Origin of the sequence: Corynebacterium sp. NML130628 (assembly GCF_001875665.1) — a bacterium.
Lineage (GTDB): Bacteria > Actinomycetota > Actinomycetes > Mycobacteriales > Mycobacteriaceae > Corynebacterium.
The window spans coordinates 1-439,887 of sequence record NZ_MLAL01000016.1 but is presented as its reverse complement, the minus strand read 5'-3'; the positions used below and the strand labels follow the sequence as shown (position 1 = coordinate 439,887).

At 57.5% G+C, this 439,887-nt stretch carries 414 protein-coding genes, 9 tRNA genes, 1 rRNA gene and 1 riboswitch; of the genes, 141 read left to right on the top strand and 283 right to left on the bottom strand.

The annotated features are described in order from the left end of the window. From rrf to der, 17 genes are all read left to right on the top strand, one after another. Window positions 1-106 (top strand): 5S ribosomal RNA (rrf, locus tag BJP07_RS05085); the annotation flags it as partial. 811 nt (window positions 107-917) lie between these two features. After that, window positions 918-1,592, top strand: coding sequence for a hypothetical protein (locus tag BJP07_RS05080; protein WP_255365923.1), 675 nt, complete (start codon window positions 918-920; stop codon window positions 1,590-1,592). A 3-nt stretch (window positions 1,593-1,595) separates the two neighbouring features. Beyond that, a complete protein-coding gene (locus BJP07_RS05075) occupies window positions 1,596-2,582 on the top strand; it encodes an HAD-IIA family hydrolase (protein ID WP_071566352.1) in 987 nt (328 codons plus the stop codon). 189 nt (window positions 2,583-2,771) lie between these two features. Next, window positions 2,772-3,596, top strand: a complete 825-nt coding sequence (locus tag BJP07_RS05070; protein WP_071566351.1) for a TlyA family RNA methyltransferase — start codon at window positions 2,772-2,774, stop codon at window positions 3,594-3,596. Between the two features lie 2 nt (window positions 3,597-3,598). Then, a complete protein-coding gene (locus BJP07_RS05065; RefSeq protein WP_071566350.1) occupies window positions 3,599-4,522 on the top strand; it encodes an NAD kinase in 924 nt (307 codons plus the stop codon). 6 nt (window positions 4,523-4,528) lie between these two features. After that, the gene (gene recN / locus BJP07_RS05060) at window positions 4,529-6,253 is read left to right on the top strand and encodes a DNA repair protein RecN (protein ID WP_071566349.1); all 1,725 of its coding nucleotides are present in this window, start codon (window positions 4,529-4,531) and stop codon (window positions 6,251-6,253) included. Window positions 6,254-6,302: 49 nt separating this feature from the next. After that, window positions 6,303-7,493 carry a putative cytokinetic ring protein SteA gene (gene steA / locus BJP07_RS05055; RefSeq protein ID WP_071566348.1) on the top strand — a complete coding sequence of 397 codons (1,191 nt, stop codon included), beginning with the start codon at window positions 6,303-6,305 and terminating at the stop codon, window positions 7,491-7,493. Between the two features lie 18 nt (window positions 7,494-7,511). After that, window positions 7,512-8,318 carry a copper transporter gene (locus tag BJP07_RS05050; protein WP_071566347.1) on the top strand — a complete coding sequence of 269 codons (807 nt, stop codon included), beginning with the start codon at window positions 7,512-7,514 and terminating at the stop codon, window positions 8,316-8,318. Further along, entirely contained in the window at window positions 8,318-8,962 is a 645-nt protein-coding gene (locus BJP07_RS05045; RefSeq protein WP_071566346.1) for an NUDIX hydrolase, read from the top strand. Before BJP07_RS05050 ends, BJP07_RS05045 begins: the two co-directional genes overlap by 1 nt. After that, a complete protein-coding gene (xerD, locus tag BJP07_RS05040; protein WP_071566345.1) occupies window positions 8,963-9,880 on the top strand; it encodes a site-specific tyrosine recombinase XerD in 918 nt (305 codons plus the stop codon). Between the two features lie 46 nt (window positions 9,881-9,926). Then, window positions 9,927-10,958, top strand: coding sequence for a hypothetical protein (locus BJP07_RS05035; RefSeq protein ID WP_143109666.1), 1,032 nt, complete (start codon window positions 9,927-9,929; stop codon window positions 10,956-10,958). A 67-nt stretch (window positions 10,959-11,025) separates the two neighbouring features. Next, window positions 11,026-11,898 carry a ParA family protein gene (locus BJP07_RS05030; RefSeq protein WP_071566344.1) on the top strand — a complete coding sequence of 291 codons (873 nt, stop codon included), beginning with the start codon at window positions 11,026-11,028 and terminating at the stop codon, window positions 11,896-11,898. A gap of 11 nt (window positions 11,899-11,909) precedes the next feature. Then, window positions 11,910-12,728: a ScpA family protein gene (locus BJP07_RS05025; RefSeq protein WP_071566343.1), complete on the top strand. Its 819-nt coding sequence runs from the start codon at window positions 11,910-11,912 to the stop codon at window positions 12,726-12,728. 17 nt (window positions 12,729-12,745) lie between these two features. Further along, window positions 12,746-13,300, top strand: a complete 555-nt coding sequence (gene scpB, locus BJP07_RS05020; protein WP_071566342.1) for an SMC-Scp complex subunit ScpB — start codon at window positions 12,746-12,748, stop codon at window positions 13,298-13,300. Window positions 13,301-13,362: 62 nt separating this feature from the next. After that, on the top strand, window positions 13,363-14,292 hold the full coding sequence (locus tag BJP07_RS05015; protein ID WP_071566341.1) for a pseudouridine synthase: 930 nt from the start codon (window positions 13,363-13,365) through the stop codon (window positions 14,290-14,292). A 12-nt stretch (window positions 14,293-14,304) separates the two neighbouring features. Next, window positions 14,305-14,997, top strand: a complete 693-nt coding sequence (cmk, locus tag BJP07_RS05010; protein ID WP_071566414.1) for a (d)CMP kinase — start codon at window positions 14,305-14,307, stop codon at window positions 14,995-14,997. Further along, the gene (gene der / locus BJP07_RS05005; protein ID WP_071566340.1) at window positions 14,994-16,487 is read left to right on the top strand and encodes a ribosome biogenesis GTPase Der; all 1,494 of its coding nucleotides are present in this window, start codon (window positions 14,994-14,996) and stop codon (window positions 16,485-16,487) included. Before cmk ends, der begins: the two co-directional genes overlap by 4 nt. Window positions 16,488-16,489: 2 nt before the next feature. Here der and BJP07_RS05000 read toward each other — a convergent pair whose 3' ends face one another. Next, window positions 16,490-17,263: a class I SAM-dependent methyltransferase gene (locus tag BJP07_RS05000; RefSeq protein ID WP_071566339.1), complete on the bottom strand. Its 774-nt coding sequence runs from the start codon at window positions 17,261-17,263 to the stop codon at window positions 16,490-16,492. 44 nt (window positions 17,264-17,307) lie between these two features. Between BJP07_RS05000 and BJP07_RS04995 the strand changes: the two genes are divergently transcribed. From BJP07_RS04995 to BJP07_RS04985, 3 genes are read left to right on the top strand one after another with little or no spacing between them, the layout of a single operon-like run. Then, window positions 17,308-18,306: a PHB depolymerase family esterase gene (locus BJP07_RS04995; RefSeq protein WP_083584086.1), complete on the top strand. Its 999-nt coding sequence runs from the start codon at window positions 17,308-17,310 to the stop codon at window positions 18,304-18,306. Further along, entirely contained in the window at window positions 18,306-19,250 is a 945-nt protein-coding gene (locus BJP07_RS04990) for a diacylglycerol kinase family protein (protein WP_071566338.1), read from the top strand. Before BJP07_RS04995 ends, BJP07_RS04990 begins: the two co-directional genes overlap by 1 nt. Before the next feature lie 41 nt (window positions 19,251-19,291). Next, the gene (locus tag BJP07_RS04985) at window positions 19,292-19,828 is read left to right on the top strand and encodes a gamma carbonic anhydrase family protein (protein WP_071566337.1); all 537 of its coding nucleotides are present in this window, start codon (window positions 19,292-19,294) and stop codon (window positions 19,826-19,828) included. A 65-nt stretch (window positions 19,829-19,893) separates the two neighbouring features. Here BJP07_RS04985 and BJP07_RS04980 read toward each other — a convergent pair. The 3 genes from BJP07_RS04980 to BJP07_RS04970 all read right to left on the bottom strand — a co-directional run bounded on the left by BJP07_RS04980 (window position 19,894) and on the right by BJP07_RS04970 (window position 21,581). Continuing rightward, window positions 19,894-19,967, bottom strand: a tRNA-Pro gene (locus tag BJP07_RS04980). Between the two features lie 74 nt (window positions 19,968-20,041). Next, window positions 20,042-20,407: a YchJ family protein gene (locus BJP07_RS04975; RefSeq protein ID WP_071566336.1), complete on the bottom strand. Its 366-nt coding sequence runs from the start codon at window positions 20,405-20,407 to the stop codon at window positions 20,042-20,044. A gap of 1 nt (window position 20,408) precedes the next feature. Beyond that, entirely contained in the window at window positions 20,409-21,581 is a 1,173-nt protein-coding gene (locus BJP07_RS04970) for an alpha/beta fold hydrolase (protein WP_071566335.1), read from the bottom strand. Window positions 21,582-21,739: 158 nt separating this feature from the next. Between BJP07_RS04970 and secA2 the strand changes: the two genes are divergently transcribed. From secA2 to BJP07_RS04945, 5 genes are all read left to right on the top strand, one after another. Further along, window positions 21,740-24,031 (top strand): accessory Sec system translocase SecA2, encoded by a 2,292-nt coding sequence (gene secA2 / locus BJP07_RS04965; RefSeq protein WP_071566334.1) that lies wholly within the window; start codon window positions 21,740-21,742, stop codon window positions 24,029-24,031. A gap of 115 nt (window positions 24,032-24,146) precedes the next feature. Further along, window positions 24,147-24,578 (top strand): oxoglutarate dehydrogenase inhibitor Odhl, encoded by a 432-nt coding sequence (gene odhI / locus BJP07_RS04960; protein ID WP_071566333.1) that lies wholly within the window; start codon window positions 24,147-24,149, stop codon window positions 24,576-24,578. A 49-nt stretch (window positions 24,579-24,627) separates the two neighbouring features. Further along, on the top strand, window positions 24,628-25,371 hold the full coding sequence (locus BJP07_RS04955) for a MerR family transcriptional regulator (RefSeq protein WP_255365922.1): 744 nt from the start codon (window positions 24,628-24,630) through the stop codon (window positions 25,369-25,371). Between the two features lies 1 nt (window position 25,372). Next, window positions 25,373-25,948, top strand: a complete 576-nt coding sequence (locus BJP07_RS04950) for a bifunctional nuclease domain-containing protein (protein ID WP_071566331.1) — start codon at window positions 25,373-25,375, stop codon at window positions 25,946-25,948. Between the two features lie 124 nt (window positions 25,949-26,072). Further along, the gene (locus BJP07_RS04945) at window positions 26,073-26,648 is read left to right on the top strand and encodes a MerR family transcriptional regulator (protein ID WP_071566330.1); all 576 of its coding nucleotides are present in this window, start codon (window positions 26,073-26,075) and stop codon (window positions 26,646-26,648) included. 77 nt (window positions 26,649-26,725) lie between these two features. Here BJP07_RS04945 and BJP07_RS04940 read toward each other — a convergent pair whose 3' ends face one another. The 6 genes from BJP07_RS04940 to gndA form a co-directional block, all read right to left on the bottom strand. After that, window positions 26,726-28,066, bottom strand: a complete 1,341-nt coding sequence (locus BJP07_RS04940; protein ID WP_071566329.1) for a hypothetical protein — start codon at window positions 28,064-28,066, stop codon at window positions 26,726-26,728. Window positions 28,067-28,171: 105 nt separating this feature from the next. Next, entirely contained in the window at window positions 28,172-28,792 is a 621-nt protein-coding gene (locus BJP07_RS04935; RefSeq protein WP_369822315.1) for a hypothetical protein, read from the bottom strand. A gap of 242 nt (window positions 28,793-29,034) precedes the next feature. After that, a complete protein-coding gene (locus BJP07_RS04930) occupies window positions 29,035-30,087 on the bottom strand; it encodes a hemolysin family protein (protein WP_071566327.1) in 1,053 nt (350 codons plus the stop codon). After that, complete coding sequence (locus BJP07_RS04925) at window positions 30,084-31,478, bottom strand: hemolysin family protein (RefSeq protein ID WP_071566326.1); 1,395 nt, start codon at window positions 31,476-31,478, stop codon at window positions 30,084-30,086. The genes BJP07_RS04930 and BJP07_RS04925 overlap by 4 nt, the downstream gene beginning before the upstream one ends. A gap of 3 nt (window positions 31,479-31,481) precedes the next feature. Continuing rightward, complete coding sequence (locus BJP07_RS04920; RefSeq protein WP_071566325.1) at window positions 31,482-32,789, bottom strand: DEAD/DEAH box helicase; 1,308 nt, start codon at window positions 32,787-32,789, stop codon at window positions 31,482-31,484. A 45-nt stretch (window positions 32,790-32,834) separates the two neighbouring features. Beyond that, window positions 32,835-34,319, bottom strand: a complete 1,485-nt coding sequence (gndA, locus tag BJP07_RS04915; RefSeq protein WP_071566324.1) for an NADP-dependent phosphogluconate dehydrogenase — start codon at window positions 34,317-34,319, stop codon at window positions 32,835-32,837. Between the two features lie 36 nt (window positions 34,320-34,355). On the opposite strand from gndA, the gene BJP07_RS04910 reads away from it, so the two are divergent. Then, entirely contained in the window at window positions 34,356-34,778 is a 423-nt protein-coding gene (locus BJP07_RS04910; protein ID WP_143109665.1) for a PaaI family thioesterase, read from the top strand. Here the strand turns inward: BJP07_RS04910 and BJP07_RS04905 are convergent. Both BJP07_RS04905 and BJP07_RS04900 read right to left on the bottom strand, forming a co-directional pair. Then, window positions 34,775-35,848 carry a magnesium and cobalt transport protein CorA gene (locus tag BJP07_RS04905; protein WP_071566322.1) on the bottom strand — a complete coding sequence of 358 codons (1,074 nt, stop codon included), beginning with the start codon at window positions 35,846-35,848 and terminating at the stop codon, window positions 34,775-34,777. The genes BJP07_RS04910 and BJP07_RS04905 overlap by 4 nt on opposite strands. 141 nt (window positions 35,849-35,989) lie before the next feature. Beyond that, the gene (locus BJP07_RS04900) at window positions 35,990-37,315 is read right to left on the bottom strand and encodes an NAD(P)/FAD-dependent oxidoreductase (protein ID WP_071566321.1); all 1,326 of its coding nucleotides are present in this window, start codon (window positions 37,313-37,315) and stop codon (window positions 35,990-35,992) included. Window positions 37,316-37,697: 382 nt separating this feature from the next. On the opposite strand from BJP07_RS04900, the gene BJP07_RS04895 reads away from it, so the two are divergent. Further along, window positions 37,698-38,777: a cyclopropane-fatty-acyl-phospholipid synthase family protein gene (locus BJP07_RS04895; protein WP_083584085.1), complete on the top strand. Its 1,080-nt coding sequence runs from the start codon at window positions 37,698-37,700 to the stop codon at window positions 38,775-38,777. 125 nt (window positions 38,778-38,902) lie between these two features. Here the strand turns inward: BJP07_RS04895 and BJP07_RS04890 are convergent, their stop codons facing one another. Then, entirely contained in the window at window positions 38,903-39,613 is a 711-nt protein-coding gene (locus BJP07_RS04890) for a YceI family protein (RefSeq protein ID WP_255365921.1), read from the bottom strand. A 6-nt stretch (window positions 39,614-39,619) separates the two neighbouring features. Then, window positions 39,620-39,967: a hypothetical protein gene (locus BJP07_RS04885; protein WP_071566319.1), complete on the bottom strand. Its 348-nt coding sequence runs from the start codon at window positions 39,965-39,967 to the stop codon at window positions 39,620-39,622. A gap of 128 nt (window positions 39,968-40,095) precedes the next feature. Between BJP07_RS04885 and BJP07_RS04880 the strand changes: the two genes are divergently transcribed. After that, entirely contained in the window at window positions 40,096-40,473 is a 378-nt protein-coding gene (locus BJP07_RS04880) for an RNA polymerase-binding protein RbpA (RefSeq protein WP_071566318.1), read from the top strand. Window positions 40,474-40,547: 74 nt separating this feature from the next. Here BJP07_RS04880 and BJP07_RS04875 read toward each other — a convergent pair whose 3' ends face one another. The 14 genes from BJP07_RS04875 to pdxS all read right to left on the bottom strand — a co-directional run bounded on the left by BJP07_RS04875 (window position 40,548) and on the right by pdxS (window position 56,011). Continuing rightward, the gene (locus BJP07_RS04875; RefSeq protein ID WP_071566317.1) at window positions 40,548-41,420 is read right to left on the bottom strand and encodes a polyprenol monophosphomannose synthase; all 873 of its coding nucleotides are present in this window, start codon (window positions 41,418-41,420) and stop codon (window positions 40,548-40,550) included. 25 nt (window positions 41,421-41,445) lie between these two features. Continuing rightward, window positions 41,446-43,002 carry an apolipoprotein N-acyltransferase gene (gene lnt, locus BJP07_RS04870; protein WP_071566316.1) on the bottom strand — a complete coding sequence of 519 codons (1,557 nt, stop codon included), beginning with the start codon at window positions 43,000-43,002 and terminating at the stop codon, window positions 41,446-41,448. Further along, a complete protein-coding gene (locus tag BJP07_RS04865; RefSeq protein ID WP_071566411.1) occupies window positions 42,999-43,538 on the bottom strand; it encodes an FxsA family protein in 540 nt (179 codons plus the stop codon). The genes lnt and BJP07_RS04865 overlap by 4 nt, the downstream gene beginning before the upstream one ends. A gap of 27 nt (window positions 43,539-43,565) precedes the next feature. After that, on the bottom strand, window positions 43,566-44,780 hold the full coding sequence (locus BJP07_RS04860; protein WP_071566315.1) for a lipase family protein: 1,215 nt from the start codon (window positions 44,778-44,780) through the stop codon (window positions 43,566-43,568). A gap of 12 nt (window positions 44,781-44,792) precedes the next feature. Continuing rightward, window positions 44,793-45,932, bottom strand: coding sequence for a Xaa-Pro peptidase family protein (locus BJP07_RS04855; protein WP_071566314.1), 1,140 nt, complete (start codon window positions 45,930-45,932; stop codon window positions 44,793-44,795). Window positions 45,933-45,962: 30 nt separating this feature from the next. Continuing rightward, window positions 45,963-48,737, bottom strand: a complete 2,775-nt coding sequence (locus BJP07_RS04850; protein ID WP_071566313.1) for an RNA helicase — start codon at window positions 48,735-48,737, stop codon at window positions 45,963-45,965. Between the two features lie 5 nt (window positions 48,738-48,742). Beyond that, complete coding sequence (gene tatC / locus BJP07_RS04845) at window positions 48,743-49,660, bottom strand: twin-arginine translocase subunit TatC (RefSeq protein ID WP_071566312.1); 918 nt, start codon at window positions 49,658-49,660, stop codon at window positions 48,743-48,745. 115 nt (window positions 49,661-49,775) lie between these two features. Next, entirely contained in the window at window positions 49,776-50,063 is a 288-nt protein-coding gene (tatA, locus tag BJP07_RS04840; RefSeq protein ID WP_071566311.1) for a Sec-independent protein translocase subunit TatA, read from the bottom strand. Between the two features lie 36 nt (window positions 50,064-50,099). Continuing rightward, window positions 50,100-51,041, bottom strand: a complete 942-nt coding sequence (locus BJP07_RS04835; RefSeq protein WP_071566310.1) for a YafY family protein — start codon at window positions 51,039-51,041, stop codon at window positions 50,100-50,102. Further along, the gene (locus BJP07_RS04830; RefSeq protein WP_071566309.1) at window positions 51,038-51,994 is read right to left on the bottom strand and encodes a YafY family protein; all 957 of its coding nucleotides are present in this window, start codon (window positions 51,992-51,994) and stop codon (window positions 51,038-51,040) included. The genes BJP07_RS04835 and BJP07_RS04830 overlap by 4 nt, the downstream gene beginning before the upstream one ends. Beyond that, the gene (gene pafA, locus BJP07_RS04825) at window positions 51,984-53,399 is read right to left on the bottom strand and encodes a Pup--protein ligase (RefSeq protein ID WP_071566308.1); all 1,416 of its coding nucleotides are present in this window, start codon (window positions 53,397-53,399) and stop codon (window positions 51,984-51,986) included. The genes BJP07_RS04830 and pafA overlap by 11 nt, the downstream gene beginning before the upstream one ends. Beyond that, entirely contained in the window at window positions 53,396-53,563 is a 168-nt protein-coding gene (locus BJP07_RS04820; protein ID WP_369822320.1) for a ubiquitin-like protein Pup, read from the bottom strand. Before BJP07_RS04820 ends, pafA begins: the two co-directional genes overlap by 4 nt. A 10-nt stretch (window positions 53,564-53,573) precedes the next feature. Beyond that, entirely contained in the window at window positions 53,574-55,085 is a 1,512-nt protein-coding gene (gene dop, locus BJP07_RS04815) for a depupylase/deamidase Dop (protein WP_071566306.1), read from the bottom strand. Between the two features lie 41 nt (window positions 55,086-55,126). Next, window positions 55,127-56,011 (bottom strand): pyridoxal 5'-phosphate synthase lyase subunit PdxS, encoded by an 885-nt coding sequence (pdxS, locus tag BJP07_RS04810; RefSeq protein ID WP_369822314.1) that lies wholly within the window; start codon window positions 56,009-56,011, stop codon window positions 55,127-55,129. Window positions 56,012-56,021: 10 nt separating this feature from the next. Between pdxS and BJP07_RS04805 the strand changes: the two genes are divergently transcribed. Beyond that, window positions 56,022-57,455 (top strand): PLP-dependent aminotransferase family protein, encoded by a 1,434-nt coding sequence (locus BJP07_RS04805; protein WP_177222516.1) that lies wholly within the window; start codon window positions 56,022-56,024, stop codon window positions 57,453-57,455. Here BJP07_RS04805 and arc read toward each other — a convergent pair. Genes arc through BJP07_RS04790 form a run of 3 tightly spaced genes read right to left on the bottom strand, consistent with a single transcriptional unit; the run spans window position 57,444 to window position 61,065 of the window. After that, on the bottom strand, window positions 57,444-58,961 hold the full coding sequence (gene arc, locus BJP07_RS04800) for a proteasome ATPase (RefSeq protein ID WP_071566304.1): 1,518 nt from the start codon (window positions 58,959-58,961) through the stop codon (window positions 57,444-57,446). The genes BJP07_RS04805 and arc overlap by 12 nt on opposite strands. A 10-nt stretch (window positions 58,962-58,971) precedes the next feature. After that, window positions 58,972-59,805, bottom strand: coding sequence for a tRNA (adenine-N1)-methyltransferase (locus BJP07_RS04795; RefSeq protein WP_071566303.1), 834 nt, complete (start codon window positions 59,803-59,805; stop codon window positions 58,972-58,974). Between the two features lie 15 nt (window positions 59,806-59,820). Further along, window positions 59,821-61,065: a M18 family aminopeptidase gene (locus tag BJP07_RS04790; protein WP_071566302.1), complete on the bottom strand. Its 1,245-nt coding sequence runs from the start codon at window positions 61,063-61,065 to the stop codon at window positions 59,821-59,823. Window positions 61,066-61,108: 43 nt separating this feature from the next. Between BJP07_RS04790 and BJP07_RS04785 the strand changes: the two genes are divergently transcribed. Further along, a complete protein-coding gene (locus BJP07_RS04785) occupies window positions 61,109-61,918 on the top strand; it encodes a RecB family exonuclease (protein ID WP_071566301.1) in 810 nt (269 codons plus the stop codon). A 30-nt stretch (window positions 61,919-61,948) separates the two neighbouring features. On the opposite strand, the gene BJP07_RS04780 is transcribed toward BJP07_RS04785, so the two are convergent. The 9 genes from BJP07_RS04780 to BJP07_RS04740 all read right to left on the bottom strand — a co-directional run bounded on the left by BJP07_RS04780 (window position 61,949) and on the right by BJP07_RS04740 (window position 70,950). After that, complete coding sequence (locus tag BJP07_RS04780; RefSeq protein WP_071566300.1) at window positions 61,949-63,640, bottom strand: formate--tetrahydrofolate ligase; 1,692 nt, start codon at window positions 63,638-63,640, stop codon at window positions 61,949-61,951. A 15-nt stretch (window positions 63,641-63,655) separates the two neighbouring features. Then, on the bottom strand, window positions 63,656-64,969 hold the full coding sequence (locus BJP07_RS04775) for an anaerobic C4-dicarboxylate transporter (protein ID WP_071566299.1): 1,314 nt from the start codon (window positions 64,967-64,969) through the stop codon (window positions 63,656-63,658). Window positions 64,970-65,074: 105 nt separating this feature from the next. After that, on the bottom strand, window positions 65,075-66,496 hold the full coding sequence (gene aspA / locus BJP07_RS04770; RefSeq protein ID WP_071566298.1) for an aspartate ammonia-lyase: 1,422 nt from the start codon (window positions 66,494-66,496) through the stop codon (window positions 65,075-65,077). Window positions 66,497-66,597: 101 nt separating this feature from the next. Continuing rightward, window positions 66,598-67,446, bottom strand: coding sequence for an ATP phosphoribosyltransferase (gene hisG / locus BJP07_RS04765; protein ID WP_071566297.1), 849 nt, complete (start codon window positions 67,444-67,446; stop codon window positions 66,598-66,600). Between the two features lie 11 nt (window positions 67,447-67,457). Continuing rightward, complete coding sequence (locus BJP07_RS04760) at window positions 67,458-67,721, bottom strand: phosphoribosyl-ATP diphosphatase (RefSeq protein WP_071566409.1); 264 nt, start codon at window positions 67,719-67,721, stop codon at window positions 67,458-67,460. A gap of 41 nt (window positions 67,722-67,762) precedes the next feature. Further along, a complete protein-coding gene (locus BJP07_RS04755) occupies window positions 67,763-68,254 on the bottom strand; it encodes an HAD family phosphatase (protein ID WP_255365926.1) in 492 nt (163 codons plus the stop codon). Window positions 68,255-68,423: 169 nt separating this feature from the next. Further along, on the bottom strand, window positions 68,424-68,807 hold the full coding sequence (locus BJP07_RS04750) for a hypothetical protein (RefSeq protein ID WP_071566296.1): 384 nt from the start codon (window positions 68,805-68,807) through the stop codon (window positions 68,424-68,426). Continuing rightward, complete coding sequence (gene mshC / locus BJP07_RS04745; protein ID WP_071566408.1) at window positions 68,800-70,029, bottom strand: cysteine--1-D-myo-inosityl 2-amino-2-deoxy-alpha-D-glucopyranoside ligase; 1,230 nt, start codon at window positions 70,027-70,029, stop codon at window positions 68,800-68,802. Before mshC ends, BJP07_RS04750 begins: the two co-directional genes overlap by 8 nt. A 63-nt stretch (window positions 70,030-70,092) precedes the next feature. Next, complete coding sequence (locus tag BJP07_RS04740; RefSeq protein WP_071566407.1) at window positions 70,093-70,950, bottom strand: undecaprenyl-diphosphate phosphatase; 858 nt, start codon at window positions 70,948-70,950, stop codon at window positions 70,093-70,095. A 37-nt stretch (window positions 70,951-70,987) separates the two neighbouring features. Between BJP07_RS04740 and BJP07_RS04735 the strand changes: the two genes are divergently transcribed. The 5 genes from BJP07_RS04735 to BJP07_RS04715 all read left to right on the top strand — a co-directional run bounded on the left by BJP07_RS04735 (window position 70,988) and on the right by BJP07_RS04715 (window position 74,648). Further along, the gene (locus BJP07_RS04735; RefSeq protein ID WP_071566295.1) at window positions 70,988-72,031 is read left to right on the top strand and encodes a hypothetical protein; all 1,044 of its coding nucleotides are present in this window, start codon (window positions 70,988-70,990) and stop codon (window positions 72,029-72,031) included. Window positions 72,032-72,033: 2 nt separating this feature from the next. After that, on the top strand, window positions 72,034-73,143 hold the full coding sequence (locus tag BJP07_RS04730; protein WP_071566294.1) for a quinone-dependent dihydroorotate dehydrogenase: 1,110 nt from the start codon (window positions 72,034-72,036) through the stop codon (window positions 73,141-73,143). 106 nt (window positions 73,144-73,249) lie between these two features. Continuing rightward, window positions 73,250-73,335: transfer RNA gene (locus tag BJP07_RS04725), tRNA-Leu, on the top strand. A gap of 64 nt (window positions 73,336-73,399) precedes the next feature. Further along, window positions 73,400-74,056 (top strand): TVP38/TMEM64 family protein, encoded by a 657-nt coding sequence (locus BJP07_RS04720; RefSeq protein ID WP_071566293.1) that lies wholly within the window; start codon window positions 73,400-73,402, stop codon window positions 74,054-74,056. A 43-nt stretch (window positions 74,057-74,099) separates the two neighbouring features. Next, the gene (locus BJP07_RS04715) at window positions 74,100-74,648 is read left to right on the top strand and encodes a MarR family transcriptional regulator (protein ID WP_071566292.1); all 549 of its coding nucleotides are present in this window, start codon (window positions 74,100-74,102) and stop codon (window positions 74,646-74,648) included. Here the strand turns inward: BJP07_RS04715 and BJP07_RS04710 are convergent. The 7 genes from BJP07_RS04710 to BJP07_RS04680 all read right to left on the bottom strand — a co-directional run bounded on the left by BJP07_RS04710 (window position 74,626) and on the right by BJP07_RS04680 (window position 81,669). Beyond that, the gene (locus BJP07_RS04710; protein WP_071566291.1) at window positions 74,626-75,822 is read right to left on the bottom strand and encodes an SPFH domain-containing protein; all 1,197 of its coding nucleotides are present in this window, start codon (window positions 75,820-75,822) and stop codon (window positions 74,626-74,628) included. The two genes, BJP07_RS04715 and BJP07_RS04710, sit on opposite strands and share 23 nt — an antisense overlap. Further along, window positions 75,822-76,253, bottom strand: a complete 432-nt coding sequence (locus tag BJP07_RS04705) for an NfeD family protein (protein ID WP_071566406.1) — start codon at window positions 76,251-76,253, stop codon at window positions 75,822-75,824. Before BJP07_RS04705 ends, BJP07_RS04710 begins: the two co-directional genes overlap by 1 nt. Window positions 76,254-76,278: 25 nt before the next feature. Continuing rightward, window positions 76,279-77,124 (bottom strand): DUF3097 domain-containing protein, encoded by an 846-nt coding sequence (locus BJP07_RS04700; protein WP_071566290.1) that lies wholly within the window; start codon window positions 77,122-77,124, stop codon window positions 76,279-76,281. A 135-nt stretch (window positions 77,125-77,259) separates the two neighbouring features. Beyond that, window positions 77,260-77,412: a hypothetical protein gene (locus BJP07_RS11570; RefSeq protein ID WP_177222514.1), complete on the bottom strand. Its 153-nt coding sequence runs from the start codon at window positions 77,410-77,412 to the stop codon at window positions 77,260-77,262. A 484-nt stretch (window positions 77,413-77,896) separates the two neighbouring features. Further along, window positions 77,897-78,949: a ferrochelatase gene (locus tag BJP07_RS04690; protein ID WP_071566288.1), complete on the bottom strand. Its 1,053-nt coding sequence runs from the start codon at window positions 78,947-78,949 to the stop codon at window positions 77,897-77,899. 19 nt (window positions 78,950-78,968) lie between these two features. Then, entirely contained in the window at window positions 78,969-80,516 is a 1,548-nt protein-coding gene (locus tag BJP07_RS04685; RefSeq protein WP_083584083.1) for an NlpC/P60 family protein, read from the bottom strand. 550 nt (window positions 80,517-81,066) lie between these two features. Continuing rightward, window positions 81,067-81,669, bottom strand: coding sequence for a DUF6676 family protein (locus BJP07_RS04680; RefSeq protein WP_071566286.1), 603 nt, complete (start codon window positions 81,667-81,669; stop codon window positions 81,067-81,069). A gap of 184 nt (window positions 81,670-81,853) precedes the next feature. Between BJP07_RS04680 and acnA the strand changes: the two genes are divergently transcribed. From acnA to BJP07_RS04655, 5 genes are all read left to right on the top strand, one after another. Beyond that, window positions 81,854-84,634: an aconitate hydratase AcnA gene (acnA, locus tag BJP07_RS04675; RefSeq protein ID WP_071566285.1), complete on the top strand. Its 2,781-nt coding sequence runs from the start codon at window positions 81,854-81,856 to the stop codon at window positions 84,632-84,634. A gap of 111 nt (window positions 84,635-84,745) precedes the next feature. Then, on the top strand, window positions 84,746-85,309 hold the full coding sequence (locus tag BJP07_RS04670; RefSeq protein WP_071566284.1) for a TetR/AcrR family transcriptional regulator: 564 nt from the start codon (window positions 84,746-84,748) through the stop codon (window positions 85,307-85,309). A gap of 26 nt (window positions 85,310-85,335) precedes the next feature. Continuing rightward, window positions 85,336-86,064, top strand: a complete 729-nt coding sequence (locus tag BJP07_RS04665) for a hypothetical protein (protein WP_071566283.1) — start codon at window positions 85,336-85,338, stop codon at window positions 86,062-86,064. A 39-nt stretch (window positions 86,065-86,103) separates the two neighbouring features. Continuing rightward, window positions 86,104-86,373 carry an ACT domain-containing protein gene (locus tag BJP07_RS04660; protein ID WP_071566282.1) on the top strand — a complete coding sequence of 90 codons (270 nt, stop codon included), beginning with the start codon at window positions 86,104-86,106 and terminating at the stop codon, window positions 86,371-86,373. Window positions 86,374-86,385: 12 nt separating this feature from the next. Next, window positions 86,386-87,756, top strand: a complete 1,371-nt coding sequence (locus BJP07_RS04655; RefSeq protein ID WP_071566281.1) for a PFL family protein — start codon at window positions 86,386-86,388, stop codon at window positions 87,754-87,756. 22 nt (window positions 87,757-87,778) lie between these two features. Here BJP07_RS04655 and BJP07_RS11565 read toward each other — a convergent pair whose 3' ends face one another. The 9 genes from BJP07_RS11565 to BJP07_RS04610 form a co-directional block, all read right to left on the bottom strand. Continuing rightward, window positions 87,779-87,964 (bottom strand): PLDc N-terminal domain-containing protein, encoded by a 186-nt coding sequence (locus tag BJP07_RS11565; protein WP_369822319.1) that lies wholly within the window; start codon window positions 87,962-87,964, stop codon window positions 87,779-87,781. Window positions 87,965-88,045: 81 nt separating this feature from the next. After that, entirely contained in the window at window positions 88,046-89,674 is a 1,629-nt protein-coding gene (locus BJP07_RS04645; protein WP_071566280.1) for an ABC-F family ATP-binding cassette domain-containing protein, read from the bottom strand. 44 nt (window positions 89,675-89,718) lie between these two features. After that, window positions 89,719-90,111 carry a metal-sulfur cluster assembly factor gene (locus BJP07_RS04640; protein ID WP_071566279.1) on the bottom strand — a complete coding sequence of 131 codons (393 nt, stop codon included), beginning with the start codon at window positions 90,109-90,111 and terminating at the stop codon, window positions 89,719-89,721. Window positions 90,112-90,123: 12 nt separating this feature from the next. Then, a complete protein-coding gene (gene sufU, locus BJP07_RS04635) occupies window positions 90,124-90,567 on the bottom strand; it encodes a Fe-S cluster assembly sulfur transfer protein SufU (protein WP_071566278.1) in 444 nt (147 codons plus the stop codon). A 3-nt stretch (window positions 90,568-90,570) separates the two neighbouring features. Then, window positions 90,571-91,842, bottom strand: coding sequence for a SufS family cysteine desulfurase (locus BJP07_RS04630; RefSeq protein WP_071566277.1), 1,272 nt, complete (start codon window positions 91,840-91,842; stop codon window positions 90,571-90,573). Next, window positions 91,842-92,597 carry a Fe-S cluster assembly ATPase SufC gene (gene sufC, locus BJP07_RS04625; protein WP_071566276.1) on the bottom strand — a complete coding sequence of 252 codons (756 nt, stop codon included), beginning with the start codon at window positions 92,595-92,597 and terminating at the stop codon, window positions 91,842-91,844. The genes BJP07_RS04630 and sufC overlap by 1 nt, the downstream gene beginning before the upstream one ends. 23 nt (window positions 92,598-92,620) lie before the next feature. Next, window positions 92,621-93,793 (bottom strand): Fe-S cluster assembly protein SufD, encoded by a 1,173-nt coding sequence (gene sufD / locus BJP07_RS04620; RefSeq protein ID WP_071566275.1) that lies wholly within the window; start codon window positions 93,791-93,793, stop codon window positions 92,621-92,623. Window positions 93,794-93,798: 5 nt separating this feature from the next. Further along, entirely contained in the window at window positions 93,799-95,244 is a 1,446-nt protein-coding gene (gene sufB / locus BJP07_RS04615; protein WP_071566274.1) for a Fe-S cluster assembly protein SufB, read from the bottom strand. Beyond that, the gene (locus BJP07_RS04610) at window positions 95,244-95,951 is read right to left on the bottom strand and encodes a metalloregulator ArsR/SmtB family transcription factor (RefSeq protein WP_071566273.1); all 708 of its coding nucleotides are present in this window, start codon (window positions 95,949-95,951) and stop codon (window positions 95,244-95,246) included. The genes sufB and BJP07_RS04610 overlap by 1 nt, the downstream gene beginning before the upstream one ends. Before the next feature lie 127 nt (window positions 95,952-96,078). On the opposite strand from BJP07_RS04610, the gene mptB reads away from it, so the two are divergent. The 5 genes from mptB (at window position 96,079) to BJP07_RS04585 (ending at window position 101,329) form a co-directional block, all read left to right on the top strand. Further along, a complete protein-coding gene (gene mptB / locus BJP07_RS04605; RefSeq protein WP_143109660.1) occupies window positions 96,079-97,728 on the top strand; it encodes a polyprenol phosphomannose-dependent alpha 1,6 mannosyltransferase MptB in 1,650 nt (549 codons plus the stop codon). 6 nt (window positions 97,729-97,734) lie between these two features. Further along, on the top strand, window positions 97,735-98,667 hold the full coding sequence (locus BJP07_RS04600; RefSeq protein WP_071566272.1) for an ABC transporter ATP-binding protein: 933 nt from the start codon (window positions 97,735-97,737) through the stop codon (window positions 98,665-98,667). A 2-nt stretch (window positions 98,668-98,669) separates the two neighbouring features. Beyond that, on the top strand, window positions 98,670-99,431 hold the full coding sequence (locus tag BJP07_RS04595) for an ABC transporter permease (RefSeq protein WP_255365920.1): 762 nt from the start codon (window positions 98,670-98,672) through the stop codon (window positions 99,429-99,431). Window positions 99,432-99,501: 70 nt separating this feature from the next. Continuing rightward, window positions 99,502-100,443 carry a heme A synthase gene (locus BJP07_RS04590; protein ID WP_071566271.1) on the top strand — a complete coding sequence of 314 codons (942 nt, stop codon included), beginning with the start codon at window positions 99,502-99,504 and terminating at the stop codon, window positions 100,441-100,443. A 34-nt stretch (window positions 100,444-100,477) separates the two neighbouring features. Continuing rightward, window positions 100,478-101,329 (top strand): hypothetical protein, encoded by an 852-nt coding sequence (locus tag BJP07_RS04585; protein WP_071566270.1) that lies wholly within the window; start codon window positions 100,478-100,480, stop codon window positions 101,327-101,329. Here BJP07_RS04585 and BJP07_RS04580 read toward each other — a convergent pair. Next, window positions 101,326-102,291 carry a heme o synthase gene (locus BJP07_RS04580; RefSeq protein ID WP_369822313.1) on the bottom strand — a complete coding sequence of 322 codons (966 nt, stop codon included), beginning with the start codon at window positions 102,289-102,291 and terminating at the stop codon, window positions 101,326-101,328. The two genes, BJP07_RS04585 and BJP07_RS04580, sit on opposite strands and share 4 nt — an antisense overlap. A 275-nt stretch (window positions 102,292-102,566) precedes the next feature. Between BJP07_RS04580 and tkt the strand changes: the two genes are divergently transcribed. From tkt to pgl, 5 genes are all read left to right on the top strand, one after another. Continuing rightward, window positions 102,567-104,669: a transketolase gene (gene tkt / locus BJP07_RS04575; RefSeq protein WP_071566269.1), complete on the top strand. Its 2,103-nt coding sequence runs from the start codon at window positions 102,567-102,569 to the stop codon at window positions 104,667-104,669. Window positions 104,670-104,736: 67 nt separating this feature from the next. Then, window positions 104,737-105,822, top strand: coding sequence for a transaldolase (gene tal, locus BJP07_RS04570; protein WP_071566268.1), 1,086 nt, complete (start codon window positions 104,737-104,739; stop codon window positions 105,820-105,822). Between the two features lie 12 nt (window positions 105,823-105,834). Beyond that, a complete protein-coding gene (zwf, locus tag BJP07_RS04565; protein WP_071566267.1) occupies window positions 105,835-107,373 on the top strand; it encodes a glucose-6-phosphate dehydrogenase in 1,539 nt (512 codons plus the stop codon). A 68-nt stretch (window positions 107,374-107,441) separates the two neighbouring features. Then, on the top strand, window positions 107,442-108,320 hold the full coding sequence (locus BJP07_RS04560) for a glucose-6-phosphate dehydrogenase assembly protein OpcA (protein ID WP_369822312.1): 879 nt from the start codon (window positions 107,442-107,444) through the stop codon (window positions 108,318-108,320). Between the two features lie 25 nt (window positions 108,321-108,345). Beyond that, the gene (pgl, locus tag BJP07_RS04555) at window positions 108,346-109,074 is read left to right on the top strand and encodes a 6-phosphogluconolactonase (RefSeq protein WP_071566265.1); all 729 of its coding nucleotides are present in this window, start codon (window positions 108,346-108,348) and stop codon (window positions 109,072-109,074) included. A 70-nt stretch (window positions 109,075-109,144) separates the two neighbouring features. Here pgl and secG read toward each other — a convergent pair whose 3' ends face one another. The 29 genes from secG to pyrR all read right to left on the bottom strand — a co-directional run bounded on the left by secG (window position 109,145) and on the right by pyrR (window position 139,830). After that, the gene (gene secG / locus BJP07_RS04550; RefSeq protein WP_071566264.1) at window positions 109,145-109,381 is read right to left on the bottom strand and encodes a preprotein translocase subunit SecG; all 237 of its coding nucleotides are present in this window, start codon (window positions 109,379-109,381) and stop codon (window positions 109,145-109,147) included. Window positions 109,382-109,496: 115 nt separating this feature from the next. After that, window positions 109,497-110,279 (bottom strand): triose-phosphate isomerase, encoded by a 783-nt coding sequence (gene tpiA / locus BJP07_RS04545; protein ID WP_071566401.1) that lies wholly within the window; start codon window positions 110,277-110,279, stop codon window positions 109,497-109,499. A 24-nt stretch (window positions 110,280-110,303) separates the two neighbouring features. Then, window positions 110,304-111,521, bottom strand: coding sequence for a phosphoglycerate kinase (pgk, locus tag BJP07_RS04540; protein WP_071566263.1), 1,218 nt, complete (start codon window positions 111,519-111,521; stop codon window positions 110,304-110,306). A gap of 107 nt (window positions 111,522-111,628) precedes the next feature. After that, complete coding sequence (gene gap / locus BJP07_RS04535) at window positions 111,629-112,642, bottom strand: type I glyceraldehyde-3-phosphate dehydrogenase (protein ID WP_071566262.1); 1,014 nt, start codon at window positions 112,640-112,642, stop codon at window positions 111,629-111,631. Between the two features lie 381 nt (window positions 112,643-113,023). Then, window positions 113,024-113,998 carry a DNA-binding protein WhiA gene (whiA, locus tag BJP07_RS04530; protein WP_083584080.1) on the bottom strand — a complete coding sequence of 325 codons (975 nt, stop codon included), beginning with the start codon at window positions 113,996-113,998 and terminating at the stop codon, window positions 113,024-113,026. Window positions 113,999-114,045: 47 nt separating this feature from the next. Beyond that, entirely contained in the window at window positions 114,046-115,014 is a 969-nt protein-coding gene (gene yvcK / locus BJP07_RS04525; protein ID WP_071566260.1) for a uridine diphosphate-N-acetylglucosamine-binding protein YvcK, read from the bottom strand. Window positions 115,015-115,051: 37 nt separating this feature from the next. Further along, entirely contained in the window at window positions 115,052-115,942 is an 891-nt protein-coding gene (rapZ, locus tag BJP07_RS04520; protein WP_071566259.1) for an RNase adapter RapZ, read from the bottom strand. 13 nt (window positions 115,943-115,955) lie between these two features. Then, window positions 115,956-118,031 carry an excinuclease ABC subunit UvrC gene (uvrC, locus tag BJP07_RS04515; RefSeq protein ID WP_071566258.1) on the bottom strand — a complete coding sequence of 692 codons (2,076 nt, stop codon included), beginning with the start codon at window positions 118,029-118,031 and terminating at the stop codon, window positions 115,956-115,958. Window positions 118,032-118,046: 15 nt separating this feature from the next. Beyond that, window positions 118,047-118,580, bottom strand: coding sequence for a PH domain-containing protein (locus tag BJP07_RS04510; protein WP_071566257.1), 534 nt, complete (start codon window positions 118,578-118,580; stop codon window positions 118,047-118,049). A gap of 45 nt (window positions 118,581-118,625) precedes the next feature. Further along, window positions 118,626-119,114 carry a 6,7-dimethyl-8-ribityllumazine synthase gene (gene ribH / locus BJP07_RS04505; protein WP_071566256.1) on the bottom strand — a complete coding sequence of 163 codons (489 nt, stop codon included), beginning with the start codon at window positions 119,112-119,114 and terminating at the stop codon, window positions 118,626-118,628. Further along, the gene (locus tag BJP07_RS04500) at window positions 119,115-120,383 is read right to left on the bottom strand and encodes a bifunctional 3,4-dihydroxy-2-butanone-4-phosphate synthase/GTP cyclohydrolase II (protein ID WP_071566400.1); all 1,269 of its coding nucleotides are present in this window, start codon (window positions 120,381-120,383) and stop codon (window positions 119,115-119,117) included. Between the two features lie 11 nt (window positions 120,384-120,394). Continuing rightward, window positions 120,395-120,982, bottom strand: a complete 588-nt coding sequence (locus tag BJP07_RS04495; RefSeq protein ID WP_083584079.1) for a riboflavin synthase — start codon at window positions 120,980-120,982, stop codon at window positions 120,395-120,397. Further along, window positions 120,982-121,944 carry a bifunctional diaminohydroxyphosphoribosylaminopyrimidine deaminase/5-amino-6-(5-phosphoribosylamino)uracil reductase RibD gene (gene ribD / locus BJP07_RS04490; RefSeq protein WP_143109674.1) on the bottom strand — a complete coding sequence of 321 codons (963 nt, stop codon included), beginning with the start codon at window positions 121,942-121,944 and terminating at the stop codon, window positions 120,982-120,984. Before ribD ends, BJP07_RS04495 begins: the two co-directional genes overlap by 1 nt. After that, a complete protein-coding gene (rpe, locus tag BJP07_RS04485) occupies window positions 121,944-122,609 on the bottom strand; it encodes a ribulose-phosphate 3-epimerase (RefSeq protein WP_071566253.1) in 666 nt (221 codons plus the stop codon). The genes ribD and rpe overlap by 1 nt, the downstream gene beginning before the upstream one ends. A gap of 4 nt (window positions 122,610-122,613) precedes the next feature. Further along, window positions 122,614-124,068, bottom strand: a complete 1,455-nt coding sequence (locus BJP07_RS04480) for an RsmB/NOP family class I SAM-dependent RNA methyltransferase (RefSeq protein WP_071566252.1) — start codon at window positions 124,066-124,068, stop codon at window positions 122,614-122,616. Next, window positions 124,065-124,997, bottom strand: coding sequence for a methionyl-tRNA formyltransferase (gene fmt, locus BJP07_RS04475; protein ID WP_071566251.1), 933 nt, complete (start codon window positions 124,995-124,997; stop codon window positions 124,065-124,067). The genes BJP07_RS04480 and fmt overlap by 4 nt, the downstream gene beginning before the upstream one ends. Further along, a complete protein-coding gene (def, locus tag BJP07_RS04470; RefSeq protein WP_071566250.1) occupies window positions 124,997-125,497 on the bottom strand; it encodes a peptide deformylase in 501 nt (166 codons plus the stop codon). The genes fmt and def overlap by 1 nt, the downstream gene beginning before the upstream one ends. A gap of 41 nt (window positions 125,498-125,538) precedes the next feature. Further along, entirely contained in the window at window positions 125,539-127,548 is a 2,010-nt protein-coding gene (locus BJP07_RS04465; protein WP_071566249.1) for a primosomal protein N', read from the bottom strand. Between the two features lie 11 nt (window positions 127,549-127,559). Beyond that, entirely contained in the window at window positions 127,560-128,786 is a 1,227-nt protein-coding gene (gene metK / locus BJP07_RS04460; RefSeq protein WP_071566248.1) for a methionine adenosyltransferase, read from the bottom strand. A 123-nt stretch (window positions 128,787-128,909) separates the two neighbouring features. Further along, window positions 128,910-130,127, bottom strand: coding sequence for a bifunctional phosphopantothenoylcysteine decarboxylase/phosphopantothenate--cysteine ligase CoaBC (coaBC, locus tag BJP07_RS04455; protein ID WP_071566399.1), 1,218 nt, complete (start codon window positions 130,125-130,127; stop codon window positions 128,910-128,912). An 82-nt stretch (window positions 130,128-130,209) separates the two neighbouring features. Then, complete coding sequence (gene rpoZ, locus BJP07_RS04450; protein WP_369822318.1) at window positions 130,210-130,512, bottom strand: DNA-directed RNA polymerase subunit omega; 303 nt, start codon at window positions 130,510-130,512, stop codon at window positions 130,210-130,212. 65 nt (window positions 130,513-130,577) lie between these two features. Further along, window positions 130,578-131,156 (bottom strand): guanylate kinase, encoded by a 579-nt coding sequence (gmk, locus tag BJP07_RS04445; protein ID WP_071566246.1) that lies wholly within the window; start codon window positions 131,154-131,156, stop codon window positions 130,578-130,580. Between the two features lie 4 nt (window positions 131,157-131,160). Further along, window positions 131,161-131,484: an integration host factor, actinobacterial type gene (gene mihF / locus BJP07_RS04440; RefSeq protein ID WP_070363511.1), complete on the bottom strand. Its 324-nt coding sequence runs from the start codon at window positions 131,482-131,484 to the stop codon at window positions 131,161-131,163. 217 nt (window positions 131,485-131,701) lie between these two features. After that, window positions 131,702-132,523, bottom strand: a complete 822-nt coding sequence (gene pyrF / locus BJP07_RS04435; protein ID WP_071566245.1) for an orotidine-5'-phosphate decarboxylase — start codon at window positions 132,521-132,523, stop codon at window positions 131,702-131,704. Window positions 132,524-132,525: 2 nt separating this feature from the next. Next, window positions 132,526-135,876 (bottom strand): carbamoyl-phosphate synthase large subunit, encoded by a 3,351-nt coding sequence (gene carB, locus BJP07_RS04430; RefSeq protein WP_071566244.1) that lies wholly within the window; start codon window positions 135,874-135,876, stop codon window positions 132,526-132,528. A gap of 24 nt (window positions 135,877-135,900) precedes the next feature. Further along, window positions 135,901-137,046, bottom strand: coding sequence for a glutamine-hydrolyzing carbamoyl-phosphate synthase small subunit (gene carA / locus BJP07_RS04425; protein ID WP_071566243.1), 1,146 nt, complete (start codon window positions 137,044-137,046; stop codon window positions 135,901-135,903). A gap of 14 nt (window positions 137,047-137,060) precedes the next feature. Further along, on the bottom strand, window positions 137,061-138,341 hold the full coding sequence (locus BJP07_RS04420; RefSeq protein WP_071566242.1) for a dihydroorotase: 1,281 nt from the start codon (window positions 138,339-138,341) through the stop codon (window positions 137,061-137,063). Between the two features lie 2 nt (window positions 138,342-138,343). After that, on the bottom strand, window positions 138,344-139,264 hold the full coding sequence (locus BJP07_RS04415) for an aspartate carbamoyltransferase catalytic subunit (RefSeq protein ID WP_071566241.1): 921 nt from the start codon (window positions 139,262-139,264) through the stop codon (window positions 138,344-138,346). Beyond that, window positions 139,261-139,830 (bottom strand): bifunctional pyr operon transcriptional regulator/uracil phosphoribosyltransferase PyrR, encoded by a 570-nt coding sequence (gene pyrR, locus BJP07_RS04410; protein ID WP_071566240.1) that lies wholly within the window; start codon window positions 139,828-139,830, stop codon window positions 139,261-139,263. The genes BJP07_RS04415 and pyrR overlap by 4 nt, the downstream gene beginning before the upstream one ends. Window positions 139,831-140,097: 267 nt before the next feature. On the opposite strand from pyrR, the gene BJP07_RS04405 reads away from it, so the two are divergent. Both BJP07_RS04405 and BJP07_RS04400 read left to right on the top strand, forming a co-directional pair. Beyond that, window positions 140,098-140,568, top strand: coding sequence for a hypothetical protein (locus BJP07_RS04405; protein WP_071566239.1), 471 nt, complete (start codon window positions 140,098-140,100; stop codon window positions 140,566-140,568). Beyond that, window positions 140,558-141,007, top strand: coding sequence for a YbjN domain-containing protein (locus BJP07_RS04400; RefSeq protein ID WP_071566238.1), 450 nt, complete (start codon window positions 140,558-140,560; stop codon window positions 141,005-141,007). The genes BJP07_RS04405 and BJP07_RS04400 overlap by 11 nt, the downstream gene beginning before the upstream one ends. Window positions 141,008-141,060: 53 nt before the next feature. On the opposite strand, the gene nusB is transcribed toward BJP07_RS04400, so the two are convergent. The 14 genes from nusB to aspS form a co-directional block, all read right to left on the bottom strand. After that, window positions 141,061-141,555 (bottom strand): transcription antitermination factor NusB, encoded by a 495-nt coding sequence (gene nusB, locus BJP07_RS04395; protein ID WP_071566237.1) that lies wholly within the window; start codon window positions 141,553-141,555, stop codon window positions 141,061-141,063. Further along, window positions 141,555-142,118, bottom strand: coding sequence for an elongation factor P (gene efp, locus BJP07_RS04390; RefSeq protein ID WP_071566236.1), 564 nt, complete (start codon window positions 142,116-142,118; stop codon window positions 141,555-141,557). The genes nusB and efp overlap by 1 nt, the downstream gene beginning before the upstream one ends. Before the next feature lie 53 nt (window positions 142,119-142,171). After that, window positions 142,172-143,263 (bottom strand): aminopeptidase P family protein, encoded by a 1,092-nt coding sequence (locus tag BJP07_RS04385; RefSeq protein ID WP_071566235.1) that lies wholly within the window; start codon window positions 143,261-143,263, stop codon window positions 142,172-142,174. Beyond that, window positions 143,254-143,706 carry a type II 3-dehydroquinate dehydratase gene (gene aroQ / locus BJP07_RS04380; protein WP_071566234.1) on the bottom strand — a complete coding sequence of 151 codons (453 nt, stop codon included), beginning with the start codon at window positions 143,704-143,706 and terminating at the stop codon, window positions 143,254-143,256. Before aroQ ends, BJP07_RS04385 begins: the two co-directional genes overlap by 10 nt. A gap of 4 nt (window positions 143,707-143,710) precedes the next feature. Further along, window positions 143,711-144,766, bottom strand: coding sequence for a 3-dehydroquinate synthase (aroB, locus tag BJP07_RS04375; protein ID WP_071566233.1), 1,056 nt, complete (start codon window positions 144,764-144,766; stop codon window positions 143,711-143,713). Between the two features lie 30 nt (window positions 144,767-144,796). Then, complete coding sequence (locus tag BJP07_RS04370; protein WP_369822317.1) at window positions 144,797-145,384, bottom strand: shikimate kinase; 588 nt, start codon at window positions 145,382-145,384, stop codon at window positions 144,797-144,799. Continuing rightward, window positions 145,384-146,595 carry a chorismate synthase gene (gene aroC / locus BJP07_RS04365; protein WP_071566232.1) on the bottom strand — a complete coding sequence of 404 codons (1,212 nt, stop codon included), beginning with the start codon at window positions 146,593-146,595 and terminating at the stop codon, window positions 145,384-145,386. Before aroC ends, BJP07_RS04370 begins: the two co-directional genes overlap by 1 nt. A gap of 13 nt (window positions 146,596-146,608) precedes the next feature. Further along, entirely contained in the window at window positions 146,609-147,037 is a 429-nt protein-coding gene (locus BJP07_RS04360; RefSeq protein WP_071566397.1) for a prepilin peptidase, read from the bottom strand. 17 nt (window positions 147,038-147,054) lie between these two features. Next, window positions 147,055-147,864 carry a shikimate dehydrogenase gene (locus BJP07_RS04355; protein ID WP_071566396.1) on the bottom strand — a complete coding sequence of 270 codons (810 nt, stop codon included), beginning with the start codon at window positions 147,862-147,864 and terminating at the stop codon, window positions 147,055-147,057. 2 nt (window positions 147,865-147,866) lie between these two features. Beyond that, on the bottom strand, window positions 147,867-149,030 hold the full coding sequence (gene mltG / locus BJP07_RS04350; protein WP_071566231.1) for an endolytic transglycosylase MltG: 1,164 nt from the start codon (window positions 149,028-149,030) through the stop codon (window positions 147,867-147,869). Then, window positions 149,027-149,521 carry a Holliday junction resolvase RuvX gene (gene ruvX / locus BJP07_RS04345; protein ID WP_071566230.1) on the bottom strand — a complete coding sequence of 165 codons (495 nt, stop codon included), beginning with the start codon at window positions 149,519-149,521 and terminating at the stop codon, window positions 149,027-149,029. The genes mltG and ruvX overlap by 4 nt, the downstream gene beginning before the upstream one ends. A 110-nt stretch (window positions 149,522-149,631) precedes the next feature. After that, window positions 149,632-152,298: an alanine--tRNA ligase gene (alaS, locus tag BJP07_RS04340; protein WP_071566229.1), complete on the bottom strand. Its 2,667-nt coding sequence runs from the start codon at window positions 152,296-152,298 to the stop codon at window positions 149,632-149,634. 48 nt (window positions 152,299-152,346) lie between these two features. Further along, window positions 152,347-153,717 (bottom strand): replication-associated recombination protein A, encoded by a 1,371-nt coding sequence (locus BJP07_RS04335; protein ID WP_071566228.1) that lies wholly within the window; start codon window positions 153,715-153,717, stop codon window positions 152,347-152,349. A 149-nt stretch (window positions 153,718-153,866) separates the two neighbouring features. Then, complete coding sequence (gene aspS, locus BJP07_RS04330; RefSeq protein WP_071566395.1) at window positions 153,867-155,642, bottom strand: aspartate--tRNA ligase; 1,776 nt, start codon at window positions 155,640-155,642, stop codon at window positions 153,867-153,869. Window positions 155,643-155,762: 120 nt separating this feature from the next. Between aspS and BJP07_RS04325 the strand changes: the two genes are divergently transcribed. Together BJP07_RS04325 and BJP07_RS04320 are read left to right on the top strand one after the other, a co-directional pair. Then, window positions 155,763-156,659 (top strand): neutral zinc metallopeptidase, encoded by an 897-nt coding sequence (locus BJP07_RS04325; protein WP_255365925.1) that lies wholly within the window; start codon window positions 155,763-155,765, stop codon window positions 156,657-156,659. Window positions 156,660-156,688: 29 nt separating this feature from the next. Then, entirely contained in the window at window positions 156,689-158,083 is a 1,395-nt protein-coding gene (locus BJP07_RS04320; protein WP_071566226.1) for an L-serine ammonia-lyase, read from the top strand. A 6-nt stretch (window positions 158,084-158,089) separates the two neighbouring features. On the opposite strand, the gene hisS is transcribed toward BJP07_RS04320, so the two are convergent. The 3 genes from hisS to tpx are packed head-to-tail and all read right to left on the bottom strand — an operon-like array spanning window position 158,090 to window position 160,604. Beyond that, window positions 158,090-159,379 (bottom strand): histidine--tRNA ligase, encoded by a 1,290-nt coding sequence (hisS, locus tag BJP07_RS04315; protein WP_071566225.1) that lies wholly within the window; start codon window positions 159,377-159,379, stop codon window positions 158,090-158,092. Between the two features lie 37 nt (window positions 159,380-159,416). Then, window positions 159,417-160,061, bottom strand: a complete 645-nt coding sequence (locus tag BJP07_RS04310; RefSeq protein WP_071566224.1) for an MBL fold metallo-hydrolase — start codon at window positions 160,059-160,061, stop codon at window positions 159,417-159,419. Between the two features lie 45 nt (window positions 160,062-160,106). Continuing rightward, window positions 160,107-160,604: a thiol peroxidase gene (gene tpx / locus BJP07_RS04305; RefSeq protein ID WP_071566223.1), complete on the bottom strand. Its 498-nt coding sequence runs from the start codon at window positions 160,602-160,604 to the stop codon at window positions 160,107-160,109. Between the two features lie 120 nt (window positions 160,605-160,724). On the opposite strand from tpx, the gene BJP07_RS04300 reads away from it, so the two are divergent. Both BJP07_RS04300 and BJP07_RS04295 read left to right on the top strand, forming a co-directional pair. After that, window positions 160,725-161,657 carry a peptidylprolyl isomerase gene (locus BJP07_RS04300; protein ID WP_071566222.1) on the top strand — a complete coding sequence of 311 codons (933 nt, stop codon included), beginning with the start codon at window positions 160,725-160,727 and terminating at the stop codon, window positions 161,655-161,657. A gap of 123 nt (window positions 161,658-161,780) precedes the next feature. Then, window positions 161,781-162,098 carry a hypothetical protein gene (locus tag BJP07_RS04295; protein WP_071566221.1) on the top strand — a complete coding sequence of 106 codons (318 nt, stop codon included), beginning with the start codon at window positions 161,781-161,783 and terminating at the stop codon, window positions 162,096-162,098. An 82-nt stretch (window positions 162,099-162,180) separates the two neighbouring features. On the opposite strand, the gene BJP07_RS04290 is transcribed toward BJP07_RS04295, so the two are convergent. The 25 genes from BJP07_RS04290 to BJP07_RS04170 all read right to left on the bottom strand — a co-directional run bounded on the left by BJP07_RS04290 (window position 162,181) and on the right by BJP07_RS04170 (window position 182,457). Further along, entirely contained in the window at window positions 162,181-164,421 is a 2,241-nt protein-coding gene (locus BJP07_RS04290; protein WP_071566220.1) for a bifunctional (p)ppGpp synthetase/guanosine-3',5'-bis(diphosphate) 3'-pyrophosphohydrolase, read from the bottom strand. Between the two features lie 58 nt (window positions 164,422-164,479). Continuing rightward, the gene (locus tag BJP07_RS04285; RefSeq protein ID WP_071566393.1) at window positions 164,480-165,028 is read right to left on the bottom strand and encodes an adenine phosphoribosyltransferase; all 549 of its coding nucleotides are present in this window, start codon (window positions 165,026-165,028) and stop codon (window positions 164,480-164,482) included. A gap of 28 nt (window positions 165,029-165,056) precedes the next feature. Next, window positions 165,057-166,646: an ABC transporter substrate-binding protein gene (locus tag BJP07_RS04280; protein WP_071566394.1), complete on the bottom strand. Its 1,590-nt coding sequence runs from the start codon at window positions 166,644-166,646 to the stop codon at window positions 165,057-165,059. An 11-nt stretch (window positions 166,647-166,657) separates the two neighbouring features. Continuing rightward, a complete protein-coding gene (gene secF, locus BJP07_RS04275) occupies window positions 166,658-167,830 on the bottom strand; it encodes a protein translocase subunit SecF (protein WP_071566219.1) in 1,173 nt (390 codons plus the stop codon). Window positions 167,831-167,832: 2 nt separating this feature from the next. Then, window positions 167,833-169,659, bottom strand: a complete 1,827-nt coding sequence (secD, locus tag BJP07_RS04270) for a protein translocase subunit SecD (RefSeq protein WP_071566218.1) — start codon at window positions 169,657-169,659, stop codon at window positions 167,833-167,835. A gap of 160 nt (window positions 169,660-169,819) precedes the next feature. After that, on the bottom strand, window positions 169,820-170,128 hold the full coding sequence (gene yajC / locus BJP07_RS04265) for a preprotein translocase subunit YajC (protein WP_071566217.1): 309 nt from the start codon (window positions 170,126-170,128) through the stop codon (window positions 169,820-169,822). A 24-nt stretch (window positions 170,129-170,152) separates the two neighbouring features. Then, a complete protein-coding gene (ruvB, locus tag BJP07_RS04260; RefSeq protein WP_071566216.1) occupies window positions 170,153-171,232 on the bottom strand; it encodes a Holliday junction branch migration DNA helicase RuvB in 1,080 nt (359 codons plus the stop codon). Between the two features lie 9 nt (window positions 171,233-171,241). Next, complete coding sequence (gene ruvA, locus BJP07_RS04255) at window positions 171,242-171,853, bottom strand: Holliday junction branch migration protein RuvA (RefSeq protein ID WP_071566215.1); 612 nt, start codon at window positions 171,851-171,853, stop codon at window positions 171,242-171,244. Window positions 171,854-171,856: 3 nt separating this feature from the next. Beyond that, entirely contained in the window at window positions 171,857-172,387 is a 531-nt protein-coding gene (gene ruvC / locus BJP07_RS04250; protein ID WP_143109672.1) for a crossover junction endodeoxyribonuclease RuvC, read from the bottom strand. A 107-nt stretch (window positions 172,388-172,494) separates the two neighbouring features. Beyond that, window positions 172,495-173,247, bottom strand: a complete 753-nt coding sequence (locus BJP07_RS04245; RefSeq protein WP_071566213.1) for a YebC/PmpR family DNA-binding transcriptional regulator — start codon at window positions 173,245-173,247, stop codon at window positions 172,495-172,497. 103 nt (window positions 173,248-173,350) lie between these two features. Further along, the gene (locus tag BJP07_RS04240; RefSeq protein ID WP_071566212.1) at window positions 173,351-173,803 is read right to left on the bottom strand and encodes a hypothetical protein; all 453 of its coding nucleotides are present in this window, start codon (window positions 173,801-173,803) and stop codon (window positions 173,351-173,353) included. Next, window positions 173,800-174,897, bottom strand: a complete 1,098-nt coding sequence (locus BJP07_RS04235) for a glycosyltransferase family 4 protein (protein WP_071566211.1) — start codon at window positions 174,895-174,897, stop codon at window positions 173,800-173,802. Before BJP07_RS04235 ends, BJP07_RS04240 begins: the two co-directional genes overlap by 4 nt. 7 nt (window positions 174,898-174,904) lie before the next feature. Beyond that, the gene (locus BJP07_RS04230) at window positions 174,905-175,801 is read right to left on the bottom strand and encodes a phosphatidylinositol mannoside acyltransferase (RefSeq protein ID WP_071566210.1); all 897 of its coding nucleotides are present in this window, start codon (window positions 175,799-175,801) and stop codon (window positions 174,905-174,907) included. Window positions 175,802-175,808: 7 nt separating this feature from the next. After that, window positions 175,809-176,462 (bottom strand): phosphatidylinositol phosphate synthase, encoded by a 654-nt coding sequence (gene pgsA, locus BJP07_RS04225; protein WP_071566209.1) that lies wholly within the window; start codon window positions 176,460-176,462, stop codon window positions 175,809-175,811. 4 nt (window positions 176,463-176,466) lie between these two features. After that, on the bottom strand, window positions 176,467-177,018 hold the full coding sequence (locus tag BJP07_RS04220) for an HIT domain-containing protein (protein ID WP_071566208.1): 552 nt from the start codon (window positions 177,016-177,018) through the stop codon (window positions 176,467-176,469). 20 nt (window positions 177,019-177,038) lie between these two features. Further along, a complete protein-coding gene (gene thrS, locus BJP07_RS04215; protein WP_071566207.1) occupies window positions 177,039-179,108 on the bottom strand; it encodes a threonine--tRNA ligase in 2,070 nt (689 codons plus the stop codon). Between the two features lie 127 nt (window positions 179,109-179,235). Further along, window positions 179,236-180,450 carry a Dyp-type peroxidase gene (locus tag BJP07_RS04210; protein ID WP_071566206.1) on the bottom strand — a complete coding sequence of 405 codons (1,215 nt, stop codon included), beginning with the start codon at window positions 180,448-180,450 and terminating at the stop codon, window positions 179,236-179,238. 15 nt (window positions 180,451-180,465) lie between these two features. Further along, window positions 180,466-181,095 carry a copper chaperone PCu(A)C gene (locus BJP07_RS04205; protein ID WP_255365919.1) on the bottom strand — a complete coding sequence of 210 codons (630 nt, stop codon included), beginning with the start codon at window positions 181,093-181,095 and terminating at the stop codon, window positions 180,466-180,468. A 52-nt stretch (window positions 181,096-181,147) separates the two neighbouring features. Further along, entirely contained in the window at window positions 181,148-181,765 is a 618-nt protein-coding gene (locus BJP07_RS04200) for a copper resistance CopC family protein (RefSeq protein WP_177222513.1), read from the bottom strand. 133 nt (window positions 181,766-181,898) lie between these two features. Continuing rightward, a tRNA-Gly gene (locus BJP07_RS04195) sits at window positions 181,899-181,971 on the bottom strand. A gap of 32 nt (window positions 181,972-182,003) precedes the next feature. Beyond that, a tRNA-Val gene (locus BJP07_RS04190) sits at window positions 182,004-182,075 on the bottom strand. Between the two features lie 5 nt (window positions 182,076-182,080). Beyond that, a tRNA-Cys gene (locus BJP07_RS04185) sits at window positions 182,081-182,154 on the bottom strand. A gap of 29 nt (window positions 182,155-182,183) precedes the next feature. Continuing rightward, a tRNA-Gly gene (locus BJP07_RS04180) sits at window positions 182,184-182,259 on the bottom strand. Window positions 182,260-182,291: 32 nt separating this feature from the next. Beyond that, window positions 182,292-182,363 (bottom strand) — tRNA-Val (locus tag BJP07_RS04175). An 18-nt stretch (window positions 182,364-182,381) separates the two neighbouring features. Continuing rightward, window positions 182,382-182,457, bottom strand: a tRNA-Gly gene (locus BJP07_RS04170). A gap of 210 nt (window positions 182,458-182,667) precedes the next feature. Here BJP07_RS04170 and BJP07_RS04165 point away from each other — a divergent pair. Beyond that, a tRNA-Val gene (locus tag BJP07_RS04165) sits at window positions 182,668-182,739 on the top strand. 117 nt (window positions 182,740-182,856) lie between these two features. On the opposite strand, the gene BJP07_RS04160 is transcribed toward BJP07_RS04165, so the two are convergent. Further along, window positions 182,857-184,071, bottom strand: a complete 1,215-nt coding sequence (locus BJP07_RS04160) for an IS1249 family transposase (protein ID WP_071566204.1) — start codon at window positions 184,069-184,071, stop codon at window positions 182,857-182,859. Between the two features lie 319 nt (window positions 184,072-184,390). Then, complete coding sequence (locus BJP07_RS04155; protein ID WP_071566203.1) at window positions 184,391-184,834, bottom strand: hypothetical protein; 444 nt, start codon at window positions 184,832-184,834, stop codon at window positions 184,391-184,393. A gap of 298 nt (window positions 184,835-185,132) precedes the next feature. On the opposite strand from BJP07_RS04155, the gene BJP07_RS04150 reads away from it, so the two are divergent. Genes BJP07_RS04150 through msrB form a run of 3 tightly spaced genes read left to right on the top strand, consistent with a single transcriptional unit; the run spans window position 185,133 to window position 187,586 of the window. Continuing rightward, window positions 185,133-185,888 (top strand): pyrimidine reductase family protein, encoded by a 756-nt coding sequence (locus tag BJP07_RS04150; protein ID WP_071566391.1) that lies wholly within the window; start codon window positions 185,133-185,135, stop codon window positions 185,886-185,888. Window positions 185,889-185,911: 23 nt separating this feature from the next. Next, window positions 185,912-187,234 carry a glycosyltransferase family 87 protein gene (locus tag BJP07_RS04145; RefSeq protein WP_255365918.1) on the top strand — a complete coding sequence of 441 codons (1,323 nt, stop codon included), beginning with the start codon at window positions 185,912-185,914 and terminating at the stop codon, window positions 187,232-187,234. Next, a complete protein-coding gene (gene msrB, locus BJP07_RS04140) occupies window positions 187,173-187,586 on the top strand; it encodes a peptide-methionine (R)-S-oxide reductase MsrB (RefSeq protein WP_071566201.1) in 414 nt (137 codons plus the stop codon). Before BJP07_RS04145 ends, msrB begins: the two co-directional genes overlap by 62 nt. A gap of 68 nt (window positions 187,587-187,654) precedes the next feature. On the opposite strand, the gene hemQ is transcribed toward msrB, so the two are convergent. Then, window positions 187,655-188,356 carry a hydrogen peroxide-dependent heme synthase gene (hemQ, locus tag BJP07_RS04135; RefSeq protein WP_071566200.1) on the bottom strand — a complete coding sequence of 234 codons (702 nt, stop codon included), beginning with the start codon at window positions 188,354-188,356 and terminating at the stop codon, window positions 187,655-187,657. A 191-nt stretch (window positions 188,357-188,547) separates the two neighbouring features. Here hemQ and BJP07_RS04130 point away from each other — a divergent pair, with 191 nt between their 5' ends. Both BJP07_RS04130 and BJP07_RS04125 read left to right on the top strand, forming a co-directional pair. After that, window positions 188,548-189,123: a DUF3000 domain-containing protein gene (locus tag BJP07_RS04130; RefSeq protein ID WP_071566199.1), complete on the top strand. Its 576-nt coding sequence runs from the start codon at window positions 188,548-188,550 to the stop codon at window positions 189,121-189,123. A gap of 17 nt (window positions 189,124-189,140) precedes the next feature. Then, on the top strand, window positions 189,141-190,337 hold the full coding sequence (locus BJP07_RS04125) for an HRDC domain-containing protein (protein WP_071566198.1): 1,197 nt from the start codon (window positions 189,141-189,143) through the stop codon (window positions 190,335-190,337). A 5-nt stretch (window positions 190,338-190,342) separates the two neighbouring features. Here the strand turns inward: BJP07_RS04125 and dxs are convergent, their stop codons facing one another. The 4 genes from dxs to dut form a co-directional block, all read right to left on the bottom strand. After that, window positions 190,343-192,274: a 1-deoxy-D-xylulose-5-phosphate synthase gene (gene dxs / locus BJP07_RS04120; RefSeq protein ID WP_071566197.1), complete on the bottom strand. Its 1,932-nt coding sequence runs from the start codon at window positions 192,272-192,274 to the stop codon at window positions 190,343-190,345. Window positions 192,275-192,347: 73 nt separating this feature from the next. After that, window positions 192,348-193,601: a class I SAM-dependent RNA methyltransferase gene (locus BJP07_RS04115; protein ID WP_071566196.1), complete on the bottom strand. Its 1,254-nt coding sequence runs from the start codon at window positions 193,599-193,601 to the stop codon at window positions 192,348-192,350. Then, on the bottom strand, window positions 193,601-194,464 hold the full coding sequence (locus BJP07_RS04110) for a DUF3710 domain-containing protein (protein ID WP_071566195.1): 864 nt from the start codon (window positions 194,462-194,464) through the stop codon (window positions 193,601-193,603). The genes BJP07_RS04115 and BJP07_RS04110 overlap by 1 nt, the downstream gene beginning before the upstream one ends. A 95-nt stretch (window positions 194,465-194,559) precedes the next feature. Beyond that, window positions 194,560-195,033 (bottom strand): dUTP diphosphatase, encoded by a 474-nt coding sequence (gene dut / locus BJP07_RS04105; RefSeq protein ID WP_071566194.1) that lies wholly within the window; start codon window positions 195,031-195,033, stop codon window positions 194,560-194,562. A 99-nt stretch (window positions 195,034-195,132) separates the two neighbouring features. Between dut and BJP07_RS04100 the strand changes: the two genes are divergently transcribed. Then, window positions 195,133-195,639, top strand: a complete 507-nt coding sequence (locus tag BJP07_RS04100) for a DUF3093 domain-containing protein (RefSeq protein ID WP_071566193.1) — start codon at window positions 195,133-195,135, stop codon at window positions 195,637-195,639. Between the two features lie 30 nt (window positions 195,640-195,669). On the opposite strand, the gene BJP07_RS04095 is transcribed toward BJP07_RS04100, so the two are convergent. Then, on the bottom strand, window positions 195,670-195,963 hold the full coding sequence (locus tag BJP07_RS04095) for a DUF4193 domain-containing protein (RefSeq protein ID WP_071566192.1): 294 nt from the start codon (window positions 195,961-195,963) through the stop codon (window positions 195,670-195,672). A gap of 291 nt (window positions 195,964-196,254) precedes the next feature. Here BJP07_RS04095 and ppgK point away from each other — a divergent pair, with 291 nt between their 5' ends. Beyond that, window positions 196,255-197,037 carry a polyphosphate--glucose phosphotransferase gene (gene ppgK, locus BJP07_RS04090; protein ID WP_071566390.1) on the top strand — a complete coding sequence of 261 codons (783 nt, stop codon included), beginning with the start codon at window positions 196,255-196,257 and terminating at the stop codon, window positions 197,035-197,037. A 210-nt stretch (window positions 197,038-197,247) separates the two neighbouring features. Then, a complete protein-coding gene (locus BJP07_RS04085) occupies window positions 197,248-198,675 on the top strand; it encodes an RNA polymerase sigma factor (RefSeq protein WP_071566191.1) in 1,428 nt (475 codons plus the stop codon). A 63-nt stretch (window positions 198,676-198,738) separates the two neighbouring features. On the opposite strand, the gene BJP07_RS04080 is transcribed toward BJP07_RS04085, so the two are convergent. Both BJP07_RS04080 and BJP07_RS04075 read right to left on the bottom strand, forming a co-directional pair. Continuing rightward, window positions 198,739-200,451, bottom strand: a complete 1,713-nt coding sequence (locus tag BJP07_RS04080) for a DEAD/DEAH box helicase (RefSeq protein ID WP_143109671.1) — start codon at window positions 200,449-200,451, stop codon at window positions 198,739-198,741. Between the two features lie 65 nt (window positions 200,452-200,516). Further along, window positions 200,517-200,771 (bottom strand): DUF3039 domain-containing protein, encoded by a 255-nt coding sequence (locus BJP07_RS04075; RefSeq protein WP_071566389.1) that lies wholly within the window; start codon window positions 200,769-200,771, stop codon window positions 200,517-200,519. 51 nt (window positions 200,772-200,822) lie between these two features. Here BJP07_RS04075 and BJP07_RS04070 point away from each other — a divergent pair, with 51 nt between their 5' ends. From BJP07_RS04070 to BJP07_RS04050, 5 genes are all read left to right on the top strand, one after another. Continuing rightward, window positions 200,823-201,299, top strand: coding sequence for a DUF3099 domain-containing protein (locus BJP07_RS04070; protein ID WP_071566189.1), 477 nt, complete (start codon window positions 200,823-200,825; stop codon window positions 201,297-201,299). Window positions 201,300-201,304: 5 nt separating this feature from the next. Then, window positions 201,305-202,858 carry a methyltransferase gene (locus BJP07_RS04065; RefSeq protein WP_071566188.1) on the top strand — a complete coding sequence of 518 codons (1,554 nt, stop codon included), beginning with the start codon at window positions 201,305-201,307 and terminating at the stop codon, window positions 202,856-202,858. A gap of 2 nt (window positions 202,859-202,860) precedes the next feature. After that, a complete protein-coding gene (dtd, locus tag BJP07_RS04060) occupies window positions 202,861-203,295 on the top strand; it encodes a D-aminoacyl-tRNA deacylase (RefSeq protein ID WP_071566187.1) in 435 nt (144 codons plus the stop codon). Between the two features lie 92 nt (window positions 203,296-203,387). Then, complete coding sequence (locus tag BJP07_RS04055; protein WP_071566186.1) at window positions 203,388-204,383, top strand: sigma-70 family RNA polymerase sigma factor; 996 nt, start codon at window positions 203,388-203,390, stop codon at window positions 204,381-204,383. 135 nt (window positions 204,384-204,518) lie between these two features. Beyond that, entirely contained in the window at window positions 204,519-205,205 is a 687-nt protein-coding gene (locus tag BJP07_RS04050) for a metal-dependent transcriptional regulator (RefSeq protein ID WP_071566185.1), read from the top strand. 18 nt (window positions 205,206-205,223) lie between these two features. Here the strand turns inward: BJP07_RS04050 and BJP07_RS04045 are convergent, their stop codons facing one another. After that, entirely contained in the window at window positions 205,224-206,381 is a 1,158-nt protein-coding gene (locus BJP07_RS04045; protein ID WP_071566184.1) for a DUF4192 domain-containing protein, read from the bottom strand. Between the two features lie 135 nt (window positions 206,382-206,516). Between BJP07_RS04045 and BJP07_RS04040 the strand changes: the two genes are divergently transcribed. Both BJP07_RS04040 and BJP07_RS04035 read left to right on the top strand, forming a co-directional pair. Then, window positions 206,517-207,557, top strand: coding sequence for a PAC2 family protein (locus BJP07_RS04040; RefSeq protein ID WP_071566183.1), 1,041 nt, complete (start codon window positions 206,517-206,519; stop codon window positions 207,555-207,557). A 15-nt stretch (window positions 207,558-207,572) separates the two neighbouring features. After that, window positions 207,573-210,137, top strand: a complete 2,565-nt coding sequence (locus BJP07_RS04035; RefSeq protein WP_071566182.1) for an RNA helicase — start codon at window positions 207,573-207,575, stop codon at window positions 210,135-210,137. Window positions 210,138-210,172: 35 nt separating this feature from the next. On the opposite strand, the gene BJP07_RS04030 is transcribed toward BJP07_RS04035, so the two are convergent. Together BJP07_RS04030 and BJP07_RS04025 are read right to left on the bottom strand one after the other, a co-directional pair. Further along, on the bottom strand, window positions 210,173-210,697 hold the full coding sequence (locus BJP07_RS04030) for a carboxymuconolactone decarboxylase family protein (RefSeq protein WP_071566181.1): 525 nt from the start codon (window positions 210,695-210,697) through the stop codon (window positions 210,173-210,175). 75 nt (window positions 210,698-210,772) lie between these two features. Next, a complete protein-coding gene (locus BJP07_RS04025; protein WP_071566180.1) occupies window positions 210,773-211,369 on the bottom strand; it encodes a peroxiredoxin in 597 nt (198 codons plus the stop codon). Window positions 211,370-211,505: 136 nt separating this feature from the next. Here BJP07_RS04025 and BJP07_RS04020 point away from each other — a divergent pair, with 136 nt between their 5' ends. Both BJP07_RS04020 and hrpA read left to right on the top strand, forming a co-directional pair. Beyond that, window positions 211,506-212,462: a hydrogen peroxide-inducible genes activator gene (locus BJP07_RS04020; RefSeq protein WP_071566179.1), complete on the top strand. Its 957-nt coding sequence runs from the start codon at window positions 211,506-211,508 to the stop codon at window positions 212,460-212,462. 15 nt (window positions 212,463-212,477) lie between these two features. Then, entirely contained in the window at window positions 212,478-216,383 is a 3,906-nt protein-coding gene (gene hrpA / locus BJP07_RS04015; protein ID WP_071566178.1) for an ATP-dependent RNA helicase HrpA, read from the top strand. A gap of 15 nt (window positions 216,384-216,398) precedes the next feature. Here hrpA and nrdR read toward each other — a convergent pair whose 3' ends face one another. After that, window positions 216,399-216,860, bottom strand: a complete 462-nt coding sequence (gene nrdR, locus BJP07_RS04010) for a transcriptional regulator NrdR (RefSeq protein WP_071566388.1) — start codon at window positions 216,858-216,860, stop codon at window positions 216,399-216,401. A gap of 48 nt (window positions 216,861-216,908) precedes the next feature. Beyond that, window positions 216,909-217,295: a hypothetical protein gene (locus BJP07_RS11005; RefSeq protein ID WP_143109658.1), complete on the bottom strand. Its 387-nt coding sequence runs from the start codon at window positions 217,293-217,295 to the stop codon at window positions 216,909-216,911. Between the two features lie 210 nt (window positions 217,296-217,505). On the opposite strand from BJP07_RS11005, the gene lexA reads away from it, so the two are divergent. The 5 genes from lexA (at window position 217,506) to BJP07_RS03985 (ending at window position 222,657) form a co-directional block, all read left to right on the top strand. Next, a complete protein-coding gene (lexA, locus tag BJP07_RS04005; protein ID WP_071566177.1) occupies window positions 217,506-218,189 on the top strand; it encodes a transcriptional repressor LexA in 684 nt (227 codons plus the stop codon). Between the two features lie 132 nt (window positions 218,190-218,321). Next, window positions 218,322-219,107, top strand: a complete 786-nt coding sequence (locus BJP07_RS04000; RefSeq protein ID WP_071566176.1) for a DeoR/GlpR family DNA-binding transcription regulator — start codon at window positions 218,322-218,324, stop codon at window positions 219,105-219,107. Between the two features lie 158 nt (window positions 219,108-219,265). Then, the gene (locus BJP07_RS03995) at window positions 219,266-220,234 is read left to right on the top strand and encodes a 1-phosphofructokinase family hexose kinase (protein WP_071566175.1); all 969 of its coding nucleotides are present in this window, start codon (window positions 219,266-219,268) and stop codon (window positions 220,232-220,234) included. Window positions 220,235-220,256: 22 nt separating this feature from the next. Continuing rightward, entirely contained in the window at window positions 220,257-222,320 is a 2,064-nt protein-coding gene (locus BJP07_RS03990; protein WP_071566174.1) for a fructose-specific PTS transporter subunit EIIC, read from the top strand. 67 nt (window positions 222,321-222,387) lie between these two features. Continuing rightward, entirely contained in the window at window positions 222,388-222,657 is a 270-nt protein-coding gene (locus BJP07_RS03985) for an HPr family phosphocarrier protein (RefSeq protein WP_071566173.1), read from the top strand. Between the two features lie 61 nt (window positions 222,658-222,718). On the opposite strand, the gene BJP07_RS03980 is transcribed toward BJP07_RS03985, so the two are convergent. After that, window positions 222,719-224,011, bottom strand: a complete 1,293-nt coding sequence (locus BJP07_RS03980) for a uracil-xanthine permease family protein (RefSeq protein WP_071566172.1) — start codon at window positions 224,009-224,011, stop codon at window positions 222,719-222,721. Window positions 224,012-224,073: 62 nt separating this feature from the next. Between BJP07_RS03980 and nagB the strand changes: the two genes are divergently transcribed. Next, complete coding sequence (nagB, locus tag BJP07_RS03975; RefSeq protein ID WP_071566171.1) at window positions 224,074-224,835, top strand: glucosamine-6-phosphate deaminase; 762 nt, start codon at window positions 224,074-224,076, stop codon at window positions 224,833-224,835. Between the two features lie 27 nt (window positions 224,836-224,862). On the opposite strand, the gene hflX is transcribed toward nagB, so the two are convergent. Beyond that, complete coding sequence (gene hflX, locus BJP07_RS03970) at window positions 224,863-226,383, bottom strand: GTPase HflX (protein WP_071566170.1); 1,521 nt, start codon at window positions 226,381-226,383, stop codon at window positions 224,863-224,865. A 117-nt stretch (window positions 226,384-226,500) separates the two neighbouring features. Here hflX and BJP07_RS03965 point away from each other — a divergent pair, with 117 nt between their 5' ends. After that, entirely contained in the window at window positions 226,501-227,265 is a 765-nt protein-coding gene (locus BJP07_RS03965; RefSeq protein WP_071566169.1) for a hypothetical protein, read from the top strand. A 16-nt stretch (window positions 227,266-227,281) separates the two neighbouring features. Next, on the top strand, window positions 227,282-227,797 hold the full coding sequence (locus BJP07_RS03960) for a hypothetical protein (protein WP_071566168.1): 516 nt from the start codon (window positions 227,282-227,284) through the stop codon (window positions 227,795-227,797). Here the strand turns inward: BJP07_RS03960 and miaA are convergent, their stop codons facing one another. After that, window positions 227,798-228,715: a tRNA (adenosine(37)-N6)-dimethylallyltransferase MiaA gene (gene miaA, locus BJP07_RS03955; RefSeq protein WP_071566167.1), complete on the bottom strand. Its 918-nt coding sequence runs from the start codon at window positions 228,713-228,715 to the stop codon at window positions 227,798-227,800. Beyond that, window positions 228,712-228,990: a hypothetical protein gene (locus BJP07_RS11455; protein WP_255365917.1), complete on the bottom strand. Its 279-nt coding sequence runs from the start codon at window positions 228,988-228,990 to the stop codon at window positions 228,712-228,714. Before BJP07_RS11455 ends, miaA begins: the two co-directional genes overlap by 4 nt. A 478-nt stretch (window positions 228,991-229,468) precedes the next feature. Between BJP07_RS11455 and BJP07_RS03945 the strand changes: the two genes are divergently transcribed. Together BJP07_RS03945 and BJP07_RS03940 are read left to right on the top strand one after the other, a co-directional pair. Further along, the gene (locus BJP07_RS03945; protein WP_071566165.1) at window positions 229,469-230,848 is read left to right on the top strand and encodes a DUF349 domain-containing protein; all 1,380 of its coding nucleotides are present in this window, start codon (window positions 229,469-229,471) and stop codon (window positions 230,846-230,848) included. Then, entirely contained in the window at window positions 230,848-231,915 is a 1,068-nt protein-coding gene (locus tag BJP07_RS03940; RefSeq protein WP_071566164.1) for a hypothetical protein, read from the top strand. The genes BJP07_RS03945 and BJP07_RS03940 overlap by 1 nt, the downstream gene beginning before the upstream one ends. Here the strand turns inward: BJP07_RS03940 and BJP07_RS03935 are convergent. The 5 genes from BJP07_RS03935 to BJP07_RS03915 form a co-directional block, all read right to left on the bottom strand. After that, window positions 231,912-232,490 (bottom strand): hypothetical protein, encoded by a 579-nt coding sequence (locus BJP07_RS03935; protein ID WP_083584073.1) that lies wholly within the window; start codon window positions 232,488-232,490, stop codon window positions 231,912-231,914. The two genes, BJP07_RS03940 and BJP07_RS03935, sit on opposite strands and share 4 nt — an antisense overlap. A 29-nt stretch (window positions 232,491-232,519) precedes the next feature. Continuing rightward, the gene (miaB, locus tag BJP07_RS03930) at window positions 232,520-234,046 is read right to left on the bottom strand and encodes a tRNA (N6-isopentenyl adenosine(37)-C2)-methylthiotransferase MiaB (RefSeq protein WP_083584072.1); all 1,527 of its coding nucleotides are present in this window, start codon (window positions 234,044-234,046) and stop codon (window positions 232,520-232,522) included. Between the two features lie 99 nt (window positions 234,047-234,145). Next, on the bottom strand, window positions 234,146-234,748 hold the full coding sequence (recX, locus tag BJP07_RS03925; RefSeq protein WP_071566161.1) for a recombination regulator RecX: 603 nt from the start codon (window positions 234,746-234,748) through the stop codon (window positions 234,146-234,148). Window positions 234,749-234,751: 3 nt separating this feature from the next. Further along, window positions 234,752-235,864, bottom strand: coding sequence for a recombinase RecA (gene recA, locus BJP07_RS03920; RefSeq protein WP_071566160.1), 1,113 nt, complete (start codon window positions 235,862-235,864; stop codon window positions 234,752-234,754). Between the two features lie 211 nt (window positions 235,865-236,075). Then, complete coding sequence (locus BJP07_RS03915; protein WP_071566159.1) at window positions 236,076-236,291, bottom strand: DUF3046 domain-containing protein; 216 nt, start codon at window positions 236,289-236,291, stop codon at window positions 236,076-236,078. A gap of 75 nt (window positions 236,292-236,366) precedes the next feature. Here BJP07_RS03915 and BJP07_RS03910 point away from each other — a divergent pair, with 75 nt between their 5' ends. From BJP07_RS03910 to BJP07_RS03900, 3 genes are read left to right on the top strand one after another with little or no spacing between them, the layout of a single operon-like run. Next, window positions 236,367-236,939 (top strand): biotin transporter BioY, encoded by a 573-nt coding sequence (locus tag BJP07_RS03910; protein ID WP_071566158.1) that lies wholly within the window; start codon window positions 236,367-236,369, stop codon window positions 236,937-236,939. 14 nt (window positions 236,940-236,953) lie between these two features. Further along, window positions 236,954-237,649, top strand: a complete 696-nt coding sequence (locus tag BJP07_RS03905) for an energy-coupling factor ABC transporter ATP-binding protein (RefSeq protein WP_071566157.1) — start codon at window positions 236,954-236,956, stop codon at window positions 237,647-237,649. Continuing rightward, on the top strand, window positions 237,645-238,256 hold the full coding sequence (locus BJP07_RS03900) for an energy-coupling factor transporter transmembrane protein EcfT (RefSeq protein WP_071566387.1): 612 nt from the start codon (window positions 237,645-237,647) through the stop codon (window positions 238,254-238,256). The genes BJP07_RS03905 and BJP07_RS03900 overlap by 5 nt, the downstream gene beginning before the upstream one ends. Before the next feature lie 92 nt (window positions 238,257-238,348). Here BJP07_RS03900 and BJP07_RS03895 read toward each other — a convergent pair whose 3' ends face one another. The 4 genes from BJP07_RS03895 to pgsA (BJP07_RS03880) all read right to left on the bottom strand — a co-directional run bounded on the left by BJP07_RS03895 (window position 238,349) and on the right by pgsA (BJP07_RS03880) (window position 240,743). After that, the gene (locus tag BJP07_RS03895; RefSeq protein WP_071566156.1) at window positions 238,349-239,176 is read right to left on the bottom strand and encodes a PspA/IM30 family protein; all 828 of its coding nucleotides are present in this window, start codon (window positions 239,174-239,176) and stop codon (window positions 238,349-238,351) included. A 90-nt stretch (window positions 239,177-239,266) separates the two neighbouring features. Further along, on the bottom strand, window positions 239,267-239,641 hold the full coding sequence (locus BJP07_RS03890) for a helix-turn-helix domain-containing protein (RefSeq protein WP_071566155.1): 375 nt from the start codon (window positions 239,639-239,641) through the stop codon (window positions 239,267-239,269). A 2-nt stretch (window positions 239,642-239,643) separates the two neighbouring features. Next, window positions 239,644-240,207 carry a CinA family protein gene (locus BJP07_RS03885; RefSeq protein ID WP_071566154.1) on the bottom strand — a complete coding sequence of 188 codons (564 nt, stop codon included), beginning with the start codon at window positions 240,205-240,207 and terminating at the stop codon, window positions 239,644-239,646. Then, entirely contained in the window at window positions 240,207-240,743 is a 537-nt protein-coding gene (gene pgsA, locus BJP07_RS03880; protein ID WP_255365916.1) for a CDP-diacylglycerol--glycerol-3-phosphate 3-phosphatidyltransferase, read from the bottom strand. Before pgsA (BJP07_RS03880) ends, BJP07_RS03885 begins: the two co-directional genes overlap by 1 nt. A gap of 45 nt (window positions 240,744-240,788) precedes the next feature. On the opposite strand from pgsA (BJP07_RS03880), the gene BJP07_RS03875 reads away from it, so the two are divergent. Next, a complete protein-coding gene (locus BJP07_RS03875) occupies window positions 240,789-241,076 on the top strand; it encodes a YciI family protein (protein ID WP_071566386.1) in 288 nt (95 codons plus the stop codon). 18 nt (window positions 241,077-241,094) lie between these two features. On the opposite strand, the gene BJP07_RS03870 is transcribed toward BJP07_RS03875, so the two are convergent. From BJP07_RS03870 to dapB, 7 genes are all read right to left on the bottom strand, one after another. Further along, complete coding sequence (locus BJP07_RS03870) at window positions 241,095-242,264, bottom strand: TerC family protein (RefSeq protein ID WP_071566384.1); 1,170 nt, start codon at window positions 242,262-242,264, stop codon at window positions 241,095-241,097. A gap of 184 nt (window positions 242,265-242,448) precedes the next feature. Then, window positions 242,449-245,466 (bottom strand): DNA translocase FtsK, encoded by a 3,018-nt coding sequence (locus BJP07_RS03865; RefSeq protein WP_071566153.1) that lies wholly within the window; start codon window positions 245,464-245,466, stop codon window positions 242,449-242,451. An 86-nt stretch (window positions 245,467-245,552) separates the two neighbouring features. Beyond that, window positions 245,553-246,179, bottom strand: a complete 627-nt coding sequence (locus BJP07_RS03860) for a TIGR03085 family metal-binding protein (RefSeq protein ID WP_083584070.1) — start codon at window positions 246,177-246,179, stop codon at window positions 245,553-245,555. A 53-nt stretch (window positions 246,180-246,232) separates the two neighbouring features. Continuing rightward, entirely contained in the window at window positions 246,233-248,242 is a 2,010-nt protein-coding gene (locus BJP07_RS03855; protein ID WP_071566151.1) for a ribonuclease J, read from the bottom strand. 2 nt (window positions 248,243-248,244) lie between these two features. After that, complete coding sequence (gene dapA, locus BJP07_RS03850) at window positions 248,245-249,153, bottom strand: 4-hydroxy-tetrahydrodipicolinate synthase (protein ID WP_071566150.1); 909 nt, start codon at window positions 249,151-249,153, stop codon at window positions 248,245-248,247. A 45-nt stretch (window positions 249,154-249,198) separates the two neighbouring features. Continuing rightward, window positions 249,199-249,951 carry an FAD-dependent thymidylate synthase gene (thyX, locus tag BJP07_RS03845; protein ID WP_071566149.1) on the bottom strand — a complete coding sequence of 251 codons (753 nt, stop codon included), beginning with the start codon at window positions 249,949-249,951 and terminating at the stop codon, window positions 249,199-249,201. A gap of 3 nt (window positions 249,952-249,954) precedes the next feature. Next, window positions 249,955-250,701, bottom strand: coding sequence for a 4-hydroxy-tetrahydrodipicolinate reductase (gene dapB, locus BJP07_RS03840; RefSeq protein WP_071566148.1), 747 nt, complete (start codon window positions 250,699-250,701; stop codon window positions 249,955-249,957). Window positions 250,702-250,801: 100 nt separating this feature from the next. Between dapB and BJP07_RS03835 the strand changes: the two genes are divergently transcribed. Then, a complete protein-coding gene (locus BJP07_RS03835) occupies window positions 250,802-251,422 on the top strand; it encodes a hypothetical protein (protein WP_143109657.1) in 621 nt (206 codons plus the stop codon). Between the two features lie 58 nt (window positions 251,423-251,480). Here BJP07_RS03835 and BJP07_RS03830 read toward each other — a convergent pair whose 3' ends face one another. From BJP07_RS03830 to BJP07_RS03815, 4 genes are all read right to left on the bottom strand, one after another. Next, a complete protein-coding gene (locus BJP07_RS03830; RefSeq protein ID WP_071566146.1) occupies window positions 251,481-253,796 on the bottom strand; it encodes a polyribonucleotide nucleotidyltransferase in 2,316 nt (771 codons plus the stop codon). Window positions 253,797-253,931: 135 nt separating this feature from the next. Next, a complete protein-coding gene (rpsO, locus tag BJP07_RS03825; RefSeq protein ID WP_070362312.1) occupies window positions 253,932-254,201 on the bottom strand; it encodes a 30S ribosomal protein S15 in 270 nt (89 codons plus the stop codon). Between the two features lie 99 nt (window positions 254,202-254,300). Then, window positions 254,301-255,254 carry a nucleoside hydrolase gene (locus BJP07_RS03820; protein WP_218160239.1) on the bottom strand — a complete coding sequence of 318 codons (954 nt, stop codon included), beginning with the start codon at window positions 255,252-255,254 and terminating at the stop codon, window positions 254,301-254,303. 15 nt (window positions 255,255-255,269) lie between these two features. Next, entirely contained in the window at window positions 255,270-256,238 is a 969-nt protein-coding gene (locus BJP07_RS03815) for a bifunctional riboflavin kinase/FAD synthetase (RefSeq protein ID WP_071566382.1), read from the bottom strand. 30 nt (window positions 256,239-256,268) lie between these two features. On the opposite strand from BJP07_RS03815, the gene truB reads away from it, so the two are divergent. Next, window positions 256,269-257,162, top strand: a complete 894-nt coding sequence (gene truB / locus BJP07_RS03810) for a tRNA pseudouridine(55) synthase TruB (RefSeq protein WP_071566145.1) — start codon at window positions 256,269-256,271, stop codon at window positions 257,160-257,162. Between the two features lie 23 nt (window positions 257,163-257,185). On the opposite strand, the gene BJP07_RS03805 is transcribed toward truB, so the two are convergent. The 9 genes from BJP07_RS03805 to rimP form a co-directional block, all read right to left on the bottom strand. Further along, on the bottom strand, window positions 257,186-257,839 hold the full coding sequence (locus BJP07_RS03805) for a 4'-phosphopantetheinyl transferase (RefSeq protein ID WP_071566144.1): 654 nt from the start codon (window positions 257,837-257,839) through the stop codon (window positions 257,186-257,188). Next, entirely contained in the window at window positions 257,839-258,642 is an 804-nt protein-coding gene (locus BJP07_RS03800) for a metallophosphoesterase (RefSeq protein WP_071566143.1), read from the bottom strand. The genes BJP07_RS03805 and BJP07_RS03800 overlap by 1 nt, the downstream gene beginning before the upstream one ends. A 7-nt stretch (window positions 258,643-258,649) precedes the next feature. Next, window positions 258,650-259,963, bottom strand: a complete 1,314-nt coding sequence (locus BJP07_RS03795; protein WP_071566142.1) for an MATE family efflux transporter — start codon at window positions 259,961-259,963, stop codon at window positions 258,650-258,652. A 12-nt stretch (window positions 259,964-259,975) separates the two neighbouring features. Further along, window positions 259,976-260,962, bottom strand: coding sequence for a bifunctional oligoribonuclease/PAP phosphatase NrnA (locus BJP07_RS03790; RefSeq protein ID WP_071566141.1), 987 nt, complete (start codon window positions 260,960-260,962; stop codon window positions 259,976-259,978). Window positions 260,963-260,967: 5 nt separating this feature from the next. Next, window positions 260,968-261,402 (bottom strand): 30S ribosome-binding factor RbfA, encoded by a 435-nt coding sequence (gene rbfA / locus BJP07_RS03785; protein WP_071566140.1) that lies wholly within the window; start codon window positions 261,400-261,402, stop codon window positions 260,968-260,970. 136 nt (window positions 261,403-261,538) lie between these two features. Then, window positions 261,539-264,316: a translation initiation factor IF-2 gene (gene infB / locus BJP07_RS03780; protein WP_071566139.1), complete on the bottom strand. Its 2,778-nt coding sequence runs from the start codon at window positions 264,314-264,316 to the stop codon at window positions 261,539-261,541. A gap of 106 nt (window positions 264,317-264,422) precedes the next feature. Further along, the gene (locus tag BJP07_RS03775) at window positions 264,423-264,737 is read right to left on the bottom strand and encodes a YlxR family protein (RefSeq protein ID WP_071566138.1); all 315 of its coding nucleotides are present in this window, start codon (window positions 264,735-264,737) and stop codon (window positions 264,423-264,425) included. Between the two features lie 153 nt (window positions 264,738-264,890). Next, a complete protein-coding gene (gene nusA, locus BJP07_RS03770) occupies window positions 264,891-265,895 on the bottom strand; it encodes a transcription termination factor NusA (RefSeq protein ID WP_071566137.1) in 1,005 nt (334 codons plus the stop codon). A gap of 19 nt (window positions 265,896-265,914) precedes the next feature. Continuing rightward, complete coding sequence (rimP, locus tag BJP07_RS03765) at window positions 265,915-266,466, bottom strand: ribosome maturation factor RimP (protein WP_071566136.1); 552 nt, start codon at window positions 266,464-266,466, stop codon at window positions 265,915-265,917. Between the two features lie 42 nt (window positions 266,467-266,508). Here rimP and BJP07_RS03760 point away from each other — a divergent pair, with 42 nt between their 5' ends. After that, on the top strand, window positions 266,509-267,324 hold the full coding sequence (locus BJP07_RS03760) for a hypothetical protein (protein WP_071566135.1): 816 nt from the start codon (window positions 266,509-266,511) through the stop codon (window positions 267,322-267,324). Window positions 267,325-267,350: 26 nt separating this feature from the next. On the opposite strand, the gene BJP07_RS03755 is transcribed toward BJP07_RS03760, so the two are convergent. After that, window positions 267,351-269,132: a proline--tRNA ligase gene (locus tag BJP07_RS03755; RefSeq protein WP_071566134.1), complete on the bottom strand. Its 1,782-nt coding sequence runs from the start codon at window positions 269,130-269,132 to the stop codon at window positions 267,351-267,353. Between the two features lie 30 nt (window positions 269,133-269,162). Between BJP07_RS03755 and BJP07_RS03750 the strand changes: the two genes are divergently transcribed. Genes BJP07_RS03750 through BJP07_RS03740 form a run of 3 tightly spaced genes read left to right on the top strand, consistent with a single transcriptional unit; the run spans window position 269,163 to window position 271,303 of the window. Next, window positions 269,163-269,885, top strand: coding sequence for a peroxide stress protein YaaA (locus BJP07_RS03750; protein WP_071566133.1), 723 nt, complete (start codon window positions 269,163-269,165; stop codon window positions 269,883-269,885). Next, window positions 269,886-270,611, top strand: a complete 726-nt coding sequence (locus BJP07_RS03745; protein ID WP_071566132.1) for a DUF1648 domain-containing protein — start codon at window positions 269,886-269,888, stop codon at window positions 270,609-270,611. After that, on the top strand, window positions 270,608-271,303 hold the full coding sequence (locus tag BJP07_RS03740) for a thermonuclease family protein (protein ID WP_071566131.1): 696 nt from the start codon (window positions 270,608-270,610) through the stop codon (window positions 271,301-271,303). The genes BJP07_RS03745 and BJP07_RS03740 overlap by 4 nt, the downstream gene beginning before the upstream one ends. Here the strand turns inward: BJP07_RS03740 and BJP07_RS03735 are convergent. Beyond that, complete coding sequence (locus tag BJP07_RS03735) at window positions 271,278-272,246, bottom strand: class I SAM-dependent methyltransferase (protein ID WP_071566381.1); 969 nt, start codon at window positions 272,244-272,246, stop codon at window positions 271,278-271,280. The genes BJP07_RS03740 and BJP07_RS03735 overlap by 26 nt on opposite strands. A gap of 87 nt (window positions 272,247-272,333) precedes the next feature. On the opposite strand from BJP07_RS03735, the gene BJP07_RS03730 reads away from it, so the two are divergent. Further along, complete coding sequence (locus BJP07_RS03730; RefSeq protein ID WP_071566130.1) at window positions 272,334-273,542, top strand: protein adenylyltransferase SelO family protein; 1,209 nt, start codon at window positions 272,334-272,336, stop codon at window positions 273,540-273,542. Between the two features lie 58 nt (window positions 273,543-273,600). On the opposite strand, the gene mqo is transcribed toward BJP07_RS03730, so the two are convergent. Then, entirely contained in the window at window positions 273,601-275,097 is a 1,497-nt protein-coding gene (gene mqo / locus BJP07_RS03725) for a malate dehydrogenase (quinone) (protein WP_071566129.1), read from the bottom strand. 258 nt (window positions 275,098-275,355) lie between these two features. Between mqo and BJP07_RS03720 the strand changes: the two genes are divergently transcribed. From BJP07_RS03720 to BJP07_RS03705, 4 genes are all read left to right on the top strand, one after another. Then, complete coding sequence (locus tag BJP07_RS03720; protein WP_071566128.1) at window positions 275,356-276,366, top strand: alpha/beta hydrolase; 1,011 nt, start codon at window positions 275,356-275,358, stop codon at window positions 276,364-276,366. Further along, window positions 276,363-277,775 carry a mycothione reductase gene (gene mtr, locus BJP07_RS03715; RefSeq protein ID WP_071566127.1) on the top strand — a complete coding sequence of 471 codons (1,413 nt, stop codon included), beginning with the start codon at window positions 276,363-276,365 and terminating at the stop codon, window positions 277,773-277,775. The genes BJP07_RS03720 and mtr overlap by 4 nt, the downstream gene beginning before the upstream one ends. A gap of 345 nt (window positions 277,776-278,120) precedes the next feature. Next, window positions 278,121-278,525 carry a hypothetical protein gene (locus BJP07_RS03710; protein WP_071566126.1) on the top strand — a complete coding sequence of 135 codons (405 nt, stop codon included), beginning with the start codon at window positions 278,121-278,123 and terminating at the stop codon, window positions 278,523-278,525. Between the two features lie 49 nt (window positions 278,526-278,574). After that, window positions 278,575-279,024: a hypothetical protein gene (locus BJP07_RS03705; RefSeq protein WP_071566125.1), complete on the top strand. Its 450-nt coding sequence runs from the start codon at window positions 278,575-278,577 to the stop codon at window positions 279,022-279,024. A 131-nt stretch (window positions 279,025-279,155) separates the two neighbouring features. Here the strand turns inward: BJP07_RS03705 and map are convergent, their stop codons facing one another. From map to dxr, 5 genes are all read right to left on the bottom strand, one after another. Beyond that, window positions 279,156-280,055, bottom strand: a complete 900-nt coding sequence (gene map, locus BJP07_RS03700) for a type I methionyl aminopeptidase (protein WP_071566380.1) — start codon at window positions 280,053-280,055, stop codon at window positions 279,156-279,158. Between the two features lie 35 nt (window positions 280,056-280,090). After that, window positions 280,091-281,914, bottom strand: coding sequence for a penicillin-binding transpeptidase domain-containing protein (locus BJP07_RS03695; RefSeq protein ID WP_071566124.1), 1,824 nt, complete (start codon window positions 281,912-281,914; stop codon window positions 280,091-280,093). Between the two features lie 61 nt (window positions 281,915-281,975). Then, a complete protein-coding gene (ispG, locus tag BJP07_RS03690) occupies window positions 281,976-283,139 on the bottom strand; it encodes a flavodoxin-dependent (E)-4-hydroxy-3-methylbut-2-enyl-diphosphate synthase (RefSeq protein WP_071566123.1) in 1,164 nt (387 codons plus the stop codon). Between the two features lie 20 nt (window positions 283,140-283,159). Next, window positions 283,160-284,368 (bottom strand): RIP metalloprotease, encoded by a 1,209-nt coding sequence (locus tag BJP07_RS03685; protein ID WP_071566122.1) that lies wholly within the window; start codon window positions 284,366-284,368, stop codon window positions 283,160-283,162. A 27-nt stretch (window positions 284,369-284,395) separates the two neighbouring features. Further along, window positions 284,396-285,559 (bottom strand): 1-deoxy-D-xylulose-5-phosphate reductoisomerase, encoded by a 1,164-nt coding sequence (gene dxr / locus BJP07_RS03680; protein WP_071566121.1) that lies wholly within the window; start codon window positions 285,557-285,559, stop codon window positions 284,396-284,398. 327 nt (window positions 285,560-285,886) lie between these two features. On the opposite strand from dxr, the gene BJP07_RS03675 reads away from it, so the two are divergent. Continuing rightward, window positions 285,887-286,327: a DUF2631 domain-containing protein gene (locus BJP07_RS03675; RefSeq protein WP_071566120.1), complete on the top strand. Its 441-nt coding sequence runs from the start codon at window positions 285,887-285,889 to the stop codon at window positions 286,325-286,327. 90 nt (window positions 286,328-286,417) lie between these two features. Here BJP07_RS03675 and rlmN read toward each other — a convergent pair whose 3' ends face one another. The 3 genes from rlmN to frr are packed head-to-tail and all read right to left on the bottom strand — an operon-like array spanning window position 286,418 to window position 289,038. Beyond that, entirely contained in the window at window positions 286,418-287,515 is a 1,098-nt protein-coding gene (gene rlmN / locus BJP07_RS03670) for a 23S rRNA (adenine(2503)-C(2))-methyltransferase RlmN (protein WP_071566119.1), read from the bottom strand. Between the two features lie 20 nt (window positions 287,516-287,535). Then, window positions 287,536-288,444, bottom strand: coding sequence for a phosphatidate cytidylyltransferase (locus BJP07_RS03665; RefSeq protein WP_083584068.1), 909 nt, complete (start codon window positions 288,442-288,444; stop codon window positions 287,536-287,538). 36 nt (window positions 288,445-288,480) lie between these two features. Further along, window positions 288,481-289,038, bottom strand: a complete 558-nt coding sequence (gene frr / locus BJP07_RS03660) for a ribosome recycling factor (RefSeq protein ID WP_071566118.1) — start codon at window positions 289,036-289,038, stop codon at window positions 288,481-288,483. 138 nt (window positions 289,039-289,176) lie between these two features. Here frr and BJP07_RS03655 point away from each other — a divergent pair, with 138 nt between their 5' ends. Then, window positions 289,177-290,274 carry an amidase gene (locus BJP07_RS03655; RefSeq protein WP_083584067.1) on the top strand — a complete coding sequence of 366 codons (1,098 nt, stop codon included), beginning with the start codon at window positions 289,177-289,179 and terminating at the stop codon, window positions 290,272-290,274. On the opposite strand, the gene pyrH is transcribed toward BJP07_RS03655, so the two are convergent. The 3 genes from pyrH to rpsB all read right to left on the bottom strand — a co-directional run bounded on the left by pyrH (window position 290,271) and on the right by rpsB (window position 293,055). After that, complete coding sequence (pyrH, locus tag BJP07_RS03650) at window positions 290,271-290,954, bottom strand: UMP kinase (RefSeq protein WP_218160227.1); 684 nt, start codon at window positions 290,952-290,954, stop codon at window positions 290,271-290,273. The two genes, BJP07_RS03655 and pyrH, sit on opposite strands and share 4 nt — an antisense overlap. 201 nt (window positions 290,955-291,155) lie before the next feature. Continuing rightward, window positions 291,156-291,974 (bottom strand): translation elongation factor Ts, encoded by an 819-nt coding sequence (gene tsf, locus BJP07_RS03645; RefSeq protein ID WP_071566116.1) that lies wholly within the window; start codon window positions 291,972-291,974, stop codon window positions 291,156-291,158. A gap of 166 nt (window positions 291,975-292,140) precedes the next feature. After that, window positions 292,141-293,055 carry a 30S ribosomal protein S2 gene (rpsB, locus tag BJP07_RS03640; RefSeq protein WP_071566115.1) on the bottom strand — a complete coding sequence of 305 codons (915 nt, stop codon included), beginning with the start codon at window positions 293,053-293,055 and terminating at the stop codon, window positions 292,141-292,143. A 301-nt stretch (window positions 293,056-293,356) separates the two neighbouring features. On the opposite strand from rpsB, the gene BJP07_RS03635 reads away from it, so the two are divergent. Continuing rightward, a complete protein-coding gene (locus BJP07_RS03635; RefSeq protein ID WP_071566377.1) occupies window positions 293,357-293,854 on the top strand; it encodes a M23 family metallopeptidase in 498 nt (165 codons plus the stop codon). A gap of 4 nt (window positions 293,855-293,858) precedes the next feature. On the opposite strand, the gene BJP07_RS03630 is transcribed toward BJP07_RS03635, so the two are convergent. From BJP07_RS03630 to rpsP, 12 genes are all read right to left on the bottom strand, one after another. Then, entirely contained in the window at window positions 293,859-294,764 is a 906-nt protein-coding gene (locus BJP07_RS03630; protein ID WP_071566114.1) for a tyrosine recombinase XerC, read from the bottom strand. 21 nt (window positions 294,765-294,785) lie between these two features. Continuing rightward, the gene (gene dprA / locus BJP07_RS03625; protein ID WP_071566113.1) at window positions 294,786-295,970 is read right to left on the bottom strand and encodes a DNA-processing protein DprA; all 1,185 of its coding nucleotides are present in this window, start codon (window positions 295,968-295,970) and stop codon (window positions 294,786-294,788) included. After that, window positions 295,967-297,523, bottom strand: coding sequence for a YifB family Mg chelatase-like AAA ATPase (locus BJP07_RS03620; RefSeq protein ID WP_071566112.1), 1,557 nt, complete (start codon window positions 297,521-297,523; stop codon window positions 295,967-295,969). The genes dprA and BJP07_RS03620 overlap by 4 nt, the downstream gene beginning before the upstream one ends. Continuing rightward, window positions 297,510-297,869 (bottom strand): YraN family protein, encoded by a 360-nt coding sequence (locus BJP07_RS03615; RefSeq protein WP_071566376.1) that lies wholly within the window; start codon window positions 297,867-297,869, stop codon window positions 297,510-297,512. Before BJP07_RS03615 ends, BJP07_RS03620 begins: the two co-directional genes overlap by 14 nt. 161 nt (window positions 297,870-298,030) lie before the next feature. Then, the gene (locus BJP07_RS03610; protein ID WP_071566111.1) at window positions 298,031-298,339 is read right to left on the bottom strand and encodes a DUF2469 domain-containing protein; all 309 of its coding nucleotides are present in this window, start codon (window positions 298,337-298,339) and stop codon (window positions 298,031-298,033) included. After that, complete coding sequence (locus BJP07_RS03605; RefSeq protein ID WP_083584092.1) at window positions 298,329-298,979, bottom strand: ribonuclease HII; 651 nt, start codon at window positions 298,977-298,979, stop codon at window positions 298,329-298,331. The genes BJP07_RS03610 and BJP07_RS03605 overlap by 11 nt, the downstream gene beginning before the upstream one ends. A gap of 25 nt (window positions 298,980-299,004) precedes the next feature. Beyond that, window positions 299,005-299,694: a signal peptidase I gene (gene lepB, locus BJP07_RS03600; protein WP_083584091.1), complete on the bottom strand. Its 690-nt coding sequence runs from the start codon at window positions 299,692-299,694 to the stop codon at window positions 299,005-299,007. 119 nt (window positions 299,695-299,813) lie between these two features. Beyond that, entirely contained in the window at window positions 299,814-300,161 is a 348-nt protein-coding gene (rplS, locus tag BJP07_RS03595; protein WP_071566108.1) for a 50S ribosomal protein L19, read from the bottom strand. Window positions 300,162-300,275: 114 nt separating this feature from the next. Continuing rightward, window positions 300,276-302,585 (bottom strand): Tex family protein, encoded by a 2,310-nt coding sequence (locus BJP07_RS03590; protein WP_071566107.1) that lies wholly within the window; start codon window positions 302,583-302,585, stop codon window positions 300,276-300,278. A gap of 17 nt (window positions 302,586-302,602) precedes the next feature. Beyond that, window positions 302,603-303,790 carry a tRNA (guanosine(37)-N1)-methyltransferase TrmD gene (gene trmD / locus BJP07_RS03585; protein ID WP_071566106.1) on the bottom strand — a complete coding sequence of 396 codons (1,188 nt, stop codon included), beginning with the start codon at window positions 303,788-303,790 and terminating at the stop codon, window positions 302,603-302,605. Next, entirely contained in the window at window positions 303,783-304,295 is a 513-nt protein-coding gene (gene rimM, locus BJP07_RS03580) for a ribosome maturation factor RimM (RefSeq protein WP_369822311.1), read from the bottom strand. The genes trmD and rimM overlap by 8 nt, the downstream gene beginning before the upstream one ends. 88 nt (window positions 304,296-304,383) lie before the next feature. After that, window positions 304,384-304,878 carry a 30S ribosomal protein S16 gene (gene rpsP / locus BJP07_RS03575; RefSeq protein WP_071566105.1) on the bottom strand — a complete coding sequence of 165 codons (495 nt, stop codon included), beginning with the start codon at window positions 304,876-304,878 and terminating at the stop codon, window positions 304,384-304,386. Between the two features lie 359 nt (window positions 304,879-305,237). Here rpsP and BJP07_RS03570 point away from each other — a divergent pair, with 359 nt between their 5' ends. Next, the gene (locus BJP07_RS03570) at window positions 305,238-307,403 is read left to right on the top strand and encodes an acyltransferase family protein (protein ID WP_071566104.1); all 2,166 of its coding nucleotides are present in this window, start codon (window positions 305,238-305,240) and stop codon (window positions 307,401-307,403) included. Window positions 307,404-307,467: 64 nt separating this feature from the next. On the opposite strand, the gene ffh is transcribed toward BJP07_RS03570, so the two are convergent. Both ffh and ftsY read right to left on the bottom strand, forming a co-directional pair. Continuing rightward, window positions 307,468-309,087: a signal recognition particle protein gene (gene ffh, locus BJP07_RS03565; protein WP_083584065.1), complete on the bottom strand. Its 1,620-nt coding sequence runs from the start codon at window positions 309,085-309,087 to the stop codon at window positions 307,468-307,470. 91 nt (window positions 309,088-309,178) lie between these two features. Further along, window positions 309,179-310,708 carry a signal recognition particle-docking protein FtsY gene (gene ftsY, locus BJP07_RS03560; RefSeq protein WP_071566373.1) on the bottom strand — a complete coding sequence of 510 codons (1,530 nt, stop codon included), beginning with the start codon at window positions 310,706-310,708 and terminating at the stop codon, window positions 309,179-309,181. Window positions 310,709-310,776: 68 nt separating this feature from the next. Here ftsY and BJP07_RS03555 point away from each other — a divergent pair, with 68 nt between their 5' ends. Then, window positions 310,777-311,301, top strand: a complete 525-nt coding sequence (locus BJP07_RS03555) for a hypothetical protein (RefSeq protein ID WP_143109656.1) — start codon at window positions 310,777-310,779, stop codon at window positions 311,299-311,301. Window positions 311,302-311,313: 12 nt separating this feature from the next. Here BJP07_RS03555 and smc read toward each other — a convergent pair whose 3' ends face one another. From smc to BJP07_RS03520, 7 genes are all read right to left on the bottom strand, one after another. Further along, the gene (smc, locus tag BJP07_RS03550; protein WP_071566102.1) at window positions 311,314-314,781 is read right to left on the bottom strand and encodes a chromosome segregation protein SMC; all 3,468 of its coding nucleotides are present in this window, start codon (window positions 314,779-314,781) and stop codon (window positions 311,314-311,316) included. 10 nt (window positions 314,782-314,791) lie between these two features. After that, on the bottom strand, window positions 314,792-315,076 hold the full coding sequence (locus tag BJP07_RS03545) for an acylphosphatase (RefSeq protein ID WP_071566101.1): 285 nt from the start codon (window positions 315,074-315,076) through the stop codon (window positions 314,792-314,794). 3 nt (window positions 315,077-315,079) lie between these two features. Then, window positions 315,080-316,615, bottom strand: a complete 1,536-nt coding sequence (locus BJP07_RS03540) for a sodium:alanine symporter family protein (protein ID WP_071566100.1) — start codon at window positions 316,613-316,615, stop codon at window positions 315,080-315,082. Window positions 316,616-316,643: 28 nt separating this feature from the next. Next, complete coding sequence (gene mutM / locus BJP07_RS03535; RefSeq protein ID WP_071566099.1) at window positions 316,644-317,480, bottom strand: bifunctional DNA-formamidopyrimidine glycosylase/DNA-(apurinic or apyrimidinic site) lyase; 837 nt, start codon at window positions 317,478-317,480, stop codon at window positions 316,644-316,646. A gap of 3 nt (window positions 317,481-317,483) precedes the next feature. Next, entirely contained in the window at window positions 317,484-318,269 is a 786-nt protein-coding gene (rnc, locus tag BJP07_RS03530; protein ID WP_071566098.1) for a ribonuclease III, read from the bottom strand. Beyond that, window positions 318,266-318,802 carry a DUF177 domain-containing protein gene (locus tag BJP07_RS03525; RefSeq protein WP_071566097.1) on the bottom strand — a complete coding sequence of 179 codons (537 nt, stop codon included), beginning with the start codon at window positions 318,800-318,802 and terminating at the stop codon, window positions 318,266-318,268. Before BJP07_RS03525 ends, rnc begins: the two co-directional genes overlap by 4 nt. Window positions 318,803-318,865: 63 nt before the next feature. Further along, window positions 318,866-319,597, bottom strand: a complete 732-nt coding sequence (locus BJP07_RS03520; RefSeq protein ID WP_071566096.1) for a DivIVA domain-containing protein — start codon at window positions 319,595-319,597, stop codon at window positions 318,866-318,868. A gap of 74 nt (window positions 319,598-319,671) precedes the next feature. On the opposite strand from BJP07_RS03520, the gene BJP07_RS03515 reads away from it, so the two are divergent. Beyond that, complete coding sequence (locus tag BJP07_RS03515) at window positions 319,672-320,796, top strand: glycerate kinase (RefSeq protein WP_177222512.1); 1,125 nt, start codon at window positions 319,672-319,674, stop codon at window positions 320,794-320,796. On the opposite strand, the gene BJP07_RS03510 is transcribed toward BJP07_RS03515, so the two are convergent. Continuing rightward, window positions 320,766-321,164 carry a hypothetical protein gene (locus tag BJP07_RS03510; RefSeq protein ID WP_071566095.1) on the bottom strand — a complete coding sequence of 133 codons (399 nt, stop codon included), beginning with the start codon at window positions 321,162-321,164 and terminating at the stop codon, window positions 320,766-320,768. The two genes, BJP07_RS03515 and BJP07_RS03510, sit on opposite strands and share 31 nt — an antisense overlap. A 39-nt stretch (window positions 321,165-321,203) precedes the next feature. On the opposite strand from BJP07_RS03510, the gene BJP07_RS03505 reads away from it, so the two are divergent. The 6 genes from BJP07_RS03505 to BJP07_RS03480 all read left to right on the top strand — a co-directional run bounded on the left by BJP07_RS03505 (window position 321,204) and on the right by BJP07_RS03480 (window position 328,307). Continuing rightward, entirely contained in the window at window positions 321,204-322,526 is a 1,323-nt protein-coding gene (locus tag BJP07_RS03505; RefSeq protein WP_177222511.1) for a DUF4921 family protein, read from the top strand. A 98-nt stretch (window positions 322,527-322,624) separates the two neighbouring features. Then, the gene (locus BJP07_RS03500; RefSeq protein WP_071566094.1) at window positions 322,625-323,881 is read left to right on the top strand and encodes an amidohydrolase; all 1,257 of its coding nucleotides are present in this window, start codon (window positions 322,625-322,627) and stop codon (window positions 323,879-323,881) included. A gap of 60 nt (window positions 323,882-323,941) precedes the next feature. Then, a complete protein-coding gene (locus tag BJP07_RS03495) occupies window positions 323,942-326,338 on the top strand; it encodes a glycogen/starch/alpha-glucan phosphorylase (protein ID WP_071566093.1) in 2,397 nt (798 codons plus the stop codon). 77 nt (window positions 326,339-326,415) lie between these two features. Next, window positions 326,416-326,781: a hypothetical protein gene (locus BJP07_RS11450; RefSeq protein ID WP_071566092.1), complete on the top strand. Its 366-nt coding sequence runs from the start codon at window positions 326,416-326,418 to the stop codon at window positions 326,779-326,781. A gap of 55 nt (window positions 326,782-326,836) precedes the next feature. Continuing rightward, on the top strand, window positions 326,837-327,607 hold the full coding sequence (locus BJP07_RS11445) for an anthranilate synthase component I family protein (protein WP_369822316.1): 771 nt from the start codon (window positions 326,837-326,839) through the stop codon (window positions 327,605-327,607). Window positions 327,608-327,986: 379 nt separating this feature from the next. Then, window positions 327,987-328,307, top strand: coding sequence for a hypothetical protein (locus BJP07_RS03480; RefSeq protein WP_071566090.1), 321 nt, complete (start codon window positions 327,987-327,989; stop codon window positions 328,305-328,307). Between the two features lie 53 nt (window positions 328,308-328,360). On the opposite strand, the gene pyk is transcribed toward BJP07_RS03480, so the two are convergent. The 16 genes from pyk to BJP07_RS03405 form a co-directional block, all read right to left on the bottom strand. Beyond that, window positions 328,361-329,806, bottom strand: coding sequence for a pyruvate kinase (gene pyk, locus BJP07_RS03475; RefSeq protein ID WP_071566089.1), 1,446 nt, complete (start codon window positions 329,804-329,806; stop codon window positions 328,361-328,363). Between the two features lie 110 nt (window positions 329,807-329,916). Continuing rightward, window positions 329,917-330,807 carry a prolipoprotein diacylglyceryl transferase gene (lgt, locus tag BJP07_RS03470; RefSeq protein WP_071566088.1) on the bottom strand — a complete coding sequence of 297 codons (891 nt, stop codon included), beginning with the start codon at window positions 330,805-330,807 and terminating at the stop codon, window positions 329,917-329,919. Window positions 330,808-330,825: 18 nt separating this feature from the next. Next, a complete protein-coding gene (locus BJP07_RS03465; protein WP_071566087.1) occupies window positions 330,826-331,620 on the bottom strand; it encodes a hypothetical protein in 795 nt (264 codons plus the stop codon). Between the two features lie 103 nt (window positions 331,621-331,723). After that, on the bottom strand, window positions 331,724-332,368 hold the full coding sequence (locus BJP07_RS03460) for a TIGR02234 family membrane protein (protein ID WP_071566086.1): 645 nt from the start codon (window positions 332,366-332,368) through the stop codon (window positions 331,724-331,726). Next, a complete protein-coding gene (gene hisI, locus BJP07_RS03455) occupies window positions 332,369-332,737 on the bottom strand; it encodes a phosphoribosyl-AMP cyclohydrolase (RefSeq protein WP_071566370.1) in 369 nt (122 codons plus the stop codon). It abuts the gene before it with no gap. After that, window positions 332,737-333,510 (bottom strand): imidazole glycerol phosphate synthase subunit HisF, encoded by a 774-nt coding sequence (gene hisF, locus BJP07_RS03450; RefSeq protein WP_071566085.1) that lies wholly within the window; start codon window positions 333,508-333,510, stop codon window positions 332,737-332,739. Before hisF ends, hisI begins: the two co-directional genes overlap by 1 nt. 70 nt (window positions 333,511-333,580) lie before the next feature. Next, window positions 333,581-334,405, bottom strand: coding sequence for an inositol monophosphatase (locus BJP07_RS03445; protein ID WP_071566084.1), 825 nt, complete (start codon window positions 334,403-334,405; stop codon window positions 333,581-333,583). 5 nt (window positions 334,406-334,410) lie between these two features. After that, window positions 334,411-335,160 carry a bifunctional 1-(5-phosphoribosyl)-5-((5-phosphoribosylamino)methylideneamino)imidazole-4-carboxamide isomerase/phosphoribosylanthranilate isomerase PriA gene (gene priA / locus BJP07_RS03440; protein ID WP_071566369.1) on the bottom strand — a complete coding sequence of 250 codons (750 nt, stop codon included), beginning with the start codon at window positions 335,158-335,160 and terminating at the stop codon, window positions 334,411-334,413. Between the two features lie 39 nt (window positions 335,161-335,199). Then, complete coding sequence (gene hisH / locus BJP07_RS03435; RefSeq protein ID WP_083584064.1) at window positions 335,200-335,853, bottom strand: imidazole glycerol phosphate synthase subunit HisH; 654 nt, start codon at window positions 335,851-335,853, stop codon at window positions 335,200-335,202. Window positions 335,854-335,864: 11 nt separating this feature from the next. Continuing rightward, window positions 335,865-337,091 (bottom strand): MFS transporter, encoded by a 1,227-nt coding sequence (locus BJP07_RS03430; protein ID WP_083584090.1) that lies wholly within the window; start codon window positions 337,089-337,091, stop codon window positions 335,865-335,867. A 76-nt stretch (window positions 337,092-337,167) separates the two neighbouring features. Beyond that, window positions 337,168-337,344 carry a hypothetical protein gene (locus BJP07_RS11200; RefSeq protein WP_177222506.1) on the bottom strand — a complete coding sequence of 59 codons (177 nt, stop codon included), beginning with the start codon at window positions 337,342-337,344 and terminating at the stop codon, window positions 337,168-337,170. Next, on the bottom strand, window positions 337,345-337,947 hold the full coding sequence (gene hisB / locus BJP07_RS03425) for an imidazoleglycerol-phosphate dehydratase HisB (protein ID WP_071566082.1): 603 nt from the start codon (window positions 337,945-337,947) through the stop codon (window positions 337,345-337,347). Next, the gene (locus BJP07_RS03420; RefSeq protein WP_071566081.1) at window positions 337,937-339,067 is read right to left on the bottom strand and encodes a histidinol-phosphate transaminase; all 1,131 of its coding nucleotides are present in this window, start codon (window positions 339,065-339,067) and stop codon (window positions 337,937-337,939) included. Before BJP07_RS03420 ends, hisB begins: the two co-directional genes overlap by 11 nt. Next, entirely contained in the window at window positions 339,067-340,380 is a 1,314-nt protein-coding gene (gene hisD / locus BJP07_RS03415) for a histidinol dehydrogenase (RefSeq protein ID WP_071566367.1), read from the bottom strand. Before hisD ends, BJP07_RS03420 begins: the two co-directional genes overlap by 1 nt. Window positions 340,381-340,512: 132 nt before the next feature. After that, the gene (locus tag BJP07_RS03410) at window positions 340,513-341,046 is read right to left on the bottom strand and encodes a hypothetical protein (RefSeq protein ID WP_071566080.1); all 534 of its coding nucleotides are present in this window, start codon (window positions 341,044-341,046) and stop codon (window positions 340,513-340,515) included. Beyond that, window positions 341,037-341,726, bottom strand: coding sequence for a hypothetical protein (locus tag BJP07_RS03405; protein ID WP_071566079.1), 690 nt, complete (start codon window positions 341,724-341,726; stop codon window positions 341,037-341,039). The genes BJP07_RS03410 and BJP07_RS03405 overlap by 10 nt, the downstream gene beginning before the upstream one ends. Window positions 341,727-341,920: 194 nt before the next feature. On the opposite strand from BJP07_RS03405, the gene BJP07_RS03400 reads away from it, so the two are divergent. The 6 genes from BJP07_RS03400 to BJP07_RS03375 all read left to right on the top strand — a co-directional run bounded on the left by BJP07_RS03400 (window position 341,921) and on the right by BJP07_RS03375 (window position 350,500). Beyond that, complete coding sequence (locus BJP07_RS03400; protein ID WP_071566078.1) at window positions 341,921-342,490, top strand: TetR family transcriptional regulator; 570 nt, start codon at window positions 341,921-341,923, stop codon at window positions 342,488-342,490. A 64-nt stretch (window positions 342,491-342,554) separates the two neighbouring features. Then, window positions 342,555-344,744 (top strand): glycogen debranching protein GlgX, encoded by a 2,190-nt coding sequence (gene glgX, locus BJP07_RS03395; protein WP_071566077.1) that lies wholly within the window; start codon window positions 342,555-342,557, stop codon window positions 344,742-344,744. 89 nt (window positions 344,745-344,833) lie between these two features. Continuing rightward, window positions 344,834-346,237 (top strand): exonuclease domain-containing protein, encoded by a 1,404-nt coding sequence (locus tag BJP07_RS03390; RefSeq protein ID WP_071566076.1) that lies wholly within the window; start codon window positions 344,834-344,836, stop codon window positions 346,235-346,237. Window positions 346,238-346,359: 122 nt separating this feature from the next. Next, entirely contained in the window at window positions 346,360-346,878 is a 519-nt protein-coding gene (locus tag BJP07_RS03385) for a hypothetical protein (RefSeq protein WP_143109655.1), read from the top strand. 51 nt (window positions 346,879-346,929) lie between these two features. Continuing rightward, a complete protein-coding gene (gene treY, locus BJP07_RS03380; protein ID WP_071566366.1) occupies window positions 346,930-349,437 on the top strand; it encodes a malto-oligosyltrehalose synthase in 2,508 nt (835 codons plus the stop codon). A 25-nt stretch (window positions 349,438-349,462) separates the two neighbouring features. After that, entirely contained in the window at window positions 349,463-350,500 is a 1,038-nt protein-coding gene (locus tag BJP07_RS03375; RefSeq protein WP_071566074.1) for a GTP pyrophosphokinase family protein, read from the top strand. Here the strand turns inward: BJP07_RS03375 and BJP07_RS03370 are convergent. Genes BJP07_RS03370 through BJP07_RS03360 form a run of 3 tightly spaced genes read right to left on the bottom strand, consistent with a single transcriptional unit; the run spans window position 350,497 to window position 351,781 of the window. Further along, window positions 350,497-350,883, bottom strand: coding sequence for an RNA-binding S4 domain-containing protein (locus tag BJP07_RS03370; RefSeq protein WP_071566073.1), 387 nt, complete (start codon window positions 350,881-350,883; stop codon window positions 350,497-350,499). The genes BJP07_RS03375 and BJP07_RS03370 overlap by 4 nt on opposite strands. 9 nt (window positions 350,884-350,892) lie before the next feature. After that, window positions 350,893-351,126, bottom strand: coding sequence for a hypothetical protein (locus tag BJP07_RS03365; RefSeq protein WP_071566072.1), 234 nt, complete (start codon window positions 351,124-351,126; stop codon window positions 350,893-350,895). 10 nt (window positions 351,127-351,136) lie between these two features. Further along, entirely contained in the window at window positions 351,137-351,781 is a 645-nt protein-coding gene (locus BJP07_RS03360; RefSeq protein WP_071566071.1) for a YigZ family protein, read from the bottom strand. A gap of 57 nt (window positions 351,782-351,838) precedes the next feature. On the opposite strand from BJP07_RS03360, the gene treZ reads away from it, so the two are divergent. Beyond that, window positions 351,839-353,623, top strand: a complete 1,785-nt coding sequence (gene treZ / locus BJP07_RS03355; protein ID WP_083584063.1) for a malto-oligosyltrehalose trehalohydrolase — start codon at window positions 351,839-351,841, stop codon at window positions 353,621-353,623. Here treZ and ilvA read toward each other — a convergent pair. Next, window positions 353,607-354,896, bottom strand: coding sequence for a threonine ammonia-lyase IlvA (gene ilvA / locus BJP07_RS03350; protein WP_071566070.1), 1,290 nt, complete (start codon window positions 354,894-354,896; stop codon window positions 353,607-353,609). The genes treZ and ilvA overlap by 17 nt on opposite strands. 193 nt (window positions 354,897-355,089) lie before the next feature. On the opposite strand from ilvA, the gene BJP07_RS11195 reads away from it, so the two are divergent. After that, window positions 355,090-355,494, top strand: coding sequence for a hypothetical protein (locus tag BJP07_RS11195; RefSeq protein ID WP_071566069.1), 405 nt, complete (start codon window positions 355,090-355,092; stop codon window positions 355,492-355,494). Window positions 355,495-355,530: 36 nt separating this feature from the next. Next, a complete protein-coding gene (locus tag BJP07_RS03340; protein WP_143109653.1) occupies window positions 355,531-355,905 on the top strand; it encodes a hypothetical protein in 375 nt (124 codons plus the stop codon). 80 nt (window positions 355,906-355,985) lie between these two features. Here BJP07_RS03340 and BJP07_RS03335 read toward each other — a convergent pair whose 3' ends face one another. The 8 genes from BJP07_RS03335 to lspA all read right to left on the bottom strand — a co-directional run bounded on the left by BJP07_RS03335 (window position 355,986) and on the right by lspA (window position 366,840). Then, entirely contained in the window at window positions 355,986-357,194 is a 1,209-nt protein-coding gene (locus BJP07_RS03335) for a cobalamin-independent methionine synthase II family protein (protein ID WP_071566067.1), read from the bottom strand. 101 nt (window positions 357,195-357,295) lie between these two features. Beyond that, window positions 357,296-360,859 carry a DNA polymerase III subunit alpha gene (dnaE, locus tag BJP07_RS03330; protein ID WP_071566066.1) on the bottom strand — a complete coding sequence of 1,188 codons (3,564 nt, stop codon included), beginning with the start codon at window positions 360,857-360,859 and terminating at the stop codon, window positions 357,296-357,298. Between the two features lie 56 nt (window positions 360,860-360,915). After that, window positions 360,916-362,196: an ABC transporter permease gene (locus tag BJP07_RS03325; protein WP_071566065.1), complete on the bottom strand. Its 1,281-nt coding sequence runs from the start codon at window positions 362,194-362,196 to the stop codon at window positions 360,916-360,918. Then, window positions 362,193-362,906, bottom strand: coding sequence for an ABC transporter ATP-binding protein (locus BJP07_RS03320; RefSeq protein ID WP_071566364.1), 714 nt, complete (start codon window positions 362,904-362,906; stop codon window positions 362,193-362,195). The genes BJP07_RS03325 and BJP07_RS03320 overlap by 4 nt, the downstream gene beginning before the upstream one ends. 198 nt (window positions 362,907-363,104) lie before the next feature. Further along, window positions 363,105-364,721, bottom strand: coding sequence for an efflux RND transporter periplasmic adaptor subunit (locus BJP07_RS03315; RefSeq protein ID WP_071566064.1), 1,617 nt, complete (start codon window positions 364,719-364,721; stop codon window positions 363,105-363,107). A gap of 130 nt (window positions 364,722-364,851) precedes the next feature. Continuing rightward, window positions 364,852-365,400: a hypothetical protein gene (locus BJP07_RS03310; protein WP_071566063.1), complete on the bottom strand. Its 549-nt coding sequence runs from the start codon at window positions 365,398-365,400 to the stop codon at window positions 364,852-364,854. Further along, window positions 365,393-366,325, bottom strand: coding sequence for an RluA family pseudouridine synthase (locus BJP07_RS03305; protein WP_071566062.1), 933 nt, complete (start codon window positions 366,323-366,325; stop codon window positions 365,393-365,395). Before BJP07_RS03305 ends, BJP07_RS03310 begins: the two co-directional genes overlap by 8 nt. Window positions 366,326-366,327: 2 nt before the next feature. Next, window positions 366,328-366,840, bottom strand: a complete 513-nt coding sequence (gene lspA / locus BJP07_RS03300; RefSeq protein ID WP_071566061.1) for a signal peptidase II — start codon at window positions 366,838-366,840, stop codon at window positions 366,328-366,330. Window positions 366,841-366,882: 42 nt separating this feature from the next. Between lspA and BJP07_RS03295 the strand changes: the two genes are divergently transcribed. Together BJP07_RS03295 and BJP07_RS03290 are read left to right on the top strand one after the other, a co-directional pair. After that, entirely contained in the window at window positions 366,883-367,848 is a 966-nt protein-coding gene (locus tag BJP07_RS03295; protein ID WP_071566060.1) for a DUF6263 family protein, read from the top strand. 33 nt (window positions 367,849-367,881) lie between these two features. Continuing rightward, on the top strand, window positions 367,882-369,579 hold the full coding sequence (locus BJP07_RS03290; RefSeq protein ID WP_071566059.1) for an ABC-F family ATP-binding cassette domain-containing protein: 1,698 nt from the start codon (window positions 367,882-367,884) through the stop codon (window positions 369,577-369,579). Between the two features lies 1 nt (window position 369,580). Here BJP07_RS03290 and BJP07_RS03285 read toward each other — a convergent pair whose 3' ends face one another. Beyond that, on the bottom strand, window positions 369,581-370,171 hold the full coding sequence (locus tag BJP07_RS03285; protein WP_177222510.1) for a hypothetical protein: 591 nt from the start codon (window positions 370,169-370,171) through the stop codon (window positions 369,581-369,583). A 130-nt stretch (window positions 370,172-370,301) separates the two neighbouring features. On the opposite strand from BJP07_RS03285, the gene BJP07_RS03280 reads away from it, so the two are divergent. Next, complete coding sequence (locus BJP07_RS03280; RefSeq protein ID WP_071566058.1) at window positions 370,302-371,213, top strand: asparaginase; 912 nt, start codon at window positions 370,302-370,304, stop codon at window positions 371,211-371,213. Here BJP07_RS03280 and BJP07_RS03275 read toward each other — a convergent pair. The 22 genes from BJP07_RS03275 to BJP07_RS03170 all read right to left on the bottom strand — a co-directional run bounded on the left by BJP07_RS03275 (window position 371,202) and on the right by BJP07_RS03170 (window position 397,346). Continuing rightward, entirely contained in the window at window positions 371,202-372,587 is a 1,386-nt protein-coding gene (locus BJP07_RS03275; protein WP_071566057.1) for a DNA polymerase IV, read from the bottom strand. The two genes, BJP07_RS03280 and BJP07_RS03275, sit on opposite strands and share 12 nt — an antisense overlap. Window positions 372,588-372,593: 6 nt before the next feature. Further along, window positions 372,594-375,782 (bottom strand): isoleucine--tRNA ligase, encoded by a 3,189-nt coding sequence (gene ileS, locus BJP07_RS03270; protein WP_071566056.1) that lies wholly within the window; start codon window positions 375,780-375,782, stop codon window positions 372,594-372,596. Between the two features lie 344 nt (window positions 375,783-376,126). After that, window positions 376,127-377,131 carry a DivIVA domain-containing protein gene (locus tag BJP07_RS03265; RefSeq protein WP_071566055.1) on the bottom strand — a complete coding sequence of 335 codons (1,005 nt, stop codon included), beginning with the start codon at window positions 377,129-377,131 and terminating at the stop codon, window positions 376,127-376,129. 268 nt (window positions 377,132-377,399) lie between these two features. Next, window positions 377,400-377,693, bottom strand: coding sequence for a YggT family protein (locus tag BJP07_RS03260; protein WP_071566054.1), 294 nt, complete (start codon window positions 377,691-377,693; stop codon window positions 377,400-377,402). A 50-nt stretch (window positions 377,694-377,743) separates the two neighbouring features. After that, the gene (locus BJP07_RS03255) at window positions 377,744-378,232 is read right to left on the bottom strand and encodes a cell division protein SepF (RefSeq protein ID WP_071566053.1); all 489 of its coding nucleotides are present in this window, start codon (window positions 378,230-378,232) and stop codon (window positions 377,744-377,746) included. A 70-nt stretch (window positions 378,233-378,302) separates the two neighbouring features. Further along, the gene (locus tag BJP07_RS03250; protein ID WP_071566052.1) at window positions 378,303-379,016 is read right to left on the bottom strand and encodes a YggS family pyridoxal phosphate-dependent enzyme; all 714 of its coding nucleotides are present in this window, start codon (window positions 379,014-379,016) and stop codon (window positions 378,303-378,305) included. Beyond that, window positions 379,017-379,757, bottom strand: coding sequence for a peptidoglycan editing factor PgeF (gene pgeF, locus BJP07_RS03245; RefSeq protein WP_071566051.1), 741 nt, complete (start codon window positions 379,755-379,757; stop codon window positions 379,017-379,019). It lies immediately after the preceding gene. 9 nt (window positions 379,758-379,766) lie between these two features. Then, a complete protein-coding gene (gene ftsZ, locus BJP07_RS03240) occupies window positions 379,767-380,984 on the bottom strand; it encodes a cell division protein FtsZ (RefSeq protein ID WP_071566050.1) in 1,218 nt (405 codons plus the stop codon). Between the two features lie 154 nt (window positions 380,985-381,138). Beyond that, entirely contained in the window at window positions 381,139-381,873 is a 735-nt protein-coding gene (locus BJP07_RS03235; RefSeq protein ID WP_177222509.1) for a cell division protein FtsQ/DivIB, read from the bottom strand. 1 nt (window position 381,874) lies between these two features. Continuing rightward, window positions 381,875-383,362, bottom strand: coding sequence for a UDP-N-acetylmuramate--L-alanine ligase (gene murC, locus BJP07_RS03230; RefSeq protein ID WP_071566049.1), 1,488 nt, complete (start codon window positions 383,360-383,362; stop codon window positions 381,875-381,877). 7 nt (window positions 383,363-383,369) lie between these two features. Then, on the bottom strand, window positions 383,370-384,449 hold the full coding sequence (gene murG, locus BJP07_RS03225; RefSeq protein ID WP_071566048.1) for an undecaprenyldiphospho-muramoylpentapeptide beta-N-acetylglucosaminyltransferase: 1,080 nt from the start codon (window positions 384,447-384,449) through the stop codon (window positions 383,370-383,372). Window positions 384,450-384,482: 33 nt separating this feature from the next. Further along, window positions 384,483-385,979 carry an FtsW/RodA/SpoVE family cell cycle protein gene (locus BJP07_RS03220; RefSeq protein ID WP_071566047.1) on the bottom strand — a complete coding sequence of 499 codons (1,497 nt, stop codon included), beginning with the start codon at window positions 385,977-385,979 and terminating at the stop codon, window positions 384,483-384,485. A 43-nt stretch (window positions 385,980-386,022) separates the two neighbouring features. Continuing rightward, a complete protein-coding gene (gene murD, locus BJP07_RS03215) occupies window positions 386,023-387,438 on the bottom strand; it encodes a UDP-N-acetylmuramoyl-L-alanine--D-glutamate ligase (protein WP_071566046.1) in 1,416 nt (471 codons plus the stop codon). Beyond that, window positions 387,435-388,544, bottom strand: a complete 1,110-nt coding sequence (gene mraY / locus BJP07_RS03210) for a phospho-N-acetylmuramoyl-pentapeptide-transferase (protein ID WP_071566045.1) — start codon at window positions 388,542-388,544, stop codon at window positions 387,435-387,437. The genes murD and mraY overlap by 4 nt, the downstream gene beginning before the upstream one ends. A gap of 9 nt (window positions 388,545-388,553) precedes the next feature. Then, complete coding sequence (gene murF / locus BJP07_RS03205) at window positions 388,554-390,089, bottom strand: UDP-N-acetylmuramoyl-tripeptide--D-alanyl-D-alanine ligase (protein WP_071566044.1); 1,536 nt, start codon at window positions 390,087-390,089, stop codon at window positions 388,554-388,556. A gap of 9 nt (window positions 390,090-390,098) precedes the next feature. Next, entirely contained in the window at window positions 390,099-391,616 is a 1,518-nt protein-coding gene (locus BJP07_RS03200; RefSeq protein WP_071566361.1) for a UDP-N-acetylmuramoyl-L-alanyl-D-glutamate--2,6-diaminopimelate ligase, read from the bottom strand. A 21-nt stretch (window positions 391,617-391,637) separates the two neighbouring features. Then, window positions 391,638-393,575: a penicillin-binding protein 2 gene (locus tag BJP07_RS03195; RefSeq protein WP_143109651.1), complete on the bottom strand. Its 1,938-nt coding sequence runs from the start codon at window positions 393,573-393,575 to the stop codon at window positions 391,638-391,640. Window positions 393,576-393,638: 63 nt separating this feature from the next. Further along, the gene (locus tag BJP07_RS03190; protein WP_071566043.1) at window positions 393,639-394,346 is read right to left on the bottom strand and encodes a hypothetical protein; all 708 of its coding nucleotides are present in this window, start codon (window positions 394,344-394,346) and stop codon (window positions 393,639-393,641) included. A 14-nt stretch (window positions 394,347-394,360) separates the two neighbouring features. After that, window positions 394,361-395,374: a 16S rRNA (cytosine(1402)-N(4))-methyltransferase RsmH gene (rsmH, locus tag BJP07_RS03185; RefSeq protein WP_071566042.1), complete on the bottom strand. Its 1,014-nt coding sequence runs from the start codon at window positions 395,372-395,374 to the stop codon at window positions 394,361-394,363. A 194-nt stretch (window positions 395,375-395,568) separates the two neighbouring features. Next, window positions 395,569-396,003: a division/cell wall cluster transcriptional repressor MraZ gene (mraZ, locus tag BJP07_RS03180; protein ID WP_070362207.1), complete on the bottom strand. Its 435-nt coding sequence runs from the start codon at window positions 396,001-396,003 to the stop codon at window positions 395,569-395,571. A gap of 407 nt (window positions 396,004-396,410) precedes the next feature. Further along, window positions 396,411-396,806: a DUF3040 domain-containing protein gene (locus tag BJP07_RS03175; protein WP_071566041.1), complete on the bottom strand. Its 396-nt coding sequence runs from the start codon at window positions 396,804-396,806 to the stop codon at window positions 396,411-396,413. A gap of 105 nt (window positions 396,807-396,911) precedes the next feature. Continuing rightward, a complete protein-coding gene (locus tag BJP07_RS03170) occupies window positions 396,912-397,346 on the bottom strand; it encodes an SAV_6107 family HEPN domain-containing protein (protein WP_071566040.1) in 435 nt (144 codons plus the stop codon). A 130-nt stretch (window positions 397,347-397,476) separates the two neighbouring features. On the opposite strand from BJP07_RS03170, the gene BJP07_RS03165 reads away from it, so the two are divergent. Genes BJP07_RS03165 through BJP07_RS03155 form a run of 3 tightly spaced genes read left to right on the top strand, consistent with a single transcriptional unit; the run spans window position 397,477 to window position 400,693 of the window. Next, window positions 397,477-398,049, top strand: coding sequence for a GNAT family N-acetyltransferase (locus BJP07_RS03165; protein ID WP_071566039.1), 573 nt, complete (start codon window positions 397,477-397,479; stop codon window positions 398,047-398,049). Window positions 398,050-398,105: 56 nt separating this feature from the next. Beyond that, window positions 398,106-399,218 (top strand): polyprenyl synthetase family protein, encoded by a 1,113-nt coding sequence (locus tag BJP07_RS03160; protein WP_071566038.1) that lies wholly within the window; start codon window positions 398,106-398,108, stop codon window positions 399,216-399,218. Between the two features lie 2 nt (window positions 399,219-399,220). After that, on the top strand, window positions 399,221-400,693 hold the full coding sequence (locus BJP07_RS03155; protein WP_071566037.1) for an alpha-(1->6)-mannopyranosyltransferase A: 1,473 nt from the start codon (window positions 399,221-399,223) through the stop codon (window positions 400,691-400,693). On the opposite strand, the gene BJP07_RS03150 is transcribed toward BJP07_RS03155, so the two are convergent. Beyond that, on the bottom strand, window positions 400,662-401,024 hold the full coding sequence (locus tag BJP07_RS03150; RefSeq protein WP_369822310.1) for an Rv2175c family DNA-binding protein: 363 nt from the start codon (window positions 401,022-401,024) through the stop codon (window positions 400,662-400,664). The two genes, BJP07_RS03155 and BJP07_RS03150, sit on opposite strands and share 32 nt — an antisense overlap. Before the next feature lie 47 nt (window positions 401,025-401,071). On the opposite strand from BJP07_RS03150, the gene BJP07_RS03145 reads away from it, so the two are divergent. Beyond that, window positions 401,072-402,295 carry a protein kinase gene (locus tag BJP07_RS03145; protein ID WP_071566036.1) on the top strand — a complete coding sequence of 408 codons (1,224 nt, stop codon included), beginning with the start codon at window positions 401,072-401,074 and terminating at the stop codon, window positions 402,293-402,295. Between the two features lie 26 nt (window positions 402,296-402,321). On the opposite strand, the gene BJP07_RS03140 is transcribed toward BJP07_RS03145, so the two are convergent. From BJP07_RS03140 to BJP07_RS03075, 14 genes are all read right to left on the bottom strand, one after another. Next, entirely contained in the window at window positions 402,322-403,710 is a 1,389-nt protein-coding gene (locus BJP07_RS03140; protein WP_071566035.1) for a class II 3-deoxy-7-phosphoheptulonate synthase, read from the bottom strand. An 85-nt stretch (window positions 403,711-403,795) separates the two neighbouring features. After that, complete coding sequence (locus tag BJP07_RS03135; RefSeq protein ID WP_071566034.1) at window positions 403,796-404,308, bottom strand: polyadenylate-specific 3'-exoribonuclease AS; 513 nt, start codon at window positions 404,306-404,308, stop codon at window positions 403,796-403,798. Next, window positions 404,308-404,484, bottom strand: coding sequence for a hypothetical protein (locus BJP07_RS11190; protein ID WP_177222508.1), 177 nt, complete (start codon window positions 404,482-404,484; stop codon window positions 404,308-404,310). The genes BJP07_RS03135 and BJP07_RS11190 overlap by 1 nt, the downstream gene beginning before the upstream one ends. A gap of 14 nt (window positions 404,485-404,498) precedes the next feature. After that, window positions 404,499-405,239, bottom strand: coding sequence for a 1-acyl-sn-glycerol-3-phosphate acyltransferase (locus tag BJP07_RS03130; RefSeq protein ID WP_071566033.1), 741 nt, complete (start codon window positions 405,237-405,239; stop codon window positions 404,499-404,501). Beyond that, window positions 405,232-406,203: an ROK family protein gene (locus tag BJP07_RS03125; protein ID WP_071566032.1), complete on the bottom strand. Its 972-nt coding sequence runs from the start codon at window positions 406,201-406,203 to the stop codon at window positions 405,232-405,234. Before BJP07_RS03125 ends, BJP07_RS03130 begins: the two co-directional genes overlap by 8 nt. 11 nt (window positions 406,204-406,214) lie before the next feature. Then, window positions 406,215-407,360 carry a glycosyltransferase family 4 protein gene (locus BJP07_RS03120; RefSeq protein WP_071566031.1) on the bottom strand — a complete coding sequence of 382 codons (1,146 nt, stop codon included), beginning with the start codon at window positions 407,358-407,360 and terminating at the stop codon, window positions 406,215-406,217. 4 nt (window positions 407,361-407,364) lie between these two features. Continuing rightward, window positions 407,365-408,411 (bottom strand): NlpC/P60 family protein, encoded by a 1,047-nt coding sequence (locus BJP07_RS03115; protein WP_369822309.1) that lies wholly within the window; start codon window positions 408,409-408,411, stop codon window positions 407,365-407,367. A gap of 125 nt (window positions 408,412-408,536) precedes the next feature. Further along, window positions 408,537-409,280, bottom strand: coding sequence for a C40 family peptidase (locus BJP07_RS03110; RefSeq protein WP_071566029.1), 744 nt, complete (start codon window positions 409,278-409,280; stop codon window positions 408,537-408,539). Between the two features lie 14 nt (window positions 409,281-409,294). After that, a riboswitch (cyclic di-AMP (ydaO/yuaA leader) is annotated at window positions 409,295-409,467 on the bottom strand. Window positions 409,468-409,955: 488 nt separating this feature from the next. Then, window positions 409,956-411,575 carry a cytochrome bc complex cytochrome b subunit gene (locus tag BJP07_RS03105; RefSeq protein WP_071566028.1) on the bottom strand — a complete coding sequence of 540 codons (1,620 nt, stop codon included), beginning with the start codon at window positions 411,573-411,575 and terminating at the stop codon, window positions 409,956-409,958. Continuing rightward, window positions 411,575-412,795 (bottom strand): ubiquinol-cytochrome c reductase iron-sulfur subunit, encoded by a 1,221-nt coding sequence (locus tag BJP07_RS03100; protein ID WP_071566027.1) that lies wholly within the window; start codon window positions 412,793-412,795, stop codon window positions 411,575-411,577. Before BJP07_RS03100 ends, BJP07_RS03105 begins: the two co-directional genes overlap by 1 nt. After that, entirely contained in the window at window positions 412,792-413,640 is an 849-nt protein-coding gene (locus BJP07_RS03095) for a cytochrome c (protein WP_071566026.1), read from the bottom strand. The genes BJP07_RS03100 and BJP07_RS03095 overlap by 4 nt, the downstream gene beginning before the upstream one ends. 80 nt (window positions 413,641-413,720) lie before the next feature. Further along, window positions 413,721-414,341, bottom strand: a complete 621-nt coding sequence (locus tag BJP07_RS03090) for a heme-copper oxidase subunit III (protein ID WP_177222507.1) — start codon at window positions 414,339-414,341, stop codon at window positions 413,721-413,723. A 455-nt stretch (window positions 414,342-414,796) separates the two neighbouring features. Next, entirely contained in the window at window positions 414,797-415,228 is a 432-nt protein-coding gene (locus BJP07_RS03080) for a cytochrome c oxidase subunit 4 (protein ID WP_070362190.1), read from the bottom strand. Between the two features lie 17 nt (window positions 415,229-415,245). Beyond that, window positions 415,246-416,340 (bottom strand): cytochrome c oxidase subunit II, encoded by a 1,095-nt coding sequence (locus BJP07_RS03075; RefSeq protein ID WP_071566023.1) that lies wholly within the window; start codon window positions 416,338-416,340, stop codon window positions 415,246-415,248. Between the two features lie 437 nt (window positions 416,341-416,777). On the opposite strand from BJP07_RS03075, the gene asnB reads away from it, so the two are divergent. Both asnB and BJP07_RS03065 read left to right on the top strand, forming a co-directional pair. Continuing rightward, window positions 416,778-418,700, top strand: a complete 1,923-nt coding sequence (gene asnB / locus BJP07_RS03070) for an asparagine synthase (glutamine-hydrolyzing) (protein ID WP_071566022.1) — start codon at window positions 416,778-416,780, stop codon at window positions 418,698-418,700. 13 nt (window positions 418,701-418,713) lie between these two features. After that, entirely contained in the window at window positions 418,714-419,706 is a 993-nt protein-coding gene (locus BJP07_RS03065; protein ID WP_071566021.1) for a S41 family peptidase, read from the top strand. Between the two features lie 76 nt (window positions 419,707-419,782). Here the strand turns inward: BJP07_RS03065 and BJP07_RS03060 are convergent, their stop codons facing one another. Further along, window positions 419,783-420,127, bottom strand: a complete 345-nt coding sequence (locus BJP07_RS03060) for an iron-sulfur cluster assembly accessory protein (protein WP_070362187.1) — start codon at window positions 420,125-420,127, stop codon at window positions 419,783-419,785. Between the two features lie 150 nt (window positions 420,128-420,277). On the opposite strand from BJP07_RS03060, the gene BJP07_RS03055 reads away from it, so the two are divergent. Both BJP07_RS03055 and BJP07_RS03050 read left to right on the top strand, forming a co-directional pair. Further along, window positions 420,278-420,985, top strand: coding sequence for a DUF3043 domain-containing protein (locus tag BJP07_RS03055; protein ID WP_071566020.1), 708 nt, complete (start codon window positions 420,278-420,280; stop codon window positions 420,983-420,985). 18 nt (window positions 420,986-421,003) lie between these two features. Continuing rightward, window positions 421,004-422,002: a nicotinate-nucleotide--dimethylbenzimidazole phosphoribosyltransferase gene (locus BJP07_RS03050; protein ID WP_071566019.1), complete on the top strand. Its 999-nt coding sequence runs from the start codon at window positions 421,004-421,006 to the stop codon at window positions 422,000-422,002. Between the two features lie 20 nt (window positions 422,003-422,022). Here the strand turns inward: BJP07_RS03050 and BJP07_RS03045 are convergent, their stop codons facing one another. Further along, window positions 422,023-423,138 carry a branched-chain amino acid aminotransferase gene (locus BJP07_RS03045; protein WP_071566358.1) on the bottom strand — a complete coding sequence of 372 codons (1,116 nt, stop codon included), beginning with the start codon at window positions 423,136-423,138 and terminating at the stop codon, window positions 422,023-422,025. Window positions 423,139-423,284: 146 nt separating this feature from the next. Here BJP07_RS03045 and BJP07_RS03040 point away from each other — a divergent pair, with 146 nt between their 5' ends. Beyond that, window positions 423,285-424,775 carry a leucyl aminopeptidase gene (locus BJP07_RS03040; RefSeq protein WP_071566018.1) on the top strand — a complete coding sequence of 497 codons (1,491 nt, stop codon included), beginning with the start codon at window positions 423,285-423,287 and terminating at the stop codon, window positions 424,773-424,775. A gap of 27 nt (window positions 424,776-424,802) precedes the next feature. Here BJP07_RS03040 and BJP07_RS03035 read toward each other — a convergent pair whose 3' ends face one another. Further along, entirely contained in the window at window positions 424,803-425,198 is a 396-nt protein-coding gene (locus BJP07_RS03035; RefSeq protein ID WP_071566357.1) for an oxidoreductase, read from the bottom strand. Window positions 425,199-425,354: 156 nt separating this feature from the next. Between BJP07_RS03035 and sucB the strand changes: the two genes are divergently transcribed. From sucB to BJP07_RS02995, 8 genes are all read left to right on the top strand, one after another. Beyond that, window positions 425,355-427,412, top strand: coding sequence for a 2-oxoglutarate dehydrogenase, E2 component, dihydrolipoamide succinyltransferase (gene sucB, locus BJP07_RS03030; protein ID WP_071566017.1), 2,058 nt, complete (start codon window positions 425,355-425,357; stop codon window positions 427,410-427,412). 167 nt (window positions 427,413-427,579) lie between these two features. Beyond that, window positions 427,580-430,429: an aminomethyl-transferring glycine dehydrogenase gene (gene gcvP, locus BJP07_RS03025; protein ID WP_071566016.1), complete on the top strand. Its 2,850-nt coding sequence runs from the start codon at window positions 427,580-427,582 to the stop codon at window positions 430,427-430,429. Between the two features lie 12 nt (window positions 430,430-430,441). After that, window positions 430,442-431,509 (top strand): glycine cleavage system aminomethyltransferase GcvT, encoded by a 1,068-nt coding sequence (gene gcvT / locus BJP07_RS03020; RefSeq protein WP_071566356.1) that lies wholly within the window; start codon window positions 430,442-430,444, stop codon window positions 431,507-431,509. A 2-nt stretch (window positions 431,510-431,511) separates the two neighbouring features. Then, a complete protein-coding gene (gcvH, locus tag BJP07_RS03015) occupies window positions 431,512-431,904 on the top strand; it encodes a glycine cleavage system protein GcvH (protein WP_083584061.1) in 393 nt (130 codons plus the stop codon). An 18-nt stretch (window positions 431,905-431,922) separates the two neighbouring features. Continuing rightward, window positions 431,923-432,723, top strand: coding sequence for a lipoyl(octanoyl) transferase LipB (lipB, locus tag BJP07_RS03010; RefSeq protein ID WP_071566014.1), 801 nt, complete (start codon window positions 431,923-431,925; stop codon window positions 432,721-432,723). A 39-nt stretch (window positions 432,724-432,762) separates the two neighbouring features. Further along, on the top strand, window positions 432,763-433,809 hold the full coding sequence (gene lipA, locus BJP07_RS03005; RefSeq protein WP_071566355.1) for a lipoyl synthase: 1,047 nt from the start codon (window positions 432,763-432,765) through the stop codon (window positions 433,807-433,809). Window positions 433,810-433,851: 42 nt separating this feature from the next. Continuing rightward, a complete protein-coding gene (locus BJP07_RS03000; protein WP_071566013.1) occupies window positions 433,852-434,640 on the top strand; it encodes a DUF4191 domain-containing protein in 789 nt (262 codons plus the stop codon). Between the two features lie 6 nt (window positions 434,641-434,646). Continuing rightward, window positions 434,647-435,912 (top strand): threonine/serine exporter ThrE family protein, encoded by a 1,266-nt coding sequence (locus BJP07_RS02995; RefSeq protein ID WP_083584060.1) that lies wholly within the window; start codon window positions 434,647-434,649, stop codon window positions 435,910-435,912. Here the strand turns inward: BJP07_RS02995 and BJP07_RS02990 are convergent. After that, on the bottom strand, window positions 435,909-436,385 hold the full coding sequence (locus BJP07_RS02990; RefSeq protein ID WP_071566012.1) for an RDD family protein: 477 nt from the start codon (window positions 436,383-436,385) through the stop codon (window positions 435,909-435,911). The genes BJP07_RS02995 and BJP07_RS02990 overlap by 4 nt on opposite strands. A 101-nt stretch (window positions 436,386-436,486) precedes the next feature. On the opposite strand from BJP07_RS02990, the gene glnA reads away from it, so the two are divergent. Further along, window positions 436,487-437,923: a type I glutamate--ammonia ligase gene (glnA, locus tag BJP07_RS02985; protein WP_071566011.1), complete on the top strand. Its 1,437-nt coding sequence runs from the start codon at window positions 436,487-436,489 to the stop codon at window positions 437,921-437,923. A 696-nt stretch (window positions 437,924-438,619) separates the two neighbouring features. On the opposite strand, the gene BJP07_RS02980 is transcribed toward glnA, so the two are convergent. Beyond that, window positions 438,620-439,753: an MFS transporter gene (locus BJP07_RS02980; RefSeq protein ID WP_083584059.1), complete on the bottom strand. Its 1,134-nt coding sequence runs from the start codon at window positions 439,751-439,753 to the stop codon at window positions 438,620-438,622. Window positions 439,754-439,887 lie beyond the last annotated feature (134 nt).

Here is a 439,887-nt window from a genome sequence, read left to right as displayed (position 1 = left end):
GCGGCGGGGAAACGCCCGGTCCCTTTCCGAACCCGGTTTAGCTAAGCCCGCCCGCGCTGATGGTACTGCACCTGGGAGGGTGTGGGAGAGTAGGTTACTGCCGGCCTTATAATTTCATGGTGGTGGACGTGTGTTGTTGGTGGCACACGTTCACCACCTTTTTTGTGCTTTGTGGGGGGTTGTTGGGGTTGGGTGCCCCCACGTCTGACGTTGTGTTCTGGGGTGTAGTGACAATGGACGCAGTCCTGTCGATCGGCCTCGGCGAAAGTTCAGGTCGCCGAGCGTGGGGTGCCTGGTTTGTCACTGTGTTTATGGGGAGTCGGGGTTGTGTGACACCAGATTCTGTTGCCCAGGAGGCGTGTACTGGGCAAACACCATGACACAATCCCGAAAACCCGGAATGTGGTGCACAGGATTGTTGTGATGGTGGGGGTGTGCACCAGATTCTTAGGATTCGTGGTACACCGCGCCGCGTTATGCCTGGTCACCTGTCCGTGGTGCCGGAATGTGGTGCACGAAGAAAGGCACCAACCTGCATACATATAGAGGTGTGCTGTGTTTTGTTTTCTAACACCGGAATAAAGATGAGTGTGGTCGGTCTGTGGCTTAAAGTTCTTCTTTTGAATGGGTACTGTTTATAATGACTTGTTCCAATAGAAAGGTGTTTCATGTCCGAGCGCTCTAACGAAAGACCCCGTCGTACTCACGGTTCTTCTTCCTCCAATGGTCGAAATGGTCGTCCAGGAGGTGGCGATCGGAGGGGTCGTCGAGAAGACGATCGAGGTCACCGTAAGGGGCGTAATCGGGACGATCGCGGTAGGAACCGGAAAGACCGCCGTGGCGGCGAAGACGAGCGGAAGTATACGAACCGTCATAACCGGTCGCAGCCGCGGAGACACGGATATCGGGAAGACCGGATGGCGCAAAAGCTCTCAGAGCCGGATTTGCCTTCAGATCTGGACATCAGCGTTTTGGATCCATCGGTGCTGCAAGACCTAAAAGTGCTGTCACACGATAACGCGACTCGCGTTGCTAAGCATATGATCATGGCTGCGGATCTGTTGGATGATGATCCTGCTCTTGCTCTGCGTCATGCTCGTGCTGCGAAGAACCGCGCTGGGCGTGTTGGGGTGGTGCGTGAGACAAACGGTGTTATCGCTTATCATGCGGGAGAATGGAAGGAAGCCTTGTCCGAGCTGCGAGCGGCTCGACGTATGAGTGGTGGTCCCGGCCTCTTGGCTGTTATGGCTGACGCGGAGCGCGGTTTGGGGCGTCCTGAGAAAGCTCTGGAACTCGGGCGGAGCCCTGAGGCTCGCCAATTGGACCGTGAGGGGCGTATTGAGCTCGCAATCGTGCTCTCGGGAGCTCGTCGGGATTTAGGCCAGGTTGATTCTGCTATTGCAACGTTGGAGCGTGCCCGGCCAAATAAGGACGAGCGCGATGTTTCTGCGATGCGACTGTCATATGCCTATGCTGATGCGCTGCTTGCTGCTGGTAGGAAGCAGGAAGCCGCAGAATGGTTCAAGCATGTTGTTGAGCTAGATCCGGAGATGCTTACGGATGCGAAGCAGCGACTGGAAGAGACGGAGTAGATAATGCCAGCTCTTGCGCATCATTATGATGTTTTGCTTTTCGATCTCGACGGTACGGTCTGGGAGGGAGGCCGCGCTTTGGAATATGCGGTTCCGAGCATCGTTGAGGCTGGTGTGAAGCCGTTCTACATTACGAATAATGCTTCGAGGCCGTCGTCACTTGTTGCGGAGATGCTCGCAAAGATTGGGCTGGATTGCTCAAGTGATGAAATTATTACTTCGGCGGAGGCGGCGTTGGAGCTTGCTCGTCCCTTCCTGAATGAACGTGACGCTGTTCTCGTGCTTGGTGCGCCTTCATTTAAGGAACTGGTGATGGGCGCCGGGTATCGTGTTGTATCGAGTGCGGATGAGTCCCCCGTTGTGGTGCTTCAAGGTCATAGCCCAGAAACGGGGTGGCAGGAGCTTTCTGAAGCTGCGTTGGCGATTCGGAACGGTGCTGTGTACCTGGCGTCTAATCTGGATACATCGCTACCGATGGAACGAGGGCTGATGGTTGGAAATGGTTCGATGGTGGCGGCGGTAACTTCGGCTACCGGCGTCGTACCTGAAGCCGCTGGTAAGCCTGAACCCGCAATGTTCCATCAGGCAGTCTCCCTTTCAGGAGCGAAGAAAGCACTGGCGGTTGGTGACCGACTGGATACCGATATTGCCGGTGGAAACCGCGCGGGGATGGATACGCTCCAAGTACTTACTGGTGTGTCCGGTCCGTACGCGCTGTTGAAGGCACAGCCCGCGGAACGCCCAACCTTCATCGCCGATGATCTACGCGGTTTGTTGTTAGACGGCGGCGACCTGAAGCCAGGTCCACAAGGTGGGTTTGAAGCGACGCTGCAAGGGGATACGCTGCTCCTCAGCGGCGGTACAGAGTCTTCGACGAGCACGGAGGCGCTTCGTACAGCGCTGGGAGCAGCGTGGGCGGCGGACACCGAAGTGCACACGGTTGAACCTGCGTCGAAGTGGGCGCAGGGCGCAGTGGAGGCATGGTGGTAGGGCCAGCCCCGAAGCCCCACGACCCAAGGCGGGCGCGTACTACGCCTGAGGATTTGCGTTCCCAGGTAGACAACTTGCTATCTCAGGCTCCGTCTACCATGAAGGAAGAACTTGAACAGTTGGCCGAGGCTCATGAAGTGTTAGCAGAAGCGCTCAAGGATTGAGTTTCGCCGTAGGAGAGGAGAACGGGTGGCACCTGGACGACGACGCCTTGACGCAGAACTAGTTCGACGAAAGATTGCCCGTTCAAGGGAGCAAGCACGCGCATGGATCCTCGAAGGGCGAGTTGAGGTTGGCGGGTTTCCAGCCAGGAAGCCCGCCACGGTGGTTGAACCCGATGTGTCTATTAAAGTCAATGTTGATGAGAGCGATGACTGGGCGTCTCGTGGAGCACATAAGCTCCTGGGGGCTCTTGAGCACTTTGAACAGCTTGGTTTCTCGGTCAAGGATAAAACAGTGATCGATGCGGGGGCGTCGACGGGTGGTTTCACTGATGTGTTGCTTCGCCGAGGTGTCCGTAGGGTGTTCGCAGTGGACGTCGGCTATGGTCAGTTGCTCTGGCGACTGCAAAATGATCCGCGGGTAACAGTGATGGATCGGGTCAATATTCGTTCGTTGACATCCGATATGTTGAGCGAACCAGCTAATTGCATGGTGGGTGATTTGTCGTTTATCTCCTTGAAGCTTGTGCTGCCTGCGTTGGTTGCTTCCCTTGAGGAAGATTCGGATCTTTTGCCCATGGTGAAGCCGCAGTTTGAGGTGGGTAAGGACCGCGTTGGTCATGGGGGCGTGGTTCGTTCGACGGAGCTGCGTCGAGAAGCGGTTGTAGATGTAGCGTTGTTTGCACAGTCACTGGGACTTGAGGTGAAAGCGATGGTCGCATCGCCATTGCCAGGACCGAGCGGTAACGTAGAATACTTCCTGTGGCTGCGTAAAACATCGAATGCGCAGGAACAATCTGTCGAAGCCATTGTCGAGATGGCGTCACGGGCGGTGCAGGAAGGGCCAGCGTAGGAATGTCTGTGGATCAGCGGCGACGCATTTTGTTGGTGCCTCACTTTTACAGGTCGGACAATATTGAGGCTGCCTCGACCTCTGCCAGAATGCTGCAGCAAGCTGGCCTTGAGGTGCAGCTGCTTTCTGCCGGGGAGTCGAGCCCAGCAGAGGAGGACCCTGTGCTCCGGAAGCTGGAACATGTGAGCCCTGGCGATGGGGCAGGGCGCGGGTGCGAACTTGTGTTTGTGCTTGGGGGTGATGGGACATTTTTGCGGGCTGCAAACTTTGCTCACTTGCAGGATATTCCGGTGCTTGGCGTCAATCTTGGGCACGTGGGGTTCTTGGCAGAGTCGGAGGCGGAAAGCCTTGAAGAGGTGTTGCCTGCCGTGATTCATCGTTCCTACCGGGTGGAAGACCGCATGACGCTTGACGTACGGGTTATGGATGCTGCGGGTGTAGTGCTCGGTGAGAGTTGGGCGCTCAATGAGTGCAGCATTGAGAACTCGGATCGTACGAGAGTGCTTGACGCGTTTCTCGAGATTGATTACAGGCCCGTCTCATCGTTTGGTTGCGACGGCGTGCTGGTGTCTACGCCTACGGGGTCAACCGCGTACGCGTTTTCGGCAGGTGGCCCCGTGATGTGGCCTGAGCTCGATGCAATCTTGGTGGTGCCGAATAATGCTCATGCGCTCTTCGCGAAGCCGATGGTTGTGTCACCTTTGTCGACGGTGGCAGTTGAATCCTTTTCGACGATCAGCTCCGCCGCTGTCGTGATGGATGGGGTTCGCCGAATCACGATGCCGCCGGGGTCGCGTGTGGAAGTGACGCGTGGTCAGCGTCCTGTGCGATGGGTTCGGCTTGATGATCGCCCGTTCACGGACCGCTTGGTGGAGAAGTTCCAGCTTCCAGTTTCTGGGTGGCGTGCGCCGGATAAGAAGAGGTAGAGCGACGTGCTGTCGGAAATTGCTATCAATAACTTGGGTGTGATTCCTCACGCCAGTGCGGAGCTTTCGGAAGGGCTGACGGTTCTTACCGGTGAGACTGGTGCTGGTAAGACGATGGTTGTGACTGGGCTTCGCCTCCTTACGGGTGGGCGTGCGGATGCATCACGTGTTCGCACAGGGGCCACGGAAGCAGTTGTGGAGGGCGCGTTCGCGGTCGATGGGATCCATGCGGATAGCCAAGAGGCTCTCGAGAAAATCGCGGAAAATGCTGGTGCGGTGCTCGACGAGAACGGGGAGTACGTCGTTGTTCGATCCGTGAAGGCAACGGGGCGTTCGAAAGCCCATTTTGGGGGTCGGGCGGTTCCTGCGGCGACGCTCAGCGACGTCGCATCACATTTGTTGACGATCCACGGGCAGAACGATCAGTTGCGCCTGATGTCCCCTGAGCAACAGTTGCACGCGCTGGATCGTTTCGATCCGAGTGCTGCGAAAGTCCTCGGTGTGTATTGGGAAGCGTGGAAGCGGTGGCGTGCTGCGAAGAAGGATCTGGAGGAGCGGACGAAGCGGCGTCGAGAATTAGCGATGGAGCAAGACCGGCTCTTGTTCGCCGTGAACGAGATTGATGAGGTGGCGCCAGAGCCCGGCGAAGATGTCGAGCTAGTGGGAAGCATTCGACGGCTGCAAGATATCGATGGGCTGCGCTCTGCAGTACAGGAGGCGTTGGTAGCGATTGACGGTGCTGAGGCCGTCGGGGAATATGGTGACGCGTCGTCTGCATCAGACTTGGTAGGCCAGGCGTCGAATGCGCTTAGCGCTGCGACAGATCCACAGCTGCAGGAGCTTGGGCTTCGACTGGAAGAAGCAGCCTCGGTACTTTCGGATGTGTCGTCGGAGCTTGGAACGTACTTGTTCTCGTTGGATGCGGATCCGCATGCGCTGGAGAACATGCTGCAGCGTCAGCAATCGTTGAAGGTGTTGACTCGTAAGTATGCACCCGATATCGATGGCGTGCTTCGCTGGAGAAATGAGGCACAGCAGCGGTTGGCGTCGATTGATACATCGGATGAAGCGCTCGCGGAACTTCAACAGGAAGTGGATGAGGCAGCCGTTGAGATACGACAGCTTGCTGCACAGTTGACGTCGATACGTCGGGATGCAGCGGAGCGGTTCTCTGCAGCGGTGACGCAGGAACTGCACGGGCTGGCGATGCCGAAGGCCGTACTCAGTGTCAATATTGAGGAAGTGGACTACGGCCGTGATGGCGCAGATGCTGTTGAGATCCGGCTTTCCCCAAACGCAGCAGCTGAGCCCAAGCCGTTGGCTACGAGCGCGTCAGGTGGCGAGCTCTCGCGCGTCATGCTGGCTATTGAAGTTATCTTAGCTGGATCAACCCATGGCGCGACGCTCGTCTTCGACGAGGTTGACGCTGGAGTCGGTGGTCAGGCTGCGGTGGAGATTGGGCGACGCCTTGCAAGGCTTGCTGTGAACAATCAAGTGATCGTGGTGACACACTTGCCGCAGGTTGCGGCGTATGCGGACAGACACTTGCACGTTGCGAAGGACGTCAGCGATGAAGCTGTTACCTCCGGTGTGCTTGAGCTTGATGAGGCTGCGCGTGTAGAGGAACTTGCTCGCATGATGGCGGGCATGACGAATTCGGAAACCGGGAAAGCTCACGCGGCGGAGCTTTTGGAGCAGGCGCAGCGCGAGACAAAAGAGTTTCGTCTCTAGCCCGCGCGCCTAGCAGCACTTAACGAGTGCGGCAGGCACAATTCAACGTATGACTGATTCTTCTGCAACTTCTGATTCGACGCGCGCGCCGTTGCAGGGGCCGCTTCGCGATTGCACACCGCAAGGCAAGGGGCGTGGTCGCCTCCGCGCTGGTGATATCGCCTTTGTAGACGCTCCGGATATCAGCCGTCGTGAGGCCGAAATGTTGATCAATGGGTCGCCCGCTGCGGTAGTCAACATTGCGCGCTTCAGCACCGGGTCGGTGCCAAACTACGGTCCGCATTTGCTTCTCGACGCCGGCATTCCACTGTTTGAGTCTGCCGGTGCCGCGATGAGGGCGTCGATTCGTGACGGGAAGAAGACGACCGTGAGTTCCTCTGGTGGTATCAAGGTTGGCCGCAAGGAGGTCGGGTCCGCGGCGCCGGTGGTGCGCGCTGATGTTGATGCGACGTTCATTGAGGCTCAGCGTCACCTTGTGGACCATATGGAGGCGTACTTCGGAAATACGATTGAGTTCATTCACTCCGAATCGCCACTGCTTATCGACGGAGTGGGCGCTCCTGAACTGGGCGACGTGATTGCGGACCGAAAGGTCATTATTGCGAGTCCATGCCCTGATTTGAGGGAGCGGATTGAATCGTTGCGCAATTTCATCCGGGAGTTTACTCCGGTGATGATTGGCGTCGGCAAGGCCACGAATACGTTGGCAGAGATGGGGTACGCACCCGACTTTATCGTTGGAGACCCTAGCGACGTAGCGGAGGAAAACTTACGGAGTGATGCGCGGGTAATTTTGCCAGCGGATCCCGACGGCTACGCACCGGGTCTGGAGCGCATCCAGGATCTCGGTGTTGGCGCGATGACGTTTCCCGCCGCGACTGATTCAGCAACGGACTTGGCGGTATTGCTGAGTGTCTTCCACGACGCGGAAATGATCGTGATGGTTGAACAGCCAGTGAACCTTGACCGCATTTTCACTGATGCAGAGGAAAGCTCGCCTGCGGCGCTGCTGGCTCGCCTCAAGGCGGGGCAGAAGCTAGTGGATTCGACTGTGATTGCGGACTTGTACCATCTGACCACGGGGAGAGGAGTCGCGTGGGCATGGGCAGTCTTAGGTTTGCTTGTCGCAGCAGCGACGATCGTGTTGATTGTCGGACTCGGCGGGAGCGGAACGTTTAGCGCGAACTTAGCAGATACGTGGGACACGATTATTACGCAGTTGCAGAGTCTGTGGAACTAAAAGAAAGTAGGTGGTTTTATGTCTTCAGGAAGTAGTTCGGCAGGTTATGTCGCTGCGGGTCTCGGGTGGGGGATTGCAGTCGGAGTGGCTGCTGGGATGCTCGTGATCGCACCGGCAATGGGAACGTTGGACTTCTCGACGTCACCTCAAGTAGGGGAGACGCAACAAGAAGAAGGTGCCTCGCAGGAGGCTCGTTTTGCGTTCTCTGACAATGTAATTGCCCAGCACTCGACGGAACTGGTAGCGAACGCTTTGGACGGCAGGTCCGTCCTGGTGCTTCGCACGCATGATGCGTTGGCCGACGACGTAGATGCTGTGGCATGGCTGCTTCGAACCGCGGGTGCGTCAGAAGCAGGTCAAGTTGTGCTGGGCGAGAAGTTTACGGAACAGGAGTCCGCTGATGCGTTGAGCACGATCATTGCGAATACGCTGCCGGCTGGTGCGCAGCTCTCGGTCGATCGACGTGCTCCGGGCACCCATGCCGGGCAATCACTGGGAAGCGTTTTACTCAAAGACCAAGCGACAGGTGAACCAGTAGCGCCGGAGTCGGACCGAAACTTTGTTATTGAAGCGCTTCGTGGTGGTGGTTTTATCGAGGAGGCTGAGATATCGGGCCCAGCGGATGCGATTGTCGTGATCGGTGCTGGTGACGGCGGGCCGGAACGTTCTTTTGGCACCCAGCTGCTGACGGATATGACGAACGAGTTGGACGCCCTGGCTTCGGCGGTCTATGCCGCCCCGGATGAGAATGGTGGGTTCGTTGATACGGAGGCAGGAAAAGTGTCAATGGTGTTGAAACTCGCAGAAGATTTGGCGGCAAAGTAATGCATGAGTTCGAGGTTGAACAGTCTGAAGTGGTGCTGGATGCGCCGATTATTGGCGTGCGTAGAGACGTCGTTTCGATGCCGGGAGGCGTAACAGCTGCACGCGAAATCGTCGAGCACTTCGGTGCGGTTGCGGTGGTCGCTGTCGACTCGCAGCGGCGGATCGCTATGGTGCGACAGTACCGCCACAGCGTTGGTCGGCGCTTGTGGGAATTGCCCGCGGGCCTTCTCGATATCTACGCGGAGGACGCACTGGTGTGCGCGCAACGTGAGCTAGCAGAAGAGGCGGGCTTAGCCGCAACGCAGTGGTCGTTGCTGCTGGATTTGGTGACATCGCCTGGATTCGCAGAAGAGGCTGTGCGCGTATATTTGGCCTCAGATTTGTGTGAAGTGCCGCGCGGAGAAGCTGAGTACGAGGAAGCCGACATGGTGCTCGAGTGGGTGCCAATTGAAGATGCACAATCGATGGTGCTACGTGGCAGTATCGTGAATTCGATCGCGATTGCCGGCGTCATGACAGCTGCAAGGGTGTTGGCTGGCGAAGCGGAACCACGTGATGTCACCGAACCTTTCGACTTACGCCCGAGTTCACTCGCGGAACGGCGCGCAGCGCAGGGGGTCACGCCTGACATGAAGAGGATCTAAGTGGGCGTTGATGAGCTTGCAGCACGCTGGTTGGAGCATCTTGCTGTTGAGCGGGGGCTTTCGGCGAACACGCTGAGTAACTATCGCAGAGACCTTGACAGGTATGCCTCGTGGTTGCATGCGAATGGGAAAGCAGACCTCACTGAAGTGGAAGCTGCAGACATCGAAGCGTACCTAGCGGATTTGCGCCGGGGCGTTGATGGCGCTGCGCCGTTGGCTGCATCGTCTGCTGCGCGAGCGCTCGTGGTGGCCCGTGGATTGCATAAGTTCGGTGTGCTTGAAGGAGTACTTGCTGGTGATGAGTCTGCCCAGGTGACGCCACCTTCGCCTGGTAAGAAGTTGCCCGATACGTTGAGTATTGAGGAAGTCGGCGAGATGCTCGACTCCTGCCAGACGGAGGATCCGATAGGTCTGCGCGACAAGGCGTTACTGGAGTTGCTTTACGCCACAGGTGCACGTGTGTCGGAAGCGTTGGCACTTTACGTCGATGACTTTATGGCATTGGAAGATGACCAGCACGCGGTGTTGACACTGACGGGTAAAGGCAACAAGCAGCGAATCGTCCCGGTGGGATTATTGGCGAAAGAGGCCGTCGAAAAGTACTTGGTGCGTGGACGTCCGGCGCTGGCCAAGGGGCGCTCACATTCGTTGTTCTTGAATGCTCGCGGTGGGAGTTTGTCGCGACAAAGCGCATGGGCGGTGATTAAACGAGCTGCGGAACGTGCAGGAATTACGAAGCATGTCTCACCGCACACCCTGCGCCATTCTTTTGCAACACACATGCTCGACGGCGGGGCCGATGTACGAGTGGTGCAAGAGCTGCTCGGGCACGCTTCTGTGACAACTACGCAAATTTATACACATGTCACTGCGGAAAGCCTTCGGGAAGTCTGGCACGCCACACACCCACGTGCATAGGTATGTAAGGTTGACATGTTCTCACGACCGGAAGGATTCTTGCCACATGGCTTTTCGACGACCACACGCTTTCGCAACTGCTGTCACAGCTACCTGCGTGCTCGGGCTGAGCGCCCCAGTGTTCGGCGCGAGTGCTCATGCGCAGTTGCCTGAAGGACTTGACCCTGCTGTAATTCAGCAGTCGATTCCTTCCGAGATTCACGTAGCGGCCGGGCAGACAACAACTGTAGATACTGGTGTGCCGTTAAACCTCAATTACAGTTCCGGGGGATGGACTGTTGTGTCGTCGGGAACTTCCGTTTCAGTGACTGCACCGGATACGCCGGGTGCGACGGTGAGCGTGCCCGTTTCAGCAGGGGGTTACTCCGCAACCGTGAACCTTGTCGCGGTTGGCAGTGGCGAAGCCGTCGATGCCCCGGCGGAGAATGCAGAGAACTCCGGAAACGGAGGTGGTTCTGGCGAGCAAGATGGTGCCAGCGGGGATACCTCGAATGAGAAAGAACGAGGGGCCGGGTCCGGGTCAGGTACAAGCACGCACGAGCATGATGCACCTGCTGCGGGAAAGGACCGCGCTCCAGCCAAAAAAGTGGACACCTCAAATGCTAAGCGTTTGGAGTTTGAGGGATCCATCGAAGGCAACAGCATCGTGGTAAAGGTGCCATTGAGCAAGGCCGGTCAGTTGATGAAGTACTCCAAGACTGACAAAGAAGGCGCCACACTTCGTTACGTCGATGTGGATGGGAACATCATCGAGGGGGTGAAGCGAGATGTGGATGTGGCGTCGCGGACGCTGACGCTGACATACCCGGAGGGAGAGACTCCGGATAACCCGTTCATCATGGAGGTCATCCGGGACGGATCAGCGGCGGAGTTCATCGCGGTGATTACCTCGAAGAACGCTCCAACGGCTGGCCCGACCGAGGAATCGCAGGATAGTGGTGAAGGTCAAGTGGAAAAGCTTGACGAATCTCGTTCGAATGATGGCCTGCTGGCGCTAGGGATTGCCGGCGTCGCGGTCTTTGTAGCGTTGGTGCTGATTGTTTTCCTGGTTCGGAAGAGGCGACAGGCGCATAACTAGGAGTGACACTGTAAGATGATTGCGTCAAGGGCTTACACGTGACGCGCATTCGACGGAAGGGATGACGATGGCAGGCAACGCATTGTTTGACGCTGCTGAAGAAAAGAAGTTTCTCACGGGACGTCCATTCCGCGAGTTTCCTCAACCTGAACCGCTCGATCATCACGGCCCAGCGACGATTTTGTCAATGGTCAACCAAAAAGGCGGCGTTGGCAAGACAACCTCGACCATTAATCTGGGTGCCTGTCTTGCCGAGCAAGGGCGCAAAGTGCTGCTCGTTGACCTCGATCCGCAGGGTGCGCTTTCTGCCGGGCTAGGTGTTTCCCACGATGAGGAACAAGTCACCGTCTACGATCTTTTGTTTGACAACACTGCCTCGATCCACGCGGCAATTCGCCATTCGAATATGCCAGGCCTGGACCTCGTGCCTGCAAACATTGATCTTTCTGCAGCGGAGATTCAACTTGTCAACGAGGTTGGTCGCGAACACACGTTGGCCCGCGCGCTTCGCCCGGTCCGCAATGAGTACGACATCATCATTATTGACTGTGGGCCTTCTCTTGGGCTGCTGACGGTCAACGCACTGGCATGCTCGGCTGGGGTCATGATCCCGATGGAGTGCGAGTACTTTTCTCTGCGCGGGCTTGCGTTGCTGACGGACACGGTGGAGAAGGTGCGCGACCGCATTAACTTTGACCTTGACATTGTGGGCATTTTGGTCACGATGTTTGATCGCCGCACGACGCACGCGCGCGAGGTGATGGAGCGTGTCGTCGAGGTGTTCGGCGAGCGCGTTTTCGACACAGTGATCACCCGCACTGTCCGATTCCCGGAGACTTCCGTGGCTGGTGAACCGATCATCACGTGGGCCCCACACTCTCAGGGCGCAGAACAGTACCGGCAATTAGCGCTTGAATTGCTTGAGCGCATTGATAAGTAGTTTGCGGCACCGTGCTTGAGGACGCCACCACGGGAGTCCAGCCCGAAATCACCGGCTTTACGTTAGCCCTGCAGAACTTCGAGGGTCCTTTCGACCTGCTGCTTCACCTCATTCACTCAAAGAAGCTGGATGTGACTGAAGTGGCTCTTGCAGAGGTGACCGATGAGTTCATTGCATATACTCGAGCGCTCGGTGCTGCAGCGCAACTCGACGAGGTCACCGAGTTTCTGCTTGTTGCCTCCACGCTGCTGGACTTGAAGACAGCCCGACTGTTTCCACGAGATGGCGATTCAGAGATTGAGGATCTTGAGCTCCTGGAGGCCCGTGACCTCCTCTTTGCGCGGTTGCTGCAGTACCGCGCGTATCAGCAGGTTGCTGAAGAATTTGTGGCTTGGCAGCGCAACGCTAAGCGGAGATATCCACGTGCAGTGGCCATGGAGGAACGCTTCGCTGTGCTTCTTCCGCCGGTGCAGCTGGGCCATACACCAGATTCTTTCGCTCAGCTAGCGGCTGCGGTATTCAGACCACGGCCACCGGAGGAAGTCAGAACGGACCATCTACACGCCGTGAGCGTTTCGGTGCCTGAGCAGGCCGGCAAGATCCTGAGCGCGCTGCATCTCCTTGGCGCCGAACAATGGATTGCATTTGAAGTGTTGACGAAGGACTGCAACTCCTCGATGGAGCTTGTCGGACGGTTTTTGGCGCTGTTGGAGCTGTACAAGGCCCGCGCAGTTGAAACTGAGCAGCCGGAGGCCCTCGGCTCGTTAGAAGTGTCCTGGACTGGGATCGAGGTAGATCCCGCTGTGGTTGCGTCGAGCAATTGGGAATAACGATAGAATGCCTGACCATGGACGCTCCCCACATGGTTTCCCAACTTCGTGCACGCATTGAGTCGATTTTGCTGGTGACGGACAATCCAGTCACTGCTGACGCGTTAGCATCGGCACTTGGTGCGGAGCCGGAGGACGTCGAAAAGCAGCTTGAGGAGTGGTCGGAGGAATGCGAGCTGCGAGGCAGCGGAATCGATGTGCGGCGCAATGCAGAGGGGTGGCGGCTCTACACGCGTCCCGAGTATGCGGATGCCGTGGAGGCATTTTTGCTCGATGGAGCACAGACGAAGCTGAGCCGGGCGGCGATGGAGACTTTGGCGGTGGTTGCGTACCGTCAGCCCGTGACACGCACACAGGTGTCGGGAGTGCGTGGCGTCAATGTTGATGGCGTGATGAAAACGCTGACGCTGCGGGGACTGATTGCCGAGGTCGATCCCGACGAGTCGACTGGTGCGCACCGTTACGTCACCACTGAGCTCTTTTTGGAGCTGCTAGGTATTGATTCGCTTGAACGGCTCCCGAACTTGGCACCGCTGCTTCCAGAGATCGACGATATCGAGGATGTTTGGTGAAGGCTGCTAAACTAGCGAGCGTTCGAAGAACTGTATAACTCGCAAAGAGAAAAGGACTCAAGATGAATCCTCCCGCTCGCCGAGATGGCATACCGGAACAAGGAAAGAACGAACCGTTCTATCCTTCGTATGCGAAACCGGCACGTAAACAACATGTCAAGCGCAGTAAACCTGCCGCGAAGGGTGCCAAGGAAGCACCGAACCCACTCGATGACAACTGGTGGGACGACGAAGAGACGAAGCGGCGCAAGAAGAACACCGACGGGATCCGTCTGCAGAAGGTGCTTGCGCAGGCAGGCGTCGCTTCGCGACGCCACTCCGAGATAATGATCGATCAAGGCCGCGTTGAGGTCAACGGCAAGATCGTGACGGTGCAGGGGACTCGCGTGAACCCCAACGTCGACGTGATTCGAGTCGACGGCGCGCGTATCAATGTCAACGAGGAGTTGGAGTACTTCGCGTTTAATAAGCCGCGTGGGGTGCACACCACCATGCAGGATGAGCATGACCGCGCCTCTGTGGGCGACTTTGTTGCAGAGCGCGTCGCGGCTGGTCAGCGACTGTTCCATGTCGGGCGTCTTGACGCTGACACTGAAGGGCTGCTGTTGCTGACGAACGACGGTGAGCTCGCAAACCGGCTGATGCACCCACGCTACGGAGTACGGAAGACATACCTGGCGACCGTGCTGGGTGAGTTCAAGTCCGCCGATGCTAAGCAGTTGCGTGAAGGAATCGAGCTGGAAGACGGCTTTGCAAAAGCCGATTACGTCCAGATCGTTGACGTGCATAATGGTCAGTCGATTGTTCGTGTCGAACTGCATGAGGGCCGCAAACACATCGTTCGCCGAATGCTAAAGGCCGCTGGTTACCCGGTGCAGCGCTTGGTTCGCACGAAGGTGCATACGGTGCAACTCGGTGACATGAAGCCAGGCTCGATGCGTGCGCTTAACTCGTCTGAGTTGGCGTCGCTATTCAAGGCGGTGGGGATGTAAATGGAGGAATCAATGTTGAGCAACCAGCCAAACGACGGTCTGCTGCTTGCAGTGGACGGGCCTTCCGGTACGGGTAAGTCTACGATGTGCCGTGCGCTGGCGAAGAAGCTTGATGCAAAGTACATCGACACGGGTGCAATGTATCGTGTGGCGACGTTGGCAGTGCTGGACGCAGGGATTGATCCGAAAGATACCGACGCCGTGATTGCAGCTACTGCGGACCTGCCGATGGAAGTTTCTGACAATCCCGATGACAAAGCAGTGATTTTGGGCGGAAAAGATGTTTCCGCAGTGATCCGTGGCGCTGAAGTGACTCGCTCGGTCTCCGCAGTTGCTGCTATTCCGGAGGTTCGTGAGAACTTAGTGGCGCTGCAGCGTCGCCTTGCAGCCGAAGCACACCGCGCGATTGTTGAGGGGCGAGATATCGGCACCGTGGTGCTGCCAGAGGCACCGGCCAAGGTGTACATGACGGCGTCAGCGCACGTTCGTGCCCAGCGTCGTTTCGACCAGGACATAGCAGCAGGCCGTAAGGTTGAGTTTGATCAAGTGTTAGCGGACGTCGAGCGCCGTGACGCCCTCGACTCCTCCCGCGAGACTAGCCCACTGAAACCAGCCGATGACGCTGTGGTAATCGACACCTCCGAGATGACCCCAGAACAGGTTTTGGCGGCGCTCGTTGACGTGATTGAAAGGAGCAGCAAGTGACCACAGAAGATTCCTTTCCACAGGATTTTAACGAGGCCGACTTCGATGAAGCTGACTTCGGCGAGGCTGACTTCGGTGAACTGAACTCTACGGAGGAGTACACGGAGGAAGAATGGGCCGCGGTTGAGGAAGCCTTTGGTGTCTTCAACTCTGACTACACAGAAGAAGCGCTGCCAACGGTAGCGATTGTCGGCCGCCCGAACGTGGGTAAGTCAACGCTGGTAAACCGGTTTATTGGTCGTCGTGAAGCGGTGGTGGAGGACCACCCCGGTGTCACGCGCGACCGGATCAGTTACATCACTGACTGGGGAGGTCGAAGATTCTGGGTCCAGGACACTGGAGGTTGGGACCCAGACGCAAAGGGCATCAATGCGGCGATCGCACACCAGTCGGAAGCCGCGATGGAAACTGCGGACGTGATCGTTTTTGTGGTCGACTCTCATACCGGCATCACGATGTCCGATGAGGCGATGGCCCGGAACCTGCAGCGCTCCGAAGTTCCAGTCATTTTGGTCGCGAACAAGTTTGAATCAGAGTCGCAGTGGGGTGACGTCGCTGAGCTCTATGCGCTTGGTCTCGGTGATCCGTGGCCTGTTTCCGCGCTGCACGGACGCGGGGGCGCGGATGTGCTTGACGAAATCCTGCGGCTGTTCCCGGATGTTCCACGCGCGAAAGACTCAGTTACAGAAGGTCCGCGCGCGGTTGCCTTGGTTGGGCGTCCGAACGTGGGTAAGTCGAGCTTGCTCAACAAGCTCTCGAAGTCGAAGCGTGCGGTCGTCGACAATGTGGCTGGTACCACCGTTGATCCTGTTGATGAGCTGATCCAGCTCGACGGCAAGCTGTGGAAGTTCATCGACACCGCTGGGCTGCGCAAGAAAGTGAAGAACGCGCAAGGCCACGAATACTACGCGAGCCTCCGTACCCGAGGAACCATCGAGGCGGCAGAGGTGTGCGTCGTACTTATCGATGCCTCCCAGGAGATTTCCGAGCAGGACCAGCGAGTGATCTCCATGGTGCTCGAGGCGGGCAAAGCAATGGTCATCTGCTTTAACAAGTGGGACCTGATGGATGAAGACCGCCGCTACTATTTCGATCGCGAGTTTGATGAGATGGTTGGGCACTTACCGTGGGTGACGAAGCTGAATATCTCGGCGGATACCGGGCGTGGTCTACACCGCCTTGAGCCGGCGATGGAAGAAGCGCTTGAGAACTGGGATCGGCGCATTTCTACGGGGCAGCTCAACAACTGGCTACGCGACGCAATCGCGGCGAACCCTCCACCGATGAAGAACAATCGTCTGCCGAAGGTGTTGTTCGCCACGATGGTTGGCACGCGCCCACCGACAATCGTGCTGTTTACGACAGGTTTCCTGGATGGCAGTTACCGCCGTTACCTCGAGCGAAAGTTCCGTGAGCAGTTCGGTTACCACGGCACGCCGATTCGAATCGCGGTTCGCGTACGCGAGCGTCACCCTCGGCGCCGCAAGTAACTCTAGCTACGCCCGTACAGGAACGCGTCCGTCCTGTACGGCAGCGGTACAAGCTGCCCTGGATCGAATCCGAGGCGATCAAAGAGGTACCAAGTAAGGTTGTCTACCATCTTTGCACGTGTGCGTTCGTTAGCGCGAAGCCAGTAGGAACGGGTCGACATGAGGGTAAACAGCTGATCGGTATGGATCGGTTGGATCCAGGTTGTTCGAAGCTCACGCTTCAGGTGCCACGGCTGGTGCACGGTGGGGTAGAAGCCCTTGGTGAGCACATCGCCAGAGTGCATGATTTTTGCCAGACGCAGCACCCACGGGTGCTCAACCTCGAGGGTGTTCCAACATAGGAGTAGCTCGCCGTCAGGTCGCGTGATCCGGGTGGCTTCTGCGCTTGCTTGGCGTGGGTCGACCCAGTGCCACGCCTGGGCAAAGGTGATGGCGTCGAAAAACTCGGGAGCAGCTGCGGTGTGCTCAGCTGTGGCGCGCCACACAGGGAAGTTCGGGTGTTGGTCGCGCAGAGTATTCGCCATGTCTTTCGAGGGTTCGCAGCACGCAACTCGGTGCCCGGCCGCGTGTAGTTGGGCAGCAAATATGCCTGTACCTGACCCAACATCGAGGATCCTGCGTGCTATGCCACGGTTGCCGAGCAGCTCAACCACCTCAGAGGGGTACGACGGCCTGACCGCATCATATGTATCCGCACCGACCGCGAATGCGCGTGATGAATCAACCCGGTGCTCGTTGCTACGAAACAGTGGCTGGTGCTTTCCGCTTGGCTTCATAATCAACTAACCTATCAACCTGTGACTGTCAGGAGAATGCACGAGTGAACACTTCCAACACGATGAACCGGCGCTGGTCAGTGCGTACGGTGCTGCTCGCTGTGCTGTTCGGCTGTGCAGTCATGGCGGGCTGTAGTGAGGACACAGACGAATCAGAAGCTTCCGACGCGTTGCCGAACCCACTGCGAACAGTAGAGAACAGTAATCGTCCAGATACGGTTTCGGAGGTAGAGCCGTGGAGTGCTGCCTCGGTTGAATCACGAACCATTCCGGCAGGCGGTCTGCAGCGCGAGTACATTCTTTCGCTGCCGAAAGGCGCACAGCAGCGAGAAGGATTGCCACTCATTCTTGTATTCCATGGCTACACGAGTACTGCTGCATCGATGCAGCGCACAACAGGCCTTAACAACGCCGATGCCGTGGTGGCCTACCTGCAAGGCGTGAATAAGGCTTGGGCGCCAGCGCCGTACGCAAACACGAACGCCCGCCAAGACCTCGAGTTCGCGGACGCAGTTCGTACGCAGCTCCAGCAGGAGTTCCATACCCAACCTGCCCGCACCTTCGCGGCCGGTTTTTCAAACGGCGGTGGGTTCGCAGAATTCTTGAGCTGCCAGCGGCCGCAAGACTATACAGCGGTGGCGACCGTATCAGCAGCGATATACGACGCGGTGCTAGAAGGGTGCTCAGCGATTCCCGTCAAACGCATCGACATCCACGGTACGAGCGATAACGTCATCGACTACCAGGGGGGTACCCGGCACAAGACCCACTACGTCGGTGCGTATCAAGACGTTGAACGAGAAGCTCGGCGCAACCACTGTAAAGCCACTGACGACGAGTCACCGAAGCCAGAATGGTCGGAAGCGCTTCCCGGCGTTGCAAAGGCTGAATGGAATGGGTGCGACGCGGGTCTCGTGCACTACAAAATCGAAGGCGGCAAGCACGAATGGCTCGGTCCGGGCTCCACACCGCCATCCGCTCTTCCCATCGGCTTCGCTAGCGAGGCAGTGCTTCGCTTCTTTGGCGTGGGAGTGCAGAAGTAGTGCCATACGACAAGTTTCAACGCACCGCGATCGTTGTGTACAACCCGACGAAGATTCAGTCATCGGTCTTGGAACGATTTGTCGAGCTGTACGCTGACCCCCGGCGCGAAATTCGTTGGGTGCCGACTACAAAGGAGGATACGGCACTCGCGGGGTTCGCGGCCGTGCTGACTGAAAATGTGGATGTGGTACTCGTCGCGGGCGGTGATGGCACAGTCCGCCGCATCGCACATGTTCTCGCAGATACTGGAATCAAAATGGGGATTATTCCGGTAGGTACTGGAAACCTGCTCGCGCGCAATCTTGGTCTGCCCCTAGACCCTGAAAGCGCAATTCGTCGCGCGTTTACCGGGGAAGAGCACGCAGTCGATTTGTGTGAGGCCACCGTCACACGACGGGACGGCTCCCAGGAAACCTACGGATTTACAGTCATGGCTGGAGTCGGCCTTGATGCGCAGATGGTCGAGCGAACCCGTGAGGAACTGAAGCGGCGTATTGGGCCGCTTGCGTATATCGGCGGCATCGCACGGTCGTTGGGTGGTGGTAACAGTGTGGAAGCAAAAGTTACTATTGACGGCCAACCCCCGATAACACGTCGCCTGCACACCATGATTTTCGGCAATTGCGGTGACTTAGTGAATAAGATCCCGCTGTTTCCCGACGCACTTCCCGACGACGGCGAAATCGATGTTGTGGCGATGTCTCCACGAGGGCCTATCGGCTGGTTGCTGATCGGTTTGCGCATTGTGTTTAACACCCTGCGCGCGCTCCTCGGCGGTGGGTGGCGAGGAATCCCGGCGCCACAGATGGACTACTTCAAGGGCAGGAGCATTAGCGTGTCTTTCGCTGTGCCTGAGGTGTTCGAGGTCGACGGTGATACCGTCGGATCTATTGAAGCTGCTACGATTCGAGTGATACCACAAGCGTTGGTACTGATGCGATAGATCACGCTGCGGCACTAAGAGTCTTTCGGCATAATAGCCGCATGATCTACTCGTTTGAAGGTAAAACTCCGAAGATTCATCCGTCCGCATTCGTATCCGACGAAGCCACCATTATCGGTGACGTCGAAATCGACGAAGATGCAAACATTTGGCCCGGAGTGGTTATCCGCGGCGATGTTGGTGCGATTCGCATTGGCGAGAGAGTCAATGTCCAAGACGGATCCGTGCTGCACGTTGACATGGACGGTGAGACCGTCCTCGAAGCAGATGTGACTATCGGCCACCTCGCCATGGTTCATGGCTGCCATATTGAACCCGGGTGCCTGATTGGAATGAACGCGACCGTGCTTTCTGGTTCACGCATTGGTAAAGGCAGCATCATCGCCGGAGGCGCAGTAGTCCTCGAAGGACAAATGATCCCGGAGTTCTCGCTCGCCGCAGGTGTGCCAGCGAAGGTGAAGCGTGAGCTTGATGCATCGACCTACTCGGCACGTGAACGGCATGCAGCTTTTTATGTTGAGCTGGGGAAGCGCGCCACGACTGGCTTGGTTCCAGTGGACCGTTCCGAAACTAAATAGTGTTTACGGGGTTGAAAAACCCCGCTTTTCCACGGCCTATTGCCTGGCTAAGCGGGGTTTTATTGTCGGACTGACAGGATTTGAACCTGCGACCCCCACACCCCCAGTGTGGTGCGCTACCAAACTGCGCCACAGCCCGTTGCCTAAACCCGGTGAATACCGGAACAGCTTTGACAGTGTAGCGCACATTTTGGCGAACTACGAAACCTGCTGTTAGAAGGCGGTGCCGTCCAGATACACCCATGCGCCATCTTCGCGGATGAAACGGGAATGCTCCCGCTGAGCGCCACCGGGGTGGAGGGCTTCGAAACGGACCTCTCCGTAGGCATCCTTTGGGCCGCCTTGATTAGTGGCGAGGATGCGGAGCGCAATATACGGTTCCCCACCGGGAGCAAGATCCAAGGCGGGCGGTCGTGTGCTTGAGGCCCACGTGCGTAGCAAATAGTGCGCATCGCCGACGACGAACGCACTGTAGCGTGCCCGCATGAGCGATTCTGCTGTGGGGGCGGGCTTGCCGGCGTGCAGGGCACCGCAGCACAGCTGGTATGGGCGGTCGAGTCCACAGGGGCAGCGTTTCACGTCAGCGCACCACGTCGACGGTTGTGTGTACCGAAGCGCTGTGGACGTAGCCGTCGACAGTTGAGCTCGTGCCGGCGTTCATTAGCAACTGTGCCTCGGCGTCGCTGAGGTCGCCAAAGAGCGTGATGTCCCTTGTGAACTTGCCATCGCCGAGGTGGGTGACTTCCACGCGCACGTCATCCAGCGCGAGTCCTTTCGCTGCGGACCGAATTGCCTGGGAACAGGAGACGGCCAGCGCAGACATGTACAGGCCAGTGGACGTCACGCCTTGGCCTTTACCACCGGCATTCTTGGCCCGGTCAGTGGCGATCTCCCGGTTGGAGGTGCGCACCACATCGCCGTACTTCGTGCCACGAGCGGAGTATGAGATTGCATTCGAATCTCCGGTGGCTTCAGGCACGAACTCGGGGACTATGTACTGCATGACCCATGAGCCAATGATGTCGGCTGCACGCTGGGCGGTGCCTTGGCGCGTCAACAAGTGGTCAGCTTTATCCAACGCCATGAGTGACTTTGGGTAACGGGTGAGACTGAAGATCGATTGGGCGTTATCAATGCCAACCGTGACGTCGATAGGTGAGTGCACCAGCAGTAGCGGCTTGCGTAGCTTCGGCAAGTATTCTTCGGGATTCGTGTCGGCGAGGTCCTCGAGGAAGCCTCGCGAGATGATGAGCTCCCTGCCCCCGAGAATGACGGGGACGAAACCGTCGCGGTCGGCGTCACCAATCTTGTCCGCGTAGTGCAGCACTGAGTGAGCGGGGTCAAACGGAGCACCGACTGTCGCTACAGCTTTGAGGGTCTTCTTGAGATCGGGGTGGGTCGCGGCCTTCAGCGCAGCAGCACCGCCGAGGGAATGCCCCATGATGAGCTGTGGGGCTTTGAATTCATCGGCCAGCCACTTTGCTGCAGCCACGATGTCGTCAACGTTTTGGGAAAACGAGGTGTCTGCAAACTCACCCTCGGACTGTCCCAACCCGGGGAAGTCGAACCGTAGTGTCGCAATCCCAAACTCCGTGAGCCGCTTCGAGATCCTCGAAGCGCCGGGGGTATGCCTGGATCCTGCGAAGCAGTGTGCAAAGATTGCGTAGGCTTTCGCCGGGCCATCGGGCCGATCGATCGTTCCGGCCATCATCTTGCCCGTCGACGACGGCACCTTCACGTTCAGCGATAACATGTGGGCTTTCCTCCTGAGAACGGGGACGTGTTCGGTGAACTTTGCTCGAACAAGGATAGAGTACATTGATGTGAACGAGTGAGAAGCACTTACCATGTATGCCAGGTAGTGCGAGAGGCAAAGAGCCACTTTTGCCGTGACGAAAGGTCGTATGAGGAATGGCTGCATTTGGCTGGTTTTGGAAAGCAATGGGGGCGACATCCGAACGCAACAACAAAAAGTCGAAGGGGATCGTGGCGAAGGCCCACGAGCTCATCGGTGAGTTCGAAGCCCTTGACGACGTCGCGCTGGGCGCCGCTGTGCATGAAACCGTGCGTGACGGAGAGGTCGTCGATAAGCCTCGATTCCTTGCAATTTTGTCGGTTGCCTCCACTCGAACTCTTAGTATGACCCCGTTCGACGTCCAAAACCAGGCGGTGTTGCGCCTGCTCGAAGGCGACGTGATCCAGATGGCTACCGGCGAGGGCAAGACACTGGTAGGGGCTATTGCCGCGACGGGCTTTGCGCTCACTGGAAAACGAGTCCACCTCATCACAGTGAACAACTACTTGGCAGAGCGCGACGCCACTTGGATGCGCCCGCTCGTTGAGTTCTTTGGGCTCAGCGTTGCCGCAGTGACGGAGTCGACCACGCGTGAGCAGCGTGTACAGGCGTACCAGAGTGATGTTGTCTACGCCCCAGTTACTGAGATCGGTTTTGACCACCTACGCGACAACCAGATCACGCATCGCTCGCAGACTGTACAGCTGGCAGCCGACGTCGCACTTGTCGACGAAGCCGACAGCGTCCTTGTCGACGAAGCCCTCGTCCCACTGGTCCTTGCTGGCTCCGAAGGCACGCAGCAATCCACTGGCAAGATCACCGAGGCTGTCTCGCACCTTGATGAGGAGAAGGACTACGAAACGGATGCGGATGGGCGCAACGTGTTTCTCACCGATGACGGAGCGAAGAAGGTGGAACATCTTCTCGGGATTGATTCGCTCTACTCCGATGAGCACATTGGCACGACACTCGTGCGCGTCAACCTTGCCCTACACGCCCGAGCCCTGCTGATACGCGACGTGCACTACATCGTTGAAGACGGCAAGGTCGCACTTGTCGACGCCTCCCGGGGCCGTGTCGCCGAGCTGCAGCGGTGGCCGGATGGACTGCAGGCCGCCGTGGAAGCGAAAGAAGGGCTGAAGGCGTCTGAGGGGGGTCGTATCCTTGACTCGATAACGCTCCAAGCACTTATGCGCCGCTACCCGAAGGTTTGTGGCATGACCGGTACTGCGGTGGAAGCGACCGACCAGCTGCGTTCCTTCTACGACCTGCACGTGTCTGTGATTGATCGTGCTAACCCGTTGCAGCGATTTGACGAAGCCGATCGCATTTACGCCACTATGGAAGAAAAGAACCAGGCAATCGTCGAAGAGATTGCGTCACTCCATGGAAACGGCCAGCCCGTGCTTGTAGGTACCCACGACGTTGCGGAATCCGAAGCTCTTGCAGATGCCCTGAATGAACGCGGTATCAACGTGAATGTGCTCAACGCGAAGAATGACGCGGAGGAAGCCCGTATTGTTGCCGAAGCTGGCGATCTAGGAAGGGTCACTGTCTCGACGCAAATGGCAGGCCGTGGCACTGATATCCGTCTAGGGGGTGCCGATGAAGCTGATCATGACGAGGTAGCGAAACTGGGTGGGCTTGCGGTCATCGGCACAGCACGCCATCGAACTGCACGACTCGACAACCAGCTGCGCGGACGAGCGGGGCGCCAAGGCGACCCGGGGTTGAGTCTTTTCTTCGTCTCCTTGGAAGATGACATTGTGGTCACTGGGGGAGAGGACGAGCGCATCACGGTGCAGCCTGATGCATCGGGACGGATTGAGTCCTCCCGCGCACAACAGTTTGTCGACCACTGCCAGCGCGTTACCGAGGGCCAGCTGTTGGAAATCCACTCGCAGACTTGGAAGTACAACAAGCTCATTGCGGACCACCGCACGATCCTTGATGAGCGTCGTGCCTCGCTGCTCGATACCGACACGGCGTGGCGTGAATTGTCTGAACGCGCACCTGAACGTGCTGCCGAGTTGGAGTCGATTGATGCTGACACGCGCGAACAGGCCGCCCGTGAGATCATGCTTTACCACTTGGACCTAGAATGGTCGGAGTATCTTGCACTCATGGACGATGTTCGAGAATCGATCCATTTGCGTGCTATTGCACGTGAAACTCCAATTGATGAGTATCACCGCATCGCCATCCGAGAATTCAAAGAGTTAGCGAATCGCGCGGTTGATCACGCTGTAACGACGTTTGACGACGTCGTCATCGACGCCGACGGAGCCCACCTTGAGGAGGCTGGTTGGAAGCGTCCGAGTGCGACGTGGACCTACATGGTGTCAGACAATCCGTTGGCAGGTTCGGGCAACTCGGTCATCTCCGGAATCGGAAATATTTTCCGTTAATCCTCATGTTGAGGTTCAGAGCGCTACACTAGAACCGCAACAGCACGCTGACCCACAGTTGGGTAATATTGCGACTTAGAATTATTGACTTTATAAACACCGTCAGGAGTTTTGAATGGCCGAGAACAAAGATGCAGACATCGTCCAGGTCGAAACGACCTCCGTCTTTCGTGCTGACCTTTTGAAGGAGATGGAAAACGGCGCTGCTGCAGCTAACGATAACGTCACTAGCACGGAAAACTTGCCGGAGGGCGTTGCCTTGCTCGTGGTAAAACGCGGACCTAACGCTGGCGCGCGGTTTCTGCTGGACCAGGACGCAACCACGGCAGGTCGGCACCCTGAGGCGGATATTTTCCTAGACGATGTCACCGTGTCTCGTCGCCACGCTGAGTTCCGCCGCAATGGTGAGTCCTTCGAGGTTGTTGATGTGGGATCGCTGAACGGCACCTACGTGAACCGAGAGCCGAAAGACTCTCAGATGCTGTCTTCGGGAGATGAAATCCAAATCGGTAAGTTCCGTCTAGTTTTCATCGCTGACGATAAGTAGCATTGTCCGCCAGTCCGTCTCCATCCATTAGAAAAGATCATCCATCACCGTGAGTGCAATTCGTCGAACTGCTACAGAACAAGTGGGTACCACTGCCGCGCCTTCAGTGGCCAAGACCATGTCTATTGGTGTTGTCCTGAAACAGTTGCGGGAGGAATTTCCCGACGTGACAGTGTCAAAGATTCGCTTCCTTGAGTCGGAGGGACTGATCACGCCTCAGCGTACCGCGTCTGGATACCGACGGTTCACAACCGACGATGTTGAGCGACTGCGTTACATCCTGGTTACTCAGCGGGATAATTATTTGCCGTTGAAAGTGATCCGCGAACAGCTTGAAGCGATGGACTCAGGCCAAGTCACGGCGATCATGAGCGTGAGTGAGTCAGATCCGCTGGTGTCACCGGATAGTTTCCGCGCACCGACGTCGACTCACTTGAGCGACATCGATGTTGCCGAGCAAGCTCAAACGGACCAGCAGCTTGTCGACCAATTTGTGCGCGATGGTTTGATCGTTCCTGATATGGCTGGCCATTTCACTGCCGACGACGTTCGTATCGTCACCGCAGCCTTGGCGCTGGCGGAGTTCGGTTTCGATTCGCGTCACCTGAAGACGCTGAGAACAATGGCGCGGCGTCAGGCTGATTTGATCTCTCAGGTAACGGAGCCTGTGGCCAAATCCGGCAAAGAGAACTCGGCACAGCAGGCCGAGGAACTTGGGCAGCAGCTTTCTGCCCTGGTTGTTTCCTTGCACGCTTCGCTTGTAAAGAACGAACTGCGAAACTCTGGACGCTAGCATGCAGTCGCTGAATCTACTGGGTGTATACCCGGTTGGCCCTGAGCATTTCCTTTGCGCGTTATTGCATGCACCAGAGCAGGACCTCTACTTGCCTGTGTGGCTTTCGCCGTTCTCGGGCGGCAAGCTGGCCGCGTTGATCGATGATGTCGGACCTCTTAACCCCAGTATCTACGAGACGTATCTAGAAACCTTGAAAGATTTGGGTACCCAGGTCCAGGCGTTGCGTATCGCAAGTTACTACCAGGGTGTGTTTCGTGCAGAAGTCCTGCTCAGCACCGGCAGTAAAGTTGACACGAGCATGTCTGACGCACTGCTGCTGGCCTGGACGGGTGATATTTCCCTCCAGGTGGATCCACAGGTCTTGCGGCAGGCAGGTATCCGTATTTCCCCAGCCGACGCTAAAGGCTTGTTTGACCTCGACCTTCCTGACAATTCTAGTGGGGCAGAGGCGGAAAGCGTGTCTGCTAGTGGTGACCCCGAGGCGGACCGTGACTTTGAGCGGCTCATGAAGAGTCTTGGCGCTGATGACCTGTTTGCTCCAGATGGAGACGACGAGGAACGCCCTTCCCAATAGAAGCCTCTCAATGTAAAGTAAAGGTTGAGACTTCGGCGTGTCTGCCCAAGCTGATACAGTCGTATGCCTAAGCTATCGATACAAATACTGATAGCCGACACAATAGAAAACGGGAGTATGGGAAATGAGCGATCTGCAACAAGAGCTTGAGCTTTCTTCGTTGGAAGGGCCTGTTCAGGAAACGCTGTTTGACATCGGTCCTTCAGACGAAGTGGGGTACCGAGTACCGATCGCATGCCAAGTCGCAGGCATCACCTATCGGCAGCTTGACTACTGGGCGCGCACTGATCTGGTCAAGCCGTCAATCCGAGGCGCAAAAGGTTCTGGATCGCAGCGCCTCTACTCTTTCAAAGACATCCTCGTTCTGAAGATTGTGAAGGGCCTGCTGGACACAGGGATTTCGTTGCAGAACATTCGTCTGGCCGTTGACAAGCTCCGAAACCGTGGCGTGAATGACATTGCCGAAATCACGTTGGTTTCTGACGGAACGACAGTGTACGAGTGCCGAAGCAACGAAGAAGTAATTGACCTCCTTGGTGGGGGCCAAGGCGTCTTCGGCATCGCGGTCCCGCAGATCATGAAAGACCTTACAGGCACCATCGCGGACTTCCCCGCAGAAACGATTAACCCTGAGCTTAACGGCCCTCAGCCTGTCGGGTTCGACGAACTGGCAGACCGACGTCGCCGTAAGTCTTCGTAGACAGTTCCTTGAAGGCTGCAGCCCCGCCGATACTCCCCGGCGGGGCTGCAGCCTTCGTGCTATAAAAACAGGAAACCTCAGCCTACGGCACCTGATAGCGCCGAGCCGAGCTCCTCAGCCGAAGGAGCGTCCTTGACGACAGCGGCAACGTCGGCAACAACCTGATCAGCAGGGTTTGCACCAACACGAACCACACTGAGCGTGATGCGCTCACCAAGTTGATCACGCAATTCTTGTGCGGACTCCGGTGCACCGTTGTCATCGACAGTGCCTGTAGTGATCAGCACGATTCGAACGTCACGATCGAGCTCCCGCATTGCACTGGCAGCTGCGAAAAGTGCTTCTCGTGTCTGTGGTACACCGCCTGTGCCCAGCAAACTAGCAGTGTGTGCGACGTCTTCTGCGCTGTTAGTCATAGCAATGTTGCTGCGCCAGCCCTTAACCACACCAGGGTTCAAGGGGGAAGAATAGTTCCACAACGCAACTTGATGGCCAGATTCAGTGACACGCTTCGCCTCGTCACCGATCGCGGCGTCGACCGCCGACTTGAATGGTTGCATTGCATCGGAGGTGTCGTATAGGAACAAGGTGTCCCGTGGCCCCTGCTTATCCGTCGCCTCTGCCTCTGGTTTGTGTTCCTGCCCCAACCTAAGTACTGGCGTCTCGCCAACCTCGGCCCAGACTTGCTTCGACACGTCGACTACTTGGCTATTCTTATCAGCTTTCAGCGCTGAAGCGGCTTGCTTCATCAGGTCTTGGCCAGCACGGGATTTATTCTCGTCCACCGCATCAGTGCTATTGAGTGGGATGCCGACGTAATTTAGCACAGCATCCAGCGAGGTGAACACCCGGTCTCCGGTCGCATCTCCGAGCACTGCTGCGTAGAGGCCTTGGTTCAACTCTATATCATCGACATTTTGTACAGCCTGCTCCTGTAGCGTCGCCACGGCTCTGTTTTCGTCCGCGGCGAGTAACGACGCAACTGCAGCGGATGCATCCGAGCGTTCAGGCAACACAAAGCGCACTGATTCCAGTTTGAGCGACGACGGGTCAGCAGAAGTCTGTCCTTCTACGCCGAGAGGTGCTGCATAGACAACCTCAGGGTCTGACACCGCCGCGGTACGCTGCGCATTCTGGAGTAAGGCTTCGGTGTTCGCGTTCTCCGGGGCGAGCAGCAATGCCGCATCCTCAACTTTATCGACGAGCTCCGCCCGCACGCAGTAATCGCGAACGACGCGATGTGCGTCATTGTAGGCAGCTACGACAGCGCCACCGACTGCGCTATCGGTAGAAACGATGGGCAACGACAGCTCACCAGCGATGCACTCTTGCTCAGCAGAGGTTTCGGTACGGTCCGGTTTGAGCTTCATCATCAAGATGGCACTCAGGATCACCGCGAGCGCAACCAGAAGGACCATGATCGCTCCACCAGACAAGCGATAATTGCTCTTGCCATCAGAATGTCGGCCCATGTCAATACCGTCCTTAATTCATGTACAACCCGTTTATCGTTGCCACACAGTCTAACGCCCCGCCACCATGTCGAGGAGAGCGACGAGCCGGGACCGTAACTCTTCACCACGCGCAGTGAGCACGCGTTGACGCTGAACATACGTGATTTTCCCTTTCGTCGTCTCCACAGGCACGACATCGAAGCCAAGTTCGCGGCAGTCATAGGGGGAGGCTTCCATATCGAGACGCCGCGCGTCTATCGCCAGCTCGAAACAATCAAGTAGCAGGTCGCCCGGCACCAAGGGCCCAAGTTTGAGCGCCCACTTGAACAAATCCATTGTGGCGTGCACACAACCAGGCTGCTCCCGAGAGAGCTGGTCTTCCCGCTGCAACACCAACACGTTAAGTGGGCGTGCGGGAGCGGTAAAGAAACGGAACGCGTCGAAGTGCGTACAACGCAGCTGGTGCGACTCCACAACTTCGTTGGTTCCTTCACGGCCTAAGCGCAGTGGGAGATCGTGCCGTGGGTGGTCCTCTCTGTAGAGCATCGCCCATTCGTGAAGCCCGAAGCAGTCAAAATGCGCAGGACGCGACGCCGTAGCACGGAGCAGTTTATAAATCTCCTCCACATCTTGGTTGCGCTGTTTCAGCAACAACTCGACGTTAACGCAGACGTCTCCGCCGTCTTTCACGCTGTAACTGCGCCAAGACGCTTGGGGAAGCGAAGAGGCGTCGAGAAGCACTGCGTGAGCCCCAGGGTGCCACTTTTTAAGATGCGTGGGGCGAAACCTGTAATAGTCGAACAGGAAATCCCATACGGGGTGCTTCAGTGCGCGACGTCGGCGCGCTAGGTGTGGCTCAACGAATTCAGCCGCACGCTGCTCATGGTTCGCGATCCGACCCCGATAATCAGAAGGCTCGAGGAAGGTACGAATCATGAGTTTTCGTGGGTCCAGTCTGCCACTGTGCCCACATACTCCTCAATAATGTCCTCAAGGGCCAACACGCCTACGAGTCGCCCCTGATCACGAACCTGTGCCATGTGCGCTGAACGACGGTGCAGGGAGGTCAACGCGCTATCTAGCGACTCAGAACCATCAATGACCGTCAGCGGACGGATACGGCTGACAGGTACAAGGGGATCGTCCTCCTCTGACTCCATCAGGTCCAAGATATCCTTCACGTGGATGTAGCCAACGAGAATGCCAGTGTCGCGAGCAACCGGGAATCGTGAGTAGCCAGTGTCACGTACCGCCTCCTCGATGACGGAAAGCGCGACTCCCTCCGGATAGAACGGGATAGTAGTTAGGCGATCGAGAGGAATCATCACTTCTTTGAGATTCCTCGACTCGGACCGCAGGGCCTTCGATAGGCGAGCGGTCTCCTCGGCGTCCAGCAGCCCTTCTTCGCGGGACTCACGAATCATATTCGCCAACTGTTTTTGGTCCACCGTGGAGGCAAGCTCGTCACGCTGCTCTATGCCAAACATTGCTAGCGTCTTACGTGCCAACCAGTTCAAGAACCGAATGAATGGGCCTGTGACTCTCATCCAGAGCGTCATTGCAGGCGTGAGCCAAACCGCCGTCGACTCTGGCCCAGCGATTGCAATGTTCTTTGGCACCATCTCCCCAAACAAGATATGCAAGAACGAGATAAACGCCAGTGCAATGATGAACGAGACGGGGTGCAGCCACTCACTCGGTAACCCAAGCGAGAGAAATGGGACCTCAATATAGTGAGCAACCGCGGGCTCAGCGACCTTACCAAGAACCAGTGACGCTATCGTGATGCCCAACTGAGCGCCAGCAAGGTAGATCGAAAGGTGCTCTGTTGCATAAAGTACGCCGGCTACATTCGTTTTGCCCTGTGCCTGCATCGACTCCAGTCGGTCGCGTCTCGACGATACAAGTGCGAATTCTGATGCAACGAAGAAGGCATTGATCGCGAGGAGGACGACAATAAGCAGGATCGCTACCCAAATACTCATTGTGCTGACCTCCTTTGAAACTCTTCAGCTTCCTTTGGGGAAATCGGACTCAAGATTGCTCGATCGATCCGGCGGTTGTCCATTGTGGAAACTCTGGCGAGCCAGTGTCCGGCGCTGCCTGTTTCAAACTGCTCCTGGAAATCCGCGGTACCGGTTGGGAGTACTACCTTGTCACCGACGGTTGGAATATGGCCGAGCGCCGACATGATGAGACCACCAAGAGTTTCGTATGGTCCCTCCGGTGCAACGTATCCGAGTTCGTCTTGCAGCTCATCGAGCCGCACCAAACCCGAAATCTCCCACGAGGTTCCCACGTGCAAAAAGTCACGCTCGGACTCGCGGTCGTCGTACTCGTCGTAGACCTCACCGAGGATTTCTTCAACTACGTCTTCAATCGTCACTAGCCCTTGCGTGCCACCGAACTCGTCTGCAACCAGCACTACCTGCGACCCGGCAGAACGAACCCGGTTGAGTACAGCATCACCATCGAGCGTACCCGGGATAAACGGCACAGGCTTCGCAAGCGCTGATAGCTTGGTGCTAGTACGCAGCGCCTTATCCACTGAGAATGCGTCTTTAATGTGGACGACGCCAATCGTGTCATCCAAGTCGCCACGGCGAACGGGGAAGCGCGAGTGCCCAGTCTCGCGGGCGAACGAAATGAGGTCCGCCACGGTGTCCTCAGCATCGAGAGCGTTAATGGTGGAGCGGGGCGTCATCACAGCCTCGGCGGTAGTCTCGCCGAACTGAAGTGATCTATCGATCACCGCGGCAGTATCTGCATCAAGGTCGCCGGATTCCATAGAGTTTCGCACAACCGCACCGAGCTCTTGTCCTGAGCGGGCAGAAGCCAATTCATCCGCAGGCTCAATGCCTAGTTTGCGCACAATCCAGTTCGCAGACGTGTTGAGCCATCGGATGAACCAAGCGGCGGCGGTATTGAACGCGTTGACCGGAGGCACCACGACGCGCGCTGTCTTTAGCGGATCAGTGATTGCTATGTTCTTTGGGACAAGCTCGCCGAAGACCATCGACAGCAATGTCGCGATTGCGAGCGCGAGAACGAGTGCAACCGTCGTTGAAGCTGTCTCATTCAAGCCAACGAGTTCAAGCAGGGGAGTGAAGAACTTACCCAACACCGGTTCCGCGAGGAAACCCGCGGCGAGCGTTGTGACGGTAATACCGAGCTGTGCGCCGGACAATACAAACGAGAGGTTCGCGTGATCACGTGCGACTGCTTTGGCTGTCCGGTCACCGACTTCGCGGACGTGCTCATCGATAGTTGAACGTTCCAGGCCTGTCATCGCAAACTCGATTGCGACGAATAGACCGGTTGACGCCGTCAATACGATGAAGCCCAAGAGGGCAAAGACTGCAATAACTATATCCATCGACTATGACCGAGGCGTGCGTCGCCTACCGTTCCTTTCCGCCGATCGTCGTCGCTGACTGCCGGCCTTCGGACGTTTCGAGCGTCCACTGGAATTCCGGCCCTTCCCGCGTTGTTGAGGTTGGCCGCCTGGCGGTGGTAGCGGTGTGCCCGAAGGCTTCCTGGCACCGGTAATGTCCACCACCTCAGGTGAAAGTATTTGTGCATCTATTTCCGTCGCCAGCACCCCAGCCTTATCCAACAGCGCGCGAACTTCCTTACGCTGCGCGTCCATAACCAATGTCACGACGTTGCCTTCAGCGCCCGCACGCGCGGTACGACCTGCGCGGTGCAAGTAAGCCTTATGCTCTGCAGGAGGATCGATATGAACGACGAGCGAGACTCCCGATACATCGATCCCCCGAGCAGCAATGTCTGTAGCGACGAGTACGGGGGTAGAACCATCAGCGAATCCATTAAGTGCCCGGGTCCGAGCACCCTGGCCTTTATCACCATGAATGCCCTGAGCGTGAATTCCTGCGCGACGAAGCTTCCGCACCTGCCGGTCCACACCGTGCTTGGTGCGCATAAACATGATTGTCTTGCCTTCGCGTGCTGCAATTTCTATAACTCTGGCATTGCGCGTTTCACGGTCTCCGCACAGCAGCACAAAGTGCTTCATTGTTTTCACCGCAGACTTAACTGGAGCGGTTGAATGCGTAACCGGGTTGTGCATGTAGCGATCAACAATCTTCTGCACGTCCCCATCAAGCGTTGCAGAAAATAGCAACTTCTGCGCGCCCTGGGGCGCGCGGTCCAAGAGCTTGACTACCTGAGGCATAAAACCCATGTCTGCCATCTGGTCCGCCTCATCAAGCGTGACAATCTCAAGCGCGCCAAAATCGAGGACGCTGCGCTGGAGCAGGTCCTCTGCGCGACCCGGTGTCGCTACTAAGAGGTCAACAGGTGCAGCTAACGCTCGGATTTGAGTGTTGATGTTTACACCGCCGACAACATCCAACACCCGAAGTCCTAACGCATTTGCGGGATTCGAGAGGCGCTGTCGGATCTGGGCCGCAAGCTCACGCGTTGGGGCCAGAACGAGGCCGCGTGGCTTACCCGGACGACTCGGCGCGCCTGCGAGACGCGCCAACATCGGCAAACCAAACGTAAAAGTCTTGCCAGAACCAGTCGGACCACGACCGAGCACGTCCTTACCAGACAGCGCGTCAGGAATAGCCGCTTCTTGAATCGGAAACGGCTGGGAAATTCCATCTGCGGCGAGGGTATGCACTAGGGGGTGCGGAAGGCCGAGATCGGCAAAACTTTTCATTGCAAACACCCTAGTGCCTTTTGCGGGCAGGTGCTACCGCCACGCTTAGTAACGAAGCTCCTTACGGTCACCAGACCACGCAACATGGAACGTGCCATCCATATCGATGCGCTTATAAGTGTGCGCACCGAAGAAGTCACGCTGACCCTGAATCAGCGCAGCCGGCAGGCGCTGTGCTCGCAACGAATCATAGTAGGAGAGTGAGGATGCAAACACTGGAACAGGCAAACCAAGCTGCGTAGCGGAAATGACGACGCGTCGCCAAGCATCAATCACGCCACCCTCTAACTCATTGCGGAAATAAGGATCAAGTAGCAGTGACGGCAACTCCGGGTTCTTTTCGTATGCCTCGGTGATGCGATCCAGGAACTTCGCGCGGATAATGCAGCCGCCACGCCAAATCTTTGCTAGCTCGCCTGGCTTCAGACCCCAGTCGTATTCCTGGGAGCCGGCGGCAATCTCATCGAAGCCCTGAGCGTAGGCGACGAGCTTCGAAGCGTATAGCGCGCGACGCACGTCCTCGATAAATTGCGCCTTGTCAACACCGAGCTCAGCAAAGGAAGCCTCCACACCGCTTGGCAGGGCCGCCTCGAGCGCAGCGGTGCGCTGTGCGGTCGACGATGACAGCGCACGAGCAAACACTGCTTCACCGATGCCGGTGACTGGGACGCCTAAGTCCAAGGCCTCCTTCACCGTCCAGCGACCCGTACCTTTCTGTCCGGCTGCGTCAACAACGATGTCAACGAACGGCTTACCAGTCTGCTCATCAACCTGCTTGAGCACCTCAGCGGTGATCTCGATCAGGTACGAATCCAGGTCGCCTTCGTTCCACTCGGAGAAAATTTCAGCAATTTCGGCAGGCTCCAGACCAGCTGCGTAGCGCAGCAAGTGGTACGCCTCCCCGATAACCTGCATGTCCGCGTACTCGATGCCGTTGTGCACCATCTTGACGAAGTGCCCCGCACCATTGGGGCCAATGTGGGTTACACAAGGAACACCATCGACCTTTGCGGCAATATCTTCGAGCAGTGGGCCAAGCGCCTCCCACGACTCGACGGGGCCACCCGGCATGATCGAGGGACCGAGCAGTGCGCCTTCTTCGCCTCCAGAGATGCCAGCGCCAACGAAGTGTCGGCCTTTCTCAGCGACTTCTTTTTCACGGCGGATTGTGTCAGTGAACAGTGAATTACCACCGTCGATGATGATGTCGCCTTCATCCATGGCCTCAACGAGCTGATCAATCACAGCGTCCGTAGCCTTACCGGCCTGGACCATGATGACCGCACGGCGTGGGCGCTCAAGCGAAGCAACAAAGTCTTGAATCGTCTCCGACGGGATGAACGAGCCCTCATCCCCGTGCTCCGCCATTACAGCGCGGGTCTTTTCTGGGGACCGGTTGTAGATTGCCACGGTATGACCGTTGCGGGCGAAATTGCGTGCTAGGTTCGAACCCATCACAGCCATACCGACGACGCCGATCTGGGCGAGATGAGTTTGGGACTGATTCGTATCATGCTCGGTGATAGTCATGGAGACAATACTACGCTGATGGAAGGAAAGAACGGAATGGGTTTGGCATTTGAAAAAGTAGATCGCGAACTGAACGAGGAAGAACTACGGGCACTTAACGCGTACAACGACGGCTACGCCAACACCATCGGTATGGTCATCACGGCGTGCAGCCCCGCCCGAGTGACGGCGCACATTGACGTCGGCCCCCAGCACCTCCAGCCTGCGGGGATTGTCAACGGCGGAATCTATGCCGGACTCGCTGAAACGGTTGGATCGGTTGCAGCGATGGCGGTGGCTGGTAAACCAGCTGTCGGTACGAACAACAACACCGATTTTCTTCGCAGCGTTCGCGAAGGCCGAATCGAAGCTACCGCGCTTCCGATTCACATCGGACAGCGGACTCATCTCTGGCGCGTCGAAATGCGCCATGAAGATAAGCTGGTCGCGGTAACGAACCTAAAGCTCCTTGTACTCTAGAGCCACCGGTTCTTCCTGAACCACCAGTACATCAGTGCCATGGTCAGGATCATGATGCTGAGCACCACCGGGTAGGAGTACTTCCAAGCGAGCTCCGGCATGTACTCGAAGTTCATGCCATACACGCCAGCAATCATGGTCGGGGCCGCAGCCATACCGACTACTGCAGAGATGGTGCGCATATCAGAGTTTTGTTGCATCGAGACTTTCGCAACTGAAGCATCGAGCAGAGAAGAAAGTCGCTCATCGAATCCCGAGAGACGGTCGCTTACGATCGTTGCGTTATCTTGTACATCGCGGAAGTAAGACCTGAGGGCTTTCCTCATCAGATCTCGGTTGTTGGTCAAACCGTTTTTCAAGGCTGGCGCAATCGGATCGATCGCGTGGCGCATTTCCAAGATTTCACGCTTGTAGTTGTAAATCTTGTCAATATTAATGTCTCGCCGAGGCGTAAACACCTCGTTTTCCAGTTCATCGACGTCGCGACTCAGGTTGTCTGCGACCTTCAAGTAGTTGTCGACGATGTAGTCAGAAACTACCCATGCGACGGCACTTGGACCAAGCACCGCGAGGTCCTCCTCGCTCTCCAGTCGGCCAGTCAGATCAGGCAGGGGAGCGCCGTGTCGGATTGTGATGGCGAAATTCGGTCCTGTCACAATTTGGACCTCACCAGTGGAAATGATTTCACGGGCGTCCGCAACTTCCTCATCGTCGCGGTAGTACACCGAGCGCACGACCATGAAGAGCTGTTCGTCATAGCGCTCAATTTTTGGCCTCTGGTGGGCGTCGACAACGTCATCAACAATCAGATCGTCAATGTCGAAAAACGACGAGATCTTTGTCATCTGCTCGTCTGTCGGACCTTTCAACGAGACCCACACAAACGCGTTATCGTGCTCCCGTGCAACCTGCAGCGCCTGCGGGATCCGGTAGTTGCCGGGGACGCGCTTGCCGTCGACAAATACTTTGCAAAAGTCGATCGAGCGTTCAAGGGGGACCTTCACCGGAATGCGCGATGGTTGAAGCGTATTTTTCGACGACTTCCTCGACAACGGGATCCTTGGTGGCATATCGGCCCCCTTACTAGCTGCGTCGCACCAAAAATGGGCGAGGGATTCAACAACGTTCGAGATACTACGCCCTTCGGCACTGGAACACGAACGCGCCCCCTCCAAGCATTGGGTTGGAGAGGGGCGCGCAGAGAATGCTGGTTAGCGCTGCGAAATATGCCGCTGGCCCGGGGTGGTCGGGAGGTTGTAGCGTTTCGAGCTCAACGCGTTGTATACCCACGTCAGTGCGGTGACAGTCCGATTACGCAAACCGGTCAGGAAGGAGACATGGACGTAAAGCCACATCATCCAGCCCAAGAATCCGGCGATCTCGACCTTGCCCATCTTCACGACAGCGTTGAAGCGGGTCACGATAGCCATCGAGCCCTTGTCGAAGTAGGAGAATGGTTCCCGCTGTTCCGGCGCAACTTCTTCTTCAACCTGATCCTTTAAGACCTTGCCGACATACTCGCCGGACTGCATTGCAACCTGTGCGACACCTGGCAGGCGGTCGCGACTCATCATGTCGCCCACGATGAAGACATTCGACAGTTCGCCAACGGTGAGGTCGGCATTGACTGGAACCTTGCCGTTGCGCTCTGCCTCGACGCCAGCCTGTTCAGCGACCATTTTGCCGAGCGGGGATGCTTGGACGCCGGCAGACCAGATCTTTGTTGGGGTAAAGACGGTAGTCTCCTTGTCGGTCTTGGTGTCCTTGTACGTCACGCTCTCTGCGTTCACATCGGTCACAATTGCGTTCAGGATAACAGTGACGCCTGCCTTCTCTAGCTCGCGCTGTGCCTTACGGCCGAGGCGCTTACCAAATGGCGGCAGTACCTGTGGCATACCGTCGATAAGCAGGATCTTGGTCTGGTCGGGCGAGAACGAGTACTGGCCGTCGGCAAAGGCGCGATGAGCCAGTTCAGCAATTTGGCCAGCGAGTTCAACACCGGTTGGGCCAGCCCCCACAAGAACGAAGGTCAGCAAACGTTCGCGCTCTTCAGCGGAGGTAGCCAGTTCGGCTTTCTCAAACGCGTCGAGAATTCGGGCGCGGACCTCCAGCGCGTCATCCGCTGTTTTCAAACCGGGTGCGAATTCCGCGAAGTGATCATTGCCGAAGTACGACTGTCCTGCGCCCGCAGCAAGGATAAGTGAGTCGTACGCAAACTGAGACGCAACGCCATCGTCAGAAGACGTGACGATCTGGCTAACAGTATCGATCTCATCAACGTTTCCGCGGACCACGCGAACATTGTCCTGGCTTGCGAGAATCTGGCGAACTGATGAAGCGATCTCACCAACAGAAAGCAGACCAGTAGCTACCTGATAAAGCAGAGGGGCGAAGATGAAATGGTTTGTGCGGTTAATAATTGTGATGTCTACATCCGCATCCGCGAGTGCACGGGCAGCGTTAATACCACCAAACCCCGCGCCCACAATCACAACGTGATGGCGGTTTCCGGCGGGACGGTACGGCGTCTGGGTCATATCGATGTCGCTCCTTGGGAAAGCTGTTTTAAATTTCTTCACTTATAGTACGCCCATAATGTTAGAACTGTATGGTTTTGGGACAATGCGTCGAAAACTCCGCTGAAAGTTTGACCAAGTAAGGTGGGGAAGCGTGCCGATACCTGAATCATTACCACCGCATCTTCAAACCGTGGATGCTACGAAGTGGCCGCGCCTAGTGCAGCCTTTGGAAGGTTTTGCTCTCAAAACCCGTGCCAGATTGGCAGAGTCCGAGTTTGCACGAGCCTGTGAAGCTGCTGGTGTGACCCTCTCGGGTGTTGATGCTCAAATTCGCGTGAACCACGAATTGCTCTTTGAACGTATCGCGTGTTCTGGTTGGACCGGTCTCGCGGAAGGATATATGGCAGGTGAGTGGTCGGTAGCGTCCTCGGATGTGCTTGTAGATGTCATCACCAAGTTGTTGCAGCAGGGCTACGTGCCACGTCGAACTGCATGGAAGCCGCAAGCTGAGACGGCCGGTGCCACATTGCCGCATTCGCTCGTGCAGCACTTTTCAGGCGACGGTGTCAGCGCGTTCCAGGGGCACTTTGCTACCGGCGTGGCTACCACGGAGCGACAATTGACAAGGTCTTATCCCGAACAGCGCACGAAGCAGCAGGGCGCAAAGCGCCGCTTCATTGATGTGACGACTTTCGAAGCGCCAATGAGTGCGGAGCGGTCCGATCTGGGGGATATTCAGGCGCGAAGCGCTCGCCAACTGCTCGACCTTGTGGGGGCCGGGCGTGGGATGAGAATCCTTGAATATCCAAGTACAGGCGGTGCTGTAGCGCTAGCCGCCGCATCTCGTAGATCAGTCGTAGATGCACTAGTCGGCAGCCACGAAATTGCCGCTAGCCTGCGTGAATATCTCATCCTTAATGGTGCTTCGACTGACGTCCGTGTGGCAGTCGGCAAGCTTGGAGATCCACATTGGGCCCAGCAACATGGACCGTATGATGCAATTGTTTCCTTCGGGCAGCTTGAGGCCTGCCCGAAGAAAGATAAGGTACATTACCTGAGTGCGATGGATCGCATGCTGTTGCCAGGCGGAAGGATTGGCATGCAGTCGGTGATGGCGCGCCAATCGGGGGCAAAGGCGGTAGATCGTGCATGCCGGGTCGCGCTTCAGGTTCTAGGGGCATACGTCTGGCCGGGTATGGAGTATATGCATGAGCGAGAGTTTCTCAAGCTAGTTGAGCAGCAGACGCGCTTGCAAGCGATTAGTGTCAGCCGGGCGCCGGAGCATTTGCGGCTCTCGCTCCGCCTTCAGCGGCAAATGTTTGATGGGCGACTCCGTGAAGCTGCGGCGGATGGCTATGACGAAGTTTTCCGACGACTGTGGTTGTGGCAGTTCGCGGTCCGCGAGGCGGTGACCGCGGTAGGAGGTTTGGATCTCGCGCAGGCGGTGCTGGTGCGTAAGCACAGGGGTGGGCGTCGATGAGCGCGAAGCCGACGGATTAGTTGACATAATGTACATTATCGGACATTTGCGACCAGCGGTGTGCACACAAGGAAACCCGCCTAATTACGTAACGTGACGCAATTAGGCGGGTTTATGTGCATGACCTACTTTGTCATGTTGAGGCGAATATTGAGTGTGCCAGTCTCGGCGATCTTCGCTGCGACAAATTCTGGTGTCTCGACGTTGTAGTCAAGCCGGTTGAACGGTATGTCACCTGCCACGATGAGATGGCTACCAGACAGGGCAACGTCAAGCGGCGCTTTGATATGGTTTGTCTCACCGCGGATCGTGAGGTCTCCGACCACTTCGACGGTTCCGATCGAGCCGTCTGTCGGGAGTTCAGAGAGATCGATCGGTTCGGTAACCGTGAAGCTTGATGTTGGGAACTGATCGGTGTGAAGAATCTTTCGGCGTACATTGTTGTCGCGAACGTCGCTGTCTGTGGTGAGGTTTGTCATATCGACAACGATCTCGCCGACCTGTAGTACGCTTGCGTCGATATGTACCTCGCCTGCAACGCCTGTCGTCGAACCTGAGGTGGTTTTTGCTTCACCCGGTAGCACCTCGTCGAATGTGAAACCAGCGGACGTCGCATTTGCTCCCGGTCGCTTCTGGACCTGCCAAGTGCCATTGATATCTGTTTCCGCGGGCTTGAGACGGCTGGCGTCGATGCCGGCAGTCTTGACTCCGCCACCACCGAGCATGCTGAAAAGCAATGGGACCATCGCAACGAGCACCGCGACCACTGCAATCGCTGCGACGACCACCATCAAGAGTTTCTTCTTGCGGTCGCTGGGAGCTTGCACTTCCTTCATGGACATTTACCTCAACTTTTCAAGGGTACGCGCTAATTCAATTAATTCGTCACACATGTTACGTAATTCCTCCGAGTCAGCGTTTTCTTCGACTGCAGTACGGATATCTTCTGCCGTGCAGCGCAAAACGAAAAGGTTATCTCGCAAGTTCGACACTGTTTCTGGTTTGAGAATGGCTGCTCCTGCATCAATTGCTGTGCCCGCCACGAAGTTGCGCTGCTCGTACGCGCGCTGTTTGCATGACTGGCTGCAATATTTACGACGACGCCCTCTTCCCTGTTGCTGCGCCATTTCTTTGCCACACCACTGACACGTAGGCGATTCATTCTTCGCATACACATCACTTTTTGGCATACAGGTCAGCCTAATACACAACTCTAAGAGAATGCATGTCTAACTCAATCCCGTGGGAACAAAAACTGGAAGGTGGACGTTATAATAGTGCGACTGCATTTATATGTGTTTAGAAGGGACTATTGAGTATGGCTGATCGTGTTCTTCGCGGAAGTCGAATGGGCGCAGTGAGCTACGAGACGGACCGAGACCATGATCTCGCGCCTCGGCAACAAGCGCGATACCGCACTCCGAATGGCGAGATTTTCGAAGTGCCGTTCGCTGACGACGCTGAAATTCCAGAGGAATGGATGTGCAAGAACGGCCAGCTCGGCACCCTTATGGAAGGCGAAGGCGTCGAGTCAAAGCCAGCGAAGCCTCCACGTACTCACTGGGACATGCTCCGCGAGCGTCGCACCATCGAGGAACTCGACGTCCTCCTCGAAGAACGCCTTGACCAGCTGCGGAAGCGTCGTCGCGCTGCAGCCCGGTTGGCGAAGGAACAGGCAGCAGAAAATAAGGAATAAAAGCTGGTTATACCCCCTAGCGAGAGACTACCGAATGTGTGGTCTCTCGCCTTTTCTTTCGTCGGAACCGAAAACTATTTACGCTTTGCGGAGATGAAGCTTTTTGCTACATTTACAACGTCTCCTACCAACTGGGGAACTGCCTTAGTTTTGTGCAGGGCAGCGTTGGTCCGCGAGCGCTTCGCCTCGTAGCTGACCAGACGGAATCCTTCTTTCGCCATCTCACGAGCGGTTTCGAACTTCTCGGTCGCTCCCCATTTCGTAACCTCCCAGAGAGAGGTCGTAGCAAAGCTGGCGTCCAGCTTGGATTCTCCTAAGGTGCGGTCTTCGAAAGTGATTGGAACCTCTCGCACATCGAAGCCAGCAAGTTCGGCTTTGTGCGCCATATCGACCTGGAAAATGTATCCCTTGTTGGATAGCTCCTGGAGGTCGATCGTTTCGAGGACTTCGCGTCGAAAAGCGCGATATCCTGCAGTCATGTCGCGAACGTCTCCGCCCAGCGCGAGCGAAACGTATGCGTTTCCGAGCTTGGAGAGTAGATAGCGCTCTTTCGGCCAATTCTTGACCTCGCCACCATCTACGTACCGCGAACCAATGACCATGTCCGCACCGTTTTGGATTTCGTCGAGCAGTCGGTGAAGTTCCTCTGGTGCATGAGACCCGTCGGCGTCCATCTGACAGATCACCTCGTAGTCGCGCTCGAGGCCCCAATTGAAACCATCACGGTACGCGGCGAGCAACCCCTCTTTACCTGCGCGATGAAGGACGTGAAGCCGGCTATTTGTTTCAGCCAGTTGATCGGCCTTCTCCCCCGTTCCATCGGGAGAATTGTCGTCGACAACAAGCACGTCTACATCATCGTTTGAATCGAAAACCCGGCCGACAATGATAGGGAGGTTCTCGATCTCGTTGTACGTCGGGATGATCACTAATGTCGAATTTGCCACGGTGACTGCTCCTTTTCCAGCAACATTACTCGCCGTTGTTCAAATGTTGTCTAGCATACTCCCTGGGTCTACGGACTGCTGCACCGAGTATCAGCATGATCCCGAGCCAAACTATTGCAGCCTCAAGGAAGTCTCCGTAACGCACCGCAAACGTCCGCGAAGTTTTTAGCGGCAAATGTTCTATGAGGTGCGCCGGCTCAAAGATAGAAGTCTCCTGGCTTACCGTCCCATCCGGATGCACGATTGCGGATACACCCGAGGTTGCCGCCACAACTACTGCCCTATCCGTTTCGATCGCACGCAGCCTGCTCATTGCTAGCTGTTGGTAGGTCATGTCGCTAAACCCAAATGTCGCGTTATTTGTCGGCGTCGCAAGAATTTGTGCGCCATTTTTGACCGCCATGCGGTACGCGGGATCTTCTGCCACTTCGTAGCAGGTAGCGACTCCAACAGGGATACCTGCCATATGCACGACCCCTGGACCGTCACCAGGCTTAAAATCGCTGGCAAGGTCCACGAGATCAGTAATTTTACGGAAGAAATCACGCATTGGCATGTACTCGCCGAATGGCTGCAAGAACCGCTTATGGTGCATCTCTCCTGCACCCTTTTCAGGGGCGAACACAACCATGGTGTTGCGAGCACCGACCTCATCACGTGTCAGCGTACCCACGAGTACAGGTGCATCAATTGCGCGAACAGCACGTTCGATTGACGACGCCGCCAAAGGATCTTGAAACGGGTTCACGTCCGATGAGTTCTCTGGCCAAATAACGAGGTCAAGTTTTTCCCCTTGGCTTCGGGCGTCATCCGCCGCTCGAACTGTTTCATCGACGTGATTCTTTAAAACCGCTCTGCGCTGAGCGTTGAAGTCGAGCCCGAGGCGCGGCACATTGCCCTGAATGGCTGCGACCAATACAGAGTTTTCCTGTGGCCTGGCATCTTCTGCGTCTTCGTTAGCGAAACTCGGGCTAATAAGCCCTCCAAGCCCGATCGGGAGTGCGAAACCCAAAGCAGCTACCCTGCGAGGGCTCCCGCGGGTGACAAGAAACGTCACGAGACTCACACCCGTGAGACAGGCGGCAAGAGAAACCAGTGCTGGGCCACCGACTGAAGCTAACCACACGAGGGGCCCATTGACCTGTCCCCATGCCAGCCTGACCCACGAAAAACCGCCGAACGGGAGCGAGGACCGCAGGAACTCCACCGCAATATACACAAATGGGAAAGCGAGGAACCCATATTGGCTCCGGGCTATGCGAGCACCAACAGCGCCGGTAATGATCGCGGACAGCGCCAGCGTGATTGCGAGTGCAACGTAGGGCATGGCACCAACAAACGCGCCGATCCAGGGCAATAGGATGAGGTAACACGTGACAGCGTGGACGAAGCCAAGGAGGCTACCGAATCCAGCCCCGGGGAAAGGTCGCGTTGTCTGGCCAAAACGAGGCCACGGCATCAGACCGAGGTACAACGCACTGATGCCGAGGATCGCGAGGAACCAGTACCCGAACGGCTCATAGGAGTATGCGACCAATACACCTGACAAGATAGCGAGGACGAGCCGCAGGGAGGCAATCACGATTGTGTCCCCTCATCCCCACGCTCTTTGCGACGCTTGTGTTCTTCGTAGAGCCAGTCTTCGATTTCATCCGTGTCGATAACCGGGTGCTCATCCTCCGAAAAACCTTGTTCCGGGGTGGGCTGGCTAAACGAACCGTACGTCGTCATGTTGCGCGACATTGGCGTCGATTCGTACATCTTGATTCCGAAGGACTCGATGCGCTGCCGTAGAGAACGCGAGAGATGGTTTCGGAACAACGAGCGTGTTGGGGTGAAGATCAACAGAAGGCCCAGGAGTGAAGACATGAAGCCTGGAATGATACAAAAAGCCCAGCCAACCATCAGAAGCGCGGAGTCTCCGGCCAGCTTTCCCATGGAAGTTCTGCCTCTTGCAGCTTTGGCAAGTTCGCCACGGAGCGTGAGTGTAGCGAGCGCTCCGCCAAGGATCATCAACGCGAAGATAGCGAGGAGGGCCCAGCCAACCCCGATTGCCTTTGCGACGAGGAAGAAAGCCAGCGCCTCTACGAGGAAATACGTCAAGATGTAGATTGGCATGCCGACCATCATAGCCCGAGGGCACAACTACTCACTCCGTGACTCAAGCATGTCTAACAACCATACGATGTCTTTTCGGAGGTGCTGAAAATACGGGGTGAAGTGGTTGATACCTGTTCTGCCAGGCAGTTTGGGCAGTTTACGCATTTGAACAGGCCTCCCCCACTTCTTTCCTAGTTCGACGACAACCTGCCACGGGACGATGTCGTCGTTCCTGCTGCCCCACAGTCTGAGAGGAATGTCGAGGGGCGTACGCGTGCCTAGCGCGTTAGCCTCGAGCGCCGCAGCTGTCTTAGGGAGGTCTTCGAGGAGCGCAGACATCGGGATACCGGAGTTAGTCCAGAGGGATGTGTTCGCCCAGGCGTGCCGGATAACCGCGCCCACTGCGCACAGGTTGGCGTCGAGGATGACCGCGGACATACCGACGGGGCTTAAACGCGGCATCAGCTCCTCAGCGATCTCCACATCGGAAGCCAATAAAGCAGCGACAGCGTAAAGAATCATGATGGATGGCAGTGTTCCATCAATTTGATCCAGCATCGCAAGCAGGTCTGCGGGTGGTGCACCAACGACAGCGGCGCGCAGGTCTAACTCCGGCGCATATTCGGGGCGTTCTAGCCACGATGCAGCCGCTCCCCCGCCTTGGGAGAAACCCCAGAGTCCAAGTTTTTCGACGCCACAACCAAGCTCCGTGCTGGCACGGACGGCGTCGGCAAGCGCGTGGGCTGCCGCACGATGGAAGCAGTAAAGCTGTACATTGTCTTCGGGATCCCGTGGATAGTCCGTCAACACAACATTTGCGCCTGTCGCGAGCAACATGTTGATCGCCGGCTGCTCGTAGGCCGCGATGAGGTCCAGAGGCTTTCGGCGTAGGCGAACTCCCACGGTGCATGAATAGGAGGGGTCACATGCAGGTGCGACGCCCTGTGTGGAGGGAGCGAAGGCAATGGATGGGCGATGACCGTTGCCACGCCAGGGACGTTTGCTGAGGAACACTGCCCCGGTGGCAGACATCACGCGATCGTGTTCATCGGTTGTGACGTACTCGATTCTGAAAGCATCAGCGCGATTCAGACGGTTTTGGAGACCAACCGGGCGGATAGGGGTTGCTTGTAAAAGCGTGCCCGGGGGCGCACCGACAGCCCACGTGGCCCTGCCGTACTCGGCATCCGTGGTCGGATGTGAATGCGTGAGGTCAAGGATCAGCGGCAGTACTGTCCGAGGTGTCAATCCGAAATCCATAGATGTGCTTTCCTAGGTGATCGGGTTGTCTCGAAGATACGGCTGCAAACTCTTTGGCTGTCTGTTCAGTGCACGTGCACCGTCGGCCTGAAGATGCACGATGTCCTCGATACGCATTCCCCAACTACCTGGCTTGTAGATTCCGGGCTCGATAGAAAACACCATGTCTTCCTGTAGGACGAGGTCATTGCCTGCTACTAGGAATGGTGGCTCATGGCCAGCCAGCCCAATGCCGTGCCCGATTCGGTGCGTAAACCACGCTCCGTACCCATGCTCGGAAATGATGTCCCTGGCTATTGCGTCGAGTTCTTCTGCGCGCATACCTGGACGCGCGGCATCGCATGCCGCCTGTTGTGCGCTCAAGAGCACGTTGTAGGCGTCGAGTTGCTCTTGGCTGCATGGTGCGCCCTCGACGAGGTACGTTCGCGTGCAATCGGAGTGGTAACCGCTTGCAATGGTTCCTCCGATATCGACGACTACGAGGTCGCCGGCTTCAATGATTCGATCAGAGAAATCATGGTGCGGGTTCGAGCCGTTAGAGCCGGAGCCAACGATTACGAAATCCACTGCAATGTGCTCCTCCAGGATTGCCGAGTGCAGGGCCTCAGCCACAGCTCGTTCGGTGGTACCGGGCGTCAAAAGCGAAGGTACACGGGCATGGACGCGATCAATGGCCTCGGCGGCCTGGGCGAGCTGTTCAACCTCGTCTGGATCCTTGATCATAAAGAGAGCAGCGAGGGCTTCTTGCGCAAGGCAGGTATTGAGAGGGTATTGCTGCAGCGCAAGCACGTGGTCCGCGGTCAATGTGCTTCCTAGGCCGACGACGGGTGACACTCCCGCCTCAGCAGGCGTTGTGATGAGTGCATAGACAATCGAATAAGGGTTTTCCCCGTCGCTCCAACCAATGCAGGTAAGCGTCGGGTCATCTGCGGGGAACGATCCTGCATCAGTGCTTGGGAGGACAACGGTTGCTTTCCCTTCGTCGGTGAGAACGATTGCAGAAAGCCGCTCGTGTGTGTCGATCTGCACCCCGGTGAGGTACTCGAACTCTGGACCAGGGCCGATGACAACGGCGCGCAGCTGGTTCTCGTCGAGAAGATCGCATGCAACTGTGCGCCGACGCACGAAGGTGTCGTTACCGAAGAAAGTCATGCGTCCATCGTAGGCGTACCATGCAGCAGGCTAATTACCGATGGCAACGACGCCACGCCGGATAGCCTCGATGGCGCGATTCGCATTATGTCGAATCTCGTCGCTGTAGCCGACCTTTCTCACTTGTTCTAGCAGGTCAATGACCTGTCGGCACCATCGTACAAAGTCACCTGCGGTCAACTCCGCACCTGATTCGGCCGCTGCCGCGAGTGCGTAGCCAAGGGGGGCGCCTGCCGTCCACTGGTGCAAGGCGAGTGAGAAGTGTGGGTCCGGCATCCTGGTCAGTGGAAGCTTGTGCCGTTGCTCGTCGGAGACGAGTTCGCCGTACACGCGCATGGTCTCGTTCATCGCGTGTGCCATTGGTTCGGTTGCAGCGTCCGGAGAGCCTCCTGTGGTGCGTCGGTTTTCAAACACGACCATGGAGGCGACGCCAGCGAGCTCTGCAGGGTCCAACTCGTCCCAAATCCCACGCTTCAGACACTGTGCGACAAGGAGGTCCGAGACATTGTGCAACTTCGCTAACCGCTCGCCTTCGTCGGTTAAGTGGAAGTCCCCTTCTGCATGTTCTACGTAGTCGAGCTCCTGCAACAAACCGATGAGTCGCTCGAATGTCCTACCGAGGGTGTCGGTCGCACTGTCTACTTGCCTACTCATTCGGTCGAGAGCGCGCTGCTCACGAGCAAGCTTCTCGCCGACTCTGGCTAACATTTCCCGGTCTGTCGCCGGCCACGAGTGCACAGGATGCGAGCGAAGCTGTTGCCGCAGCTTCGTGACTGACTTTGGCGTGCGATACCGTGCTTTCTCGCGTAGCCGCTTCGGCGCGTGCACAGGGGCGTGGCGGAGCTGGCTCGCAATCTTTTTTGCGAACTTACGTGGTTGGTCGCGCGTATGGCGCGGGACTTTCATACGCCCAACAACGAGTGGAACGTTTTTGAAGAAGTCGGTGTTGATGCGGCTCGACCAGCCTCGCTCTGTAGTCACCCAAGGTCTGGGATCGTCGTGCCGACCGGCTGGCTGCACAACGACAGCGAGTTCTGGTTGGCGCTTGCCGGGGAGAGCGATGATCTCTCCAACTTCCAGTCGCGCGAGCACACGGGTGATCTCGGTTTGCCGGTTATCGAGCGCGTCTCTCCGTGCTTTCTTCTCCTCTACGCTGAGCGCATGTCGGATGTCCAAGTACTCCAACAGATCCTCAATCGCATGATCAGATGGCGGCGCGTACGAAGAGATATCGCGGGACAATTGGGCACGAAGGCGAGCAACTTTGCTCTCTAACCGTTCCAAATCTCGCACCTCGCCGACAACCGATCGGTCGGTTTGGAACTGCGCGAATGACTGCTCTATGAGCCGAATCGAGTCATCGTAGCCGTTCATAGAAAGCATGTTGATTGCCATGTTGTACCCCGGGGCAAAGGGCGAGATGAGTGGGTACGTTCTTGTCGACGCCAACCCCGCTACATGCTGTGGATCCATAGCGGGTGCCCACTGGACCACGGCGTTTCCGAGTACGTCGATCCCTCGTCGACCGGCGCGTCCTGTGAGCTGTGTGTACTGGCCTGGAGTGAGGTCCACGTGGCCTTCACCGTTGAACTTCACGAGTTTTTCAAGCACGACGGTACGAGCTGGCATGTTGATGCCTAGCGCGAGAGTCTCGGTCGCGAAAACGACCCGGACGAGCCCCTCCACAAACAACTGCTCGACGATGTGCTTGAACGCTGGTAGTAAACCGGCGTGGTGCGCGGCGAACCCTCGCAGCCACGCGCTACGCAGTTGGCGATAGTTCAGTACTTTGAGGTCTTCTTCTGGGATGCCTGCAACACCAGCGTCGATGATTTCGGCGGCGCGTGCACGTTCTTCTTCTGTCGTAAGTTCCTTCCGCGATCGGAGACACTGGTAGAGAGCACCATCGCAGCCGGCCCTCGAGAAGATGAACACGATTGCCGGAAGCATCTCGAGTCTATCAAGGACCTCGACGACTTCCGGTCGACCAATCGGACGGTACCGGTCTGGTTGACGCGCCCTGCCGTGTCGGCGTCCGCTCGACCGGGCTCGAAATCCACGGCCTTCACGAAAATCATCCGCGCCTTCATCGGTAGTACGAGACTCGATACGCGCAATCTGGTGTGCTAACGCCTTGTTGAGCTCTGGCTCAGCGGACGCTGTGGTGGGTTCGAACAGTGGGAGGACTTTCTTGCCTACCATCATGTACTGGCTTAGGGGGACTGGGCGGTCTTCAGAAACGATGACCGAGGTATCACCACGAACGGTATTTAACCATTCACCAAACTCTTCCGAGTTAGACACGGTCGCGGAAAGGCCAACGATCCGTACCGAGTCATCCAAGTTGAGGATGATTTCTTCCCAAACCGGACCGCGTTCGGGATCCGCGAGGAAATGGATTTCATCCATCACGACGTGGGTGAGCCGGTCCAGACGCGGTGCTTCCGCATACACCATGTTGCGCAGCACCTCGGTCGTCATCACGACGATGTCCGCCGAGCCGTTAATGCTGACGTCACCCGTCAGGAGTCCGACGGCATCTTCACCGTATGCTGCAACAAAGTCGTGGTACTTCTGATTGCTCAGTGCCTTAATCGGCGTGGTGTAGAAGCATTTCGTTTTCCGCGACAGTGCTAATGCAACAGCGAACTCGCCAACGACAGTCTTCCCCGACCCCGTCGGGGCACAAACAAGCACTCCCCGATCATCTTCGAGCGCCTGGCAAGCTTCAATCTGGAAGCTGTCAAGAGGAAAGTCTTTCGAAGCTTGAAACTGTGCGAGAAACGAGTCAGAGGAAGCAGACATGCTCCCTACAGTACGTCGTTGAATGGATCCTCGGTAAACGTGCGTACGGGCTTTGGCTTCTCGACGGCCCCTGCGCTCCCAATCGGCGCTGCTTTCTCGACGGGGGCGGCTGCATCGATCGGCCCGGAGGATTCATCGTCGTCAAGGTCGAGCCAATCCGGCCTGTTCCTATTGTGGCGCTTATCGTTTATCCGGCAGAACTGAAACGCGAGCTCTACGAGTAGCGTAATTGAAAGCGCCAATGCGACCATCGAGAATGGGTCTTGGCCTGGGGTCATAAACGCCGCAAAGATGAAGATAATGACAATAATAATTCGGCGCTTGTCTTTGACTTGCTCGTAGCGAACCATGCCTGCGACGTTAAGCATCATGATGATGAGCGGGACCTCGAAGCTGACACCAAACACGACGATGAGCCCGAGCAAAAAGTTATAGTAACTTCCACCCGACAGCGCGCCGATCTGCACTTCACTGCCCATCGTCATCAGGAAGTACAGCCCCTTATCCAAGACGAAGTAAGCAAGGAGCGCACCTGTTACGAACAACAGCACGGCAAGCGTCACAAACGTAAAGGTGTACTGCTTTTCGTTTTTATGCAGTCCGGGTGTGATAAAACGCCAGACCTGCGTAAGCCAGACCGGTGAAGCGAGCACAAGACCGGCGAGTGCGCCTACTTTCAGGCGTAGCATGAACATTTCGAAGGGGCCTGTCGCTAGGAGGCGACAGTTGCCATCTCCTGTGAAATCTGCTCGTAGTTCAGTCGGGAGGTTACAGTACGGGCCCCGAATGATCTCACCGAGTGGGTACCAGTTAAAAGGCGCAGACTGATACCAAATAAATCCCACCACAGTGCCGATGCACACCGCAACGAGCGAAATAATAACACGACGTCGTAGCTCTTTCAGGTGCTCAACGAGCGTCATTTCGCCGGTAGCGTTCTTCGGCTTTCGGCGAAAACGGCGACCTGCCTTTCGGGAAGGCTGGACTTGCTGCTGCCCCACTGAACTACGACCTCCAGGTACTACTTAACAACAAACGCTATTGGCGGTGCTGGTTTTCAGGTGCATCCCAAAAACCCTGCTGGGCGTTAGGGTTGGGCTGCTGCTGGCTCGTTGGAGGGGCGATTTCTCTTGGCTCTTGGTTCTGCGCAGGTTGCTGTGGAGCGGCTTGGGCTTCGTCATCGTTGCGCAGCTCCTTTACTTCAGACTTGAAGATGCGCGCCGAGCGACCCATCGAACGTGCAAGATCGGGAAGCTTGTTTGCCCCGAACAACAAAAGCACGATGGCAAGAATAATGAGGATTTCCATCCAACCTAAATTCGGCATTGGATTCCTTTCACACTGCTTGAGTAGAGTCCTCCGCTATTCTAATGCCTCCAGGGCAGCAAGCGCACGACGGCGTGTCTCAACAGCTAGCTTTGGCGGACCAATGAGTTCGATGCGGTCTCCTTGGCTGAGGCAGAAGCGGATGAGCCAGTCTTCGGAGCCGTAGACCATGGTTGCCTGGATGCGGCCGTCGTTGGAGGGTTTGCCTATTTCGATTTCCCAGTAGTCAGCAAGCCATGTGGCATCAGGAGACACGAGAAGCGTCGCTACGTTCGTGGCATCGAAACCGAATGGATCCGAGCCGTCGACAGTGGCTCTCTTTTCGACGCACTCCGCAGGAAACGTTGTCAGTTGAGCCTCGCGAATACGGTCAATGCGGAAGCTCTTTTCCTCCCCTGCGTCTAGCGCATTGAAATAGGTGTGGCCACCTTGATGAAAGAATTTGATGCCAGTCAACTGGCGTGCGCGAAGCGAGTCCGAGGACGGTGAAAAATAGGTCACCAGCACCTGAACCCCCTTCTGCATTCCTGCTTGCAGCACGTCAGTGATGGAACCTTGACTGTTCTGGTCTGCCTCAGCATCAAGCACAGCGGTGGTACCGATCGCGGTCCTCAGCTTTTCAGCCGCTGAGCTCAACGCGGCTTGATTGAGTAGGCCAGGCATGGTTTCGAAGGAATCCAGTAGCAGTAGCAGCGCGTTGGCTTCCGTTGGCGTCAAACGCAGCGGCCGACTCAACCCCTGATCATCGATGACGACGACCTCTTTCCAAGAGTGTTTGAGGTCAATCATCTCCCCGGGGCCGTTCCCTACGCCTGATAAGTGCAACATTGCGAGGTCGCTTTTCACCTGCTCGGCGTCTGTGCCGATATCACGCGCAATTTCCATAGGTGAGCGTCCCGGATGTTGCGAGAGATACGACAATAGGTTCAAAAGACGTGCGAGGCGTACTTGGCGTTCGACGGCAGGGTTCTGCTTCATGCTTCAATTCGTTCCTGTCCACGGAGCTGTTGGCGCAACAGTGCGAGTACTTCTGCTTGGATATCGGGGGGCGTGATTGAGTACACGTTCGGGGCGAGACTCGCGAGGGTGCGCACGAGCCAATCTCGTTCGACGCCTTGTACCACGATGCGATCGCGCCCCGGCGTAGGGCTTTCGTAGCGTTCCCCCTGCAGCGAGAGCTCCTCGCCAACCCCAGAGGAAACCTCCACGGTGGCGTCAACAAGAGGTCCGCGCAGAACGTTTTGAAGCACATCAAGTGGATTCTCGGAGGGCTCGTGAAAGTCTGTCTGGTCTTTCGCCTTTTTAATGTTGCTAATCTTCATCAATCTGAAGACACGTTCCTGTTGGCGACCGCAGTCCCAGCCCACAAGATAAGTCTTATTGTTGAGCGGGACGACGCTCCAAGGATCGAGTATGCGACGCTGCGATGGAGCTCCCGGCGCTGCCTGAAAGTCGAAGGTCATGCGTGTTTTTGTCCGAGCGCACGCAAGCACCGCTTTGAGCACATCAGGATCAAGGTTGATGATGTCGTTGTCGACGAACGCAATTGTTGGGCTGTCGAACGTGCGCGTCACGCCTGAGGCTGCGATTTTTGTCCACCCGGAACGGGCAAATGCACCGAGGCGTCCCGCCTGGCTGAGATCAACCACAAGGCCGAGAGCGGTCGCTTCGTCGTCGGTGAGGTTCAGCGGCGCGAGTTCATACTTATCGTGTTCGATCCAAGCCTCGCCAGCTTGGATTTCTGCGGGCACTCCCACTCGTCGAAGGTCGTCGACATCACGTTTGATCAGTTTTTCTAGCGCCTCTGGAGTTCGATCGGCATATCCATCGACGTGTTGAGCAATCCAGTTTTGTGTCCTTGGTCGCGTGGAGCCCAATAGTGCGAACGCCAGGTTGAGCTGTCGGGCGGTCATCGCATCGCTACGTGTCATGACGCTCCTGTGGGTGATTGTCGATTATGTACTGAATCAGTGCATCGACTTCGACGTTCTCGGTTTCGAATGGGTCGAGAAGCTTTAGCGTTTGTGGCTCAGGACGGTTGACCTTCAGATGTACCCAGTCGACGTTGTGCTCCGCGTCGTGGTCTCGAGCAGTTGAGAGGAACCTGCCTCGCAATGCAGCACGGGTGGTAGCCGGTGGCTGTTCAGCCGCCAGCCGGATTTCTGCGTCGCGTGTCCAACGAGCTGCGAGGCCCTTGTGCTGCAGCAGGTAAAAGAGACCACGGTCCGGGTTGATATCGTGGTACGTCAGGTCGATCTGCGCCAATTTCGGGTGGGACCAATCAGCGCCAAGTTTTTCACGGACCTGCTCTAAGAGTTTGCGTTTGATCACCCAGTCGATCTCGGTGTCCACCGCAGCAAAGTCTTGTGTCTCGATCGCGCACAGCACACGCTGCCATAACTCCACTACCCTTTCGAGTTCCTCGTTTGGGGTTCCCTCGTTGGGACGTTGCGTCAGCCATTGTGTAGCGGCGTCGAGAATTTGCTGCTGCACCGCAAGCGCTGTGACCGTTGATCCATCTTTGCAGGTGAGTTCGGTTTGTCCAGAGGCGTCAAGCGCTATTGCGCGAATGTGCGCTATTGGGTCCTGGAGTTCGAAGGTCGGCATCGGGAAGCCTGCCTCGAGCATCTCGATGACCAATAGTGTTGCACCAATTTTGAGTGCAAACGTGGCTTCGGACATGTTCGAGTCCCCAACAATGATGTGCATCCGCCGAAATCGGTGGGAGTCTCCGTGTGGCTCGTCCCGCGTGTTGATGATGGGGCGTGTACGCGTAGTTGCGGACGACACTCCCTCCCACACCTGGTCGGCACGCTGGGACAGAACGAATCTACCCTTATTGATCATGCCTGCACCACAAATCAATTGGCGTGTAATCAAGAACGGGAGGAGTTGTTTGCTAAAAGATTTCAGGACAATTTCGCGACTCACTAAGTAGTTTTCGTGTGCACCGTAGGAGTTGCCCTGCGAGTCGACGTTGTTTTTGAACAGGTACACCTGGGCGGGTGTCCCCTCTTGCGCGAGTGCGTCCTCTGCATGCAGCGCGAGCTGATGATAGAGCAACTCTCCAGCTTTGTCGTACTGCAGCAGCTGCGTTAGCGAGTCGCATTCCGGCGTCGCGATTTCAGGGTGCGCGCCAACGTCGAGATAGAGCCGTGAGCCGTTCTGCGTAAAGATATTCGACGACCGATAGCGTGCAACCACGGGTCGGAACAGGTAGCGTGACAGCTCCTCCGGGCCTAGGATGGACTGCCCGTTTGCGTAGGCGGCGAGCCCAAATTCAGTCTCGACCCCCATGATTCGACGCGCATACAATATGGCTGCTTCGGAACTCATTGGCCACCTTTTTGGACGAATGACCGCACAAACTCCTCAGCATTCGTGTCGAGCAAGGCGTCAATCTCATCGAGCAGATCATCAGTGCCAGTCGCATCGACCTGCGCCTGTGCGTTGCTGCCTTCCTCATTCTGCGATTCCGGGGTGTCTCCTCCACCGAACATTTGTTGCTGCTTAGACATGCTTATACCCTAGCGCGTTTAGCAGCTCTGAGGCCTGCGAAGCGCTATTGATAATGTCCGCGGTTTTTTCAAAGGTCCAGCCGTCGACGTCATCGAGTGGCACACGAATCATGCGGTCGTCAATCTTGAAAACAATCGACTGCCAGCTCGATGCCGCAATTTCGTCCCCGAACTTTTCGGTCACCTTGCCACGGAAGTATGCGCGGGAGTTCTTCGGCGGGTGCTGCGCTGCGTGCGCAATTTCATCCTCACTCACCAGCGTCCGCAACGATCCCTTGCGTACGAGTGCGTGGTACAGCGACTTCGCAGGATCAATGTCCGCGTATTGGATGTCGAGCATCTTCAGCTTCGGGTCGTCCGCAGCAACTCCGCGGTCCATGAAGGAACGCACAAGCGCCCACTTCGCCGTCCAGTCGAGGCGATCAGAGGTACGAAGTGGATCAATCTCGAGGTCATCGAGCACTTCACCCCACAGAGCAAGCACCTGATTATCGACGTCCCCTTTGCCATGAAGCCTCTGTACCCGGTTTCGATATTCGCGGAGGATGTCGATCGCAGTACAGCGTTTCCCACTGGCAAGCAACAGCTTGTGCGTGCAGGTTGGATCATGGGAAACCCGCTGTAGCTCTGCGACGGGGTCGTGGATAGCCAGGTCAGAAAAGTCTATATCTGCTTCAATCGCGTCGAGTACGAGTTTGGTCATCCCGAGCTTCAAAAAGTTGGAGTACTGGCTCATATTTGCGTCACCAATGATGACGTGGAGTCGCCGAAACTGAGTCGCATCAGCGTGTGGCTCATCACGCGTATTGATGATGCCCCGGTTCAGCGTGGTTTCGAGTGAGATTTCTTGCTCGAAGTAGTCTGCGCGCTGAGAAATCTGGAAGCCAGGGTGCTCACTCGCACGGCCGATGCCGACGCGGCCTGCGCCGATGATGACTTGACGGGTGACAAAGAACGGGATGAGTCCTTGTACCACCGCTGCGAAATCGGTATGGCGTGAGTACTGGTAGTTTTCGTGACTTCCATACGACTGGCCCTTGCCGTCCACGTTGTTTTTGTAGAACTTGACGGGTGGGCATGGATCGGCACCGTCAAGCACGGAGATGCCTTCGTCCCAGAGCTGCCGGATGTCTTGCATAGATTGCCGCAAGTACAGGTCGCCGGCGGCGTCGTACAGCATGGCGTCCCAGGCGTTGTCGACTTCTGGGGAAGAATATTCCGGGTGGCCGTGGTCGACGTAGTAACGAGCACCGCTAGTCGTCACCACGTTTGCGACGCCAATCGCGTTTGGGTCGACGACAGGAACCGTCCGATAGCGCTGCAGGTCGTAGCCACGGGAATCTTTCAGAGGATGCTCTTCTGCGTAGTCCCATCGGCTGCGAGCGCTTGTGTTCATCGCGGCATACGCCACGACGGCGTGTGTGGAGGTAATCAGCGGGCTGAGCGTCGGGTCGCTCGGCGTCGTGATGCCATACTCAGTTTCTGTTCCCATGAAACGTCCCATGGCACACGACTGTACCGCGACCCTACTGCCGGTGCTGGGAATTACCAGCCGCGCTCAGCCAAGCGGTGTGGCGCAGGGAGATCGCTGACATTGATGCCAACCATCGCTTCGCCAAGACCGCGCGAAGCGGCCGTAACTTCTGCGATGTTTTGCCAGTTGCGAGTAGCTCGCACGACAGCTTCAGCGCGCTTTTCAGGGTGCTCAGATTTGAAGATGCCGGAGCCGACGAAGACGCCGTCTGCGCCAAGCTGCATCATCAGCGCTGCGTCGGCCGGGGTTGCGACGCCACCGGCGGTGAACAGTGCAACAGGGAGCGCGCCGTTTTGTGCAACGTACTTGACCAGTTCGTATGGAGCCTGCAGTTCTTTGGCGGCGACGTAGAGCTCATCTGGGTTCGAAGCTGCGGTGGCCTGCAGCTGCGCGATCTGAGCTTTGATGGTACGGATGTGCTTCGTGGCTTCGGAAACATCGCCGGTACCGGCCTCACCCTTCGAGCGAATCATGGAGGCGCCCTCCGTGATGCGCCGAAGTGCCTCGCCTAGATTGGTCGCCCCACACACAAACGGGGTGTCGAACGCGTTCTTGTCAATGTGGTTGACGTAGTCGGCAGGACTGAGCACCTCGGATTCATCAATATAATCAATCTTGAGGTGCTCCAGGATCGCGGCTTCGATGGTGTGGCCGATACGGGCTTTCGCCATCACTGGGATCTCCACTGCGTCGATGATTTCTTCAATGAGATCTGGATCAGACATGCGGGCGACGCCACCTTGCGCGCGGATGTCTGCTGGTACGCGTTCCAATGCCATGACAGCAACTGCTCCGGCATTCTCCGCGATTCTTGCCTGCTCAGCGGTCACAACGTCCATGATGACGCCACCGCGCAGGCTGTTGGTCAACTCTGCATGTTTCGAAAAATCAGTCATGGATTCCATCATGCGGTACAATCTGGACGATTACGAGGTCCAGTTTTGCAGCAATATTTTGTACCAGTTGGTGTTTATGTTCTTCTCCGTCTCGCGTGGCGCATCGCTTTCACTTCCTGCTCAGATCGCAGCCCAAGTCCGCACAGCTGTTGCCGAGGGAACGCTGCGCCCCGGGGACACCATTGCTTCTACACGCGAGCTTGCTGCCCAACTCGGGGTCTCCCGCGGGACTGTGGTGAGCGCGTTCGACCAGCTCATCGGGGAGGGCTACTTGCAAACAGCGCAAGGAGCTCCAACAAGGATCCATCCAGCGCTGCGCGTACCTCACCAGGTGCAGCAGCCCTCGCAACGGGCGACCACCGCGGAGTCGGTACCCGGATTGATTTCGCTGGCACCCACTTCAGGTATCGATGGCATGATTCGACCAGCTGCGTGGCACCGAGCATGGCGCGAAGCCTCATACAGCCTTCCAAAACAGGCGGATCCACAAGGAGAACCAAAACTGCGGGCAGCCATCGCGGAACACCTCCGGGTTGCTCGTGGACTTCACGTTTTTCCTGAAGAAGTAATCGTGACCGGGGGAACTCGCGAAGGGCTTCTGCTCACATTGATGTCTATCGGGAACAATGTTCGAGTTGGGATTGAGACTTCGGATGCAAGCGGATTGCGTTCCGTGATTCCTCTCGCTGGTCATACAACGGTGCCTTGTCTGTGTGACGGCGAAGGCGTGCTCGTTTCGCAGCTTCCCGATGATATCGACGCGCTCCTCATCACCCCAGCCCACGTGCCACCCTTTGGTGGAGTCATGACGGTGCGCCGACGCATAGAGCTACTCGAATGGGCGGCGGCGACGAACACATTGCTTATCGAAGACGACTTCAATACAGAACTGCGCTACAGAACTGCTCCCCAACCAACGTTAAGTGCCTTGCCAAGTACCTGCAATGTGCTCACGCTCGGTACATTCACAACGCTACTTCATAAACAGCTTTCCGCTGGGTACATTGTTGCCACCCCCGACACAATGAGCGCGGTGCAAGCGATCCGGCGCGTGCTTGGCATGCCGGTATCGACGGTCACCCAACACGCAATCGCCCATCTCCTTACTGACGGCACGGTCAGGAAAAGCACCAAAGCATTCCACGCGCGGCTCACGAAGAGGCGTCGGCAATTGGTCCCGTACATTGAACGTCTCAGCGAGGTCCCCGGCGCGCGCAACGCGTCTATGAGCAACGCGAACAGCGCCGACATTTTTGTCGAGTTTGACCACGAGCACCACCTGTTGGGCTTCAGGGAGGAGCTCAGGGGCGCGGGCTGTGAGTGTGCAATCAGTGGCCCTGCCAAGACTGGTGAGAGGCAATTCGCGCTATTGAGCTTCTCGACGCTCAGCGATCAAGATTTCGATGCCGCAACGCGTGCACTCACCGCCGTGCTAGATCTCTGAACTCGCAACAACCTCGACCGCGATCACGCGCTTTCCATGCCGCCCCGCTAAACGTGACCATGTGTCAGGGTCGGCAGTATTTGGGAGGTCCTCGTTCTCCTGCTGCTCTGCCTGAACCGCCGCACGTAGATGCGATGCGGATACGCCTGAATCGGACGCGCCAGATATGGCGTCCTTAATAGCGAGTTTCTTTGCTCGACTTACTATGTTCGCGATCATTGCGCCAGAGACAAAATCTGAATAGTGCAATGTCTCCTCAGAGCCATCAACCAGCCGTAGTCGAACAAATGGTCGCGGAGCGAACAACTCCTCCACAGCAAGCTGAGCTAGCTCATCAACAGGTGCTGCGTGCGGCACCTCCGGTCTCAGATAACGGCTGAAGATGTCGAGCGCTTCCGCCTTGGTTGGCCGAGACACACGCACCTTGATGTCGAGGCGGCCGGGCCGCAAGATGGCCGGGTCGATGAGCTCTTCCCTATTTGTTGCACCGATGACGATGACGTTCGAAATATCTTCAACACCGTCAATCTCCGTGAGCAGCTGCGGCACAACGGTGGTCTCCATGTCAGAGGACACCCCCGACCCGCGGGTGCGGAAAATCGACTCCATTTCGTCGAAGAAAATGATGACTGGGCGGCCATCCGAAGCCAGCTCTCGGGCGCGCTCGAAAATCAACCGGATTCGGCGTTCGGTTTCGCCCACAAACTTATTCAGAAGCTCCGGACCTTTGACGTTGATGAAGTGGGCCGATGCACCATGGCCCAGCCGGTGAGCTAACGAATTCGCGACTGCCTTTGCAATCAACGTTTTGCCGCACCCAGGTGGGCCATAAAGCAGCAAGCCTTTCGGCGGTTTCAAATCATACTGCTGGTAAAGATGCGGATGCGCGAACGGAAGCTCAACCGCATCATGAATAAGCTCTATCTGCTCTTGGAGCCCGCCAATGTCCTCATACGTCACGTCGGGTACTTCTTCGAGCGAAAGCTGATTTACCTCCGTCTTTGCGATACGTTCAAACGCAAACTGAGCGCGCACATCTGTGAGTAATGCATCCCCGGCGCGACTTTCGCGCTGCAGCTCATCTGTGAGCCGCACCACGTGTTCGGTGCCCTGAACATCCTGGACGATAGCGCGGCCGGCGTCCAGTTTTTCAACGAGCGTGGCCAATTGCCCTACTGCGGGGTAGCGGCAGACTTCGAGTACCACGCTGCCGTCGCCAAGCCTGACGAGTGACCCTGGTTTCACCCGGTCTACCGCAATCGTCGGTGCAACTTTGACACGCATGTGCCGGCCGCTTGTAAAGACTTCAGCATCGCTACCGTTTCCAGTGGCTTTGAGAAACAGCCCGTACGTCGAAGCTGGATCACCAAGGGACTCGACCTGTTCGTAGAGCTCTTGCAGCTTGTCCCGACTGGTTTTGAGCATGTCCGCAAGTTGCGCGTTGCGTGCGCGGAGCTGCTGGTTGTCGCGTGTAAGAACTTGGACTTCGGGCGAGCGTTCAGTCATACATGGAATCTTAGCGACGTGCGCGCCGCTGCGGGCGAGGTGGTGTCACGCCGTCTGCGAGTCGGCGTGTCCACACAAGAAACGCGGTGTGCGCGTTCATGCGGTGTTCTGGTCGAGTTGCCAGCCCTTCGACCTTCCACTCGCGTAGCAGCGTCTCCCACGCGCGTGGCTCAGTGAAGCATTTGGCTTCCTGAATGCCTTCCATAATGTTCATCAGCTGCGGGACAGTTGCCACATACGTCATGAAGACACCGCCCGGGATCAACACGTTTTTGACGGTGTCGATGAAGTGCCACGGTTCAACCATGTCCAAGATAACGCGGTCAACAGGTCCGCCAAGGTCTTCTTGAGTGACTTCACCGAAGTCGCCCAAACGCGGGGTCCACCAATCAGGACGTCCGTTGAAGTAGTCTTCGACGTTATCCTTCGCGAACTGCAGGTGGTCATCGCGGATCTCATAAGAAAAGACATGACCTTCGGGGCCAACAGCGCGTAAGAGAGACATCGTGAGGGCGCCGGAACCTGCACCGGCTTCAAGCACCCGTGCCCCCATGAAGATGTCGCCCTCAACGAGGATCTGTGCGGCATCCTTCGGGTAAATAACTGCCGCGCCACGTGGCATCGACAGCACGTGGTCGACTAGTAGGTGTCTGAAGCATAGATAATCTGCGCCGAGGGTGGACTTCACCACAGACCCTTCGTCAGCGCCGATGATGTCGTCGTGGCTGACAATCCCCTTATGCGAGTGGAACTGACCACCCTCGACGAGATGGATAGTAAAATGGCGACGTTTTGCGTCCGTGAGTTGAACTTTATCGCCAACGCGAAATGGGCCTGAGTACATGACGTTCAGTATGCCTTACGCACTTGCTTGAGTATAAAAAGCGCGGAGGGCCTCGACGAACCACTTTATGTCCTCCACCCCGCACATCTCACGGGCCGAGTGCATCGACAACAGCGGAACTCCAACGTCAACGGTAGGGATGCCAAGGCGCGTTGCGGCGATTGGGCCGATCGTCGACCCACAAGGTACATCGTTGTTTCCGACGAACACCTGGTTCGGTACATTCGCTGCCTCGCAAGCACGGACCCACATCGCTTCAGTTACTGCGTCGGAAGCATAGCGTTGGTTCGCGTTGACTTTAAGCACCGGACCAGCATTCAGTAGTGGTCGGTGTGACGGGTCATGCTTCGTCGAATAGTTCGGGTGCACCGCATGGGCCGCGTCCGCCGAAACCATCGAAGACCGCGCACAAAGACTGAGGAAGTCCTCGACCTCGAGGCCCGTCGCGATCCGTCGAAGGTAGCGCTCGAGAAGAGGGCCAGCTGCACCGGTCGGTGAGTTCGAGCCAACCTCTTCGTGGTTGAACGCGACGAGAACCAATACATCGGAATGCGTTGCCGCACGTTGGGCTTCAATCAGCGCTTCCAGGCTGGCCCACACGCTTGAAAGGTTGTCCAGCCTGCCTGCCATCAGCATGTCACCAACGACTGCCCCCTCCTGCGTGTCCACCGAGATCAGTTCATGTGCAACTATCTGTTCACCGTCGAGCCCAATCTGCTCAGCGATGATTTCCAGCAGCGGGCGATCCACGCCTAGCACCGGCTGCGTGTGTTGCTGGCGCTCAACAGGAGGCGTGTCTGCCCTGTAAAGGTGAATCGCAAGATTCGGAACCCGAGCTATAGGGCCGGTATATGCCAAGTGGGCCTTCCCGCTCGAGTCGACCACACGCCCCGCAAACGCAAGGTCCCTGTCGAACCAACTCTGCAGAATCGGGCCCCCGTAGACCTCAACCGCAACTTGGCGAGCCCCCTCTCCCACCACGTCTGGATTCGGCTTCACCATGAGCCCCGGGGAATCTGTATGGGACCCAAGGATCCGGAACCTGCTGGAAGTCGGGTCGAAGCTTTCAGGAACCCACCATGCCACAACCGCGCCGCCCTCTACAGCCACGTGGCCACCTGGAGCAGCCGGAGATGCACCGGTGGTGGCGTCGTCAAGAAAACCTTGCTCGATGAGTGTCGCGCGGACAGACTCTGCTGCGTGAAACGCACTCGGGCTCTCATTCAGGAATCGAAGAAACGAATCGATCGATGTAGTCATAGATGTGAGTCTAGCTCGAGAAAACCACTAGGATAGAACGCCTATGAACGCCAAACCCTTAGCCCTGTCCCCCTCACGTGCCTCCGACTATCAACAATGCCCGCTGCTCTATAGACTCCGGGCAATCGACAAGATTGAGGAGCCAAAGACCGAAGCTCAAGTTAAAGGCACCCTCGTGCATGCCGTACTAGAAGAACTATTCGCGCTGCAACGAGACCAACGCACCTACCCGGCAGCAGTCAAACTCATCGTGCCAGCGTGGCGCAAGATGTGCGAGCAAGACCCAAATGTCGCTGAGCCCATCCAGGACGAAAAGACACTCTTTATCGACGCCCGCACGCTTCTCCGAGGGTACTTTCAGATGGAAAACCCACTCGGCTTCGATGCCCATGAGCAAGAAATGTATGTGAATACTGTCTTGCCCAACGGCGTACCGGTACGCGGTTTTATCGACCGCGTTGACATCGCGCCTACAGGTGAAATTAGAGTCGTTGACTACAAGACTGGAAAGAAGCCACTGCCTCGATATTCGCACGACGCAAAATTCCAGATGCGCTTTTATGCGTTGGTTTACTGGAGGCTTTTCAACGAGATACCGACTCAGCTCCGTCTGATGTACCTGAAAGTCGCTGATTCTCTCTTTCTCACCCCTTCGAGCGAAGAACTTGAGTACTTTGAACGCGACCTTGGTGAGCTGTGGGCCAAAATAACTAGAGATGGAGAAACAGGACATTTTAGACCGAAAAAGTCCAGACTCTGCGATTGGTGCGCATTTCAGTCATACTGCCCTGAGTTCGGCGGGACTCCGCCGCTCTACCCGGGATGGCCCGGGTCCGCCGCGGAAAATCAGTAGTCACCGCAACGGACATAATCACGAAAGGGATTAAAACAGGCCCTTGATGGCGCCACTGGAATCGACGTCGATGTTGTTCGCAGCTGGCTTTTTCGGCAAACCAGGCATGGTCATAACAGCACCCGTGAGAGCGAGAACAAACCCGGCGCCCGTTCGAGGAATGAGCTGACGCACGTGCAGTGTGTGTCCCTCGGGCGCGCCAAGCCGCGACGGGTCATCGCTGAACGAGTACTGTGTCTTCGAAATGCAGACCGGTAGCGCATCTGCTCCACTCGCGCGCAGGCTTTCAAGGTCCTTCCTCGCAGCATCCGAGTACTGCACATCAGCAGCGCGGTACACTTCGCGAGCGATCGTCGCAATCGAGTGCTCGATGCCCTCTTCAGGGTTGTACAGGGAAGCAGACGCGCCATCAACCAAGTTGTCCAGCAACGTGTTGGCGAGCGCCTCAGCGCCTTTGCCGCCATGCGCCCATACTTCGGCTTCTTCCAACGCAACGTTGAAGTCCCGCGCCCATTTCGCCATCCATTCGCGCTCGGAGGCGGTATCGGACGTGAAGAGGTTCAGCGCAACAACTGGGCGCACTCCGAACTTACGCAGGTTTTCGACGTGGCGTTCAAGGTTTACAATGCCCTTTGCTAATGCGTCCAAGTTCTCTGATTTGAGATCTGAACGATCAACGCCGCCGTTGTACTTAATAGAACGGATGGTAGCCACGACGACCGCCCCCGCCACATCGAGGTTGCCGTAGTGAGCCTTGATATCAAAGAACTTTTCCGCGCCGAGATCTGCCCCAAAGCCCGCCTCCGTGAATACATAGTCAGCACATTGCTGAGCCGTCTTCGTGGCGATCAGAGTATTGCAGCCGTGAGCGATGTTCGCGAACGGGCCACCGTGAATGAATGCAGGCGTCTCGCCCATCGTTTGCACGAGATTCGGCTTGAGCGCGTCTTTTAGCAGTGCTGTCATAGCACCAGCCGCATTAAGCTGCCCCGCTGTTACTGGTTCTCGATCATAGGTGAACCCGACCGTGATATTAGCGAGGCGCTCATGCAGATCCTCGAGATCATGTGCAAGGCCAAGGATAGCCATAATTTCCGAGGCAGCCGTGATTGTAAAACCAGTTTCGGTAGGCACACCATGAGCGGGACCACCGAGACCCGTGACAACATTTCGTAGCGAACGATCATTCACATCGAGGCACCGCTGCCAGGTAATACGTCGCGGATCGATGTTGAGCTCGTTGCCTTGGTGGATGTGGTTGTCAATCATCGCGGCCAATGTATTGTTCGCACTCGTGATCGCGTGGAAGTCACCGGTGAAGTGCAGGTTGATGTTCTCCATTGGCACCACCTGGGAGTAACCGCCACCTGCAGCACCCCCCTTTAACCCCATTACTGGGCCGAGTGACGGCTCACGCAGAGCAACGATTGCGCTTTTACCAAGGCGGGTGAACGCATCTGTGAGGCCGATCAGCGTGGTGGACTTACCCTCCCCCGCGGGAGTCGGGGAAACACCAGTGACGAGGATGATCTTACCTGCCTTGTCTTTTTTGAGCAGTGCAGGGTCAACCTTTGCCATGTACTTCCCATAGGGAATCAAAGCTTCTTCAGGGATACCGGCCCTGGAAGCAATAGTGGAGATCGGTTCAAGCTTATGAGCTTGAGCGATCTCCACATCTGTTAAAACTTCGGACTTGGGGCTGTCATGCTGCTGTGTAGACATGCCCCTAGTTTAGCTCTAAATGAGCACCGCCCCAATGAGGTAACCGAGGACCACCGACACCGCGATGCAAACAATACCCGGCAGGATGAACGGGTGATCGAAAACGTACTTGCCAATTCTGGTCGAGCCAGTATCGTCCATCTCCACTGCAGCAAGCAGGGTTGGGTAGGTAGGCAGCACGAACAGCGCAGACACTGCAGGGAACGCCGCAACAGCGGTCAGTGGGCTGACACCAATTGCAAGGGCCGCAGGGATAAGGGCCTTTGCGGTGGCAGCCTGCGAGTAGAGCAGCGATGCGGCAAAGAACAGAACGACTGCTAGCAGCCATGGTTGTGCTGTAAGGACGTCACCAGCGATGTTCTGAATGTCCTCGATGTAGTGGTTAATGAAGGTCGTACCTAGCCATGCAACACCAAGAACACAGACAGAAGCGGACATACCGGAGCGGAACACCTGAGTGTTCAGGACCTCAGCAGCACGCGACTTCGTGATAAGCAGGATTGCGGCAGCTGCCGAAAGCATGATCGCCATAATCGCTTCGTTACGTGGGACAGTCGGGTTCTCGATCAGACCAATCTGATCAGAGATGATGGTCGCGTAGAGCATGACGATAACGATCGCGACGAGGAAGATCCACACGGAGGCCTTCGCGCCATCCTTAGGTTTGTAGCTGTCTGATGTGGTGCTCGACTTTGCTACGAGACCGTCTGCGAGGCGGCGTTGGTACACCTCGTCATCAACAAGGTTTTTACCAAGCTTGTTCGAAACCCAAGCGGTTGGGAAAATCGCAAGGAACGTTGCTGGAATCATCACACCGAGCAGTTGCAGGTATCCAACGCCAAGGGGCTCCAGCACCGAAGCCATGAAGACGACTGCCGCCGAAATCGGCGAGGCAACAATTGCCATCTGCGAGGCGATAACCGCGACTGAGAGCGGACGGGATGGGCGAACTTCGCCTTCCTTCGCCACCTCGACGATGACCGGAAGAGTCGAAAACGCAGTGTGGCCGGTACCTGCAAGTACGGTCATCAACCACGTAACGATTGGCGCGTATACCGTCACGCGCTTTGGATTGCGACGCAGGAATTTCTCGGCGAGGTAGACAAGGTAATCCATGCCTCCCGCCAGTTGCATCGCGGAAATCGCAGCAATCACACACATGATGATGCCGATGACATCGAATGGGATGTCATCGGCGGTAACAGACATGCCAGTGACGCCGAGAAGTAAAACGCCAAGGCCACCGGCAAAGCCGATAGCAATGGATCCCATCCGGGCACCGAGAACGATGGCGCCGAACAGGATAATGAGTTGTATCACAAGTAACACAGGAACTCCCCTGACTCGGTCGAATTAGTATTCGTTTTCTATTATCGCACTTAAAGGCGATAACTACCGAATCAGGGGAGTGTGAGATTTACTACTTTTGGTTGACTAGTCTTCGTCGAAGAACTCGCCGCGGTACTCAGGGTGCATCAGGTTATCCTTGCCGAGGACAACCTTGAGCTCTTCCTCCGTAATGAGGCCACGCTCGAGCACCAGATCCCGGACGCTCTTACCAGTGGCAGCAGCCTCCTTGCCAATGACGTCACCATTGTGGTGGCCAATCACTGGGTTGAGGTAGGTGATGATGCCGATGGAGTTGTTAACGTAACCTTCACACACGTCCTTATTCGCGGTGATGTCGACGATGCACTTCTCGCGCAGCGTACGGGCTGCGTTGGTGAGGAGGCGGATCGAGTTGAACAGTGCCTCTGCAACAACAGGCTCCATCACGTTGAGCTGGAGCTGACCGGCCTCAGATGCGGTAAGGACAGCAACGTCGTTACCGAAGACCTTGAAGCAAACCTGGTTTACAACCTCTGGGATGACCGGGTTCACCTTTGCCGGCATAATCGAGGAGCCTGCCTGCATCTCGGGCAGATTAATCTCGTTCAGGCCAGCGCGTGGTCCGGAGGATAGCAGACGAAGGTCGTTGCAGACCTTCGAGATCTTCATCGCCGCGCGCTTCAGTGCGGAGTGCAACCATACATAGTCGCCAGTGTCAGACGTTGCCTCGATCAGGTTTGGTGCACCCTTGATGTCAAGGTCCGTGACCTCGGCCAGCGCCTCAACAATCTTCTTCCGGTAGCCGTCAGGCGTGTTCAGCTCAGTACCGATCGCAGTTGCGCCAAGGTTTACAGTCAACAGCGCCTCAGCTGCGGACTTGATGACGTCAAGCTCCTCACCAATGAGCGTGCCGAAGCCGGCGAACTCCTGGCCGAGCGTCATCGGGACTGCGTCCTGAAGCTGGGTGCGACCCATCTTGATGACGTCGTCGAACTCTTCACCCTTGGCGTCGAGTGCCTTGGTCAGTTCTTCGAGCTCAGTGAGCAGCCCCTGCACTGCGTAGTACAGGCCGAGACGCAGACCGGTTGGGTATGCATCGTTGGTGGACTGGGACATGTTGACGTCATCGTTCGGGTTGATGACGTCGTACTTGCCCTTTTCCTCCCCGAGGACTTCGAGCGCGAGGTTGGCAACGACCTCGTTGGTGTTCATGTTCAGGGAGGTGCCAGCGCCACCCTGGAATTGGTCGATTGGGAACTGGTCCATGCAGCGACCATTGACGAGAATCTCGTCGCAGGCCTTGACGATCGCGTCTGCCTTCTTCTTTGGCAGTACGCGCAGGCGGTTGTTGGCCAGTGCTGTGGCTTTCTTCACCTCCACCATGCCCCGAATGAACTCTGGCAGGTCATTGATTGTCTGCCCAGAGATCGGGAAGTTGTGAACGGCGCGCAGGGTGTGGATGCCGTAGTAGACGTCGGAGGGCACTTCGAGTGTGCCAAGCAGATCTTCTTCAATGCGATTACTCATGGTTCTGATTGTACGCAAAATGAGCGAGATGCAACTTTTGGACTACTGATACCACCCTATTATTAGGGATAGGGAGGGGTTATCGGTGCTTAATTGAAAATCTATAGGCGGGCAATGCGCAGCTGAGTGGCTAAAATAGCCTCCGCACCAATCTCCGAAAGTGCATCCATCACGGCATTTGCCTGCGTTCGCGGGACCATTGCACGCACCGCTACCCAGTTTTCACGCGAAAGCGGAGAAACTGTCGGGCCGGTCATGCCAGGGGTCAGTTCGCTCGCCTTGTCGAGGTTGTCCCGACACACGTTGTAATCGAGCATCAGGAAGTTTTCTGCATTCAAAATGCCGCGGATGCGTTGTAACACGACCTCATGATTGCTCGTCAGCGCCGCACCCTTTCGCTTGATAACGACGGCTTCGCTGGCAAGAATTGGGTCCCCGAACGGAGCCAACCCATGTTGCCTCAACGTGGTCCCCGTGGAAACGACGTCTGCAATAACGTCGGCGACGCCAAGCTTGATAGAGATTTCGACGGCTCCGTCGAGCTCGACGACTTCCTTTGGCGTGATTCCCAACTCATTGAGGTAATCCACGACCAGATGTGGGTACGAAGTAGCGATCCGCTTCCCCTCCAGATCAGGCACCGTCCATGTTTCGTACCGTGGAGCCGCAAATCGGAAAGTGGATGCGCCGAAACCTAACGGCAGCACCTCTTTTACCTCCGCGTGAGAGTTGAGCGCCAGGTCGCGCCCCGTGATGCCAAGATCAAGGTGGCCTTGGGCGACATAAATTGCGATATCGTTTGGGCGGAGGAAGAAGAACTCAATCCCGTTCTCCTCATCCAGGATATTCAGCGCCTTCGATGCGCCTCTCCCCTTGTATCCAGCCTCTTTGAGGATTTGGAGAGCCTTTTCAGACAAGGAGCCTTTGTTGGGAACCGCAAACTTAATCATCAGCGTAGTCCTTAGAGGTATTTGTAAATGTCGTCCGGGGTAAGCCCACGCTGCAGCATCATTACCTGGGTCCAGTACATGAGCTGACTCATCTCTTCGGCTAGCTCGTCATCGGACTGATACTCAGCCGCGATCCACACTTCACCAGCTTCTTCGATGATTTTCTTCCCAATGAAATGGGCGCCTTTCTCCAACGCCTGTACCGTGCTTGAATCCGGGCGCTTAGAGATTGCGGTTTCGGTGAGCTGAGCAAAAAGTTGATCGAAGTCTTTCACGCACAACACCTTAGCGGAAAACCCAGTGGTGTGAGCGCGCTTTAAGCCATTGTGTACCACGTCGCAACATCATGTATCGATGCTTCCTGCAAATCGGAAAACGTGATCTTCTTGACCGGACTTGGAACGGTATCTGCTAGCCCGAGGACGCGCGTACCTGCTTCTACCGCTGCTTGCATACCGTCTTGAGAGTCCTCAATAACAATGCAGTGCCGAGCCTCTGCCCCTACTAAACGTGCTGCTTCCAGGTATATATCAGGAGATGGTTTTGGGCTCGAAACCTCATCGCCCGTTACTGTTGCCTGAAAGTAGTCCTCATCGATGAAATCAATGCAGGTTTGAGCGAGCGCGCGCTCTGTATTTGTCGCAATCGCCATTGGAATGCCGCTGCTCTTTAGCATCCTGAGCATGTGAGGGACGCCAGGGTTGAGCTCAAATCCTTGCGAAAAAAGCTGCTTCATTCGGTTCTGCATCCATTGCTTCAGCCGCTCGGTGTCTCCAGGCTGCAACGTGTGCCCCGTCCAATTCGTAATGATTTGGAGGGCGGCGGGAAAACTAACGCCTTCAGCTTTCTGACGCTCCTCTGGAGAAAGCCGCTTGCCTAAAAGCTCGGAGAGCTCGAACGTCGCCTACTCCCAAAGTGGCTCCGTATTGATGAGCGTACCATCCATATCCCAAAGCACTGCTTGAGGGATGCAAATCCTACTCACGATCGAATAGCCCCTGCACGGTAGATGGATCGGCGCCGAGTTGTGCAGCAACCTTCGCGAACAGCCCTTCAATATCCGCCATTTCCTCCGGCTCAAGCACTGCGTACTGATGCTTTGCGTTGAACTCATTCAGGTTGGACCTGAGACCAGTGAAGAGGTCTTCGATGGTGGCGTCGTCGACTGGCTGAGCGACGAGCGAAGCGGTGTCAAGAAAGATCTCAAGGATCTGTTTGAGCTCAGGCAGCACTGCAGAATCGAAGGGGGGCTCCCAGAGTGCAAGGTCCTGCTCTTGCAGATACTCGCCCGTCGCAAAGATTCTTAGGTTGTCGATGAATTCGTCAACATCCGGTTGGAAAACCCTGCGGAGATTATGCATCGCAGTTCCCCACCTTTACCCCTAAGAGACCATCGATTGCTTGTCGAAGTCGGCCGTCAAAGTCACCAGTGGCGGCGTCGATAATTCGGAGCGCAGCTGGCGTGTCGAGGTCGTTGGCAAGTGCTTGGCGCAAATCCTGGATGGTTTGCTCCACCTGTGAAGGCTCCTCTGTCTGGCGGAGCATCTTGCCCCATTCGCTTAGTCGACGTTCAGCCTGTTCAAGCACCTCGTAGGAAAAATCACGGTCTTGACGGTAATGGCCAGAGAACACAGCGAGGCGGATTGCGGAAGCGGGATGGCCTTGTTCTGTCAGCTTGTGAACAAAGACCAAATTGCCGAGAGATTTCGACATCTTCACTCCGTCAAGCGCGATCATGCCTGTGTGCACGTAGTGATGAGCCATCCGAGGTACGCCTGAAGCCGCCTCAGCATGGGCTGCGGAAAACTCGTGGTGTGGGAATGCAAGGTCAGACCCACCACCTTGGATTGCGAATGGCAGGCCAAGCCGATTAGCCGCAATGGCGGAACACTCCACGTGCCACCCTGGGCGACCTGGGCCGAACGGTGATTCCCATGCTGGTTCCCCTTCGCGGTGCCCACGCCACAACAGCGCATCGAGGGGGTCGCGCTTCCCCTCGCGATCGGGATCCCCTCCGCGTTCAGCAAAAAAGTGCTCCATCTGCTCACGAGTCATGTTTGACTCGTAGCCGAACTGCTTCGTCGCTGTAATGTCAGCATAAATATCGCCGTGGTCAACCTTGTAGGCTGCCCCGACGTCGAGGAGACACTTCACCATGTCGATCACTTCGCCAACTGTCTCCATAGCGCCAACGTAATCCTGCGGAGGGATGACGGACAGCACCTCCATGTCGCTACGGAAGAGGTTGATCTGCTCGGTTCCCAGCTCGCGCCAGTCCACGCCATCTCGCTCTGCACGCTCAAACAGCGGATCATCGACATCAGTGATGTTCTGCACGTAATGAACATCGTGGCCATTGGCAAGCAACTGACGATAAATCAGGTCAAAGGAAAGGTAAGTAGCCGCGTGTCCAAGATGAGTGGAGTCGTATGGCGTAATGCCACAGACATACAGCCCCACCTTTCCGGACTGATTCGGCGTCGTGTCAATGGGTTTTACCACTCCATCAGCGGTGTCGAACAGAGACAGGGGCACAGGAGTACCAGAAACAGCAGGAACAACAGGTTGTGGCCAAGAATGCATAGTGACCACCATACCGTGACATTGCGCTTATGCACGGTTCCCGGTAGACAGGCCTAAGCGCCATTAAACCGGTTGCATAACTCCCGTCGCGAGCAGCAACATCACGATAACGCCGAGAGGAATACGGTAGGCGGCGAACCACGAAAACGAGTGGTGAGACACGAACTTCAATAGCCACGCAATTGAGGCGTACCCCAGAACAAACGCGGTACCACTGCCAATAAGCAGCTGAAGTCCAGTAGCAGCCTGTCCTGCTTGCGGATCGAACGCATCAGGCAGCGAAAAAATACCCGAAGCAAGGACTGCCGGGATGGCGAGCAGGAATGAGAAGCGAGTCGCGACTTCTCGCTCGAGGTTCAAAAATAAGCCACCAGAAATCGTGCCACCGGAACGCGAAACACCGGGTATGAGTGCCAAACATTGCCACAGACCCATTACTAGCGCATCTTTGATCGTGAGCTGATCGAAGCTGCGCTTTTTTGTCCCCGTTCGTTCGGCGAGAATAAACACGAGCGAAAACAGGATCAAAACCGTTGCGGTAATCCAGAGGTTTCGGAAATTCTCGCGTATGAGATCTTTCAACGCGAAACCGAGCACGCCGACAGGTATCGTGCCGACGATGACCATCCAGCCCATCCGGTAATCGAACCCGCGCTTGGTTTTATCGAAAAGGCCCACGCACCAACCGGAAAGGAATCTCCAGATGTCTTTCGCGAAGAAGACTAGGACGGCAAGTTCGGTACCAAGCTGAATCACTGCGGTAAAGCTCGCGCCGGCATCCGCTCCCCATAAGAGTTCGGAAACGATTCGGAGATGGCCAGAAGACGAAACTGGAAGAAACTCGGTTAAACCCTGGACAACCGAGAGGACTATCACTTGTCCCCACGACATCGACTCTGCTAACTGGGACGTGGCAATCATGTTGCAAAACTCTACCCGTGCAAAGTCAAAACCCCACATGGAGACAGCATTGATAAGGTTGACCTCTGTGAGAACAAAAATACAAGTCGCCTCGATGGTGCCAATTACTATCGCTGCCCTGGCGGTTGCGGCGTGCACACCTGATGTTGTTGATCCGAACGATGCCATAAACATGGGAAGTGCCGAGCCCGTAGCATCTCCCCCGTCAGAGCACCCAGATGGCCAGCTCCTGCAATTTGGCCAGATTTTCGATGTGGACCAGACGGATGACCTAATCGCTGTGCGAACACCTGACGCCCTCGTCGTGGGGAGCCTCGAGCAGTTTAAAGACAATCGCACGCAGAAGTTCGAGATGGGCACAAACTGTGGTGACGTCTCAGCAAACGCAGGGCATTTCGCGGTAGGTTGCGGAGACTATATCGCTCTTATCGATAGCGAAGGCCTGCGCAAACTTGCCACCGATATGGCCGTAAGTGCAGCTACTGTTACATCAGGCGGTGACATACTCGCGGGAAGCAACAGCACCAAATCGGTATGGCTGTACAGCAACGGTGAATTCAAGAAAGAGTTTTCAGTTGCAAGAGAAACCGATCAACTACAAGCTGTTCCCGTCGACGATGGCGCGGATTCCGTAGTGCGCGTCAATAAGTTCGATACCACTATCCAGGACCTTGACTGGGGAACTGGACGTCAGGGGGCAACGTTGCGCGCTGGTCTGGGCGTGGGCAAAGTGTCAGCTGGTGAGCACGGGTTGGTGCTCGCTGCGGATGCAACTGGAAACCAGCTTCTCGTATATACCACCAACGACGTCATTCGGCTCCAGCAGAGCGCTCCCGTGCCAAGTGGAGCCTGGGATGTCGCGTGGGACAGCGCAAACCAACTAGCCTGGGTCACCTCAACAGCGGAGAACCTTGCAACCGCCTATGACATTTCCCACGGTGTGCCTGTTGAGCGTGCCCAGGTGAGTACAGTTTCAGATGCGCAGAGCATTGCGTCGCTTTCAGACGGAACCCTGCTCATAGGTTCTGCGTCAGGCAATGGACTACAAATCATTTCACCCGTAGACAGTGAGGCCGAGTAGATATGAAACAACGTAATTTGTACGACACAGCGTATGGGCTTGCTCTTCGGGCAATGTTTAAGATCCCGCCGGAGCGTATTCACGACATCATCATGGGTGGACTCAAAGTGCTGCAGCGACTCACTCCAGTGAGCCGCGCAATGACTCGCGTCGTCCGCGTCGACGGCACACCTCTTGAACAGGAGCTTTTTAGCATCCGCTTTCCCGCTCCGGTTGGTCTCGCGGCAGGGTTCGATAAGAACGCCGAAGCTCCGGACACATGGTCTGCAGTAGGGTTCGGCTACGCAGAGCTCGGGACGGTGACGCCCAAGTCCCAGCCAGGTAATGAACGACCACGGCTCTATCGACTGCCGAAAGACAAAGCGATTTTGAACCGTATGGGCTTCAACAACGATGGAGCGTTGCGAATCGCTGAGCGCCTGCGCGGACGGAAGACATCCGAAATCGTCGGTATAAACATTGGAAAGAACAAGCTCTCGGAGGACGCCGTTGGAGACTACCGCGCTACAGCAACAGTGCTTGGACCACTTGCAGACTACCTAGTGGTCAACGTTTCCTCCCCCAACACCCCAGGGCTACGTAATCTGCAATCAGTCGAGTCACTGAAACCGATCCTCGAAGTAGTTACAGCAGCCACGACAACACCAGTACTAGTCAAGATTGCCCCCGACCTCAGCGACGAGGACATCGATGCCGTTGCAGACCTTGCTGTGGAAATGAACTTGGCAGGCATTGTCGCAACCAATACCACCATTTCTCGAGAGGGGCTGCAGACGGATGCAGCCGAGGTCGCAGCCATGGGTGCCGGTGGCATTTCAGGTGCACCATTGAATGAGCGCGCACTCGAGGTTTTACGACGCCTCCACGCGCGGGTCGGTGGCAAACTCGTTCTAGTGAGCTCGGGCGGTATTTCGACGCCAGAACAAGCCTGGGAGCGCATAACGTCCGGTGCGAGTCTCCTCCAGGGATATACGCCGTTCATTTACGGTGGTCCGGGCTGGATTTATCGGATCCATAAAGGTCTGAAGGCGCAGCTTGAAGCTCACGGACTGAGCAATATCACGGACGCCGTTGGTTCTGAGCTGCCTTGGATAGGTGCATTGAACCGCTAATCTAGCGAGGCTGATTCGGCACTTGTACTGGCGATTTGCATCTTGGTTCAGCGTCCCTCTATAGTAGTGCAAGTGCCCAGCCGAGAGGTTGAAAACAAAACACCCGGCCCGGGTGGCGGAATGGCAGACGCGCTAGCTTGAGGTGCTAGTGTCCTATTAACGGACGTGGGGGTTCAAGTCCCCCTCCGGGCACAGTGACCGGCTTCCGAGAGGAAGCCGGTTTTTCTTATCTACATCACAAGCGAGGAGCAAACAGATGCGCCAACAATCACCGCTCCGCGTAATGATATTCCTGGTGCTTTTCGCTGTAGCGCTGTGGGTATGGCGGTTCTTCGAAGTGCCTTCACTATCAACATTTCGACAGTGGGCGGATAGTACGGGTGTCTGGTTCCCCATCGTGTTTTGGCTACTCTACGTTCTGATTACCCAATTCCCGATTCCCCGCACATTGCTAACAGTTTCTTCCGGCGTACTTTTTGGAGGATGGTTTGGGATCCTCCTCGCAATCACCGCGACCACGGTTTCAGCAGGCCTATCGCTCACTGTTGTTCGCTTTCTGCTTCGAGATTGGGTTGAAAGCAAAATATCTCACCCGAAGCTGCATATGATCAATGAGCGTTTGGAACAGCGAGGATGGCTGGCAGTGATGAGTTTGCGGCTCATTCCCGGGATCCCCTTCTCGGTCATGAATTACGCCTCTGCGCTGAGCCGCGTTCGACTGTTACCGTTTATGGGTGCGACGTTGATTGGTTCCACGCCCAATACAATTCTGGTTGCTTTGTTCGGCGATACCCTGAGCAATCAAGCCAACCCGATACTAATTGCCGCGGTATTCGGTCTGTCTGTGCTGGGCGTGACCGGTCTCGTCATCGACGCGAGGCACCCCGCGCAAAGGCGTCAAGAAGAAAAGTAAAGGCTGCGCCATGTACTTTCGCGATGCGCGCTAGTATGAACGCATGATTGCTGTGCATGCACGCTACCGTGGACGCGAAAAAGGGCGTGCCGCGTTCGTGGAGTCTTCGGCCCATGCGCTTTCTACGCTCCCGGGTGTTTCGCCATTTGAAATCGTGGGCGTTGAAGATATCCGAGCAACTGTCAATGGGCCAGAGACCGCGCTGAACCTCATCATGGCGTTATTGTCAGACGGAAATTGGGCGATCGGCCTCGGGATCACGCGCAAGCGTCGAGCAGAGTTTGCCGCGACTGAAGCCGTCGGTACTCGTGCGGCTCAAGTTAATGTCATCACCGACGCGACAGCAGCATACACCGAGGCGGAGGATATTTCTGCAACATTTGCTCTGCTTGCCTATATTTTGCATAAGCGAACGATTGAAGGTCGTGAAGCCACAGCGCTCGTACGCTCCGGATTGAACCAGAACGAAGCTGCGGCTGAACTGGGTATATCGAAGCAAGCCATGAGCCAGCGCCTGCAAGCGGCCGGGTGGCAGGCTGAGCAGGCAGGCTGGAAACTTGCGCTACATCTTATTCGTCGCGCGACTCAATAGCTTTGTATTCGTCCGGTTTCGCGAACTGTGGCGCCTCGGTCTGTGCCCTACCGCCGTCGAAAGCGTTCGTCGGGTCGGGGTCATCCACATGTTTATTTGCGACTGCACGTGCCTCCGCCAGCGCGCGAGCAAGCTCAGGGTCAGTAGAAGTGTCAAACCACTGATCGGTACTGTCATCTTCGCCAGCCATCGCGCGGGTTTCTGAATCCGCGCGCTGTGGCTCATACCGGAAAACACCATCGCTGTCTTTGCCAGCGAACGCCTTGGCAAACTGCTCCAGCGAATCGCCAAAGCTATTCGGGATCATCCACATAGTAGACGCTTCATTCGCTGCGATCTTTGGAAGTTTCTCGAGGTATTGATACGCGAGCATCTCCGGAGTAACTTCAGAAGACTTGATTGCAGCGTTGACCTTCTGGATAGCTCGAGCCTCGCCCTGTGACTCAAGGTATTTGGCAGCTCGTTCGCCTTCTGCTCGCAAAATCATTGCCTGGCGTTCGGCTTCTGCGGCAAGAATTGCAGCGTGCTTTTCACCTTCAGCTGAAAGGATGCGGGCCTGCTTTTCGCCTTCTGCGGTCTTGATATCTGATTCCCGCTTACCTTCAGCCGTAAGAATCATTGCGCGCTTTTCGCGGTCAGCTTTCATCTGCATCTCCATCGACTGCTGAATCGATGGTGGCGGATCAATTGCTTTCAGTTCAACACGGCTGATTCGAAGCCCCCACTTGGCCGTGGCCGCATCGAGTTCACCTCTGAGCCGCCTGTTGATAGTTTCCCGAGAAGTCAACGTCTCCTCTAGCGTCATACCGCCAACGACATCACGCAGTGTTGCGACGGAAATCTGTTCAACGCCGACCAAATAGTTATCGACACCGTAGATGGCCTTCGCTGGATCATTGATCTGAAATGTAACGACGATATCGATTGCGACTGTGAGGTTGTCCTGCGTGATTACCGCTTGGGGCGGGAACGAAACGACTCTCTCGCGTGTATCAACGCGTGCCCGCACTCGATCAATGAACGGTACGAGTAACGTCAATCCCCCGGAAACAGTCCTAGTGTAGGATCCAAGACGTTCAATGACTGCTGACTCACCTTGCGGGATAAGCTTCACAGATGCGAGCAACACCGCGATTGCCAAGACGAGCAGCAGCCCTAGTATTACCAAGGCCATTATGGCGACTCCTTCCATACGACCGCTATCGGGCCATCAATATCCGAAACAATGACTGTGGAACCAGGCTTAATGGTGTGGCTGGGATCGATTGCTCGCGCGGACCAAAGCGATCCGTCCAATTGAATCTGCCCGCTGTCCGGTGTTATCTCCTCAACAACCTGTGCCGTTGCGCCAATGAGTGACGGCCCCAATTCGCCTATCGCAGATGAACGACGAAGGCGCCGGTGCAGATACGGCCTGAGAAGAAACCAGAAGCCGGCCGAAGCAACGATAAACGCCCCGATTTCAGCCCCGAGAGGCACCCCGGCAAATGCGATTGCAGACGTAGTCAGTGCACCGGCCGCAATCATGAGGAAAGTAAATTCTCCGACGGCGAGTTCAGCAACTGCGAAAGCTACGGCAATGCCTAGCCAAATAAGACTACCCACGATTTCACTATACAAAAGACTCCGATTAGCAGTCTGATTTTTTCAACTGTTCGTTGGTTACAAAATCAACGAGCCTCTCAACTGCGCTAATGAGGGTCGAATCGAGGTCTCGGTAGGTTTCGACAGCGTCGTAGACTCGCCGCCAACCATCTTTTGGACTTCCCCACCCCGCACGTTGGCACACCCCGGTTTTCCAATCCTCCCCGTAAGGGATTTTCGGCCAGCTCGTTAATCCCACTTTCTCTGGCTTTACTGCTTCCCAAATGTCGATATATGGATGGCCCGTAACAAGTACATGCGGACCAACGCCCTCGACAAGCCGAGACTCTTTCGTCCCCTCGATGAGGTGGTCTGCAAGCACACCGATGCGGCGTCCGGGCCCTGGTTGGAATTCCTTGAGCCTTTCGTTCAGGTTGTCGAGCCCCTCAAGATATTCGACTACTACTCCCTCGACTTTAAGGTCGTGGCCCCATACTTTCTGAACGATTGCAGCGTCGTGAATGCCTTCCACCCAAATCCGACTTGGCTGGGCAACTTTCGCGCGAGCATTTTCAACCCTGCGGGAACCAGAATTGGAATGTGTATTCACAGGCTGCTTAGGAGCCACATAGCGATGCAAAGAGACACGCTGCCCTTCCACTTCGAACGCTCCGGGAAGCATTTTAAAAAGGCGCTGTCGTCCATGTCTGTCTTCGAGGCGAACGAAGTCGCCGTCATATGTACGTTCGAACCCAACTAACGCACCGACGAAATCGTCACCGACGATCTCGACAATGATTCCCGGTTCCGCGGGAATACTGGGGTATTCAGGTCTCCGATTGCGCGCATGGCCTCGAAAAATATCTCCACTGTAACGATTATCCGGTGTCATAGTGGCACTAGTGTATCGGTTACTATCAGTCGAATGAGTCTCCGCGCGCAAGTTTATTCACCGCTTCAAAACACTGCTGTTTGGATCGCGGCGTGGCTGTATCACGTCACATCGACAGATGACACGCTCACAGCGCTAGAAAATCTGGGCGGGGTCTACCAATTCGGCACTGGTGGTGGTGTGGAGTTGCTTGCAGAGATTCGGCGTGTCGCTGACCTGGAATCTCGAGAGCCCGTCGTACGCCTGGTCCTCGGAGGAGCCGGGGACGCGCCCACGTTGTGGGCGCACTCGCCGGCAGCGCAAGCACTCACAGATGCCGGAGCATTGATAGTTATCGGAAATGACGGTCTCTATCACATACTGGTCCCCAGTTTCGAAGATCGCGGTGTTTACTGGCGTTGGTTCGAAGATGCTCTACGCCCACCTGAGCCTGACTGGCTTTCTCCCGGAGAAGCCGATCATATGCTGCGGACAGCCACAGATCAGGCAGCGGCAATGATTGAAGCAGTGGCGCACCCCAACGAAACTCTTTCGGCGCCTCGGCTGACTGTCGGTCACATCAGCGACTTTTATGACACCCCGGGGCTGCCTGGTACAACTAATCCGCGAGCGGCCCAAATCTTTGCCCGCGCTGACAGAGTGTCCGCCATAATCGAGACTGTTAAAGAGCGCCTTGGGGACCACACCTTTGACCAACACCTTCTGGTCCTGGGTAAGAGCATCCGGGCGGCCCGGACCGCAGGAGTCGCCGAAGCTGTGCGAGATTTTAAGACTACTTAAGAGGCCTTGGGCGGACTGGAGTACAGCAGTCAATGCGACAGGGCGTGCCGTTTTCAGTGCAACCCTGAACCGTCAGGGTCGACAATGTGGGAGGCGTTTTTTCATCGCCGATGCACTCCACGATGTCGACAATCATCGCAGCGAACTCAGGTTCCAGACCAATAGTTGGAACCCGCGTCAATCCAACGCCGAGGGCATCACACGTCGCTTTTAACTCGGTATCCAGGTCCCACACGACTTCCATGTGGTCGGTCAAAAAGCCGATCGGTACGCAAATGATGTGCGTAACGCCCTCTTGGTGGAGTTCCTTCACCCGGTCGACAATGTCCGGCTCTAACCACGGAGTGCGAGGATCCCCAGAGCGCGACTGCCAAACGTTTTCGTACACCTGTACTCCAGCATGCTCTGCGACGAGTTGCGACGATTCAAGGACCTGCCGTGAGTAGAGGTTCGCGTCATCTTTGCCACCTGCAGCGTCGTCCGCTGCAGTGGGAATTGAATGCGCCGAAAAAAGGATCCGGGTAGTCGATAGTTCCTCACGATCTATCGACGCCACCGCTTTCCTCAAAAAGTCACCGGTGAGTTGCACAAACGTGGGGTGTCCGTAGAACTGCCACAGTTTTGTGAAGTTCAGCTCTGGGTAGGCCTGGTGCAGCTTCGCGATATCTTCATCGTACTGGCGACAAGCGGAATATCCACCCCAAGCGCTTGTAGCGAATACTAAAACATTACGGTGTCCAGCTTCAAACATCTCGCGAGCGGTATCTTCTGCGAAAGGATGCCAGTTGCGGTTACCGAAGTACACAGGAAGCTCATGCCCGCGTGACCGCAGGACGACACGTAGCTGTTCTACGATTTCCAGGTTTTGACCATTGATAGGGCTTACACCATCGAAGTGGAAATAGTGCTCGCCGACCTTTTCTAAACGTTCCTTTGGGATACCTCGACCTCGCGTTACGTTCTCGAGGAAAGGAATTACCTCGTCGTTTCCTTCTGGCCCACCGAACGAAAGTAAGAGCAGCGCATCGAAATCTTTGAGTGACATGGTGCTTGATTCTAATGAACTAAAGCAGGCGGACTGCATTCGCGGACATACCAGCCCATCGAACTGGAGCAATTTGTACATTTTGACCAGCTTGAGGGGCCTCGATCATCATGCCATCACCGAGATAAATCGCTACGTGTTGGCTACCGCCGGGCCCCCAGAATAAAAGATCGCCTCGCTGCGCTTCGCTCGGAGCCACGGGGGTTCCGCGCTGATACTGGTAGCCCGTGTAGTGAGGCAAGGAAATACCAACGCCAGCGAATGCGTAGAGCACAAGTCCAGAGCAGTCAAAACCAGACATGCTTCCACCGTTGACGCCGACAGTCGGGCCATTAGCGTCACCACCGCCCCACACGTACGGTGTACCGATCATCGCCTCGGCACGTGCAATTACTGTCTCAACCGATGAAGAATTAGCTGACGGAGTCAGAGCAGACCGAACCTCATTCGTAATGGATTCGAAGGTGCCCACAGCAGGAACGACCTGAGATAGGTCCGAAGCACCAGTCTCTGGTTGGCTCGCGGAGGAGTCGGCAGCGAGAACGCTATTAAGACCTTGTGCGAATGCAGCGATGACCTCATTGGTACTCGAGCCTCCGTAGGGGCTTAGCGTTTCGGAGTGGTCAGGCTGCGACGACCCTACGAGAGCTTCTGCTGCAGCGATGGTCGCTGCCTGCGTGAGCAAATCAGTGACCTCGCTTCCTTCGGAGTACTCCAGCCGCGCGGTGTCCGATTGGTCGGAAACTTCCACAAACCCCCCGGTGCGCTGGGCGGTGTTGACCGCCTGAACAAGTGCCTGTTCATTTGGGGCACTTGTTCCAGGAGCAATTTCGCTTACTCGCTCTTCGACGGCGTCGAGAAGTTCAGGCGAAACGTCATATAGTTCGGTCGGTGCGTCTTGCACTTGCTCTCGGCTTGATGCCGGTTGGCCAGACGCACCGCGTTCAAGAGCAACATCCTCTTCAAGACTGCTTAGCTCGGCAGAAGCCGCTTCACGCTGTTGGAGAACGCCTTCGAGTTGAGAAGACAAAGAATCGAGCTCAGAACGGGTCGCGGCTTCAGCGGCTACAGCCTCATCTGCTGCCTGCTGTGCTAGATCGCTAGCCTGACGCTGAAGAGACTCATCGTTTGCGGCTTCGAGGCGAGCTTGCTCGACCTCTGCTAATCTCTGCTGTTTCTCCCCACTACGCTGGCGGAGGAAAAGTGATCGATCCAAAACATCCTTTTGCGTCTGCTCACCACCAAGTGACTGGAGTGGGCCCCCACCAGCAGAATTGCGGTACTGTGATCGAGTTACAGCTGAGAGTTCAGCCCTCGCTTTCTCAACAGCGAGCTGGGACTGTTCCAAACGTCGCTTGGCCTCCTCGGCGCCACGACGCGCCTGTTCAGAACGGGACTGAGCATCGTGCAAGTCCACAAAGGCACGGTTCGCGGCCTCTCGAAGCTCGCCAATCTTTAAATCCAAATCCGCAATCTCAGCCTGCGATGCTGACAGCTTGGCAATGAGTGCAGACGCCGTGGACTGACCTCCAGGTGCAGCTACGGCAGGACTTACGGGTGAGCTCATGGAAAAGGCCAATGCAAAAGTGGTTGAACACGCAATAGCGCTGGACCAAAGCTGGCGAGCACGCGAAGGCGTGCGCTTCGATGGGGTAACCACGAAGGTGCTCCTCACGCCACACCCAGCTTGAAGCCGTGCGGGGTGCCCCTCGTGTTCGCCAGCGAGTGACTAGCTCGCGTTTAGGCGCGCACGACTTTCGAGGACCCCGCCCGCCAAGGCAAGTGCGGCTCTGTTAAATCGACTACTGAAAATTCGCCCCATGGTTGTGGGTGTCACAAAATTCAAGCGTGGTTTGACTAAAACCACTTATGTTTAAGGTCAGTGCAAAATCCTTGACTAGAGGGTTGCACCAGATGCATTTGTGGCACACCTCAGCTCGTGAGGCAACAAATAAACCATACGACACTTAATCAATTTGTTACACAAACTTTACCTCTGGCAACAATAGTTAAGCTTTTTCACTTGACACCCAGGGCTTTGACCTGGCATTATCTCCCGACGTATCCCACAATGTGATTATCGTTACACTGAAACCGCTTTTCGCACCGTCAAGGTGTTAGGCTTGACGAACGCTTTGGGTGACAGTTGCAGCGCAAGCCAGAATTAGCACTGCTGCTATGGCCAGAGGTGTTAATGGCCAACTGAGTTGCTGCGTGGATACCTCTTGGAGAAATTGAGCAACCCCATCCTGGTAATCGTTCGCCTGCACGGAGGCTAGCTGCCCAGCCTCGAGTGCGGACCGATGAAATTTTTCAGACGCAGCAATAGCGACGTCAGGAGTGCGAATGTAGATGGTTTCTATTCCTGTGGCGAGGTGCAGGTCCTGCGCAAGATCCCGCAAATTGGGGATGTGTAGCGGGGTAGAGTCAAGAAAAACTAGCCCAACGTTAGACCCCGCACCTTCGTGGGCATCCTCCAGAGTTCTGAATAACGACTGCTCAAGCCTGCCAGTGTCGTCATTGACAGTTTCGAACGCAATGCCGTCGCTATTGAGTTGGCCTACAAGACTCTCGAATCTTGGGTCAGGGTTTTGGTATTGCATGGCTCGACTACATCTCTCTTTGATTGGTTGGGGGTTCATTTTATCCGCTCTCATCATGTTGGCTCTGAGCTCCCCCGTATTGACACCGCCATTGACATGCCCAGCCTTGCCAGACATGTGGATCGTGCCCCAAATGGGGGGGTTAGCTTTAATTCTTTGCGAAATAGTCCTGTTGGGCAACAAACATTACATCCGTACTGTTATCATTGCTACGCATAGGCGGTTAATCGCATATCTTTGAGGTTGACCGTTTGGAACTTGTTCCAAGTTATCTGGTTTACGACGAGAAACGGAGCTTACTGTGACCGAAAGCAAGAACTCCTTCAACGCCAAGAAGTCGCTTCAGGTCGGCGAAAAGTCTTATGACTACTTCGCTCTTGATGCGGTCGAAGGCATGGAGAAACTTCCATACTCCCTCAAAGTTCTTGGTGAAAACCTCCTCCGTACCGAGGACGGCAAGAACGTTACCAAGAAGCACATCGAGGCTATCGCGAATTGGGACGCAGATGCTGAGCCATCTGTGGAGATTCAGTTCACACCAGCCCGCGTGTTGATGCAGGACTTCACCGGCGTCCCTTGTGTCGTCGACTTGGCTACCATGCGTGAAGCGGTCTCGACTCTTGGTGGCGACCCTGATCAGGTGAACCCGCTGAACCCAGCTGAAATGGTCATTGACCACTCGGTGATTATCGAAGCGTTCGGTTCTGCCAACGCGCTTGATAAGAACGTGGCAATTGAGTACCAGCGCAATGAGGAGCGCTACCAGTTCTTGCGCTGGGGTGCGGAAAACTTCTCCAACTTCCGCGTTGTTCCGCCAGGGACCGGTATTGTTCACCAGGTCAACATTGAGTACCTGTCCCGCGTTGTGTTCGATAACGACGGCGTTGCTTACCCGGATACATGCATCGGCACCGACTCCCACACCACCATGGAAAACGGTCTGGGCATTCTGGGTTGGGGCGTTGGTGGCATCGAAGCTGAAGCTGCGATGCTTGGCCAGCCAGTGTCGATGCTGATTCCACGCGTTGTTGGTTTCAAACTCACAGGTGAAATTCCCGCCGGCGTAACCGCTACGGACGTAGTGCTGACGATCACCGAGATGCTCCGCGAGCACGGTGTAGTCCAGAAGTTCGTTGAGTTCTACGGCAACGGCGTGAAGCAGATCCCGCTTGCAAACCGTGCAACGATCGGCAACATGTCGCCGGAGTTCGGTTCCACGTGCGCAATTTTCCCAATCGACGAAGAAACCATCAACTACCTGCACCTCACCGGGCGTTCCCAGGAGGATATCGACCGTGTGGAAGCATACGCTAAGGCACAGGGCATGTGGCTTGAGCAGGACGCTCCTGAGGCCAAGTACTCCGAGTACCTGGAACTTGACTTGTCCACGGTAGTACCGTCCATTGCTGGCCCGAAGCGCCCGCAGGACCGCATTCTCCTGTCTGAGTCCAAGGCTACGTTCCGTAAGCAGTTGCCAGACTACAACGACGCTGGCAACGAGACCTTCGAGCCGGTTCGCGCCGCGAAGGTTGAAACAGTTGATTTCAATCAGTCCTGGCCGGCAAATGGCGAGTCCGCCGCGGTTGGTGCTGAGGGACGCGCATCGAAGCCAGTCATTGTTGAATCCCCTCAAGGTGGCGAGTACACCCTTGACCACGGCATGGTGGCGATCGCAGCAATCACGTCGTGCACCAATACCTCCAACCCATCGGTCATGGTTGGCGCTGCGCTTCTCGCGCGCAAGGCTGCCGAAAAGGGTCTGAAGGCAAAGCCATGGGTCAAGACGATCATGGCGCCTGGTTCCCAGGTTGTCGATGGTTACTACGAGCGTGCGGATCTCTGGAAGGATCTCGAGGCTGTTGGCTTCTACCTCACTGGATTCGGCTGCGCATCGTGCATCGGCAACTCTGGCCCTCTGCCTACGGAAGTTTCCGACGCCATCAACGAGTACGACCTAACGGCTACGGCAGTGCTGTCCGGCAACCGTAACTTCGAGGGTCGCATTTCGCCAGACGTGAAGATGAACTACCTGGCATCTCCTCTGCTCGTTATCGCTTACTCCATCGCGGGCACGATGGATTTCGATTTCGAGACGCAGCCACTTGGCCAGGACCAGGACGGCAACGACGTCTTCCTGAAGGATGTTTGGCCTTCCACTGAGGAGATTGAGTCGACCATTGCTGGTACGATCTCTCGCGAGATGTACGAGGCTGACTATGCTGACGTATTCAAGGGCGACAAGCAGTGGCAGGAACTCGACATTCCTACCGGGAAGACTTTCGAGTGGAACGACGACTCCACCTACATTCGCAAGGCGCCGTACTTCGACGGAATGCCAGCGGAGCCAAACGATGTTGCCGATATCGCTGGCGCTCGGGTCCTCGCCAAGCTGGGCGACTCTGTGACGACAGACCACATCTCTCCTGCTTCGTCCATTAAGCCTGGTACGCCTGCCGCAAACTACCTGGATGCAAACGGTGTGAAGCGTCAGGACTACAACTCCTTTGGTTCCCGCCGTGGTAACCACGAGGTCATGGTCCGCGGTACGTTCGCGAACATCCGTCTTCGCAACGAGCTCGTTGAGGACGCCGGTGGCTACACCCGTGACTTCACCCAGGAAGGCGCACCACAGGCGTTTATCTACGACGCCGCGCAAAACTATGAGGCTGCTGGTATTCCGCTTGTTGTCCTCGCTGGTAAGGAATACGGCACCGGTTCTTCTCGTGACTGGGCAGCTAAGGGCACGAAGCTGCTTGGTGTCCGCGCTGTGATCGCTGAATCCTTCGAGCGTATTCACCGCTCGAACCTCATCGGCATGGGCGTGCTGCCACTGCAGTTCCCTGAAGGCAAGTCGCATGCATCGCTCGGACTCGATGGCACCGAGACGATCTCAATTAGTGGCATCACTGCTTTCAATGAGAACGGCACGATCCCTCAGACCGTCCGCGTTTCCGCAGAGAAGGATTCCGGCGAAACCGTCGAATTCGACGCTGTTGTCCGTGTAGATACACCAGGTGAGGCTGAATACTACCGCCACGGTGGTATTTTGCAGTATGTTCTTCGCCAGATGGTTAAGAACTAACACCGTAGGTACGTAAACACGCTTGAGGGGTCCCCGCGGCATGTGGTGGCCCCTCAAGTCTTTCTTTTTCTATGTACGCAATTAGTAGGTCGAAAGGTTGAACGCCTGACTATGCCGATCATTAGTGATACAGAGCTTGCGCGGCGTCGCAAAGAAATTTTGGATGCATCCAGGGCATGCTTCGCCAAGTACGGGTTTGAAGGAGCTACTGTAGCTCGTTTGGAACAGGCCACTGGTAAGACCAGGGGTGCCATCTTTCATCACTTCGTAGACAAAGAGACGTTGTTTCTCGCCATTGCGAGTGAGGACGCAGAACGTCAAGCTCAGGTAGTGAGTCGGCAAGGTCTTGTCGAGGTTATGCACGATCTATTACAGCACCCAGAAGAAAACGACTGGTTTGTGACGCGTTCGGAAATCGTTCGAAAGCTCCGTACGGACCCAGCATTTGAGACCCGGTGGCGGAAGCATCAGGAAGTGCTTGACGAAGCCGTGCGCAAAAGGCTGGAGTCGAACACTGCTATGCGGCAAGATGTGCCGATTGAAGTGATGCAAACTTACCTAGAAACTGTACTTGAAGGATTCATTATTAAGTTGGCTGCAGGCGAACCGCCTGAACAGCTTGAAGCAATGCTTCACGTTGTGGAGCAATCCGTTCGTGCTCCGGTTTCTAGCTAGCTACCGGGAGATATAGACTGTTCGTCATGTCTAAGTTGCTTATGGTGTCGCTGCGAAATGGTGAGATCGGTGCTGACGTTGCTCACGCCGAATACAACGACGTACTGAAAGCAACGAAGATGGAACGAACAGCTATAGAGCTCTGCCATATCTCTGACGAACACGCACAGCTGAGTTCGCTGGATTCAGTTGATGGCGTAATCGTTGGGGGTTGCTCGCTCAACGTTTCCGATGACGACAGCTCTGAGTGGTCACAGCATGTCGACGCAGTGCTCACTGACGTGGTGGAGTCTGGAAAGCCAGTGTTTTTTGTCTGTTTCGGCACGAGTTGGCTGGTCCACTACCTCGGAGGGAACATCGTGCGCTCGCACCCAGAGGATTCCGGTCCGACTCAAGTAGCGCTCTCTGACGCTGGCAAACGCGATGTGCTGCTTCAGGGTTTTCCGGTGAACTTCACCGCATTAACGGGGCACACGGAGAACCCTGACGAGGCCACCCTCCCACCCGCTCTTGAGGTATTGGCAGTGGGCAGCACCTGTCCAGTACAGATGGTGCGATATGGGGACCATGTTTGGGCGACGCAATTTCACGCGGAGATGGACGCTCAAGCAATGCACACTCGCATGGATTTTTTCGCTAATTACGGGTACTTCTCACCGGAAGACTATGACACCATTGTCCAGGGGTTACCTCTCCACGATGTTTCGTGGGCCAACAGAATTTTGGAATCATTTGCGCAGTACAGCGCGGGTTGAATAGATACAATGGGCTGCTGATAGCTACAATTCCTTGTTATGCATGCAATCATTACAACCACTGGTAAAGACCGCGTAGGCATTATCGCAGGCGTTGCTATCGCCGCGGCTGAGGTCAACCTCAATATTGTAGATGTTTCCCAGACTCTTATGGATGACTTCTTCACCATGATCATGCGTGTGGAACTTCCCGAGGGCGATGTGAACATGGAATCCCTGCAGAACCATCTTTCTGTGGCGGGTGAATCACTGGGCGTCGTTGTCCGGATTCAGTCGGAAGACCTGTTCACCGCTATGAACGAAATCTAAGGAGACACTGCTGTGGCTGTAGATTTTGATTTCAAGTCTCAACATATTCTTGATGTCATCAAGATGATTGAAGACTATCGGCTGGACATACGCACAGTGACGATGGGGATTTCACTCATTGGTTGTACGCGTCCGACCATGGAGGCAACCCGCCAGGCGGTCTACGACCGCGTCACGACCCAGGCGGCCCGACTTGTAGAGGTATGCGAGGGCATCGAGCGTGAACTCGGAATCCCGATCGTGAACAAGCGTGTCTCTGTCTCCCCCATTGCCCTCGTAGCAGCTGGGGTGGATGGCAACCCAGTAGAGATTGCTAAGGCGCTTGATAAAGCAGCTAGCGAGCTGGGGGTCAACTTCGTTGGAGGGTACTCGGCACTCGTCGAAAAAGGTGCCACAACTTCTGATATGCGACTCATCGAGTCCATTCCAGAGGCTCTAACCGTTACTGACAACGTGTGTGGCTCGGTGAACATTGCTACTTCTCGTGCTGGTATCAATATGGATGCTGTCGCGAAGATGGGGCGCGTCGTGAAGGACGCAGCGGAGCTAACCAAGGAGCGCTCGTCGATCGCATGCGCAAAGCTTGTCGTGTTCGCGAATGCTGTGGGCGACAACCCGTTTATGGCGGGCGCATTCCATGGCATTGAGGAACCAGATGCGGTTGTTTCTGTCGGCGTATCAGGACCTGGTGTTGTCGACAATGCGATTCAGCGACTTGGAAAAGCCAGCTTGAATGAGGTAGCTGAAGAAATCAAGAAGGCTGCGTTCAAGATCACCCGTGCAGGCCAGCTGGTCGGAAACCTTGCTTCGGAACGCCTTGGGGTCCCGTTCGGCATCGTCGACCTTTCTTTGGCGCCGACTGCTGAAGTTGGTGACTCCGTTGCGCACATTCTCGAGCACATGGGACTGGAGCAAGTGGGCACGCACGGCACGACGGCCGCGCTCGCGCTTCTTAACGACGCCGTCAAAAAAGGCGGCATGATGGCATGCTCTCGCGTTGGTGGGCTTTCAGGCTCCTTTATTCCGGTTTCGGAGGACAAGGGCATGATCGATGCAGTACGCGCGGGTTCGATTTCTATGGACAAACTCGAGGCTATGACCTCGATCTGCTCCGTCGGTTTCGACATGATCGCCATCCCGGGCGACACCTCCGCGGAAACCATCGCTGGCATGATCGCCGATGAAGCTGCCATCGGCGTCATGAACCATAAGACAACCGCTGCTCGCCTCATTCCCGTCCCAGGCACAAAACCAGGCGACGAGGTGAACTTCGGCGGACTTCTCGGCTACGCGCCAGTGATACCGGTCAATACGAAGAGCAGCGCAGAAATGATCCAGCGCGGTGGATTTATCCCTGCCCCGGTGCACGGATTCCGCAACTAAAAGCTGAGCGGTGGGCCTATTTTCAACCAAATAGGAAGTAGGCCATCCACCCAAACATATTTACACCACCGACCACCGGTGCCCAGCCCCACTTTGGTCCCCGAACGTTGCAACTATCGGTGCGCGCCAAGTGTACAAGCGCTGTAGTTTTCCCCAGCAAGTCGATTGTGGCGAGACTCGCAATGAGCTTCCTTTCCCTTGCGGACATGCCACTCCAACTATTGCGAACATCTAGTAGCAAAGCTTCGAAGCGTTTCTTATTCATGGACACCACGTTACCCCGAGTTCACTATGCCAATTCGACGATCTCCATATACTCGTCACTCCACAGGTCTTCATCACCTTCAGGCATGATGATCACTCGCTCTGGCTCGAGCGCTTTGACGGCTCCAGGGTCGTGCGTCACGAGTACAACAGCGCCGGTATAAGTTTTCAGCGCATCTAACACCTGCTGCCGGGACTGCGGGTCCAGGTTGTTCGTCGGCTCGTCAAGAAGAAGGACGTTCGCGCGCGAGGAAACGAGCGTTGCCAATGCCAGCCTCGTTTTCTCACCACCTGATAGTGTTCCAGCTGGTTGGTCTAGCTTGTCTCCTGAAAACATGAACGCCCCAAGTAGCCCTCGAAGATCCTGCTGCCCTGCATCAGGGCAGGCTTCGATCGTGTTTTCCCAGACTGTTTTGTTGCCGTCGATCGTGTCGTGCTCCTGAGCGAAGTAGCCAATCTTTAAACCGTGCCCTGATACGACTCCACCTTCCCCGTCAGTGCATTCGACGCCGGCAAGCAATTTAAGCAACGTCGTTTTACCTGCACCATTCGTGCCAAGCACTACGACACGGGATCCTTTATCTACTGCCAAATCGACGCCAGCGAATACTTCGAGGGACCCATACATTTTGGTGAGCCCTTTGCCAAACAACGGAGTCTTGCCGCAAGGTGCTGGCGTCGGAAAGGAAATAGACGCTACCCTATCCGCGACACGAACGTCATCAAGCTCACCCATCATGCGCTCTGCGCGAGCAAGCATCTGCTTGGCAGCTGCAGCTTTCGTCGCCTTCGCTCCCAGTTTTGCAGCCTGCTTCTGAAGCGCAGAGGCTTTCTTTTCCGCATTAGCGCGTTCACGACGCCTCCGCGCTTCGTCGAGTGCCCTGGCATCTTGATACTTCTTAAAGCCCATGTTGTAGACATCGGCCTCAGCGCGTACAGCGTCGAGGAACCAGATCTTATTGCACACCGCGTCAAGCAGTTCGACATCGTGCGAAATCATGATGAGCCCACCTTCGTGCTTGCTCAAAAATGAACGCAGCCACGTGATCGAGTCCGCGTCGAGGTGGTTCGTAGGTTCGTCCAGAAGCAACGTGGTTTGGGACTTGCCTGATCCAGCGCGGGACGCGAAAAGAATCTGCGCTAATTCCACACGACGCCTCTGCCCACCACTGAGTGTGCTGAGCTGTTGATCAAGTACGCGTGCAGGAAGACCGAGGTTATCGCAGATTTGCGCTGCCTCTGCGTTGGCCTCGTACCCGCCCAAGGCGTGGTACTGCTCCTCGAGACGTGAAAACTTCTCAATCGCCTTATCTCGTGTGGACCCGTCTGACTCTTCCATGATCGCCCGCTGACGATCCATCGAACGTTGGATCTGATCGAGACCGCGCGCAGAAAGAACCCGGTCTCGCGCGCTCTGCTCAATATTGCCTTCTTTAGAGTCTTGCGGAAGATATCCAATCTCGCCGGCACGGGTAACCGTTCCCCCGTAGGGTTCTGTTTCTCCCGCAAGGATACGCATCGTGGTGGTCTTCCCGGCGCCGTTGCGGCCGACAAGGCCGATTCGGTCACCGGGTTGGACCCTGAGATGCTGTCCCGGGGCTTCGAGAAGCGTCCGAGCCCCTACGCGAACTTCGAGATCAGTAGTAACAATCACAGAGGGTTACTCTACAAGGCCGGGTCAGTAGACGAAAACGTGATTTAGACGGCGAATCCCAGCGCGCGCAGCTGTTCGCGGCCTTCCTCCGTAATCATCTGCGGCCCCCACGGTGGCATCCACACCCAGTTGATAACGACCTCTTCGCATGCAGTGTTTGACGTAATAGCCTGATTTGCTTGCTCCTCGATGACGTCGGTAAGTGGGCATGCAGGCGAAGTCAACGTCATGTTCACAACAGCGCGGTGAACATTGTCTGTGGTCTCCACCCACACGTCGTAGACAAGGCCGAGGTCCACAACGTTAATCCCCAACTCGGGGTCGATGACGTCGTGCAAGTACTCCTCTACTTCTGCACAAATCTTGAGCTGCTCTTCAGTCTGCTCTGGCCGCTCATCATTGTCACCGAGATTCGAAGCGTGATCGTTGTCCACCATATTTTCGCCTTTCTATTTTTCTAGCGCCTCGGATGTGGCAGCTTCAAACGCTTTCCAACCCAACAACGCACACTTGACGCGTGCTGGGAATTTGGAGACACCACCGAACGCGATGCCGTCCCCAATTACTTCCGGGTCTCCTTGCTTCGTTCCACGAGAAGTGATCATTTCCTCAAAGGAATGCAGTTTCTCCATCGCTTCTTCCACAGGTAGTCCGACTATTTCCTCGGTCATCACACTTGTTGAGGCCTGGGAGATTGAGCAACCTTGAGCATCGTAAGACACATCTTCAACAAGCTTGCCGTCAGGAGAAAGGTGAACACGAAGCGTCAGCTCGTCACCGCACGATGGATTCACGTGGTGGACTTCCGCTTCAAACGGCTCTCGTAGTCCCTTGTGTCGCGGGTTCTTATAGTGATCCAAGATTACTTCTTGGTACATGGACTCTAGGTTCATTGTCTAGGACACCTCCTCGACTCCGAAAAAGCGGCGAGCTTCACGAATGGCGTTGACCAGCACGTCTAATTCTTCTTTGGTGTTGTACAGGTAGAAACTCGCTCGTGATGTTGCTTGCATACGCAGTTCCCGGTGAGCCGGCCACGCGCAGTGATGCCCTGTCCGGATAGCAACGCCATGGGCGTCGAGTACCTGGCCCAGATCATGCGGATGCACGCCCTCCACAGTAAAGGCGATCGCACCCCCTCGCTGATCAGCCACGGTAGGACCTGCTATCACGAGTCCAGGGATCTCCTGCATCTTCTCCAGCGCATACTCAGTAAGCATGTGCTCGTGGCGCTGAATGTGGCTCATGCCGATGGACTCCAGGAATTCTACGGCTGCGCCGAGCCCGACTACCTGGCTTGCCATCTGCGTACCCGCTTCGAAACGCTGCGGAGTCGGGGCATACGTAGATGAATCCATTTTGACGATCTCGATCATGGAGCCGCCCGTTAAGAACGGCGGAAGTTCCCGAAAGATTGCCTTTCGTGCATACACCGCACCAACGCCTGACGGCCCACACATCTTGTGCCCAGAGAACGCAGCGAAGTCGACGTCAAGGTCATGAAAATTCACCGGCATATGCGGAACAGACTGGCAAGCGTCAAGCACTGTGAGCGCACCCACCATTTTCGCCCGACGAACGATTTCGTCGACATCTGCTACTGCGCCAGTAACATTCGACTGGTGGGTAAAGGCGACAACCTTCACTGTGTCGTCTAGCTCAAGGCTGTTCAAATCAATGCGGCCATCTGAGGTCATCGAATACCACTTGAGAGTCGCGCCAGTACGGCGAGCTAACTCTTGCCAGGGCACGAGGTTTGCGTGATGCTCCAACTCGGTGACAACAATCGTGTCTCCTTGTTTCACTTGATAGTCCCCTGCCCGGTCATCACCGAGCACGTAAGCTACCAGGTTCAGAGCTTCAGTAGCGTTCTTGGTGAACGCAATCTCTTCCCCATCAGCACCAACGAAGTTGGCGATTCGCTCACGGGCGGATTCATAGGCATCGGTAGCCTCTTCAGCCAGCTGGTAAGAACCTCGGTGTACTGGAGCAAAGGTGTTCAGAACAAACTCTTGTTCAGCGTCCCACACTGACTGTGGTCGCTGGGAGGTTGCGCCGGAGTCCAGGTACACCAGTGGCTTCCCATCGCGCACAGTCCTACTAAGAATCGGAAACTCTGCGCGAATCGCGTCGGTGTTCAGTGTTCCATCGGAATGTACGTATCCCATTAGATGAACTTTTCGTATCCCTCTGCCTCAAGAACATCAGCCAACGAGGCGTCGCCTGTCTGAATAACCTTTCCGTCCGCGAAAATATGGATGAAATCAGGCTTGACGTACTCCAGGATTCGCTTGTAGTGAGTAATCATGAGTACGCCACCGTTGGTCTCCTCTTGGTAGCGGTTGATGCCATTGGAAACGATACGGAGCGCGTCCACATCAAGACCGGAGTCTGTTTCATCCATGACGGCAAACTTCGGCTTCAGCAGCGACAACTGCATGACCTCGTGACGCTTCTTCTCACCACCCGAGAAGCCTTCGTTCACCGAACGCTCCGTGAACGACGAATCCATCTTGAGCTGGTCACGCGCATCATTGAGCTCACGGACCCAATCGCGCAGCTTTGGTGCTTCGCCGCGAACAGCGGTTACAGCAGAACGCATAAAGTTCGAGGAGGAAACACCCGGAACCTCGACTGGGTACTGCATAGCTAGGAAAAGACCGGCACGTGCTCGTTCATCGATATCCATCTCAAGGAGGTTCTCGCCGTCAAGCAATACCTCGCCTTCGGTGACCTCATAGCGTGGGTGGCCTGCGATTGTGTATGCAAGCGTGGACTTTCCGGACCCATTAGGCCCCATGATGGCATGAGTCTCACCGCCCTTAATGGTGAGGTTGACGCCTTTGAGAATGGGAGTGGGTTCCTGGCCTTCTTCGGTTGGCAGGACATTTGCGTGCAGGTTCTTAATTTCCAGGGTAGACATAGTTTTACTGGCTCCTTTTCGTATTACTGGTTCGTTTGCTCGAGCTCTCCGGCGACTCGTGCAACGAGTTCTTCACGGAGGTCTTCGAGTGGGATCTGGTTGAGAACTTCGTTGAAGAAGCCACGAATAATCAGACGCGTTGCTTCATCCTCTGGGATGCCCCTGGACCGCAAATAGAATACTTGCTCGTCGTCGAAGCGGCCTACGGTAGCTGCGTGGCCAGCCCCGGCAATTTCACCGGTCTCGATTTCGAGGTTTGGAATCGCGTCAGCGCGGGCACCATCCGTCAACACCAGGTTTCGGTTCGTTTCATACGTGTCTGTCCCGTGCGCGCCCGCCCGAATTAGCACATCGCCGACCCAGCAGGTTCGTGCCTCTGGCAGGTTTGATGCCTTGTCACCTTGCAGTGCGCCCTTGTACAGCACGTTCGAGCGACAGTTCGGGACGCTGTGGTCGACAAGCATGCGGTTTTCGATGTACTGGCCAGCGTCAGCAAAGTACACACCGTTGAGTTCGACGTCTGCACCTGGAGCCGCAAACTTGACTCGAGGGGTGAGGCGCACGATTTCGCCACCAAACGCAGCGACGTTGTGGCGCAGCACCGCGTCGCGTTCCATCAAGATGGACTGCTGGCCGATGTGGACTGCATCCAAGTCCCAGTCGGTGTCTACCACCGCACGCACATGGGCACCTTCACCGATATGCCAGTTCACATTGTCTGCGTGAACACCGGTGCCACCATACTTGACTACGATGTCTGCCTCTGCGTGCGTTCCAACCTCGAAGAGGATCGTCGCAAATGATGTCAGGTCTGTGCCTGCTCCAGTGACGGTAACGGTGATAGGGGTCGACAATTTACTGTTCTCAGGCACAGTAATCAAAGTGCCCGCCTTCGCATTGGACCATGCTTGTGCTGCAACTCGATCTACAGGTGCGCCCGCTACCTTAAGTCGCTCGTCAGTTGCGTCTAGTTCCTCGACGACCACCTCATTTGGAGCATCGATCGTAATCTTAGCGGTCGCTTGCTGCGAGAACTCTCCGGTGTGCAAACCACGAATGCGGCGAAGCGGAATAAACCGCCAAACTTCGTCGCGACCGCGTGGAACGGGAAAATCCTCTACGCTGAACGAGGAAAACAGGTCCCCCTTGTTGTTGTGGGGAGTCGCATTCGATACGGGATTAATCGTTGAAGTCATGGTGATTAGCCCACCGATCCTTCCATTTGCAGTTCGATCAGACGGTTGAGTTCCAGGGCGTATTCCATCGGGAGCTCCTTGGCAATAGGTTCGACGAAGCCACGAACAATCATCGCCATGGCTTCTTCTTCAGCAATGCCGCGGGACATCAGGTAAAACAGCTGCTCTTCGGAGACTTTGGACACCTTTGCTTCGTGTCCGAGGGTGACCCGATCGTTCCTAATATCGTTATAAGGGTAGGTGTCTGAGCGAGAAATATCGTCGACAAGCAGTGCATCACATTCTACGTTTGATGCAGAGTTATGCGCGTTTGCGTTGATCTGGACAAGTCCACGGTAGGCGGCACGGCCACCACCGCGTGCAACTGATTTCGAAACGATAGAGCTCGATGTGTGAGGCGCCATATGTGTCATTTTGGCACCGGTGTCCTGGAACTGCCCTTCACCAGCGAACGCAACGGAAAGTACCTCGCCTCGCGCATGCTCACCAGTCATCCACACTGCCGGGTACTTCATCGTGACCTTCGAGCCGATGTTGCCATCGACCCATTCCATTACCGCGCCTTCCTCGGCTTTAGCACGCTTCGTCACAAGGTTATACACGTTGTTCGACCAGTTTTGGATGGTGGTGTATCGGCAGCGGCCACCCTTCTTAACGATGATTTCGACGACTGCGGAGTGCAACGAATCCGACTTGTAAATTGGAGCCGTGCAACCCTCAACGTAGTGCACATATGCATCCTCATCAACGATGATCAGTGTGCGCTCGAACTGTCCCATGTTCTCGGTGTTAATGCGGAAGTACGCCTGGAGCGGGATATCAACGTGAACGCCTGGTGGAACGTAAATAAACGAACCTCCGGACCAAACAGATGTGTTCAGCGCCGAGAACTTGTTGTCGCCGGCTGGAATTACTGACCCGAAGTATTCCTTGAACAGGTCCTCGTGCTCGCGGAGTGCGGTGTCTGTATCAACGAAGATGACGCCCTTCTTTTCGAGGTCTTCACGGATTTGGTGATAAACAACTTCGGATTCGTACTGTGCGGCAACGCCTGCAACAAGTCGCTGTTTCTCTGCCTCAGGGATGCCCAGCTTGTCGTAGGTGTTCTTGATGTCCTCCGGTAGGTCTTCCCAGCTCGTAGCAGGTTGCTCGGTAGAGCGCACGTAGTACTTAATGTTATCGAAATCGATGCCACTAAGGTCCGCACCCCACGTAGGCAATGGTTTCTTTTCGAAGATGTCCAACGCCTTTAGACGCTGTTCCAGCATCCACTCTGGCTCTTCCTTAATGCCTGAGATTTCCTTGACAACTTCGGTGTTCAGGCCACGCTTAGCTGCCTGCCCCGCAGTATCTGGGTCATGCCAGCCGTAGTTGTAGCTACCGATCGACTCGATAATTTCATCGTCGTTCATTGGTTTCTCTAAACCGGGTGCGGGATTAGCTTTTGTCATTATTTTCCGCTCCTTTCAGATACGTTATATTTCGGCCCGTGAACAGCAGTAAGCGGGATGTTCGTTGTACAGACGCCGTTTCCCTCAGTGATAGAGGCGAGTGGCTGAATATGTCGTCCCACAATCGCAGCGATCATCTCTTGCTCGGCTTCACAAATCTCTGGATGTGCAGAAGCCACTTGCGATACCGGGCAGTGGTGCTGGCAGATTTGAATCCCTCCGCCTGCTTGAGTGACTGAAGCGACATATCCGTGACGCTCTAACACGGACACGAGTTCCGCAACGACGGATACGACCTCGTCTCCGGTTGAATCTTCCGATATGGACTCAACACCTTCGACGATTCTTTCTATTCTGGCTTTGGCGAACTCTTTAACGGCTTCTGGACCGCCAAGTGCCTCGATAGTTTCGATCGCTTCCAGCGCCATTTCTTCATAGTTGCTGCCGAAACTGTTGCGGCCCTCTTCTGTCAAACAGTAATGTTTTGCGGGACGGCCACGAGGAGTTTCCTCCCCAGCAACCGGCAATGGCTCACACGTCTCTACGAGTCGAGCTTCGGCGAGTTTATCTAAGTGTCGCCGAATACCTGCGGCGGATATCCCTGTTCGCTCACCGAGTGTTGATGCGGTCACAGGTCCGTACTTCAGAAGAAGAGACATCACTCGCTTCCTGGTACCGCCATCAACCGACCGCGCTTGGTTCAACACTCATTCACCTCGCTTTGATCTCTGACTTTCCAACCGACTGGCTGTCTACCGACCGGCTTTACACAACACTACTGTGTCCTAATTCATTGTGCACGTTTAGCTCGATAGTTCGGCTACAATCTTGCCTGTGCTGTTCCAGGATTCACCGTTTCGGTCATTGTTCGATGCAGTTCCTCGCATCGGTAAACCTGGTTCACGATCGGCGGGGCTTCACCGTTCTTCGCAAGAAGTGTGGCGGAGCCAGGACTTTCGGTCAACCAATTACGCAGAGCAGAACCGATTCGCGCTCTGTCGCTGGCTTGGATTGGTTGGCACGCTTCTCATCGGTTTAGGTGGCCTCGGCGGCGGGGCTTTGCCAGTTGTCGACAACCCGTGGTTCTCACTACCCGGTGGTGCGTTCCTTGGCCGAATGATGCACGCCTCGTCCTCGATCGTCTTGTTCGGCGTGGGCCTGCTTGTCACTGCTTGGCTCTGCATGGGTCCATTCGTGGGGGTAAGCGGCCACCGACCACGGGTATCGACGTCGCTTCTCATGCGAACGTTTGTGGCTTGGGTAGTGCCCTTGCTGATCACCGCCCCCCTTTTCACACAAGACATCTACTCTTATTTAGCGAACGGTGCCATTGTCCGCTTTGGCCTTGATCCTTATTCCGCCGGCCCGGTCGAACTGCTGGGAACAGAGCACCACCTAGCACGCTCCGTTCCTTTTATTTGGGCGCATTCGCCGAGCCCCTACGGCCCTGTCGCATTAGGCATCGCGGCGGCTATTTCGAGTATGACTGCGGACTCGATTGTTCTCGGGGTTATTGCTCACCGTCTTGTTTCGCTCGGTGGTGTATTAGCAGCAGCGTGGGGCATCCGTAAGATTGCCCGTCGCTGCGGAGTTCCCGGAACCGCCGCTCTGTGGCTCGGGATCTTGAATCCGCTTACAATCCTTCATCTCATCGGCGGTATTCATAACGAGGCGATCATGCTCGGATTTGTACTGGTCGGATTCGAGCTAGGCCTACGTGGAATCGACCTACTGAGGGTCATCAGCTCGGGGCAGGCGTGGGGCTGCCTGACTCTTTCCGCGATTTGCATTACCTGTGGCGGGCTCGTGAAAGTGACGGGCTTTATCGGTCTCGGGTTTATTGGGATGGCAATCGCTCGAGTGCTTGCGCAACGCCAACGAAAGGCTCCGGCTCTGGGCATCGCGATTGCGTTTCAGACTATTATGCTCCTATTAACGATAGCCGCTGTTTCTGTCGTAACTGGTATCAGTCTCGGATGGGTCACTGGACAAGGCGGTGCTGCGTCGATTAGAAGCTGGCTTTCGGTATCGACAGACGTCGGCGTGGTCAGCGGTTTCGTCGGGATGCTCTTAGGCCTTGGAGATCATATCGATGCAATACTCATTGTCACCCGTGGCATAGGGATTGCGATCGCGGTGGCTTTTCTCATTCGTTTGCTTTGGGCCACGTTGCGGGGTGCCATCCATCCTGCGGGTGGTCTTGGCGTCGCAACGCTTGTGCTTGTTATCTTTTTCCCCGTCGTCCATCCCTGGTACCCGTTGTGGGCGATTTATCCCCTTGCCGCGTGGGCGAACAGGTTCTTTTTCCGTGCAGGCGTTGCGGTGTATTCGGCCGCGTTTAGCTTTTTAGTGTTACCACGTGGGCTTGGCCTTCAGGCAAAAACGGTTTTCACGATCTATGGTGTCGCGGCCTGCTGCTTTACAGCTTTTCTTGCTATTGCGTTTCTGTGGTACCGACGCTCCGGCGCAAGCAAGCTAAACTAGCTATCCATGAACGTGCCTGTTCTCTCAGTTGATAATGTGAAGAAGACTTTTGGGGCAGTTACAGCGGTCGATGGAGCGTCGTTTTCAGCTAAGCAAGGTACCGTGCTGGCCCTGCTCGGTCCGAATGGGGCCGGCAAGACCACAACCATAGAAATGTGCGAGGGGTTTACGCGGCCTACTTCCGGAACCATTACTGTGCTGGGTGAGAATCCCGCGACGCACCCTCAACGCGTACGGGACCGGATTGGGATCATGCTGCAGGGTGGCGGGTCCTATTCGGGAGTTAAAGTTCGAGAAATGCTGAATTTGTCGGCTTCATACAACGCGAATCCCCACGATCCGCAGTGGCTCATGGAGCTCCTGGGGCTCGAAGGAGTGGCTAATACGACGTATCGACGCCTCTCTGGCGGCCAAAAACAACGCTTGTCCCTAGCGCTAGCACTCATCGGGCGACCTGAACTTGTATTCCTCGACGAGCCAACCGCTGGGATGGATGCACAGTCCCGCAATGCTGTGTGGGACATTGTTTCAGCTCTGAAACGCGACGGTACGACCATCGTCTTAACCACCCACCTCATGGACGAGGCAGAGTCACTCGCTGACAACATCGTGATTATGGATCACGGAAAGGTTGTCGCGGAGGGAACACCGACTGATCTGACTAGTGGATCTTTCGAGGCGCAGGTCTCCTTCGGCACAGCGCAGCCACTGGATCTGGATGCGATCGAGAGGAATGCAGTGCAGCTCCAACTTGAGGCAACCATCTCGCAGGTTCGTCCGCTGCGTTACGTAGTTCGTGGCACGGTTTCGCCCGAACTCGTTGCATGGATAGTCCAGGAAGCACTCAAACAGTCTGTACTGATTAGAGATATGCAGGTCAGCCATATGAATTTGGAAGAAGTGTTTTTGACGATCACTGGTAAGGAACTAAGGAGCTAGCGGTGCACATCAAGGCAGGAACCTTTACACCCGCCCCACAGCGGTCCTCAAAAATAGCAATGGCAAGCGCCCAAGGGGGCATTGAAAGCAAGTTGATGCTTCGCCATGGTGAGCAATTGGTGCTCAGCATATTTATCCCAGCGGCGCTCCTCATTGCATCGGTGTATTTGCGTATTTTTGGGGATGATTACAGCCTTGACACGTTAGTGCCGATGGTATTCGCCGTTGCCGCTACAAGTTCTGGGTTTACCGGACAGGCAATCTCGCTTGCTTTCGATCGCAGATACGGAGCGCTGAAGCGAGCGGGCGCTTCAGGAGTGCCACCGTGGACAGTCATCGTGGGAAAGATTCTCGGTGTGGTGTCAATGGTATGCGTTCAAATCGCCGTGCTGGGGGCGGTGGCAGCATTCCTTGGTTGGCGCCCCTCGCTTATTGGTGCGGTACTTGGTGCTTGCGTTTTGTTTTTGGGGGTAGCCTGCTTCACCTCATTGGGGCTGCTGATGGGGGGCTCCCTCAACTCGGAGATGGTCCTGGCCATCTCAAACTTGTTGTGGGTGATCATGATGGGCATCGTTGGATGGGTCGTCTACTCGGGTGACCTCAGCCATGCCGGGTGGTGGAATCTGGTTCCAACGGTATCCCTTGCCGCGGGCATTTCAGACGCCCTCGCGCTGACGGCGAACGTACCCGCGCTGCTTAGCTTATTGGCATGGTTCGTCGTTGGTGTCAGTGCGAGCGTTCGCTTCTTCCGATTTGATGATTAGGCGTTTGCGCCCATCGACTAAGCTGGCAGTCTGAATACTCAAACATGTTTGATAATGCCAAGGAATATTCATGACTCTAGAGCAGACCGATACACCGGTAGCGCGTCGGGACGGTAAACACCCTCCCACACTTAAGTTGCAACGAACACTAGCAATGGTCCTGTTGCTGTGCCAGGGAGGAATCACCGTCACTGGCTCCCTTGTCCGTGTGACAGGCTCGGGTCTCGGGTGCAATACATGGCCACTGTGCCATGAAGGTTCGCTCGTCCCCGTGGCTGGCGCTGCGCCTTGGATACATCAGACGATCGAGTTCGGTAACCGGCTACTCACTTTCGTGGTTGCTGCAGCTGCAATAGCTGTGCTGTGGGCGGTGTACCAAGCCCGTCGAGGGAAGCCGGTGAAGTCTCTGGCGTGGTTCTCGCTCGCTGGTGTTGTTGTGCAGGCGGTGATAGGTGGAATCTCAGTGCGCCTTGACTTGCAGTGGTGGGCGGTCGCTGTCCACTTCTTGCCATCAATGGTGCTCGTGTGGGTCGCAGCGGTACTCTACATGCGGCTGGCTGAAGACGAGTCGACACCTCCTGAGGCTTGCTACCCGAAGCGTATACGCACGATCGCAGTGATCGCTGCTGTTGCGTTGAGCTGCGTGCTTATAACCGGAACGATGGTCACGGGTTCAGGCCCCCACTCAGGCGATGCGAGTGTGGGTATGGAAGGTCGCCTTGCAATCGACACAGCGTTACTGGCGTATGTGCATGCAGCTTGCATGTACGTATACCTCGGTTTTACGGTGATCACGTTCTTCAAGCTGCGTAAGGCGAAAGCGCCACATGCAGCACAAAAAACATCCTGGATACTCCTTGGGCTGATCGTGGTTCAGTGGGCAGTAGGTTTGAGCCAGTACTACATGGGAGTCCCCCGCTGGACGATTCCTATTCACATTGGCCTCTCGTCTCTAGTCGTAGCTTTCACTGCGTTCTTGTACGCACACGCTGTGCGTCGAGAGTTGCTATAACGTTGTGTACAGACACCATGTAGCCTGTTGAAGTATGAAAGCGATTGATGTACACGCGCAGCACGCGCGTTGCATTGACGTCGCTTCCCCACGCCCCAGCGAGAGTGAGCTTCTAGTCGAAGTTCTCTACGCTGGGGTTTTTCTTGACGACGCCTCCCCGGGTAACCAGGGGTGTGGACGTGTCGTGATGGACCCGCTAGATGAGGTGGCGCCGGAGACCATGGTGGCGTGGAGCGAAGCTCCTGGGCTCATCGCTGAACACGTAGTTGTGGACCGAAACCGGGTGGTGGCGGTATCGGATGCTATACCTCCACAGGTGGCTGCCTCAATGCTACGGCCAGGGATCGCAGCCGATTATGCGCTATTTGAGTTGCTTGATCTCGTACAGGGCGAAGCGATCGTCGTTACTGAAGCAAACTCCCCTATCGGGCTTTACGCCATCGCGCTCGCTCGTAAGCGGGATGTCATTGTGTATGCCGTTTCTGGTACCTCAGAAGGGCAACGCGCAGCGCGAAGCGCCGGCGCCACAGCTGTGTTCGGAAACGACGTGAGATCTGTTTCTGAGATCATGGCACTGAACGATGGCATCGGAGTGGACGCCATGATGATCTCACAGAGTGCGCTTGACAGCGGATTCGCGCGCGATGTTGGGCGCAGCTCTGCACGTACGTGCTTTTACGAAGACTTGGCGTCGATACGAGTGGATACGAACGAGTTCCGAAAGCACGCGCAGGCCGTCACTCGGATGCTTGAAGACGTCCGGTGGCAACCCCCAGTCGAGCTGCTGGAGTCGTTAGACGAGGCCGACCCGTTGTCACACGAAAGCGCAGCACCGCCTCACCAGTCAAGACTTGCAGCTATTCATGTTCGCGGGTGTTCGCACTAGAAGAACGACGTAAACAGTGGCGTCCAACCCAGGACCGCATCAACGGAAAGGCCTAAGAACAGCGCGGCCAAGTAGTTGTTGGAAAGGATGAATAGCTTCAGTGGTTTCACCTTTTCCCCACGCTTCACCCCAGCGTGTAGTTGCGTGGCAACCGCTAGGAACAAAGCGCCTGAGACCAGCGCGGTCACGAGATAAATCCACGACGTGGCAGGAACCAAGAGCAGAGATACGCCAACGGTCCACCAGGAGTAAATAAGGATCTGGCGCGTTGTCTCCGCTGGAGAGGCGACTACTGGCAGCATCGGGACGTTGGCGCGGGCATAATCTGCGCGATACTTCATCGCGAGCGCCCATGTGTGGGGTGGCGTCCAGAAGAAGATGATCATGAACATGACGATCGCTTGCCACCAGGCATCCTTAGAGCCATCGGTGACGTTGTCCCTGATCGCTGCCCATCCGACCATTACAGGCATACAGCCCGCGGCTCCACCCCAGATGACGTTTTGCCAAGTCCGGCGCTTCAGCCACTTGGTGTAGACGTAAATGTAGAAGAAATTCGTCAGGATGATGAAAAACGCGGCGAGCCACGACTTGCATAGCAGCCCTAGCCAGAGCACGCTCGCAATTAGAAGCGTCCACGCAAAGACCGCGGCCTTTTGTTTGGTTACTTTGGCGCGGACGAGTGGACGGGCGCGTGTGCGCCCCATTTTCTGATCGATGTCATAGTCGGCAACCATGTTAAACGCGTTCGCCGCGCCGGCACCCATCCACCCCCCGAACAATGTCGCGAGGATAAGCCACACGTGAACTGTGCCACGGTCTGCTTGCAGTATTGCTGGAATTGCCGCCACCAGAAGAAGTTCAATGACCCTCGGCTTCGTCAGCGCGAAGTATGCCTTGATGGTCTCCAATACTTCTCCTCCACATTGAATTTCAACCGCCCGGCTTGAACTTTGACGCAACTCTGGTTCGCGTTTGGGCGTCGAGTGCTTCGACTGAAATGGTACCGCACCACAGTGTGTGAAGATCTTTTCAGCTTTCGTATGCTTTAGCCCTCCCGGAGATGTTAGCCTCCGCTCACTCATTTGTCAGAATTAACGCCACATCTACACCCGGGGATTCCATTTGAGCATACGAGGCAGTAGCACGCATCGCGTAGATGCGTGTCACCACCATAAGAGGATTTTTACACTAGGCTTAGTCCTGTTCTGTTTCCATAACATGAATCGAGGATTCTGTGACGCTTTCAGCTGAACTTCAAGCAAAAACTGTACGTAACTATCCTGAAGACTGGACCGACGTGGATACGCGGGCAGTTGATACAGCCCGAATCCTCGCGGCGGACGCTGTAGAAAACTGCGGCTCTGGGCACCCGGGAACCGCCATGTCGCTTGCTCCCCTTGCCTACACCCTGTACCAGCGTGTCATGAATGTAGATCCTGCCGATCCGCACTGGGCCGGCCGTGACCGGTTTGTGTTGTCGAACGGGCACTCCTCGCTCACGCAATACGTCCAGCTGTACCTGGGAGGCTTGGGCCTCGAACTTGAAGACCTGCAGCAGTTGCGAACGTGGGGTGCCAAAACACCAGGTCATCCTGAGTACAACCACACCGACCATGTAGAAATCACCACGGGTCCGCTCGGTCAAGGGCTCGCGTCGGCAGTTGGTATGGCAATGGCCGCTCGCAGAGAGCGTGGCCTGCTTGATCCGGAGGCTCCAGCTGGTGAGTCGCCATTCGACCACTTCATTTACGTCATCGCCGGAGATGGATGCCTCCAAGAAGGCGTCACCTCAGAAGCTTCATCACTGGCGGGCACTCAGCAACTCGGAAACCTGATTGTGTTCTGGGACGACAATCGAATTTCGATCGAGGACGATACCCAGATCGCCTTCACCGAAGACGTCATGAAGCGCTACGAAGCCTATGGCTGGCAAACGCTGACTGTTGAGTCCGGCGAAGACGTCGTCGCAATTGAGAATACGGTGAAGGAAGCCCAGGCTGATACTCACCGTCCGACAATCATTCAGGTGAAGACCGTCATTGGTTTTCCAGCTCCGACGCTGCAAAACACAGGTGCAGTGCACGGCGCTGCGCTGGGTGCGGAAGAAATCGCAGCGGTCAAAAAGATTCTCGGTTTCGATCCGGAGACTCACTTCCCTGAGGAAAAGACCGTTATTAGCCACACCCGGAAGCTTCAGGAGCGTGGCGCGGCGAAACGCGCGCAATGGGACGATAAGTTCGCCACATGGGCTAAGAAGAACCCTGAGCAGAAGGCGCTCTTTGACCGTCTGACCGCTCGAGAACTTCCATCGAACTGGGCGCAGGACTTCCCTGCTTGGGATGCGGACGAAAAGGGTCTTGCGACGCGTAAGGCCTCCGAAGCCGTCATCCAGGAGGCAGCTAAGGCGCTACCGGAATTATGGGGAGGCTCTGCGGACCTCGCTGGTTCAAACAACACCCTCATCAAGGGGGCTGCATCTTTCGGTCCGGAGTCGATCTCCACCGAGATGTTTACCGCCGAGCCTTACGGCCGCAACTTGCACTTCGGGATTCGCGAGCACGCGATGGGCGCGATCATGAACGGTATCGCATTGCACGGCAATACCCGCGTCTACGGCGGTACGTTCCTGATTTTCTCGGAGTACCTGTACCCAGCCATTCGCGTTGCAGCGCTTTCGGGGATTGACGGCTACTACGTATTCACGCACGATTCGATTGGCTTGGGCGAGGATGGACCGACCCACCAGCCAGTCGAGACGCTCACAGCGCTTCGTGCTATTCCGGACATGGCTGTCATCCGCCCGGCAGATGCCAATGAGACTTCTGCAGCGTGGAAAGCCGCACTAGAGGCCAAGCCAATGCCGAAGGCTCTTGCGCTGTCTCGCCAGAATCTCCCAGTGCTTCAAGGGACGAAAGAAAAAGCCTTTGAGGGCGTCGCTCGTGGAGCCTATGTCTTGGTGGAATCCTCTACGCCAACGCCTGACCTGATTCTGATGGCGTCGGGCTCAGAGGTGCAGCTGGCAGTCGGTGCTGCGAAGACGCTAGAGGCTGAGGGCGTCGGTACACGTGTTGTTTCGGTGCCTTGTATCGAATGGTTTACGCAGCAGTCGCCTGAGTACATCGAGTCGGTGCTACCTGCCGCGGTTCGTGCGCGAGTCTCTGTAGAAGCCGGACTTGCAATGCCGTGGCACCGTTTCGTTGGCGATGCAGGCCAGTGCGTATCCCTGGAGCACTTCGGGGCATCCGCCCCCGGCCCCGAGCTTTTTGAACGCTTTGGGTTTACAGTCGAAAACGTAGCAGCAGCCGGGCGGGCCTCCCTGGCAGCAGTGAAGCAGTAGCAACGAGGTTGTCCTGGTCAAGCCATCGAGGGCTCGACCAGGCAATTTTTTAGGAAGGACCTAGATCATGAACACCATTGACAAACTTCGCGAACTTGGCACATCCACCTGGCTTGATGACCTTTCACGTGACCGCATTGCGTCTGGCAATCTAGAAGCCGTTAAGCGCGACAAATCAATCGTTGGTGTCACCACCAACCCGGCAATTTTTGCCTCTGCGATGTCCAGCGGCAGCGCTTATGATGAGCAAATTCAACAGCTGAAAGCTTCGAACGCAACCGCTGACGAAGCCGTCTATGCCATGAGCATTGACGACGTTCGTGACGCGTGCGAAATCTTCCAGGACGTCTTTGAGACAACGGAAGGCGTCGATGGTCGAGTCTCTATTGAAGTCGATCCTCGCTACGCACACGACGAGGCAAAGACGATCGCACAGGCGAAAGAGCTGTGGGCGAAAGTTGGGAAGCCGAATGCAATGATTAAGATTCCGGCCACGGATGCGTCGTTGCCTGCAGTCACAGCCGCGCTTGCAGAAGGTATTTCAGTGAATGTCACGCTGATCTTTTCTGTAGAGCGATACCGACACGTGATTCGCGCCTACAAAGAAGGCATTCGCCAGGCAGCGGCTAATGGGCATGATGTGTCGAAGATCCATTCGGTGGCCTCATTCTTCGTCTCCCGCATGGATACCGAAGTAGATGCCCGTCTTGAGGAGATTGCAACGGCACAGGCACTCGAGATGCGAGGTAAGGCTGGCGTCGCAAATGCCCAGCTTGCATACCGTCTATTCCTTGAGGAGTTCGATTCACTGGAGGATCTCCCGACCGGCGCGAACGTACAGCGACCACTGTGGGCTTCCACCGGTGTAAAGAACCCCGCATACCCTGCGACACTGTACGTGTCAGAGCTAGCTGGCCCCAAGACAGTGAACACCATGCCAGAAGGGACTATCGACGCCACGCTGGCCAGCGACAGTCTTCACGGCGATACACTCTCCGCCAGCGGTGACGAAGCAGAGCGAATTTTCAATGCCATGGCCGCCGCGGGTGTAGACCTATCTGATGTTGTGAGAGTACTCGAGCAGGAGGGCGTCGATAAGTTTGTTGATGCGTGGCAAGAATTGCTAGATTCCATGGCGGAAAAGCTGCAATAAAAAGGAGTACAAGTGAGTGACGAGAGCACGCATTGGGTGAACCCGCTTCGGTCCCCTGAGGATAAGCGGCTTCCCCGCATTGCGGGTCCGTCTGGGATGGTGATCTTCGGTGTAACCGGGGATCTAGCGCGGAAGAAGCTCCTGCCAGCGATCTATGACCTCGCCAACCGAGGTCTCCTCCCACCGGGCTTTGCTCTCATCGGGTTCGGACGCCGTAACTGGTCGAAACAGGTTTTTGAAGACTACGTGCGTGAAGCAGTCGAGGCAACGTCCCGCACCACGTTCAATGCGAACGTTTGGGATCGCCTCGCGGAAGGCATGCAGTTCGTTTCAGGCTCTTTTAACGACGATGCCGCCTTCGATGCATTGGCCGACACCCTTCGCTCGACCGATGAGACGCGCGGAACGAACGGTAACTGGGCCTTTTACTTGTCGGTGCCGCCCGAGCATTTTTCAAGCGTTGTCCATCAACTCGATCGCAGCGGAATGGCGCAGGCTCAACACGATGGCTGGCGTCGCGTCATTATCGAGAAGCCATTTGGACATGATTTGGAGTCCGCGAAGCACCTCAACCAGGTCGTCAATTCTGTATTCCCCGAGCGTTCTGTATTCCGAATTGACCACTACCTCGGTAAAGAAACCGTGCAGAACATCATGGCGCTGCGCTTCGCGAATCAAATGTTTGAACCGGTCTGGAACTCCCACTACATCGACCATGTGCAAATCACCATGGCTGAGGACATTGGGCTAGGTGGTCGTGCTGGTTACTACGACGGGATTGGCGCTGCTCGCGACGTCATTCAAAACCATTTGATCCAGCTGCTCGCGCTCATTGCTATGGAGGAGCCAACCTCGTTCTCCCCTGGCCGCTTGCGTGCGGAGAAGCTCAAGGTTCTTCGAGCCACAACTCCAGTGGAGCCATTCGATGAAACTACCGCCCGTGGTCAGTATGTCTCGGGTTGGCAAGGATCTGAGCACGTCATTGGGTTGCGAGAAGAGGCTGGGTTTGACCCCAATTCTGCAACCGAAACTTACGCTGCGTGCACGTTGGAAATTAACTCTCGTCGCTGGGCTGGTGTCCCTTTCTACCTGCGAACTGGAAAACGTCTTGGGCGTCGTGTGACCGAGATCGCGCTCGTGTTTAAACGACCCCCCTACCAGCCTTTCGAGAACGACCAAACAAATCTTCTCACCAATAACGCCGTGGTGATCCGTGTGCAGCCAGATGAGGGTGTACTTATGCGGTTTGGATCGAAGGTACCAGGAACCGCGTTTGAAGTGCGGGACGTCAACATGGACTTTTCCTATGCTGAGGCTTTCACTGAGCAATCTCCGGAAGCGTACGAGCGGCTCATTCTTGACGCCCTTCTCGATGAGTCCAGTTTGTTCCCAACCAACGCGGAAGTCGAACGAAGCTGGGAGATCCTCGACCCGATTCTTGAATACTGGGAGTCGCATGGTCACCCCGACGAGTACCGCGCGGGCACCTGGGGGCCCGCATCAGCAGACAGGATGCTGGCTAAGGACGGCCGTCAGTGGCGGCGTCCATAATGTGTGCAATCTACGAACGTGAGGCTTAACCCTTGATAGTCACTCTTCCTGACACAACCACCCGCGATGTGTCTACAGCACTTTTAGAAGCTCGCGAGAACTATTCGCTCGCAACTGGGCGCGTGCTCACGCTCTTGGTCGCTGCACACGCTGAGGATGACGTTGCGTCGATCTTGGAAACCGTTCGAGGCGCGACGATGGAGCATCCTGCTCGAGTCATCGTTTTATTGCTTGACAGACACAGCAGGCGCACTTGGATGGACGCTGAGGTGATCGTGGCTGCTGACGCCGGGGCTTCCGAGATGGTGGTCATGACATTGCACGGTGAGCTCACGAAACACCTTGATGCCGTCGTAACACCCCTGCTTTTGCCGGACACGCCGATTGTTGCGTGGTGGCCTACAACGGTGCCGGACGTTCCCGCTGAAGCAGAGCTCGGTAATATCGCGCACCGGCGGATCACGAATGCATGGCGGACAATGGGCGCCGAGTGCGTTGACCAATTGGCGAAAGTATACGTCCCTGGTGACTCAGACATGATGTGGTCTAAGATCACGCCTTGGCGAGGCGTCGTTGCTTCGGCATTTGACCGTTACAAACATATGCCCCGCACGATTTCTCTCAGCGGCGTTGCTGAGCATCCAAGTGTCAGTATTGCCGCTGCATGGTTGAATGCATGTTTTGGTGTTGACGTGACGATTGAAGCGGTTAATGAAAGCGAGGCCATCCCGGGCTCGCCGATCCAACGCCTTGCGCTCAGCTGCGGTGACGACTCCGTGCAGGTCCAGGCCGTCGATGAGCACACAGTACGGGTCTCTGTCCCCGGCTACCCTGATGCCTTTGTGGCATTGAGCGCTCGTTCAGATGCAGAGTGCCTCGCTGAAGAGCTTCGGCACCTTGATCCCGATGCCATGTATGCTCGGGCGTTGTTACACCGCCTTCCATAGCTTCATGACGAAAGAGGTTCAGCGGATGAACAATCCACTAACGACCAAAACATTTGCAGACCTGGACAAGCTTATCGACGCCTCCGCTGCAGCGTTCCAGGCGTTTATTTCAGGGATCCACAGCTCTCCTACCGGTGGTGTCAATGGTGATGGGACTGCGCGAATTGTGCTGACCGGCGGCACTGCAGGCATACGGTTCCTTGCGAAGCTGGCAACCGCTGATATCGACTGGTCCAGGGTGAAAGTATTCTTCGGCGACGAACGCAACGTCCCTGTTGACCATGAGGATTCCAACGAAGGTCAGGCTCGAAAGGCGTTGCTTGACCACATAGCAATCCCTGAAGGAAATATTTTTGGGTATGGTTTGAACGGTGGAGCAATGGAAGAAGCCGTTTCTCGCTACTCGGCTCTTCTGAACGTCGAGGCGCCAGAAGGGTTTGACCTCCATTTGCTTGGAATGGGTGGCGAAGGACATATCAACTCGCTGTTCCCTCACACTTTTGCTGTGAAGGAGAAAGACGCCTTGGTCGTCCAGGTCACGGATTCTCCGAAGCCGCCAGCTGAGCGAATTTCTTTGACCCTTCCTGCAGTGCGACAGGCACAGCACGTCTGGTTGCTCGTGTCAGGAGCAGAAAAAGCAGGAGCAGCTACCGCTGTTTCCGAACGGGCGGACTTCCTCGATTGGCCAGCGGCAGGCGCCGTCGGCAAGGATACCACTATTTTGTGGGTTACCGAGGACGCGGCGCCACGTTAAACTGAATTGAACAATACGTGACGAAAGGCCTCCTCGAGCTTTATGCTCCAGGAGGCCTTTTCGCTGCGGCTTAAGCTGCGAACGTCTGAATGAGATTCAGACCAATGATGCACACAATCCAGATCAGAGTGATGACGATCGTGTAGCGGTCCAGGTTCTTCTCCACGATTGTGGACCCAGACAGGTTGGCCTGGACGCCACCACCGAACAAGCTCGAAAGCCCGCCCCCCTTGCCTTTGTGAAGCAAGACGAACACTGTCATCAAGACCGCCGCGATTACGAGCACGATCTCAAGCGCCAACGTCATGGTGGTAAATCCTCACTATAAAACCTACATTGATGTAACCCGGACCAGAGTACACGAATTGCGTCAACTGGTGTTATTCGACGCGCTCTCGTCCGGGCTACCGAATCAGAATTGCCTACTGTACAGCCTGTGCTGCGGCAGCAGCCAACTTAGCAAAGTCCTGGCCGTCAAGGGAAGCACCACCGACAAGACCACCGTCAACGTCCGGTTGCGCAATGATCTCCCCGACGGTCTCGGTCTTTACAGATCCGCCGTACAGAATACGGATGCCTTCAGCGACGTCGTCACCTGCCAAATCGCGAATAAGGCCACGAATAGCCTGGCATACCTCTTGTGCGTCAGCCGCCGACGCAACCTTGCCCGTACCGATGGCCCATACAGGCTCGTAGGCGATAACGGTCTTCGCGAGTTCATCGCTGCCAAGCCCGTCAAGGGACTTCTTCGTCTGCTCGACGACATACTCCACGTGGGTGCCTTCTTCGCGAATGCTGAGAGGCTCACCAACGCAAACAATTGGGCTCATGTTGTGGTCAAGAGCCTTCTTCGCCTTACGGGAGACCAGCTCATCGTCTTCACCGTGGTATTCGCGGCGTTCAGAATGGCCAACTACTACCCATGTGCAGCCAAGCTTCTCCAACATGGAGGCCGAGACCTCGCCGGTGTAAGCGCCAGCGTCATGTGCCGATACGTCCTGTGCACCGTATGTAATCTGCAACTTATCGCCCTCAACGAGGGTCTGAATGGAACGGAGATCAGTAAACGGCACGGTCAGTGCGACGTCGACGAACTCATAGCCATCCTTAGGGAAAGCAAACGCCAGCTTCTGTGCTGAGGCGATTGCCTCAAGGTGGTCATGGTTCATCTTCCAGTTACCGGCAATAAGCGGTTTACGAGACATCTTCATACTCCTTTGTAAAAGCGACTACTTGGCAAGAACAGCGACGCCTGGCAGTTCTTTACCTTCGATCAATTCGAGGGAAGCGCCGCCACCCGTCGAGATGTGCGAGAAACCGTCCTCATCGAGACCCAGAATGCGCACCGATGCCGCAGAGTCACCGCCACCGACAACCGTAAACGATTGATTGTCCTTCGTAGCAGCGATCATTGCTTCGGCAACAGCCTTCGTTCCAGCGGCAAACGCCGGGAATTCGAAGACGCCCATCGGGCCGTTCCAGAAAACGGTCTTCGAGCTCTTCAGAGCCTCGCCGTACCGTGCCGCGGTCTTCGGACCGATGTCGAGAGACATCCAGCCTTCTGGGATGGCGTCAGCTGCAACAGTCTGCTTTTCTGCATCCTTTGCAAATTCGGAAGCTGCAATAAGGTCCTCTGGCAGCAGAAGCTTATCGCCAAAGCGGCCAATCAGGTCCTTGCAGGTGTCGATCATGTCTTCCTGCAACAGAGATTCCTGAACGTTGTAGCCCTGCGCAGCGAGGAAGGTGTAGCACATGCCACCACCGATGATGACCTTGTCCGCCTTTGCAGCGAGCGCCTCAATAACTCCCAGCTTGTCGGAAACCTTGGATCCACCAAGAACGACAACGTATGGGTGATCCGGCGCGTCCTTGACCTTGCTCAGGGTCTTGACTTCCTTTTCAACGAGGTAACCTGCGTAGGCCGGAAGCTTCTTAGCAACGTCGTAAACGGAAGTCTGTGCACGGTGGACAACACCAAATCCGTCGGAAACAAACGCTCCGTTGTCTGCAGCCAGAGCGACCAGCTCGGCAGCAAACTCCGCGCGCTCAGCTTCGTCCTTCGAAGTTTCGCGTGGATCGAAACGAACATTCTCGAGCAGCAGGATTTCGCCACCGGTAATTCCGTTAGCACGCTCATGTGCGTCCTCGCCGGAAACATCGCCGGCAAGCGCTACGAATTGACCAAGGCGCTCGCTCAGCGCTTCAGCGACAGGCTTCAGGGAGAACTTTGGGTTCACCTCTCCCTTTGGACGGCCGAGGTGAGCCATGACAATGACTTTTGCTCCACCTTCCAAAAGCGCTTTCAAAGTTGGCAGCGATGCGTCGATACGCCCGGCATCGGTAATGTTGCCATCTTCATCAAGTGGAACGTTGAAGTCGGAACGGACCAGGACATGACGATCCTCAACGCCTTCGTCCAGAAGCTGTTGTAGCGTTTTCATTGCCATAGGAACTCTCCTCTGTTATTTCGGTTGTTTGCTGTAATTTTTATTCAAGCATTAGCGAAAGAAATGGCCCGAAGTGTGCGTGCTACACACCCGGGCCATTCTAGGTCTTATGCCAAGTTATCAGCGACGTGCTTCGTCATACGGACAAACTGAGAGGTGTAGGACCACTCGTTGTCGTACCAAGCGATCAGCTTGACCAGGTTGCCGTCGATAACGCGGGTCATGCCTGCGTCGAAGATGGAACCGTGGGTGTTTCCGATGATGTCAGAGGAAACAATTGGATCCTCGGTGTACTCGAGAGCCTTACCGAACTCTGGGTCCTGCGCAGCCTTCTTGATCGCTGCGTTGATCTCGTCGACCGTCACGTCCTTGTTCAGCTCGACGGTCAGGTCGGTTGCAGAGCCGGTGATGGTTGGCACGCGCATCGCGAAGCCGTCCAATTTGCCCTCAAGCGCCGGCAGAACCAGGGCCACAGCCTTAGCTGCACCAGTCGTGGTTGGAACGATGTTCTGCGCTGCAGCACGAGCGCGACGCAGGTCCTTGTGAGGGGCGTCCTGGATGCGCTGGTCGCCGGTGTAAGCGTGAATAGTGGTCATCAAACCAGACTTGATGCCGAACTCCTCTTCCAGAATCTTTGCAACTGGTGCAAGCGAGTTCGTGGTGCAGGATGCAGCAGAGATGATCTGCTGGTCATTGCTGTAGTCAGTGTGGTTGACGCCCCAGACGTAGGTGCCATCAACGTTCTTACCCGGTGCGGAGATGATGACCTTCTTCGCGCCAGCTTCGATGTGAGCCTTTGCATCGTTGGCATCGGTGAAACGACCGGTGCAGTCAAGGACGATGTCAACGTTTGCATCGCCCCATGCAAGCTTGGATGGGTCCTTCTCCTCAGTAACCTCAATGCGGTGGCCATCAACGGTGATGGAGGATTCGTCGTACTCAACGTCGCGGCCGAGCTGGCCATACGCTGTGTCGTACTTGACAAGGTGGGCCAAAGTCTTATTGTCGGTCAGGTCATTGATCTTCACGACCTCAAGGTCGCTCGAGTACTGATCCAGAATGATGCGGAATGCCGAGCGGCCGATACGACCAAAGCCATTAATGCCAATACGAATAGTCACAGTCTTTACTCCTCTATGTCGGAAATTGTTGAGACTTGCTTTGGGCCAGTACCAATCTCTTTCCGTTCTCGGCGAGTTCGTTGGTTCAGCCCGTTGCACATCAGTTTAGCGAGAGATTTCAACGCTTGCATCGCCGCATAACGCCACAATTAGTGCCCTAACGTTGCATCAGGATCTTGGCGTCAAAACCGGGGGTATCGTCTCACACTTTCGCGCCCCAAGAATGTCTGTTTAGCCCCGCGAGCCCACCAGATATAACAAAAACGGCGATAAAGGTAATCTCTTTTACCCCCGACTGTCGTATCTTCCGGACCGACAAAGCTCGCGATTCGAGAGGCGTGATATTAATCACACGCATAGGCTAGAGCGCCATACCGCGCTCTAACTAGTCTTCGGAGTCTTTCCACGTGTATCCGGAATGCCGAGCTCAGCAGCTCGTTTATCTGCAAGTGAGAGCAGCCGACGAATACGTCCGGCCACTGCATCCTTAGTCATTTGCGGATCAGCCAGACGCCCTAACTCCTCCAGCGATGCCTGACGGTGCTCAACTCGTAGGTAGCCGGCCTCCGCAAGGTGCTCAGGAACATCGTCACCGAGGACCTCCATAGCACGTTCCACGCGTTGTGCAGCAACCGTAGCGGCATGTACGCTTCGACGGGTGTTGGCGTCGTCAAACGTGGCAAGGCGCTGTCCACCGCGCATCTGTGCCTGCTTCTCTTGAAGTTTTGCATCCCATTCCAAACGGGCAAGTGGAGCACCCATTCTGCTAAGAAGCACACCAATCGTCTCTGCATCACGCACATGCACCCGCTCTACCCCCCGAGACTCACGCAGTCTGATCTGACATCCGAGTCGACGGGCGAGCCCTACCAAGGCGAGCCCTGCTTCCTCACACGGACACTCGACTTCCAAAGCTGCAGTGCGCCCCGGCTCCGTCAATGTCCCGCGTGCAAGGAACGCACCCCTCCATGCTGCCTCTACTTCAGAAACTTCTCCCGAAACAATCTGCGGAGGCATTCCGACAACGAGATGCCCTGATTGCGTCCGAAGGTTGAGGCGGCGATAGACCGCTTCGACACCCGAATCCAGTCGTACCTCGTATTTCGTCTCTTTCGTCGCTGACCCAGGTGATACCACGGTGAATGTTGGTGAACACATAAAGAGTGTCTCTAGGATGAGCATCAACCGGCGGGCTACTGCTTCTTCTGCGAAATCCGCTGTCATCGTGAGTCCGTGAACACTCGCATCAAGCTTGCCTGCGAAGCGAACTAACGCGGAAGCCTCGGCGGCTACGACGGACTTTGCTCCAAGCGGAATTCGAAGCAGCTCGTCTTTCGTTTTGGCTGTCAGCGACACCGAGGGATCCTTTCTACAAAAACATCGGTGAATTAGTGTAGCGCACGTTACGCGTGAAACTCATGGGCAAGGGCGAGCAGTTCGTGGGCGAGCTTCTTTGGGTCATGTCTGTTCGTGCTTCTGCGCTGATCGTCGATTTCATGGATGTCACGAAACAGTACCGTTCCGCCGACGCGCCCAGCAGCTCGCGCGAGGTGAACTCGTTCGCCCTCTGTCGGACTGATTGAGTTATCGGCCAAGAACACGTCCACGTGCAAGTTTGGAGCATGCTGCTCGAACACGTGAATATGTCGTTCCGTACTAAAACCAGGGGTCTCCCCTGCCTCAGGCGAAAGGTTCAAAACCACCACGACGAGCGCTGACGTTTCATTCAACGCACGGACGATGTCCGGTACGAGCAGGTGCGGAATTACCGAGGAGAACCACGATCCTGGGCCAATCGTCACCACATCCGCATCCATAATTGCACGCACCGCTTCCTCGGTAGCCGGCGGATTGTGCGGGAGGAGGCGTACACGCCTTACGGTGCCCGGTGTCGTGGCAACAGCTACCTGGCCACGCACAGAGCGCAACACACGGGGATCATCGTCAAGCCCAGCAACATCCGCCTCAATATCGAGGGGCATTGGGCTCATCGGCACTACCCGACCATCCGCACGCGTCCACGAGCTAATGATGTCTAGAGCCTGCTGCATATCACCGAGTTCTTCGCTCAGCCCGGCTAACAGCAGATTGCCGACAGCGTGCCCCGCCATCGCACCATTGCCGCCGAAGCGGTGCTGAAGCGTTTCGCGCCACAGTACGCCGTCATCGTCGGTTGCAGTCAGTGCAGACAAAGCCATCCGTAGGTCACCTGGTGGAATGATCTCCATTTCCCGGCGGAGCCGACCAGACGATCCCCCGTCGTCAGCAACTGTAACGACGGCGTGGATAGCCTGAGCCTTAGCCGCTCGCGCCGCCAACAGGGTTTGATATAAGCCGTGGCCTCCCCCAAGGCATGTAAAAGCAGGTCCCATAATATGTTCAGTGCTTCTTTCCAACGATAAGGAGCAGCTAGTCGCGTTCTAGGTCTCGGTGCAAAATGTTCACATCTACATCATCTGACTCCCGGAGGCGTCGGACGATCTCCTCCGATATAGCTACGGACCTGTGGTGTCCACCGGTACAGCCAATCCCAACTGTGATGAAATCCTTGCCCTCGTGTCGGTACCCCTTGAGCATGTCCTTCAGCAATATCAGGAAATTATCGACGAAGGCCTTCGCGCCGGGCTGTGACAGCACATAGTCCGACACTGGCGTATCGACGCCTCGAAATTCGCGTAGCTCGGGGATCCAGAACGGGTTCGGCAAGAATCGAACATCGAGCACCAAGTCTGCATCTCGTGGCGTACCGTGTTTGAATCCAAAGGATTCCACGGTGACGTGCTGCTTTGGCGCTGAAAGGTCTCCCACGGAGGCCTCAATTGAGCGCCGAAGGTCGTGGACGGAGAGGTGCGTCGTATCAATAATTAAGTCGGCACGTTCCCGGATAGGACTGAGCTCCTTGCGTTCGCGCTCGATTCCGTCTTTCAGGGTGTCATTACCCTGCAGCGGGTGTGTGCGTCGCACGCTATCAAAACGGCGGATGAGGACTTCGTCGCGCGCGTCTAGGAACAAGATAAACGGCGAAAGGCCCTTCGCTTTAATCGCTTCGATGGTCTCCAAGAGCGAACCGTTAAACATTCTGGCGCGCACGTCTGTCACTACTGCGAGGTGATCAACCGGCGAGTCCTCCGCCGTAGACATCTCCACGAGATCGAGAATGAGCTGAGGTGGCAAATTCTGCGAAACAAAGTACCCTTTGTCTTCGAATACTTTCGCGGCAGTTGACAAGCCACCACCAGAAAGCCCGGTGATAATCACGGGGCGACGAGATGCAGAAGCAGGTAATAAAGGCGAAGTCATAGGCCCATACTAGCTAGCCTTCGTCATCTTTGTGTAGGTGCTCAAAAATTGTCTCTGCCAGCTTCGGCCCAACCCCTGCGACCTCCTGCAACTGGTCAATAGAGGCTTTACGAATCTGTTTGACACTACCAAAGTGCTTCACCAGTTCCGTTCGACGTGTGGGACCAAGGCCCGGAATATTGTCGAGAACAGACGCCCGCATTCGCTTTGATCGCTGCTGCCTGTGGTAGGAAATCGCAAAGCGGTGCGCCTCGTCACGGATCTGCTGCAACAAGTACATGCCATCAGAGTTTCTCGGCAAGATGATTGGTTCATCGTCGTCGGCGATCCAAATTTCTTCCAGACGTTTCGCCAGCCCGATGAGCTGGACATCGACGATGCCAAGCTCATCGAAAACCGCTTGAGCGGCATTTACCTGTGGTTTTCCGCCATCGACGATGAATAGTTGGGGTGGATACGCAAATCGCTGATTACCAGTTGAGGCGACCTCGCTCGCTTCCTCCGCGAACATCATTTTGGCTGCCTCTTCATCGGGATTAGCCAGTTTGTCCTCGTGATAACGCTTGAACCTGCGACGCGTTACTTCTGCGATGGATCCGACGTCGTCGGCGCGCCCGTCTCCGGCAGCTTCCTTTATCTGGTATCGCCTGTAGTCATTCTTTTTGGGAAGTCCGTCTTCAAATACGACTAGGGACGCCACAACGTCCGTGCCCTGAATATGCGAAATGTCAGTGCATTCAATTCGCAGTGGTGCTTCATCCATTCCCAGCGCCGATTGAATATCCTGCAGTGCCTGAGACCGAGCAGTCAGGTCTCCGACGCGTTTCAACTTGTGTTGGTGAAGCGCCTCCGCCGCATTTCGATGCACCGTCTCCATCAACGCGGCTTTATCTCCTCGCTTTGGAACTCGGATATCGACTTGCGCTCCTCGCAGCTGCGACAGGAGCTCGGACACGTCCCCCATCTCTTCTGGCAGCTCCGCGACAAGGATCTCCCGGGGAACAGGGATGTTCGGCGCAGCTTCTTGGTGTGATTGTTTATCGACGCCCCTTCGACGAAACTCCTCCGAGATCTTGAGGTCTTCCTTCCTTTCCTGCGCAGCGCGTTCGACGGCATCAGAGTAGTACTGCACGAGAAAGTCCTGCATTAGCGTAGGAATTGCCGGGTCCTTCTCCCCTTCCGCTAGCCTGTCCAAGCTGCCTGGCTCGTCACCTGTCTTTTCGACGACCCACCCTCGCTGTGCACGAATACGTCCACTGCGTACGTTAAATATCTGCACGGCTGCTTCGAGTTCATCACTGTCAATTGCAATGATGTCGGCGTCCGTATCGCTGCTGAGTACTACGGTCTGGCGCTCCATCACTTTGTCAAGCGCACCGAGGTCGTCTCGAAGACGGGCGGCTTTCTCGAACTCCAGCTGCTCCGCTGCGCTCGCCATCTGGTGCTTGAGCGACCTCACGACATGCTCGGTCCGGCCACCCATAAACGCGAGGAAGCCAGCAACAATATCGTCATAATCCTCTTGATTTACCCGCTGCACGCATGGCGCAGAACACTTGTCGATGTAGCCTAAGAGACACGGACGACCGAGTGACTCATGGCGGTTGAAGACACCATTCGAACAGGTGCGAATTGGAAACACGCGCGTTAATAGATCAAGCGTTTCGCGTACCGCCCAAGCATGCGAAAATGGGCCGAAGTACCGTACCCCTTTCCTTTTGGGTCCCCGGTAGAAAAACGCCCGGGGATAGCGTTCTCTTACGCTCACCGCCAGCATGGGATACGTTTTGTCGTCCCGATACATCACGTTGAACCATGGATCAAATTTTTTAATCCATGTGTACTCAAGTTGCAGCGCTTCAACTTCGCTAGCCACGACGGTCCACTCAACAGAGCTTGCAGTGAACACCATTTGCCTAGTTCGAGGGTGCAGCTGCGCTGGAGGTTGAAAATAATTGCCTAAGCGAGCACGGAGATTCTTCGCCTTACCAACGTATACAACTCGCCCGTGAGGATCACGAAACTTGTAGACGCCGGGCTCGTTTGGGATTGTTCCCGGCGCCGGGCGATAGGAGGTGGGATCAGCCAAAACGCTTAACGCTTCCTACTCCGTCGGCATGTATTTTGCTTCCAATTCACGGAAGTCCGCTACTGCCTGTAACGCCAGTTCCTTATCTGCGGCCTGAATCGCCCACAGTGGGACATATTCGAATTCCGGGAGCTCCAGTCGAGCCATACGGGCGCCCTTTGGAAACGAGAGCCCATAAATCACGAGCCACGGGTAAAAGCGCGTTCCAATAATGTTGGCCACCTCGACGCCGTCTTCGTTGACTTGAACGCAGGGGCGGGTCAACACCAACCAGGTCAGAATTGAAAGAATGATTCCCACGCCAACGAATGCGAACTTGTCCAACCACGTGATAGTCAGACCCGAAAATTCGACGTCGACGACTGCTGCCATGAAAATGTGCACCGCCATGACGATCAATATGCACACGGCTGCAACCTTCTTCAGGAAGGGAGACCTTATCGTCAGCTCCCACGGTTTTGTCGAAATCGACGCGTGCGGGTCGAGTGCGTTGAGGTATGCAAGCTCCGCTTCATCAATCTTGCGCGCAACCGACTGTTCTTCGCTCACTACTCTTTTCTCCTCGCCTGTCGTAGCCCACGCTACGTCTTTCGGTTATGAATGCTTCTTCGGGAATGCCCGAACTTTCTCAAGCTCGATCAGCGCGCCAATGGCGGCTTGTACAGCTTCCGCGCCCTTGTCTTCCTTAGCGTCCTCGCCCCCGGCGCGCTCGTACGCCTGGTCTTCCTCTTCCACGGTAAGCACACCGTTTCCGACGGGCGTCGACTCGTCAAGCGCGATGCGGGTAAGTCCTGCTGTCACCGAGTCACAGACGTACTCAAAGTGCGCGGTTTCTCCGCGGATGACACATCCGAGGGCCACGACAGCGTCATAACGCTGTGCGCATGCTTGGACTACAACAGGTAGTTCAAGCGCGCCCGCGACGGTGTATTCGGCGTACTTGGCGCCCATTTCACGAGCAGTCGTGGTGGCACGATCTCGAAGAGGTTCCACAATCTTCTCGTTCCATCGTGTCGAAACGATGGCGATTGTGTACCCCTCGCCATTCAGTGTTTGGGTATCGGGGGCACCGCCAGTGGCCATCTACTTCTCCTCCTGCTCTGTCCAAGATGCAGCCAAGGGGAGATCATGCCCCATGCGTGACTGCTTGGTTCGTAAGTACCGGATATTTTCGTGGGTAGGCACAATTTCGATTCGAGCCCGCTCCTTCACGATCGGACCAAAACCACTGAGCGCTTCCACCTTTTCCGGATTGTTGGATAACAGTGTAAACGAAATGATACCAAGGTCTTTTAACACTTGTCCGGCCACTGAGTACTCACGGGCGTCGATTGGCAAGCCTTGTTCGAGATTAGCGTCAACAGTGTCCAACCCCTCATCCTGCAGACGATAGGCCTCGAGCTTTGCAAGAAGTCCGATACCGCGCCCCTCGTGTCCACGAACGTACACGATGACGCCACACCCCTTTTCCTGAATCCGGCGCATGGACTCATGAAGCTGCGGACCACAGTCGCATCGCTTCGACGCAAAAGCATCGCCGGTCAGGCATTCAGAATGAACTCGCACCAGCGCATCATCACTTTGAGCAACGTCGCCAACGACTAACGCGATGTGCTCTGAACCGTCTATTCGGTTGCGGTAACCGTATGCAGTAAATGTTCCGAACTCAGTAGGCAGCGTGGTTTCAACAGTTCGTTCAACGGTCATCTCATGACGGCGTCGATAGGCAATGAGCTGCTCAATGGAAATCATCTTCAGACCATGCTCATCGCTGAACTTGCGCAGTTCGTCGAATCGTGCCATATCTGTCGGGTCCTCTTCGGACACGATCTCGCACAGGACACCGCACGGGGCGAGTCCTGCCATCCGGGCGAGATCAACAGCGGCTTCTGTATGGCCATCGCGCGAGAGCACGCCTCCCCGACGAGCGCGCAACGGCACGATATGTCCCGGACGTGTGAAGTCGTGTGGCCCGAAGTTCGTATCAACGAGACGCCGAATGGTCTCTGCCCTGGACGTCGCTGAAATTCCAGTCGTCCCTGTCGCGGCATCGACAGTCACCGTGTACGCGGTGCCGCGGGCGTCCTCATTATGCGCGACCATCGGTGGCAATTGGAGCTCATCCGCTCGCTCGTCTTCGAGCGGTACGCAAATATAGCCAGAGGTGTATCGCACCATAAAAGCGACAAGCTCTGGGGTAGCGAACTCGGCGGCGAAGATCAGGTCCCCTTCGTTTTCCCGATTCTCGTTGTCTACAACAACGACAGCTTCACCACGCGCTATAGCTGCTACTGCATCTTCGACTGAATCAAGCCGAGAATTACGTCCAACGATGTCCTGAGGAGCATTCATGGAACCCAATGTTAGTGCCTCACCATATTCTCAACGTATTTAGCAATGATATCGACTTCAATATTGACCATATCCCCTGGTTTCCACGCGCCTGCGGTCGTAGCCTCCAGAGTGGCCGGGATAAGAGAAACCTCAAACCAATCCTCGCCTACGGCAGTAACGGTCAAAGAGATCCCACTGATCGCGATGGACCCTTTCTCCACGACGTACCTCCGCATACTGTTGGGAAGGGAAAAGCGCAACAGATCCCAGTGCTCTGCAGGCGAGCGATGCTGCAAGGTGACCACTGCGTCAACGTGGCCTTGGACAATATGCCCGCCAAGCCTATCCCCGGCAGCCAGTGCCCGTTCAAGGTTCACGCGGGTCCCCTCCGAATACTCACCAATCCGAGAGCGCCGCAAAGTTTCCAACATGACGTCTGCCGTAAATGCGGTTTCGGTTGCTTCCACGACCGTGAGGCACACCCCGTCGACTGCGATTGAGTCCCCGAGGTTGACGTCTGCCAGCACGGCCTCAGCGCCGATACAGATCCGAACTGCGTCGTTGAGAGGCTCGATTGACACCACCGACCCGACTTCCTCAACCAGACCTGTAAACACTATGCAGTCTCCATTTCTATCAATACGTCTTCGCCAAGTCGGCGAACGTCGGAAATCTTGTATTCGAACGCGTCGCCTATCGTACGCGCCACTGCAGCGTCCAGCACCGATCGCCCCTGCCCCAGTAACTTCGGCGCAATATAGGCTTGGACCCTGTCAACGACGCCGCTGGAAATGAAGCTACGCAATAGGCTCGCCCCGCCCTCAACAAGTACGTCACGGGCGCCGAGCGCCCAAAGTGCGTCGCATGCTGCTTCCGGGGACGGATACTGCAAAAAGCCCAACCTGGTCAAATTGCCTGCAGGCACCTCCCGCGTCCCAACAACGACGCGGCGTGGCTGATGTGGATACAGCGTGCCATCTGCTCTACGCGCGGTGAGTGAAGGATTGTCGGCGATTGCGGTGCCCGTCCCGACGATGATGGCATCACGATGGGCGCGGTCACGATGTACGAACTGTCGTGCTGCGGTTCCAGTAATCCACTGACTCGAGCCGTCAATAGCTGCGGTGAACCCATCGAAGGTCATCGCAAACTTTGCCGTGACGCTCACCCGGTGATGGCGTATTGAGGAAATCCAGGGCTGCAGGGCATCAACACGGTGTGGCTCGAAGCGGACGTCAATACCCGCAGCTTGAAGCCGCTCAGCTCCGCCAGAGGCAACAGGGTTCGGGTCCGCCGTGAGATACACAACCTTGGACACGCCCGCAGCGACGAGCGCCTCTGTACAAGGCCCGGTCTTGCCTGTGTGGTTACACGGCTCTAACGTGACGACTGCCGTTGCACTTCTCGCCGCAGGACCTGCCGCGCGTAGCGCCTGGACTTCCGCATGCGGACCTCCTGCTGGGGCGGTCGCCCCGGTAGCAATGAGGCGCCCGTCGCTGTCGTAGAGAGCGCAACCGACGGGTGGATTAGGGCTCGTCGTTCCACGGACCGAATCGCCGACTGCGATAGCTGCTTCGATCACGCGATGCCAGCCGCTTCTTTCGCCATCCGGCGCAATGTGTCTACAGCTTGCGCTGGATTATCGGCGCCGAACACTGCCGATCCAGCGACGAACGCGTCGACCCCGGCTTCCGCTGCCTGTGCAATCGTAGCGTTCGCAATTCCGCCATCGATGCCAATGACTGTCGACAATCCAGCTGCCTGGATGTGGTCGCGAAGGGTAAACACCTTCGAAAGCACCTCGGGCATGAACTTCTGCCCACCGAAACCCGGTTCAACACTCATCACTAGCACCTCTTCAAAGCGCTCGAGGTCGTCGAGGTATGGCTCGATTGGGGTTCCGGGTTTAATCGCAAACCCCGCCTGTACTCCCAGATCATGGCACTGCTGTGCAGCAGCGACGTGATCATCCGTTGCCTCGACGTGGAAAATCATGCGATCGCCACCAGACCGGGCGTAGGTCTCGAACCAACGCTCCGGCTCCTCGATCATCAAGTGCATATCGAGGAATTGGTCGGTGACACCGTTGACGGCTTTTGTCACATCTGGCCCAAACGAGAGGTTTGGAACGAAGTGGCCGTCCATAATGTCCACGTGGAGCATGTCGGCGTTCGGAACTTTTTCGATATCCTCACCCAGAGCTGCGTAATTCGCTGCAAGGATCGACGGCGCAATATAAATCATGCCTCTACCCTAGTGTTTTCTTGCGAAGTACCGCGAAGAACATTGCATCAGTTCCGTGTCGGTGAGGCCACATCTGCACGCTCTTAAAATCGCCAACGTTCTCCATCGGCGCGACGAGTGGGTGCGCGTCACATTCTTCGACTGCACCAGAAGCCAACGCGGCGTCTACGATTCCGCGCGTCTCCCGAATATCCGGCGAACAGGTCGAATACAGGATCACCCCGCCTGGCTTTGCCGCGGCGATGGCAGTGTTCAGCAAGTTAAGTTGTAATTGCGTAAGCGAGGCGATATCCGATTCGCGCTTTGTCCAGCGTGCTTCAGGCCGACGCCGAAGTGATCCCAGGCCCGAGCAGGGGGCGTCGACAAGCACTCGGTCGTACCCTGTCTCGAGGGCGATCGCCGTGGCGTCACCCGTGCGAACGTGCACAGGTAAGCCTTTAGTTGCTTTCTCCACCAGTTGAGCACGATGTGGTGCGACCTCAATCGCATCCACACGCGCCCCGTCAATTGCCGCTAGAGAACCGATGAAAGCAGCCTTCCCGCCTGGGCCAGCGCAGAGGTCGAGCCACCGTCCCTGATCATCGGCGACTTCTGCTTGGACAAGCGCCCTTGCTATCAGCTGAGATCCTTCGTCCTGGACCGCAGCGAGTCCGTCACGAACCGGCTGCAACTCGCCTGGATTGCCCTCCGGCAAATAAACTGCGTACGGGGAATACTTGCCGGTGTCTCCTCCGGTGATGAGGGCTAGCTCCTCCGCGGAGATCTCGCCAGGTCGCGCAACAAGGTGCACGATTGGTCGTTCCGAGTCAGCCTCAAGAGCGTTCGCCAGTTCCGGGTCATCAGCATCAACCCCCAAGGTCGCGGCAAACGAACGCGCGATCCACACGGGGTGTGAGTGTTCGAACGCAATACGCTCCAGCGCGTCTTCTGGTTTACAGCTATCCATCCAGTGCTGGGGAGTTTGGCGGCTCACAGTCCGCAATACCGCGTTTGCAAAGCCCTTCGCCCCCTGACGCCCCGCGCTGATGACTAACTGAACCGACGTATCAACCGCGGCGTGCTGCCCAACTCTGGTAAACAGCAACTGGTACGCGCCAAGACGCAACGCTGCGCGCACCTCCGCATCCAGGCTCGCGATGTCGCGGGTCGAGCACTCCTGGAGGACAACATCAAGCACACCCAACGAACGCAGCGCGCCGTACGTGAGCTCTGTTGCGAAGGCAGCATCTTTCCCACGCACTTTGTGCGTGCGGAGGATACCCGGAAGCACAAGGTTTGCAAATGCGCCATCAACATCGACGCGCATTAACGTCGACCATGCCGCTTCCCTGGCGGGATCACCGATTTCTACCCGAGGTATTTCAGTGCTGGGGCGCTTCTTTCCTCTCTTTGGTGGCTGTTTGCTTCTTGGTGTTTCTTTACGACGCCCCGCAGACCTGGACCTAAATCCTCCACTCATGCAAACTTCACTCCCGCTTCCACGAACTCAGTTGAGAGGCCACGGCCCCACGCGTCTGCAGCCATACGCTTCTTCCCTGGTGGTTGAATCTCTTGCAGGATGACATCAACGCTGCCAGTTCCTACTCGTACCTGATTCTTTTCGACGGCAACTTCGCCCACTCCAAGCGTATTCGAGTCGCTGAGCGTCACAGGACCAATTTTAAAACGTTGTTCTCCGAGCATTGTCCACGCACCGGGACCCGGGGTGTATGCCCGGATCGTGCGATCAACCACATCGGCGTCGAAGTCCCACCTGATGCGGGCGTCTTTGCTTTGGATCTTCGGCGCATAGGTGCCTTCGGCGGGCTGTGGTCTAGCAACAACGCTGTTGGTACCGAGTCCGTCCATTGTTTCCACAAGCAAGTCTGCGCCCTTGTACGCCAGTCTGGTCAGGAGGTCATCTGCTGTATCGGTCGGCGCAATTGTTTCCTCGAACGTAGCTAAGATAGGCCCCGTATCGAGTCCTTCGTCGATGCGGAAGGTAGTAGCCCCCGTCGTCGTCAAACCAGCCAGGATTGCCGCCTGTACAGGAGCCGCTCCTCGAAACTCAGGGAGAAGCGAAAAATGAAGATTCACCCACCCATGTCGCGGTAAGTCTAGTAACGAGGCCGGAACGAGGTTTCCGTATGCCACAACGGGGATGGCATCCGGGGCCAACTCGCGTAACCGGTTCGCGATCTCCTCGTTGTTGCGAAGCGTTGTCGGTTCGAGCACCTCAATGCCGTGCTCAAGCGCGATTTGTTTCACGGGCGAAGGATGAAGCGTCCTCCCCCTCCCTTTTGGAGCATCTGGTCGCGTGAGCACCGCGACCACTTCATGATTTGACTTCAACAACGCTTCCAGGGCCACGACGGCTGGCTCTGGCGTTCCCGCAAACACAATACGCATTACTGCTCCTTCCACCACATGGATGTACGAACTTGAGACAATGCTAGTTTCTTTTCCTCTGCGGACAAACGCTCCAGGAACACGGTGCCGTCGAGATGGTCAGTCTCATGCTGGATGCACCGTGCAAGCAGTCCTGTTCCCAAGATTGCTACCGGACGCCCTTCTATGTCGACGCCATTGCAGACTACCGAGCGAAACCGATCGACGTTCGCTCGCACCCCAGGGATGGACAGGCACCCCTCGACACTAAGCTGCCGCTGACCATCAAGCGCCCTCCAGGTTGGATTGACGATATGACCTCGCATCCCCTGGCAGTCAAAGACGAACACTCGCAGGCTGTGACCAATCTGATTCGCAGCCAGTCCAACCCCTCCTGCGTCATCCATCGTGTCGAACATGTCGTTGACCAGTGAACGAATCCCGATACCGAACTCAGTAACCTCTTTTGCGACCTGGTTAAGCACGGGGTCCCCGAGTAGTCGAAGTCTACGAACTGTCATGGCTCGATAGTCTACCCAGCCGTAACATTGACGTTGCAACGCTATCCGATATGCAACGGGTCAACCTGCACCCGAAGCGGCAGATCCTGCTTCCGAGTAGCCCGACTGATTAACCCTGCCCGCAGTGCTCTCCCCAACCCGTTGCGGTCTTGCACCGGACAACGCACCAACATTCGTTGTGCAGGGCCATACTGTCGTTGATCCCAGGTACCTGGAAGCGTAACCCCGGATGGCAAATCCACCGGGCCTAACAGCTCAGTGTTTGGGGGCAGCGAAACATTGGCAAAATAGTCTTCCAAGGCAACCCGAGGAGCATCCACAACTGCGACGTGCGCAGTCGGCGGGAACGACACCTCTCGTCGGTGCTCTAATTCAAGCTCCGCGTACCCCGATGGGTCCCAACGAAGAAAAAACTGCACTACCGCGATCGCTGGGTCCGCCGTCACAACGACTTCTCCCCCACGTGTGTGTGGCTCGACCAGCGCTGCAGCTGCGATCCATTTGGAAAACGTCTCCTCCGCGGCGCGTAAGTCCGGCCGTTGCAGTAACGCCCAAGGATCCATCAAGACTGCGGCTCCATACCCGCCCTGTACGAACGGTTCTGCCCCGGGTGTCGCAACGACAAGCTGAGCCCGAGGTTCAACTTCTGCCAGTATCTTCTCACCTGAAGAGTTCCGCACCCGAACTTGGGGAAACGCTCTTCCGAGCTCCTCCGCAGTCCGGTCGGTCCCTAGCACCACCGCACGTAGCTTCCTCGACCCGCAGGCAGCACAGCGAAATGATGGATCGATTCGGCCACACCATCGACATGTGGGCGCAGAAGCATCCCCGCTTTGCGGTAACTCAAGGGGTCCGTTGCAGGAACGGCAGCGTGAAGGCGTTCGGCACTCCCCACATGCGAGAGCACGAATGTACCCAGCACGTGGTACTTGGAACAGCACTGGACGATCCCGCTCGAGCGCCCGGTTCGCAGACTGAAACGCCACCGAAGGCAGCCTAGCCTGCCTCGCCCGTGGGTCACGCTCCAACGCATAGTCTGAGTCTCCTGCCGCGTAGATTCGAGGCATCCGCTCCCGGATCGTAGTTTTCGACGCCTCCAACCCATGCATCCATCCAGATTCAACAAGCATTTGGGTTTCTGCGGTCCGCGCAACGCCGCCGATAATGAGCGAGACGTGCTCCAGCGCGGAGCGCGTCGTCAATACCTCTCGTGCATGGACATAGGGTTCGCGTGGGTCAACGAGGTTATCGTTGCCGTCATCCATAAGCACGAGCAGCTGGAGGTTCTGAACCGGCGCAAACGCTGCGGAGCGGGTGCCAACCACAATCCTGGCCTGTCCGTGCAGCGCCGAAAGATAGCGCGAATACCGCGCCTGTGGTCCCAGCGCCGAAGTCAGCGTGCTTATCTGCCGAGGACCTACAACTTGCTTTAGCTCCGCCTCAAGGCTGTCCACATCGCGTTGGTCAGGAACTACTACCAGTGCGCCGCCACCATCAAGCGCGACCTTGGCTACCAGGGCAGCTACCGCCTCCGCCCACGACGTGTCTGGCGCCACCTGCCACGCGGCGCGCACCAACTTCCCGGCCAGCACCGCGTCGACGAAGGATTCGCCGAATTGATACGTACTCCACGCTGAAAGATCAGGCTCGGTAGTTTCTCCGAGCTCTCCCCACGGCGTTGATGTGTCTGTCTCCTCGGCTTTCTTATGCCGAGGAGGGATAGCTGAGCGGTATATGTCAGATCTCACCCCGGCGTAGCGCTCGGCGAGTGCGTCAACAAGTTGACGAAGCTGGATGGGAGCGACTATCTCTGGGGAAATGACTCTCTCGAGATAACGGAGGCTACCCGCATGCTCGGGAGCATCTGTCCTATCGAGCACTAGTCCGTCGACGAGGCGACCTGCAAACCGCACCCTCACCCGCGTCCCCGGCTTCGCGTCCTCCGACTGCTCTTCTGCGACGTAGTAGTCAAAGGTACGGTCAAGTTGCACCAATCCAAGCTGCGGCAGCACCTTGGCAATAGGAAGGGTTGACGCGGGCTGTTTCGACATCAAGCCTTGCCTTACAGCCCTGCGGCTGCTCGCAGGTCGTCCACCTTATTGAGCTGTTCCCACGGCAAATCGACGTCTGTGCGGCCGAAGTGGCCATACGCAGCAGTCTGAGCATAGATCGGCCGAAGAAGGTCAAGCTCTTGAATAATCGCAGCAGGGCGCAGATCAAAGACTTTTTCAACCGCCTGCTGGATGGATTCATCTGTGAGTCCTTCGGCCGCGGTGCCGAATGTCTCAACGTAAAGTCCAACCGGCGTGGCCCTGCCGATCGCGTACGCAACCTGAACCTCACAACGGTCCGCCAAGCCGGCAGCGCAAATGTTCTTTGCTACCCAGCGGGTTGCATACGCCGCAGAACGATCAACTTTTGAAGGATCCTTACCGGAAAACGCGCCTCCTCCATGGCGCGCCGTGCCACCATAGGTGTCCACGATGATCTTTCGGCCGGTCAGCCCGGCATCCCCCATCGGCCCACCTAATACGAACGACCCAGACGGATTCACCAAAAGCTTGGTGTCTTCGGTGTAAAACTTCTCCAGTCCTGCGTCTGCAATAACCCACTCGAGCACATGCGTACGAAGCGCGTTTTCGAGGGCCTCCCCGACAAAGTCAGGGTCGTGCTGCGTAGAAATAACTACCGTGTCCAAAGCCACTGGCGTATCGCCGTCGTAGGCGAACGTCACCTGGGTCTTCCCATCTGGTCGCAGCCCAACGACGGTACCCATCTTTCTTACCTCGGTCAGGCGTCTTGCCAGACGATGCGCGAGAGCGATCGGAAGCGGCATGTACTCTTCGGTTTCATTGGTCGCATAGCCGAACATCAAGCCCTGGTCGCCGGCGCCAGTCTGGTTCAGTACTTCGATCGTGTCGTTCTCTCGGGACTCCTGAGAGAACGACACGCCATCAGAGATTTCAGCAGACTGATCTCCAATGGCAATATTCACCCCACACGTGCGGCCATCGAACCCAACCTCAGACGAGGAGAACCCGATCCCAACCAACTTATCGCGCACAATCTTGGCAATATTCGAATAGGCTTCAGTTTTCACCTCGCCGACGACGTGCACTTGCCCGGTCGTAACGAGCGTTTCGATGGCAACACGCGATGTCGGGTCCTGCCTGAGCATATCATCGAGAATCGCATCTGAGATTGCGTCGCAAATCTTGTCTGGGTGCCCTTCGGTCACTGATTCGCTGGTGAACAATCGGTAGTACTTACCAGAATCACGTGTAGACAAAGCGGTCTTCCTTTTGCTCTCAAATTCCTACGGAAAGTGGCCTGCGAAGACTGACAATCGCCGACCGTTGATTCAATGCACTTTAGGGTAGACCACTCGGTCTAATATTTCAAACACCGCACGCTATCGAGCGAGGGACTCAATCCTGTCAAACAAGTGCACTGCAACCACCAACTTCGTACCACGTGGAATCGAATGCTCATCACCTGAACTGTCAAGAAACCAGCCTTGGTTATGCATCTGGCCAAACACTGCCCCCTCTGAGACTGAGTTGACCATGAGACCGTCTACCCCTTTACGCTTCAATTTCCGCCGAGCGTTCTCAAGCTCGTTGTCGGTCTCCGCAGCAAACCCGATGATCGTGGCGTTGGTACCGCCTTCTTTCCGCATTTCGCCCAACCCCTGCAGAATATCGGGATTGGGTACCAAATCTACTTGTGTAAGCGCTTTGCTGTTTGCGTCCTTCTTCAGCTTTGTGTTGGATACGTTGCGAGGACGCATATCGGCAACCGCTGCAGCCATGACGATAATGTCGGCGTCGGACGCAAGGCTACGCATGACTTCGTTCATTTGTTGGGCCGTGGTGACGCGGTGGACTCTAGCCCCAGCGGGAATGCTTAACTCACTAGTAGCACCGGCGACTACATCGACGTCCGCGCCTCGTTGGGTCGCAATTTCTGCAAGTGCAAAGCCCTGCCTTCCTGAGGAGTGATTCCCCAAGAAACGTACTGGATCGAGCGGTTCGTGGGTGCCCCCAGCACTAATCAGGACCCGTTTTCCCTCCAACGATCGTTCAATAGGCCCTGTAGCTATGACCGTTTGTGTGAGAGCCACAATCTGTGAGGGATCAAGGAGTCGCCCCACGCCACTGTCTTTGCCCGTCAACCGGCCATGGGCGGGCTCCAGGACGGTGTATCCACGGGAACGAAGCACCGACACATTGTGTTGCGTTGCAGGGTTGTTCCACATCTCAGTATGCATTGCTGGTGCGATTACGACAGGACAAGTTGCCATGAGAAGAGTGGAAGTCAAAAGGTCGTCTGCGCGCCCTGTTGCAACACGCGCTAGAAAGTCCGCGGTGGCCGGAGCGACGACGATAGCATCTGCATCTTGCCCAATACGTACATGCTGTACCTCATCGACTCTCGAAAACACATCGGTATCGACTGGTGCACCAGAAAGCGCCTCAAACGTTGCTGCACCAACAAACTTCAGTGCATTCACCGTGGGAATGACGCGCACATCGAAACCTTGCTCACGAAAATCCCGGACGATTTGGCAAGCCTTATAGGCAGCAATTCCGCCTGCAACTCCAACGACAACTTTCTTCACTTCACTCATAGCAAGAAAGTGTACGCAAAACCCCGCAATCACTCCTACTGGGGAGCCATTGCGGGGCATGTGTACGAAAGTAAGAGAGCCTCTACAGACCTTCCTCATGTTCGAGCAAAGACGAGTTGATTTCGCGAAGCGCAATAGAAAGTGGCTTCTCACCCGGCTCTGGCGTGACCAAAGGACCGATGAACTCAAATACGCCTTCGTCAGAGTTCTGGTAGTAGCTGTTGATTTGGCGAGCACGCTTGGCAGCAAAAATAACCAATGCGTACTTCGACGACACCTTCGTCAGCAGCTCATCAATCGGTGGTGCGGTAATACCATCGGGCGTGTCGTACGCTTTCTCTTCCGCGTCACCCGCAGAGCTATCTTGCAACAGATCGCTGTTGATCGTGCTCAATTCAACCTACTTCTCGTTGTACTTCTATTAATTGACAGTGTCTCTGTGTTCCGGTCTTAGCTAGCAGATCCCTCAAGGAGATCCACTATAGCAGCAACAGCATCATCGATATCATCATTGACAACAATATTGTCAAATTCGTCCTGCACAGCAATCTCGTTACGCGCAGTTTCCAAACGACGCTCAATGACCTCTTGGGTCTCCGTACCACGCCCGGTGAGACGTTCGACAAGGATCTCCCATGACGGAGGCGCAAGAAACACAGTTGCCGCCTCTGGCATCATGCCCTTGATATTTCGCGCACCGACCAAGTCGACTTCGACGAGGACGGGGCGTCCGGCTTCCAACGCTTCTCGTACGGGGGAAGCCGGAGTACCGGAGCGCTGAAGGCCCCCATGGATATCGGCCCACTCAAGCATCTCACCCGCATCGATCTTCTGCTGAAATGCATCGGGTGTCACAAAGAAGTAATCTTTGCCGTCCTGTTCTCCTGGCCGTGGCGCCCGAGTCGTCATCGAAACGGAGAAGTACAACTCAGGAACCTCTTTCCGCAAGCGCTGCACAACGGTTGACTTCCCTACCGCAGAGGGTCCAGCCAGAACTACGAGATTGCCGCGTGAAGTGGGTGTCGACACTGGATTAGTCCTCGGAGAAACCAAAGCGCTCGAGCAGTGCGCGACGCTGACGGTCGCCCAAACCACGGAGACGGCGAGTTTGGGCAATTTCCAGCTCTTCCATGATCTCGCGCGCCTTGACCTTACCAACCTTTGGCAGGGCCTCCAGCAGCGCAGAGACCTTGGTCTTGCCAATGATCTCGTCGGTAGCTGCCTTCTCCAAGACCTCGGCGAGGTTGGTGTCGCCACGCTTCAGCGACGCCTTCAGCTCCGCACGCTGTTTGCGTGCTTCTGCCGCCTTCTCGAGTGCTGCCTTGCGCTGCTCATCGGTCAACTGTGGAAGTGCCACGGTTTCCTCCATGTAGATAGTAGTTCTATTCCTCCAGTGCATTCACACCGGACCGCGATTTACCAGCCCCGATAGTACCGGGTTAAGCAATCGGCTCCGAGCCAGTGTAGCACTAGGACGTTTTACACTTGATGTATTGCGTGGTGTTTAGCCACGTCAACGCATCGACGCACCTAAACTACCAGCAATTATGCAATCTCGTAAATAGGAACTTTTCCTATTTCCAATTCGCCAGGTCAATCGCACGTTTACGCAGTTCAACGTGGTCAGGGCCAGCAGCGAGAATCCCACGAGACATGTTGGGGTAAAACTGTTCAAGCCTCTGCCCTGCAATAGTGCGAACATCGCTGAAACTCGCTCCCTGCGCTCCAACTCCCGGCATCAGGACGGGACCTGAGAAACCAGAAAAGTCCAGCGGATAGGAAATCGTTGCGCCAACTACGATCCCTACATCACCAAGACTGTGCGATGCATTACTTCGGTATTCGGCGTTCAGCGCCTCGCATGCGTCGACCATGCTCTGTGCAATGGTGATGCCATCGATCCGCTTGGACTGGAACTCCTGGGCCTCAGGGTTGGAATTCGCAGCCATGACGAAAACACCTTTACCGTGCTCATGGGCGGTCTCGATCGCCGGGGCGAGCGAGCCCATCCCAAGGAATGGAGTGAGCGTAAGCGCATCTACCTCGAGGGACGAGCCAGGGCGCAGCCAAGCGTCGGCATACCCTTGCATCGTTGAACCGATGTCGCCTCGCTTCGCATCAGCAATGACGAGCGTCTCCGCGTCTCTGAACCTCTGGATGAGTTCTTCCAGGACCGTAAACCCTGCGGATCCGAAGCGTTCGTAGAACGCAACTTGAGGCTTAACTACAGCCACGTGGCCGGCGAAGGCTTCAACACAAATATCAGAGAACGAAGCAAGGCCCTCGACGTCATCTGCCAACCCCCACTCATTGAGAAGCTGTGCGTGAGGGTCAACTCCCACGCACAACTGTCCGTGCTTTTGGGCCGCGTTTTGTAAATCCTGTGCGAACGACACAGCTACTTTTCTCCGTTCTCCGACCTGGCCTCGGTCTCAAGTTCCTGCAGGCTCATCACGGCGATCTCATTGTCGCGCAGCGCTTCAATGCCTTGCACTGCTGCGGTAACACCTTGCACAGTCGTCATCAATGGCACGCCGTGTGCAACAGCTGCTGCACGAATGTCGTAACCGTCATGGCGAGCACCGGATGATCCGGCTGGTGTATTCAAGATGAGGTCGATGTCACCGTCATTGATGCAATCCACGATCGATTTGCCCTCGGCGCCGTTTCGCACGTCAGAAGCCTTGAGCACGACCTCGCAAGGGATGCCGTTTCTACGAAGCATCTGGGCAGTACCGCCAGTGGCTAAAATCTTGAAGCCCATCGTGGAAAGTCGCTGAATCGGGAAGATCAGCGTGCGCTTGTCGCGGTTAGCAACTGACACGAACACAGTGCCTTCCGTCGGGAGGGCACCGAAAGCTGCCGCCTCGGCCTTCGCATAGGCGACGCCGAAGGACGGTGCCAAGCCCATCACTTCGCCAGTGGATTTCATCTCCGGGCCGAGAATGGTGTCGAGCATCGCACCGTCTGGGCGACGGAAACGGTTAAACGGTAGGACAGCCTCCTTCACCGCGATCGGGTGCTCGAGCGGCAGTGAGCCGCCATCGTAGTCACTCGGGATCATGTTCTCGTTCTTCAGATCAGCGATGGTCGCGCCCATCATCACGCGGGCAGCTGCCTTTGCAAGGTGTACACCGGTTGCCTTCGACACGAATGGCACTGTTCGAGAGGCACGCGGATTGGCTTCAATCACGTAAAGAATGTCGTCCTTCAGCGCGAACTGTACGTTCATCAGACCCGTCACGCCGATCCCGTGTGCCAGTGCTTCCGCGGAGCGACGCACCTTCTCAATATCCTCAGGGCCAATGGTCATTGGTGGCAACGCACAGGCCGAGTCGCCCGAGTGGATCCCTGCTTCCTCGATGTGTTCCATGACGCCACCGAGGTACACGTCCTTACCGTCCGACAGGACGTCAACGTCAATCTCGATGGCGGAGTCAAGGAAGCGGTCCACAAGCACTGGGTGATCCGGCGAGAGTTCGGTCGCACGGTTGATATAGTCTTCGAGGCTTTGCTCGTCATACACAATCTCCATGCCTCGTCCACCCAACACGTAGGACGGACGAACGAGCACAGGATACCCAATCTCGTTTGCTACTCGACGTGCCTCTTCGAAAGAAACAGCCGTGCCATACGCAGGTGCGGGAAGTTTCGCAGCGTCAAGCACCTTGCCGAACTCACCGCGATCCTCCGCGGAATCGATGGCTTCGGGAGTCGTGCCGACAACCGGGACACCGGCGTCAGCAAGTCGCTGAGCAAGACCCAGCGGTGTCTGACCGCCCAACTGCACGATGACGCCTGCAACGGTGCCCGACAGGGACTCCGCACGGTAAATTTCCATAACGTCTTCGAAGGTCAACGGCTCGAAATAGAGACGGTCTGCAGTGTCGTAGTCAGTAGAAACGGTCTCTGGGTTGCAGTTGATCATCACGGTCTCGTAGCCCACTCGAGAAAGCTCCAGAGCTGCGTGGACACACGAGTAGTCAAACTCGATGCCTTGACCGATACGGTTCGGACCGGAGCCCAGAATCAGCACCTTCTCTTTTTCGGATGGGGCGACCTCGGACTCTGCCGCAGGGTCCCACTCGTAGGCGGAGTAATGATATGGCGTCTGAGCCTCGAATTCACCAGCGCAGGTATCAACAGTCTTGTACACCGGGTGAACGCCTAAGGACCAACGGAGTGAGCGCACACCGTCTTCGCCGGCGAGCTCAGGTCGAAGCGCCGCGATTTGTGCGTCGGAGAGACCAAACACCTTCGCTTCACGAAGCAGTTCAGCGTCGAGGACGGGGGCGTCGATAAGCTGCTGGCGGAACTCTACGAGTGCCGCAAGCTCGGCGAGGAACCAAGGATCAATCCCGCTGGCCTCGTAGACCTGCTCGATACTTGCGCCGAGGCGCAGAGCGAGCTCAATGTCGTACATGCGCTTATCTGTCGGGATGCGCAGGTCCTCGAGGACCGCAGCAACGTCATTCTCACGGCCTTCAGCAAAATAGCTGTCCGGCTTCGTCCAGAAACCATTCGGTTTCTCTTCCATGGACCGCATGACCTTATTCAAACCCTGAATGTAGTTGCGGCCAATGCCCATCGCCTCGCCAACAGCCTTCATGGACGTGCCCAGGGTCTCATCGGACCCGGGGAACTTCTCAAACGTAAAGCGTGGCATCTTCACGATGACGTAGTCGAGCGTCGGCTCGAAAGCAGCTGGGGTAACCCCCGTGATGTCGTTCTGGATCTCATCCAGCGTGTAACCGATGGCTAGCTTCGATGCGATCTTCGCGATTGGGAACCCGGTCGCCTTCGACGCAAGCGCCGACGACCTCGAAACGCGCGGATTCATTTCAATAGTAATGATGCGCCCGTCGTTCGGGTTGACTGCAAACTGAATATTGCAGCCACCCGTATCGACGCCCACTTCGCGGATAATCGCAATACCCTGATCGCGCATTGTCTGGAATTCCCTGTCCGTCAGCGTCATTGCTGGCGCGACGGTCACGGAATCTCCTGTATGGACGCCGAGCGCATCAACGTTTTCAATCGAGGCGATCACGATAACGTTGTCGTTGCGGTCGCGTACCAGCTCAAGTTCGAACTCCTTCCAGCCGAGGATGGACTCCTCGATCAGTACGTTCGCTTCTGGTGAGGCGTCGAGCCCTCCACCCGCGATGCGGTCAAGATCCTCCATAGTGAAGGCAAGACCGGAACCAAGCCCACCCATGGTGAAGGAAGGACGCACAACCACTGGAAGACCCAGTTCCTGAACTGTCTCGTGGACCTCATCCATCGAGTAGCAAACACGCGAGCGCGCGGATTCTCCACCGATCTTCTCGACGATGTCTTTAAACTTCTGTCGATCCTCACCTCGCTCGATGGCATCAATGTTCGCGCCGATCAACTCAACATTGTGCTTAGCCAAAATGCCCTGTCTTTCCAGCTGGATCGCCGCGTTCAGCGCTGTCTGGCCACCAAGGGTTGGAAGAATCGCGTCAACTGGATTTCCCTGCTCTGCTTCGCGAGCCAAAATCATGTCGATGTAGCTCGGCTCAATCGGTTCGACATAGGTGTGATCTGCGAACTCCGGGTCAGTCATAATCGTTGCAGGGTTCGAGTTAATAAGAGTGACGCGCAGTCCCTCTTCCTTCAGAACGCGGCACGCCTGCGTACCCGAATAGTCAAATTCACAAGCCTGACCAATAACAATTGGTCCGGAGCCAATAACCATCACATGGTTGATATCTTCACGCTTCATAGTCTTTATCTCCTCTAATGCTGGTTATTGCTTGTTCGGGCTCTTCGAATCCATCAGCGAGATGAACTGATCAAACAGCGGGTTCGCATCGTGTGGGCCGGCCGCTGATTCGGGGTGATACTGCACGGAATACGCCATGTCGTTGTTCAGCGCCACGCCCTCGACAGTGCCGTCGTTCAAGCAGACGTGCGTGATAGACGCCGGACCGAAATCCGTCTCGAAGCTGTCCCCTGCCTTGCCCCGAAGCGCGAAGCCATGATTCTGGCTGGTGATGTCAATCTTGCCAGTGCGCAAGTTCTTCACCGGTACGTTGACACCGCGGTGACCGTAACGGAGCTTGTACGTCTCCAGTCCAAGTGCCCGGCCCAGGATTTGGTTGCCGAAGCAAATCCCGAAGAACGGGATCTTTGCAGCGAGAATCTCGCGAACAACCGCCACCATTTCATCTGCGGTGGAAGGATCGCCTGGACCGTTGGAGACGAACACGCCATCGGGACGGTACCTCTCGATCTCTTTCAGCGGGGTGTTCGCCGGGACCACGATGGTCTCAATGCCACGCTTTGCAAACTGCGATGGAGTTGCAGTTTTAATACCCATGTCATACGCGACAACGGTGTACCGCTTCTCCCCCTCCGCTGGAATAATGTATGGCTCAGCCGTCGTCACTTCGTCACTAAGGGCGGCGCCTGCCATCGCGGGCTGCTCGTTGACCAGATTGACCAACTCATCAACCGGGCGCTCGGTATCTTCACCAACGAAAATCCCTGCCGAAATGGATCCATGATTACGCAGGTGACGCACCAGCGTCCGAGTGTCCACCCCGCAGATTCCCGGGATGCCTTCGTTTTCCATCTGCTGTGCAAGGCTGCGCTTCGCGCGCCAGCTCGAATGCACTGTTGAGAGATCACGGATGACGAGGCCAGAGGCCCAAATTTTATTGTCGTGCGACTCGTTGTCTTCGTCGTTCCAGCCGGTGTTACCGATTTGTGGAGCCGTAAGCGTCACGATCTGCTTGTGGTACGACGGGTCAGTCATCGTTTCCTGGTACCCGGTCATTGCGGTGCTAAACACCGCCTCGCCATAGACCCCCTTTTGTGCACCAAATGAAAAACCGCGAAATACTTTTCCGTCGCCAAGCACGAGAAGCGCCGGGATACGTTCGTTAACCATGTTGTTTAGTTCCTTTACTCGTTATCGGCTTGGTAGGTGACTGCGCCGCGCAGCATGGTCATTTTGACCTGCGCACGGAACTGCATCCCTTCGTACGGTGTATTTGAGGCTTTCGACGCCAGCTCTTCCGGCTCTACCGTCCACGGCGAATTCGGGTCGACCAGGGTGAGGTTCGCTGGCTCGCCAGCCGCGATGGGTCGCCCTTGGTCCTCCAACCGAAGAATCTCAGCTGGTCGTTCACTCATCACCTTCGCGACGAACCGCCAGTCTGCCAACCCTGCTTCAACAAACACGCGCGCGATGATCGCTAGCGAGGTCTCAAGGCCCAGCATTCCTGGCTTCGCATGCTCGAACTCCACGCACTTCTCTTCTGAGCCATGTGGCGCATGGTCGGTCGCTACGACGTCGATGGTTCCGTCCAATAACGCGTCACGAAGCGCGATCGTGTCCCTGTGCTCACGCAGCGGTGGGTTCACCCGGAAGTTTCCGTCAAAGGTTTCCAGCTTTTCATCGGTCAGCAACAGGTGGTGCGGTGTTACCTCAGCAGTGACATTTGACGAGTGCGTCTTCGCCAACCGCAGCAGCTCTACGGTTCCCTCTGTCGAGGCGTGGCAGACGTGGAGACGCCCGCCGTAGTCACGCGTCATGATCATGTCGCGAGCCACAATTGACTCTTCAGCGACACGAGGCCACCCACGAAGCCCAAGCTTCGCAGCCGTTGGTCCCTCGTGCGCGCTGGCGTCGTCAGTCAAGCGGTGATCCTCAGCATGCTGCGCAAGGAGCACATCGTATGCCTTGGCATACTCGATCGCGCGCCGCATGATCTGTGGATCATTCACGCACTTGCCGTCGTCGGAAAACATCCGCACGTGCGACTGCGACATCAACCCGATCTCAGTAAGCTGTTTCCCTTCAAGCCCCTGCGTGATGGACCCAACCGGGTACACATCACACTTGCCATAACTTTGCCCCTTGTTCCATACCGCCTCAGCAAGGAAAGGCTGGTCAATGACGGGACGCGTGTTCGCCATTGTGAATACAGCAGTAAAACCGCCCTTGGCAGCTGCGTCCGAACCAGTCGCGATAGTCTCAGTATCCTCGCGACCGGGTTCTCGCAGGTGCACGTGCATATCCACCAGCCCGGGCAGGAGCACCCAGCCGCGACCATCAACTACTTCATCCGCAGCCGAGGTATCGACGTCCTCTCCGACCGCAACAATCTGCCCATCCTCAATGAGGACATTCGCAGTGGATTCGCCGTATGGCCGAACGTTTGTCAATGCAACTACTGACATTTCTAGCTTTCCTCCCCAGCCAACAGAGCAAACAGCACAGCCATTCGCGTGTAAACACCGTTTGAGACCTGCTGCAGCACAGCTGTGTTTTCGCGGTCTGCTACATCGAAATTGATTTCCATTCCCCGCAACATCGGCCCCGGATGCATGATGATCGCGCCGGGTTTCATCTGCTTTGCGCGTTGCTTACTGAGTCCGAACAACGTGGCGTACTCACGATGGGAGGGGAAAAACCCGCCGTGCATGCGCTCAGCCTGCACGCGCAACATCATCACGACATCCGCGCTTGAGATTTCGGCGTCGAAATCATAGCTAACACGACATGGCCAGTACTCGACCCCGACGGGCAACAAGGTAGGTGGCGCAACAAGCACAACCTCTGCGCCAAGCTTCGACAGCAACTGCACGTTGGACCGCGCCACCCTTGAATGCAAAATATCGCCGACAATAATGATTTTCTTGCCAGCGATCTCACCAATTTTTTGACGCATAGTCACCGCATCGAGCAACGCCTGAGTCGGGTGCTGATTCTGTCCATCACCCGCATTGACGACCGAAATATGAGGTACCCAGTCAGCGATGAGCTTTGCCGCCCCAGACGATGGGTGGCGAACCACTATGGCGTCAGCACCAACTGCAGCAATCGTCGACGCAGTGTCTTTCAGCGATTCCCCCTTTTTCACAGAGGACGAAGACGCCGAAATATTGATGACGTCGGCGCTCATCCACTTACCTGCGGTCTCGAACGAGGAGCGGGTACGCGTTGAGTTCTCGTAAAACAGTGTAAAGATCGTTCGCCCACGCAGCGTCGGAAGTTTCTTGATTTCACGGCCTTCGAGTGCTTCGCGGAAGCGATCTGCCTCATCCATGATGAGATGTATGTCGTCGACGCTGAGATCGTCGATCGAAATCAGGTGCTTCATTCGGTAGTGACCTCCTTGGTCAGCGTCACCGCGTCAACGTCATCAATAGGGGTCAACGACACTGTGACGTCCTCTGCAATGGCGGTAGGAATGTTTTTGCCAACGTAGTCGGCGCGAATTGGCAGTTGACGGTGCCCACGATCAACTAGCACTGCAAGCTGAATAGTGCGTGGACGCCCGAGATCCCGCAACGAGTCAAGTGCAGCACGAATCGTTCGGCCTGAGAACAGCACATCATCTACGAGGATGATCGTTGCATCGTTGATCTCGACCGGGATGTTCGTTGGCATCAGTGCCCGATGAGGCTTATCACGAAGGTCATCACGATACAGCGTGATGTCGAGACTGCCCACAGGGACCGTGATACCTGTAAAGGACTGAATCGCTTCCGCGATTCGCTCTGCCAGTGGCACTCCCCCCGAAGGAATACCTAATAGGACCGGAGTGTCTGACGACTCCGATTCAAGCGCATTCTTCTCAATAATCTGGTGCGCGATGCGTGCAATGGTTCGCTCAACGTCCCGCTCAGTTAAAAGCGCAGACGTCACGCGTTGCTTGTCACTCATCGAACCTCCTTCCCCGCCTCTCTGTGCGGAATTTAAAGGATGTCGAAAATAGTAATTGTCTATGTTGAGACTCCCCGGAATTTTAGCACTTTAGAAAGCGTCCAAAGTCATATCGGGCGATTTCTCTAGACATCCGCCTTCAACTTCCCCTATACAGGTGTACTCACCATACTCATTGCGCAGATTCGGAGACCTGTCTGAATGTGACAACGCAATCGTGATCATCCCCCACGAGCAGGCCTGCGAATCGTTGGTAGGGTTGGAACAATGACAACGCAACAAAACAATGACCTGCCCAGAACGGTCTCGCTTGCAAATGTTGCATCCATCTTTGAGAACGAGAACCTTGAGTTTCGTGTCGAAGAAGACATTTTGCGAAGTGGATTCGTCAACTGCGCGATTGTGTGTGCTCTGGATGACGACTACTTGATCGTTGAGTCGATTTGGCGTGGTGCCGTGCCGCAGGAGATGGCATCGCATTTACTCCTAGCAATCAACGAGCACAACCAAACGCACTTCGCGCCGACCCTTCGTTTCTTTGAGAACGAGTGTGGTGACGACGAACCGACCCTCGCTGTCAGCGCAATTCGCACGACCGACGTAACCGATGGCTTGTCGCTGAATCAACTGGGAGCATTCATCGTCACCTCGATTGAATCGACGCTGCAAGCTTTCGACTTTTTGGAGACATCGTTCCCCACGTTAGTGAATTGGAAGGACCCTCACGTTGAGCACTAATACTCCTTCATCCCAAGTCACGATCGACCGCATCATCGACCAGATGAGAGGACACGGAGTCGAGCTTGCCGATGATCCAACGGGCCGTGTATCCCACGCCAACCTCAATGACTTTCACGTGCTGTTTGTACTCTTGGACACCGTGCTCATCGTCCGTGCCGATGCTGAGACAGATACACCTGCAGACGCGACAGATCCTTCGCTCTACCTTGCGGCAAACCAGACGAACTCCTCACTGCTCGGCTGCCGCGCTGTTGTCGCCAACCGGGGAGAAACAATCGTCGTGCGGACGGAAAGCGAGATACACGTTGCCGCTGGCATGACCGATGAGCAGCTGTCGAGTGCTCTGCGCCGAGCCACCGATCAAGTAATGTACGCTCAAAACACCATGAAAGTGCTATCGGAAACGATCGCTGACGCAGCCGCTCAAGAACACTAAAAGAGGGAGGCAGCGCTTGAGTGCTGCCTCCCTCCGTAAGGTGGAAATTCTCGCTATGCCTCTACGTCGTCAGTAGGATCCCCAGTATCTGCTTGAGGCGTTGGGGCATGCTCAGAACGTGACTGCACAACTCCATCAAGCACCGCGTGAATATACGGCGCAGCTTCTGCGCCCGAGTACTGCGTTGCGAGCTCAGCTGCGTTCGAGATCGTAATTGGGGCATCGACCTCTGAGTTGAACAGGACCTCCCAAACACCCACGCGCAGAATTTGCCGGTCGACCGCGGGGATTCGATCCAGCTCCCAGTCATGGCTGAGGAACTTTTCGATTGCATCATCGATGTCGTCCAGCTGCTGGGCCACGCCTTCGACGATGATCCGAGTATACGGAGCCACCGGAGCAATCTGATTCAGTGGATTCTCCGAAAGCTTCTCACGGTCCTCGACAATCGCAACCGGGTCAATGTCCCTCGCCTCAGCTTCGAAGAGGATGTCGACGGCTCTACGACGCGCACGGTAACGTGCGCCATGGCGCTTAAAGTTGTCCATTAGTTGTTCACGCGCGAGAGGTATTCACCAGTACGCGTATCAACCTTCACCACATTGCCGGTTTCAAGGAACAGCGGAACCTGAATCTCGGCACCGGTCTCCAACGTAGCTGGCTTAGTGCCACCGGTCGAGCGGTCGCCCTGCAGACCAGGCTCAGTGTGCTCAACTTTGAGATCGACGGAGATCGGGAGCTCAGCAAACAGAGCGTCACCTTCGTAGAACGATACCTGCACACGCATGTTCTCCAGCAGGAACTTGGCTGCGTCACCAAACTTCTCTTCTGGAAGCTCATACTGCTCGTAAGTCTTGTCGTCCATGACCACGTAGTTGGTGCCGTCGTTATACAGGTAGGTCATGTCGCGGCGGTCAACTGTAGCCGTATCAACCTTCACACCTGCATTCCAGGTCTTGTCGACAGTCTTGCCGGAGACGACATCCTTCAACTTAGTGCGAACGAAAGCTGGGCCTTTACCGGGCTTCACGTGCTGGAACTCTACAATCTGCTGGAGTTTCCCATCAACCAACAGAACCAAACCGTTTTTAAAATCAGCAGTAGTTGCCACTTGAAGCCTTCCTTCTTTCTAACAGTAGATGTGCTCTCGCAATCACAATTATGCTACAGCACGATGAGTTCCTTAGGGAACTGGGTAATGATGCGCGGTGCACCGCTAGTGATAATAAGCGTATCTTCGATTCGGACACCGCCCTTACCCGGAACGTAGATGCCTGGCTCGATAGTCAAAGTCATCGATGGTTCCAGCTCTCCGGTACCGGTCACGGCTGCATACGGGCCTTCGTGCACATCGAGCCCAATGCCATGACCAGTTGAATGAACGAAATACTCACCATATCCGGCGTCCTCAATCACGCTTCTACACGCTTTATCGACCTCTACCAGTTTCGCCCCTGCAACAGCAGCCTCGACACCGGCCTCTTGCGACACACGCGTGACCTCATAGATCTCCCGGAGGAACGGCGATGGCTCACCAACTGCAAACGTTCTCGTCATGTCTGAGTTAAACCCAGCGCGGTACATCCCGAAATCAATTGTGACGAGATCGCCTTGCTCAATAACCCTGTCGGAAGCGCCATGATGCGGCTTAGCAGAATTGAGACCTGACGCAACGATGGTATCGAAACTTGGACGATCCGCCCCGAGTAGGCGCATTCGGTACTCCAAGTTGGCAGCAACCTGTCGCTCAGTCTGTCCAGCAGCAAGCTCACCGGCGTCGATAAGCTCACGAAGCGCCGTCGACGCCAGATCGGCCGCCTCTGTCAATCGTTCGAGCTCCAGCTCATCCTTCACCAGACGAATAGCCTCGATTTCGCGAGTGACAGGAACAAGCGTCACGCCCTCAGGGCATGCGGTCTGCAGTGCCTCGAGCTGCGAAGCACTGACGTAGTCCGCCTCGTAGCCAACGCGGTGGCCCTCCACGACAGAACTCAAAAGTTCTGAAGCCACCTTTCGCGTGATCGTTGCCTCAATGTCAGGTACCTCCTCAGCTACCTGCGTCGCGTAGCGGCCGTCCGTTGCAATTCGGGCTGTACGATCCTTCGGCACAAGAAGTGCCCCATTCGAACCAGAAAAACCAGAAAGGTAACGAACGTGCGTCAGGTGGGTGACCAGCATGTCGTCAACTCTCCGAGCAGCCAAGAGCGACGCAAGCTTTCGGCGACGGTTTTCAAAACGAGTATCTGCTAAACCCATTGGAACTCCTTTGATTCATTGATGAACACTTGCATTGCGAGTTCGTACCCAAGCAGTCCAAGACCAGCGATAACGCCGCGGGCCACCGGCGAAAGGTACGAATGGTGTCGAAAAGACTCACGCGCATAAACATTTGAGATGTGCACTTCGACAAAGCCAGGGCCATCTCCCAGCTCAACGGCTGCGTCGCGCAGCGCCACCGACGTATGGGTCAATCCACCAGGGTTGATAATAACTGGCCACTTGTTATCTGCTGCCTCATGCACCCAGTCGATCAAGTCGCCTTCGTGATTGGATTGCCGAACCTCGATATCTACGCCCTCGGCCGCACCTTTCTCTTTCAAGCGCTGCGTGAGAGTCTCCAACGTCTCTGAGCCGTAGATCTCCGGCTGACGTTTACCTAATCTGTCTAAATTTGGTCCATTAAGCACCAGAATTTTCATCGCATTACCCCTTCATCATGGCATCATACGCAGCACGCATTTCGTCCTTGGAGGCGTCCTCAATCCTTGTGCACGACCCGATGCCATCGAGCACGACGAATCGAATGTGCCCGTCCTTATTCTTTTTGTCGCGTGTCATCCCCTCATAAAGCTCATCAAAAGCACCGTGCTCGTAGCGAGTCGGTAGCCCGGTCTCCTCAAGGATCGTGCGATGCAACGCGACGACGTCTTCGTCGATTAGCCCCCTGTGTAAAGCGAGATACGCAACGAACATCATCCCGACGGCCACAGCATTTCCATGCCGCCAGCGATATTGCTCACGCCGCTCAATCGCATGCCCCAACGTATGCCCATAGTTCAAAATTTCGCGAAGGCCGGACTCTTTGAGATCTTCGGCCACAACACCGGCTTTGACGGCAACAGAGCGTTCAATGAGCTCCGGCCAGTGTTTATCTGCACCTTCCTGGAAAAGCTCCAGGATTCTAGGATCAGCAATGAAGCCAGTCTTAATGAGCTCAGCAGAGCCAGAAACAATCTCTTCTTGTGGAAGCGTGTAGAGGCGCTCTAGATCGATGAAGACCCCCTTTGGCTCATGAAACGCACCGACTAAGTTCTTGCCTTCCGCAGTGTTCATCCCTGTCTTGCCGCCTACTGCGGCATCCACCATTGCAAGCAACGTCGTGGGGACATGCACGACGTCGATGCCACGCATCCACGTTGCAGCGATAAATCCGCCCATGTCCGTCGCGGCGCCACCCCCAACCGTCACCACGGCGTCCTGTCGAGAAAAACCCGCGCGGCCAAGCGTGTCCCAGAGTTCACTCGCAACACCAATGCTTTTGCCCTCCTCTGCATCAGGAACAGACACCAAATGTGGCTCAACGTTGTTGTTTTCTAGATCCTGAGCAATACACCGCGCCACGGCAGCTAATGGGGGCTGGTGCACAATGAGTGCTTTCCGGGCACCAATCGTCTTGACGTGATTTCCGACCATCATCGTGGTGTCATGATCGATAAACACCTGGTACGGCTGGGGTCCGCGAACGTCCACTACTGCCATGCCATGCCTCATTTCTTTCTACGAATCGACTTACTCGCTATCGATAACGCCCAACACTTCTGCAACAACTCGCTGTGGTGGGCGGTCATCAGTGCGAACGCGGTAGTCCGCTACTTCCCGATACAAAGGTTCGCGTTCACCGAGCAATGCCCGGTACCTCTCCTCCGGATTCTCAGCTGCCAGCACTGGACGACTGCCGTCGCCAATGGTTCGCCGAATCCCCTCCTCAACGCCAACATCGATCCACACAACAAGGTGCTGAGTTAGCAAAGCCCTGGTTTCAGGTCGGATCACAGCGCCACCGCCCAAACTGACTACGCCCTTGCGCCCTAACGCCTGTTTGACAAATTCAACCTCGAGATCGCGAAACGCATCTTCTCCAAGTTCCGCATAAACCTCACCGCATGGCTTTTCTTCTGCATGCTCGATTAACACATCAGAATCGACAAACGGGAGGTTCAAAGCCCTCCCTAGCCGACGTCCGACTGTCGTCTTTCCCGCGCCCGGCGGACCAACAAGCACCACTGTGGGAGTGCCAGTTTCAAGCGAAGTCAGTACTTCCCCGTGAACCAACTCGGTGTCTGTCTCTGCGTTCACAGTCATCCTTTCTTTGCGGATTACTCCCCGTCAAAACGGAACCGCTGCGCAACGTACTGTTGATACGACGCAATATTACGCTTCAATTCCTGAAGACTATCCCCGCCGAACTTCTTCAACACGGCTTCCGCAAGCACGAGAGCGACCATTGCCTCAGCGACAACTCCGCCTGCGGGAACAGCGCAAATATCGGAACGCTGATGAATACCTGTTGCCTTCCCACCAGTTGCCATATCAATGGACTGCAGCGCTCGCGGGACTGTAGAAATTGGTTTGAAAGCGGCGCGAACTCGAAGTTGCTCACCGTTCGTCATGCCACCTTCGATGCCTCCCGCGCGGTTCGATAACCGTTCCACTCGCCCATCGGCCAACGCTATTTCGTCATGAGCCTCGGACCCCCTTCGAGCGGCGGACTCGAAACCGTCACCAATTTCGACTCCCTTAACGGACTGAATGCTCATGAGCGCTCCCGCAAGTTGGGCATCGAGACGCTCCGTTCCCGAGATGTGCGAACCCAAACCGATGGGGAGGCCGTCGACAATTACCTCAACAACACCACCAAGGGTGTCCCCCGCCTTCTTTGCAGCTTCTATGCAGGCGACCATTGAGGCCTCGGCTTCCTGACTTGCAGCGCGTACTGGAGAATCATCAATCGCATCAATATCACTAAACGACGGCGCCACCGCACGATCCAGAGTCGAGTCCCCGATGGAGACAACATGCGAAAACACCTCCACTCCAAGTGCCTCGCGCAACAACGAGCGAGCTACCGCACCTGCCGCAACTCGCGCAGCAGTCTCGCGTGCAGACGAGCGTTCCAGCACCGGTCGCGCCGAATCGAAGCCGTACTTGATCATGCCAGGCAGATCTGCATGACCTGGTCGCGGGCGAGTCAGCTTCGCACCGCGGCCAGAGGCCATCGCCTTCTGAACTTCTTCGTCTGCGCCATCCAGCGGGTGAGGAGACATAATCGTGGTCCACTTTGGCCATTCGGTATTCCCAATCTGAATTGCAATCGGGCTACCAATCGTTGTCCCATGCAAAATCCCTGCAAGCAGTTCCAGCTTATCTTGTTCAAACTTCATTCGCGCACCACGCCCATATCCAAGGCGCCGACGTGCAAGCTGATGAGCAATCTCCTGCTCAGTAATCGGCACGCCCGCGGGCATATTTTCTACAAGTGCAATGAGGGCTTGGCCGTGGGATTCTCCGGCAGTCGTCCAGCGAAACATGTTGGATATTCTGTCACACATCGCCCCAAAAAATGCCGTTTCCAACCTTAAGTGCAACCAGCGCCCAAGAAGCGAGCAGCATTGAAGGACCGTGAGGTACACGAGAAGAACGTGCAAATCCAGCGAAACACAAGGTGCAAAGACTGCTTACAAGTATCACCAGGTTGACCCCGATCAATCCGCCCGATGCAGCGGCGGCAATTCCCAAAGGAAAGGCGAGTTTAATATCCCCACCGCCAATTCCTTTTCCAAACAGAAAGTACACAGCAGGCCAAAGCAATCCCACGAAAAGCTCTGGCTGCAGCACAACCGCACCAGCCGCCAAAACACATGCGGGCAGCGTAAGGCGGTCAGGGAGACGAGCATACTTCAGGTCGTACCAGCACAACCGCGCGGACCAACCGGCGGCTAATACACCCCCAATCCAAACAACGCCCCCCATAATGTTCTCTGTCTCCGCTACTGCCGCGAATTCCAATGCTCCAAGAGGGCCTGCTCCATCTCTCGACGGGGCGCCTGGAGGCCGGTGAACTGCTCGAACTGTGAGAACGCTTGCCCAGCGAGCATCGTAAGCCCACCAACTGTCTTGTACCCATTTGCAGCAGATTGGGCAACCAGTGGCGTCGGCCAAGGATCGTAAATTACGTCGAGCAACGGGGCGTGAGCCAACTGCTTCACATAGGGCCGCAAGCTATCAGCGGGAACCGTTGAAACGATCACATCAGCGGCGGCAGTAATTTTGAACAGGTCGCTGTCAAACGAGACAAAGTGGCAGGTAATGCCCTCTGTCAATTGTTGGAGTTCGTGACTCCTGTCGGATCGGTTGATAACAGTAATCTCTTCAGCGCCACGCTCGCGCAGCGCCCAAATGACTGCACGAGATGTACCGCCAGCGCCGACCACAACAGCTCGCCGGACCTCTGTCTCGCCGACCAAGCGATCGAGGGCGTATAGAACTCCCTCGCAGTCCGTATTGTCGGCTCGCCAGCCCTGTTGAGTACGGACTAAGGTGTTCGCAGACCCGATTGCCAAAGCTCGGTCGCTCACGCGGTCTGCGACCTTCAACGCCACAAACTTTCCAGGCATCGTTACCGAAAACCCACGGAAAGTCTCTTCGGCTTCGAAAACCAGCTTTGGTAAGTCGTCTTCGGTGCATTCGATTTTTGAATAGCGCCAGTCGTTAAGACCAAGCGCCTTATACCCAGCATGATGCAACACCGGTGACAACGAGTGTGCAATCGGAGAGCCGAGAACGGCTGCTTGATACATCATTACTCCGAAGGCGCGTCTCGCTGCGAATCAAGAATGCCCGAGTCGTACGCTCGCTGCGTGTCTTCCAAATGCTGATCAAAGGTGCGGTTAAACACGGTCGTGCCATCCTTGTCAATAGTGACGAAGAACAGCCAGTCGCCCTCAGCAGGCCGCTCCATCGCCTCAATTGCCTCCAGCGACGGCGACGCGATCGGTGTTTGCGGCAACCCATCCATAGCGTACGTGTTCCACGGAGTTACCCGTTCACGGTCCTCACGCGAGGTGGCAACTTCAACGGAGGGCAGCCCGTAGTTGACGGTGGAGTCAAACTCCAGACGCATAGGCTCTTTCAATCGATTCAGGATAACGCGCGCAACCTTATCGAACTCACCGGCAGGGGCCTCGCGCTCAACCAAAGATGCAGCGACAACAAGCTCATACGGGGTTAACCCCACAGACTCGGCGCGTGAAACAATGTCAGTTGCCTCGTACTGCTTCGCGGAACGGGTGATCAGATCAGTGAGCACGGTCTCTGCCGAAGCACCAGGATCCACAATGTATTCGCCCGGAGCAATGAGACCTTCGAGGCGCTTTGCGTCGCCCGCACGTGCTCCCACAACCTCGAGTGCCCACTCGGGGACGCCAAGGCTTGCTGGATCAGCGTCTGCCGCAACCCGGTGCAGTTCCTCAGCAGTGATGCAGCCAGGCTTTATTTCCTCGCCACAAGATACTTGCTGAATCATCGACAGGATCCCTAGACGCCGCTGGCCGCCAACGACGTTGACGTCCATCAGTGTGGCTCCCCCATACACCTGCAGTGGCGTGACACGCTTGGAAGGATCAAGAAGCGCAGCAACTGCGCTTTCGGCGCTCATCTCGCCCTCCAAACGGTAGAAACCGGGCTGAATATTGTCCGAATCCGCGTTATTAGCAGCCGCAGTTTGGAACGCTCCGTTGGAAGCGACGATCCCTCGTTCCTCAAGCTCAGGACCAAGCGAAGAAATGTTGGAGCCTTCGGCGATCTCGACGACTTGTTCCTCACCGTTACCTGTACCGTTGTAGTCGGCGTTCGTGCCGTTACGCACCACTGCTATCCAGGCAATCAGGCCAATGATCAGCAAGATCGACGTTACGAGCACCGCCGTGCCCCGTGTACGTCTTTTTGAGGTTGTTGGGGTCGTCACGATTGATTCTCCTTGAGGTAATTCATTCGGCCGTCCAGCCAAGACTGCAAAATCTCAACCGCCGCAGCCTGATCGATCACGCTGCGTCCGGCCCGTTCGTTCACACCACTCGCCCGCAACGCTTGAGTCGCGGCAACAGTTGTTAAACGTTCATCGGCCATTCTTACGGGAAGCCCCGATCGGCGCCTTATTCGAAACGCGATTTCCTTCGCGTGTTTGACGCTTCGTGAGCCGTGCCCTTTCAAATCACGTGGAAGGCCAACAACAACCTCGACGATCTCGTACTCATCGATGATGTCGATGATTCGGTCGATATCGGCTCCGTCGCGATCCTTAAAACCAGTAACGCGGGCAACAGTCTCCACCGGAGTTGCTAACGTTGCTTCACGGTTTGACGATGCGACGCCGATACGAACCGTACCGACGTCGATTCCAAGGCGACGTCCCGGCCCGGGATCTTCAACCCCGGGAAGGTCGGGCTGCACCGTCATAACATCACTCCTACCGCTTACACTGTGCCTTCCCTTAAAACCTACTGGTTTTTTGGCACAACGTATACCCAAATACGGCGTGTCGCCTGACCGATCTTGGCCTTTGGCACTTATGCACCAAGCAGATCGCGGATCGCCTTGAATCCAGCGTCGAGGCCATCAGCTGAAGAGCCGGAACCTTGCGCAAGGTTTGGCTTACCGCCACCGCGTCCACTGACGTACTCGCCGAAAGTCTTCACAAGGTCTCCAGCATTGATGCCGTTGTCCACTGCAGCACCTGTGACGGCGAATACGAAAGGCACCTTTCCTCCGTTGTCAGAGGCTAAAGCTACGACCGCAGGCTGCCCCTCCAGCTTGCCACGAAGGTCATTCGCAAGAGTGCGCACATCCCCAGCTTCGATGCCCTCCGGCAGCTTCGCAGCAATCAATTTGTACGCGCCGATGGTTTCCGCGCGCTCCAAGAATTCGCTGGTCTTCGACAGCAACTGCTGACGGTGAAGGTTCTCAATTTCCTTTTCTGCGGCACGCAGACGCTCCGTAAGCTGAGCAATGCGTTCGGGCAGTTGACCGGTCGGAGTCTTAAGTTCAGCGGCAAGTCCTGATGCCAAAGCAGCCTCCTTCGAGAAGTACTTGAAGGAATCCATGCCGGAGTACGCCTCAATACGACGCGCGCCGGATCCTACTGAAGACTCACCGAGCACAGCCACCGGCCCGATCTGCGAAGAATGCTCGACGTGCGTACCGCCACAGAGCTCAATAGAGAACGGCCCACCGATCTCTACAACCCGAACTTGGTCCCCATAGTTCTCGCCGAACAGTGCCATAGCACCCATCTCTTTCGCCTTCGAAAGCGATGTTTCAATCGTGTTCACGGCAAAGTCCGCGTCCACCGCTTGGTTTGTAATGGTTGCGATCTCCTGCAGTTGGGCGTCCGTCAGTTGATCCGTGTAGTTGAAATCAAAGCGCAGGTAGCCCGGCTTGTTCATCGATCCAGCTTGGACCGCAGTCGGTCCAAGAACCTCACGGAGCGCAGCGTGAATCAGGTGGGTGGCGGTATGCGCCTGCCGTGCCCCATGACGCCACTGAGCATCAACCTTTGCCTGCACCTGGTCCCCAAGACCAATGCCGCCATTTTCTACGGTGGCCTTGTGCACCCACAGCTTCTTGCCGATCTTCTGCACGTCATGAACCTGCAGCGTTGTATCACCAACTCGGATCAAGCCACGGTCAGCCATCTGACCACCGGCCTCGGCATACATCGGAGTGACGTCGAGAATTACCTCGACCTCGTCGCCTGTAGCGACCTCATCCACCTTGGCACCATCGCGCACAAGTCCAAGCACTCGTGCGTCATGTTCAAGCTCTGAATAGCCCACGAACTCGGTCGGATGATTATCCACCCACTCTCGGTAAATTGATTCGTCGATATTGCGGTGCTTCTTCGCCTTGTTGTCTGCCTTTGCGCGAGCACGCTGTTCCTGCATCGCAGCATCGAACGCCTCCATATCGACGTCCAACCCAGCTTCATGCGCCATTTCCAGCGTCAGGTCAATCGGGAACCCATACGTATCATGGAGTTCGAACGCCTGCTGCCCTGGCAATGTCTTCGCACCGGAAGCACGAAGCTGCTCGACAGTCTCGTCGAAGCGGTGTGTGCCAGATTCGAGAGTCTTGAGGAAGGCGCGCTCCTCTGCCAAAGCCACTCGCAGAATACGCTCGCGATTCTTAGCGATCTCCGGGAAGGACGGCGTCATCGTATCCATGATGGTGTTCATGAATACCTCAAGAACGTTTCCAGTCGCCCCCAGAAGACGTGCCGAACGAACAATTCGTCGCAGCAGACGGCGCAGAATATACCCGCGTCCCTCGTTCGACGGCGTTACACCGTCAAGAATGATCATCATGCCAGTACGGGAGTGATCCGCAATCACGCGGAAACGAACGTCGTCTTCATGGACACCGGCATCGTACTTTGTACCGGTGAGCTCGACAGCGGCATCAATAACCGGGCGGAGCAAATCTGTCTCATAGACATTATCGACGCCTTGCAGAAGGCAAGCTACTCGCTCGATCCCCAAACCAGTATCGATGTTCTTCTTCGGCAGTTCGCCGACAAGTTCAAAGTTTCCCTTCTTATCGCCCTCGCCACGAATCGACTCCATGAAGACCAGGTTCCAGATCTCCATATAGCGGTTATCATCCGCAACCGGGCCGCCTTCCTTACCGTATTCAGGGCCACGGTCGTAATAGATTTCCGAACAAGGGCCACACGGTCCAGGAATACCCATGGACCAGAAATTGTCCTCCATGCCCATGCGCTGGATACGCGACGGGTCTACCCCTATCTTGTTCTCCCAAATCGACGCAGCTTCATCGTCATCCAGATAGACGGTAACCCACAGTCGCTCCGGATCGAGACCGTAGCCCCCATCCTCAATGCTGCCGGTCAGCAGTTGCCATGCGTGAGTAATCGCACCCTCTTTGAAGTATTGACCAAACGAGAAGTTGCCGGCCATCTGGAAGAACGTATTGTGGCGCGTCGTAATGCCCACTTCTTCAATATCGAGCGTGCGTACGCACTTTTGAATCGAAGTTGCTTTCCCCTGCTCAAAGGGAGGGTTTTGCTGCCCAAGGAAATACGGCTTGAACGGAACCATGCCCGCATTCACGAACAGCAGCGTTGGATCGTCCAAGATGAGCGAAGCGCTTGGAACCGGCGTGTGCCCTGCGCGGACGAAGTGCTGCGTGAAGCGCTCACGAATCTCATGGGTTTGCACGGAGTATTTTCCTTTCAAGTTCGAATCAATCTCGAACTACTCTACCCCTCAACCGCGCACTAACCTACGCAGCCTACCCAAGAAACCGGAAATTCTCCGCTCGTCGCCATGGTCAGTTGGTGTGTAATAGACCGCATCCTCCAAACCTTCAGGGATGTATTGCTGTTGCACTACCCCCTTTGGGTCATCATGCGGGTAGACATACCCAACTGCATTCCCCATCGCTTTCGCCCCCTCATAGTGACCGTCGCGCAAATGTGCAGGCACAGGACCGATCTTCCCAGCGCGGACATCGTCTTGGGCACGAGTAATCGCCTGAATCACCGCTGGCGACTTCGGCGCCGTGGCTAAGTGAATAGTGGCTTGGGCAAGTGTTAACCTGCCCTCCGGCATTCCGATGAACTGCACTGCCTGTGCTGCAGACACTGCAGTTTGGAGTGCCGTCGGGTCTGCCATACCGATGTCTTCGGATGCGTGGATGACAAGCCTGCGAGCTATGAAACGAGGGTCCTCACCGGCCTCTATCATCCTCGCTAGGTAATGCAACGCTGCGTCGACATCCGAACCCCGTATCGACTTAATGAATGCAGACACGACATCATAGTGTTGGTCGCCATCACGGTCATAGCGCACGACGGCCCGGTTTACGCTGTCACGAACCACATCAAGGGTAATGGTCTCTCCGGGATCTACCGCAGCTGCAGCTGCCTCCAGATACGTCAAACTACGGCGTGCGTCGCCACCCGCCAAAGCGATAAGCTGCGCCCTCGCATCGTCCGCGAGCTTCACTGCCCCAGCAAGCCCACGTTCGTCGTGGACTGCCCTATCAATCACGATCCCAAGGTCCTCAGAGGAAAGAGACTCCAGCTTAAGAAGTAGCGAACGCGACAACAGCGGAGCGACAACGCTAAACGAGGGATTCTCCGTCGTCGCCGCCACGAGCAGCACTGTCCGATTCTCGACGGCGGCTAACAGCGCATCCTGCTGTGTTTTTGAAAACCGATGCACCTCGTCAATGAACAGCACGGTGTTTTCCCCAGCGATCAAATCTCTGCGAGCTGTGTCGATAACCGCGCGGATCTCTTTGACTCCGGAAGACAGTGCGGATAGCCCGACAAAATTCTGTCCCATCGCCTTCGCAATCAACGATGCGATCGTCGTCTTGCCGGTGCCGGGCGGGCCGTAAAGGATCACGGAGGCTGCACCTGATCCTTCGACGAGACGGCGAAGGGGCTTGCCGTCGGAGAGTAAATGCTGCTGCCCAGCAACCTCCTCCAAACTCTGGGGGCGCATTCGAGCGGCAAGAGGTGCACTTTGGCCCGCTGCGAAGAAGTCTGAGCCGCGTTGCGCACCTGAATCTTGAGCTGGCGACTGGCCACCTACCGGCAACGAATTACCAAACAGATCACCTTGCGACATGCGAACGCTTCTCCTCTCAATCCGCTTCTTGTACTAGGACGACTAGCTACTACCAAGAAAAGCCGGAGCCCTCAGCAACCTTTACGGCTACCGACGCTCCGGCTCACGTTGGCCAAATTATGCTCGCTCAACCGCGCGCAAGACCCACGCTACTTCTTCGGCTTGAAATCGACGCCCGTTTCCTTACGCTGCTCGTCTGGAATTGGAGCAGGAGCATCCGTCAATGGGTCGACGCCACCACCAGACTTCGGAAACGCGATGACATCGCGAATTGAATCAAAGCCAGCGAGCAGGGACACAATACGGTCCCAGCCGAACGCAATACCCCCGTGTGGTGGAGCACCGTATGCGAATGCCTCGAGCAGGAAGCCGAACTTCTCCTTCGCTTCTTCCTCGGTAATGCCCATGACCTCAAAGACACGCTGCTGCACATCCTGCTCGTGGATACGGATAGAACCGCCACCGATCTCGTTGCCATTGCAAACGATGTCGTAAGCATAAGCGAGGGCCTCGCCTGGGTTTTTTTCGAAGTCAGCCTTGAATTCTGGCTTCGGCGAAGTGAAGGCGTGGTGCACAGCGGTCCACTTGGAATGTCCAAGAGCAACGTCGCCGGAAGCAGTAGCATCAGCAGACGGCTCGAACATCGGGGCGTCGACTACCCAGGTGAATGCCCAGTCGCCTTCCTTAATCAGGCCAAGCTTACGGGCAATCTCACCGCGTGCTGCGCCGAGCAGCGCCCGCGCACTCTTCGCATCGCCTGCTGCAAAGAAAATGCAATCGCCGGGCTTCGCCCCAACGTGCGCCGCAATACCGGCCTTCTCTTCTGCAGTAATATTCTTTGCGACGGGTCCCCCAAGCTCACCGTCGTCCTGCACGAGGATGTACGCCAAGCCCTTCGCACCGCGCTGCTTAGCCCATTCCTGCCAAGCATCGAGCTGGCGGCGAGGCTGAGAGGCGCCACCTTCCATAACAACGGCGCCAACGTACTCATTCTGGAAGACGCGGAACGTCGTGTCCTTGAAGAACTCGGTGCAATCCACCAGCTGGATGTCGAAGCGCAGGTCCGGCTTGTCCGAACCGTACTTCTCCATCGCATCCATGTAGGTCATACGTGGGATTGGAGTAGTGATCTCGTAGCCAATTAGCTTCCACAACTCCACGACGACCTGTTCGGCGAGCGCAATGATGTCGTCCTGATCGACAAAGCTTGCTTCAATATCAAGCTGTGTGAATTCTGGCTGACGGTCTGCGCGGAAGTCTTCGTCGCGATAGCAACGAGCAATCTGGTAGTAACGCTCCATACCGCTGACCATCAAAAGCTGTTTAAACAGCTGCGGGGACTGCGGCAGCGCGTACCAAGACCCCGGGCGCAGACGCGCCGGAACAAGGAAGTCTCGAGCCCCTTCCGGCGTGGAACGGGTCAAGGTTGGCGTTTCAATTTCGGTGAAGTCATTGGCGTCCAGTACCTTGCGCGCTGCACGGTTCGCCGCTGCACGCAAACGAAGTGCCTCAGCTTGACGCTCGCGACGAAGGTCGAGGTACCGGTACTTCAAGCGTGTTTCCTCACCAACCTCGTTGGAGGAAGCATCCTCAATCTGGAATGGCAACGCAGCTGCCTTGTTCAGCACCGTCAATTCCGAAACGTTGACCTCAATCTCGCCCGAAGCCAAGTTCGGGTTTGCAGAGCCTTCTGGGCGAGGTTCAACTACACCGGTGACCTGAATGCAGTACTCGCTTCGCAGATCGTGCGCGGCTTCCGCGACATCCGATTCCCTAAAAACCACCTGTGCGTAGCCAGAGCGGTCACGCAAGTCGATAAAGATAACGCCACCGTGGTCGCGCCTACGGCCTACCCAACCAGCCAGCGTGACGGTTTGTCCTTCAAGGTCTTTGCGGAGTTCGCCCGCGAGATGAGTGCGCAGCACAGTCTGTTCCACGTCCTTCCACGTGAGGTACAACATTAACTGTTGAAAGTGTACTCCCTTTCGCCCGCGTGCAAAGGAGCGGGTCCAAAGTCTGCATCAACTCCCCATAAAGGCCTATGTCTGTGGCATGCTTGTCCCATGACGTTCAACAGCAATTATCAGCGCGGTAGTGGCTACGCAAAGACTGGCTCGGGCGGACGGCGTGGCGTCCCAATCGCCGCAGGCGGCGGCCTCGGCGGCCTTGTACTTATTGTCCTCTTTATCGCACTTGGCGGGAACCCAGCTGACCTTATCGAGCAATCCCCTTCTGAAACGGAGCCGGACTCCAGCTACTCCTTGGAACATTGCAACGAGGACAACGCTGCGAACAAATACGACGACTGCAGAGTTGAAGCTGCCGGAGTCTCCGTTAATAGAGTGTGGAAGACACTCTTGCCGGAGCAGGCCGGGCTCGATTACACGGAGCCAGGCCTCGTATTGTTCCGCGACGCCACCCAAAGCGGTTGCGGGTATGCTTCTTCGGCTACAGGACCGTTCTACTGCCCCGTCGATCAAACCGCATATTTTGATACCACCTTCTTTGAGCAGCTCAATGCGCTTGGCGGTAATGACGCACCATTCACACAGATGTACGTCACAGCCCACGAGTTTGGACACCATGTCCAGCAGATAGAGGGGACGCTCGGGCTGAGCAACTACAACGATCCTGGTGAGGATTCTGCGGCCGTCGCTATTGAAATGCAGGCCGACTGCTACGCCGGCGTGTGGGCTCACTACGCCGATAAAGGCGAAAACGCCTTGCTTGAGCCGCTTACAGAAAAAGACGTCATCGCCGCAATTGAAACTGCCCAGGCAATCGGAGACGACAACATCCAGCGTCGCTCCGGCGGTGACGTCAACCCTGACACCTGGACACACGGGTCTTCTGAACAGCGTAAAACCGCGTTCATGTCCGGCTACCAGAGCGGCAAAATGTCTGCCTGTGACACGCTCAACCGTGGAGTCTACAACGGATAAATTTTTCCTTGTGATGTAACATCGCGCGCATGCCACACAATGCAGTTAGCGTCGTTGATTTGTTCAGCATCGGAATTGGCCCATCGTCATCGCATACGGTGGGCCCAATGCGCGCAGCACTTGCATTCATCGAAGGGTTAAGTGAAGCCCCCGCCGCGGTGAAAGTTGAGCTACGAGGCTCCCTCGCCGCAACCGGTGTGGGCCACGGCACTGACCGCGCCGTGCTATTGGGGCTCGTCGGCTACACTCCTCTCACAACATCCGCCGACACCAGGCCACTTCCTGGGGACCCCATTTCGGAACACGGACATATCAAGGGACCGGATCGTGAACTGGACTACGAGATCGCGATGAACCCGGTGCCCGTTGCGAATCACCCAAACTGTCTCATTTTCGATGCCTGGAACGCCGAAGGCGTTCGTATCGCATCGCGCAAGGAGTACTATTCCGTGGGTGGTGGATTCATTCTCGACCGCACACAAATGGAAGCGAAACGCGATCAAGCCGGTGTTGCGACGGTACGCGATACAGTGACCGTGCACTACCCATTTTCTGACAGTGCGTCGTTGATGCAGCAGTGTGCAACCCATCAGCTCTCCATCGCAGACCTTGTGCGCGCCAACGAAGAATCCATCCACGGCAAGAAAACCGTGGATGAACACCTCGACGCTGTTTGGAACACGATGCAGGAGTGCGTGGCACACGGCTTAAAAACTGAAGGTGAGCTGCCGGGTGGGCTGTCTGTCGTTAGACGGGCACCACGTCTCCACCGCTTATTGACGGCCGAATACAAGGCATCTGCATCTCGTGGCCTAGACGCGATGGAATGGGTGAACCTGTACGCACTCGCAGTGAATGAGGAGAACGCCGCTCACGGGCGTGTTGTCACCGCCCCGACGAATGGGGCAGCAGGGATCATCCCAGCAGTCATGCACTACTGCCGAGACTTCACCGATAATTTTGATCGGGATGCGGCACATGAGTTTCTCTTGACCGCTGGTGCAATCGGCGCCATCATCAAAACGAACGCCTCGATCTCCGGCGCCGAGGTTGGATGCCAAGGCGAGGTTGGGTCCGCATCATCAATGGCGGCAGCAGGTATGTGCGCAATCTTGGGTGGAACTCCTCAGCAGATAGAAAACGCCGCCGAAATCGGGCTAGAGCACAACCTTGGATTGACGTGCGACCCAGTTGCAGGGCTGGTACAGATTCCTTGTATCGAGCGAAACGCCATCGGAGCCGTGAAGTCAATCAATGCAGCGCGCCTCGCGAAGCTCGGCGATGGCACCAATAAGGTGACACTCGATGATGTAGTCGAGACCATGGCCGCCACCGGGCGCGACATGATGAGCAAGTACAAAGAAACGTCAACGGGAGGCCTCGCTATCCAGCTCGGCCTCCCGGTAAACATCACCGAATGCTAATACCTGCTAGCTCACTGCCTGGATAACTGACGTTGCCTGAAGTGCAACAGCAACCTGCTCGTGGCTCTCAAGATTTTTGACAGCCACCTCCCCGTTCGCCAGCTCTTGGTCACCGAGCACCAACGCGAAACGGGCACCAGCACGGTCGGCCCCCTTCATCGCCCCCTTCAAACCACGGCCCCCGTACGCCATATCTGCCGATATACCTGCGGCGCGAAGCTCGTCGATAAGCGAACTCATCTTGCGGCGGGCGTCCTCGCCAATAGCCACGCCGAACACATCAACGCGACGGTCCAGGTCGGGCAAGGCGACTTCCTCTGCCTCTAGCGCGAGTACGGTCCTATCGACGCCAAGGCCGAATCCGATTCCCGATAGGTCCTGGCCACCGATCTGCGCCATCAGCCCGTCGTAGCGGCCACCGCCACCAATTCCCGATTGTGCACCAAGGCCGTCGTGTACAAACTCGAAGGTGGTTTTCGTGTAATAATCCAGGCCACGTACCATGCGCGGATTAATGACAAACGGAACTCCCATATCCTCAAGCACGCCGGTGACTGTCTCAAAGTGTTCGCGAGACACGTCCGAGAGGTGATCGAGCATCAAAGGTGCATCAACTAACAGCTCCTGCACCTCCGGACGCTTATCATCCAGCACACGGAGAGGATTGATTTCTACGCGGTGTTGCGTTTCCTCATCCAACGGTAGCTTCTTCAGAAACGCTTGGAGCTTTTCGCGGTACGCGGGCCTGCAGGTGTGATCGCCAAGGCTCGTCAGCTCAAGGCGGAAACCTTTCAGTCCCACGCTCCTGTAGCAACGGTCCGCCAGTGCAATAATTTCAGCATCGAGCAACGGGTCGTCGACGCCAATCGCTTCCACACCTACCTGCTGAAGCTGACGGTAGCGACCCGCCTGCGGTCGCTCATACCGGAAAAACGGCCCTGCATAGTTCAGTTTCACCGGCAGATAACCTCGGTCGAGATTGTGCTGGATCACCGCTCGCATGACGCCCGCGGTGCCCTCAGGACGCAGAGTGACTGAACGCCCACCACGATCTGCGAACGTATACATTTCCTTCGAAACAACATCTGTCGACTCCCCCACACCACGCGCGAACAGCGTTGTATCTTCAAATACCGGGAGCTCGATGTGCTGGAAACCCGCTAGGTGCGCCTGCCGTACGAAAGAATCTCGAACGTAAAGGAACTTCGACGATGCAGGAGGCACATACTCTAAGACTCCTTTGGGAGCGCTCAATGCCTGGAACTTCTGTGCTTGGGGTTTCTTGGAATCACTCACGGAGACCGAGTCTAGCTGTTCTCAGCCACCACCGCAGCTAGAGCTCTTGCTCACGCACCTCTAGAAGAAAGGGATTACTCGTTCGTTCGTGTTCCATCGTGGTGGCTGGCCCATGTCCGGGGAGCAAACTTGTCTGATCATCAATCGCCCACACGGGACCGGACAACGAGGCCTTCATGGCTTCCGGATCAGAGTAAGGCAGGTCAGTCCGCCCTACCGAACCCGCAAAAACTACGTCGCCGGAAAACACGACGTCGCCCATTTGGTACAGCACGCTACCGGGTGAGTGGCCAGGTGCGTGGATCGCCTCAAAGCTAAACCCAGCCAAGCCGACGCCACCGTCGGTACTAAACGTTCGAAGATCTGACACAGCCGACATCGAAGCGGCGTCGAATAGCTGGAGCGTTGAAGCAGAAAGCCCGCGCCCATGATCGAGCATGAACGCGTCCGCCTCGTGGATAAACACAGGAACTCCGAACATCGCAGCATCCCTTGTGTGATCTATGTGACCGTGTGTAAGAAAGATCGCCTCGAGAGTCAATCCTTCTTCTTCAAGGACGCGGGTGACAATCTGGTGCGTTCCCATGCCTGCGTCAACGAGGCAGGCACGCTCCGCAGAGTCGTCAACAATGATGTAACAATTCGTCTGGAACGGGCCCGACGATAATCCTAGAATTCGCAATGCTCTACCTCCCCCAGCTCGCGCCACGTTTTCCTGCCCTTGCTTCTAGGAAAGGGCGGCCTCCGCAGCCGAGTAATCAGGCTCGTTCGTGATCTCCTCAACCAGCTCAACGTGTGTTACTCGATGATCTGCATCCGTGACGATGACAGCTCGTGCAAGCAAGCCCTTGAGCGGGGAGCCTTCAAGCGTCAGGCCGAAGGCCTCGCCAAAATCGGAACGGAATGCGGACAATGCTTCAACATTTTCAATTCCCTCTGCTGCGCAAAAACGCTGCTGGGCAAACGGCAAGTCCCGAGAGATGCAAAGCACTGCAGTGTTTTCAGCTGAACCAGCAAGCTCGTTAAACGCACGAACAGATTTTGCGCACACGTCAGTGTCGAGCGACGGGAAGATGTTCAGCACCAAACGCTTACCCTGGTAGTCTCCCAACGCCTTTTCCGAAAGATCTCCTGCTACGAGGACTGCGTCAGGAAGCGTATCCCCCACCTTTGGAAGCGAGCCAGATGTTTGTGTTTCATTTCCTTGAAAAAATACCTTAGCCATGCACACGACACTACATGAACGACGGCCAGCCAGCAGGCGCACAATTCACCGCAGAATAAGCCGGGTACAGTAACACCTGCTAGTATTTCCCAATCAACTAGTCAGAATAGAGGTACAACGTTGAGCAACAAAGAGCGCGGACAAGAAGCCCTCAAACACCTTGAGCGTGAACTCAATTCACGTGACCGCAAGCAGAACTCCAAGCCTTGGTCAATCGCGGCACTTTCCGCGGTTGTTATCGCTGCCCTGGGCGGGAGCATCTACTTCCTCGCAAACCAAGATGGCGATAGCTCCACCGAAGCGCAAAGCTCCACGGAAGAAAGCGCAGCTGCAAGTGAGTTTGACGCGAACAACTACGAGGCAATCGCAACAAAACGGGCAGAGGCATTGCCCGAAACCGTTTCTTGCCAGTACAACGCAGACGAGGCACAGGGCGACGCCAAGGTCGACCTACCCAAAACGGATAATGTCTCGACGACTGGCACAGTGAACGTCGAACTCGACACAAGCGCCGGCCCTATCGGAATGGAGCTTGACCGCTCAGTCTCACCTTGTACCGTAAACGCTATTGAGCACCTCGCCTCTGCTGGGTACTTCAATGACACCGTCTGCCACCGCTTAACTGATGGTGACGGTCTTAAAGTGTTGCAGTGTGGTGACCCCACCGGCATCGGCAGCGGCGGACCTGGATTCCAGTTCGCAAACGAGTTTCCTACTGACGAGGCACTGAAAGCACTCTCGAACACGTCCGCCCCAGAAGGCGCATCGCCAGAGGAAGCGGAGCAGATGAAGCAAATGGAGCTCCAGCAGAACCCACAAAAGTACGCACGCGGCACCATCGCTATGGCAAACGCGGGTCTGGACACCAACGGCTCCCAGTTCTTCCTGAACTACGGTGACTCTGTACTGCCGCCTCTTTACACATACTTTGGTCAGATCTCCGAAGACGGGTTGAACACCCTTGACAAGATTGCCGAAAAGGGCGTTGAGGGTGGCGGTCAGGACGGCGCCCCAGCTGAAGAGGTACACATCAAATCGGCAACAGTCAGCTAGCATACAATTGACTTTAAGCTGCACAGAAGCAGTTTTCAGGCTCCTCAAAGTATTGCAAAACGTCTTGAAGCCAGCTAGAGTTTGCACTCGTACATTTGTCAATCCCGTCAGATTGGAAAATTCATGAACTTCCGTAAAGGTATTCTCGCAGCAGCCACTGCTGTAGCTGTCGCAACTTCTGGCGTTGCTGCGGCTGAGGCTGCAGAAACCACCCCAACCACGACCAGCAAGTCGGCTTCTACTACCACCAGCACCCCGGCACCGACGGTGAAGAAGAACACTCCGAAGCCGGCTCCAAAGGATCAGTCGAGTGACGAGGGATCCTCCTCCGTCAAGGACATGTCCCCAGCTGAAATCCGTGACTGGATCGCAGTGTTCACCGCAGTAATCGGTGCACTCGGCACCCTGTTCGCGTTCTTGGACAAGCACCTGCGTAAGTAACACTTGTCGGCCAGGCGCTGGACTGGCGTCGACTGCTAACGCATCAAACTGGGCTTACCTTTGAGCGGGTAAGCCCAGTTTTCTATACGCCCACGCGATAAACGTCGAACACACCTTCAACGTTGCGGATCAGGTTCATCACAGAGGCTAGCTGCTTCGTGTCCGAAACCTGGAAGCTGAACCGAATCGTGGCAATACGGTCTTCCTTCGCCTGTGAGGACAGCGATAGGATTGCCAATTTTTGTTCAGACATTACACCGGTGAGTTCCGCGAGGAGGCCATGCCGGTCAAGAGCTTCCACCTGCACGGTCACGATCGAGATGCCCTGAGCGCCGCCAACCCCAGACCACGAAACTTCGATCAGCCGCTCGGGTTCTTCTTTAAGCTTGTTCGCGTTTGTACAATCCGTGCGGTGCACAGAAACGCCTCCACCTCGAGTGACAAATCCGAAGATTTCGTCCCCCGGCACCGGCTGGCAACAGTTTGCGAACTTCGCCATTACATCCGGGCTGCCCTGGACCAACACCACCGGGGTATTGCCTGAAGGTTCAGGGCGTTGAATCTTAGAGTGAGGAGTCCGGTCTACTAGTACATCTGCTGCATCTTCGGCATCGCCAAACTGGTCGACCAGCAGCTTTGCAACGTGTCTTGAAGACACATTTCCTGCACCAATTGCGGTGTACAGAGCGTCTACATCTGCGTAGCGCAGCCTCTTGGCAATGCTGCGCATAGACTCCGGCGTAAAAAGCCTATGGAGTGGCAAACCACTTCGCTGTACCTCAGCTGCAAGTGCATCGCGACCAACTTCTAAGTGTTCCTCACGCCGTTCTTTCGCAAACCACTGACGCACCTTCGTCTTCGCTCGTGGAGACACGATGAACTCTTGCCAGTCGCGGGAAGGACCAGCATTTGGGTCTTTAGAAGTAAAGATTTCGACCCGGTCGCCGTTCTGAAGTTGAGATTCCAACGCGACGAGCTTTCCATTGACCTTTGCGCCTACGCAACGGTGCCCTACTTCGGTATGGACCGCATACGCGAAGTCAACCGGTGTTGAGCCGGCAGGTAGGTTCACCACATCACCATGTGGCGTGAAAGCGAAAATCTGCTTGCTCGTTAAGTCGTAGCGCAGTGAATCAAGAAACTCGTTCGGGTCCGATGCTTCCTTTTGCCAATCGAGCAGCTGGCGCATCCAAGCCATTTGGTCAACCTCAGCTTGGTCGCCCTTATGCGACCCTTTGGTCTCTTTGTATCGCCAATGCGCGGCCACACCGAACTCGGCGTTGTAGTGCATCTCATGCGTGCGTACCTGCACTTCGAGAGCTCTGCCGCTGTTCGTCATCACGGTCGTATGCAGCGACTGGTAAACGTCGAACCTTGGGTTCGAGATATAGTCTTTAAATCGGCCTGGCATCGCGGAATACATCGCGTGCACTACACCAACTGCGGCATAGCAGTCATGGAGGTTATCGACTAGCACGCGTACACCGACGAGATCGAAGATCTCGTCAAACTCGTGGCCTCTCACTACCATCTTTTGATAAATAGACCAGTAGTGCTTCGGCCTACCCATGACCTCGGCATCGATCCCATTCGATTTCAGCTCGGTCTGCAGCTCTTGAATAATTTCGGCGAGCGCCCTATCTCGCGAGGGAGCCCGGTCAGCGACGAGCCGCACGATTTCTTCATACTTCTTCGGGTAAAGAATTGCGAACGCTAGGTCTTCGAGTTCCCACTTGACCGTCGCCATTCCGAGGCGGTGCGCAAGAGGCGCAATAACGTCTAATGTTTCCCGTGCCTTCTTTGCTTGCTTCTCAGGCGGCAGGAAGCGCATCGTGCGCATGTTATGGAGGCGATCGGCAACTTTAATCACCAAAACTCGAGGGTCCTCGGCCATCGCAACGATCATCTTGCGGATCGTCTCTGCTTCTGCGGACGCACCGAGTGCGACTTTGTCGAGCTTGGTGACGCCATCAACGATGCGAGCAACTTCAGGGCCAAAATCTGCTGTTAATTGCTCAAGCGTGTAGTCAGTATCCTCCACTGTGTCATGGAGCAACGCTGCCACGAGCGTTGTCGTATCCATGCCAATCTCACCGCAAATTGTTGCCACGGCCAGAGGGTGCGTGATGTATGGGTCCCCTGATTTTCGAAAGACACCATCATGCAGCTGTTCAGCTGTCTCGTACGCTCGGTTCAACAATGCGACGTCGCATTTTGGGTGGTGTCGACGGTGGATCGATAACAGCGGGTCCAGCACAGGGTTGCTCCGGACCCGTGCTCCACCGGTCAGTGATCGAGCCAGTATTGCGGACACGCTGCGCATCGTCGGCGCATTTCTCTTCGGTGCCTTTTCTTGAGCCACAGTCCGCCTCCAAACTCTCCTATTGGTCGAGCACTACCACGGGGACATCTCCCAAGCGGTTTCTACCGTCCAGGCCTTGTACCTCGAGCATTACTACATATCCAACAACGCTACCACCTGCGCGTTGAATTAAATCGGTTGCTGCAGAAAGAGTTCCTCCGGTGGCAAGCACATCATCGACAAGGACAACCTTTTTCCCCATGAGGTCGATCCCGGAAGCTGGAATCTCAAGAGCGGCGGTACTGTACTCAGTCTCATACTCTTGAGTAATCACGGGTGGAGGCAGCTTCCCCTTCTTTCGGATCGCAAGGATGCCGACGCCCATCTCATAGGCAACGGCAGACCCCAGCAAGAAACCCCGAGCATCCAGTCCGCCCACAAGATCCGCGCCGAGCTTCTCAGACACGCGCGCCATTTCCCGGATGACAACGCGCAATGCTTCTGCATCCGCCAGCACCGGAGTAAGGTCTTCGAACAGCACGCCTTCCTCTGGGAAGTCGGGCACTTTACGGATCTTCTCACGAAGCGCGTGCTTGGCGTTCTCGAATGTTCCGTCTGAATCGTGCATGGAGGTCTCCTTGAAAAGCTTCACTTGATTAATCATCTATGGTCCATCGATCCATGTTCCAACCGATTCCCGAAAGACCGGTGTAGGCCACGACGTTGCCGACACGTTGATCGATGGCAAATGCTCTTGGCTGTGCCGCGAGCGGCAGGATGGGGATCTCGTTCCAGAGCCATTTTTCCTGGCTCCGCAGTGCGTCCAGGTCCTGGACCCGATTGTTGGCTGCGGGATATTCGACTTGGGCATCGATTGGCATAAGAAGCGCATCAATCGTGCCCGCTTTCTCTACGACCTGGCCTTCTTCGTTGAATGCATATCCGGGAAGATCGGCCAAAGTCGCGAGGTTATCTGATTGATCAACGACGTCGATGCCTGCCGGCTGGCACTGGGCATGAATCGTTTGAATCATTGCCGACATCCGAGCCGAACGAATCGGCGTCGAAATCCGAAGCACGGTGCCGGCAGCGACGCGCGCTTTCTCAACGTCATAAGCTGTTGCTGCATCCCCAATGTTTTGAATTTTCGACGCCAAAGGGTCACCATGCGCCACGACCTGCACGGGTGCGTCGTCAACCTCGAGTCCCGACATTTTCGCGGAAGTTAGCGCAACCTCACGTGGATTCACGCAATGCGCGAGTGCCCTTCGCAGCTCAGGGTCTGCCCAAGGACCCGACTGTGCCATCACCAGTGCATCAGTGAGTTCGCCTACGACGTTCGTCACATCCACTGGCTCGTTTTCTGCATTGACGTCGTACCAACTTGGGGCAGGCTCTGCGAGGTTTCCAATCCGCAGACCACCTGACTTGACCAATTCACCAGCATCCGCGGTTCCAGGCCAGACAACAATCTTCTTTAAAGCTGGGGCGTCCCCGTAATACGAATCATTCGCCGCGAGCACTACTTCGCCGTCCTGCCCGACAGTTTCAATTTTGTACGGTCCGAACGACACTTGAAGCTCCGGGTCGTACTCGCTCAGATCGAAACCGTGCTGCCAGACTTCGGCGATGCTACGAAGTTGCACTGGATTTTGAGCGGCCAGGGCTCCGGCCATTTCGTCCGGTGCCATCCCCACGCGCGCGGCGACTGCATGAGAAGGCAGCACCGTTCCAGGCTCGAAGAGATCACGCCATCGAGCGCCCCTGTCTTCTTTCATCGTCAAGGTAAACGTCTTAGAGCCCGGTGCGCACGTCAGCGTGTCGGCGTCGTCAAAAAGCGGCATCCAGGAGCCAAAGAGCTCCGGAAGTTTTCCAGCAGTGAATGTGAGCAGAAAATCATTGCATGTCACTGGAGTAGCATCTGAAAACACCGCGGCGTCGGAGATCGTATAGACAACTTGCCGACGATCCCCCGGCAGCACCTGCGTCTTCACGAGGTCGGCGTTAGGGATCATCTGGCCATTCGGCCCCGGAACGTAAACACCTGGATAAAGGCGACCAGAAAGCTCTTGGGACAGCGTCGAGTGCCCCTTCGCACTACCTGCGTTGACCGTTGTCAACGGGCCCTGTACTTGATAGCCGAATTCTTCACTATTTGAATTCAATGAGCTTCCGCCAGCAGAACACGCCGTTACAAGACATGCAGTAGCAAGCACAGCAACGGCGTGGGAGAATACCTTATTCATATCCGGACAACTCAGCGGGTCGATGGCCGCCATGTACTCATCGACGGCGTCTCTTCAGTCTCCACGCCATCAGCGGAGCTTCTGGACAGGGTATCGACTGTACGTTTCGGCTTGACCGTAGTCCCCACCTCTTCGTCCTCGATGTCGCCGGAACGGTACCGCTCCACTTCGACATTGTGCTCCTTGTAGGCACGCTTTCGCTCCATAAGCGTAACGAGCAAAGGAGTTGCAAGGAACAGCGAGGAGAAAATACCTTCGATAACACCGATGAGCTGAATCAACGCCAAGTCACGCAGCGTACCTACGCCGAGCATCCACACAGCAACAACCATCAGCGCGACGATCGGCAGCGCAGAAATGACGGAGGTGGAAATCGAGCGCATAACGGTCTGATTCACCGCTAGGTTTGCTTCCTCTGCGTATGTTGATCGACGCGAATCAAGCACACCGCTCGTATTTTCTTTGACCTTGTCGAAGACAATAACGGTGTCATAAATCGAGAACGTCAGTACAGTAAGCAGACCGATGATCATTGCGGGAGTGATCTCCAGACCGAAGAGGGCGTAGAAACCGACAATCAAAATGCCATCGATGATCAGTGCAGCCATCGCCGCAATCGCCATCTCGCGCTGCAACCGAACAGCTACGTACACAGCAGCCGCGACGAGGAATACCAACATCGCGATCAGCATGCGCTTGGTGATTGTGTCACCCCACGATTCTGAAACTGTCGAATCGCCGATTGCATCAGCGGAGACTTCCCCTTCAGCGTTCTTGGTGTGGTGCTTTTCAAAAATCGCCTGGCGGGCCTGGTCAATCTGCTCTTGGCTTAAGTGCTCTGCGTTAATTTCGAGTGTCCGGGCATCGCCAGCGCCGACAATCTGAGTCAATTCGGGAGTAACGCCAGTAGCGTCAATAAACGTTTCCTCCACCTCTGCTGCGACCAAGTCATCTGCTGGCATCGAAAGCTTAGTGCCACCTTCGAAGTCAATACCGAGATTAAAGCCGCGGACAAGCATCGCAAGCAGGGAGATGACAACCAACGCCATGGTGATGCCATACCAAAGCTTACGGCGCCCGACGAAGTCGATCGCTGCGTCACCTGTGTACAAACGCTCCCAGCGCCCAGGCTCCTTCACGGTCGGTACGACGGAAGCAACTGTTTCAATTTGCGAAGACGACATTGTTACTTCACCTCAATACTTTCCGACGCGGCCTCAACAGCCTCGTCTAGGGGCGCTTTTTCGCTCAAGTCCTTATCATGCTGCGCTGCAGTAAACACCTTGGTCATACCGTTGACTGCCGGCTTCGACCAGAAGTTGGATCGAGAAGCGAAAATCATCAGCGGGGCTGTGACCAAGAACGTCACAAGCAAGTCGAATACTGTGGTCAGGCCCATCGTGAACGCGAAGCCCTTCACGTCGCCGACGGCGAGGAAGTAAATAATGACCGCGCCGATAAGGGTCACCATGTTACCCGTAATAATGGTATCTTTGGCTCGGTCCCAACCGGAGGCTGTGGCAGAACGGAACGTCTTCCCCTTGCGAACTTCGTCCTTAATGCGCTCGTAGATAACAACGAAAGAGTCGGCCGTGGTACCGATACCAATGATCAGACCAGCGACGCCCGACAGGTCCAGCGAGTAGCCGATCCAGCGGCCAAGCAGTACCAGCGAGCCGTAAACCAACAGGCCGGCGAAGAAGAGTGTGGCCAGCGAAATAAATCCGTAAAGACGGTAGTAGAAGAATACAAAGATTGCCACCAACAACAGGCCGACAATGCCTGCATAGAAGCCTGCCTGCAACGACGCCAAGCCGAGTGACGGTGGAACCGTCATCGCTGTGCCACCAGGCTCGCCGTTTTCACCAGCAAACGACAGCGGAAGAGCACCGTATCGCAGGTTGTTCGCGAGGCTTTCAGCCTCCTCCTGGCTAAAGTTGCCAGTAATGGAGGTAGCCGAGCCGACAGGCGTTGCGCCTTGGATAACCGGTGCAGAAATGATCTGAGAATCCAGCGTGATCGCAATCTGCTGGCCAATCATCTCACTCGTAAGCTGCGCCCACGTAGATGAGCCGTTGAACTCGCCCGCCTGGCTAAACGCAAAGTTGATCTCCATTTGGCTCGACTGCGGGTTGAATCCGCCAGTGATCGTGCGGCCAGTGTCGATCTGTTCGCCGGTAAGTCGTGGCCCGTCGGTGTCAGTGACACCGGCAAGCAGCGGAACCTCGTCAAGCAGTAGCACCTGACCCGATGACGGATCACACGCTACAAGTGGCGACGCTTCATCGTCGGTACCTGCCAATGGGTCGATGGGTTGTACAGCACAGAGTGCGCTCATCAGCGACATCGCAACGAACTGTTGCGTAGGATCCTCCGACTGGCGGGTTGCTTTCAGCATGTCGGTCTGGTCTGACCTGCGCTCTGCCGATTCTACTGGACCGTTCGGCTCGGGCAGTGGCTTCGCGTCAATTGTCGGGATGTCGATGTTTTGGCCTTGTTCCCCGACTTGTTTCTTCACCTGTTCACCAATTGCTTTCGCTTGATCGGCAGTCAGGATTCCATACTTCACCCAGTCACTCGCGGTCGTAGCGAAAACCTCACCGATCGTATCTACAGCAGGTGCAGGCGGCTGCATTACCGGGCGGAACAACAGCTGTGACGTTTGGCCGATATTACGAACCTCTGAGGTATCGTCGCCTGCGGCCGTAATCACAAGCGTATTACCATCCACTACGACAGTTGCGCCAGAAACCCCCATGCCGTTCACGCGCTTCTCAAGAATATTTCGCGCCTCTTCGAGCTGATCACGGGTTGGCTCGTCTCCTTGAGGCACGAGCGTCACGCGAGTACCTCCCTGCAAGTCAATCCCGAGCTTCGGGGTTGCGGACCTATCGCCCGTGAAAAATACTAATGAGTACACGCCAATGACGATGAGCGCAAAAAGCGCCAGCGCGCGCGCAGGCCACTTCCGCTTTGATCTCAATTCGCCGGAACGCTGAGTGTTCTTGGACACCGAGCTAACTCCTCTATTTCTCCGTTGTTTCACTGCCACACCCCGCTTCGCCCAAAGCTTTTGGGAAAGCGGGGTGTGGCGCACATCGGTTTATCGTACGTCATCAATTGCTATATCGGTAAAGACAGCTCGACTGTGTGCTTCGTGTCTTAAGCACGACCTACTCTGGCCGTTGGTCTACCTCGTCCAGCAGAGTTTCTTCGACAACACTCTCGATCGAGTCGCGCTTCATAATTCCGGCGGTCTCCATTCGGACCTCGACCCCCGGGGCGATCTCGACACGAAGCGACGTATCTTCTACAGCAACGACGGAGCCGTGGAGGCCAGATACCGTCACAACGTGGTCACCAGGCTGGATGGACGCCTGCATTTCCTGGACCTGTTGTTGACGCTTCTTCTGGCTCCGCATCATCAACATAGACGGCAGCATGAACACCAATAGGACGAGCAAAATAAGGATAAATTCCATAGCTCCATCTTGGCATACTCCCAACTACGACGAAATACCCACTTGCCCAAGCGCATCTGGTGGCGGATCGATCCCCAGGTGCTGCCATGCAGCCGCAGTTGCGACGCGACCTCTTCCAGTCCGCGCCATCAGCCCGGCTCGAACGAGATAGGGCTCGCACACTTCCTCGACAGTGGATGGCTCTTCACCCACTGCAATCGCAAGAGTATTGACGCCAACCGGCCCACCACCGTGCCCTCGAATTAATGAATTCAGGACAGCCCGATCAAGCCTGTCGAGCCCCAGTTCGTCAACGTCGAAAACTTCCAACGCTGAGCGTGCAGCCTGAATGTCTATCTTCCCGCTGCCGTGTACATCCGCCCAATCACGAACTCGGCGCAACAGCCGATTGGCGATACGCGGTGTGCCACGTGAACGGGAAGCGATTTCCACTGCCGCATCACGATCGATCTCCACGTGAAGAATCTTCGCGGCCCGCTCTACGACGTGGCGGAGGTCAGACACCTCGTAGAATTCCATCTGCGCAGTAAATCCGAATCGGTCTCGCAATGGTCCAGTGAGCATACCGGCGCGTGTCGTTGCTCCCACCAAAGTAAACGGTGGGATTTCCAGCGGAATTGACGTCGCACCGGGGCCCTTTCCCACAATCACGTCAATGCGAAAGTCCTCCATCGCCATATAAAGCATCTCTTCTGCAGGCCGCGCAATCCTGTGAATCTCATCAATGAAGAGCACATCGCCCTCCATGAGGTTCGATAACATTGCGGCAAGGTCCCCAGCTCGTTCAAGCGCTGGCCCTGATGTCATGCGTAGGGATGTCCCGAGCTCCTGAGCAATGATCATCGCCATCGTCGTCTTCCCCAAACCAGGAGGCCCCGACAACAAAATATGGTCGGGCGTTACATTTCGCTGGCTCGCTCCCGCAAGGACGAGGCTGAGCTGTTCGCGTACCTTTGGTTGCCCAATGAATTCGTGAAGCGACTTCGGCCTTAGAGAACGCTCGATATCATGCTCATCATTGTGCGCGTTGACACTGACAGGTGCCCCATCGGGGCGCGAAAGGTCATCGGGCAACTGAAATACAGTTTTCTCAACGTCAGACATAGTGGCAACTTACTTTTTCGACAGTGTTCTCAGTGCTTCGCGCAGCAGACTTGATGGGTCCGCATCCGGCTGATCGGTAACCAACGACTCAACCACCGACCGCACGCCGCGTTCGGTAAAACCAAGCCCAATCAAAGCCTCTACGATCTGTTCCCTGACGCCTGACGCCGAAGAGACTGGCGCGCTAGGACCCAGATTTGCATCTCCCTCGACTTCAAACAGCCCAGCGACCTTGTCCTTCAGCTCTAACACTATTCGCTCCGCCATCTTCTTACCGACGCCAGGAATCGTTTGAATCTTTTTTGCATCTCCAGACGCAATGAGCTCTGCCAACTCCCCTGGGCTAAAGACGGCCAAGGAGGCCATCGCAAGCCTCGGTCCTAAACCGCTGACCGTTTGGAGCTTGTGAAACATTGTTCGTGAATCCTCATCCGCGAACCCAAATAGCGTCATGCCGTCATCGCGAACAACGAGAGCCGTGACAACATCCGCGTGCTCCCCACGGTTGAGACGTCCGAGGGTTGGTGGCGTCGCCAAGAATCGGTACCCAACGCCTCCGCAACCAATGACCGCATGATCGAGGCCAATCGAAAGTACTTCACCGTGAAGGGAGTCAATCATGTTCTAGCTCTTTCTGAGTGTTTCGTAGGCGGAAGCTCTTGCAAGTAACGGCGCGCGCCAGCAATGACACACGGCAATCGCCAGCGCATCGGCTGCATCCGCCGGTTTTGGTGGCTCGCTTAAGCCAAGGATACGTGTAATCATCGTAGTCATCTGCTTCTTATCAGCCCGGCCATTACCGGACACAGACTTCTTTACTTCCGATGGGGTGTACATATATACAGGGATGTCGCGTTCGGCTGCAGCGAGAACCATCACCCCCACCGCGTGCGCGGTATGCATCACTGTTGAAACGTTACTGCGTTCAAAAATTCGCTCCATCGCGACAACATCCGGCTTGTACTCATCCATCCAGTCAGATACGGACCGCGAAATACGCAGAAGGCGCTCGGCGAGATCCACATCGGACGGAGTGCGAGCGACACCAACCGCGATCGGAATGACCTGCCGTCCCCGCCCGGCCTGAACAACCGAAAGTCCACAGCGGGTCAAACCCGGGTCTATCCCCATTATCCGTAAACCTTGAAGGTTCACCATGTGTCCTTTCACCGCAGACTGTACTGGCACATATGTTCTACCACATTTTCAAAAAGAACCACCACCCGCCGCAGCGAATGGTGGTTAAAACACTGGCTAAACGCCTACAGCTCGACCTGCGCAGCTACCTCGTCCGAAATAGACATATTCGAGTAGACATTCTGAACGTCATCGGAGTCCTCAAGAGCATCGATAAGCTTGAGGTTCTTCTCAGCACCAGCAACATCCAGCTCCACTTCTACGTCGGCGCGGAAGTCCTGCTCCGAGCCTTCTACCTGGATTCCAGCTTCGACTAGTGCTTCTCGTACTGCTGAAAGATCAGTCGGCTGACACGTAACCTCAAATTCTTCGCCAAGGTCATTGACCTCTTCGGCGCCTGCATCCAGCACTGCCAATAGGACATCGTCCTCAGTAAGGTCTTTTTTGGCAACCGTAACCACACCGACTCGGTTGAACATGTAGCCGACAGAACCTGTTTCGCCTAAATTGCCGCCGTTCCTAGTCATCGCGGTGCGGACCTCAGTAGCTGCACGGTTACGATTATCCGTCAAGCACTCAATTAACAGGGCAACACCGTTAGGGCCGTAGCCCTCGTACATAACCGACTCCCAGTTAGATCCGCCGGCTTCTTCTCCTGACCCACGCTTGCGCGCACGCTCGATGTTGTCGTTAGGCACGGACGCCTTCTTGGCTTTCTTGATCATGTCATCGAGCGTCGGATTCGCAGCGGGATCGCCGCCACCAGTCCGTGCTGCCACCTCAATATCCTTGATCATCTTCGCCCAGAGTTTGGAGCGCTTTGCATCGTTAGCGGCTTTCTTGTGCTTAGTAGTAGCCCACTTTGAGTGGCCAGACATCCGGCATCCCTTCGCTTAAATCCTGTTAACAACTAGTAATTGAACGTCAACCTACTATACGCCCGAACGACCTGAGCTGCAGAACCACAGCTTTCCTGCGGCGCTATAACGAGAGCGAGGCGAACGAAGGCAGGGCCGCAGTGCCGCCCAAGCGCAGTAGGCGTACCACTGGCCGCAAACGCAACGAGCGGACATCACTCACAGCATCGTTATAAAACCTCAGTGCGATTGCTACCCGAGTATCCGCAGCATCTATGTCGTTGGAAGCATCCCCTTCTTGTTCCCCTACACGTCTGCGCAGATCTTGTTCGGCGCGCAGACGAGGCTCCACCTCGGTTGGTGTCAATCGCAGGGATTCGACGCTCCTACACGCATCTCGGAGATCCGGATGGAGCGCCATAATGACTACACAACGTTGGTCTAAGGCAGCCTCCAGTGCGTCGCGGGAGCGATCAAGCCGGATATGGAGGCGGTGCAGTCGTTGTGCCGTGAAATAGGCCCAGGCAAGAAACAAGGTAATGAAAGCAGCAAGTACTACGAGCACAGTAGTTGTCATGCGAGCGTCACCTTTTCTCCAACGGATACAGCTTCGTACACTGTCATGATCTGCGCAGTGACAGTCGACCAGTCGTACTGCTCTGCGCGTCGCTGTCCGCGCTTCCCCAACTTCAAGCGAGCATCTGGGTCGTCAACCAACGCCTGCAATGCCTTCGTTAGTTCAACAACGTCGCCCGATGGGAAAAGAATTCCTGCTGGATCAGGAGCCTCAGCATCACACACCAACGAAAAAGCCTCGAGATCGCTAGCAACTACTGCACAGCCGGCAGCCATTGCCTCTACCAAAACAATGCCGAAGGATTCGCCCCCGGTGTTGGGCGCGACGAAGATATCTGCTGCCCCAAGCAACCTCGCCTTTTCCTCTTCACTTACGCGACCAACAAAATGCACACCTGGGATTGCTTGCGGCTCACCTCCACCAATCACGGTGAGCTCGGCGTGCCCTTTGAGATTGGCGAACGCTTCAAGCAGCAACGACAGTCCTTTCCGGGGCTCGTCGATACGGCCCAAGAAAGCGATCTGAACCGGTTCCTCACTGTTCTCCTCCGCTACTCGCCGCGCCGCTACGAACTTCCTCGTATCGACACCATTAGGAATGACAATTGGATCGACGCCAATTTGCTCGACTTGCCATCGACGAGCAAGCTCACTGACGGCAATTCCTCCTCGAATCTTTTCTAAAAACTTGCGCAAAAAAGGCAAAGCCAACCGTAGAGCTCGAGACCCCGTCGTGGATGTATGGTAGGTCGCCACGATCGGCCCCGAAGCCAGCACGAGAGCTGTAAGCGAATAGCTTGGAGAGTTCGGCTCATGAATATGCAACACATCGAAGTCACCGTCACGCACGAACTCGCGCGTCTTCTTTATAACTTTTCTGCCAAACGCCAAACGCGCGACGGATCCGTTGTAAGGGATAGGTATCGAACGCCCACCCTTCGTTACATACGTAGGAAGTGCTGCATCTTCACGTGCAGGTCCAAGTACTTCAACCTCGTGTCCCTGTTGCAGCAGCGACTGCGCTAGGTCAAGGATATGCGCTTGAACACCACCAGGTTCGTCAAAAGAATATGGGCATACGATGCCGACTTTCATTCCTGGCTTACCTCCTCTTTCGGTCCGCAATCCAAAACGGTTGGAGCACATGCCAGTCTTCCGGATACTCCGCGACGCATTGCTCGAACCAAACCGCGAGCTGCTCTACTCTGTCTTCAACTGAGTCCTCAACGATCGGGGCAGAAACGCGGGTCACCCAACTACTCGTGTCGCCAAAGGCCTCGTAGGCGCTATGAACTCCGAGCAATGTCGCACCAGTCCTTTCAGCTAAGACTGCGGCTCCGGCTGGCATCGTCGTCTGTTCTCCGAAAAAGTCGACAGGCACCCCATGGCCCCCGAGGTCCCGATCCGCGAGCAAACAGACAACCCCGCCCATGTCGAGAACATCTTCGAGCAACTTCAACGGAGGTTTCGACGCCCCCTTTAATGGAATGACGTCGATACCCAAGCTTCGCCGAAAATCTACAAATGCTTCGTAAAGCTTTTCAGGTTTGAGGCGCTCGGCGACAGTAGAAAACCGGCCATACCGATGAGCAAACCATGCGCCTGCCAGATCCCAGTTGCCGGAATGGGGAAGAGCGAGAATTACTCCCTCGCCACGCTCAATCGCTGCATCCAGATGCTCAATCCCCTGTATCGATACGGTGTAGCTTTCGTAGAAATTCTCATCGGAAATGACGCTCTGTAAGCAGAACACCTCAAGCCAGTACCGCATATACGACCGCATCGAGTTCTTCACTAGCGAGCGGGTGACGTTTTCCGGCCCGACCACACGCGAAAGGTTCTTCCTGAGCTGCTCGGGTTGTTTGCCGTTACGCGTATAAACGTCCGCAAATAGCATCATAATGCGGTACGCCAGCCGGTACGGCAGCAACGATAGCAACTTCCACCCCAGCCAATAGCCGCAGAAGGCACACTCATTCTTCAACGTTTGTATGCGCATCTCGACCTTAGCTAGCGTCGAAAGTCTTCGCTCCTGCTGGCGCTGCGATCTGACGCTTCGCCGCGGGATCCTTTGCCGCGATAACAAGGCGCTGCACAACTGTGTAGGCCGAACCGAAGAACAACAGCCAGAGACCGCATTCAATTGCGTACGGAACCCCGAGCCCTTCCAGCCCCAATGCGACAAGCCCGATCAGTAGACGTTCCGGCCGCTCAACCAGTCCTCCAACGATCTTCATGCCCCCGGCCTCCGCACGAGCTTTGACATAGCTGATGACCTGCGAGAGGACAAGAACTGCGAGACAAACAGCGACATGCACCGGAGAGGCTTGGTCGACGTACACGAGCCAGAACGCAATCGCGCCGAAAAGCGCCCCGTCAGTAATCCTGTCGCAACTCGCGTCAAGCGTGGCTCCGAATGCAGTTCCCCCTCCACGAAGACGCGCCATTGTCCCATCGACCATATCGAATGCCGCGAATAGCCCGCTCAAAATAGCCGCCCAGACAAGATGATCATTCGGAATAAGCACGATCGCGACCAGAACGGTGAGCAACGTGCCTCCGAGCGTCGTCCAATTCGGAGTCACCCCCATCTTGAGGAGTGCGGCCGCCAACGGCTCCACGACAACGGCGGCAGGTTTACGCCCATGTACGCTGAGCATCTACTTACTCCTCTCCGGTTTGCTCGGTCGCAACTTTTCTCCAACCTTCGGCAAGCAGCTTTCGCGTGTCCCGCAACAGTTGCGGAAGCACTTTCGTACCGTTAATGACGGTCATGAAATTTGAGTCACCAGCCCAGCGCGGTACCACGTGCATATGCAAGTGGTCACCAATTGAACCGCCAGAGGCACGTCCGAGATTCAGTCCGACATTAATAGCTTCAGGGTTTGAAACAGTCTTAAGGGTTTTTACCGCGAGTGTAAGAAACTGCATCAGCTCTGCAGACTCGTCTGCGGTAAGCGCTTCGAGCTCTGCCACCTTACGGTAAGGCACCACCAAAATATGTCCTGCATTGTACGGGTAGAGGTTGAGGACTGCGTAGACAGTCTTCCCCCTCGCCACAATGAGGCCATCTTCATCATCCATCAAAGGGATCTGGACAAAAGGATCAGATGAACCCTTCTCATCGCGCGGCGTTGACGCGATGTACTTCGAACGGTACGGCGCCCAAAGACGCTGAAGCCTGTCTGGAGCACCAACTCCAATGTCCTCATACATGTTTGAGCGCCCCTCCCCTTCTACTGCTCGCTCTGGCGCTGTTCCACCAACTCTTTTGTTGGGTGCTCATTGAATTTCTCGTTAACCCAATTAGTGATCAGCGCAACGGCCTCGTCAACACCGACGCCGTTGATTTGCGTACCGTCGAGGAAGCGGAAGCTCACCGCGTTCGCTTCTACGTCGCGCGCGCCGGCCAGCAGCATGAACGGCACCTTGTGGGTTGTATGTGTCCTGATCTTCTTCTGCATCCGGTCGTCCGAGTGGTCGACCTCAGCGCGGATCCCTCGCGCCCGCAACTGTTGGATGACACCATCGAGATGCCCGGCGAAATCGTCAGCAACAGGAATGCCGACAACCTGGTGAGGTGCGAGCCAGGCCGGGAATGCGCCTGCATAGTGCTCGAGCAGTACGCCGAAGAATCGCTCGATTGATCCGAACAGTGCACGGTGGATCATCACTGGGCGCTTCTTGCTTCCGTCAGGCGAGGTGTATTCAAGGTCGAAGCGCTCAGGGAGGTTGAAGTCCAGCTGCACGGTGGACATCTGCCAGGTACGGCCGATCGCGTCACGTGCCTGTACCGAAATCTTCGGGCCATAAAACGCTGCGCCGGCCGGGTCCGGCACAAGCTCCAAGCCGGACTTGGTAGCGACTGATTCCAGGATATTCGTGGAACGCTCCCAGATCTCATCGTCGCCGATGTACTTTTCGGGATCCTTGGTGGACAGTTCCAAGTAGAAGTCATCGAGGCCGTAGTCCCTGAGCAAGGAGATGATGAACTCCAGTACGCTCGTCAGCTCGTCCTCAAGTTGTTCTTCAGTGCAATAAATGTGCGCATCATCTTGGGTAAACCCGCGGGCACGCGTCAGACCGTGGACCACGCCCGACTTTTCATAGCGGTACACAGTACCAAACTCAAAGAGTCGCAGCGGCAACTCACGATAGGAACGTCCGCGTGAGTCGAAAATGAGGTTATGCATCGGGCAGTTCATCGGCTTGACGTAGTAGTCCACCGCCTGCTTAGTCACATTGCCGTCATCGTCTGTTTCGCCGTCAAGCTGCATCGGCGGGTACATGCCATCCGCGTACCAGTCCAAGTGTCCCGACTTTTCAAACAGTTCTCCCTTAGTCAAGTGAGGTGTGTTGACGAAGGAGTAGCCGGCCTCGAGGTGACGCTGACGGGAATGCTCCTCCATGACCATTCGGATGATTCCACCGTCCGGGTGGAACACTGGCAGGCCAGATCCAACTTCGTCCGGGAAGGAGAACAGGTCAAGTTCGTTGCCTAAACGGCGGTGGTCTCGCTTCTCCGCCTCAGCGAGCATCAGCATATGCTCATCGAGCTTCTCCTTCGACTCCCAGGCCGTACCGTAAATACGTTGCAGCCCCGCATTGTTTTGGTTTCCACGCCAATAAGCAGCTGACGAACGAGTCAGCGCGAATGCCGGGATGTACTTTGTGGTTGGTACGTGTGGACCGCGGCACAGGTCGCGCCACTCGACATCGTTCGTACGCGGATTCACGTTGTCGTAGTGGGTGAGCTCGCCGTGGCCAACTTCGGTCGCTTCATCCGAGTCCGGATCAACGTTTCCTTTATCCTGTACGAGTTCAAGCTTGTACGGCTCGTCTGCGAGATCCTCCGCCGCCGCTTCAGCCGTCGGGTAGACCCCGCGAACGAACTTCTGCCCCTGCTTGATGATCTTCTTCATACGGCGCTCGAGAAGCTTCAAGTCTTCTGGGGTAAACGGCTCTGCCGCATCGAAGTCGTAGTAGAACCCGCCGTCAATGGCTGGGCCGATGCCCAGTTTTGTTCCGGGAAACTCAATTTGTACAGCCTGCGCCAACACGTGAGCACACGAGTGGCGAATCACAGACCTGCCCAACTCAGTGTTTGCAGCAATAGGCGTGACGGTGGTGTCCGCATCCGGAGTGAATGAGAGATCTTTAAGTTCTCCATCTGCAGACTGCACACAGACAACCGCCTCCGGCCCCTTGTTCGGTAGAGCAAGCTCGCGCATTGCGACACCGGCAGGAGTGTTTGCCGGGACTGTGAAGGCCTGTCCCGGGTTGTGGGTTTGGTCGTTATTCGTCATGTTCGTGCGCTCCTTTGCGCTTTGTCGGGGTACGTCATACCTGGACGCACCCAGCTGGATTCGTACAAGCTCGCCGGAGCCTTAAAAACTGAGGACGGCAAACATGGCAAAAATCATACCGCTTCCACTACCCAAGTAGTGACTCGGCCCAATAACCCAGCGATCCGTCTTCTAACTGTGTGCCCGGTGGGATCCAGTACACCGCAGAGCCGATATGCGTGATCCACTCGTTGAGGCGATCTGCTTCGTCGAGCCGCTCGAGCACCGGGGTGAACTGCGTATCTGGGTTTTCCTGGAAGGCGATGAACACAAGGCCCGCGTTGGACAGCTGGTCTTGACCTGGTTTTGGCGGCAGGTTGTAGTTGTATGGGCGCCGCTTGAACTTCTGCTCGGGGTGCCCCTCCGGCGCCATGGACCGAGCAACATGCGAGTTTCTATCCACCCTGGGCAGCCCGTATTCATCCCGAGCATTCAGGTCTACCGGGGTAAACTCCTCGCCTCCCGACAGAGGTGCACCGTTGTCCAACCGTCGTCCGACGGCCTCTTCACGCGACGTCCGGTCCAGCATTTCCCAGGTGTCAAGGTTCATCGCTATTCGACGCACCACCATCGAAGTCCCACCTTCAAACCCCGCGGGGCCTTCTGCCCACACCTGCTCATCGTATTCCTCATCAGTATGCGGATTGACTGTCCCGTCGATCTGTCCGAAGAGGTTGCGCGGCGTCGTTCCTTCGCGATGAACAGCAGGGTTATTCATGAACCCCTGCTGGACCCACGCAATGGACACGTAATCGACGCCCGCCCGCACCATATGGCGCATCGCCCAAGCGCACATCACGGGATCATCCGCACAAATCTGGAGAACCAGGTCGGTCTGGCCCCATTCCGGAACAAGCTGGTCGCGCGAAAGGGCTGGTATTTCGTGCAACCAAGATGGCTTTTGAGCGGGAGCAACAATATCGAAAAACTTCTCGCCCACCCCTACCGTGATGGTGAGGTTCGCAGGGTGTTCCGTCATTTCAGGTTCAAGGCTCGCTAACGGGTTCTCGCCCGCAGTCAGCGCCCGGGCGTCTTCAGTCCACAGCCTCATCAAACGAGCAATCGCAGGTTTATCGACGCCATCTTTAAAGTTGAATCCAATCAGGTTCAATGAAGCCTGTTGGGGCGTCGAAATGCCTGCCTGATGTGCACCATCGAACGGAACTCTCGCAGTTGCAAGATCTGGTGCAGGTTCTTGCTGAGCATTCCCTGCAACATCGCGACCATCCGCACACGATGCAGCCGCGCCAACGGCGGCGACCCCCAGCGTCCCGGCGAGAAAATGACGGCGGTTGACAGACATTCGACGTTCCTTCAACTAGTGATTGTGGCCTTCTTGCATGGAACCATGCTGGTGGCCTTGCAGCTCTCCATGCTCACCGTAGTCTTCATCACCAGGAAGCATCGAACGCACAGCGACGCCTGGAATTTCTTCCTTGGTTCCGTCGGCGAACTCAAGCGTCACGTCGACCACATCACCTGCAGGAATTGCAGGTTCAAAGTCCATAATCATGAAGTGATCGCCACCAGGCTTGAGCTCGTAGGTCCCGCCGGCGGGAATCTCAATGCCGCCTTCCTTCTCGCGCATTACTCCGTCTACCACCTCGTGGATTTCGTAGGTGGCGTCGCCAAGTGACGTGGAGAAGCCAACAATTTGGATGTCCTTCTCCGACACGTTGTGCAACGTACCGAAGAACCCAGTCATGGATTTGCCGTCTGCCGCGCTTGCTTCAGCTTTGGCTCGGATGGCCGCAGATTCAACGCGGATATCTCCATCTCCTTGGAGCTTTTCGCTGTCAACAGCAGTGGTGGTGCTGGAAGCGACAGTCGTCGTTTCAGCGGAACTTGGAGTCGCAGTCGACGGGTTCTGCTGCGAAGGCGAGCATGCGGCCATAGTGAGGGCGGCAATCCCAAGAGCAGAAACAGCCGCGATTCGGATATTCAACATGATTCTCCCTATAAGTTGTTCTAGCGTTCTAGCTAGTATGAAAAATACCGGTTTATTGTCGTTCGGATTTGCCGCGACGCAACAAGAAAACTGCCAAGACCGCGCCCGCCAACAGGACACATACGCCCACGCCTACCCAGGTTACCGAGGTGAAAGACGAACCGTTTTCTTGGCTTTCCGCAGCTGAGTGAGGATCACCATCGGTAGCTATCTCTCCTCCATCAGGCGTAAAGGAAAACGTCGTCATCCCTTTCGTAGCGTGCCCATCTGATGAAACTATCTGGAACCCAATTCGATACTCGCCAGGGGCATCATTAGCAGCGCTGCGCACCGCTTCTGGAAGCTCCAAAGAAACAAAACGGCCATCAAGCGTTGGTTCGCCTGTAAATAGAATCTCGTTGTCGGCTATCCGAGACAGCGCGAACGTGTTGAATCCATCCTGCGGTTGTCCTGAAAATTCGAGTGTCAAGACATCGGGAAATTCCGCAACAACGGACCCATTTGCGGGTTCACCGCCAATCACAGCGTCATGCGCTTCAGCCGTTCCTGCCAAAGCAGAAGCTGCGTATACGGTGCCGAGCGTTATCAACACCGATTGCCGCACCTTTTGCCATGCTTTGGCCATTTCGAATCCTCCTGCAAAATGAATCGACACAAACCAGTACAACATTAGTCGTAGCGAACTTCGGTTTAGTTCCCGAGCGCACCGAGCTGGTGATCTAAGGGGAACGGTCATCTTGCTGCCCGATCGACGAGAAGGGCTCACGTCCCTTGGGGTTTCCAAGGGACGTGAGCCCTTGCAGAGCGGATGACGAGACTCGAACTCGCGACCCTCACCTTGGCAAGGTGATGCGCTACCAACTGCGCTACATCCGCATGCACTATTTAAAAAGAGCTGTGCTGCTCTGTGCGCGATACTGGGATCGAACCAGTGACCCCTACCGTGTCGAGGTAGTGCTCTACCGCTGAGCTAATCGCGCAAGGTTGGAGGTGGATACGGGAATCGAACCCGTGTACACGGTTTTGCAGACCGTTGCCTAACCACTCGACCAATCCACCGTGAGTACCTCCGAAGTACTGAAAGTACTTGGAGCGGATGACGAGACTCGAACTCGCGACCCTCACCTTGGCAAGGTGATGCGCTACCAACTGCGCTACATCCGCATGCACTATTTAAAAAGAGCTGTGCTGCTCTGTGCGCGATACTGGGATCGAACCAGTGACCCCTACCGTGTCGAGGTAGTGCTCTACCGCTGAGCTAATCGCGCGAAGTGTGCTAAGACACTTGGAGCGGATGACGAGACTCGAACTCGCGACCCTCACCTTGGCAAGGTGATGCGCTACCAACTGCGCTACATCCGCATGCTCTCCGGAAGCTTGGCCTCCGTTGTGCGTGAACAAACATTATCGGGTGCTTCTGAGTTTTTCAAATCGCCAGGATAAAGGCGGTCTATCGGTGTATACCGGGTGGGCTAGTAGGTGCAGTCTCATTGTTTTCGTGCATAACTTAAAAATGATACTGTCCTGCGGATTCGCCGTAGCTGCGAAGGAGGTGTAAAGTGGTTCGCGTTCGGTCCTATGGCTCAGTGGAAGAGCGTTCCGTTCACACCGGAAAGGTCGCTGGTTCGATCCCAGCTAGGACCACTCGATGCCCGCAGCAGCGGGCATTTTTCTTTCTCCTCCCTCACCAGCTAGGGGTGGCTTAAGGGACATTTTGTGTGTTTTTGCGGCGTGTCGCGATAAGGGACATTTTGTGTGTGTTTAGCTGCGTCCGGCCCATCCTTTCCTCACGCCTAAGCTGGGGTTCCACTGACTATCAATGCCGGTATCGAATTCTTTTGGCCGCCCATCCAGGTGACCGCGGCGTTGTAGTTCTTCTCTGGCCCACGCAGCTCGTGCGGCCTTCTCACCAACGCGTCCGAAGTCTTGTTGCCGGGCAAGTTCAAGCGGTGGCACTGGGTCCTGTGTGTGCATGTATAGCCACCAATCCATGGTGATGCGTTGATGCTCATCGAACATGCCGCGGTGTTGGCCGGCTTTGTCTTTGAGCTGCTTGTTGATCCCGCCTTCTAGAAGGTTTGTGGTGGCTTTTACATCTTGTGTCACACCCTCTGGTGGGGTGAGGAATACAAAGAGTTGGTCGTCTTGGATGAGCTTTTCAAACCTGCGCAGGGCACGACGTGCATTGCGGTGGGTGTACCACCATTGCTGGGTGTCGTTGACCCATGTTGGTACTTGGCCTTGGGGAATATCGCGACGGTAGGTGCGCTGTTTCAGCCAGTCGTCAAAGGTGGTTCGGGTGGTGTGTACGGCTGCAATATATCGTGCGGCATCATCGGTATCAGCAACGTTGACGAGCATGTAGCCAAGCTTGCGGATTGCTTTATGTGCTGGGTGGATCGGGTTTTTGCTGATATCGCTCAACGTGTTGCGTTGTACGTGGACAAGACAGCGCTGGATGGCTACGTGAGGCCATTTACTGTGGATGGCTTTCAGAGCTCCTCCTGAGCCGTCAGTGGTGATGATCAGCGGTGGGGCGATCTTGTCGAGGAGTTTGAGGTACTCGGATGAGCTTTCACGCAAACACCAATGCCAGGCGATGACGTGCGTGTTAGTACAGGCGACGAGGAGGCATTTTTTGTGGAAGTAGGTGCCGTCGATAAAGACCTGGTCGTAGACGCGATATGGGTCTGTCATGTTGGGCACGGTGATAAACCACAGCAGTTGAAACCACCTGGTTAGGGTGCGTCTGGTCACTTTGTGTCGTGTTGTGGCGATGCGGTCTGCGGGTTCCCCGCTAAGTATCCAGTCGATGAAGATGTTGAAGTGGCGTACATCGTTGGTGTGGGCGCGGGGGTTGATTGTGGATGCGTTGCAGTTCGGGCAGCGCCAGCGTTGTGTGCCTGTGGTCGTGGTTCCGTTTTTTATCAGTGTGTGGCCGCATAGTGGGCAAGACGGCCGGTTTGTGATTGCCATAGCAATTGGCCTTACCGCAGAACGACCGGAGCCTATACCACAGGTGTGGTGTTATTCGGTGTTGATTTCTCGAAACGGGGAAATGGAACTGTTTTGGAAACCATTTCTATCTGTTGGGCGAGGTCATCCCGGGAAACCGGATCGATTTACACACACAAAATGTCCCTTAAGCCCTAGGGGTAGATGCACATGCCTAGGTCCGATTCCACCTACTCGCGGGTCACCTGGTCTTTCAGCTGCTCGAGAAACAGGCGGGCCACCGTAAACTCTATCGGCTCCCTCATCGGGTCAGAGTATTTCTTCTCCCCCGCCCTGTGCGCTAGCTGTTCCCGTACCAGCGCAACAATGGCATCCAGGCCTCCTGATGAGACTTGCATCGGGTTTTCGTGGTCTGGACGAGTGCCGGATCGATTCTCAAGTCTGCAGCGATGCGACGAAAGAGCGCTTTGTCTTGTGCGAGGTTGGTCCCGCGGGTTACTCGTGGGTGGATGCGCAGTGCGAGGTCGACTGCCTCGTGTGTCTGCCAAACCTGAATGTGGCGCTCGGGTTCTGCGATGAGGCGCTCGTAGAAGTTCGGGATGAAACGCTGCTGGGTGAAATGTGCCTTGATCCTGCGGCGTACCTCAGTATCCCAATGTTGAAGGTAATCCTCGGCTGTCGCGTCGATGGTTGTCCCGCCGAGGAACAGGGCGTCCGCGCCTGCCCCTGTGATCAGTGCGCCGTCAGCATTGTGCAGCTGCCTATGCGTGTCGACGGCTACCAAGATGGCCCCTGAGAGCACCTCCCAAGGCTCGGCTGTGCCGAGTCGCGCGATGTAGCTGGCGCATATTCGACGATCTCATATGTGCCGGGATCGATCCTGCGCTCGCCAGCAATGTATTCGCAGGCTTTATCCGTCACAACCAATTCTCGTCCTTTCTTCAAACACTGCGATTCGCTGCCGCAGCTCACGTAACAATATCCGCCACGTTTTTCAACACCACAGATTCGGCGTGAGGATGACGCTAGGCCACGTGCTATTGCTCCAATATCCTGGTACTCAGATGTGTACGCTTGACGACATGTTAGACGCGCGTCGCACTTTTAAACCAGCGGACCTACTGGGAACTGTACTGCCTACTTCGGCCCAACAACTGCGCCTAATTGCGGTCATGACGCTGTCCGGCGCGGCCTCTGTCGAAGGCACGTCCGGTTCGCTTGGCAACAGCATCGATGCCGCACTGCTCAACCTGCTGCGTGTGTGGTCCGACGCCGTCTTAGTCGGCGGAGCCACCGCACGGGCGGAAAACTACTCCGGGGTCAAGTGCACCGACGCGGAAAAGGCTGAACGTCAGACGCGAGGACAAGCGGAGGTCCCGCCGCTTGCGATCATCACCGATAGCTTCGACTTCGATGTGGATACGCAGCTGTTCTACGACACGGAGGTGCCCCCGCTTTTCCTCGCTCCGCAGCACCGTGTCGACGAGCCGGCGCTGGCGGGTCGTCGAGAAGCAATCCGGTACGCGGGCGGTCGCATCCTTTCTACTGGGGATGGCTCCGCGCACTCGATTATCGACGCCCTACACGCCCATGGCTTCAACCGCATCGTCTGCGAGGGCGGACCTGGGCTCTACGACATGCTCCTGACCGCAGGCCTTGGCGACATCTTGCACCTGACCATTGACCCGACGTTGCAGGGCAACATTGAAAAGCCACTCTTCGGCGGAGGCGGCGACTATGTCGCCTCGCTCGAGATCGAAGACGTGCGGGTGAGCGAGGACTCGATGATGTTCGTGCGTTACCGCCTGCCGGACACAGGCGCTTCCCACAAGAGGTAATCGCATTCGGTACTGTTATGCGCGTGACGTACGCACAAAACACTCCCCCCGCCTGGATACGACGCCTGAACAGCTTCTGGGTCACTCCTGGCCCACAGGATGATCCGCACACCACCGCGGCAACGCGCACGCTGCAACCCGCTGCCTACGCGGCCCGCGCCGCCTGGCCGCTGGCGCTTTTACTCATCATCCACCGCGTTGTCATCCTTGCCAGGCAAGGATCCCAGACCGACGACTTCACGACCGTGTGGGCAGCCGCCCGTCGCTTTGTCGAGCGCGTCCCGGTCTACAACGAGGTGTATCACCACGTCGATCCCCACTATCTTTACAATCCTGGAGCGACGCTGCTGCTCTCCCCCTTGGGGCTATTTAGCGATGCCTCGCTGATCCGCCCACTCTTCATTTTGGCAAACGTAGTCGCCATACTTGTAGCGCTTGCGCTCCTTACCAGGCTCAGTGGCAAGTCGCTTACCCACCCGCTATTCCCTATCAGCATTGCGCTGAGTTTCTGCACAGAATCGGTTGTCAACACCCTCGTTTTTTCAAACATCAATGGTGTTTTACTGCTCCTCTTCACTATTTTCCTTTACAGCTACATCAGAAAGCGCTTTGTGCTCGCTGGCGTGTGCCTCGGCGTTGCGATCCTCGTCAAACCAATGTTTGCCCCTTTGATTGTGCTGCCCCTGATGCAGTTACGCTGGCGTTGTTTGCTGCCAAGTGTTTTCACTCCGGTGGTGTTCAATCTCGTCGCTTGGCCGCTCACACCAGGCGCTCGCGACTACATTGACGTGGTTGTCCCGTACCTCGCTATAACCCGCGACTACGCAAATTCGTCACTGCCCGGGTTCACGACCTATTTTGGACTTCCAGCACAGTCCTACGATGCGCTGTTTATCGTCTTTGGTGCTGCTGTTGCAATCGCGGTGCTTGGGCTCGCCCGTTGGCGTTGGTCAGACGAGTATTTGTGGCTCACGATGAGTTCCACGGTGCTACTCGCGGGAGTGTGTTTGCTCTCTTCACTCGGTCAGGCTTACTACTCAATGATGCTTTTCCCTGCAGCATTTACCGTGCTCGCTCCGCGAAGCCCAATGCACACCAGCGGTCCCTGGGTCGGGCTTATGTTTTGCCTCGCACCGCTACAATGGACAACACTTCAAAACCCACTCATCGGCAGGTGGATCACCACGTTCCTTCCCACACTGGGATGGGCATTGTTTATCGTGACAACGGCAACCTGGGTGCTCACCACACTGCTGACTACAAAGAAAGGTGCATACGACACTCATGCCAGAGAATCGATTTCAGGAGATAACGGACGCGGAGTGGAAGTCTCGCCTCACCCCTGAAGAGTTCCGCGTACTCCGACAAGCAGGAACAGAAGCACCCGGCGTTGGAGAATACACTGATCACTTCGCAGAGGGCGTCTACGTCTGCCGCGCTTGTGGCGCGGAATTATTCCGGTCAACCACCAAATTTAATGCGCACTGCGGTTGGCCAGCCTTCTTCGCCCCCGATGACGAAGCGGCCGTCATCAAGCGTGCCGACCACTCACTTGGAATGGAACGTACCGAAGTACTCTGTGCGCAATGCCACTCGCACCTTGGGCACGTGTTTGAAGGCGAGGGGTTCGACACTCCGACTGATCAGCGCTACTGCATCAACTCGATCGCGCTCAAGTTCGACGACTCTGACAACTAAGTCCAACTAAAACAACTCCCCAGCACCACAGAGGTGCCGAGGGAGTTCTTTCAGGCTCGAACTAGCAGTTACGGCAAAACCTTAATGACGTCTGCGATGCCCGCGACGCGACGACCCGTCTGGAACGGAATTTCCTCACGCACGTGAAGGCGCGCCTCAGTGTAGCGCATCGTCTTCATAAGCGATTCAATGCGCTCCAGCGTGTCCGCCTCAAAGGAGAGCATCCATTCATAGTCTCCGAGAACAAAAGCTTCAACGGTGTTCGCGCGGACATCTGCGTAATCACGAGCAGCCATGCCGTGCTCCATCAGGATCCTGCGGCGCTTCTCCGGCTCCATCACGTACCAGTCGTAAGAACGTACGAACGGGTAGACCGTAATCCAATCCTTCGGCTCCTCCCCCATGATGAAGCTTGGCAGGTGCGACTTATTGAATTCCGCAGGGCGGTGGATACCGTTACCGAGCCAAGAAACCTCCAACAGCTGGCCAAGCGCCGTGTCACGACGGAACCGCGCGAGCGCATCTTGGATGTACTCAAACTCTTCTGCATGCCACCAAATCATAAAGTCTGCATCAGCTCGAATACCGGTGTTGTCGTAAAATCCCCGTACGACAACTTTCCCCTCTGTCTTCAGCTCTTCAAAGAACTTTTCTGCTTCTGCGATGATTTCGTCACGTTCGGTACCCAGCGCGCCGGGAATCGCGCGAAATACCGCATACTGCAGGTAGCGCTGGGTTGCGTTCAGTTTTTCGTAATCAAGCTTCGCCATTCAAACTCTCCTTTAGCGATTCACAGTACGTCTGTCGTGGCGCCGAAATGCCCCAACCACAGATATACAACATACATCCAACGAAAGTACTAGTTCAGTGTACACTTCTCGACGCCGAACGAATCCATTCTTCTAACTCACGGCGCGCCTCACTCCCCACGAGCCTCAATATCATTAGCTTGGTGAGCGTGATGAACCCGGATACCACCTCCCCAAGCGAGAGCAAGTCAACTCCAGCAGAGTTCACCGCTGCCGTCGAGTCAATGCACAGGGCTCAATTGCGCCCGGAAATCTCCATCGGCACAATTCGACCGCCTCAACGTCCAGCGCCTTATAGCCATGCTGTAGGCCTCGAGGTCATCCAGACGAAACCCGATCAAGGTGACGCTTTCGGGCGACTGATCCTCCTCCATTCCCCTGAGGCCGAGGAGGCCTGGGAAGGCTCAATGCGGCTCGTGGCATACATTCAGGCAGATATGGACGACGCCGTCGCAGCCGATCCGCTCTTGCCGGACGTCGCGTGGCAGTGGCTCAACGAGTCGTTGGAGGGAAACAACGCGGGGTTCACAAACCTGGGTGGCACTGTCACTTCCACGGCCTCCGTCCGTTTCGGTGAAATTGGAGGACCACCGCGCGCCTACCAGTTAGAGATGCGCGCCTCCTGGACTGCCGACGGCATTGATTTGTCATCACATGTCGAAGCTTTCGCAAACGTACTTAGTCTGGTGGCCGGTTTACCGCCCGAAGGTGTACGAACCATTTCGTAGCATTAGAATGTTTACGCATGGAAGCAAATCTGTCCTACACTTTCGTGGATCAACCCTCCCAGTTTGCTGAAGCTGCTGAACGGCTTGCTGAGGGACTCGGACCATTCTGCATTGATACCGAGCGCGCTGGCGGTTACCGCTATGACGACCGTGCATTTCTAGTCCAGATCTACCGCAAAGATGCAGGAACATTCCTCATTGCCCCGGAACATCATAGGGAGGAATTCCAGCAGCATTTCGCGCCGGTCTGCAACAACCAGGAATGGGTGATTCACGCTGCGAGTGAGGACCTTCCGTGCCTCGCTCAGCTGGGACTCCGACCGTATACAATTTTCGATACTGAGCTTGCTGCTCGTTTTGCTGGATTTCCCGCGAGTAATCTGGGCGTTTTAGTCAAAGACATCTGCCAGGTTTCGCTACCAAAGCAGCACAGTAAGGCCGACTGGTCACAAACTCCATTGTCCTCCTCGATGCTCGAGTACGCAGCGCAGGACGTCATCTATCTACCTCACCTTGAGCAGGCGTTGGTCCATCTCCTCGATTCGCAGGGCAAACTTGAGTACGCTACCCAAGAATTCGCTCATCTAGTCAAAATGCGTTCGGATCCCAGCTTGATGGAGCATTCTTGGCTCGATACGCCATATCTCTCGGATGACTTATCAGACCTCGATCTGACTCTCACCAAGTGGCTGTGGGACGCACGCGACTGCTTCGCCTATGACCACGATATTGCCCCTGGCTTGGTGCTCCCGACCAAACTGCTAGTGCCGATGGCAAAGCGTCGTCCAACGACAGTTGATGAGCTTCTGGAATTCAATCGCTCATTCGAATCTTTAACAGAGTTCCCCTACTTCTGGCTGGAAACCATTAATGACGCACTTGTCTCGCCTCTTGAAAGCTCCCTGAGGGAGCAAGTTCGGCAGCCGAGTCCAAAGAGTATTTGGGAGTGGACGAAGCACAACAGAACTGCCCTCCGTACCCAGCGAAATATCATCACGCGCGTCGAAGAAATCTGCGAGCACCTCGGGATCCGCAAGGACCTCCTTTTGACTAACAAGGTATTGAACAGAACGCTCTGGACCGCATTTCAAGAACGACTCGACTGGCCAATGGAATATACCCGCCCACTGCTGGCCAGGATGGGAATGCGTGAATGGCAGATCGACTTCCTTGCGCCTATTTTCGTCGCGGAGCAACCCTGTCGACGCCGCTAAGCAGCTTATAGTTCGGAATCCTCAATTCCATTGACCCACTCGCGAATCTTTTCCGTCGCAGAGGACTCATCCATTCCGTATTCTTCGAGCACTTCTTCGCGAGAAGCATGCTCTGGGAAAACTTGAGGAAACGCAATGTGCCGCAACGGTGTGTCGATCTCAGCGCAAGACAGCGCTTCAGCGACCGCTGAGCCAACGCCACCATGAACGATTCCGTCTTCATACACGACAACGAGATCCGCTTCAACGGCTTTGTCAAGAATATCTGGAGAAACTGGCATGACCCACCGAGGATCAATAACGGTCACGCGAATATTGTCTTTCTCGAGATTTTCGGCAACACGCAGCGCTGGCTCTGCAAACACTCCCACAGCCACAATCAGTACATCGATAGTCGTGTCTTCCTCTTCGCGATCCAATGCAGGTTCCAGGAGAACATCTACGCCACCAGGCAGCCGCTTAATTGCCGTTAGATCTTCACCGACACTGCCCTTCGGAAATCGAACTACGGTTGGACCATCTTGGACCGTCAGTGCTTCCCTGAACAGCTCCCGCAACTGCTGAGGGTCACGAGGGGCCGCAACACGAATGCTCGGAATAATCGACGTCAGCGACATATCCCACACACCGTTATGACTTGCACCGTCCGATCCGGTGACACCTGCCCTGTCCAACACAACAGTCAACGGTTGCTTGATGAGCGCCGCATCCATCAAAAGCTGGTCAAAAGCGCGATTCAGGAATGTCGAATAGACGGCAACAACCGGATGAAGCCCACCAAGCGCAAGACCGCTAGCAGACGCAATCGCATGCTGCTCCGCAATACCAACATCAAAGAAACGATCCGGGAACTCTTCAGCAAAGGGTGCAAGTCCGGTAGGTCCGGCCATAGCAGCAGTGATGGCAACAACGTCATCCCGCGTTCTACCGGCGTCGAGAAGCTCCTCCGTAAAGATCGAAGTCCACCCTGGCCTTGTTTTCTTCAGAGATTCTCCTGTTACAGGATCGATAGCGCCAGTCGAGTGCATCTGATCTGCAATATTGTTCACCGCAGGTGCAAAGCCGTGGCCCTTTTCCGTCACTACGTGCACGATCAAAGGACCCTCATAAGTTTTCGCGTACTCAAAAGCGCTAAGCAGAGCTGTTATATCGTGGCCCTCTACCGGCCCCACGTACTTGATTCCCAGCTCGGGGAACATCTCCGTCGGAATGACTTGTGACTTCACACCTTCCTTCAGCGCATGCAGCGCCTCAAAGGTGCGCTCACCGACCCAACCCATCGATTTCAGCGTCTTTTTGCCGGACTCCATGACGTCGTCATAGCCTGGTTTCATACGCAATGCGGCCAGCTGATCACGAAGACGAGTCAGGTTATTCGCAAAACCGCCGATCGTTGGCGAATACGAACGCCCGTTGTCATTAACAACGATGACCACGTTGCGCTCAGCAGCGGCAATATTGTTCAGTGCCTCCCAGCACATACCACCCGTGAGTGCTCCATCCCCGACAACCGCAATGACGTTTTCATCGCCCTTACCTTGAATGTGTTTCGCTTTCGCCAACCCGTCGGCAATTGATAGAGAAGCGCTTGCATGCGAGGACTCGGTCCAATCATGCTCTGACTCCGAGCGGGAAGTGTAACCGGACAGTCCGCCCTTTTGACGCAAGGTATCAAACTGGTCGGCGCGCCCAGTCAAAATCTTGTGTACATAAGACTGATGGGAAGTATCAAAGACGACTGGCTCCGTCGGCGAATCGAAAATATAATGCAGCGCAATCGTAAGCTCCACAACACCAAGATTCGGCCCCAAATGCCCACCGGTTGCTGAAACTTTCTCAATCAGAAGCTGGCGTACTTCATCAGCGAGATCTGATAGTTCTCCAGGCGTCAACGTCTTCAAATCCGCTGGCGAATTGAGTTCATCTATCAGTCCCACGGTCCTCTACTTCTCCTTTAGAACAAGCAATAGTTGACGCCAGTTTACACCCTGTATCGCCGACGACCCATTCCTAACGAAGAGGCACAGGCTCCCGGCAGGCAAGCGTTTCAAAGTGGTGCGTACCTGGAAAAGCATCGATTGCTTTCAATTCGCAGACGCGGTAGCCGTAGGCTCCCCAACTGGCTAGGTCGCGGGCGAACGTTGCCGGATCACACCCGATATGGATGACCCGTTGCGGCCCCATTGCAGCAATGGCCCGGACCACTTCATCTTCTGCACCTGTTCGTGGGGGATCAAGCACAACGAGCCCCGCGGGAGGCAGCGACGCTATCCCTGTCTCAACGCGTGTATTCACCTTGGTCACGTCGAGCGATTCGAGTGTCGGCTGTGAATGCGCCATCGCTGATTTCGAATAATCAACAGTCGAAACCGGCCCCCCTCCAAGTGCTTCTGACATCGCAGGAACGAAGAGTCCGACCCCACCGTAGAGGTCCCATCCAGTGGCGCGCTGATAGGGTTGTCCGGCTTTTGCCCATGTGCGCACCTGTTTTACATAGGCCGAGGCTGCGTTGTAGTGCGCTTGCCAAAACGCAGTCGCAGGGAACTCAAACCTGTCATTGCCAACAACCTCAACAGTATTGCCGGAACCTTCAATGGTTCGGGAAATGCGTTCCACTCGCCGTCCCCGTTGAACTTTGCGAGACTCGACGACGTGACGATTCCCGAGGGAATCAACAGCAACAATGACCTCGGCCCCTGGGGTGAACCTCTGCGCCCCTTCGCCAACAATTCCTTCAAACAAAGCCGGCATTGCTTGCTCACAACGCTCGGCGACGACCTCATTGGAGCGAGCCTTTCTAAAACCAGCTCGTCCCTGAGCATCGGTGCCAAGACGGATACGGGAACGCCAACCCTTGCCCGGTTCTAACGCCTCAACGCTCACCGAAGACACATCGACAGTATCAAGTACCCCCGAAGGGCCCGCGATTTTATCGAGCTGACCAACCAGCACTTCTTGCTTTGCCGCCCGCTGCGCAGTCAATCGCATATGGGAAAAATCGCAACAACCTGCGCCTGCCCTGGCCGCTGGGCACTCTACTTCCACTCGATTTGGTGAAGTGGTTTCAAGGCTTACCAACTCCGCTCGGGCCCAGCGCTTCTTCACTTTCAGCAACTTTACTGTTGCCGTTTCACCAGGCAATGCGCCGTGCACAAAAACAACGCGACCATCTTGTGCTCTGGCAATCGCTTCCCCACCATGAGCGAAAGCATGAAATGTTACTTCGATGCTGTCACCTGGTGTCAGTACTGGCTGGTCACTCATCAATTGTTTTTATTCGCTTCGTTATTCTGCGCGATGATCTGCTTCAACGCGTCACTAAGGGCATTTGGGTTCCCGGCCTGTGGACTCTGCTGCTGCGAGTCTTGCGCAGCACGTTCCTGAACAGCCTGCTGTACCTGACGAGCCAACTGTGCAGGCAACACGACCGGCAAAGAGTTGCCCGCCAAGATCGGATCTGGTCCGCGGTAGACGAAGCTGCGCGCCACGACTTCGCGCCCAAGCTCTGCCAGCTGGTCTTCCATCCCCACTGGGGCAGCCAGCGTTACGCGGTACAGCCAACGTGGCGCCTCCACACCGATAATTCGGATTACACCGTTCTCCCCTGTTCCTACGATCTCGGTGCCCCATGGCCCTTCTTCAAACGCAACCGGCATGTCTTCGCTGCGCATGCCATCTGCGATTTCTTCTGCGGACTCGGCCCACAGACCACCGTTGCGTGGAGCAGCGAAAGCGACGGGCGTGATTCGACCATGACGCGTCACAATGTGGACCATCTTCGGGCCATTTTCCCCCATCTCAACCTGCACCTGCGAATCCTTCGGCAGGGGAATCTGCATCGACCCTAGGTTCAGGTTCACCTGAGAAAAGTCCGAAAAGTCAAACTCTTCAATGTCGACGTTGTCTCCGTCAAACGGCCCTGTCGACCCGTTGACTGGATCGTAATCACTAAGTGTGCCGCTAGACGATGGGGTCTGTGCCGGGGTTGTAGCGGTCGTTGCTTCCTCTGCCTGAGGCTCCGCTACACCACTTTCTTGGACCTCGTCGGCTGCTACGTCCGGCTGCACTGCACCAGAATCTTCCTTCTGCTGCTCTTTCTTCTTCTTCCCAAATGGCCACCATGCCATGAATGATCACCTTCCGTGTGAATTCCGTCTGAAATTGTGTAGCTAAAAGGTTTCTTTGACTGCGGATTACTCTAGTACGGGCCTCGCTGGCGCTCTTATGCTAGCCCCGTTGAGCCATAACCTTGCGCGCCTCGTTGTGTATCGTCAAGCTCTGCGACTTCGGTGAAATCTACCAACTCGACTTTTTGGACCACGAGTTGAGCAATCCGCATGCCGCGCTCAACCGTGAAAGGAGTTTCGCGATCAGTATTCAGGAGACAAATCTTCAGCTCTCCTCGATATTGAGCATCGATCGTTCCTGGGGTGTTCACAATCGAAATGCCGTGCTTCGCAGCGAGACCCGACCTCGGGTGAATAAGCCCAACCGTGCCCATCGGAAGCGCAATGGCGATTCCCGTACCGATCAATGCGCGCTCCCCAGGGGCAAGCGTGCGAGTCTCGGCGGCATACAGGTCTGCTCCGGCGTCACCGGCGTGTGCACGCCGCGGCAGGGGCATTTCAGGATCGAGCCGCTTTACTGAAATAGGTTCAAGTGAAGTCACTTCATACACCTTACGGGATTCTTTCATGCGCGGAGTTTTGGGACATTGTCCCCACTTGGGCATATCGCCTAAAGTGTTCCAGTATCGTGTTGGGGAATACATCGATTTGACGAGTTGATAGAGAGCATGGACAGCAACAACAGCACACCGACATCCAGCAATCCCAAGGTCTTGTACCGGGAGCGTCAATGGGTGCCTTGGTATTGGTGGATCATCGGCATCGCTTTCACCCTACTCATCGGGGCCCAGCTCAGACTGAACCGAAATGTTTGGTGGTTCGTTATCCCCGTTCTCGTGATCGGAAGCCTGGTTTTCTGGTTCTTAACCTGGCTTTCAAAAACGACGATCTCAGTCGAGCAAGACAGCGACGGCACCAGGTGGTTAGTAGTTGACGACGCCAACTTACCCAACAACGTAGTCAGTAGATCTATGGTCGTGCCTGCTTCTGCAAAGCGTAATGCCCTCGGACGTCAGTTAGATCCAGCAGCGTTCCTGGTCTCCCACGGTTGGGTAAAAGAGCACATTCTGCTTGTCTTGGATGACCCTCAAGATCCAACCCCATATTGGCTTATTGCAGCGAAGCAACCTGAAAAAGTTCTCGGAGTCTTCTTGCCAGAGCAGCGCCCTGCCTAGGGCGCCCACGTTCCTGTTCTGCGTTCCCGCCTATTCGCAGTCAAGGCAGATCTTTTGGCCGTCCTCTGTTTCGTAGGCTAGTCGGTTCTTCTTCTGCACGAGGTAGCAAGAAGTGCAAGTAAATTCATTGTCCTGGCGAGGCTTTACCTCAACGTTGAGTTCCTCCCCTGATAGGTCCTGCAGCGGTGGTTCAAACGGCTCAACAATTTCACCGTCATCATCCATGCTGCTGCCAGCCACTTCGGCGGCCTTCAGCCCTTCAAGGGAATCAGTCTCAAGCTCATCCTCTGCGCGCTTACGCGGTGCATCGTAATCGGTCGCCATGGTGGTGGTGCCTCCAGGAGTAGTGAAATTCAACGTAGTCGCGACCCGTTTTGGATATGTCTATTCCGCATCAGGCCACAGCCTATTTATAGGTTTGGAGCCGAATAATAAAGCACTGAACCCCATATGTCATACTGCGAGGTCAGTGCAGTATTTGCGCCTTTATTCCACGGATGCATCTTCTACACCGTCAACGCTGATTCTGCTACAGCGTTCCAGAGAAGACATTCGTCACAATCTAGAGACGACGCCAGCATGCGCAATGAGCACACCTTTTGTATGCTCATTGTTATGACTACAACAAGTGCAAATGACTGTGCCAAGGAGCACTACGGCTTGGGAGTTGACGTCGGTGGCTCTGGCATCAAAGGCGCCATCGTCGATCTCGAGACCGGTGAATTCGTCGGTGACAGGATTAAGATCGCAACACCGCAGCCTGCGACCCCCGATGCGGTAGCTTCAACTGTGGCTGAGATCGTGCGTCTCCATGAATGGGACGGTCCAGTCGGAGTGACTTTACCGTCAGTGATCCAGCACCAGATCGCGAAAAGTGCGGCCAATATTGACCCGTCCTGGATCGACACCGATGTCCACGAGCTATTCGGGAAGCATCTCCCCGATCGCGAAGTCACTGTTCTCAACGACGCTGACGCTGCTGGTCTCGCTGAAGTCGCGTTCGGTAACGAACGCGCCCGAAGTGGCTCGGTCATCTTCCTGACGTTCGGCACAGGCATCGGGTCGGCATTTCTTGTTGATGGCCACCTCTTCCCTAATACGGAAATCGGCCACTTGGTCGTCAATAAGAAGGAGGCCGAGCACATCGCCTCCTCGGCAGTGAAGCAACGCGAAGACCTCAGTTTCAAAAAGTGGGCGAAGCGCGTCAATAAAGTGCTGCACGAATATGAGCGACTCTTCAACCCAGAGTGCTTTGTCGTCGGTGGCGGGATTTCCAGGAAATCAGACAAATGGATCCCCCTCTTGACTCTCGACACTCCTGTCGTCGTTGCTACCCTCCGCAACCGAGCAGGCATCGTTGGTGCCGCGATGGCAGCATCAGAGCACCTGGCGCCTTAGAAAACGCATAACCGACGCCTATCGGCAAACAGCTTGACATTGCTGTTAGGATAGGCGTTCTGAAAATTCAGCACAGTTTGCGTACGCTAGGAAAGCAGACCGGCAGGAGCTGGTCTGCTTTCACCAGAGTGGCTTCCTCTCAATCGTTGTTGTAAGGAAGCCGCGGTGTCCGCATAAGCATCAACCAGTTCACAAGGCGAAAGGGCGTACGTGGTAGCCAGCGAAGCTTCAGGCAAAAACTCCGTCAACGATGCAGCAGAGAGCACCTCTGGCGGCGTAACTGACGGCACAGCGACCGCCAAAAAAGCCACCAAAAAAGCAGCGAAGAAAACCGCTAAAAAGACTGCTAAAAAAACTGCGAAGAAAACGACTCGCAAGACCGCAAAGAAGGCGACCAAAACAGCCAAGAAAGCGAAGAAGACAGTCAGGAAAACCGCCGCGAAGAAGGCTGCCTCTCCGGAAACTGATGAGGTCAATTCTGACGACTCCACCGTGGAAGAGACGGATGAGTCCTTAGAGGATTCCGACCAGGAGCAAGAATTCGATCCGCTAACCGCGGAAGAGGACGACGAAGAGTTTGACGGGCACCTCGACGATGAGGATGAGGACGAGGACAACGACGAGAACGACGGCTCTTCGGTCTGGGACATTGAGGAATCTGCTGCCCTTCGCCAAGCTCGCAAAGATGCGCAGCTCACAGCTTCAGCAGACTCCGTGCGTGCATATTTGAAGCAGATCGGCAAGGTCGCACTTCTCGATGCTGAACAGGAAGTCTCGCTCGCTAAGCGGATCGAGGCTGGACTATACGCACAACACCGGCTGGACGAGATGGCCCGTGCTGCAGAAGAGGGTGACAAAGAAGCACGACTCACTCCCGCCGTGAAGCGCGACTTCCGAGCCGTCGCACGCGATGGCCGCAAGGCGAAGAATCACCTGCTTGAAGCTAACCTTCGTCTCGTTGTCTCGTTGGCGAAGCGTTACACCGGCCGCGGAATGGCGTTTTTGGATCTCATCCAAGAAGGCAACCTCGGCCTGATCCGTGCAGTTGAGAAGTTTGACTACTCCAAGGGCTATAAGTTCTCCACCTACGCAACGTGGTGGATCCGCCAGGCGATCACCCGTGCAATGGCGGACCAGGCTCGCACGATTCGTATTCCGGTCCACATGGTCGAGGTCATCAACAAGCTCGGTCGCATCCAGCGTGAGCTGCTGCAGGACCTGGGACGTGAGCCAACGCCGCTCGAGCTGGCGAAGGAAATGGACATCACCGAGGAAAAGGTACTGGAGATCCAGCAGTACGCCCGTGAGCCAATTTCGTTGGATCAAACAATCGGTGACGAAGGCGACAGCCAGCTCGGCGATTTCATCGAAGACTCCGAGGCAGTCGTTGCCGTAGACGCGGTTTCGTTCACCCTGCTACAAGACCAGTTGCAAGACGTACTTCATACTCTGTCTGAGCGTGAAGCTGGTGTCGTGCGTCTCCGGTTCGGCTTGACCGACGGTATGCCACGCACACTGGATGAGATCGGCCAGGTCTACGGCGTGACACGCGAACGTATTCGCCAGATCGAGTCTAAGACGATGTCGAAACTCCGCCACCCATCTCGTTCACAGGTACTGCGCGACTACCTCGACTAGCTGACCACCCGACGTAGCAACAAACCCGGTAGGAAGGCACCGCCCTCCTACCGGGTTTCAGCTTTACCAATCACGCAGATACGCAATACGCGCGCGGAGCTGCTCCGCACTGCAAAGCGCGGTTGGCGGCCCACCACACGCTTTGCGCACTTCTGTATGAATCGCGCCATGCGGGCGCCCAGTTTTTCCCGCAACAATTGAAACACGCGCGTTAAGTTCTTTTCTCAACTGCGGGATCTCGTCCGCAGCCACCGAGCTGTCCTCACCGCTGCCTGACGCGACTTTGCTAGAGGTGGCGAGCGATGGAGCGGGTCGCTCACCGAGCATCTCTGCACGCTCGCGGGCTTCGCGCTCCGCTGCTTTTCTTGCCTTTTCCTCGGCTTCTCTGGCGTCGAGCTGGTCGCTCTGGCGTTTTCGAAGCAGCGTTTTGACTTGCTCTTCATCGAGTAGACCTGGAAGACCGAGAAAGTCTTGTTCCTCAGCTGAACCGGCCACGGTTGGTGTGCCGTAGGTGGAGCCGTCGAAAATTAGTGAATCGAGCTCTGCGGAGGCACCGATGGCCTCGTAGGACGGGTTGTCGTCTGGTTCATTTTGGACTTGGTTGGCTTGAGCGAGCAATTCGTCGGACCACCCTGACTCTCGGTGGGGTTTGCCCAAGACGTGGTCGCGTGACACTTCCATTTCTTCCGCAAGGCGGAGAAGAACTGGAACTGACGGTAGGAAGACTGATGCGGATTCGCCTGGCATGCGGGAGCGAACGAATCGCCCGATTGCCTGAGCGAAGAACAGTGGCGTCGAGGCTGATGTTGCGTAGACGCCAACTGCCAACCGAGGGACGTCGACGCCTTCGGACACCATTCTGACTGCGACCATCCATTCGTCGGTAGAGGCAGAAAACTCGTCGATCCGGTCGGATGCTCCGGCTTCGTCTGAAAGAACGACGGTAACGGGTGTGCTCGATATGGTGGAGAGGATCTTCGCGTAGGCGCGTGCGGTGGTTTTGTTGGTTGCGATGACAAGCCCGCCGGCGTCTGGCATGTTCGCGCGCAGTTTTTTCAGTCGAGTATGCGCTGCTTGCAGGACTGCTTTAATCCAGTCCCCTTTCGGGTCGAGAGCGGTTTTCCAAGCACGTGCGGTTTGCTCGGCGTTGAGAGGCTCTCCGAGCCGGGCTGAGTATTCTTCCCCCGCAGAGTCTTTCCACTGAGCTTCGCCGGAGTATGCCAGGAAGACGACGGGGCGGACGACGCCGTCGGCCAGTGCGTGGGAATACCCGTATGTGTAATCCGCTTGTGAGATCAGGTGCCCCTCGCCGTCTTCGACGTATCGAACAAACGGGATCTGGGAATCGTCGGAGCGAAATGGTGTGCCTGTCAGCGCTAGGCGGTGTTCGACGTCGTTGTATGCCTCGTATACACCATCTCCCCAGCTTTTTGCATCGCCTGCGTGGTGGATCTCGTCGAGGATTACCAGGCTTCGACGCGCAGTCGCTACAGCGTGATGCTTGAATGGGTGCATCCCGATCTGTGCGTATGTAACGACGATGCCGTCGTAGGCAGGATTTACGGCTGATGCGTTGGTGAAGTTCGGATCTAGTGAGAGTCCAAATCTCGCGGCCGACTGTGACCACTGGTGTTTTAGGTGCTCTGTGGGCACAACAACGATGATGCGCTGGACCGCTTTTGTGGCGTGGAGTTTGCTGGCCAGGGTCAGTGCAAATGTCGTCTTGCCTGCACCAGGGGTTGCCACTGCGAGAAAGTCTCTGGGCTTGGTGCGCATAAATGAATCGAGGGCCTCTTGCTGCCATGCTCGCAGCTGAGGCCCGGCCGACGTACCCGAGGCTGTCACTTTCGACGCAGCCCCTTATAGATGCGTTCGCAGTCAGGGCATACTGGTGATCCTGGCTTCGCCTGCTTCTTTACGGGAAACGTCTTGCCACACAGTGCGACTACGACTTTGCCTGAAATCGCGGAGTCGAAAATCTGGTCCTTCTTCACGTAGTGGAAAAACTTCGGGGTCCCATCGTCGTTACTAGACGATGTGTCTTCCCGGAGGTCTGTGCGCTCAAGAGTCTTCGTCGTCGTATTCACGACTCCCATCATGCCCCACTTTGGCGAAGTTTTTAAGCTGAGGCGCTAACCTGTGTATTTATGAACGAGAGAAAGGGCGAGGCGCGAGAGCATCCCTCAATCGATGCGGAAGTCGAAATTAATGACCGCAAGCTTTTCCTTTTTCACGGTCTTCGCTCCAGACGTCGACGTGCCTTGATCACGGATGCGAAGCGGAGCCCGGAGCAGAACCTTCAGAGCAGAGAGGCGCAGTACCTCTGGCTGCAGGCGTTACGTGTTCCGTTCATCTTGTTATCAATCGCATCGGCTTGGTGGCTCGGTAACTGGTGGATCGCAACGATCCTTTTCATTGTGTCGGTTCCATTGCCGTGGATCGCGGTGATGTTGGGCAATGCGAAGGGTGAGGCACGGGACCCACGAGAAAAGAACGTCTATAAGCCTGCGTTGAGTCGCGCTTATGCTGCATTGGAGGAACAGTCGCAGCAACAACTATCCTCGCATGACGCTTCGGTCGATATGCCACCAGCGGTCATCGACCACGAATCTCAATCGGAGTAACAGATATGACAGAGACTTCTTGTACAGCGTTCGGCCAAAACCCTGGCCTTGCCCGTGCACTCGGCGAGTGTTTGCGAGCACTTCCCTATACGACCTCATCGGTTGGAAGCTACCTTGGACCAAATGCGTACCAGGCGTTGTATCGCGGCGAAGTTGGCGCCGTCCTACGTCGTTGCAATGCTGACGATACGATGGGCCTTGCAGTATCTACGTTGTTGTTACGCCGACCGACCGCTTTGAGCAAGCTCGAAGCATTGTTTGGCGCGTCTCTTGCCGAACGACTGATCAAGACCGGTGTCTTTCGCCAAATCGCCGAACGGCAATACCAGGTTACGTACGATATCCGCCCTCATTTACTCTCTCAGCAGCATCGGATTGTTGTTTCAGATCTCGACGCCTCTACGTCCACAGTTGTGCCAGGCAAGGACCATGTACTCGGAGTAGGCGCAGCGTCGAAATCACTCATGCACGCTATCCCCAACACTCCAGCTGGGTCAGTGCTGGATCTTGGGACAGGATCGGGCGTTCTCTCGGTCGCACAATCCAGTGTTGCAGACCGCGTAGTCGGGACGGACATTCACAAGCGAGCAATCGAATTAGCGCACGCTACGTTCGAGATGAACGGAATCACGAACGTAGAGCTGCGAGAAGGCTCCTGGTTTGAGCCAGTCTCACACGAAAAGTTCGACAGGATTATTGCAAACCCGCCGTTCGTGGTCGGAATTCCGGAAGTGGGCCACGTTTACCGAGACTCAGGGATGCCCCTCGACGAAGCTACCCGCCTCGTGGTGGAGCAAGCACCCGAATACCTCGCGAAAGATGGTGTGCTGTGCATGCTCGGCGCATGGGCGCATATCGATGGTGAGACCTGGCAATCAAGAGTTGCGAGTTGGGCGCCTTCAGAAGGGGTGAGCGCATGGGTTCTTCAACGCGAGCTTGTCGACCCCGAGACCTACGTTGCAACGTGGCTCAAAGACGAGTCAGTTGATCTGAGGACCAATGAAGGCATTTCCCGCGCACAGCGCTGGTTAGATTACTTCCAGTCGGCCGGTGTTCGCGCTATTGGGTTTGGCTGGATTTTCATGCAGCACATCGGGGACCTCCCTTCGGAGATCACTGCCGAGGACCTGACCCAACAATTCACGGACCCCCTTGGACCAGAAGTGGAAGAGTACTTCCTGCGACAAGCTTGGCTCCGCCAAAACACCACTGCCGACGTGCTGGATGGCACCTATCTTGTCCGACCAACTGTTGCGCTTGAAGATATCGCGATCCCGGATGCTGAGGAAGGGATGGGGTTCAACCGCGAGCAGCTTCGCATCACACGAATGGACGGACCACGCTTCTCGCATTCGCTGGATGATGCACTTAAAACTGTTTTAGCGGGCCTCCATCCAGCAGGCTTACCGCTGCGTGACGTGATCGGAATCTTAGCTGTGTCTCGGGGCATTGACGCTCCGGAGGACCTCGAAGAGTTAGAAAACCAAACCGTTGCAGCCGTCGTGGACCTTATTCGCCATGGCGTTGTGCTGCCATCAGAAATTGCAGAGGTGGAATAACAGTGAAAGCAGTACTCTCACGAGTGACGAGCGCGAGCGTCACCGTCGACGGTGAAGTTGTAGGAGAGATTGAATGCCCAACAACGGGTGCGGTTTTGGCGCTCGTCGGAGTTGGCCGCGAAGACTCTGGCAATGCGTGGGAAACGGTAGCGCGCAAAATTGCTGAGTTGCGGATCCTTGAAGGCGAGAAATCGGTAATAGACGCAGGCGCACCTGTCCTACTGGTCAGCCAATTTACGCTCATGGGCAGGACGGCCAAAGGACGGAGACCGTCATGGAGTGACGCTGCTCCTGGAGACGATGCGGCCCCCATCATTGAAAAAATGGCGGCCTACCTGCGAGAGCGCGGTATCACCGTCGCCGAGGGAAGATTCGGAGCGCATATGAAAGTACAGAGCGTCAACGATGGACCGTTCACGGTAATCGTCGAGGCCTAGCATTGTTTTGGCCCCCGGGAACAAAAATGTGGCCAAGATCGTTAAGCATGTAGAAGATTACCTGTTCCACTCGTCCAAGGAGGCAGTGCTCAATGACGTCGAAGAGTCAGACCTTAACAGCGGACAATGAAGAAAAGGTTGACCGCGGTAGTCGTCGTAACCAGACGAACGACAACCCATCGGCTGACCTTGTTCGCGTTTACCTTAATGGCATTGGCAAGACTGCCCTGCTCGATGCGGAGGAAGAAGTCGAACTAGCCCAGCAAATTGAGGTCGGCCTCTACGCTCAACAACTTCTTGATGATCCCGACTGCAAACTGACCCGTGCCCAAAAGCGCGACTATAAGATCCTTGCAAAGCAAGGGCGCAAGGCACGAGCGCATCTCCTTGAGGCGAATCTTCGTCTTGTGGTGTCACTTGCGAAACGCTACACCGGTCGCGGAATGCCGCTGCTTGATCTGATTCAAGAAGGCAACCTTGGGCTGATCCGCGCAATGGAAAAATTTGATTACGCAAAGGGCTTCAAGTTTTCGACGTATGCAACGTGGTGGATCCGCCAGGCGATCACTCGTGGTATGGCGGATCAATCTCGCACTATTCGCCTACCCGTGCACCTTGTGGAACAGGTCAACAAGCTTTCAAGAATCCGTCGCGAAATGTACCAGTCCTTTGGTCGGGAACCTACTAATGAGGAGCTCGCAGAAGAATCTGGCATTGAGGAAGAAAAGATCGAGTTGCTTCTCCGCCAGTCTCGGGATCCTGTGAGTCTTGATATGCCAGTTGGAGCAGATGAGGAAGCCCCACTGGGCGATTTCATTGAGGACGCGGAGGCTACAGATGCCGAAGACGCAGTGGTCTCAGTATTGCGCCATGATGACATCCAGGATGTCATCAACGGTCTGGAACAGCGCGAGCAGGATGTGATTCGGATGCGCTATGGGTTGACCGACGGTGTCCCCCGCACTTTGGACCAGATCGGCCGCAAGTTTGGGCTTTCTCGGGAGCGCGTACGACAGATTGAACGTGAAGTTATGGCGAAGCTTCGCGTTGGCGATCGTGCTGAGCGTCTCAGGGACTACGCAATGTAGCTGTCAATGTGAAGCGTTCCGCCACCAATAATTTTTTGGGTTACCATAGCAATCATTGATGAGCACTCGCCTGACGGTTGCGTGAAGCGCGGCCGCCAGGCTTTACAATAAGTTACTGAAGCAAGGGAGTCCCACGTGCGTGATCTCGTAGACACAACTGAAATGTATTTGCGTACAGTTTACGAACTTGAGGAAGAGGGCATCGTTCCGCTCCGCGCACGAATCGCGGAGCGTCTCGAGCAGTCTGGACCGACTGTCTCTCAAACCGTTGCCCGCATGGAACGCGATGGACTGATTATTGTTGAAGCAGATCGCTCATTGTCCCTGACCAACGAGGGACGCGCCCGCGCGACAGCCGTGATGCGCAAGCACCGCCTCGCGGAGTGTTTACTCACCGATATCCTCAAGTTGGGTATTGAGCAGGTTCACGATGAGGCTTGCCGTTGGGAGCACGTGATGAGTGAAGCCGTAGAGAAACGCGTGTACGAGGTACTTGATCATCCCCAGGTTTCCCCTTTTGGCAACCCAATCCCGGCGTTAGACGAGATCGGTGCGCCGAAGGCCGCAAAGCCTGAACTGGGGACTCGTGCAACCGATCTCGATCTTTCTCAGGAGCGGGAGGCTGTCGTAGTCCAAATTAGTGAGATCCTACAGTTGGAGGCAGAGCGTGTGCCTGAGCTCACCGGCCTAGGCAACATTGTCGGGAAGAAAGCCGAATTAACCGCGCTTGAAGACGGTGGGCTGCAGTTGCTGTTGGCCGACGAGCGTAGCTTCATCATCCCCGATGATTTGGCACACGCAGTGCGCGTCGAGTTGGGATAGCTTCCTCGTTGCTCGGCGTCAACAGTCAGCGAGCAACTCTAACTCCATCCACACTGCTTCCCCTCCCTCTTGCACCGCGTGTAATAGGCCTTCATACTGGCCAATAGCAAGCAACTGCAGGAGCACATCACTCAATGAGTGGTCTGGCATTTCTTGTAACGCGCACTGTAGTGCAACGCCCGCCCACGACCCTAGCTCACAGCGCACCGCGACAATTGCCCACAGCGCGAGTGCGTTTGCCCTTACAGTGCCTTCAGCGTGTCGTGCTAGGAACAATAGCGGCCCAGCTAAACGCTTGGGGTGTTTGAAAATTGCAGGTATCAGCGTATCTCGTAGGAGCGCATGTGTCAGGAGCACCGCTAGCCCCTCCAAGGCGTTGTGCATAGGCTCTGGCGTCTCACTTGACGATGGGATATCGCGCTGGCCGATCAAACAGGTCTCAGGCAATCCCAACAGGGCGTCGATGGTTTTTTCTATCTCCTCCTTCGCCAGCAGCGCTGACGATTTTCCCCGGTCCGGCGCGTCGCTTTCCCACAAGTCTTTGAGGAGTCGAAACCCATCTCGGCGGGTTTGTGCTTGGATTCTCTTCGCTACACGCACTGATTCAGCATCAATCGGTTCGAAATATTCAAAGGTATCTCGCCGGTCAAGCTCAGGCAGAATTCCCTGCTCGACATAAGGCCGCATCGATGGAGAGGAGATGACAGAAGACACGGAACCGCCAATAAGGGATGCGCTGAGTGAGTGATCTTCGTCCGTGATTCCCGGAGGCCCAAATAGCAAGGTGTACGGTGTGCCTTGTGCGACTTCTGAGACGTGCCAACACAGATCGATTTTGAATCCGGTTTCGTCCTCCAGGTTTCGTAGGCGTTCAGTTGTCTCCTCCACAAGCTCAGAATCGGGGATGCGGCTCACGATGACCCCAAGGTATGCGAGAACGTCATCCCCCAGCAGGTATTGCGATATATCGGTTTTGAGGTTTTCTACGAATGCGTCGAGACGCGTAAGATCGACACGTACTACGGGCCCTAGCTGGAGGCCGCCTGTGCCTTCACAGTCCGGCATTATCCCAAGCACGACAACAGATTCTTGCGGATAAAAGCCTAGGACCCCTGGCAGGGCGGCGATGATGTCTGATGGACCAAAAAGTGATGAATTAGCTGCGTTTATTTTCATACAAGTTAGACGTAGCTAACGGGGGTTCGGTTCCCTCTTTGCTATGATCCGTTATTTTCGACTGGAATATTTCTTCGCATAAGACGTTGTGGGTAACAACAAAGCCAACCTTTTCAAATTATCCTAGGAGCGGTCATGCCAACCAATAATCCCATGTATGAACTTGAGTACCCGTCTCCATCTGGCCTTGGTGAGTCCTCTGAGGGGCCAACGTTGATCGTTGCGTTACAGGGATATGCTGACGCCGGCCACGCAGTTGAAGGGGTATCGAATCATATCAATGCTGCTTTAGAGGCTCGCACATTAGCAACATTTAATAACGATGAGCTCATTGACTACCGCTCACGACGGCCTGCGGTGACTCTTGCAAACCACTCGGTAGCCGACATCGAGGAGATCGGTATCGAACTGCGCGTGGTGCGAGATGCGCAAGATACACCATTTCTTTTGCTTAGCGGTCCGGAACCGGACCTTCGGTGGGAGACTTTTAGTAAAAGCGTGGCTGATTTAGCAGTCCAGTTTGGCGTTGGACAGACCCTCTGCTTATACGCTGCACCGGTAGCCGCGCCTCACACACGTCCAGTGGTCGTCTCCACTCATGGAAATCACGAAAGCCTCGTGAAAGACAAGTACCTATTTGACGGGATCATTACCGTGCCCGGTGCAGCGTCAATCATGATTGAGCGGGAGCTGGACAAGCGAGGAGAAAAGGTCGCCGGGTTTACCGCGCATGTCCCCCACTACATTGCAAATTCGCCATACCCAATGGCGGCGTTCCAATTGATGCAAGCAGTCGAAGACACCGCCAACCTTCAGTTGCCACTTCGCGCCCTTGAGCAAGAGATTACGAGTGTTCAGCGCCAGCTTGCAGAGCAGACGGCCGCATCGAAGGAGATCGCTCAAGTCGTTTCAGCGCTGGAACAACACTACGATCGCGAGGTCGAGGAATACCGTAGGAACAACCCGAACGCGAAAATGCCTGGTGAAGCACAAGTTCCTTCCGGCGAAGAAATCAGCGAGGCGTTCGAGAACTACCTGACCGCAATTGAGGACCAGCAAAGTCGACCAATAGTCGACGGGCAACGCGGACTGCCTTTCGGCAATGATCTCAGCCAAACGCTGGAGGATTTCTACTATATCGACCCAGCTCAGCCGTTCGAGGAGGATAACCAGTAACGGCTTTCGTCGACAATGTCGGCTACGGTAGGAGACGTGACTCTTTCTACTTTTCTTGCAGACCTCGACGACGTTCCCGCAGATCTTTTTGAAGAGGCAGTCTGGGACTCCTTCACTGCATGGACGCAGGGGCGAGGCATTTCCCTGTACGAGGCTCAAGAAGAGGCGTCGCTCGCGCTGCTCACCGGGGACAACGTGATCCTAGCTACGCCGACAGGGTCGGGAAAGTCCATGGTGGCAAATGCTGCGCATTTCATTGCCCTGGCACGCGGGCAACGCTCTTTTTATACTGCGCCGATTAAAGCGCTCGTCAGCGAAAAGTTTTTCGCTCTCTGCGAAATCTTCGGCGCGGAGAATGTTGGCATGATGACTGGAGACGCTACCGTCAACAGTGGCGCTCCTATTATCGCCGCCACCGCCGAGATCGTCGCAAACATTGCACTACGCGAGGGCGAGCATGCGAAGATCCAGCAGGTCGTCATGGATGAGTTTCACTATTATTCAGATCCTGACCGGGGATGGGCATGGCAGGTCCCATTGTTGGAGCTGCCTCAGGCACAGTTTCTTTTGATGTCCGCAACCCTTGGAGAAACTGATTGGATCGAAAAAGATCTCACTCAGCGCACTGGCCGCCCAACCACGTATGTTGGCGGGTCGGAACGGCCAGTGCCACTCGATTTCAGCTACGTATTCTCCTCCGTGCACGAAACGATTGAAGAGCTGTTGGAGGATCACAAGGCGCCGATTTATGTTGTCCATTTCTCGCAACGGGAGGCTGCCGAACGCGCTCAGGCACTCACCAGTATGAAGTTCGTCAGCGCAGAGGAAAAGCATCGCATCGCGGATGAGATAGGCAATTTCAGGTTCACCACCACCTTCGGTAAGACATTGTCGAGGCTACTTCGGAAAGGGATAGGGATTCACCATGCGGGAATGTTGCCGAAGTATCGACGGCTCGTCGAAAAGCTATCTCAAACTGGACTCTTGAAGGTGATCTGCGGGACAGACACGCTCGGCGTCGGGATCAACGTACCGATTCGGACGGTTCTGATTACGGGTCTAGCGAAATACGATGGAACCAGGCAACGCATCCTCAAGTCGAGAGAGTTTCACCAAATTGCCGGCCGTGCTGGGCGGGCGGGATACGACACGGAAGGCACGGTAGTCGTCGAAGCACCCGAGCACGAGATTGAAAATGCGAAGCTGCGGCGCCGCGCGGGTGACGACCCAAAGCGGCTCAAAAAGCTCAACAAAAAGTCAGCTCGTGATGGCGAAGTGACCTGGTCGGAGAAAACCTTCCAGCGCCTCACAACAGCCGAGCCAGAAGAGCTGTCCAGTCAGTTTCAGGTCTCAAACTCGATGCTTCTCAATGTGATTGCGCGTCCGGGGGACGGCTACGAGCACATGAAGCATTTGATCCGCAGCAATCATGACACACGCGCAAAGCAGAACCGCGATATCCTCACTGCGGTCGATCTGTTCCGTGGCCTGATCCAGGCTGACATTGTGGAACGCACCCCTGATTCTCCTGCATACCGACCTTATACACTCACCCGAGAGCTGGACCGGGACTTCGCACTCAACCAACCGCTCTCCCCCTTCGCGCTTGCATTTCTCACCGTACTTGACCCCGAGTCTTCGACGTACTCGCTGGATGTTATCTCAGCTTTTGAGGCGATCTTGGATGACCCTCGCCAGGTGCTTCAGGCTCAACAGTCGGCAGCTCGTGGCGAAGAAATCGCAGCCCTCAAGACGGAAGGCGTCGATTACACAGAGCGCATGGCACTCATCGAAGACGTGACCTACCCGCAGCCGCTCGCTGAGGAGTTGGAGGACGCCTTTGACACCTACTGTTCGAGTAACCCGTGGGCCAAGGAATGGCAGCTTTCTCCGAAGTCGGTAGTTCGCGACATGATAGAGCACGCAATGACGTTCTCTGACCTTATCGCTACGTACGGCCTTTCCCGCTCAGAAGGCGTGGTGCTTCGATACCTCACCGACGCTTGGAGAACCCTTTCTCATTCCGTGCCAGAGACTTACATGACGGAAGAGCTCGAAGACATCATTGTGTGGCTCGGTGAGCTTATCCGCCAGGTGGACTCTTCGCTCATCGATGAATGGGCAACGTTAGCCGACGATGACGCCCCAATCTCTCAGGATGCGCTCGAACGCGAGCTCGCGTTCGGCATCGATGATCCCACTGCTCTTACTGCTAATCGCAGGGCATTCAAGATTATGGTCCGAAATTATTTCTTTCGGCTGGTCGAGTTGTTCGCGTTCGAAAAGGAAGAAGCCCTTGACTCGATGCTCGACTACCTTGACTCGGATGTGCGGCCTGACTGGCCTTCAATTCTCGACGACTACTTCGACGAGTACGATGACATCATCATTGACGCGGATGCTCGTGGACCGGAGTACTTCCGAGTGAAAGATGAAAGCTCGCGTCTTTGGGAGGTCGTACAGACCCTCAAGGACCCGAACGGAGATCGCAGCTTTCAATTCCACGGTGTTGTCGACCTCGATGCTTCTGATGAGGCCGGAGAAGTGCGGCTGAGGGATCTAGACGTGCGCCAGATGTAATCCCTCAGCCGGTTGTTGTACAGGAGTAGTCCCTGTTAGCGTGCGTCTTCTACTTCTACAGTCTGCGCAATAGCCTGGACAACCGCTGCAACCTTTACAGCTTCCCAGACCTGCTCCTTGGTTAGGCCTTCCTCACGCACAACATTGGAGTGCGCGACAGCACAGTGCTCACAACCGTTGATTGCAGAAACAGCAAGTGACCACAGTTCGAAGTCAGCCTTTTCGACACCCGGCTTCGAGATAATGTTCATCCGAAGCCCGAACTTAACCTGCGCAAAGTCGTCGCCGAGCCAGCCCTTCGCACGATACGCAACATTGTTCATAGCCATAACAGTCGCTGCGCCGAAGGCGGCGTCGATCGCTTCTTCAGACAGGTGCTCTTTCGCCTCATCGGTAATTTCAGAGATCACGGTAGCATTTTTCGTCGCTGCTGCAGACGCTACGAGCGCGCCCCAGAGCTGCTGCTCGGTCAGCTCGGTGGAACGGGTCAGTGAACCGAGGTTCAGCTTCTGGTCCTTTGCGTACTCGGGTAGCGCACTGCGCAGATTCTCGATCGACATGTTTTTCCTCTCTATCGTTTATGAATAAATCCCCGCCACTGTGTATTGGACTAGTGACGGGGATTCGGGGTGTATTTACTTCAAGGATTCCTGAACAACAGCCAACTTGTCGATGTTCTTGGTTGGGTCGTTCTTCTGCCAGTCACAAGCGCAAACTTCCTCGGACTGGAGAGCATCCAGAACGCGAAGTACCTCGTCAACGTTACGGCCGACAGCATCCGGGGTAACCGACACGAACTGGATGATGCCGTCCGGGTCGATAATGAACGTCGCACGGTCAGCAACGCCAGCCTCGTTCTCAACGCCCAGGGCGCGGATCAGGTCGTGGCGGACATCAGCGAACATCGGGAACGGCACGGTCTTCAGGTCTGGGTGCGTTGCGCGCCAGTTGAAGTGGGAGTACTCGTTGTCGGTGGATCCACCAAGGACCTGCGTATCACGATCTTCGAATTCTTCGTTCAGCTTGCCAAACGCAGCGATCTCGGTTGGGCAGACGAACGTAAAGTCCTTCGGGTAGAAGAATACGACCTTCCACTTACCCTCGTACTTTTCCAGGGATACGTTCTCGAAGTAATCCTCTGGGCTAGTCGCGTCGACGTCGTGAAGGTCGCCACCCTTCAGCGCAACGAGATCGAACTCAGGGAAACGCTCGCCTACAGTCAGAATTGCCATAGCTTAACCTCCGAATGTGAGATGTCGTAGATATACGGTTTTGGAATGCAATCGCTCGCACTCTGATAAACATTGTGCCAGAAACTCCACACAAGTTCAACAGCAAAACCTATTGCGATGACGTATAGTTATAAGAATGAACAATAAAGAATATAAACCGACTTTAGCCCAGCTCCGCACCTTTGTGACCATCGCGGAGAACCGACATTTCGGCACTGCTGCAAGCAAACTCAACATTTCCCAGCCTTCCTTGTCACAGGCATTAGTCGCGCTGGAAGCCGGTCTAGGAATCCAACTTATCGAACGGTCGACCCGAAAAGTCATCGTCACCCCAACTGGAGACACGCTCCTCCCCTATGCAAAGGCAACGCTTGAAGCGGCGGACTCTTTTGTTGCACACGCCCGTGGCGCCCACGGGGTGTTGTCTGGCCCGCTGAATATCGGCATCATCCCAACAATCGCACCGTACATCTTGCCCACCCTTCTACACTTGTTGCAGAGTGAGTTCCCTGATTTAGCCCCACGAATTATCGAAGAACCTACAAAACTTCTGCTCGCAAAGCTTCGGGACGGCAACGTCGATGTCGCCCTATTAGCACTTCCCACGCACGCTCCTGGAGTGAGCGAAATCGAGCTCTACGACGAAGAGTTCATCGTTGTGACCAACGAGAAGCACAACCTATCAGGACGTAAAAACCTGACCCTCGACGTCCTAGAGGATCTCGACTTACTGCTTCTCGACGACGGCCACTGCCTACGAGACCAAATTGTCGATCTGTGCAAGAACGCCCAAACGACACCAACTAGCCCGAGCCAGTCCGATACGCGGGCTGCGTCGCTGACAACAATCATGCAGCTCGTCGTAGCCGGGCTCGGATCAACGCTTGTTCCGAAATCAGCGATTGCAGCTGAATGCACCCGCCCCGGATTAGGACTTTCAACCTTCCAGAAGAGCGTGGATGCAAAGCGCACGATCGGACTGGTCTATCGATCCTCGTCTTCACGCCTGCATGAGTTCGAAGAGCTCGGAGATCTGTGCAAAAAGGCTTACAAAGAAGTAGTGAAAACTAGTGATGCGATATTGTCCCGCTAAACTGGGACGCTAACTATGAAGCAACAGGATCAAACACCTAAGAACGACCTCTTTCGCGAGCTCGAAAGCGTTGAGCTCCGAGATGTACGGCGGCTCCGCCGACGAATCCGCCGAGCAAAAGACGCCACAGAATTACGCAAGGTACAGGAGGCGATTGCTCGCAGTATCGACGCCGTTCATGCCAGGAATGAGCAGATTCCCAGCATCGAGTACCCCGAAGCGCTTCCTGTTTCGCTTCGCAGGGACGATATATTAGAAGCTGTCTCAAAACATCAGGTTACTGTGATCGCTGGTGAAACTGGCTCTGGTAAAACCACACAGATCCCAAAAATGTTGCTCGAACTCGGCCGCGGCCGACGAGGACGTATTGCCCATACCCAACCGCGTCGCCTCGCCGCCCGAACGGTCGCTGAACGCATCGCAGAGGAGCTTGGCCAAAACATTGGGGAGTCGATAGGCTACGCAATTCGCTTCGACGACAAGGTCAGCCCCACTACTTCCGTGAAGCTCATGACCGACGGCATCCTGCTCACCGAGATTCAGCGCGACCGATTCCTCAACGCATACGACACCATCATCATCGATGAAGCCCATGAGCGTTCACTCAATATTGACTTCCTGCTGGGCTACCTAAAGCAGCTCCTACCCAAACGCCCCGATCTCAAAGTCATTATTACATCCGCAACAATTGACGTTGAGCGCTTCGCTCAGCACTTCTGTGACCGTGATGGTAATCCAGCGCCAATCATTGAGGTATCCGGTCGCACCTACCCCGTCGAAGTACGGTACCGGCCGCTAGTCACCAATGTGGGGGGTCGTGAGGTTGACGTCGACATGATCGATGGGGTCCTCGATGCGATTAAGGAACTGATGGCTGAAGGCGATGGCGACATCCTCTGCTTTTTCGCCTCGGAACGAGACATTCGGGATTGCATCGAGGCCATCGAAAAGCAGCATTGGAAAAATGTCGAAGTCGCACCATTGTTCGGTCGCCTTTCAAATGCCGAGCAGCACCGCGTCTTTTCTCCTCACAGCGGCCGAAGGATCGTTCTTTCAACCAACATTGCAGAAACATCCCTGACCGTACCGGGGATTCACTACGTTGTGGACACTGGGCTTGCTCGAGTCTCGCGGTATTCCACGCGTACTAAAGTACAACGCCTCCCCATTGAAGAGGTATCACAAGCTTCAGCAAACCAGCGCTCAGGACGCTGTGGACGTGTCGCAGATGGCATCGCTATCCGCTTATATTCCGAAGAAAACTTTGAGGCCCGACCGGAATTTACGGACCCAGAGATTTTGCGGACGAACTTGGCAAGTGTGATTTTGCAGATGATTTCCCTCAACTTGGGGGATATGCGCCACTTCCCGTTCGTCGAGTCCCCGGACGATAAAGCAGTTCGAGACGGCCTTGTGCTCTTGCACGAGCTCGGAGCTATCAAAGCGCTGCCGAAGCAAGAACTGCCGAAACTGACGAAGATCGGCCATACTCTTGCTAAAATCCCTGTAGATCCAAAGATGGCCCGCATGCTCGTTGAGGCCGAACGCTACCGTGTGCTGGGTGATGTCACCGCGGTTGTAGCCCATATGTCGATTCAGGATGTGCGCGAACGCCCTCTAGAGTTTCAAGCGCAGGCAGATCAGGCTCATGCGCGATTCAAGGACAAGACATCTGATTTCCTGTCTGCGCTCAAGCTCTGGGACTACGTGGGAGGGCTTCGCGAGGAGTTATCAGGAAATCAATTCAGAAAGCGGATGAAGCGAGAGTATCTGCATTACATGCGGATTCGTGAATGGCACGATTTGGTCCGTCAGCTGCGTGACGTCGAACGTCGACTTGGCTGGGACCTCGGCAACGAGACGACAACGAAGCGTGACGCTGATTCAATCCATCGGGCGTTGCTTACCGGTTTGCTTTCGAACGTTGGTGCACGGGACGGCAACAGCAAGGAGTACCACGGGGCTCGCGGCACCCGGTTCATGATCTTCCCGGGGTCATCTCTATCGAAGACGCCCCCAGAGTTCCTGATGGCGAGCGAACTCGTCGAAACTTCCCGCCTCTGGGCCAGGGATGTGGCAAAGATTGAGCCATCATGGATTGAGCACGCCGCTGGGGCACTGCTGAAGCACGTGTATTCCGAGCCATTTTGGTCACGTAAGCGTGCGTGTGCCATGGTGCATCAAAAGTCTTTGTTGTACGGGGTCCCGATCGTTCGAGACAGGGTTGTCTCTTACCATCACGTAGACCCGATTGCGGCACGCGAAATGTTTATTCGCCATGCGCTCATCGAGGGCGATTGGACCCGGACACACAAATTTCTCGAGCACAACGATTCGCTGCTTAACCAGGCAGCGGAAGTTGAGGAGAAGCTCCGCCGCAGAGGCATCGTTGTCGATGAAGATTCGCTCTTCGAGTTTTACGACGCGAAATTGCCTGATTCTGTAACAACCGCCATTAACTTTGACAGTTGGTGGAAGAAGCAGCGACGAGAAGACCCCGAGTATTTACATTTCGATCCGAAGAAACTGGTCGACGACTCTGCGCAAGACATCACCGCAGAGGATTTTCCGGCTTCATGGACGCAAGGTTCGATGCGATTTGATGTTTCCTACAAGTTCGAGCCTGGAGATACCTACGACGGAGTCACCATTTCAATCCCACTTCCCTTGCTTGCCGCCGTCGAGCCTGCAGGTTTCGACTGGCTTGTTCCTGGCCTGCGCAAAGAGCTGCTGACTGAGCTCATCCGATCGCTGCCAAAACCTCTGCGAAAGAGCGTCGTCCCTGCGCCTGATTTTGCAGACCGGGCATTCGCGCGCATGTCATTTGACGCTCATACCCCTGTCACGGAAGCGCTAGCAACTGCACTCACTGAATTAGGAGCGAGCGGCATCAGCGGAAGCGATTTCCGGACGCAGCTTCTTCCGCCCCATTTGTCGGTGACGTTCGCAGTCATTGATAAGCGCGGTAAAATTGTCGACACCGACAAGAGCCTGCTCGCGTTGAAGAAGCGCAGAGCTCCGCAAATACGATCGTCTGTTGCTAAAGCTAGCCAACATTCCGAGACCGCGGTTGTTGCTGAATGGACAGCGGACACGCTCGGCGCTATTCCGGAGACTACAATGACGACGATTGATGGGAACCAGGTGGAGGCCTTCCCGGCGCTAGAAGCTACTCCCGGTGGTGTGCGCGTTGCGGTTCACCCGACGAGAGCAAGCGCGGATGCGTCAATGATGACCGCGACACTTACCTTGCTGTTGCGTTCCATCGAGGTTTCCACGTCTCAGATGACAAAGGGGCTTCCCCTCCAACAACGCGTTGCAGTAGACAGGTATCCCCATGGTGGTGCTGCTGGTCTGGTCGAAGATGCACGGGTCGCGGCTATTCGTGACGCAATGATTAATGCCGGCGGTCCTGTGAGAACACCTACGGGATTCGCAGAGCTGCGTGAAAAAATAAAGCCGACTATCCCCGGTGCTGTTCGTAGAGCAATTGTTTCAATTGCCCCTGGTCTCGCGGCATATTCGAATATCACGCAGGAACTTAGTGGATGGGAAGGTCCTGCAATCGACGATATACGGAAGCAGTTGGCGTTCATGCTTCCGCCGAATGCCATCACAGTCCATGGAATGCAGAATCTTCAACACCTCCCCCGGTATATTGAAGCGATCCGAGTTCGGCTCGAGCATCTAGAAGCAGAGCCAGAGCGGGACGAAGAGCGTCAAGCGGAAGTAGCAAGTGCAAGGAGCTATCTTGAGCAACACATGGATCGGCTTCCGCCTAATCGCAGAAAAACACGTGCGTATAAGGACGTGATGTGGCGGATCCAAGAGTTGCGAGTCAGCCTGTTTGCTCAGCACCTCGGCACACAAAAGCCTGTCAGTGTGCGGCGTATTGAAAAGATGGTGGATAAGCTGCATTAGCGAGTGGCACAGGCTTTAGTCAAGGCCGTCTCGCTCACGTCGTTTCATCAAACGGATTTCAGACTGGAAGTCCTCAGCGCTTTCAAAAGACTTGTACACCGAGGCGAAACGCAGGTAGGCCACCTCGTCAAGAGCGCGCAGCGGTTCCAGCACGGCTAACCCGATGTCGTTCGCCGCAACTTGCGAGCTTCCTTGTGCTCGGACGGTCTCTTCGACCTGTTGTGCAAGTCGCTTCAAAGCGTCATCGCTGACATTTCTTCCTTGGCACGCACGCCGAACCCCGACGATGAGCTTTTCCTTATCAAATGGCTCGATAACGCCATTTCGCTTCACAACAGTCAGTACTGCCTTCTCGATCGTCGTAAAACGACCACCGCACGATGTACACTCTCGTCGACGCCGGATAGCGGAGCCTCCATCAATAACCCGAGAATCCGTAACTCGTGATTGTTCGTGATGGCAAAACGGACAGTACATCTCCACCCCAAATTTTTCGAAGAACAGTTACCCCATCACTTTAGCGAGTTAACGCGGTGGCAAGGAAGCGCTTTCATGGCTAAGAGCGAATTCTGCATTATTCCCATGTGTCGAGTTCCAGTCGCTGTCGCCGAAATCACCTGAAATGAGGACAGCGACAAACATCGTCAGCCCAAGAAGCACTCCCATTAGAACACTTGCTCTCTGATCATCGGCTTGATCGGACGTCGTATCCGCGGGTTGGGAAACCTCGAGCGTTTCACGATAGCAGCGAAGACTATGGCCCGGGGCTCGCCAGCCCTGCGTTGAGCTAAGCTCACGACTGACCTGGTCGGGAACAAAATCCCACACTTCAGCGGGCATCGTGGTTTCAGGAGCGATTATCGATCCGCTCCTACCCTGGCGAGTAGAATTAGTTTTCGCCTGTTTAATCACGTTCAAAATTCACTCCCTATCTTGCAGTACGCATTACTGCTCATTCCAACAAACTAGCGAAACAATTAGCGTATGTGTTCGATTAAAACTCTATGTTCGATTTATACCATCCCATAGCATCTCCCCACAACACCCCTCACTATCGAACATATTTGCCCTCTTTGATATATTCTGTACAAAAGAAGCCGTCACGACCTGAAGTGAGGAACTATGACAAGCAAGAATGCCAGCAGTGACAAATTTGACATGAGCGTACTTTCAGATCGGCAGAAACGAATCCTCCAAGTTATTCGCGATGCCGTCGTACTACGCGGCTATCCACCAAGCATTCGCGAAATTGGCGATGCCGCCGGACTGCAATCGACATCCTCTGTCGCCTATCAGCTGAAAGAGCTCGAGAAGAAGGGCTTTCTTCGCCGCGACCCAAATAAGCCACGCGCGGTAGATCTCCGACACCTCCCCGAATCAATGGGGGGATCGGTTCCATCTGGGGGGAACACAGAGGTTGATGGCGCATCCCCCGCTCGAATGATTCCAGTTCTTGGCCAGATTGCAGCCGGTTCCCCAATCTTGGCAGAGGAAAACATTGAGCACTATTATCCGCTCCCTGAGGAGTTGCTCGATAACGGAGAGCTCTTCATGCTCCAGGTCGTCGGCGAATCAATGCGCGATGCAGGCATCCTGAATGGAGACTGGGTCGTCATCCGCTCGCAGCAAGTGGCCGAGGAAGGAGAATTCGTGGCCGCCCTCATTGATGGTGAGGCAACCGTCAAGGAGTTCCATAAGGACTCTTCTGGGGTCTGGCTGATCCCACACAACGATGCATTCTCTCCGATACAGGGTAATGACGCCGAGATAATGGGCAAGGTCGTGTCGGTGTTCCGCACGCTGTAACCCACACCCCTTTCGCCCCCAACCGGGGGCGACCAAACACATATAAAAACATTCGGGCGCACGGTTTTGTAACAATAGGGGCAACCCATATTTTAAGCTTACTGGTTCGTGGTGTTCCCACGGAGGAGTTCTATGTACGCCGAAGAGAGAAGAAGGCAGATCGCGTCACTAACCGCAGTTGAAGGTCGCGTGAACGTTACCGAGCTAGCTGAACGATTTGATGTAACTGCTGAAACCATCCGGCGAGATCTAGCGATTCTCCACGATGAAGGAATCGTGCATCGCGTTCACGGTGGTGCCGTTGCAAGCCAATCTTTCCTCACCACCGAGTTTTCCCTTGATGCACGGTTTCGGTCTGCCCCCACAGCGAAGTCCGCGATCGCACGTGCCGCGATGCAGTTCCTTCCGGAAGAGCCCGGCGCTGGTATTTTTCTAGACGCTGGTACGACGATTAACGGCCTCGCCGATCTCATCGCAGCAGCCGGGAAGGCCCAGCATTGGTCCATCGTCACCAACTCCCTCCCCATCGCCTTGGACCTTTCTTCCTGTGGCCTAACCGACGTTCAGCTGCTCGGAGGAACAGTTCGCGCAATTACACAAGCGGTCGTAGGTGACACAGCGCTTCGTACGCTGGCCCTAATGCGCGCTGACGTTGCGTTTATTGGCACGAATGCGCTGACCATCGATCACGGTCTTTCCACCGCCGATGCGCAAGAGGCCGCGGTTAAGTCCTCGATGGTGACTAATGCACGCAAGGTAGTTGTACTCTGCGACTCCACCAAACTTGGCAACGACTATCTAGTGAGTTTTGCCCCGCTCGATGCCATTGATGCAGTCGTTACCGATAAGGATGCCCCAGAAAGCTTCGTCAACGAGCTTCGTGAACGCGGCATCGACGTTGTCCTTGCCGAAGAGTAAATCCAAGCAACCAAACGCCCGATTGCGTCCGTTCTATTGCGTAATCGGACATAATCGGGCATTATGTTGTTAGTAGCGCTTTTCGATACTGCAGCTGCACAACAGACATTCGGTAGGCGTTACCCCACAGAGCACCATTTACTCTAAGGATGCGCCATATGATTCTGACGTTTACTCCGAATCCCAGCACAGACGCAACGCTTTCCGTTGAGACCCTGCGTCGCGGCGAAGTTGCACGGGCAATATCAGCTACACGCGAAGCCGGAGGCAAAGGGGTCAACGTTGCCCACGCCGCAGCAAAAGCTGGACGCTCCACTCTCGCGGTAGTTCCATGCGGCGATAACGACCCGTTCAAGCTTGCTGCTGACCGACTCGGACTTCCAATCGTAACCATTCCCGTCGAGGGGAATATTCGTACTAACACCGCGATTACAGAGGCAGACGGAACAACGACTAAGGTCAACGAGCCCGGCCCTCAGTACACCCCCAACATTCAGCAAGGTTTCCTGGCTGCTGTAGACGCACAGAAGGATCAATGCCAGGCTGTCGTCATGGCTGGTTCATTGCCAAGTGGGGCACCAGCAGACCTCTACGCGACGCTTACACGTGAGCTTCTCTCACGGCTAGACAATAGCGTGCTAGTGGCCGTCGATACTTCTGATGAGCCTCTCATCAAGCTCGGGCAACAGTTGGAATCCGGTGCACCTCATGTTTTAAAGCCCAATGCCTTTGAGCTTGCTCAATTGGTGGGGGCTGATGGCAATACTCTCGAGTCGAACGCCTCAAATGGAGATTACTCAGAGGTGATTGAAGCCGCGAGAACACTTATTCAGCGAGGCGTGCGGGAAATCCTCGTCACACTTGGCGGCGCTGGGGCCTGCCTTGTCACGGAAGATTCGGCGTGGGCAGCAACACCCCCTCCTACCGACGTGAAATCTACAGTTGGCGCTGGTGACAGTTCACTCGCTGGTTATGTCATGGCCCGTACTCAGGGCTTACCACTTGACCAATGCCTCCGGACAGCAGTTGCGTACGGTTCAGCTGCTGCTGGTCTGCCCGGCACCGGCATCCCAAATCCTGACGATATCAACCTGGAACAGACCCAGGTCATCGCAATCGATTCATAACTTAAGAGAACAGGAGTCCACCATGAGTGAGAACATCATCACTCCACAACTCGTTAGTCTCGATGTGGACTACGGGTCGTCACCAAAAGAGGTCATTGAACACCTCGCACAACAAGCCCAGGTCGTTGGACGCGCAAGCGACAGCACGAAGCTTGCCGACGCCGCCTTCGCCCGCGAACAGAAAGCTGGCACCGGAGTAAACGGTCGCGTCGCGATTCCTCACTGCCGCACCGAGGCAGTCGAAGTTCCAACTCTGGTTTTTGCCAGACTGCAGCGCCCCGTCGACTTCTCCGGACCTGACGGTGACGCAGAACTAGTGTTCCTGATCGCCGCACCTGAAGGTGGAGGCAAGGCGCACTTGAAGATTCTGTCGAAACTCGCTCGCGCGCTTGTCCGCGGTGACTTTGTCACACAACTGCGCGACGCGAAAGATGAACAAACCGTTGTCGATGCTGTGCTGGGCGTCGTTAATGCCGCCCCGAAAAAGAAGGCGGCCACTCCCGCTCCAGCTCCAACGAGCCAAGCAGATGGTACGAAGAAGTTCAGGATCGCCGCGGTTACCTCGTGTGCGACTGGCATTGCCCACACCTACATGGCAGCAGACGCGTTGACACAGGCGGCTCAGGCCCGCGATGACGTCGAGTTCCAAGTAGAGCCACAGGGCTCCTCTGGCGGAGATCCGCTGGATCAGGCATATATTGACAGTGCTGACGCTGTTATATTCGCCCACGATGTCGCTGTTCGTAACAAGGCGCGTTTTGCCGGCAAACCAGTCGTCGATAGTCCGGTAAAGCGTGGCATCAATGAGCCGAACAAGATGATCGACGAAGCCATCGCTGCAGCGAAGGACCCGAATGCGCCTCGAGTGACTACCGCAGGTTCGGAGCAACGAGAAGACTCCACATCGTCGGGTGAGAGCTGGCCAAAGAAGATTCAGCAGGCTGTTATGACTGGTGTCTCTTACATGGTGCCGTTCGTAGCAGCAGGTGGTCTGCTCCTCGCGCTTGGGTTCCTCTTCGGTGGCTACGACATGGCCAATGGCTGGCAAGCGCTAGTCACTAACTTCTCCCCCACCCATTTGCCCGGTAATAGCATCGACGTCGACGGCGAAATGATGACGTTCCAGCGCTCTGGCTGGCTGCTGTATCTCGGCGCTGTGATGTTCGCTACGGGCCAGATGGGCATGGGATTCGTCGTTGCTGCTCTCTCCGGCTACATCGGCTATGGTCTGGCGGGACGCCCAGGTATCGCACCTGGTTTTATCGGCGGCGCAATCTCGGTCATGGTCGGTGCAGGCTTTATTGGTGGCCTTGTCACAGGTCTGCTGGCTGGCTTCATCGCGTACTGGATTCAAACATGGAAAGTGCCACGCTGGCTTGGTTCCCTGATGCCAGTGGTCATCATTCCGCTGTTGACCTCTCTCACTATCGGCCTCATTATGTTCTTGCTGCTGGGGCGCCCGCTCGAATCGCTTATGCTGAGCCTGCAGGGCTGGCTTGAATCGATGAGTGGATCCTCCGCTGTCCTGCTGGGCGTCATCATCGGTCTCATGATGTGCTTCGACCTTGGTGGCCCAGTGAACAAGGCCGCGTACCTATTCGGCACCGCAGGCCTGTCTGCTGGTACGGAGGCAAGTTTCCAAATCATGGCGGCAGTCATGATTGCCGGTATGGTTCCGCCGATCGCTCTCTCGATCGCAACGTTCTTGCGTAAGGGATTGTTTACTCCGGCCGAGCAAGAGAACGGCAAGTCCGCATGGCTTCTTGGTCTGTCCTTTGTCAGCGAGGGTGCTATCCCGTTTGCGGCAGCCGACCCATTCCGTGTGATCCCTTCGATGATGCTCGGTGGTGCTGTGGCCGGCGCGGTTAGCATGGCGCTCAATGTTGGTGTGCAGGCTCCACACGGCGGACTCTTCGTCCTCTTCGCCTACGATCCTTGGTGGGGATTGTTTGTTGCGCTGATTGCTGGTGTGGCCGTGGCAACGCTGGCGGTTATCCTCGCTAAGCAGTTCTGGCCGAACGAAGAGATCCAGAAGGCTGCGGCTGAAGCCTCCGCACAAGCAGAATCTGCAGCGGTGGCGAACTAAGGACATAGGAACCTAAACTGAATACGGTAACTCGATAAACGCTTTCAGAACAGAAAGGATGAAGCACATGGCTTCAAAGACAGTGAAAGTTGGATCCACCGTTGGACTGCATGCACGTCCAGCTACCATTATTTCCGACGCAGCAGGCGAATACGATGACGAGATCATCCTGACCCTCGTCGGTGATGAAGATGAGGAAGAGACTGACGCGGCTTCCTCGCTGATGATCATGGCGATGGGCGCTGAATTTGGCGACGAAGTCACCGTTACCTCGGACAACAGCGACGCTGTTGAGAAGATCGCCGCGCTGATCGAGAAGAACCTCGACGAAGAGTAAATATCGCAATACGAAAAGCCCGAGCACTCCACCTTGAGTGCTCGGGCTTTTCGTTGTCGTTTTACTTCCTAGACGAGATATTGAACTGTCCCTCGCCGACGGTGTTATAAATCCACTTCAGCAACGGGTAAAAAACGATGATCCCAACCGAGCCTAACGCGATGCCCTCAAGCGTAACCTGGCCGATCGTAAACGACAGATTGCCGATGCCGACGATGAGTGCCACGGCGGCGACAGTCAGGTTCACCGGGTTTGTGAAGTCAACCTTATTGTCCTGCCAAATGCGAACCCCCAGCATCCCGATCAGACCGTAGAGCACCAAGCATGCTCCTCCGAGGACACCTGCTGGGATGGTGAAGATAACGGCACCGAACTTCGGGATGAACGCCAAAATAATCGCAAAGCACGATGCAACCCAGTACGCGGCCGTCGAATAGACCTTCGTCGCCGCCATCACGCCGATGTTCTCGGCGTAGGTCGTTGTGCCCGAACCACCAAATCCGCCGGCAAGCGTCGTCGCGATGCCGTCGCCGATTAAGGCTCGGCCCTGGTAAGGGTCCAAGTCGCGCTGAGTCATCTCAGACACGGCTTTCACATGGCCGATGTTTTCCGCGATCAGTACAACGATGACCGGGAGCGTCACGAGGATCGCCGAGAGGTGGAACTCCGGTGTGTGGAACTGCGGCAGGCCGATCCATGGACTTGCCCCAATGGTGTCTAGAGCATCTTCCGACAGCCCGCCAGTCAGTGCCGCGAACATCCACCCGACGATAACGCCGATCAAGATGCTCAGGCGCGAGAGCATCCCTCGCGCAGCCACTGTGAGCAATGCAATCGTTCCAAGCGTGACAAACGCGACGCCCGGCTGGGTCTCCACGTTGGAGACCGCGGTTGGTGCAAGGTTGAAACCGATCAGGGCGACGATGGCGCCAGTGACCGTTGGGGGCATGACGGCGTCGATAACTTTCTTGCCTGCAAGCTGAACGATGAAGCCAACAGCGATCAACAACAGACCCGTGATGAACACACCACCCAGCTGGGAGCCGATCCCGTACTGGGATGAGGCAGACAGCGGAGCGATGAACGCGAATGACGAGCCAAGGTAGCTGGGCAGTTTGTTCCTGGTAATCAGCAGGAAGATGATGGTTCCCAGTCCTGAAAACAGCAGTGTCGTGTTTACGGGGAACCCGGTCAAAGTGGGTACTAGCAACGTAGCTCCGAACATCGCTACGACATGCTGCATGCCGATGCCGATCGTTCGAGGCCAAGAAAGGCGTTCATCGGGGGCGACTACTGCGCCGGGCAGAACGCGACGCCCGTCACCATGCAAGGTCCATCCAATAGTTTTACTCACAGGCTCATATTATGTCGCTAGATAATTGCCGAAAGCGAATTAGGCAAAGTAGCGTATTCCTCATGGAGATTTTCATTCGCCGCACGGCTGACGAAATCGGTGATTTCGCTGCAGACATGATCGAACCATTCGTCAAGCAGGGTGCAACACTTGGGCTTGCGACAGGTTCGACGCCGAGCCCGACGTATCAGGCTTTGATCCGCAAGCACCGCGAAGAAGGCTTAAGCTTCGCCAACTGTGATGCTTTCCTTCTCGACGAGTACTACGGGATCGATCAGCAACACGAGCAGTCCTACTGGTCTACGATCCGTCGCGAGTTGACCGCCTCAATCGACATTGACGACGCAGCTGTTCACTCACTGAGCAGCACGGCAGCAAACCCCGCAGAGGAAGCGGCGGCGTATGAGACGATGATCAAAGACGCCGGTGGCGTCGATATTCAGCTGCTCGGGATCGGCGCAAACGGACACATTGCGTTTAACGAGCCGACGAGCTCGCTGAGCTCCCGCACCAGGCTCATTGATCTTCGCCCACGCACTATTGCCGACAACGCTCGCTTTTTCGATTCGGAAAACGAAGTACCGCGCCAAGCAATGACGCAGGGCATCGGGACCATTCTCGAGGCGAAGAAAATCATCATCATCGCAACGGGCGCGGCAAAGGCCGAAGCCGTGCAGGCGATGATCGAAGGCCCACTAAGCTCCTTCTGCCCCGCATCATCGCTTCAGATGCATAACGACGTGTGTGTGCTGCTGGATGAGGATGCAGCTGCTGGTCTGGGTGATGTCGAGTTTTACAAGGAGATCGACGCCTACTGGAGCTAAGCTCTCCTCTCCCTCCAGCAGGTGCGGTTAATACACTTGCTGGATAAACTCCTCATACTGGCGGGCCAGAACTCGTGGTAAGCGAACATCGATTCTGGTGCCGTCAGTTTCGTATTTTTCAGAACGAATCGTTCCGTGCTCGTGTACGAGAGACACGACATCGCCTCGCGTATATGGGATCAGCATGACCACGTGTTCATCGAGTGTGTTTAGGAACATCTCAATTTTGCCCTCAAGCTCGGCAATTCCTTCGCCTGTCAGCGCTGAGACGAACACTGCTTCCCTACCAGTCGCGTCAAATACATGGCGAAGCTCTGCTAACACCACTGGGTCAGCAGCATCAATTTTGTTGACGACGACAATCTCCGGCGGCAACTCTGTTGCCTGGTCGCGCGTGATCTCCGCCAGAACCTCGCTGACAGCGGCGATCTGTTTCAGCGGGAACTCGTCTGCTCCATCAACAACATGCAACAACAAGTCGGCGTTGCTTACTTCTTCCAAAGTTGATTTGAACGCTTCCACCAGCTGCGTCGGCAAGTGGCGCACAAACCCGACCGTGTCCGTGAGCACAACATTCCGCCCGTCAGCCAACGTCGCGCGCCGCGTAGAGGGGTCCAGGGTTGCAAACAGCGCATCCTCAACCAGGACACCAGCGTCCGTCATCGCGTTAATGAGCGATGACTTCCCTGCGTTGGTGTAACCCGCGATGGCGATCTTGGGAGTCGTAGAGCTCTGCCGCTTTGCGCGCTTTATCCGACGGACGGTTTCCATGTCCGCCAATTGATGACGCAGCTTCGCCATTTCAGACCGCAGCCTGCGACGATCGGCCTCAATCCTGGTTTCACCTGGGCCACGCAAGCCCACGCCACCATTAGATCCGGCCCGACCACCAGCCTGGCGCGACAAGTTGCCGCCCCATCCACGAGTCCGTGTGTAAAGGTATTCCATCTGCGCGAGGCTGACCTGTGCCTTACCTTCCTTGCTTTTCGCGTGCTGCGCGAAGATATCCAGGATAAGCATGGTGCGGTCGATCACCTTCGAATTCAACGCTTCCTCCAGGGCCACCATCTGACCTGGGGAAAGCTCACCATCAAATACGACGGTGTCAGCATCGCTTGCGTCGACAATTTCGCGTAGCTCCTTGACTTTGCCTGAGCCAATGTATGTTCCTGGATCCGGCTTGTCGCGTTTTTGGTAGAGCATGTCGACGACCTCGGCACCTGCAGTTTCTGCCAGAGCTGCAAGTTCGCGCATGTTTGCTTCCATTTCAGCGGTTGAACCCTCAGTCCACGCCCCGACGAGGATCACACGCTCGAGGCGCAACTTTCGATACTCGACCTCATAAATATCTTCACGGTCCTCGTTGCGCAACTCGGTTGTCGTGTTCACCCGGCGGAACGCGTTGCGTTCCTCGAGCTCCAACGCGCCCGGAGTTGGCGTCGTTGAATCTGTTGGCGCGGTGCCGTCATCGCGTGTCGAAGCGTTATGGCGAAACGCTTCGTTCAGCAGTGCCTCATGCGAATCGGACGGGGTTGATTTCGAATTCATGCAAGCTTTCAAAAATTGTGGTTCTACGTAGTGTTCTCTTCGTTCAACGGTAGCCCACCCATTTTTCTTTCACCACATTTCTTCACCTCAGGAGGCATTCGACTAGGCTTCATTTTTATGAACCAACAACCTCTTATTGAAAACAACGACCTGGCCGCAATCGGTCTGAATTTCCCTAAGTGGCAAGACGCTGTCGAAGCGGCAATTGCATCCGGCCGTTTGGGCGTCATCGGTGAGGTACGCGGGGGACAAATGGTTCAATACCAGGACCGTTCTGGCGCACAGCTCAATATCTTGGCTGTGGAACCTTTCGCAACATTTGCAGGCTTTGAAGGAATCACACGTACCAACGCGCATATCACCCCGGCTACAGACGTCGTAGCGCTGGCAGAGGTAGTGGATCCACACGGCAATCCAATTGCTTCGTTGACGTTAAATCTTGCCCAGGAACCTCTGATTGTTGACGAACCGACGATCCAGTGGCAGGAACTGAGCGTGACCGCGCTCGCTCTCAATTCCCAAGTGTACGAGTCCACTCAGGCATATCTTGATGCGCACCCCGGCAGCACGGTAGGAACAATCACCTCAGAAGGTGCCGAGGCCATCGCAACTGGTGCGGCCACCTCCCCGGATGCAAGGGCAGCGTTTTCGGCACGTGTGCTGGAGGCCGAGTACCGCACGTCGGAACTCACCGGTAACCGCTTTATCCATGTTTCCGTCGACGGCGCGTTCCCGTTTGATGTTTGCCTACCTGATGGCGAACTTCCACAACGTGATCAAGTCATCGCCGGCACGGCAGTCATGGTGGGCACCATCCCGGTACCAACTGGCGGTGGCTGCGGTGGCTGCGGTGGCTCGTGCGGCTGTGGTGGCGGCTGCTAGAGGCAAGGCACCACATATGGATTCAGCACGTCGAGACCTTTCGATAGCACTATGGGGAGCGCTTATTTTCGCTGTCATGGTGCTGCTCGTGCTACTCCTCAAAGTGCCGGGGGCAATCATTGCCGGTCTCTTTGGTGTCACGGCCTTGCTGACTCGCAGACGGTTCATTCCGGGTCCGGAAATTGAATCACTCCGGTCATCGCTGCTGATCGCGTGCGATGACATCCGCGACATCGTTGAAGCGTTCGACAACTTGCAGCATGGAAGTTCGACTCAAGCATTAGCGGACCGAACGCTGCACTTCCCGGCGTTGGCGAACATTGACCTTTCCGTGCCTGAGGTCAGTGACTTCCACCTCAAATACGGCGCTGCGCAGCGTTTCCTCGCACGCGTTAACGCTTACCTGCAGTCGCCGGACCTCGAGCGGGTCCAACTTGAGAAATTGATTCGCATCGCTGATGAGCGCGCGCTCGAGCTTGAGGACGCCTGGGTGGCGGCCCGAAACGCAGCGCGGGAAATCGGGCCTTCGTAGTCAGTCACGGAGCTGCGCGAGCACCTCATCAACATCGATGTTCGCTGCATCAACCCAGGTGATGCGTTTGTCTCGCCTAAACCAGGACTTTTGGCGTCGCACATAGCGCCTCGTTCGCAGTTTGGTGTCCTCGCAGGCTTCATCGACAGTGAGGTGGCCGTCGATTACATCCAGCCCCTGGGCGTAGCCGATTGCTCGACCAGCCGTCGAGTCTCTCACCAGCCCGTGTTCCACTAGCCCCCGGACCTCGTCAATCAGGCCTTGCTCGAACATCGCGTTTGTGCGCAGCTCGATGCGTGGGTTCAGCCATTCGGGAGTTGTCTGCAACCCGATCATGTGTGTGCCCCAGCGAGTGGGCGCGTTTTTGGGCGGTTGCGATGCCTGAAAAGGCTTGCCAGTCAGCTCAATTACCTCCAGCGCACGTACGGTGCGTCGAGGGTCGCGGTCTTCAATTATCGACGCCGCCACAGGATCAACTTCTGCAAGCTGCGCATGCAGGCGGTCGATCCCAATTTCCTTCAGAAGTAACTCGTAGCGACTGCGAACTTCGGGATCGGTTGGGGGGAACTCCCAGGCGTCGACAAGCGATTGCATGTACAGCATGGAGCCACCTACGAGGATCGGCCGCTTGCCGCGACTGGAGATCTCTTCAACTGTCTCCACCGCGCATCGTTGATACTCGGCAACGCTAGCTGTCTTCGTCACCTCCCAAATATCAAGCAGGTGGTGCGCGATCCCCTCTCGCTCGTCAAGCCGCAGCTTAGCGGTGCCGATGTCCATGCCACGATAAAGCTGCATCGAATCTACATTGACGATTTCTCCATCAAGCTTGTGCGCGAGCGCGAGACTCAGGGACGACTTCCCCGACGCCGTGGGTCCAACGATGGCCACCGGTCGCTGTTGAAGTTCATTGGTCACTGCTCTACCTCCCAGTAGGCGACATACCTGCCTACGCCCAAGCTGTCGTCTGTATCCAAGAGCATCGCGCTCTCAGGCTGTAGTGTTTGGAGCTCTCGCCATAGCTGTGGTTCGACCACTCCGGCTCTCATCATCTCACCCTCGCCGATCTGTTGGTGCTCCTTTCCTGCCAACAGCAATTGCAGCTGCTCATGCACGTGGTGAGCACTTGGAAGCAGGGACAAAGGCGCACGGACGGTCAATCCCGCTGGACCGTCGATCACTACAACCGTCAACACAGAAGGGTCAAGGGGCGACAGCGAGTCCCGACTCGCTCTCACCGTCACGTTGGGCAGGCAATAACGCGCGACGAGTTCACCGAGAACGTGACCACCTCCAACCTGAACACCGGGCGCTCCCCAAGCCCCAAAGGATCCTGCTTGCGCTGTCTCCCACTTCCTGTCGTGGCTGCAGACAATCTCCATAGTCTTCGGAAGGTCTCGGCTCGCTTTCCTCACTGTTTTCAATAGGCGCTGAGACGGTTCGTCGCTTGGTGCGAGTTCTCGCACAAGAGCAGGCGAACCGGGCACGACGAGCAAGCTGGCACGGGCTTTATTCACCCCGCCAACCATAGTGAGGTTTTCTGGAAGTTGAAACCTTGGCTCATGGCACATGATTGCTGTCGACGCGCTAAAGTTATGAAGACGAGAATGCCGTCGATTATGTATCTAGGCGCCGTGATGCGCGGCATAGTTTCTTCGAAAGGACTGCTTCATGACTCCCTCGACTCCAAAGCCACAGCCTGCAGCTGGACGCCCAAATCCCGCGGCGATGCCGAAGCAAACACCAAAGCCTGGCCCACGTCCAGGCGTAGTGCAGTCTGCTGCTTCACAACGGGTTGTGCCGCTGGCTCATGCACAGACTTCGTCCACGAGCACAGACCCATCGAAGTTTGGTCGTGTCGACGCCGAAGGCAACGTCTTTGTTACCCGAGACGGCGTTGAGCGTCAGATCGCGTCCTGGCAGGCGGGCACCCCTGAGGAAGGGCTCCGGCACTATGGGCAGCGTTTCGACGACCTCATTGTTGAGACCGAGGTATTGGAAGCACGACTCACCGCGCACCCAGAAGACGCGCACGCTCTGCAGCGCAGTGTACTTGAGTTGAAAGACTCCCTGAACGATGTCGCTGCAATTGGCGACTTCGCGGCGCTCGAGGCACGGCTGGAAGACCTGCTGCGCAAAACTGAAGTCGCGGAACACGAGGCCAAGGAGCTCAAGGTAGCACGACGAGCGAACGCTATCACCAGGAAAGAGACCCTGGCTGCCGAGGCTGAACAGATTGCTGAATCCTCAACGGACTGGAAAGCTGCTGGCGACAGGATTCGTGCAATCCTTGAGGAATGGAAGACTATTCGTGGCATTGACCGCAAAACCGACGACGAGCTCTGGAAGCGTTACTCCCGTGCACGCGACGCATTTAACCGCCGCCGTGGCGCTCACTTCGCTGAGCTCGACAGGAACCGGGCGACAGCGCGCAAGGTGAAGGAAGATATCGTCGCACGAGCACAGGTGATGCAGGAATCGACGGATTGGAGCGCAACTGCCCGTGCCTACCGCTCTCTGATGGATGAGTGGAAGGCAGCCGGACGCGCGCCACGCGGCATCGACGACGAGCTCTGGGCGCAGTTCAGGGCAGCCCAGGATCATTTCTTCGCTGCACGCAATGCTGTCAACGCCGAGCGAGACCGCGAATTTGAAGCGAATGCTGCCGCCAAGGATGCACTCATCGAAGAGTTTGACGCACTTATCACCCCAGAGAAGGGTCTGGGTGCTGCACGTGCAAAGTTGCGCGAGCTGCAGGAGAAGTGGGACAAAGTCGGTTTTGTCCCCCGCAACAAAGTTCGCACGTACGAAGAGAAGATCGCTCGACTAGAGCAGCGCGTTGCCGATGCAGAAGAATCGCGGTGGCGCAAGGCCGACCCTGAAGCGCAGGCCAGGGTCAATCAATTCCAGGAAAAAGCTGATCTCTTCCTAAAACAGGCGCAAGAGGCTGAAGCAGCTGGGAAAGCTTCCAAGGCAGCAAAGCTTCGCGAGCAAGCCGAGCAGTGGCAAGAATTTGCCAATGTAGCTGCGAAGGCTGTCGACGAACAGTAGTGCTTTACCCGCTAATTGTAGGGACCGCGGATCCATCGCACCCCGCAGTCTCCGCCTACGCATTCTCAGTCACGCTTGCGATCCAGGACATCACTGGAGAGGCTAACTCCGGAGTGAGCGCGGCACACATTGCGAAACGTTTGGAAGACTCAGAAGAGTCATCAGCGTTACTGTTCGCACTGTGCCGTAAAACAGCACCCCGCTCTCTTGGCGCATTCGGCTACCCGATACTGACCGAAGACGATCTGTACGACGTCGAAGGCTGGGTGCTGGTTTCGCTTCCTTTACTTGAAGACGTCGATGTGTTGGAGGCGAATGTCACTGTCGATGCGTCCATCGCCCCACTTCCCGGCGAGGCGCAGCCGGCACACGTGTGGCAAAGCGCTCTCGAGCTCATCGACGCCCTCTCCGCAGAATTATTCCGCCCTATTCAACACATCTGGGTAACGGAGCCCGCGGGAGCATCAGAACACCCTTTCCTTCGCGACGCCGACTACGCACCAGCACACTGCGAAGTCCAAGCAACCATCGATGCGAAATCCATCCTCACACCAGGCCCGGAGACTGCCTGCGACGTCGTGAGAGATATGAGCTTCAACCAGTCGGACTTGCCGCACTTCCTAGCTACTCTTCAAGAATCTGGTGCGAAGTACCCACGAGGCTCCTTGATACTCGAGCCCGTTCAGTGGTCTCCTTCCCGGCTGCGCGACGCGGCTGCCCGACTCAAAGATCGCGGGGGTTCTCAGGTAACGGCAATCGCACGGGACGCCTCCGGAACGCCAGTTGGGCTCGCTGAAGTAGCAAAGTTCGACAACGATGCCGATTCAGTTGCAGAGATCGGGTTGATCTACGTCCGCGAAGACAACCGCGGAATTCGTCTCGGAGAGCGGGCGCTGGTGTCTGCGCTTTCTGCTGCGTGTTCCGCGTGGCCAGAAATACAGCAGTTCTACGTTTCCTACCCCGTGCCGGAGCCTGGCAACAAGCACCATCTGCTTGCTCGCTATTCACCAACGGTTATTAGCCGGGCGACGGCGTGGCAAAAATGCACGCCTCACCACTACCGTTAGCTGGTTTTGTTATGACGCTTCACCGCATTCGCCCGTCGGTCATCAATGAGCAATGGGTTAGTTTCTTGCGCATGATGCGTTCGAGTCGCGGTTAATTGTGCGTTTGCGACATCTTTGTCGATTTCGCTGGGTTGATTCTTCACGTGTGCAGGATCCGCCGTCGTTTTGTGCACAAACAAGGGGATGTAGGTCAACACCACCACAAGGACCGCCACCACCTCGAGGTAAAACGCAGGGCCATGGGAGAACTGCTCCGCGACACCGGTACTTGATTTGCGCAACCATACCGCCAGCAGGGAGCTGACAAGGCCCACAGTTGAAATCATCCAAGCAACCGTGGCCACGCCGAAACGGCGTGCAGCAACAACGATCGATGTAAAGACTCCGACACCCAGGAACCCTAGCCACACAAAGACGTACTCTGTGACTTTCGTGTCCACATTCCGTGCGCCTTCACCGAGGGTGAGAACCTGCCATCCTGCTACATCACCAACGAACGGTAAAAACAACGCAATGATCCACACAATGCTGGCAGCCCCAAGTACCCAACGAGCCGGACCGAGTTCCATCTTCATTGTTGTCTCCCTTCCAACGGTTTCGTGCTTCATGCCTCAGGAGCTGCACAGCAGCCAATGCTGTCTACATTAGTAATTGGCACGACGTCTGGGCGGGCAACGGTCGGAATACCGAGTCCAACTCCAACAGGCGCGGTCGTTGGTACCTCTCCCGCCGCAGCATGGTCACCAGCAAGCGTTCGCCGGTGCGTAAGCACGCCAGAGTCCGCGATGAGGAAATATGACTTCGCTTCTGTCACACGCACTGTAACGATGTCACCTGGCCGAATCTCTGAGCGTTCATTCTCATCGACTGCAAAGTGAACAAGACGTCCGTCTCGCGCACGTCCGGACATTCGGTGTGTCGTTTCGTGCTTTCGCCCTTCATCCTGTTGGACAAGGAGCTCCTGCTCCGTTCCGATAAGCTTTTCGTTCTCCTCGAGACTGATGCGCTCCTGCAGCGCGAGCAGACGCTCAAACCGTTCCTGCACCACTTCCTTCGGGATTTGATTCTCCATCTCCGCAGCTGGTGTTCCAGGGCGTGGCGAATACTGGAAGGTGTAGGCGGACGTGAATCGAGCTTTCTCGACAACATCAAGTGTTGCCTGGAAATCCTCCTCAGTCTCCCCGGGGAATCCGACAATGATGTCAGTAGTAATCGACGCCTCGGGAAGCTTTGCTCGCACCTCGTCCAAGATGCTCAAAAACTTTTTCGAGCGGTATGAACGGCGCATATCCTTAAGCACCTTGTCGGAACCGGACTGTAGGGGCATGTGCAGCTGTGGACAGACGTTTGGCGTTTCTGCCATTGCGTCGATAACGTCTGAGGTGAATTCCGCCGGGTGTGGGGAGGTGAAGCGAACCCGCTCGAGCCCTTCTATGTCACCACATGCGCGAAGAAGCTTCGAAAACGCGGAGCGGTCGCGCTCCATCTCTTCATCCACGAAATGGACCCCGTAGCTGTTTACATTTTGTCCAAGCAGTGTCACTTCAAGCACTCCTTGGTCCACGAGCGCTTGCACCTCAGCGAGGATGTCACCCGGGCGCCGGTCAACTTCCTTACCGCGCAAGCTCGGAACGATGCAAAATGTGCACGTGTTGTTGCATCCTACCGACACCGAAACCCAGCCAGCGTAGCTACTTTCACGCTTCGCGGGCAACACGGAAGGAAACACTTCGAGCGCTTCCGCAATCTCTACCTGGGCCTCGCCCTGTACCCGAGCCCGTTCCAAGAGCACTGGCAGTGAACCCATGTTGTGAGTCCCGAACACGGCGTCTACCCACGGCGCTTTCCGGATGACGTGGTCCTTATCTTTCTGTGCGAGACACCCGCCGACAGCAATCTGGAGGTCCGGCTGAGATTCCTTAACTTTCTTCAGATGTCCAAGGGTGCCGTATAAACGCTTGTCCGCGTTCTCCCGCACTGCGCAGGTGTTGAAAACGATAAGGTCCGGATCCTGCCCGTCTTCCACCGCCACATACCCTGATTCCTCCAGCAGACCAGACAACCGTTCCGAATCATGAACGTTCATTTGGCATCCAAAGGTTCGCACTTCGTATGTCCTTGATGCAGCCATCTGGTTCACCTTTCCTGGTTGATTAGTCGGGCCCGCGCAGGCACGGCTGAACATTCTAACCACTGCCAACAACCCGGCCCAAACGGCACAGAGCGTGTTCTACGCCCCCTCTTGGAGCGAATCAATCCTCGTGTCCAAAGCATTTCTAGCGATCTGCATGCACATGCCTTGCGGAAAACCGCGACGTGCCAGCACACCTACAACTCTGCGCAGCACACGGGTGTACTCCGCGTACCCCTCCGGAGGCTCCTTCAACTCTCGTGCTTTCTTTTCTGCAAGCGACTCTGCAACCGCATGCTGATCTTCGTCGCTTATTTGTGCAAGCGCGCTACGCCGATCAGCTTCTGAAACGCCTTTTTCCTTCAGCTCCCGGTCGAGGAAACTTTTTGACTTTCCTCGGCGAGGGGCTCTTTGGCGCACCCACTCATGTGCGAAGTTTCGGTCGTCGATTAGTCCGGACGTCCGCAACGACTCCACAGCTTCATCAACGAGCGCGGCCGGAAACTCCGACTGGATGAGGCGTTGCCTCAGTTCCTGCTCAGACCGTGCCCTCTGGTCTAGCAACCTCAACGCACGTCGCCGAACTGGGGCGAGCGCCTCTTCCCTTTCGTAGTCGAAGAGCTCACTATTGCCTCCTCTGGATTCCCATTCGGCGAGCGCATTTTGTAGGCGTTGAATCTTTTCTGGGTCTGGTGTTACCACGTATTACTTCGCCTTCGCAGGCTCTTCCGCATCATCGAAGTCAATGTTTGGCACCATGTCCACGGGGTCATCAGTCAAGGCGTCATCCTCAGCTGCAAATTCCCCAACCCCCAGAGCGCGGAAGATTTTCTGCTCAATCTCGTCTGCAAGATCAGGGTTTTCCTTCAGGAAGTTTCGCGCCTTTTCCTTACCCTGTCCCAGTTGATCACCTTCGTATGTGAACCAGGACCCAGACTTCTTGACAAAGCCGTTTTCAACCCCCATATCGATGATGGAGGACTCCCGCGAAATGCCTTCGCCGTACATAATGTCAAACTCTGCGATCTTGAACGGCGGCGACACCTTATTCTTTACCACTTTGAGACGGGTCCGGTTGCCGATCGAGTCCTGGCCGTCCTTGAGCGTTTGGATGCGTCGGACGTCGCAACGGACCGAAGAATAGAATTTCAGTGCCTTACCACCCGTTGTGGTCTCAGGCGAGCCAAACATGACACCGATTTTCTCGCGCAACTGGTTAATAAAAATTGCCGTAGTCCCTGAGTTGTACAAGGCGCCGGTCATCTTACGCAGCGCTTGTGACATCAGTCGCGCCTGGAGGCCAACGTGAGAGTCTCCCATTTCGCCCTCGATTTCAGCCTTCGGGGTGAGCGCAGCAACAGAGTCGATAACGATAATGTCAATCGCACCAGAGCGAACCAGCATGTCCGCGATCTCAAGCGCCTGCTCCCCTGTGTCCGGCTGAGAGACCAACAGGTTGTCAGTATCGACGCCCAGCTTCCGCGCATAATCAGGGTCGAGGGCATGCTCGGCATCGATAAAGGCCGCAATGCCCCCGGAGCGCTGCGCAGAGGCGATCGCATGCAGCGCAACAGTTGTCTTACCGGAAGACTCGGGGCCATAAATCTCGACAACACGTCCCCGTGGCCAACCGCCGATCCCTAGAGCAACGTCGATAGCGGTGTTACCAGATGAGATCGATTGAATTGGTGGCCTATTTTCATCACCAAGACGCATTACGGCCCCCTTGCCGTAATCCTTCTCGATCATCGCGAGTGCGGCATCCAAAGCGTTCTGGCGATCTTTCGCCGCTGATGCGGCCTTTTTCTTCGCAGCCATCTACATGTTCTCCTTAATTTTCATTCTTCTCGGGTCTGGCGACAACACGAGTACGTATTTCGTCGCCTCCACACATGTTTAGACTCGCCTTCGAGGGTTACGGTTCCCGATGACTTCTAAAACTGAGACTCACTATAGGGAAGTGTTCCGACACCACCAGAGTGTACACGCATACATGTTCGAATTGAAAGCGGCAAACACTTCACCCACCCTAGAAGCCTGGCCGATCAACACCAAGCCGTCGCACCTCGGGAACATCGAAGGCGTCGCATAATTCCTCCCAGGCCTGACGCAAATCGCCACCATTTTCGATAACCTCAGCCGCAGTACATCCTTGACGCGGTAAAAGCTGCGTTTCTATGATCCAAGACGCCCTTTCGGCGCCAAATTCGTCTTGAACGAGTTGGTGAAACTCCGTTAATCGCATGGCCCTTAATATACGCGCCTAAGAATCACTACGCTTTTGGAGCGAATTGAACACCGTTCAGGTATTATTCTCGCTATGTCATCAACCAGTTCTCAATCAAAGATTGAAGCCCAAGACCTCGCATACATTGCTGTATTCGCAGCAGTCATCATCGTCCTTGGTTTTGTCTCCATTCCAGTCGGCGCTGCCGGCGTACCTATCGTGCTGCAAAACACCGCATGTATCCTCGCCGCGCTTGTGCTTGGGCCAAAGCGTGGTACATACACAGTGCTGTTGTTCCTCCTCATCGGCCTAGCGCTTCCTGTGCTCGCGGGTGGTCGCACTGTTGTCTACGCACTCGGTAGCCCTACAGTTGGCTACCTGGTCGGCTACGTTGCAAGTGCCCTCGTCGCAGGCCTCATTGCATACCGCGCATCGAGCAAAAACTCCTTTACGAGCATCGCACTTCTCCTCTTAGCCGGTTTTGCAGGACTGTTCCTGCAGTATTTCTTTGGCGTGTTCGGCTTGATGGCCCGCGCTAGTATGACCTTTGGTGCCGCCTGGGCTGCACAGTTGCCCTTTATCATCCCGGACGCAGCGAAAATCCTTGTGATTGTGTTCATCGCATTCGCGGTTCGCGCTGCGCTCCCATCGCTTCGCCGTTCATAGGTGGGACTATTTCCATGCCGCAGATCAGTTTCGACGGTGTGAGCGTCGTTCGGAATGACAACACGCTACTCCAGCCCTTTTCTCTCTCTTTGCAGGAGCAGCGTATTGGCATCATTGGCTCCAACGGCTCAGGGAAGTCAACGCTGGTTCGCCTCATCAATGGACTCGAGGATCCGAGTACCGGCGAGGTTCTTTATGACGGCCTCTCCCTATCCACTCGTAGCTCTGAGGTTCGTCGCCGCGTCGGGTTTGTGTTCTCCGATGCGGAGAGCCAAATTGTGATGCCTCAAGTCCACGACGATGTCGCATTCTCGCTGAAGAAGTTCAAACTGTCGAAAGCAGAGAAGGAACAACGCGTCAAAGACGTGCTGAAACGGTTCAAGTTGCTGCACAAAGCAGAGCAATCGCCACATACGCTTTCGGGCGGCGAGAAGCAGCTGCTAGCGTTGGCTGCCGTGCTGGTCACCGAGCCGACAACCATCATTGCTGACGAACCGACGACGCTGCTCGACCTGCGGAATCGGCGGCGCATCATCGCAGAGCTTAATTCGCTTGAACAACAAACAATCGTGGTTACACACGACCTAGATCTCCTTGTCGACTTCGATCGGGTGATCTGCGTCAACGATGGTGTGATTGCGTACGACAGTACCCCAGAGGACACTATTGAGTTCTATCAAGAGTTAATGGAGCAGAATAGTGAAGATTGATTCACTACCTATGGGTGTCTACGTACCTGGAGACACCCTCATTCACCGAGTGAGTCCTCAGATCAAATTCGTGTTGCTCATCTTCTATATTGTCTTGGCAACCAACCTGGGGCGTACGTTTTCAATCGCTCTTACGCTACTGTGTATCGTTCTTGTGCTGTATTTCGTAGCAAGAATCCCGGCCCGAATAGTTGTGCGCCAGCTCATGCCGATCCTTCCCTTATTTGCAATGCTCGGTGGGTTTCTCATTTGGCAGGATGGCATTCGCCTCGCATGTATCACGCTCATCGCCCTCTTCGCTACGATTCTTGCGGCGAATCTCCTCACGCTCACAACGACCGTTGAAGCGCTGCTCGTTTCACTCGAAGAAGGCCTCAAACCGCTCGCGCGATTCGGTGTCCCGACTGAGAAAATCAGCCTCGCTATCGCTCTCACGCTGCGGCTTATACCCCTAATTCTGCAGACGTCGCAAGAGGTTCTCGACGCCCGCAAGGCCCGTGGCTTGGGCTTTTCTCCACTCGCATTTGGCGTGCCTTTAATCGTGCGCAGTATCCGGAGGGCGGAAAACATCGGCGATGCGCTTGTAGCTCGCGGAGCCCTCGACTAGTCCTCAACTCACATAGCTCCCACCGAGGCTAAGACGTCAAAAGAAAAACTCCAGGTTCTCCGCAAAAGAACCTGGAGTTTTTTAATTAAGCGTTAGGCTTCGCCGCGCAGCTCACGCATACGGCGAGCCACTGCGTCTTCACTCACCTGTGGCCCGTCAGTCTTGCTCTGCTCAATCGACTGCTGTTCCTTGCCAGAGTTCAACTCGCCGGACATCTCAGCGCGGATCTGCTCAAGGCGGCTGTGGCCCGCCATTTGAATACCGGCCTGCTCAACCTCTGCCATGCGGCCCTGAATCGAGTTTTCAGCGAGCTCCGCAGCGCCCAAGGCGTTAGCGTAACGGCGCTCAATCTTGTCGCGAACCTGATCCAGGTTGGGGCCGGAACTCGTAATCGAGTTCATGGAGCGCATTGTCTCCGAGACCTTCTCTTGCATCTTCGCCTGCTCAAGCTGTGAAAGCAGCTTAGAGCGCTCGGCGACCTGCTGCTGAAGGTGCGCAGCGTTGCGCTCAACAGCTTGTTTTGCCTGTGCTGCCTGCTGCAGTGCCTGGTCGTGCAGTGCCTTCGTGTCTTCAATGCCCTGCTCTGCTGTGACAAGCTGTGCAGCGAACGCCTCAGCAGCATTCTCGTACTCGGTGGCCTTTTGCGTGTCACCGTTTGAACGAGACTTGTCTGCTAACTGAAGCGCCTGACGAGCATTCGCCTGAAGCTTTTCAACTTCCTCCAGACGACGGTTCAGTTGCATCTCCAGCTGACGCTGATTACCGATAACCGCGGCGGCCTGCTGTGAGAGCTCCTGGTGTTGGCGCTGAGCTTCAGAGATCGCCTGCTCAATCTGGATCTTTGGGTCAGCGTTCTCTTCGATCTTGTTGTCGAAGAGCGCCATCAGGTAGTTCCAGAATTTTGAAAACGGGTTTGCCATAGTGATGCGTTTTACCTTTCGCTGAGCATTGAAACTAGCCGTATCCACGGCCAAACTGGTTCGTATTCTAGCTGTTGCGACGTTGCAGCGCTACGCGTGAACCGCCTCAGCCGCGACGAATTCATCGTTGATCGACTGCAAAGACAGATTTGCAACAGCCTCAAGGACAACTTCAGAAACCGTAGTATCGAGGGCTTCACAAATCGAGGCGAGCAGCTCGGAAGAAACTTCCTTGCGTCCACGTTCCAATTCTGACAGGTACCCAGAAGAGACACGAGCCTGAGCAGCGAGAGCTCGCAGCGTCACGCCTTTGTCTGCCCGGAAAGCACGGAGAGACATTCCGAGGGCTTCGCGCAGCAGTGGTTCTTTCTGGCGCGCCTCAGACTTGCGGAATGGAAAAGTGACCTCATCCTGAGCATCGAACGAGGACTCAAGCGGCGTATCGATTAGAAGTGTCGTAGTCATCACTAGGTACAACTCCCGTCCTCGTCGTTTTGTTCCCGTAGCGCCTTGAGCAGGGCTCGAAGTGCAGCTTCAACAGCCCATCTGCGCACGTCGTTACGTTCGCCGTGGAGCAGGTTTCGGGTTTCCGTCGAGCCCGGAACGCAGCCGCGTACGAGGGGTGCGTCAGAAAGTATGTCTCCTGCAAGTTCCGCTGAACACCCCTTGTTGGAAGCTAGGCCGATCCATACTTCTCCTACTGGGTGTCCGTCCTGTTCGCTGGGGCCTGCCACGCCGGTAAGTGAAATCCCCCAATCCGCGTTGAGCTTCCGCCTGGCGGCCTTCGCCATTTCCCGAGCTGTGATCGGAGACACCGGCCCGTACTTTTCGATTACGGCTGGCGGAACGCCAGCCAACCCGACCTTGCAATCAGTCGCGTATGTCACCATAGCACCGCGTAACGCGGCAGACGCCCCGGGGACCTCAGCAAGCGTAGCGCTTGCCAAACCCGCTGTGAGAGATTCGCAGAGGCCGATGGTTTCGCGTCGAGCGGTGAGTTCCGTGATTACCTCAGCGGCGATCTCGCCCATTAGCTGTTCACCTTACGCGCATCAAGCAGGTACTGAACCCCTGTCACAACTGTCACAACTACTGCCAACACCATGACAACATATGAGGGGGCATCCATCCAGGAAGGCAGTGGGCATAGGTAGAGCGCCACGCCGACGGTCTGCAGCACTGTTTTCACCTTGCCCCCCTTGGAGGCTGGAACTACCTGGTCGTTGCGTAGCATCCACATACGCCACACGGTGATGCCGAGTTCGCGCACCACGATCACAACAGTCATCCACACGGGGAGATTGGACGCTACGTTGAGCACGACAAGCGCGGTGATCATCAGTGCTTTGTCCGCGATCGGGTCCGCAATTTTGCCAAAATCCGTAATTAAGTTGTAAGTGCGGGCAATGGTTCCGTCTAGTTTGTCAGTGATCATCAGGGCGACGAACACACCGAATGCTGCGCCCCACCGCTGTTCGAGCGCCAACCACGCGAAGACGGGGATGAAGATAATACGCAACGACGTTAAGACGTTGGGTACGTTCCAGTTCGATGGTTTTTCAGTCACGCGTTCTACCCTACCTATCCCGAGCTTTCCCTTAGACTGCGTGTTATGAAATATTTTGCTTTTCATTACACATATTCAGATGATACGGAACTTGTGGACGCCACTCGGCCTGCACACCGCGAATTCATTTCGAAGCAGCTAGAGCTCGGCAGGATTGTCGGTTCCGGCCCGCTTGTTGACGCCGGCAAGGCCCTCATCATCGTCCAACTGCCGGATACAGCAGACGTGGCGGAAGCTGTATCGGTGATGAACCAGGACCCTTACTGGCAGGAAAACGCCCTCCTCAGCCGCGAGATCCACGAGTGGAACCCGGTCTCCCGGGTATTCCCGTAATCCTAAACCGCCGCTTATTTATTTCTTCCCGCGCTGGACATGGAGGTGGTCCGTTTCGCGGGAGCCGGTGGCGGTATGGTCGCCTTTTCCAGACGTAGCAGGGTCATCAATCCACTCGATATGATGGCCCTGGTTATCTACCTTCCGGCGGTTGCCATGGTCGTCATAGTCGATGTGCCAGCTCGGCCCGTTCGGGTCACGGCGGCCAGCCTTGATATCTGCCCGGTCCTTGACCATGGAACACAGAACGGTAATCACCAGTACCGCCACGATGACACCCAGGGAAGCAACGGTACCAACCTCCGGAACACTCACATTTTCGCCACCGTTGATGAACGGCAGGTTGTTCTCGTGAAGAGCATGTAGCAACAGCTTGACGCCGATGAATCCGAGGATGATGCCAAGGCCGTACGGCAAGTACACCACGCGATCAAGCAATCCCGAAAGCAAGAAGAACATCTGGCGCAGACCCATGAGCGCGAACGCATTCGCGGTAAACACAATGTATGCCTCGGAGGTGATGCCATAGATTGCCGGAATCGAGTCGAAAGCGAACATCACGTCAATGAAGCCGATAGAAAGCAAAGCAACGAACAGCGGTGTTGCAGCAGATTTGCCTTCCTTGGTCTTCGACCACAGCTTGTCGCCATGATAAGAGCTCGTCACAGGAACGATCTTTCGCAACGCTTTCACGACCGCCATGTCGTTCGGGTCGTCCTCGGGCGCATCGGTCGCCTCGTCGTACACGAGCTTGACCGCGGTGTAAATCAAGAACGCCGCGAAGAGATAGAATACATCGCTCCAAGCTTCAATGAGGGCCGCGCCGAGCAAAATGAACAGCAAACGGCATACCAACGCGATGACAATGCCTAAGAGCAGTACCTTTTGTTGGTATCGCCTCGGAATCTTAAACGCGCCCATGATGAGCGCGAATACGAACAGGTTGTCCACGGACAGCGCCAGCTCGGTGATATAGCCGGTGAAGAACTGGACGCCGTGCTCGCCGTCCCATTCCCACCAGATCACTCCGCCGCAGATCGCTGCCATCGTCATGTAGAAAAGCGTCCAAAAGGCGGATTCTTTGACTGTCGGTTCGTGGGCTTGGCGAACATGGGTGAGAAAGTCAAAGGCAAAGAAGCCCAGAATAATTGCGGCTGTCAGCAGCCAGATCCATAGGGGGACACTCAAGGTGGTTACCTCCGGTCGTTGCATCGGACAAAGAAAGACCGGAGGTCTCCCCCACCGCGGCGTAAACGCAGAGCGGCTGCCTCAACCGGGATATGCATGTTCCGTGTTGACGATTCGAGGCACTTGCGGGGTACTCCCCTCCAATGCGAATGCAACGCTACACGATCAGAGGGGCTGCCACCAGTTACACTGCGCCGCCCGTTGGGTTATAGGTCGCCTGCACGGTTTTAGCGGTTCCCTCATCGGTTGGGGCGTCGTCGCCAAGCTGTGCGTCAGCGTCCTTCGGAGCTTCCGCGGGGTCGGCGCCCTTGAGCATCCAGATGATCGTTTCGAGCTCTTCCGGCTTCACCAGCACCTCGCGGGCTTTCGACCCTTCCGACGGCCCGACTATGCCACGGGATTCCATCAGGTCCATCAGGCGACCAGCCTTCGCAAACCCGATGCGGAGCTTGCGCTGCAGCATCGACGTCGAGCCAAGCTGTGCAGTGACCACGAGCTCGACGGCCTCCAAAAGGTCGTCAAGGTCCTTGCCGATGTCATCGTCAATAACCTTCTTCTCGGACTCTTTTTCCTCAGTGACGCCTTCGACATACTGAGGCTCGTCTTGGCTCTTCGCGGCGTCGACAACGGCTTGGATCTCGGGGTCAGAGACGAACGCACCCTGCATACGTTGCGGTTTACCGGCACCTTGTGGGATGAAGAGCCCATCGCCCATGCCAATGAGTTTCTCAGCTCCACCCTGGTCGAGAATGACTCGTGAGTCCGTAAGCGAAGATGTCGCGAACGCAAGCCTAGACGGCACGTTAGTCTTGATGAGGCCCGTGACGACGTCCACCGAAGGACGCTGCGTCGCCAAAACGAGGTGGATTCCGGCTGCGCGGGCCTTCTGGGTAATGCGCACGATCGAGTCTTCGATCTCTTTTGGCGCGGTCATCATCAGATCAGCGAGCTCGTCGACGACACAGACAATGAACGGGTACGGGCGCATCTCGCGCTGTGATCCCGCAGGGGCGGTGATCTCACCACTCTTGACCTTCTTATTGAAGTCCTTGATGTGGCGGACCCGCGCGGTCTTCATGTCCATGTACCGCTGCTCCATCTCCTCCACAAGCCACTGCAGCGCCGCCGATGCCTTCTTCGGCTGGGTAATAATTGGCGTGATGAGGTGTGGGATGCCTTCATAAGGAGTGAGTTCGACCATCTTTGGGTCGATAAGGATGAGACGAACCTCCTCAGGCGTTGCGCGTGTCAGCAGAGATACCAGCATCGAGTTTACGAACGCCGACTTACCGGAGCCCGTCGAACCTGCAACCAAAAGGTGCGGCATTTTTTGCACTGACGAGGCAATGAAGTCACCCTCAATGTCCTTGCCGAGACCGATGAGCATCGGGTCGTCGTCCGCCGCAACATTTGGCGCCTCGAGAACGTCGCGCAGACGAACCATCTCTCGGTCCTGGTTCGGTACCTCGATACCCACGGCGGATTTGCCGGGAATTGGCGTCAACAAGCGAACATTGTCCGTCGCGACCGCATAGGCGAGGTTGGACTGCAAATTCGTAATCTTGGACACCTTGACACCAGGGCCAAGCTCGACCTCGTAGCGGGTAACGGTTGGGCCGCGGGAGAAGCCGGTCACCATCGCGTTGACGTTAAATTCCTCAAAGACCTCCGTGATTGCTTCGATCATGCGATCATTCGCTTCGGTACGCGTCTTTGGTGCTTGCCCTGCGAGCAGCAAATCCGTGGTAGGAACAACATAGGTGGAGTTCCGGTCCACCCGCTTAGCGTGCCCCTCCCGCGCTGGCTGACTTGGAGCGCCGCTCGGATCCTTCCCCGAGCGTGCCTTGACCGCCTGACGAACGGCCTCTCGCGACTGATCGACTGCATCCCGCTCAGCTTGGCTCTCCTCGAGCGTCGGCCGTGGCAGGATCTTTGTTTCCTCACCCTGCGAGGGTGTGCGTGTCGACGCCCGCTTCGGCTCTTGCCGTTCAATCACCGTCGTGGCAGACTCATCGTCCTGCGTGCTGAAATCAGCGCTGAAGTCGAAGACCTCTGGTTCGGCCTGCTCTGATGCAGGGGTGGCTTCCGCCTCTGCCGGGTAATTGCCCAAGGGAGTGGAGGCATTCCGGAGTTTTTCCGAAAAAGAGGAAAACCTGGACGCCTTTGGCCTCTTGGCTCGTGTTTGGGGCGTTACGCCAGCACGCGGTGCTCGCGTTTCCGGTTCGACACGGGCGCGTCTCGATACCGAGCTACGCCGTCCTTCTGCAATCGCGTCGATGTCCTTACCGGCATCGCTGTAGAGATCTGCGTCGTCGTCAGATTCGGGCCGATGAAAGACGGAACCGAGCCACGCAGTGAAGAAATCGTATGCTTCGCGCACGGTGATTCCAGTAGTTCGAAGCGCGCCGTACACGATGACAAGCCCCAACAGCGGGACTGCGACATAGGAGGAAAACCCGGCTGCCAGCAAGCCGCCCGTAAAGGTGCCTACCACTCCCCCAGCAATTTTCCGGGATTCCCAATCCGCTGGATTCCCCGCAAAAACATGAATCATGCCGAGCATTGCGACACCGATGATTAACAGCCCCGACGCCACCCTGGCACGAACCGCAGGTTCAGCTCTCACATTCAGCATCAGCGCGATTGCAACGCAAACGAGAATAACAGGCAGCAAGAGCGCGCCGGCGCCAATCGCCCAGTGAACCCCTTGCGCAATGACGTTTCCTACCGGCCCAGCAATGTCCATCCACACCGAGGCACCCAAGATGGCGGCCAACCCAATCAATACCAGGCCATATGCATCAACGTTGCCCGCGGAGAACTGCAGCACAGGACGGGACTTCGGGTGGCGTTCTTCACGCTGTGATGACGTGTCGGAGTTGCCATCGTCAAAGAACTCGAAATTATCGTCTTCGTCCTCGTAATCGCTTGATACAGGCACGCTGTCGAATCTCTCCTTACGGTGCGGTCGAAGTTTAGCAAGCAACGAACCAGCTCCGCGGACGGCACTACCGATTGAACTTCCGACGACTCGTGTCGCAGAGCCTACCCGTTCATCGGCGGTCTCTGCCGCGACCATTGACGAAGTCGGTGGATGCGTGATCGATGCAGGGGCACCGTATCGGCTCGTCGTTGAACGTGCACGGTCCCGCGGGCCTGTCGACGCTCCCGTGGTTCGTGGCGCTGGTTTTCTGGCAGACATGTGCTACACACTAGTACCTCACGCACCATTATTACCATCCGCCACTCTGAAACCACAGAGATTGTCGCAGACCCGGAAATCAAGCATTACAGCTTGATATCTACCCCGGAAAGCGCTTCGACCGCCCCGGCGACCTCAACCTCTACTGCTTTTCGGCCTGCCGCCCACAGCAAGAGTTCGCCTGGCTCTCCGTACACACGTACGACGTTGTCGCCTCGCTCCGAAACACCAACGCCTTCGCGAAGCACCGCTGGTGGCAAATCAGGAGGTGTCAGAATTACGGGCACCGACGCCTTCTTCAGCGTGACTGCACCGAACCGCTTCGCAAGCCTCAACAGTTCCTTGTTGGTGACGGCGCTGAACTGTCGGGGACTAACCTCGCCACCGCCCCGACGAACGTCTTCGTGGTGAATAAAATGTTCGGCAGTATTTATCGTTGAATTGATTGGTGTTAACAGACTCGGTGGCCCAATCTCCCACTTGCGAACAAGATCTTCGTACGACCACGACGCTAGGCGCGCCTCCTCAGCCTCCAAAAACTTTCTCGCACGCTGCACAAATATCCCAATCGCAGCCAATGGCTTTCGCTCACGGATATAAAGATGCGTCGCCAGGTCCCGAGTATTCCACCCCTCGCACAACGTCGGCGCTTCAGGCCCGACTTTCAGGAGCAGTTCAGCGAGTCGATTTCGTTCAGTTTGCGCAAATGACATGGGCCCAAGCATAGTGCTCGGGCCCAAGGTTGTGCTTAAGAAAGCATCAAGAGTTAGAGAGACTCTCGTGATGACTGAACATCCGCATCATCTGCAGGTCCAATGTCCGCTGCGGTTGGGACCACAGTCGGAAGGATTACGGGCTCACGCTTGTACTTTTGCTCGATCGTGCGTGAAAGCTGACGACGAAGCTGCTGCACCATACGGTATGGGTCGTTCTCGCCTTCTGCAGCCAAATCGGCCATAATCTCCTGGACGCGCTCGACAACCTTCTTGTTGAAGTCGCGGTCATCCTCGGAGAAGCCAGTCGTAGATACTCGAGGAACCTCGATGAGGCTACTCGTGCGGTCATCGATCACACAGGTAACGGAGACGACGCCACCAGAGGCAAGCGAGCTGCGGTCTGCGAGCACGTCAGGATCTACGTCGCCCATCGTTTCGCCATCGACGTAGAGCTGGCCAACCTGGTATTGGCCGACGACCTTGATCTTGCCCTTCGTCATGTCTACTACGACACCATTTTGAGCCAACGCAGTGTTCTCCGGCTTGACGCCGGTTGCGATCGCAAGTTCCTTGTTCGCACGCATATGGCGCCACTCTCCGTGCACAGGCATCGCACAGGTCGGGCGGGCAGCGTTGTACAGGAACAGCAGCTCGCCAGCGTAGCCGTGACCCGAGGCGTGGACATGAGCCTCAGCATTCGTCACAACCGTGGCACCGATTTGCGCAAGGTTGTTGATGGTCGCGAACACCGCTTCCTCATTACCCGGAATGAGAGAGGAAGACAGGATGATCATGTCGCCGTCACGGATCGTAATCTGGCGATGCTCACGGCGAGACATTCGAGACAGCGCAGCCATCGGTTCGCCCTGAGTGCCCGTCGTGATCAGCAACACCTTGTGAGGTGCCATCTTGGCAGCCTCTTCGATCGGGATGATCGTGTTCTTCGGAGCCTTGAGAAGACTCATCTTCTCCGCGATCTCCATGTTTCTCAGCATGGAGCGACCGTTGAACGCGACCTTACGGCCATTCGCCACAGCCGCGTTGACCGCCATCTGGACACGAGCAACGTTTGACGCGAACGAGGCAATCACAACGCGCTGCTTCGCCTGGCTCACCAGGCGAGTCAATGTCTCCTCAATACCGGCTTCAGATGCGGAGATCCCCGGAACAGTCGCGTTCGTGGAGTCACACATGAACAAATCGACGCCCTCGTCACCATAGCGTGACAGCGCTGGCAGATCTGTCGGCATCCCGTCGTACGGAGTCTGGTCGACCTTCACATCGCCGGTCATTACAACGTGGCCGGCACCCGTCTTAATAGACAAACCGAGGCACTGCGGGATGGAGTGGTTCACATGCCAGAAGCGAACATGGAACGGTCCCAAGTTCACCGAGGAGTCCTTGTTTACCTCGTGCAACTTCGGTCGCTGGCGATGTTCCTTTGTTTTCGCTGCGATCAGTGCATTGGTGAAACGGGAAGAATAGATCGGAATATCCGGACGCAGTTTCAGCAACCACGGGATAGCGCCGATGTGGTCCTCGTGACCATGGGTGACAACCAAACCTTCAATCTTGTCGAGCTTCTTCTCAATCGGACCGAAATCCGGAAGCACAAGGTCAACTCCAGGTTCGCCAGAGTTCGGGAACAACACGCCACAATCAACGATGAGCAAACGGCCGTTGTATTCGAAGACCGTCATATTACGGCCGATTTCGGAAATACCACCCAGGGCATAAATTCGCAGCGTGCCGTTCGGAGCCTTCGGCGGCGCTGGGAGGCGCTTCGTCAAGTCAGCGCCCTGCATCGACTTCACCGGGTTACGACGGCCACCGCCGTTGTTACCGCGCCCACGGCCGCGACGACGGTTCCGGCCGTTACCATTCCCGTTCGAATTGCGTGACTTGTTGTCACGCTGTGACTTCTCAGAGTCCTTCTCTTCTTCGTTACGTGCGGTACCTGCGGCCTGTTTCGGTGCTTGAAACACCGGTTTTTGCTCAGTGGCCTCAGGTGGCCCTGCTTTACGCGTCACTTTGCGTGAGCGTGTACGGGGTTCGTTCATACTTAAAGGACTCCAGCCTTCTTCAAATCTTCTCTAAGAACCTCGACCTGCTCGGGGGTCGCTCCGACCACCGGCAGGCGGGGTCCGCCTACTTCAATGCCCTGCAGACGCAGAGCTGCCTTTGCAAATGTCGTGCCACCGAGTATCGCTTGCTGACGCGCGAGCACGTCGATGACGTTGGCGTTAATTTTCCGTGCACGGACGAGGTCGCCTTCCTCGAAGCTTGTGACGAGTTCACGCAGTGCTTGCGGTGCCGCGTGGCCCACGACCGAGATCACTCCCGTCGCGCCCATAGCCAGCCACGGCAGGTTCAACGGATCGTCGCCTGAATACCAAGCCAGCCCGGTTGATTCAATCAACGGAGCCGCCGCAAAGAAGTCGCCTTTCGCGTCCTTCATCGCGACAACGGTTGGCAATTCCGCCAACTTGGCAATCGTGTCCGAAGCCATCGGAATCGCAGACCTGCCTGGAATATCGTAGAGGCAGATCGGCAGCGAAGTTGCAGACGCAATCTCTTGGAAGTGCGCATACACGCCGTCTTGTGACGGCTTCGAGTAATACGGGGTAACGACCAAGAGGCCGTCTGCTCCTGCCTCTGCGGCGTCCTTCGCCAACGAGACAGACTTACGGGTGTCGTTCGTGCCTACTCCGGCGATCAGCTTGGCTCTATCGCCAACCTCTTCTCGCACAGCTTGCAGCAACGCGACCTTCTCTTCACTGGTTGTCGTTGGCGATTCACCCGTCGTGCCAGCAAGCACGAGGGCGTCAATACCATTGTCGACAAGGTGGGCAGCTAATGCTCGTCCTGCCTTAACATCTAGTTCGCCGTGCTTATCGAACGGCGTGACCATTGCGACGCAGACTGTGCCAAAAACATCAGCACCGATATCAGCTTTCATAGAAGTGCCCATGCCAAAAGAGCGTACCCGTTTTGCTGGCTAATTGTAACTCCCGCGCTACTTTTCGTATGGGGTTGTTGCCTTCTTCGTCCCGTCGGGCAGCTCGGTGACAACAAAGTCGTCGAAGAGAACGCGCGCACGTTCACTCAACAGCTCCAAACACCGCACAGCAACCGCACGCAGCTCAGACCCGCTGTGCTCCCCTGCCCTCGTAGCAATAAAGCTTCTCCAAGTTCTAAGGTTGCCAGTCACGACGAGTCGAGTTTCTCGTGCTGCCGGTGCCAGCGCCAGAGCAGCTTCCCACACTTGCTGCTTCCGCAGTAGCGCGTTTTTCTCACTCGCCAGGCTTGTTTCGACTGCATCGTGCAATTCGTCGTATACAAAGGCGGTGTCCTCAATTGCGTGCGCAAAAAATCGCTGCAGCTGCTCGTCGCGTTGAATTACGTTCGGCACGACGACGCTCTTCTGATCTTCGGGTAAGGCATATTGCGAGAGCTCGCTGATTGAAAAACCGCGGTGCCTCAATATCTCGTGCCCGGTAGCCATCGAGATACCCTGGATGTACAGGGTCGCGCTTGCGTGCTCAAGCAAAGCAAGATTGCCAGTATCGATGACATGGTGAAGGAACGCGTCCGTGGTTGCGGTGCGCGAGTCTTTGTCGGCAAACAAGTCATAACACGCCCTGCCTGCAAATTCGACGACAGCATCAGCTGAGGCAGCCTCCGGTGATGGCTGCCACCCCAACTTTGATGATGGTTCAAACGACGATGCTGCGACTAGTTGAATGTTGAGTTGCCGCTGTGGCTGCATCGATTACAGCCCAAGAAACTTGTCGAGACCAATAGTCAGACCTGGGTGGTCCTTGACGTTGCGCACACCAAGCAATACGCCAGGCACGAACGACTCACGCCCGTAGGAATCTTGGCGGATCGTCAACGACTGGTCAACGGTGCCGAAGATCACCTCCTCGTGCGCAACCATTCCGGTCATGCGCACGGCGTGCACCCGAACTCCGTCGATATCGGTGCCGCGTGCTCCATCAAGCTCCTGTGTCGTCGCATCCGGGCAAGGCTCCATTCCCGCGGCTTTACGAGCTTCCGCGATACCTTGCGCCGTTTTCACCGCAGTGCCCGAAGGCGCATCCAACTTGTTCGGGTGGTGGTACTCAACAACCTCGGCGGACTCGAAGAACTTCGCAGCCTGCCGGGCAAAGGACATCGTCAGCACTGCTGAGATAGCGAAGTTAGGCGCAATGAGTACACCAGTGCCTGACGCAGCGGAGCACCAAGTGCGGACCTGCTCGTAGCGGTCGTCGTCAAACCCTGTTGTGCCGACGACGCAGTGAATACCGTGCTTGATGCAGAATTCGAGGTTGCTCATCACTGAGTCTGGCGTGGTGAAGTCGACAATGACCTCGGCGCCTGCGTCAAGCAGCTGGTCCAAGCTGTCATCTTTATCGATCTCAGCTACGAGCTCCAGATCATCAGCGGCGCGAACACCAGCAACCACCGCGGTGCCGACGCGACCGTGTGCTCCCAATACCCCGACTTTGATGGACATACCTATTCCTCAATTCTGTTCTGTATATGCGTTGCGTTCAAACTACTGGTGCCACTGTAGCGCGCAGCCGAGGCATGGTGGTTCGGTACACTCGAAAAGCATGAAGAGAAGCTTGACACTCCCGGGAGCCCTTGCCGTGACGATGTTGATCACCGGGTGCGGTATGGACTCCGAAGTTCCAGAGCCCGCCATCGCCACCGCTGACCTCAAGAGCGCTCCAGCGACAACAAGCGCACGCGAAGCGACCTCACCCGAAGAATCGACACCTACGTTGGCTGCAGCACCCGCCCACTCGGCAATACCGAGCGCTTACGCACCTCCCGAAGGCGCTCCCGAACTCACACTTGAGGATGTTCGCGTGGGCAGCCACGAAACCTACGATCGGGTCGTGTTTGAGTTCTCGGGCACTGGACTTCCGGGATACAGGGTGCAGTACACCGAAGAGGCCCTGCAGCAGGCTTCCGGGCACGCACTTGCGGTTACAGGCAACGACATCCTGGAGGTACTCGTCGAAGGCACCCCAATGGGTAGTCTCCCCAACAACCCCTCGCTCGTTTCCGTCGGGCCATATCAGCTGGCAACCGGCAACGTTGCCGGGGTGACAAATGGCGGAACCTTCGAGAATCAATCGCAGTTCTTTATCGGACTGGACCAGCAGCGCCCGTTCGAGGTCACAGTGATGGATAACCCCACCCGTCTAGTTATCGACGTCCACCGCTAGCTCGATAAGCGAATGGCCAGGGCAAAAGCCCCGGCCATTACTCTTTGTGAACTAACTCCTAGTCCTGCTCAACTGGAACAAGGGAGATCTTGCCGCGGTTATCGATGTCGCGAATCTCAACCTCGATCTTGTCGCCAACGTTGACTACATCTTCGACCTTCTCGATGCGCTTGTTGCCACCCAGGTTCGAGATGTGGATCAGGCCGTCGGTACCCGGAACGATCGAGACAAACGCGCCGAACGCGACGGTCTTGACCACGGTGCCAAGGTAGTGCTCGCCGACCTTCGGCAGCTGCGGGTTAGCAATCGCGTTAATCTTTTCGATTGCCGCATCTGCCGCTGCGCCACTGGTCGCCGAAACGTAGATGGTGCCGTCCTCCTCGATCGAGATGTCCGCACCGGTCTCCTCGGTAATCGAGTTGATCATCTTGCCCTTCGGCCCAATGACCTCACCAATCTTGGAGACAGGCACCTTGACCGTGGTGATCTTCGGCGCCAATGAGCTCATGTCATCCGGGGAATCGATTACCTCTGCCATCGTATCCAGGATGGTCTCGCGTGCATCGTGTGCTTGCTTCAGCGCAGAAGCGAGCACATCAGATGGAATGCCGTCAAGCTTGGTGTCAAGTTGCAGCGCGGTAATAAACTCGCGAGTGCCTGCAACCTTGAAGTCCATGTCGCCGAACGCGTCCTCGGCACCGAGGATATCCGTTAGAGCGACGTACTTCGTCTCGCCATCGACATCGCCGGACACAAGGCCCATCGCGATACCGGCTACAGGAGCAGCCAGCGGAACACCGGCGTTGTACAGCGACAACGTCGATGCGCACACAGACCCCATCGACGTCGAGCCATTGGAGCTCAGCGCCTCAGAGACCTGCCGAATGGTGTACGGGAAGTCCTCCCGGGAAGGGATGACTGGCAGCAGTGCGCGCTCCGCCAGCGCACCGTGGCCAATCTCACGGCGCTTCGGGGAGCCGACGCGGCCCGTCTCACCGGTCGAGTACGGCGGGAAGTTGTAATGGTGGATGTATCGCTTCGAAGTCTCTGGGCTCAGGGAATCAATCGGCTGCTCCATCTTGAGCATGTCAAGCGTTGTGACACCCAGGATCTGCGTCTCACCACGCTCGAACAGCGCGGAGCCGTGAGCACGTGGAACGAGCTCGACTTCCACGCCGAGGTCACGGATCGCAGTGACGCTACGACCGTCAATACGGTAGCCGTCTTTCAGAATCTTCTTCCGGACGATCTCCTTCTGCAATGCGTTGTACGCAGAGCGGATCTCCTTCACCACTGCCGCTACATCGTCGTCATCCTCATCAACGTCGAGGCGATCAAGTACGTCTTCTTCGATGTCCTCAATGTACGCATTGATCTTCTCTTCGCGCTCCTGCTTACCCGCGATAGTAAGGAAAGAAGCCAGCTTCTTCGACGCCTTCTTCTCAACCGCCTCAAACACCTCATCGGTGTACGGCGGGAACAGCGGAAATTCCTTGCGTTCCTTGTCGAACTGCGCAGCAAGGTCACGCTGCGCCTCGCACAACGTCTTGACGTACGGCTTGGCAGCCTCAAGCCCTTCAGCGACAGTTGCCTCGGTAGGTGCTGGTGCGCCGTCGGCGATCAGCTTAACGACGTTCGCTCCCGCGCCCGCCTCAACCATCATGATGGCGACGTCCGACTCCGTCTTACGCCCGCGCTTGCGCTCGACGATGCGACCAGCAACGACCATCTCAAAGATGGCACGCTGATGCTGCTCGTGGTTCGGGAACGCGACCCACTGGCCCTCTGGGTGCTTATCATCGGCGATCAGCGCCATACGCACACCGCCGACCGGACCGGACACCGGCAGGCCGGACAGTTGCGTCGCAGCAGAAGCGCCGTTGATTGCAACGACGTCGTAATACTCCTGCGGGGCGATCGACAGAACCGTGATCACAACCTGGACCTCGTTGCGCAAACCCTTAACGAACGTCGGACGCAGTGGGCGGTCAATAAGACGGCAAGCAAGGATCGCCTCGCTAGACGGGCGACCTTCGCGGCGGAAGAACGAACCCGGGATACGGCCCGCAGCGTACATCCGCTCCTCGACATCGACTGTCAGAGGGAAGAAGTCAAAGCCTTCGCGGGGGTTATTCGACGCCGTCGTCGTCGCAAGCATCATGGTGTCATCATCCAAATAGGTCGTCACCGACCCATCTGCCTGGCGTGCCAACTGGCCCGTCTCAAAACGAATCGTGCGAGAACCGAAATCACCGTTATCCAGCGAGGCTACTGCTTCAGTAACCCCATATTCTTCATCAACGTGGATTTCGTACGAGTTTCTCGGCTTAAAACTGCTCAATTGATCCCTCTCCTTGGATCTCCGGGCGATCATCGATGTCGCCGTTACTGTGTCATCTAGAACGAAGCACACCTTACCACTCTGCCAGCGATTTCACCACGATCATGACACAACAAACCCCCGCTCTGAATCCAAAGCGGGGGCTTGAAGTCCTGTGACGTGATCGTCTTAGCGGCGCAGGCCGAGACGAGCAATCAGGTCACGGTAGCGCTCGACGTTGTTCTCGCGCAGATACTTCAGCAGACCACGACGGCGGCCAACGAGCAGCAGCAGGCCACGACGGGAGTGGTGGTCATGCTGGTGGAACTTCAGGTGCTCGGTCAGGTTGTTGATGCGCTCGGTGAGCAGAGCAACCTGGGCCTCTGGGGAACCGGTGTCAGTCTCGTGCACACCGTAGGTCTTCAGAATTTCTGCTTTTTTCTCAGCGTTCAGCGCCATGAAAAACTCCTCATTTGTTTCAGTCCGCATATACTTTGACTACCTCGTGCTACGACTGCTGCGAACCACAGTCTCAACGCGCACAAAGCCTGGACTACTTTAGCTGCTGCGGGCCAGGTTGGTCAAACGCGTCATAAACTCGTCTAGGAAGCGATCCACGTCCACCCCCACCGCAACCTGACTGGTCTTCCAAACATCGTTGAGGCGCTCTGGGTCACCGATGGTGCGACCACGCGTCGGCTCATCAAGATCCGTACGCAGGTTCACTCCGATGCAGTCAACCAGCGTCGGGTCTATAGCGACCGCTACTGCGAGAGGATCATGCAACCCGCACCCGCCAAGGTGCGGCGAGGTCGTTTCGTATGCCTTGATGTAGTAATCGGTCGCTTCTGCGAGGAACTCACCCCGTGGAGTGCCGAGGCCCTTCCACACCGCTGTTTCCTTGGAAGTCAATAGCGTTTGCAGCGTGACATCCAGGCCGATCATCGTCAGGTTTTGTGCGGTGCGCATCACGAAGTCAGCCGCTTCCGGGTCCTGGCTAATGTTCGCCTCCGCGGAAGCATTGACGTTCCCCGGTACTGTCAATGCTCCGCCCATCATGACGATTCTGACCTGAGCCGCAAAGTCCTTGTCGGCTTCCATCGCGGCAGCAACCGTCGTTAATGGGCCCACAGGGACAATCACGAGGTCTTCTCCATGGCGATGAAATGCATCCACCATGAAGTCGACAGCCGAAGTCTTTTCCACTTCGCGCTGCGCATCCGGTAACTTTGCTTCTCCAATGCCGTTCACTCCGTGAATGAACTGCGAAATCTCCATCACTGTAAAGCTGTCTTGTGCGCGTGCATGCGTCGGGCCCGCAAACACTGGGACGTCAGCGCGGCCAAACAACTCCAGAATCGCGAGGCTGTTTCGCGCAGCGTCTGGAACCGTAACGTTTCCATACGTCGACGTCACACCAATAAGCTCCACTTCCGGTGAGGCCATCGCGTACGCCAACGCCAGCGCGTCGTCGATTCCTGTATCTACGTCGAGGATCATCTTGGTGGTCACAGTTAACACCTCTCTTTAACTTAAAAGTTCGCGGGTGTGGGCGACGTCACGTGCCATGTAGTCAAGAAGCTCATCCACTGAGTCGAACTTCATCATGTCTCGAACCTTCGCCACAAATTCGACTCGAGCCATACGGTCATAGAGGTCTGCGTCCCGATCCAGCACATACGATTCGACACTGCGCCGCTTGTCCCCAAACGTCGGATTGGTGCCAACTGAAATCGCGGCCGGGTAGCGCTTTCCCGGAATCATGTCTCCACCGACAGGGGCGTCGTCGATAATAGTGAGCCAGCCGGCGTACACCCCATCTTTCGGCAACGCCGAGATATCCGCAACGTACTGGTTCGCTGTGGGATAGCCGAGCTCCCGGCCGCCTCGCCCAGCGCCCCGTTCAATCGGTGCAACGACGGAGAACGGCCTGCCCATGTAGTCTTTCGCCACACTGATATTGCCCTGCGCAAGTTCATCACGGATCGCTGTCGAACAAATCCGCGTCGCGCCTTCTTTCAGTAGGCGTACCACTGTCACATCAACACCGCTTTGCTCACCGAGCTGCACCATCGTTTGCGACGTACCGGATGCATCACGCCCGAACGTAAAATTCTCGCCGACGAAGACATGCCGAGCGTGCAGAGTCCCCATGACCACAGTGTCGAAATAGTCCTGCGCGCTTTCCCCAGCAAGCTCTTCACGGAAATCAATCACGATGAGCGCATCCACGCCCAGCTCCTCTATCAGACGCGCACGCTCCTCGAGTGGCATCAAAGCTGTGGGCGCGGCTTCCGGGCGAAACACTGCTACCGGGTGGGGCTCAAACGTCATCACCACGCAAGGCACCTGGAGGCGCTTCGCCTCCTCAACCGCGGATTTGATGAGCATCTGGTGACCACGGTGTACCCCGTCGAAAACCCCAATCGTCAACACAGTGCCGTCGGGGACACCAAACGTATCGGGTACAGCATTCAGACCGTGCAAAATATCCACGAGCAATAGCGTACGGCATACTTAAGAGCTATGAGTGATCCCCTCGCTACATCAGGAATTGTTGTCATCGATAAGCCTCAAGGTCTTACAAGCCATGACGTGGTTGCACGCCTACGGCGCGCCTTTGGCACCAGAAAAGTTGGCCACGCCGGCACCCTCGACCCGATGGCGGCGGGCGTGCTCGTCGCCGGGATCGAACGCGGCACAAAACTCCTCGCCCACCTCGTCGCTGAAACAAAAACCTACGAGGCGACAATTCGCCTCGGTGCTGCCACGACAACAGACGACGCGGAAGGCGAGATCCTTAGCACCGCGTCTACCAGCACGGTTACCGATGCAAACATTACCGACGCCGTCAACGCCTTCCGAGGCGAAATCATGCAGCGTCCGTCGAGTGTCTCTGCAATTAAGATCGACGGCAAACGCGCACACCAGCTAGTACGCGAGGGGCACGAAGTTGAGCTCCCAGCCAGGCCAGTGACGATTCATGAGTACGACATTCTAGATATCACTCGCGTCGATGCGTGGATTGATATCGATGTGCGTGTGCACTGCTCGTCAGGTACCTACATTCGCGCCCTCGCCCGCGACCTTGGCGAGGCTCTACAAACCGGCGGGCACCTCACAGCGCTGCGTCGCACCACCGTTGGGCCGTTCAGCCTCGACCATGCGCTGGAGCTCGAAGACATTCAGACCGACCCGCGCCTTAGCCTCACCATCGACGAGGCCTGTGCTACCTGCTGGCCAGTCCTTCCTGTCACTGACGAGGAATATGACGCCCTCGCGATGGGCAAATGGCTTGAACCTCGCGGGCTTAAAGGCATACACGCAGCACAGCGTGCCGACGGCCACGTCGTCGCCCTAGTGAAAGAATCCAAGAAGCGCCTCTCCACCGTATTTGTCGCACGGCCCTCAACGTTGTAACAGGCCCTGCAGGCTGTACGCTGCTACAGCAGAAATGCAGAGGTAATGACGTAGCCCGCCCGGTGTACCCACCGCCCTTCAAAAAACGGAGCAGGCGTCGGTCGCTCAAGAATGTAGGAAACAAAAGTGCCGTCGGGCCGAATGTAGATCTCAGCCTGGTCGAACTCCAGCATCTTCCGGGCTAAGGGGAACCAACACTTATATGTCGCTTCTTTCGCGCAGAAAAGTAGCCGGTCAGCCCAGAACCAGCCTTCCGCGCGCAACGCGTCGAGCATCTGGAGCTCCGTAGGGCAAGCGATCTGGGACAGCACGCCTTCTGGCAAAGGCTCCGCCAACTCCGCATCAATGCCAATAGAACGGACCTGGCTGAGAGGTGCAACAACTGCCGCCCTGAAGCCATCCGTATGCGTCAGCGAACCACATACCCCTTCGGGCCACAAAGGCATACCCGCTTCCCCTCGCATGATGCGGTGTGGCCCTTGGACTCCGAGTTCATCAAGCGCGCGGTGAGCGCACCAGCGGGCGTCGCCGAACTCCCCTTTTCGGACATCGACTGCTCCGCTCACAACGCCTTTTTCTTGTTCATCGAGGTTGTCATAGTTCCGAAGATTGTGGCTGTCGTCAGTACGAAGAGAGACAAACCTCGCGGAAGAGGGAAACAACGAAAGATCACGCACTAGCTGTTCACCTCCCACACTGGGTACGGCCAGCGTTGATCCTGCGGCCAGCGCTGCCACTCCCTGGGGTATCCCAAAGAGACCTCAATATGTGGGATGCCGTCAACACGGATGGATCCAGGAATATGCAGGTGTCCGTAGACCACTGCTTGTGCGTGGAAGCGCTTCGGCCAACTCCGCGTGTGCCTGGTCCCACACCACAGGGCGATATCGCCGTGCATCAACCGGTGTGTTGGCTCCCTTACAAGCGGCCAGTGGTTCACCAAGATTGTCTTGCCGTGCACGCGCGAAAGCCGCTTCGTTGTGTACGCTAGTCGTTCCCAGCACCACGCGCGAATGTCTACAAAGGGACGGATAGCAAATTCGTCCGTCATGAGAATGTTGTTTTTGCGCGCCTTCTGAAGCGCCTCTTCGACGCTTAGGCTACCCGGGCGAAACGAGTAGTCGTACAGGGTAAACAGAGGCGCTACTGTAATCCCGTGGAATATCGGGTAAGGGTCCTCGGGCGTGGCTACTCCCATATCACGCATCGCTTGAACAAGCGCTACGTATTTGTCACGCCCCTGGTAGCGTGAGCGCTCACTCGAAAAAAGCTCATGATTTCCAGGTACCCAAATCACCTTTGCAAACCGCTGCGCGAGAGTTTCCATCACGCTGACGATGAGTTCGAACTTTTCCGCGACGTCACCCGCGACAATCAACCAGTCCCCCTCATGCTGAGGTTGAATGAGGTCAATTTTCGACTGATTCGCCTTGACAGCGGAATGAAGATCACTCACCGCCCAGAGCGTTGGGCTTACCATGCTGTGCTCACTCCTCGACCCCAGTGCGTGCCCACTTCATCGAGCGGAACCTCCACAGCACTCCGACTAAACGCATAACCACGGAGACGAAATATCCAGCCCATACACCAGGCAAGCCCCACCCCAGCCACATCGACAGCAACGTCAGTGGTAAGAACCCACCGAGCATTGCTCCGATGGAAAGGTTGCGAAGAAACACGGCATCACTTGCTCCAAGCAGTACGCCGTCGAGTGCGAACACCGCACCTCCCACAACAATCATTGCAACTAGCCAGCGCCACGGAACCGTCAGTGCATCTGTCATGCCTGGATCATGAGTAAAGATCGACTGGATCGAACCAGCAAACACAAGGAACACTCCGGCAAGCACCACGGCGAACACGGTGGCATAGCGTGTGACCGCCGCTCCTGTCCCTCGGGCACGATCAATATTTCCCTGGCCCAGGGCTGCTCCGGTGAGCGTCTGCGCTGCGATCGCGAGCGAATCCAGCACGAGGGAAAGAAAATTCCACAACTGCAGCAGCACTTGGTGCGCAGCCAGCGCGAAGACACCAAAGCGTCCAGCGACGGCAGTCGCAGCAAGCAGCGAGATCTGGAATGAGGCGGAACGCAGAATCAAATCGCGCCCAAGCAGTAGTTGCTGACCGATGATGCTCCACTGCGGGCGCCAACCAGTTTCGGCTCCCCGATGCTCTTTGACCAAAGCACCAACAAACAATGCGGCTGTGATACCCATGCCGATTACGTTGGCTACCGCGGAGCCAACGAGCCCAAAGTGATGAACGAGCAGTGGCAGGAGGATCGCTCCTGGGACCAGACCGCAGAGCGTCAGCACCAGCGGCAGCCTCGTATTTTGTACTCCTCGCATCCAACCGTTGCCTGCCATGATGAGCAACGTCAACGGAATGGCGATCGCTGCGACGTGCATCCACCTCGCCGCGTCGGCACTTGTCTCTTGATTGTGCGTCAGTGCGTAGGCAATTGGTTCTGCAAATAGCCAAATTATCGACGCCAGCCCAAGGCCTACGAGTACCGCCACCCAAGAAGCCTGAACGCCTTCTGCGACTGCGTCGCTGCGCCGACCAGCGCCGTAAAGACGTGAACTACGTGCCGTAGTGCCATAAGACAGAAAGGTCAGCTGAGTCGTCACCGTGGACTGCACCGCGGTACCAGCTGCCAGCGCCGCAAGTTCAGCTGTACCGAGTCTGCCGACCACTGCTGTATCCAGCAGCAAGTACAGCGGGTTAGCGGCAAGCACTCCGAGAGCAGGCAGTGCCAAGGCAAAAATATCGCGCGCTTTTACTCCGTGTGTATTCGTCATGCAGGAGACGCCCTATTCCCCGACGTAGGCGTCGTGCAAGGCATCGACAAGCTGCTGTTGCACTTGCTGCTTTGAACCGCGCGCAGAGTAGCCCGCTGCCGGGCGGTGTCCGCCTCCACCGAGGGCGCTCGCTGCGACAGAAACGTCAACCTTTGTCGAGCGCAACGAGATTCCCCACCTGTCCTGGTGGAACTGCTTCAGCACCACCCCGACGTCACTGCCGACAAGAACCCTGGCGTAATCGATAACGGCCTCTACCGCTGTTTGGCTCATTGTCCTCAGGGCCGCCTCATCAATGTGCATAAACGAGACTGTCAAGTCGTCTACCTCAAGGCTTTCGAGGCTTGCCAGCGCGGTCCCCATCAGCCGCAGATCGTCGGCCGTCATTTCGTCGGAAAGCTCCAACGAAATGTTTCGAGGATTCAACCCAAACTCCAGCAACTCTCCGGCAAGAGCGTGCATTCTCGGCGACCCCCAACGGAAGTTCCCTGTATCCGTTACCAACCCTGAGTACAGGCAGTACGCAAGCTCAGCATCCAGCTCGACGCCGAGGTACGTAAACAGTTCACGGATAATCGTCGTTGTCGATTCAGAATCAATAATGAGGTTCTGTGCACCAAAACCGTGGTTTGAGCGGTGATGATCGAGCACAATGACGCGCTCTTGTTGAGCTGCAAGCTCTGTTTGGTAGCACCCGGTACGGTCGACGGAGGCGCAGTCGACCGTCACGATCAATCCCTCATCAGGCAGTGGCTCTGCGTAGCACACTTCATCCACACCCGGTATCGAGCGCAGATTGTCCGCGTGCGGGAAAGGTTGACCGATATAAGCGCGCGCACCGATCCCGATTTGCTGCAAACCGCGAACAAGTGCACACGCGGACCCGATCGCATCTGCATCCGGCTTGATGTGTGCCAGCACTGCGACTTTGGACGCGTTCTTAATTGCACGCGCAATCTCGGCAAACTCGGCCTCTACCTGGGGGAATAACAACGCCATAGTGTCTACTCTTCGATCGTCTTATAAGGGTTTTCCTCACCAGCTGGACGGGCATTTTCCCGCAGCTTCGCCAGCTCTTCATCACGGCGTCGTGCTTTCTCGAGCAGCGCTTCCATACGCGCCGAAGACTCGGGAACCGTGTCGAGTTCGAATGCGATAGTGGGCGTAAACCGAACGCTCAGCTGATCACCGACGATCTTACGAATCTGGCCGCGGTGGCGGTGCAGCGCTTCTGCAGCTTGGTCGTAATCTGGCTCATCGTCAATGTTCTTGCCACGAACCGTGTAATACACGGTTGCATCGTGCAAATCGCCAGTCACGCGAACATCCGTGATAGTCACCAATTCGAGGCGACGGTCTTTCACTTCACGCTCTATCGCCGACGCGACGATCACCTGGATCTGTTTCGCCAGCCGCTGTGCGCGAGGATTCTCTGACATTTCGTCTCCTTTACTTGATTGGCACTAAACCTTTGAACAGTCTACCCTGCCACGACACGGCCTACTACTTCAAGAAAGCAAACGACCCTGCTCATCTCCCGTTTAGGAAAGAGCAGGGTCGTTACTGATTTGTCGGCTAGTCGCGGGGAACTTCCACCATCTCGTATGTCTCGATGATGTCGCCGACCTGGATGTCCGGGTAGGACAGCACCATGCCGCACTCGTATCCCTTGGCAACTTCGGTCGCGTCATCCTTTTCGCGTCGCAGCGAATCGATGGTTGCATCCGAGGTGACAACGTTGCCGTCGCGCACCAAGCGAATCTTCGCGCCTCGCTTGACCTTGCCTTCGGTGACCATGCAGCCTGCAATGAGGCCGACGGAGGACGCCTTGAAGATCTGACGGATCTCGGCCTTGCCCAGGTCCTTCTCTTCGTAGATAGGTTTCAGCATGCCCTTCAGAGCCGCCTCGACTTCCTCGATAGCCTTGTAGATCACCGAGTAGTAACGAATCTCGACGCCCTCGTTGTTGGCCTCTTCCGTCGCCTTGCCCTCAGCGCGAACATTGAATGCCACGATGACGGCGTCGGAAGCAGCCGCGAGTACGACGTTGGTCTGGGTGACAGCACCGACGCCGCGGTCGATGATGTTTACCTCGACTTCGTCGTCGACCTCGATCTTGAGCAGCGCCTCCTCCAAGGCTTCCACCGAACCGGCGTTGTCGCCCTTCAGAATGAGGTTGAGCTGGCTCGTCTCCTTGAGCGCCTGGTCCAGGTTCTCGAGGGAAACGCGCTTCTTGCTTCGTGCCTGCATTGCAGCACGATGACGGGCGTCACGCTGTGCTGCTATCTGACGAGCAACACGGTCGTCCTCGACTACCAGGAGGTTGTCGCCTGGGCCAGGAACGCCATTGAGCCCCTGCACCTGTACCGGGCGCGATGGTCCTGCTTCTTCGACGTCCTGGCCCCATTCGTCGACCATGCGTCGAACGCGGCCGAAGCTGCCGCCAACCACGATGGAGTCACCAACGCGCAGGGTACCGCGCTGCACGATAACAGTGGACACCGGGCCACGGCCACGGTCGAGGTGAGACTCGATGGCAACACCTTGCGCGTCCATGTCCGGGTTCGCCTGCAGCTCGAGTGCTGCGTCAGCGGTGAGCAGGACAGCCTCAAGCAGTTCGTCGATACCGGTTCCCTGCTTCGCGGAGATATCGATGAACATCGTGTCGCCGCCGTACTCCTCCGGAACCAGACCGTATTCGGTGAGCTGGCCACGGATCTTATCTGGAGATGCCTCAGGCTTATCCACCTTGTTTACCGCAACCACAATCGGCAGGTCGGCGGCCTTCGCGTGGTTGATAGCTTCAACCGTCTGAGGCATCACGCCGTCATCAGCTGCAACGACGAGAATTGCGAGGTCAGTCGACTTCGCGCCACGAGCACGCATTGCTGTGAAGGCCTCGTGACCCGGAGTATCGAGGAACGTAATCTTTCGTTCCGCGCCGTCGAGCTTCACGGTGGTCTGGTATGCACCGATGCCCTGGGTAATGCCACCGGCTTCGCCGCGGCCGACGTTGGCACGACGAATCGTGTCCAGCAGTCGGGTCTTACCGTGGTCGACGTGGCCCATGACAGACACCACTGGTGGGCGCTGTTCAAGGTCCTCATCGGTGCCTTCGTCCTCGCCGAACTGCAGGTCGAAGGACTCGAGAAGCTCGCGGTCCTCGTCCTCAGGCGAGACGATCTTGACCTCGTAATTAATCTCCGCGCCCAGCAGCTGCAAGGTCTCTTCGGGGACCGACTGCGTTGCTGTCACCATTTCGCCGAGGTTGAACAGAGCCTGAACCAGGTTCGATGCTTCGGTACCGATCTTCTCGGCGAAGTCGGCCAGGGTTGCACCCTGCCGTAGACGCACAGTCTTACCACCGCCATCGGGCAGGCGTACGCCACCGATGACGTTTGGTGCGTGCATCTCCTCGTACTCGGCCCTCTTCTGGCCCTTCGACTTACGACGACGCCCTGGTGCGCCGCCTGGACGGCCGAATGCACCCGCAGTTCCCCCGCGACGCCCACCGCGCCCACGGAAACCGCCACCCTGTGGTCCCCTTGGACCGTGCCCACCACGGCCCCTGTTGTGGCCGCCGCGACCGCCACGGTTATCCGACCCAGCGGCCTTGCGTGGCATTTGGGTTGGCGAGGGAGCCGCTGCCATATCCGCCGGGGATGGACGACGGCTACCTGGACGCGGTGCGCCCGTTCCACGACCCTGACCCTGCCCTGGGCGCGGGCTACCTTGAGCGCCGCGGCCTGGCTGACCACCACGCCCGCCTTGTGCACCGCGTCCGCCTGGACGTGGAGCTGGGCGCGTGCCACCTGTATTAGAAGAAAATGGGTTGTTGGCTACCCGCGGGCGACCGCCTGGCTTCGGCATTGGCCGCGGCATGCCAGAAGGCTTTGGCGCGGCAGGCTTAGCCGCAGCTGGTTTCGGCGCACCAGGCTTCGGTGCGGCCGACTTTGGCGCAGCAGGTTTGGCAGCCGCCGGCTTCGGCGCGGCAGGCTTAGCCGCAGCTGGCTTCGGCGCACCAGGCTTCGGTGCGGCCGGGTTTGCTGCACCTGGCTTCGGCGCACCAGGCTTCGGTGCTGCGGGTTTTGCAGCGCCTGGCTTCGGTGCTGCCGACTTCGCAGCAGCGGGCTTCGCTGTCTTGCTTGCAGGCTTCGCGGCATCCTTGGATGCGTCATCTCCGCCACCATTCTTTTCCTCGTATAGCGCCATCATCTTCTTGACGACGGGAGGCTCAATGGTGGAAGAAGCTGTTTTTACGAACTCGCCTTCCTCTTTCAGGGTGGCGAGCAGTTCCTTGCTTGTTACGCCGAGCCGTTTTGCAAGCTCGTGTACGCGTAGCTTTCCGGGCACGTGTCTCCTCTTGGTTGGGCTAGAGGGCGGCACCGGAAACGGCGGCCGACCTCTAGACGTTGATTATGACTTTCATCGCTGATGCTGCTTCATTGTTGCGTTCTCATCAGTGTTCGGTCTTCCTTACTTCTGTTGGGTCTTTCGCCTTATCAGCGAGGTACTTCTGTACATGACCTACGTCCGCCGGAGCGGACAGACGGAGGGCGCGAGAGAAAGCTCTACGCTCTTCCGCCAGCTTTAAAGCATCCCATGTGGGAGTTATCCATGCTCCCCGCCCTGGTAACAGCCGGGTGGGGTCTGCAAGAACAACACCTGGAACAGTACCGTCAGCAACAACCCGGAGCAATTCCCTATCTGGAAGCTTCCGGCCTGTGGCTATACAAGTGCGACGACGGATTGAGCGTTTGCTCGTTGAAGTCATCCACACCCTTCTTCCACCACTCGACGTTACTAACAGGTATCACGTGGCTAACACCACGTTGGGATTATTAGCCACGGACCAGCCTACGCCACTTTGCCAAGTTTTTATAAGCGTCGTGTGATTTTTCGACCCAGTGGTAAGGATTTGGCGTCGTTAATTCGCTGCTGCATCGGAGTGGATATCAATCTTCCAGCCGGTGAGGCGCGCAGCAAGGCGGGCGTTTTGGCCTTCTTTACCGATCGCCAGTGACAACTGGTAGTCCGGCACCGTCACTCGCGCTACCTGTGCTGCTGGGTCAACGACTTCCACTTTGACGACCTTCGACGGGGCCAGCGAGTTGCCAACGTAGGTCGCCGGATCTTCAGCCCAGTCGATGATATCGATCTTTTCCCCGCCGAGCTCTTTCATCACGTTCGAGACGCGGGAACCGCGCGGACCAATGCATGCGCCCTTCGCGTTGACGCCTTTCACCGTCGCACGCACCGCAATCTTGGAACGGTGCCCCGCCTCGCGGGCAATACCCACGATTTCAACGGTGCCGTCTGCGATCTCTGGGACTTCGAGCGCAAACAGTCCCCGCACGAGTTCAGGGTGGGTACGCGAAAGGCTTACCTGCACACGACGGTCGGTCTTGTTGACGCCTACTACGTAGGCCTTAATGCGGTCTCCGTGCTTAAGCGTTTCGGAGGGAATCTTTTCCGCAGGGATAAGCAAGCCGTCTTGTGGGTCGGCTTCCGTGCCGAGCTGTACGACGGAGATTCCTCGCTCTTCCGCCTGTGCGTCTCGCTGCACGATGCCGGAGACCACTGTCCCTTCGGCAGCGGAGTACTCCTCGTAGACACGCCCGGCTTCAACAGCCAAAAGTTTGCCTTTGATGGCGTCGCGTACCGCGCGGGCGCCGATTCGGGAAAAGTTCACTGGCGTAGCGTCGTACTCTGAGATGACTTCGCCATCGGCGTCGAGTTCGGAGACCATGACGGCGACATCGCCTGTTTCAGAGTCGATGTCGACACGCGCCTTGTGGCTTTCATCCTGGGGGTTTTCCAGGTTATCCGTGTACGCGAAGAGCAATGCCGAAGCGATGGTTTCTAGCAGTTCGTCGAATCCGATCCCCTGCTGAGTTTCAATGTTCTTTAAGACTTGGACGTCGATATTCACTTGTCTTCCTCCGGTTCCCTTACAGGGTTGCTGCTACTTCTGCTTCTTCAAACGTCGCTTCGCTGAGTTCTCGCTCAGCTGCGGGCGGCGCGTTGAACTCAATTTCTACCACCGATTTCGGCATTTCGGAAACTTCCAAGATTTGTACCGACGGAGTCTTCTTCCCTGCTTCAATGAGCACGACTTTTGTTTCCTCGGGGTTCATTGCCCCAATGCGCCAAGTAGAGCTCTGGCCGTTCGTGTCGTTCACCTTGACCAACCGCCCGCGGTTGCGTCGCCAGTGACGCGCTGCCGTGAGCGGAAGGTCGACGCCAGGCGTGGTGACTTCTAGGGTGTAGCCGGCTCCAAAAGAGAAATCACCGTTTTCTTCTTCCGCGTCAAGCAGCTCACCGATTTCATTGGACACGACTTCCAGTTCGTCAAGTGTTGGTCGGGAATCAGCATCAAGGGCGATGACGATCTGCGACTTTTTACCGGCCTTGACCGCCTTGATGTGTTCAATGTCCATCTTGTGGCGCTGAGTGAGCGGCTCGATGAGTGTCTCTAATTCTCGGGAAGTTGGAAAAGCCATGTGCCCACCATAGCGCGACGCAAACGTGCTAGCGTTTTCCCCGTGAAAAAATTGCTGGTTGCTGTTCTCACGGTGCCGTTGGGGCTGTCGGTTGCAGCGTGCGACCTTCTCGACATTGTTGGGCCTCGACCGGACAAGTCCGTGCTTGGCCTTGCGAACCAAGCTACTGCCGATGCGCAGAGCCTCTCCGAACCTGCGCTTGCCGAGCTTCGCAGCAAGCAAGCGCAGGAGCTGTACGGCGAGGTATCACGGCTGTGCGGCAGCATCGACGCGGAACTACCACGCAGCTGCGAGTTCTCCACCGAGCCGGGGGATCTGGCAGGTGCCAGCGATGCAGCGCAACTCCGGGCGTCCGCGGTGCAGTCGTTGAGCACGTCACTGGAGAAGGTTCCAGCTGAGTCACGCGATTTAGTGGCTGCGCAGGCCGTCGACATCGTGGCAGCGACAGGACCAGAGCTTGATAGCGAGAGGACTATTGCGCTCCAGCACAAGGATGACATCGCGCAAGCAAGCCAAGCGTTGCAGACCGAGTACGAGTTCCTCTACGGCATCGGCCTGGCGAAGGCATTCGCTGATGCGCCACTGCATGCGCGTATTGCCGCGTTGGAGGAAGCAGCTGATCAGCGTGTCGCATTCCTGCGCTCTTCGCTACGCGACGCCGATTCGATTCCCGTCGCTGCCACGGGCTACCAATTCGCGCACAACGAATCATTGACGGATGCGTCGGATGCTCAATCACTTGTCGACGCCCTCTCCGCCCAGCTGATGAACTCCTGGAGGAGCACCGTGGCCCAGGCGCACTCCACGGAGTGGAAACAGCAAAGCCTTATGCTTGCCGCTCACGCGCAGCATGCATAAGGCCTGACCTGCCTCGGATGGGCTGATTAGCTTTCGGCGATGAGCTGCTGCAGCTTCGCCACGACCTCACCGGCTGGAACCTCGAGGGTTTCGCCGCCGCGGATGCGCAGCTCGACAATGCCGTCGGCAAATGAGCGACCAAGGATCACGAGGAATGGCATGCCGAGAAGCTCGGCATCCTTGAACTTTACGCCCGGGGACACCTTTGGGCGGTCGTCGTACAGCACTTCGATGCCCTTGTCGCTGAGCTCCTGCACGAGGGCGTCACCGGCTTCCATGGCCGCCTGGTCCTTGTTCGCGACGGCGACGTGCACCTGGTACGGCGCGACCGCGACTGGCCACACAAGTCCCTTCTCGTCATGCTTCTGCTCCGCGACGACGGCCATCATGCGGGAAATGCCGATACCGTAGGAGCCCATCGTCGGCACAGCGCGCTTGCCGTTTTCGTCGAGGATCTGCACGTCCATCGCTTCGGTGTACTTGCGGCCGAGTTGGAAGATGTGCCCCAGTTCAATGCCGCGGGCGAGTTCAACGGTGCCGTTGCCGGATGGCGAGGGGTCGCCTTCCTTGATTTCTGCGGCCTCGATGAACCCGTCGACGGTGAAGTCGCGGCCGGCAACGAGTCCGACGACGTGCTTCTGAGGAGCGTCGGCACCAGTGATCCACGCGGATCCTTCCACCACGCGCGGGTCCGCGAGGACACGCACGCCATTGGCTTGCAGCGCGCGCGGGCCGACATAGCCCTTGACCAGGAAGTCGCTCTTTGCGAAGTCCTCATCGCTGGCCAGCTCAAACGTCGCGGGTTCCAGCGACGCTTCCAGGCGCTTCTCGTCCAGTTCGCGATCGCCCGGGATCACAACGCCGACCAGTTGCGGACCGACCGGCTTACCGTTCTCGTCGAGCACGCGGGGGTCGTCGACCTTGATCATCATGCACTTCAGGGTGTCGGAGGCCTCGGCTGGGCGGCCGTCGATAAGCACTCCTGCCTGCTGCGCCCACTCCACGAGTGCCGCGATGGTCTCGGACGCTGGTGTGTCGTGCTCGACGGCCTCCGGCAGACCTTCAATCGGGCGTGGTTCCGGTGCAACCGTGGTCACTGCCTCAACGTTGGCTGCGTAGTCCCCCGCGGTGGACACGGCAAAGGTGTCCTCGCCGTTCTCGGAGTACGCAAGGAACTCCTCGGATGCGGAGCCGCCCATCGCACCAGACGTGGCCTTGCAAATCTCGTAGCGGATGCCAACGCGGTTGAAGATGCGCTGGTAGGTTTCGCGGTGCTTGGCGTACGCGTTGTCCAGGCCTTCATCCGACATATCGAAGGAGTAGGAGTCCTTCATGACGAATTCGCGGCCGCGCAGGATGCCGGCGCGGGGGCGTGCTTCGTCGCGGTACTTGGTTTGGATTTGGTAGAGGGTGACCGGGAAGTCCTTGTAGGAGGAGTACATGTCCTTGACTGCCGCGGTGAACATCTCTTCGTGGGTTGGACCAAGCAGCATGTCTGCGCCCTTGCGGTCCTGCAGGCGGAAGAGGTCATCGCCGTATTCGGTCCAGCGATTGGTCAGCTCGTATGGTTCGCGTGGAAGAAGTGCTGGGAACAACAGCTCTTGTGCGCCCATGGCGTCCATTTCTTCACGGACGATGCCTTCGATCTTGCGCAGGGTGCGAAGCCCAAGTGGGAGCCAGTTGTAGACGCCCGGCGCGGCGCGGCGGACGTAGCCTGCTCGGACGAGCAGTTTGTGGCTTGGGACTTCGGCATCGGCTGGGTCTTCGCGCAGCGTGCGCAGGAAGAGCTCTGACAGGCGTGTAATCATGGGGCATATCTTAGCGCTAGGGTGAGTTGCATGTTGATCCTGCTCCCTCCTTCCGAGACAAAGGCGCCTGGCGGCGAGCGCGACGCCATGTCTGTCTCCTTCCCTGCCCTGGATTCGGTGCGTGCTTCGCTTTTCGACGACCTCTCCGCAATGGACGTGGACGAGATGATGACGCTGCTGAAGATTCCGAAGACGAAGCGGGAGGAGGCTGTGGAGAACCGTTCCTTGCGTTCGGGGCTGGTGATGCCTGCGATTTATCGTTATACGGGGGTGTTGTACGACGCGTTGGATGCTGAGACGTTGCCGGATGAGGCGGTGAGTCGTTTGGCGGTTGGCTCGGCGTTGTTTGGTGTTGTGCGCGCTGATGACATGATTCCGCGCTATCGGGTTTCTGCGTCGTCGAAGGTGCCTGCTGCGGATGGGTCGTTGCCGACGATGCGGGCGCGTTGGGGCTCGGCGGTTTCGTCAGCGCTTGCGCGGGAGCCGTTCGTGGTGGATATGCGTTCTGGCGCCTACGAGAAGCTGGGGCCTGTTGATGGCGCGGTGACGGTCCGCGTGGAATCCGTTGCCCCGGATGGGTCACGCAAGGTGGTCAGTCACTTTAATAAGCGCTACAAGGGGCTGTTGGCCAGGACACTGGCGTGTGGGCCAGAGGTGGCGTCGATAAGCGAGGTCGCCGAGGTTGCTGGCGCGGCGGGCTATGTTGTGGAAGTCGATGAGTTGGTGTTGACGCTCGTGGTGGAGGAGCCGTAGATGGGTGAGCGGGTGAATTGGAAGCCGTGGGCTGTTGCTGTCGTTGTGTTGTTGGCGCACGTGGCGCTGTTGCTGCTGTACTGGGACAGTATTCCTGACCCTGTCCCGGTGCATTTTGATGCGTCAGGCCAGGCGGATCGTTGGGAGCCGAAGACGCCGCTGCACGTGCTGATGATGCCGTTGTTGTCCGTGGGTACTGTCCTGCTGATGGTCGCGTGTCTTCCACCGCGCGGACTCGCACGTCCGCAGCCGGTCCATGGCGCTGCCTCCGTACCCTATTCGGTAAGTGTCGCGCAGCGGGTGGAACAGGTTGTGCACCTGACGTGGCGCTTCTTGGGGTGGTTCGCAGTGGCGATTGCTGTCGCGTTTCTTGTCAGCGACGTCACGACGCGCCTGCCAGTGTTTGCTCACATGCAGTGGCTAGCCCCCGCTGTGTGGGTGGGATTTACCGTCCTGGTTATCGTGGGCAGCCTCGTATTGCTGGTGCGCCAGACGTCCTCTAAAAAGATCGAGCCCGATGCGGAGGAGGTCGCCCGCGCTGATGACGAATTCCTCTTGGGCGTCTACAATGCCCCGAACGATCCGATGGCCGCAATTTCCGTTCCGTCTCGTCCGACTCGCCTCATCATCAACCGTGGGCAGCGGCTGGGCAAGCAGTATTTGATGCGGATGGTGGTCTCGATCGTCGCGTATACGCTCTTCACCGTATTGGTGGCCGCGCTATGAAAAAGGTGTTTGGGCTCCTCGCTGCGATTGTGCTGCTCGCTGCTGGTAGCTGGGTCTGGCAGCAAGTCGATGCCCCCGAGGCCGAGGTCCGCGTCGCAAAGGTTGTTGACGGCGACACGATCGTTGTGGAAAGCCCCGATGGCGAAGAGCGGGTTCGCTTGCTCGGGATTGATACTCCGGAGCGCGGCGAATGCTTAGCTGACGACGCAACCCAGCGCCTCGAGGAACTCCTCCCCGCAGGCACGGGCATACGTCTCGAATACGACCAGGAGCGCACCGACCGCTACGGGCGCACGCTTGCCGGAGTGTTTCGCGACGGCCAATTCGTCAATGCTGTGATGGTGTCCGAAGGGCTTGCCCGCGTCGTCGAGTACGCGCCGAACACGAAGTTCACGCAGCGCCTCGAAGCAGAGGCCGCACCCGCGGTGCGTGATTCCCTCGGTATCTACGGACTTGGGCCCGAGTGCTGGTTTACCGAGCCGACGCAACAGGTGACGTTGGAGATGCTGACCACCGGCATCGAGGAACTCGAGCGCTCCCCCGGTGACCGCGGCCTTGCCGGTCGCTGCCAGCACTACGTCGACGCGCTGCGCGACAGCGTGAAGCGCACGCGAAACTTCACGTTCCGCGAGCCCGTCATGGAGTACCTCGACGAACAGCAGCGCCTTATCGACGAGCTGTCAATACCGTAAACTTCGAGTTCCGCGCCACCTGTTCCACCTGTTCAAAACGCTTCGCGACCTGCCGACGGTACGGCAGGTGCGAGTTGAACACCACGAAGAGCTGACCGCCTGGTTTCAACAGGCGATGCGATGCGTCCAGCAGATACTCCACCAGCGTCGTGTCCACCGTCGTGCCTGCGTGAAAAGGCGGATTCAGCGCCACGGTGTCGAAGGAGGCGTCAGCAAACTGGCTTCCAGCATCATCCCAGGTCGCGTCAATACCAATCGCGCGGGCTGAAAGCACTGCGTCTGCATCAGCATCCGTGGCCCACACCTCCCCCTCAAGTCCCTTCGAGACAGCCCCATTGCCACAGCCTAAATCCAGCAACGCGCCGGGAGTGTCCGGAAGACACGAGCGCAGCAACTGTCCGCCGTAATCCGCCCGCGCACCCGCGAAGACACCGCCGATGGCGACGAACCCGTTTTCTTCTACTGGCGTGTAGGACACAGACTTTGGGCTACGCGCCGCGAGGCAGCGGAACTTTCCCCGGCCTCGCGTGGCGTGCACGTCGACAAAAGAGTGCCCCAACACGCCATTCATGGTGCGGCTCAGATGCTTGTTGTTCGCCCCTAGGATCACGTCCGCCTGAGTGAAGCCGGCGCCCGCGATAGCGCGCGCGACGTAGTCAAGGCGCGCAAGCGACTTCGGCATCTCCCCCAACGCAACGCACGAACCAGCCAGCTGCAAAAGGTACTCGTCGAGGCGCTGATCACCGACGACCTCTGCGCCTATCGCTTTCGCTTGCTGGCAGCGGGAGTAGTCCGTGTCCGCGACGACAACGCGCTTCCCGCTTTCTACGCTGGCACGCACAAGCGCCCCGGTCGGGTCGTTGCACACGATGAGCAAATCGGCTGACTCGAACCCCTCGAGTTCACTCGCCTGCTCCCAGATCAGCCGGTCAAGCGCGCGCACGGCCACTTACCTCCCACTGCGTCAACACCAAGTACTGCTGCATTTCCTCTCCTTTTGCTCCTTGCCCAGACAGTTTAGGCTGTTGGCATGCGTTACCCCGAGCTCCACCAACACTTTGCGGAAACACTCCCAGGCATGGTCGCCACGATGGCACCCACGCACTTCCCCAACGCCCAGGTGAGCTACCTCAACGAGTCAGTCGCGTCCGAGCTCGACCTCGACACGGAGTGGCTTCGCAGTGACGAGGGCATCGCTTGGATGTGCGGTGCCACAGGTGGGGTGGCAACCGCCTACGCCGGCCACCAATTCGGCTCGTTCGTGCCCCTACTTGGCGACGGGCGCGCCACCCTCCTCGGCGACCGCAACGGCTACGAGATCCAGCTCAAGGGAAGCGGCCGCACCCCTTTCTCCCGCCCAGGATCCGACGGGAAAGGCCCCTTGACCGCGATGCTGCGCGAGTACCTGATCTCGGAGCACATGCACGCAATCGGCCTTCCGACAACACGCGCACTGGCCGTTATCAACACTGGGGAAACGATCATGCGCAGCAGCGGCCCGGTTCCAGCGGGCATCGTAGTCCGTGTGGCGCGCTCCCACCTGCGCGTTGGCTCGGTGCAATACGCAGCGACCCAGTCCCATGAGCTCTTGGAAGCCGTGGTGCACGCCGCAGGTTTCGATGCTGCGGAAAGGTTGCTGGAGGTGGTCGTCGACAAGCAGCTTGAACTGGTCGCGCAGTGGATGCGCTACGGGTTCGTGCACGGCGTCATGAATACTGACAACACCGCCCTCAGTGGCGAAACCATCGACTACGGCCCCTGCGCCTTTACCCAGGGGTTTGATCCCCGTGCGTGCTTCTCATCTATCGACCGGCATGGTCGATACTGCTTCGGCGCCCAGCCCAACGTGACTGCATGGAACTTAGTACGCCTCGCCGAAGCGCTGCTTCCACTGATGCCGGAGCCAAGCGCCAACAAAATTCTTGCCACCATCCCCGAGCGCTGGGAAGGCGCAGCCTCGCGCTGGTTCGGGCCAGCAGGCCTCGATACCTTCGTAGGTGTCGACGACCTCGCCGCTTACAACCGGCAACACGGTGTCAACGGACGCCCAGGACCGATGTATGTGCCGAAAAACTTCGCGCTGCAAGAGGCACTCGATGCTTTCGAGCGAGAGGGCGACAACAGGCTGTTTACCGCTTTGCTCCAGGCTGTCACCCACCCATACGACCCGGATGCCGGGGAGCCTTGGATGCTCGCAAAGGAACCTGATGCGGCATTCACTACGTTTTGCGGAACGTAAAAAGCCACACGGCAACGGTACAACCGGAAACCGTGTGGCAGAAGCTCACGGACTGCAACTACGCCTGCAAGCCGAGCGTTCTTTGCGTCCACTCCCACTGCTTCTCATACGCTGCCTTGTCATCGCGCAGCGATACGCCGTAGGTCGGGAACATTTCGTGCAGCTTGTCGCCCCAGGAAACCATGCGTTCCCCGAAGCAGCGCTCCAGCAGTTCAATCATTGCAGCCGGGGTAATCGACGCGCCCGGCGACGCACCGAGGATGCCCGCGATCGTGCCGTCCTGGTCGTTGACCAGTGCGGTACCGAACTCGAGGGAACCGAACCTCGGCGCGCGGGCTGGCTTGATCACCTGGACACGCTGGCCTGCGACTGCAACATCCCAGTCAGCCGGGTTGACCTCCGGGTAGTACTGGCGCAGTACGTCAATCTTTCCGTCGAAGTCGCGGAAGACTTCTTCCACCAGGTACTTCACCAGGCCAATGTTCGAGGCGGCAACACCGAGGTAGGAAGGAATGTTGTCAGGGCGAATCGACTTGAACAGGTCCAGGTAGGAACCCTTCTTCAAGAACTTCGGGCTCCAACCACCGTACGGACCGAACAGTAGGGACTGCTCGCCGTCAATGACACGAAGGTCAAGGTGTGGCACAGACATCGGAGGAGCACCCACCTTCGCCTTGCCGTATACCTTGGCCTGGTGCTGCGCGACGAGCTCCTGATTGTTGGTCCGCAGCCACATGCCTGAAATCGGGAATCCAGCGTATCCGTGCACTTCTGGCACGCCTGCCTTACGCAGCAGGTCAAGGGCGTAGCCACCTGCACCCACGAATACGAAGCGGGCACGTGCGACATGCTTATCTCCGGTGCGAACGTTGCGGACGGTAACGTTCCACAGCTGGCCCTCACGTTTCAGGTTGAGCACCTCGTGCCCGTAGTGGATCTGGGTGCCAGCCTTCACGGAGGCTTCGAAAAACTGGCGGGTCAGTGCGCCATAGTTAATGTCGGTGCCTGCATCCATCCAGGAAATCGCGACAGGCTCAGCACCAAAGTCACGACCTTTGGCCATCAAAGGAAGTTTTTCAGCAAACTTTTCTTCCGCAGCCGAGAACTCCATGCCCGGGAACATGTGGTTCGCTGACAGCGCTTCGTAGCGGCGACGCAGGTAATCAATCTGGTCCTGACCTTGTGCGAACGATACATGTGGCACTGGGTGGATGAACTCGCTCGGATCACCCAGCTTGCCGTTTTCAATTTGATGGGACCAAAACTGGCGCGCAGTCTGGAACTTCTCGTTAATTGCGAGCGCCTTCGTGATCTGAATCTGCCCATTCACGTCAGGCGTGTAGTTCAGTTCGCAAAGCGCAGAGTGCCCGGTTCCCGCATTGTTCAGCGGGTACGAAGACTCCTGCGCTGGCCCCTCAAGTCGCTCATACACCGCTTGGGTCCACTCCGGCTCAAGCTCCCGGATCATTGCCCCCAGCGTGGCACTCATAATTCCGGCGCCGATATGCAGTACGTCAACTTCATCAACGTACTGGATGTTGCCCGTCTCAGACATTCGTATTATTCCCTCTTCGATCCATATCGTTGTACGAGTGCAACGCACATTTCAGGCGGGTGCGTAACCTCTCTAACCATACGCTTGTTAGCTGAACAGTTTCCACCTTACGTTACCCCTTGTGTCCACATTTTGTTTTTGCTTCATGTGTACAGTCACACCACCCCTACACCCGTTCTCACCCCCTAGACCAAATAGTTGATGTCCCCACCACAGCACACCCGAGCAAGTTCTCGGCCAGTCAGTTACCATTCCTCCATGGCCAAAACTAGCAACAACCACTGGCAACCGGACGTATTAGGGGAAGGATTTGAGCAGCTGACGCTCACTCTCGGAGAAGACCCGGATACCCACCAGCCAGTCATCGCGACGCTCATACGAATGAGCACACCGCCCCCACCGAAACCTGGGCAACCGGCCTTACTGTGGATTCACGGCATGTCCGACTACTTTTTCCAGGATCACGTAGCCGAGCACTTCCACGAACAGGGTTATCCATTTTATGCACTCGACCTTCGTCGCTGCGGGCGCTCTCGGCAGCGGGGTGAGCGCTGGCACTACACCCGGGACATGTCCCACTATTTCCCCGAAATCACAAAGGCGGTGCAGTACGTATCCCAGGAACACGGTCAGGTGGTGCTACTCGCGCACTCAACGGGCGGGCTCATCGCACCCCTGTGGGCTGATGAGATGCGCCGCAACAACCCTGAAGTCCACAATCTTGTATCAGGCATCATTCTGAATAGCCCCTGGCTGGATCTGCAGGTCCCGAAAGCGTTGACGACGGTATTCAAACCAGTCATTAATGTGTTGGGCCGAGCAGTCCCACTGCTCCCTCTCCCAGGCGGGAGTCTTACAGCCTACGGTAAATCTCTCCACTACGAGGATCATGGTTCATGGTCCTTCAACAAGCAGTGGAAACCTATCTCCGGGCATCGGAAATATTTCGGCTGGATGCGCGCTGTACTTCAGGCGCAGGCAAAGATTCACTCGGGAACGGTGAACGCGGGTGTTCCAACGCTGGTTTTGCATTCCTCGCATTCTTTTTTGAAAAACGAGTACACCCCGGCCGCCGATACAGCGGACACCATCTTGGACGTCGACCAGATCAGCTACTGGGCGCCACACGTTGCCGACGACACCACCACCGTCGCCATCGATGGTGCCCGCCACGACGTCTTCCTTTCCGAGCCCTACTCGCGCACTGCCGCATACCGCGCTTCCATCCAGTGGCTGCAGACCCTGACAACACCTAAGGAGGACCAATGAGCATTCACGTAGACGAACATTTTGACCTCATTATTATCGGCACCGGTTCCGGTAACTCGATTCTCACGCCAGAGTTCGATGACAAGAAAGTAGCCATCGTCGAGAAAGGCACCTTCGGCGGTACGTGCCTCAATGTTGGCTGCATCCCAACAAAGATGTATGTTCTCGCCGCTGACGCCGCATACCAGGCCCGCACGTCGAAGAAGCTCGGCGTCGACTTGGAATACCGCGGCGTTGATTGGCCGTCCATCATCGACCGCGTATTTACTGAGCGCATCGACAAGATCGCCGAGGGCGGCGAAGCCTACCGCCGCGGCGACGAGTGCCCCAACGTCACCGTCTTCGACCAGCACGCAAGATTCGTTGCCCCGAAGACAATTTCCACCGGCATCGGCGGCGACGCACGCACAATTTCCGCGGATCAAATTGTGATCGCCGCAGGATCGCGCCCCTTCATCCCTGAGTGGGCAAAGACAGTTCCGTTCCACACGAATGAGGACATCATGCGCCTGCCAGAGCTGCCCAAGTCACTGACGATCGTTGGTGGTGGCTTCATCGCGATGGAGTTCGCCCACGTCTTTGATGCCCTCGGCACCAAAGTTACGGTAGTAAACCGCTCACCGTTCCTACGCACCTTGGATAAGGACATCACGCAGCGCCTCAATGAGCTCGCCCAAGAGCGTTTCGACGTCCACTTCGGCACCGTCCGCAACGCCCAACACAACGAAGACGGCATAACCCTGACTCTTGACGACGGTTCCGCCGTCACCAGCGAGCACCTCCTGATCGGCATGGGCCGTATCCCAAACGGCGACCAAATGTCGCTCGAGGCATCCGGCATCGATATGGAAGGTGACGGTCGTGTGGCCGTCGATAAGTACGGGCGCACCTCCTGCCCTGGCGTGTGGGCACTCGGCGACGTCTCCTCTCCGTACCAGCTGAAGCACGTGGCGAACGCGGAGATGCGCGCAGTGCGCCACAACCTACTGGCGGCGATGAACGGCACCCCAGAATCCGAGTACCGCGCCATGCCGCACGACCATGTTCCATTCGCCGTTTTCACCGAACCACAGATTGCCACTGTTGGACTCACCGAGGAGGATGCAAAGAACGCGGGCTACGACATCACCGTGAAGCTACAGAACTACGGTGACGTCGCCTACGGCTGGGCACTCGAGGACACATCAGGCATCGTTAAGCTTGTCGCCGACAAGAAAACTGGAAGACTTCTGGGAGCTCATCTCATTGGTCCGCAAGCCTCAACGCTCGTCCAGCAACTGATCACGATCATGGCGTTCGACATGGACCTTCGAGAGGTCGTACGCAAGCAGTACTGGATCCACCCTGCCCTGCCGGAAGTCATAGAAAACGCGATTCTTGGTCTTAACCTTGCATTTATCAGCGATTAAGACTTACCACCACCCCAAAATGGGGTGGTGGAAAATTTAGGCAAGACACCCCTATTCAACGAGCTTATTTCCCCAGGTGACCGAACTATGTGTAACGCGTGTGACGCGCGCGACGATTCCCCCGTTGGCGCAGCAGGCCATACGCGAGATTACTGATAGTTCTCTCACGGATTTTTGGGGATAGCTTGTGCAATCTTGCCTACGTTGGTCTAAAGTAGGTCACCGACACCGGGCAGAGTCCACATGGGGCTTGCTATCGGTCCTAGAACTTTCATCGGTTCTGGATTTCTCCGAACTTCCACCCGGACGTCTTTGTAAGTATCTATCAGAGAAGGATTTCGTTTCATGCGTAATTTCCGTAAGGCAGCCCTCGCAGGCGCTACCGCAGTCGCTGTAGCATTCGGTTCCGCAACCGTCGCTACTGCCGAAGAGACACCAACCCCTACGCCCACCACCAACGTCGTTCCAGACAAGCAGATCGACAAGAACAAGAACCTCGGCGGCTCTTCCACCAAGCTGGGCCACAAGCTCGGCGCTTGGGAGAAGGACAAGGACGGAAAGGTCCAAGCCAAGGGTGCTAACGCTAAGGCGCTCTTCGGACTCAAGAAGGAGGGCTTCGATAACCAGCCTCTGTGGGCGAAGCTCGGCTACGTCTTGACCGTCTTCACCTCCGTTGCTGCAGCAGTCGGCGTGTTCGTTGGACCCGCGTACAACTTCATTGTTCACGGCCTGCCGACGCTGAACAAGTAATTGCGGATTTCCGCACCTGAAAACATTAATTTCGAAAGAAGGAAACTCAATGCGTAACTTCCGCACCGCAGCTGTTGCTTCCGCAACCGCACTGACCGTTGCTCTCGGGGGCGTTGCTACCGCTTCTGCAGCACAGACACCATCCTCTCCTACCCCAACCGCAACTGTGACGCCTACCCCTACGCCAAAGACCAAGGCTGACCAGCAGGGCATTTTTGTTGGCAAGCAGAAAGGCGACAAGGACGCCGGCAAGGTCATCGCCGATGGCACCAAGGGATTGTTCTCCGGCCTCGGATCTTCCCAGGCCTTCGACAAGGAAGAACGCGAAAAGCCATTCTACATCACCGATGCTTTCGGCAAGGAGACTGACATTCAAGCTCTTCCTCAGTGGGCACGCTACTGGATCGACGGCACCGTCGTCGCTGGTATCGGCGCACTCGTTGGCCTGATCATCGCTGGCTTCAACTTCGCTTCCTACAACGGCCTGATCAAGCTCTAAGATCAGTTTCTTAGGAAACGTTTCTGCCCTATCGCAACATGCGACAGGGCAGTTTTCTTTTCGGTAAAAACAATCGCTGCTGGTGTCTTACAACAAACACCAACAGCGAATCAGCTACATCTGGGAGCTGTTTACGCTCCCAACATCAGCTGTCCCTCTGCCACATTCTTGTCCGGAATGGTGAGGATCTCGTTGCCATCGTCAGTAATGACCAGGGTGTGCTCAAACTGGGCGCTGAATTTACCGTCACGGTTTTGCACCGTCCAGCCGTTATCCCAAATATCGTACGGCAGTGCGCCGAGATTGATCATCGGTTCGATAGTCAGCGTCATGCCAGGCTCCAGGATGTCCCGGTATGCGTCCGAGTCGTAGTGGAGCACCACGAGTCCATTATGGAAGGTGGGGCCAACCCCGTGGCCAGTAAAGTCAGTGACCACGTTGTAACCGAAACGCTTCGCATAGGACTCGATAACCCTGCCGATCACGTTGATCTCACGGCCAGGCTTCGCCACCTTGATACCGCGCATCATTGCCTCGTACGTGCGCTGGACCAGATCCTTGTGTTCCTGGGTGACATCGCCAGCGAGGAAGGTCGCATTCGTGTCACCGTGCACACCATTCTTGTATGCGGTGACGTCAATGTTGACGATGTCGCCGTCCTCAATCACGGTGGTATCCGGGATACCATGGCACACGATCTCGTTGAGCGACACACAGCAGGACTTCGGGAAGCCGCGGTAGCCAAGCGTGGACGGGTACGCGCCGTGATCAAGCATGTACTCGTGGGCAACCCGATCGATCTCGTCGGTCGTCACGCCTGGCTTCACAGCTGCACCCGCAACCGCCAGTGCATTCGCGGCGATCTTCGAGCTCTCGCGCATCTTCTCGATCGTCTCGGCGTCCTGCACGTATGGCTCGCCGATGTTCTCCTGTACGTCGTCCTTCCAGGCGTACTCAGGGCGCTCAATGTCCTTTGGTACTTTCCGAATCGGAGTGGACGCTTGTTGTTGTAGCTTTCCTCGTTTGCTCATGCGCCCCATAGTAGTACCCGACTACTGAGGCCCAACTAACCCCCTCGCGACTGGTCCAGATTCACCAACATCGAGTTCGTCAACGCGACCGCAGCCTCCGAGCCGCCGCCAAGCACGACCAGGGCTGCGAACGCTATATCGTCGTCAACTCGGTAGCCGGTAAACCACGAATGGGAGCCCTGGTTGATTTCCGCCTCACCAGTCTTGCCACGGATATCACCACCGGCGGTCATCCCCGCCGCAGTACCACCCGGAGCGGTCACCGCCGCCATCATCTCCTGCAACTGGTGCCACGCCTCAGCTGGCATACGAGGCGCAGACTCACTTAGCTCAGTGTCCACTCCCTTAATCAGGTATGGGGTCGGCATTGACCCATTCGCAGCGGAGGCAGCTACGAGTGCCATCCCGAACGGGCTCGCAAGGTCATGACCCTGCCCGTATCCGGCCTCTGTGCGGTCAAGCGGTTCCTCACCAACAGGGATGGAGCCTGTGATGGTCTCCAAGCCAGGGATCTTCATGTCGAGTCCAAGCCCGAACTGTTTTCCAACATCTCGAAGCTCACCTGGGGCAAGCTTCGTCGAAATGTCAGCGAACGTCGTATTGCAAGAGTGCGCAAAGGCAGACTGTAGTGAAACGTTGCCGAGGGAGAACCCGGCGTAGTTCGTCACGGTCCTACCGTACAGGTTCATGGTCCCCGGGCAAGGCACTGTACTGCCCGGTGTAAGGGCCTGACGCTCAAGACCGGCCGCCGCCGTGATGATCTTGAACGTTGAGCCCGGTGGATACTGGCCCATCGTCGCCAAGTTGCCCTCGCGGTCCGCCTCGCGTGTCTGTGCAACAGCAAGCACCGCCCCACTGGATGGGCGGATAGCAACAATCATTGCCTGTCGCCCGGCATACGGCTCGAGTGCCCGCTCCGCAGCCAGCTGGACGCCATGGTCCAGGCTCACCTCAATCGCAGGTGCAGGAGCCGGTGCGTGGCGTTCAATATCCTCCAGCACCGCGCCGTGCTCGTTGACCACGCTTACGCTCCAGCCGTCGTCACCGATGAGGTCATCGCGAACAAGCTCACCAACGCGAGCAAGCATGTCCGGCGCGAAATCCGGCTCAATGCTCACCATCGCCGCTTCCTCGTTGATGCGCACTCCAGGCACGGCACTAAACGCTGCCTTGGCGGCATCGCCGAATTCGGACGGAACCATCGCAACCGAGTAGGTACCCTGAGCCTCAAGGAGCCTGTTCTCTAGTTCATCGGCGGGAATCTCAGGTACGGCAGATGACTTACCACGGGACTCTTGTAGAAAAGCGGAAATCCTGCGAGCGGTGTCCGGGATATCGCGCACGGCGTGCTTTTCCACCAGGATGCGGAACGCTGTCCCAGGCCGCAGCAGTTCTACCCCATCGGAAGAAACGACGCTCGCCTTTGATGCCGTCACGGAACGCAGCTCCAAGTGTTGCTGCGCGCCCAGGCGCGGGTGCAAAATACTCGGCTGCCAGCGCACGGTCCACTTCTCCCCAATCTGAGTCAGAGTCATGTGGGAGTCATACTCGACTGTGCGTTCTTTCGGCAGGCCCCACTTCAAGTGGTACGAGACGGTAGCTAAATTGTCACTTTGACTGACGTCGTTGATCGTCGCCTTGAGCGCTTCTGCCTGGAGTCCGTTGACCGTTTCTTGGAATGATGCGTTGGCATCGGAGGGGACGTCGACAAGCTCTTGAAAATTAGCCCCGTCGAGACTTGCGAGGGCTTCAAGAAACTCGCGGGCGACGGGCTCAACATCGTTCGGGCGCGGTGTGCAGGCGGTGGCTAGCGCGCCCGTGAAAACTACGCTCAGGAACAAAGCGAGGAGACGTTGCATGGACCTAAAGTACCAAGACCACAACGAAACGTCGTCTACGCCACTCCCTCACGCGGATTATCTAGCGCGTAACCTTGACTTCTGCGTGCGCGCCCTCAACCTCCTGGAGGCCTTCCTCCTCAGCGATGCGCTGAGCGTGGGCAATAAGCGTCTCTACGATCTTCGACTCGGGGACAGTCTCAACGACCTCGCCCTTCACGAAGATCTGTCCCTTGCCGTTGCCGGAAGCAACACCCAAGTCGGCGTCGCGAGCCTCACCAGGACCGTTGACAACGCAGCCCATAACGGCAACACGAAGCGGGTACTCCATCCCCTCAAGACCAGCAGTAACTTCCTCGGCAAGCTTGTACACATCCACCTGGGCGCGACCGCAAGACGGGCAGGAGACGATCTCAAGCTTGCGCGGACGCAGATTCAGCGACTGCAGAATCTGGTCGCCAACCTTGATTTCCTCCACGGGGTCAGCAGAAAGTGAAACGCGAATTGTATCGCCAATGCCCTGAGAAAGCAGTGCACCGAATGCGACGGAGGACTTAATGGTGCCCATGAACTTAGGCCCAGCCTCAGTCACGCCGAGGTGCAAGGGATAATCCGTCTTCTCCGCGAGCTGACGATACGCCTCAACCATGAGCACCGGGTCAGAGTGCTTCACGGAGATCGCGATATCGCCGTAGCCGTGCTCCTCAAAGAGCGCAGCCTCGTACATCGCGGACTCGACGAGAGCCTCGGGCGTGGCGCGGCCGTACTTCTCGAGCAGGCGCTTATCAAGCGAACCACCGTTGACGCCGATACGGATCGGGATACCAGCGTCCCCCGCAGCCTTCGCGACTTCCTTCACACGACCGTCAAACTGTTTAATGTTGCCCGGGTTCACACGCACAGCAGCGCACCCGGCTTCGATCGCCGCGAAGATGTACTTCGGCTGAAAGTGGATATCCGCAATCACCGGGATAGGCGACTTCGCCGCAATCGCTGGCAGCGCATCGGCGTCAACAGTCTTTGGGCAAGCAATGCGCACGATGTCACAACCGGCCGTCGACAACTGGGCAATCTGCTGCAGCGTTGCATTAATATCGTGCGTTTTGGTGGTGGTCATCGACTGGACCGTGATCGGGTGATCCGACCCAACACCCACACCGCCAACCATCAGCTGGCGTGTCTTTCGACGAGGTGCGAGCGTTGGCGCTGGGCCTTCAGGAATACCTAAACCGATGGGAAGATTCATAGTTGCCTACTCTAGCACTGCTACCCAAACAGCTTGATTGGGTTGACCACATCCGCAAGCATCACAAACGCACCAATTGTCAACAGTGCCGCAGCCATCGCATACGTCAACGGCATCAACTTGCGGTAGTCCGCAGGGCCACCGGGCTCAAGCCCGCGCAACCGACGTAGCGCATCGCGGATTCGCTCGTAAAGCACCACTGCGATGTGCCCGCCATCCAGGGGCGGCAACGGGATCAGGTTGAAAAGCGCGAGGAAGAAATTGAGACTGGCCAGCATCATCCAAAACATCGACCACATACTTTGTTGCGCTAACTCTCCGCCCGCGCGGGAGGCACCAATGACACTTACTGGGCCATCGAGCTCACGCTCCGCACCGAAGATTGAGGCGACAACTCCAGGGATCTTCGACGGGAACGCGATAAGCCCCTGCACCGTCGCGCTGAGCATCTGCCCCGTAAACGCTGCCGTAGCTGGTACAGCTTCTAACGGCGCGAACTGGCGCATTGCGTCTTCCACAGGGGCGCTCGTCACACCAATCGCGCCAGCGTCAAAAGAAGCACCGGTTGCCGGATCAATCCTGGTCACCGTGGCGAGTGGAACGTCGATGTCGAGCTGTGTCTCGTCGCGACCCACGGTCAGCGTCACAGTCTCGCCCGGGCGGCGCATCACGTAATCTCGCAGCTCCGGAAATGACTTGAGATCTTCCCCATCAACTGCGAGCAGCTTGTCGCCTTCGCGCAGCCCCGCGTCATAACCGGGACCATTGCCAGTACATTCACCCAGCTGAGTCTCGTTAATTTGGTCGGGTGCACACTGCAGCTCTCCCACAGTTGGGGTCCAATCTGCATACGGGTTCGGGATCGCTGCAAACACTGCAACAAAGTACAGCACTACAACGCCAATCAGAAGATTCATCGCGATCCCACCGCTGAGCACCGCCACACGCTGCCACCAGGGTTTGCGGTACATCGCCACGGGTGCCTCGTCGGCGCTCACCGGATCCTGAGCAGTCATCCCAGCGATATCACAAAACCCGCCAAGCGGGAGCGCCGCGACGCCGTACTCCGTCTCCCCCTTCTTCACGGACCAGAGCTTCGGCCCGAACCCCACGAAGTAGCGGCGAACACGCATCCCAAACGCGCGCGCAGTGAACATGTGCCCCGCCTCATGGAGCGCGATGGAAACGGTAATGCCAAGAGCAAAAAGTATGATTCCTACAATGCCCACTCGCTGCTCCTTGCCATTCAGGCTGGCTTACAGCTGGGCGATAACTTCCTTTGCTGCCCGGCGTGCACCAGCATCTACGTGAAGAATATCTTCGATAGATGTCGGCGCAAATGCAAACGCCCCAGCCGCGTCAAGGACATAACTAACGACGTCCACGATGTGCGGGAACCGAATCTTGCCGGTGAGGAACGCCTCGACCGCTACTTCATTCGCGGCGTTGTAAACCGCTGGGTAGGGATCCCCCATCGCGGCTGCCTCCCTGGCGAGACGCACGGCTGGGAACGCGTCGTCGTCAAGCGGCTCAAACGTCCAATCACTGGCCTGCGAAAAGTCCAAGGCTGGTTGCGCGCCAGGAATACGCTCTGGCCAGGCGAGCGCATGCGCAATAGGCAGCATCATCGATGGCGGTGATGCCTGGGCGATCGTTGCACCGTCTGCGAACGTAATCGCCGAATGCACAACGGACTGGGGGTGCACTACAACATCAATGACGTCAGGCGCGATATCAAACAATAGCGTCGCCTCGATGAGCTCGAGCCCCTTATTGACCATGGTCGCGGAATTAAGAGTGTTCATCGTGCCCATCGACCACGTCGGGTGCTGCCCAGCCTGCTGCGGCGTCGCTTCCATCATCTGTTCCCTGGTCCATCCCCGGAACGGACCGCCCGACGCAGTGAGCACGAATCGCGACACGTCAGCGCGACTTCCAGCGCGCAAGCACTGCGCCATCGCGGAATGCTCAGAATCTACTGGCACGAGTTGGCCAGGCTTCACTTTCTCCATCACGAAACGCCCGCCAGCGACCAACGATTCTTTGTTCGCAAGCGCCAAGACGCCGTCTTTGTGAAGCGTTGCGAGCGTCGATTCAAGCCCCGCAGCACCGACAAGCGCGTTCAGGACGATGTCAGCATCTTGCATTTCAACGAGAACCGCAGCAGCATCCTCGCCCGTAATGATGACGTCGCCTACGGCACGAGAAACATCCTTCGCGGGATCAAGCTGCTGGACAGCAATTTGTTCTGGGCGCAGTTTAAACTCCTGCGCCTGTTGGATAACAAGCTCAGGGTTGTGCCCGGCTGCCGCAATGCCGACAACCTCAAAGTCTTCAGGGTGCTTACGAATAATATCGAGCGCCTGTGTGCCAATAGAGCCTGTCGATCCAAGTATCAGAACCTTCTTCACAACTTCTATTGTGGCACGTCACGGCAAAAATGGACACTTAGTTTCCTTTTCAACTGTTTTAGACAGTCCCGTGCCCCCTAAATAGGCGCTAGGTGTGCATACAGTAACGGGAATTATCTGCCGTTCCGTTGGCCGGGCATCGTACCGGTACGCAATCCTCCGACCACATATACTCTGCACGATGGTGCGAAAGTTTGAACTCATTGGGGGCTACGCCGTGCCATCAGGCCGCACAATATGAAAAGATAATGCACAGTACACACAGATTTAGCATGTCCCTTATTGGTTGCATCCAAAGGCTGCTTCCTTCAAGCGGACAACTACAGCTCAAGGAGAATGGCAGTGGCTCACCCTCAGGACAAGGCTCCACAGGTATATAACGGCGTTTCTGAAGCTGATGTCCCTTCCGCCCGCTTCGGGTGGAGCGCGTTCAAGCCGCGCACGATTCAACTCGCAGGGTGGATCTCGGTGATCTTCTTGCTCGCGTACAACTTCGGCAACCACCACGGCCACGTCGAGACTATTTGGCTACTCACTCTCGCAGTGCTGATCGCAGTGGGCCTGATCTTCCACGGTCTTCAGCCAAAGCTGAGCCAAGTCCGCACGGTCACCTCGCACAACAAGCCCGCTGGTCATAAAGAACCAGACTGGATCTACGCCCAGCAGACGATGACTGGTCCGTACGCTGAGCTCGATGAGCACGAGTTGCGCGCGCTCAACATTGACCCAGCACGTCTCAACGCACTGCGCGGTGCGCAGCAGCAGAGCATTCACTAGCAGCTCGCTTTAGCTAACGCGACGGCGCCACCCCCAACACCTGAGTGAGGGCGTGGCGCCGTTTGCTTTTCTCAGAACCGAGCCCGAAGGCTACTCGCCTTCCGCGGCAAGCTGGCCACACGCCGCCGCTATCTCTTGCCCCTTCGTATCACGAACCGTGCATGTGACGCCCTGCGCGATAACGCGTCGCACAAACTCATCCTGCCGAGCCTTCGGCGACGCGTCCCACTTCGAACCCGGTGTCGGGTTCAGCGGGATGAGATTGACGTGCACCAACGGCCCGAGCACCGCGTGAAGCTTTCTACCGAGCATGTCTGCACGGAAGTCATGGTCGTTAATGTCACGGATCAGCGCGTACTCAATGGAGACACGACGCCCCGTCGTATCCGCGTAGTACCGTGCAGCCTCCAGCACATCTTGGACAGAGAACCTGTTGTTCATCGGCACGAGAGTGTCACGGAGCTCATCATCTGGGGTGTGGAGGGAAACCGCCAGCGTGCAGGAGAGGCCTTCGTCGGCAAGCATTCGAATCTGTGGCGCAAGACCTACAGTCGAAACGGTGACGTTACGCTGCGAAATCCCGAAGCCTTGCGGCGCCGGGCTAGTAATCTGGCGCACTGCGCTGACTACCCGCTTATAGTTCGCTAGGGGCTCTCCCATCCCCATGAATACGATGTTAGAAAGCCGGGAGCCTTCTTCCTGCATCATTGCTGCGGCAGCGCGAACCTGGTCAACGATCTCGGCAGTAGACAGGTTTCGATCGAGCCCGCCCTGGCCTGTGGCACAAAATGGGCACGCCATCCCGCAACCTGCTTGCGATGAAATGCACAGCGTCGCGCGATCCTTGTAGCGCATCAGCACGGATTCCAACAGGATGCCGTCGTGCAAGCGCCACAGCGTCTTGGTGGTATCCCCCTCGTCGGTTTCTACGCGCCGAACCGGGGTCAGCAGCGTCGGGAAAAGGGCGTCTTTCACCTTCTCGCGTTGCGCAGCAGGCAGATCCGTCATCGTGAGCGGATCAGCTTCAAATTTGCCGTAATAGTGGCGCGCGATCTGGTCTGCGCGGAACTTAGGTAGCCCGAGGGACTTCAGCGCCTCAATGCGCTCCTCGCTGCTCAGGTCAGCGAAGTGCTTCGGCGGCATACCAAACTTGGGGGTCAGCAGTGGCAATGTTGGGGTCTCAGTCATGATTGCCCCATCTTTGCACGTTAGAACGGATTCATCCATGCAGAAGCACTCAGCAGAATGTACGTTGCGCACGCTGCTGGCAACATGCCGTCCAGGCGGTCCATCAGGCCACCATGCCCAGGCAAAATCTGAGACATGTCTTTGATGCCCAGCTCGCGCTTGAACTGGCTTTCAACAAGGTCACCCATCGTCGCGCACACTACCAGGGCGGCCCCCAGGAAGATGCCCATCCACCACGGCCCTTGAATGAGGAAGGTAACCACCGCAGTTCCCGCGATGATCCCGAACACCATCGATCCGGCAAAGCCCTCCCAGGACTTCTTCGGGCTCACCGCTGGCGCCATTGGGTGCGACCCAAACATCACGCCGGCAGCGTATCCCCCAACGTCAGAGGCGACTACGCAGCACATGAATGCCACAATGAACGCCGAACCGCTTACAGAGCCTTCGTCAATAAGCGAAACCATTGCTGCAAAACTGCCGAATAATGGAATCCAAGCCAGGACGAACACGCCCACTGCGGTATCTCGTAGATAGTTCGTCGGCGTTTGGTGTCGACCGTGGTCGAACAGCCGCAAGAACATCAAGAACAGCACCGTGAATGCGAACGCAGCGACCACGCCCGCAGTCTTGTACACAGCAGAAGACCACACCATGATCTGGCCAAGGATAATCAAGAGGGTACGCGGCTGCTGATAGCCAGCTTCCCGTAACCGGGTGAGCACCTCCCACATCCCGCCTGCTACGGCGACCGCAACAAGTGGGTACCACGCCATAGGGCCAACCCACACGGCGGCAATCACGATAGCGCCAAGAATAACCCCGGTCGTGATGGCAGCCGGCAGGTTCCTGCCCGCATCATTCTTCGGCTTCGGAGCCGTAATGCGGGGCCAGCCTGATGGTTCTGATTGATCTGTCGAGAGTTTCACGTAGCGTTGCTTTCTGTTGCTGGCAGGACCCAGGCCTTAGACCTCCATCAGTTCAGCTTCTTTGCGCTGAACCAGCTCATCGATTTGTGCAACGTAGTTCTGGGTGGTCTTGTCCAGCGCCTTTTCTGCGGTCTGCACTTCGTCCTCGCCCGCGTCGCCGTCCTTCTGGATCTTCTTCAGTGCTTCCATACCGTGGCGGCGGACGTTACGGATGGCGATCTTGCCGTCCTCGCCCTTCTGCTTGGCTTGCTTGACCATGTCACGGCGACGGTCCTCCGTCAGCTGCGGAATCGTGACGCGGATAACTTGTCCATCGTCCGTCGGGTTCACGCCGAGATCGGAGTTACGGATGGCGGTCTCAATTTCCTTCAGCGTCGACATGTCGTACGGCTTGATCAGCAGCATGCGAGGTTCAGGTACGGAGATCGTCGCCATCTGGTTGATTGGCGTCGGGGCACCATAGAAGTCAGCCATGACGCCGTTAAACATCGCTGGGTTAGCGCGACCTGTACGGATTGTTACCAGGTCGTCGCGGGTGAAATCAACAGAGGAGCTCATTCGCTCTTCGGCATCAAGCAACACGTCATCAATCATTTTTTCTCCACTTCTTCTGTACAAAGTGTTTGGGGACAAGTAAGTCGCACACCAATCTACCAGCGTTCCCGGGTGGGACGTGTCGCGGCTTCGCCGGGACCAGAAGAAATCGGCGCTCGTGACGCCTAGACTGTCCCCATGCTTTACTCCCCCGCCAGTGCCGCGTTGGTCTACTCGCCCCCGACCCCATTGCGTACCGGCCAAGGAAGGCTGTCGTCGTGGCAGATTCCGATCAAGGACGGGACGGATGTTGCCGGAATGCCCACGTCTCATGGCAACCCAGCACGGAAAGTCGTTGCGGAGAAGCACAGCCCGATTGTTGCTGCGTTGCTGGAGTCTGGAGCCTCCATCCCCGGAAAGTCTCTGACAGCTGAGCTTGGGGCGACGTGCTATGCGGAGGAAGCTCACTCGCCGACGCTACAGTCGCCCATCTTCCCCGGTTGTACTCCTGGTGGCTCCTCAGCCGGGGCGGGGGTACTCGTCGGAAGCGGGCTCTACCGCGCAGCGCATGGTACTGACGCAGGGGGTTCGTTGCGTGTGCCCGCCGCGGCCTGCGGTGTCGTGGGTTATAAGCCTGGCACGCATGCCCCGGTCGCCCAAGGGTTTATCACCCGCAGTGTCATCGACCAGTTTGAACTCTACGGCCACCACCCCACCCCGGTACGCAAACTTCGCATCGGCGTACTTATCGACGGCCTCTTCGCCAACACCACCGTGTCGAGCGGGCGCGGCGACGCCCTCGATGCGGCCGCACACGAGCTAGGCAAACATCATGAGGTTGTGTTGCTTCGCCCCTACGCGGACGCACAAGTGACTTTTGAGCATTTCAAGCACCGCATCACACACAGTTTCTGCAAGGTAGAGCCACTCGAGAACCCCTATCTCGCATGGATGCGTGAGCAGGGCCGCACGGTCTCCCCTGCGGCGCTGCACAACGCTCACGAACACTTCAGACACTTACTTGGACACGTGCAACACGAATGGGATGTGGATATCGTACTCACCCCAACGATTGCGTTTGATCCCCCGTCAATTGGCTACTTCTCCTCCCTCACCCCGGAAGAGAGCTTCTATCGGCAGACAGTGTGGACGCCTTGGTGCACGCTGTTCAATGTGATGGGCAGCCCCGCCGTTGCAGTCGGGGCGCTCCACCTTGGATCAGTCACTGTTGGCGGGCGCGCACTCCTTTCGGTAGCGCGCACCGTCGAACGCTTCGGACTCCCCGATGCCCTCTAGGAAACGAGCGTGCCGATTTGCTCGCCGGACACCGCACGAGCAATATTGCCTTCCTTGAGCAGGTTGAATACCAGAATCGGCATGTTGTTGTCCATGCACAGCGAAAACGCGGTGGCGTCGGCAACCTTGAGTTCCTTTTCCAGCACTTCGCGAGGAGATACCTCGCTGTAGAGCTGTGCGTCTGGGTTGGTACGTGGGTCGTCGTCGTAAACGCCGTCGACGCCCTTGGCCATCAGCAGGACCTCACAACCAATTTCCAGGGCACGCTGTGCGGCCGTGGTGTCCGTGGAGAAGTATGGCATACCCATGCCGGCGCCGAAGATGACAACGCGGCCTTTCTCCAGGTGGCGGACTGCACGAAGCGGCAAGTACGGCTCAGCAATCTGAGCCATGTTGATGGAAGTCTGCACGCGACAATCGACGCCTTTTTGCTGCAGGAAGTCTTGGAGCGCAAGGCAGTTCATCACGGTGCCAAGCATGCCCATGTAGTCGGAGCGAGCGCGGTCAAGACCGCGCTTTTGCAGCTCAGCACCACGGAAGAAGTTTCCGCCACCGATCACGACAGCTACCTCGGTTCCGGACTGGGCAACTTCAGCGATCTGCGAGGCGACGCTTTCGACAACGTCCGGGTCGATACCAACTTTTCCGCCACCGAACATTTCACCGCCCAGTTTAAGCATGACGCGTTTGAATCCCGTGCGAGTAGACGCAAGTTCTGACACTGTGAGGACACTCCTTGAGAGTTGGCCAATTCGAGCCGTAGAGGACAATTCTATTCCCGACCGATCTTAGCGATCTCGCATAGCTTTGTAGCAACTGGGCACAAAAGAAACCGCCGGCGGAGGGTAACCCCTCTACACCAGCGGTGAAAAGCATCAGGCTTATGCCTGGCCAACCTCGAAACGAACGAAGTCGGTGATCTCGATGCCGTTCTCCTCCGCGAACTGCTTCACGGTCTTCTTGGAGTCAGCAAGCGAAGGCTGGTCCAGAAGGACAACGTCCTTGAAGAAGCCACCCATACGACCCTCAACGATCTTCGCGATGGCTGCCTCAGGCTTACCCTCGTTACGGGTGATCTCTTCCTGAACAGCGCGCTCCTTCTCGACAACCTCAGCCGGAATGTCCTCTTCCTTGAGGTAACGAGCCTTCATCGCAGCGATCTGCAGCGCAACCTGGTGTGCAGCTTCAGCGTTGTCGCCGTTGTAGGCAACCAGAACGCCAACAGCTGGTGGCAGGTCAGCGGAACGCTGGTGCAGGTACTTCGCCAGCTGGTCACCCTCGATGGTGGCAGCGCGACGCAGCTCCAGCTTCTCGCCGATCTTCGCGGAGAGGCGCTCAAGGACGTCGTGTGCGGTCTCGCCGTCGACGTCAGCATTTGCGAGCTCTTCCTGGCTGTTTGCCTTCACAGCAGCAGCGGCGTCAGCAATCTTGCCAGCAATGGTCTTGAACTCGTCGTTCTTCGCAACGAAGTCGGTCTCAGAGTTGATCTCGACGATGGTGTTGCCAGAGACAGCGACGAGGCCCTCCAGAGCGTTGCGCTCAGCGCGCTTGCCCACGTCCTTTGCGCCCTTGATACGGAGCAGCTCGACGGCTTTCTCGAAGTCGCCGCCGGTCTCCTCCAGCGCCTTCTTGCAGTCGAGCATGCCGGAGCCGGTGGTTTCACGCAGCTTCTTAACGTCAGCAGCAGTGTAGTTCGCCATATTCGGGCGATCCTCCTCGTACAGTAGTGGATAAATACGTCGTAAAATTATGCTTCAAGCAAAACACCCCACGCCCATTTCGCGCCCATAATCCAGGACGTGAACAGGACGCGGGGTGTCACACTCGCTATGCAGGATACACGCTTCGTGCGTCCTGCGAGCGGAGTTACTTAGCCTGCTGAGCTTGCTCTGCAGCGCGAACAGCGTGTGGCTGCTCTACTGGTGCAACCTCCTGCGGCGCAGCAGTTTCTGCTTCAGCAGCTGCCTTCGCAGCGTCTGCAGCGGAAACCTCAGCGGAGGCAGCAGCCTGCGCAGCGGCCTCTGCGACCTCTGCCTGGTGCTTCGCGTCGGTGTCGCCTGCGGCCTCGCGTGCGGATGCCAGCTGACGCTCTTCGCGCTGCTGCTTACCAGCGATGACTGCCTCACCGATGATGTGGGTCAGGATCTTGACTGCGCCGATAGCGTCGTCGTTGCCCGGAATTGGGAAGTCGACGTCATCTGGGTCACAGTTGGTGTCAAGAACAGCAACAACAGGGATACGCAGCTTCTTAGCCTCGTTGACCGCGATGTGCTCCTTGCTCGTGTCAACAACCCACAGAGCGGAAGGTGCCTTGGTCATGTCAGCAATGCCGCCAAGAACGCGCTCAAGCTTCTGGCGCTCGCGGGTCAGCATCAAGACTTCCTTCTTACCGCGACCTGCGTAGCCGTTCTCAGCAGCATCCATAGCCTGGAGCTCCTTCATACGGCCGATACGCTTGGAAACGGTCTGGAAGTTGGTGAGCATGCCACCGAGCCAGCGGTGCGTTACGTATGGCATACCAACACGCTGAGCCTCTTCCTGGATAGGCTCCTGCGCCTGCTTCTTCGTACCAACAAACAGGATCGTGCCACCGTGTGCAACGGTTTCCTTGACGAACTCGAAAGCCTCGTCAATGTAGGTCAGCGTCTGCTGCAAGTCGATGATGTAAATGCCGTTGCGGTCGGTGAAGATGAAGCGACGCATCTTCGGGTTCCAACGACGCGTCTGGTGGCCGAAGTGCACACCTGCGTCGAGGAGTTCGCGCATGGTTACAACTGCCATGGGAATTTCTCCTTTGGAGTAATCTCGTTCGGTTAATGTTCATGTACTGCGAGGGTTTTATCCCTCGCCCTAGCACCGCACCTTCTCAACACCCTCATACTGCGGGACCATTGCTGAGCTGGCGTTATTCGGCGCGCGTAGTCAACTTCGAAAAGTTGCTTTGACAAGCATAGTCGAAACCGCCTTGGTTACCTAATTTGACCTGCAGAAACCTCTGCAGTTATCCACAGGTTGATTTTTGTCCACAGCATTTTCGTGTAGGAGCTTGCCGCGTACCGTGCTGTCGGGGCTCAATAGCATCATGCATGCACTTTTTCGATGGACGGCTTTACTCCCTTTATTGCTCTGCGCAGGATTGTCCACAGCTCCTGCTTTCGCGTACGTCGACCCGACTACAGGTCTCCCCCACGCAACCCGGATTACCCGACCCGCACAGATCCCGGAGAAGAACTGGATGCCGGGACATCGCGGGGTTGATCTTGCGCTGCGAATCGGTAGCCCAGTCCTCGCCGCTGACGCGGGGACAGTGGCGTTCGTCGGCAATGTGGCGGGCACTCCCGTTATCAGCATCGACCATCTTGACGGAATCCGCACTACCTACCAGCCGGTGCACGCCCGCGTGCGACAAGGTGATGCAGTAAAGACCGGCGAGGTGATTGGGACGTTGGCTCGCCCGACTAGGCCGCAGGCACACATGCAGGATGGGTTGCACTGGGGTGCGCTCGTCGCAAAGGACACCTATATCAACCCGCTGTCCCTCTTATCGACGCCCACCATTCGGCTCAAACCAACACGGTAAACAGTTACGCCCGGGGATGCGCCTGATTGTAGATCTGCGTAAGCCTCTGCGAGGAGACGTGGGTGTAAATCTGTGTGGTCTGCAGGCTGGAGTGGCCAAGCATCTCCTGCACCATTCTCAGATCAGCGCCACCTTCAAGCATTTGCGTAGCCGCGGTGTGCCGCAGTGAGTGTGGCGTCACGCTCGTCTGTCCTGCCTGCTGCCCGGCGCGCTCGACGATTCGGCGTACTTGGCGCTGGTCGATCCGTTTTCCTTGGTTGCCGACGAAGAGCGGGGTGGGTCCTGTGTTGGTTTCGTTGGCGAGGGCGGGGCGGGCGTCGTGAAGCCATGCGGTCAGTGCGTTGTGTGCGTTGGTTCCGAATGGGACGATGCGTTGTTTGTTGCCTTTGCCTGTGACTCTTGCGGTGTTGGTGTGCAGGTCGAGGTCTTCGGTGTTGAGGGCGACGAGTTCGCCGACTCGGATTGCGCTGGCGTAGAGCAGTTCGAGGATGGCGGTGTCGCGGATGTCTTGCGGTGCGTCACTGTGTGGGCGAATGAGTTCTTCGGTGGCGGGGGCGCTGAGCACGGTGGGTAATTTGCGTTGTTTCTTTGGGGTGCGCAGGCGGGCGGCTTCGTCTTTGGCGATGTAGCCGTGTTGGTAGGCCCAGGTGGAGAATGCTCGTGCGGATGCGGTGCGGCGTGCGATGGTAGAGCGCGCTTTACCGGCTTGGACGGCGTCGGCAAGCCAGCGGCGCAACGTGTCGATGGTAAACGACTTAAGGTCGGGGGTGTAGGCAGCGAGTGTGGTGAGGTCAGACTTGTAACTTTTGCAGGTTGCCGCTGCGCGGTTTTTCACGTGCTGGCAGTAGTCGATGAAGTCGTCCACCGCGGTAAGGAACTGGGTGGACGACTGATCGTGGCTGCTACTCATGCTCCGTATTGTATCGGCTGCTTAAGGCTTCGCTGTTTCGCTGCGTCGCCATAGCTGGCCTTCTCGCTGGATAAGCCCTTTGCCTTGCAGCTCGATGAGCACGTTGACGGTCACCTGCAGGGACAACGCCGCGGCCTTCGCGATTTCCTCCGCGGCGAGCCCTTCGCGGTGGTGCTTCGGCGCGGCATCGTAGATGCGCATCTCGGTGCGGGTGAGTAGCTGCAGCGGGGATGCCTCGTTGTTGTCTGCGAGTTCTTGCTCTGCATCCACGCCGTTTTCGAGGCGTATTGCCTCATGGACGTAGGTCGCGTTCAGCACCATCGTGGCTTCGCCTTTGTGGATGGCCAAGTTGGTCCCCACTGATCCGGCGGTGGTGATCGGTCCTGGTACCGCCAGTGTGCCTCGGTGGTAGTACTGTGCCCAGCGCAGCGTGCTGAGTGCTCCTGAGCGGTAGGCAGCTTCAATCACCAGTGTGGCTTGGGTAAGCCCGGCGACAAGCCGGTTCCGGGTGAGGAAGCGGTGTCGTTCCGGGGCCATGCCCGGGCTGTATTCGGTGATGATTGCTCCCCCTGCTGCGACGATGCGGTCAAACAGTTGTTGGTGGCGCCTCGGGTAGGTCACGCCTGGCCCGCATGCGGCAAACACCACGGTTGGCAGGCCTGCGTCGAGTGCCGCATCATGGGCTGCCGCATCAATCCCAAGCGCCCCACCGGAGACGATAGTGTATCCCCAGCGTTTCAGCCCGTGCACGATGTCGCGAGTGGCCGAATGCCCGTACGCGCTCAGCGCTCGCGTACCGACGATCGCGATCGAACTCTCCAGTAGTTCCGGCAGGTTTGTATTGCCGCGGACCCACAGCGCGTGCGGGGGAACGCCATCGGGGCGTGCCGTCGCGCCCTCACCGTCCAAGCTCAGCTTCGCTCCAAGGTGGAACGATTCATAAATCCGTTCGCGCGGCCACTCCGGTGACTCAGGCGTAATGAGCGTGTAGCCATGCTCCGCTGCGGTGGCGAGGTCTTCTGCTGGCTGGTCCCAGGTGTATCTCGCGTCGGTGTCGGCGGCCAGATCGCCAAGCCAAGGTGCGCGGGTCCGCACCCCTTCGGCGATCTCGTCGGCGCTATACCCCTCGTTTCGAAGCGCCCACAGTGTTGTCGACGGCCCCTCAATCACTCGGTTGAGGTAGGCCCACGATTCAAGCGAACTCATGCGGGAACCTCCTCATACTGAGTCGGCACGGTCTGCTCGTCTCGCAGGTCGACAGCTTCCGCGACGTGGCCAAGGTGCGGACACGACTCCCCTTGGAGGTCCGCCAGAGTCCACGAGAGTTTCAGAATGCGGTCGATCCCGCGCTGACTTACCTCTCCGCGCGCCAACATCGAAGAGAGAAGCATCATCGCGGATTCTTGCGCTGGGAAGTGTCGACGCAGCCACGGCCCCGGCACCCGCGCATTGGTCAGCGCACCATTCGTGTGTTCCTCGCACGTCCGCCAACGGTGTGACGCGCGGTCGCGGGCCTCCGCGACCCGCTGTGCGATGTCCGCGGAAGACTCCGCTCCCCTTGGGTTCAGCACCGCGTTATCCAACGAGGTCCTACAGACCATATCGAGACGGTCCCGCAACGGCCCCGAAATCCTGCGTGCATACCGCGCGCGCTGTGCCCCAGAACAGCGGCAGTGGTGAACCGGCTTTCCACACGGGCACGGGTTCATCGCAAGAATGAGTTGGAAATCAGCGGGGAAAACCACGTCTCGATTGCTGCGGCGCAATCGCACCTCGCCTTTCTCCAGGGGGATTCGCAACGCATCCAACGTGGCGGGCGCGATCTCAGAGGCCTCGTCGAGAAACAGCACCCCGTTGTGCGCTTGGCTCACCGCGCCGGGGCGCGGCACTCCACTGCCACCCCCGATGAGCTGGATCTTAGACAGCGACGGGTCCGGTGCGATAAACGGAGGGTGCGTCACTAACCCACCTCCAGAGATTCCGGCAGCCGCGTGAATCGCGGTTGACGTCACCATCTCTTCAACATCCAATACAGGCAGGATCGAAGGCAGCCGTTCAGCCAGCATCGACTTTCCCGAACCAGGTGGGCCGATCATCAGCATGTGGTGCGCGCCTGCTGCAGCTATCTCTAAGATTCTGCGCTCAGGACCTTGACCAGCAATATCTGCAAAATCGGGCTGACGCCCGCGCTCAGCGTTTGGCACACACGCGGACGCTGCTTCGAGCATCTCCTCACCGAGTAACCAGGCCCACACCTGCGCCAGCGAATCTGCCAGCACGATTTCGCCACGGCACACAAGCTGCGCCTGTTGCTCGTTCGCACGTGGGACCACAATGCGGTCGATTCCGCCGTCCTCGCCAAGTAGCTCCTGAGCAGCCAGCAGCATAGGAAGAACATCCGGAACAGGCCGCAAACTACCGTCCAAGGCGAGCTCTCCCACGATGAAGGTGCTCGATAGCGCCCGCTGCGCACGGGGATCCAGACTCCCCATCACGGCCAGCGCAATCGGCAAGTCGAATTGGGATCCAGCCTTCGGCACATGTGCCGGCGATAGCGACACCATCGCCTTCGTCTTCGGCCACGGCAACGAACTATTGCGGCAAGCGGTTCGGATTCGTTCGCGCGACTCTTTCACAGCGGCATCAGCAAGCCCGACGATGTGCGTACCAGGCAAACCTGGCCCTACATTGGCCTCCACCCGCACGACGCGCGCCCGAATCCCCTCAACTGTGGCACTCAAGGTACTAGCAAGCGGCATCTTCAACCCCCATGACAAACTCGAACTCAAAGCCGTCCTCGTGATAGATCGCCTCCACAACGTCGAAGCGGACCTCGTAAAAACCCTCGGTACTTCGCAACCACTCTGCAGCCGCGCTGCGCATCGCCATCATCTTCTTCGCGTGCACCGCCTCAACGGAACCAAACCCAGGCAGACGCCTGGTTTTTACCTCTACGAACACCACGGTGCCGTACGCATCCTGCATAATCAGATCGATTTCACCCTGCCTACACCGCACTCGCCTACCGAGGCACGTGTAGCCCAATGCCAAGTACTCCTCCAGGACAGCGTCTTCGCCTAAACGGCCAAGCTGATACTGATCCATACATGGTTCCTGCATGTTTTCGTTCCCCTCTTTCTTAAAGCGTTTTTGTTCAAACACGCCTCAACACACAGCAGAGGCGTACATGATTAGACGCAAAAACCCCTCCCACGGTTCCTTAACGGCAACGCGCGGGAGGGGCGGAGGGGACGTCGAAAAGCAGACTAGGAGTTCGGGAACGTGATGTCCGGCTTATCTAATTCCTCGATATTGACGTCCTTATACGTAATCACCCGCACATAGCGGACAAACCGCACAGCACGATACATATCCCACACCCAGCAGTCAGACATGCGGACCTCGTAGTACACATCGCTGCCGTCTTTGTGCGGGATCAACTCGACAGCGTTCGCAAGGTAGAAGCGACGCTCAGTCTCCACAACAAACGAAAACTGACTCGCGACATCGCGGTACTCACGGTACAGCGATAGCTCAACGTCAGCCTCGTAGTTGTCCAGGTCCTCAGCACTCATGGGTGCCCCCTTCGTAAATCTCAACGGCAGTTCTCACGTTGGCATAACTATAACGATGTTGCGGCGTTGCCCCGTGGCGGCGCACCGCATCCATGTGCGCCTTCGTGCCATAGCCCTTGTGCCGCTCAAGCCCGTAGCCCGGGAACTGCTCCGCGTACCCATCAAGCAAACGGTCACGGCTCACCTTGGCCAGCACACTCGCCGCAGCAATACAGCGAGCGCTCCCGTCCCCACCGACAATCGGCAACTGTGGCACAGGCAACCCCGCAATGTGAAACGCATCCACGAGTGCGTACCTGGCTTGTGTTTCCAACAGTGCAACCGCGCGACGGGCACCGTCGATGTTGGCGTGTTGCACACCACGATGATCGATCTCACGAGCGGGCACATGCACAATCGAGTACGCCAGCGCGTGCCTGCAAATAACATCGAAGAGCGCTTCTCGACGCTTCGCCGTCAGCTGCTTAGAGTCCGTGAGCCCTTCAAGCTGCCGTATCGGCTGCGGCGGCAGCACACATGCAGCGACCGTCAACGGCCCGAAGCAGGCTCCCCTCCCCGCTTCGTCAACTCCTGCGACTGGACCCAGACCGGCCTTTTCAAGCGCCACCTCGTACGTACGCAGCTGCTTCAATCGCCGCACCACAGCTCACACACCAGGTTTCGTGCTACTGCTGGATCGCTGGATCGTCGACGCCACCAAAGCGTTGAATCGGGAACACGATCGCGAGGACCTTACCGCGCAGATTCTCTTCCGGAATCGTCCCCTGATACTCGTCACCAAGGTGGTACCGAGAGTCAGCCGAGTTCGTGCGGTTGTCTCCCATCATGAAGTAATTGCCCTCCGGGACGGTCACCGGGCCGAAGTAGTTGCCGCCGCAGGCATCCGAACCTGTCTCAGGGTCCACCGGGTAGTAACTCGGCTGCAGGGTGTACGACTGATCAATCGGTTTACCGTCCACCATCACCGCTGGGTCGCCCTCCTGACAAGACACCGTCTGGCCCCCCTTCGCGATGATGCGCTTCACCAACGTATTCTCATCCTTCGGGACAAGCCCCACCCAGGACGACACCTCCTGCAACCCCGCAATCGCCGGGTTGTCAGAACGGTTCGTGACAAATCCAGTGTTCCACGAATCCGTACCCTTAAAGACGACAACATCCCCCGGCTCCGGATCGGAGAAATAGTACGACACCTTCTCCACGAAGATGCGATCGCCCTTACCGTCCTGTCCGTGCAGCGTCGGCTCCATCGATGCAGACGGAATCACATATAGGCGACCAATAAATGTTTGAATAACGAAGATAAACACCAGGGTGAGTACAACGACCATCGGGATCTCGATGTACCACGGCATGGACTTTTCTTCGGATGCGCTCTTTTCGTTCACCCGCAACACTCTAGCAGCGCAACGAAACACCCCGCACCTTACGAAGCGTAAGCGTGCGGGGTGCAGCGTGAGAAGCGAGTATTCGCTTAGCGGCGCTCCTTGATGCGGGCAGCCTTGCCGCGCAGGTCGCGCATGTAGTACAGCTTCGCACGACGAACGTCACCCTTGCGGACAACCTCAATCTTTTCAAGGTTCGGCGAGTGTACCGGGAAGGTACGCTCAACACCGATACCGAAGGAAACCTTGCGGACCGTGAACGTCTCGCGGATGCCGTCGCCCTGACGACGAACGACGAAGCCGGTGAATACCTGGGTACGGGTGACGGAACCCTCGATAACCTTGACGTGGACGTCAACAGTATCGCCAGCGCGGAACTCAGGGATGTCGTCGCGCAGCTGGCCTGCGTCTACAAGATCAATAATGCCGTTGCTCATTGAAGCAATCCTTTACGTTTCTGGACAGAGGACCCTAGCGGCTTTTTCCACAGGTGGACGCTCGGCTGGTTCATGTCGCTTACAATAACCCGGACGATTCTACATGTGTGCACGTCACTTCCCAAATCCGGCGCGCTTCAATGCATCAGCCATCGAGCCTCCCTGTACTGCACGATCAGCACGGTCAGTGCGGCCACGATGGCGTCTGCCTCCTTGGCGTCCCGCATTCTGCTGCGGCTTCTTCCCGCGAGACGGTGCGCGCTTTTGCTTGCTTCCTGGTTCATCGTCGAGGCGTAGCGAAAGGCTAATCCGCTGGCGCTGGACGTCCACTTCAAGCACTTTTACCTTCACGACCTCGCCTGAACGCACAACCTCGTGCGGATCCTGCACAAACGAGTGACTCATCGCGGAAACGTGCACAAGCCCGTCCTGATGCACGCCCACATCTACGAACGCGCCGAAAGCGGCGACGTTGGTGACGGTCCCTTCCAGGATCATGCCCGGCTGCAAATCGGATACCTTGTGTACGCCTTCTTTAAACGTGGCAGTCTTAAACTCAGGGCGCGGATCACGCCCTGGCTTCTCTAGCTCGGCGAGAATATCCGTAATGGTCGGAACACCGAAGGTGTCGTCGGCAAAATCTTGCGGCCGTAGCCTGGACAGCACCGCGCTGTTACCAACCAGCGAAGCAGTGTCCACTCCGGACTGCTGGGCAATACGCTCCACTACTGGGTAGGCCTCCGGGTGAACTGCTGAGCCATCGAGTGGGTTCTGCCCACCCTGGATACGAAGGAAGCCAGCCGACTGTTCGAAAGCCTTCGGTCCAAGACGTGGCACCTTCTTCAGCTCCTTGCGCGAGGCGAACACTCCGTGCTCGTCGCGGTAGGCAACGATGTTCTTCGCAATTGTCGGCGTCACGCCAGCGACGCGCTCCAGCAGCGGCACCGAAGCAGTGTTCACGTCCACACCGACGGAGTTCACGGCATCCTCCACGACGGCGTCCAGTGACTGCGCAAGCGCCGTCTGATTGACGTCATGCTGGTATTGCCCCACACCAATGGACTTCGGGTCGACCTTGACCAGTTCCGCAAGCGGGTCTTGTAGGCGTCGACCAATCGAAACCGCAGAGCGCAGCGAAACATCCATGTCGGGGAATTCCTGCGCCGCGATCTCAGAAGCCGAGTACACCGACGCACCCGACTCTGACACCACAACGGGCACTGGCCTACGCCCGCCGGCTGCAGCAATCATGTCTGCGACCTCCCGCGCAAGCTTCTCGGTCTCACGAGATGCCGTTCCGTTCCCAATCGCGATGAGCTCCACGCCGTGTTCCGCCACCGTGTTCGCAAGCACCTGCACAGCTCGCTGCCACTGGTTCTGCGGTTGGTGCGGGTACACGATTGTGGTCGCGAGCACCTTCCCCGTGCCGTCAACAGTCGCGGTTTTCACACCGTTCCTATACCCAGGGTCCAACGCCAAAGTGGCGCGCTGGCCAGCAGGGGCTGCCAGCAACACATCGCGCAAGTTCGCACTGAAGACATCCAGGGCCGCTTCGTCCGCGCGCTCTTTCAGACGCATCCTGGTATCCAGGTTGGAAGAGACCTGCAGCTTCGTCTTCCACGCCCAACGCACAGCCTTCGCCAACCACTGACTCTGATCGCAGGCAAGGTCAAAGCGATCCGCGATCATCCCTTCATACACAGCGTCTTCGCCGGCGTCTAAGTCGAGCGAGAGCACCCCCTCCTGCTCTCCGCGCAGCAGCGCCAAAATACGGTGCGACGGCAACGAAGCGAAAGGCTCGCTGAAATCGAAATAGTCGCGGAACTTCGCCCCCTCATCTTCTTTTCCTTCGACAACGCTCGAACGCATTGTGCCTGTCTCATACACCTTGTTGCGGACCTCACCGACAAGGTCGGCGTCGGTAGCAATCGTGTCCACCAGGATCGCCCGGGCGCCCTCGAGCACGGCTTTCGTGTCTGGAAACCCCTCGCAGACATAACTTGCTGCCTCGGTTTCTGTATCGGCGGAGGGGGCGTCGATAAGTGTATTGACCAGTGGCTCAAGCCCGGCCTCACGTGCGATGTCCGCCTTCGTCTTCCTGCGCTTCTTGTAAGGAAGGTAAAGGTCCTCGACGCGTGCCTTCGTGTCCGCACCCAAAATGAGCGCCTTAAGCTCATCAGTGAGTTTGCCCTGCTCATCGATAGCTTCAATGACCGTCGCCTTGCGCTCCTCGAGCTCGAGCAAGTAGGCGTTGCGCTGCTCAATGTGACGCAACTGTGTATCATCCAAGCCGCCGGTAGCTTCCTTCCGGTAGCGGGAAATAAACGGAACCGTGTTTCCCTCTGCCAACAGCTGCAGCGCAGCCGTAACGTGGCGTGGCGCTACCTGGAGTTCCGATGCAATGGTCTCAGCAATGATCGTCATTCGGCACAGTTTAGTGCTTACGCATCGCCATCCACGACACGGGTGGTTCCGTACCAGTACGTGCCACGCGGAAGACCTGCGACCACCGCTTGCGTTGCAGCCTCTAATTCGAGCGCGGTGCGGCCACGCACCTCGAGCCTGCACAGCGACTCAAGCGGTGGGTGCCCTTCCTTTAGCAAATAATCAGTCTCTAGGATTGATTCGTCCTCGCAGTGCGGGCCGATCGGCTCCAGGCTTATTTCGGGCTCGCGGTAACCAGCTTTACGCAGCGCGCGAGCCAAAGACTTTCGAGCCTTCGGCCAGCGCTTCTCGTCAACAAGCACCTGCATCGCCGTCACGACCTCACGGGCATGCAGTGCGAATATATCGTCGTCATCAAGCTCCGCAGCCTCCAGCAGCTCCGGGCGGACCTGTTGCGTGCGCAGCAGCGAAGCATCGCGTCGGTAGCGTTCGACCTTCGCGTGGTCCCCGGAGAAAAGGATTTCAGGAGCCTCGATCCCCCGCCAGGTGCGTGGCTTGGTGTAGCTCGGCCCCTCGAGCAGCCCGTCAGAAAAGCTATCGTCCTCGTGGCTTTGCGTATTCCCCAACACGCCTGGGATCAATCGAGTGATCGCCTCCGCAATCACCAACGCGGCAACTTCCCCACCGATGAGCACATAATCCCCGATCGAAACCTCGCGCACCCGGTACCGCCTCTGCGCATCAACAAATACCCGCTGGTCAATGCCCTCGTAGCGGCCACAGGCGAACACAATATGCGACTCGCGGGACCACGCCTGCGCGTCCTGCTGTGTAAACGGTGTACCCGCCGGGGTGGGCACAATCAGCAGCGGTTGCTCTGCGGACTCACCGTCGCGGACGTCACCAACTTCGTATGGTCGCGGGGCCACGGCATGGACCTCATCGTGTCGAGCCTTGTCGTTGCGGTGCGGCACAGCGGAATCCAAGCCCTCCCCCTCATAGCCAGCGGCCACAGCATCAAGTGCCTCGCCCCACACGTCCGGGCGCATCACCATGCCGGGTCCGCCACCGAGCGGTGGGGCGTCGACAGACTTGTGCACACCGATGCCCCACTGGCGAAGGTCATGCACCCCGACGCTCACGATCCCCTGCTCTATCGCCTTACCAAGTAGCGCGTGACGCAGCGGCTCGAGGTACTCGGGGAAGATGGTAACGACGTCGAGCCTCAACGTGTGCTTAGACATCGAGCAATCCCTCTGGCGGAGTAATGGAGAGAAATCCTTCCTCCAGATCTACCTCGGGCACAATATCGCTCACGAACGGCACCAGTACCTCGCGTCCGTCGTACTCGACCTCGAGGATCTGGCGTCCCGGGGTATGCATCACACCAGAAACTTCACCGATCGGTTCCCCGTCAAGATGAACCTTGAGACCGATGAGCTCATGATCGTAAAATTCGTCCGGGTCAGCGTCCTCAGCGCGTTCGAGTGGCGCCGCGAAGAATTTCAGCCCCCTTAGCCCCTCAGCGGCGGTACGGTCCGGGATCTCCTCGAAGCTCAGTAGCAGACGCCCCTTGTGCGGGCGGGCCGTCGCTACGGTCAGTACAACTTCCTTACCCGTCTGTGTACCGCGCAGCGTATTACCTACCGCGAAGCGGACCTCGGGTTGGTCGGTGTGCACTTCCACCGCGACTTCGCCCTTAATGCCGTGGGTTTTCACAACCCGACCAATTAGTAGCTCCATGCTCATTTACCCTACTTTTCGACGCCCACTTCGCAAACAAAAACGGCACGCACCCGACCACACGGATCAGGGACGTGCCGTAACGAAATCCGGATTAGTCCTCGGACTCCTCAGCTGGGGACTCCTCTTCAGCGGACTCCGCAGCCTCAGCAGCCGCTGCTGCCTCGGCCTCTGCGGCAGCCTTTGCCTCAGCCTCTTCCTTCGCCTTCTTGCGCTTCTCGGTGATTGCCTCAGCGGTCGGGCCGTTGTTCGCTTCCTCGAGAGCCTTGTTGAACAGGTCGAGCTTGAACGGCTTCTCCTCAGCAACCTTGAGGGTGCCCTCAGCGCCGTCGAGGCCCTTGTGCTTCTGCCAGTCACCGGTGACCTTCAGCAGAGCGAGCACAGGCTCAGTCGGCTGCGCACCAACGCCGAGCCAGTACTGAGCACGCTCGGAATCGATCTTGATGAGGGAAGGCTCTTCCTTCGGGTGGTAGATACCGATGTTCTCAACAACCTTGCCGTCACGACGAGCCTTTGCGTCAGCAATGACAACACGGTACTGCGCGTTACGGATCTTACCGACGCGCTGCAGCTTAATCTTTACAGCCATGAAAAATCTTCCTTTACGGTCACCGGGCAGTGCAGACACCCGCCGACACGATAGGCGGGCCGGTTCAACCCTTCTTCTTTACCCTGCGCGTGACTGGTTGGGCGACATCGCACAATCTTGTACGCGACGGATCCAACGCGAACGCAGTTTGGTCCTGTTCAAAATCTACTTACGCAGATAATCAACCCGATAAAGGTTACCGTATAACGCCCTATTCCCCAAACAAGATGCGTCATCGAGGCAGATAGTTACCATCTGCCTGCCTATAAGGGGTATCGTCTGTTCAGTTGCCCGCCGAAAAACAGCCTGAAGCGTTCTGAGGGCGCGAACCAATCTGAGAGTACACGAGGTTTTTCAGCATGCCTGCACCGAGCACGAAACGCTCAACCGCATACCGCGTCGACCTTGACGGGCTTCGAGGCTTTGCCATCGCATTAGTGGTCTTGTTCCACGTCTACGTCGGCCGAGTCTCGGGTGGCGTCGACGTTTTCTTGCTGTTGTCTGGGTATTTTTTCCTCGGCGGTCAGATCCGCTACGCGATGCGGCCGAACCCGAACCTCAACCCGTGGTGGCCACTGTGGCGCACTATTCGACGCCTCGTCCCAGCCCTCGCGCTCACAGTGCTAGCGACCATGATCGGCGTAATGCTGCTCGCTCCTGAGCTGATGGGCGTTGAGCTCTCCCGCCAGTTCACAGCGTCCATGCTGTATTACCAAAACTGGGAGCTCATCTCGCAGGATGCCGACTACGCCGCTGCCAGCCAGGACACGTCTCCGCTGCAGCATCTGTGGTCAATGAGTGTGCAGGGCCAGTTCTACGTTTTCGCTATCTTGTTGGGCACGTTGCTGGCGTTTCTGATTTCGAAGTGCAAGGTACCCGCGGTCATCGCCAAGCGTGGTGCTATTGCTCTGCTCACAATCATTACTGTGGCATCGTTCGCGTACGCTGCGCGATTCGGTTTCGTCGGCACTGGCCAGAATTACTACTCCACGTTCTCCCGCGCATGGGAGCTCGCCCTCGGCGGGTTATTGGCGTTCATACCGACGAGCCGTTTCCTTCCGCAGCGCACCGCAGTCTGGACCGCAGGCCTCGGTGTCTTGATGATTTCGATTACCGGCGTCGTCGTTACTACTTCACTCGCGTTCCCAGGACCAATCACGCTGCTACCGCTGACGGGTGCGGCATTGATCGTGTTGAGCGGCAACCAGAACGCCGTCTCGAACATTTTGGCGTCGAAGCCTATGACGTGGCTGGGCAGCATCGCGTATTCCTTGTATCTGTGGCACTGGCCGCTACTCATCATTGTCACCCTCGCTGGAGGGTTCGAGACTCCTCCGTGGTGGGTGGGCACGCTCGTCATCGCGGTCTCGCTCGGACTCGCACACGTCACCCACCTGCTGGTGGAAGACCCGCTGCGTCAGCACCGCAAGCGCCCACAGTCGACCGATACACCAGTCGTCGATGCCCGAGCGACACTACGTACCCGCACTGGTCTCGGCCGGGCCACCGGCGGTGTGCTGGTTTCTGCACTGGTCGCCTCAATTTTTGCGATCCAACCGCTGTGGAACCAGCGCATCGAGAACGCCGACCGCGACTTGCCCGAGAACCTCTACCCAGGTGCCCTAGTTATAGCGGGCGCTGAAGTTCCAGACGTCAGACCCCAACCAGACCCAGCACTCATCTCCGGCATTTTCCCACCCATCGGGGTGGATGAGTGCATGATTATGATTCCCCAACCAGCAACAGACATGCCCCGGCCTGACTGTCAGTACGGCGACCTCGATTCTGACGTCACCGTTGTGCTCACTGGCGGATCGCACATTGAGCCATACATCGTGCCCCTCGACAAGCTTGGGAAAGAGCACCACTTCCGCATCGTGCCCTTTGTGCGACAGGAGTGCCCGATCGTCATTGGTGGCGCAGACCGAGAAGAATTCGTAAGCGAGGTGTGTGCTCAGTGGTCGGAGCTCGCGTTCCAAAAGATCGTCGATATGGCGCCGGACTTGGTGATTTCAAACTCCACTCGCCCGGACGGTCATGCGGGCGGTGCCGCGTTTTCCACGGACAAGGTCCCCGACGCGTACGCGAACCTGTGGCAGAACTTTGCCTACTACGGCATCCCGTTTGTCGGGTTGCGCGACAACCCGTGGATCTTCACCCCGGAAGGTGACCCCACGGATCCAAACCTGTGCATCGTCGGCGGTGCTTCCGAGCGTGATTGCTCCGCGCTGCGCAGCACAGTCTACGGCGCTGAAGACCCAGCAGCAGGGTATCTATTGCGCGAGAACCATCAGTGGTCCATTGATACCGCTGACTGGTTCTGCGACGACAAATTCTGCCCGCCACAACGAGGCAACGTGTACATCTACCGCGACCAAAACCACATCTCGAACGCCTACGCAGCAACGCTTACTCCACTGCTGTGGGCGGAGCTGATGCCGATCTTCGAGGAGCTTGATCTGCTCCCCGAGCCTGCCACGACCGCGACGCAGAGTTTGGAAATGGACGTACCCGCGGCCCAGTAGCGCGCTAGCACGATAGCAAATGGCCGGTACGGAATACCCGTACCGGCCCTTTCGCGGTTTCTGCCTACTTCTTCTTGCCCATCCGCTTCATTGCGGCGCCAAAGTCAAGGTTGTTGAGGTCAAGCCCCTCCATCCCCGGAGGCAGCTGCTCTTGCATCTTCTGCAAGTCTTCCATCCCCGGCATTCCCGGCATACCGCCCATGCCTGGCATCTGTGGCATCCCAGGCATCTTCGGGGCGCCACCGCGACGCTTTGCAGGTTTGCGCTTGCCGTTCTTTCCCCTGCGACCCTTGGGCTTCTTCTTGGTCGCCGAACGCCCGCCACCCATTCCAGGCATGCCCGGCAGGCCGAACTGGTTCGCCATCGCCCCCATCATCTTCTTCGCTTCGAAGAAGCGCTCCACGAGCTGGTTCACGTCAGATACCTTCACGCCAGAACCTGCCGCGATGCGCTTCCTGCGCGAAGCGTTGAGGATCTTCGGGTTCTCGCGTTCCGCGGGCGTCATACCGCGGATAATGGCTTGGATGCGGTCGAGTTGCTTCTCGTCGACCATGTCCGCCATCTGGTTCATCTGCTTGCCACCAGGCATCATCTTCAGCAGATTCCCGATCGGGCCCATGCGGCGGATCATGAGCATCTGGTTCAGGAAGTCTTCAAGCGTGAGCTCACCGGTGCCGAGTCGGCTGGCTGCTTCCTCGGCCTCTTTCTGATCAAAGACGGTTTCTGCCTGCTCGATGAGTGACAGCAGATCGCCCATGCCGAGGATACGACTCGACATACGCTCCGGGTGGAAGACATCAAAGTCGTCGAGCTTCTCACCCGTGGAGGCGAACAGGATTGGTTTGCCGGTGACTTCACGAATGGATAGAGCTGCACCGCCGCGAGCGTCACCGTCGAGCTTCGTCAGCACGACGCCGGTAAAGTCCACACCGTCTGCGAAAGCCTGCGCGGTAGTCACCGCATCCTGACCGATCATCGCATCGATTACGAACAAGACTTCGTCGGGCTGGACCGCGTCGCGGATGTTGCGGGCTTGTGTCATGAGGGTTTCATCAATACCCAAACGGCCCGCGGTATCGATGATCACCACGTCGTGTTTGTTCTGCTTCGCGTGCTCGATACCTGCACGCGCCACAGCGACTGGGTCGCCGTGGGAGGTGCCCATCTCGTGCTCAAACGAGTCGATGGAGGTGCCAGGATCCGGTGCAAACGTTGCAACTTCAGCGCGCTCACCCACGATTTGGAGCTGCTGCACCGCACCGGGACGCTGCAGGTCACACGCCACCAGCAGCGGAGTATGTCCCTGCTTCGCCAAGTGGCGCGATAGTTTACCGGCCAAGGTGGTCTTACCAGCACCCTGCAGACCGGCTAGCATGATGACAGTCGGCGGCGTCTTCGCGAAGTTGAGGCGCCGGGTTTCCCCGCCCAAGATGGCAGTAAGTTCCTGATCAACAATCTTGACCACTTGCTGCGCCGGATTCAGCGCTTCCGAAACATCCGAGCCTAAAGCGCGCTCTTTGACACGTTTAATAAAAGCCCGTACAACAGTCAGCGAGACGTCGGCCTCTAGCAGCGCGATCCGAATCTCACGTGCTGTGGCGTTAATGTCAGCCTCGGTGAGCTTGCCTTTGCCGCGCAAGCCTCCAAGCGCTGATTGTAAGCGGTCAGACAGTGACTCGAACACAGTGCGTTGCTCCCTTAATTCATTCTTCGGTATTGGGACAGAATGCACCTAGCCTAGCGCTTTTCCACCCAACTGTTCACATCACACCAGGCTATCCGAGCAGAGCGTCCACGAAGCTTTCGACCTCAAACGGCGCGAGGTCGTCAGCCCCCTCGCCGAGACCGACAAGCTTCACCGGTACGCCCAGCTCCTCTTGCACCTGGAACACGATGCCGCCCTTTGCGGTGCCGTCAAGCTTCGTCAGCACCACACCCGTGATGTCGACGACCTCTCGGAACACTCGCGCCTGCGCGATACCGTTTTGTCCCACCGTGGCATCCAGCACCAGAAGCACCTCGTCGACCGTGGATTTCTTTTCGACGACCCGCTTCACCTTGCCCAGCTGGTCCATCAACCCAGTCGAGGTGTGCAGTCGACCGGCAGTATCGACGAGCACGACGTCCGCGCCTTCCTGCACGCCGGTCGCCACGGCGTCGAACGCGACAGAGGCAGGGTCTGCACCCTCTGCGCCACGGACTGTAGAAGCTCCTACTCGACGCCCCCACGTCTCCAGTTGGTCTGCCGCCGCTGCGCGAAATGTATCCGCCGCGCCGAGCACCACCGAGTGCCCCATAGCAACGAGTACTCGTGCAAGTTTGCCCGTCGTGGTGGTCTTCCCCGTACCGTTGACACCAACTACCAGGATTACAGCTGGCTTGCCCTCGTTCGGCATGGCGTGGATTGAGCGGTCAAGCTCTGGCTTCGCGGCCTCGATGAGGGTCTCTCGCAGCATTGCGCGTGCCTCGGCTTCGGACGCCACACCTCGCTCGGCGATCTTCTGGCGCAGCGCGTCGGTGATGCGCATGGTCAGGTCTGCGCCGATATCCGCCATGATGAGGGTGTCCTCGATTTCCTCCCACGCGTCCTCATCGAGGTCGCCTGCGGTGAGAATACCGAGCAGCCCTTGGCCGATTGCGTTCTGGGAGCGCGACAGGCGCCCGCGCAACTTGCCCATCCGTCCTGCGGCTGGCGCAATTGCCTCCACAGGTTCGGAGGAAGCTGGTTCGCTGACAATTGCGTCCTCGGTAGGTTCGGCGCCGTCCTCCAACGCACGCTTCGCCCCATCAACGGTTGCTGCGGCTGCGTCGGCTGCCTCTTGAGCCTCTTCGATGTCTTGTGCTTCTACGTCGTCTTCGTCGACGTCAGGCTCCGCAGGCGCGGGCACCTTTGGTTCTTCCACCGCCAGCGTCGGTTCCGGTTCCTGCTCCGTCTCTAGTTCTGCAACAGATTCGGGCTTGTCCTCTGGTTCCGGTTCCACGACCGGCTCGGGTGATGGAACCTCCTCCACAACCCGCTTTGGCGTAGGCGCAGGCGTTGCGGGTTCTGGAGCGGAGGGGGCGTCAACAAGTCGGATGGGTTCCTTCTCTTTCGCTGCTGCTTGAGCAAAATTAAAACCGCCTTTTGCCTGGTAATTCCCCGATTTTTCCTGCTGGGTCAGCTCTTTCGGCTCCGATGGCTTCTCGAAGGATACAGACTTTGCTGATTTTCGTTTATTGCCGACAATGATGATGCCCACGATAAGAATCACGAGCACCACAGCTGCAATTGCAATCCATACTGAGTACGTAGTCATGGCTTCCATAGTGCCAAAGGTGCCCACAAATGTGTGGAATACCCCATTTATCCCTGTAACGTGGTTGAATAAGGTTTATGAATACTCCCCCATTTTTGAAATACCTGCCCCAGGACATTACTCAATGGATCCTGCCAGTCCTCACAACGCTGATTTCATTGGCCGTCGGACTCGGCATCATCGCCTCGAGTGGCTCGCTTGGTAGCTCAAAGGTTGAGGTCCCAAGTGTTGGGACCGAGGCTCCAGCCGAGGCAGTGCCGGCGACTGGTCAATCCCTCACCACTGCACTGAACACCACTTGGGCACCGCTGCCACTGCGTGACGGCGGTACCGTCAGCTTCGTCAAGAGCGATAAGGGCTACGTAATCAACGGCGGGCCATGCGAAGGCTACGGTGTTGGCTTCAACATTGACGAAGCTACAGGTGTAGTCTCAACGTTTGCAGTCCCCACGACTGCAACGGCTTGCTCGACTGACGACAGGATCTGGGAGGACACCGTCGCCGACGGTCTGAAGTCGACGACGAGCCTAAAGGTGCTCGGTAAAGATAGGCTCTTCGCGGTGTCCCCTGCGGGCTCTTTGGAGCTTGTCGCAAAGAATTAAACCTTGTGCACGTTATGCGTCCGGTTCGGAGTCAGGAGCTGACCCCGCCGGGCGCATTCTTTGTGAGAGCACCCGGGTAACGCCATCGCCGCGCATCGTGACGCCGTAGAGTACGTTTGCCACATTCATCGTCGGTTTTTGGTGCGTAATCACAATCAGCTGCGAATCCTGACGGAGCTCCTCGAGCAGCGCGATAAGCCGACGCAAGTTGACGTCATCCAGCGCTGCTTCTACCTCATCAAGCACATAGAACGGGCTCGGGCGTGCGCGGAAAATCGCCACTAAGAACGCGAGGGCTGTCAGCGACTTCTCGCCGCCAGACAGCAGCGACAGGCGCTTGACACGCTTTCCTGGCGGGCGCGCCTCAATCTCGATGCCGGTTAGCAGCATGTCATCAGGTTCTGTCAGGATGAGGCGAGCTTCCCCACCAGGAAACAGCGTGTGGAATACCCGCGGAAACTCAGCCTCCACGTCATGCCAAGCATCCGTGAAGAGCTGCAGGATGTGGGCGTCGACATCTTCAATGACATCGAGCAAATCCTTACGCGCTTGAATGACGTCGGCGAGTTGGGTGGAGAGGAACGAATACCGTTCCTCAAGTGCCTTGAACTCCTCAAGTGCGAGCGGATTCACCTTGCCTAGTGAACGCAGGTCTTTTTCAGCCTGGCGCAAGCGCAGCGTTTCGGCGGCGTCGTCAAAGTCTTCGCCCGGCGTGTACTCCGCCAAAAGATCATCGACAGAAATACCAAGCGCCTCAACAATCTTTTGCTGTGCTTCCTCAAGGCGAACTTTCGCCTGTGATCTTGCGATGTCTGCAGCATGTGCGCGATCGCTGAGTCTTTGTAGCTGCTGTCGCGCAGCGCCAACTTGTGCTCGCTCCTGTTGCAGCTTGCTCTGAAGCGCTGCCAGCGAGCGCTGCAGCTCATCGCGCTGCGCAGTGGCCCGTTGCAATGCGTCCTGGACCCGAGCAATCAACACTTCAGTATGGTCTTTGACTGCGCCGGCCAGAACAGCCTGCTCCCGACGCCGCGCAACAGCCGCGTCGTGTCGCGCCTTCGCTTGACGTTCGTGCTCCGCTTGCCGCCGAAGTGCATCGCCTTTGCCTGCGATCGCCTGTGCCCGCTGCTGTGTCTCACGCGCCGCGAGTACCGCCTCTAGTTCAAGTGCTTTCGCCTGCGTCAGACGCTGAGACGCCTGATCACGTGCCTCGGGTGAAGGCCCCTCCTCCGCAGCTGCGGTGTCATCAATACGAGAGAGACGATCTTGGGTCTCCACCAGCTGCTCTCGGCGTTGGGTAAGCCGATGCTCTGCTTCTTCGAGTTGTTCCGACGCGCGGAGTCGTTCCGTTTCCGTGGCGTGGGACTGCGCCTCTAAACGTTGCAGTTCCCGCTGCCATGACGCAACCACCGTGTCGTGTTCGCGCAGCGCTGCCTTCGCTGCCGCAACGTTGACTCGGGCATCTTCTGCAGCAAGCTGCGCGCCCTCAAACGTGCCCGAAAGCTCCCCCAACGCGCGCTTCGCGTCACGCAGTTGACGCTGCGCAGCGTCAACCTGCGCGCTGATCTCAACCGTGGAGGCGCTCGTGATGCCCACCGACATCCATCCCTCCCCAAACAATGCCCCCTCAGGCGTCACCGCGCGCAGCCGCGGATCGGCCTGCACGACGCCCACACCCTCCTGTGGCGTCTGAACTACTACGACGTCAGCCAACAGGCGTGCCACGGGTCCGGCGACCGAATCATCGACGTCAAGGTGGTCAAGGAGCCAATCATGTTCTTTGTCAGTGTCAACGCGCCATACTGTACCGCCGACTTGTTCAACCACACTGGTGCGATCCGCTGACTGCAGCTGCTCCACTTCATCCAGGTTCAGCTCACCTATTAGTGCCTCACTGAAGCCCCCGAGTGACGCCGCCAGCGCACCTGCCAGGTCCGCCGGAGCTTTGACCAACGACGCAAGCGACGAATACCCCTTGAATATGTCCTCGGCAGTATGCGTTGGCATTTGGCCTTGCAGCGTTTCAATCTTGGACTGCAGCGTAAATACTTCCCGCTCGTGCTCACGCTGTTGCACCTGCAGTTGTTGGAACCGCTGCTCTGCGGCAGCAAACTCGGAGTTTGATTGCTCGTACTCCTGCATGAGTGGGGCCCGCTGTGCTTCAAGCTCAGCGATCTTCTCCGCGACCTGTTCAGCCTCGTCACTTGCGCGATGTGCCCGCTCAGTAGTCAGTGAAAGTTGCTCCTCAAGCCTGATGGCTTCTTGTTCACCGTTGAGCACAGCCTGCTGATGGGCCTCCTCCTGTGCCACCAAACGCACTACGCCTTCACGACGGTCCGCCACCGCCTGGATCTGTGCAAGATGTTCGCGCTCGGCCTCATCAAACGCAGCCTGCAATTCCGCCACGTCTTCTCGAACAACTTCGAGACGCCCGGCGGCCTCCTCGGCAGCTTCGACAGCAGCCTCATACTCTTCATCCGCTGCCGTCGCCCGCACGAGCAACTCCTCGGGATCCTGCCCGTGATACACGGTCTGCGTGTTCAGGTTGCGTGCGCGTTCCTGCGCGACGCGCAAAGTCGCATTCGCTCGCTCTTCGAGCGAAGAGAGCGCAAACCAGATCTCCTGGGACTCTTGGGCGCGAGGCTGCACATCTCGTTGTTTTTCTTCGAGCTGCGCGTATTGCTCTTCAGCGCCCTCAAGCGCCGCCGTCACAGTCGCGACCTGTTCTTCGAGCAGCTCCGCGCTCTCATCGCTTTGCGCATAGGCAGACTCCAAAGTGACCACCTTGTGGCCGGCGAGGCGGAGCCGGGCGTCGCGAAGCGTGGCTTGCACCGACGCAGCGCGCTTCGCGGCTTCCGCCTGGCGTTCCAACGGCTTGAGCTGCTTGCCCAGCTCATCCGTCAGATCCTGCAGCCTGTCGACGTTGCCTTGCATCGACTGCAGCTTGCGCTGCGCCTTCTCTTTACGACGTCGGTGTTTCAGCACACCGGCGGCTTCCTCGATGAACGCGCGGCGCTCCTCTGGTCGCGACTCCAAAATCTCAGACAGCTTGCCCTGTCCAACGATGATGTGCATCTCGCGCCCGATACCGGAATCCGACAACAGCTCCTGAATATCCATCAACCGGGCCTTCGTCCCGTTGATCTCGTACTCGGAAGCGCCATCGCGGAACATACGGCGCGTAATCGCAACCTCTGTGAAGTCCACTGGAAGGTGCTTGTCGCCGTTGTCGAAAGTAAGCGTGACCTCCGCGCGCCCCAACGGCTTGCGGTCCCCGGCTCCGGCAAAGATGACGTCCTGCATCTTTCCACCGCGGAGATTTTTCGCGCCTTGTTCCCCCATCACCCAGGCGAGTGCGTCGACAACGTTCGACTTCCCCGAGCCGTTTGGCCCGACAACAGCACAGATGCCGGGCTCGAACTTCATCGTCGTCGAAGACGCAAAGGACTTAAAGCCCTTCAACGTCAACGATTTCAAATGCATTGTGGTGAGTTTACCGTTCGTCGAAGCCTTCCGCGCCACGGGGCTCGCCATACTGCGCCACTACCGTGTCCACGCGGCCCGGTCGCCGTTGTGAGGAGGGTTGCTCCTCCAGCAGCCGCTTCAACTTTTCGACGTCCCCTTCGTCGCCTTCCGCAACAACTTCAACGCGGCCGTCGACAAGGTTTTTCGCATACCCCTTGAGACCGAGCTCCAGGGCCCGGCAGCGGGTCCACCATCGGAACCCGACGCCTTGGACGTGCCCGTGCACAAACGCAGTCATACGAATGGTGGCCATCAGCTACTTCAAACCGCCCTGCTCGTTGTCCTCGCCTACGGCGCGGGCCTCGGATGCGGCGATGCGGTCCTCCAGGCTGCGGCGCGTGACCGGGTCGGAACCATCCCAGAACTCAACGTTCTCGACCTCAGGCATCATGTCGCGGTGGAACACTGGGTCGATGCCATGGACACGCTGCTCGTTGTAATTCTTGAGCAGTTTGATGGCGACACCCGCGAGCGGGACGATCGCGATGATATTGATGATCGCCATGGTGCCCGCCATCGTGTCGCCAAGCGACCAAACCAGTGGGATCGAGCCGAACGCACCGAAAAAGACGAAGGCAATCACGCCGCAGCGGAAGACGTTCAGCACCGTCTTGGAATCGGAAAGATACTCAATGTTCGCCTGCGCAAGGTAGTAGTTACCGATCACTGACGAGAACGCGAGGAAGAAGAGAATGAACGTGATGAAGTGAGTGCCCCACGAACCCACCGTCGCCGCCAACGCCGACTGCGTCAACGATGCGCCCTGAACATCATCCAAGCCGTAGCTAATCTCAGGGCCCAGCAGCACGACGAAAGCGGTAATCGAGCACACAACGAGAGTGTCGAAGTACACCCCGAGCGTTTGCACCAGACCCTGCTTCACTGGGTGCGACACCGTCGCGGTAGCCGCTGCGTTCGGAGCGGAACCCTGGCCTGCCTCGTTCGAGAACAGACCACGGCGCATACCCCAAACAAACGCCATTCCCAACGTCGCACCGCCGGCCTGCTTCAGGCCCAAGGCGTGGCCGACGATCAACGCGATCATCCCCGGAACTTCCTGAATATTCAGGATCACTACCAGCAGGCCAACCAGGATGTATGCAACCGCCATGAAAGGAACGATGACCTGTGTGAAGTTCGCGATACGGGTCACACCGCCGAAGATGATGGCGGAAGTCAGAGCAGCAATAATCACTGCCACAGTCAGCTTCAGCGTCATCGAGTCGGAGCCAAGAGAACCGCCGACGGCCTCAACAATCGAGTTCGTCTGGATCGCGTTGTACACAAAGCCATAGGTGAACGAAAGCGCAACAGCGAAAATCACGGCGAGCGGGCGCCAGCCGAGTCCACGCGTCATGTAATAGGCCGGACCGCCGTGGTAGTTGCCGTTTTCGTCCTTCGTCTTCCACAGCTGTGCCAGCGTGGACTCGACGAACGCGGTGGCGCCACCCACAACGGCGATCGTCCACATCCAGAACACTGCGCCAGGCCCGCCGACCGAGATCGCAAGAGCGACACCAGCAATGTTGCCTGTGCCCACACGAGAAGCGGCGGAAATAGTAAACGCCTTGAACGCAGAAATACCGCCGTACTCTTCATCCAAATCGCGTCCGTCGCGGTCTTTGCCCTTTGGGGTCTCGGTGACCGCCTTAAACATTTCCGGAAGCAGCCGAACCTGTACGAACAAGGTACGCAGTCCGAAATAGACACCCGCAGAAAGCAGGAGCCACGGGACAATGTCCCAGATAATGCCGTTGAGAGTTCCGTCAATGAACTCGGTTGCTTTTTCCATGCGGAGAATCCTAGTCGCAATGACAGAATTATTCGCGATTTTGCTCAGGATCCTGGCATGTTGGGCAGTAATAACTCGATCGCTGGTTCACGACCGTCTTTGCAATCGCGTCCCCACAGCGGTCGCAGGGTTCACCCGCGCGCCCGTAGGCATTCAGTGAGCGGGCGAAGTACCCCGAGGCACCGTTAACGTTGACGTACAAAGCATCGAAGCTCGTCCCGCCTTGGGCGAGTGCACGCTCCATGACGTCACGCGATGCCTCGAGAAGTTCGACCGCGGTCTCCTGAGCGAGTGCGTCTGCCCTCTGCCACGGCGTGACACGCGCCGCCCACATTGCCTCGTCTGCATAGATGGAGCCAATGCCACTGACCACGGCTTGGTTGAGCAGCACCGTTTTGACAGCCGATCGCTTTCGGCGCATCAACGCCGCGGTTTCATCAACATCGAAGCCTTCCTCGAACGGGTCCATCGCGATGTGGCGTGCGAGCTCAGGGATGCCGTCGACGAGCTGGCAGTACTGCCACGAGCCGAATGTGCGCTGATCTACGAACACCAGCTCAACATCACCCATCCTGGCGCGAATCCGCACGTGGGGGCTGTCCACGCTACCCGGCGCGCCGACAAGCATCTGTCCGCTCATCCGGAGGTGCACCAGCAGGCAGGCTCCGTCGGAGAGGCGGAGCCAAAGGTATTTGCCGCGGCGCCCGGTGCCGGTGACACGGAGCCCAGGCAGAGCGGTTGTGAGGTCAACGGTGTTGTCTCTGACTGCTCTGGGATGAGCGACGTGGATACGGTCGAAGGTCCTGCCGACGATGTGCTCGTCGAGACCTCGGCGAACGACCTCAACTTCGGGCAGTTCAGGCATTAGCTACGCCTTGTCTTGGTTTTGTTGCTCGAGGGCAAGAGCCTCTGGGTGCTCCTGGAAGAACGTGACGGCTTCCCTGGCGGCTTCTTGCTCGGCGAGCTTCTTATTTCGTGCTACGCCGCGCCCACGGTTCTTCCCAAGGATCACGGCGTAAGACGTAAATTCGAGATCGTGCTCGGGCCCTTCGGAGGTGGTGGTGTATTCGACCATTGGTATGCCTCTTTCGGCAAGGCGTTCCTGCAGGACCGTTTTCCAGTCTTGCCTGCGACCGTGTGCTGTCGCGTTATGGAGCTTTTCGTGGAAAAGCTTGAGGATGACGTCGCGTGCGGTTTCGAACCCGTACTGCCGGTATATGGCACCGAACAGCGCCTCAGTTGTATCGGCAAGGATGGACTCTTTTTCCCTGCCACCAGTGTGCAGCTCTCCTTTACCAAGCAGCACGTACTTTCCCAGATCGATACCTCGTGCAACATCTGCCAATCCGTAGCGCGACACAATCGACGCGCGCATCGGGGAAAGCACCGACTCGGAACTGGAAGGGTAAATTTCGAAGAGTTTCGTGGCTACGGTCAGGCCGAGCACTGCGTCACCGAGAAACTCGAGGCGCTCGTTGTTTGGAAGATAATCGTGCTCGTTTGCAAACGAACGATGCGTCAACGCCAGGCGCAGCAGCTCTTCATCGATGTCCACACCCAGCCATTCGAGCAGTGGCGTATGGTCAATTTCCCGAAATGCATTGTTCCACGCATCTTCACCGCTGATACGGTGCTTCTTCGAGCGTCGGCTCATAGGAACTTCTCCAGACCTGCCCAACGTGGATCCACCGCGTCAATTGGCTCGCCGCTGATACCGTCCGGTGCTGGAACGTCGCTGTCCTCAGGGCACGCGGGCTGACAGGTCGGGTTAAACGGCAGCGTCAAGCCAGCCTCATCGACGAAGGCCTGCTCGAGGTCAACCGTTTCCTCTTCAATGCGCATGATTTCATCGCCAGATCCGACGTCTTCTTCTACTTCTTCGTCGCCCTCGATGAAATCTTTTCCGTTGGAAAAGACCTGGGAAATACGTAGCGTTTCGGTCGGCTGCAGCGTGCGCAGGCAGCGCACGCACTGCCCTTCCAGTACCGCGGTGGCAGTGGCGTCGACCATTACACCGGAACCGAGCGGAGTTACCGTGGCATCGACTGCCACTTCTTGCCCTTCGGGGATCGCGATCATCTCCGGTCCGATGCGCGACGGGGCGGGGCCCACGTTATGGACGACCACCGGCATGCCGTCACCATGCAGAGCGTCATCAACTTGAATAATGAAAGGATTTTTAGCCATAGCAACCCAAACTCTACAACGGTTTTCTTCCAGAAGTACTACCCGGTTTACTTGTGTGTGTTCCTAGTGCTCGCCGTAGTCGTACCGCTCGGCACGCTGATGACCACCTGACACGCCCGCGCCACGACGGAGCGCCGAACGGTCCTTGGAGACTGTACGGAGCACTGCGGAAAGCGATTCTTCAAACTCGGCAAGCTTCGAGTCCACGAACTCGTCACACTCACCCCGCAGACGCGAAGACTCTGCGTGCGCCTGCTCTACCAGGCGGTGTGCCTCTTCATCCGCACGACGCATGACCTCCGCTTCAGACACAAGGTGCTCCTGTTGCGCCAAGCCCTCGTCGATCGAACGCTGGTATTCTTTCTGTCCGTTTTCAACCAGACGCTGCGCCTCTTCCTGAGCCCGCGCAACAGTGGCCTCTGCATCCTCTCGTGCACGGCTGACCATGTCGCGGGAATCCTCTTCAGCGTTGGTCACCAGCATGGTCGCATGGGATTGGGCGTCGTCAATCATTGCCTGGGACTGCTCGTTTGCCTCATCCATGATGTGCTTCGCATCTGCATTGGCGTGAGCAACGAGATCGTCTGCGCGCTCCTGCGCACCGTGCAAGATGGCGTCCTGCCTATCAAGAACATCTTGCGCGTCATCCATCTCATTCGGGATTGCGTCACGAATATCGTCTAACAGCGCAAGCACCTCGTTGCGGGGAACGAGGCAGGAGCCTGTTATCGGCATGCCATAGGCTTGCTCGGTGATCTGGACGAGTTCATCAAGAGCTTCAAAAACGCGGTACATGTCGGTTATCGTACCCGAGAACCTCAGCACTGAGCGCGCAACACAACGGTAGGTATGCACTACACTTTGCCTCCATGGATGAAGCATTGCGCACCCCAACAACTGTGACCATCGCACCCGACGCTTTCAAAGGCACGGCATCAGCCGAACAAGCCGCGACCTGGATTGCGGAGGGCGTCCGCGAAATATTAAAGGATGCAACCATCAAACTTGCACCAATGGCCGATGGTGGCGAAGGCACCTCTGAGCTATTCAAAGGTGAGCGCATCACCTTACCCACCACGGATGCCGCGGGGCGCCTTACAGAAACCAGCTACACCTACGATGCAGCTTCAGCCACTGCGTTTATCGACGTCGCTGCCGCCTCTGGACTGCCCGCGGTGGCAGACGCTCCCGTGCCACTCACTGGAGACACCTACGGCACGGGTGTCCTCATCGCCGACGCACAAACCCGTGGCGCAACCCGCATCGTCCTCGGCCTGGGCGGCTCGGCAACCACTGATGGAGGCACCGGCATCCTCGTTGCACTTGGCGCCAACCCCATCGATGCCCAGGGATATCAGCTCAAACCCGGTGGCGGCGACCTCGAGCGTCTCGCAGACCTCGAGACCGCGAAGGCCAATATCCCTGCAGGTGCCGTCGACTGGGTCCTGCTTACCGATGTGGACTCACCTGCAACCGGTCCGACGGGGTCCGCCGCTGTGTTCGGGCCTCAAAAGGGCGCCACGGAAGAAGACGTCGCCAAACTTGACCGCGGTCTAGCCAAGCTGTGCGAGGTAGCAGGGCTCGACCCCGCAACCCCAGCGTTCGGGGCCGCAGGAGGCGTCGCTATCGGTATCACCTGGCTCTCCACGCTCCTCCATGGAGATGACAGCCACGTCACCATCACCCCCGGTGCACCAGCCATCGCTAACGCCAGTGGACTTGCCGACCTCATCGGGCAGTCCAGCCTGATCATTACCGGTGAAGGACGTTTCGACGCCCAGACCGCCACAGGCAAAGTCGCCCACACCGTCAGCAAACTGGCCGCCGACGCAGGAGCCTTCTGCGCCATCGTCGCGGGCAGCTTCGAATCCGATCCTGAGGGAGAGTGCATCGCTGTGCCCCTGGAAAATATCGCGGACACCAGCGAGCAGCTCCGTCGTGCAGGACGCGAAGCCGCTATTCGCTACCTGAACACCTCGACGGTCCAGGGGTAAAGCGCGGGCATCTCGAACTGGTCTTGCTGCTCGAGCGCCACTGGGTCTGTAGGAAGTTGCGCCCGAGGGGTCAAGATTCGTGACAGGCCCATCGCCAGGCTGTTGAGGCTCCTCGCGCCCGCGACTTCAATGTCGTAGCGCTGGACCGCTGCACCTTCGTCATTGGCGGATACCTGCCTATCTTGCAGGTAGGTTGCCTCTAGCTCCGCGATGACGTCACTTGGCAACACCACATGCGGCGTATGTACAACACTTCCCGCGGTGAGTTTCTCGTGACGCACCAAGATATCAAGCGCACGCTGGTACGCTTCCGCCAACTGGGCTGCCGACGCATCTGGGGCCAGCACGTGGAACTGAATGATCGCCATGCCGAACAGGCTAATACACCGGGGAGTAACGTAGCAGGTATGACTTTTCCAGTGCACTCGTATCGCGACGCCCTGACCACCATGGCCGACGGCACGATCAAGCAGGTCAATCCATTTTCCGGCACCGAAGTATGGACCGTTCCAGGCAGAGGAAACCGGCCACTTTCTCGCCCGACCGGCACCCCGCACCCGCTCAACGAGTCAGACTTCCACGAGCACTGCAACTTCTGCGACGCCCACCAACTGCGCACCCCACCTGAGAAATCGCGCATGGTGCGTACTCCTGACGGCTGGGAAATCCGGCGCAATTCCATGCCCGAAGAGCTCGGCACCACCACTGCCGAGTTCCGGCGCGTCCCTAACCTCTTCGAAATCGTCTCCTACGACTACTGGGCAAAAAACTACGGCTACACCATGTCGCGGTCGCAGCAGGAACACATGGACCGCTACCTGGCAGACCCGGCGGGCAAAGCCCACGTACTCGACATCGTGCGCACCCGGCTCAAGGCCTCTGGAGAGAATCCTGACCGCGACGAAGCGTCACTTCTCAAGATCGCGCCCGCGTACTTCGGAGGTGGCCACGACGTCATTATTTCTCGACGCCACTTCGTCGACGGCGCGACCGATGACACGCAACTCGCTAGCTCCGGCACGCTTACAGAAGAAGAGCACGCGGCATTTTTTAGGTTCACGATAGATTCCCTCCACGACCTCGTCGTAAAGAACCCCTACTCCCCATACGTCGTGGTCTTCCAAAACTGGCTTGCGCCAGCCGGAGCCTCCTTCGACCACCTGCATAAGCAGCTCGTCACTGTTGATGCCCGTGGCGTGCAGGCTGAAATGGAAATCGCCAAGCTGCGGCAGAACATCAATATGTACAACGAGTGGGGCGTCAACTACGCGTTTTACCACAACCTAGTGATTGCGGAGAATGACTACGCAATTGCTATCGCAGGCATCGGGCATCGCTACCCCACTGTGTCTATCTACTCGAAGTCTGCAACCTGTGCCCCATGGGAGCAGTCGGAGGCTGAGGTTCGTGGAATGTCAGACCTCGTGCACGCAATCCATGCGGCGATGGGGCCTGACGTTGCGTGCAACGAAGAGTGGCACTACCGGCCTGTGGATTTAGACCTTCCCATGCCATGGAGAGTGAACATTAAGTGGCGCATTTCGACGCTTGCCGGCTTCGAAGGCGGCACCAAAATCTACGTCAACACACTTTCGCCGTTTGATATTCGCGACAAGATGGTGGGCAAACTCTACCGACTCCGCGACAGCGGGATTGTGACAAAGTCACTGCGTATCGCCACTGAATGCGCTCCGTCACGCAACTCGTTACTCTATAACCCCGTCCTTTAAACAAAAGTTGTTTATACCTTCCTCACAAAAGACTGGTATTACTTAATGGTGATGGTAGTTACGCAAGCACGTGCGCAGTGACGCACAGAGGGACGCACATGAGCAACATCAACGATATTCTCAACAGTTACGTCGTTGACGAAGCGTGGCAGCGTGCATTCTACGAATTCATGCACACCACGCCCGAACTGTCGATGCAGGAAGAGGAGACGCACCAGCGACTCCTCGCCGAGCTCACGCAGTTCGACTGCGAAATTGTTGCGCCCCTCGGAGGCTACGGAATCTGCGCGGTCTTCCGCAACGGTGACGGCCCTTCCGTACTGTTCCGTGCCGACTTCGATGGACTCCCAGTTACGGAAGCCACCGAAGTTCCATACGCTTCAAAGAAGAAAGTGCGTCTTGAAGACGGCACCAGCGTCGGCACCATGCATGCTTGCGGCCACGATATGCATACCACCGCACTTCTCAGCATGTGCAGCTTTATGGACAACACACGCCATGCATGGCGAGGAACGTTCATTGCGCTGTTCCAACCAGGAGAAGAGCTAGGGGCAGGGGCAGAAGCGATGGTCAAGGATGGACTTCTGGAGCGTGTTCCACGCCCGGATGTCTGCTTTGGCCAACATGTAATGCCCGGACCTGCGGGAACCGTGATGTCAAAGGCGGGTCCCCAGTTCGCGGCATGTGACTCCATCAGGATTACGATCCCGGGGCGCAGTGCACACGGCTCAATGCCGCACAACGCCATCGACCCAACGTTTACGGCTGCGATGATCATCGCCCGTCTACAGGGCCTCGTTGGCCGGGAAGTGGATCCTTCTGACTTTGCAGTTGTCACCGTTGCTAGCCTGCACGCCGGGACAACGAACAACATCATTCCGGACTCTGCGGAGCTCGTACTCAACTGTCGCTTTTATCGAAACAAGACGAAAGAGCAGATGTACGCCTCCATCGAGCGGGTTGTTCGTGCCGAGGTGCAAGCATCCGGAGCCACTGAGGCGCCAACGTTCGAGTACTTCGCCCACGGCGAGCTCATGAGCAACGACGCCGAGGTGTACGCCAAGGTCCGCAAGTCTTTCGACGAGGTCTTCAAGCATGACTCTGCAGATGCCGTCCGAAAGACAGTCTCGGAGGACTTTCCAGTCATTCCTTTGGCGTACGACGCGCCGTACTTCTACTGGCTTATTGGGTGTACCCCGAAAGCACAGTGGGCCGCGGCCGTCACCGCAAACAGGGTCGCGGAAGACATTCCTGTCAACCACATGCCGACCTTTTTGCCGGACTACGCCCCCACGGTGAAGGCAGCTACCAACGCCGGACTCACGGCAGTTCTGACATATCTTGCTCAATTGTGACACCGTTACGCTTGAGCTTGACGCATTCCAATTCGATACATCAAGAGATCTGAGGTTTTTATGAAGAACACTGTAGGAACATCGGTACCGGCACTGCAGGACACTGTCGCCGGCCATGTTCGTGGTTTCTCTGGACGCAGCCCGCAAGCATCCACCAACAACAAGTTCTGGACCGGGCTCTCGGCCGCTGTTGTGGAGCAGATTGCTGACAAGTGGGATGCAACACGGAAGGCCTACTCGGCAACGCGCCAGCAGGCGTACTTCTCCGCTGAGTTCCTCCAGGGTCGCGCGCTGCTGAACAACCTCACGAACCTGGGCATGGTTGAAGAGGCCGAGGCAGCAGCTGCTGAACTTGGCCACAACCTGACCGATGTTCTTGAGGCAGAGCATGACGCCGCACTTGGCAACGGCGGCCTTGGTCGCCTGGCTGCGTGCTTCCTTGATTCCGCAGTAACGCAGGACTACCCAGTCACCGGCTATGGCCTGCTCTACCGCTACGGCCTGTTCCGCCAGGAGTTCGTTGATGGCTTCCAGAAGGAGCACCCGGATTCATGGAAGGAATCGTTCTACCCCTTCGTTGTGGAGCGCACCTCTCAGCAGCGCATTGTGAAGTTCGACGACATGACGGTTCGCGCTGTGCCGTTCGACATGCCGATTACCGGCTACGGCACCGATAACGTCGGTACGCTTCGCCTGTGGGACGCATCGCCTATGCACGAGTTCGACTACGACGCGTTCAACTCGCAGCGCTTCTCCGACGCTATTCTCGAACGCGAGGCGGTCCACGACATCACTCGTGTGCTCTACCCGAACGACACCACGTACGCGGGCAAGGTGCTCCGCGTACGCCAGCAGTACTTCTTCGTCTCTGCTTCGCTGCAGGAGATGATCGATAACTACGTCGAGCACCACGGTGAGGACTTGAGCAAGTTCCACGAGTACAATTCGGTACAGCTCAACGACACCCACCCGGTACTCGCAGTCCCAGAGCTCATGCGCCTGCTCATGGACGAGCACGGCCTGGGTTGGGATGAGGCCTGGAACATCACCACCCAGACATTCGCCTACACGAACCACACAGTGCTGCAGGAGGCACTCGAGACCTGGGATGAGTCCATCTTCAAGCAGCTGTTCTGGCGCATTTGGGAGATCGTCCTGGAGATCGACCGTCGCTACCGCCTCGACATGGAATCGCGTGGCATCGGCCCTGAGGACGCTCACCACTACTCCCCTGTCCACGACGGTAAGGTCCACATGGCGTGGATCGCTTGCTACGCTTCCTACTCCGTCAACGGCGTCGCTGCGCTGCACACCGAGATCCTGAAGCGCGATACGCTCAACTACTGGTACTCGATGTACCCAGAGCGCTTCAACAACAAGACCAACGGTGTCACCCCACGTCGCTGGCTGCGCATGTGCAACCCGCGTCTTTCATCGCTGCTCGACCGCCTGTCTGGTTCTGACGAGTGGACCACCGACCTGTCGAAACTGAAGGAACTGCGTAAGTACGCTGACGATCCTGCAGTGCTCAAGGAGCTGCGCGAGATCAAGGCTGCGAACAAGCAGGATTTCGCCCGTTGGATCGAGCAGCGCCAGGGCGACGTCATCGACCCAGATTCCGTGTACGACACCCAGATCAAGCGTCTGCACGAGTACAAGCGCCAGCTGATGAACGCGCTGTACATCATCGATCTGTACTTCCGCATCAAGGAAGACGGCGAGACCGATATCCCGAAGCGCACCTTCATCTTCGGCGCGAAGGCTGCCCCTGGCTACACGATGGCAAAGGGCATCATCAAGCTCATCAACGCCATCGGCGACCTGGTCAACAACGATCCGGTTGTTTCGAAGTACCTGCACGTGGTCTTCGTGGAGAACTACAACGTCTCCCCTGCTGAGCACATCATCCCGGCAACGGATGTTTCAGAGCAGATCTCCACTGCTGGTAAGGAGGCATCGGGCACCTCGAACATGAAGTTCATGATGAACGGTGCACTGACCCTTGGCACGATGGACGGCGCGAACGTGGAAATCGTCGACGCTGTCGGCGAGGAGAACGCCTACATCTTCGGCGCTCTCGAGGAAGATCTGCCAGAGCTGCAGCGCTCCTACGACCCGAAGGCAACCGCCGAGCAGACCCCAGGCCTGCACCGCGTGCTCAACGCGCTCGTCGACGGCACCCTGGATGACTGCGGCACCGGCGCATTCCACAACATCCGCGCTTCCTTGCTCGAGGGCTTCGGCTTCGACGAGGCTGACGTTTACTACGTGCTGGGCGACTTCGCGGATTACCGTGAGACCCGCGACCGCATGGCCAAGGAGTACTACGAGGACCCGGATGCGTGGGCACGCAAGTGCTGGATCAACATCTGTGAGTCCGGTCGTTTCTCCTCTGACCGTACGATCCGCGACTACGCGAACGAGGTCTGGAAGATCGAGCCGACGCCGATCAATTAGCCCATAGCGCTTAGGCCTGCCGCTGATTCGACACGGCAGGCCTTTAGCCTGCTTACAGCGCCTGTTAGACTCTCCGCGTGATCCTGCTCATCGATAATCGAGACTCGTATACGTTCAACCTCGCCCATATGCTTGCAGCAAACGCTGGTGAGGAACCGCTCGTGGTGGGCGCAGAGGACGTCGAAACGCTCGATATCCCGGACCGCATTCGCGCGGGAGAGTTTACACATATCGTCATTTCTCCCGGCCCCGGCCACCCCGGCAAGGCCACGGATTTCGGCGGAGCGAAACGCGTTATCGAGGCAGCTGATGGCATTCCTCTGCTCGGGGTCTGCCTCGGGCATCGCACGCTGCATGGTGCTGTACCACGGTGGCCCAGACGAAGAGGCGTGGTCGTTGCTCGAGTGGCTCGAGGACGCCGTCGGGTCGAGCGGTACTCCTGACGTGGAGTCGGCTACTGTCCTCGAAGGCGCATAGCGGTACACCAAAGACGAGTATCTGAAGCGTATCGCCAAGGTCAAAAAGTACCTTGCGTCCGGCGACTCCTACGAGGTCTGCCTGACCGACACCTGGGAGGGCACATGCGCTGGTTCCGGCACCGCGCTGTACGGCGCACTGCGGAAGCAGAACCCCGCCCCCTATGCTGCGTTTCTCCGGCTCGATACTTCGACTGGCACCGAAGTGCTGTGCTCCTCACCAGAGCGTTTCCTCAACGTCAGTGGTGGCATCGTATCCACCAAACCGATCAAGGGCACGGCCCCAAGCAGCACCGACCCACAGGAACTACAGCTGGATGCCAGGACGCGCCAAGAAAACCTCAAGATCGTAGACTTGCTCCGCAACGATCTTTCCCGCGTGTGCAATCCGGGATCGGTGCAGGTACCACACCTGATGGAGGTAGAGACGTTCGCCGGTTTGCACCAACTTGTCTCAACAGTCACCGGGGAATTGCGCTCGACAACGGCGCTCACAGACCTTATCGACGCCACCTTGCCCGGCGGATCCATGACCGGTGCACCGAAAGCGCGCACACTCGACATCATCGACGAGCTCGAAGCCGGGCCGCGCGGTATCTATTCGGGCACCATCGGCTATCTCGGTTTCGACGGCAACGCGGATCTCAATATCATCATCCGCACCGCTGTAAAACGAGGCAATCACATCACTGTTGGGGCAGGTGGCGCAATCGACTGGGATTCAGACTCCGCAGCCGAATTCACTGACAAACAATTGAAAGCTGACGCCGTGTTGCAGGGGCTGGTGCATTAGCATGCGTGTGTTTGAATGGAACGTTGGCGCGGCATGGTGGTCCCCGATCACGCCCGATGCTGTCCCCGCAGCACCTTGCCTCCGGGCGGAGAGCTGGCTCCACGCAGGAGCGGCGCCGCGAGGTTTTCATCTGCACCAGGCACGCTTTGGTATAGCTCCAGCAACGCTGTGGCAAGAAACGCTGCGTGTACTGGCGCAGTGCGCGCCGCACACCGCGGTCTTTCCCCGTGTTGCAGAGTTCGGAAATACCTTCCACCTGCATATACGCCAATCTCCTGTGCTGCGCGTACGAATGATCCTGACCTAGTTCGATCGCGATGAACCTGAGGATCCTCGCACCCAACCATTGCGCAAGGGACCCGATCTCACGGCTCTAGGAATGTACCGCACACAGCACCTGCTGCCGGGCAGTCATGACGTCATCCTCGGTGACTTTGCCGAAACCACCACCGGCGCACTGGTTGGTTGGAAAGAGGACACCCTGGTGATGCCTACAGGCGTGGATCTGCCGTCGACGACGCAACAACTCGTCGCTCAGCGCGCACGTGGGCTCGAGATCAGCATTGTCAACGGCCCTGCAGGGCCGGATCAGCCACTGTGGTTCCTCAACGCCGTCCAGGGCATCAGCCCGGTCACCGCACTCCTCACACCGGCGGGTGCCCGCATTGAGATACCACAACACCCCGAGGCAGCCATGTGACGCGCATGGTGGCGCCGTGACGACCTCGGGGTGTCGAGAGCTGGGACTTGGTTCTAGTCCTCTTCGCCTTCCTTCTTCTTCGACCAGTATGCTTCCTCGCCCAGCTGATGGACGTGGACCGTGTTGGTCGAGCCAGCAACTCCCGGAGGAGTACCTGCCACCATCACCATGGTGTCGTTTTCTTGGTACTCATCCATTGCAAGCAGGTACTTGTCAACGGTGGCGATCATATCATCAGTGCTGTGCACCTGCGGGCAGAGGAAGGTCTCCACGCCCCAGGTAAGTGCAAGCTGGGAGCGGACCTCCTGCTTCGGGGTAAACACGAGCAGCGGTAGGTCTGGGCGCAGTCGTGCTACGCGACGCGCTGTGTCGCCGGTCGCGGTGAAAGCCACGAGTGCGCGAGCATGCAGACGGTTTGCCACGTCGTTTGCAGAGTAGGAAATCACGCCGCGACGAGTACGCGGGATGTGATTCAGCGGTGGCACCTTGTCCATCGCCTCAGCAGAGCGAACGATGCGGCTCATCGTCCGGACCACGTTGTGCGGGTCAACACCGACGGAGGTCTCGCCGGAAAGCATGACGGCGTCCGCACCGTCGAGCACTGCATTCGCAACGTCGGAAGCTTCAGCACGCGTCGGGCGCGAGTTGTCGATCATCGAATCGAGCATCTGCGTAGCGACGATTACCGGCTTCGCATTCTCGCGAGCGATCTGGATGACGCGCTTCTGCACGCCTGGAACCAGCTCAAGCGGAATCTCAACGCCCAGGTCGCCACGAGCGACCATCACGGCGTCGAACGCAAGAATGATCGACTCGAGCGCGTCGACGGCCTCTGGCTTTTCCAGCTTCGCGATGACCGGGACACGACGGCCAACCTCGTCCATAATCTCATGGACCAGGTCAACGTCTGCCGGAGAGCGCACGAAGGACAACGCGATGACGTCGACACCCATTTTGAGCGCGAACCGCAGGTCTGCCTTGTCCTTCTCGGACAGCGCTGGAACGGAGATGTCCATCCCCGGCAGGGAAACACCCTTGTTGTTGGAAACCGGGCCGCCTTCGGTCACACGGCAAACAACGTCGTTGCCGTCGACCTCGACGCATACGAGGCCGACTTTGCCGTCGTCGACGAGCAGGCGGTCGCCAGGCTTGGCGTCCTTGGCCAGGTTCTTGTAGGTCGTCGAGACGCGGTCGTGCGTTCCCGCCACGTCGTCGACGGTGATGCGGACCGTTTCGCCGGTCTCCCAGACGGTAGCGCCTTCCTCAAAGCGTCCAAGACGAATTTTCGGGCCTTGAAGGTCAGCAAGGATGCCGACTGCGTGTCCCGTCTCATCGGTGGCTTCGCGGACCCAGCGGTAGTTCTGCTCGTGATCCGGATAGTCGCCGTGGGAGAAGTTGAGGCGAGCGACATCCATGCCGTCGCGCACAAGTCCGAGGATTGCTTCTTTACTGGCCACTGCGGGGCCAAGCGTACATACGATCTTTGTTCTTCTATCCACGAGATCCAACCTAGTAGCGATTCAACAATTACCGGTGGTTTCAAGGCCAGATAGTGTGTGAATTCTCCACTGTCGTATCGTGTGGCCTATCTTCCACTTCGGATACCACCCTACCCCGAATCACGATTCGTATCATCATTATCGTTCTGAGCGCCCACTTCCGAGGTCTCTCTTCCTCTCGGCAGCAAGTAGAAAATCCCAAGTGAAACCAAGAAAAGTACGCCTGAAACCCACGTGTTCACGCGCAATCCCAAAAGCAGTGTCGCTTCATCAGTGCGCATCAGTTCAACAACAAAACGGCCCATTGTGTAGCCGGCGACGTACAGCCAAAACACCCTGCCGTGACCGAGATTGAATCGCTTATCAGCCCACAACAGAAAGGCGAACACAAGTAGGTTCCACAACAGCTCGTAAAGGAACGTCGGGTGCACGCTCGCTATGACCTCGCCAGTAGAACGCCCCGTCAGCGGTGCGAACGCCCCATGCTCATCCACTCGGTAATAAATATCGAGCGCCCACGGCACTGTCGTCTCGGCACCGTAAAGCTCCTGGTTGAACCAGTTCCCAAGGCGCCCCACTGCTTGAGCCAGCACAATCCCCGGCGCAAGCGCATCCGCCACAGGCCCAACAGCAATCTTCTTCCAGCGAAGCAGCAGCCATACGCTCGCGGAACCCAGCGCAACCGCACCCCAGATGCCCAAACCCCCCGCAGTAATGTTCAGCGCCTGCAGCGAATCCTTGCCTGTGCCGAAGTATTTATCATGATCCGTTAGCACGTGGTAGAGCCGACCGCCAATGATCCCCATGGGGATAGCGACAATTGCCGCGTCCCAAATTACGTCAGGGTCGCCCCCACGAGCCCGGTAGCGCCGAGTGCCGACCCACATCGCAAGCAGGATGCCGGTAATAATGCACAGCGCGTACGCCCTGATGGGTAGCCAACCAATGTGCCACACGCCCTGCGGCGGCGAGGGGATGTTTGCCAGAATCGTAGTTTGCACGCCCCCTAGTGTGCCTGATTACCGCCTTGAAGCGCACGCCGGGTGGCGGCCCGCTGTGGCCAGCGAAGGGATCGATGCCTCTGCGCCGGCCAGGATGGCATCTGCCCCAGCGGCAGCAACGTTGAAGAGGTCACGAGGTGTCAGCACATCAGCCATCAGCACGACACGAATTTTGCTGGGTAAGCCAGCTACAAGCTCACCCAGTGCAAAGTGATCGATATCCCCCGCTGGGCGTAGCGGCGGCACTACAGCCAGCACAGATGCCCCGGCACGAAGCGCCCGCGTGGCTTCCTCGGCCTTTCCGATTTGTACGAACGCCGACATGCCAAGCGTCTCCGCTCTATCAAGGAGCGCCTCCAGGCGCGGCTGCTCCAGCACGTCCGTCCGAAGTACTAGCGCGTCAGCGCCGTAGCAGCGCGCTTCATGTACCTGGTAGGGATCAATGATCGTATCCAAGCTCAATACGGGAATGTGCACCGCGGCCCTTGCCGCATCCATCTCGGTATTTGCAACCTCACGGCCGAACAGCGCACCTGAGCACGCCAACATGTGTGCCCCCTGCATCTCGAGCTCCATTGCGTCGAGCGCTGCGCGGTGAATGCGCTGTTGCGTTGTCCGGACGCCGTGCTGGTTGTATTGCACCTGGGCGATAATGGAGCACCCATCTGCGTCTACTGCTGCGTATGCATCGCGTGCAGAAGCGGCAGCGCGCGAACGGTCTTTCACCTCTTGAAAGGACACTGCGGACTCACGACGTGCGACCTGACGCTGCACTGCAGCGAAAAGTTCGCTGTGCACATCCGTGGCACACATACCCGCCTCCCGCGTGACTCCGAGGTGAAAGCCTATTGTTGCAGTTGTCAGCGTAGCCCGCGGATATTTAGTTCATGAAATTTCACGGGGGTATACCAAATATTTATCGGCCGACCTCGTCGTCAGTTGGGTCAATACCTGAGTCCAAAGCGTCCCACATGACACGGCCAGAGTCGGGCCGGGCTGCCAGATCCTCATCCAGCTTTTCGCGACGCACAGCCTCAGTCTCGTATTTGTTGAGCTGCGCGGAATCGACCCCAGGGCGAGCCACCACGAGAAGCGCTCCAAGTAAACCAAGGACCGCCCCCGCAACAGCCAGCACAATACCCGTGCTGTGCTGCTGGACCTGCGTAATCTCTGCCCAAGCTGCAATGGTGCCTTCGCTCGCCGCACTTCCCTGTTCAGCGCTACCGGCGCTCAGCAGCGTGTGTAAACGGCTCTGATCAGGATCACCCATCAAAGTCTGCAGAGCCGATGCCCCTGCGCCAACGGCGCCGAGTGCGGCCACCATGCCAACGAGTCGACGCCCAAATCGCCGCAGCGCGAACATCGCAACCATCGCAACGATGAGCAACAGCGACACCGCAGCAATCTCCGTAGACCAGGTCGATCCATCGACGGTGGCGGTGCTGGCACCAGCACGATCATCAAACACCTCAACGGTGAACCAGTCCATTCTGGCGCCCACCCATGTCAACGCACCGCCGACGCCGACTAAAAGGGCGCCGACACGGTTCGCCGTATTCACCTAGCTATCCTCCAACAACACGTCAGCGTCAAAGCACGTACGGTCCCCAGTATGGCACGCTCCGTTCGTCTGTTTTACCTTCACCAGCAACGTGTCACCATCGCAGTCAAGACGCACCTCACGCACCTCCTGGACCGCACCACTAGTCAGCCCTTTCACCCAGTACTCATTTCGAGAGCGTGAAAAGTAGGTCCCCCGTCGGCTTTGCAGCGTGTAAGCCAGCGCATGCTCATCCATCCAGGCCATCATGAGCACCTCACCAGTGTCCACCTCCTGGACCACGGCAGGAACCAAACCACGCTCGTTCGTTTTCAGGCGCGCCGCGATCGCAGGATCGAGTACGGCATCTTCTGGTCGCAGTTCCGTCATCATCGAACCTCAAAGCCTTCGTTTCGAAGAGCATCTTTTACTTCTGCGATGCTCACTTCCCCGAAGTGGAAGATCGATGCCGCCAGCACTGCATCGGCACCGGCTTTCACTGCTGGCGGGAAGTCTTCGGCCTTGCCTGCCCCACCAGAGGCGATCACCGGGATGCTCACTGCCGAGCGAACTTTCTCTAACAACTCGAGATCAAACCCGGACTTGGTGCCATCACCATCCATCGAATTCAACAAGATCTCGCCGACTCCCAAGTCCTGCCCGGTACGCGCCCACTCCACCGCGTCAAGGCCAGCCGAGCGTGTACCACCGTGCGTAGTCACCTCGAACCCGGATGGTTGCGGAAGGCCACCGCCTGGAACGCGGCGTGCGTCGACAGATAGCACAATGCACTGTGCCCCGAACTTCTCGCTGAGTTCCCGCAGGAGTTCCGGGCGGTGAATTGCTGCTGTGTTCACGCTGACTTTATCCGCGCCTGCACGCAACAGTTCCGACACATCTTCGACACTACGAACGCCACCGCCGACGGTGAGGGGGATAAATACTTGCTCTGCAGTCTTCTGGACCACCTCGAGCATTGTGCCCCGACCTTCACGCGAAGCCGTCACGTCCAAAAAAGTGAGCTCGTCGGCACCTTCCATTCCATATCGTTGGGCAAGCTCGACGGGATCACCTGCATCCCGCAGGTTCTCGAAATTGACGCCTTTCACTACCCGCCCGTCGTCCACGTCGAGGCAAGGAATCACTCGGATTGCAACAGACAAGGTAATTACCCTCCATACATGTTTAGTGCCACGCTACTCCAGCCCGCTCATGCGTTCCGGAAACTACATACTACCGCGAAGCAACATCACTATCAGGGCTTTCAAAGCATTGTTGGACTGTCGCGAGGGCGGTCGCATACGCTGCACCGGTGCCGATAATAGCTCCAGTCGACGCCATCTCCCATGGCTGCCCGTACACGTCCGTCACTGTTGCTCCCGCACACCGTCCAAACAAGACACCTGCAGCGTTATCCCACACATGTGGAGAGAAACTGACGCTGGCCTGAAACGAACCCGATGCGACAAACGCCAGGTCCACTCCCACTGATCCCGTCATGCGAGGTCGCAACGAGGCGGCAGCAAGCTCGCCAATAAACGAAAGGCGACCATCTGCCGGAAACGCGGCACGATCATCCGCCCCGACGGTCGCCACGCCCACTTGAGCAGCGGTCGTTCGCGGGTCAACGCCCTGCGGAAGCGCAGGAAGCGGGTTGCCATCAAGCATGACAGGTTCCCCCTCAATTGCATGCATTCGATGCCCCAACAGTGGCATGTCAGTCACAGCTACGACCGGCTGGCCGTCGATAAGCAGGGCGACCAGAATCGCGCACATTGGGTTGCCGCACGAATAGTTTGACGTCCCGTCGATAGGGTCGAGCACCCAACACGCTTCAGCGTTCAAGTCACCGCCGTGTTCTTCCCCGAACACGGGAATGCCCGTCGCATCCGTCAGACGCTGCCTCAGCAGGGACTCAATCGCGAGGTCGGCCTCGGTGGCGAAGTCACCCTCACCCTTGAAGAGCGCCGGAGCTGCACCGATATGCGTCTGAAACAGCTCGGCCGCCTCATCAACGGCCCCTAACGCGATGGTTCGGTACGCCTGCAGATCCCGCACGCTTTCTACTCGCCCTTCGATACCTTTTCGACAGCCTCCAGTGCCTCATTCAGCGTGAAACGCTTCTCATAGAGCGCCTTTCCAATAATGACAGAATCAATCCCCTCGTCAGCGTAGCGAGCCACGCCGACAACGTCGTCGAGGGAAGCAATCCCGCCAGAGGCTGTAATTTTCGCATCCGTTGCCGCGGCAACTTCCCGCAAAAGCTCTATGTTGGGCCCCGCGAGCGTGCCGTCCTTGCTGACGTCGGTGACCACGAAACGGCTGCAACCGGCTGCGTCGAAACGCTCCAGCACCTCCCACAGGTCACCGCCATCAGACGTCCAGCCGTTGCCCTTTGTGCGCCACTCACCGTCGGTTTCGCGAACCGCAATATCGATTGCGATCTTGTCGCCGTAACGCTCAATCATCTGGCAGGTCCAGTCTGGTTGCTGCAACGCTGCGGTGCCAATGTTGACGCGCTGCGCACCAGTGGCAAGCGCGCGCTCGAGGCTGGCGTCGTCGCGAATGCCGCCGGTCAGCTCGACAGCGATTCCTAACTGCGCAGTAATTTCCGCCATCAACTCATGATTCGAGCCGCGCCCGAACGCGGCGTCCAAATCCACAAAGTGGAGCCACTCAGCTCCTTGAGCTTCCCACCGGCGAGCAGCCTCCAAAGGGTCACCGTAGCTTTTCTCGGTTCCGGCTTCCCCTTGGTCCAGCCGCACGGCCTGACCTTGGACAACATCTACAGCAGGCAACAAGGTAAAAGTCATGGTGCTCATCATATCCAACTCAACTAGCTCCGGAGGCCTCTACAACGTCATGACCCAGTTTTCCAGCAAGTGCAGCCCGGCATCGCCAGACTTTTCCGGGTGGAACTGCGTCGCCCACAGCGGTCCATTTTCGACGGCTGCAACGAACCTGTCGCCACCATGCTCCGACCAGTGGACGAGCGGCGGCGCAATGAACTCATCTGCTTGCAGCGTCCACTCACGTACGCCATAGGAGTGCACGAAGTAGAAGCGTTCATCGGCGTCGATACCCTCGAACATGCGCGAACCATCAACAGTATCGACGGTATTCCACCCCATGTGCGGGAGCACCGGGGCTTGGAGCTTTTCGACTGCTCCCGGCCACTCCTCCAGCCCAGCAGTTTCGATCCCATGCTCCACACCGTGTTCGAACAGGATCTGCATCCCAACGCAAATGCCAAGGACAGGTCGCCCACCGGCAAGACGCTGACCAATAATTCGTCCCCCGTGCATCGCCTGCAGCCCACGCATGCAGGCATCGAAGGCGCCAACTCCTGGAACGAGCAGGCCGTCGGCCTCCACTGCGATTGCTGGATCTGAGGTAACACTAACGCGTGCCCCAACTTGTTCCAGGGCACGCTGAGCAGAGCGAATATTTCCTGCACCGTAATCGAGCAGTGCAACATGTGGTTGTGGCATGTCGTTAGCAGTCATGGAGACTGATTCTAGCGCCCATTCCTCCGGTAGAGGCGCGGCGGCTGCACATTTTTTAGCCGCACCGACAAATTATTCACCTCGACGACGCGGTGCTTGCCCAGCTGCCTATCCAACAGTGTGATGACCACGCCGATCATAATCACAGCCGCCGCGATGCCAAACATCGGGGTAAACACCATCATGGTCAGCAGCATGCCGTACATCGTCGACCCCAAACCGGTGCCGCCATCGAAGGCGATATTCCAGATAGCGGAAGCCTCGGAACTCTTCGACCGTGGCAGGCGGTAAAACATCAGCGTGAGCGCCTCGTTCTGAACTGCGCCGAAGCCCGCACCATAAATCAGTGCCGCCAACGCCATCCACCACACAGGCAGGTCAAGGAACAGAATCAGCGCCATCACGAACACACCTGCTGCGGAAATAAACTGGCACGGAATCAATATGCTGCCCGGATATCCCTTGCGGTCCATGACCTGGCCGGCCGCGTAGCGCGACAGCATGGAGGCGAAGTTCATCACGCCCAGCATCACCCCGCCAAGGGCCGCACCTTTCGCGGGGTCGAGGTCACGCATCGCAGCTGGAAGAAAGTTTGTAATTGCACCGTACGCAGAGGCCACGAACATCAGCGCCATACCTGGAACGAACACGAGGCGCCACATCGGAACATGGACATGCGCAACGTTCAGTTCGTCACGGGTCGATCGTGGCACAGCTGGGATAAATAGGCAGGCCACCAGTGAGGCAAGCCCGATGCCCGCTGCAATGTAGTACACAGCGTTATACCCGATGACGTTGACGAGGGCGAGTCCCGACGGCAGCCCAACCATCTGGGATAGTCCCACCATGATGCCCAAGGTGCCCGTCGCCCGGCCTAAGAGGCGACGCGGCACGAGCTCTGCAACGACAGCTGCTTCCGCAACCGTCAAGGCACCAAACCCGATGCCGCGGATAGCGCTGATGGTCAGCACCGTACTGGCTTCCATACCAAGCGCGTAAGCAAATGCCGGAACGCCCAGCAGCATCGATGACAGTCCCATAATCAGACCGAAACCAAACTTGCGCAGCAGCGCGGGCGTCATCATCTGTGTCAATACTGTAGCCAGCATGAACACACCAGTGGTCAGACCTGCGAGTGTTTCAGTTCCTCCAGCGTCGAGCACCGCTGTGGGAATCACGGGCAGCAAGATCGACCATGCAACGAACGCTGCCATCACCGCGAGCAGCACGGGTTTCATGCCACGTGCCTTCCACACGCTCGAGACCGAGTTGATTTCCTCAACAGTAAGCGGTGTTGGTGGGAAGAACTTCAACCTACATAACCTCCATCATTGTCATCAGTGCGAACGCCAGCGCGAGCGCAGTTGCTAAGGCTAACACTGCGGTCGGCACCCTCAGCCCTCGCTGGTATGTTGACCACACTCCACCTGCGAGCACACCCGCTACGACGAAGAGGCCGAGCACCGCCATGCTTGCTGGAATGCCTCCCACCTATAACGCACCTTTCGTCGACGGAACTCCTGTAATCTTCGGGTCCGCATCGACCGCAGCGCGCAGGCTCCGAGCCACAGCCTTGAACTCGGCTTCCGTAATGTGGTGGGGATCGCGGCCATAGCGCACATTCACGTGCAACGTCATCCGGGCGTTGTACGCAAGCGTTTCGAAGAAGTGTCGGTTGATCACCGTCGCGTAGTGGCCACCAATGATCTGCCAGTCCATGTTTTCAGGCTCACCGTTCATCACAAAATACGGGCGCCCAGACAGGTCGACCACTGCCTCGACGAGCGTCTCGTCCATCGGCAATAACATCGACCCGAAACGTCGAATGCCGCGCTTGTCCCCGATCGCATCCAGCAGCGCCCACCCAAGGGTGATGGCGGTGTCTTCCACTGTGTGGTGAGCGTCGATCTCAGTATCGCCCTTCGCTTGTACGGTGAGGTCAAACGCGCCGTGCGCACCGAATGCGGTGAGCATGTGGTCGAAAAACGGCAGCCCGGTGTCGATGTCGGTCACACCGGCTCCGTCAAGATCGATGGACACGGTGATGTCTGACTCGGATGTCTTTCTGCTTGCGGTTCCTACCCTATTCGCCATGAAGCACCTTTCTTGCTGCCTCTAAGAAGGCATCGTTTTCACTATCAAGACCAACCGTCACACGCAGGTGACCTGCGACCCCGACGTCGCGGATAAGCACTCCACAGTCAAGGAATTGCTGCCACGCTGCGTGGGTGGAGCTGGCGTCTCCAAACGGACCGAAGAAGATGAAATTCGAAGCGCTTGGCACAACCTCGTACCCCATCTCCTCTAATGCTGCTTGGACTCTGACGCGCTCTTGGGCCAGCTTATCCACCGTCGCGAGCGTGTCCCCAGCGTGTTTCAGTGCCACGCGCGCAGCAACCTGGGAGAGCACAGAGAGGTGGTACGGCAGGCGCACGAGCATGACGGCGTCGATAAACGCTGGGGCTGCGACGAAGTAGCCCAATCGTGCGCCAGCGAAGTCGAATGCTTTCGACATCGTTCGAGATACAACAAGCTTTTCCGGGTATTTTGCCAACAGCGTTGTCGCGGAGGGCGAATCCGAGAACTCGGCGTATGCTTCGTCAACGATGACAATTCCCGGCGCTGCCCTCACGATCGTTTCAATGTCCTCGAGCGAGGTCTCCCCACCCGTTGGGTTGTTCGGCGTCGTGATGAAAATGACGTCCGGTGAGTACTTGTCGACGGCCTGCACAGCTTCCTGCACGTCGATGTCGAATGTCTCGTTGCGGTCCACAGGGATGAATTCTGTTTGCGTACCCGCCGCCAAGATTGGATGCATCGAGTAGCTCGGAACGAAGCCCATCGCACTGCGTCCGGGGCCGCCGAACGCTTGCAGCAACTGCTGCAGGATCTCGTTGGAGCCATTCGCCGCCCAAATGTTGTCCTTGCTGACCTTAACCCCTGTCTGCTTCGACACGTATGCAGCTAGATCTTCGCGCAGCAGCACAGCGTCGCGCTCCGGGTAGCGGTTGAGCGAGCGCGCCGCGGATGCAACCTCGGCAACCAGGTCCTCAATGAGTGCCTCAGAGGGCGCGTACGGGTTCTCGTTCGTGTTCAGCGCGACACGGACTTGCAGCTGCGGGGCACCGTACGGGTTCTTTCCTTGCAGCTCGTCGCGCAGTGGCAGCGAATCAAGGGAGACGTCCTGGGCGATCGTCGAAAAATCATCAGACATTATTTGGATCCTTTCCCACGCGCTTTGATGGCTTCACCGTGTGCAGGTAGCTGCTCTTCTGCGGCAAGCACCATGATGTCTTCGGCAATTTCCGAAAGTGCGCCTTTGTCGTACTCGATGAGGTTGACGGGCTTGAGAAATGTCAATGTGGAAAGGCCTGGGTTGAACCGCGCTGTGCCGGAAGTCGGCAGGACGTGGTTCGAGCCGGCCGCGTAGTCGCCGAGCGGAACCGGCGAGTACGGCCCAACGAAAATAGCACCAGCGTTTCGAACTTGCTCTGCAACCGCGCGAGCATTGCGCGTGTGCACCTCGAGGTGTTCGGCCGCATACACGTCTGCTACTGCAACCGCTTTGTCAATGTCATCCACCAAGATGATGCCCGACTGTTTGCCGCCCAACGCGGTGGAGGCACGCTCAGCGTTCAATGTTTCCTTCGAGCGTTCCTCAACCAGCTGGCCAACCTGCTTCGCCAGTTCCTCCGAGTCTGTGATCAGAACGCTGGCTGCCTGCTCGTCGTGCTCTGCCTGCGAGATCAGGTCTAAGGCAACGTATTCTGCATCCGCGCTGTCGTCGGCAATCACCGCAATCTCGCTCGGCCCCGCCTCAGCGTCGATACCCACTGTCCCGTTGACCACGCGCTTCGCGGCTGCAACGTAGATGTTGCCGGGACCGGTCACCATATCTACGGGCTCGAGTTCACATACATCATCGCCAAACGCCAGCAGGGCAATCGCTTGCGCACCGCCAACAGCCCACACTTCGTCGACGCCAAGCAGCGCGCATGCTGCGAGCGTTGTCGGGTGAGGCCAGCCTCCAAACTCTTCCTGCGGAGGTGTACACACCACCATGCTGTCCGTACCGGCTTCTTGAGCAGGGATGACATTCATCAACACGCTCGAGGGGTAGACAGCTTTCCCGCCTGGAACGTAGAGCCCCACGCGAGAGACTGGGATAAAGGTTTCGGTGACGGTTGCACCTTCCGCAAGCGTCGTGGTGTGTGGCTGGGGTTTCTGTTCCGCGTGGACCTTTCGAATCCGCTCAATCGCGACTTCAAGCGCAGAGCGCAGCGCAGGATCCAACTTATCGACGGCCTCTTTGATCACTTCCGCCGGCACTCTCACCGAGGCAGGGCGGATCCCGTCAAATTGTTCACCGTACTCGAGTGCCTTTGCTGCACCACCGTCACGGACCGCCTCGACGATCGGGGTGACTGCGGGGAGCACCGCATGGACATCAACACCACCGCGCGGCAGTGCCCTGCGTAGTTCGGCAGTCGTTGGGGTTGTCCCTCGAAGGTCGGTAAGTCTCAGCATTTTCGTGTCTCCCACATTCAACAAACGAGTACGGTACGTACCGCAGTCATTGTATTCTCCAGCAGGCATGAAAAAGCTGTTCAGACTAAAAAGGACTTCGCCCCAGAGCTTTCACCGAAAGAATGCGCTGGTTCACACTATTTCGGGGGTGTCAACAGAATGCAGTACTAGACGCGACCACGCCGCGATCCCGGTAACGAATGGCGCGAGGCACAGCACCACGCTCGGCGCAACGTTTGGGAAGACACTGATGTGTTGCCCATCCTGAAACCCTTCGGCGTGCTCCGGCATCGCGCTAAGCCAGTCGGTGGCGATTCCGCCGACGGTCCACACAACAAATCCCGCAAGCGTAGAAACCACAAGTTGCCAAACAAACCACGCGAGCTGGCCACCACCCCGGCGACTCCTGCCTGCGACGCCGACGATCAACCCGACTATGAGCAGCACCACCGCCAACCACCCAAGTCCGGCGAACTGTGCATTCTGGGCTGTCTCAGCCTCGTCAATAACAAACGCGCCATCGGACACGACGGCCACTATTGGTGGCCGCAACCACGCCCACGCCACCCCACCGACTACGCCGCTAACTAGCCCAACGAAAAGCAGGCCGGCGCCAGCGTGGATCGTGGCGCGCAGCCTGGAGCCGAGCTGTTGTGTTAGTTGCACAGCTTCCAACGACCGTCTTCGTGAGTGAAGAGCTGAGTCTGGGTCTTTTCGCCTTCGGAGTTGTTTGACTTCACTGTCGCCGAAGCATGGTTGCCGTCGACGCGAACGTCGCTGAGTGAGATTTCCGTCTTCGGGATTTCAATGGCCTGACCGGCCTCCTCCTGCATACGAGCGGCCTGCTCAATCACCTCGAGGGAAACGCCTTGGCGCTCCATCTCTTGCAGTGCGGGCTCAGTGATCTTCTTACAGGAGTTGTCCAGGATGACTCGCGTCCACTTTTCGAAGGATTCTGGGTTCGTCACCTTGCGAACCACTTCCTCCATTTCCTTGCGCTGTTCTTCGGTGCCTTCTTTGCCGCCCTCGATTGGTTCGAAGGTTGGAACAGCAAACTCTCCGTCCTCAAACGGATTCGCAATCGTTGGGATCGCGCCGGGCTCTCCCTGCGCCTCCGTCTGCTTTTTGTCGTCGGACTTCTTTTCGCCCTTTTCGTCCTTCTTTGGTTCTTCCTTTGCCGGCTTTTCGCCCTTAGACTTCTCAGAAGCCGCCGAATTCGGAGCGCTGGCAGCGGTGGACAGTCCGCCGCCCGCGCTCTCGCCATCAGAGCCACACGCTGTCAATGACATTGCCAATGCAACAACTGCAGCTGCAGCAGCCTTAGAACCAGTGGTGGAAATCCTCACGACGTATCTCTCCTTACAGCGACCAGTACAACGGTTGCACCCGGCCTGTTACGTTAAAAATCGTTAGTGCCAATTTTAACCACTCGTTTCTGCTGGCCCAATTACGCTCCGGTACCAAGTATCTGAACACTCTCTGTGAACTCGTTGCAAACGCCACCCCCCTCCTCACTGAACGACGGGTAACATGAGTGCACATGCACCTGTCCGTGGATCAGATCACGATCGCTGCGATGGATTTACTCAGGTCATACGGTTTAGCCGATGTGTCAATGCGCAGGATCGCCAAGGAGCTCAACGTCGCACCGTCAGCGCTGTACTGGCACGTTCCAAGCAAGCAGAACTTGATTGCTCGCCTCGCCGAACACATCGTTGCGCCAGTCACTGACCCATCTTTACCGATCATTTCGACGAATAAGGCTGCTGCCCAGCTCCGTGACTGCCTCCTCAGCGTCCGCGACGGGGCTGAGGTAACGGTCACAGCGGTTGGTAATCCGGAATCCCCGATACACTCCCAACTCCAGCGTTTTTTCATCACAGCATTGACGGGCGATGTCGAAGAGGCGTCGATACCTCAGCTCGAGGCGACTGCCGACGCGCTTCTGCACCTCGTCTTGGGAAGTGCCCTCGTACAGCAAACAGAATTACAGCTGGTTACAGCCACTAAGGCGAGCGAATCGTTCGCCCGCTCCCCCGTTGGTGAGCGTGAGAAAGCATTTGCCTATTCCGTCGATTTACTTGTTCGCGGTCTTCAAGCTGACTGCTGACGGCCAGCATGGAGAGAGTTTCGCAATGCGTCGAAGTTCTGAGGGTGCACTATGGTGATTCCTTATGACTCAAAGCTCTACTTCCCCAAAGCCCGCGAATGATGTTGTCGTGTGGCCTGGTTCCCCGTACCCCCTAGGTTCCACCTACGACGGTGCTGGAACAAACTTCACACTCTTTTCAAGAGTCGCGGAGAAAGTCGAACTTTGCCTCATCGACGATGAAGGCGCAGAAACTCGCATCGAACTTGAAGAGGTAGACAACCACGTTTGGCACGCCTACCTCCCCGGCATCACCCCGGGCCAGCGTTATGGCTACCGAGTTCACGGCCCTTGGGACCCAGCGAACGGCAAGCGTTGCGACGCAAACAAGCTGCTCGTCGACCCCTACGCGCGCGCCTTCGACGGCGAGTTCTCGCAGCATTCTTCGCTTTTTTCCTATGACATCAATGCAGAGGTCCCCGGCACGGGTCGCAACGAGGAAGACTCGTTGGGCCACACAATGCTCTCTGTTGTCATCAATCCATTCTTCGACTGGGGCGATGATCGTGCGCCCCGCATCCCCGATGAAGAAACCGTGATCTATGAATGTCACGTGAAGGGCATGACCCAGACGCACCCGGACGTTCCGGAGAACCTGCGCGGCACGTATGCCGGCATGGCTCATCCCTCGGTCGTCAACTACCTCAAGGATTTGGGCGTCACTTCCGTTGAGCTTCTTCCGGTCCACCAGTTCCTGCAGGACGGCCGACTGCGTGATCTCGGACTGCGCAACTACTGGGGCTACAACACCTTTGGCTTCTTCGCTCCCGAGAACAACTACGCGTCTGCTGCACAGCCGAGCGACGCCGTCGCCGAGTTCAAAGGCATGGTGCGGGCGTACCACGAAGCCGGCATGGAAGTCATCCTTGACGTCGTGTACAACCACACGGCTGAAGGCAACCACCTCGGCCCCACCATTGCATTCCGCGGAATCGACAATGAGGCCTACTACCGCCTCGTACACGAGGACCAGTTCCACTACATGGACTACACGGGCACCGGTAACTCCTTCAACGTGCGCGACCCGCACTCACTGCAGCTCATCATGGATTCCCTGCGCTACTGGGTCACGGAGATGCGCGTCGACGGTTTCCGCTTCGATTTGGCTTCGACGCTCGCACGCGAGTTCTCTGATGTTGATCGCCTCGCAACGTTCTTTGACCTTGTCCAGCAGGACCCGGTAGTTTCCCAGGTCAAACTTATTGCCGAGCCGTGGGACGTTGGCGAAGGCGGTTACCAGGTCGGTAACTTCCCTGCTTTGTGGAGTGAGTGGAACGGTAAGTACCGCGACACCATGCGTGACTTCTGGCGCGGAGAGCCTTCGACGCTTGGTGAGTTCGCATCACGCCTGACCGGTTCCTCGGACTTGTACCAACACAACGGTCGTCGCCCTACTGCCTCAATTAACTTCATTACGGCTCACGACGGCTTCACGTTGAATGACCTGGTTTCCTACAACCAGAAGCACAACGAGGCCAACCTTGAGGACAACCGCGACGGCGAAAGCCACAACCGTTCCTGGAACTGTGGCGTCGAAGGGCCGACAGACGACCCAGAGGTCAACCAGCTGCGTGCGCAGCAGCGTCGCAACTTCTTGACGACGCTCCTGCTCTCCCAGGGAACGCCGATGATCTCCCACGGCGACGAGCTTGCTCGCACCCAGGGCGGAAACAACAACGTGTACTGCCAAGACAACGAGATTGCGTGGATGGACTGGACTCAACTTGATGCCGGTGAGCACCTGCATGAGTTCACCAAGAGGCTTATCGCGATCCGCAAGGCTCACCCGGTCTTCCGTAGGCGTCGGTTCCTGGAGGGTGGTGCGCTTGGCACGGATGCGGTCGACCGCGAGATAGCGTGGCTGGTTCCTTCAGGCGAGCTGATGACGCAATCCGACTGGGACTTCGCCTTCGGCAAAGCCTTGATGGTGTACTTCAACGGCGACGCGATCGCGGAACCGGACGCTCGTGGCCAGCACGTGCATGATGATTCGTTCATCCTGATGTTTAACGCTCACTACGAAGACATCGAGTTCACGTTGCCTCCGCAGGAGTTCGGCTCAAGCTGGGAGGTACTCATCGACACCACCGAGCAGTTGGGCTACCCAGCAAGCACGCTGACGATCGGCGCCACGGAGACCACTGTCGTCCCGGCGCGCTCCACGGTGGTGTTGAAGCAGGTCGGTGCCCCGATTCGCGAGGAGTCCGAAGACTAGGACAGTCGACCATCGGAGGGTTCGTGTCCGGTAGGTGAGTAGTATGTGTGCTACCCGCCTACCGGATTTTTTGATTGGAGCCATGCCCTGTGATTACTGCCTGCCGTGCAACGCTGAGTGTTTCGAATACGCAGCTGGTTGTAACACCAACTGCGTTGGAGGCCGCGCTCGCTGGCTCGAGCGAGCCTGTGCGTATTCCGATCAAGGGGATCACGCAAGTTGTGGTCGCAGAAGGTGATGGCTGGAGTGCCGGTACGGTGAGCGTCTTTTCCGGGGACGATGTCGTCGAAATTCCGTTTGCGCCAGGCGCGGATGCCACAATGCGCGAGCTTGAATCCGCTATTGCAGCAGCGCAGCGTGGCGACGCCCCTTCGCCTGACACAGCACCGGACACGTCGAGCAGGCGTCCTGGCTTCAGTTTCGTTGCTTTCGATGTAGAAACGGCTAACCAGCAGTGGGGTTCGGTGTGCCAAATTGGTGCGGTGAAGGTGATCGATGGCGTTGAGTCTGACCGGGTGTCCTGGCTGTGTACCCCTCCGGATCAGTGGGCAGAGTTTGATCCGCATAACGTGTCGATTCATGGGATTCGTCAGGAAGATGTGAAGAACGCACCAAGCGTGGCTGACTGCATTTCAAAGCTTGTCGAATTCGCCGGTTCTCTCCCCCTGGTTGCACATAACGCATATTTTGATAGCTCTGCGTTGTTCCAAGCTGCAACGGCAAGCGGGATGGAGGCTCCGCAGCTACTTTTCGCTTGTTCGTTGGCTCAGGCGCGTTCGTTCGATCTTGAAGTGGAAAATCACAAGCTGCCCACGTTGGCTTCCTACTTTGACGTGCCGTTGGAACAACACCACGATGCTTGCGCGGATGCTGCGGCGTGCGCTGGGATCATGGTGGGGCTGGCGCGTCAAGCGCACTACCAGGGGTCACTTGTGGGGTTCGTGCATGATGCTGGTTTTACCTTGGGAGCGATCGATGCGCAGCGGGTCACTCCTGTGTTGAAGGACCGCTCCGGGGCGGGCCGGGCGCTGCAGGCAGAACGCATCGCGAAGGACGGTGTGCAAGCTGGTGCTGCTGCGGTACCTGCACCGGCGGGCAGTAACCAGGCTGGTCCTGCTGCCCAGAGCTCGCGGAAGCAAACCTCTGGACGCAAGCCTGCGCCGTGGCAGGCTGTGGCAACCCCGGACGCAGTGCCGGAACCGGCGCTCGACGCGGACCCGTCGTCGCCACTATTTGGACAAAACGTGACGCTGACTGGTGAGTTTTCACCGTTCGATAAAGGCTCACTGTGGCAAGGCATCGCGGCTCACGGTGGCCAGGTAGGCAAGAACGTGACGAAGAAGACCACGATTCTTGTAGTTGGTGAATGGGGGTCGATGACTTCGAAGGAGAAGCGGGCTCGGCAGCTCATTGAGCAGGGACAACACCTGGAGATTTGGAAGGCTGAGCAGTTGCTTGACGCATTGGGGTTGAACGAAGAACCACCTTTTTAAAATTGCTTGGGAACCATTATCGAACTTGAGCGGTCTAACTACATATGACTACTCATATGCCTGCCACGTGCGCCCCTTCGATATTTGTTCCTATCCTTCCCCGTCTAGCCCGTCGTTGTGAAGTGACGTCGAGTTCTTCACGCGCATGGCTCACACCCGGTTTCGGTGCCTCGACTGCGTATATCAGTTTGGCACCGGGCCTGGTGTGCGTCTTTGACTCGGATTCGGTGCAGGGGCTGACCCACCAGTCCATCGGCGCGATGGGGTTGACTGTGCATCAGGCGTGGAACTCGGCGGCTCGCACGCTAAGCACTGATCTGCTCGAAGGCAGTGTCACTTTGGAGTACGAGCGGGCAGAAGACTCTTTGGGGGAGGTAGCGCCGAAAGGCGTACAGGTGCGAAGCTCAGTGGGGTATGCAGCGTCGTGGCTTGCCCACCCGCAGCTCTTTTCGACGCTCTATTCCCATGTCGACCGTGTCCTGCTGCCGCACAATGAGCTGCTGTTTTACTCGCGCGATCAGCAGGAACTGTACGTCTTCGATGCACCTTTGGCAGATGTCCTCCGGTTCGCGAAGCCGGAGCACGTCATGCGATATTCGGTTGGCTTTCCTCTTTCTTTTGATTCTCGTGTCAGGGGCTAAGCGAGCGAACAGCTACTAGGGTGGGTGGCTAGTGACTTCAAGGAGGACGCATTGAAAAACCCAATTACATCAACCTATCGTCTCCAGCTGCGCGGCCCCCAGGCTGACCCGTCCGGCCGCGGGTTCGGCTTCGACCAAGCTGCGCAATGTCTGCCCTACTTAGAAGAGCTCGGCGTTTCGCATGTGTATCTATCCCCTATTCTGCAGGCGATGCCGACCTCGAATCACAACTATGACGTCACTGACCCCACTGTCATCAATCCGGAGCTGGGTGGTCTTTCGGGATTCAGGCGTTTTGTGGAGGCGGCGAGGCACAGCAACCTCGGCGTGATTATCGATATCGTGCCAAACCACTTGGGCGTCGCAACTCCGCAGCTCAACAGTTGGTGGTGGGACGTGCTGAAGCGCGGCCGCGAGTCGGAATATGAGCGCTACTTCGATATCGATTGGCACGATGACAATGGCGCAGGGGGAAAGCTCGGGCTCCCCATTTTTGGCCAAGAGAACGACGAGGACGCCCTAACGCTGCGCTATCTGAGTCCTGACGATCCGGAAAGCGAAGTCGTGCTGGCGTACTACGACAACGTGTTCCCGCTCAAGCCAGGCACGTACGCTTCCGTCGATGATGATCCGAAGGAGGTGTGCAAGCGCCAGTCCTACAAACTGATGTACTGGCGCGACGGCATCATCTCGTACCGTCGCTTCTTTTCTGTCAACGGGCTGGCGGGTATCCGCCAGGAAGACCCCGCGGTTTTTGAACACACGCACGCAATCATCCGGCAGCTTGTTGCGGAGGACTTGATTGATGGTGTCCGCGTTGATCACCCTGACGGGCTCACTGATCCTTTTGATTACCTGTCGCGGCTTCGTGATGTTGTTGGCCCGGATCGTTGGCTGGTCGTCGAGAAGATCTTGGAGGTCGATGAGCCACTCGATCCTCGTCTCCGCGTCAACGGAACCACCGGCTACGACGCGCTTCGCGAACTCGACGGTATCTTCGTCAACCAGGCGGCTGAGGACGCACTCAGTATGCTTGCGCTGCGCCAGTCAGGTTCCACTTGGGACCAGGCGTCGCTCGATGCGGCAGCACTACAGCTCAAGCGCGAGGTCGCGACTCACGAGCTTCAGGCGGAGGTTCGCCGTCTCACGCGCGCAATTCGGCGCGATAACTTTTCGACGGCCGGCTCCGCCGTCTCTGACGAAGTCCTTGTCGACACCGTTATTGCGCTCGTCGCCGCCATTCCGGTCTACCGTGCCGACTATCGATCACTGTCGAGGATCACGGCCACCGTGGTGGCCGACATGGCGCAGCGCTTCCCATCCCGGCGCGACGCCCTCGACCTCATCGCGGCTGCTCTGCTCGCTGAGGGCGAAGCCAGTACACGCTTCGCGCAAGTGTGTGGTGCGGTGATGGCGAAGGGCGTAGAAGACACATTGTTTTATAGAGCGAACCGGTTAGTGGCGCTGCAAGAGGTGGGTGGCGCGCCTGGTCGTTTCGGAGTCGGCGCGGCGGAGTTCCACCTGCTGCAGCAGGAGCGTGCAGAGCTGTGGCCGCAAACAATGACGACGCTGAGCACCCACGATACGAAACGCTCCGAGGACACCCGCGCGCGGATGTTGGAGATCGCCGAGGTACCAAACGTGTTTGCGGAGTTAGTGAACACGACAACGGCACTGTTGCCTCCGCCAGACCACGCCACAGCGCATTTTCTACTGCAAAACATCGTCGGTGTTTGGCCGGCGGATGGGATTGTTACGGAGTCGCTTTCACGGCGACTGCATGATTACGCGATCAAAGCGGTACGTGAGGCGGCGCTGCATACAACCTGGTTCGACGCCGATGAGGCGTACGAGCAGCAGGTGCTCGATTGGGTGAACGCGGTGCTGGCGGGCCCTGCGACTTCGCTGATCACGGACTTCGTGTCGACCATCCATGAAGGTGCAGTCGCGGTAACGCTGGGTCGTAAGGTCCTCCAACTTGCTGGTGCTGGCATTCCTGATACGTACCAGGGCATGGAGTTTTTCGAAACGACACTCGTCGACCCAGATAACCGAAGCTTCATCGATTACACCGCGCGCACTCAAACGCTGCACCGGTATCTCGACGCACGGCAGCAGCCTCAGTTCAATTTGGGTGATTTTTTGGGCTACGCACCCAGTGATTCGTCTGGAGACGCTTGGCCAGGGCTTTCGGAGTCGATTGATGCTGCCAAACAGCTTGTCATCCGTGAATGCCTCGCTGCGCGTACCAGCACGCCGGTCTTGTTTACGGAAGGCAAGCACCGCGCAGTGTTTGCTGTCGGTCCTGCGCAGCAGCACTTTGTTGGTTTTGCCCGGGAATACCGAGACAACGGTGAGATTGGCGTCATTGCCGTTGCCACCCGCAAGCCGCTCGAGCTGGCGCACCGTGGCGGATGGGATGACACTACGTTGACGCTGCCCGAGGGGACCTGGTTCGAGCGGTTCACGGGCAGGGAGTTTCGTGGCACCGTTGAGGTGAGTGACCTGCTCGAGTACCTTCCTACTGCGCTGTTGGAGCGTCAAGAGGCCGTCGATTAGGAGCAATGGGTAAGCTGTTGTGCCGATGGGCACGAAACATAATGACACGATCGCGCAACTCGGCAACACTTACTTCACCTGGCTGAGGCAACACGAAGGGGTGGCCGAGGAGTTTCGTCACGCACTGCATGAGTTGATGATCGACGCAGGTATCAACTTCGATCGCGTCGATGTGCGCATCAAGAGCTGGCCTTCGTTGAAGGAGAAAGCGAAGAAGCGCCGTGGCGGCAAAATCGTGTACCCGGACCCTTGGAACGATATCCGCGACCTCATCGGAGCCCGCATTACCGTAATGCACTCAACCGAAATACCGGCGGTGCTTCGCCTGCTTGCTGATCAGTTCGACGTGCTTCGCAGCGTAGACAAAGCGCAGGAGACGAGGGTGTCGGGAACGTTTGGGTACGGGTCTCATCACCTGGTCCTCCAGGTGGACGAGAGCAACGAGGAACTCGAACAGTACCGCGGGCAGGTCTTCGAAGTTCAGGTGCGGACGGTACTGCAGCACGCGTGGGCTGAGTTCGAGCACGATGTGCGCTACAAGCGCTCCCACGGAGAGCTCGACCCACAAATCGATCGCGCATTTACGCTGGCTGCGGGGCTCATCGAGCTTGCGGACCAGCAGTTCGACCAAATCGCAGAGCTGTCCAACCCGCAGCAGCAAAACCCGAGCGCTCCCGATACTTCAGCGTCGCTGACGCCCGAAACACTTCCCGGTGTGCTCACCGTGATCCTTGGAGCATCGTTTCCACTCTCTCGTGTGGACGATTACCGCTTCCTACACGAGCTGCTCAGCGCGGACGGTATCGATACAGTCTCTGCACTCGCTGAGCTGGCAAACCCAGCAGATATTGAGGCAGTGCAGAACACCCTGCAGGCGCGGTTTACCCCCGGTCAGGTCAGGCTTGTCGACGACCTGCTACTGAACAAGTTTGGGCAGGAACACATCAGCCGAACCTGGGAAAGCGGGAACCGGCCAGTACTGAGGAAGCGAAAGCTGACGCGCAGGCTCGCGCAACTCCGAGAAGGCGGCGTCCCACAAACGCCCTCGGGCAAGAACGCCTAAAAGCTGTTCCGGCCGCGCAAACGATCAAGCTGCCGACGTTCTTTCTTCGTCGGGCGTCCAGCACCACGGTCACGAACCGGCAACGAACCAAACACTTCGGAGGTCATAGGCGGTGGCGAGTGGTCCACGTAACAGGTCGTCGCGATCTTCGCGCCCGCACGCTTCTGTAAAGTCTGGGTAACTTCCAGCTCGAGATAGCGGTGGTCCTTCCACACCTTGAGCCGGTCCCCTGGCACGACCTGCGCTGAGGGTTTTACCGCTTTGCCATTGAGTTTGGCGTGCCCGGCGCGCACTGCCTCTGATGACAGTGAGCGCGTCTTAAAGATGCGGACAGCCCAGAGCCAGACGTCGATCCTCGTGGCGGTGGTGTTGGGGCTGGTCATGGTGTCTGCTTAGTAGTTGTCGTGGTGGTTCACGATCTTTTGGACTTTGTTCCAATTCACGTACCCACCAACAACGCCGATGACGAGGCATACGACGAACAGCTGCCAGGACCCGGCAATCAAGCCGAGCGCGATACCTGCGCCGAGGCCACCGCCGGCCCACACAACTGCGTTTTTGGAATAGCGGCGTACGGCCTGCTTCCGTGATTCGATCGGGTTCGATGGACGTGGCTGCATAGTCATGGCTGATAGTTTAGCGTGGAGATTCGATCCATTGGTGGCCTGCCTCGTGCGCTTCGGCTCGGCCTTGGGTGCTTGCTGCAAGTTGGGCGTCGAGTTGTTCGCGTTGTCCGGGGTCGTGTGCCAGCGTGTAGGTGGCGGCAGCGCCGTATTCTACGTCGACGATGTCGAAACCTGCGTTGCGTAATTCGGCTTCGATGCGGCCAGCTTCCGCGTGCGGCAGGTCGACGCGCACGAGTTCCTTGGTGCTACGCAGTACCCGCGGAACAAGCGGAAGCGTCTGGCCAACGGAGTCTGAGTAGGCATGGACCAGCCCTCCCGCCCCCAGCTTGATGCCGCCGAAGTACCGAATTACGACGGCAGTGAGGTCAAGCATTTCGGAGCCGTGCAGCATATCGAGCATCGGTTTGCCTGCGGTGCCGGACGGCTCGCCATCGTCGGACGAGCGCTCAATGGGCAACGCGTCGTCGACATGCAGGATGTATGCGGAGCAGTGGTGCCGCGCATCTGGGTAGGTCTCGCGGGCTTGTTGGATGAGAGCTCGTGCATCTGCTTCGGTCTGGGTACGAGCGATCCAGGTGATGAAGCGGGACCGTTTGATCTCGATTTCGTGGGTGGTGATATCACCGGCCGCCGGCAGTTCGTACGATGTGCGCATAGTGCCTCTACTCTAAGTCCATTGCGACAGATATGGTACTTCCATACAGTTGGTGGTATGTCTAGCAAGTACACCCCAATGCCCCAACAATTTGGAGTGTGGGCTCCGTACGCGCAAAACGTACGCCTGCACCTCCACGACAGCCAAGGGTCCCGCACGCTCGAAATGCAGCGTGACGAGACCCGTCGAGACTGGTGGGTGGTTCCGCGCGAAGTCGCCGAACCCGAGATAGGTGCACGCTACAGCTTCTCCTTGCTTCGTGACGGCGAGTGGTCACAGCCACTGCCCGACCCCCGCTCACGCTTCCAGCCCGAAGGCGTCCACGGCCCTTCCGAGGTCACCAGCAGCACGTTCAGCTGGACCGACGAGCCCTGGGAAGGCATCGCCCTTCGCGACCAAATTCTCTACGAGCTCCACGTTGGTACCTTCACGCCGCAGGGCACATTCGAAGGGGTCGTCGAAAAGCTTGATTATCTTGCTCAGCTCGGCGTCAACACCATCGAGCTGCTGCCCGTACAACCGTTCGCAGGCCATCGCAACTGGGGCTACGACGGCGTCGACTGGTTCGCCGTGCACGAGTCCTACGGAGGCCCCGAGGGCCTCAAAACACTTATCGACGCCGCTCACGCCCGCGGCATCGCCGTCATCCTCGATGTGGTGTACAACCACTTCGGCCCCGAGGGCAACTACAACGGCAACTTTGGCCCCTACACAACCGCGGGAAATACCGGCTGGGGTGACGTAATCAACTTGTCCGGCGCTCACTCGGATGAGGTGCGCGCCTACGTGCTGGATGCGGTGCGCCAGTGGCTCAGCGAGTTCCACGTCGACGGCCTGCGCCTCGACGCGGTGCAAACCTACGACGACCGCCTGGCGTTCTCCATCATGGAGGAAATCAAGAACGTCGCCAACGAGGTTGAAGCTGCCACTGGCATCCCCCGCACCATCATCGCTGAGTCGGAGCAAAACAACCCACGACTCCTCGAGTCCCCTCAGCACGGCGGATACGGGCTCGACGCCCACTGGCTTGACGACGTCCACCACGGGATCCACACGCTGGTCACCGGCGAGCGCGCCGGGTACTACGCAGACTACGGCACGCTCGAAATCCTGGCGGATACACTGCGCAACGGGTACCGCTTCCGCGAGGACTACTCCGTGTACCGCCAGCGCACCCACGGCAAGGCGCTCGACCTTGACCGCGTCGCACCATGGCAGATGGTCACCTACACCACCGATCACGACCAGACCGGCAACCGCGCACAAGGCGACCGACCCTCGCAATACCTCAGTGCACGCAAACAAATACTCAAGGCGGCCGTCGTTCTGCTCTCCCCCTTTAGCCCCATGCTGTTCATGGGTGAAGAGTTCGGCGCACGCACGCCGTTCCCATTCTTCGTCTCACACAGTGACCCTCACCTGCTGGAGATGACCAGCCAAGGGCGCATGAACGAGTTTGCCCGCATGGGATGGGACGCCGCAGATGTGCTGGACCCGGCAGCGGAGGAAACTTTTACCTCCGCCAAACTCGACTGGGACTTCGACGAGGAACAACGCGAGATCCTCGCGGCTTACAAGAAGCTCATCGAGCTGCGTAAGCAGTACCCAATGGCCCGCGACGACCTGCGCCAACTGAGCGTGGAGCACGGCCCAGCCCAGGGCGCGGACGACGCGTGGCTGACGATGGGTGACCAGGCAGTGCTGGTGGCGAACTTCGGGGCCGAGAGCACCGTCGCCCCAGTCGGCGGAACGCTGCTGTACACCTTCGGTGGCGCAGAGGTCTCCGCCGAAGAAACCAAGCTCGAGCCGTGGGCCTTCGCCTTAGTTATGCCGACACAATAAAGTCGTACTCTGGTGTGCCCGGCAGGAGGCGTCGACAATCGATGACAGACGCCTCCATTCGTTCAAGCAACGGCTCAAGGTCGCTAGCGCAGGAAAGCTCCAGGCCAACCAGTGCGGCACCGGTTTCCTTGTTGTTCTTCTTCAAGTATTCAAACAAGGCGATATCGTCGTCGGGCCCAAGGATGTCAGTGAGGAACGTGCGCAGCTGCCCTGGCTCCTGGGGGAAGTTCACCAAAAAGTAGTGCTTCAGCCCGCGATGCACGAGCGAACGCTCCATGACCTCTGCGTAGCGCAGCACGTCGTTGTTGCCGCCAGAGATGATGCACACCACCGTGCTGCCCGGCTGCAATTTCATCTGCGATAGCGCAGCCACAGACAGCGCGCCCGCAGGCTCCGCAATGATGCCCTCGTTCTGGTACAGCTCCAGCATCGACGTGCACACCGCGCCTTCTTTGCAACGCAGCAGATGCGTACGAGCAAGATTTTGCTCAATGACTGCGAACGGGAAATCGCCTGTGCGCTTCACAGCCGCGCCGTCCACGAACGACTCAATTTCGTTCAGCGTGACAGGGTGACCAGCCTCGAGTGCTGCCTCGAGGGAGGGCGCCCCTTCCGGTTCCACGCCGACGACCGCTGTCCCCGGCACCATGTCAGATACGTAGGAAAGCACTCCGGCGAGCAGGCCTCCCCCACCAACTGGAACGAAAATTGTGTCAAGCTCGCGACCCATTACTGACAACTGCGAAATAATCTCCGCCGCAACCGTGCCCTGCCCAATGACGGTATCGCGGGCGTCAAAAGGCTCGACCATGGTCGCGCCGCGCTCTGCAGCATCCTTGCGCGCAGCCTCCGCAGCAGCGTCAAACGTATCTCCTACGACGACCAACTCGATATTGTCGCCGCCGTGCACCAGGATCCGGTCACACTTCTGCTTTGGCGTAGGCTTCGGCACAAAGATTTTGCCTTGGATCCCCAACGCTCGACACGCATAGGCCACGCCCTGCGCGTGGTTGCCCGCCGAAGCCGCGACAACGCCGGCTGCGCGCGCCTCTTGGCTGAGCCGCGAGATGCTGTAGTACGCACCTCGAATCTTGTAGGAACGAACGTCTTGCAAGTCCTCCCGCTTCAGGAAAATCTCCGCACCGTACTGCTGCGACAAACGGGGGCAATACTGCAACGGAGTCGGCTCAATCACGGCAGAAATCTTCGACTGTGCCGCCTGAACGTCCGCAGCATGTACCGCTTGAAAAGCTGGCTGTTCCTGTTCACTCATAACAGCAAAGTGTATACCGCTGGGCCCCGTTTAGGTGATACTTTGCCGTAGTCAATTCAGCTATCAGACTATTAAAATCGTCGCTTGTCTGCTAGATTTTCTAGCAACAATTCGTGGAAGCCAGAGCATTTTTTGGAATTGCTGGGGTTTCGCCTCGAATTCCTATCCTTTTCGAACAACTTCAGGAGATTTCATGAAGCGCATTTCCACCATTGCCGTTGCTGCTGCAACCGCAATCTCGTTGACCGTCACCCCTGCTTTCGCCGAGGAGACCGCTCCGGCACAGGGCACCGAGACCACCAACACTCAGACGGACACGAACGAGCCTGCCAAGGACAACAAGTCTGTAGACAAGCAGAACGAAAACAAGAAGCAAGGCGCCGACGATGACAAGAAGCAAGGCGCCGACGATAACGCGAAGAAGTCCGGTAGCTCGCAGGGCCACGCCCTCGGCGCACTCGCAGGCGTTCTCGCTGCGGTCCTGACCACCGGTCTTATCGTTCTGTCTGACCCGACCGGTCTCAACAAGCTCATTGACATGGCAAACGCTCAGTTCCACCTGGGTCTCGGCCACGTCCACGTGCCGAAGGTGTTCTAAGGCTTCACCACTACTTCAAACAACAGGGAGTTGAACGTGAATACACGCTCACTGGTCGCGCTTGCAATCACTACCGCGCTTGGCGGTGCTTGCCTCACGGCAAGCCCGTTGATGGCGCAAGAGCAGCAAGACACGCCGACCACGCAATCACGTGTTATTGCCACCACCACAGCACCTGCTGTGACCGTGACGGTTACCGCATCGCCCACACCGACGACCACGAAGCCGACCAAGGCGGAGGGGCCGAGCTCGGAGGCGATCAACAAAGGCATCATGACCGAAGAAACCCGAGAAATCTTCAGCTATATCTCGGCTGGCATCGCACTCCTCGCTGGGCTGATTCAGATGATCACCGCGGCTATCAAGGCGATCCCTGGAGCACAGGACAAACTGAAGTCCATGCTCAAGTAGCTGCGTATCGCACAACGCTAAGGCCGGTGCCCACCCTTTCGCAGGGTGGGCACCGGCCTTTCCTCATTTGGTTACCACGATTAGCCGAACAGGTGGCGCGTCGCGATCTTTGCGCCCTTCACCAGCGATTCAAGCTTCGCCCAGGCAATCTGGTGGTGCAAACGCCCACCCAAACCACAGTCCACCGACGCGATGACGTTCTCTGGGCCAACAACTTCCGCGAATTGGACGATCCTGTCAGCAACGAGCAGCGGATGCTCAACAGCGTTCGTGCTGTGCGAAATCACACCAGGGTAAATAACGGTGCCCTCCGGCAAAGCGTAGTCCTGCCACACCCGCCACTCGTGTGCGTGACGCGGGGAAGCACCCTCGAAGGAGAACCCACCAACCTCAGCGCGCAGGATCTCCTCGATGATGTCACCGAACGGCACATCGGTCACGTGCGGCCCATGCCAGGAACCCCAGCAGATGTGCAGGCGGGTCAGTTCCTTCGGCAGGTCACGGATAGATTCGTTAATGGCGTCGACACGAATGCGCAGCCACGCACAGTAGTCTTCCAAGGATGGCTCAGGGTTGATCTGGTCCCAGGACTCCGCCAGATCAGGCGCGTCGAGTTGAACTGTCAGGCCCGCGTCGGTGATGGCCTTGTACTCATGTGACATCGCCGCAGCACACGCCTGTACTACTTCCTCGTCGGTCTCGTAGTATTCGTTCTTCAGGCGAGCCGCAGAGCCAGGCGACAGTGCTGCGACGAACCCCTGCGTAGCACCGGCGCGCTCCATGGACCGCTTCAACAGTGCCACATCCGTCTCAACTTCTTCCTGACCGATGTAGGTAATCGGCCCCGTAAACTTCGGGTTGCCCACCTTGGCACGCCCAGTAAAGATACCGGAGTGCGGGTCGGAGTACGCTTCGCCGAACAGAGCGCGGTCGCGACGGTCTGAGAAGCTGGTCAACTCAATGTTCCCAGGAGTAGAGCGCTTAATCTCTTGCGATGCCCAACGGTCTTCGTCGGTCATGGTCAACCCACCGAGGCGGGAGAATGAGTAATTCCACCAAGCGCCGTAATCGACTGCGCCCGAGGTGATGTGGCCGTACTCCCCCTCGTTGATGATGTCGATCCCCAAATCAACCTGGCGCTGCACGACCTCATCGACTGCACGCTCCAGAATCTCTCTGAAATCGTCGTCGTTAATCTGCTGCTCCGAACGTAGTTGGTTCGCTTCGAGCAGCTCCGGGGTACGCGGCAGGGACCCTACATGCGTGGTCAAAATCTTGTGCTCAGTCATCTATTATGCTCCACTCATTCGGCTCTTGACTGGTATTGATTCCAACGTCAGAGTGTAGCCAAGCAGATTTCGCCAATTGGGTATTTATTCACCTCATGCAACTAACCGAGGATTCCCATCCCCATTGTCGCTTTCAAATCACCCATCAAGCTCGCCGAACGCTCCACGCGCAGGTGATCCCCCAGCACCATCATCTGTGTCTCGTCGCCATGGACAAGATTGAGGTACACATCCGAGTCACCTGGGTTGTTCTGAAGAACGCCCTTCAAGCGCTGGATATTATCCACCGTGCATTGTTCAGTGCGAAGCGTCAGTCGCAATGGCAGCCCGGCGCCGTTGCCAGGACCGAGCTCCGGGGTTTTGACGTCGTCACCAAACAGACTCATGCGTTCGTCACGAATTGAGACATGCGCCTTCACCAGAATGATATTGTCCTCCACGATCTGCGGAGCAACCAGCGAATACACCTTGTTAAACAGCAACACGTCAACAGAGGCACCGTGGTGGTCCTCGATCGTGACGATCGCCCAAGGCGAGCCGTCCTTCTTTGAGAAGCGTCGGTCGACCGAAGAGATCAGACCACCGATCGTCACCTCAGCACCGTTGCGGAGCTCTCCGGAGAGGATCGTCGTCAATTGTGTATCGGTCTGTGCGTCAATCGCTTCCTCGAATCCATCAAGCGGGTGGCCCGAAACGTACAAGCCCAGCATCTCGCGCTCGAGTGCGAGCTTATGCTTCTTGTCCCACTCATCATCCGGGATCTGCAGCGCGAAAGCATTATCGGCCGCGGCAGTGTCGTCACCACCGAAGGAAGCAAACAAGTCAAACTGCCCCTTGTCAGCCGCCTTCTTAGTGGTCAACACCGAGTCAACGGCATCCTCCTGAATGAGCATCAAACCCTTACGGGGATGCCCCAGGGAGTCGAACGCACCGGCCTTAATGAGTGATTCAGTGATTCGCTTGTTGCAAGGTAGCAGGTCGATCTTGTCCAAGTAGTCGGAGAAACTCGTAAACTCACCCTTCGTGCGGCGAGTTTCCTTAATCGACTCGACCACTTCGGCACCAACATTACGCACAGCAGCAAGCCCGTAGCGTACATCCTCACCAACAGCCATAAAGTTCTCCTCGGAGGCGTTGATGTCCGGCTGGAGCACGGAAATGCCAAGGTGGCGGCAGTCTGCAAGGTAGATCGCTGATTTATCTTTCTTGTCACCCACCGATGTCAGCAGCGCCGCCATGTACTCAGCAGTGTAGTTCGCCTTCATGTACGCCGTCCAATAGGACACCAACGCGTAGCCCGCCGCGTGCGACTTGTTAAATGCGTAGGAGGCGAACGGCTCAATAATCTGCCACAGCGCATCCATTGCGCTCTTGGAGTAGCCATTGTCCTGCATCCCCGACCAGAACTTCTCGTACTGCTGCGCCAGCACCTCAGGTTTCTTCTTACCCATGGCCTTACGGAAACCGTCTGCCTCGCCAGCGGTGTAGTTCGCGACCTTTCGGGAGATCTCCATGATCTGCTCTTGGTACACGATAAGCCCGTAGGTCTCGTCGAGAATATCCTTCAGTGGCTCTTCTAGCTCCGGGTGGATAGCCGTAATCGGTTTGCGGCCGTTCTTGCGGTCCGCGTAATCCCAGTGGGCGTTCATTCCCATCGGGCCCGGGCGATACAGCGCCAGCGACGCCACAATGTCCTTAAACCCAGTTGGACCCATGCGTTTGAGCAGCTCCTGCATACCTCCCGAGTCCAGCTGGAACACGCCTAGCGTATCGCCGCGGGAGAGCAACTCGTACACGTTTGGGTCATCCGTGCTGAGCGACTCAAGGTCGATCGTCTCCCCGCGGTTCTTCTCCACGTTCTCAAGGGCGTCACCAAGCACGGTAAGGTTTCGCAGGCCAAGAAAGTCCATCTTCAGCAGGCCGATGGCCTCACATGCCGGGTAATCCCAGCCTGTGATAATCGCACCATCAGCGGGCCGCTTCCACATCGGGATGTGGTCCATCAGTGGCACCGACGCCATAATCACGGCACAGGCGTGCACGCCTGCCTGGCGCACAGTGCCTTCCAAGCCACGCGCGGTCTCGTAGATGCGGGCAACATCCGGGTCGGTCTCAATCATCGACCGCACCTCAGTCGCCTCGTTGTAGCGCGCGTGCTCAGGGTCCGTGATACCCGCCAGCGGAATGTCCTTCGCCATGATCGCTGGCGGCAGTGCCGCGTTAATCCGGTCCGCCATTTGGAATCCCGGCTGGCCGAAGTTCACCTTGGCAGAGTCCTTAATCGCCTGCTTCGTCTTAATCGTGCCGAAGGTGATCACCTGGGCAATCTTGTCCTCGCCCCAACGCTCAGCAGCGTAGGTGATCATCTCGCCTCGGCGACGATCGTCGAAGTCAATATCGATATCAGGTGCCGAGGGGCGCTCCGGGTTCAAGAACCTCTCAAAGAGCAGACCGTGCTCCATCGGGTCAATGTTTGTGATAGTCAGCGCGTACGCCACAAGCGCACCCGCCGCAGAACCACGTCCCGGACCAACACGGATGCCAATCTCACGGGCATGCTTAATCAGCTCAGCAACGATGAGGAAGTAGGAAGGGTATCCCTTCATATCAATAACGTCGATTTCGTAGTTCGCGCGCTCAATGTACTCTTCGGGCACCTCGCGCCCCTCGAATCGGTCCTGCAGGCCGCGCATGACTTCCTTGCGAAGCCACGTCGTTGGGGTCTCCCCCTCCGGTACGTCGGCCACCGGCATGCGATCGTGCGGATGCTCCTCCCAGAGCTCGCTGTAATCGCCGACACGCTCCGCGATCCACAGCGTGTTGTCGCATGCGTCGGGCACTGTGGAGTCCCACAGCTCGCGCATCTGCTCGGCCGTCTTGATGTAGTAGCCGGTGCCGTCAAACTTGAAGCGGTCCGGGTCCATCAGCGTCTTGCCAGTCTGCACACACAACATGGCCTCGTGCGCCGGCGCCTGGGATTCCAGGACGTAGTGGCAGTCATTCGTCACCAGCGGCGGTAGGTCAAGCTCCTTACCAATGCGCAGCAAGTCATTGCGCACGCGTTGCTCAATGTCCAGGCCATGGTCCATGAGCTCAAGGAAGTAGTTGTCGCGACCGTAGATGTCCTGCCACATCGCTGCTGCTTCAAGCGCCTCCCTGTACTGGCCAAGGCGCAGGCGCGTCTGCACGTCGCCCGACGGGCAACCGGTCGTGCCGATAATGCCGTCGGCGTGCTCGGCGACCAGCTCCGCGTCCATGCGCGGCCACTTACCGAGCTGCCCCTCGTAGGAAGCGAGCGACGAAAGCTTGAAGAGGTTGCGCAGGCCCGCCGCGTTCTCCGCCAGCATCGTCTGGTGCAAGTACGCACCGGACGCAGAAACATCGTCACGCTTCTGGTCGGGGGTGCCCCACAGCACGCGCTTCTTATTCAGGCGCGACTCCGGCGCCAAGTACGCCTCAATACCAATGATCGGCTTCACGCCCGCGTCCACCATCTGCCTGTAAAACGCGTTCGAGCCGAACATATTGCCGTGGTCAGTCATGCCCACTGCGGGCATGCCCTGGCGCACGACCTCCTCCGCCAACATGTCAACTTTTGCCATGCCGTCGAGCATCGAAAACTCGGTGTGGTTATGCAGGTGAACGAAGGAAGATTTTTTGGCCATGCGCCTCATCTTATCCAGAGTTCCGACATGGCCAAAAGGCCCAGCAACCAGCGAAATTATTCGTAGCGCAAAGCATCAATAGGCTGCATCTTTGCAGCCTTCGCGGCTGGGTAAGCACCGAAGAAGATGCCCGTCGCCAACGAAAAACCGAGCGCAAGCACGACCGCTCCAAGAGGCGGCCAAGTAAAAGCATCAAACGCGGCTGTCGCGATCATGCCGATCACCCCGCCCAGAATCACACCAATAATGCCGCCGATCAGGCACACCAGCATCGCCTCGACGATGAACTGCGTGCGGATATCGCTCTGCTTGGCACCCAACGCCTTGCGCACGCCGATCTCCCGTGTGCGCTCGGTGACAGTGATCAGCATGATGTTCATCACGCCGATGCCACCGACCAGCAGAGAAATACCGCCGATCGCGGAGAGCACTGTCGACATGATGCGGAATACACCCGTAAGCTCTTCCAAGCTCGACGAAAGATCCACCACCTCAATGGTGTAATCCTCGTTATTGGCGTACCAGCGGTCCATATAGTGTTGGAGGTCCGCCTGGAAGGTCTTCGCGTCTTCATCCGGCGACGATTGCACTGAGAATGAGGTGAACCAGTCGCCGTCAAGACCGACGCGATCTGCAGCGGTGAGCGGGATGTAGATGTCCGCAAACTGCTCTGCGGCACCAAACATCCCGCCTCCGCGGGAATCTTCCTCGCCATCGAGCACACCCACGATGGTGAACACTGCCGGTTGGCCGTCGACGACCACATCAATGCGCTTGCCCAAGCTAGCTTGGGCGTTGCCGTCGAAGAGGGCGTCGATAAGCGAAGGGCTTACGACTGCGAGCGGTCGGTGCCCATCGATGTCATCTTGGGAAATCTCGCGGCCGAACTGCACCTCGATGTTTCGCACCTTCATTGAGTCTGCAAGCACCGGCTTGACGTTCGTGGACACAGTTGTGTCATCGGAGACCACTTCCCCACTCGTGGAAACGTCGATGTCCACGCCCTGGATGCGGTCCCCAAATGCCTGACGCAGCTCATCTAGTTGCTCGGGCGTGACCGCATCGCGCTCATCCGATGGTGGCGCGTACGAAAACGCCGCGAAGGGATCCTCGGACTCATCTGCGTCATTGGGGCGCTCATGCACCATCACTGGGTGCGTTGTGGTGCCGACGCCTTCAAGCCCCGACATCACCTGACGCTCCAAACCACGGCCGAGCGTCATAATGATGACCACAGCCATGATGCCGATGATGATGCCTAACAGCGTCAGCAACGAGCGAAGCTTATTCTTCCGAAGCGACGAAGAGGCAAGCTTAATTGACTCTCCTACGTTCATGATCTCGCCCCCAGCGGGGCACGTACCTGCGCGATGCGTCCGTCCATCATCTCGACAATGCGGCCGGTCTCCTCAGCCAACTCAGGGTTATGCGTGATGAATACGATGGCTTTGCCAAGGTCATCGTGCAGCTCATGGAAGAGATCCATCACCATGCGGCCAGTCTTGGAGTCAAGGGCGCCGGTGGGCTCATCCGCGAGCAGCAAGTCAGGGTCGTTGGCGAGGCTACGGGCAATCGCCACGCGTTGCTTCTGCCCGCCCGACAGTTCGTTCGGGTTGTGGTGCAGGCGATCGCCCATGCCCATCATGTCCAGAAGTTCGGCGGCGCGTTCCTCGCGCTCTTTCTTATCGACGCCCGCATACATCATTGGCATAGCCACATTTTGCAGCGCGTCGATTCGACCGATCAGGTTAAAGTTCTGGAAGATGAAGCCGATGTTTCGGCTGCGGTACGCAGCCAGCTCGTTGTCGGACTTGGCGTACACCGGCTCGCCGTTGAACGCATACGCGCCGTCGGTCGGCCGATCAAGCATGCCAACCAGATTCATCAGCGTCGACTTGCCACAACCGGATGGACCGACGATGGAGACAAATTCGCCCTGCTCTGCATAAAAGTCGATGCCGTGCAGCACAGTCAGCTCGCTTGGCTCACCGACGTTATATGTTTTGACAATCTGGCGCATATCGATGAGTAAGCCACTCTTCGACATCGCTTCTTGCCCCGCAGGCGGAGTAGGTTCTGGATGCGCCTGCACAACGGGCTGAGCCTCCGGCGTCCCGAATTCCGCAGTCGGAGGTTCAGCAGTCTCTGCTTCAAACAACTCGTCGAACTCGGCGTCGGTGGCATCGGTGGCGTCGTCATGAACAGATTTTTTGGAGTGCTTTCGGAAGGGGTTCCGCGCCATCGCTTAGCCCTCCTTCTCAGCCGGTGTTGAGGACTTCGGCGCTGCAGACGACGTCGCCGGAGTGGTTGCAGCGGCGCTGCTCGTCGGCTTCTTATCCTTGGCGTTCTTTACCTGCTCGGGATCGAAGTTTTCGTCGTTCACCTTGATAGTGTCGCCGAGTTTGTCCTTGAAGTTTTCAGGCCAGTTAATCACGATGTCCCCCGGCTTAAGCTCGCCTCCTGTGACAGCCACGTCGACGTCGTTCTTCGCGCCGGTCTTGACGGTACGCTCTTCTACGACGCCGCTGGTATCACCAGGGTTCTCGGTTGCCAGCACCAAGACCTTGTTCTCTTCATAGACGGCGTCACGAGGGATGTTGATGGAGTTCTTCGCCTCTTCAGTGATAATTTCCGCACGCACGCTACCACCAAGCAGCAGGCCTTCCTTGTCACCAGTGACTTCGATTTCAACCGGGAACATCACCGAGGACCCGCCACCGCTGCCGCCTGCGGACATTGCAGCTGCAGCCTCTGCCCCGCCACCGGCACTCGCACCTGTGGAACCGACCGGGGAAACTCGCGTCACCCGTCCAGTGAACTTCTTCTTGCCAGTCGCAGTCGACGTGAACTCGACGCGGTTGTCTTGCTTGATCGACGGGACATCTGCCTCGCGAACGCTCGCGCGGATCAGCAGGCGCGAGTCGTCGGCGATGCCGAGGACCCTGCCCTGCGGAATATCGCCGACCTGTACGTCAACGTTGGTAACAACGCCCGCCATCGGTGCGTTAATCGTCGCCTCCTGCACCTGGAGCTGCAGTGTGCCGTCGTCGTCAGCGGCTGAAGCGTTCTCCGCTGCACGCCACGCGGAGTCGACCTGCGCCTGCAACTGTTGGCGTTCCTGCCCGGCTTGCGCCTTGGCGGCCTGCAACGCGGCCTGTGCTTCCTGGAGGGCAGCTCGAGCCTGCTCCACGCTCAGCATGGGAACAGCACCCTGACCGCCGCCTGGGGCGCCCGGTGCGGCTGGCACACCCGGCGCGCCCGGCGCTGCAGGAGGTGCCGTGCGGATGCCCTGACCAGAGCCACCTGGCAGGCGGGAAGACAAATCGCCCGCCATCTTCTGCACGTGCGCTGCGATCTTCGGCGTAGCGATCATCCGTGCGCCTCCCTGGGCGGCAAGTGCGGCATCAAGTGCCGCCTGCGCCTGATCCACCTGGGCCTGCGCCTGCGCTACAGCCGGATTAGACCCGTTTGCCATCGCCTGGTCGTACGCGTTGAGCTGGCTCTTGGCCTGCTCGACGCCTTGCATCGCTTCTGCCTGGGCACTCGCCTGCTGCTTTTCCTGCTTGGCAAGTTGGCGCTGCAGCGTGTCGGTGTTCATCTGCACCAAGAACTGATCTTTCGCGACGCGGTCGCCGGGCTGTACTGCGAGCCGTTCCACCTCGGACTGCAGCGGTGTTGTGATGCTCACTGAGCGAATCGGCGCAATGTTGCCGTTGACGACGATGCTGTTGGTGAGGTTTTCCTCTGCAGCGATCGTGTAGTCCCCGGCGAGCAAACCATCGTGCCCACCGTTATCACCACCGCCGATAGCGCCACACGAGGCCGCAAATAACGCTGCGGTCGTAGCCAGCGTGACACCCACAATTCGCGAATTCGGAAAACGTTGACGCTGTGGGCTTCGGGCGTTGACTCCAGGGTCGGAAACCAATGTCTCTCCTCGGGTTGTCTTCGGCGCATCATTTGGGTGCGCGTATAGGTGCAATCCCGAAAAACTATACACGCCCGCCTTGTATGTCTATGAAACTTACGGGCCGGATTGCAAATGCTCCCCATACCGCGTCAGCTGGCAAAACTTCTACAGCAACCACACCATCCACATTATTCACATCAGCCAAATGCGCAACAGTGTCGTAGACGACCGCGCCGTAAATATGCTCCGAAACTCCTCGGAATATTGCAACGCGTGACACTCCCGGCGCAGGTTCCCCAACCGGGGTGACACCCTCCTCGGTGAACAAAGCACTGACACGGCCCAGCCGGCGCAGTACTGAGTCTGCTTGGTCGGGACCCAAAGGGTGGCTAAACGCTACAAGCGCGAAGTGAGCCTGCTTGCTTTCCTGCGCAGCTTCATCAAGGCTCTGTCGCGCACGCGCCGCATACTCCGGCGCAGTCTCGCCCGGTTCTGCCCCCAGAGCGTCCCCCTGCAGCACTGGTTGCGTGGGTGGGTGAGTGACGCCAACAAGGTAGCAGCCTCCGTAAAGCACAGCGCCGACGAGCAGCACAGAGATTACGGCCCGCAGCCCCTGCGCTGAGTTATCCACGGTTCGCAGATCGCAGCATGTCCACCGCGTGCTGCAGGTCGTCGGGGTAGGAGGATTCCACCGTCATCGGTTTTCCGGTGCTTGGGTGGTCAAACGTCAAACTGGTCGCATGGAGCCATTGGCGGTGCAGCTCAAGTTTCGCGGCCAAATTCGGGTCACACCCATACATTGGATCGCCGACGCACGGGTGCCCGACAGAAGACATATGGACACGAATCTGATGTGTACGCCCGGTTTCCAGGTGCACCTCGAGCAGACTCGCCTGGCGAAACGCCTCGAGAACTTCGTAGTGGGTAACGCTTTGGCGCCCATCCGCGGTGACGGCGAATTTCCACCCAGCTGAGGGGTGCCGGCCAATCGGCGCGTCAATCGTCCCTACGATCGGATCCGGCAGCCCTTGCACCACGGCGTGGTACGTCTTATGGACGGTCCGCTCTTTGAACGCACGCTTGAGCACCGAATAGCCCCGCACGCTATTGGCAACGACCATCACACCGGACGTCCCGACATCCAAACGCTGCACGATCCCTTTACGCTCCGGGGGACCAGCGTCGGGCAGCGTAAACCCCATCGCCTGTAACCCACCGACCACGGTGGGTCCCTCCCAACCCAGTGTTGGGTGGGCAGCAACGCCTACCGGCTTGTCCACCGCGATGACGTCCGCGTCCTGGTAAATCACTTCGAGGCCGTCAACGTGATCGGCCACTGGTTCCGGTGCACGCTTCGGCGGTGGCAGCGTCGCCTCCAGCATGGAGCCCGCGGTAACACGATCAGATTTCTGTACTGGGGCGGCGTCGATAAGCACATTGCCGTCGACGATCATTCCTGCAGCAACGCTGCGCGAGACACCAAAGAGCTTTGCGATGGCAGCATCGACACGCATCCCCGACAGCCCTTCAGGCACCGGAAGCGCACGAAACCCCATACTCACGACCGAGCCTCCTTTGCAAACATCCAGATGACGACGACGGCCACGCCGATAGTGATGGCGGCGTCGGCAAGGTTGAACACCGCAAACGAGCCAATGGAGATGTAGTCAACGACATGGCCGAACCAAAAGCCAGGCTCGCGCGCAAGCCTATCGATGAGGTTGCCGAGCGCCCCGCCAGCGATCAGCGCCACCCCCAATGTCTCCCACCTGCCAGCAAGGCGTGGGGCGTACATCAACGCACCGACGACAAACGCAAGCTGGATGGTTGTGAACAGCCAGGTCGAATTCTGCCCCATCGAAAACGCTGCGCCGGGATTGAACAGCAAATACAGACGTGCCCAATCTCCGATGACCGGAACAGGCACTCCAGGCGTCAACGATGCCACCATGATCTGCTTGACTATTTGATCCGCTGCTGCGACCGCGAGCATAACGCCAACAACGACCCCGAGCGACCGGCGCTTCGCTGGCGCTTCATCGCTCAGGCGTGATTCTTTCGTATTACCCATCGCAGATAACTGTAGTATGCAAATGCTGTAGCTTGTGAAGTTGTGTTGTACTCCGCTCATCTCAAACGCTCACTGTTTGTCCCCCTCGCGATCACCGACGTGGCTCTCGCGCTGACCGCGTGCGGTGCCGAAGAACCGGATCCTTTCGCTGAGATTCCCGCGTTTGCCGTCGAGGCACCCGTCATCCAGGTGCTTTCGCAGGGACAGGATCCACAGAAATGGGAGTACGCGTCGGGCGGTTCCGCATCTGCCGAAGATGCCAAGCCACAGCGGGTATCGCTGTCGCGGGCAATCACACAGCATCCTGCGGCGCAGGAGGACTCAGAGCCTGTCGTTGCGCGTGAGCACGAGCGCGATACAGTCACGTTCGCCTTATCGACGCACACCTTCGAAGACAGCGACAACAATGCCCCACGCCAGGTGGACCTTGTCGCGGAAAGCATCGAACACTCCGACCTAGAGGTGCAAAACCGTTTGGCCTCGAACGAGGGCTTCCAGATGCGTTGGCACGCCGACCCTCAGGGCGCAGTCTCTGCGGTGCAGCTCCTTCCCGCAGTAGATTCCGATGAGGAAGGCCGCGCCATCGCTGAGCGCAACCTGCTCGAGCTGCTGTCGTGGCAGGTCGTCTTCCCGGAGGAGCCGGTCGGCGTGGGCGGGTCTTGGAAGGTCGAGCAGCGCGGCATCGGCGCCTCGGACATGCTGCGGACCACCACGTACACACTCGAATCAGCGCAGGACACAACGCTCGAGCTGAAAGTAGATGTGCAGGAACGCCCGCTGAAGCGCTCCATCACGATTGATAATGAGGTTGCTGGTGTGCTCAACGGCACGACATTGCACGTCGTCAGCAACACGACGCACTCGGAGGGCACACTGAAGGTAGACCTACATGCACCTCTTCCTGTAGGTGGGTCCGTGCTCACCGCAACGCGACTTGTCTACGGCAGTGACGAAGCCGATACCCGTGTGGCCCAAGACACCACCAGCATTGTGGACTATAACGTATAAGAGACGCCCACATTTGATCACGAGGAACATCCCATGACTGCCCCACTCCATATCGGCCTTGACGGCATATCGTTTTCGTACCCGGGCGGACACCGCGTCCTTACCGACATTTCTTTCGCGGTGCCATCCGGATCTGTGACCGGTCTCATTGGAGAGAACGGCGCAGGCAAATCGACGCTGCTCGGCATCATCTCAGGTGAGCTAAAGCCCGACGCGGGTGTGCTCATCACTCCGCCGATCACGGGCTTCATCCCGCAAGAAACATCACTGCCGTTTAGTGAGCCTGCCCAATCACTGATCGACGAAGCAGTCAAGGAACTTCGTGCTGTCGAGGAAGACATCTCAACCTTTGCGCAGCGTATGGTCGACAACCCAGATGACCAGGAGGCCGCCGAAGCATATGACCGGGCGTTGTCACGCGCGGAAAACTCCGGAGTGTGGGAGCTGGATGCGCGCATCGCCACCGTATTAGCTGGCCTGGGTCTTGCCAACGTGGACCTGGCCACCCCACTAGGCGAGATGTCCGGCGGGCAGCGCCGCCGTTTCGCGCTGGCCACGCTGCTCCTGCACCCGGTGGACGCGATGGTGCTCGACGAGCCAACCAACCACCTCGACGACGAAGCCGTCGACTTCCTCATCGGAGAGCTCGACGCATTCAAGGGGCCGGTGCTCGCGGCATCGCACGACCGCTACTTTCTCGATACCTCCTGTGACGGCATCGTCGACCTCGACCCTGGCCTTGGCGCGGAGGGTGGCTTCGGCGAGGAGACTCGCCAGGGCACCCGCTACCGCGGCGCGTTCAGCGACTACCTCAAGGCCCGCGAGGACCGGCGGCGCCGCTGGGAAAGCGACTACGCAGCGCAAGAGCACGAACGCGCTCGGCTCGAGAAGGCCGCCGAGCAAACCGGCGAGGACATCTTCCACAAGCAGGAAGCCTCCTCCGATATACGCATGGCGGCAAAGTACCAGGCAGACCGCGCGGCGAAAACGGTGGGCAACCGCAGGCGCTCGGCGTCGCAACGCTTAGAGGCGCTGGAGCGAACGGAGATCCCGGAGCCACCGGCACGGCTGCGCTTCCGTGGGCTCCCACCGCACACTGCAACCTCACTAGGCCTCCCGGCACTGGTCACCCAGAACCTTTCGGTTCCGGACCGTCTCGCCCCATTGAGCATCAAAGTGCAGCCCGGCCAGCAGCTACTTGTCGAGGGCCCAAACGGATCCGGTAAATCCACCCTGCTGAAAATTATCGACGGCCAGCTGCACGACTACGAGGGCGAAATCATCATGCCGGAGGAGATGACCGTCGCACGCCTCGAACAGGATGACTCGTGGACTGACCTCGACAAAACCGCTGCCGAAGTATTCGCGGAGCTCACCCCAAACGGTGTGCCAGACCTCGTAGAAATGGGCTTGATGACCGAGGAGCAGGCGGCGAAGAAGCTCGACGACCTCTCGCTCGGCCAGCGTCGCCGAGTCTCACTCGGCATCATCCTAGCGTGCCCGCCGGACCTACTGCTGCTCGACGAGCCGACAAACCACCTCTCGCTCGCACTCGCCGAGGAGCTCGAGCATGCGCTCCTCGAATTCGAAGGCACCGTCGTTATCACCAGCCACGACCGCTGGGTGCGCCGCCAGTGGCACGAACGCCAGGCTAAGAAAGACGCGCGCGCCAGAACTCTCACTCTGGCAACACTATGGACAGAGGAGCTCTGGCGCGCGGATAAGCAGTAGCTTAGAGGTTCGGGGCCTGCTGGTACTCTTCCGCAGGCTGCTCACCTGGCTGTTCTTCAGCCGGCGCGGCCGGCTGCGGGGCCGAGCTCATGCACATTTCTGGCACCTGCTCTGGTGGCAGCGTGTTGTTGATCAGGGTGCACGCCCACACCTGGGAAAGCTTCCACACGCCGTCTTCGAAGACGAACTCGACGTCTTCTGCCAGCTGTGGCTGCGAGTCAGGACGGGTGAAACTCACCGTTGCCAACACCGTGTCCGGGGTGTAGCCAGGAAGTACAGGAGGCACGACCTGGAAGTTCGCGCCGGACTCCTCTTGGGACTGCGCCATCACGTCGAACAGCTCAGGGACGTTTTCTCCACCCTGGACCGTGTTCACGCGCTCTTCGATCGGCACGCTTGCATCGGTTGCGCGCATGAGCACTGCGTTGAGTTCTTCAGCGGTTGGTTGCTGCGCGGCGGGCGCGACGGACTCGCTGGTGGCCTGCGTCGCCGTGGTCGCGGTGGTGTCCTGGCCGTTGTCACCAGAGCATGCGCTCATGCCAAGCCCGAGGCCCAGCGCGGTGGCGACGGCTACGATCGGTGCTGCTTTCACGATTTCTCCTTGAAGCATTGTCCTCAGCGGCTCACGGTCGCAGGTTGCGAGCCAACACCGCTCTAACCTTGCCAACGTTACCGGCGTTTCCACCTCGGCACCAATACGCCACTCTGGCACGCTGTAGATTATGGAACCTTTCGTACTACTCATCGCCACCGGCGGCACTATCGCATGTACCGCAGACGCCGACGGCGCCCTCGTGCCCACCCTCAACGCTGAAGAACTTGTTCGCTCCAGTGGCACCGCCGAGTCCGTCCGAGTACACGACGCGCTGCGCCTTGACTCGTCAGCGATCACGTTCGCTGACCTCGACAAGCTTCGCTCCCTCACTGCGAAAGCACTACAAGATCCGCAGATCCGCGGGATTGTGATGAGCCACGGCACCGACTCCATGGCAGAGACCGCATTCGCGCTCGACATCGTGCACGACGACCCCCGCCCAATCGTGCTCACCGGCGCACAACACGCGGCCGACCACCAACACCCTGACGGTCCTGGAAACCTCGCAAGCGCAATTGCCGTCGCCGCAGATCCGCTCCGCCGCAACAACGGCGTCCTCCTCCACTTCGGTGGCGCAACCCTGCCTGCGCGCGGCCTACTCAAGCGTGATACCCACGCTCTCGACGCGTTCGCGCTGAGCAGCGGGCGCCCACTCCCTCGCCCCGCAGCGCTCGGCCGCGCCTCCTTGGCGGATCTTCGTATCCCCATCCTGCGCGCCTGGCCCGGCGCGGAGGGAGACATTGTCGACGCTATTGCCAGCTCAAACCCGGACGGCATCGTGATCGAGGCGCTTGGCTCCGGCAACGTCGGTCCCGGCATGGGGGCAGCGATCGCCCGCGTGCTCAGGCTCGGTATCCCTGTTGTCATCACCAGTTCGGTCCCCTACGGCGAAGTCACATTCGCATACGGTGGCGCAGGCGGTGGTGCGACCCTCGGCTCTCGAGGTGCGATCGCTGCTGGTTTCCTACGCGCCGGTCAGGCACGCATCGCTCTCGCGACAGCGCTAGCTAACGGCGTAGATCCGGCGTCAGTGTTCTGATTCGAGCCAATCCTGCCACGCGAGTGAATCCACTGGGTCGCCTGGCTGGAGTTTGGGGTCGTCGATACGCAGCGTGTGCACCTTGCCTGGGCCTGTAGCGCGCGTTTCAAAACGCACACTCACCCAGCCTTTGCCCGCGCCCTGGACCCAGCCATGGCCATATTCTTCGTGGTAGACGTCCTGGGTCGCGCGCCATACTCCGCTGGTGGGGCCGTCATAAAGCTCGACCGCGATATCGCTGCTGGCTACGTGGTCGCTAACCCCTGACTCGTAGTCACTGTCAGCTGGTACGGGCCGGACAATCTCCTGATCCAGCTCCGGAAAGAGCACGTCCTGCAGCGCGTCTTCCAACCCCGAATAAGACACACCCACGAGCCGAATCGGGCCTACCTCATCCGGATATCGCACGATGCGAAATGCCGTCGCGCGCAGCGTTTCGGCGTCGTCGGTGGCGTACGGCAGCGTCGCTGACCGCGATTCGATGCGGAAGTCTGCCATCCGCAGCTTCACCGTCACGGTGCGTGCTCCACGCCCATCTTTCAGCAATCGGCGGTGCGACTCCTCCGCGGCACGCTCCACTGCAGCGTCGACTTCAGCCACGGTAGTCAGGTCGTGCGGGAAGGTGTGCTCGGAGGAAATCTGCTTCGCCACGGCGCGTGGCGCAACCGGGCGATCATCGTGCCCGCGCGCCAGCTGCCACAATTGCTTCGCGACGACCCCTCCGAGCGCAATATCGACCTCCTTTTCGCTCAACGCCGCGAAGTCCCCAATCGTTTCAATCCCGGCCTGCGCAAGCTTCGCCTCCGTGACCGGCCCAACACCCCAAAGCTCATTCACATTCAACGGGTGCAGCAGCGATTCCTGCTGTTCATGCGGCAAAGTGTATACCCCGTCAGGCTTCGCTAGCCCAGAGCCGATCTTCGCGTACTGCTTGCCGCTCCCCGCCCCAATCGAGCTCGGCAGGCCAGTCTCCTCTTTGATCTGAGCACGTAGCTCCTCGGCCCATTCCCGAACGGTCTCTGGGTCCGCGCCCACGAGCTCCTCGGGCTCCAAGAACGCTTCATCAATGGAAAGTTGCTCCACAATGCTGACGTTGCGCTCAATAATTTCAAACACTCGTTGCGACGCCACTTTGTACACCGGGCGTCGCGGGGCAACGAGTACCGCACGCGGACCCACCAGCTTCGCTGCTTGATGTGTCGGCATTGCGGAACGCGCCCCGTATTTGCGGGCTTCGTAGCTTGCGCCCGCGACAACGCCCCGCCCGTTGACACCAGCAACAAGGACGGGGCGTCCGCGTAACGTTGGGCGTGTGAGCTGCTCGCAGGATGCGTAGAACGCATCCATGTCGATGTGCAGGACCCAACGTTTCATAGCGACCTACTGTTTCGCAATCGCTGCGCTCACACCGTCGTGAATCGTGTGAAGATCGCCATCGAGCGTCTCGACGACGTCGAAGGATGTCGCGAGTGTCTCATGCGCGATGTGCTCAGCATGGCGCTGCACCCACTCGACCTTGTCTGCCGGAACGCACAGCTTCACCGCGATGCGGTCAGAGACTTCGTAGCCTTCCTTCTTGCGCGCGTCCTGCAAACCACGAATGACGTCAGCCGCCCAGCCTTCGGCTTCGAGCTCCTCAGTCAGTTCCGTGTCAAGCACGACCAGGCCGACCACATCATCATTCGCATCGACCCTGGCGGTGCTCGTCGGGTCTTCTGCCACCAGGCGCTCGGTGTAGAGCTCCGGTGTGAGCACGATGTCGCCGTCAACAACAACGTTGTCGCCTTCACGCACGTAGTTGCCAGCCTTGACGTTCTTGATCGCGCGCTGCACGTCACGGCCCAGCTTCGGACCAGCAACCTTTGCGTTGACCACAACCTCGAAGGAGCCAACCGAGTCGACGTCGTCGGTCAGCGCAACCTCCTTCACGTTGACCTCATCCTTAATGACGGATGCGAAGTCCTTCAGCTGCTCCGAGCCAGCCAGGGCCACGGTGAGCTTCGGCAGCGGCAGACGGTTACGCAGCTTCTTCGACTTACGCACCGAGGACGCCGCAGAACACACGGCGCGGGTAGCATCCATCGCGCTGACCAGCTCAGGGTCCGCAGGGATGGCGTCCGCGGACGGGAAGTCCGCCAGGTGCACCGAGCGGCCACCGGTCAGGCCTCGCCAAATGACCTCACTGATGTACGGCAGGAGTGGCGCCGTCACACGGGTCAGGATCTCCAGCACCGTGTACAGCGTGTCGAACGCCTCAGGGTGCTCCTCCTGGCCTGCCCAGAAACGATCACGCGAACGGCGCACGTACCAGTTCGTCAGGGAGTCAGCGAACCGGCGGACCTCGTCGCACGCATCCGCAATGCGGGTGTCGTCAAGCGCGGACTTCACCGCAGCCACAAGGTCATGTGTCTTCGCAAGGATGTAGCGGTCCAGCACATCCTGCGAATCCACGCTGAACTTCGCTTCCTCGGAGGAGTACAACTGCAGGAACGTGTACGCGTTCCAGATCGGCAGCAACGCATGGCGCACGCCCTCACGGATGCCCTGCTCCGTCACGATCAGGTTGCCGCCGCGCAGGATTGGCGAGGACATCAGGAACCAACGCATCGCGTCGGAACCATCGCGGTCAAAGACCTCGTTGACGTTCGGATAGTTGCCCTTCGACTTCGACATCTTCAGGCCATCGTTGCCCAACACGATGCCGTGCGCCACGACCTTCTTGTACGCGGGGCGATCGAAGAGTGCCGTCGCCAAGACATGCTGCACGTAGAACCAGCCTCGCGACTGGCCCGAGTATTCCACGATGAAGTCCGCAGGCTGACGAGCGTCGTGCTCCTCGACGTTCTCGAATGGGTAGTGGTACTGCGCGAACGGCATAGAACCAGAATCAAACCAGCAGTCCAACACGTCTGACACGCGGCGCATCATCGACTTACCAGTCGGATCGTCCGGGTTCGGGCGGACCAGCTCATCAATGTCTGGACGGTGCAGCGACTTCGGACGAACACCGAAATCCTTCTCCAGCTCATCAAGCGAACCATACACATCCACGCGCGGATACTCGGGGTTGTCCGACACCCACGCCGGCACGGGCGAGCCCCAGTAACGGGTTCGAGAAATGTTCCAATCACGCGCGCCTTCCAGCCACTTGCCGAACTGGCCGTCACGGATGTGGGATGGGATCCAGTCAATCTCCTGGTTCAGCTCTACCATGCGATCGCGGAACTCCGTGACCTTCACGAACCACGCTGGCAGCGCCATATAGATCAGCGGCTCGCCCGAGCGCCACGAGTGCGGGTACGAGTGGACGATCGTCTGATCGCGGACAACGCGCTGCTTGGCACGAAGGTCGCGGATGATGTCACGGTTCGCGTCAAACACCAGCTTGCCTGCGTACTCCGGCACAAGCGAGGTGAACTTGCCATCCGCGTCGACCGGGATGACCAGATCGATGCCGTACTCCTGGCAGGTGAACATATCGTCTTCACCGAAGGCCGGGGCTTGGTGGACAACACCCGTACCGTCCTCAGTGGTGACGTAGTCCGCGTTCAGCACCATGAATGCGTTTTCTTGGTCACGGAAGTAGTCGAAAACCGGCTCATACTCCAGGCCCTCGAGCTCAGCGCCCTTGAAGGTCGCAACGACCTCGTGCTCCTCACCCAGCTCCTTCGCGTACGCGCCGATCAGCTCGCTCGCCAACAGCAACTTCTTGCCGACGACCGCTTCCTCACCGTCCGCCCCCACACGGACCAACGAGTATTCAACCTCCGGGTGGACCGCGAGCGCCAAGTTCGATGGCAACGTCCACGGCGTGGTGGTCCAGGCAATCGCGGCTGCGTCGTGCAGCTCAGGATGCTTCGCCCACGTCTCCGCGGCCGCAAAGCCCTCGCGCCCACCGGTAAACGGCATAGTCACCGTCACCGTCGGATCCTGGCGGTCGCGGTAGGAGTCATCCAGGCGCGTTTCCTGGTTCGACAGCGGCGTGTGCTCCGCCCACGAGTACGGCAGCACGCGGAAACCCTGGTAGATCAAGCCCTTGTCATACAGCGTCTTAAATGCCCAAATGACGGACTCCATGTACGGAAGCTCCATCGTCTTGTAGCCGTTATCAAAGTCAACCCAACGAGCCTGGCGAGTCACGTACTCTTTCCACTCATCGGCATAGTGCATCACGGACTTTGCGCAGTACTGGTTAAACTGCGCCAGACCCATGTTCTCGATTTCGGCCTTATCCTTGATGCCGAGCTGCTTCTCCGCCTCAAGCTCAGCAGGCAAACCGTGGCAGTCCCAACCGAACACACGAGGGACGTAGTAGCCCGCCATCGTACGGTAACGCGGAACGATGTCCTTGACATAGCCGGTCAGCAGGTGCCCGTAGTGCGGCAAACCGTTTGCGAACGGAGGGCCGTCGTTAAACACATATTCTTCACAGTCTTCGCGCTGCTTCAGCGATGCCTGGAACGTATCGTCTTCGTTCCAGTACTTCAGTACCTGCTCCTCCATCTTTGGGAACGCGGTACTTCCCCCGGTCAGATCTACCTTCGGGTAGACGCTTCCGACCTTACTCATCTCGGTCTCTCCTTCACACACAATGCTGTCAAAACCACAGGGACGCAGCGAACGACGCCACGCGGTACCACCCTGCTTGAAGCCCGCCAAAAGGCGAACTTCCGCTTCATTTGCGGTGAAAAAGAAATAACGCTTCCTAATTACGTCCGGTTCTAGTAAGCAACGGAGCCGTATAGCTCTGCAGCCGTTCTTCCGGAAACGCTCCCCGTTGATGGACGGATCATCACGTGCTCCCTCCCCACCTCAGGCGGGGTGAGCAGCACGTCTTATTCTAGCCTTAGGGCTGCCTGAAATGGCAACAACCACCATTCACCGGGGTGAATGGTGGTTGAGTCCGAAAGAAACTACTTATTGCCTGCGTCGCCACTCGGAGCGGACGAACCGCGAGTCTCCAGCTCCTCCAGCTGCGACTCGAGCAGCGTGCGCAGACGCGTACGGTACTCACGCTCAAAAGTGCGCAGCTCAGCAATGCGATTCTCGAGAGCCGTCTGCTGCTGCTTCACCGTGTTCATGATCTCGGTGTGCTTACGCTCAGCCTCAGTGCGCAGCTTGGTTGCCTGCTCCTCAGCCTGACGAATCTGAGCCTCAGCGCGGGAGTTGGCCTCGTTGGTGGTCTCCTCAGCTTTCTTCTCAGCGTCTGCAACGAGCTGCTGAGCACGCGCCTCTGCCGACTGCTTCGTCTCTGCAGCCTTACGCTCAGCGGCCTCGATCTGCTCACGGGAGTGGGTCTCAGCCTCAGACAGCTGCTTCTTCGAGCGTGCCTCTGCGTCAGCGAGCTGACGCTCAGCGGAACCGCGGGCTTCGTCGAGCATCGAACGAGCCTCTGCCTGCGCATCATTGGTGAGGCGATCAGCCATCTCCTGCGCGAGACCCAACACCTTGGCTGCCTGCATGTGCGTATCTGCGGAAGCGGCGTTCTGGTCAACAGCCGCGGCCTGCTGTGGCGCAGCAGCCTTCGGTGCCTGCTTTGCAGCCTGCTCAGCTTCCTGACGAGCCTTCGCAGCTTCCTGCTTCGCGGCCTGAGCGTCCTTCTCAGCCGCTACCTTTGCGTCCTGCGCAGCGCGAAGCTTCTGCTCGTACTCCGCGCGAAGCTTCTTCTCGACGCGCTGTGCAATCTCAGCTTCGTCGACATCGCTGGATGCGGCTGCCGGGGCAACCGGAGCAGCAGATCCGCCAGCACCGAGTTCTTCGACACGGGCGCGAAGGTCATCGTTCTCATCTTGCAGTTGCGCGAGCGTGTCTTCCACGAGGTCCAGGAACTGGTCAACCTCGTCCTCGTTGTAGCCCCGCTTACCAATTGGTGGTTTGCTGAAAGCGACATTGTGCACGTCTGCTGGTGTCAGCGGCATTGGCGTTCCCTTCGATGTCGATATTGTGCCCGCACCATCACGGACACAGATTGCCTCCCACGCTACGGGAAGCGAACCCTAAAATCTAATAGTTCGTCATTCTTTTATCGATCCATAGTAACGCATAGGTTCACACGCACTAGGTATCACCGCCAGTTATACCCCTTTTCGGCCTCTGATGCCCAATATTTCCTCCCAAACCTGGTGGAAATTACGGGAAAATCAACAAAAGGCACCTACCTACGTAGGTGCCTCCGAATACAAGACGCTACAGCATCGTGACCCGAACCAGCATCTGAAGCAACATGATCGCCACGAAGAGCACAATGACGCTGACGTCGATCCCAACTCCTCCGCTCATTCTCATCGGCGGAATAAGTTTGCGGAAGAACTTCACAGGCGGGTCCGTAAGCACGAACATCCCTTCCGCAATGACCATAAACCAACTCGGCGGGTCGAACTGCTTCGAGAAGGATTGCACCATCTCAACAATGATCCTGATAACCACGATCAGTGAGTACAGCCCAAGCGCGGCGTAAAGAATTGCTCCTAGTAAAGACACGCGTCACACACTACCTGTTCTTCGCAATGTTTGGCAGAGCTGGGAGTCGATTAGCGAAGACGCGCCGTGTGTTGCAGCTCAACCTCAGTCAGACGCGCGTTCTCTGGAACGATCGCGAATACGCGGCGGCGGGTCTCAATCCCCCGGCTCAGGTTGTACATATTGCCGCGCAGCGCGAAGCACAGACCTGCTGCGAAGTCGACAATACGCTTCGCATCGTGGGCGTCGAGATCAGTCAGCTCCATAATTACAGCGTCGCCGTCACGGAATGGCTCACCGATATCCTTCGCGTCGTTGTAGTTACGAGGAGCGGTGGACACAACCTGCGGAGTGTAGGACTTCGGTGCCCGCTCGGCGAAGTCGCGCGTGGCCGAGGAGCGGTAACGCTCTTCACCGCCATACTCAGATGTCCGCGACGGCCTTGCCGTGTCTTCGCGGCGATTCTCGCGCTCGTCGTACTGCACTTCGTCGAAGTATGGGTCATCTTCGTTGAACGGGCCAAGACCGAAAAATTCTTTCGCGCTGCCGAAAAAAGACATCTAGGTGCTCCTCGTATATTGCCTGTGCTGACGGGCAGAAATTACTTGTGTGTAATTCCAGATTAGGGCTTCAGCCTACGGGTCTCGGACCCATGACAGCCGTTCCGACACGCACCACATCTGAGCCATGTGCAATCGCTTCTTCAAAATCCGCCGACATCCCTGCGGAGAAGCGCAATGCGCGCTCAAGCTGCGTTGCGTAAGTGTCGCGAAGTTCGCGGACCTGCTCAAACACCGCGCTCGCATCAGCGTCCAACGGAGGGACAACCATGAAGCCATCGAACCGAAGATGTTCGGCCTCCTCAAGCGATGCAATCAACTCCGCCAGATTACCCACCGCAATGCCGCCGCGGCTCTCGTCACCGTCAGCCGACACCTGCACGAGACATGGGAGCACATCGGAAGTGCGGTCCCCGCGCTCCAGCGCGAGCGCCATTCCCCGTTCAAGGCCTTTCGCTAGCTTCAGCGAGTCAAGCGAATGCACCTCACTCGCCCACCGTGCCACGGCGTTCGCCTTCTTCGATTGGATCTGGCCGATCATCGCGATGCCGCAGTCAACGCCATGTTCCTTGAGGGTTGCCACTTTGCTGCTAGCTTCCTGCTCCCGATTCTCGCCCACCAGTCGAATCCCCTCCGAAGCGAGTACCTCGATCGAGGAACAGGGGTGAAACTTCGTCACCGGAAGCAACGCCACGCTTCCCGGCTCGCGGCCTGCGGCTTGCTCCGCTGCACGAATCCGTTCTTGCACCTTCACCAAATTGTTCGCAATGTCAGTTGTGCTCATTTATTTCACTCCAGTTAGCCAAATGACGCCGGCTTGGCGCCCAGTAGTCGATTCTCTCCGATACGAAAAGAAGTCTTCATCCGCGATTGTGTCGCGCGGGTCAACATCGATGCGTTGCACGCCCAACTCGCTGAGCTGGCGTCGAATACCAGCACGAATGTCAAGCCCTGTCGTTCCAGCCTGCGTGGTTGTCCTAGATCCCGGCAGCTTGCGTTCCACGTCCGCCGCCATCTCTGCTGGCACTTCGTAGGACGCACCAGCCGCCGCCGGGCCAAGCAGTGCCTGTATCTGTGAGGGCTTGGCGCCTAGCTCGCACATCTTCTCCACGGTCTTTCGCACGATGCCGTTGCGCGCCCCAAGGCGCCCAGCATGTACAGCTGCAACCACGCCGGCAACAGAGTCGGCCAGCAATACCGGCGTGCAGTCTGCGACGAGTACACACAGTGCGAGGTTCGGAGTCGTCGTCACGATAGCGTCAGTAGCCTCGATCGGATCGGGCTGCGGTCCGTCCACGACTGTCACCGTTGGGGTGTGGAGCTGCTCCATCCAGACGAAGCGTCCCTCATCAACCCCAAGCAGTGACGCCAGCCGCGCACGGTTCGCCCGCACAGCCTCCGGGTCATCCCCAACATGGAACGCCAGGTTAAACGAATCATATGGGGACGACGACGCCCCGCCCGCACGGCTCGTAAAAACCATGCGGACGGGGCGCTGTGCTACGTCGAGAAGAGAGTCAGTCATGCTCCCAGACTAACGCAAGAAATCAGGGACATCGACGTCGAAATCGTCGCTGCCACGGTCCTCGCGCCCACGGCGCTCGTAGGATGGCTCAGAGTCGCTGCCCGTGAAGAGACCCGAGCGGTGCGGCTCGAAACGGTGGCGTGGCTGATGCGAATCCTGACGCTCCTGCTCCGCGGCGCGATCTTCAAACAGCGAGCCGCGAGAAGGAGACGGCGCGGAAGCTTCATCCGCTGGCGCTGCGGAGGCGTCTACCGGCTGCTGCGCGTCAGGGCGGGCATTGGCCTTCTCATCAAAGCCCGTCGCGATGATCGTGACGCGCACCTCGTCCCCGAGATTGTCGTCGAAGATCGTACCGAAAATGATGTTCGCGTCATCGTCGGCCTTTTCCTGCACGATGGAGGCCGCAGCACTGGTCTCGTTCAGGCCAAGATCAGAGCCACCGGCAATGGAAATGAGCACACCATTTGCCCCCTCCATGGTGGTCTCCAGCAGAGGCGAGTTGATAGCCTGCTCCATTGCGTTCATCACGCGATTCTCACCGCGCGAGGAGCCGACACCCATGAGGGCGGAACCAGCGTCAGCCATGACCGAGCGCACGTCAGCAAAGTCAAGGTTGATCATGCCCGGGATGGTGATGAGGTTCGTAATGCCCTGAACACCATTGTAAAGGACCTCATCTGCCGCACGGAACGCGTCCATCATGGACAGGTCCGAATCCCCCAGCTGCAGGAGGCGGTCGTTCGGAATGACAATGACGGTATCGCACACTTCCTTCAGGTTTGCGATACCTTCAAGCGCCTGACGGGTACGGCGCTTGCCCTCGAACGTAAATGGACGGGTCACAACGCCAATGGTCAGCGCGCCCATCTTCTTCGCAATCCCAGCGACGACAGGTGCGGCGCCGGTGCCAGTGCCGCCACCCTCGCCAGCGGTCACGAAGACCATATCCGAGCCCTTGAGGGATTCTTCGATTTCCTGCTTGTGGTCCTCAGCTGAGGTCCGGCCAACCTCCGGGTTCGCGCCGGCGCCAAGTCCGCGAGTCGCCTCACGCCCAATGTCGAGCTTCGTGTCTGCATCAGTGAAGAGCAGTGCCTGCGAGTCCGTGTTGATCGCAACGAACTCCACACCTTTCAGGCCCTCTTCGATCATGCGGTTGACAGCGTTAACGCCACCGCCACCGACACCGACGACGCGGATCATGGCGAGGTAGTTTGCGGGAGAGGTCATGGGTAGTGTCTCGCCTTTCAAAACTTCTTAGAACTTCAACAATTTCGGTAACGCATCCCATCATGGGCGAAAACACGAAAAAATTTATTGTTTCCCTCGGCGTGTCTCGACCCTAAACCTTTACTTTAGGGTTTTGACCTGGGGTTTTGCTGCGTTACCGCGCAGTGATGAGCTCCGGATTCGAAATATTGAACTCGGCACCCTCCCGTTGCAGCACGGTTTCAAACGCCAACGACTTGTTAGCGTTATCTTCAGCAGCACCCCACACCACCCTGCGGTTGTCGTGCAGTCGCAACACAAACGAGTAACGCCCCTTCGACTCCAAGGCTGCTACCTGCGCACGCGCGCCACTGCTTAGCGATGCCGCAACCGCCACAGCATCCCTCATCTGGTCCTTGTTCTCAACGTCGACGCCTACAAGCTCCATCGCCCCAACGGGAGGCTCCGCGATAAGGAAGTCCTTGCCCTCGGTATCGATCAAGTGCGCGCCATCGGGCTGCTGTAAGTACGCGACGGCGACTCGTTCTTTCAGGTCGACGCGCACAGTGCTCGGCCAGTCGCGGTGCACCGTAACGACGTCCACCCAAGGGTCCTGCACGATATTTTCAGCAGCTCGCCGCACCTTGACCAGGCCCATCGGCGTGCCCAGCTCAATATCCGACTGGGCCTGCACGGCCTCAGGCGTAAGCACACTGTTGCCGTCCACGACCACACCCTTGACGGGCATTAGCGGCGTAAACGGTAGCCCGATCCCGAACACCACAAGACCAGCGACGACCCCACCTACGATGGCGAAGCGACGCTTACGCTTACTCTTACCGCGCGTTTCCGAAGCTTCATCCCCGAACTCGTCGAGGTGCTCAGGCTCAACGGCTTCTTGTTCAGTCACGCTACGCCTCCGTTTGTCGTAGTTGCGCGAGAATCTCATCTGCGAGCATTGTCACCGACCCTGCGCCCATCGTCAGGATGACGTCCCCAGGACGAACAATTGATGCCAAGGTCACTGGGACCGCCAGGAAGTTCGGCTCCAGCACAGCCGGAACAGAGCTATCCATCTTGTCGGTGATAAGCCTGCTGGTCACACCTTCAACCGGGGCTTCGCGGGCACCGAAGATATCCAGCACCATGACCACGTCCGCGAGCGAGAGGGCGTCGGCAAACTCTTGTGCAAAGTTCTGCGTCCGCGAATACAAGTGCGGCTGGAAGCACACAACAACGCGCGCACCCTTGCCCTCAGATTCGACCTTCTCGCGTGCAGCCGTCAACACAGCAGTGACCTCTGTTGGGTGGTGCGCGTAATCGTCGTACACGCGGGTTCCCGCAAACGGCCCTTCCTCTACAGCGCCTTTGAACTCGAAGCGGCGGCGAACCCCAGAAAACCCACTGAGACCTGCAGCGATCTTCTCTGGATCTGCGCCCGCCAGCGTCGAAGAGAGCAGCGCAGCCAGGGAGTTGAGCACCATGTGGCGCCCAGGGATCGAAAGTCGATAGGTGTAATCGGTGGTTTCACCGCCGGTATTCAGGCGGGCGCGGACGTCGACGTAGGAGCCATCGATGTACTCTTCAACAACCACGGCCCCCGCCGGGATGTCCGGGTGCGCCGCAGCAGCCTCCTCCGTGCCGTAGCCCACGACGTTGACGCCGCGCTGCAGGGCTCGCTCGCCGCACGCGGCAGCGTGTTCGTCATCTAAGCAGACAACGAGGAAGCCTCCTGGTTGCACGCGGTCAGCGAAGTCGTCGAACACCTTGAAGTAAGCTTCGTGCGTTCCGAAGTAATCCAGGTGGTCGGGCTCGATATTGGTGATCACGGCAATGTTCGGCTTGTACCGCAGCAACGACGCATCGGACTCATCGGCCTCAGCCACGAAGATGTCGCCGGCCCCGTGGTGCGCGTTGGTGCCAGCCTTATTCAGCTGGCCGCCGATCGCAAACGACGGGTCCTCACCCGCAGTCTGTAACGCAACCACGGTCATCGACGTAGTCGATGTCTTGCCGTGAGTGCCTGCCAGCAGCAGCTGGGTATAGCCCTCCATGAGCTCGCCGAGTAGGTCAGAGCGGCGAATCACAGGAATGCCCTCCGTCTTCGCGCGAACAAGTTCCGGGTTGTCCTGCGGGATCGCGGCGAAGCTGGTCACCACGACGGTCGGCAGCTGGCCAGTCAACTCAAGGTTGGCGGCGTCGTGCCCCACTGCGACGTGAGCGCCCTGCGAACGCAGCGCACGGACCGGGCGGGAGTCCTTCACGTCGGACCCAGTCACTACTGCCCCTCGGTCGAGCAAAATATGGGCAACGCCGCTCATGCCAGCGCCACCAATGCCGACCAGATGTACGCGGGAGAGGTCCACAGAACCAGGCGCGGTGGGGTGTTCGGAAGACATGACGGGGTTACTCCTTCGTGATAGTCGCAATGATCTGTGCGGCGAGATCTTCTGCCACACTACCCGCACCAGAATGCTCAAGGGCCTCGCGCATGCGCTGTGATTGTGCGGGCTGGCCCAAGATCTCGTGCACACTGCGGGCGAGTGTGGCGGGGGTGAGCTCGGCGTCGTCGATACGCAACGCGGCACCAGTGGCCACGAGGTGCGCAGAGTTGAGTCCCTGTTCCCCGTTGCCGTGCGGCAGCGGGATGTAGACAGCCGGCAGACCCGCAGCCGAGTTTTCGGCGACAGTCATGGCCCCTGAACGGCACACGACCATGTCCGCCACCGCGTACGCCGCCTCCATGTCATCGATGTAGGGCACCGCCGTGTAGCCTTCGTGTGGTTTCGGCGCATCGTTCTTTCTGCCGTACGCGTGCAACACCTGGTAGCCGTGCGAGGTGATATCTTCAATGGCTCCTGCAACAGCACGGTTGATGCTCACTGCGCCCTGCGACCCACCGGTGATGAGGGCCACGGGTTTTTCGGGGTCGAGGTTCCACATCTTGTATCCGCGCTGTGCTTTTGCACCGTCCTTATCGACGCCCACCCCAGGCCGAACCGGAATCCCCACGACATCACCCGGCATCCCCGAGTTCGCCACGGCATTGAGCCCTACGCCACCGAGCTTGACGCCAAGCTTGTTCGCCATCCCCGCCAATGCGTTGGTCTCCAGGACGAAGAAAGGAATCCGCAATGACGCCGCCGCGAGATACGCGGATGCTGACACGTATCCACCGGTGCCGAACACGGCCTCGGCTTTCGCGTCCTTCATCACTTTCCGTGTCTGCTGCACGGAGCGCGCAAGTTTCAACGGTACGCCGAGCAGCTTCCATGGTTTCTTGCGCGGGATCGGGACGGGGTCAATCAGCGCAAGCTCAAACCCACGCGCAGGCACGATTGTGGTTTCCAGGCCGCGCTCGGTGCCGAGCGCGATCACGTTTGCGCCGTGCTGCTCGCGAAGCACTTCCCCTACTGCGAGTGCCGGCTCAATATGTCCGGCGGTACCACCGCCTGCGAGCACGACAGTGTGCTGGGTGTTGTCCATGAGGGATCCCGTCCTTTCCTTGTCGACGACCACCTAACGGTACCGGCGTCGCTCTGCTTGGTTCGGTCGTTCTCGGCGCTGTGTTACGTTCCTCGAAGGCCGAGGGGTGTGACGGTGCGTGCGGTTCTCTGCAGCTGCCCGGTGTGTAACGGGCACCCCATAGCTCCCATAGCTCTGTGCCCGGGGAGGCTGCCCCTGCGCGCGTACCGTCCGGGCCCGACGCAGCTGCGCGGCAGCCTTCGGCTCTGGGAGAAACAGCATTCTGTCGAAGCGGGGACGCCCGTAGTTCTGCATGGCAGAAACCGCATCGGGCTCATGCCTGGCAATGGACGCCAGCATGCCCATTGACCACAGCGTAATTACGGCCGAGGTACCACCTGCGGACAGCATCGGCAGCTGAATACCGGTGACGGGTACCAAGCCGACGACATAACCGATGTTGATGAACGCCTGCGAAACCACACCCGCTGTCAGCGACGCTGCAGCGAGCCCCTGGAACGTCGTCTGCGCTCGCTGTGCAGTCCGCAGACCGAAATAACCAAGGGCCGCGAACAGGGCGATGACCATCGCGCCGCCCCACATACCGAGCTCCTCGCCGATGACGGCAAATATGAAGTCGTTTCGCGCCTCTGGCAGGTAGAACCACTTTGCGCGGGACTGTCCAAGGCCGACTCCGAAAATGGAGCCGTCAGCCAGAGAAAGAAAGCCTTGATGGGACTGGAACGCCGCGCCACGTGTATCGCTGAAGTTTCCAAACAGTGCTTCGAAGTAGACGTGGAAGCGCTGTGAGCGGAAGCCGCCGAGCAGAAACAGTGCTATAACTGCAGCGCCACTGATTGCGCAGAGGACGCCAATCGCTTTCAGCGGGAAGCCCGCAAACCACAGCACGAAAATGACGATGGCCGCAAACGACATCGTCATGCCAGCATCGCCCTGCTTCGCGATGAGCAGGATGCATACGCCCGAACCAAGCAGGAACTGGACGGTTGGTGACTGCCACGTAGGCGCGCCCGCAGGTGGTTGCTTCTTCGAGAGCAACGATGCTCCCCAAATCGCGATGGCAACGCGTGCGAACTCTGATGGCTGCATCGTCAATGATCCGAGCATGAGCCACGACTGCGAGCCGACTTCCTCACGTCCGGTACCAATAAACAGCACCAGTACCAACAGGAGCACTGCGAATAAAAACAGTGGCGTTGCGAACTTGCGGATGCGTTCGGGCGGAATCATCAGCGACACCCAAAACAGCACGAGGCCCGCCAGCACCATCATGGACTGGCGAAGTGCGGTGGACCACACGCTGCTCGAAGCAGCGAACGATGAGGCCATCGAGGAGCTCATCACCATAACGACGCCGAGCGCAGCGAGCACCAATACCACGGTCCGAATCACCGTGTAGTCGATAAGGGGGCGCTGTTCGAGCGCCGCAATAAACGACGTGTGTGCTCGACCTAGTGCACTTTGGGGCACGTCACGGGTGCCGGTTTTCGGCGCGCGCGCCGGCTGCTGCTGTCGACGATTTCGCTTCATGGCACCTCTTTACCCTTCGCTACGAACGCTACTGTGTCTCAAGTTACTGTAGTGAAAAGTGTCGCTCGGCGGCTGCACGAAACGCATCCCCGCGCGCGGACATCCCCGGATACATATCGAGGCTCGCCGCTGCAGGCGCCAGCACCACACTATCGCCAGGCTTTGCCTGCTCACCGGCAAAGCGGACCACAGCGTCCATCGCCGCGTCCGGGTCCGTGGAATCAGTCACAAAGATTGGAAGCTCCGGCGCCAAACGTTTCACGGCGTCATAAATCTCCATGCGGTCGACGCCGAGCAGTGCAACGGCACGCATGTGTCCCACATGCTTTTCGACGACCTCGTCAATCGCAGCGCCTTTCAGCTGACCACCAGCCACCCACACGACTGTGCCTGCGCCTGTTAACGCCGAATCAGCCGCGTGTGGGTTCGTCGCCTTCGAATTATCGATCCACCGCACACCGTTCGCTCCATGCACCACAGCACCGCGATGGCCCGCAACGTGGAAGTGCGCAAGTGCTTCTCGAATCTCTTCGGGCGTCACGCCACGCAACAACGCGACCGACGCTGCAGCACCCGCATCCAGTACTCCGGCGGCACCAGCAGGCTCAATACCGTCTGTGGCAGCCAGCTCGAGCAGCGCCCCGTCACGCCGTGCAACGAGTGTGCCATTAATGACGCCGACTTCGCCCTCGCGGGGTTCGCCCAATGTAAAGCCGAAGAACTTCTTGTCGGCACGCTGCGTAACGAGCGTCCGGACGTGTTCATCGTCAATACCAACTACGGCATCCGGCGCGTGAAGTACCTTCGCTTTCGCGTCCGCGTAGGCCTGGAACGAGCCGTGCCAGTCGATATGGTCGTCGGCGAGGTTCAGCAACACTGCCGCATCCGGCACCAGCTGGCTCGACCAATGCAGCTGGAAGCTCGACAGCTCGGCCACCAACACGTCAACACGGTCAGTATCCGATACAGCGTCCGCCACCGCTGTTCCGATGTTTCCACACGCCAACGCACGCTTGCCCGTGCGCGCGGATGCAGCCTGCATCATGGCTGCCAGCATGCCGGTTGTCGTCGTCTTCCCGTTTGTCCCCGTCACCACCAGCCACTCGCGCGGTTGCCCGAACACTCCCGCGCGGTCGAGCCGGTAGCACAGCTCTACATCGCCAATGACGTCAAGCTGTGCTTTGGTGGCGTCAATAAGCAATGGTGTGTCTGGTCTCCACCCTGGAGACGTCACCACTACCCCGACCTTGTCGAAGTACTCATGAGCCTGCTGCGTATCGATGGCCGTCACGCCCCATGTGCTCTCAGCGAACTCACGGTTGGCGTCACTGTCGTCCGCGACAATGCACTCAACACCAATCTGAGCCAACATGGCAAGCACGCCTCGGCCCGAGACACCCGCGCCTGCTAACAACACGCCTTTGGAAATCTCGCCGGGAATCACGCTCGAGTCAATCATGACAGTGTCACTCCGTTCTGTGTGAGCCACTCACCGTAGAAAATAGCGGTGCCGAGTGCGACCGCCATCGCAGCAATAAGCCAGAAACGCACAACCACGGTGGTCTCTGCCCAGCCGCCTTGCTCAAAGTGGTGGTGGAACGGCGCCATACGAAATACACGCTTGCCGGTGGATTTGAACGAGGCCACCTGGATGACCACCGAGGCCGCTTCGAGTACGAACAGCGCGCCGATGATGATCATCAAAAGCTCAGTCTTAGAAGCAACCGACAGGCCTGCCACAAGGCCACCGAGCGCCAGCGAGCCTGTATCCCCCATGAAGATCTTGGCTGGTGATGCATTCCACCACAAGAAGCCAACGCAAGCACCGAAGCCTGCTGCAGCGAGCACCGCCAAGTCGAGCGCGTCGCGGACGCTGTAGCAACCCGCAGCAAGTGCGGCTTCACACGAGTTCCGGAACTGCCAGAATGTGATCATCGTGTAAGCCGCCATCACCAGCGCGGTTGTACCCGCAGCCAGTCCATCAAGCCCGTCGGTGAGGTTGACCGCGTTTGACCAGGCAGCCAGCAAAATATAGATAAAGATCAGGAAGAGAATCGCGCCGAGGACACCGCCACCGACAGCGATATCAATCGTTTCGATATCGCGGACAAAGCTCAGCAGAGTGGAGCCCGGCGTCAACCCGTTTTCGTCGGGGAAACGCGTAATCAGCAGGCCAAAGACGATGGCGATTGCGAACTGGGAAACAAGTTTCGCGGTCTTGTTGAGTCCAAGATTGCGCTTCATGAAAAGTTTGATGCCGTCGTCGGCAAGCCCGACGAGACCAAGCGACAGCGTCAAGCCCAGTACGATAACGCCACTCGCGGTAAACGCCGCGTGATTGGTGGCCAACGCCACAATCGAGCTTGCGAGGTAGCCCAGCGTGATAGCGAGCAGGATCGCGATGCCTCCCATCGTCGGGGTACCACGCTTCCGCGCGTGCGACTGCGGTCCATCCTCACGGATTTCCTGACCTATCTCGCGACGGTGAAAATACCGGATCAACAAAGGGGTAACAAAAATGGAAACGAGGAAGCTGATCACTCCTGCGACAATTACTTGAATCATGTGAGACTGCTACCTTGCTTCATTCTCTTTCGTTGACTTACTTTGACTGTCAAGCGTACGGGCACACAATAAACGTTCAGCCACCACCCACAACTTTTGGGCATTCGACGCCTTGACCAGCACCACAGCGGGGCCCGAGGACTCCTCGAGCATTGCTTGAACAAGGTCGCCTGCATCCACGGCGTCGGCAACACGCTGCGTAGCGACGCCCTGCTCGCTTGCAGCTCGCGCAAGCGCCTCCATCGCGTCGCTGTTGCCCACTGCGACCAGATCAGTGATGTCGTGATTCGCTAGCTCCACGGCGAGCTCTGCGTGTGCCGCCGAGGATTCCTCGCCGAGCTCCCCCATCTCACCAAGTACCGCGATCGAGCGTGTCCCCGGACGAGCCGCCGCCGTGGACGCCAGCGCAGCAATACCGGCACGCATCGATTCGGGATTCGCGTTGTACGCATCATCAATAACTGTCATCCCGTCCTCGCGGGTGCGCACATGCATCCGGTTCACCGACACGGTCCTGGCATTGCTCAATGCAGCTGCAATCGTCTCGGGCTGCATACCTGCGCCGAACCCGACTGCCGCCGCAGCGAGCGCGTTGCCGACCTGGTGAGCGCCGTGCACACCGAGGTGCACCCGGTGTGCATCGCCATCGGGAGTGTGCAGCACAAACGACGCTCGTGCTACCTCATCCAGGGTGACGTCGGTTGCGTAGAAGTCCGCCTCCGGCGAGCCCGCCGCAGAAAACACCCATACCTTCGCGGTGGTCCGGGAACGCATTGCCGCGACGTATGGGTCATCGGCGTTCAGCACCGCGATGCCACCGTGCGCAGCATCCGGGAGCGCTTCCACCAACTCACCTTTCGCTTGCGCAATGGCCTCGCGTGAGCCGAACTCCCCAAGGTGTGCAGAACCAACGTTGAGTACTACGCCCGTCGATGGCGGAGCAATCGTTGCCAGATGCGCGATGTGTCCAATGCCGCGCGCCGACATCTCGGCGACCAAAAACGCTGTCTCCGTGGTGCAACGCAGCACCGTGTACGGGTGCCCAATCTCGTTGTTAAAGGATCCCGGAGGTGCAACAGTCTCGCCTGCCTGACGCAGTACCGCGGCGATCAGGTCCTTCGTCGAGGTCTTCCCCGCCGAGCCGGTGACGCCCACAATCCTAAGACCTTGCTCCTGGACCAGGCGACGTGCTACGCGCGCCGCAAGCTTCGAAAGCCCGGCAACCACACCGAGCGCGCTACCTGTAGGGTCGCTCGCGGCCAAATCAGAGTTGTCATCCGGTTGAACCTCGGCGCATGGAACGATCACCGCGGGAGCACCTACTTCGCGCGTGGTCAACCCCGCAACAGCACCTCGCTCCAGGGCAGTGTCGACGAAGTCGTGCCCATCTACCCGCGCACCCTTCAGCGCGAGGAAGAGATCCCCTGCAGACACCTTTCGGGAGTCGAACTCGACACCGCCTGTCACTTTTGCGTCGGAGTCCGCCTCTTTCGACAGCTTTCCTCCAACGATCTCGGCGATCTCGCCCAACGAACACTCAATCATTTTCTTCTACTACCTCGCGAAGGTCTCTAGGGCACGTCGCATCTCTTCCCGGTCATCGAAATGATGCGTAGTGGAACCAACAATCTGGCCGACCTCGTGCCCCTTGCCTACAACGATGATCGCATCGCCTGGTTGGGCCCACTGCACCAGCGCGTCAATCGCGGCAGCGCGGTCCCCGATTTCACGGATCTCCGGGTGATGCGGTGCGTCTGTAAACTCTCGCGCACCACGCAGTACCTCCGCACGAATAGCAGCCGGCTCTTCTGTACGAGGGTTGTCATCGGTCACCACCACAAAGTCCGCACGCTGCGCAGATTCACGGCCCATGATGACGCGTTTCGACGTATCCCTGTCTCCACCAGCGCCAACAGCCACGCCAACCCTACCGGTCACCTGCTCGCGTAGCGTATCCAGCACTGCAGCGATCGCCGCTGGCTTATGTGCATAATCCACGACAGCCACAAACGGCTGCCCGCAGTCGATACGCTCCATGCGCCCCGGAACCTGCGCCTGCGCAAGACCCCCAATAAAAGCATCCACATCTACTCCGGCTGTGTAGGCCATCGCCGTAGCCAATGCTGCGTTTGCGACGTTAAACGCACCCGGCATCTGCAAACGCAGCGTGTGGGTCGAAGAGGGCGTCGATAAGGAAATCTCCTGCGCACCGGTCTTGTCTACCGACAGCTGCTTCGCGCTGACATCGAGCCCCTGCTGCCCTTGAGTGCCTACTCGAACCGGCTCGTGCGCACGCTCCGCCATGCGCTCACCCCACGCATCATCAACGCACACCACTGCACGCTTCGCAGCACTACGAGAACTTGGGTCGAAGAAGAGAGCCTTCGCCTCGAAGTACTCCTCCATCGAGTGGTGGAAATCAAGGTGGTCCTGGCTTAAATTCGTGAACCCAGCAACATCGAAAGACGTGCCGCTCACGCGACCAAGCATCAGCGCGTGGGAGGAAACCTCCATCACCACATGCGTCACCCCAGCCTCGAGCATCCGACGAAACAGCGCCTGAAGCGTCGGCGCTTCCGGAGTGGTCAAAGACGTGGGAACGGGCTCCCCGAGAATCTTTGTACCAGTCGTGCCGATCAGCCCAACCTTCGCGCCTGCTGCCTCAAGGCCCTTTTCCAGCATGTACGTCACAGTGGTCTTCCCGGACGTGCCGGTGACTCCCAGTAGCGTCATCTGCTCAGAAGGATGCCCATAGACCTCCGCAGAGACATCACCAAGCACCGCGCGTACATCTTCAACAACCAACACGGGCCGTTGCTCGCCTTGTGACTCAAGAATCTCTGCACCCGCACGATCTGTAAAAATCGCACCGGCCGGACACTGCTTGGCAAAGGTTGCTCCATGCACGCGAGTGCCTGGCAAGGCTGCGAACAGTCCCCCCGGCGCGATCTTCGACGAGTCAAGTGCAACTTCTTCAATGGTCAGCGGCTCTGCCGGAGCGTTGTGCAGCGTCCCGCCAGACAGCGCTGTGAGCGCTTCCAGCGTTGGCGCGTTCGGTGTTGTCTGCATCATGTCATTCATTCTGAAACTTCCCTACTGGGCTTGCAAAACATACTGGTCTGCTTCCGGGCTTGGTGGCAGATTCTCCCTGTTAATCAACCAGCTCGCAATCTCTGTAAACACCGGCCCCGCCGACTGGCCACCCGCGCCGCCCTCTTTCGGACCCCGCTGCGGTTCGTCAAGCATCACAGCGACGACAAAACGCGGGTCATCCGCCGGCGCGATACCTGCAAATGTGATCCAGAATTGGTTCTGCGAGTATGCGCCCGTATCCGGGTTGACCTTCTGCGCGGTGCCTGTCTTACCGGACAACTGGTACCCAGGCAATTGGCTGTTCTGCGCAGTGCCACTGTTGATTCCGGCCGGGTCGTTCTGGAAGGTGGAGCGGAACATATCCACAACGGTGCGGGCTGTCGCCTCCGAGACCACACGGTGCCGCTCCGGTGCGGGCTGCTCCAGGGACGTGCCTTCGGCGCTTTCGATGCTACGAATGATGCGCGGCGTGATCCGCTCACCACCGTTAGCGAGGGTTTGGTAGACGCTCGCCATCTGGAGTGCCGTCCAGCTCATACCTTGCCCGATTGGGAGGTTCGCGAACGTTCCTCCGGACCACTGCTCCAGCACAGGCAGGAGACCGGCGGATTCGTTGGGCAGCTCAATGCCGGTTGTGTTTCCGATTCCGAAGCGCTGCAGGTAATCCCAGTAGCGTTCCTCCCCAAGCTTTTGCGCAATTTGGAGGGTACCGACGTTCGAGGACTTTCCGAAGATACCCGCCGTGGTGTACGGCATCACGCCATGCTCCCACGCATCGCGGACAGTAATGCCAGCCATGTCGATGGAACCAGGTACCTGGTGCACTTCGTCCGGCGTAGTCACTTTTTCTTCGATTGCTGCGGTGGCCGCGATAATCTTCGCAACGGAGCCAGGCTCAAACGGGTGTGAAATCGCGTTGTTACTGAAGTCTTTGCCCTCTCGCAGCTGTCGCTCGATGTCCCCGTTGGGGTCAATGGTCGAAGTATTCGCCATCGCGAGGACCTCACCGCTACGCGCATCGAGCACCACCGCCTCAGCGTCTTTGGCCAGCGAATTCCGCTTCGCATTCTCCAAAGTCTGCTGGACAAACGACTGCAGGTCGAGGTCGATCGTCAAGGTGATCTTCGCGCCATCAACCGCAGGTACCACATCGCGTAACGTGCCTGGGATGGACTGGCCGTCGTTCGACACATCCTCCGTTTTACGCCCATTGATGCCGGTCAGTACTGCGTCGCTCGACGCTTCAAGCCCAAATTGCCCTTGCCCGTCCATCGAGACTTTGCCAAGGATGTTTTCAGCAATCGCACCATTTGGGTACTGACGAATGTCCTGATGGTCAGAGGCCACACCGTGGAATTCGGCGGCGATTTTCGACGCCACATCCGGGTCAACATTTCGAACAAGCACTTCGTAGTTCGTATCCGCGTGCAACTTCTCAAGGATATCTCGCGCATCGACCTTGCCCACGCTGCGCATGTCATCAGCATCTCGCTTCTCAACGTCCTCTTCGCCCATCGCCTCGCCAATCATGACGGGGATCTCGTTAGCCATCGTGCGCAGGATGTCTTCGACGCGGGCGTCAACCATTGCGCGCGTCGCGTCGTCGTCAAGGTCTCGGACGTTCTCGGCGAGCAACACTTGCTCAGTGAGCTCCTTGCGGAGCGTCACCGGCGACACGGTCAGCGATCGCGCCTGCATTGTGTACGCCAGATGATTGCCTTCGCGGTCCACAATCTCACCCCGCCGTGCAGGGTCTGTGTAAATCCGGGCGCGCTGGGACTGTGCTTGTTCCCGCAGCTGTGGCCCCCACACCACCTGCACAAGAAACAGCCTGCCGACCAGGAAGACGCTGATGACAAGGAACAGAATTACTGCCCATTGGGAACGCTGATGCAGCACACTTCGACGTGTCTTTGGTGCTTGAGGCGATTCGACCACTGCCCTGTATTCACCTCACTCAACTATTTTCAACGGGTTAGAAACGATTCGTGTCCTTAGAGTTTAGAGCGTGGGTGGGACATTCGGCGCATACGGCGCTACGTTGTCCAACCGTGAAGCGCTACCAAGCACATTGTTTCCCGGAAGCTGAGTCAGCGAGTCACCGATTTCACGAGTAGCGTGCTGGTCACTCGACGCGCGGCCCGATCGCGCGTGAGACTCGTTGACGTCCACCACGCCAACCGTCTCGTTCGGATCAAACGGACGCTGTTCATGCACGCTGCCGTCCCCATGCACCGCGACAATCCCCGGGGCAGAGGGAACTAACAGCCCAGCGTCACCAGCACGCTGTGCGATTTCAGCGGACGACCTCCGGTCCTCAAGATCTCGTGTTAGCGACTCAACACGGTTGGTCAGTTCACGCTCCTGCGACTGCAGCCGCTGAATAGTAAACGTCTGCGTCGTCGAAAGCGCACTCAACCCCATCGCCGCCACAACACCAATGATGAGCAACACAACCGTCACTGTGAACGTCAACGACAGCTGCTTCTTGACGACAGCCGGCTGCGCAATACGTCGCCCCCTGTAGGACACAACCTGCTTCGAGCCCAGTCGGCCATGCGCACGCGAGTGCGGAACATGCGGCCGAACGCCAGGGTTGAGCAACCGAGTATTAGCACTACGCTGCTGGCCGGAACGCCGCGTTTGAGGGCGCGCCTGATCACCGCGCGTCAGCGTCATGTTCGATCCGCTGTACTCTCGTGCTGCCATGATTGCTCAGTTCCTTAGTTGCTTTGTGCTAGTTTTTCGACACCACGTACCCGTACGGACGCCGCTCTAGGGTTATGTTCAATTTCAGTTTTCGACGCCTTCTCCGCCCCACTCGTGATGGAACGGAACAGCGGCTGCGTACCAGGAAGGTCCATCGGGAGTCCTGGCGGGGTTTTGGACGCCGTGAGGTCCCGAAATGCCGCCTTGACGATTTTGTCCTCGAGCGATTGGTAACTCATAAAGACTGCCCGACCCCCTACACCCAAAAGGTCGGTAATGACGGGCAGCACTCGCTCGACCGCTTCGAGCTCACGGTTTACCTCGATTCGCAGTGCCTGGAAAGTGCGCTTCGCCGGATGTCCGCCGGACCTGCGGGTGGCTGCTGGGATTGTGTCGTAGAGCAGTTCCACCAGCCGAGCACTCGTCGTAAACGGTTCCCGCTCGCGTTGTTGAAGGATCGCTCGGGCAATCTTGCCCGCGAAGCGTTCGTCACCATACGTCTTCAGAATGCGTGCCAAGTCACCGTGCGAGTACGTGTTCAGCACATCAGCTGCCGTCAGCGATTGCGTTGTATCCATCCGCATATCTAGCGGCGCATCAGTCTTGTACGCGAAACCGCGCTCTTCCTGATCCAGCTGCATCGAAGACACACCAAGATCAAATAGCGCTCCAGCAACGCCGTGCTCACGAACAATATCGAATGGCGCTCGCTCGTCAGACGCGGCAACTTCACCAATTGCGTCAAAGCGAGCTTGCACTGGAACGAATCGGTCTCCGAACGGAGTCAGTCGCTCCGTTGCCGCTGCTAAAGCATGTGGATCACGGTCGATTCCGATGACGTGCGCGTTCGGGAAAGTAGAGAGGAAGTATTCAGTATGTCCGCCGGCGCCGAGGGTGCCGTCGACAATTACTGCGTCATCGCCGAACTTCTCCACCGCGGGCGCGAGCAATTCCGCCATGCGGTTGCGCATTACGGGAACGTGGCCACGGTTCGCCACCGGATCAAAGTCCATCGCGGCTTCTACCATCGTCGGGCACACTCCCTTCACTGCGTTGTTCTGAAAATACCTACACCCATGCACCCATGTTTGGGGAGCGTATAGAGCCCTACCCCGGGCGGCTGCTCTGATGTCGGGGAAGTACACCAGAACGCTTCACGCCCGGGATAGAGTCCGTACACGCTCTCCGTCAGTAGTCGATGCCCACTGTGAGGTAGTCAGCCTTACAGCAGACCGGAGAGTATGTCGTCGTCATCCGCCGCCGAGAAGGCAGCTTCAGTCTCTTCTTGGTACTGAGCCCAGGATTGCGCATCCCAGATCTCGAGAAAATCTACAGAACCGATCACTACGCACTCCTTGGAAAGGTTTGCGTACTCACGGTGCGACGCCGACAACGTGATGCGACCAGAACCATCAAGTGTTTGCTCATCCGCACTGGCAGCCAGATTACGAATGAACGCACGTGCTTTAGGGTTCGTACGAGATGCCGCAGCAGCCTTTTTGGCTCGCGCCGCGAACTCCGCACGAGGGTAGACCGCTAAGGAGTGGTCTTGCCCCTTGGTCACCATCAGCCCGTCCGCAAGGTCCTCTCGGAACTTTGCGGGCAGCGTCAAGCGCCCCTTGTCGTCAAGCTTGGGAGTGTAGGTTCCCAGAAACATCGGGCGACCCACCTTCCTCTACGCCTTCAGACACGTGATGTATGTAGTTTTCTCCGCTTCGTGCGACAACGGTGTGTAGTCAGCACACCATCGCGCCCTCCGCTACGCCCCACTTTAACCCACGACGCCCCACAAATGCCACACCAAACACGAAAAAGAATATTGCGCCCCAGATAACACCAGGTCAGAGGGTAATAATCTAGTGGGGGACGCTCCCCTCCCCCTGCGTCACAACAGACACTTCCCCCACTCAAGTAGGCGATTTAAACATAAAGATGCCCACTAGACAGCCACATCAAGCCGCCAGGTGGGCGAAAGTGGGGGAAGTGGGTGAAAGTGGGGAGCCCAATCTACGGGCAACAAAAACGCCCCCTTTCCGCAAAAAGGGGGCGTGGCAGTTCTTCCTACTAAGGGCGATCTTCGAACCTTCGCTTAAAGTTCTGCTCCATCGAGCTCACCCGAGGGGACTTGTGTTGTGCGCGGGAGACGTTACGCATATTCGACACCGATGGACCATGTGACGGGGTGCGCAATGCCATGAGCCCACCTGCCATCATGACGCCAAATCCGACAATACTGATAACAACAGTCCAGATAGACCACGAAGCGAGTGCGACACCTCCAAGCAGCAGCACTACCCCCAACACCATCAGCGCAACGCTGCGCATCGTGATCCGGCCAGTGCCCGATGGGCCCGCATAGTCGGCATTTCGGCCAACGCTTTGCACAAATGATGGGTCATCTGCCAAGAGTGACTGTTCAATTGCACGGAGTGCTTGCTGCTCCTGTTCAGAAAGTGACACTGCTCTACTCCCAAGCTCCAAAGCGGACGTTGCTAACCATACAACGGCCATCCTAGCGCCTTTGTTCCCAGGAGCCCCAGGAGCCAAGGAGAAATATTCCGCGGGCTACGCGGCAGCACCACTCCCAGCAGGCAACGACTCACAGTAGAACCGTTCAGCCTGCTCGAGCAGCTGCGAAACCCGAGCAGCCGGAGGCATGTGCTCGATCCTAGAGGCAACCCGCCCCCGCTCGCGCGAAAAAGCTTCAAATACGGTCGCCCACCGCTCTCCCCCCTTCCCGGTGAGCGCAAGCTTCTTCCATGCACTGGTTGGTAGCCGCTTCCTCTTCTGAATCACAGGACTATCAGCACATACCGCGCCAGCAGTCCGCAACGCCGCACGGTAGGCATACTCCATCGCCTCGTCGTATGCCCCCTCCTCAAATCGTCCATAAGCAAAAGTCAGACACGTATCTGCCGTCTCAAAAAACTGGTCACGCCTCGACTGCCGGACCCGTGCACCATAGACCTCATTCGTCGTCGAAGAAATGACGCTGTTCATGTTGCTTTTCTCCTTTATTACTGTGTGCGTTTGTCCTGAATATAGAAAACGAGTCCGACACAACTTCCGTAAATTAGATCGTTTGTTCGAATCTGGCGAAACTTCCATCACCCGTGGTTCGATAAAAGCCATGAAGACCGAAATCCGTCGACTCACAACGGCCGAGTATCTCCTTGCGACACCGCAGCTCGTCGACCTCTATATAGAAGCGATGAACTACCCAGCCAACGTGCGAGCGGCACGCATCGCCTCCTGGCGACAGGAAGCACTCTCACCAGGATTCACAGCAATCACTGCGGTTGCTGATGACGTGCTGGTTGGTATTGCATACGGCATGCTGGGACAACGCGAACGCTGGTGGGACCAGCAGCTCAGGCGGGCGCTTGCGATGCAAGGGGGGCCGTCGAAAAGCGAGCAAGCGATGCTGGAAAGCTACTTTGAGGTCGCAGAGATCCATGTACTCCCTAACTATCAAGGGAGAGGCATTGGTGCGACGCTGCTCCGTGAGCTCATACACCTTGCCCCAGCAAAGTTCGCTCTCCTGTCTACCCCAGAGATCGAGCACGAGGACAACGGCGCATTCAAGCTCTACCGCAAGTTTGGATTCTTCGACGTCGCACGTGACTACCTGTACCCCGCCGATCCTCGACCATTCGCCATTTTGGGGCGATCGCTGCCCCTGGAGACCTCCTCAATGAGGTAGTTTTGTCGTGGTAACTCGGTAGTCTCTAGGCACATACGTCTAGGAGAGATTCTGAAATGGAGCACAACGTGTCTGAAGTATCCTCACAAGGGTCATCGCTCGAGGCCATCCCCGCACTTGTTGAGGAGCAGCTTCGCGCGTTCTTCGACAACCAGGATTCCGTGGTCGCAGAAATCGGTGCCCCGGTTGAAGACGCGGTGTCCTACCTGCGCAAGTTTGTCCTCGGCGGGGGTAAGCGAATTCGACCTCTGTATGGCTGGGCTGGCTTCATCGGAGCCGGCGGGCTTGAAAACAGCCAGGAAGCCCCCGAGGCTGTGTTGCGTGCGGTGAGCTCGCTCGAATTTATTCAGGCATGTGCACTCATCCACGACGATATTATCGACGCCTCCGACACCCGCCGTGGCAGCCCAACAGTGCACCGTGCAGTCGAGGCAACCCATCGCAGCGAAGGGTATCGTGGCGACGCTGCTTCCTTCGGCGAGCACTCTGCTATCTTGATTGGCGACCTCGCGTTGGTGTGGGCGGAAGACATGTGGCGCTATTCTGGGCTCTCAGATGATGCGCTGGCCCGCGCAGCGAAGCCGTGGGTCGGGATGCGCACTGAGGTGATCGGTGGTCAGCTGCTTGACATTATGCTTGAGGCCAAGGGCAGTGAGTCTGTCGAGCTTGCCGACAAGGTCAACCGGTACAAGACTGCTGCGTATACAATCGAACGGCCACTCCACCTCGGGGCTGCTATTGCAGGCGCCCCAGAAGAAACGATCTCCGCGTTCCGCGGTTACGGGCGCGATATAGGCATCGCGTACCAGCTTCGCGATGACATCCTTGGGGTCTTCGGCGAACCAGAGGTGACCGGTAAGCCAGCTGGCGACGACATTCGCGAAGGCAAACGCACTGTCTTGTTTGCCACGGCGCTGGCCAACTTGGACGCCACGGATCCAGCCGCAGCGCAACGTCTGCGCGACGGTATTGGCGTCGCAACATCACCGGAGGAGCTTTCCGAACTTGCGGGCCTGATCCAAGAAAGCGGCGCCGTTGAAGCAGTAGAGGCACGCATTGATCGCCTCACCGAGTCTGGCCTTAAGCACCTTGCCGACGCAGGCATCGATACCGCTGTCGCGGAGTTCATGCGTGACCTGGCGGTCAAAGCCACGGCTAGGCGTATGTAGCGATGAAGTCACTTTCGCCGACGCAACTCGGACTGCTGGCAAGCATCATGGTTGCCCTTGGTTCCTTTGGGGCAGGCGCTACGCGCAACAGGGGTGGCGTGATGCGCATGTTGGGAGTCGACAACCTGACGTACGGGCATGGACGCGCCCTGATGGACATCACGATGACCGTGGGTATCGCTTTGCTGTTGCTCGCCTGGCTGTGGCTGTGGCGTGCACGCCCTACCCTCGACACTGTGCGGCGGGCCACCTGGCTGTGGACTGCTCCACTAGCGCTGAGCGCACCAATGCTCTCACGCGACGTGTACTCCTACCTCATGCAGGGCGCCATGCTTCGCGACGGTTTCGACCCCTACTCAGAGGGCGCGGCCGTAAACCCCGGCCCTCTGCTGTGGGAAGTCTCCCATGACTGGAGAAATACCACTACCCCATACGGCCCACTCCACCTGGGACTGGGCAAGCTGATCACGCTGGTGACCGGCGACAGCGTGGGCGCCGGCATTGTCGCTTATCGTTTGCTGGCGCTGGCGGGATTCACGCTCACCATCGTCACGATCCCGAAAATTGCGCAGCGCCTCGGAGGCGATAGCGCCTTTGCGCTCTGGATCGATGCAACGAACCCGCTGATGATGCTGCACATGGTTGGCGGGATGCACAACGAGGCGGTCATGGTGGGCCTGGTCAGCGTGGGAATCCTGTGGGCCCTGCGCCAACCGTCAAGCGTTGCTACGTTCAGCTGCGCGATCGGCGTGGTGGCAGTCGCGGTGTCGCTGAAGGCCACGGCGGCTGTCGCGATGCCATTCATAGTGTGGCTGATGGTTGCCCATTTCGCTGGTGCATCGGCATCGTTCGCAAAAAAGTGCGGTGTGTTCATTGTCTCCGCTACATGGTCGCTCGCGCTGACGCTCGGGGTGCTATACGTGGTTACCGCAGTATCGGGAGCGTCGTGGGGCTGGCTTGCAGAAATCTCGGGCAACTCAAAGGTCATCAACCCGCTGGCAGGCCCAACGCTTGTTACGGAGCTCCTCACTCCAGGTTTCCAACTTTTCGACGACCACTTCTACTACAACAACCTCCTCGGTGTCGTGCGCACAGCCTCGTCGCTCCTGATGCTGCTAGGTCTGGCGGTCGTGTGGTGGTGGTTCCGCCCCAAGCCGGGAGCGGCAAACGATGTTCGGGCTGTGCAGGGCACGACCGCCGCGTACGTCGTCGCCTTTGTCACCAACGCGGTCACGCTGCCCTGGTACTACGCGTCGATTCTCGGGCTCGTGGGAACGTTCCGCGCTCCGCGGTGGGTCCGGCAGATCGCGGTGGGGGCCAGCGTGATCATCGTGTTGGCGTTTACTGGCAGTGGCAACCACCGCTTCTATGACGCTTGGTTCCTCGTCGCGGCGCCGTTCGTAGCCTTCGCCGCTGTTCTTGCGGTGTGGCCGGTGCAGCAGACTAAAACGCCATCGCCTGTGCCCGGCGAATAACTTCACGGGCACCGTGGCCGTGCAGCGCATCGATCGGCCGACCGTTCAGGGACTCGTCGGGGGTGAACAGGTATTGGAGCGATTCTTCAGGGGTGAAACCGCCGTCGGCAAGCACAGTGATTGCCCCGCTGATGAACTTTGATAACTCGCCGTCCGCCAGCAGGAGTGCAGGGATGTAGTTCACGCCGTCCTTGCGATACGTGAGGAGCTTGTCGGAGTGGACATAGTCATGGATTTTTGTGACTGGAACGCCGAGTGTTTCCGCGACTTCGGGAAAGGTCAGCAGTTCATCGTGTTCGAGCAATGAATCAATAGTTTGTTGAGCACTCACGCCCGACAGTTTACGCGTGGAGGGCTCCTTGGGCCATACTGGAGCGCATGGCACAGCTCGCAGTTGGAGACATGCTGGACAACCGGTACATCATCGACCGCCCCATCGCTCGCGGTGGCATGGCGACGGTCTACCGCTGCGTCGATACGCGTTTGGGGCGAGAGGTTGCGGCCAAGGTGATGCACGAGTCCTATGTGCACGACAGCGTGTTTCGTGAACGGTTTCGACGTGAAGCCCGAGCAATGGCACAGCTTTCCCACCCCAACCTTGTCAACGTGTACGACTTCGCTGCCCAAGGCGAGCCCACAAATCAAGTGTTCTTAATCATGGAACTGATCACCGGCGGAACGCTGCGCGAGCTGCTCGCCGAGCGTGGCCCCATGCCACCGCACGCCGCTGCCGAGGTGATGCGTGCAATGCTCACAGGACTCGCAATCGCCCATCAAAAAGGCATGGTGCACCGCGATATCAAACCCGACAATATCCTGATCAACAGTGATCACAGCGTCAAGCTTGCAGACTTCGGCCTGGTGCGCGCGGCATCCGACATCGCGCACTCGACAGATCAGATCGTCGGCACGGTTGCGTATCTCTCCCCCGAGCAGGTCGACGGCTCCCCAATCACGCAGGCCTCCGACGTGTACTCGGCAGGCATCGTACTTTTTGAGCTGCTCACCGGACAGCAACCTTTCACCGGCGACACCCCCATTGCGCACGCGTTTGCTCGCCTGCACGACGTCGTTCCCGCTCCAAGCTCACGCATCGGGGGCGTACCCAAGCTTTTCGACGAGCTCGTCGCCACCGCAACCGCGACCGACCCACGCGACCGCTTCCATGACGCCTCCGAGTTCCTCGCTGCTCTCAACGACGTTGCGGACGCACTCGAGCTGCCGTCCTACGCCGTCCCTGTGCCCAGGCACTCCGCGGCGAATCGCGCAGCCGCCCACCCCACGCAGTTCCGTCTTCAGCCGAGTGCGCCGAACGCTGCCCCTCAGACCCGTGTCGATGCCCCCGCAGTCTCACCCGCGGTACCTCCTTCGCCAGCGCCGCGACCGCGTGCGCCCCGTCCCCCGGGTGCACCCCAACCGCAGGCGCCAGCACCGGCTCCGCCGACGCGGCCTCGCAAGCCGGTCAGCAACCGCTCCGGCCTCGGATTGACAGCGTTCCTGCTGTTCAGCGCCGTCTGTACCGGATTAGTTGCGGTCGGCGGGTGGTGGCTGGGCTCCGGTATGTACGGAGAAATCCCCCAGATCCTCCTGCCAATGCAGTAGCGGCCACGACCCGCTGATTCGCTGCGCTAGTAGCGCAGCATCTCGGCCACGAGGAAGGCCAGCTCGAGCGCCTGCTCAGTGTTCAGACGAGGGTCGCACGCAGACTCGTAGCGGCCTGGCAGGTCGAGATCCGTAATATCCTGCGCACCACCGAGGCACTCTGTGACGGCCTCACCAGTCAGCTCGATGTGGATGCCACCTGGGTGTGTGCCCAGCTGGCGGTGCACCTCGAAGAAGCCCTGGACCTCATCCAGAATCTTGTCGAAGTGCCTGGTCTTGTATCCATTCGATGCAGTGAACGTGTTGCCGTGCATCGGGTCGCTTTGCCAAATGACCTTGTGTCGCGACGTCTCGACAGCGTTGACAATGCCAGGCAGGACTTCGCGAATCTTGTCGTGACCCATGCGAATCACCATGGTCAGGCGACCTGGCTCGAAGTTCGGGTCAAGCTTGTCTGCGTAGGCCACGGCCTCTTCCGGAGTGGTCGTCGGCCCCAGCTTAATCCCGATCGGGTTATCGATCATCGCGGCGAAGTTCACATGGAAGTCCTCAAGACCGCGGGTACGCTCACCGATCCACAGCTGATGCGCCGAGAGGTCGTAGAGACGTGTCTTCCCATGTTCGTCTTCCGCGAGACGCAGCATGGCACGCTCGTAATCCACGAGCAGCGCCTCGTGTGATGCGTAGATTTCGGAGGTGCGCAGGTGCTCGTCACTCACGCCACAGGCGTCCATAAACGCGAGCGAGCGAGAGATTTCGCGACCGAGCGCCTCATAACGGGCACCCGCTGGAGAGTTCGTCACGAACTCTCGGTTCCAGGTGTTGATGTTGTGCAGATCTGCGGTACCCGAGGCCGTAAGCGCGCGGACCAGGTTCATGGCCGCGGACGCGTTCGCATACGCACGAACCATGCGAGCAGGGTCATGACGGCGCGCTTCGGTGGTCGGCTCCACGCCGTTGACGATGTCGCCGCGGTAGTTCGGCAAACCGTTACCATCAAGATCAGAGGAACGAGGCTTCGCGTACTGGCCCGCGATGCGGCCCAGCTTAATAACCGGCATCGACGCACCGTACGTCAGCACCGCCGCCATCTGCAGCAGCGTACGCACGTTAGCGCGAATGTGTGGCTCAGTGTTGGACTCAAACGTTTCTGCACAGTCACCCCCCTGAAGCAAGAACGCCTCACCATTGGCAACTTTCGCCATTTTCTTGTTCAGTTCTTCAACCTCAGGGGCAAGAACTACTGGCGGAACGGATTCGAGAATCTTCCGCACGTACTCGGCCTCATGACGGTCCCAGCCTGGCTGCTGCTTCGCATCGCGAGACAACGCGTCCTGGAACTGCGCGTTAAGGTCTCCCGGGAGCGGTGGCAAATCGGGGAGAACTTCTTTGGGGATATCAACTGTCCAACTCACACTTAATGTTTAGCACGAAGCCGCACCGAATTCCACACTTTGCAACCTCGATACCTGCGAAGACTCAAAATGTGAAACGCGCGTCTCACGATATAGACGCGCGACCAAGCCGGTCAAGGGGCAAATACTCCGCGCATACCCGGTACTTCTTCAAATTATGGCGCGCATCGACCAGCGCGTCGTGGTTGCCTCGCGGCACCTGTGGGAGCCGTGGCCGCCCCGCCATTTCCCAATACTGCTTCAACTCTCGAGTAAAACGGGGAAGTTTCTTTGGCAACCCGGCCATATCGCCCCACAGTTGTGCCAGCACCACATGGTCATACGCCCCAACCCAAGCCCACAACTCCGGGGCGGAGCGGGGCGTCGTCAAGAAATCATAGACCTCGCTGCGGATCTGCTCCCGCGACTTCCATGCTGGGTGACCTGCGCTCGGCAATTTGTCTAAAACGTTGTCGCGCACCCACTGATTCGCCCGCGCGGCATCGAACTCGTTGGAAACCGCGTAATACTCGCGGCCGTCCTCAGCAACGATGCCGATAGAGACGAGCTCGATGGTCGATCCGTCTTCGATAAATTCAGTGTCGTAAAAATAACGCACTAGTGAACCTCGCCCTCAGGGCCCTCAGGCTTGCGTGGCCAAAACATCACAGCTGCGGCAAACAGCACCAGCAGTGGAGAAATCACGTTCCTGGCTATCTCAAGTTCACTCGTGATGAGATACGCCCCGACCGCGCAACACACAAGCACGATGCGAATAACGAGGTCCCGGTCCATCAAAACGTCCTTACTTAATCCTCTTCGGGCTCGACGCCCTCAGGATAGCGCCCCGTCTCCTCGAGGTGCTTTTTGACGTCCGTAGCGTACACATCCACGTACGGGAATCCGGACAATGCAGACAGTTCATGCATCACAAAGTCAGTAAACGGGCGCGCCACCTCGCGCGAATGCGGGTCAAACCCATGCTCCGACGCCCAAGCGTGCGGGTCAATAGGCTCGCTAAGCTTGATGCGGACCTTCGCTGGGCGTGGAAGCACCAACCCAACCGGGTTTGCCTCACGGGTACCAATCATGGCCACCAAAATCACAGGCGCTCCCGTATCCATTGCGACGCGCGCCATACCGGTGCGTCCTTTGTAAATCCGCCCATCTGGCGAGCGGGTGCCCTCCGGGTAAATACCAAACACGTCTCCGCGATCTACGATCACCTCACGCGCAGCCTCCAGCAAGTTCGCGCCCGCCTTCGAATCGCCACGATGCACGGGGATCTGGCCGACAGCAGTGAAGAAAAACTTCTTGAACCTGCCCCTCAACCCAGGCTGCGTAAAGTACTCACTCTTCGCAGGAAACGTGATCTGCCGACGCAGCATCAGCGGCAGGTAGAACGAGTCCATCACCGCCTGGTGGTTCGAGACAAGAATGACGCCACCTTCGTCCGGCACATGTTCCGCCCCGTCAATCGTCGGGCGGTTCCACACAAGCAACGCTGGCCCCAGCACCGCCTTGAACGCCGAATACCACTTGTTATGCACGCTGTCTCCCTGCTAGCTCTTCACGGGCCAAGTCTGCGACACCGATCATACCTGCCTGCGGCCCCAGCTCTGCGCACAAAATCTCCGGGACGGGACGATAACCGGAGCCAACCATGTTACGCCGCAGCGAATCTTGCGCATCGTCGATGAACAGGTCAGCGTCCGCACTGACACCGCCACCAAGGACAATCAGACCTGGGTCGAGCACATCCGCCACAATCGACAGGCCTCGGCCCAGCCACTCAGCAAAACTAGCGAGCGCCTTCACACCGAGCTCGTCGCCCTCACGCGCAGCCGCCATCACATCGTGCCCAGTCGCCCGCTTATCGACGACTTTCCGGTACAACCCGCACTTCTTAAACTCCCCGTGAGCCGCAACCTCCAACGCGCAGTCCACCAGCGACGTTCCCGAAGCATAGCGTTCCAAACACCCCTGCTTGCCGCACGAGCACACACGCCCGTCCGGCACGACAGTCAAGTGCCCAAACTCCGGAGCGGTCCCAAACGACCCCCGGTAAATCTTGCCGTCGATCATCAACGTTGCACCAATACCTGTGCCGACCGCGAAAAATACCCAGATATCCGAGTCCTTCGCCGCCCCAAAGCGGTACTCTCCCCACGCGGCCGAGTTTGCGTCATGCTCGAGCCTGACCGGCAAACCTAGTGCCTCTTCAAGCTGCGCTCTTACCGGCTGATCGTTACGCCAAGGCAAGTGAGGCGCGAACCGAACGATCTCACAGTCCGGATCAAGGAAACCGGCAATCGCCAAACCCACTGCGCCGACCGTGTACTCCTGCTGCAGCTGCCTGACCATATCAACGATAACCTCAATGAGCTCGTCCCCAGTTTGCGGAGTACCAGTGGAAATCGATGACACGATACGCCCCGAGCCATCGACCACCGCTGCACGAGTATTCGTACCGCCGATATCAAAACCGACCGTCAGCTTGGATTCAGTAGACATACATGACCATGCTAGTCCCCTCGAGGCTGAGAAAATAATAATTTCTCACACCTCTCCCCCAACACCTCCCACGAAAACTTGCGTTGCACATGGTGGCGTCCCGCCTCCCCCATTGATTCCCGCAACTGAGGATCGCGCAGCAAACGCACCAACTCCGAAACAAGCAGTCCATCATTCGTATCGACGACCACTCCGCTCTCCGCCGTCACAGTTTCCGGTGCACCCCCCGAATCACCGGCGACCACGGGCACCGCACACGCCTGGGCCTCAAGGAAAACGATCCCGAGTCCCTCAACGTCTAATCCCCCGCCGCGAGTCCGGACAGGCATCGCGAACACGTCCGCAGCGGCAACAATCCGACACAAGTCTTCGTCGCTCACCCTTCCGGTAAACCTCACTCCCTCTACGTCCTTCGCCATCTCATGTAGGCGACGCTCATACGGGCCCTCCCCAACAATCAGCAGCTGGGTGCCAGGTACCTGCTCTCGCACTTGAGTCAGAACACGGATCAGGCGGTCTTGGCCTTTGCGCTTCACCAAACGCGACGCACACACAATCAACAAGGCGTCGGTGCCGATCTGGAACGCATCCCGCGTGTCCAGCTTTTCCTGCGGCGTCGCTGGCGCATAGCGGGACGTCGATACGCCAGAAGGCAGCGCAACGAACTGAGGCGTAGGCCCAAACGACTCCCTGAATCGGCCCAGCGTATATTCCGAGATGTAGGTGACCACATCCGCGCTATCACCAACCCTGCGCAACAGCCGACGCCCCACACCGATCATCGACCACCCGACCTCGTGGCCGTGCGTAGTCGCCACCACCCGCGAAGCCCCCGCGCGCTTCGCCGCCGCCCCCAGCAATCCCAACGGAGCCGCAGCACCGAACCACACGGTATCAACGTGTTGCTCCCTTATGATGCGCTGCATCGTCCTACGTACCGCCGGTGTAGGGAGCATCACTGAAAACGGCCAACGAATAATCGTGTATGGCTGCTCCGCATCCCACGCCAAGGTGGCTTCCTTGTCCTGCATCGACGCAAACACAATGATGCTTTCCGCGCCACGCCGACGAACGATCTCGTGCACATAATCCCGCAAATACGACTGAATCCCGCCGACAGTCGGCGGGAAGTCATTCGTCACCAGTAAAACAGTCATAAAACTAGTAACGCACTGCACCCTGAACTGGCATCGAATTCAACGGCACGACTTGCACCGGAATACCGTAATCGGAGGCGTGCACAACCATGCCGTCACCGATGTACATGCCCACATGCGTCACGCCGGGGTAGTACCCCACAATGTCACCCGGCTGCAGATCCCCAATGCTTACCGGGGTGCCACCTGCGAGCTGAGCCTGTGACGTACGCGGAATTGCCTTGCCGTTTTGACCGTACGCCCACACCATCAGACCAGAGCAGTCAAACGCTGACGGGCCCGTGGTACCCCACCCATACGGCTTGCCGACCTGTGCGAGGGCCGCGCCCACGACACCGTCGCCCACCGGAGGCAAAGAACCAGCATCCACGGGATGCAAACGTCCCTCCCACAGCGAACGCGCCTCTGGCGACAAACTATCGACGCGCGCCTCGATCTCCTCGATCTTGCTCTGAAGGGACTCGCGCTCCCGCTCCAGCTTCGAGCGTTTCGAGTCAAGATCATTACGCAGGTACTGCGCCTCCGCCAGCGCTACGTTGGCGCCACTCGCTTTTGTGGCTGCGTCTCGAGCAGCGACCTCGTGCTCATCTAGAATGGCGCGCTGTTTTCGAGACAACGAATCGAGATATACCGCTCGGTCGATCGCTGCCTGCGGGCTGCCCGAATCCAAGGTCGAAAGCACCAAATCCGCCTGCACATTGCGATACCTCGTCGCAGCGAGGCGGTTCACCTCGCCCTGTAGCTCATCGCGCGCCGATCTCGCGGCTTGGACTTGGGCACGCGCGTCTGCAGCATCGGACTGCAGACGTTCCAGCTCCTCAGACTTGGCAGCAATGTCGTCCTCGACGCCCTTGAGCTCCTCCACTTTGGCAGTGACCTCGTGCGAGAGCTCATCGACCTGTTTGATCAGATCCTCAACATCGTCAGCCATTGCTGACGGCACGACTGCGCCGCTGCTTACAAGAACAGACATCGATGCACACAGCGTCGCGCGCCTCCCCCAAGTGCGAGTGCCTGCTGCATGACGCGCATGTAAAGAGTGTTTAGCCACTTGAAGCCCCTTCGCTGGCAAGAAAAACTATCACCAATATAGCGAGAGGGGCTTTAAGTTACAATCTTGTAATTTTCGCGCCCAACCCCGCGACCACCACGCTAGTCGGACGCTGAATGCAATGCTTAGAAACGCACAGCGGAGTGCACCGGCATCATGTGAAGCGGACGCTCGGCAACCGGGGCGTTCGTGTTCAGTGCATCAATGATGGTGCCGTTGCCGGTGTAAATACCGACGTGGGATGCACCGCCGTAGTACGCAACAATGTCACCAGGCTGGAGCTGGTCGAGAGGCACCGGGGTGCCCGCAGTAGCCTGCGCCTGGGAGGTGCGTGGAATCGACTTGCCGGCCTGAGCGTAAACCCAGGAGGTGAAGCCAGAGCAATCGAAGACGTTCGGGCCCGCAGCGCCGTAGACGTACGCCGAACCGATTTTGGAGCGAGCAATATCAACCAGACGCTGGCCAGCAGAGACCATCGGGGCAGGTGCAACCGCAGGAGCAGCAACGTTCGCGGTGTACGCCTTCGCAACTGGCGCCTTGAACTGCGCCTCAACGTTTGCGAGCCACGCGCCAAACGAAGGAACGTTGTTCACACCAGGGACCGCACGGACCTGCGCGATAGCCGTCGCGACGTCCGCATTGGACTGCTGGCCAGCCAGGGATGGAATCCAAGCTTCGATGCCTGGGATTGCGGCAATACCAGGAACATTCTCAATACCCGGCACCTGAACAGCTACCGGCGAGTTCGGAACACGAACCTCGGCCGCCTCTGCAGAGATTGGCGAGAGCAGCGAGGCACCTGCGGCTGCTGCGGTCACTACTGCGACGTTACGAGCAGTGCTGTGTGCCTGTCGACGGTGCTTAGCCATAATTGTAAAACTCCATATCTTCTCTTTTGCCGACCGAGTTAGCTGACGGGTTGGGCTAGAGAACCAGCCTTGTGAGCTCCACGGAGATTTCCGCTCTTACCCACATTCACCCCAGAGGAACAGGTCCTGCTTGGGTCCCCGGCTACCCACCACATCGGGCACGGTGGGAATTAGGCGTTATATGTACTTGCTGTTTGCTTTCAACGGCTGTTGCTGCAATGTCTCGATTAGGTTACGAAACGGAAACATCTTTGTCCAGCGACGCGGCCGTTATCATTCCGTTATTTTCCTAAACCCACAACTTTCCGCCACTTTCCCGAGAAACTCACAACCACCCAAACTTGCGGCCTCCACACGATTTATCCCATCTACCTCGTCTTTCGTGCGACCATTGCCCGCAAGTCATGCAAATCAAATCTGTAAGAATGCATTAAAACATACTTATGTGACGTTTCCCACACCCGCTTTATAACGTCGTTATAACGGAATGAAATGCGTGGCCAATGCGCCGAAGATCAAGCTCCAAATACAACAGAACGGGGTTACACCAGCCACGCACGCAAAAGACCAATTCGGGACAGATGGGCTGCCATCCGGCATGTAAAAACGCCCTGGCTGGCCGCACTTCCGTACAGCTTGCCAGGGCGCCTTTAGCGACCGCTAATTAATCAGAACCTACTCAGAGGCGTTGCGATCATCGAGGTGCTTTGTTTCCTCGAGCTTGCGCAAGGTCTCAATCTCTTCGTGGTGGTTCTCGCGCTGCGCGTCGCGGACGCGCTCGGAAACACCGAGCTCTGCAGGCTTGAACTTACCGATGGTTTCGGAGTCAGCGAACCCAAGCTGGTTGAGACGCTTCGGCACCGGTGCACCCGCGTACTCCAGCGGCACAGGGTGACCGTGCTCGTCCACTGGGCCGAGCGGCTGGTGAATCTCAACGAATGCGCCGTTAGGCAGCTTCTTAATAACGCCGGTTTCGATACCGTGCTCCAGCACCTCACGGTCAGAGCGCTGCAGACCGACACAGATGCGGTACGTCAGCCAGTATGCGAACGGAGGCAGAATAATCAGACCGATGCGACCAAACCAAGTCATCGCGTTCAGCGAGATTTGGAAGAAGTGAGCAACGTGGTCGTTACCGCCGGAGATGGTCAGCAACAGGAAGAACACGAGCGCCATCACGCCAAGACCCGTGCGTACAGGAACGTCACGTGGACGCTGCAGCAGGTTGTGGTGCGCTGTATCGCCTGTCACCTTTGCTTCGATGAATGGGTAGCTGATCAGCAGGACAACCATGACACCACACATGAGGGCGACCCAGAAGGCGCCCGGGATGGTGTACGGGCCAAGGTAGAGCTCCCACGCCGGCATGACACGAGCTGCGCCGTCAGTCCACAGCATGTAGACGTCCGGCTGCGAACCAGCGGAAACCTGCGATGGGTTGTAAGGGCCAATGTTCCAAATACCGTTGATCGTGGTCAGGCCTGCCATCGCAGCGAGGACGCCGAAGACAACCATCATGAAACCGATTGCCTTGACAGCGAACACCGGCATGATGCGGATACCCACAACGTTGTTCTCCGTACGGCCTGGGCCTGGGAATTGGGTGTGCTTCTGGAACCAGACAAGCAGCAGGTGCGCTGCGATCAGCGCCAGGATGACGCCCGGCAGAATCAGCACGTGCAGGATGTAAAAGCGGTCCAGCATCAGGTCAGACGGGAAGTCACCGCCGAAGATTGCCCAGTGCATCCAGGTACCGATGATCGGGATGCCCACGATGATGGCGGACATAATGCGGAGACCAACGCCAGAGAGCAAGTCGTCAGGCAGGGAGTAACCCATGAAGCCTTCGGCCATGCCGATGAGGATCAGGGTGACACCGATAACCCAGTTAGCCTCACGCGGACGACGGAACGCTCCCGTGAAGAAGATGCGCATCATGTGGGCGAACATCGCCATCATGAACATCAGGGCTGCCCAGTGGTGCATCTGACGGACGAACAGTCCACCTCGAACCTCAAAGGAAATATTGAGGGCCGTGGCGTACGCGCGTGACATCTCAACACCATTGAGTGGCAGGTACCCGCCGTCGTAAATCACCTTCGTAATAGAAGGGTCGAAGAACAGGGCGAGGTAGATACCTGTCAGCAGCAGGATGATGAAACTGTACAGCGCCATCTCACCGAGCATGAAGGACCAGTGGCTCGGGAAGACTTTATTCAGCTGTGGCCGGAGGAAACCGGCTACCGAGTACCGCGAGTCAACATTGTCCGCGGCTTGTGCAAGTTTAGTACTCATTAGGATTTACGCTCCCAGAATGCCGGGCCGACGGGCTCGATAAAGTTTCCGTTGGCGATGAGGTAACCGTCTTCGTCGACAGTCACAGGAAGCTGCGGCAGAGCGCGAGCTGCCGGTCCGAAGATCGGCTTGCCGTACTGCAGAGCGTCGAACTGTGACTGGTGGCACGGACAAAGGATGCGGTTCGTCTGCGCTTCGTAAAGCGAAGTCGGGCAACCAATGTGCGTACAAATCTTGGAGTATGCGTAGTAATCCCCGTAGTGGAAATCTTCCTGACCTTCACGCTCAACAACACGCTTCGCGTCTTCAGAGCGAAGACGGATCAGCATGACCGCGTTGCGTGGGCCGTGCAACGAGTGCATGTGGTGCTCGTACACGTCGCGCTCCGGGTCGTAAACGTCACCATCGTTGACGTCCTCCGGGTAGAGCGGGAAGACAGTTTCCATGGAGGCAGCGGCCAGATCCTCTGGACGCATACGCACCAGGCGGGATACGCCAGCCGTCGAGTAGTGCGAGCCGGCAACGCCTTCGTGGAGTTCAGCAATCGCACCAGTATCGCGGCCGAGGTACACCTTGACACCCTTTTCCTGCATGGTCCAACCATGTGTCCACAGGGTGCCGTCACCCATGTAGTTCAGCTCGTGGCGCTTCTTCCATGGGTTTTTGATCATACCGCCGAGTGGCGCGACAACCATCAAGCCAGCAAGGACACCCGCGGTGCCCAACAGGCCCTTCATTGCCTTACGACGACCAAGAGTCGAGGTTTCCCAGGCATCGTTCAGCAGCGCAGTCGTCGTACGTCGATCCAGCTCGGACGAGCGACCATCGTGGCGACGCTGTACGGAAATCTCCTCTGGGATGAACTTCTTCACGTACTGCACGATGGCGATGCCCAAGGCGGTGAAACCAACGCCCGAGGTCAGGCCAAGCAGCGGGGTGTAGAGCGTGTATACCCACAGGCCCTCATCGCCGTGGAAACGAGGCTCCCACGGCCAGAAGAGGTAAACGCCGAGGAACGCGATGCCGCAGAGCACCGAGATAATCAACCAAATGTTGATACCGAGCTCAGACGACTTCTCTCGAGGGTCGCCGTCAACCGGGAAGCGCTCCTTGCGGTAAGCAACAGTAACGTCGTCAAGTTCTGTGCCCAGAGCTGCGAGCTCCGCATTGTTCATGCGGTCCAGCTCTTGGGATGTGTAATTCTTCTTTGCTTCACTCATGAGCGCGATCCAATCCAGATAGCTGCGGCGGCAACGAGCGTTACGCCGATCATCCACATAGCCATACCTTCAGAAACTGGTCCAAGGCCACCAAGGGCGTAACCACCTGGGCTTGGGGTTTCCTTCGAAGACTTAATGAAAGCAATAATGTCGCGCTTCTCGTCAGCACTCAGCTGACGGTCCGAGAACTTAGGCATGTTCTGAGGACCGGTCAGCATCGCCTGGTAGATCTCCTGCTCGTTTGCAGGGTCAAGCTCAGGCGCATACTTACCAGAGGAAAGTGCGCCACCGCGACCGGTGAAGTTATGGCAGGACGCACAGTTCAGGCGGAAGAGCTCGCCACCGCGTGCGACATCCGCGGCCTGAATCTGGCCGTCGTAGTTCTTGCCGCGAAGCTCTTCCTTCGCAAGCGAACCGTCTGGGTTGTACACCAGCTCGGGGCCGCCACCGTTTGCTGCGACATATGCAGCCAACGCGAGTGCTTGAGATTCGGTGTAGCGCGGGCGCTTACGCTCAGCCTGGGCGTCGTTCGACATCATCGGCATGCGTCCAGAATTGACCTGGAAGTACACGGCGCCTTCGCCAGTACCGATCAGGGACGGGCCGCGGCCTTCAACACCCTGGAGGTTCGCACCGTGGCAGGTGATACAGGCAACGTCGTAAATGTCCTTGCCTTCTTGAATCATTGCCTGGTCATCTTTTTGCGCAGTTGCGACCTGCGCGTTCGGGGCGAGCGCCGATGCGAGGAAACCCGCACCCGTAAGGCCGAGCGTGAGGGCAGCTGCACCTGCAAAGGTGCGCTGCGCCTTGCGCCGGCTGCGCTTTTTCTTAGGTGATTTTTCCATCTTGTTCCCTTTGAGCGTCAGTGTCTAATACAGATAATTGGCCTTCCGTCTTCACGACGGTGACTCGACGTATCAGATACCTATTGAACGATATACAGAGTAATGAAGACGCCGACCCAAATTACGTCAACAAAGTGCCAGTAGTAAGAGGTCGCCATTGCTGCGGTAGCTTGTGCCGGAGTGAACTTCGACTTAGATACGCGGAGCAGCACAACTGCAAAGGCAATAATGCCCGCGGTCACGTGCGCCATGTGGAAGCCAGTGATGATGAAGAACACTGACCCGAAGACACTCGCCTGAATGGTCACGCCGTGCGTGATCATTTCTCCCCACTCGAATGCCACGAGGCCGAGGAATACAACGCCAAGCGCGATCGTTACAGCGAACCATTTGCGGAGCCCAAATACGTCACCCCTTTCTGCTGCGAATACGCCGAGCTGGGAAGTCACCGAAGAAGACACAAGTACGACCGTGATGATCAAGCCGAACATCACGTTCAAATGCGCCGTCTGGTTATCCCAGTCGCCTGCGGTCATACCGTTTGCTCGTGAGGTGAAGTACATCGCGAACAAACCGGCAAAGAACATCAACTCTTGGGCGAGGAACGCGATCGTGCCAACGCTGACCATGTTTGGTCGGTTCAGCGCCGGGACACGATTCTGCGGTGTCGCCATACCTTGGTTAGAAATTGCGGTCGTCACGCATGTGATTATCCCCTGTTTTCGGGTCAAAGTCATCTCCTCTCCTCATCAAACTTTTACAGAGATGTAGCGCTAACCTGCCCTTTCACAGACAGGCTTCTCTTGCGAGAAAAGATTTCGATAAGACGGGAACTTTTTCGCCCACAATTCCGACTACATCAATGCAGGTCACAACTTACTTAGGTTTTTCCAAGTCAGTTTCCGTGATTTTCCAACTGCGCTTGCAGGCCCATCCCCCAAAAATTCGGACGTCTGCAAAAGTTCCCATAAGTGGCGGGTCTCACATCGTATCGGGTCCCATTTCCACGATTAACCTACTTTCGAATGACCCCCAACTGTAACGATTGTGTTCAACCGAAAGGATGAACCCAGGAACGCGAAAATCCCCCTTGACCGGAGCCAAGGGGGATTCTCCTTCTTCGCCTATCTCCCGAAGGCGGGGAGATGAACGACGCTTAGTGCTTTTCGCGAGGAATACCGTACTGCAGATTCAGCTGCGTGGTCGTCCAAACGAGGAAGACTGCACCGAATACGACGAGCCACAGCTGCCAGAATGCAATTCCAAGACCAAGGAACATCACTGCACCCGACATTGCAAATGGCCAGATGGAGCTCGGCGAGAAGAAGCCGAGCACACCTGCGCCGTCTTCAACTTCCGCCTCTTCCCAGTCTTCCGGCACGACGTCCATGCGACGCTCGGTGATGTCCAGATAGACAGCAAGCATGAAGCAGAGTGCAGTTGCGAGCACAAGGCCCACACCGCCAACCCACTCGAGGCCGTAGAGGTACGCATCCTCGCCGATCCAAGCCGTGCTGATCATGTAGAAGACTGCCATCAGCGCCAAGAAAGTGCCGATCGCATAGAAAACCTTTGAACCAGTTGCCATTGTTCTGCCTTCTCTTTCTATACCGTCGCGTTAGGGTCGTTGGTGTTGTTGCCGTCGCGGGTGCCGAGGCGGTCAGACACGAACGGACGTGTGGAGGTGGCGTACGGAGCTTCACCGATGAACTTAAGGGCGTCAGAGTTCGGTGCCTCTGGGTTGTCGATGCGGAACTGAATGTAGTCAGCAAACTTCTCCGGCGTCACTGCGCGAACCTCGAAGTTCATCATTGAGTGGTACGTACCACACATTTCGGCACAACGCCCAACGAATGCGCCAGTCTTGTCAATCTTTTCGATCTGGAATGCACGCTGCTGCTGGTTCGCCTCAGGGTGTGCGTAGGTATCGCGCTTGAAGAGGAACTCTGGAACCCAGAATGCGTGGTTCACATCGCCAGAAGCGAGGCGGAACTCAATTGCACGGTCGGTCGGCAGTACGAGTACTGGGACCTCTTCGGTCGTACCTAGCGTTTCAATTTCGTTGAAGTTGAGGTACGACAGGTCACCGGTCGATGTGCCGTGGATTGGGTTCGGGTTCTTAACGTTTTCGTCGTCGTACTTCGTTGCCTCAGCCTTTGCCTGACGGTCGGCATCGACGCCGTCGTAAGCCTGGCCGTTCGAGGTGAACTCACCGTCGACGTTCGCGTAACCGAACTTCCAGTTCCACTGGTACGCGGTGACGTCCACGGTCACCTTCGGATCCTTGTCAAGGGCCGTAGTCTTCGTCTGCGCCTGGACAGTGAAAAAGAAGAGCACCATGACAATAACGATCGGAACGATCGTCAGGACAAGCTCGAGCGGAACGTTGTACTGGAGCTGCTTCGGGAACTCGGACTTACCGCGCTTCTCCTGGCTCTTCGCGTTCCACTTGAAGATGGCCGTGAGGAAGAGGCCCCACATAATGATGCCAATGATCCAAGCTGCCACCCAGGTCCATACCCAGAAGTTGTACATCTGCTCACCCTCAGGGGTGACTGGGTCTGGCCAACCCATGTCCAACACCTTTGAGATCGCCTCCGGTGGCGCAACCTCACAGCCAGTCAGAGCGAGACCGCCCAGCAGGAGCGATCCGGCAACTGCGATTTTCTTCGCGAAGCTGCGGTCCTTTACCTTTTCCACGTGTGTCTGCCTTCCTGTCCACACTCGCTATTTACGGCAGGACGCACACTACAGGTGCGTCCAAGCATTGCTACTCCGCCAGAATAGTTGATTAAGCACCCCGCCTCTGAATTCTGGGGATTTTTCGAAGAGGTGAGTTTTCACAATCAACCTCCCCTGAAAGCGCGTTGGGCAAAACCCATGCACTCAATGGGTTTTAGATAAAACGGTACAAACGTCCTGGTAAGAGCTTTATTTTTCAGCCAAAATGCTCATCCATAAGTTGGCCCCCTTTTGGGGACCGAATAAAGGATGAAGAATTTCTGAGTTTGGTTCGCGGTTCCGTTGGTTCGCGTATCCCCTACACAAAACCCTATTGTTTAAGGGAAGAAATGCTTCGTGGCCCAGCACTCCGCATGGCTGCGTACACCTTATATATAGGAGAGGTTTTCAAGTCTATGTGTGGCCTGTTGGCTCTACTCACCACAAACAGCAACGCCGCCAGCTTCGTGGAAGCCGCGGAACGCGCATTGCCCTGCATGTATCACCGCGGTCCAGATGCCGCTGGCACCTGGAACGACGACCACGCGGTCTTTGGCTTTAATCGCCTCGCGATTATCGATCTGGACCATTCCCACCAGCCTCTGCGCTGGGGGCCGAAAGAATCCCCAACGCGCTACGCGCTGACGTTCAATGGCGAAATCTACAACTACATTGAACTTCGAGAGGAACTCGAGGCCGCCGGCTACTCGTTTAATACATCGGGCGATGGCGAGCCGATCGTGGTTGGTTTCCACCACTGGGGCGAAAAGGTCGTTGAGCACCTGCGTGGCATGTTTGCCTTCGTGATTTGGGACACCGAGACGCAGCGCATGTTTGCGGCGCGCGACCAGTTCGGCATCAAGCCGCTGTTTTACGCGACCACCCCAGCAGGCACCGTTTTCGCGTCCGAAAAGAAATCCATTCTGGAAATGGCTCCGGAGCTAGAGCTTGACCTTGAACTGGATAAACGCGCGATTGAGCACTACGTGGACCTGCAGTATGTCCCAGAGCCAGAGACCCTGCATGAGAGTATTCGTCGGGTTGAGTCTGGATGCACGGTTTCGCTGACCCCTGGGGGCGAGGTCAAGTCGGAACGCTACTTTAAGCCGCACTTCAGGTCCCAGCCGGTACCTCAAGGTCAAGAGCAGAAGCTTTACGACAGGATCGCTCGGGCACTCGAAGATTCCGTCGAGAAGCATATGCGTGCGGACGTCACCGTCGGTTCTTTCCTCTCCGGCGGTATTGATTCCACGGCGATTGCGGCGCTGGCGAAGCGACACAATCCGAACTTGTTGACGTTTACCACCGGCTTCGAGCGCGAGGGCTACTCCGAGGTCGATGTGGCTGCGGAGTCCGCTGAGGCGATTGGCGTTGAGCATATCGTGAAGATTGTCTCGCCTGAAGAGTATGCGGACGCGGTACCGAAGATCATGTGGTACCTCGATGATCCGGTCGCTGACCCATCGTTGGTTCCGCTGTTCTTCGTCGCCCAGGAGGCACGCAAACACGTCAAGGTTGTGCTTTCAGGTGAGGGTGCAGACGAGCTGTTCGGTGGATACACCATTTATAAGGAACCGCTGTCTCTTGCACCGTTCGAGAAGTTGCCGACGCCACTTCTTCGCGGGCTGAACAAGCTCAGCCAGGTACTGCCAGAGGGTATGAAGGGCAAGAGCCTCCTTGAGCGCGGCACTACCCCAATGGAGGACCGCTACTACGGCAACGCCCGCTCCTTTAACTTCGAGCAACTGCACCGTGTGCTTCCGTGGGCGAAGCGCGAATGGGATCACCGCGAGGTCACCGCCCCGATTTACGCGACTTCGAAGCAGATGGATCCGGTTGCCCGGATGCAGAACTTGGACCTGTTCACCTGGATGCGCGGCGACATCCTGGTCAAGGCGGACAAGATGAACATGGCGAACTCGCTGGAATTGCGTGTGCCGTTCCTCGATAAGGAAGTTTTCGAAGTCGCGCAGACGATCCCGTACGACCAGAAGATTGCGCACGGCACCACGAAGTATGCGCTGCGCAAGGCGATGGAGCAGATCGTGCCTCCTCACGTGCTGCACCGTAAGAAGTTGGGCTTCCCTGTCCCAATGCGTCACTGGCTGGCTGGAGATGAGCTCTTCGGTTGGGCGCAGGACACGATCCGCGACTCGCAGACCGACCATATTTTCGCGAAGGATCAGGTGCTGGAGATGCTCAAGGAGCACCGCGATGGTGTCTCCGACCATTCACGCCGTCTGTGGACGGTACTGGCGTTTATGATTTGGCACGGCATTTTTGTCGAGCACCGCATCGATCCGGGCATCGAGCACAAGGAGTACCCGGTTCAACTCTAAGGAGATTCCTTCCATGTGGACCAAAAAACGAGTAGTAACTACCATCGTCGCGATGCTCAGCGCGCTGCTCCTCGCAGTTGCTGCCCTGGCATTCGTCTATGGGCCGACGGTCACCGCGATGCTGACGGGCACCGCTCGTTTCGCGGGGACACAGACGCCAAAGCGGTATAGCGCGACGGTGCTCGCGCTCGCCGAGCAGGGCATCCACGCCGATTCGAAGGAATTCGAGGCAGCGAAGGCCCACGCAAAGGAGACCGCCAAGCAGGCAGACACGCTTTACGACGTCTACCCCGCCCTGAAAGATGCCGTCAAAGCAGCTGGTGGCAAGCACTCCCGGCTGTTTGAACCCGGCAACCCGGACCTCGGCTGGACTATGGAACAGAAACCGAAAGCCACGGTCAGTGTCGAGGGCAGCGTTGCGGTGGCAACAGTGCCTGGCGTCGATCGGCACTCGGATGTGCAGGGGTACGCAGACACGCTCGCGACAGGCCTGGCGTCCGCACGTGATGGCGGGGTCTGTGGCGCGGTCGTTGATCTGCGTGGCAACGACGGTGGTGACATGGGCCCAATGGTCGCTGGACTCTCCCCGCTGTTGCCGGACGGCACGGTGCTCGAGTTCGTGTCGCGGACGAACACCAGCCAGGTCACGGTCGAGGGAAACTCGGTAACCGGAGGGGGCACGCCGCTCACGACGACTGGCGGGAAGTGGGATGCGCCGGTAGCAGTCTTAGTCGATGGTGACACCGCTTCGTCGGGCGAGGCAACGATGCTGGCATTTCGGGGACTTGAACGCTCACAGAGTTTCGGGTCCCCTACCGCGGGCTACGCGTCGGCAAACATGGTGTATGACTTCCCGGACGGCAGCATGCTGATGTTAACCATCGCCAAGGACAAGGCACGCACTGGTGAGGAGTTTGCCGAGGATCCGGTGCAGCCGGACGTCGAAACCGGTACGCCGTTAGAACAAGCGAAGCAGTGGCTTGCGACCGAGCACGGTTGTAAATAGTCTCCGCAGACAAAACACCCCGCGTTCACCCTCAATAAAGAGTGGTCGCGGGGTGTTGGCGTCGAAAAGCGATTGCTTAGTTGAAGCTATCGCCGCATGCGCAGGCCGAGCCAGCGTTCGGATTATCGATGGTGAAGCCCTGCTGCTCGATGGTGTCAGCGAAATCGATCGTCGCACCGGTGAGGTACGGCACGCTCATCTTGTCCACGACAAGGCGTACACCCCCAACGACGTCGGCCTTATCACCGTCAAGCTCGCGGTCATCGAAGTACAGCTGGTAGCGCAGACCAGCGCAGCCGCCTGGCTGAACAGCGATGCGAAGCGAAAGGTCGTCGCGGCCTTCCTGGTCAAGCAGAGCCTTCGCTTTTGCAGCCGCTGCTTCAGTAAGGGTCACGCCCGTTGCAGAGGTAGGTGCAGTCATTCTTTCTCCTTGCTTAGCGAATATCTTCACGCGAAATGCGTGCTTCGGAGTGTGGCACTAGCGTACTCGCATCACACCGTCATCGTCTACAGCGCATTCGAGCGGGCGCTTATTCCCCACTTTCGGAGACAGCCTTGTAGCCTGTATAGCGTGAAACTTCCTTGGCAGAAATCTGATGAGGCTCCAGCCGCCGCTGCTGCCGCAGCGAATCGCGCGGAGGCTCCCGAAACCAACGCGGAACCCGCGAAAAAGTACCCGAAGGGCTACACCCCTCCAAAGGGTCGGCCGACGCCGAAGCGTATCGAGCAAGAAATCAAGCGTGGCGTCGTGCGCGACCCCAACGCTACGACTCCTGCTCAGCAGTACCAGAAGAACAAAGAGCTGAAGAAGTCGATGTCGAAGGAGGAGTGGAAAGCATATAAGAAGCAACAGCGCGAAGAAGCGAAGAAGCACAATCGCGAGGTCCAAGCCAAGATGGACGCCGGCGACGAGCGCTACCTCATGGACCGCGACCGCGGCGAAACCCGCCGCTTCGTCCGCGACTGGGTGGATTCTCGCCGCTTCATGAACAACTACGCGATGCCTCTGGCGATCCTGCTATTCCTCATCCTCTTTATCGGCTCTTGGTACCCGGAGGTTGCCGGGGTGATCGCCATTTTGCCGATGGTGTTTATCGTGTTGATTATTGGTGAGGCATTCCTGATCGGTAAGCGGGCGAACAACGCCGTCCGCGCGAAGTTCCCGGGCACGGCAGATACCGGTTTCGGCCTAGGTATGTACGCGTTTTCGCGCGCGTCGCAGCCACGGAAGTGGCGCTCCCCGAAACCGCAGGTCCGCATCGGCGAGACCGTCAACTAAACGTACGAAGGACATTTCATGGCTGTGGCATTCGACCCGATTCAGCATCCGAGTGAGACTCTGCGTCGCGAGGTTGCCCGCGAGCTGCAGCGCAGCCCTGAGGGGCGTGGGCTCGGTCGCGTGGCAACGATTGCGGAGTGGACCGCCGCGGTACAGGACCGCCAGCGACCGGTAGCGTTTTCTCACCCTCAATGTGTGCTTGTCGCCGGCAACCACGGCGTGGCAGCGCGAGGTGTTTCCGCACAGCCGCATGACGCCGCCTGGACTGCGGTAAAGCAGATCGCGGCAGGTGGTGGCGCAGCTCGTGTCGCAGCGCAAGCCGCTGGCGCGTCGATTATGCAGATCAACGACTACCTCACACTACCGACGGGCGCGATTGACCGGCAGGCCGCGATGACGCCGGAGGCTTTCGATCAGGCTGTGACGCACGGCGCGCGCGTGGTGGATAGCGGGGTGGACAGTGGGGTCGACCTGTTTATTCCTGGTGATATTGGCGTCGGCAACTCGACGGTTGCTGCCGCGGTCTACGGCGCACTGTCGCGTACTGAGCCGGTCAAGGTCATCGGGCGAGGCTCCGGCATCGATGACAACGTGTGGAAGGTCAAGGTCGCCGCGATCCGCGACGCGATGTTCCGCGTGCGCGCTTTCAGTGACGACGTGCCCCGCGTCCTCGCCGAGCTTTCAGGGCCAGACTTCGCGTTCCTCGTCGGCATGTTCGCACAGGCAGCTGTCCGTCGCACTCCCGTGCTTTTCGACGGCCTCTACGCCACCGTCGCCGCCTACGCAGCAGAACGCCTCGCCCCCGGCACGAAGCATTGGATTATTCCTGGCCAACTTAGCCCGGAGCCAGCGCAGATGCTCGCGCTGCAGGCGCTCGATATCATCCCGGTGCTGGCCCTGGATTTGTCCCTGAACCAGGGGGTCGGCGCGCTCGCAGCGCTGCCACAAATCAATCTTGCTTCTGAGCTCGTTACTACTGTGCTCGGGCCGGAGGATCCGGAGGTCTCCCCGGCCTAAACCCCCGGCCCCAGCTGTCGCTAGCTCTCCGCTGGGACCAGCGTGTGGTTCCAGCCGTGGGCGTCATCGACTGACCCATCCTGGATCCCGCGCAAGCGCTCTCGCAGTTGCATGGTGATGGTGCCGGCCTCGTTGTTGTTGATGGTGAACTCTCCATGACGACTCAGCACACGACCAACAGGGGTGATGACCGCCGCGGTACCGCAAGCAAGCGTTTCGGTGATGGTGCCGTTCTCGGCGCCGTCGCGCCACTGCTCCACCGTGATCTTGCGCTCCTCGGTGCTGTAGCCAAGGTCCTCGGCGACCTGCAGAAGGGACTTGCGCGTAATACCTGCCAGGAGGGAGCCGGACAGGGCTGGGGTGATCAGCTTCGCATCTTTTCCGCTGCCTTCGACGAACATGAGGTTCATGCCGCCCATCTCCTCGATGTACTTGCGCTCGATGGCGTCGAGCCATACAACCTGGTCGCAACCCTTTTCCTCTGCCTGGGCCTGTGCGAGCAGGGAGCCCGCGTAGTTGCCTGCGAATTTCGCGTCGCCGGTGCCTCCGGGTGCTGCGCGGACGTATTCTTCGGAGATCCACACGCTGACCGGCTTCACGCCGCCGGAGAAGTAGGCACCTGCTGGGGAGGCGATGAGGTAGTAGCTGTAGGTGCTCGAAGGCTTGACCCCAAGTGTCTTTTCGGTGCCGATCATAAACGGTCGCAGGTACAGTGCCGCTTCTCCGCCGGCCTCGGGGACCCAGTCCTTATCAATCGTCACGAGCTGCTGCAGGGATTCGATGAAGAGATCCTCTGGCAGCTCTGGCATGGCGAGGCGGCGAGCGGAGTGGGCGAAGCGGGCCGCGTTTTGTTCAGGGCGGAACGTCGTAATGGAGCCGTCGTGGTGGCGGTAGGCTTTCAGCCCCTCAAAGATGGCCTGCCCATAGTGGAACACGTTGGTCGCCGGGTCCAGCGAGATCGCCTCGTATGGGCGGACTTGCGCGTTGTGCCAGCCGTTGGTCTCATCCCAGTCGATGGAGACCATATGGTCGGTAAATTCCTGGCCGAACGCCGGGTTCGCGAGGATGGCCTGGCGTTCTTCGTCGGTTGCTTTGTTCGGATTCGGGATAATTTCAAATGGTGTGCCTTGAGTCATGCAGACCACCCTACCCCCAGATTCCACACTTTGGGACCAGAATTCCATATTTTCTTGCACTTGAGAGCCGCCCTCCCCGACCACGCGCCGCACATTCAGGGTACCCTTGGCGATGTTCAATAATCTTAAGAAAGGCGCATGTACTCATGACTTTTTCGGTTCCTGAATCGCTGCTCCCAGTCCGGGGTGACTCGGTCTCTCTGAACTTTTCGACGACCGCTCCGAGCGACACCGCGGCTCTCCTCCTCCCGGTGACCTCGGATGAGTCGAAGATCGAACTTCCGGTCACCTCCTTGGCACCGAAGGGCACGCTCGAGGCACTAGAGACTGTCGGCGCGAAAGGTACGGCCGGCGAGGTCACCCGGGTTGTGGTTGACGGCAAGTTGGTCATCGCCTTCGGCCTCGGCAACGCAGATGACATTGATGACGAGACCGTACGTCGCGCTGTTGGCGCGTTGGCCCGCACGCTGTACGGCACGGAATCTGCGGTGATCTCGACCGAGTTCGGCGTCGGCCCCGTTGTGGAGGGCCTGCTACTCGGTGCGTACAAGTACAAGGGCTTCAAGGCTCCATGCCAGTGTGGCTGTGACGGCGAGCACGGGCTTACAGACGTCACCGTTGTGGGCAAGGAAGACGATCAGGAGGCCTTCGACCGGGCGGTCATCCTCGCGGAATCGGTCATGCTGGCGCGCGACCTCGTCAACACGCCTTCCAACCACCTCTACCCTGCTGTGTACGCGGAGCTCATTGAGAACGTGGGCAAGCAGGTCGGGCTCGAAGTCGAGGTGTTCGACGAGAAGTACCTCGAGGAGCACGGTTTCGGTGGCATCCTTGCCGTCGGCCAAGGTTCTGTCCGCGCGCCTCGCCTGGTGCACCTGAAGTGGGCACCTTCGACGTCCAGCTCTTCGGTGGCGCTGGTTGGTAAGGGCATCACGTTCGACACCGGTGGCATTTCCCTGAAGCCTGGGGCAAAGATGGAGGACATGATCTCCGACATGGGCGGATCTGCTGCCCAGTTTGGCGCGATTGTGGCGGCCGCTCGACTAAATCTGGGCGTCGCCGTTGACGCCTGGCTGCCGCTGGCAGAGAACATGCCTTCCGGCACCGCTACTCGCCCGGGCGATGTCATTCGTCACTACGGTGGCATCACTAGCGAGATTCTCAACACGGACGCCGAAGGGCGCCTCGTGCTCGCGGACGCTATGGCGCGCGCGGCAGAGGACAACCCTGACTTCATGATTGAGACATCCACGCTGACCGGTGCGCAGCTCGTCGCCCTCGGAAACCGCACCGCTGGTGTCATGGGCTCTGATGACTTCCGCGACCGTGTTGCTGCGCTGGGCCGCGAGGTTGGCGAGCAAGCTTGGGCCATGCCGCTGTTGGAGGAGCAGGAAGAGGAACTGAAGTCCCCAGTTGCCGATATCCGCAACGTACACAACGCCCGTACTGGTGGCATGTTGTTCGCTGGCCTGTACTTGTCCCGCTTCGTTGGTGAGGACACCGAGTGGGTCCACATCGACGTCGCTGGCCCAGCATGGAACGGTGGCTCGCCGCACGGCTACACCCCGAAGCGCGCGACGGGTGCCCCGCTGCGCACGATCGTTGCGACGCTGCGCAGCATTGCTAAGGCCAACTAATCCCCAGTTTTAAGGGCCTTAAGGGCTTTAAGAAAAAGGATGTTCGCCGCGCTCAAACTTTGCGCGGCGTTCTTTCTGTTCGGCCCGCTTCCGCAAGATGCGCTCCTGCTCCATCTTGCGCCGCATCCGATCTGGGTAGCCGGTTTCCTCGACGTCGTAGAGAGAAATATTCAGGAGTTGAGCGACGGCGTCGATGCCTTTGGGTCCTCCGATGCGGCGACGGGTGTAGTTTCCTTCTTCGTCGACAAGCACGACGGACATCTCGTTGACCATCGTTTCTGGCTCGACAAACCCCTCCACGAAGGCACGCTTCGCGACCCATTCCTTGAGGTAGGCGGCGTCTTCCGGCCGGATGGTCTCGCCGGGCGCGCGTGGGGGTTTGAAGGTTGTTTGCTTCTTCCGCTTGCCGAACAGATTAAACACTTCTCTCATCATACGGATATTTTTCGACGCCCCAATTCTGCGTTTTGCGGCCTTCAACAAAATAGTTGCCCCCGAAAGGCACGAAAGTCTTCGGTGACAGGTACGCTATTGACCTGTATAGCTTCTACGAAAATGTATCTGCGAGGAGACGAAATTATGGCGCACTCTGTCGAGATGCCTGAGCTGGGCGAATCCGTCACGGAAGGCACAATCACCACCTGGCTGAAGGAAGTCGGCGACACGGTAGAGGTCGACGAACCTTTACTGGAGGTTTCCACCGATAAAGTCGACACGGAGATTCCGTCCCCTGTCGCTGGTGTGATCCTCGAGATTAAGGCCGAGGAAGACGACACCGTCGATGTCGGTGACGTCATTGTGATTATCGGCGAAGAAGGCGAAGCGCCAGCCGCAGACTCGACAAAGGACGAGGAGCCAAAGGAAGAACCTCAGGAAGAGAAGAAGGAATCCCCGAAGGAAGAAAAGGCTCAGGAGCCTTCCTCCGGCGACGCCACTGACGTCTCCATGCCTGAACTCGGCGAATCCGTGACCGAAGGCACCATCACCACCTGGCTGAAGGAAGTCGGCGACACCGTCGAGGTCGACGAGCCACTGCTCGAGGTCTCCACCGACAAGGTCGACACCGAGATTCCTTCCCCAGTCGCGGGCACCCTCGTAGAGATCCTCGCTGAGGAAGACGACACCGTCGAGGTCGGCGAAGTCATCGCCCGCATCGGCGACGCCAACGCGAAGCCAGCAGAAAAGGAAGCTCCAAAGGCCGAAGAGCCAAAAGAAGCACCACAGGAAGAGAAGAAGGAAGCTCCGAAGGAGGAGAAGGCAGAGCAGCCTTCCTCCGGCGACGCCACTGACGTCTCCATGCCTGAACTCGGCGAATCCGTGACCGAAGGCACCATCACCACCTGGCTGAAGGAAGTCGGCGACACCGTCGAGGTCGACGAGCCACTGCTCGAGGTCTCCACCGACAAGGTCGACACCGAGATTCCTTCCCCAGTCGCGGGCACCCTCGTAGAGATCCTCGCTGAGGAAGACGACACCGTCGAGGTCGGCGAAGTCATCGCCCGCATCGGCGACGCCAACGCGAAGCCAGCAGAAAAGGAAGCTCCAAAGGCCGAAGAGCCAAAGGAAGAAAAGAAGGAAGCCACGAAGGAAGAGAAGACTGAGGAGCCTAAGGAGGAAAAGCCGAAAGAGGAGAAGCCAGCGCAGCAGGCTTCCACCAAGGTAAACAAGTCCGACGGTTCCGTCCCGTACGTGACCCCGCTGGTGCGCAAGCTGGCAGAAAAGCACGGCGTTGACCTTTCCACGATCGAGGGAACCGGTGTTGGCGGCCGTATCCGCAAGCAGGACGTCATTGCTGCGGCGAAGGGCGGCGCCGAGGATAAGGCCGAGGCGTCGGCTCCGAAGACCGAGGAAAAGAAGAGCGCTCGCTCCAACTGGTCCACCAAGTCCGTGGACCCAGAGAAGCAGTCGCTGATCGGCACGACCCAGAAGGTCAACCGCATCCGCGAGATCACCGCTGCCAAGATGGTCGAGTCCCTGCAGACCACTGCTCAACTCACGCACGTTCAGGAAGTCGACGTCACCCGCATTGCGGAGCTGCGCAAGCGTGTGAAGCCAGAGTTCATCAAGAAGCACGACGCCAACATCACTTACCTGGCGTTCTTCATCAAGGCGACGGCGGAAGCCCTCGTTTCCCACCCGAACGTCAACGCGTCCTACGACGCAGATAAGAAGGAGATCACCTACCACGAGGACGTCAACATCGGCGTCGCTGTGGATACGCCGCAGGGCCTGCTGGTACCAGTGATCAAGCGTGCCCAGGACCTGAACCTGGCGCAGATCGCGCAGGCAATCAATGACCTGGCGACCCGCGCGCGCAACAAGAAGCTGCGACCGGATGACCTGTCGGGTGCGACGTTCACGGTGACCAACATCGGTTCTGAGGGCGCCCTGCTGGATACACCGGTGCTTACCCCACCACAGGCCGGCATCCTGGGCACTGCGGCAATTGAGAAGCGCCCGGTCATCGTCACGGAGGAAGGCAGCGACTCCATCGCGATCCGCCAGATGTGCTACCTGCCGTTCACCTACGATCACCAGCTGATCGACGGCGCAGATGCAGGCCGCTTCATCACTACGATCAAGGACCGCATCGAAACTGGTGACTTCGAAGGCGACCTGGACCTCTCATCCCTCTAATCCCAGGTCAATATGAGGAACCTCGGCGGTGGCCCCGATACCAATACGGTGTTGGGGCCACCGCTGTTTTCACCTCTGCATGTTTTCAGCTGACTGGCCAGCCCTGGACAGTTTTGGCCCGTAGACTATTCACGACATCAAGTTCAGAACTACCAAAGGAGTAGATCTTGGATTACATCACACGCCACATCGGTCCGGACACGCAAGAGACGGAGGTGATGCTGAAGAAAGTCGGCTACGACTCCCTCAACGCGCTGACCACCGCCGCTATCCCAGCCGATCTGCTACTTCAGCGGCCCCTTGATCTCCCCTCCCCGCTCACCGAGTATGAGGCGCAAAACCGATTGCGTGAGCTGGCGTCGAAAAATGAGGTGCTGAAAGCCTTTTATGGGCAAGGTTACTCGTCGACGCTGACCCCGCCGGTGATTCGTCGTGGTGTTGTAGAAGATGCTGGCTGGTACACGGCGTATACCCCGTACCAGCCTGAGATTTCGCAGGGTCGGCTCGAGGCGCTGCTGAACTTTCAAACCATGGTGCAGGACCTGACTGGTCTGGACATTGCGAACGCTTCGCTGTTGGATGAGGCGTCGGCGGCGGCCGAGGCTGTTGGTCTCATGGCCCGCGCGGTGCGTAAGGGCCGGACGGTGCTGTTGGACGCGCGTCTGCACCCGCAGGTGTTGCGCGTCGCATCGGAGCGTGCGCGCACCCTTGACCTTGAGGTACAGGTTGTTGACCTGCGCGAAGGCGTCGTGGGCGAAGGCATCGTGGGCGCGGTTGTGGCGTACCCGGGAACGGAGGGCGACATCGTTGACCCTCGCGCGGTGATCGAAGCGGTGCATGAGCGTGGCGGTCTGGTAGCGGTGGATGCGGATATCCTCGCGCTGACGCTGCTGGAGTCGCCCGGTGAGCTCGGGGCGGATATCGCGATTGGTTCTACGCAGCGTTTTGGTGTTCCGTTGTTCTACGGTGGCCCGCATGCTGCGTACATGGCGGTCAAGGAGAAGATGAAGCGTCAGCTGCCTGGCCGCCTGGTGGGTGTGTCGAAGGACGCTGAGGGAACCCCCGCATACCGTCTGGCGTTGCAGACGCGTGAGCAGCACATTCGCCGTGAGCGTGCAACGTCCAATATCTGTACTGCACAGGCGCTGCTCGCGGTGACTGCGTCGATGTACGCCGTGTACCACGGCCCGCGCGGGCTTGAGGCAATTGCTGCCAAGGTGCACGACTGTGCGGCACGTTTCGCAAAGTCCCTGCGTGATGCGGATATCGAGGTGAAGCACGACGCGTTCTTCGACACGGTGGCCGTCGTCGTGGACAACTCGGAGGCGGTGTGCGAGCGTTTAGCGGATGCGGGCTACCTGGTCCGCCCGATCAACGCGACCACCGTCGGCGTCTCTTTCGGCGAGGCCACGGCAGAGGAGGACCTCGCGGCGCTGCTTGCAGGTTTCGGTGTCGATGCTGTTGCCGACGAGGCACCATCCGCACTGCCCGAGGCGCTGCATCGCGCGACGGAGTTTATGACGCACCCGAACTTCAATTCGGTGCACTCCGAGACTCAGATGATGCGCTACATCCGCAAGCTGGGCGACAAGGACCTCGCGCTCGACCGCACGATGATCCCGCTCGGTTCCTGCACGATGAAGCTCAACCCGACCGCGGGTCTGGAGACCATCACGTGGCCAGAGTTCGCCAATGTGCACCCGTACACGCCAGACCGCTTTACTGCTGGTTGGCGGGAGCTTATCGACGAGCTCCGCGCCTGGCTTGTCGAGATCACCGGATACGCCGAGGTGTCCATGCAACCGAACTCGGGTGCGACGGGCGAACTGGCCGGGCTACTGGCGATTCGGCGCTACCACGTTTCCCGTGGCGACCATGGGCGTGACATCTGTCTGATTCCGGCGTCGGCGCACGGTACGAATGCGGCGTCGGCGACGCTGGCGAACCTTCGGGTGGTCGTCGTGAAGACTGCTGAGGATGGCTCGATTGATCTGGCTGACTTGGATGCGAAGTTGGAGCAGCACGGCGAGCACGTCGCAGCGATTATGGTCACCTACCCGTCCACGCACGGTGTGTACGAGGACACGGTGCAAGCCGTCGCGAAGAAGGTGCACGCGGTGGGCGGTCAGGTCTACATCGATGGCGCGAACATGAACGCGCTGACTGGGCTTGCACGCCCCGGCGACTTTGGTGGCGACGTATCGCACCTGAACCTGCATAAGACATTTACGATTCCGCACGGTGGTGGCGGCCCGGGCGTTGGCCCGATTGGTGTGGCAGAGCACCTGATCCCATTCCTTCCGACGGACCCGAACGTCGCCCCAACGCATGCGGCCGACCCTGCCCCGGTTGGCGAGGGCGTGCCGGTTGCCGCTGCGAAGTTCGGCTCGGCGGGTGTACTGCAGATCGCGTGGTCCTACATCGCGATGAGCGGTGCGGAGGGATTGGCGTCGGCAACTGCGCATGCGGTACTGGCGGCGAACTACGTGGCAAGCGAGCTGCATGATTCCTTCCCGGTGCTCTACACCGGGGAACATGGCCTGGTGGGCCACGAGTGTATCCTTGACCTGCGAGAGTTGACCGATCGCTCTGGCGTGACCGCAGCGGATGTGGCGAAACGCCTGGTGGACTACGGTTTCCATGCTCCTACCCTGGCGTTCCCGGTGGCTGGCACGCTGATGGTGGAGCCGACCGAGTCCGAAGACCTGGATGAGCTCGACCGCTTCATCGAGGCGATGCGTTCGATCCGCGCGGAGATCCAGGAGATTATCGACGGCAAGATTGCCTACGAGACCTCCGTCCTTCACCACGCACCGTTTACTGCGCACAGCGTCGCCTCCACCGCGTGGGATTACGAGTTCTCCCGCGAACAGGCCGCCTACCCGGTCGATCGCTTGGTGCACGAGAAGTATTTCCCGCCGGTGCGCCGCATTGATGAGGCGTACGGCGACCGCAACCTGGTGTGCTCCTGCCCGCCGCCAGAGGCATTTGATATTTCGGAGAGCTCGGAAAGTTAAGGAGTGATTGTGATGGCTGAAACCCCTTTGTTTGCAGCGCATGAGGCGCTTGGCGCTTCCTTTACGGACTTCGGTGGTTGGAACATGCCACTGAAGTACAACAATGAGCTTGAGGAGCACCGTGCGGTGCGCGAGCGCGTTGGTATCTTCGATCTCTCGCATATGGGCGAGATTGATGTGCGCGGACCTCAGGCCGCGGAGTTTTTGGACTACGCGCTGATTTCCACGCTGTCGACCATGCGCGTCGGCAAGGCGAAGTACTCGATGATAGTGGCCGAAGACGGTGGCATCATCGACGATTTAATCTCCTACCGCCTGGACGACGAGCACTTCCTGGTCGTGCCGAACGCTGGGAACACGCCTGCTGTGTGGGAGGCGTTCCAGGAGCGCGCGGCTGACTTTGATGTGGAACTGACGAACCGCAGCGCAGACGTCGCGCTCGTGGCGGTGCAAGGCCCTGATTCCTTATCGACAATCGCTCCGCATCTCGACGGCGACGCCGGTGCGCTGGCGTACTACTCGGCTGCACCGATGCGCTTCTGCGACTGCGACGTGCTGGTCGCTCGGACCGGCTACACCGGCGAGGACGGATTCGAGATCTACTGCGACCTCGCAGACGCCCGCACGATTTGGGACGCGCTCGCGCCGGACGCTACACCCTGCGGTCTGGCCGCGCGCGACTCCTTGCGCCTCGAAGCGTCGATGCCGCTGTATGGCCACGAGCTTTCGCGCGATGTCACCCCGGTGGAGGCCGGGATGGGCCGCGCGTTCGCCAAGAAGGAGGCGGACTTCGTGGGCAAGGACGCACTTGTCGGTCGTGAGCCGTCGGTGGTCATCGCAGGGCTTTCTTCGGATCAGCGCCGCGCCGCGCGTGAAGGCTCAGAGGTCTTCATCGGCGATACACGCATCGGTGTGGTGACCTCCGGGCAGCCGTCGCCGACGTTGCAGCGTCCGGTGGCGCTGGCGCATCTCGACCCAGCGCACGCCGAGGTGGGCACGGATGTTGAGGTTGATATCCGTGGACGCCGCTACCCGTTTACTATTGTGGAAACACCGTTCTATTCGCGAAAGGACCAGTAATCATGTCTTTGAACCCTGATTTTTACTACTCGGAGGATCACGAGTGGATTGATGCTCGCCCTGAGGAAGCTGTTGGCACAAAGGTGCGCGTAGGCATCACGAACGTTGCGGCTGATCGCCTCGGCGAGGTCGTATTCGCTGAGCTGCCACAGGTTGGCGACCAGGTCACGGCGGGTGAAACATGCGGCGAGGTCGAGTCAACGAAGTCGGTGTCCGACCTGTACGCACCGGTGACTGGCACGGTCACCGCGGTCAACGAGGACATTGACGGTGCGTACGAGGCCATCAACGAGGATCCGTTCGGCGCTGGCTGGCTCTTCGAGGTTGAGGTCGAGGAGGTCGGACCGCTGATGACGGCAGATGAGTACGCTGCCGCTAACGGTGTCGAAGGCTAGCGACTATCGTTGGCAGGCATGACAGCTCCACGCGATCCGTTCTTTCCTGCCGACAAATCTATTCGGGCCTCAGCCGCGCCTCTTGATGTGCGCGAGCTGGGGCTCGTCGATTATGAGGAAGCCTGGCATCTCCAGGCGGAGCTGGCCAAGCAGCGCGCAGCGGACGAGATCCCGGACACAGTGTTGGTGTTGCAGCATCCCTCGGTGTTTACTGCTGGCAAACGAACCCAGCCGGAAGATCTTCCGGATGCGTCCTACCCGGTGCCCGTCGTCGACGTTGACCGCGGGGGCCGTATCACCTGGCACGGCGAGGGTCAGCTCGTCTTCTACCCCATCATCAAACTTGCCCAGCCGGTGGATGTCGTCGACTATGTTCGCCGTCTTGAAGAGGCCATCATCGAGACGGTGCGCAAGGCTGGGGTACATGCTGCCGGCCGTATCGACGGCCGCTCCGGCGTCTGGGTCCCGAAAACCGTCGAGGCGGCTGATAGCTCGGCGTCCCACCGTGATAGGAAAATCGCGGCCCTGGGTATCCGCATCACCCGCGGGGTGACCATGCATGGTCTGTCGTTGAATTGCGACAACACATTGGACCACTACGGCCACATTGTCGCGTGCGGCATCGACGACGCCGACGTGACCACAATGAGCCTGGAGCTCGGCCGCGACGTCACCGCTGAGGAGATGACCGCACCGCTCCTCGACGCCCTCAAGCGCGCCCTTGCCGGTGAGCTTGTGGTGGCTGACCACAGCTTTGGTTCGGCACCGGATCCGACGAAGGGGCTCAAACGTCGAGATGTAAGGCGAGCCTCCCATTAATCCTCGACTTTGGGAGAACTGTTAGTTACGGTGGACGACGTGACTATAGCACCAGAAGGACGCAGGCTACTTCGCGTAGAAAAGCGTAACGCTCAAACCCCTATCGAGACGAAACCACGGTGGATCCGCAACGCGGTGAAAACTGGTCCTGAGTACGAGGACATGAAGCAGAAGGTGAAGGGTGCGTCCCTTCACACCGTGTGCCAGGAGGCTGGCTGCCCCAACATCCATGAGTGCTGGGAGTCGCGCGAGGCCACGTTCCTCATCGGCGGTGCGAACTGCTCGCGCCGCTGTGACTTCTGCCAGATCAACTCCGCGAAACCCGAGCCGCTCGACGTCAACGAGCCGCAGCGCGTTGCGGAGTCTGTGCGGGAAATGAACCTCAACTACTCCACGATCACAGGCGTGACCCGAGACGACTTAGAGGACGAAGGCGCGTGGCTCTACGCAGAGGTTGTGCGCAAGATTCACGAACTCAATCCGCACACCGGCGTCGAAAATCTCACCCCTGATTTTTCCGGCAAGCCGGATTTGCTGCAGGAGGTCTTTGAGGCCCGCCCGGAGGTCTTCGCACACAACGTTGAGACTGTGCCACGCATCTTTAAGCGCATTCGTCCAGCGTTCCGCTACGACCGCTCTCTAGATGTGATTCGTCAGGCGCGTGATTTCGGGCTAATCACCAAGTCCAACCTGATTCTCGGCATGGGTGAGACCCAGGAAGAGGTCATGCAGGCGCTCCAAGACCTGGTGGATGCTGGCACGGACATCATCACGATTACCCAATATCTGCGCCCTGGTCCGATGTACCACCCGATTGACCGGTGGGTAAAACCTGAGGAGTTCATTGAGTACCGCGACGCGGCCTACGAGATGGGCTTCGGCGCAGTCATGTCCGGCCCACTCGTTCGTTCGTCCTACCGCGCGGGCAAGCTCTACGTCGAGGCGATGGAGCACCGCGGGCTGGAGCTGCCGGAGAACCTGCGCCACCTGACGGAAACGTCGAAGGGCGATACGGCACAGGAGGCTTCGACGCTGCTGGAGAAGTACGGCGCGTCAAAGGATCATCCGGTAGCGACGCGCTCCTAGTCCACTTTGGCCTGGCTGTGTTCGTGACATAGAGTTGACGGCATGGCTCAGTCGAAGGATAAGGCAGCCCTGAAGGCTGCGAAGAAGCAGGAGCGTGCTGCGAAGCGCGCAAAGGGAAAGCAGACACGTAGCCAGATTTGGCAGGCGTTTCAGATTCAGCGGAAGCGGGATAAGAAGCTCATCCCGATTATGCTGGCCTGCCTGCTCGGCATGGGTCTGCTTTTCTTCTTGATCGGCCTCATTTGGGGCGGCCAGTGGTACATGCTGGCGCTCGGTCTGGCGTTCGGCACAGTGCTGGCGATGTGGATGTTTACCCGTCGCTTGGAGCGCTCAATGTACGACGAGGTCGGCGACACCCCGGGCGTTGCTGGTTGGACGCTGGAGAATATGCGTAATTCCGTCGGCATGGTGTGGATCACCAAGACCGGCGCGCAGGCGAACACCCACATGGATACCGTGCACCGCGTCGTTGGCCTGCCGGGCGTCATCCTTGTTGGTGAGGGCAACGAGAATCGCCTGCGCACCTTGATGAAGAAGGAGTCGCGCCGCGTTGACCGCTTGCTGGCTGGTGTGCCGATTCACGAGGTGTACGTAGGCGAAGGTGAAGGTCAGGTGGCCGTGCGCGACCTGCAGAAGCACCTGATGAAGCTGCCACGCCACTACCGCAAGGATGATGTGTACACGATGAACGCCAAACTCGAGGCGATGGACGCTCGCACGCAACCTGGCCAGATGCCCGGTCTGCCTGGCGGCCCGCTGCCGAAGCAGGCTCAAAACATGGCGGGAATGAACCGCCGTATGCGCCGGATGCAGCAGCGTCAAGGCAAGTAAGTAAGTATGTCCTCCTTCGACATGGGCGTCGAGGCCAGCACCGCGCTGCGCCTCGGCGCTCTTTTGTTGTCCGCGGGCGCTCCCGGCTACAGGGTCACCCGGGCCGTGAAACGTTGCGCTCGTGCGATGCACTTCGATGACGCGGACGTCGTCGTCGGCTTCGACACGATTACGTGCACGGTCCACCGCGGGGAGAACTTCCGCACACTCGTGGCTGACCTTCCGCTGCCAGGGGTGAACGCATCACGCATCGAGGCACTCGAGAACCTGACTAAGCATGAGATGCACCGCTACACCACCGCGGAGGAGATCAACGCCGCCATCGACGAGATCGAGGCGATCCCTACCCCGCGCTGGGGTCCGCTGACTTCTAACTGTGCCGCGGGCCTTGCCTGCGGTGGCTTCGCTGTGCTGAACCACTTCTCGTACTTCACGGCGCTGTTGGTGATTATTGCTGCTGGTGTGGGTCAGTACGTGCGGCTGCACTTGGCGCGTCGACACCTTCTGCAGCTGGGTGTGGTGATGGCTGCGGCGCTCGTCTCAACGCTGCTGTTCCTGGTCCTCGCGTGGGCGCTGCCCCACTCCGACTTTGAGCTTTCCGCGGGCTTCGTCCCCGCCATTTTGTATCTGGTGCCGGGCTTTCCCTTGTTCGTATCTTTGATGGATCTTTCCCGCTTCGACTTCACATCAGGGTTGCCAAGGTTGTTCTTCGCGCTCGAGGTGGTCATCACCATGATGCTCACGGTGGCAGTAGTCGCGATGGTCACCGATGCGCCCGCGCCAGGCACAGTCAGCACTACCCCAGACCCCTCGTTCTATGGTGCGGCTGCACTCGCCAGCTTCGTCTCCGTGGGTGGGTTCGCTATCTTGTTTAACGCCTCTCGCAGGATGACACTACTGGCAGCCACGCTCGGCACCGTCGCAAATGTGTTGCGCCTCACGCTTGTCGACGCCCACGTGGAGTACTTCCTGGCCTGCCTGTTAGGCACACTCGTGATCGGCATTCTTGGCTCCTGGCTGGGCCAGCATTTCAGGGTGCCACGCACCACGGTAACCATCCCCGCTGCTGTCGTGATGATCCCGGGCCCCACTATCTATGCTGCGCTGCACCAAATCACCAACGGCAATATCTCCGCCGCAATCGATTCGACTACCACCGTCGTGCTCACGGTGCTGTTCCTCTCGGGTGGCCTGACGGTTGCGCGACTGCTGACCGACAAGAACTGGGCGTTTCAGCGCACCGTGGAGTTTCGCCCGCTGGACGAGCCCTAGCTGCGGATCACGGTCGTGTTCGTGGCACGATCGTGCATGCCGCGGCCGTCGGCGTCGACAAGTGCTGCGGGCAGAATAAACGCGGTGAGTAGCGTGCGCACTGCCGCGCGCCACAGCCCGACGGGCTCCTCCGCGTCGACGCGAGCAACCCCCATCCCGAGGACCGCCATGCCAGGCGTACGCGCGAACAGCCAACCGCAAACGATGCCCAACACGATCCACAACAGGTAGGTCAGCGTGGAGGTTCCACCGAAAACGGTGGTGTTCGCGTGGATGAACGCAGCAACAGCCCAGGCGATCGCCCAATCGATCGCGACGCCTCCCATGCGCCGGGCCACTGACGCCTGCGCACCCGCGCCTTCCTTCGGTAACCCAAGGAATTGCCCAGGGTAATCGGGGATCGCGTCATCGCCTTTGAACTGGCCGGGAAGCTCCGGGCCATCGAGCCATCGTTTTCCTTGGGGTGCAGACATGCGACATAGCCTATCTTCTTTTCCCGGAAAGCGGTTACAGAACGGGTGCTTCACGCTAGAATTGTGCGGAGTTCCCAACGCTGTCCGAAGGAGAAAAGGCTGTGTCTTTCGAAACTATCGAAGACGTAAAGAAGTTCATTCAGGACGAGGAGGTGGAGTTTGTCGACGTTCGATTCACCGACGTCCCCGGCATCGAACACCACTTCTCGATCCCTGCCTCCATGTTTGACGAAACCGTCATGGAAGAAGGCCTCGCCTTCGACGGCTCATCAATCCGTGGATTCACCACAATCGAAGAGTCCGACATGACCCTCATGCCGGATCTCGCCACCGCAAAGCTAGACCAGTTCCGCGCAGCGAAGACCCTGAACGTGAAGTTCTTCGTCAACGATCCATTCACCTTCGAGCCTTTCTCGCGCGATCCCCGCAACGTCGCGCGTAAGGCGGAACAGTACTTGGCCTCCACCGGCATCGCAGATACCTGCAGCTTCGGCGCCGAAGCCGAGTTCTACCTGTTCGACTCCATCCGCTACGAAGTCGAAGGCCACCGCGCATTCTACGAGATCGACGCCGAAGAGGGCTGGTGGAACCGTGGCAAAGAAACCGATGCTCTTGGTGGGCCAAACCTCGGCTACCACAACCGCGTCAAGGGCGGCTACTTCCCCGTCCCACCACACGATAAGACCGTCGACGTGCGTGACGCCATGGTCAAGAACCTGCGCGAATCCGGCTTCGAAATCGAGCGTTTCCACCGCGAAGTAGGCAACGGTGGCCAGCAGGAAATCAACTACCGCTTCAACACCCTGCTGCACGCGGCTGACGACCTGCAGGACTTCAAGTACATCGTCAAGAACACCGCCACCCAGTACGGCAAGACGGCGACGTTCATGCCGAAGCCCCTGGCCGGTGACAACGGTTCCGGCATGCACGCCCACCAGTCCCTCTGGAAGGACGGCAAGCCACTGTTCTACGACGAGAACGGCTACGGCGGACTCTCCGACATCGCCCGCTGGTACATCGGCGGCATCCTCGAACACGCCGGCGCTGTCCTGGCGTTCACCAACCCAACGCTGAACTCCTACCACCGCCTCGTCCCAGGCTTCGAGGCCCCAATCAACCTGGTGTACTCCCAGCGCAACCGCTCCGCCGCGATCCGCATCCCAATCACCGGCACCAACCCGAAGGCGAAGCGCATTGAGTTCCGCGCACCGGATCCTTCAGGCAACCCATACCTCGGCTTCGCAGCCATGATGATGGCAGGCCTCGACGGCGTGAAGAACCGCATCGAGCCGCACGCTCCAGTGGACAAGGACCTCTACGAGCTGCCACCGGAAGAAGCTAAGGACATCCCTCAAGCGCCGACCTCGCTCGAGGCATCGCTGCAGGCCCTACAAGAGGACTACGAATTCCTCACTGAAGGCGACGTCTTCACCGAGGACCTCATCGACACGTACGTGAAGCTGAAGTACGACAACGAGATCACCCCGGCGCGCCTGCGCCCGACGCCGCTAGAGTTTGAGCTCTACTTTGACTGCTGATTTTTGAGGCCGGGCTGTGCTCGGTGATTGCCCACGGTTTCCATCGCGGTTCCCGTGGGTTTTCTTTACCTTCCTTCTCTGTTTTAGGGCTTCGGCACCAAAATCCTTGTTTCCGGCTCGGCGCTGTTGTATTTCCCCAGGTGGTGGAAAATTTCGCTGGATTATGGTGCGCCCGGCCAGGGCTCAGTGACAAAGGACGCATCCACCGCACTTTTGGACCATATATTCAAACATGTAGGCAGAAAAAGGACTACCTATTTGCGGGTGCGGCATTTGTCACTGGGGGACGGGCAGCGACACCAAATTCCCTATTTTTAGAGAGACGCCGCCGCGTTTCCCCAGGTGGCCGAAGTCCGCACACGGATTGTGGTGCACAGTGTTGCGCGGAGGTATCTAGTAACACCGTGGTGACTATCGGAGAACGCAATGGTGAGTATCGAGTAACGCTTTGGGAGACGATTCTTCTGACCGCGTGACAACAGGGCACGCGGCATCATCAGAGGAGTCCGATCGTGACTGATTATCGGGCCGTGATGGACCTCGTCTTACAAGGCTGGTCCGTCGCCAAATCTGCTCGGCTGTGCGGTGCTCACACACCACAGCCCAAAAAGCCCGCCACACAATAGCGGCACACCAGATCACAACCTGTGAACAACTCGCCGATATTACCGACGAAGAAATGGCCACATGGTTTGTTTATGGCCGACACCTTGCCCAATGCGACTTCGTGCCCTTTCTTCCATTTATCCCTGCCGAGACACCTGCCCATACAACAGCAAAAATGGCCAACAGGGTAAAACCAACGCTTAGCACTGCAGACGGGGAGAATGTTTGGATTAATATTGAAGCAAGCAACAGCGTAGATACGGCTCCAATTCGCCCGCAGACACTAGCCAAAGACGTAACTGCGCCGATGCGCTCCTCTGACGAGGATTTTCGTATCCCGTACGTGGAATAGTTGGAAAGAGCAATGAGTAGAAATACTACGAAACCATAAAATAGCACGTACCACATTTCGCTTATTGCGTAGATGAACAACGCACACAGGACAAAAACTGCACCCCCGATTCCGACAAGAATCTTTTTCCTGAAAAGGCGCTCAACGGGAAGATACGATCCTAAAAACGAGATCGCTATGAAAGCTAGGTAGAGCCAAATCAGTGCGCCATCCGGAAAACCTTTTTCCAACGCAATTGCCTGCCATAATTGCATGTGAAGTTGCATAAAGGCTTGGACAAGAATCGCCAGTAGAAGATACTTCTTCAATGAAGGAGAATTTCGCATTTCTTTGATCGTTAACCTCGCGTGATTCTTGATTTCGCGAAGTAGGCCCTGCGTATTCGAATTTTCCTGTGAGTGCTGCTCGGGGATCCGGAAGAAAAACACAATTGACATGATTGCCAGAAGCGCCATCGCAAACGAAATGAAATATATATTCACGCCGATCGTCGTGAATAGAATGGCGCCGACAGTGCTGCCGATCATCATTCCGAGGAAGTTGCTTTGGTTTTCTTTTCTTACGAGCCAAGAAATGCGGTGTACGGTGGCAGCTTCTTGCTCTGATCTGTTCTTAGCATTATTCACTAAGGCCGCATCGAGGGTGCCGGAATCTAGAGCACTTGCAAATCCGTACACAATCCAAGCAATCAAAAGAGTCGGAAAACTGTGGCCGAATATTACGACCAGGAAGAAAACGCATAGTACTAGGCGCGAAAAGATATAGACCCACCGTCGACTAACGATATCTGCGATGGCCCCACTTGGGAACTCAAAAAAAAGAACCGACAAGCTAAAAGCTGCTTGTATTATTAGAATCTGCGAAAGTGACAGACCCTTTTGAGGTTACCCTCGTTTAGTGGACACCCTATTTGTGCGGATCTTGTGTCCGTAGGAGAGGATGTTCATTGTGAGTCAACAGCGCAAGAAGTACACGCCGGAGTACCGGCGTGAAGCCGCGAACCTTG

Bases quoted from the DNA above. Each gene is read 5' to 3' on its own strand.
- BJP07_RS05080 (WP_255365923.1), top strand. From the start codon at position 918: ATGGCGCAAAAGCTCTCAGAGCCGGATTTGCCTTCAGATCTGGACATC.
- BJP07_RS05075 (WP_071566352.1), top strand. From the start codon at position 1,596: ATGCCAGCTCTTGCGCATCATTATGATGTTTTGCTTTTCGATCTCGAC.
- BJP07_RS05065 (WP_071566350.1), top strand. From the start codon at position 3,599: ATGTCTGTGGATCAGCGGCGACGCATTTTGTTGGTGCCTCACTTTTAC.
- steA (WP_071566348.1), top strand. From the start codon at position 6,303: ATGACTGATTCTTCTGCAACTTCTGATTCGACGCGCGCGCCGTTGCAG.
- BJP07_RS05050 (WP_071566347.1), top strand. From the start codon at position 7,512: ATGTCTTCAGGAAGTAGTTCGGCAGGTTATGTCGCTGCGGGTCTCGGG.
- BJP07_RS05045 (WP_071566346.1), top strand. From the start codon at position 8,318: ATGCATGAGTTCGAGGTTGAACAGTCTGAAGTGGTGCTGGATGCGCCG.
- BJP07_RS05035 (WP_143109666.1), top strand. From the start codon at position 9,927: ATGGCTTTTCGACGACCACACGCTTTCGCAACTGCTGTCACAGCTACC.
- BJP07_RS05030 (WP_071566344.1), top strand. From the start codon at position 11,026: ATGGCAGGCAACGCATTGTTTGACGCTGCTGAAGAAAAGAAGTTTCTC.
- scpB (WP_071566342.1), top strand. From the start codon at position 12,746: ATGGACGCTCCCCACATGGTTTCCCAACTTCGTGCACGCATTGAGTCG.
- BJP07_RS05015 (WP_071566341.1), top strand. From the start codon at position 13,363: ATGAATCCTCCCGCTCGCCGAGATGGCATACCGGAACAAGGAAAGAAC.
- cmk (WP_071566414.1), top strand. From the start codon at position 14,305: ATGTTGAGCAACCAGCCAAACGACGGTCTGCTGCTTGCAGTGGACGGG.
- BJP07_RS05000 (WP_071566339.1), bottom strand. From the start codon at position 17,263: ATGAAGCCAAGCGGAAAGCACCAGCCACTGTTTCGTAGCAACGAGCAC.
- BJP07_RS04985 (WP_071566337.1), top strand. From the start codon at position 19,292: ATGATCTACTCGTTTGAAGGTAAAACTCCGAAGATTCATCCGTCCGCA.
- BJP07_RS04970 (WP_071566335.1), bottom strand. From the start codon at position 21,581: ATGTTATCGCTGAACGTGAAGGTGCCGTCGTCGACGGGCAAGATGATG.
- secA2 (WP_071566334.1), top strand. From the start codon at position 21,740: ATGGCTGCATTTGGCTGGTTTTGGAAAGCAATGGGGGCGACATCCGAA.
- odhI (WP_071566333.1), top strand. From the start codon at position 24,147: ATGGCCGAGAACAAAGATGCAGACATCGTCCAGGTCGAAACGACCTCC.
- BJP07_RS04950 (WP_071566331.1), top strand. From the start codon at position 25,373: ATGCAGTCGCTGAATCTACTGGGTGTATACCCGGTTGGCCCTGAGCAT.
- BJP07_RS04945 (WP_071566330.1), top strand. From the start codon at position 26,073: ATGAGCGATCTGCAACAAGAGCTTGAGCTTTCTTCGTTGGAAGGGCCT.
- BJP07_RS04940 (WP_071566329.1), bottom strand. From the start codon at position 28,066: ATGGTCCTTCTGGTTGCGCTCGCGGTGATCCTGAGTGCCATCTTGATG.
- BJP07_RS04930 (WP_071566327.1), bottom strand. From the start codon at position 30,087: ATGAGTATTTGGGTAGCGATCCTGCTTATTGTCGTCCTCCTCGCGATC.
- BJP07_RS04925 (WP_071566326.1), bottom strand. From the start codon at position 31,478: ATGGATATAGTTATTGCAGTCTTTGCCCTCTTGGGCTTCATCGTATTG.
- BJP07_RS04920 (WP_071566325.1), bottom strand. From the start codon at position 32,789: ATGAAAAGTTTTGCCGATCTCGGCCTTCCGCACCCCCTAGTGCATACC.
- gndA (WP_071566324.1), bottom strand. From the start codon at position 34,319: ATGACTATCACCGAGCATGATACGAATCAGTCCCAAACTCATCTCGCC.
- BJP07_RS04910 (WP_143109665.1), top strand. From the start codon at position 34,356: ATGGGTTTGGCATTTGAAAAAGTAGATCGCGAACTGAACGAGGAAGAA.
- BJP07_RS04905 (WP_071566322.1), bottom strand. From the start codon at position 35,848: ATGCCACCAAGGATCCCGTTGTCGAGGAAGTCGTCGAAAAATACGCTT.
- BJP07_RS04900 (WP_071566321.1), bottom strand. From the start codon at position 37,315: ATGACCCAGACGCCGTACCGTCCCGCCGGAAACCGCCATCACGTTGTG.
- BJP07_RS04895 (WP_083584085.1), top strand. From the start codon at position 37,698: ATGGCAGGTGAGTGGTCGGTAGCGTCCTCGGATGTGCTTGTAGATGTC.
- BJP07_RS04890 (WP_255365921.1), bottom strand. From the start codon at position 39,613: ATGAAGGAAGTGCAAGCTCCCAGCGACCGCAAGAAGAAACTCTTGATG.
- BJP07_RS04885 (WP_071566319.1), bottom strand. From the start codon at position 39,967: ATGCCAAAAAGTGATGTGTATGCGAAGAATGAATCGCCTACGTGTCAG.
- BJP07_RS04880 (WP_071566318.1), top strand. From the start codon at position 40,096: ATGGCTGATCGTGTTCTTCGCGGAAGTCGAATGGGCGCAGTGAGCTAC.
- BJP07_RS04865 (WP_071566411.1), bottom strand. From the start codon at position 43,538: ATGCCAATCTACATCTTGACGTATTTCCTCGTAGAGGCGCTGGCTTTC.
- BJP07_RS04860 (WP_071566315.1), bottom strand. From the start codon at position 44,780: ATGGATTTCGGATTGACACCTCGGACAGTACTGCCGCTGATCCTTGAC.
- BJP07_RS04855 (WP_071566314.1), bottom strand. From the start codon at position 45,932: ATGACTTTCTTCGGTAACGACACCTTCGTGCGTCGGCGCACAGTTGCA.
- BJP07_RS04850 (WP_071566313.1), bottom strand. From the start codon at position 48,737: ATGTCTGCTTCCTCTGACTCGTTTCTCGCACAGTTTCAAGCTTCGAAA.
- tatC (WP_071566312.1), bottom strand. From the start codon at position 49,660: ATGACGCTCGTTGAGCACCTGAAAGAGCTACGACGTCGTGTTATTATT.
- tatA (WP_071566311.1), bottom strand. From the start codon at position 50,063: ATGCCGAATTTAGGTTGGATGGAAATCCTCATTATTCTTGCCATCGTG.
- BJP07_RS04835 (WP_071566310.1), bottom strand. From the start codon at position 51,041: ATGAAGCAGAACCCTGCCGTCGAACGCCAAGTACGCCTCGCACGTCTT.
- BJP07_RS04830 (WP_071566309.1), bottom strand. From the start codon at position 51,994: ATGACACGTAGCGATGCGATGACCGCCCGACAGCTCAACCTGGCGTTC.
- pafA (WP_071566308.1), bottom strand. From the start codon at position 53,399: ATGAGTTCCGAAGCAGCCATATTGTATGCGCGTCGAATCATGGGGGTC.
- BJP07_RS04820 (WP_369822320.1), bottom strand. From the start codon at position 53,563: ATGTTCGGTGGAGGAGACACCCCGGAATCGCAGAATGAGGAAGGCAGC.
- dop (WP_071566306.1), bottom strand. From the start codon at position 55,085: ATGGGACGTTTCATGGGAACAGAAACTGAGTATGGCATCACGACGCCG.
- pdxS (WP_369822314.1), bottom strand. From the start codon at position 56,011: ATGACTGATTTTTCGAAACATGCAGAGTTGACCAACAGCCTGCGCGGT.
- BJP07_RS04805 (WP_177222516.1), top strand. From the start codon at position 56,022: ATGCGGTACAATCTGGACGATTACGAGGTCCAGTTTTGCAGCAATATT.
- arc (WP_071566304.1), bottom strand. From the start codon at position 58,961: ATGACTGAACGCTCGCCCGAAGTCCAAGTTCTTACACGCGACAACCAG.
- BJP07_RS04795 (WP_071566303.1), bottom strand. From the start codon at position 59,805: ATGTACTCAGGCCCATTTCGCGTTGGCGATAAAGTTCAACTCACGGAC.
- BJP07_RS04790 (WP_071566302.1), bottom strand. From the start codon at position 61,065: ATGACTACATCGATCGATTCGTTTCTTCGATTCCTGAATGAGAGCCCG.
- BJP07_RS04785 (WP_071566301.1), top strand. From the start codon at position 61,109: ATGAACGCCAAACCCTTAGCCCTGTCCCCCTCACGTGCCTCCGACTAT.
- BJP07_RS04780 (WP_071566300.1), bottom strand. From the start codon at position 63,640: ATGTCTACACAGCAGCATGACAGCCCCAAGTCCGAAGTTTTAACAGAT.
- aspA (WP_071566298.1), bottom strand. From the start codon at position 66,496: ATGAGTAATCGCATTGAAGAAGATCTGCTTGGCACACTCGAAGTGCCC.
- hisG (WP_071566297.1), bottom strand. From the start codon at position 67,446: ATGATTAAGTTTGCGGTTCCCAACAAAGGCTCCTTGTCTGAAAAGGCT.
- BJP07_RS04750 (WP_071566296.1), bottom strand. From the start codon at position 68,807: ATGCATAATCTCCGCAGGGTTTTCCAACCGGATGTTGACGAATTCATC.
- mshC (WP_071566408.1), bottom strand. From the start codon at position 70,029: ATGCATTCTTGGCCACAACCTGTTGTTCCTGCTGTTTCTGGTACTCCT.
- BJP07_RS04740 (WP_071566407.1), bottom strand. From the start codon at position 70,950: ATGATTGCCACGTCCCAGTTAGCAGAGTCGATGTCGTGGGGACAAGTG.
- BJP07_RS04735 (WP_071566295.1), top strand. From the start codon at position 70,988: ATGGAGACAGCATTGATAAGGTTGACCTCTGTGAGAACAAAAATACAA.
- BJP07_RS04730 (WP_071566294.1), top strand. From the start codon at position 72,034: ATGAAACAACGTAATTTGTACGACACAGCGTATGGGCTTGCTCTTCGG.
- BJP07_RS04720 (WP_071566293.1), top strand. From the start codon at position 73,400: ATGCGCCAACAATCACCGCTCCGCGTAATGATATTCCTGGTGCTTTTC.
- BJP07_RS04715 (WP_071566292.1), top strand. From the start codon at position 74,100: ATGATTGCTGTGCATGCACGCTACCGTGGACGCGAAAAAGGGCGTGCC.
- BJP07_RS04710 (WP_071566291.1), bottom strand. From the start codon at position 75,822: ATGGCCTTGGTAATACTAGGGCTGCTGCTCGTCTTGGCAATCGCGGTG.
- BJP07_RS04700 (WP_071566290.1), bottom strand. From the start codon at position 77,124: ATGACACCGGATAATCGTTACAGTGGAGATATTTTTCGAGGCCATGCG.
- BJP07_RS04690 (WP_071566288.1), bottom strand. From the start codon at position 78,949: ATGTCACTCAAAGATTTCGATGCGCTGCTCTTACTTTCGTTCGGTGGG.
- BJP07_RS04685 (WP_083584083.1), bottom strand. From the start codon at position 80,516: ATGAGCTCACCCGTAAGTCCTGCCGTAGCTGCACCTGGAGGTCAGTCC.
- BJP07_RS04680 (WP_071566286.1), bottom strand. From the start codon at position 81,669: ATGTCTGGCAAGGCTGGGCATGTCAATGGCGGTGTCAATACGGGGGAG.
- BJP07_RS04670 (WP_071566284.1), top strand. From the start codon at position 84,746: ATGCCGATCATTAGTGATACAGAGCTTGCGCGGCGTCGCAAAGAAATT.
- BJP07_RS04665 (WP_071566283.1), top strand. From the start codon at position 85,336: ATGTCTAAGTTGCTTATGGTGTCGCTGCGAAATGGTGAGATCGGTGCT.
- BJP07_RS04660 (WP_071566282.1), top strand. From the start codon at position 86,104: ATGCATGCAATCATTACAACCACTGGTAAAGACCGCGTAGGCATTATC.
- BJP07_RS11565 (WP_369822319.1), bottom strand. From the start codon at position 87,964: ATGTCCGCAAGGGAAAGGAAGCTCATTGCGAGTCTCGCCACAATCGAC.
- BJP07_RS04640 (WP_071566279.1), bottom strand. From the start codon at position 90,111: ATGGTGGACAACGATCACGCTTCGAATCTCGGTGACAATGATGAGCGG.
- sufU (WP_071566278.1), bottom strand. From the start codon at position 90,567: ATGAACCTAGAGTCCATGTACCAAGAAGTAATCTTGGATCACTATAAG.
- BJP07_RS04630 (WP_071566277.1), bottom strand. From the start codon at position 91,842: ATGGGATACGTACATTCCGATGGAACACTGAACACCGACGCGATTCGC.
- sufC (WP_071566276.1), bottom strand. From the start codon at position 92,597: ATGTCTACCCTGGAAATTAAGAACCTGCACGCAAATGTCCTGCCAACC.
- sufD (WP_071566275.1), bottom strand. From the start codon at position 93,793: ATGACTTCAACGATTAATCCCGTATCGAATGCGACTCCCCACAACAAC.
- sufB (WP_071566274.1), bottom strand. From the start codon at position 95,244: ATGACAAAAGCTAATCCCGCACCCGGTTTAGAGAAACCAATGAACGAC.
- BJP07_RS04600 (WP_071566272.1), top strand. From the start codon at position 97,735: ATGAACGTGCCTGTTCTCTCAGTTGATAATGTGAAGAAGACTTTTGGG.
- BJP07_RS04590 (WP_071566271.1), top strand. From the start codon at position 99,502: ATGACTCTAGAGCAGACCGATACACCGGTAGCGCGTCGGGACGGTAAA.
- BJP07_RS04585 (WP_071566270.1), top strand. From the start codon at position 100,478: ATGAAAGCGATTGATGTACACGCGCAGCACGCGCGTTGCATTGACGTC.
- tal (WP_071566268.1), top strand. From the start codon at position 104,737: ATGAACACCATTGACAAACTTCGCGAACTTGGCACATCCACCTGGCTT.
- pgl (WP_071566265.1), top strand. From the start codon at position 108,346: ATGAACAATCCACTAACGACCAAAACATTTGCAGACCTGGACAAGCTT.
- secG (WP_071566264.1), bottom strand. From the start codon at position 109,381: ATGACGTTGGCGCTTGAGATCGTGCTCGTAATCGCGGCGGTCTTGATG.
- tpiA (WP_071566401.1), bottom strand. From the start codon at position 110,279: ATGTCTCGTAAACCGCTTATTGCCGGTAACTGGAAGATGAACCATGAC.
- pgk (WP_071566263.1), bottom strand. From the start codon at position 111,521: ATGGCAATGAAAACGCTACAACAGCTTCTGGACGAAGGCGTTGAGGAT.
- yvcK (WP_071566260.1), bottom strand. From the start codon at position 115,014: ATGGGACCTGCTTTTACATGCCTTGGGGGAGGCCACGGCTTATATCAA.
- rapZ (WP_071566259.1), bottom strand. From the start codon at position 115,942: ATGACTTCGCCTTTATTACCTGCTTCTGCATCTCGTCGCCCCGTGATT.
- ribH (WP_071566256.1), bottom strand. From the start codon at position 119,114: ATGGCCACTGGCGGTGCCCCCGATACCCAAACACTGAATGGCGAGGGG.
- BJP07_RS04500 (WP_071566400.1), bottom strand. From the start codon at position 120,383: ATGAATGCTCCTCAGGACATCGTTGGACGTAATTCTCGGCTTGATTCA.
- rpe (WP_071566253.1), bottom strand. From the start codon at position 122,609: ATGATTTATATTGCGCCGTCGATCCTTGCAGCGAATTACGCAGCTCTG.
- BJP07_RS04480 (WP_071566252.1), bottom strand. From the start codon at position 124,068: ATGAGTGGAGGATTTAGGTCCAGGTCTGCGGGGCGTCGTAAAGAAACA.
- fmt (WP_071566251.1), bottom strand. From the start codon at position 124,997: ATGCGTATTGTGTTTGCGGGAACGCCAGAGCCAGCCGTCGTGGCCCTG.
- def (WP_071566250.1), bottom strand. From the start codon at position 125,497: ATGACAGTTCGTAGACTTCGACTACTCGGGGACCCCGTGCTTAACCAG.
- BJP07_RS04465 (WP_071566249.1), bottom strand. From the start codon at position 127,548: ATGTCGAAACAGCCCGCGTCAACCCTTCCTATTGCCAAGGTGCTGCCG.
- coaBC (WP_071566399.1), bottom strand. From the start codon at position 130,127: ATGAGTGAAGTGAAGAAAGTTGTCGTTGGAGTTGCAGGCGGAATTGCT.
- carB (WP_071566244.1), bottom strand. From the start codon at position 135,876: ATGAAGCGTGAAGATATCAACCATGTGATGGTTATTGGCTCCGGACCA.
- carA (WP_071566243.1), bottom strand. From the start codon at position 137,046: ATGGTTAACGAACGTATCCCGGCGCTTCTCGTGCTTGGCGACGGAAAA.
- BJP07_RS04420 (WP_071566242.1), bottom strand. From the start codon at position 138,341: ATGTCAGTAGTTGCATTGACAAACGTTCGGCCATACGGCGAATCCACT.
- BJP07_RS04415 (WP_071566241.1), bottom strand. From the start codon at position 139,264: ATGAAGCACCTGATTTCGATCGACGATCTCAGCGTCGACGACATACAT.
- pyrR (WP_071566240.1), bottom strand. From the start codon at position 139,830: ATGAGTGACAAGCAACGCGTGACGTCTGCGCTTTTAACTGAGCGGGAC.
- BJP07_RS04405 (WP_071566239.1), top strand. From the start codon at position 140,098: ATGACAACGCAACAAAACAATGACCTGCCCAGAACGGTCTCGCTTGCA.
- nusB (WP_071566237.1), bottom strand. From the start codon at position 141,555: ATGGACAACTTTAAGCGCCATGGCGCACGTTACCGTGCGCGTCGTAGA.
- BJP07_RS04385 (WP_071566235.1), bottom strand. From the start codon at position 143,263: ATGGGTTTAGCAGATACTCGTTTTGAAAACCGTCGCCGAAAGCTTGCG.
- aroQ (WP_071566234.1), bottom strand. From the start codon at position 143,706: ATGAAAATTCTGGTGCTTAATGGACCAAATTTAGACAGATTAGGTAAA.
- aroB (WP_071566233.1), bottom strand. From the start codon at position 144,766: ATGGCAGTAGTGGACGTTCGCGGACCCCAGCCGTACCAGGTGTTTATC.
- aroC (WP_071566232.1), bottom strand. From the start codon at position 146,595: ATGTTTCGCTGGACGACTGCCGGAGAATCCCACGGCCAAGCCCTCATT.
- BJP07_RS04360 (WP_071566397.1), bottom strand. From the start codon at position 147,037: ATGGGGGGCGTTGTTTGGATTGGGGGTGTATTAGCCGCCGGTTGGTCC.
- BJP07_RS04355 (WP_071566396.1), bottom strand. From the start codon at position 147,864: ATGTATCAAGCAGCCGTTCTCGGCTCTCCGATTGCACACTCGTTGTCA.
- ruvX (WP_071566230.1), bottom strand. From the start codon at position 149,521: ATGACGGTGCAGCCCGACCTTCCCGGGGTTGAAGATCCCGGGCCGGGA.
- BJP07_RS04335 (WP_071566228.1), bottom strand. From the start codon at position 153,717: ATGTCGCAAGGTGATCTGTTTGGTAATTCGTTGCCGGTAGGTGGCCAG.
- BJP07_RS04320 (WP_071566226.1), top strand. From the start codon at position 156,689: ATGCCACACAATGCAGTTAGCGTCGTTGATTTGTTCAGCATCGGAATT.
- tpx (WP_071566223.1), bottom strand. From the start codon at position 160,604: ATGGCTAAGGTATTTTTTCAAGGAAATGAAACACAAACATCTGGCTCG.
- BJP07_RS04295 (WP_071566221.1), top strand. From the start codon at position 161,781: ATGAACTTCCGTAAAGGTATTCTCGCAGCAGCCACTGCTGTAGCTGTC.
- BJP07_RS04290 (WP_071566220.1), bottom strand. From the start codon at position 164,421: ATGCGCAGCGTGTCCGCAATACTGGCTCGATCACTGACCGGTGGAGCA.
- BJP07_RS04285 (WP_071566393.1), bottom strand. From the start codon at position 165,028: ATGCACGATTCAGACGGAACATTCGAGAACGCCAAGCACGCGCTTCGT.
- BJP07_RS04280 (WP_071566394.1), bottom strand. From the start codon at position 166,646: ATGAATAAGGTATTCTCCCACGCCGTTGCTGTGCTTGCTACTGCATGT.
- secF (WP_071566219.1), bottom strand. From the start codon at position 167,830: ATGTCGTCTTCGCAAATTGAAACAGTTGCTTCCGTCGTACCGACCGTG.
- yajC (WP_071566217.1), bottom strand. From the start codon at position 170,128: ATGGAATTTATCCTTATTTTGCTCGTCCTATTGGTGTTCATGCTGCCG.
- ruvB (WP_071566216.1), bottom strand. From the start codon at position 171,232: ATGTCTGACGTTGAGAAAACTGTATTTCAGTTGCCCGATGACCTTTCG.
- ruvA (WP_071566215.1), bottom strand. From the start codon at position 171,853: ATGATTGACTCCCTTCACGGTGAAGTACTTTCGATTGGCCTCGATCAT.
- BJP07_RS04245 (WP_071566213.1), bottom strand. From the start codon at position 173,247: ATGTCTGGCCACTCAAAGTGGGCTACTACTAAGCACAAGAAAGCCGCT.
- BJP07_RS04240 (WP_071566212.1), bottom strand. From the start codon at position 173,803: ATGACAACTACTGTGCTCGTAGTACTTGCTGCTTTCATTACCTTGTTT.
- BJP07_RS04235 (WP_071566211.1), bottom strand. From the start codon at position 174,897: ATGAAAGTCGGCATCGTATGCCCATATTCTTTTGACGAACCTGGTGGT.
- BJP07_RS04230 (WP_071566210.1), bottom strand. From the start codon at position 175,801: ATGCGCATACAAACGTTGAAGAATGAGTGTGCCTTCTGCGGCTATTGG.
- pgsA (WP_071566209.1), bottom strand. From the start codon at position 176,462: ATGCTCAGCGTACATGGGCGTAAACCTGCCGCCGTTGTCGTGGAGCCG.
- BJP07_RS04220 (WP_071566208.1), bottom strand. From the start codon at position 177,018: ATGTATGAGGACATTGGAGTTGGTGCTCCAGACAGGCTTCAGCGTCTT.
- thrS (WP_071566207.1), bottom strand. From the start codon at position 179,108: ATGACGAATAACGACCAAACCCACAACCCGGGACAGGCCTTCACAGTC.
- BJP07_RS04210 (WP_071566206.1), bottom strand. From the start codon at position 180,450: ATGTCTGTCAACCGCCGTCATTTTCTCGCCGGGACGCTGGGGGTCGCC.
- BJP07_RS04205 (WP_255365919.1), bottom strand. From the start codon at position 181,095: ATGTTGAATATCCGAATCGCGGCTGTTTCTGCTCTTGGGATTGCCGCC.
- BJP07_RS04200 (WP_177222513.1), bottom strand. From the start codon at position 181,765: ATGTTGTACTGGTTTGTGTCGATTCATTTTGCAGGAGGATTCGAAATG.
- BJP07_RS04160 (WP_071566204.1), bottom strand. From the start codon at position 184,071: ATGGCAATCACAAACCGGCCGTCTTGCCCACTATGCGGCCACACACTG.
- BJP07_RS04150 (WP_071566391.1), top strand. From the start codon at position 185,133: ATGTTAGACGCGCGTCGCACTTTTAAACCAGCGGACCTACTGGGAACT.
- msrB (WP_071566201.1), top strand. From the start codon at position 187,173: ATGCCAGAGAATCGATTTCAGGAGATAACGGACGCGGAGTGGAAGTCT.
- hemQ (WP_071566200.1), bottom strand. From the start codon at position 188,356: ATGGCGAAGCTTGATTACGAAAAACTGAACGCAACCCAGCGCTACCTG.
- BJP07_RS04130 (WP_071566199.1), top strand. From the start codon at position 188,548: ATGAACCCGGATACCACCTCCCCAAGCGAGAGCAAGTCAACTCCAGCA.
- BJP07_RS04125 (WP_071566198.1), top strand. From the start codon at position 189,141: ATGGAAGCAAATCTGTCCTACACTTTCGTGGATCAACCCTCCCAGTTT.
- BJP07_RS04115 (WP_071566196.1), bottom strand. From the start codon at position 193,601: ATGAGTGACCAGCCAGTACTGACACCAGGTGACAGCATCGAAGTAACA.
- BJP07_RS04110 (WP_071566195.1), bottom strand. From the start codon at position 194,464: ATGGCATGGTGGCCATTTGGGAAGAAGAAGAAAGAGCAGCAGAAGGAA.
- dut (WP_071566194.1), bottom strand. From the start codon at position 195,033: ATGAAAGAATCCCGTAAGGTGTATGAAGTGACTTCACTTGAACCTATT.
- BJP07_RS04100 (WP_071566193.1), top strand. From the start codon at position 195,133: ATGGACAGCAACAACAGCACACCGACATCCAGCAATCCCAAGGTCTTG.
- BJP07_RS04095 (WP_071566192.1), bottom strand. From the start codon at position 195,963: ATGGCGACCGATTACGATGCACCGCGTAAGCGCGCAGAGGATGAGCTT.
- ppgK (WP_071566390.1), top strand. From the start codon at position 196,255: ATGACTACAACAAGTGCAAATGACTGTGCCAAGGAGCACTACGGCTTG.
- BJP07_RS04080 (WP_143109671.1), bottom strand. From the start codon at position 200,451: ATGCGCACCAAGCCCAGAGACTTTCTCGCAGTGGCAACCCCTGGTGCA.
- BJP07_RS04075 (WP_071566389.1), bottom strand. From the start codon at position 200,771: ATGGGAGTCGTGAATACGACGACGAAGACTCTTGAGCGCACAGACCTC.
- BJP07_RS04070 (WP_071566189.1), top strand. From the start codon at position 200,823: ATGAACGAGAGAAAGGGCGAGGCGCGAGAGCATCCCTCAATCGATGCG.
- BJP07_RS04065 (WP_071566188.1), top strand. From the start codon at position 201,305: ATGACAGAGACTTCTTGTACAGCGTTCGGCCAAAACCCTGGCCTTGCC.
- BJP07_RS04055 (WP_071566186.1), top strand. From the start codon at position 203,388: ATGACGTCGAAGAGTCAGACCTTAACAGCGGACAATGAAGAAAAGGTT.
- BJP07_RS04045 (WP_071566184.1), bottom strand. From the start codon at position 206,381: ATGAAAATAAACGCAGCTAATTCATCACTTTTTGGTCCATCAGACATC.
- BJP07_RS04040 (WP_071566183.1), top strand. From the start codon at position 206,517: ATGCCAACCAATAATCCCATGTATGAACTTGAGTACCCGTCTCCATCT.
- BJP07_RS04035 (WP_071566182.1), top strand. From the start codon at position 207,573: ATGTCGGCTACGGTAGGAGACGTGACTCTTTCTACTTTTCTTGCAGAC.
- BJP07_RS04030 (WP_071566181.1), bottom strand. From the start codon at position 210,697: ATGTCGATCGAGAATCTGCGCAGTGCGCTACCCGAGTACGCAAAGGAC.
- BJP07_RS04025 (WP_071566180.1), bottom strand. From the start codon at position 211,369: ATGGCAATTCTGACTGTAGGCGAGCGTTTCCCTGAGTTCGATCTCGTT.
- BJP07_RS04020 (WP_071566179.1), top strand. From the start codon at position 211,506: ATGAACAATAAAGAATATAAACCGACTTTAGCCCAGCTCCGCACCTTT.
- hrpA (WP_071566178.1), top strand. From the start codon at position 212,478: ATGAAGCAACAGGATCAAACACCTAAGAACGACCTCTTTCGCGAGCTC.
- nrdR (WP_071566388.1), bottom strand. From the start codon at position 216,860: ATGTACTGTCCGTTTTGCCATCACGAACAATCACGAGTTACGGATTCT.
- lexA (WP_071566177.1), top strand. From the start codon at position 217,506: ATGACAAGCAAGAATGCCAGCAGTGACAAATTTGACATGAGCGTACTT.
- BJP07_RS04000 (WP_071566176.1), top strand. From the start codon at position 218,322: ATGTACGCCGAAGAGAGAAGAAGGCAGATCGCGTCACTAACCGCAGTT.
- BJP07_RS03995 (WP_071566175.1), top strand. From the start codon at position 219,266: ATGATTCTGACGTTTACTCCGAATCCCAGCACAGACGCAACGCTTTCC.
- BJP07_RS03990 (WP_071566174.1), top strand. From the start codon at position 220,257: ATGAGTGAGAACATCATCACTCCACAACTCGTTAGTCTCGATGTGGAC.
- BJP07_RS03985 (WP_071566173.1), top strand. From the start codon at position 222,388: ATGGCTTCAAAGACAGTGAAAGTTGGATCCACCGTTGGACTGCATGCA.
- nagB (WP_071566171.1), top strand. From the start codon at position 224,074: ATGGAGATTTTCATTCGCCGCACGGCTGACGAAATCGGTGATTTCGCT.
- hflX (WP_071566170.1), bottom strand. From the start codon at position 226,383: ATGAATTCGAAATCAACCCCGTCCGATTCGCATGAGGCACTGCTGAAC.
- BJP07_RS03965 (WP_071566169.1), top strand. From the start codon at position 226,501: ATGAACCAACAACCTCTTATTGAAAACAACGACCTGGCCGCAATCGGT.
- BJP07_RS03960 (WP_071566168.1), top strand. From the start codon at position 227,282: ATGGATTCAGCACGTCGAGACCTTTCGATAGCACTATGGGGAGCGCTT.
- BJP07_RS03945 (WP_071566165.1), top strand. From the start codon at position 229,469: ATGACTCCCTCGACTCCAAAGCCACAGCCTGCAGCTGGACGCCCAAAT.
- BJP07_RS03935 (WP_083584073.1), bottom strand. From the start codon at position 232,490: ATGAAGATGGAACTCGGTCCGGCTCGTTGGGTACTTGGGGCTGCCAGC.
- miaB (WP_083584072.1), bottom strand. From the start codon at position 234,046: ATGGCTGCATCAAGGACATACGAAGTGCGAACCTTTGGATGCCAAATG.
- recA (WP_071566160.1), bottom strand. From the start codon at position 235,864: ATGGCTGCGAAGAAAAAGGCCGCATCAGCGGCGAAAGATCGCCAGAAC.
- BJP07_RS03915 (WP_071566159.1), bottom strand. From the start codon at position 236,291: ATGCGATTAACGGAGTTTCACCAACTCGTTCAAGACGAATTTGGCGCC.
- BJP07_RS03910 (WP_071566158.1), top strand. From the start codon at position 236,367: ATGTCATCAACCAGTTCTCAATCAAAGATTGAAGCCCAAGACCTCGCA.
- BJP07_RS03905 (WP_071566157.1), top strand. From the start codon at position 236,954: ATGCCGCAGATCAGTTTCGACGGTGTGAGCGTCGTTCGGAATGACAAC.
- BJP07_RS03895 (WP_071566156.1), bottom strand. From the start codon at position 239,176: ATGGCAAACCCGTTTTCAAAATTCTGGAACTACCTGATGGCGCTCTTC.
- BJP07_RS03890 (WP_071566155.1), bottom strand. From the start codon at position 239,641: ATGACTACGACACTTCTAATCGATACGCCGCTTGAGTCCTCGTTCGAT.
- BJP07_RS03885 (WP_071566154.1), bottom strand. From the start codon at position 240,207: ATGGGCGAGATCGCCGCTGAGGTAATCACGGAACTCACCGCTCGACGC.
- BJP07_RS03875 (WP_071566386.1), top strand. From the start codon at position 240,789: ATGAAATATTTTGCTTTTCATTACACATATTCAGATGATACGGAACTT.
- BJP07_RS03865 (WP_071566153.1), bottom strand. From the start codon at position 245,466: ATGTCTGCCAGAAAACCAGCGCCACGAACCACGGGAGCGTCGACAGGC.
- BJP07_RS03860 (WP_083584070.1), bottom strand. From the start codon at position 246,179: ATGTCATTTGCGCAAACTGAACGAAATCGACTCGCTGAACTGCTCCTG.
- BJP07_RS03855 (WP_071566151.1), bottom strand. From the start codon at position 248,242: ATGAACGAACCCCGTACACGCTCACGCAAAGTGACGCGTAAAGCAGGG.
- dapA (WP_071566150.1), bottom strand. From the start codon at position 249,153: ATGGGCACTTCTATGAAAGCTGATATCGGTGCTGATGTTTTTGGCACA.
- thyX (WP_071566149.1), bottom strand. From the start codon at position 249,951: ATGCAGCCACAGCGGCAACTCAACATTCAACTAGTCGCAGCATCGTCG.
- dapB (WP_071566148.1), bottom strand. From the start codon at position 250,701: ATGTCCATCAAAGTCGGGGTATTGGGAGCACACGGTCGCGTCGGCACC.
- BJP07_RS03835 (WP_143109657.1), top strand. From the start codon at position 250,802: ATGAAGAGAAGCTTGACACTCCCGGGAGCCCTTGCCGTGACGATGTTG.
- BJP07_RS03830 (WP_071566146.1), bottom strand. From the start codon at position 253,796: ATGATCGCCCGGAGATCCAAGGAGAGGGATCAATTGAGCAGTTTTAAG.
- rpsO (WP_070362312.1), bottom strand. From the start codon at position 254,201: ATGGCGCTGAACGCTGAGAAAAAAGCAGAAATTCTGAAGACCTACGGT.
- truB (WP_071566145.1), top strand. From the start codon at position 256,269: ATGAGTGATCCCCTCGCTACATCAGGAATTGTTGTCATCGATAAGCCT.
- BJP07_RS03800 (WP_071566143.1), bottom strand. From the start codon at position 258,642: ATGGTAAGCCCAACGCTCTGGGCGGTGAGTGATCTTCATTCCGCTGTC.
- BJP07_RS03795 (WP_071566142.1), bottom strand. From the start codon at position 259,963: ATGACGAATACACACGGAGTAAAAGCGCGCGATATTTTTGCCTTGGCA.
- BJP07_RS03790 (WP_071566141.1), bottom strand. From the start codon at position 260,962: ATGGCGTTGTTATTCCCCCAGGTAGAGGCCGAGTTTGCCGAGATTGCG.
- rbfA (WP_071566140.1), bottom strand. From the start codon at position 261,402: ATGTCAGAGAATCCTCGCGCACAGCGGCTGGCGAAACAGATCCAGGTG.
- BJP07_RS03775 (WP_071566138.1), bottom strand. From the start codon at position 264,737: ATGACTTCAACGAGCAAACGCTCAATCCGTCGTCGCACTTGTATAGCC.
- rimP (WP_071566136.1), bottom strand. From the start codon at position 266,466: ATGGCTTTTCCAACTTCCCGAGAATTAGAGACACTCATCGAGCCGCTC.
- BJP07_RS03755 (WP_071566134.1), bottom strand. From the start codon at position 269,132: ATGATTACACGCCTGTCAGAGCTCTTCCTGCGCACGCTGCGCGAAGAC.
- BJP07_RS03750 (WP_071566133.1), top strand. From the start codon at position 269,163: ATGTTGATCCTGCTCCCTCCTTCCGAGACAAAGGCGCCTGGCGGCGAG.
- BJP07_RS03745 (WP_071566132.1), top strand. From the start codon at position 269,886: ATGGGTGAGCGGGTGAATTGGAAGCCGTGGGCTGTTGCTGTCGTTGTG.
- BJP07_RS03740 (WP_071566131.1), top strand. From the start codon at position 270,608: ATGAAAAAGGTGTTTGGGCTCCTCGCTGCGATTGTGCTGCTCGCTGCT.
- BJP07_RS03730 (WP_071566130.1), top strand. From the start codon at position 272,334: ATGCGTTACCCCGAGCTCCACCAACACTTTGCGGAAACACTCCCAGGC.
- mqo (WP_071566129.1), bottom strand. From the start codon at position 275,097: ATGTCTGAGACGGGCAACATCCAGTACGTTGATGAAGTTGACGTACTG.
- BJP07_RS03720 (WP_071566128.1), top strand. From the start codon at position 275,356: ATGGCCAAAACTAGCAACAACCACTGGCAACCGGACGTATTAGGGGAA.
- mtr (WP_071566127.1), top strand. From the start codon at position 276,363: ATGAGCATTCACGTAGACGAACATTTTGACCTCATTATTATCGGCACC.
- BJP07_RS03710 (WP_071566126.1), top strand. From the start codon at position 278,121: ATGCGTAATTTCCGTAAGGCAGCCCTCGCAGGCGCTACCGCAGTCGCT.
- BJP07_RS03705 (WP_071566125.1), top strand. From the start codon at position 278,575: ATGCGTAACTTCCGCACCGCAGCTGTTGCTTCCGCAACCGCACTGACC.
- map (WP_071566380.1), bottom strand. From the start codon at position 280,055: ATGAGCAAACGAGGAAAGCTACAACAACAAGCGTCCACTCCGATTCGG.
- BJP07_RS03695 (WP_071566124.1), bottom strand. From the start codon at position 281,914: ATGCAACGTCTCCTCGCTTTGTTCCTGAGCGTAGTTTTCACGGGCGCG.
- ispG (WP_071566123.1), bottom strand. From the start codon at position 283,139: ATGAATCTTCCCATCGGTTTAGGTATTCCTGAAGGCCCAGCGCCAACG.
- BJP07_RS03675 (WP_071566120.1), top strand. From the start codon at position 285,887: ATGGCAGTGGCTCACCCTCAGGACAAGGCTCCACAGGTATATAACGGC.
- rlmN (WP_071566119.1), bottom strand. From the start codon at position 287,515: ATGACTGAGACCCCAACATTGCCACTGCTGACCCCCAAGTTTGGTATG.
- frr (WP_071566118.1), bottom strand. From the start codon at position 289,038: ATGATTGATGACGTGTTGCTTGATGCCGAAGAGCGAATGAGCTCCTCT.
- BJP07_RS03655 (WP_083584067.1), top strand. From the start codon at position 289,177: ATGCTTTACTCCCCCGCCAGTGCCGCGTTGGTCTACTCGCCCCCGACC.
- pyrH (WP_218160227.1), bottom strand. From the start codon at position 290,954: ATGCTTAAACTGGGCGGTGAAATGTTCGGTGGCGGAAAAGTTGGTATC.
- tsf (WP_071566116.1), bottom strand. From the start codon at position 291,974: ATGGCGAACTACACTGCTGCTGACGTTAAGAAGCTGCGTGAAACCACC.
- rpsB (WP_071566115.1), bottom strand. From the start codon at position 293,055: ATGGCAGTTGTAACCATGCGCGAACTCCTCGACGCAGGTGTGCACTTC.
- BJP07_RS03635 (WP_071566377.1), top strand. From the start codon at position 293,357: ATGCATGCACTTTTTCGATGGACGGCTTTACTCCCTTTATTGCTCTGC.
- BJP07_RS03630 (WP_071566114.1), bottom strand. From the start codon at position 294,764: ATGAGTAGCAGCCACGATCAGTCGTCCACCCAGTTCCTTACCGCGGTG.
- dprA (WP_071566113.1), bottom strand. From the start codon at position 295,970: ATGAGTTCGCTTGAATCGTGGGCCTACCTCAACCGAGTGATTGAGGGG.
- BJP07_RS03620 (WP_071566112.1), bottom strand. From the start codon at position 297,523: ATGCCGCTTGCTAGTACCTTGAGTGCCACAGTTGAGGGGATTCGGGCG.
- BJP07_RS03615 (WP_071566376.1), bottom strand. From the start codon at position 297,869: ATGGATCAGTATCAGCTTGGCCGTTTAGGCGAAGACGCTGTCCTGGAG.
- BJP07_RS03610 (WP_071566111.1), bottom strand. From the start codon at position 298,339: ATGAGTGCTGAGGACCTGGACAACTACGAGGCTGACGTTGAGCTATCG.
- lepB (WP_083584091.1), bottom strand. From the start codon at position 299,694: ATGCCGTGGTACATCGAGATCCCGATGGTCGTTGTACTCACCCTGGTG.
- rplS (WP_071566108.1), bottom strand. From the start codon at position 300,161: ATGAGCAACGGCATTATTGATCTTGTAGACGCAGGCCAGCTGCGCGAC.
- BJP07_RS03590 (WP_071566107.1), bottom strand. From the start codon at position 302,585: ATGACGATCATTGCTGAGACCATTGCATCGGAACTCCAGGTAGCGCCA.
- trmD (WP_071566106.1), bottom strand. From the start codon at position 303,790: ATGTCTAAGCACACGTTGAGGCTCGACGTCGTTACCATCTTCCCCGAG.
- rimM (WP_369822311.1), bottom strand. From the start codon at position 304,295: ATGAGCATGGAGCTACTAATTGGTCGGGTTGTGAAAACCCACGGCATT.
- rpsP (WP_071566105.1), bottom strand. From the start codon at position 304,878: ATGGCTGTAAAGATTAAGCTGCAGCGCGTCGGTAAGATCCGTAACGCG.
- BJP07_RS03570 (WP_071566104.1), top strand. From the start codon at position 305,238: ATGCCTGCACCGAGCACGAAACGCTCAACCGCATACCGCGTCGACCTT.
- ftsY (WP_071566373.1), bottom strand. From the start codon at position 310,708: ATGGAAGCCATGACTACGTACTCAGTATGGATTGCAATTGCAGCTGTG.
- BJP07_RS03555 (WP_143109656.1), top strand. From the start codon at position 310,777: ATGAATACTCCCCCATTTTTGAAATACCTGCCCCAGGACATTACTCAA.
- smc (WP_071566102.1), bottom strand. From the start codon at position 314,781: ATGCATTTGAAATCGTTGACGTTGAAGGGCTTTAAGTCCTTTGCGTCT.
- BJP07_RS03545 (WP_071566101.1), bottom strand. From the start codon at position 315,076: ATGGCCACCATTCGTATGACTGCGTTTGTGCACGGGCACGTCCAAGGC.
- BJP07_RS03540 (WP_071566100.1), bottom strand. From the start codon at position 316,615: ATGGAAAAAGCAACCGAGTTCATTGACGGAACTCTCAACGGCATTATC.
- mutM (WP_071566099.1), bottom strand. From the start codon at position 317,480: ATGCCTGAACTGCCCGAAGTTGAGGTCGTTCGCCGAGGTCTCGACGAG.
- rnc (WP_071566098.1), bottom strand. From the start codon at position 318,269: ATGAGCCGACGCTCGAAGAAGCACCGTATCAGCGGTGAAGATGCGTGG.
- BJP07_RS03525 (WP_071566097.1), bottom strand. From the start codon at position 318,802: ATGGCTAAAAATCCTTTCATTATTCAAGTTGATGACGCTCTGCATGGT.
- BJP07_RS03520 (WP_071566096.1), bottom strand. From the start codon at position 319,597: ATGTACCGCGTTTTTGAAGCTCTTGATGAACTCGTCCAGATCACCGAG.
- BJP07_RS03515 (WP_177222512.1), top strand. From the start codon at position 319,672: ATGGATGAAGCATTGCGCACCCCAACAACTGTGACCATCGCACCCGAC.
- BJP07_RS03510 (WP_071566095.1), bottom strand. From the start codon at position 321,164: ATGGCGATCATTCAGTTCCACGTGCTGGCCCCAGATGCGTCGGCAGCC.
- BJP07_RS03505 (WP_177222511.1), top strand. From the start codon at position 321,204: ATGACTTTTCCAGTGCACTCGTATCGCGACGCCCTGACCACCATGGCC.
- BJP07_RS03500 (WP_071566094.1), top strand. From the start codon at position 322,625: ATGAGCAACATCAACGATATTCTCAACAGTTACGTCGTTGACGAAGCG.
- BJP07_RS03495 (WP_071566093.1), top strand. From the start codon at position 323,942: ATGAAGAACACTGTAGGAACATCGGTACCGGCACTGCAGGACACTGTC.
- BJP07_RS03480 (WP_071566090.1), top strand. From the start codon at position 327,987: ATGTACCGCACACAGCACCTGCTGCCGGGCAGTCATGACGTCATCCTC.
- BJP07_RS03465 (WP_071566087.1), bottom strand. From the start codon at position 331,620: ATGTGTGCCACGGATGTGCACAGCGAACTTTTCGCTGCAGTGCAGCGT.
- hisI (WP_071566370.1), bottom strand. From the start codon at position 332,737: ATGACGGAACTGCGACCAGAAGATGCCGTACTCGATCCTGCGATCGCG.
- priA (WP_071566369.1), bottom strand. From the start codon at position 335,160: ATGACTTTTACCTTGTTGCCTGCTGTAGATGTTGTCCAAGGTCAGGCC.
- hisH (WP_083584064.1), bottom strand. From the start codon at position 335,853: ATGACTGCTAACGACATGCCACAACCACATGTTGCACTGCTCGATTAC.
- BJP07_RS03430 (WP_083584090.1), bottom strand. From the start codon at position 337,091: ATGAAACCCGTGCTGCTCGCGGTGATGGCAGCGTTCGTTGCATGGTCG.
- hisB (WP_071566082.1), bottom strand. From the start codon at position 337,947: ATGGCGAATAGGGTAGGAACCGCAAGCAGAAAGACATCCGAGTCAGAC.
- BJP07_RS03420 (WP_071566081.1), bottom strand. From the start codon at position 339,067: ATGTCTGATGATTTTTCGACGATCGCCCAGGACGTCTCCCTTGATTCG.
- hisD (WP_071566367.1), bottom strand. From the start codon at position 340,380: ATGCTGAGACTTACCGACCTTCGAGGGACAACCCCAACGACTGCCGAA.
- BJP07_RS03400 (WP_071566078.1), top strand. From the start codon at position 341,921: ATGCACCTGTCCGTGGATCAGATCACGATCGCTGCGATGGATTTACTC.
- glgX (WP_071566077.1), top strand. From the start codon at position 342,555: ATGACTCAAAGCTCTACTTCCCCAAAGCCCGCGAATGATGTTGTCGTG.
- BJP07_RS03375 (WP_071566074.1), top strand. From the start codon at position 349,463: ATGGGCACGAAACATAATGACACGATCGCGCAACTCGGCAACACTTAC.
- BJP07_RS03370 (WP_071566073.1), bottom strand. From the start codon at position 350,883: ATGACCAGCCCCAACACCACCGCCACGAGGATCGACGTCTGGCTCTGG.
- BJP07_RS03365 (WP_071566072.1), bottom strand. From the start codon at position 351,126: ATGACTATGCAGCCACGTCCATCGAACCCGATCGAATCACGGAAGCAG.
- BJP07_RS03360 (WP_071566071.1), bottom strand. From the start codon at position 351,781: ATGCGCACATCGTACGAACTGCCGGCGGCCGGTGATATCACCACCCAC.
- treZ (WP_083584063.1), top strand. From the start codon at position 351,839: ATGTCTAGCAAGTACACCCCAATGCCCCAACAATTTGGAGTGTGGGCT.
- ilvA (WP_071566070.1), bottom strand. From the start codon at position 354,896: ATGAGTGAACAGGAACAGCCAGCTTTTCAAGCGGTACATGCTGCGGAC.
- BJP07_RS11195 (WP_071566069.1), top strand. From the start codon at position 355,090: ATGAAGCGCATTTCCACCATTGCCGTTGCTGCTGCAACCGCAATCTCG.
- BJP07_RS03335 (WP_071566067.1), bottom strand. From the start codon at position 357,194: ATGACTGAGCACAAGATTTTGACCACGCATGTAGGGTCCCTGCCGCGT.
- dnaE (WP_071566066.1), bottom strand. From the start codon at position 360,859: ATGGCCAAAAAATCTTCCTTCGTTCACCTGCATAACCACACCGAGTTT.
- BJP07_RS03325 (WP_071566065.1), bottom strand. From the start codon at position 362,196: ATGAACGTAGGAGAGTCAATTAAGCTTGCCTCTTCGTCGCTTCGGAAG.
- BJP07_RS03320 (WP_071566364.1), bottom strand. From the start codon at position 362,906: ATGTCGAAGAGTGGCTTACTCATCGATATGCGCCAGATTGTCAAAACA.
- BJP07_RS03305 (WP_071566062.1), bottom strand. From the start codon at position 366,325: ATGGGGTTTCGTGCGCTTCCGGTGCCTGAAGGGCTGTCGGGGATGCGT.
- lspA (WP_071566061.1), bottom strand. From the start codon at position 366,840: ATGGGTAATACGAAAGAATCACGCCTGAGCGATGAAGCGCCAGCGAAG.
- BJP07_RS03290 (WP_071566059.1), top strand. From the start codon at position 367,882: ATGACTGCCCCACTCCATATCGGCCTTGACGGCATATCGTTTTCGTAC.
- BJP07_RS03280 (WP_071566058.1), top strand. From the start codon at position 370,302: ATGGAACCTTTCGTACTACTCATCGCCACCGGCGGCACTATCGCATGT.
- BJP07_RS03275 (WP_071566057.1), bottom strand. From the start codon at position 372,587: ATGAAACGTTGGGTCCTGCACATCGACATGGATGCGTTCTACGCATCC.
- ileS (WP_071566056.1), bottom strand. From the start codon at position 375,782: ATGAGTAAGGTCGGAAGCGTCTACCCGAAGGTAGATCTGACCGGGGGA.
- BJP07_RS03265 (WP_071566055.1), bottom strand. From the start codon at position 377,131: ATGCCGCTGACACCAGCAGACGTGCACAATGTCGCTTTCAGCAAACCA.
- BJP07_RS03255 (WP_071566053.1), bottom strand. From the start codon at position 378,232: ATGTCTTTTTTCGGCAGCGCGAAAGAATTTTTCGGTCTTGGCCCGTTC.
- BJP07_RS03250 (WP_071566052.1), bottom strand. From the start codon at position 379,016: ATGAGCACAACTGACATTGCGAACAATTTGGTGAAGGTGCAAGAACGG.
- pgeF (WP_071566051.1), bottom strand. From the start codon at position 379,757: ATGACTGACTCTCTTCTCGACGTAGCACAGCGCCCCGTCCGCATGGTT.
- ftsZ (WP_071566050.1), bottom strand. From the start codon at position 380,984: ATGACCTCTCCCGCAAACTACCTCGCCATGATCCGCGTCGTCGGTGTC.
- murC (WP_071566049.1), bottom strand. From the start codon at position 383,362: ATGTCTTCCGAACACCCCACCGCGCCTGGTTCTGTGGACCTCTCCCGC.
- murG (WP_071566048.1), bottom strand. From the start codon at position 384,449: ATGGACAACACCCAGCACACTGTCGTGCTCGCAGGCGGTGGTACCGCC.
- BJP07_RS03220 (WP_071566047.1), bottom strand. From the start codon at position 385,979: ATGAAGCGAAATCGTCGACAGCAGCAGCCGGCGCGCGCGCCGAAAACC.
- murD (WP_071566046.1), bottom strand. From the start codon at position 387,438: ATGATTGACTCGAGCGTGATTCCCGGCGAGATTTCCAAAGGCGTGTTG.
- mraY (WP_071566045.1), bottom strand. From the start codon at position 388,544: ATGATTCAAGTAATTGTCGCAGGAGTGATCAGCTTCCTCGTTTCCATT.
- murF (WP_071566044.1), bottom strand. From the start codon at position 390,089: ATGATTGAGTGTTCGTTGGGCGAGATCGCCGAGATCGTTGGAGGAAAG.
- BJP07_RS03200 (WP_071566361.1), bottom strand. From the start codon at position 391,616: ATGATGCAGACAACACCGAACGCGCCAACGCTGGAAGCGCTCACAGCG.
- BJP07_RS03190 (WP_071566043.1), bottom strand. From the start codon at position 394,346: ATGGCAGCACGAGAGTACAGCGGATCGAACATGACGCTGACGCGCGGT.
- rsmH (WP_071566042.1), bottom strand. From the start codon at position 395,374: ATGGTAGAAGCCGCGATGGACTTTGATCCGGTGGCGAACCGTGGCCAC.
- mraZ (WP_070362207.1), bottom strand. From the start codon at position 396,003: ATGTTTCTGGGAACCTACACTCCCAAGCTTGACGACAAGGGGCGCTTG.
- BJP07_RS03170 (WP_071566040.1), bottom strand. From the start codon at position 397,346: ATGAACAGCGTCATTTCTTCGACGACGAATGAGGTCTATGGTGCACGG.
- BJP07_RS03165 (WP_071566039.1), top strand. From the start codon at position 397,477: ATGAAGACCGAAATCCGTCGACTCACAACGGCCGAGTATCTCCTTGCG.
- BJP07_RS03160 (WP_071566038.1), top strand. From the start codon at position 398,106: ATGGAGCACAACGTGTCTGAAGTATCCTCACAAGGGTCATCGCTCGAG.
- BJP07_RS03155 (WP_071566037.1), top strand. From the start codon at position 399,221: ATGAAGTCACTTTCGCCGACGCAACTCGGACTGCTGGCAAGCATCATG.
- BJP07_RS03145 (WP_071566036.1), top strand. From the start codon at position 401,072: ATGGCACAGCTCGCAGTTGGAGACATGCTGGACAACCGGTACATCATC.
- BJP07_RS11190 (WP_177222508.1), bottom strand. From the start codon at position 404,484: ATGGACCGGGACCTCGTTATTCGCATCGTGCTTGTGTGTTGCGCGGTC.
- BJP07_RS03125 (WP_071566032.1), bottom strand. From the start codon at position 406,203: ATGTCTACTGAATCCAAGCTGACGGTCGGTTTTGATATCGGCGGTACG.
- BJP07_RS03120 (WP_071566031.1), bottom strand. From the start codon at position 407,360: ATGACTGTTTTACTGGTGACGAATGACTTCCCGCCGACTGTCGGCGGG.
- BJP07_RS03110 (WP_071566029.1), bottom strand. From the start codon at position 409,280: ATGGCTAAGCACCGTCGACAGGCACACAGCACTGCTCGTAACGTCGCA.
- BJP07_RS03105 (WP_071566028.1), bottom strand. From the start codon at position 411,575: ATGAGTACTAAACTTGCACAAGCCGCGGACAATGTTGACTCGCGGTAC.
- BJP07_RS03100 (WP_071566027.1), bottom strand. From the start codon at position 412,795: ATGAGTGAAGCAAAGAAGAATTACACATCCCAAGAGCTGGACCGCATG.
- BJP07_RS03095 (WP_071566026.1), bottom strand. From the start codon at position 413,640: ATGGAAAAATCACCTAAGAAAAAGCGCAGCCGGCGCAAGGCGCAGCGC.
- BJP07_RS03080 (WP_070362190.1), bottom strand. From the start codon at position 415,228: ATGGCAACTGGTTCAAAGGTTTTCTATGCGATCGGCACTTTCTTGGCG.
- asnB (WP_071566022.1), top strand. From the start codon at position 416,778: ATGTGTGGCCTGTTGGCTCTACTCACCACAAACAGCAACGCCGCCAGC.
- BJP07_RS03065 (WP_071566021.1), top strand. From the start codon at position 418,714: ATGTGGACCAAAAAACGAGTAGTAACTACCATCGTCGCGATGCTCAGC.
- BJP07_RS03060 (WP_070362187.1), bottom strand. From the start codon at position 420,127: ATGACTGCACCTACCTCTGCAACGGGCGTGACCCTTACTGAAGCAGCG.
- BJP07_RS03050 (WP_071566019.1), top strand. From the start codon at position 421,004: ATGGCTGTGGCATTCGACCCGATTCAGCATCCGAGTGAGACTCTGCGT.
- BJP07_RS03045 (WP_071566358.1), bottom strand. From the start codon at position 423,138: ATGACTCAAGGCACACCATTTGAAATTATCCCGAATCCGAACAAAGCA.
- BJP07_RS03040 (WP_071566018.1), top strand. From the start codon at position 423,285: ATGACTTTTTCGGTTCCTGAATCGCTGCTCCCAGTCCGGGGTGACTCG.
- sucB (WP_071566017.1), top strand. From the start codon at position 425,355: ATGGCGCACTCTGTCGAGATGCCTGAGCTGGGCGAATCCGTCACGGAA.
- gcvT (WP_071566356.1), top strand. From the start codon at position 430,442: ATGGCTGAAACCCCTTTGTTTGCAGCGCATGAGGCGCTTGGCGCTTCC.
- gcvH (WP_083584061.1), top strand. From the start codon at position 431,512: ATGTCTTTGAACCCTGATTTTTACTACTCGGAGGATCACGAGTGGATT.
- lipB (WP_071566014.1), top strand. From the start codon at position 431,923: ATGACAGCTCCACGCGATCCGTTCTTTCCTGCCGACAAATCTATTCGG.
- BJP07_RS03000 (WP_071566013.1), top strand. From the start codon at position 433,852: ATGGCTCAGTCGAAGGATAAGGCAGCCCTGAAGGCTGCGAAGAAGCAG.
- BJP07_RS02995 (WP_083584060.1), top strand. From the start codon at position 434,647: ATGTCCTCCTTCGACATGGGCGTCGAGGCCAGCACCGCGCTGCGCCTC.
- BJP07_RS02990 (WP_071566012.1), bottom strand. From the start codon at position 436,385: ATGTCTGCACCCCAAGGAAAACGATGGCTCGATGGCCCGGAGCTTCCC.